At 54.9% G+C, this 461,373-nt stretch carries 375 protein-coding genes, 8 tRNA genes, 6 rRNA genes, 1 other RNA gene, 10 pseudogenes and 3 riboswitches (1 of these 403 running past the window's edge); of the genes and pseudogenes, 181 read left to right on the forward strand and 219 right to left on the reverse strand.

All coding sequences use genetic code 11. From position 1 onward, the window contains the following. The first annotated feature begins 206 nt into the window (after positions 1-206). Both ACL2XO_RS25295 and ACL2XO_RS25300 read left to right on the forward strand, forming a co-directional pair. On the forward strand, positions 207-1,577 hold the full coding sequence (locus ACL2XO_RS25295; RefSeq protein ID WP_413741805.1) for a pyridoxal-phosphate dependent enzyme: 1,371 nt from the start codon (positions 207-209) through the stop codon (positions 1,575-1,577). 9 nt (positions 1,578-1,586) lie between these two features. Then, complete coding sequence (locus tag ACL2XO_RS25300) at positions 1,587-2,738, forward strand: trans-sulfuration enzyme family protein (protein WP_132925020.1); 1,152 nt, start codon at positions 1,587-1,589, stop codon at positions 2,736-2,738. A 117-nt stretch (positions 2,739-2,855) separates the two neighbouring features. Here the strand turns inward: ACL2XO_RS25300 and ACL2XO_RS25305 are convergent, their stop codons facing one another. From ACL2XO_RS25305 to ACL2XO_RS25320, 4 genes are read right to left on the reverse strand one after another with little or no spacing between them, the layout of a single operon-like run. Continuing rightward, on the reverse strand, positions 2,856-3,527 hold the full coding sequence (locus ACL2XO_RS25305) for a methionine ABC transporter permease (protein WP_413725834.1): 672 nt from the start codon (positions 3,525-3,527) through the stop codon (positions 2,856-2,858). 18 nt (positions 3,528-3,545) lie between these two features. Next, the gene (locus ACL2XO_RS25310; protein ID WP_413725835.1) at positions 3,546-4,337 is read right to left on the reverse strand and encodes a methionine ABC transporter ATP-binding protein; all 792 of its coding nucleotides are present in this window, start codon (positions 4,335-4,337) and stop codon (positions 3,546-3,548) included. Further along, complete coding sequence (locus tag ACL2XO_RS25315) at positions 4,334-5,146, reverse strand: MetQ/NlpA family ABC transporter substrate-binding protein (RefSeq protein ID WP_203520677.1); 813 nt, start codon at positions 5,144-5,146, stop codon at positions 4,334-4,336. Before ACL2XO_RS25315 ends, ACL2XO_RS25310 begins: the two co-directional genes overlap by 4 nt. Before the next feature lie 20 nt (positions 5,147-5,166). Further along, entirely contained in the window at positions 5,167-6,210 is a 1,044-nt protein-coding gene (locus ACL2XO_RS25320; RefSeq protein ID WP_413741806.1) for an isopenicillin N synthase family dioxygenase, read from the reverse strand. Positions 6,211-6,595: 385 nt separating this feature from the next. Between ACL2XO_RS25320 and surE the strand changes: the two genes are divergently transcribed. Further along, on the forward strand, positions 6,596-7,372 hold the full coding sequence (gene surE / locus ACL2XO_RS25325; RefSeq protein WP_132925010.1) for a 5'/3'-nucleotidase SurE: 777 nt from the start codon (positions 6,596-6,598) through the stop codon (positions 7,370-7,372). A 50-nt stretch (positions 7,373-7,422) separates the two neighbouring features. Here surE and ACL2XO_RS25330 read toward each other — a convergent pair whose 3' ends face one another. After that, the gene (locus tag ACL2XO_RS25330; protein WP_413741807.1) at positions 7,423-8,838 is read right to left on the reverse strand and encodes a PLP-dependent aminotransferase family protein; all 1,416 of its coding nucleotides are present in this window, start codon (positions 8,836-8,838) and stop codon (positions 7,423-7,425) included. 190 nt (positions 8,839-9,028) lie between these two features. Here ACL2XO_RS25330 and ACL2XO_RS25335 point away from each other — a divergent pair, with 190 nt between their 5' ends. From ACL2XO_RS25335 to ACL2XO_RS25345, 3 genes are read left to right on the forward strand one after another with little or no spacing between them, the layout of a single operon-like run. Next, positions 9,029-10,375 (forward strand): cytochrome ubiquinol oxidase subunit I, encoded by a 1,347-nt coding sequence (locus ACL2XO_RS25335; RefSeq protein ID WP_413741808.1) that lies wholly within the window; start codon positions 9,029-9,031, stop codon positions 10,373-10,375. Between the two features lies 1 nt (position 10,376). Next, a complete protein-coding gene (gene cydB / locus ACL2XO_RS25340; RefSeq protein WP_132925004.1) occupies positions 10,377-11,384 on the forward strand; it encodes a cytochrome d ubiquinol oxidase subunit II in 1,008 nt (335 codons plus the stop codon). Beyond that, complete coding sequence (locus tag ACL2XO_RS25345; RefSeq protein ID WP_413726851.1) at positions 11,362-11,493, forward strand: DUF2474 domain-containing protein; 132 nt, start codon at positions 11,362-11,364, stop codon at positions 11,491-11,493. The genes cydB and ACL2XO_RS25345 overlap by 23 nt, the downstream gene beginning before the upstream one ends. A gap of 98 nt (positions 11,494-11,591) precedes the next feature. Here the strand turns inward: ACL2XO_RS25345 and ACL2XO_RS25350 are convergent, their stop codons facing one another. Further along, the gene (locus tag ACL2XO_RS25350; RefSeq protein WP_413741809.1) at positions 11,592-12,344 is read right to left on the reverse strand and encodes a glutamine amidotransferase; all 753 of its coding nucleotides are present in this window, start codon (positions 12,342-12,344) and stop codon (positions 11,592-11,594) included. A gap of 275 nt (positions 12,345-12,619) precedes the next feature. Continuing rightward, the gene (rpiB, locus tag ACL2XO_RS25355) at positions 12,620-13,075 is read right to left on the reverse strand and encodes a ribose 5-phosphate isomerase B (RefSeq protein ID WP_132924999.1); all 456 of its coding nucleotides are present in this window, start codon (positions 13,073-13,075) and stop codon (positions 12,620-12,622) included. A gap of 458 nt (positions 13,076-13,533) precedes the next feature. Here rpiB and ACL2XO_RS25360 point away from each other — a divergent pair, with 458 nt between their 5' ends. The 6 genes from ACL2XO_RS25360 to ACL2XO_RS25385 all read left to right on the forward strand — a co-directional run bounded on the left by ACL2XO_RS25360 (position 13,534) and on the right by ACL2XO_RS25385 (position 18,941). Beyond that, entirely contained in the window at positions 13,534-14,409 is an 876-nt protein-coding gene (locus tag ACL2XO_RS25360; RefSeq protein WP_203520665.1) for an SIS domain-containing protein, read from the forward strand. A gap of 60 nt (positions 14,410-14,469) precedes the next feature. Then, positions 14,470-15,234 carry a gluconate 5-dehydrogenase gene (gene idnO / locus ACL2XO_RS25365; protein ID WP_413725841.1) on the forward strand — a complete coding sequence of 255 codons (765 nt, stop codon included), beginning with the start codon at positions 14,470-14,472 and terminating at the stop codon, positions 15,232-15,234. A 353-nt stretch (positions 15,235-15,587) separates the two neighbouring features. After that, on the forward strand, positions 15,588-16,097 hold the full coding sequence (locus ACL2XO_RS25370) for a YgjP-like metallopeptidase domain-containing protein (RefSeq protein ID WP_203520663.1): 510 nt from the start codon (positions 15,588-15,590) through the stop codon (positions 16,095-16,097). An 83-nt stretch (positions 16,098-16,180) separates the two neighbouring features. After that, positions 16,181-16,981: a class I SAM-dependent methyltransferase gene (locus ACL2XO_RS25375; protein WP_413741810.1), complete on the forward strand. Its 801-nt coding sequence runs from the start codon at positions 16,181-16,183 to the stop codon at positions 16,979-16,981. Between the two features lie 44 nt (positions 16,982-17,025). Then, complete coding sequence (gene cytX, locus ACL2XO_RS25380) at positions 17,026-18,303, forward strand: putative hydroxymethylpyrimidine transporter CytX (protein WP_413741811.1); 1,278 nt, start codon at positions 17,026-17,028, stop codon at positions 18,301-18,303. A gap of 110 nt (positions 18,304-18,413) precedes the next feature. Beyond that, positions 18,414-18,941 (forward strand): DUF1993 family protein, encoded by a 528-nt coding sequence (locus tag ACL2XO_RS25385; protein WP_132924987.1) that lies wholly within the window; start codon positions 18,414-18,416, stop codon positions 18,939-18,941. A gap of 107 nt (positions 18,942-19,048) precedes the next feature. Here ACL2XO_RS25385 and bhsA (ACL2XO_RS25390) read toward each other — a convergent pair whose 3' ends face one another. The 9 genes from bhsA (ACL2XO_RS25390) to ACL2XO_RS25430 form a co-directional block, all read right to left on the reverse strand. Continuing rightward, positions 19,049-19,306, reverse strand: a complete 258-nt coding sequence (gene bhsA / locus ACL2XO_RS25390) for a multiple stress resistance protein BhsA (protein WP_413725845.1) — start codon at positions 19,304-19,306, stop codon at positions 19,049-19,051. 157 nt (positions 19,307-19,463) lie between these two features. After that, positions 19,464-19,718: a multiple stress resistance protein BhsA gene (bhsA, locus tag ACL2XO_RS25395; RefSeq protein WP_132924983.1), complete on the reverse strand. Its 255-nt coding sequence runs from the start codon at positions 19,716-19,718 to the stop codon at positions 19,464-19,466. A gap of 134 nt (positions 19,719-19,852) precedes the next feature. Further along, positions 19,853-20,110, reverse strand: coding sequence for a multiple stress resistance protein BhsA (bhsA, locus tag ACL2XO_RS25400; protein ID WP_132924981.1), 258 nt, complete (start codon positions 20,108-20,110; stop codon positions 19,853-19,855). Between the two features lie 368 nt (positions 20,111-20,478). Further along, on the reverse strand, positions 20,479-20,931 hold the full coding sequence (locus tag ACL2XO_RS25405; RefSeq protein ID WP_243701507.1) for a MarR family winged helix-turn-helix transcriptional regulator: 453 nt from the start codon (positions 20,929-20,931) through the stop codon (positions 20,479-20,481). A gap of 66 nt (positions 20,932-20,997) precedes the next feature. After that, entirely contained in the window at positions 20,998-21,696 is a 699-nt protein-coding gene (locus ACL2XO_RS25410) for an amino acid ABC transporter permease (protein ID WP_413725846.1), read from the reverse strand. A 37-nt stretch (positions 21,697-21,733) separates the two neighbouring features. Further along, the gene (locus ACL2XO_RS25415; protein ID WP_413743110.1) at positions 21,734-22,528 is read right to left on the reverse strand and encodes an amino acid ABC transporter ATP-binding protein; all 795 of its coding nucleotides are present in this window, start codon (positions 22,526-22,528) and stop codon (positions 21,734-21,736) included. Positions 22,529-22,580: 52 nt separating this feature from the next. Beyond that, entirely contained in the window at positions 22,581-23,363 is a 783-nt protein-coding gene (locus ACL2XO_RS25420) for an ABC transporter substrate-binding protein (protein WP_413741812.1), read from the reverse strand. A 27-nt stretch (positions 23,364-23,390) separates the two neighbouring features. Further along, positions 23,391-25,433, reverse strand: coding sequence for a hydantoinase/oxoprolinase family protein (locus tag ACL2XO_RS25425; protein WP_413741813.1), 2,043 nt, complete (start codon positions 25,431-25,433; stop codon positions 23,391-23,393). Further along, positions 25,430-27,091 (reverse strand): hydantoinase B/oxoprolinase family protein, encoded by a 1,662-nt coding sequence (locus tag ACL2XO_RS25430; RefSeq protein ID WP_413741814.1) that lies wholly within the window; start codon positions 27,089-27,091, stop codon positions 25,430-25,432. Before ACL2XO_RS25430 ends, ACL2XO_RS25425 begins: the two co-directional genes overlap by 4 nt. An 86-nt stretch (positions 27,092-27,177) precedes the next feature. Between ACL2XO_RS25430 and ACL2XO_RS25435 the strand changes: the two genes are divergently transcribed. From ACL2XO_RS25435 to ACL2XO_RS25460, 6 genes are all read left to right on the forward strand, one after another. Continuing rightward, positions 27,178-27,933, forward strand: coding sequence for an IclR family transcriptional regulator (locus ACL2XO_RS25435; RefSeq protein WP_203520644.1), 756 nt, complete (start codon positions 27,178-27,180; stop codon positions 27,931-27,933). 173 nt (positions 27,934-28,106) lie between these two features. Then, complete coding sequence (satP, locus tag ACL2XO_RS25440; RefSeq protein ID WP_132924967.1) at positions 28,107-28,664, forward strand: acetate uptake transporter; 558 nt, start codon at positions 28,107-28,109, stop codon at positions 28,662-28,664. A gap of 110 nt (positions 28,665-28,774) precedes the next feature. After that, on the forward strand, positions 28,775-29,863 hold the full coding sequence (gene fepB / locus ACL2XO_RS25445) for a Fe2+-enterobactin ABC transporter substrate-binding protein (protein ID WP_413741815.1): 1,089 nt from the start codon (positions 28,775-28,777) through the stop codon (positions 29,861-29,863). Beyond that, on the forward strand, positions 29,847-30,836 hold the full coding sequence (gene fepD, locus ACL2XO_RS25450) for a Fe(3+)-siderophore ABC transporter permease (protein ID WP_413741816.1): 990 nt from the start codon (positions 29,847-29,849) through the stop codon (positions 30,834-30,836). The genes fepB and fepD overlap by 17 nt, the downstream gene beginning before the upstream one ends. Then, positions 30,833-31,834 (forward strand): iron-enterobactin ABC transporter permease, encoded by a 1,002-nt coding sequence (gene fepG / locus ACL2XO_RS25455; protein WP_413741817.1) that lies wholly within the window; start codon positions 30,833-30,835, stop codon positions 31,832-31,834. Before fepD ends, fepG begins: the two co-directional genes overlap by 4 nt. Further along, a complete protein-coding gene (locus ACL2XO_RS25460; RefSeq protein WP_203520636.1) occupies positions 31,831-32,652 on the forward strand; it encodes an ATP-binding cassette domain-containing protein in 822 nt (273 codons plus the stop codon). The genes fepG and ACL2XO_RS25460 overlap by 4 nt, the downstream gene beginning before the upstream one ends. A gap of 147 nt (positions 32,653-32,799) precedes the next feature. Here ACL2XO_RS25460 and fes read toward each other — a convergent pair whose 3' ends face one another. Then, positions 32,800-34,101, reverse strand: coding sequence for an enterochelin esterase (gene fes, locus ACL2XO_RS25465; protein WP_413741818.1), 1,302 nt, complete (start codon positions 34,099-34,101; stop codon positions 32,800-32,802). Positions 34,102-34,365: 264 nt separating this feature from the next. Between fes and ACL2XO_RS25470 the strand changes: the two genes are divergently transcribed. Next, positions 34,366-36,645, forward strand: a complete 2,280-nt coding sequence (locus tag ACL2XO_RS25470) for a TonB-dependent siderophore receptor (RefSeq protein ID WP_413741819.1) — start codon at positions 34,366-34,368, stop codon at positions 36,643-36,645. Positions 36,646-36,703: 58 nt separating this feature from the next. Here ACL2XO_RS25470 and malT read toward each other — a convergent pair whose 3' ends face one another. Beyond that, positions 36,704-39,418: an HTH-type transcriptional regulator MalT gene (gene malT, locus ACL2XO_RS25475; protein ID WP_132924953.1), complete on the reverse strand. Its 2,715-nt coding sequence runs from the start codon at positions 39,416-39,418 to the stop codon at positions 36,704-36,706. 299 nt (positions 39,419-39,717) lie between these two features. Here malT and malQ point away from each other — a divergent pair, with 299 nt between their 5' ends. Then, positions 39,718-41,826: a 4-alpha-glucanotransferase gene (malQ, locus tag ACL2XO_RS25480; RefSeq protein WP_413741820.1), complete on the forward strand. Its 2,109-nt coding sequence runs from the start codon at positions 39,718-39,720 to the stop codon at positions 41,824-41,826. A gap of 87 nt (positions 41,827-41,913) precedes the next feature. On the opposite strand, the gene malG is transcribed toward malQ, so the two are convergent. From malG to malE, 3 genes are all read right to left on the reverse strand, one after another. Beyond that, positions 41,914-42,804, reverse strand: coding sequence for a maltose ABC transporter permease MalG (gene malG, locus ACL2XO_RS25485; protein ID WP_413725855.1), 891 nt, complete (start codon positions 42,802-42,804; stop codon positions 41,914-41,916). Positions 42,805-42,816: 12 nt separating this feature from the next. Beyond that, positions 42,817-44,388, reverse strand: coding sequence for a maltose ABC transporter permease MalF (malF, locus tag ACL2XO_RS25490; protein ID WP_413741821.1), 1,572 nt, complete (start codon positions 44,386-44,388; stop codon positions 42,817-42,819). A gap of 255 nt (positions 44,389-44,643) precedes the next feature. Further along, complete coding sequence (gene malE, locus ACL2XO_RS25495) at positions 44,644-45,837, reverse strand: maltose/maltodextrin ABC transporter substrate-binding protein MalE (RefSeq protein ID WP_132924945.1); 1,194 nt, start codon at positions 45,835-45,837, stop codon at positions 44,644-44,646. A 405-nt stretch (positions 45,838-46,242) separates the two neighbouring features. Between malE and malK the strand changes: the two genes are divergently transcribed. The 4 genes from malK (at position 46,243) to ACL2XO_RS25515 (ending at position 51,604) form a co-directional block, all read left to right on the forward strand. Next, complete coding sequence (malK, locus tag ACL2XO_RS25500; protein ID WP_132924943.1) at positions 46,243-47,376, forward strand: maltose/maltodextrin ABC transporter ATP-binding protein MalK; 1,134 nt, start codon at positions 46,243-46,245, stop codon at positions 47,374-47,376. A gap of 19 nt (positions 47,377-47,395) precedes the next feature. Further along, a complete protein-coding gene (locus ACL2XO_RS25505) occupies positions 47,396-48,703 on the forward strand; it encodes a maltoporin (RefSeq protein ID WP_413725856.1) in 1,308 nt (435 codons plus the stop codon). A gap of 107 nt (positions 48,704-48,810) precedes the next feature. After that, the gene (malM, locus tag ACL2XO_RS25510) at positions 48,811-49,746 is read left to right on the forward strand and encodes a maltose operon protein MalM (protein ID WP_413725857.1); all 936 of its coding nucleotides are present in this window, start codon (positions 48,811-48,813) and stop codon (positions 49,744-49,746) included. 925 nt (positions 49,747-50,671) lie between these two features. Further along, on the forward strand, positions 50,672-51,604 hold the full coding sequence (locus ACL2XO_RS25515; RefSeq protein WP_413741822.1) for an Rpn family recombination-promoting nuclease/putative transposase: 933 nt from the start codon (positions 50,672-50,674) through the stop codon (positions 51,602-51,604). Between the two features lie 184 nt (positions 51,605-51,788). Here ACL2XO_RS25515 and ygjG read toward each other — a convergent pair. Further along, positions 51,789-53,153, reverse strand: a pseudogene (gene ygjG, locus ACL2XO_RS25520) (putrescine aminotransferase); the annotation flags it as partial. A 597-nt stretch (positions 53,154-53,750) separates the two neighbouring features. Here ygjG and ACL2XO_RS25525 point away from each other — a divergent pair. Further along, the gene (locus ACL2XO_RS25525; RefSeq protein WP_413741823.1) at positions 53,751-55,070 is read left to right on the forward strand and encodes a ferric reductase-like transmembrane domain-containing protein; all 1,320 of its coding nucleotides are present in this window, start codon (positions 53,751-53,753) and stop codon (positions 55,068-55,070) included. 188 nt (positions 55,071-55,258) lie between these two features. On the opposite strand, the gene ACL2XO_RS25530 is transcribed toward ACL2XO_RS25525, so the two are convergent. The 8 genes from ACL2XO_RS25530 to ACL2XO_RS25565 form a co-directional block, all read right to left on the reverse strand. Then, positions 55,259-57,985: a cation-transporting P-type ATPase gene (locus tag ACL2XO_RS25530; protein WP_413725860.1), complete on the reverse strand. Its 2,727-nt coding sequence runs from the start codon at positions 57,983-57,985 to the stop codon at positions 55,259-55,261. Positions 57,986-58,548: 563 nt separating this feature from the next. Further along, positions 58,549-59,973, reverse strand: a complete 1,425-nt coding sequence (gene patD, locus ACL2XO_RS25535; protein ID WP_413741824.1) for an aminobutyraldehyde dehydrogenase — start codon at positions 59,971-59,973, stop codon at positions 58,549-58,551. Between the two features lie 60 nt (positions 59,974-60,033). After that, positions 60,034-60,840 carry an ABC transporter permease gene (locus ACL2XO_RS25540; RefSeq protein WP_413741825.1) on the reverse strand — a complete coding sequence of 269 codons (807 nt, stop codon included), beginning with the start codon at positions 60,838-60,840 and terminating at the stop codon, positions 60,034-60,036. 25 nt (positions 60,841-60,865) lie between these two features. Then, entirely contained in the window at positions 60,866-61,840 is a 975-nt protein-coding gene (locus ACL2XO_RS25545; protein WP_132927967.1) for an ABC transporter permease, read from the reverse strand. A gap of 11 nt (positions 61,841-61,851) precedes the next feature. After that, on the reverse strand, positions 61,852-62,874 hold the full coding sequence (locus ACL2XO_RS25550; RefSeq protein WP_413741826.1) for an ABC transporter ATP-binding protein: 1,023 nt from the start codon (positions 62,872-62,874) through the stop codon (positions 61,852-61,854). Between the two features lie 83 nt (positions 62,875-62,957). Further along, the gene (gene ydcS / locus ACL2XO_RS25555; RefSeq protein WP_413743111.1) at positions 62,958-64,118 is read right to left on the reverse strand and encodes a putative ABC transporter substrate-binding protein YdcS; all 1,161 of its coding nucleotides are present in this window, start codon (positions 64,116-64,118) and stop codon (positions 62,958-62,960) included. 31 nt (positions 64,119-64,149) lie between these two features. Then, positions 64,150-65,625, reverse strand: coding sequence for a gamma-aminobutyraldehyde dehydrogenase (locus tag ACL2XO_RS25560; protein ID WP_413741827.1), 1,476 nt, complete (start codon positions 65,623-65,625; stop codon positions 64,150-64,152). A gap of 363 nt (positions 65,626-65,988) precedes the next feature. After that, entirely contained in the window at positions 65,989-66,900 is a 912-nt protein-coding gene (locus ACL2XO_RS25565; protein ID WP_203520613.1) for a LysR substrate-binding domain-containing protein, read from the reverse strand. Positions 66,901-67,224: 324 nt separating this feature from the next. Here ACL2XO_RS25565 and ACL2XO_RS25570 point away from each other — a divergent pair, with 324 nt between their 5' ends. After that, positions 67,225-69,255 carry a TIM-barrel domain-containing protein gene (locus ACL2XO_RS25570; RefSeq protein WP_413741828.1) on the forward strand — a complete coding sequence of 677 codons (2,031 nt, stop codon included), beginning with the start codon at positions 67,225-67,227 and terminating at the stop codon, positions 69,253-69,255. A 13-nt stretch (positions 69,256-69,268) separates the two neighbouring features. Here ACL2XO_RS25570 and ACL2XO_RS25575 read toward each other — a convergent pair whose 3' ends face one another. Further along, on the reverse strand, positions 69,269-70,891 hold the full coding sequence (locus ACL2XO_RS25575) for a glycoside hydrolase family 13 protein (protein WP_413741829.1): 1,623 nt from the start codon (positions 70,889-70,891) through the stop codon (positions 69,269-69,271). Between the two features lie 290 nt (positions 70,892-71,181). Between ACL2XO_RS25575 and ACL2XO_RS25580 the strand changes: the two genes are divergently transcribed. The 4 genes from ACL2XO_RS25580 to ACL2XO_RS25595 all read left to right on the forward strand — a co-directional run bounded on the left by ACL2XO_RS25580 (position 71,182) and on the right by ACL2XO_RS25595 (position 74,801). Then, positions 71,182-71,754 (forward strand): hypothetical protein, encoded by a 573-nt coding sequence (locus ACL2XO_RS25580; RefSeq protein WP_413725867.1) that lies wholly within the window; start codon positions 71,182-71,184, stop codon positions 71,752-71,754. Positions 71,755-71,875: 121 nt separating this feature from the next. After that, positions 71,876-72,436 carry a hypothetical protein gene (locus tag ACL2XO_RS25585; RefSeq protein ID WP_413741830.1) on the forward strand — a complete coding sequence of 187 codons (561 nt, stop codon included), beginning with the start codon at positions 71,876-71,878 and terminating at the stop codon, positions 72,434-72,436. 228 nt (positions 72,437-72,664) lie between these two features. Continuing rightward, the gene (locus ACL2XO_RS25590) at positions 72,665-73,168 is read left to right on the forward strand and encodes a hypothetical protein (RefSeq protein ID WP_413741831.1); all 504 of its coding nucleotides are present in this window, start codon (positions 72,665-72,667) and stop codon (positions 73,166-73,168) included. A gap of 763 nt (positions 73,169-73,931) precedes the next feature. Continuing rightward, complete coding sequence (locus tag ACL2XO_RS25595) at positions 73,932-74,801, forward strand: aldo/keto reductase (protein ID WP_413741832.1); 870 nt, start codon at positions 73,932-73,934, stop codon at positions 74,799-74,801. 212 nt (positions 74,802-75,013) lie between these two features. Here the strand turns inward: ACL2XO_RS25595 and ACL2XO_RS25600 are convergent, their stop codons facing one another. Further along, entirely contained in the window at positions 75,014-76,135 is a 1,122-nt protein-coding gene (locus ACL2XO_RS25600) for an NADH:flavin oxidoreductase (protein WP_413725871.1), read from the reverse strand. Positions 76,136-76,237: 102 nt separating this feature from the next. On the opposite strand from ACL2XO_RS25600, the gene ACL2XO_RS25605 reads away from it, so the two are divergent. The 6 genes from ACL2XO_RS25605 (at position 76,238) to ACL2XO_RS25630 (ending at position 79,929) form a co-directional block, all read left to right on the forward strand. Beyond that, positions 76,238-76,651, forward strand: coding sequence for a winged helix-turn-helix transcriptional regulator (locus ACL2XO_RS25605; RefSeq protein ID WP_413741833.1), 414 nt, complete (start codon positions 76,238-76,240; stop codon positions 76,649-76,651). A 185-nt stretch (positions 76,652-76,836) separates the two neighbouring features. Then, positions 76,837-77,922: an aldo/keto reductase gene (locus tag ACL2XO_RS25610; RefSeq protein WP_413741834.1), complete on the forward strand. Its 1,086-nt coding sequence runs from the start codon at positions 76,837-76,839 to the stop codon at positions 77,920-77,922. A gap of 348 nt (positions 77,923-78,270) precedes the next feature. Beyond that, positions 78,271-78,378 carry an ash family protein gene (locus tag ACL2XO_RS25615; protein WP_132927966.1) on the forward strand — a complete coding sequence of 36 codons (108 nt, stop codon included), beginning with the start codon at positions 78,271-78,273 and terminating at the stop codon, positions 78,376-78,378. 86 nt (positions 78,379-78,464) lie between these two features. Continuing rightward, positions 78,465-78,653 (forward strand): hypothetical protein, encoded by a 189-nt coding sequence (locus ACL2XO_RS25620; protein WP_413741835.1) that lies wholly within the window; start codon positions 78,465-78,467, stop codon positions 78,651-78,653. A gap of 118 nt (positions 78,654-78,771) precedes the next feature. After that, on the forward strand, positions 78,772-79,203 hold the full coding sequence (locus tag ACL2XO_RS25625) for a DUF29 domain-containing protein (protein ID WP_413741836.1): 432 nt from the start codon (positions 78,772-78,774) through the stop codon (positions 79,201-79,203). A gap of 48 nt (positions 79,204-79,251) precedes the next feature. Continuing rightward, positions 79,252-79,929 carry a RibD family protein gene (locus tag ACL2XO_RS25630; RefSeq protein ID WP_413725873.1) on the forward strand — a complete coding sequence of 226 codons (678 nt, stop codon included), beginning with the start codon at positions 79,252-79,254 and terminating at the stop codon, positions 79,927-79,929. 298 nt (positions 79,930-80,227) lie between these two features. Here ACL2XO_RS25630 and ACL2XO_RS25635 read toward each other — a convergent pair whose 3' ends face one another. The 4 genes from ACL2XO_RS25635 to rhaT all read right to left on the reverse strand — a co-directional run bounded on the left by ACL2XO_RS25635 (position 80,228) and on the right by rhaT (position 85,122). Then, positions 80,228-81,079, reverse strand: coding sequence for a hypothetical protein (locus ACL2XO_RS25635; protein ID WP_413741837.1), 852 nt, complete (start codon positions 81,077-81,079; stop codon positions 80,228-80,230). Between the two features lie 250 nt (positions 81,080-81,329). Then, positions 81,330-82,601 (reverse strand): L-rhamnose isomerase, encoded by a 1,272-nt coding sequence (locus ACL2XO_RS25640; protein ID WP_413741838.1) that lies wholly within the window; start codon positions 82,599-82,601, stop codon positions 81,330-81,332. After that, positions 82,598-84,070, reverse strand: a complete 1,473-nt coding sequence (gene rhaB, locus ACL2XO_RS25645) for a rhamnulokinase (RefSeq protein ID WP_413741839.1) — start codon at positions 84,068-84,070, stop codon at positions 82,598-82,600. The genes ACL2XO_RS25640 and rhaB overlap by 4 nt, the downstream gene beginning before the upstream one ends. 17 nt (positions 84,071-84,087) lie before the next feature. Beyond that, on the reverse strand, positions 84,088-85,122 hold the full coding sequence (rhaT, locus tag ACL2XO_RS25650; RefSeq protein WP_132924890.1) for an L-rhamnose/proton symporter RhaT: 1,035 nt from the start codon (positions 85,120-85,122) through the stop codon (positions 84,088-84,090). Positions 85,123-85,599: 477 nt separating this feature from the next. Between rhaT and fucO the strand changes: the two genes are divergently transcribed. Beyond that, positions 85,600-86,751 carry a lactaldehyde reductase gene (gene fucO / locus ACL2XO_RS25655; protein ID WP_132924888.1) on the forward strand — a complete coding sequence of 384 codons (1,152 nt, stop codon included), beginning with the start codon at positions 85,600-85,602 and terminating at the stop codon, positions 86,749-86,751. A 161-nt stretch (positions 86,752-86,912) separates the two neighbouring features. Further along, positions 86,913-87,401, forward strand: a complete 489-nt coding sequence (locus ACL2XO_RS25660; RefSeq protein ID WP_132924886.1) for an Hsp20 family protein — start codon at positions 86,913-86,915, stop codon at positions 87,399-87,401. Between the two features lie 61 nt (positions 87,402-87,462). Here the strand turns inward: ACL2XO_RS25660 and ACL2XO_RS25665 are convergent, their stop codons facing one another. Further along, a complete protein-coding gene (locus tag ACL2XO_RS25665) occupies positions 87,463-88,710 on the reverse strand; it encodes an NADH:flavin oxidoreductase/NADH oxidase family protein (protein ID WP_413741840.1) in 1,248 nt (415 codons plus the stop codon). A gap of 197 nt (positions 88,711-88,907) precedes the next feature. Between ACL2XO_RS25665 and ACL2XO_RS25670 the strand changes: the two genes are divergently transcribed. Further along, a complete protein-coding gene (locus ACL2XO_RS25670) occupies positions 88,908-89,558 on the forward strand; it encodes a TetR/AcrR family transcriptional regulator (RefSeq protein WP_413725878.1) in 651 nt (216 codons plus the stop codon). An 88-nt stretch (positions 89,559-89,646) separates the two neighbouring features. Here the strand turns inward: ACL2XO_RS25670 and ACL2XO_RS25675 are convergent, their stop codons facing one another. Then, positions 89,647-91,089, reverse strand: a complete 1,443-nt coding sequence (locus ACL2XO_RS25675; protein WP_413741841.1) for an EmmdR/YeeO family multidrug/toxin efflux MATE transporter — start codon at positions 91,087-91,089, stop codon at positions 89,647-89,649. A gap of 160 nt (positions 91,090-91,249) precedes the next feature. Then, on the reverse strand, positions 91,250-92,392 hold the full coding sequence (locus tag ACL2XO_RS25680) for a winged helix-turn-helix domain-containing protein (protein ID WP_413725880.1): 1,143 nt from the start codon (positions 92,390-92,392) through the stop codon (positions 91,250-91,252). Between the two features lie 307 nt (positions 92,393-92,699). On the opposite strand from ACL2XO_RS25680, the gene ACL2XO_RS25685 reads away from it, so the two are divergent. Next, complete coding sequence (locus ACL2XO_RS25685; protein WP_413741842.1) at positions 92,700-93,359, forward strand: DsbA family oxidoreductase; 660 nt, start codon at positions 92,700-92,702, stop codon at positions 93,357-93,359. Between the two features lie 4 nt (positions 93,360-93,363). On the opposite strand, the gene ACL2XO_RS25690 is transcribed toward ACL2XO_RS25685, so the two are convergent. Beyond that, a complete protein-coding gene (locus tag ACL2XO_RS25690; RefSeq protein ID WP_413725881.1) occupies positions 93,364-94,272 on the reverse strand; it encodes a LysR family transcriptional regulator in 909 nt (302 codons plus the stop codon). 113 nt (positions 94,273-94,385) lie between these two features. Here ACL2XO_RS25690 and ACL2XO_RS25695 point away from each other — a divergent pair, with 113 nt between their 5' ends. Further along, entirely contained in the window at positions 94,386-95,666 is a 1,281-nt protein-coding gene (locus ACL2XO_RS25695; RefSeq protein WP_413741843.1) for an SGNH/GDSL hydrolase family protein, read from the forward strand. Here ACL2XO_RS25695 and iraP read toward each other — a convergent pair. The 6 genes from iraP to ACL2XO_RS25725 form a co-directional block, all read right to left on the reverse strand. Continuing rightward, the gene (gene iraP / locus ACL2XO_RS25700; protein WP_413741844.1) at positions 95,663-95,992 is read right to left on the reverse strand and encodes an anti-adapter protein IraP; all 330 of its coding nucleotides are present in this window, start codon (positions 95,990-95,992) and stop codon (positions 95,663-95,665) included. The two genes, ACL2XO_RS25695 and iraP, sit on opposite strands and share 4 nt — an antisense overlap. A gap of 508 nt (positions 95,993-96,500) precedes the next feature. Then, positions 96,501-97,502 carry a substrate-binding domain-containing protein gene (locus ACL2XO_RS25705; protein ID WP_132924858.1) on the reverse strand — a complete coding sequence of 334 codons (1,002 nt, stop codon included), beginning with the start codon at positions 97,500-97,502 and terminating at the stop codon, positions 96,501-96,503. A gap of 61 nt (positions 97,503-97,563) precedes the next feature. Next, positions 97,564-98,601, reverse strand: a complete 1,038-nt coding sequence (locus ACL2XO_RS25710) for an ABC transporter permease (RefSeq protein WP_132924856.1) — start codon at positions 98,599-98,601, stop codon at positions 97,564-97,566. A 52-nt stretch (positions 98,602-98,653) separates the two neighbouring features. Then, positions 98,654-100,159 carry a sugar ABC transporter ATP-binding protein gene (locus ACL2XO_RS25715; RefSeq protein WP_132924854.1) on the reverse strand — a complete coding sequence of 502 codons (1,506 nt, stop codon included), beginning with the start codon at positions 100,157-100,159 and terminating at the stop codon, positions 98,654-98,656. Continuing rightward, on the reverse strand, positions 100,156-101,688 hold the full coding sequence (gene xylB, locus ACL2XO_RS25720; protein ID WP_413741845.1) for a xylulokinase: 1,533 nt from the start codon (positions 101,686-101,688) through the stop codon (positions 100,156-100,158). Before xylB ends, ACL2XO_RS25715 begins: the two co-directional genes overlap by 4 nt. Before the next feature lie 3 nt (positions 101,689-101,691). After that, positions 101,692-102,726 (reverse strand): NAD(P)-dependent alcohol dehydrogenase, encoded by a 1,035-nt coding sequence (locus ACL2XO_RS25725; RefSeq protein ID WP_132924850.1) that lies wholly within the window; start codon positions 102,724-102,726, stop codon positions 101,692-101,694. A 204-nt stretch (positions 102,727-102,930) separates the two neighbouring features. Between ACL2XO_RS25725 and ACL2XO_RS25730 the strand changes: the two genes are divergently transcribed. Beyond that, positions 102,931-103,488, forward strand: a complete 558-nt coding sequence (locus ACL2XO_RS25730) for a D-lyxose/D-mannose family sugar isomerase (protein ID WP_413741846.1) — start codon at positions 102,931-102,933, stop codon at positions 103,486-103,488. A gap of 102 nt (positions 103,489-103,590) precedes the next feature. After that, a complete protein-coding gene (locus ACL2XO_RS25735; protein ID WP_413725887.1) occupies positions 103,591-104,625 on the forward strand; it encodes a LacI family DNA-binding transcriptional regulator in 1,035 nt (344 codons plus the stop codon). 13 nt (positions 104,626-104,638) lie between these two features. Here ACL2XO_RS25735 and ACL2XO_RS25740 read toward each other — a convergent pair whose 3' ends face one another. Further along, complete coding sequence (locus tag ACL2XO_RS25740) at positions 104,639-106,084, reverse strand: mechanosensitive ion channel domain-containing protein (RefSeq protein ID WP_413741847.1); 1,446 nt, start codon at positions 106,082-106,084, stop codon at positions 104,639-104,641. A 310-nt stretch (positions 106,085-106,394) separates the two neighbouring features. On the opposite strand from ACL2XO_RS25740, the gene ACL2XO_RS25745 reads away from it, so the two are divergent. Both ACL2XO_RS25745 and ACL2XO_RS25750 read left to right on the forward strand, forming a co-directional pair. Then, positions 106,395-107,696 carry an MFS transporter gene (locus tag ACL2XO_RS25745; protein WP_413741848.1) on the forward strand — a complete coding sequence of 434 codons (1,302 nt, stop codon included), beginning with the start codon at positions 106,395-106,397 and terminating at the stop codon, positions 107,694-107,696. A gap of 264 nt (positions 107,697-107,960) precedes the next feature. After that, the gene (locus tag ACL2XO_RS25750; RefSeq protein ID WP_413725889.1) at positions 107,961-108,377 is read left to right on the forward strand and encodes a hypothetical protein; all 417 of its coding nucleotides are present in this window, start codon (positions 107,961-107,963) and stop codon (positions 108,375-108,377) included. 32 nt (positions 108,378-108,409) lie between these two features. Here the strand turns inward: ACL2XO_RS25750 and ACL2XO_RS25755 are convergent, their stop codons facing one another. Continuing rightward, complete coding sequence (locus tag ACL2XO_RS25755) at positions 108,410-109,117, reverse strand: glutathione S-transferase family protein (protein WP_413741849.1); 708 nt, start codon at positions 109,115-109,117, stop codon at positions 108,410-108,412. A 542-nt stretch (positions 109,118-109,659) separates the two neighbouring features. Between ACL2XO_RS25755 and ACL2XO_RS25760 the strand changes: the two genes are divergently transcribed. Together ACL2XO_RS25760 and ACL2XO_RS25765 are read left to right on the forward strand one after the other, a co-directional pair. Further along, positions 109,660-109,884, forward strand: coding sequence for a SymE family type I addiction module toxin (locus tag ACL2XO_RS25760; protein WP_132924838.1), 225 nt, complete (start codon positions 109,660-109,662; stop codon positions 109,882-109,884). A gap of 126 nt (positions 109,885-110,010) precedes the next feature. Then, a pseudogene (locus ACL2XO_RS25765) lies at positions 110,011-110,780 on the forward strand (Rpn family recombination-promoting nuclease/putative transposase). Between the two features lie 72 nt (positions 110,781-110,852). Here ACL2XO_RS25765 and ACL2XO_RS25770 read toward each other — a convergent pair. After that, positions 110,853-111,761, reverse strand: a complete 909-nt coding sequence (locus ACL2XO_RS25770) for a LysR family transcriptional regulator (protein ID WP_203520545.1) — start codon at positions 111,759-111,761, stop codon at positions 110,853-110,855. 123 nt (positions 111,762-111,884) lie between these two features. Here ACL2XO_RS25770 and ACL2XO_RS25775 point away from each other — a divergent pair, with 123 nt between their 5' ends. Next, a complete protein-coding gene (locus ACL2XO_RS25775) occupies positions 111,885-112,952 on the forward strand; it encodes an SDR family oxidoreductase (protein WP_132924832.1) in 1,068 nt (355 codons plus the stop codon). An 11-nt stretch (positions 112,953-112,963) separates the two neighbouring features. Here ACL2XO_RS25775 and ACL2XO_RS25780 read toward each other — a convergent pair whose 3' ends face one another. Further along, positions 112,964-113,143 carry a hypothetical protein gene (locus ACL2XO_RS25780; protein WP_413741850.1) on the reverse strand — a complete coding sequence of 60 codons (180 nt, stop codon included), beginning with the start codon at positions 113,141-113,143 and terminating at the stop codon, positions 112,964-112,966. A gap of 357 nt (positions 113,144-113,500) precedes the next feature. Here ACL2XO_RS25780 and ACL2XO_RS25785 point away from each other — a divergent pair, with 357 nt between their 5' ends. From ACL2XO_RS25785 to ACL2XO_RS25795, 3 genes are all read left to right on the forward strand, one after another. Next, positions 113,501-114,184, forward strand: coding sequence for an SDR family NAD(P)-dependent oxidoreductase (locus ACL2XO_RS25785; protein ID WP_203520496.1), 684 nt, complete (start codon positions 113,501-113,503; stop codon positions 114,182-114,184). Positions 114,185-114,281: 97 nt separating this feature from the next. Continuing rightward, the gene (locus tag ACL2XO_RS25790) at positions 114,282-115,190 is read left to right on the forward strand and encodes a LysR family transcriptional regulator (protein WP_413741851.1); all 909 of its coding nucleotides are present in this window, start codon (positions 114,282-114,284) and stop codon (positions 115,188-115,190) included. A gap of 115 nt (positions 115,191-115,305) precedes the next feature. Next, entirely contained in the window at positions 115,306-116,199 is an 894-nt protein-coding gene (locus ACL2XO_RS25795) for an MBL fold metallo-hydrolase (RefSeq protein ID WP_413741852.1), read from the forward strand. Here the strand turns inward: ACL2XO_RS25795 and ACL2XO_RS25800 are convergent. The 4 genes from ACL2XO_RS25800 to ACL2XO_RS25815 form a co-directional block, all read right to left on the reverse strand. Further along, entirely contained in the window at positions 116,192-117,433 is a 1,242-nt protein-coding gene (locus ACL2XO_RS25800) for an Ig-like domain-containing protein (protein ID WP_413741853.1), read from the reverse strand. The two genes, ACL2XO_RS25795 and ACL2XO_RS25800, sit on opposite strands and share 8 nt — an antisense overlap. A gap of 207 nt (positions 117,434-117,640) precedes the next feature. Beyond that, positions 117,641-118,606 (reverse strand): Ig-like domain-containing protein, encoded by a 966-nt coding sequence (locus ACL2XO_RS25805; RefSeq protein ID WP_413725900.1) that lies wholly within the window; start codon positions 118,604-118,606, stop codon positions 117,641-117,643. 57 nt (positions 118,607-118,663) lie between these two features. After that, positions 118,664-119,686 (reverse strand): hypothetical protein, encoded by a 1,023-nt coding sequence (locus ACL2XO_RS25810; RefSeq protein WP_413725901.1) that lies wholly within the window; start codon positions 119,684-119,686, stop codon positions 118,664-118,666. A gap of 212 nt (positions 119,687-119,898) precedes the next feature. Then, positions 119,899-120,855, reverse strand: coding sequence for an AraC family transcriptional regulator (locus ACL2XO_RS25815; protein WP_413725902.1), 957 nt, complete (start codon positions 120,853-120,855; stop codon positions 119,899-119,901). A 95-nt stretch (positions 120,856-120,950) separates the two neighbouring features. On the opposite strand from ACL2XO_RS25815, the gene ACL2XO_RS25820 reads away from it, so the two are divergent. Continuing rightward, on the forward strand, positions 120,951-122,174 hold the full coding sequence (locus ACL2XO_RS25820; protein ID WP_413741854.1) for an MFS transporter: 1,224 nt from the start codon (positions 120,951-120,953) through the stop codon (positions 122,172-122,174). 7 nt (positions 122,175-122,181) lie between these two features. On the opposite strand, the gene yjiA is transcribed toward ACL2XO_RS25820, so the two are convergent. The 3 genes from yjiA to ACL2XO_RS25835 all read right to left on the reverse strand — a co-directional run bounded on the left by yjiA (position 122,182) and on the right by ACL2XO_RS25835 (position 125,595). Further along, positions 122,182-123,141: a GTPase gene (gene yjiA / locus ACL2XO_RS25825; RefSeq protein WP_413741855.1), complete on the reverse strand. Its 960-nt coding sequence runs from the start codon at positions 123,139-123,141 to the stop codon at positions 122,182-122,184. A 28-nt stretch (positions 123,142-123,169) separates the two neighbouring features. After that, positions 123,170-123,373, reverse strand: a complete 204-nt coding sequence (locus tag ACL2XO_RS25830; RefSeq protein WP_132924755.1) for a YbdD/YjiX family protein — start codon at positions 123,371-123,373, stop codon at positions 123,170-123,172. 68 nt (positions 123,374-123,441) lie between these two features. Beyond that, on the reverse strand, positions 123,442-125,595 hold the full coding sequence (locus ACL2XO_RS25835) for a carbon starvation CstA family protein (RefSeq protein ID WP_413741856.1): 2,154 nt from the start codon (positions 125,593-125,595) through the stop codon (positions 123,442-123,444). A 230-nt stretch (positions 125,596-125,825) separates the two neighbouring features. Between ACL2XO_RS25835 and ACL2XO_RS25840 the strand changes: the two genes are divergently transcribed. Continuing rightward, positions 125,826-126,452: an NADPH-dependent F420 reductase gene (locus tag ACL2XO_RS25840; protein ID WP_203520470.1), complete on the forward strand. Its 627-nt coding sequence runs from the start codon at positions 125,826-125,828 to the stop codon at positions 126,450-126,452. A 145-nt stretch (positions 126,453-126,597) separates the two neighbouring features. On the opposite strand, the gene ACL2XO_RS25845 is transcribed toward ACL2XO_RS25840, so the two are convergent. After that, positions 126,598-127,191, reverse strand: a complete 594-nt coding sequence (locus tag ACL2XO_RS25845) for a TetR/AcrR family transcriptional regulator (protein WP_413741857.1) — start codon at positions 127,189-127,191, stop codon at positions 126,598-126,600. A 107-nt stretch (positions 127,192-127,298) separates the two neighbouring features. On the opposite strand from ACL2XO_RS25845, the pseudogene ACL2XO_RS25850 reads away from it, so the two are divergent. Next, positions 127,299-127,409: pseudogene (locus ACL2XO_RS25850) on the forward strand (glutathione S-transferase); the annotation flags it as partial. Positions 127,410-127,417: 8 nt separating this feature from the next. Here ACL2XO_RS25850 and ACL2XO_RS25855 read toward each other — a convergent pair. From ACL2XO_RS25855 to ACL2XO_RS25865, 3 genes are all read right to left on the reverse strand, one after another. Beyond that, entirely contained in the window at positions 127,418-129,052 is a 1,635-nt protein-coding gene (locus tag ACL2XO_RS25855; protein ID WP_413741858.1) for a hypothetical protein, read from the reverse strand. Between the two features lie 366 nt (positions 129,053-129,418). Beyond that, positions 129,419-130,876 carry a YncE family protein gene (locus ACL2XO_RS25860; RefSeq protein WP_413741859.1) on the reverse strand — a complete coding sequence of 486 codons (1,458 nt, stop codon included), beginning with the start codon at positions 130,874-130,876 and terminating at the stop codon, positions 129,419-129,421. A gap of 32 nt (positions 130,877-130,908) precedes the next feature. Further along, on the reverse strand, positions 130,909-131,319 hold the full coding sequence (locus tag ACL2XO_RS25865) for a DUF305 domain-containing protein (protein WP_132924743.1): 411 nt from the start codon (positions 131,317-131,319) through the stop codon (positions 130,909-130,911). A gap of 289 nt (positions 131,320-131,608) precedes the next feature. Here ACL2XO_RS25865 and ACL2XO_RS25870 point away from each other — a divergent pair, with 289 nt between their 5' ends. The 3 genes from ACL2XO_RS25870 to ACL2XO_RS25880 all read left to right on the forward strand — a co-directional run bounded on the left by ACL2XO_RS25870 (position 131,609) and on the right by ACL2XO_RS25880 (position 134,078). After that, the gene (locus tag ACL2XO_RS25870) at positions 131,609-132,349 is read left to right on the forward strand and encodes a response regulator (protein ID WP_132924741.1); all 741 of its coding nucleotides are present in this window, start codon (positions 131,609-131,611) and stop codon (positions 132,347-132,349) included. Then, positions 132,346-133,662 (forward strand): ATP-binding protein, encoded by a 1,317-nt coding sequence (locus tag ACL2XO_RS25875; RefSeq protein ID WP_413741860.1) that lies wholly within the window; start codon positions 132,346-132,348, stop codon positions 133,660-133,662. The genes ACL2XO_RS25870 and ACL2XO_RS25875 overlap by 4 nt, the downstream gene beginning before the upstream one ends. A gap of 158 nt (positions 133,663-133,820) precedes the next feature. After that, positions 133,821-134,078 (forward strand): DUF1471 domain-containing protein, encoded by a 258-nt coding sequence (locus ACL2XO_RS25880; protein ID WP_413725910.1) that lies wholly within the window; start codon positions 133,821-133,823, stop codon positions 134,076-134,078. A 140-nt stretch (positions 134,079-134,218) separates the two neighbouring features. Here the strand turns inward: ACL2XO_RS25880 and ACL2XO_RS25885 are convergent, their stop codons facing one another. The 4 genes from ACL2XO_RS25885 to ACL2XO_RS25900 form a co-directional block, all read right to left on the reverse strand. After that, a complete protein-coding gene (locus ACL2XO_RS25885; RefSeq protein WP_413741861.1) occupies positions 134,219-135,874 on the reverse strand; it encodes a hypothetical protein in 1,656 nt (551 codons plus the stop codon). 24 nt (positions 135,875-135,898) lie between these two features. Continuing rightward, positions 135,899-136,888, reverse strand: a complete 990-nt coding sequence (locus tag ACL2XO_RS25890) for a hypothetical protein (protein ID WP_413741862.1) — start codon at positions 136,886-136,888, stop codon at positions 135,899-135,901. Then, positions 136,852-137,214, reverse strand: a complete 363-nt coding sequence (locus ACL2XO_RS25895; protein WP_413741863.1) for a hypothetical protein — start codon at positions 137,212-137,214, stop codon at positions 136,852-136,854. The genes ACL2XO_RS25890 and ACL2XO_RS25895 overlap by 37 nt, the downstream gene beginning before the upstream one ends. A gap of 266 nt (positions 137,215-137,480) precedes the next feature. Further along, a complete protein-coding gene (locus ACL2XO_RS25900) occupies positions 137,481-138,428 on the reverse strand; it encodes a LysR family transcriptional regulator (protein WP_413741864.1) in 948 nt (315 codons plus the stop codon). Positions 138,429-138,569: 141 nt separating this feature from the next. Here ACL2XO_RS25900 and ACL2XO_RS25905 point away from each other — a divergent pair, with 141 nt between their 5' ends. Both ACL2XO_RS25905 and ACL2XO_RS25910 read left to right on the forward strand, forming a co-directional pair. Then, positions 138,570-139,436, forward strand: a complete 867-nt coding sequence (locus tag ACL2XO_RS25905) for an NmrA family NAD(P)-binding protein (protein ID WP_203520455.1) — start codon at positions 138,570-138,572, stop codon at positions 139,434-139,436. A gap of 124 nt (positions 139,437-139,560) precedes the next feature. Further along, positions 139,561-140,514: an AraC family transcriptional regulator gene (locus ACL2XO_RS25910; RefSeq protein ID WP_132924731.1), complete on the forward strand. Its 954-nt coding sequence runs from the start codon at positions 139,561-139,563 to the stop codon at positions 140,512-140,514. Positions 140,515-140,520: 6 nt separating this feature from the next. Here the strand turns inward: ACL2XO_RS25910 and ACL2XO_RS25915 are convergent, their stop codons facing one another. Next, positions 140,521-141,579, reverse strand: a complete 1,059-nt coding sequence (locus ACL2XO_RS25915) for an NAD(P)-dependent alcohol dehydrogenase (protein ID WP_413725917.1) — start codon at positions 141,577-141,579, stop codon at positions 140,521-140,523. 316 nt (positions 141,580-141,895) lie between these two features. Between ACL2XO_RS25915 and ACL2XO_RS25920 the strand changes: the two genes are divergently transcribed. Next, a complete protein-coding gene (locus tag ACL2XO_RS25920; protein WP_413741865.1) occupies positions 141,896-142,612 on the forward strand; it encodes an aspartate/glutamate racemase family protein in 717 nt (238 codons plus the stop codon). A 211-nt stretch (positions 142,613-142,823) separates the two neighbouring features. Here the strand turns inward: ACL2XO_RS25920 and copC are convergent, their stop codons facing one another. From copC to ACL2XO_RS25960, 8 genes are all read right to left on the reverse strand, one after another. Further along, on the reverse strand, positions 142,824-143,201 hold the full coding sequence (gene copC, locus ACL2XO_RS25925; protein WP_413725919.1) for a copper homeostasis periplasmic binding protein CopC: 378 nt from the start codon (positions 143,199-143,201) through the stop codon (positions 142,824-142,826). Positions 143,202-143,300: 99 nt separating this feature from the next. Beyond that, positions 143,301-143,795, reverse strand: coding sequence for a DUF2946 domain-containing protein (locus ACL2XO_RS25930; protein ID WP_132924724.1), 495 nt, complete (start codon positions 143,793-143,795; stop codon positions 143,301-143,303). Between the two features lie 302 nt (positions 143,796-144,097). Then, on the reverse strand, positions 144,098-145,315 hold the full coding sequence (locus tag ACL2XO_RS25935) for an acyl-CoA dehydrogenase family protein (protein ID WP_413741866.1): 1,218 nt from the start codon (positions 145,313-145,315) through the stop codon (positions 144,098-144,100). 58 nt (positions 145,316-145,373) lie between these two features. After that, on the reverse strand, positions 145,374-146,723 hold the full coding sequence (locus ACL2XO_RS25940) for an NtaA/DmoA family FMN-dependent monooxygenase (protein ID WP_413725936.1): 1,350 nt from the start codon (positions 146,721-146,723) through the stop codon (positions 145,374-145,376). 8 nt (positions 146,724-146,731) lie between these two features. Beyond that, entirely contained in the window at positions 146,732-147,727 is a 996-nt protein-coding gene (locus tag ACL2XO_RS25945) for an ABC transporter permease (RefSeq protein ID WP_413725937.1), read from the reverse strand. Next, on the reverse strand, positions 147,717-149,315 hold the full coding sequence (locus ACL2XO_RS25950) for a sugar ABC transporter ATP-binding protein (protein WP_413741867.1): 1,599 nt from the start codon (positions 149,313-149,315) through the stop codon (positions 147,717-147,719). The genes ACL2XO_RS25945 and ACL2XO_RS25950 overlap by 11 nt, the downstream gene beginning before the upstream one ends. A gap of 152 nt (positions 149,316-149,467) precedes the next feature. After that, positions 149,468-150,808 carry a sugar ABC transporter substrate-binding protein gene (locus ACL2XO_RS25955; RefSeq protein ID WP_413725939.1) on the reverse strand — a complete coding sequence of 447 codons (1,341 nt, stop codon included), beginning with the start codon at positions 150,806-150,808 and terminating at the stop codon, positions 149,468-149,470. A gap of 219 nt (positions 150,809-151,027) precedes the next feature. Then, a complete protein-coding gene (locus ACL2XO_RS25960) occupies positions 151,028-151,963 on the reverse strand; it encodes a LysR substrate-binding domain-containing protein (protein WP_413741868.1) in 936 nt (311 codons plus the stop codon). Positions 151,964-152,136: 173 nt separating this feature from the next. Between ACL2XO_RS25960 and ACL2XO_RS25965 the strand changes: the two genes are divergently transcribed. The 7 genes from ACL2XO_RS25965 to ACL2XO_RS25995 all read left to right on the forward strand — a co-directional run bounded on the left by ACL2XO_RS25965 (position 152,137) and on the right by ACL2XO_RS25995 (position 158,723). Continuing rightward, on the forward strand, positions 152,137-153,087 hold the full coding sequence (locus ACL2XO_RS25965; protein ID WP_203520428.1) for a branched-chain amino acid ABC transporter permease: 951 nt from the start codon (positions 152,137-152,139) through the stop codon (positions 153,085-153,087). 9 nt (positions 153,088-153,096) lie between these two features. Continuing rightward, positions 153,097-154,206, forward strand: coding sequence for an ABC transporter permease subunit (locus ACL2XO_RS25970; RefSeq protein WP_413741869.1), 1,110 nt, complete (start codon positions 153,097-153,099; stop codon positions 154,204-154,206). Then, positions 154,203-154,973, forward strand: a complete 771-nt coding sequence (locus ACL2XO_RS25975) for an ABC transporter ATP-binding protein (protein ID WP_413725942.1) — start codon at positions 154,203-154,205, stop codon at positions 154,971-154,973. Before ACL2XO_RS25970 ends, ACL2XO_RS25975 begins: the two co-directional genes overlap by 4 nt. Next, complete coding sequence (locus ACL2XO_RS25980) at positions 154,966-155,679, forward strand: ABC transporter ATP-binding protein (RefSeq protein WP_413725943.1); 714 nt, start codon at positions 154,966-154,968, stop codon at positions 155,677-155,679. Before ACL2XO_RS25975 ends, ACL2XO_RS25980 begins: the two co-directional genes overlap by 8 nt. A gap of 37 nt (positions 155,680-155,716) precedes the next feature. After that, entirely contained in the window at positions 155,717-156,865 is a 1,149-nt protein-coding gene (locus tag ACL2XO_RS25985) for a branched-chain amino acid ABC transporter substrate-binding protein (protein WP_413741870.1), read from the forward strand. A gap of 72 nt (positions 156,866-156,937) precedes the next feature. Further along, positions 156,938-157,486 (forward strand): L-2-amino-thiazoline-4-carboxylic acid hydrolase, encoded by a 549-nt coding sequence (locus ACL2XO_RS25990; protein ID WP_413725945.1) that lies wholly within the window; start codon positions 156,938-156,940, stop codon positions 157,484-157,486. Further along, the gene (locus ACL2XO_RS25995; RefSeq protein WP_413741871.1) at positions 157,479-158,723 is read left to right on the forward strand and encodes a M20 family metallo-hydrolase; all 1,245 of its coding nucleotides are present in this window, start codon (positions 157,479-157,481) and stop codon (positions 158,721-158,723) included. The genes ACL2XO_RS25990 and ACL2XO_RS25995 overlap by 8 nt, the downstream gene beginning before the upstream one ends. A 24-nt stretch (positions 158,724-158,747) precedes the next feature. On the opposite strand, the gene ACL2XO_RS26000 is transcribed toward ACL2XO_RS25995, so the two are convergent. Then, positions 158,748-159,131: a carboxymuconolactone decarboxylase family protein gene (locus ACL2XO_RS26000; protein ID WP_203520414.1), complete on the reverse strand. Its 384-nt coding sequence runs from the start codon at positions 159,129-159,131 to the stop codon at positions 158,748-158,750. A 94-nt stretch (positions 159,132-159,225) separates the two neighbouring features. Here ACL2XO_RS26000 and ACL2XO_RS26005 point away from each other — a divergent pair, with 94 nt between their 5' ends. The 5 genes from ACL2XO_RS26005 (at position 159,226) to ACL2XO_RS26025 (ending at position 164,624) form a co-directional block, all read left to right on the forward strand. Continuing rightward, complete coding sequence (locus ACL2XO_RS26005; RefSeq protein ID WP_413725947.1) at positions 159,226-160,116, forward strand: LysR family transcriptional regulator; 891 nt, start codon at positions 159,226-159,228, stop codon at positions 160,114-160,116. Between the two features lie 198 nt (positions 160,117-160,314). Continuing rightward, complete coding sequence (locus ACL2XO_RS26010) at positions 160,315-161,598, forward strand: MFS transporter (protein WP_413725948.1); 1,284 nt, start codon at positions 160,315-160,317, stop codon at positions 161,596-161,598. 32 nt (positions 161,599-161,630) lie between these two features. Then, on the forward strand, positions 161,631-162,653 hold the full coding sequence (locus ACL2XO_RS26015) for a zinc-binding alcohol dehydrogenase family protein (protein ID WP_413725949.1): 1,023 nt from the start codon (positions 161,631-161,633) through the stop codon (positions 162,651-162,653). A gap of 8 nt (positions 162,654-162,661) precedes the next feature. Further along, a complete protein-coding gene (locus tag ACL2XO_RS26020) occupies positions 162,662-163,426 on the forward strand; it encodes an SDR family NAD(P)-dependent oxidoreductase (protein WP_203520406.1) in 765 nt (254 codons plus the stop codon). Positions 163,427-163,583: 157 nt separating this feature from the next. After that, positions 163,584-164,624, forward strand: coding sequence for an enolase C-terminal domain-like protein (locus ACL2XO_RS26025; protein WP_413741872.1), 1,041 nt, complete (start codon positions 163,584-163,586; stop codon positions 164,622-164,624). 10 nt (positions 164,625-164,634) lie between these two features. Here the strand turns inward: ACL2XO_RS26025 and ACL2XO_RS26030 are convergent, their stop codons facing one another. The 3 genes from ACL2XO_RS26030 to ACL2XO_RS26040 are packed head-to-tail and all read right to left on the reverse strand — an operon-like array spanning position 164,635 to position 168,709. Then, entirely contained in the window at positions 164,635-166,053 is a 1,419-nt protein-coding gene (locus ACL2XO_RS26030; RefSeq protein ID WP_413741873.1) for an efflux transporter outer membrane subunit, read from the reverse strand. Positions 166,054-166,061: 8 nt separating this feature from the next. Continuing rightward, on the reverse strand, positions 166,062-167,609 hold the full coding sequence (locus ACL2XO_RS26035; protein ID WP_413741874.1) for a DHA2 family efflux MFS transporter permease subunit: 1,548 nt from the start codon (positions 167,607-167,609) through the stop codon (positions 166,062-166,064). After that, positions 167,606-168,709 (reverse strand): HlyD family secretion protein, encoded by a 1,104-nt coding sequence (locus ACL2XO_RS26040; RefSeq protein WP_132924710.1) that lies wholly within the window; start codon positions 168,707-168,709, stop codon positions 167,606-167,608. The genes ACL2XO_RS26035 and ACL2XO_RS26040 overlap by 4 nt, the downstream gene beginning before the upstream one ends. Positions 168,710-168,845: 136 nt before the next feature. On the opposite strand from ACL2XO_RS26040, the gene ACL2XO_RS26045 reads away from it, so the two are divergent. Beyond that, positions 168,846-169,571 (forward strand): CerR family C-terminal domain-containing protein, encoded by a 726-nt coding sequence (locus ACL2XO_RS26045; protein WP_413725951.1) that lies wholly within the window; start codon positions 168,846-168,848, stop codon positions 169,569-169,571. 99 nt (positions 169,572-169,670) lie between these two features. Further along, entirely contained in the window at positions 169,671-170,099 is a 429-nt protein-coding gene (locus ACL2XO_RS26050) for an OsmC family protein (RefSeq protein ID WP_413725952.1), read from the forward strand. Between the two features lie 102 nt (positions 170,100-170,201). On the opposite strand, the pseudogene ACL2XO_RS26055 reads toward ACL2XO_RS26050, so the two are convergent. Further along, positions 170,202-170,774: pseudogene (locus ACL2XO_RS26055) on the reverse strand (DeoR/GlpR family DNA-binding transcription regulator); the annotation flags it as partial. Between the two features lie 775 nt (positions 170,775-171,549). Between ACL2XO_RS26055 and ACL2XO_RS26060 the strand changes: the two are divergent. Together ACL2XO_RS26060 and ACL2XO_RS26065 are read left to right on the forward strand one after the other, a co-directional pair. Then, positions 171,550-173,205 (forward strand): methyl-accepting chemotaxis protein, encoded by a 1,656-nt coding sequence (locus tag ACL2XO_RS26060; protein WP_413741875.1) that lies wholly within the window; start codon positions 171,550-171,552, stop codon positions 173,203-173,205. A 235-nt stretch (positions 173,206-173,440) separates the two neighbouring features. Then, positions 173,441-174,562: a cupin domain-containing protein gene (locus tag ACL2XO_RS26065; protein ID WP_203520389.1), complete on the forward strand. Its 1,122-nt coding sequence runs from the start codon at positions 173,441-173,443 to the stop codon at positions 174,560-174,562. On the opposite strand, the gene ACL2XO_RS26070 is transcribed toward ACL2XO_RS26065, so the two are convergent. Beyond that, entirely contained in the window at positions 174,531-174,848 is a 318-nt protein-coding gene (locus ACL2XO_RS26070; RefSeq protein WP_413725955.1) for a hypothetical protein, read from the reverse strand. The genes ACL2XO_RS26065 and ACL2XO_RS26070 overlap by 32 nt on opposite strands. Before the next feature lie 190 nt (positions 174,849-175,038). On the opposite strand from ACL2XO_RS26070, the gene ACL2XO_RS26075 reads away from it, so the two are divergent. Together ACL2XO_RS26075 and ACL2XO_RS26080 are read left to right on the forward strand one after the other, a co-directional pair. After that, complete coding sequence (locus ACL2XO_RS26075) at positions 175,039-175,509, forward strand: hypothetical protein (protein ID WP_413741876.1); 471 nt, start codon at positions 175,039-175,041, stop codon at positions 175,507-175,509. Beyond that, entirely contained in the window at positions 175,497-175,931 is a 435-nt protein-coding gene (locus tag ACL2XO_RS26080) for a hypothetical protein (protein WP_413741877.1), read from the forward strand. Before ACL2XO_RS26075 ends, ACL2XO_RS26080 begins: the two co-directional genes overlap by 13 nt. 166 nt (positions 175,932-176,097) lie before the next feature. Here the strand turns inward: ACL2XO_RS26080 and ACL2XO_RS26085 are convergent, their stop codons facing one another. Continuing rightward, positions 176,098-176,331, reverse strand: a complete 234-nt coding sequence (locus tag ACL2XO_RS26085; RefSeq protein ID WP_413725958.1) for a hypothetical protein — start codon at positions 176,329-176,331, stop codon at positions 176,098-176,100. 666 nt (positions 176,332-176,997) lie between these two features. Between ACL2XO_RS26085 and ACL2XO_RS26090 the strand changes: the two genes are divergently transcribed. The 4 genes from ACL2XO_RS26090 (at position 176,998) to ACL2XO_RS26105 (ending at position 182,147) form a co-directional block, all read left to right on the forward strand. Next, complete coding sequence (locus ACL2XO_RS26090) at positions 176,998-177,798, forward strand: phytanoyl-CoA dioxygenase family protein (protein WP_413725959.1); 801 nt, start codon at positions 176,998-177,000, stop codon at positions 177,796-177,798. A 10-nt stretch (positions 177,799-177,808) separates the two neighbouring features. Beyond that, entirely contained in the window at positions 177,809-179,641 is a 1,833-nt protein-coding gene (locus tag ACL2XO_RS26095) for a carbamoyltransferase (RefSeq protein WP_413741878.1), read from the forward strand. 33 nt (positions 179,642-179,674) lie between these two features. Next, positions 179,675-180,781: an SGNH/GDSL hydrolase family protein gene (locus ACL2XO_RS26100; protein ID WP_413741879.1), complete on the forward strand. Its 1,107-nt coding sequence runs from the start codon at positions 179,675-179,677 to the stop codon at positions 180,779-180,781. A 118-nt stretch (positions 180,782-180,899) separates the two neighbouring features. Further along, positions 180,900-182,147 (forward strand): ATP-grasp domain-containing protein, encoded by a 1,248-nt coding sequence (locus tag ACL2XO_RS26105; protein WP_413741880.1) that lies wholly within the window; start codon positions 180,900-180,902, stop codon positions 182,145-182,147. 80 nt (positions 182,148-182,227) lie between these two features. Here the strand turns inward: ACL2XO_RS26105 and ACL2XO_RS26110 are convergent, their stop codons facing one another. Together ACL2XO_RS26110 and ACL2XO_RS26115 are read right to left on the reverse strand one after the other, a co-directional pair. Continuing rightward, the gene (locus tag ACL2XO_RS26110) at positions 182,228-183,553 is read right to left on the reverse strand and encodes a type II toxin-antitoxin system HipA family toxin (RefSeq protein WP_413741881.1); all 1,326 of its coding nucleotides are present in this window, start codon (positions 183,551-183,553) and stop codon (positions 182,228-182,230) included. Positions 183,554-183,557: 4 nt separating this feature from the next. Beyond that, a complete protein-coding gene (locus ACL2XO_RS26115) occupies positions 183,558-183,854 on the reverse strand; it encodes a helix-turn-helix transcriptional regulator (protein ID WP_413725964.1) in 297 nt (98 codons plus the stop codon). A gap of 302 nt (positions 183,855-184,156) precedes the next feature. On the opposite strand from ACL2XO_RS26115, the pseudogene ACL2XO_RS26120 reads away from it, so the two are divergent. Beyond that, positions 184,157-184,315 (forward strand): annotated as a pseudogene (locus tag ACL2XO_RS26120) (hypothetical protein); the annotation flags it as partial. Between the two features lie 61 nt (positions 184,316-184,376). Continuing rightward, positions 184,377-184,667: pseudogene (locus ACL2XO_RS26125) on the forward strand (restriction endonuclease subunit S); the annotation flags it as partial. Between the two features lie 539 nt (positions 184,668-185,206). Here ACL2XO_RS26125 and ACL2XO_RS26130 read toward each other — a convergent pair. Continuing rightward, positions 185,207-185,485 (reverse strand): hypothetical protein, encoded by a 279-nt coding sequence (locus ACL2XO_RS26130; RefSeq protein ID WP_413741882.1) that lies wholly within the window; start codon positions 185,483-185,485, stop codon positions 185,207-185,209. 577 nt (positions 185,486-186,062) lie between these two features. Between ACL2XO_RS26130 and ACL2XO_RS26135 the strand changes: the two genes are divergently transcribed. Continuing rightward, positions 186,063-186,515 carry an acyltransferase gene (locus ACL2XO_RS26135; RefSeq protein WP_413741883.1) on the forward strand — a complete coding sequence of 151 codons (453 nt, stop codon included), beginning with the start codon at positions 186,063-186,065 and terminating at the stop codon, positions 186,513-186,515. Between the two features lie 92 nt (positions 186,516-186,607). Beyond that, a pseudogene (locus tag ACL2XO_RS26140) lies at positions 186,608-187,042 on the forward strand (Fic family protein); the annotation flags it as partial. Between the two features lie 437 nt (positions 187,043-187,479). Here ACL2XO_RS26140 and ACL2XO_RS26145 read toward each other — a convergent pair. From ACL2XO_RS26145 to ACL2XO_RS26165, 5 genes and pseudogenes are all read right to left on the reverse strand, one after another. Then, positions 187,480-187,653, reverse strand: a complete 174-nt coding sequence (locus tag ACL2XO_RS26145) for a hypothetical protein (protein ID WP_165934208.1) — start codon at positions 187,651-187,653, stop codon at positions 187,480-187,482. 93 nt (positions 187,654-187,746) lie between these two features. Beyond that, a complete protein-coding gene (locus tag ACL2XO_RS26150; protein ID WP_413741884.1) occupies positions 187,747-188,082 on the reverse strand; it encodes a hypothetical protein in 336 nt (111 codons plus the stop codon). 4 nt (positions 188,083-188,086) lie between these two features. Then, entirely contained in the window at positions 188,087-188,869 is a 783-nt protein-coding gene (gene istB / locus ACL2XO_RS26155) for an IS21-like element helper ATPase IstB (RefSeq protein WP_413743112.1), read from the reverse strand. Further along, positions 188,870-189,889, reverse strand: a pseudogene (gene istA, locus ACL2XO_RS26160) (IS21 family transposase); the annotation flags it as partial. A gap of 422 nt (positions 189,890-190,311) precedes the next feature. Then, positions 190,312-190,632 (reverse strand): annotated as a pseudogene (locus ACL2XO_RS26165) (IS66 family transposase); the annotation flags it as partial. Between the two features lie 196 nt (positions 190,633-190,828). Here ACL2XO_RS26165 and ACL2XO_RS26170 point away from each other — a divergent pair. From ACL2XO_RS26170 to ACL2XO_RS26190, 5 genes are all read left to right on the forward strand, one after another. Next, positions 190,829-194,866, forward strand: coding sequence for a helix-turn-helix domain-containing protein (locus ACL2XO_RS26170; RefSeq protein WP_413741885.1), 4,038 nt, complete (start codon positions 190,829-190,831; stop codon positions 194,864-194,866). Positions 194,867-195,287: 421 nt separating this feature from the next. Beyond that, on the forward strand, positions 195,288-197,195 hold the full coding sequence (locus ACL2XO_RS26175) for an ABC-three component system protein (RefSeq protein ID WP_413741886.1): 1,908 nt from the start codon (positions 195,288-195,290) through the stop codon (positions 197,193-197,195). Position 197,196: 1 nt separating this feature from the next. Continuing rightward, complete coding sequence (locus ACL2XO_RS26180) at positions 197,197-197,796, forward strand: ABC-three component system middle component 1 (RefSeq protein ID WP_413741887.1); 600 nt, start codon at positions 197,197-197,199, stop codon at positions 197,794-197,796. Beyond that, positions 197,793-200,783: an AAA family ATPase gene (locus tag ACL2XO_RS26185; protein ID WP_413741888.1), complete on the forward strand. Its 2,991-nt coding sequence runs from the start codon at positions 197,793-197,795 to the stop codon at positions 200,781-200,783. The genes ACL2XO_RS26180 and ACL2XO_RS26185 overlap by 4 nt, the downstream gene beginning before the upstream one ends. 254 nt (positions 200,784-201,037) lie before the next feature. After that, entirely contained in the window at positions 201,038-202,084 is a 1,047-nt protein-coding gene (locus tag ACL2XO_RS26190; RefSeq protein WP_413741889.1) for a hypothetical protein, read from the forward strand. Positions 202,085-202,578: 494 nt separating this feature from the next. On the opposite strand, the gene ACL2XO_RS26195 is transcribed toward ACL2XO_RS26190, so the two are convergent. The 3 genes from ACL2XO_RS26195 to nei all read right to left on the reverse strand — a co-directional run bounded on the left by ACL2XO_RS26195 (position 202,579) and on the right by nei (position 205,096). After that, positions 202,579-203,832, reverse strand: coding sequence for a tyrosine-type recombinase/integrase (locus ACL2XO_RS26195; protein WP_413741890.1), 1,254 nt, complete (start codon positions 203,830-203,832; stop codon positions 202,579-202,581). A 186-nt stretch (positions 203,833-204,018) separates the two neighbouring features. After that, positions 204,019-204,103: transfer RNA gene (locus ACL2XO_RS26200), tRNA-Leu, on the reverse strand. 186 nt (positions 204,104-204,289) lie between these two features. Continuing rightward, positions 204,290-205,096, reverse strand: a complete 807-nt coding sequence (gene nei, locus ACL2XO_RS26205) for an endonuclease VIII (RefSeq protein WP_413741891.1) — start codon at positions 205,094-205,096, stop codon at positions 204,290-204,292. Between the two features lie 191 nt (positions 205,097-205,287). On the opposite strand from nei, the gene ACL2XO_RS26210 reads away from it, so the two are divergent. Then, a complete protein-coding gene (locus tag ACL2XO_RS26210; protein WP_132924674.1) occupies positions 205,288-205,782 on the forward strand; it encodes a DUF2501 domain-containing protein in 495 nt (164 codons plus the stop codon). Positions 205,783-205,790: 8 nt separating this feature from the next. Here the strand turns inward: ACL2XO_RS26210 and ACL2XO_RS26215 are convergent, their stop codons facing one another. Beyond that, positions 205,791-206,648, reverse strand: coding sequence for an SDR family NAD(P)-dependent oxidoreductase (locus ACL2XO_RS26215; protein ID WP_413741892.1), 858 nt, complete (start codon positions 206,646-206,648; stop codon positions 205,791-205,793). Between the two features lie 616 nt (positions 206,649-207,264). Between ACL2XO_RS26215 and ACL2XO_RS26220 the strand changes: the two genes are divergently transcribed. After that, the gene (locus ACL2XO_RS26220; RefSeq protein ID WP_132924670.1) at positions 207,265-208,164 is read left to right on the forward strand and encodes a LysR family transcriptional regulator; all 900 of its coding nucleotides are present in this window, start codon (positions 207,265-207,267) and stop codon (positions 208,162-208,164) included. A 169-nt stretch (positions 208,165-208,333) separates the two neighbouring features. Here the strand turns inward: ACL2XO_RS26220 and lptG are convergent, their stop codons facing one another. Then, entirely contained in the window at positions 208,334-209,425 is a 1,092-nt protein-coding gene (gene lptG / locus ACL2XO_RS26225; RefSeq protein ID WP_132924668.1) for an LPS export ABC transporter permease LptG, read from the reverse strand. Next, the gene (lptF, locus tag ACL2XO_RS26230) at positions 209,425-210,525 is read right to left on the reverse strand and encodes an LPS export ABC transporter permease LptF (protein WP_132924666.1); all 1,101 of its coding nucleotides are present in this window, start codon (positions 210,523-210,525) and stop codon (positions 209,425-209,427) included. The genes lptG and lptF overlap by 1 nt, the downstream gene beginning before the upstream one ends. Positions 210,526-210,807: 282 nt before the next feature. Here lptF and pepA point away from each other — a divergent pair, with 282 nt between their 5' ends. The 4 genes from pepA (at position 210,808) to ACL2XO_RS26250 (ending at position 216,518) form a co-directional block, all read left to right on the forward strand. Further along, the gene (gene pepA / locus ACL2XO_RS26235; RefSeq protein WP_132924665.1) at positions 210,808-212,319 is read left to right on the forward strand and encodes a leucyl aminopeptidase; all 1,512 of its coding nucleotides are present in this window, start codon (positions 210,808-210,810) and stop codon (positions 212,317-212,319) included. A gap of 85 nt (positions 212,320-212,404) precedes the next feature. After that, positions 212,405-212,854 carry a DNA polymerase III subunit chi gene (locus ACL2XO_RS26240; protein ID WP_132924663.1) on the forward strand — a complete coding sequence of 150 codons (450 nt, stop codon included), beginning with the start codon at positions 212,405-212,407 and terminating at the stop codon, positions 212,852-212,854. 13 nt (positions 212,855-212,867) lie between these two features. Then, positions 212,868-215,723, forward strand: coding sequence for a valine--tRNA ligase (locus ACL2XO_RS26245; protein WP_413741893.1), 2,856 nt, complete (start codon positions 212,868-212,870; stop codon positions 215,721-215,723). Between the two features lie 291 nt (positions 215,724-216,014). Next, positions 216,015-216,518 carry a GNAT family N-acetyltransferase gene (locus ACL2XO_RS26250; RefSeq protein ID WP_132924659.1) on the forward strand — a complete coding sequence of 168 codons (504 nt, stop codon included), beginning with the start codon at positions 216,015-216,017 and terminating at the stop codon, positions 216,516-216,518. A gap of 141 nt (positions 216,519-216,659) precedes the next feature. Here the strand turns inward: ACL2XO_RS26250 and rraB are convergent, their stop codons facing one another. Beyond that, entirely contained in the window at positions 216,660-217,106 is a 447-nt protein-coding gene (gene rraB, locus ACL2XO_RS26255) for a ribonuclease E inhibitor RraB (protein ID WP_413725971.1), read from the reverse strand. A gap of 173 nt (positions 217,107-217,279) precedes the next feature. Between rraB and argF the strand changes: the two genes are divergently transcribed. Next, the gene (argF, locus tag ACL2XO_RS26260; RefSeq protein ID WP_132924655.1) at positions 217,280-218,287 is read left to right on the forward strand and encodes an ornithine carbamoyltransferase; all 1,008 of its coding nucleotides are present in this window, start codon (positions 217,280-217,282) and stop codon (positions 218,285-218,287) included. Between the two features lie 232 nt (positions 218,288-218,519). Here the strand turns inward: argF and ACL2XO_RS26265 are convergent, their stop codons facing one another. Then, entirely contained in the window at positions 218,520-218,987 is a 468-nt protein-coding gene (locus ACL2XO_RS26265) for a YhcH/YjgK/YiaL family protein (RefSeq protein WP_413741894.1), read from the reverse strand. 386 nt (positions 218,988-219,373) lie between these two features. On the opposite strand from ACL2XO_RS26265, the gene pyrB reads away from it, so the two are divergent. From pyrB to ACL2XO_RS26280, 3 genes are all read left to right on the forward strand, one after another. Continuing rightward, a complete protein-coding gene (gene pyrB, locus ACL2XO_RS26270; RefSeq protein WP_132924651.1) occupies positions 219,374-220,309 on the forward strand; it encodes an aspartate carbamoyltransferase in 936 nt (311 codons plus the stop codon). A 10-nt stretch (positions 220,310-220,319) separates the two neighbouring features. Beyond that, positions 220,320-220,784 carry an aspartate carbamoyltransferase regulatory subunit gene (gene pyrI / locus ACL2XO_RS26275; protein ID WP_132927952.1) on the forward strand — a complete coding sequence of 155 codons (465 nt, stop codon included), beginning with the start codon at positions 220,320-220,322 and terminating at the stop codon, positions 220,782-220,784. A gap of 267 nt (positions 220,785-221,051) precedes the next feature. After that, positions 221,052-221,438: a RidA family protein gene (locus tag ACL2XO_RS26280; protein ID WP_132924649.1), complete on the forward strand. Its 387-nt coding sequence runs from the start codon at positions 221,052-221,054 to the stop codon at positions 221,436-221,438. Positions 221,439-221,478: 40 nt separating this feature from the next. Here the strand turns inward: ACL2XO_RS26280 and ACL2XO_RS26285 are convergent, their stop codons facing one another. Together ACL2XO_RS26285 and ACL2XO_RS26290 are read right to left on the reverse strand one after the other, a co-directional pair. Further along, a complete protein-coding gene (locus ACL2XO_RS26285) occupies positions 221,479-221,805 on the reverse strand; it encodes a type II toxin-antitoxin system RelE/ParE family toxin (RefSeq protein WP_132924648.1) in 327 nt (108 codons plus the stop codon). Positions 221,806-221,813: 8 nt separating this feature from the next. Next, complete coding sequence (locus ACL2XO_RS26290) at positions 221,814-222,083, reverse strand: hypothetical protein (protein ID WP_203523693.1); 270 nt, start codon at positions 222,081-222,083, stop codon at positions 221,814-221,816. A gap of 422 nt (positions 222,084-222,505) precedes the next feature. On the opposite strand from ACL2XO_RS26290, the gene ACL2XO_RS26295 reads away from it, so the two are divergent. Genes ACL2XO_RS26295 through ACL2XO_RS26310 form a run of 4 tightly spaced genes read left to right on the forward strand, consistent with a single transcriptional unit; the run spans position 222,506 to position 226,449 of the window. Then, positions 222,506-223,942, forward strand: coding sequence for a circularly permuted type 2 ATP-grasp protein (locus ACL2XO_RS26295; RefSeq protein ID WP_203523694.1), 1,437 nt, complete (start codon positions 222,506-222,508; stop codon positions 223,940-223,942). Beyond that, positions 223,936-224,865 carry an alpha-E domain-containing protein gene (locus ACL2XO_RS26300; RefSeq protein ID WP_132924642.1) on the forward strand — a complete coding sequence of 310 codons (930 nt, stop codon included), beginning with the start codon at positions 223,936-223,938 and terminating at the stop codon, positions 224,863-224,865. The genes ACL2XO_RS26295 and ACL2XO_RS26300 overlap by 7 nt, the downstream gene beginning before the upstream one ends. Further along, complete coding sequence (locus ACL2XO_RS26305; RefSeq protein ID WP_132924640.1) at positions 224,862-225,689, forward strand: transglutaminase family protein; 828 nt, start codon at positions 224,862-224,864, stop codon at positions 225,687-225,689. Before ACL2XO_RS26300 ends, ACL2XO_RS26305 begins: the two co-directional genes overlap by 4 nt. A gap of 22 nt (positions 225,690-225,711) precedes the next feature. Beyond that, positions 225,712-226,449: a peptidase gene (locus ACL2XO_RS26310; protein ID WP_413741895.1), complete on the forward strand. Its 738-nt coding sequence runs from the start codon at positions 225,712-225,714 to the stop codon at positions 226,447-226,449. Between the two features lie 115 nt (positions 226,450-226,564). On the opposite strand, the gene ACL2XO_RS26315 is transcribed toward ACL2XO_RS26310, so the two are convergent. The 4 genes from ACL2XO_RS26315 to ACL2XO_RS26330 form a co-directional block, all read right to left on the reverse strand. After that, a complete protein-coding gene (locus tag ACL2XO_RS26315; RefSeq protein ID WP_413741896.1) occupies positions 226,565-227,086 on the reverse strand; it encodes a GNAT family N-acetyltransferase in 522 nt (173 codons plus the stop codon). Beyond that, entirely contained in the window at positions 227,037-227,363 is a 327-nt protein-coding gene (locus tag ACL2XO_RS26320; RefSeq protein ID WP_203523697.1) for a DUF1778 domain-containing protein, read from the reverse strand. Before ACL2XO_RS26320 ends, ACL2XO_RS26315 begins: the two co-directional genes overlap by 50 nt. 146 nt (positions 227,364-227,509) lie before the next feature. Then, positions 227,510-230,224, reverse strand: a complete 2,715-nt coding sequence (gene mgtA, locus ACL2XO_RS26325; protein ID WP_413741897.1) for a magnesium-translocating P-type ATPase — start codon at positions 230,222-230,224, stop codon at positions 227,510-227,512. A 382-nt stretch (positions 230,225-230,606) separates the two neighbouring features. Next, positions 230,607-230,897 (reverse strand): hypothetical protein, encoded by a 291-nt coding sequence (locus ACL2XO_RS26330; protein ID WP_413725978.1) that lies wholly within the window; start codon positions 230,895-230,897, stop codon positions 230,607-230,609. Positions 230,898-231,205: 308 nt separating this feature from the next. On the opposite strand from ACL2XO_RS26330, the gene nrdD reads away from it, so the two are divergent. Together nrdD and nrdG are read left to right on the forward strand one after the other, a co-directional pair. After that, positions 231,206-233,344, forward strand: coding sequence for an anaerobic ribonucleoside-triphosphate reductase (gene nrdD, locus ACL2XO_RS26335; protein ID WP_132924632.1), 2,139 nt, complete (start codon positions 231,206-231,208; stop codon positions 233,342-233,344). Between the two features lie 7 nt (positions 233,345-233,351). Beyond that, complete coding sequence (nrdG, locus tag ACL2XO_RS26340) at positions 233,352-233,816, forward strand: anaerobic ribonucleoside-triphosphate reductase-activating protein (protein ID WP_132924630.1); 465 nt, start codon at positions 233,352-233,354, stop codon at positions 233,814-233,816. Here nrdG and ACL2XO_RS26345 read toward each other — a convergent pair. Beyond that, on the reverse strand, positions 233,804-235,414 hold the full coding sequence (locus ACL2XO_RS26345; RefSeq protein WP_413741898.1) for an ankyrin repeat domain-containing protein: 1,611 nt from the start codon (positions 235,412-235,414) through the stop codon (positions 233,804-233,806). The genes nrdG and ACL2XO_RS26345 overlap by 13 nt on opposite strands. A gap of 351 nt (positions 235,415-235,765) precedes the next feature. Between ACL2XO_RS26345 and ACL2XO_RS26350 the strand changes: the two genes are divergently transcribed. The 5 genes from ACL2XO_RS26350 (at position 235,766) to ACL2XO_RS26370 (ending at position 242,781) form a co-directional block, all read left to right on the forward strand. Next, positions 235,766-236,128 carry a hypothetical protein gene (locus ACL2XO_RS26350; RefSeq protein WP_132924626.1) on the forward strand — a complete coding sequence of 121 codons (363 nt, stop codon included), beginning with the start codon at positions 235,766-235,768 and terminating at the stop codon, positions 236,126-236,128. Positions 236,129-236,204: 76 nt separating this feature from the next. Beyond that, complete coding sequence (locus ACL2XO_RS26355; protein ID WP_413741899.1) at positions 236,205-236,570, forward strand: copper-binding protein; 366 nt, start codon at positions 236,205-236,207, stop codon at positions 236,568-236,570. Between the two features lie 51 nt (positions 236,571-236,621). After that, positions 236,622-237,833 carry a TolC family protein gene (locus ACL2XO_RS26360; protein WP_413741900.1) on the forward strand — a complete coding sequence of 404 codons (1,212 nt, stop codon included), beginning with the start codon at positions 236,622-236,624 and terminating at the stop codon, positions 237,831-237,833. Next, on the forward strand, positions 237,830-239,665 hold the full coding sequence (locus ACL2XO_RS26365) for an efflux RND transporter periplasmic adaptor subunit (RefSeq protein WP_413741901.1): 1,836 nt from the start codon (positions 237,830-237,832) through the stop codon (positions 239,663-239,665). Before ACL2XO_RS26360 ends, ACL2XO_RS26365 begins: the two co-directional genes overlap by 4 nt. Then, positions 239,662-242,781, forward strand: coding sequence for an efflux RND transporter permease subunit (locus ACL2XO_RS26370; RefSeq protein WP_413741902.1), 3,120 nt, complete (start codon positions 239,662-239,664; stop codon positions 242,779-242,781). The genes ACL2XO_RS26365 and ACL2XO_RS26370 overlap by 4 nt, the downstream gene beginning before the upstream one ends. 36 nt (positions 242,782-242,817) lie before the next feature. On the opposite strand, the gene gltP is transcribed toward ACL2XO_RS26370, so the two are convergent. Then, positions 242,818-244,134: a glutamate/aspartate:proton symporter GltP gene (gene gltP / locus ACL2XO_RS26375; RefSeq protein WP_413725982.1), complete on the reverse strand. Its 1,317-nt coding sequence runs from the start codon at positions 244,132-244,134 to the stop codon at positions 242,818-242,820. A gap of 545 nt (positions 244,135-244,679) precedes the next feature. Here gltP and acs point away from each other — a divergent pair. The 3 genes from acs to ACL2XO_RS26390 all read left to right on the forward strand — a co-directional run bounded on the left by acs (position 244,680) and on the right by ACL2XO_RS26390 (position 248,703). After that, positions 244,680-246,638 (forward strand): acetate--CoA ligase, encoded by a 1,959-nt coding sequence (acs, locus tag ACL2XO_RS26380; protein ID WP_132924618.1) that lies wholly within the window; start codon positions 244,680-244,682, stop codon positions 246,636-246,638. 63 nt (positions 246,639-246,701) lie between these two features. Beyond that, positions 246,702-247,019, forward strand: a complete 318-nt coding sequence (locus ACL2XO_RS26385; protein WP_132924616.1) for a DUF485 domain-containing protein — start codon at positions 246,702-246,704, stop codon at positions 247,017-247,019. 10 nt (positions 247,020-247,029) lie between these two features. Beyond that, on the forward strand, positions 247,030-248,703 hold the full coding sequence (locus ACL2XO_RS26390) for a cation acetate symporter (RefSeq protein WP_413743113.1): 1,674 nt from the start codon (positions 247,030-247,032) through the stop codon (positions 248,701-248,703). A gap of 218 nt (positions 248,704-248,921) precedes the next feature. Here ACL2XO_RS26390 and ACL2XO_RS26395 read toward each other — a convergent pair whose 3' ends face one another. After that, positions 248,922-249,611 carry an LrgB family protein gene (locus ACL2XO_RS26395; protein ID WP_132924612.1) on the reverse strand — a complete coding sequence of 230 codons (690 nt, stop codon included), beginning with the start codon at positions 249,609-249,611 and terminating at the stop codon, positions 248,922-248,924. Continuing rightward, positions 249,604-250,008 carry a CidA/LrgA family protein gene (locus ACL2XO_RS26400; RefSeq protein ID WP_132927950.1) on the reverse strand — a complete coding sequence of 135 codons (405 nt, stop codon included), beginning with the start codon at positions 250,006-250,008 and terminating at the stop codon, positions 249,604-249,606. Before ACL2XO_RS26400 ends, ACL2XO_RS26395 begins: the two co-directional genes overlap by 8 nt. A gap of 120 nt (positions 250,009-250,128) precedes the next feature. On the opposite strand from ACL2XO_RS26400, the gene ACL2XO_RS26405 reads away from it, so the two are divergent. Next, positions 250,129-251,028 carry a LysR family transcriptional regulator gene (locus tag ACL2XO_RS26405; protein WP_132924610.1) on the forward strand — a complete coding sequence of 300 codons (900 nt, stop codon included), beginning with the start codon at positions 250,129-250,131 and terminating at the stop codon, positions 251,026-251,028. Positions 251,029-251,035: 7 nt separating this feature from the next. Here ACL2XO_RS26405 and ACL2XO_RS26410 read toward each other — a convergent pair whose 3' ends face one another. From ACL2XO_RS26410 to fhuD, 6 genes are all read right to left on the reverse strand, one after another. Then, positions 251,036-252,682, reverse strand: a complete 1,647-nt coding sequence (locus ACL2XO_RS26410; RefSeq protein WP_132924608.1) for a Na+/H+ antiporter — start codon at positions 252,680-252,682, stop codon at positions 251,036-251,038. A 131-nt stretch (positions 252,683-252,813) separates the two neighbouring features. Next, complete coding sequence (locus ACL2XO_RS26415; protein WP_132924606.1) at positions 252,814-254,181, reverse strand: NCS2 family permease; 1,368 nt, start codon at positions 254,179-254,181, stop codon at positions 252,814-252,816. Between the two features lie 139 nt (positions 254,182-254,320). Further along, positions 254,321-254,980, reverse strand: coding sequence for a glutathione S-transferase (locus ACL2XO_RS26420; protein WP_413741903.1), 660 nt, complete (start codon positions 254,978-254,980; stop codon positions 254,321-254,323). Positions 254,981-255,091: 111 nt separating this feature from the next. Beyond that, on the reverse strand, positions 255,092-257,356 hold the full coding sequence (locus ACL2XO_RS26425) for a TonB-dependent receptor (protein ID WP_413741904.1): 2,265 nt from the start codon (positions 257,354-257,356) through the stop codon (positions 255,092-255,094). Positions 257,357-257,539: 183 nt separating this feature from the next. After that, positions 257,540-259,513: a Fe(3+)-hydroxamate ABC transporter permease FhuB gene (fhuB, locus tag ACL2XO_RS26430; protein ID WP_413741905.1), complete on the reverse strand. Its 1,974-nt coding sequence runs from the start codon at positions 259,511-259,513 to the stop codon at positions 257,540-257,542. After that, positions 259,510-260,400 carry a Fe(3+)-hydroxamate ABC transporter substrate-binding protein FhuD gene (fhuD, locus tag ACL2XO_RS26435; protein ID WP_413741906.1) on the reverse strand — a complete coding sequence of 297 codons (891 nt, stop codon included), beginning with the start codon at positions 260,398-260,400 and terminating at the stop codon, positions 259,510-259,512. The genes fhuB and fhuD overlap by 4 nt, the downstream gene beginning before the upstream one ends. Positions 260,401-260,525: 125 nt before the next feature. Here fhuD and fhuF point away from each other — a divergent pair, with 125 nt between their 5' ends. Beyond that, the gene (fhuF, locus tag ACL2XO_RS26440; protein WP_413741907.1) at positions 260,526-261,254 is read left to right on the forward strand and encodes a siderophore-iron reductase FhuF; all 729 of its coding nucleotides are present in this window, start codon (positions 260,526-260,528) and stop codon (positions 261,252-261,254) included. Between the two features lie 134 nt (positions 261,255-261,388). On the opposite strand, the gene ACL2XO_RS26445 is transcribed toward fhuF, so the two are convergent. Then, positions 261,389-262,147, reverse strand: a complete 759-nt coding sequence (locus ACL2XO_RS26445) for an SDR family NAD(P)-dependent oxidoreductase (RefSeq protein ID WP_413725988.1) — start codon at positions 262,145-262,147, stop codon at positions 261,389-261,391. A 133-nt stretch (positions 262,148-262,280) separates the two neighbouring features. On the opposite strand from ACL2XO_RS26445, the gene ACL2XO_RS26450 reads away from it, so the two are divergent. Continuing rightward, positions 262,281-263,195, forward strand: a complete 915-nt coding sequence (locus ACL2XO_RS26450; protein ID WP_413725989.1) for a LysR family transcriptional regulator — start codon at positions 262,281-262,283, stop codon at positions 263,193-263,195. 190 nt (positions 263,196-263,385) lie between these two features. Here ACL2XO_RS26450 and ACL2XO_RS26455 read toward each other — a convergent pair whose 3' ends face one another. Next, complete coding sequence (locus tag ACL2XO_RS26455; protein ID WP_413741908.1) at positions 263,386-264,180, reverse strand: alpha/beta fold hydrolase; 795 nt, start codon at positions 264,178-264,180, stop codon at positions 263,386-263,388. 112 nt (positions 264,181-264,292) lie between these two features. Here ACL2XO_RS26455 and ACL2XO_RS26460 point away from each other — a divergent pair, with 112 nt between their 5' ends. Then, entirely contained in the window at positions 264,293-265,204 is a 912-nt protein-coding gene (locus ACL2XO_RS26460) for a LysR family transcriptional regulator (RefSeq protein ID WP_413741909.1), read from the forward strand. Positions 265,205-265,525: 321 nt separating this feature from the next. Here the strand turns inward: ACL2XO_RS26460 and ACL2XO_RS26465 are convergent, their stop codons facing one another. Beyond that, positions 265,526-266,095, reverse strand: coding sequence for a single-stranded DNA-binding protein (locus ACL2XO_RS26465; RefSeq protein ID WP_413725992.1), 570 nt, complete (start codon positions 266,093-266,095; stop codon positions 265,526-265,528). A 244-nt stretch (positions 266,096-266,339) separates the two neighbouring features. On the opposite strand from ACL2XO_RS26465, the gene uvrA reads away from it, so the two are divergent. Continuing rightward, entirely contained in the window at positions 266,340-269,195 is a 2,856-nt protein-coding gene (uvrA, locus tag ACL2XO_RS26470) for an excinuclease ABC subunit UvrA (RefSeq protein WP_132924585.1), read from the forward strand. Positions 269,196-269,374: 179 nt separating this feature from the next. Here uvrA and ACL2XO_RS26475 read toward each other — a convergent pair whose 3' ends face one another. Further along, positions 269,375-270,031: a TenA family protein gene (locus ACL2XO_RS26475; RefSeq protein ID WP_413743114.1), complete on the reverse strand. Its 657-nt coding sequence runs from the start codon at positions 270,029-270,031 to the stop codon at positions 269,375-269,377. Next, positions 270,031-270,873, reverse strand: a complete 843-nt coding sequence (locus tag ACL2XO_RS26480; RefSeq protein WP_413741910.1) for a BtpA/SgcQ family protein — start codon at positions 270,871-270,873, stop codon at positions 270,031-270,033. The genes ACL2XO_RS26475 and ACL2XO_RS26480 overlap by 1 nt, the downstream gene beginning before the upstream one ends. Positions 270,874-270,901: 28 nt before the next feature. Between ACL2XO_RS26480 and ACL2XO_RS26485 the strand changes: the two genes are divergently transcribed. Further along, positions 270,902-271,804, forward strand: a complete 903-nt coding sequence (locus ACL2XO_RS26485) for a PfkB family carbohydrate kinase (protein ID WP_413741911.1) — start codon at positions 270,902-270,904, stop codon at positions 271,802-271,804. 131 nt (positions 271,805-271,935) lie between these two features. Here ACL2XO_RS26485 and ACL2XO_RS26490 read toward each other — a convergent pair whose 3' ends face one another. Further along, positions 271,936-272,892: a substrate-binding domain-containing protein gene (locus ACL2XO_RS26490; protein ID WP_413725994.1), complete on the reverse strand. Its 957-nt coding sequence runs from the start codon at positions 272,890-272,892 to the stop codon at positions 271,936-271,938. Between the two features lie 409 nt (positions 272,893-273,301). Between ACL2XO_RS26490 and ACL2XO_RS26495 the strand changes: the two genes are divergently transcribed. The 5 genes from ACL2XO_RS26495 to ACL2XO_RS26515 all read left to right on the forward strand — a co-directional run bounded on the left by ACL2XO_RS26495 (position 273,302) and on the right by ACL2XO_RS26515 (position 278,887). After that, entirely contained in the window at positions 273,302-274,321 is a 1,020-nt protein-coding gene (locus tag ACL2XO_RS26495; protein WP_413741912.1) for a LacI family DNA-binding transcriptional regulator, read from the forward strand. Positions 274,322-274,747: 426 nt separating this feature from the next. After that, positions 274,748-275,494 carry an ATP-binding cassette domain-containing protein gene (locus ACL2XO_RS26500; RefSeq protein WP_165934295.1) on the forward strand — a complete coding sequence of 249 codons (747 nt, stop codon included), beginning with the start codon at positions 274,748-274,750 and terminating at the stop codon, positions 275,492-275,494. A gap of 22 nt (positions 275,495-275,516) precedes the next feature. Next, the gene (locus tag ACL2XO_RS26505; protein WP_165934294.1) at positions 275,517-276,515 is read left to right on the forward strand and encodes an ABC transporter permease; all 999 of its coding nucleotides are present in this window, start codon (positions 275,517-275,519) and stop codon (positions 276,513-276,515) included. 5 nt (positions 276,516-276,520) lie between these two features. Then, on the forward strand, positions 276,521-277,600 hold the full coding sequence (locus ACL2XO_RS26510) for a phosphotriesterase (protein ID WP_132924571.1): 1,080 nt from the start codon (positions 276,521-276,523) through the stop codon (positions 277,598-277,600). A 159-nt stretch (positions 277,601-277,759) separates the two neighbouring features. After that, positions 277,760-278,887 (forward strand): M20 family metallopeptidase, encoded by a 1,128-nt coding sequence (locus ACL2XO_RS26515; protein WP_413741913.1) that lies wholly within the window; start codon positions 277,760-277,762, stop codon positions 278,885-278,887. Here ACL2XO_RS26515 and ACL2XO_RS26520 read toward each other — a convergent pair whose 3' ends face one another. From ACL2XO_RS26520 to dnaB, 4 genes are all read right to left on the reverse strand, one after another. Beyond that, a complete protein-coding gene (locus tag ACL2XO_RS26520; RefSeq protein ID WP_413725997.1) occupies positions 278,888-279,304 on the reverse strand; it encodes a secondary thiamine-phosphate synthase enzyme YjbQ in 417 nt (138 codons plus the stop codon). It abuts the gene before it with no gap. A gap of 75 nt (positions 279,305-279,379) precedes the next feature. Beyond that, positions 279,380-280,573 carry an aromatic amino acid transaminase gene (locus ACL2XO_RS26525; protein WP_413741914.1) on the reverse strand — a complete coding sequence of 398 codons (1,194 nt, stop codon included), beginning with the start codon at positions 280,571-280,573 and terminating at the stop codon, positions 279,380-279,382. Positions 280,574-280,648: 75 nt separating this feature from the next. Continuing rightward, a complete protein-coding gene (gene alr, locus ACL2XO_RS26530; RefSeq protein ID WP_413741915.1) occupies positions 280,649-281,785 on the reverse strand; it encodes an alanine racemase in 1,137 nt (378 codons plus the stop codon). 17 nt (positions 281,786-281,802) lie between these two features. Next, on the reverse strand, positions 281,803-283,209 hold the full coding sequence (dnaB, locus tag ACL2XO_RS26535) for a replicative DNA helicase (protein ID WP_132924563.1): 1,407 nt from the start codon (positions 283,207-283,209) through the stop codon (positions 281,803-281,805). A 138-nt stretch (positions 283,210-283,347) separates the two neighbouring features. On the opposite strand from dnaB, the gene ACL2XO_RS26540 reads away from it, so the two are divergent. Beyond that, complete coding sequence (locus ACL2XO_RS26540) at positions 283,348-284,328, forward strand: quinone oxidoreductase (protein ID WP_203523726.1); 981 nt, start codon at positions 283,348-283,350, stop codon at positions 284,326-284,328. Between the two features lie 287 nt (positions 284,329-284,615). Here ACL2XO_RS26540 and pspG read toward each other — a convergent pair whose 3' ends face one another. Further along, positions 284,616-284,834, reverse strand: coding sequence for an envelope stress response protein PspG (gene pspG / locus ACL2XO_RS26545; protein WP_203523727.1), 219 nt, complete (start codon positions 284,832-284,834; stop codon positions 284,616-284,618). 163 nt (positions 284,835-284,997) lie between these two features. Further along, the gene (dusA, locus tag ACL2XO_RS26550; RefSeq protein WP_413741916.1) at positions 284,998-286,065 is read right to left on the reverse strand and encodes a tRNA dihydrouridine(20/20a) synthase DusA; all 1,068 of its coding nucleotides are present in this window, start codon (positions 286,063-286,065) and stop codon (positions 284,998-285,000) included. Between the two features lie 329 nt (positions 286,066-286,394). On the opposite strand from dusA, the gene ACL2XO_RS26555 reads away from it, so the two are divergent. The 6 genes from ACL2XO_RS26555 to zur all read left to right on the forward strand — a co-directional run bounded on the left by ACL2XO_RS26555 (position 286,395) and on the right by zur (position 292,947). Continuing rightward, positions 286,395-287,780, forward strand: coding sequence for an MmgE/PrpD family protein (locus ACL2XO_RS26555; RefSeq protein ID WP_413741917.1), 1,386 nt, complete (start codon positions 286,395-286,397; stop codon positions 287,778-287,780). Positions 287,781-287,852: 72 nt separating this feature from the next. Then, a complete protein-coding gene (locus ACL2XO_RS26560; protein WP_132924551.1) occupies positions 287,853-288,608 on the forward strand; it encodes an SDR family NAD(P)-dependent oxidoreductase in 756 nt (251 codons plus the stop codon). 40 nt (positions 288,609-288,648) lie between these two features. After that, positions 288,649-289,326 carry an FCD domain-containing protein gene (locus tag ACL2XO_RS26565; protein WP_203523731.1) on the forward strand — a complete coding sequence of 226 codons (678 nt, stop codon included), beginning with the start codon at positions 288,649-288,651 and terminating at the stop codon, positions 289,324-289,326. A gap of 67 nt (positions 289,327-289,393) precedes the next feature. Beyond that, positions 289,394-290,776 (forward strand): MmgE/PrpD family protein, encoded by a 1,383-nt coding sequence (locus ACL2XO_RS26570; protein ID WP_413741918.1) that lies wholly within the window; start codon positions 289,394-289,396, stop codon positions 290,774-290,776. 872 nt (positions 290,777-291,648) lie between these two features. Continuing rightward, positions 291,649-292,305, forward strand: a complete 657-nt coding sequence (rcsA, locus tag ACL2XO_RS26575) for a transcriptional regulator RcsA (RefSeq protein WP_132924545.1) — start codon at positions 291,649-291,651, stop codon at positions 292,303-292,305. A 132-nt stretch (positions 292,306-292,437) separates the two neighbouring features. Then, complete coding sequence (zur, locus tag ACL2XO_RS26580; RefSeq protein ID WP_132924543.1) at positions 292,438-292,947, forward strand: zinc uptake transcriptional repressor Zur; 510 nt, start codon at positions 292,438-292,440, stop codon at positions 292,945-292,947. 146 nt (positions 292,948-293,093) lie between these two features. Here the strand turns inward: zur and ACL2XO_RS26585 are convergent, their stop codons facing one another. The 3 genes from ACL2XO_RS26585 to ACL2XO_RS26595 form a co-directional block, all read right to left on the reverse strand. Further along, positions 293,094-293,303, reverse strand: coding sequence for a CsbD family protein (locus ACL2XO_RS26585; protein WP_132924541.1), 210 nt, complete (start codon positions 293,301-293,303; stop codon positions 293,094-293,096). A 519-nt stretch (positions 293,304-293,822) separates the two neighbouring features. After that, positions 293,823-294,431 (reverse strand): transcriptional repressor LexA, encoded by a 609-nt coding sequence (lexA, locus tag ACL2XO_RS26590; protein ID WP_132924539.1) that lies wholly within the window; start codon positions 294,429-294,431, stop codon positions 293,823-293,825. A gap of 123 nt (positions 294,432-294,554) precedes the next feature. Continuing rightward, on the reverse strand, positions 294,555-294,923 hold the full coding sequence (locus ACL2XO_RS26595) for a diacylglycerol kinase (protein ID WP_132924537.1): 369 nt from the start codon (positions 294,921-294,923) through the stop codon (positions 294,555-294,557). Between the two features lie 125 nt (positions 294,924-295,048). Between ACL2XO_RS26595 and plsB the strand changes: the two genes are divergently transcribed. Beyond that, the gene (gene plsB / locus ACL2XO_RS26600; protein ID WP_132924535.1) at positions 295,049-297,514 is read left to right on the forward strand and encodes a glycerol-3-phosphate 1-O-acyltransferase PlsB; all 2,466 of its coding nucleotides are present in this window, start codon (positions 295,049-295,051) and stop codon (positions 297,512-297,514) included. 120 nt (positions 297,515-297,634) lie between these two features. Here plsB and ubiA read toward each other — a convergent pair whose 3' ends face one another. From ubiA to pgi, 7 genes are all read right to left on the reverse strand, one after another. Continuing rightward, on the reverse strand, positions 297,635-298,498 hold the full coding sequence (gene ubiA, locus ACL2XO_RS26605; protein WP_213085631.1) for a 4-hydroxybenzoate octaprenyltransferase: 864 nt from the start codon (positions 298,496-298,498) through the stop codon (positions 297,635-297,637). Positions 298,499-298,552: 54 nt separating this feature from the next. After that, a complete protein-coding gene (gene ubiC / locus ACL2XO_RS26610; protein WP_413741919.1) occupies positions 298,553-299,059 on the reverse strand; it encodes a chorismate lyase in 507 nt (168 codons plus the stop codon). Positions 299,060-299,253: 194 nt separating this feature from the next. Continuing rightward, positions 299,254-301,341, reverse strand: coding sequence for a YjbH domain-containing protein (locus tag ACL2XO_RS26615; protein ID WP_413741920.1), 2,088 nt, complete (start codon positions 301,339-301,341; stop codon positions 299,254-299,256). Then, on the reverse strand, positions 301,341-302,024 hold the full coding sequence (locus tag ACL2XO_RS26620; RefSeq protein WP_338091449.1) for a capsule biosynthesis GfcC family protein: 684 nt from the start codon (positions 302,022-302,024) through the stop codon (positions 301,341-301,343). The genes ACL2XO_RS26615 and ACL2XO_RS26620 overlap by 1 nt, the downstream gene beginning before the upstream one ends. 68 nt (positions 302,025-302,092) lie before the next feature. Next, positions 302,093-302,740: a YjbF family lipoprotein gene (locus tag ACL2XO_RS26625; RefSeq protein ID WP_413726005.1), complete on the reverse strand. Its 648-nt coding sequence runs from the start codon at positions 302,738-302,740 to the stop codon at positions 302,093-302,095. Positions 302,741-302,809: 69 nt separating this feature from the next. After that, complete coding sequence (locus tag ACL2XO_RS26630) at positions 302,810-303,193, reverse strand: hypothetical protein (protein WP_203523737.1); 384 nt, start codon at positions 303,191-303,193, stop codon at positions 302,810-302,812. A gap of 438 nt (positions 303,194-303,631) precedes the next feature. Continuing rightward, positions 303,632-305,281 (reverse strand): glucose-6-phosphate isomerase, encoded by a 1,650-nt coding sequence (pgi, locus tag ACL2XO_RS26635; protein ID WP_413726006.1) that lies wholly within the window; start codon positions 305,279-305,281, stop codon positions 303,632-303,634. Positions 305,282-305,687: 406 nt separating this feature from the next. After that, positions 305,688-305,883: riboswitch (Lysine riboswitch) on the forward strand. Positions 305,884-305,995: 112 nt separating this feature from the next. Here pgi and lysC point away from each other — a divergent pair. After that, positions 305,996-307,360, forward strand: coding sequence for a lysine-sensitive aspartokinase 3 (gene lysC / locus ACL2XO_RS26640; RefSeq protein ID WP_413741921.1), 1,365 nt, complete (start codon positions 305,996-305,998; stop codon positions 307,358-307,360). Between the two features lie 3 nt (positions 307,361-307,363). Here the strand turns inward: lysC and ACL2XO_RS26645 are convergent, their stop codons facing one another. Genes ACL2XO_RS26645 through ACL2XO_RS26675 form a run of 7 tightly spaced genes read right to left on the reverse strand, consistent with a single transcriptional unit; the run spans position 307,364 to position 314,208 of the window. Then, positions 307,364-309,019 carry a Na/Pi cotransporter family protein gene (locus ACL2XO_RS26645; RefSeq protein WP_132924517.1) on the reverse strand — a complete coding sequence of 552 codons (1,656 nt, stop codon included), beginning with the start codon at positions 309,017-309,019 and terminating at the stop codon, positions 307,364-307,366. A gap of 19 nt (positions 309,020-309,038) precedes the next feature. Continuing rightward, complete coding sequence (locus ACL2XO_RS26650) at positions 309,039-309,689, reverse strand: HAD family hydrolase (RefSeq protein WP_413741922.1); 651 nt, start codon at positions 309,687-309,689, stop codon at positions 309,039-309,041. Continuing rightward, positions 309,686-310,678, reverse strand: a complete 993-nt coding sequence (locus ACL2XO_RS26655) for an ABC transporter ATP-binding protein (RefSeq protein ID WP_203523741.1) — start codon at positions 310,676-310,678, stop codon at positions 309,686-309,688. The genes ACL2XO_RS26650 and ACL2XO_RS26655 overlap by 4 nt, the downstream gene beginning before the upstream one ends. 2 nt (positions 310,679-310,680) lie before the next feature. Further along, a complete protein-coding gene (locus ACL2XO_RS26660; RefSeq protein WP_132924511.1) occupies positions 310,681-311,466 on the reverse strand; it encodes an ABC transporter permease in 786 nt (261 codons plus the stop codon). Between the two features lie 32 nt (positions 311,467-311,498). Beyond that, on the reverse strand, positions 311,499-312,338 hold the full coding sequence (locus tag ACL2XO_RS26665; protein WP_132924509.1) for an ABC transporter permease: 840 nt from the start codon (positions 312,336-312,338) through the stop codon (positions 311,499-311,501). Beyond that, positions 312,335-313,132: an alkaline phosphatase family protein gene (locus ACL2XO_RS26670; protein ID WP_413726010.1), complete on the reverse strand. Its 798-nt coding sequence runs from the start codon at positions 313,130-313,132 to the stop codon at positions 312,335-312,337. Before ACL2XO_RS26670 ends, ACL2XO_RS26665 begins: the two co-directional genes overlap by 4 nt. Before the next feature lie 14 nt (positions 313,133-313,146). After that, positions 313,147-314,208, reverse strand: coding sequence for an ABC transporter substrate-binding protein (locus ACL2XO_RS26675; protein WP_132924505.1), 1,062 nt, complete (start codon positions 314,206-314,208; stop codon positions 313,147-313,149). A 195-nt stretch (positions 314,209-314,403) separates the two neighbouring features. On the opposite strand from ACL2XO_RS26675, the gene ACL2XO_RS26680 reads away from it, so the two are divergent. Continuing rightward, positions 314,404-315,144, forward strand: a complete 741-nt coding sequence (locus ACL2XO_RS26680; protein WP_132924503.1) for a UTRA domain-containing protein — start codon at positions 314,404-314,406, stop codon at positions 315,142-315,144. Positions 315,145-315,168: 24 nt separating this feature from the next. Here the strand turns inward: ACL2XO_RS26680 and ACL2XO_RS26685 are convergent, their stop codons facing one another. After that, positions 315,169-315,498, reverse strand: coding sequence for a Dabb family protein (locus tag ACL2XO_RS26685; RefSeq protein ID WP_132924501.1), 330 nt, complete (start codon positions 315,496-315,498; stop codon positions 315,169-315,171). Between the two features lie 617 nt (positions 315,499-316,115). After that, complete coding sequence (metH, locus tag ACL2XO_RS26690; RefSeq protein ID WP_413741923.1) at positions 316,116-319,799, reverse strand: methionine synthase; 3,684 nt, start codon at positions 319,797-319,799, stop codon at positions 316,116-316,118. Between the two features lie 357 nt (positions 319,800-320,156). On the opposite strand from metH, the gene gntK reads away from it, so the two are divergent. Beyond that, positions 320,157-320,681 carry a gluconokinase gene (gene gntK, locus ACL2XO_RS26695; protein ID WP_203523746.1) on the forward strand — a complete coding sequence of 175 codons (525 nt, stop codon included), beginning with the start codon at positions 320,157-320,159 and terminating at the stop codon, positions 320,679-320,681. A 358-nt stretch (positions 320,682-321,039) separates the two neighbouring features. Further along, on the forward strand, positions 321,040-322,851 hold the full coding sequence (edd, locus tag ACL2XO_RS26700) for a phosphogluconate dehydratase (protein WP_413726015.1): 1,812 nt from the start codon (positions 321,040-321,042) through the stop codon (positions 322,849-322,851). A gap of 104 nt (positions 322,852-322,955) precedes the next feature. Here the strand turns inward: edd and metA are convergent, their stop codons facing one another. The 6 genes from metA to ACL2XO_RS26730 all read right to left on the reverse strand — a co-directional run bounded on the left by metA (position 322,956) and on the right by ACL2XO_RS26730 (position 329,628). Further along, on the reverse strand, positions 322,956-323,885 hold the full coding sequence (gene metA / locus ACL2XO_RS26705) for a homoserine O-acetyltransferase MetA (protein WP_132924494.1): 930 nt from the start codon (positions 323,883-323,885) through the stop codon (positions 322,956-322,958). A 250-nt stretch (positions 323,886-324,135) separates the two neighbouring features. Further along, a complete protein-coding gene (locus ACL2XO_RS26710; protein ID WP_413741924.1) occupies positions 324,136-326,061 on the reverse strand; it encodes a sigma 54-interacting transcriptional regulator in 1,926 nt (641 codons plus the stop codon). An 82-nt stretch (positions 326,062-326,143) separates the two neighbouring features. Further along, complete coding sequence (locus ACL2XO_RS26715) at positions 326,144-327,115, reverse strand: 2-keto-3-deoxygluconate permease (RefSeq protein WP_413726017.1); 972 nt, start codon at positions 327,113-327,115, stop codon at positions 326,144-326,146. A 215-nt stretch (positions 327,116-327,330) separates the two neighbouring features. Next, the gene (locus ACL2XO_RS26720; protein ID WP_203523749.1) at positions 327,331-328,494 is read right to left on the reverse strand and encodes a UxaA family hydrolase; all 1,164 of its coding nucleotides are present in this window, start codon (positions 328,492-328,494) and stop codon (positions 327,331-327,333) included. A gap of 12 nt (positions 328,495-328,506) precedes the next feature. Next, the gene (locus ACL2XO_RS26725) at positions 328,507-328,797 is read right to left on the reverse strand and encodes a UxaA family hydrolase (protein WP_132924488.1); all 291 of its coding nucleotides are present in this window, start codon (positions 328,795-328,797) and stop codon (positions 328,507-328,509) included. A gap of 168 nt (positions 328,798-328,965) precedes the next feature. Further along, the gene (locus tag ACL2XO_RS26730; protein WP_203523750.1) at positions 328,966-329,628 is read right to left on the reverse strand and encodes a GntR family transcriptional regulator; all 663 of its coding nucleotides are present in this window, start codon (positions 329,626-329,628) and stop codon (positions 328,966-328,968) included. A 730-nt stretch (positions 329,629-330,358) separates the two neighbouring features. Between ACL2XO_RS26730 and ACL2XO_RS26735 the strand changes: the two genes are divergently transcribed. The 10 genes from ACL2XO_RS26735 to ACL2XO_RS26780 all read left to right on the forward strand — a co-directional run bounded on the left by ACL2XO_RS26735 (position 330,359) and on the right by ACL2XO_RS26780 (position 340,524). Next, positions 330,359-331,177, forward strand: coding sequence for a substrate-binding periplasmic protein (locus tag ACL2XO_RS26735; protein WP_132924484.1), 819 nt, complete (start codon positions 330,359-330,361; stop codon positions 331,175-331,177). A 62-nt stretch (positions 331,178-331,239) separates the two neighbouring features. Continuing rightward, complete coding sequence (locus ACL2XO_RS26740) at positions 331,240-332,034, forward strand: amino acid ABC transporter permease (RefSeq protein ID WP_132924482.1); 795 nt, start codon at positions 331,240-331,242, stop codon at positions 332,032-332,034. After that, a complete protein-coding gene (locus ACL2XO_RS26745; protein WP_413741925.1) occupies positions 332,031-332,699 on the forward strand; it encodes an amino acid ABC transporter permease in 669 nt (222 codons plus the stop codon). Before ACL2XO_RS26740 ends, ACL2XO_RS26745 begins: the two co-directional genes overlap by 4 nt. A gap of 1 nt (position 332,700) precedes the next feature. After that, positions 332,701-333,456 carry an amino acid ABC transporter ATP-binding protein gene (locus ACL2XO_RS26750; RefSeq protein WP_413741926.1) on the forward strand — a complete coding sequence of 252 codons (756 nt, stop codon included), beginning with the start codon at positions 332,701-332,703 and terminating at the stop codon, positions 333,454-333,456. 40 nt (positions 333,457-333,496) lie between these two features. Continuing rightward, positions 333,497-334,675, forward strand: a complete 1,179-nt coding sequence (locus tag ACL2XO_RS26755) for a M24 family metallopeptidase (RefSeq protein ID WP_413741927.1) — start codon at positions 333,497-333,499, stop codon at positions 334,673-334,675. Positions 334,676-334,868: 193 nt separating this feature from the next. Further along, complete coding sequence (locus ACL2XO_RS26760; protein ID WP_413726020.1) at positions 334,869-336,128, forward strand: Zn-dependent hydrolase; 1,260 nt, start codon at positions 334,869-334,871, stop codon at positions 336,126-336,128. Between the two features lie 16 nt (positions 336,129-336,144). Then, the gene (locus ACL2XO_RS26765; protein WP_207917900.1) at positions 336,145-337,152 is read left to right on the forward strand and encodes a hydroxyacid dehydrogenase; all 1,008 of its coding nucleotides are present in this window, start codon (positions 336,145-336,147) and stop codon (positions 337,150-337,152) included. 102 nt (positions 337,153-337,254) lie between these two features. Beyond that, positions 337,255-338,163 carry a hypothetical protein gene (locus ACL2XO_RS26770; protein ID WP_413741928.1) on the forward strand — a complete coding sequence of 303 codons (909 nt, stop codon included), beginning with the start codon at positions 337,255-337,257 and terminating at the stop codon, positions 338,161-338,163. After that, entirely contained in the window at positions 338,150-339,241 is a 1,092-nt protein-coding gene (locus tag ACL2XO_RS26775; protein WP_413741929.1) for an Ldh family oxidoreductase, read from the forward strand. The genes ACL2XO_RS26770 and ACL2XO_RS26775 overlap by 14 nt, the downstream gene beginning before the upstream one ends. Further along, the gene (locus ACL2XO_RS26780) at positions 339,238-340,524 is read left to right on the forward strand and encodes a hydantoinase/carbamoylase family amidase (RefSeq protein WP_413741930.1); all 1,287 of its coding nucleotides are present in this window, start codon (positions 339,238-339,240) and stop codon (positions 340,522-340,524) included. Before ACL2XO_RS26775 ends, ACL2XO_RS26780 begins: the two co-directional genes overlap by 4 nt. A gap of 103 nt (positions 340,525-340,627) precedes the next feature. On the opposite strand, the gene ACL2XO_RS26785 is transcribed toward ACL2XO_RS26780, so the two are convergent. Beyond that, positions 340,628-341,266 carry a CGNR zinc finger domain-containing protein gene (locus ACL2XO_RS26785; RefSeq protein ID WP_413726024.1) on the reverse strand — a complete coding sequence of 213 codons (639 nt, stop codon included), beginning with the start codon at positions 341,264-341,266 and terminating at the stop codon, positions 340,628-340,630. Between the two features lie 84 nt (positions 341,267-341,350). On the opposite strand from ACL2XO_RS26785, the gene ACL2XO_RS26790 reads away from it, so the two are divergent. Then, a complete protein-coding gene (locus ACL2XO_RS26790; protein ID WP_413741931.1) occupies positions 341,351-342,232 on the forward strand; it encodes an alpha/beta fold hydrolase in 882 nt (293 codons plus the stop codon). 230 nt (positions 342,233-342,462) lie between these two features. Here ACL2XO_RS26790 and rrf (ACL2XO_RS26795) read toward each other — a convergent pair. The 4 genes from rrf (ACL2XO_RS26795) to ACL2XO_RS26810 form a co-directional block, all read right to left on the reverse strand. After that, positions 342,463-342,578 (reverse strand): 5S ribosomal RNA (gene rrf / locus ACL2XO_RS26795). Positions 342,579-342,703: 125 nt separating this feature from the next. Beyond that, positions 342,704-345,814, reverse strand: a 23S ribosomal RNA gene (locus tag ACL2XO_RS26800). 362 nt (positions 345,815-346,176) lie between these two features. Continuing rightward, positions 346,177-346,252 (reverse strand) — tRNA-Glu (locus ACL2XO_RS26805). Positions 346,253-346,483: 231 nt separating this feature from the next. Next, a 16S ribosomal RNA gene (locus ACL2XO_RS26810) occupies positions 346,484-348,026 on the reverse strand. Together the 16S, 23S and 5S rRNA genes with 1 tRNA gene alongside form the textbook arrangement of a ribosomal RNA operon. Positions 348,027-348,577: 551 nt before the next feature. Here ACL2XO_RS26810 and purH point away from each other — a divergent pair. Continuing rightward, the gene (purH, locus tag ACL2XO_RS26815) at positions 348,578-350,167 is read left to right on the forward strand and encodes a bifunctional phosphoribosylaminoimidazolecarboxamide formyltransferase/IMP cyclohydrolase (RefSeq protein ID WP_413741932.1); all 1,590 of its coding nucleotides are present in this window, start codon (positions 348,578-348,580) and stop codon (positions 350,165-350,167) included. 15 nt (positions 350,168-350,182) lie between these two features. Next, on the forward strand, positions 350,183-351,472 hold the full coding sequence (purD, locus tag ACL2XO_RS26820; RefSeq protein WP_413741933.1) for a phosphoribosylamine--glycine ligase: 1,290 nt from the start codon (positions 350,183-350,185) through the stop codon (positions 351,470-351,472). Positions 351,473-351,537: 65 nt separating this feature from the next. Here the strand turns inward: purD and ACL2XO_RS26825 are convergent, their stop codons facing one another. The 6 genes from ACL2XO_RS26825 to nudC all read right to left on the reverse strand — a co-directional run bounded on the left by ACL2XO_RS26825 (position 351,538) and on the right by nudC (position 356,023). After that, positions 351,538-352,209: a DUF1481 domain-containing protein gene (locus ACL2XO_RS26825; RefSeq protein WP_132924463.1), complete on the reverse strand. Its 672-nt coding sequence runs from the start codon at positions 352,207-352,209 to the stop codon at positions 351,538-351,540. A gap of 40 nt (positions 352,210-352,249) precedes the next feature. Continuing rightward, complete coding sequence (gene hupA, locus ACL2XO_RS26830) at positions 352,250-352,522, reverse strand: nucleoid-associated protein HU-alpha (RefSeq protein WP_025246531.1); 273 nt, start codon at positions 352,520-352,522, stop codon at positions 352,250-352,252. A 191-nt stretch (positions 352,523-352,713) separates the two neighbouring features. Further along, complete coding sequence (locus tag ACL2XO_RS26835) at positions 352,714-353,304, reverse strand: YjaG family protein (RefSeq protein WP_132924462.1); 591 nt, start codon at positions 353,302-353,304, stop codon at positions 352,714-352,716. Positions 353,305-353,363: 59 nt separating this feature from the next. Continuing rightward, positions 353,364-354,059 carry a deoxyribonuclease V gene (gene nfi, locus ACL2XO_RS26840; protein WP_413743115.1) on the reverse strand — a complete coding sequence of 232 codons (696 nt, stop codon included), beginning with the start codon at positions 354,057-354,059 and terminating at the stop codon, positions 353,364-353,366. A gap of 80 nt (positions 354,060-354,139) precedes the next feature. After that, complete coding sequence (gene hemE, locus ACL2XO_RS26845; RefSeq protein ID WP_413741934.1) at positions 354,140-355,204, reverse strand: uroporphyrinogen decarboxylase; 1,065 nt, start codon at positions 355,202-355,204, stop codon at positions 354,140-354,142. Between the two features lie 18 nt (positions 355,205-355,222). Next, positions 355,223-356,023 carry an NAD(+) diphosphatase gene (gene nudC, locus ACL2XO_RS26850; protein ID WP_132924458.1) on the reverse strand — a complete coding sequence of 267 codons (801 nt, stop codon included), beginning with the start codon at positions 356,021-356,023 and terminating at the stop codon, positions 355,223-355,225. A gap of 93 nt (positions 356,024-356,116) precedes the next feature. Between nudC and rsd the strand changes: the two genes are divergently transcribed. The 7 genes from rsd (at position 356,117) to thiH (ending at position 362,421) form a co-directional block, all read left to right on the forward strand. Then, positions 356,117-356,638, forward strand: a complete 522-nt coding sequence (gene rsd, locus ACL2XO_RS26855) for a sigma D regulator (protein WP_132924456.1) — start codon at positions 356,117-356,119, stop codon at positions 356,636-356,638. Positions 356,639-356,748: 110 nt separating this feature from the next. Next, positions 356,749-356,862, forward strand: a riboswitch (TPP riboswitch). Positions 356,863-356,964: 102 nt separating this feature from the next. Then, complete coding sequence (thiC, locus tag ACL2XO_RS26860) at positions 356,965-358,884, forward strand: phosphomethylpyrimidine synthase ThiC (protein WP_413741935.1); 1,920 nt, start codon at positions 356,965-356,967, stop codon at positions 358,882-358,884. Then, positions 358,881-359,534 carry a thiamine phosphate synthase gene (gene thiE, locus ACL2XO_RS26865; protein ID WP_132924453.1) on the forward strand — a complete coding sequence of 218 codons (654 nt, stop codon included), beginning with the start codon at positions 358,881-358,883 and terminating at the stop codon, positions 359,532-359,534. The genes thiC and thiE overlap by 4 nt, the downstream gene beginning before the upstream one ends. Next, a complete protein-coding gene (locus tag ACL2XO_RS26870) occupies positions 359,524-360,291 on the forward strand; it encodes a HesA/MoeB/ThiF family protein (RefSeq protein ID WP_132924451.1) in 768 nt (255 codons plus the stop codon). Before thiE ends, ACL2XO_RS26870 begins: the two co-directional genes overlap by 11 nt. Beyond that, on the forward strand, positions 360,291-360,491 hold the full coding sequence (gene thiS, locus ACL2XO_RS26875) for a sulfur carrier protein ThiS (RefSeq protein ID WP_413741936.1): 201 nt from the start codon (positions 360,291-360,293) through the stop codon (positions 360,489-360,491). Before ACL2XO_RS26870 ends, thiS begins: the two co-directional genes overlap by 1 nt. A 2-nt stretch (positions 360,492-360,493) precedes the next feature. Further along, positions 360,494-361,285: a thiazole synthase gene (locus tag ACL2XO_RS26880; RefSeq protein WP_413741937.1), complete on the forward strand. Its 792-nt coding sequence runs from the start codon at positions 360,494-360,496 to the stop codon at positions 361,283-361,285. Next, positions 361,285-362,421, forward strand: coding sequence for a 2-iminoacetate synthase ThiH (gene thiH / locus ACL2XO_RS26885; RefSeq protein WP_413741938.1), 1,137 nt, complete (start codon positions 361,285-361,287; stop codon positions 362,419-362,421). The genes ACL2XO_RS26880 and thiH overlap by 1 nt, the downstream gene beginning before the upstream one ends. Before the next feature lie 113 nt (positions 362,422-362,534). On the opposite strand, the gene ACL2XO_RS26890 is transcribed toward thiH, so the two are convergent. The 15 genes from ACL2XO_RS26890 to ACL2XO_RS26960 form a co-directional block, all read right to left on the reverse strand. After that, complete coding sequence (locus ACL2XO_RS26890) at positions 362,535-366,113, reverse strand: inverse autotransporter beta domain-containing protein (protein ID WP_413741939.1); 3,579 nt, start codon at positions 366,111-366,113, stop codon at positions 362,535-362,537. A gap of 561 nt (positions 366,114-366,674) precedes the next feature. Further along, the gene (gene rpoC, locus ACL2XO_RS26895; protein ID WP_132924442.1) at positions 366,675-370,898 is read right to left on the reverse strand and encodes a DNA-directed RNA polymerase subunit beta'; all 4,224 of its coding nucleotides are present in this window, start codon (positions 370,896-370,898) and stop codon (positions 366,675-366,677) included. A gap of 213 nt (positions 370,899-371,111) precedes the next feature. Next, on the reverse strand, positions 371,112-375,140 hold the full coding sequence (rpoB, locus tag ACL2XO_RS26900) for a DNA-directed RNA polymerase subunit beta (RefSeq protein WP_132924440.1): 4,029 nt from the start codon (positions 375,138-375,140) through the stop codon (positions 371,112-371,114). A gap of 355 nt (positions 375,141-375,495) precedes the next feature. After that, complete coding sequence (gene rplL / locus ACL2XO_RS26905; protein WP_132924438.1) at positions 375,496-375,861, reverse strand: 50S ribosomal protein L7/L12; 366 nt, start codon at positions 375,859-375,861, stop codon at positions 375,496-375,498. A gap of 66 nt (positions 375,862-375,927) precedes the next feature. Continuing rightward, complete coding sequence (gene rplJ / locus ACL2XO_RS26910) at positions 375,928-376,425, reverse strand: 50S ribosomal protein L10 (protein WP_132924436.1); 498 nt, start codon at positions 376,423-376,425, stop codon at positions 375,928-375,930. Positions 376,426-376,749: 324 nt separating this feature from the next. Further along, positions 376,750-377,454, reverse strand: a complete 705-nt coding sequence (rplA, locus tag ACL2XO_RS26915; RefSeq protein ID WP_132924434.1) for a 50S ribosomal protein L1 — start codon at positions 377,452-377,454, stop codon at positions 376,750-376,752. Between the two features lie 3 nt (positions 377,455-377,457). Beyond that, on the reverse strand, positions 377,458-377,886 hold the full coding sequence (rplK, locus tag ACL2XO_RS26920; protein WP_132924433.1) for a 50S ribosomal protein L11: 429 nt from the start codon (positions 377,884-377,886) through the stop codon (positions 377,458-377,460). Positions 377,887-378,052: 166 nt separating this feature from the next. After that, complete coding sequence (gene nusG, locus ACL2XO_RS26925) at positions 378,053-378,598, reverse strand: transcription termination/antitermination protein NusG (protein WP_132924431.1); 546 nt, start codon at positions 378,596-378,598, stop codon at positions 378,053-378,055. 1 nt (position 378,599) lies between these two features. Continuing rightward, the gene (gene secE, locus ACL2XO_RS26930; protein WP_132924429.1) at positions 378,600-378,983 is read right to left on the reverse strand and encodes a preprotein translocase subunit SecE; all 384 of its coding nucleotides are present in this window, start codon (positions 378,981-378,983) and stop codon (positions 378,600-378,602) included. A 265-nt stretch (positions 378,984-379,248) separates the two neighbouring features. Continuing rightward, positions 379,249-380,433 (reverse strand): elongation factor Tu, encoded by a 1,185-nt coding sequence (tuf, locus tag ACL2XO_RS26935; RefSeq protein ID WP_132923667.1) that lies wholly within the window; start codon positions 380,431-380,433, stop codon positions 379,249-379,251. Positions 380,434-380,543: 110 nt separating this feature from the next. Then, a tRNA-Thr gene (locus ACL2XO_RS26940) sits at positions 380,544-380,619 on the reverse strand. Positions 380,620-380,623: 4 nt separating this feature from the next. Further along, positions 380,624-380,698 (reverse strand) — tRNA-Gly (locus ACL2XO_RS26945). Between the two features lie 141 nt (positions 380,699-380,839). Further along, positions 380,840-380,966: non-coding RNA, RtT sRNA (locus tag ACL2XO_RS26950), on the reverse strand. A gap of 42 nt (positions 380,967-381,008) precedes the next feature. After that, positions 381,009-381,093: transfer RNA gene (locus ACL2XO_RS26955), tRNA-Tyr, on the reverse strand. 11 nt (positions 381,094-381,104) lie between these two features. Continuing rightward, positions 381,105-381,180 (reverse strand) — tRNA-Thr (locus ACL2XO_RS26960). A 461-nt stretch (positions 381,181-381,641) separates the two neighbouring features. Here ACL2XO_RS26960 and ACL2XO_RS26965 point away from each other — a divergent pair. Together ACL2XO_RS26965 and coaA are read left to right on the forward strand one after the other, a co-directional pair. Further along, positions 381,642-382,190, forward strand: a complete 549-nt coding sequence (locus ACL2XO_RS26965; protein WP_132924427.1) for a GNAT family N-acetyltransferase — start codon at positions 381,642-381,644, stop codon at positions 382,188-382,190. A gap of 196 nt (positions 382,191-382,386) precedes the next feature. Further along, positions 382,387-383,337 carry a type I pantothenate kinase gene (coaA, locus tag ACL2XO_RS26970; RefSeq protein ID WP_132924425.1) on the forward strand — a complete coding sequence of 317 codons (951 nt, stop codon included), beginning with the start codon at positions 382,387-382,389 and terminating at the stop codon, positions 383,335-383,337. 133 nt (positions 383,338-383,470) lie between these two features. Here the strand turns inward: coaA and birA are convergent, their stop codons facing one another. The 10 genes from birA to btuB all read right to left on the reverse strand — a co-directional run bounded on the left by birA (position 383,471) and on the right by btuB (position 395,525). Beyond that, positions 383,471-384,430, reverse strand: a complete 960-nt coding sequence (gene birA, locus ACL2XO_RS26975; RefSeq protein WP_132924424.1) for a bifunctional biotin--[acetyl-CoA-carboxylase] ligase/biotin operon repressor BirA — start codon at positions 384,428-384,430, stop codon at positions 383,471-383,473. Continuing rightward, positions 384,427-385,464 (reverse strand): UDP-N-acetylmuramate dehydrogenase, encoded by a 1,038-nt coding sequence (murB, locus tag ACL2XO_RS26980; RefSeq protein WP_413741940.1) that lies wholly within the window; start codon positions 385,462-385,464, stop codon positions 384,427-384,429. The genes birA and murB overlap by 4 nt, the downstream gene beginning before the upstream one ends. 151 nt (positions 385,465-385,615) lie before the next feature. Continuing rightward, entirely contained in the window at positions 385,616-386,434 is an 819-nt protein-coding gene (locus tag ACL2XO_RS26985) for a hypothetical protein (RefSeq protein ID WP_413741941.1), read from the reverse strand. Positions 386,435-386,688: 254 nt separating this feature from the next. Continuing rightward, a 5S ribosomal RNA gene (rrf, locus tag ACL2XO_RS26990) occupies positions 386,689-386,804 on the reverse strand. A gap of 125 nt (positions 386,805-386,929) precedes the next feature. Further along, positions 386,930-390,140 (reverse strand): 23S ribosomal RNA (locus tag ACL2XO_RS26995). 369 nt (positions 390,141-390,509) lie between these two features. Next, positions 390,510-390,585, reverse strand: a tRNA-Ala gene (locus tag ACL2XO_RS27000). Positions 390,586-390,777: 192 nt separating this feature from the next. Then, positions 390,778-390,854: transfer RNA gene (locus ACL2XO_RS27005), tRNA-Ile, on the reverse strand. Positions 390,855-390,928: 74 nt separating this feature from the next. Beyond that, a 16S ribosomal RNA gene (locus ACL2XO_RS27010) occupies positions 390,929-392,471 on the reverse strand. 353 nt (positions 392,472-392,824) lie between these two features. Further along, the gene (murI, locus tag ACL2XO_RS27015; RefSeq protein WP_132924418.1) at positions 392,825-393,700 is read right to left on the reverse strand and encodes a glutamate racemase; all 876 of its coding nucleotides are present in this window, start codon (positions 393,698-393,700) and stop codon (positions 392,825-392,827) included. Next, the gene (gene btuB, locus ACL2XO_RS27020; protein ID WP_413726034.1) at positions 393,645-395,525 is read right to left on the reverse strand and encodes a TonB-dependent vitamin B12 receptor BtuB; all 1,881 of its coding nucleotides are present in this window, start codon (positions 395,523-395,525) and stop codon (positions 393,645-393,647) included. The genes murI and btuB overlap by 56 nt, the downstream gene beginning before the upstream one ends. A gap of 69 nt (positions 395,526-395,594) precedes the next feature. Then, a riboswitch (cobalamin riboswitch) is annotated at positions 395,595-395,782 on the reverse strand. A gap of 131 nt (positions 395,783-395,913) precedes the next feature. Here btuB and trmA point away from each other — a divergent pair. The 3 genes from trmA (at position 395,914) to ACL2XO_RS27035 (ending at position 399,896) form a co-directional block, all read left to right on the forward strand. After that, a complete protein-coding gene (gene trmA / locus ACL2XO_RS27025) occupies positions 395,914-397,023 on the forward strand; it encodes a tRNA (uridine(54)-C5)-methyltransferase TrmA (RefSeq protein ID WP_413741942.1) in 1,110 nt (369 codons plus the stop codon). Positions 397,024-397,307: 284 nt separating this feature from the next. Continuing rightward, positions 397,308-398,666 carry an MFS transporter gene (locus tag ACL2XO_RS27030; protein ID WP_413741943.1) on the forward strand — a complete coding sequence of 453 codons (1,359 nt, stop codon included), beginning with the start codon at positions 397,308-397,310 and terminating at the stop codon, positions 398,664-398,666. Between the two features lie 393 nt (positions 398,667-399,059). Further along, on the forward strand, positions 399,060-399,896 hold the full coding sequence (locus ACL2XO_RS27035; protein ID WP_413726036.1) for an NADPH-dependent oxidoreductase: 837 nt from the start codon (positions 399,060-399,062) through the stop codon (positions 399,894-399,896). Between the two features lie 129 nt (positions 399,897-400,025). Here the strand turns inward: ACL2XO_RS27035 and ACL2XO_RS27040 are convergent, their stop codons facing one another. Beyond that, complete coding sequence (locus ACL2XO_RS27040) at positions 400,026-400,397, reverse strand: YijD family membrane protein (RefSeq protein WP_132924408.1); 372 nt, start codon at positions 400,395-400,397, stop codon at positions 400,026-400,028. Positions 400,398-400,402: 5 nt separating this feature from the next. Further along, complete coding sequence (gene fabR / locus ACL2XO_RS27045) at positions 400,403-401,047, reverse strand: HTH-type transcriptional repressor FabR (protein WP_132924406.1); 645 nt, start codon at positions 401,045-401,047, stop codon at positions 400,403-400,405. A gap of 207 nt (positions 401,048-401,254) precedes the next feature. Between fabR and sthA the strand changes: the two genes are divergently transcribed. Further along, positions 401,255-402,655, forward strand: a complete 1,401-nt coding sequence (gene sthA, locus ACL2XO_RS27050) for a Si-specific NAD(P)(+) transhydrogenase (protein WP_132924404.1) — start codon at positions 401,255-401,257, stop codon at positions 402,653-402,655. On the opposite strand, the gene oxyR is transcribed toward sthA, so the two are convergent. Beyond that, a complete protein-coding gene (gene oxyR, locus ACL2XO_RS27055) occupies positions 402,638-403,558 on the reverse strand; it encodes a DNA-binding transcriptional regulator OxyR (RefSeq protein ID WP_132924402.1) in 921 nt (306 codons plus the stop codon). The two genes, sthA and oxyR, sit on opposite strands and share 18 nt — an antisense overlap. 146 nt (positions 403,559-403,704) lie before the next feature. Between oxyR and ACL2XO_RS27060 the strand changes: the two genes are divergently transcribed. Beyond that, on the forward strand, positions 403,705-404,442 hold the full coding sequence (locus ACL2XO_RS27060; RefSeq protein ID WP_413741944.1) for a glutathione peroxidase: 738 nt from the start codon (positions 403,705-403,707) through the stop codon (positions 404,440-404,442). 74 nt (positions 404,443-404,516) lie between these two features. On the opposite strand, the gene argH is transcribed toward ACL2XO_RS27060, so the two are convergent. From argH to argC, 3 genes are all read right to left on the reverse strand, one after another. Continuing rightward, positions 404,517-405,896 (reverse strand): argininosuccinate lyase, encoded by a 1,380-nt coding sequence (gene argH / locus ACL2XO_RS27065; RefSeq protein WP_413741945.1) that lies wholly within the window; start codon positions 405,894-405,896, stop codon positions 404,517-404,519. Between the two features lie 67 nt (positions 405,897-405,963). Further along, positions 405,964-406,740 (reverse strand): acetylglutamate kinase, encoded by a 777-nt coding sequence (gene argB / locus ACL2XO_RS27070; RefSeq protein WP_413743012.1) that lies wholly within the window; start codon positions 406,738-406,740, stop codon positions 405,964-405,966. A gap of 21 nt (positions 406,741-406,761) precedes the next feature. After that, positions 406,762-407,769: an N-acetyl-gamma-glutamyl-phosphate reductase gene (gene argC / locus ACL2XO_RS27075; protein ID WP_413726039.1), complete on the reverse strand. Its 1,008-nt coding sequence runs from the start codon at positions 407,767-407,769 to the stop codon at positions 406,762-406,764. A gap of 236 nt (positions 407,770-408,005) precedes the next feature. Between argC and argE the strand changes: the two genes are divergently transcribed. Continuing rightward, a complete protein-coding gene (gene argE, locus ACL2XO_RS27080) occupies positions 408,006-409,157 on the forward strand; it encodes an acetylornithine deacetylase (RefSeq protein WP_413741946.1) in 1,152 nt (383 codons plus the stop codon). A gap of 262 nt (positions 409,158-409,419) precedes the next feature. Next, a complete protein-coding gene (gene ppc / locus ACL2XO_RS27085; protein WP_413741947.1) occupies positions 409,420-412,059 on the forward strand; it encodes a phosphoenolpyruvate carboxylase in 2,640 nt (879 codons plus the stop codon). Between the two features lie 252 nt (positions 412,060-412,311). Here the strand turns inward: ppc and metF are convergent, their stop codons facing one another. The 6 genes and pseudogenes from metF to metB all read right to left on the reverse strand — a co-directional run bounded on the left by metF (position 412,312) and on the right by metB (position 418,938). Continuing rightward, positions 412,312-413,223, reverse strand: a complete 912-nt coding sequence (metF, locus tag ACL2XO_RS27090) for a methylenetetrahydrofolate reductase (RefSeq protein ID WP_132924388.1) — start codon at positions 413,221-413,223, stop codon at positions 412,312-412,314. A 307-nt stretch (positions 413,224-413,530) separates the two neighbouring features. After that, positions 413,531-414,112, reverse strand: a complete 582-nt coding sequence (locus ACL2XO_RS27095; RefSeq protein WP_413741948.1) for an ankyrin repeat domain-containing protein — start codon at positions 414,110-414,112, stop codon at positions 413,531-413,533. A gap of 3 nt (positions 414,113-414,115) precedes the next feature. Further along, a pseudogene (locus ACL2XO_RS27100) lies at positions 414,116-414,262 on the reverse strand (ankyrin repeat domain-containing protein); the annotation flags it as partial. A gap of 12 nt (positions 414,263-414,274) precedes the next feature. Next, positions 414,275-414,637 (reverse strand): hypothetical protein, encoded by a 363-nt coding sequence (locus tag ACL2XO_RS27105; RefSeq protein WP_413741949.1) that lies wholly within the window; start codon positions 414,635-414,637, stop codon positions 414,275-414,277. Between the two features lie 702 nt (positions 414,638-415,339). Next, positions 415,340-417,775 (reverse strand): bifunctional aspartate kinase/homoserine dehydrogenase II, encoded by a 2,436-nt coding sequence (locus tag ACL2XO_RS27110; RefSeq protein ID WP_413741950.1) that lies wholly within the window; start codon positions 417,773-417,775, stop codon positions 415,340-415,342. 2 nt (positions 417,776-417,777) lie between these two features. Next, on the reverse strand, positions 417,778-418,938 hold the full coding sequence (gene metB / locus ACL2XO_RS27115) for a cystathionine gamma-synthase (protein ID WP_132924382.1): 1,161 nt from the start codon (positions 418,936-418,938) through the stop codon (positions 417,778-417,780). A gap of 324 nt (positions 418,939-419,262) precedes the next feature. Here metB and metJ point away from each other — a divergent pair, with 324 nt between their 5' ends. Further along, positions 419,263-419,580, forward strand: a complete 318-nt coding sequence (gene metJ / locus ACL2XO_RS27120) for a met regulon transcriptional regulator MetJ (RefSeq protein WP_132924380.1) — start codon at positions 419,263-419,265, stop codon at positions 419,578-419,580. A 169-nt stretch (positions 419,581-419,749) separates the two neighbouring features. On the opposite strand, the gene ACL2XO_RS27125 is transcribed toward metJ, so the two are convergent. The 20 genes from ACL2XO_RS27125 to rpmE all read right to left on the reverse strand — a co-directional run bounded on the left by ACL2XO_RS27125 (position 419,750) and on the right by rpmE (position 446,870). After that, entirely contained in the window at positions 419,750-421,120 is a 1,371-nt protein-coding gene (locus tag ACL2XO_RS27125; RefSeq protein WP_413741951.1) for a VasL domain-containing protein, read from the reverse strand. Positions 421,121-421,266: 146 nt separating this feature from the next. Then, positions 421,267-421,701 carry a type VI secretion system baseplate subunit TssE gene (gene tssE, locus ACL2XO_RS27130; RefSeq protein WP_413726045.1) on the reverse strand — a complete coding sequence of 145 codons (435 nt, stop codon included), beginning with the start codon at positions 421,699-421,701 and terminating at the stop codon, positions 421,267-421,269. A gap of 3 nt (positions 421,702-421,704) precedes the next feature. Then, positions 421,705-422,241, reverse strand: a complete 537-nt coding sequence (gene tssJ, locus ACL2XO_RS27135; protein ID WP_413726046.1) for a type VI secretion system lipoprotein TssJ — start codon at positions 422,239-422,241, stop codon at positions 421,705-421,707. After that, a complete protein-coding gene (gene tssG / locus ACL2XO_RS27140; RefSeq protein WP_413741952.1) occupies positions 422,222-423,319 on the reverse strand; it encodes a type VI secretion system baseplate subunit TssG in 1,098 nt (365 codons plus the stop codon). The genes tssJ and tssG overlap by 20 nt, the downstream gene beginning before the upstream one ends. Beyond that, on the reverse strand, positions 423,283-425,046 hold the full coding sequence (gene tssF / locus ACL2XO_RS27145) for a type VI secretion system baseplate subunit TssF (protein ID WP_413741953.1): 1,764 nt from the start codon (positions 425,044-425,046) through the stop codon (positions 423,283-423,285). The genes tssG and tssF overlap by 37 nt, the downstream gene beginning before the upstream one ends. 52 nt (positions 425,047-425,098) lie before the next feature. Then, positions 425,099-426,691 carry a type VI secretion system protein TssA gene (gene tssA, locus ACL2XO_RS27150; RefSeq protein ID WP_413741954.1) on the reverse strand — a complete coding sequence of 531 codons (1,593 nt, stop codon included), beginning with the start codon at positions 426,689-426,691 and terminating at the stop codon, positions 425,099-425,101. Then, positions 426,691-429,765 (reverse strand): ImcF-related family protein, encoded by a 3,075-nt coding sequence (locus ACL2XO_RS27155; RefSeq protein ID WP_413741955.1) that lies wholly within the window; start codon positions 429,763-429,765, stop codon positions 426,691-426,693. Before ACL2XO_RS27155 ends, tssA begins: the two co-directional genes overlap by 1 nt. A 286-nt stretch (positions 429,766-430,051) precedes the next feature. After that, positions 430,052-431,221, reverse strand: coding sequence for a hypothetical protein (locus ACL2XO_RS27160; RefSeq protein WP_413726051.1), 1,170 nt, complete (start codon positions 431,219-431,221; stop codon positions 430,052-430,054). Between the two features lie 4 nt (positions 431,222-431,225). After that, positions 431,226-431,492: a PAAR domain-containing protein gene (locus ACL2XO_RS27165; protein WP_413741956.1), complete on the reverse strand. Its 267-nt coding sequence runs from the start codon at positions 431,490-431,492 to the stop codon at positions 431,226-431,228. Between the two features lie 265 nt (positions 431,493-431,757). After that, positions 431,758-432,411: a DUF2931 family protein gene (locus tag ACL2XO_RS27170; protein ID WP_413741957.1), complete on the reverse strand. Its 654-nt coding sequence runs from the start codon at positions 432,409-432,411 to the stop codon at positions 431,758-431,760. Then, on the reverse strand, positions 432,408-434,000 hold the full coding sequence (locus tag ACL2XO_RS27175; protein WP_413741958.1) for a T6SS phospholipase effector Tle1-like catalytic domain-containing protein: 1,593 nt from the start codon (positions 433,998-434,000) through the stop codon (positions 432,408-432,410). The genes ACL2XO_RS27170 and ACL2XO_RS27175 overlap by 4 nt, the downstream gene beginning before the upstream one ends. A 107-nt stretch (positions 434,001-434,107) precedes the next feature. Next, positions 434,108-436,609: a type VI secretion system Vgr family protein gene (locus ACL2XO_RS27180; protein ID WP_413741959.1), complete on the reverse strand. Its 2,502-nt coding sequence runs from the start codon at positions 436,607-436,609 to the stop codon at positions 434,108-434,110. After that, a complete protein-coding gene (tssH, locus tag ACL2XO_RS27185; protein WP_413741960.1) occupies positions 436,603-439,230 on the reverse strand; it encodes a type VI secretion system ATPase TssH in 2,628 nt (875 codons plus the stop codon). Before tssH ends, ACL2XO_RS27180 begins: the two co-directional genes overlap by 7 nt. 168 nt (positions 439,231-439,398) lie before the next feature. Then, positions 439,399-439,890: an Hcp family type VI secretion system effector gene (locus ACL2XO_RS27190; protein ID WP_132924354.1), complete on the reverse strand. Its 492-nt coding sequence runs from the start codon at positions 439,888-439,890 to the stop codon at positions 439,399-439,401. A 32-nt stretch (positions 439,891-439,922) separates the two neighbouring features. Next, positions 439,923-441,620 (reverse strand): OmpA family protein, encoded by a 1,698-nt coding sequence (locus tag ACL2XO_RS27195; protein WP_413741961.1) that lies wholly within the window; start codon positions 441,618-441,620, stop codon positions 439,923-439,925. Position 441,621: 1 nt separating this feature from the next. After that, positions 441,622-442,293 carry a type VI secretion system protein TssL, short form gene (gene tssL, locus ACL2XO_RS27200; protein ID WP_413741962.1) on the reverse strand — a complete coding sequence of 224 codons (672 nt, stop codon included), beginning with the start codon at positions 442,291-442,293 and terminating at the stop codon, positions 441,622-441,624. Then, entirely contained in the window at positions 442,290-443,639 is a 1,350-nt protein-coding gene (tssK, locus tag ACL2XO_RS27205; protein ID WP_413741963.1) for a type VI secretion system baseplate subunit TssK, read from the reverse strand. The genes tssL and tssK overlap by 4 nt, the downstream gene beginning before the upstream one ends. Positions 443,640-443,656: 17 nt before the next feature. Next, positions 443,657-445,207, reverse strand: coding sequence for a type VI secretion system contractile sheath large subunit (tssC, locus tag ACL2XO_RS27210; protein WP_203524096.1), 1,551 nt, complete (start codon positions 445,205-445,207; stop codon positions 443,657-443,659). A 29-nt stretch (positions 445,208-445,236) separates the two neighbouring features. Beyond that, complete coding sequence (tssB, locus tag ACL2XO_RS27215; RefSeq protein WP_413726059.1) at positions 445,237-445,734, reverse strand: type VI secretion system contractile sheath small subunit; 498 nt, start codon at positions 445,732-445,734, stop codon at positions 445,237-445,239. A gap of 920 nt (positions 445,735-446,654) precedes the next feature. Beyond that, entirely contained in the window at positions 446,655-446,870 is a 216-nt protein-coding gene (rpmE, locus tag ACL2XO_RS27220; protein WP_132924342.1) for a 50S ribosomal protein L31, read from the reverse strand. Positions 446,871-447,072: 202 nt separating this feature from the next. On the opposite strand from rpmE, the gene priA reads away from it, so the two are divergent. The 7 genes from priA (at position 447,073) to rraA (ending at position 455,183) form a co-directional block, all read left to right on the forward strand. After that, a complete protein-coding gene (gene priA, locus ACL2XO_RS27225) occupies positions 447,073-449,268 on the forward strand; it encodes a primosomal protein N' (protein ID WP_132924340.1) in 2,196 nt (731 codons plus the stop codon). 236 nt (positions 449,269-449,504) lie between these two features. Beyond that, entirely contained in the window at positions 449,505-450,539 is a 1,035-nt protein-coding gene (gene cytR / locus ACL2XO_RS27230; RefSeq protein ID WP_413741964.1) for a DNA-binding transcriptional regulator CytR, read from the forward strand. An 89-nt stretch (positions 450,540-450,628) separates the two neighbouring features. After that, complete coding sequence (gene ftsN, locus ACL2XO_RS27235) at positions 450,629-451,618, forward strand: cell division protein FtsN (protein WP_132924337.1); 990 nt, start codon at positions 450,629-450,631, stop codon at positions 451,616-451,618. 85 nt (positions 451,619-451,703) lie between these two features. Beyond that, entirely contained in the window at positions 451,704-452,258 is a 555-nt protein-coding gene (hslV, locus tag ACL2XO_RS27240) for an ATP-dependent protease subunit HslV (RefSeq protein WP_132924335.1), read from the forward strand. Further along, positions 452,246-453,577 (forward strand): HslU--HslV peptidase ATPase subunit, encoded by a 1,332-nt coding sequence (gene hslU, locus ACL2XO_RS27245; protein WP_132924333.1) that lies wholly within the window; start codon positions 452,246-452,248, stop codon positions 453,575-453,577. The genes hslV and hslU overlap by 13 nt, the downstream gene beginning before the upstream one ends. Before the next feature lie 90 nt (positions 453,578-453,667). Continuing rightward, positions 453,668-454,585: a 1,4-dihydroxy-2-naphthoate polyprenyltransferase gene (locus ACL2XO_RS27250; RefSeq protein ID WP_132924331.1), complete on the forward strand. Its 918-nt coding sequence runs from the start codon at positions 453,668-453,670 to the stop codon at positions 454,583-454,585. 112 nt (positions 454,586-454,697) lie between these two features. Next, positions 454,698-455,183: a ribonuclease E activity regulator RraA gene (gene rraA / locus ACL2XO_RS27255; protein ID WP_132924329.1), complete on the forward strand. Its 486-nt coding sequence runs from the start codon at positions 454,698-454,700 to the stop codon at positions 455,181-455,183. A 52-nt stretch (positions 455,184-455,235) separates the two neighbouring features. On the opposite strand, the gene zapB is transcribed toward rraA, so the two are convergent. Then, entirely contained in the window at positions 455,236-455,475 is a 240-nt protein-coding gene (gene zapB / locus ACL2XO_RS27260) for a cell division protein ZapB (protein WP_132924327.1), read from the reverse strand. A gap of 585 nt (positions 455,476-456,060) precedes the next feature. Here zapB and ACL2XO_RS27265 point away from each other — a divergent pair. From ACL2XO_RS27265 to tpiA, 6 genes are all read left to right on the forward strand, one after another. Next, a complete protein-coding gene (locus ACL2XO_RS27265; protein WP_132924326.1) occupies positions 456,061-456,909 on the forward strand; it encodes an MIP/aquaporin family protein in 849 nt (282 codons plus the stop codon). Positions 456,910-456,983: 74 nt separating this feature from the next. Beyond that, complete coding sequence (gene glpK / locus ACL2XO_RS27270) at positions 456,984-458,504, forward strand: glycerol kinase GlpK (RefSeq protein ID WP_132924324.1); 1,521 nt, start codon at positions 456,984-456,986, stop codon at positions 458,502-458,504. 143 nt (positions 458,505-458,647) lie between these two features. Beyond that, a complete protein-coding gene (glpX, locus tag ACL2XO_RS27275) occupies positions 458,648-459,658 on the forward strand; it encodes a class II fructose-bisphosphatase (RefSeq protein WP_132924322.1) in 1,011 nt (336 codons plus the stop codon). Positions 459,659-459,837: 179 nt separating this feature from the next. Then, positions 459,838-460,584 (forward strand): ferredoxin--NADP(+) reductase, encoded by a 747-nt coding sequence (fpr, locus tag ACL2XO_RS27280; protein ID WP_413741965.1) that lies wholly within the window; start codon positions 459,838-459,840, stop codon positions 460,582-460,584. A gap of 53 nt (positions 460,585-460,637) precedes the next feature. Continuing rightward, positions 460,638-461,231 (forward strand): DUF1454 family protein, encoded by a 594-nt coding sequence (locus tag ACL2XO_RS27285; RefSeq protein WP_413741966.1) that lies wholly within the window; start codon positions 460,638-460,640, stop codon positions 461,229-461,231. 125 nt (positions 461,232-461,356) lie between these two features. Beyond that, positions 461,357-461,373, forward strand: the 5' end (the start) of a protein-coding gene (gene tpiA, locus ACL2XO_RS27290; protein WP_132924317.1) for a triose-phosphate isomerase. It continues 751 nt past the right edge of the window; 17 of the gene's 768 nt are visible here — the first part of the coding sequence; it begins with the start codon at positions 461,357-461,359; its stop codon lies beyond the right edge, outside the window.

Below are 461,373 nucleotides of genomic sequence, written 5' to 3' on the forward strand. Positions count from 1 at the left end.
GCCGGCATCCCGCGCAGTGCCGCCCTGCGCGGGGCTATCATTTTATTTTATCCTTCTCTAACGCCATACGGCTATCCATCTCCACGTCTAAACAGCAGATTATATTACTTAATAGCATATGAAGTAGTTATATATTCTTTAAGTCCTGCCTCGCTTCAGTCCTATCATCCGGCAAAAGCCCTTTCCGACAACCAAGGGAAACTGCTATGTCATTACCCGATTCCGTTCTCGATCTTATCGGCCATACGCCGACCATGGAACTCACGCGGCTGGACAGCGGCCCCTGCCGTCTGTTTTTGAAGCTGGAAAACCAAAACCCCGGAGGCTCCATTAAAGACCGGGTGGCGCTGTCGATGGTTGAACAGGCGGAGCATGACGGCGTGCTGGCGCCGGGAGGCACCATTATCGAGGCCACCGCCGGCAATACCGGACTGGGACTGGCGCTGGTGGCGGCCCAGAAAGGCTACCGGCTGATACTGGTGGTGCCGGATAAAATGAGCCGTGAGAAGGTTTTCCATCTGCGGGCATTGGGGGCAAAAGTATTGCTGACCCGTTCCGACGTGGGCAAAGGCCACCCCGCCTATTATCAGGATTACGCCCGCCGGCTGGCGCAGGAGACCCCCGGCGCGTTTTATATCGATCAATTCAATAATCCCGCCAATCCCCTGGCCCACTACCGCACCACCGCGCCGGAACTGTGGCAGCAGATGGATGGACGGATTGACGCCATCGTGGTAGGGGTCGGTTCCGGGGGTACGCTGGGGGGCTTGCGCCGCTTTTTCGGCGAAGTCTCCCCCGGCACCGAATTCATTCTGGCGGATCCGGCGGGGTCGGTATTGGCGGATCGGGTGGAACACGGCACCCTGCCCGCGGCCGGCAGCTGGCTGGTGGAGGGTATCGGCGAGGATTTCATTCCGCCGCTGAGCCAGGTGGAGCAGTTGACCAAGGCCTACCGCATCAGCGACGGCGAGTCCTTTGATACCGCCCGCGACCTGCTGCTTAAAGAAGGCATATTGGCCGGCTCCTCCACCGGAACGCTGCTGGCGGCGGCATTGCGCTATTGCCGGGAGCAGCGGACGCCCAAGCGGGTGGCGACCTTCGCCTGCGACAGCGGCAACAAATACCTCTCCAAGATGTTTAACGACGACTGGCTGCGGCAGCAGGGATTGCGTCAGCGGCCGACCATCGGCGATTTGCGTGATTTCATCGCCTTTCGCCACGATGAGGGGGCGACGGTGTTCGCCCTGCCGGACGACACCCTGGCCACCGCCCACGCCCGCATGCGTCTATACGATATCTCCCAACTGCCGGTGCTGGATCAGGGCCGGCTGGTGGGGCTGATTGACGAATGGGACATCCTGACGCGGGTACGGGCGGATGCGGGCAGGTTCGCCCTGCCGGTGTCGGATGCCATGACCGGCGACGTATTTACCCTGCCGAAAGAAGCCGATGAAGCCACCCTGTTAAAGACCTTCGCCCGGGGGCATGTGGCGGTGGTCATGGACGGCGAACAATTTTTGGGCCTGATTACCCGCGCCGATGTCTTGAACACCTGGCGCAACCGCATTCACTCATAAGGATTAACCATGACCGACATCGCGACCCTCGCCGTTCACAGCGGCTACACCCCGGACGCCACCGGCGCGGTAATGCCGCCGATTTACGCTACTTCCACCTTTGCCCAGACCGCGCCGGGGGAGCACAGCGGCTATGAATACTCCCGCAGCGGCAATCCCACCCGCCACGCTCTGGAACAGGCCATTGCCCAACTGGAGGACGGCACCGCCGGATTTGCCTTCGCCTCGGGGCTGGCGGCCTGCGCCACGGTATTGGAACTGCTGGACCACGGCAGCCACGTGGTGGCGGTGGACGACGTTTACGGCGGCACTTACCGCCTGTTGGAAAAAGTGCGCCGCCGCAGCGCCGGTTTGCGGATAAGCTGGGTCAAGCCGGGGGATCCCGGCGCGCTGGAGCGGGCCATTGAGCCGCAGACCCGGATGATCTGGGTGGAAACCCCCACCAATCCCCTGCTGAAGCTGGCGGATCTGGCGGCCGTCGCCGCCATCGCCCGGCGCCATAACCTGATAAGCGTCGCCGATAATACCTTTGCCTCGCCGGTCCTGCAGCAGCCGTTAACCCTGGGGTTCGATATCGTGGTGCACTCCGCCACCAAATACATCAACGGTCACTCCGATGTCGTGGCCGGGCTGGCGGTGGTGGGGGACAATCCGGCGCTGGCGGAACAGCTGGCCTTTTTACAAAACGCCGTGGGCGGCGTGCTCGATCCCTTCAGCAGCTTTTTGACCCTGCGGGGCATACGTACCCTGGCGTTGCGTATGGCGCGCCACAGCGAAAGCGCGCAGCGCCTCGCCGAATGGCTGGCCCGGCGGCCGGAAATCGCGGCGGTGTATTATCCCGGCCTGTCCGACCACCCGCAATACGAGCTGGCCCGCCGGCAAATGCGCGGCCCCGGCGGCATGATCTCCATTCGACTGAAAGGCGATGACGACAGCGCCGCCAAACGGTTTATCGGCGGCCTGAACCTGTTCACCCTGGCGGAAAGCCTGGGAGGCGTGGAAAGCCTGGTGAGCCAGCCCTTCACCATGACCCATGCCTCGATTCCCTTGGAGCAGCGTTTGGCCAACGGCATTACGCCGCAGCTGGTGCGGCTGTCGGTGGGCATCGAGGATGCCGGCGATCTGATTGAGGATCTCGGCCGGGGACTGGCGATACTGTAGTGATGAAGGCGGGTATTCAAGGACGGTTTACCCTTCTGGCGTCCTGTACCGCCTTATTAACGTCGAGTACGTTTGCCAACAATCCGGAGCCACTTGGAAGCGGCCGGTGAATCAACCCTACCTGCGGTGCGACAGGGAACGCACCAGCAGGTTGCCGAGGGATTGTACCCCCTGCACCATTACAATCAGGACCACCACCGTGGCCGCCATCATCTCGTTGTTGAAGCGCTGGTAGCCGTAGCGGATGGCCAAATCCCCCAGTCCGCCGCCGCCGATCACGCCGGCCATGGAGGAAAACCCGATCAGCATTACCATGGTCAGGGTGATGCCGGCCAACAATGACGGCAGCGCCTCGGGCAGCAGCACCTTGCCTATGACGTGGCGCACCGAGCCGCCCATGGAGAGAATGGCTTCGATACGGCCTTTATCCACTTCATCCAGGGCGGTTTCAACGATGCGGGCAAAAAAAGGAAATGCGCCGATGGTAATGGGCACCACGGCGGCGGTACTGCCGAGGGTGGTGCCGATTATCAGGCGGGTAAAAGGGATCAGGGCCACCAGCAATACCACAAAGGGCAGCGAGCGGCCGATATTGATTATCGCCCCCAGGATACCGTGCAGGCGCGGCAGCGGTAAGACACCGCCGCGGCGGCTGATAAACAGCACCACCCCCAGCGGCAGTCCGATCAAGACGGTAAACAGCGTCGCCAGCACCACCATATACAGCGTTTCCAGCGTGGCGTTCCACAGCAACGGCCATAACGCATCCCAGCTCATGCCACTACGCATATTAAAATATCCTCCGGGCTATGCCACTACGCTTAGGGATACCCCTTCGACGCCGTGGCGCCGCAAAAACGCCTGCTCAGCCTGCCTGTCCGGCAACAGTGCCTGGCGTAGCCGGGACTCGGGTTGGCGCAACAGCGACGATAGCGGCCCGCTTTCCACCAGCCGGCCCTGCTCCAGCAGCGCCGCGCTGTCGCAAATGGCTTTCACCACCTCCAGCTCATGGGTTATCAACACGATGGTCAATCCCAGCCGGCGATGGATATCTTCCAGCAACGCCAGCACCGAGGCGGTGGTTTCCGGATCCAGCGCGCTGGTGGCTTCGTCGCACAGCAGATATCGGGGCCGGGCCGCCAGCGCGCGGGCAATGCCCACCCGCTGTTTTTGACCACCGGACAGTTGGGATGGAAAAGCCCGGGCCTTATCCGCCAGCCCCACCAGATCCAGCAGCTCCCCGACCCGCCGCGCCCGTTCACGCCGGGGCACGCCGGCGATTTCCAGCGGCACGGCGACGTTCGACGACACGTTACGGGCATGGAGCAGATTGAACTGCTGGAAAACCATGCCGGTGCGCTGGCGCTGTAGCCGCAGTTCGCGGGGATCGAGCGCCGTGATATCGCGGCCATCAATCAGGATCCTGCCGGAGCTGGGCCGCTCCAGCAGGTTGAGACAGCGAATCAAGGTGCTCTTGCCGGCGCCGCTGCGGCCGAGAATGCCATAGATGGCGCCGTCTTCGATGCGCAGGGACACATCGTGCAGCGCGGGTCGACCGTTGCCGTCATAGACCTTGCCCAGTCGGTCGATCTCGATCATGACTTCCCGCCCTCCACCGGGATCACCGAACCGGCATATTTTTCTTTGATGAACGTTGCCACCGCCGGGGATTGCAGGTCCTGCGCCAGCTTTTCAATCCGCGGGTCCTTTGCCAGCTCCGGCGTGGTCACCAGGATATTGGCATAGGGATTATTGACGGCGCTCTCCAGGCCAAGGGCGTCCCGCGCCGGTTGCAGCCCGGCTTCCAGGGCATAGTTACCGTTGATTACCGCCAGATCCACATCGTCCAGGGAACGGGGTATTTGCGGCGCTTCGATTTCGAGGATGTTAAGATGCTTGGGATTGTCGGCGATATCCTGCGGCGTGGCCTGGTTCAGCGACGGGTCGTCATAACCGGCCTTCAGCTTGATCAAGCCCTTATTCTGCAACAGATAAAGCGCCCGGCTCAGGTTGGTGGCATTGTTCGGCACCGCCACCTTGGCGTTATCCGGTATCTGTTTCAGCGTCTTATATTTGGCGGAGTAAATCCCCAGCGGCTCGATATGCACCGTGGCCGCCACGGCAAACTTTCGTCCCAGCGCCTTTTCCTGATCCCGCAGATAAGGCAAATGCTGGAAATAGTTGGCATCCACATCGCCGTGGGCCAGCAGTTCGTTGGCATTGACGCCGTTAGTGAGTTCAATGACATCCAGCTTAAGCGCCGGATCGTAGGTTTTGATAAAATTCAGGATTTCCGCATGGGGCACCGGATCGGCGGCAACCCGCAGCGCATCGGCCCCCTGGGCGGAGAAAGCCAGGGAAACGGCAAGGGCCGCCCCGGCCAAACGGATCATGGCAACATTTTTCATCGGTGATATTCCTTGTCAAATCAGACGGTAAGTTCGCCGCTGTCGTTGCGCAAATCGCTGCGCAAAATGTCGGCGTAATAGCGCTCCGCCACATCGGGATGGGATCGCAAACGCCCCTTCAGGTAGTTCCAGCCGACGTCCCGCAACAGCGGATTCAGCGGATCGCTGGCAGGTCCGCGGGCCTGGGCGGCCAGTTCGGGGGGCAGTTGATACACCGGCACCACCGCATCCAGCCGTGCGCCGAGAAAGAAAGCGATGGAGAGGCGATCCCGGCCGGCGGGAGGCGAGACCACCCGATGGACCGTGGCGCGCAGATAACCGTTGGTGGCCAGCTCAAGGAGTTCGCCGATATTCACCACAAAAGTGCCGGCCACGGGTTCGGCGTCCAGCCAGTGGTTTTCCTCCACCTCCACCTGCAGGCCCTTTTGGCGGTCTTGCAGCAGAAAGCTCAGAAATCCGGAATCTTTATGGGCGCCGACCCCTTGCGTACTGCCGGTATTATCCCGTCCCGGATAACGGATCAGCTTGATGTGTTCGTTCGGCTTGTCGCCATAAAGGGTGTCGAACGCCTGTTCAGGAAGCGACAGCGCCAAGGCAAAGGCGCGCAACAGGCGCAGGGACATGGCGGTCATTTCGTTTTGCCAGCGCAGCAGAACGGGTTTTAACGCCGGGACACCCGCGGGCCATTGGTTGGGGCCTTGCAGCCGGGTCCAGCCCGGTGACTGTGGGGTTTGCGGCAACGGCTCGCGCTCGGCGCCGATATCGAACTGCTCGCGCCAGTCGGGCTGTCCGCGGGTCAGCTCGGCGGCGGCGCGGTTATAGCCGCGAAAATGAGGGGAATTCACCATCGCCACCGACTGTTTTTGGGCGTCGGGCAAGGCAAAAAATTCACGGGATAAGTGTTGCACCTGGTCCAGTAAATGCGTATCGACGCCGTGGCCGGTCAGGTAGAAAAAACCGATATCGCGCGCCGCGTGGCGCAGTTCGGCAAGAAAAGCGCTACGTTCCGCCGGGCTATTTTCCAGCCGGGACAGATCCAATAGCGGTAAAGAGGTAGTACTCATAGGCTGCTCCGTTGATCTTTGTTGATTCCGGGGGAAGGACACAAGATGCCGCGCAGCAACAACAGTTTTCAGTCATGATTCACTCCGATAAAAGGCCGAATATCCATGAGATTTTTATGTTCAACACCATCGGTTAAGGTTTCAAACCTAGCATTGGGCCCTCCCCGCCGCCCAATACCGTTCAGTTCTAACTTATTTCCGCCCCTACTATACCCGTCATCTTTCAAGCCGCAGCTGTGTTGGCTGCAACGTGAAATCTATTGGGTATTTACCCGCCATACCGGTAACCAAATCTTTCTATTCGGTTTGCTATCCTTGCGTCCCATGGGATATAAATCATGCATAGATCACATTTTTAACTTCACCAACCCTAGAAGGTCTGAGTATGAAAATAGTGAATCGGGTATTACTGACCAATGACGACGGCTTTGATGCGCCGGGACTGGCATTGCTGGCCCAGGCGGCGGGGGAAATCGCCGAGGAAGTGTGGATAGTGGCGCCGTCCCAGGACAAAAGCGGGGTGGCCAATTCCCTGAGCATGCGTGCGCCGGTACGGGTGGTCAAGCGGGGCGAGCGGCTCTTTGCGGTGTACGGCACGCCCGCCGACTGCGTGGCGTTCGCCATTCGCCAGGCCATGCAGGACACGCCGCCGGATCTGGTGCTGTCGGGCATCAATAACGGCTCCAACCTGGGATTCGAAACCCTGCTGTCCGGCACGGTGGGCGCGGCCACTACCGGCATGCTGCTGGGCGTTCCCTCCATCGCCCTGAGCCAGAACCGGGATCCGGATAACGAGGTTAACTGGGACAGCGCCCGCCACCACGTGGTGAAGACCCTGCGCCAGCTTTTGCAGCATCCCTGGGACAAGCAGGTCTGTCTGAACGTGAATTTCCCGGATATCGCGGCGGACAAGGTCAAAGGCATTCGGGTCACCGCCCAGGGCATGGGCAAGGTGGACGGACTGACGGTGGACGCCACCCGCGATCCCCATGGAGAAGATTACTTCTGGATACGGGTGCAGCACGGCCGGCTTGACCGTCCGGCCAACAGCGAACTGAAGCTCAATGAGGAAGGGTATATCTCGGTTACGCCGCTGACTTTTGAACGGACCCAAACCAATGAATACCAGCGCCTCGCCACGCTCTACCGTCAAGATTTCTAAGGGATAAAAGCGCGCCTGTCCGCCGAAATGTCCAACGCATAAGCAGGCTGTCAAACCGGCAGCATCTCTTTTATCAACCGGGCTAATACCTCAACCGCCCGGGTTTGCCGGTCGTTCCATTCATATGAGATGTTAAAGCGGAAGTAGTTGTTATAAAGACCGCCGGCCGAGAACATCCGGCCCGGGGCGATACTGATTTTTTGCCGCAGCGCCCGGCGATAGAGCTCGGTGGCATCCACCCCCGGCGGCAGCTCGATCCATAGGAAATAACCGCTGTGGCATTCATTGATGCGCACCTCGGGCAGGAGGCGATGCAAGGCCTGCCGGTAGCTGTTTTTACGCTGTTCCAGCACCCGGCGTAATCGCCGCAGGTGGCTGTCGTAGCCGCGGGTGGCGAGATAATTCGCCAGCGCCAGCTGCATCGGCGCGCTGGTGGACAGGGTGCTCATCAACTGTAGCCGCTGGATCCTGCCGGCCATCTCACCGGCGGCCACCCAGCCGACCCTAAAACCCGCCGCCAGGCTTTTGGAAAACGAAGAGCAGTGCATGGCCATGCCACGGGTATCATAGGCTTTGGCCGGCAGGGGCTTGTGCGCGCCGAAATAGAGCTCATGATAGACATCGTCCTCGATCAAATAGACGTTGTACCGCTGCAACAGCGCCGCCAACCGCTGCTTTTTCTCGTCGGACAGGGTACAGCCCAGGGGATTCTGGCTGTTGGTCATCACCCAGCAGGCTTTCACCGGATAGTCGTTGAGCGCCTGTTCCAGCGCCGTCAGATCGATGCCGAACCGCGGATGGGCGGCGATGGCCAGGGCTTTCAGCTGCAGCCGCTCCAGCGCCTGAAGCGCACCGTAAAAGGCCGGATTTTCCACAATCACCCAGTCCCCGGGGCGGGTGACCGCCTGCAGGCTCAGGTTCAGCGCCTCCATCGCGCCGGCGGTAATGACGATTTCATCCGGCGACACCTTCATGCCCTGCAAGGCATACCGCTTGGCAATAATATTGCGCAACGCCTCGTTGCCGGGAGGCAGATTATCCACCACGCTCAGGGCGCTCATGGCATGGGCGACCCGGGAAAGGGATCGCGTCAACTGCCGGCGAGGAAACAGGCCGGGATCGGGAAACGCCGACCCGAAGGGCACGATATCCGGATCGCGCCCGGCCTGCAGCACCTCGAAAATAAAGTCATTGATATCCACCGATTCAGCGGGCTGTACCTGCTGATGCACCGCCGGCTGCGTGAGAAATTCGGCCTTCGGCGCCACATAATAACCGGACTGGGGACGGGAAAAAATCCAGCCCTGGCTTTCCAGAATTTGATAGGCATGCATCACGGTCATCAGGCTTATGCCGGAACTTTCCGCCTGTTCACGCAGGGAGGGTAGCTTCTCCCCTGCCTGCCAGATATTGGCGGTAATCTGTTCGCGCACCTGCTGAACCAGCACCTCATATTTACTCGGCACCCACCGGCCTCCTTGTTTAAACACCCCGCCAACCGCGCCGCCGCCGGCGGAAAACCTCACCCCGGCGGAAACTGTTATAGCATAAATCAGCTTTTCTGTTGCTGTTATACACCGTCTCAACCCTCTATGATCCTCCTGGAAGATAACCTAGCCGGTTATCAACGATTCAGCCGTTAGCGCGAGGTTCGCCATGTTCGGGGTAGATGCTTTCCACCTTGCCAGAATTCAGTTTGCCTTTACGGTATCTTTTCACATTATTTTCCCGGCCATTACCATCGGACTGGCCAGCTATCTGGCGGTGCTGGAAGGCTTATGGCTGAAAACCCGCGATGAAGACTACCGCAACCTGTATCACTTCTGGTCGAAGGTGTTCGCCGTCAATTTCGGCATGGGGGTGGTGTCGGGGCTGGTGATGGCCTATCAGTTCGGCACCAACTGGAGCGGCTTTTCCCAATTCGCCGGCAGCATTACCGGGCCGCTGCTGACCTACGAGGTCCTGACGGCATTTTTCCTGGAAGCCGGCTTTCTCGGCGTCATGCTGTTCGGCTGGCAGCGAGTGGGCAACGGCCTGCACTTCTTCGCCACCTGCATGGTGGCGCTGGGCACGCTCATCTCCACATTCTGGATCCTGGCCTCCAACAGCTGGATGCAAACCCCGCAGGGATATATCGTCCAACGGGGGCAGGTAGTGCCGGTCAACTGGTTCGAGGTGATTTTCAATCCCTCCTTTCCCTACCGGCTGCTGCATATGACCACCGGGGCCTTCCTGGCCAGCGCCCTGTTCGTCGGCGCATCGGCCGCCTGGCATCTGCTGCGGCGCAACGATACCCCGACCATACGGAAAATGCTGTCCATGGCGATGTGGATGCTCTTGATTGTCGCGCCGATCCAGGCGGTCATCGGCGATATGCACGGACTGAACACCCTGCAATACCAGCCGGCTAAAATCGCCGCCATCGAAGGGCACTGGGAAAATATCCCCGGCCAGGCGACCCCGCTGATTCTGGCGGGATTGCCCGATATGGCGGCGCAGAAAACCCGCTATGCGCTGGAGATACCCTATCTGGGCAGCCTGATCCTGACCCATAGCCTGCAGCGGCAGGTGCCGGCGCTCAACAGTTTTGCCAAGGAGGACCGGCCTAATTCCACCATCGTTTTCTGGTCATTCCGCGTCATGGCCGGCCTGGGCATGCTGATGATCCTGCTGGGGCTGTCCGGCCTTTGGCTGCGCCGCCGCCAGCGCTTGTATCGTTCACGGATTTTTCTGCGTTTCGCCCTGCTGATGGGACCGGCGGGATTAATCGCCATCCTGGCGGGCTGGGTCACCACCGAAGCCGGCCGGCAACCCTGGGTGGTATACGGTCTGCTTCGTACCAAAGATGCGGTTTCCGCCCATGGTTCACTGCATATGAGCCTGAGTTTGCTGGCATTCGTCCTGATTTACTGTTCGGTATTCGGCGTGGGCTACGGCTATATGATGCGGCTGATACGTCAAGGCCCTCCTTCTGGTAAAGAGAACATGGTTGAGAGGAAATAACATGGGTATCGATCTGCCCGTCATCTGGTTTGTGATTATCATTTTCGCCACGCTGATGTATATCGTCATGGACGGTTTTGACCTGGGCATCGGCATCCTGTTTTTCATGACCCGGGACCGCTCTGCCCGCGACCAGATGGTAAACAGCGTGGCGCCGGTGTGGGACGGGAATGAAACCTGGCTGGTGCTGGGAGGTGCCGCACTGTTCGGCGCGTTTCCATTGGCCTACTCGGTGATTATCGACGCGCTGTCGACCCCTCTTACGCTGATGTTGTTCGCGCTGATTTTTCGCGGCGTCGCGTTTGAATTCCGCTTTAAAGCCACCCTTGCCCATCGGCCTTTTTGGGATCGCGCCTTTATGCTGGGTTCACTGGCGGCCACCTTTTGCCAGGGGGTCGTGGTGGGCGCCTTTATTCAAGGGTTCCCGGTGACGGGACGGCGGTTCGCCGGCGCGGCTTTTGACTGGCTGACGCCGTTTTGCCTGTTTTGCGGACTGGGACTGATGGCGGCCTATGCCCTGCTGGGCTGTACCTGGCTGATTATGAAAACCGAACAGGATCTGCAGCGGCATATGTACCGGCTGGCGAAACCCCTGCTGTTGGCGCTGCTGGCCGCGATAGCGGTTATCAGCCTGTGGACGCCCCTGGCGCATCCGGCCATAGCCCGGCGCTGGTTTGCACTGCCCAATCTGTTCTATTTTCTGCCGGTGCCGCTGCTGGTGCTGCTTTGCGCCGGGTGGCTGTGGCGGGGCATTGGCCGCCGGGCGGATTTTTCACCGTTCATGATGACGCTGATACTGGTTTTTCTGGGTTTCACCGGCCTGGGCATCAGTATCTGGCCCAACATCATTCCGCCGGCCATCGACATCCGGGCCGCCTCGGCGCCGGCGCAAAGCCAGGGATTCATGCTGGTGGGGGCGCTGCTGATCATCCCGGTAATTCTGGTTTACACCTTCTGGAGCTATTTTGTCTTCCGCGGAAAAATCAATCCCCACGAGGGATACCATTAAACGGCTGTTATGGCTGCTGGCGCTATGGGCGGCCAGCGTGCTGGCGCTGGGGGTGGTCGCCACGCTGTTCCGGCTGCTGATGACCGCGGCCGGCATGCGAACCCACTGAGCGGATATGGCTAATCATCTGCCGCCGGCCAGCCGACATCATGCCATGCCGGGAAGCTGAATACCAAGCGCCCCGCCGGCTATGGAATTAACCTAACGTTATGCGGCGTTGCTGTTCGCCAGCCCGGAACGGTTATTACGCCAGTTCTCATAAAAGCGCTGCAAAATCAGCGCCGGCCACTCCGGTTCCGTCTGCGATTGCAGGCTTGCCAACTGCTCTTTGGCGCCGCTCCGGGTGCTGTGGCGCAGACAGCTCGCCATCAGGGACCGGCTGAATTCGGGATGGAACTGCAGCGAAAAGGTTTGCGGGCTATAGCGGATGATCTGGCAATCATCCCGGGGCGAGACGGCCAATACCCGCGCCTCGGCGGGAGGACGCAGCACCGTCTGCAAATGGGACAGCCAGACGGCGAACTGCCCCGGCAACCCCCCAAGCAGCGGATCGTCGTCGGCGCGGGCGGTGATCCGCACCTGTTGCAATCCCCCTTCCCAGCCGCGGGGATTATCGGCAACGACGCCCCCCAGCGCATAAGCGATAAGCTGATGTCCGTAGCAGATACCCAGTAACGGCAGTTCCAGGGCATGTACCCCGCGGATCCAGGCGGCGGTAATCTCGCTCCAGGGAGCATGATCGGTAACCATCGACCAGGACCCGGTAATGATAGCCGCTGAAATCCGATCCGGATCGGGCAACCGATCGCCGCGATAGGGACGGATCAAGACATATTCATGGGATTCCAGGCCGAGTCTGTCCACAAACCACTGGTACTGCTCCCCCACCTCGGCGGCGATGGCCGTCGGCGGTTCTCCCATCTGGACAATCGCCAGCGGTGCGTAAAAGGGTAAGTCCATTGCTGATTCCAATTCTTATGCTGATTTGAATGCCGGCGGGATCGATACCGATCGCGCCACAACGTCATGCAAAGTCATGCCGGCTACAGCGTTGACGCCGGTTCGTTATTCCATTATGCCTGCCACGGCGCCGCCAGGTCTACCGGCGATGGGGGCTTTTCCATGCTAATTAACGATTACCTTAGCAAGAAAAATGCTAATAGCGTATAGACCAAGGCGGCGTCATCAGGCCTATGGCAGGCCCTCTGATACCCGGCGCGCACTGTTTCGTTCAGTCAGTCCAGGGAATCCCCTTGCTCGAGTTTGCCGATGAGCTCTACCCGCCGCTGATGGCGACCCCCTTCAAACTCGGCGGCCAGCCACTCGTCAACGATCATCTTCGCCAGTTCGCCGCCTACCACGCGGGAGCCGAAGGCCAGGATATTGGTATCGTTATGCTGGCGGGAGAGTTTGGCCGAATAAGGCTCGCTGCAGGCCACGGCGCGGATGCCCGGCACTTTATTGGCGGCGATGGAAATACCGATGCCGGAACCGCAGATCAGGATACCCAGATCCGCTTCATGGTTCATCACCGCATCGGCAACCGACTTGGCGTAGAGGGGATAATCGGTGCGCTCCGACGTATAGGTGCCTTTATCGATGACAGAGATACCCTTGGATTCCAAATGGCTGACTATCTCGGGCTTCAATAACCAGCCCACATGATCGCAGCCGATGGCAATTTTCATCATTTGCTAACCTCAATTCCGTCCCGGGCTATTATCCGCATAGAGAGAGCTACCCGAACAGGGCCCCCTGAACCGGGAGATATCACCGGTGCATTTGTTCATGGATACTAAACTTCAAAATAAAATACTTAATATTATTAAAAATTATTGTGAAGTTATGCCTTTCAAAAAAATCGCAATAACGAGACATATTTTATCAGGCCATGCCTGTCATCTGACCGATTTTATGGCATGACACTGCGTAATGCAATAATATCCATCGTGAGTCAACGGTGCATTCGGCAGACCGCGCCGGTTCCTTCGTTTTAGTAGCCCTTGGCAAATCTTCACAAATTTTTTTATTTCTATGAATATTCCGCCATGGCCGGTATTGTCATGCTTTTTCAAACCCTGGCGGGATGGCATTATCACCGGCCGGTTTGCTATAACTGACAGCCTTGACCTGTTAAGGAGGGTGGTAAATGGTGGATTTGATCAATAACGAAAATGCCTTGGCGATTGGCGCTAAGATAAAAATGTCGCTCTCGCTGCTCAATACGACGGAGCGCGGCATCGCCGAGTGGTTCATCACCAGAGGAAACGTGGATAAACAAACCAGTATCAAACACGTCGCTTCGTCATTGAATGTCTCGGAACCCCTTATCGTCAAAGTGGCTAAAAAACTGGGTTATACCGGTTTTCGTGAATTGCGTCAGGCGTTATGGTCCTATTTTGCCGCTCTGCCTTTTGATAAAGAAGAAGAAATTTCTGAGGACGACAGCATTGAGCTGGTGCTGGATAAAATATTCAATAATTCCATCAATGCGTTAAAAGAGGCCCAGTCCGTCGCTGATCCGACGGTTATCGCCGAAGCATCCAGACTGATACTGCTGGCCGGGCATGTTACGCTGTTCGGCGTCGGCGGTTCGGCCACGGTGTGCCTGGATTTTGAGCACAAGCTATTACGCATCGGCATCCTCAGCCACTCTTATAACGATTATCACCTGATGCTCATGGTGGCCTGCCAGCTAGCGGAAGGGGATGTGGTGATTGTTATTTCGCAATCCGGCGATACCCGAGAACTGCTGCAGGCCGTGCAGGTGGCTAAGGACCGGGGCGCAAAAATCATCTGTATTACCAATGATAATGTTTCGCTTCTGTCGCAACTGTCCGATTTGTCCATCTTCAGCCCCGCCCGCGGCGGTCCGTTATTAGGCCAGAATGCCGTAGCCCGCATTATTCAGCTCAATTTGCTGGATACGCTGTTTATTGCCCTTGTTTTGCAGGACTATCATGGAGCAAAAGAAAAACTGGAACGAAGCATCGAAATAGTCAAACCTTTACATGGCAAAGGATAAAACAGCGGCTACGATCCTGGGTACGGTTGGTTATTTGAGTCGATTCCAGAGGAAGTTCTAATGAACGAGCTCTTTTCATTGCAGAACAAAAAGATATTAATCACCGGTTCCGCGCGGGGTATAGGTTTTATTCTGGCCCGGGGACTGGCGCAGTACGGAGCGGATATCATTATCAACGGCACCACCGCCGAGGGTACGGATAACGCGGTGCGTGAATTGCGGGAAGAGGGTTATACCGCGTATGCGATGCCGTTTGACGTTACCGACAGCGGCGCCGTCAAGGACGCCGTCCAGCGCATTGAATCCACTATCGGCGCCATAGATGTGTTAATAAATAATGCCGGTATCCAGCGGCGCCATCCCTTTACCGAATTTCCGGAGCAGGAGTGGGATGACGTTATCGCCGTGAACCAAAAGGCGGTGTTTCTGGTTTCCCAGACCGTCGCACGGTATATGGTGAAACGGAACCGCGGCAAAATCATCAATATCGGTTCGATGCAAAGCGAACTGGGTCGGGATAATATTACACCCTATGCCGCGTCTAAAGGCGCGGTGAAAATGCTGACCCGCGGTATGTGCGTTGAGCTGGCCCGCTATAATATCCAGGTAAACGGCATTGCCCCCGGTTATTTCAGTACCGATATGACCAAAGCCCTGGAAGAAGATGACGCTTTTACCGCCTGGCTCACCAAACGTACCCCCGCCGGACGCTGGGGCGATCCGCAGGAACTCATCGGCGCGGCGGTATTTCTTGCGGCGAAATCCTCTGATTTTGTCAACGGACACCTGCTGTTTGTGGATGGCGGCATGTCCGTAGCGGTCTGATTGATTCCCCCTGGCCGTTGGCGCGGCGAAAAAAATGCGCACGCCCCGTCCGCTTGATGCCCGGCGGTTCCAGGCTTTCAGCGGCAGATATCGGTCCGTGCGCTATCCTTTTTAGATTATTGTCAAAAGCCACTGCTTCCCTGTGCTTTTCATTTTCCATGGTTACGCCGGCCAGAAAGTGCTGCACTTCACGAAATCGTTACCCCACCGCCGGCCGGCGTGATTATCGGCCGCCGGTGCCGTTATCCCTCCTTCGCCCTATTGCCCGTTAGCGGGTATAATCGTCTCATGGACGCCGTTGGACTCTCCGGGCGTAACCACATAACTCGATAACTACAGCGGCGCGACCACGCATGACCGAATTGACTTATCTGCAGGGATACCCGGAGCATCTGCTGGCGCAGGTGCGGACCTTGATTCGCGAGCAGCGCCTGGGAGCGGTATTGCAGCAGCGCTATCCGGGAACCCATAGCGTCACCAGCGACAAAGCGCTCTACCAGTATGTGGTCGGGTTGAAAAACGCCTATTTGCGGAATGCGCCGCCGGTGGACAAGGTTGCCTGGGACAGCAAGATTCATGTGATTAAGAATGCCCTCGGCCTCCACACCGCCGTATCGCGTATTCAGGGAGCCAAACTCAAGGCCAAGGCGGAAATCCGTATCGCCACGGTATTCAAAAAGGCGCCCGCCGACTTGCTGCGGATGATCGCCGTGCATGAGCTGGCGCATTTGAAGGAGAAACAGCATGACAAGGCATTCTATCAGCTGTGCTGCCATATGGAGCCCCGCTATCATCAGCTTGAATTCGATACCCGTCTCTGGTTGACCCAGCTTGCGCTGGCGGATGGGGAAAACCGGGACTAGCCATGCCAGTGCCGCGGCACATGGAGAACCATTTAAGCTATAGAGAGAGAAGACCTGCCACTATATCCATCAGGAGGTTAATTTTGTCTGAGCGTTTCGACGACGGCAGCGCCGGCGATGCGGATTACGGGGTTATCGGCCGGGAATATTCCCGCTACCGCCGCTTCGATCCCGCCATCGCCGGTTTAATCAGAGATGCCCTCCGGCCCGCGCGCACGATACTGAACGTCGGCGCCGGCGCCGGTTCCTACGAACCCACCGATCTTGAGGTCACCGCCCTGGAACCCTCCGCCTCGATGCGCGCCCAGCGGCCGGCGCATTTGCCCCGGGCCATTGAAGGCGTGGCCGAGGCGCTACCCTTTGCCGACGGGATCTTTGATGCCGGCATGGCGACGTTCACGGTACATCAATGGCAGAACCTGGCCCAGGGACTGGCGGAGATGCGCCGCGTCGTTCGCGGCCCCATCGTTATCCTGTCCTGCGATCCCGGTGAGCTTACCAAATCCTGGCTGAATGACTACGCGCCGGAAATGATCGCGGTGGAAGCGAAGCGCTATCCGCCCATGAGCAGCCTGACGGCGGCGCTGGGCAAACACGCCAGCGTGCGGCCGGTCCCGATCCCCTTGCACTGCAGCGACGGTTTCGGCGAAGCCTATTATGGCCGGCCGGAAGCCCTGCTTGATCCCGGCGCGCGCCGGGCGAATTCCGCCTGGAGCTTCGTCGATCCGTCCGTCGCCGAGCGCTTTGTGCGGCATTTGACGCGCGATCTCGTCTCCGGCGCCTGGGATGCCAGGTACGGTCATTTGCGCACCCAGCCGAGTTTTGACGGCTCACTGAAATTAATTGTCGGTCGCGGCATCGATTCGCCGTCTACGCCGGAATAAGGTTGTGCTATTGTCGTTATCCGTGTAAAAAAACTGATAACCCGATGAAAAACAATATATACGCTCCGGACAGGATCATTACCGAGACCGACCGGGTCCTGGGATGGCGGGACTTCTTTTCGTTATGGTTCTCCCTGGGCATCGGCCTGGCGGTGCTGCAGGCCGGCGCCGTGCTCTCCCCCGGCATGGGCATGGTGAATTCCCTCTATGCCATCACGCTGGGTTCGCTGTTGGGATGCCTGCTACTGGCGCTGGCCGGCGTGATAGGTTTCGATACCGGACGCTCCTCCATGGCCTCCATGGCCTACAGCCTCGGTAAAAAGGGAGCCTCGGTGCCGGCGCTGCTGAATCTGCTGCAGCTGATTGGCTGGGGCGCCTTCGAGATTGTCATGATGCGCGATGCGGCGTCGTTGCTGGCGGCTCGCGCGCTGGGCAGCCAGACTATCTGGGCCAATGCCGCCCTGTGGACATGGCTGTTCGGCATCGGCGCCACGGCCATCGCCCTGGGTGGCCCGCTGGCCTTTATCCGGCTGGTATTACGGCGCTGGGGGATTTATCTGTTGCTTATCGCCTGTGCCTGGCTGAGCCTGTCCCTGTGGCGGCACGGGGACATTCACCGGCTGGCGGCGGCGGCGGGCAACGGCAGCCTGCCGTTTGCCGCCGGCTGCGATATCGTTATCTCCATGGCGCTGTCCTGGCTGCCGCTTATCGGGGATTACACCCGTTTCGGCAAAAGCGCGCGGCAAAGTTTTCTCGGCACCCTCGGCGGTTACCTGCTGGGCAGCCTGTGGATGATGGTTCTGGGCGGAGCCTATGCTCTGGCGTATGTGGGCAACGGCGACGCCAACGCGCTGCTGGTGGCGCTGTCCGGCGCCGCCCTGGGCATCCCGCTGCTATTGATCCTCATTGACGAAAATGAAAACGCCTTTGCCGACATCCATTCGGCGGCGCTCTCCTCGGCGCTGTTCATTCCACGCCAGGTGAAGCCCTTGACCTTGATTATCGGCCTCATCTGCACCCTCATCGCCTGGCAGGTGCCGTTATCCCAATACGAAAATTTCCTGCTGCTTATCGGGTCGGTTTTTTCACCGCTGTTCGGCGTGGTGCTGGCGGAACATTTCCTGGTCCGCCGCCGCCGCAATCCGGCCCCCGGCGCCGGTTTGTCCTGGCGGGCATTCGCCGCCTGGATCGTGGGTATCGCGGTGTATCAGCTATTGTTGCGGGACTATCCCCAGGTGGGCGCCACCCTGCCGTCGCTGTTGATTGCCGGTTTGCTGCATCTTGGCCTGGCCCGGCGGGGGGAATTTAATAGCGCTCGTTAGAAAAACATTGACGGCACCGGGCGTCGGCCCTAATTTGATAGCGGCTGCGAGAGGGCGCCACCGGCGCCTTACTCTTTTTTTTCTGTTCGATTACCCTAAGAGGGTTTTGTATGGTTACCACGGCACAACCGAACATCAGTTTTTATCAGGCATCAGTGCCTGTTTTTATCCGCATGCTGACCAATCTATCCTCCCTGCTGGCTAAAGCGGCGGCCCATGTCCAGGAACAGGGCATCGAGCCGTCAGACTGGATCAACGCGCGGCTGGCGCCGGATATGTTCACCCTGGCAAGACAGGTCCAATCCGCCAGCGATGCGGCCAAAGGCGGCGCTGCGCGCCTGGCGGGCTGTGAAATCCCCAGCTTCCCCGATACCGAAAGCACCTTTGACGAATTGCAGACCCGTATTGCCAAGACGCTGACTTTTCTGGGTAATTTACATCCGGAGCAGTTTGAACACAGCGGCGAACGCCCCGTCGTGATGAACATGCGCGGCAGCGAAAAATCCTTCACCGGTAATGACTACCTATTCCAAATGGCGATCCCGAATTTCTTTTTCCATATCACCACCGCCTACGACATCTTGCGTCACCTGGGCCTGGCGATCGGTAAAAAAGATTATCTAGGCTCTTTCGAATAAAAATTGGCATTAAAAAACGCCGGCAAATCACTGGATTTTGCCGGCGTTTCTTTGAATCTGATGCTTAGCCGGGGCATCCTACCCTGGCTCATTTATCCGTCATACCATTATTCGTAGATTTCCGCGGTGCCGCGCATTTGGTTATTGCCGGTAACAGAGGTAATACGGAACGATCTGGCGCCGGACTGGGCGGCTTTTTCCGCCAGCTGATTCTCAACAGAGGTTACGTCATGGGCGCCGGTAACGGTGATTACGCCCACTTGCTGCTGTTCGGCCGGAGCCGAGCTGACCAAATCGGCGGCGAAGCTACCGAATGACAGAGTGCCCAGTGCGATGGCGGCGATGGTGTATTTTACGTTTTTCATTTTCACGGTCTCTCTTTAAAAGTAATGTTTGAAATACCGATTAGCGATATCGTTATTTCATGCAGATGATTATTTTCAGCGAAGGGGAATATCTTTTCCCTCCGGGGCAATTTGTTAGTGCTAATTCTTTTTGCTGATTATCAATTTCAAACAGTGCTTATTGATATAATTCGGCCTTGCCGTGTATTTCGTTATAACCGGTCACCGAGATGATACGGAACGATTTGGCGCCGGCTTGGGCGGCTTTTTCCGCCAGATCGCTTTGCACAGAGGTCACGTCGTAGCCGTTGACGTTTATCACGCCCATTGACTGCTGCCGGGCCGGGACCGAATTGACCTGGTCGGCGGCAAAGCTACCGAATGACAAGCTACCTAATGCGATGGCGGCGATGGCGTATTTAATGTTTTTCATTTCCACGGTCTCTCTTTAATAAAGTGCTTTTGAAATAGCGACAGCGATATCGTTATTTCCTGCAGATGCGTTTTTTATTCAGCGGACGGGGATTTAATTCCCCGCCGGGGCTATTCGTTTACCGATAAATAAGCTTACTGATATATTTCCGCGGTGCCGTGCATTTGGTTATTACCGGTGACCGAGGTAATACGGAATGATTTTGCGCCGGACTGGGCGGCTTTGTCCGCCAGCTGGCTTTCGATGGAGGTTACGTCGTGGCCACCGCTCACGCTGATGACGCCGACTTGCTGCTGGTTGGCCGGAGCGGAACTGACCAGATCAGCGGCGAAGCTACCGAATGACAGGGTGCCCAGTGCGATGGCGGCGATGGTGTATTTTACGTTTTTCATGATGTTGTCTCTCTCGTAATTTAAGGGTTTTTGTCTTTGACGTTAATTTCTTAACGTTCGATAACTAAATACTATCCCTCTCACCTCGGCCGATCAACAACTTTTTATTATCGATCGTTAATTTATTACTTAAGAGACTGAAAATAATGATAAAAAAAGTTTAAATTTTCTTGTTTTCAAGCTCGATTCGCCGGCAAAAACCTACTTTAATTAACATTCGTTAATTATATAGGGCATGGGGCATGAAGGGAAGGAGAAAAAACCCGGTGACGGAGGGGGAGTCACGGCGTGTTTACGCGCTTGCAGCCTGTTTCGACCGGGCACTTTGTCAACAAGCTCAGCGGCTTATACCGCCGGCATTGCCTCGCTCAGGCTTCCGCCAGGCGCTTAAGCAGCTGGATCGCCTCGGCGAGCTGTTCAAGCTCGTGAGGGGCGAAATGATGGCTGATGGCATGGAACAGCCAGTCTTCACGTGCCGCCCGGCCGGCCTTGATAAGCTCGCGGCAGCGCTCGGTCAGGGATAACAGCGTCTGGCGGCCGTCCGTGGGGTCCGGCGTGCCGCTTATCATACCGGCGGCCGCAAGCGTTGCCACTGTGGCGCCCATGGACTGCGGGCGGACGCCCTCGGCCTTGGCGAGGGTCGTGACGGTGGCGGGGCCTTCCCGCTCAAGGCGCAGAATAACCGATTTTTGCGACTGGGTATAATCCCCGGGATGCGCCTGTTCACGCAATCGACGGCTCAGATTGCCGAGCACCAGCCGCAGCTCTCCCGCCATGGCCACGGCGCTTATTTCAGGTTCGCGCTGTTTATTGTCCATCATTCCCCTGGTCGTCCCAACGCCCGCTAAAAGAGTACTGTAACAAATTAAACGGCCAAGGGAAAAAGATTAGGACCGGTTGCCTCCGGGCGAGCCCAGCCGCCGCTCTATGGCGCTGGAGGCGATTTGCAGCACGATAACCATGACCACATAAAACAGCGCCGCCAGCAGATAGGCCTGAAGATTCAGGAAGGTGGCAGAGGCGACCATCTGCGCGTTACGCATCAGTTCGGTCACGCCTATCACCGAGGCCAGGGAGGTGCCCTTGAGCACAATGATGAACTCATTGCATAACGGCGGGAACGCCACCCGCAAGGCCTGCGGCAGTATTATACGCCGCATGGCCTGCGGGTAGGTCATGCCGATGGAGCGGGCGGCTTCCAGCTGCTCGCTGTGGATGGAGGTAATGCTGGCGCGGATGATTTCGGCGGTGTAGGCGCCCGCGTTTACCGCAAATGCCAGGGTGGCGGCGAACAGGCGGTTATCCAGCGGACTCAGCAGTTTTATCAATACCGGGCTGCCGGCCTGACTGGCCCAGGCCGGCAGTCCGAAATACACCAGATAGAGCAATACCAGCGGCGGCACGCCCCGAAACAGCGTGACATAACACAGGCACAGCAAACGCAGCGGAGTACGGCGGGATAGCCGGCCCAAGGCCACCAGCAGACCTATCAGCAATGCGCCGATCATGGCGAAAACCGTCAGCGACAGGCCCACCAGGGCGCCTTTTAAATAGAGCGGCGAATACGCCACCAAAAAGTCAATCATTGCTCGGACCATCCCCTAATTAACAACTAAGCCATCGCTATTTTGACGCGCTGGACGCCAGGAATGCTTCGATACGAACGCTGGGCGGCTGTTCAAAGAATTGCCGGGCCGGGAGATCGGCGATGATGCGCCCCTGCTCCATAAACACGATGCGGTCGGCAACATCACGGGCGAAACGCAGTTCATGGGTAACCATCAGCATGGTGCGCCCCTCCTCGCTCAGGCGCCGCATAACCGCCAGCACCTCTCCCACCAGCTCGGGATCCAGCGCCGACGTCACCTCGTCAAACAGCAGCAGTTCCGGCTCCATGCACAGCGCCCGCGCAATGCCCACCCGCTGCTGCTGGCCGCCGGAAAGCCAGGCGGGATAAGCCTGGGCCTTATCCGCCAGGCCCACCGACGTCAATACCGCCATGGCCCGCGCCACCGCCACCCTGCGCGGCTGCCGAAGGACCCGGATCGGTCCCTCAATGAGGTTCTCCAGCACGCTCAGGTGCGGAAACAGCGCAAAACGCTGGAACACCATGCCGGTCTTGCGGCGCATGCGGCTGTTATTGGCGTCGCTGTCTTCGATACGCCGCTGTCCCACCTGGCGGTAACCGATTTGTTCGCCCCTGATCAGCACGCTGCCGCTGTCGTAACCGTTAAGGAAATTCACGCAGCGCAGCAGGGTGGTCTTGCCCGCGCCGCTGGGCCCGATGATGGCGACGGTTTCACCCCGTGCGATATCAAGACAGACATCAGTCAGCACCGGAACGCCGTGGAACGATTTGCAAAGTCCGGCGATTCGCAGCACCGGCATTTCATCGTTCCCCGGCGGCCTATCCGTCATATCTGGCATCTTGCGGCCTCATAGCAATCTTATAAACACACCGGCGCCCGGTTTATTTCGGCACGTTGTCGGCGTTGCCGAACCACTTGACGGCGATGGCGGCCAGGGTTCCGTCCGCTTTCATTTTGTCGATGGCGGTATTGACCTGCTGCAATCCGGCGGTGTCCTGCTTGCGCAGCGCCACGCCGTTCAATTTAACGTCATTGGTCAGCGGCTGTTTCACCACCGCCAGCTTACCGGCGTATTGGCTGGCGACGATGTAGGCTCCGTTAACGCTTTCCACCGCCACCACATCGATACGGCCGAGCATCAAATCATTATAGGCGTCCACAACCGTATTGTAGGTGGTGGGCGTAACGCCCTGCATGGACTGCAGAGCCGTGGCGGCGGCGGTATTGACCATGACACCCACCCTCAGTTTGCCCAGATCGGCGGCGGTGAGCTGTTCATGGTCGGAGTGGGCTTTGACTACCAGGACAATCGTTTGCGTCATGATCGGTTCAGAAAACGCCACCACTTTTTTGCGATCGTCGCTAATCACCAGATTGGTGATGGCATCGATCTTGCCTCCCTGCAGGGCGGGAATAATACCGTCCCAAGCCATCCCCTCGTAGGATACCGGCACGCCCATATGCTTACCGAGTGCGGCGGCGAAGTCGGCGTCAAATCCCACCAGCTTGCCCGACGGATCCTGAAAGGAGATCGGCCGATAGCTGGGATCGGCGGCGACCCGCAGTTTCGTAAACCCTTCAGCCCCCTGGGCCGACCAGGCACAGACGCTTAATGTGGCGGCGAGTGCCAGCAGTGCCGTGCCGTGCTTTATAGAAAATTTCATTCGGTATCTCCTCGGGGTGCTTGGTTGTCAAACGGTTTGGGGGTTGATAACTATGGACAAGGCTCGGGTGCCGGGCAATACCTCCACCCGGTCGCCGGCGCCGATAAGCGTCAGGGTATCGAACTGTTCGATCACCAACGGGCCAATGGCGCGCCAATTTTCCGGCAGTTCGGTACGCCGGTAGACCGGACATTCGACGCACGCTTCCGCGCTGAGCCAGACCTGGCGCCGGCCCGCCGGCTCAGCGGTCCGGGTCGATGCGGTGGCCGCTTCGCCGGCGGCGGGGCGCGGCCGGCTGATTTTCAGCCGCAGATTCAGTAACTCCACCGGCAGGGTCTCGGAGGCATGGCCGTAGCGCCGCCGGTGCTCTGCTAGAAATGCCGTCCGGCTGGCGGCCAATCCTTCGCTGTCGGCGGTGGGTAAATCCACCGTCAGGGCATGGGATTGCCCCTGATAGCGCAAATCCGCCGACCAGGCGATAACCAGCTCCGCCGGCATAAAACCGTCGGCGGCGGCCCGCGCCAGCAGCGCCTCCCTCATTTCGCCGGTTAATGCCGCCAGTTCGGCCGCATCGATGGCGGAAAGGGTGCGCAGCCAGGTGCGCTGGGCGTCGTAGGCGATATCCACCGACAAAATGCCGTGAGCGGAAAACACGCCGGAATAATAGGGAATCAACACCCTGGGGATATCCAGCGCGCGGGCAACATCCACCGCGTGCAGCGGGCCGGCGCCGCCGAAGGCAATCAAGGTCATATGGCGCGGATCGTGCCCCCGCTCCACCGACATGGCGCGAATGGCGCGCACGATGTTGGCGGTGGCGATTTGCAAAATGCCCTGGGCCGCCCGCTGCCAGCTCAGGCCCAGGGGCGCGGCGATATGCCGTTCGATGGCGGCCACGGCGGCATCGCGATCCAGGACAAAATCGCCGCCGAGCATGCTGCGCACGCCAAGGCGGTTTAACGCCACATGGGCATCGGTCACCGTCGGCTGGTCGCCGCCGCGGCCATAACAGGCCGGCCCCGGCGTGGATCCGGCGCTCTGGGGACCGACCTTGAGGGATCCGGTGCGATCCAGATAAGCAATGGAACCGCCGCCGGCGCCGATGGTTTCGATTTCCGCCGAGGCCACCGCCACCGGATAACCGCCGATGGTCCGTTCATCGGTGACCGGAATGGCGCCGCCGCGCAGCAGCGCGATATCCGAACTGGTGCCGCCGATATCCAGCGTCAGGGCCTCGCCGAGTCCGTGGCGGGCCGACAGTTCCAACGCCCCCACCGCGCCGCCCGCCGGACCGGACATGGCGCATTTCACCGGAAAGCGCCGGGCTTCGGCAAAGGTAAGGCAGCCGCCGGCGGAACCCATGACAAAGGTCCGCGCCGGACCGTTATCTTTCAGCGTTTCGAGACCGGTGAGAAACTGCCCCATCACCGGCATGGTGGCGGCATTAAGCACCGTGGCGGTGGTGCGCTCGTACTCGCGGAATACCGGCAAAACCTCGGATGACAGCGAGACGGGCACCCCCAGCGCCGCCAGCTTCTCGCCGATCCGCCGTTCATGTTCCGGATTGACGAACGAAAACAGCAAACTTACCGCCACCGCCTCCACCCGGGCTTCCCGCAGGCGCTCAATGCAACGGTCCAGCGCCGCTTCATTCAGGGGTTTCAATACCCGGCCCTGGAAATCCAGGCGTTCCGGCACCTCAAGGCGCAAATGCCGGGGCGCCACCACCGGCGCGCGCCTGGCGTGAAGATCGTAGGAGGAGGGCCGGGTCATGCGGGCGATTTCCAGCACATCGCGAAATCCTTCGGTGGTCAACAAGGCGGTTTTTGCCAGCGCGCCTTCAAGCAGTGCGTTGGTGACCACCGTCGTCCCCACCACCGCCGCCTCGATATCGGCGGCGCGGGCGCCCATTTCCACCGCCAGGGCATCAAGGGCCGCCAGGATATCGTTGCCCTGATCCCCTTTGCGGTGCAGAACCTTGGCGATACGGGTTTCTCCCGAGGCGGGGTTGCTGACCACCACATCGATAAAGGTGCCGCCCACGTCCACGGCTGCCAATAAACCGGTCATGCTTGCTTCTCCTGTGCCTGAAAGCCCAACCCATGGACGCCATAGCCATAAAGCCTGTCCTGTTCCGCGGCCGTGGAGTCCCGTTCCGCGGCCGGGCCGTATCCGCCGCCGCCGGCGGTTTCCACTTCTATGAGTGTGTCCGCCGGGGCCGACAGCTCGCTAAAACCGGTAATGTGCCGCGGTTTCGCATCCGGCGGCGTCACGATGATGCGGGTCGGCGCGCCGGCGGTTCCCCCCAGTAAACCGTCCGGCCCGCGGGTGGGCATGCTGACCTGGAAGGAGCAGCGCACCGGCGTAAGCATCTGGAAGGTGCGCCGCAGACCGAAGCCGCCGCGCTGGCGCCCCCGCCCCGCCGATCCCTCCACCAGTTCGTAACGCAGGATGCGCACCGGCAGGCTCATTTCCAGCACTTCCACCGGCGTATCGTGCAAATTGGCCACCGGCGGTATCATGCCGCTTTCACCGTCCGCCACATGACTGGCGCCGGAACCGCCCCCCAGCGCCTCGCCATAGGCGAACAGCCGGCCGGTGCGCGGATTCGGGCCGCCAAAGGAAAATACCCCGCCGCCGCCGGTTCCCGCCAGCACCAGCGCCGGCGAAAACGCCGACAGGGCGTCCATCAAGGCTTCAAAGGTATGGTAAGACACCTGGGTAGCGGCGGAAATGGCCGCCGGGAAGCGGGGATTAAGGATTGAACCGTCCGGGATGGTGATATTCAGGGCGCGGTACATGCCGGCATTGGCCGGGATGCCCTGCGCCAGGGTAATGCGAACCGCCATATACACGCAGGCCAGGGTATTGGCCAGGCAGGAATTGAACGGGCTCTCGGTTTGCGGCCCGCTGCCGGTGAAATCGATATTCAGCACGTCGTTATTTTTACTGATGGCGACCCGCAGGGGAATCATGACGCCGCCGAAATCGGCCTGGGCCTCGCCGGTCCATACCTGGTCGGGCAGTGCGGCGATACAGGCGCGGGTGGTCTGTTCCGACAGGCGGATGATTTGGGCCATGGCGAACCGCAACTGCGCCATGTCATAACGACGGGCCAGTTCGTCGATACGGTTTTGCGCCACCTGAATGGTGGCAATCTGCGCGCCGAGATCCGCCATGCGCTCCTCGGGCAAACGCGAATTCGCGCCGATCAGGGTCAGCAGGTTTTGATCCACCGCGCCGGCGGCGGCCAGCTTCACCGGCGGGATGCGCAAGCCCTCATGGAAAATTTCGGTGGCGGTGGCCGGCATGCTGCGCGGCGTCAGTCCGCCCACGTCGGTATGGTGCGCCATGCTGGCGGCGAAGCCCACCATCTCGCCCCCGGCGAACAGCGGTCCGACGACGATAAAATCCGGCAGATGATTAGCGCCATAGTAGGGATCATTAACCAGGAAAGCATCTCCCGGCGCCATTTCTGCCGCCGGATACGCGGCCAGGATGTGACCCAAGGCCCCCGCCATAACGCCCAGGTGGATGGGAATATGCTCCGCCTGGACGGCGATATCGCCGTTGACATCATAAACGCTGCACGAACAGTCCCGCCGTTCTTTGATATTAGGGGAATGGCTGGAACGCACCAGAGACTCCGCCATTTCATCACAAATGGAATGGAAAGCGTGACGAACAAGCTCGATTGCTATGGGGTCCAGCGGCGCTGCATGGCTCATCGGTAACTCTGCCAGTGAATAATGATTGTAATAAATGTTCTAGCATAGTAAAAATTGGTTCAGCAACAAGAATAGGATTCACATACATGAACGAAGTAAAAAGCGCGGTGCGGGTGCTGGAAGTGCTTGAATTATTGACCCATGAGGAAAAACCCCTGTCCCTGAAAGAAGTTGTTGACGAATTGGGCTATCCGAAAAGCAGTACCCATAATCTGCTGGCCACCTTGGTATCGCGGGGTTACGCCATACGGGACGAAACGGACCGTTATCAGCTTAATAACGCCTTTCGCGAGGGTCCGGGCTGGATTTGCGGGCCGGAGGCGCGCCTTAGCGAAATGGCGCTGCCGGTAATGCGCGAACTGCGGGATCGCTGCGGTGAAACCATTATGCTCGGCGTGCTCAACGGCGAAGGCCGCCTGAAAACGCTGGAACGCTGCAGCGGCACGCAACCGGTGCGGTATGAATCCCCCCTCGGCAGCTGTCTGCCGTCTTATTGCACCGCCATGGGCCGTGCCCTGCTGGCGGGGCGGGACGACGCCCAAATCGATAATTACCTGTCACGGGAACGTATTGTGCAGTACACCAGGCATACCCTGGTGGACCGCGGACAAATCAAGGCCCATATCGCCAAGGCCCGACGAGACGGGTACGCGGTATCCGATCAGGAGATCGACATCGGCGGTTCCGGGGTCGCCGCGCCGGTGCTCAACGGCAAAGGCGAAACCGTGGCGGCACTGAATGTGGCGGCCATTTCCAGCCGGTTCAACGAAAACGGCGAGGCGCTTATCGCCGCAGTGAAAAATTACGCCGCCATCCTGAGCAGCCGGCTGGGATGGCATTGACATCACCGGGCAAACCGCCGGATATTCCCCTACTAATAGCCTGTTCAAATCATTGTTTCATCGCGCCGGGATCTTTATGATGCTGCGGCCCAGGCTGCGCGATGGGATGATTTTCCTCACCGCGCGGCCATGGGGATAATGAATTCGCTTTTTCTTTCTATCACTGAGGCTATATGCACACCACCAAGTTAGCGAACCCCGGCCCGCTGGGATTGATGGGTTTTGGTATGACCACCGTATTGCTTAATCTGCATAACGCGGGCTTTTTCCCTTTAACGTCCATTATCGTCAGTATGGGCATTTTTTACGGCGGCATCGCGCAAATGATTGCCGGCATTATGGAATACAAACACGGCAATACGTTCGGCACTACGGCCTTTACCTCTTACGGTGCGTTCTGGCTCAGCCTGGTGGGTATCCTGGTCCTGCCGCGCATGGGGCTTGCCGATCCCGCCGATGAAGTGTTCCTCGGCGTCTATCTGGCGCTATGGGGCGTGTTCACGCTGTTCATGTTTTTCGCCACCCTGGCCGCCAGCCGGGCATTACAGGTGGTGTTCGGCACCTTGACCCTGCTGTTCGCTTTATTGGCCATCGGTGATATCACCGCCAACAAACCGCTGCTGGTGATAGCAGGCTATGTCGGGCTGTTCTGCGGCGCCAGCGCCATTTACCTGGCCATGGCGCAGGTCATTAACGAGCAGCTCGGCCGCAAAATCCTGCCGGTGGGCTGAAGTACCCGGGCCTCTTAACCGGGGCCTTCTCTTTGCGAATTGCTGGACTTTTATTCCGTTAACAATGAAAATGATACGCATTCCTAATTAGTCCCCTGGACGCGTATCCCATGCCCGGTCTCCTGAGTACCCACCGCGTAATTATTCCCCTGCTGGCGCTATTGCTGCTTATCCTTGCCCCCGGCTGGTGCCCGGCGTCAGAGGGCTGGCCCCGCCAGATCGCCGGCGCCCAAGGGGACATTACCCTACCCCGGATGCCGCAGCGGATTGTATCCACCAGCGTTACCCTTACCGGAACGTTATTGGCCATCGGCGCGCCGGTCATTGCCAGCGGCGCCACCACCCCTAATAACGCCGTCGCCGACGGGCAGGGGTTTTTACGCCAGTGGGGCGAGGTGGCGCAACGGCGCGGCGTGAAACGGCTTTATATCGGCGAACCCGATGCCGAGGCCATCGCAGCACAAGCCCCGGACCTGATTATCATCGCCGCCACCGGCGGCGATTCGGCCCTGCGGCTTCACGATCAATTATCGGCCATCGCCCCGGTCCTGGTGGTGAATTACGACAACCAGAGCTGGCAGCAGGTGGCCGTGGAGCTCGGCCGGGCCACCGGGCGTGAAGACGACGCCGAAAAAATTGTCAAAGAATTCGATAGCCGACGGCAGGCCCTGCGGCAGCGACTGGCTTTGCCGCCGCAGCCGGTATCCGCGCTGGTGTACCACCGCGACGGCAAAGCCGCCAACCTGTGGACCGCCGATTCTCCCCAGGGCCGGCTGCTGCTGCAGTTGGGTTTCGTACTGGCCGTACCGCCGGACAATCTGGCGCAAAGCCATAGCATGGGCCGGCGCGGCGATATCCTGCAGCTTTCCGGCGAGAACCTGGCGGACGGCTTGAATGGCGAGAGCTTGTTGTTGTTTGCCGCCGACGAGGCCGACGCCGACGCCCTGCTGGCGAATCCTTTTCTCGCGCATCTGCCCTCGGTGCGCAATCGGCGCGTATACGCTCTGGGCCGCGATACCTTTCGCCTCGACTATTACAGCGCCTCCCATGTTTTGACAACGCTCGAGCACTACTTCGTCCAGGGGCAGCCCGCACGAGTCGGTGCCGGCGGCGTTATCGGGCAGCCTGCGCCGCAAAGAATAGCCGGCTCTTGTTTTTATCCCGATGATGATGCGGAGGATTATGCGCCCGTCCCGTAAGTTAGTCCTGTTATGCCTGGTATTGGCGTTGACCCTCGCCGCCAGCCTGCTGGTGGGGGCAAAAAGCATCGGCTTCGCCACGGTTGTCCAGGCGCTCTCGAAGGCGTGCCGTACCACCGATTGCCTTATCGTGCTCGACGCCCGCCTGCCGAGAACGCTGGCCGGCCTGTTGGCCGGAATCGCCCTGGGTTTGTCCGGGGCGCTGATGCAAACCCTGACCGGCAACCCCCTGGCGGATCCCGGCATACTGGGCGTGAACGCCGGAGCCGGTTTCGCCGTGGTGCTGGGCATGGCCTTTTTCGGCGCCGCTTCGCCGGACCTCTATGTCATGTTCGCCTTGCTCGGCGCGCTGGCCGCCACGCTGCTGGTGGCGCTTATCGGCGCGGCGGGGGGCGGCAGGCTAAATCCCATTCGCCTGACGCTGTCCGGCCTGGCGCTGGGAGCGGTCCTTGACGGCATTGCCTCGGGCATCGCCTTGATCAATCCCCTTATCTATGACCAACTGCGCTTTTGGCAGGCCGGATCGCTGGATATCCGTTCTATGGCGGTGATAAAAATCGTGGCGGCGCCCATCATGCTGGGGGCGGTTTTGGCCCTGGGACTGACCCGGGGACTGAATAACCTGGCCATGGGCAACGATGTGGCCGCAGGCCTGGGCTCAAGGATAGGAATGACCCAGGCGCTGGGCGTGACGGCCATTACCCTGTTGTGCGGCGGCGCCACCGCGCTGGTCGGCCCCATCGCCTTTATCGGCCTGATGGCGCCCCATATGGCGCGTCGTTTGGCGGGGGAGGATCACCGGCGGCTGTTGCCCTTCATCCTGCTGTTGACGCCGGTGCTGCTGCTGGCCGGGGATATACTCGGCCGGGTCATCGTGCCGGGGGAACTGCGGGTTTCCGTTGTGGCGGCGTTTATCGGCGCGCCGGTTTTGATTGCGCTGGTACGTAATCACCGGGAGCTTAAACGATTATGAATTACGTCGTCCGGCGCGGACCCCGTTTATTCCTCACCGGCGGCCTGCTGGTATGCTGCTGTCTGGCGCTGGCGGTTCTGTCGCTGGGCACCGGCTCGCTTCCCCTCAGCATCCCGCAGGTGATGGAGGCATTATGGGGAACGGCCCCCGACCCGGTGCGGATTGTGGTCACCCATTGGCGGCTGCCGCGGGTGGCGGTGGCGCTGTTATTGGGGGCGGCCCTCGGCGCCAGCGGCGCCATTTTTCAATCGTTGATGCGCAACCCCCTCGGCAGCCCGGATATATTGGGTTTCAATACCGGCGCCCACAGCGGCGTCTTACTGGCGATAGTCCTGTTCAACAGCGGCTACTCCACTATTACCGCCGCCGCCATGGCCGGCGGAGGCCTGACCGCCGTAGCGGTCTATATGCTGGCCTGGCGCAACGGCATTCATACCTTCCGGCTGATTATCGTCGGTATTGCCGTCCGCGCCCTGCTGGTGGCGGCGAATACGGCCCTGGTGGTGGGCGCCTCGCTTGAATCCGCCCTCTCCGCCGGGTTATGGAGCGCCGGATCCCTCAACGGCGTCACCTGGGCCAAATGCCTGCCGGCGGCGGTAATCATCGCCCTGGCGCTGCTGCTGGCGCTGGCGCTGGCTCGTTCCATGCGGCTACTGGAAATGGGCGACGATGCCGCCCGCGGGCTGGGAGTATCGGCGGAGCGCACGCGCCTGGGACTGATGTCGGCGGGGGTAGCGCTTACCGCCGCCGCCACCGCCGTCGCCGGGCCGATATCCTTTATCGCGCTGGTGGCGCCGCAAATTTCCCGCCGTCTGGCGGTCGGCGGCACCGCCTCGATTCCCCTGGCCGCCATAACCGGGTCGCTGCTGCTGCTGGCGGCGGACCTGGCGGCTCAGCGTCTGTTCAGCCCCTATCAATTGCCGGTGGGGGTGGTCACCGTCTGCATCGGCGGCATCTACCTGATAGCATTGTTAATCCGGGAGTCCCGTAAAACATGAACCCCTGCCCCTTGCCGCCGTCCCGCCTGCGGGCGGAAAACCTGACCCTGGGTTATGATAAAAAGATCGTTGCCCGTGATTTGTCCTTGTCCATTCCCGACGGCGGCCTGACCGTCATTATCGGCCCGAACGCCTGCGGCAAATCCACGCTGCTGCGCGCCTTAAGCCGGCTGATGCGCCCCGATGGCGGCGGGGTATGGCTGGACGGCGAGGATATCCGCCGCTACGCCACCAAAGAGGTGGCCCGCCGGCTGGGATTATTGCCGCAAAGCCCCGCCGCCCCCGGCGATATCCTGGTGGGCGACCTGGTGGCTCGGGGGCGTTATCCCCATCAATCGCTGTTCGGCCGCTGGCGGGAACAGGACGAAGCGGCGGTACGGGAAGCCATGCGCGCCACCGGTATCGAAGCGCTGGCGCAGCAGCCGGTGGATACCCTCTCCGGCGGACAGCGCCAACGGGTTTGGATAGCCATGGTATTGGCGCAGCAAACGCCGCTGTTGTTATTGGACGAGCCCACCACCTGGCTGGATATCGCCCATCAAATCGATCTGCTGGAACTGCTCAGGCACCTGAACCGTACCGCCGGACAAACGCTGGTGATGGTGCTGCACGATCTTAACCATGCCTGCCGTTACGCCACTCATTTAGTGGCCATGCGCGATGGGCAGATTGTCGCCCAGGGGACGCCGTCGGACATCGTCACCGCCGAACTGGTGGAGCGGGTCTTCGGCCTGCGCTGTATCATTATCGACGACCCGGTATCCCACACGCCGCTGATTGTGCCGCTGGGCCGCGACCCGGCGGATGCGTCAACATGAGTCGCCGGCCAACACGGCCTGCCGGGACGGGTTGTCACATCCCGAACACGCCGTGAATCCGCCCGCGCGGGCGCAAACTGCGGGACGATGCCACCCATCGTCCCGGCGTCCGTCGGAGCCTGCCACCCGCATTAGCCGGGGTTTACCCTAGACCGTCGTTTGGGTATCCGGGCCGCGCCAGAGCGACTCGAGGCCGTCCAGCAGGCCGCCGCGCCAGCAGAGGGCGTCATGGCCGCCGTCCACCCGCCGGAAGCGGAGGCGATGGCGGGACGGCCGCAACAGCGCCAGCAGCCGTTCGTTAGCCTGGTAAATCAACGGTTCATGAATGCCGGCTTCGATATACATTCCAAGAGCCAGACCGGCGCCCAGTCCGTCTTCCAGCTGCCTTAACAGCTCGCCGGACGCGCGGGTATCGCCATCGATGCGTCCCGGGTCCCGATGGGGCCACCAAAAGGAACCCGACTGACTCAGCACCAGGCCGAAGCTCAGGGGCCAATGCAGCGCGGCGTACATCGCCGCCAACCCGCCGAAACTTTGCCCGGCCACCACCGTAGTGGCCGGATCGGGCCGATAGGGCGCCCAGGTCCCAAGCCACGGCATCAGCTCTTCCCGCACCGCGAGCCAGAACTCCGCATTACAGGTCAGCTCATGGCTTCGTTGCCGGGTATCGACACTGTCGATCATCACATACACCGCCTCCGGCAAGCGGCCCTCGCGGGTAAGCCGGCTGAGCGGAACGGCAACCGGCATCTCCTGTGACCAAAACCGACCGTCGAGCAATATCGCCAACGGCCGGCGATGGGGCTGCTGCTGCCCGGTGGTCAAAACCCAGACATCACGGCTATTGCCCAACCGCCGGCTGTGCCAGCGTCGGCATTCAAGCCGCGCCGGCGAAGGCGGTCGCAAGGCCCGCGAGTCCGCGCCCCGCCTGTCCACATCGGTCCAAGCCGTTTGCGGCGGCGCCAGCGGCATATGCAGGGGGGATAATCCATAGCCGCGGGCGCCGACCCAGCAGCGCAACGGGTTTAGTGAGTCATGTACCGCGCTGTCCAGCAGCCCTCCCCACCACAGACGCCATGCCGACATCTCCGTCTCCGGGCGACTCCCCGCCGCCGCGGGAAAGGGAGTATCGTCTTCACGGGGAATAAAGCAATAACTTCCGCGCCAGGTGGCGCTCAGACAGGTTTGCCGGTACCAGACATCCGTGCCGGGCAAACGTTCCAGGCTTTGCGGCGCCAGGGACTGATGATGGTCGGTAATGCCGTTGATATTAAGCCATACCCGGCGAAGGGCCGACGTTTGCGCATTCCCGCCGGGATCGCGCCACAAAAAAGTTACCCGATAGCGGCCGTCCCGATCTTTTTCCACCCATGGGGTGCCGTGATCTGCTATCTCCCGCCACCACTCTTTCGTCCCTGCATCCGCCCGTCCCAGCATTATTGTGACCATTGGTAATCAGCCTGTGTAAAACGCAATCTTAATACTATTGATAATTATTTCTATTTGCAATAATGTGTAAAGCTTCCTATGTATTCATAGTCATTTTGCCAGGATGGCGGCTTTGTCATGGGAATTTTTTTAATCGGCCAGGGAACGCCGCAACGGTATAAGCAGCGCCGCAGGCGTCTGTTTTCACGATAACAATGTGCCATTTCCAGACGGTGGCTAACCCCGCTCCGCCTGAGAATCGGCAGAGAATTCGAGATCTTAGCCATGAAATTAGCAGGTTATTCCTTAGCGACCCTTATAGGTCTTGGGCTGGGCACATCGGCGCTCGCAGCCGCCGCATTGACGGCCAATGACGACGAGGAAGTCGTGGCGGCGGCGGATAAAAGCGCCGAAAACAATGAGAAAAAAACCGCCGGCGGCGAGACCATGGTAGTCACCGCCGCACAGCAAAATCTACAGGCGCCGGGGGTCTCCACCATCAGCGCCGAAGAAATCAGGAAACGTCCGCCGGCGCGGGACGTTTCGGAAATCATCCGCACCATGCCGGGGGTCAACCTGACCGGCAACTCCACCAGCGGCCAGCGCGGCAATAACCGCCAGATCGATATCCGCGGCATGGGGCCGGAAAACACCCTGATCCTCATCGACGGACTGCCGGTGAGCAGCCGCAATTCGGTGCGCCAGGGTTGGCGCGGCGAGCGCGATACCCGGGGCGATACCGCCTGGGTGCCGCCGGAAATGATCGACCATATCGACGTTCTGCGCGGACCGGCCGCCGCCCGTTACGGCAATGGCGCCGCCGGCGGGGTGGTGAATATCATCACCAAGCGCGACACCCGCGAATGGCACGGATCGTGGAATACCTATTTCAATGTGCCGCAACATAACGATGAAGGCGCCACCAAGCGCACCAATTTCAGTTTGGAGGGCCCGCTAAGCGATCAGTTCAGTTTTCGCCTCACCGGCGGCTACGGCAAAACCCAGGCCGACGCCTGGGATATCAACCGGGGCCACCAGTCCCTGCGCACCGGTACCTACGCCGATACCCTGCCGGCGGGCCGGGAAGGGGTGATTGACAAGAATATCGATGCCCTGCTGCATTGGGATTTCGCGCCGATGCAAACGCTGGAGTATGAAACCACCTTTAGCCGCCAGGGCAATCTGTACGCCGGCGATACCCAAAACACCAACACCAGTGATTTGGTTAAAGATAATTACGGCAAAGAAACCAATCGGCTGTACCGGCAAACCCATGCCTTGAGCTATCGCGGCTACTGGGACAGCGGCATCAGCACCCTCAATTACCTGCAATTTGAAAGAACCCGAAACACCCGCCTAGATGAAGGCCTGGCCGGCGGCACCGAAGGCATTTTCTCCGACGACAGCTTTTCCACCATCCGGTTGGACAGCCTGCTGGCGCACAGTGAGTTAAGCGTCCCCTTTGAGCTTGGGGTAAACCAGACCGCAACCTTCGGCACCGAATGGAATCAGCAGAAGATGAAAGACCCGGCCTCCAATACCCAGACCCTGCTGGGGGGAAACATTCCCGGTATCGCCAGCACCGGCCGCAGCCCGTACGCGTCGGCGGAGATATTTTCGTTATTCGCCGACGATAATATCGAGCTTACCGACAGCACAAGTCTGGTGCCGGGCCTGCGGTTCGATCATCACTCCATCGTCGGCGACAACTGGAGCCCGTCCCTCAATCTGTCTCAGGGATTCGGCAGCGATTTCACCCTGAAAATGGGCATCGCCCGCGCCTACAAAGCCCCCAGCCTGTTTCAAACCAACCCCAATTACCTGCTGTACAGCCGCGGCCAGGGCTGCGCCGCCAGCACCGGCGGCTGTTATCTCCTGGGCAATAAGGACCTGGATGCTGAAACCAGCATCAATAAAGAGATCGGTCTGGAATTCAAACGTGGCGGTTATCAGGCGGGAGTGACCTATTTCCGTAACGATTATCGCAATAAAATCGAGGCGGGCTACGTGCCCACCGGCGTCTCTTCCAATGGTGCTTCCGATATCTATAAATGGGAAAACGTACCCAAAGCGGTGGTGCAAGGATTGGAGGGTATGCTGAACATCCCGGTGACCAATACGGTGACCTGGAGTAATAATATGACGTATATGATTGAAAGTAAGAACAAAGAGACCGGAGATTATCTGTCGATCATTCCGAAATATACCTTAAACTCCACCCTCAGCTGGCAGGCGCGGCAAGATTTATCGGTTCAATCGACGTTATCGTGGTACGGACGCCAAAAACCGAAAAAATACAACTACAAAGGCGAACCGGTAACCGGCAGCGAAACCAGGGAGGTCAGCCCCTATGCCATTGTCGGCCTGAGCGGAACCTATGAGGTGACCAAGAACGCCAGCGTCACCCTGGGCATCGACAACCTGTTCGATAAACGCCAATTCCGGGCCGGCAACGCCCAAACCACCGGCAACGATACCACCGGCGCCTATATGTACGGCGCAGGCGCCGCCACCTACAACGAACCGGGCCGGACCTTCTATATGAGCCTGAATACCCATTTCTAGACAGGCCGGGCCCGCTTTCCCGATCGTGCAACTATTCGTGCCAAAGGGAGACCGTGCCCTATACCTGATACCCAATCATCGTCAGCATGCGCTTCACCTGCGACACCGCCTCCTGCCGCTCCCCCACACCGAGTTTCTGATACAAATTGCGGATATGGGTTTTGATGGTGGTGGACGCGACATCCAGCTCGCCGGCAATCTGATTATTGCTGTAGCCGGAATAAATCAGGCCCAGCACCTGCCATTCGCGCTGGGTCAGCGGGCTGATGCGGATAAGCTCGGGGACCTGGGGATGCTGCAATAACTGATGCACGAACTCCTCATCGAAGTGAGCGAACTTATGCCGGTGATGGGCATTGATATCCCGCAGGATACGCTGGGTACGCTGCTGCTCCAGCTCCGGCAGGATGCCCAGCTGCAACAGCTGGCGCAACTGCACCGCCATCGTCTCCCCTTCAATCACGAAATGACTGATGAACCCGGTACGATTGGCCAGGGTCAACGCCTCTATCAGCACGCTCTGGGCCTCGCTTTTGCGGCCGGTATGCCAATAGATCAGGTTGTTCAGCAACAGATTGCGGTTCAAATCGCTCACCAGCTGCAGCGCCCTGGCGTTGTCGTTTAATTCATCCAGCACCACTTCCGCCTCATCAAACTGGCCGAGCAGAATTTGCGCGCGGGCGATATTACGCCATTGTCCCTGCAGGAAATGGTTATCGACGCAATCCGGTTTTACCGTCTGATTAAGCCAGTTGGCGGCGGCGACGGTATCGCCGGTCAATTGCCAATAAATCACCCGCGGTTTATCGGCATTGGTTATCCAGTCGCTGTGGTATTGTCCGCTGTTGATAAGATTATCGCAACGGTGCAGCAAACGGCGGGCATCGTCGATATCGCCGCGCGCCAGCGCGCATTTCGCCAGCATCGCCAGACACTGCAACTGCTGCTGCGGCTGGGCGCTGGCCAGCACGTTCAGTCCGGCTTTGGCGGCCTGCTCCGCATCCTCCAGGCGCGCCCAGGACCAAAGCAGCTGCGCGCGCAGGCGCAGGAGAAATTCATGCATCGGCAATTGCTCAAGATGCTGTTCCCTCACCAGCGCGAACGCTTTCTCCTGGATATCGTAAGCCGCCTGCAAATAGCCCTGGGCAATCAATATTTCGCTTTGCTGCAGCAGCGCCCACAGGGCGTAATGATAGACCTCATGCTGCCGGGCCATCCGGTCGGTTTGCTGCATCATGGTCAAGGCATGGGTCAAGCGCCCTTTGCAGTGGGCGACTTCCCCGGTTACCGACATGGCGACAATACGGCCGTAAAAACTGGACATCGGCAAATGGCGCAGCGCTTCGGCGGCCAGAAACTCCGCCTGGTCGGTCTGGCCGGTGTTTATCGCCACCTGAGCCAGCAGCGCGTTGAATTCCGCCTGCAGCATCGGACTGATCTCAACGTCGCGGGCCTCCATTTGCGCTTTATCATGGGCCAGCATATCCGCCACCTCGCCGCAGCGGTGCTGGCTTTGGGCCAGCCAGCCCTTGAGCAGCACCAGCCTGGGAAGCGTGATCAGATCGTCATAAGGCACATGTTTCAGACAGCGATCCAGCAAGGCCAGTTCACCGCGGTTGAACAGCCGCCAGCCGTTGTCCAACAGAATGCGGCACATCATCTCGCGGTCCCCCGCGGACATGGCATGGTGGATAGCCTCCGCCGGATAGCCCAGCGTCAGCCAGCCTTCGGCGGCGCTGCGGTGGATGGCGGGCAACTCCGCAGCCAATTCCCACAGGCAGCGCTGCCGCAGAAAACTGGCGAACAGCGGATGAAAACAGAACCATTCGCCGGAATCATCCATGCGCTGGATAAACAAGCCCTGATGCTCGGTCATCTCCAGCCGGTGCTGACCGTTTTCTTCGCCGGTCAAATGGCCGATCAGCACATCGTTCATGGAACGCAGCACCGAACAGCGCAGCAAAAAACGCCGGGTGGACTCATCCACCCGATCCAGCACCTCGTCCACCAGATAATCGGAGAGATGACCGGCGTTGATGCCGGATAGCCGCTTCGCCGTCTTACTGGCGGGCGTATCGGACTGGCGCGAGGAGAGCACGATCAATTGCAGGGCCGTTGCCCAGCCGGCCACCTCATCGCATAACCGATTGCTGTCGGGGGGGTCAATGGGCATTCCCAGCCGGCAGTCGAAAAAACGCTTAGCCTCCTCGTGGGTAAAGGCCAATTGCTGGCTGCCTATCTCCAGCAGTTGATCCCGCACCCGCAGGTTGGCGATACCCAATGAAGGAAGATTGCGCGACAGCACGATGAGCTTGAGGTTATCCGGCTGATTGCGCAGCAAAAACCGCACGGACTCATGAATCACTTCATTGGTGATCAAATGATAATCATCGATCACCAGGAATACCGGCGTCGGCCAGTCGGATAAATCCACCGACAGTTGGATGAACAGCGTCGACAGAGTGGCATATTGATGTTTCTGCGCCAGCGCCTCGCTGCGCTGGCAGTGGCCGCCGGTTGCCTGTTGGAATGCCGCAATCAGGTAACTGGCGAATCGCTCGGGCTCATTATCGCTTTCATCCAGGGAATACCATCCTAAATCCTGCTTTGCCGCCGCCCACTGCGCCACCAGCGTCGTCTTGCCATAACCGGCGGGACTGGTGATAAGAGCCAGACGGTAATTAGCCGCCGCGGAAAGTCTATCTAACAAGCGTTGCCGAACAACCGTATTTTGCAGCCTTGCAGGCCGTCTGAGTTTAGAGGGGATCAGCATTTTTTTATTATCCAGAGGTATTGAATGGCGAAAAAAAGTTCAATCTTAATGTTTATTGAAAGTAAGGATTATGTAAGTAATTATTAATACAGGGTTATCTATTTCCTGCTTCGGTAAATTGCGCACGGTCACAAATTTCACTACGCCTTATCGCTCATCCCTCATTATTTATTCACTGGAGGATGAGAAATACCCGAACCATACGTTAGGTTACCCATTGAGTCATCGATACCGCCTGTTGCCTTTGGCAGGCGAGGACGCAATGTATCCGGCAGGTATTAGCGCCGGAGGGGATGAGCATGGAAGAAACCGGATCAGAATCACTCTCAGCCAACGCCGGCATCGCCGCCGATTACATCAATGCCCTCGGTCAGCGGCAGAGTATCTCGCCTCATACCATACAACGATTGCTTGACGCCATGGGTTACACCGCCCAACCCGGCCCTGCCGACGCCGCCCCGCTGCCGCCGGTACGGGTGTACCGACAAAAAACACCCTACCGGAACGGTCCCGATGACCGGCACTGGCTGATCCCCGGCGGACAGGGCAATTTCCGCTGGTGGCTGCATACCGAACAGGGCCGCATCCATCATGGAAAAATCGCCGCCGGGCAACGGCTCTCTCTGCCGGTATCGCTGCCGCCGGGTTATCATCGCCTGACCTTGAACCAGAACGGCCGGGAGTGGCATTGCCAGATAATCATCGCCCCCAGACGCTGTTTTGAACCCGACGAGCTGCTCGCGGAGCGTAAGTTATGGGGTACCTGTGTTCAGCTCTATACCCTCCGCTCCGAACACAATTGGGGCATTGGCGATACCGGTGATTTAAAACAGCTTATCCGGGAAATCGCCCGGCGCGGCGGATCGTTTGTCGGCCTCAATCCCATCCATGCCCTGTATCCGACCCTGCCGGACAATGCCAGTCCCTATAGCCCCTCCTCCAGACGCTGGCTTAACACGCTCTATATCGATGTGGGAGACGTGGAAGATTTTCAACTCAGCCCGGCGGCACGCGCGTGGTGGGCCCGCGGAGAGACTCGACGGGCCCTGGAGGAAGTCCGGGCCAGCCCAGGGGTGGATTATCGGCGCGTGGCGGCGTTGAAATATACGGCGCTGCGCCTGGCCTGGCAGCAATTCAACCGGCGCGCCGCAGACGACGTCCGGCGGCGGGACTTTGAGGAGTTCGTACGCCGCGGCGGCGACAGTCTGCGCTATCAGGGCATTTTCGACGCGTTGCAGGGGCAACTCATTGCCAGGGATAAGGGGAACTGGAGTTGGCAGGTATGGCCGGAAGAGTACCGCGACGCCCGCGGTCCGGCCATAGAAGAATTTTGCCGCCATTCGTCCGGGGAGATTGCGTTTTATATCTGGCTGCAGTGGCTGGCGGATCGGCAATTCAATGACTGTTTCGCCTTATGCCGCACCCTGGAGATGCCTATCGGCTTATACCGGGATCTGGCGGTGGGGGTTAGCGACGGCGGAGCGGAAACCTGGAGCGAGCCGGCGCTGTATTGCCTGCGGGCCTCGGTGGGGGCGCCGCCGGATGTGCTCGGCCCCCGTGGTCAGAACTGGGGTCTGGCGCCGATGTCGCCCCATGAAATGGCGTCCCGCGGCTACCAGCCTTTTATCGATTTATTAAGGGCGAATATGCGCGGCTGCGGCGCGCTGCGTATCGACCACGTCATGTCGCTGCTGCGCCTATGGTGGATACCTCTGGGGGATACCGCCGGACAAGGCGCTTATATCCACTATCCGGTGGACGATTTATTGGCCATATTGGCACTGGAGAGCCAGCGCAACCATTGCATGGTGATCGGCGAAGATCTGGGCACCGTACCGCAGGAAATCGTTAGCCGCCTGTTTAATAACGGCATCTATTCCTACAAAGTGCTCTACTTCGAGCAGGACGATCGCCACGTCTTTCGGCCGCCGTCCGGCTATCCGTCTCAATCCATGGCCACCCTCACCACCCACGATCTGCCGACGCTGCGCGGTTACTGGACCAGTGATGATTTGCGGCTCGGCCGGGCACTGGGACTCTACTCCGACGACGGCATATTATCCTTCCTGCACCAGGACCGCCGGCTGGCGCGGCAAGGGCTGCTGGACGCCCTGCACCGGCAGGGCAGCGTGCCCGAACGCACCCGGCGACAGGCCGACCGCCTGCTGATGTCTCCGGTGCTTAATCGCGGGATGCACCTGTTTCTCGCCGACAGCGCCAGCGCCCTGCTGGGATTGCAGCCGGAAGACTGGCTGGATATGGCGGAACCGGTGAACGTTCCCGGCACCAGCGATGAATACCCGAACTGGCGCCGAAAACTGTCCCGTTCACTGGACGAAATCTTCGCCGACAGCAGCGTTAACCGCCTGCTGCGCGAGATTAACCGGCGTCGCGGCAAAGCGGGATAACGGACCAAAAAAACGGCGACCACATTAGGTCGCCGAAGACACAGCACACAGACACAGATAGATACAACAATTACCACAATAGTGACGTTAACCTTTTGTCCCCCCGGCGGTCAGTCCGCTGACCAGGAAGCGTTGGGCCAATAAAAACAGCAGGGTGATGGGCAAGGCCGAGAGCACCGCCGCGGCGGCGAAATCCCCCCACAGATAGTTTTGCGGGCTGAGATACTGCTGCATTCCCACCGCCAGGGTATAGCTGTTGACATCCCGCAGGAGCAGCGAGGCCACCGGAACTTCGGTCACCGCCGCGATAAACGACAACACAAAAACCACCGCCAGTATGGGCACCGATAGCGGCAGCAGTATCAGCCGGAAGGCTTGCCACGGCGTGGCCCCGTCAAGAGCCGCCGCTTCTTCAAGGGAACCGTCGATGGTCTCGAAATAGCCCTTGATGGTCCAGACATGCAGCGCAACGCCGCCCATATAGGCGAATATCACGCCGCCATGGGTATTGAGGCCGATAAACGGCAAATACTGGCCCAGCCGATCAAACAGGGCGTATAACGCCACCAGCGACAGCACCGCCGGAAACATTTGAAATATTAGCATGCCTTTGAGCAGCGAGTTTTTACCGCGAAAGCGCATGCGGGCAAACGCGTAGGCGCTGGTGGTGGATAACGCCAAAATGCCCACTGCGGTAATCGTGGCCACTTTTACCGAATTCCACAGCCACAACATGACCGGGAAAGGCGGCGGCGTTACGCTGCCATCCGGATGCTGCACCGGGAAACCCAGCGCCAGGCGCCAGTGCTCCAGGGAAATATGGTCCGGTATCAAACTGCCGGTGGAAAAATTGCCGGCCCGCAGTGAAATGGCCGCCACCATCAGCAGCGGGAAAATGATCAGGGCGATAAATCCCAGCAGGATCACATGAGTCGCCGCCAGACGCAGATAATGGGATCGGGATTGAACAATAGCCATCGGTGCGCCTCCTTAATCAAACTTCATTCTGCTGGCTTTCAGGTTGAGCACCGCCAGGCCGCCCACCAGTAGGAATATCAGGGTGGCTATGGCCGCCGCCAGGCCAAAATCCTGTCCGCCGCCCCCTTCAAAAGCGATGCGATAGGTATAACTCACCAGCAGGTCGGTATAGCCGGCCGGCGTGGCGGTGCCGATACGGTCCGGCCCGCCGTTGGTCAACAGTTGTATCAGGACAAAGTTATTAAAATTAAAGGCAAAACTGGCGATCATCAGCGGCGTAAGCGGCTTAATCAGCAGCGGCAGGGTAATCAGGAAAAAATTCTGGAAAGGCCCGGCGCCGTCCATCGCCGAGGCTTCATATAAATCGTCCGAAATGGATTTCAGCAATCCCATGCAGAGGATCATCATATAGGGGTAACCCAGCCAGCTGTTAACCACCACCAGCATCAGCCGGGCCAGCTCCGGATTGTTGAACCAGGCCGGCTGTATACCGAACAGGGCCTGCAGCATGAGATTGATTTCGCCGAAACTCTGGTTGAATAATCCCTTGAAGATCAGTATGGAGATAAACGACGGCACGGCATAGGGCAGGATCAGCAGTAAGCGGTAAACGGCCCGCCCCTTCAACGCTTCCCATTGCACCACGCAGGCCAGCACCATGCCGATGGCTACGGTGGCTATCACCGTGAAAAACGAAAAGAGCAGCGTCCAGATGAAAATCGCCAGGAATGGCTGGCGGATGCCCTGATCCTGCAATACCCGCAGGAAATTTTTCCAGCCCACCGAGACCGTATAGCCGGGGCTGAGTTTATCGTCGCCGAAGCCGCCGTTGGCCGTTACCGCCTGGTAAAATCCCGTGGCCGGATTCGGCCGATAGACCGTACCCGTGCCGCTGTCGGTCAGAGTTTCACCCGCTCCCGGAATGTACAAAGGCCTCAAGCGGGAAAATTGCCGCAGCGAGCTCATGCGCAAGCGGGTGCCGTCGGGTAGTTTCAGGGTCAAGCCGCTGAGTGCCTGGCGATGTTGCGTGATGCTGCGTAGCGTGCCCCGCTCTCCCGCCGGCGGCCCGTCGGATCGGGATAGAGGCAGGGTCCTTTCCGTCCCGGGGGTAAAACTGAATGACGGCGTAACCAGGGTCCCGCCGCCGTCGGGGTCGGTGAGCACCAGGCGCCATTGACCGCCGTCGGGGTAGAGGCTGAAATCATAAGGCGTGCCGGAGAGCAATTGCCGGTCAAGCAGTACTGCCCGGGCGCGTTCATAGGTGAGCTGGTGGACGCTGCTGTAGTTGGTGAAAGCGATGGCGACGGTGCAAATCAGCGGAAACAGTACGAACAATCCCATGCCCGCCACGCCTGGGTATACGTAGCGCCAGGCGTAAGCCCGGCGGTTGGTAAAAAGATAGACGCCGGTGCCGGTCAATATCAGCGTCACCATGGCAAAGAGATATTCGCCGCGGGCGTACATGGGGATCACCAGCCAGGCAATCAATAACGCCATGGCGGCCACCCATCCCCCTTTTACCCAGGGATGGTGCCACCAGCGTGTTTTTCTCCCGCCGGGCGGGGATGGATCGGTAACTGGCATAACCCCCTCCTTAAGCGGCGGAACGCCACGTTCGTTGCCCGTTCAATGACCGCGGGCTAATCGTGCCACGGTCTCCCTTTAACTCGCTCGTTGCATGTCCCGTGATCGCGGACCTAACGTGCCACGGTCTCCCTTTAACACGTTCGTTGCATGTCCGGTGATCGCGGGCCTACCGTGCCACGGTCTCCCTTTAACACGTTTTTTGCACGTCCGGTGATCGCGGGCCTACCGTGCCATGGGCGCTTGCATTCCTCGTTATTTGGTGATGCGGTCTTTTACTCCGTCCAAGGCTTCCTTAACCGTTTGTTTGCCGTTGATGGCATTGACCACCGCGCTGCGCTGGGCATACCAGAAGGCGCTCATCTGCGGGATGTTCGGCATGATTTCGCCGTTTTGCGAATTCACCATGGTGGCGGCAATGCGCGGATCCTTGGCCAGTTCGGCCTGGTAGCTTTTCAGCGCCACGGCACCCAGCGGTTTGTCTTTATTCATGGTGCTCAGGCCGTCGCGGGTCAGCAGGTAGTTCTCCAGGAACTCCTTGGCCAGCTCTTTGTTGGGGCTGGCGGCGTTGATGCCGGCGCTCAATACCCCGACAAAGGGTTTGGAAGGCTTGCCTTTGAAGGTCGGCAGTACCGCGACGCCGTAATGCATGCCGCTTTTTTCCATATTGCCCCAGGCCCAGGGACCGTCGATGGTCATAGCGGTTTCACCTTTGTTAAAGGCGGCTTCGGAAACGGCATAGTCGGTATCGGCGCTGATATGTTTGTTCTTGATAAGGTCAATGATGAACTGCAAACCGGCCACGGAACCGGCGTTGTTGACCCCAACGTCCTTGATATTGTATCCGCCGTTCTCCGCTTTGAAGGCGTATCCGCCGGCGGCGGCGATAATCGGCCAGGTGAAGTAGGGTTCCTGCAGGTTCCACATAATGGCGCTTTTGCCTTTGGCGCGCAGCTTGGTATCCAACGCCGGGATTTCTTCCCAGGTCTTTGGCGGCGCGGAAAGAAGATCTTTATTGTAAATCAGCGAGAGGGATTCCACTGCGATGGGATAGCCGATCAGTTTGCCATTGAAACGCACCGCATCCCAGGTAAAGGGGAAAAACTTATCCTGGAAGGCTTTATCCGGCGTCACTTCCGCCAGCAGGCCTGACTGGGCGTAGCCGCCAAAGCGATCGTGGGCCCACAGGACGATATCCGGCCCGTCACCGGTGGCCGCCACCTGCGGGTATTTTTCCTCCAGCTTATCCGGGTGCTCCACGCTGACCTTAATGCCGGTATCCTGTTCAAATTTCTTGCCGACCTCAGCCAGGCCGTTGTAGCTCTTGTCGCCGTTGATCCAGATAAGCAGCCGGCCCTCTTCTATTTTGGCGAAAGCCGAACCGCACAGCATGGCCGAGGTTAACGAGGAGAGAGCCAGGATACGTAAAGCGGATGTCATTATGGTCATAATATTCCGTCCTTTACAGAGTAAGCGGGGGTACCGGCGAGAGAGGATCGCCATGCAATTCCACATCGGACATACTGAGCAAAACCATTTACCCCCTCATCCTCCCCCGCCCTACGCCCTGAACGGTCCGAATGTGACCGCTATAACAGCGATGGGAAATATGCGGTCCATGCCACATAAAACCCGCTGAAATTTTGCCGCCGCTATCACGCTTTATCTGACGGCGTCAGGCTAAGCGCGGCAATCAGCGTTTTCTTTTCATCCTTAAGCCTCCCCCTAGAAAAAAACCTGCCCGGATGATTTCCCCTCTTGGCATTTAACTCACACTTGCCGTCACTTGCCGTCAGTCCGCCCCTCTGAATACCGACGGATGGCGCGTAGAAAGGCATCACAAAGGAAGCGCAAATGTCGAGCGTTACATTGCGGAATATCTGCAAAAGCTACGGTGAAAATGTGATTTCCAGCAATATCTCTTTGGATATCGGCGAGGGGGAGTTTGTGGTATTTGTCGGGCCGTCGGGCTGCGGGAAATCCACATTACTGCGGATGATTGCCGGGCTTGAGGACATTACTTCCGGCGAACTGAAAATAAACGATCGCCGGATGAATGAGGTGCCGCCCGCTCAGCGGGGGGTTGGGATGGTCTTCCAATCCTATGCGCTTTATCCGCATCTGTCGGTGGCGGGCAATATGTCGTTCGGCCTGCGGCTGGCCGGGGTTAAGAAGGCTGAAATCGAAAAACGCGTCGGTCAGGTAGCGGACATTCTCCAGCTCGGTCATTTGCTGAGCCGCCGCCCAAAGGCGCTGTCAGGGGGTCAACGCCAGCGGGTGGCTATCGGCCGAACCCTGGTGGCCGAGCCGCAGGTTTTTTTACTGGACGAACCCTTGTCCAATCTGGACGCCGCGCTGCGGGTGCAAATGCGTATTGAGATTTCCCGGCTCCATAAGCGCCTGCAACGCACGATGATTTACGTCACTCACGATCAGACTGAAGCCATGACGCTGGCGGACAAGATCGTCGTGCTGGATGCCGGCCGCGTGGCGCAGGTGGGGAAACCGCTGGAGCTGTACCACTACCCGGCAAACCGCTTTGTCGCCGGGTTCATCGGTTCGCCAAAGATGAACTTCCTACCGGTGAAGGTGACGACAACGTCCATCGACCAGGTGCAGGTCGAACTGCCGAACCGACAGCGGATCTGGCTGCCGGTTGACAGCAGCGGCGTGCAGACCGGCAGCAATATGTCCCTCGGCATCCGTCCGGAACATTTGCTGCCAAGCGACATCGCCGACGTCACCCTCAGCGGGGTAGTGCAGTTGGTAGAGCAGCTCGGCCGAGAAACACAGATACATATTCAAATTCCGGCTCTGCGTCAAAACCTGGTGTACCGCCAGAACGACGTGGTGTTGGTTGAGGAGAGTGCCCCTTACGCCATCGGCCTGCCGCCGCAGCGCTGCCATCTATTCCGTGAGGATGGCACCGCCTGTCGCCGGCTACACCGTGAGCCGGGTGTTGAAGTACACCAGCAAAATAAGCAATGAAAATAATAGGAGATAAACGATGATAATGCTGCGCAAATATTCTCTGGCGGCAGTGGCAGTGGCTACAGCGCTTATATCGGCCCATGCATCCGCAGTCGATTTCAAAGGTTATTTACGTTCAGGTATCGGCTGGACAGGCAGCGGCGGCGAACAGCAATGTTTCAAGGCCACCGGCGCCGACAGTAAATACCGTCTGGGCAACGAATGCGAAACCTACGCCGAAATTGAACTGGGACAGGAAGTATGGAAGGACGGCGATAAAAGTTTTTATGTCGATTCCATGATCGGTTATTCCGTATCCCAGTTGAATGACGATGAATCCACCTCCCCCAGCGTTCGACAGATGAACGTCAAGGGCGTGAACGTGATTGACTCGCTGCCGGGATCCACCATCTGGGCCGGTAAACGTTACTATCAACGTCACAACGTGGATATGATCGACTTCTACTACTGGGACATCTCCGGTCCTGGCGGCGGTCTGGAAAATGTCGACCTGGGCTTCGGTAAACTCTCAATCGCCACGACGCGTAACAGTGAAGCGGGCGGTTCCGAGGCATTTGTCGACGGCGTGACCAGAACCAAGGCCCTGTCCAACGACATTTTCGACGCCCGTATTGCTCAGGTAGGACTGAATCCCGGCGGCTCGCTGGAATTTGGTTTTGACTACGGCCGCGCCAACGAAACCGACGGTTATCGCCCCAACGTCGATGGCGCCACCAAAGATGGCTGGATGGCAACCATCCAACATACCCAGACCTTCCATGACACCAGCCTGAATAATTTTGTGGTGCAGTACGCCACCGACGCGATGACCCAAGATCGTAAAGGCCATCCCATCACCAACATGAACAATGACGGCCATATGTTCCGCGTTATCGACCATGGCGCGATCGATTTCAACGACACCTGGAGCCTGGCCTATGTCGGCATGTACCAGGATGTGGATCGTGATAACTCAAGCGGTTCCACCTGGTACACCGTGGGCGTCCGTCCGATGTTCAAATGGACGGAAACCATGAGCACCCTGTTGGAAGCCGGTTACGATAACGTCAAATCCCAGGCCACCGACCAGCGCAACAGCCAATATAAAGTTACCCTGGCCCAGCAATGGCAGGCAGGCAACAGTATCTGGTCCCGTCCGGCCATTCGCCTGTTCGCCACTTATGCTAAATGGAATGAAAAATGGGGCTATGCCACCAGCGACGATGTTCGGGCAAATCCTGACCTGGTGGAAGGCGCCGCCTATAGCGATACCGGCACCCACACCTTCAGCCGTGGCGACGACAATGAGGTAACGTTCGGTGTCCAGGCGGAAGCCTGGTGGTAAACACCCCGTCCGCGCGGGCATCTGATGCCCGCCGGTACGCATAATACCTTGGCCCGTATTCGTCTTGCCTGAGGAATACGGGCCGTGATTTTCCGAGGATAAAAAAAATGAAAAAACATCTTCTGGCCCTCTGCCTGTTTCCGGCCCTGAGCCTGTCATCCCTACCGTCATTTTCCGCCGAGCCGTTCTCCGGCCCGCAGGATGTATCCGTCGCGCCCGCCGTTTCCGTGGCCAAGCTGCAAAGCCTGCCATGGCAGCCGCTGATGCCGCCGACGGCGCGTGAATTCGTGCTTGACGCCTCCGCTCCCGGTATCAATCAGGGCGACATGACCGGACCGGCGGTCGCGTTAACGCTGCCCGCCAATCAAGGATCGCTGGAAATTACCCTCGCAAGCGTAATCAAACATGAAAGCGTATATGCTCCCAACGTCCTGGTGCTGGATGAGCAGATGCATCCGGCGGCTTTTTTTCCCAGCAGTTACTTCCCCTATCAAAAACCGGGCATAGCCTCGTCGAACCGGCTGGAAGGCACCCTGAAATTGACGCCGGTATTGGGGCAAAAACAGATCTTTCTGCTGATTTACACCACCCGCCAGGATCTCACGGGACGCACTAAAATGATCAATCCGGCCAAACTCTATGCCGAAGGCGTCGGCAACGCCATTCCGGATGTGCCGGATCCCTACGCCCGCCACAGCGCGAACGGCACTGTTGAGGTAAAGGTCCGCTCTGAACAAAACAGCGGCAATATCATGATCGGCCAAATCTTCTCCTCACGGGAATCGCAGCCGGTGGTAGTGGGCAGCACGGCGCCCGCCGTCAATACCCCGGCGACACCCGCTGCGGCGGCTGCTCCCGTCGTACCGGCGGCCCCCGCAGCGCCGATGCTGAACGACACCGAAAGCTATTTTAACCGGGCCATCAAACAGGCGGTGCACGACGGCAATATCGACAAGGCGCTGAAACTGCTCAATGAAGCAGAGCGTCTGGGCTCGACGTCGGCACGGCAAACATTTATCAGCAGTGTAAAAGGCAAGGGATGACATTACCCCTATACTGCTGATATTTGGCAGATTATTGGTGCGCTTCGGCGCACCTCTTTTATCGGCTGCGGCATAACTGCTTGCTCTGTCTACCTGAATACCTGATAAATCCAGCGCGAAAAACGCCACCTTGCCGCCGGTACACGTTCCCCTTCCCTTGAGCAGCGCACACCTTTCGTCAATCAATCCCCGATACTGTGTCTATATTTTTTAAAAAAAGGTCGCCAGTTTTTATTGTTTGCAACTTTATTTTTGCGACCATTTCATTCATAAACTTTCTAATAAATATTTTTTATTTTCTCGCAGAATATCTTTTATTCGACATTTTATGAGAAATAGATAATATTGCTTCTGTCCCGGCCGACGCCCTTTCCCAGAAATCATCAGGAGCATAAATATTTAGTGATATTTATTTACCTTGTTAATCTCGGCTTTAGAATAGCCAGCCTTTTCATTTATCTTACCTTAATAATATCGGCAAAATCACATGAATAAACACCGTAGAACATCATCTTCTCCCAAACAGCAAAGTCCTGACCAAATACATTCTGGCCATCTGCGTTTTGGAAAACTATTCCCTGGCCATAGGCATTCTAGCAAAATACATCCTGGTCAAACGCATGCGTGTCTAACGCAATTTGGTCAACCATTTCCTTTACTATCAAAGGCAACGCCCGTTTTTCAACCTAATTCATCATCCCGGCAACCTAGTGAATCGTAGTTTAAATACTCCACGCCAATTGGAATTTCCACATCGCTGGTTTGTTATCGGGCCATCCCTGTATGCCAATATTTATTTTCCGATGCATATTTAGCAATACTTGATTTGTAATAGTGTCGCGTGACCCCCATGATTAATAAGTAATCTATGGTGTTTTATTGCGATTTATAATCACACCAGTTATTATTAATAGCGATATAAAATATGACAAGTAATATCTTACGACATGATGCAATATTCAAATTACATATGGCCGATCCCTCCATTGCCCGTGATTTTCTCCAAAAACATGTTCCGGAGGCTTTACGGCAGCACTGTGATTTTAATACACTGAATTTGTGCTCCGGCTCTTTTGTGGAAACCAACCTGCGTCAGCATTATTCCGATATGCTGTATTCGGTTCGAACCCAGTGGGGGGAGGGATACATTTATTGCCTGGTGGAACACCAGAGCCGCTCGGATGAATTGATGGCTTTCCGATTGATGCGTTATAGCCTGGCGGCCATGCAGCAGCATCTCAATAAGGGCAATAGGCAATTACCGCTTGTCGTACCGATTTTGTTTTACCATGGCAGTCAAAGTCCTTATCCCTTCTCCAACAACTGGCTGGATTGCTTTGAGAATCCTGAACTGGCCGGCATGGTGTACGGCAATCCCTTTCCCCTTGTGGATATTACGGTGACGCCGGATAAGGAGATCATGACGCACGGCGGCGTTGCCGCATTGGAGTTGGTGCAAAAACATATCCGGCTTAAGGATATGATTGAACTGGCGGATAGCCTGGGTACGATATTATCTCATCGGCCCCTGCCGACGGAACTGTTCAAAAGCCTGATGATTTATATCGGCGAGAGCGGGAATAGTCCGGACGCCACACTCTTTATCGACAGGCTGCAACGCCTGGCGCCCCTTTATAAGGAGGATATCATGACCATAGCGCAACAGTTGGCCGAGAAAGGCCGACTAGAAGGAATACAGGAAGGCAAACTGGAAGGAAAACTGGAAGGAAAACTGGAAGGTGAATTGGAAGGAAAACGTAAAGTTGCCAGCCAGCTCTTTTTACGCGGCTTCGACAAAGCGATGATAAAAAGCGTCACTGCACTTAGCGATGAACAATTGGCCGCTCTGGCGCATTAAAAAGTTTCTCGGACAATATCAAGCCCGCCTTGGCCCCCATCCGCTTTGCCGGAAGGGGGCTTTTTAATGAATGCAGTCAATGGATCTACCGCAGTGAGGCAGACGCCATAACCGCTACCCCAACAGGGGCGGCGATTTTTATGGGCGTAGTTACCGCTATGGCCGTGGGCTTCATGAATACCTGCGCGCCCGGCGCATTGATTCGCATCGCCGCCAGAACCCGTTCCGCTGCGCCCAATACCTGGTGACAATATTCCAGGGTAATGGTCAGCGGCGGCTCGATACGGATGGTTTTGGCGTTATTCAGGGTGCCGGCCACCAATACCTGATGGCGGAACATACCCTGTGAGAAGGCGTAGCCTATATCATTGCGCCGGAACTCCAATGCCTGCATCAACCCTCGGCCGCGCGCTTCGACTAAAAACTCGGGATAGTCCGCCGCCAGGCGGGAAAGGTTCGCCAGCAAGACGTGGCCCTTTTGCGCCGCCTGAGCCGGCAGATCCTCCGATAGCAGCACGTTAAACGTCGCCAGCGCCGCCGCGCATGCCAGGGGATTGCCGCCAAAGGTGGTGGTATGTAAAAAAGGATTGTCGAACAGCACGGAAAATATTTCTTCCGTGGCGACGGTAGCGCCGATGGGCATCACGCCGCCGCCGAGGGCTTTGGCCAGGCACAGTATATCCGGCTGGACGCCTTCGTGTTCGCAGGCGAACATTTTGCCGGTGCGACCCATGCCGGTCTGCACTTCATCCAGGATCAACAGCGCTCCCGTTTCATCGCACAGCGCCCGCACCGCCGTCAGATAACCGGCCGGGGGGATAATGACGCCGCCTTCCCCCTGAATTGGCTCCAGGATCACCGCCGCGACATCGCTATAGGCGCGAAGATGAACGCGCAGCGCGTCAATGTCGCCGAACGGCACGTGATCAAAACCCGGCAGCATCGGCATAAACGGCTGGCGAAACGCCGCTTTGGCGGTGGCGGAAAGCGCGCCGAGAGTCTTGCCGTGAAAGGCGCCGCTCGTGGCGACGAATCTGAATTTTCCCCGTGGCGCCTGATAGGCTTTGGCCAGTTTTAACGCTGCCTCTACCGACTCGGTGCCGCTGTTACTGAAGAAGGTATATTTAAGCTTTCCCGGCGTGACCGCCGCCAGGGTTTTAGCCAGCAGGGCGCGTAACGGATCGAGTAATTCCTGGCTGTGAAGAGGCTGCTTGGCCAGTTGATGTTCGACGGCGGATAGAACTTTTGGATTACGGTGCCCCACGTTAAAAATACCGAAACCACCCAGGCAATCAATATATTCCCTACCCTGGGTGTCCACCAGCGTATTTAGGCCGCTGGCCCGCCATTCTACGGCCCCGTAATCCCCGCCTACCGTCACCGATTTTCGATATTCAAGAAAACCGGGATTCACATATTCTTTAAAATTATTCATCACCTGATTATTCAGGTCGATCATTTCATCTTGCGTCAGCGTTTTTTTTTCAATCCACTTCAAAGCCTGCTGAGTACACTCTAGCGGGGTAAGGTTATCGGATATACTGGACAAAATAAGCTCCCGGGAATGAGATATCACATGATATCGCTGTCACCCTTGCAGGGGCCGGGCCAACTGTAACCAATAATGTCGCATCAGAACAAAATATTAATAAATGCGACGAACCCAGACGTTCTATTAAGTGAAACCTGAGTTAATCGAATTAAACGCTGAGAGGAAAATATCAGAAAATATTAACATTGCGCAGAATGCACCTTAAAAGTGCAGCACTGCTCCAAATAAGCGCAAACGGCGAAACTGAGGATGCCGATGAATTTTTAACGCAGACTTTTATAGCAAATAAAAAAAACAATCACAATGGTTTTTTTGCGGTAAACGCGGAATCCATTAGAGAATCCTCTCCCGGCCCGGCCTGCATCGTCGCCTTCGGCCGTGCCCTCCTTACGTTAATGCTAAGCAATGTTGACGTTAATTATCCGGTCCGGACATATTCGCGAAAGACAGAATAAATATAAGTATTATTTAATGAAATAATGAAGATCATTTTCTTAAAAATATTTATAAACGGAGAGCCGACGCAATTTATTTTATAATATGCCGGATTATAATGCCGGAACTCAAATAATAGTCCTGTGCAGGGAGATAACAATGATTAGCTTTGCGCTGCGTAATATATTATGGTTGATTATATATCTCTTCTTTATATTAGCTCCGCTATTTGTTTTATTATTCGGTTCGCTGCCTCCCGCCAGAAGCTTCTGGACCGAGCTATCCATTGCCCTGGGCTATTCCGGGCTGGCGATAATGGGGCTGCAGTTCGGCCTGACATCTCGATTTCGCTGGGTAACCAAACCCTGGGGCGAGGATGTGATCTATCATTTCCATCGAAGAATATCATTCATCGCCCTAGGCCTGGTACTGGCCCATCCGCTGATTCTGTTTGTTATCCGGCCGGAACTGCTGGCGCTGCTCAATTTTATCGCGGCGCCATGGCGCGCCAGATTGGCGGCGATTTCCACTTATTCACTGATTGCCCTTATCATTATGGCGCTGTGGCGGGTGAAATTGAAGTTAAGCTATGAAGCCTGGCATCTGACCCACATCATTCTGGCGGTGGCGGCGGTAGCGGCGGGGATTTTGCATATGGTGGCCTGGGGCGTCTATCTGGTGGACCCGGTAAAAAAGGCGCTATGGTGCGCACTGGCGCTGTTTTGGCTCACGCTCCTGCCCTACGTCCGTATAGTGAAACCGTTGTTTATGCTGCGCCGGCCCTACCGGGTGGCACAGGTTAAGGTCGAACGCGGCGATACGACGACCCTTGTGATGAAACCGGAGGGTCACCAGGGGTTCCGGTTTACGCCGGGACAGTTCGGCTGGCTGACGCTTTGGGGCAGTCCGTTTCAAATCACCGGCCATCCGTTCTCTTTTTCCTCCAGCGCAGAGACGAGCGACGGCAGCGTCGAAATGTCGATCCGCAAACTGGGGGATTTTACCGCCAATGTCAGCCGGGTTGCCGTGGGACAGCGGGTCTATATCGACGGTCCCTACGGAGCCTTCACCATTGGCAACCCGGCGGATATGCATGTACTTATCGCCGGCGGGGTCGGTATTACGCCCATGATGAGCATCCTGCGCACCTTAGCCGATCGCGGCGACAAACGGCCGGTGGTCTTGATCTACGGCAGCAAGGATTGGGAATCCATCACCTTTCGCGAAGAGCTGGATGCCCTGCAGGCGCGGCTCGATCTGAAGCTGGTATACGTCCTGACCCGCCCCCACGAGGGCTGGACCGGTGAAGTAGGCTATATCGACGCCGGGCTGTTCAAACGTCATTTGCCGCCGCCCTTTGATATGCATGAATATTTTATCTGCGGCCCCCATATGATGATGGATGCCATTGAACAGACGCTGGCACAGATGCACGTGCCGATGTCCAAATACCATACCGAACGCTATAACTTCGCTTGAGGAGAATCGGCTATGCAACGACTTTTTGCCGAACGGCTGGCCCTGGCCACCGGGATTGTTATCGTGGCGCTGTCCCTGCTTTTTGCTTATCTACGGGTATATGGCTGAAAATATTCAACGGCCCGGCGGCCAGCCGGGCTGAGTTTCTTGACAAAGTGTCCGGTCGAGGCAGGCTTGACCGCCGTGTCTCACGCCGCATTGGCCGCCGGTCTGAAACGGGCGAACAGCCATTTTTCTATTTCGACAATGATAAAGATGCCGATACTCACCAGCAGGGTCACCCCCCAGTAATAGGCCGGCAGCGGTTCGGTGCCGAATGCCCGGTTCATAAACGGCAGGTAGATGATGGCCAATTGCAGCGCTACCAGTACGGCGGTGACCAGCCATAATCCCTTATTCAAAAACATTTCCCGATTCAGCGGGAAACGATCCGCCACGCGGCAGTTGAACATATAAATCCACTGCGCGGTAACCAGCGTCTGCATTATCAGGGTGCGGATAAATTCGCCGCTATAGCCGCGGGGCAGCAGCAGCGATTCCAGCAAAAAGGCGCTGCAGGCGATAAGCGTACCGACAAAACCGATGCGCCAGATGGCGTGGCCGTCCAGCACGTGCCGAGCGGGATCCCGCGGCTGGCGGCGCATAACGCCTTTTTCCGCCGGCTCAAAGGCCAGGCCGAACGAAAGCGTTGTCGAGGTGGCCATATTCACCCACAATATCTGCAGAGCGGTAAGGGGAATAACGGCCCCCGCCAGGATGGCAAAGATAATCAGCAGGCCCTGCGCCAGGTTGGTGGGCAGTATAAACAGAATGGTTTTTTTCAGGTTATCGTAGACGCGCCGCCCTTCCTTCACCGCGTTGGCGATAGTGGCGAAGTTATCGTCGGTCAAGACCATATCCGCCGCTTCCTTGGTGACCTCGGTTCCCTTAATCCCCATGGCGATACCCACATCGGCCTGTTTGAGCGCCGGCGCATCATTGACGCCGTCACCGGTCATACCCACAATTCCGCCCCTGTTCTGCAATGCTTTTACCAGCCGCAGCTTATGTTCCGGACTGGTACGGGCAAAAATATCATAACGCACCGCGGCGTCGGCCAATTCATCGTCGTCCATATGCTCCAGCCGGCTGCCGGTGATTGAGTCGGCCCCGTTGCCGATACCCAGCATGGCGCCAATGGCCATGGCGGTTTCCTGATGATCGCCGGTTATCATTTTTACCCGGATACCGGCCCGCTGGCACTGGGCAATGGCATCGATGGCTTCCGGACGGGGCGGATCCATCATTCCCGCCATACCGGCGAAGATCATGCCCTGCTGTAAAGCCTCATGCTCCAGCGCCGACTCGCCTTCCGCGCTGTTTTTAAAGGCGGCCGCCACCATGCGCAATCCCTGCTTGGCATAGCGCGCCATCTCCTCTTCCCAGTATTCCCGGCGGAACGGACGCATTCCCTCCTGTGCCAGTTCCTGATGGCAAAAGGCAAACAGCACATCCGGCGCCCCGGTGATGAAAACAAGGGTCTCACCTCCTATCCGATGACGGGTCGCCATGTATTTATACGCGGAATCAAAGGGGATTTTATCCCGCAGCTCCACCTCGCCGAGCCGCAGGGCGGCTTTGGCGGCCAGGACCTTTAACGCGCCCTCCGTCGGTCCGCCGGTAATGCCCCAGCGGCCCCGCTCGTCTTGACTGATTTGGCTGTCGTTACAAAGCTCAACCGCGGTGATAAAGCGCGCCAGGGCGGGATGGGCAGAGAGGTCCACGGCCTGCTCCTCCCCCGGCGAAGAGATCACACCGACCGGCTCATAGCTTTCCCCACTGACCCGATAGCCGCCGTCCGCCGTGACCACCGCTTTCACCGTCATCTCATTCATTGTCAGCGTACCGGTTTTATCAGAGCAGACCACCGTCATCGCCCCCAGGGTTTCCACCGTCGGCAGCTTGCGGATAATGGCCCGTATCCGCGCCATAGACTGTACGCCCAGGGACAGGATAATCGAGATAATGGCCGGCAAACCTTCGGGCACCGAGGCGACCGCCAGGCTTATCAGCGCCAGCAGCAGCTCGGTGAACGGCATATCCCGCAGGAAGAAGGCGAAGACAAACAGCACCGCCATCATCACCAGGATCAGCATGAAAATCCCTTTGCCCAGACGATCCATTTGCGCCAAAAGCGGCGTGCGGTGAGGATCTATGGCGGCCATCATCTGGTTGATATGGCCAAGCTCGGTATCGCCGCCGCTGGCGATAACCACGCCCTTGGCCGTGCCCGCGCTGATGGTTGTACCGGAAAACAGCAGGTTGATGCGATCGCCGATGGTCACTTCACGGTCAATCGCCCCGGTCTGTTTTTCCACCACCGTCGATTCGCCGGTGAGAATCGCTTCCTCCACCAGCAGGTTATGGGCCTCCATTAATCTCAGATCCGCCGGAATCTTGTCGCCAGGGCGCAGCGTGACGATATCGCCGGGCACCAAATCCCCGGCTTCAATGGTCTGGGTTACCCCCTCGCGGATAACCACCGCCTTGGTGGACAGCATATTCTGGATGCTTTTGAGCGACCTTTCGGCATTGCTTTCCTGCACAAAACCAATCAACGCGTTAATCACCGCCACGGCCAGAATAATGACCATATCTACCCACTGTGCCATAACCCCTTTTAACACCGCCGCAATAAGCAGTATGTAGATCAGCACGTCATTAAAATGCGCCAGAAATTGCAATAAAGGATGGCGGGCTTTCCGGGCGGGCAACGTATTGGGTCCATAATGGCGTAGCCGCTCGGCGGCCTCCTGTGTCCCTAATCCGGCATTGCCGGTATTGAGCCGACGCAGCGTTTCTTCCGTATCCAGCCTATACCAGGCATTATCCTGACTCTGCGGTGAAATAGACGGCGTTACCGGTGAGGTATTCATTGCAGGACCCTCCAAATGGCAAACATATACCTGTTATTCGCAAGTAATAATTAAAAGTCCGATTTATCCCGCACGGAAATATTGCCGATAATCCCCCTGGCCCAGCCGGGCCAAAAGCGACTTTCCGCTCGCGAGCAGACAATGGTATGCGATAGGATAATAACAGCCCATTACCGCCATCAATGAGAGGTGAGTCAGCTTATTAACAGGAGACTAATAAATTATTTAAACAAACTTTCGCTAACCCGTGCCGTAATAATGCGTCATGCGCAAATGGGGGATGTATTTTTAAGGGAAGAAGTGAATATATTTATTAGACCAATTTATACATTTATTATTTAATTAATTACACCGTCTTAATGAATATTTAATACCGTATCGGCGACAGGCCTTCTAGCCCGAAGAAAAATGAGCCTGCGAACTGCCTATTGCGGTAAACACATTAATCAGGGCGATCCAAACTTATGGAGCCAAAAGATTACAATAAGCTTTATAAATAATATCAGTCCGGATTTCGTGCGGCGGCATCGGCCCCGCCCCGTAGCCCACGGGGCGGACCGGGTTTAGTGCCGGATCATGATATGCCGTACGGCGGTGTAATCTTCCAAACCGTACATGGACAAATCCTTGCCGAATCCGGAGAGCTTTTGGCCGCCGTGGGGCATTTCGCTAACCAGCATAAAATGGGTATTCACCCAGGTGCAGCCGTATTGCAGGCGGGCGGTGACCCGATGAGCCCGGCCGATATCCGAGGTCCAGACCGAGGAGGCCAGTCCGTAGGGCGAGGCGTTGGCCCAGCGGATGACCTGCGCCTCGTCGTCGAATACCGTGACGGTGACCACCGGTCCAAAGACTTCCCGCTGGACGATTTCATCTTCCTGCCGCGCATCCGCCAGCACCGTGGGGGCAAAATAAAAGCCCTTTCCCTCCAGAGGCGCGCCGCCGGTAATGACCCGGATATGGGGCAGGGCTTTCGCGCGCTCGACAAAACCGGTCACCCGCTGCAGCTGCGCCTGGGTAATCAGCGGCCCCAGTTCGGTGCTTTCATCCGCGGGATCGCCGGCTTTGAGGGTGGCGACGCTGCGGCCCAGGGCGTCCACCAGTTGATCGTACACTCCGCGCTGAACATACAGGCGGCAGGCGGCGGTGCAGTCCTGGCCGGCGTTATAAAAACCGAAGGTTCTGATGCCCTCCACTACCCCGGCGATATCGGCATCGTCAAAGACGATGACCGGCGCCTTGCCCCCCAGCTCCATATGGGTCTTCTTGATGCCGCCGGCGGTATGGGACAGGATATGGGCGCCGGTGGCGATGGAGCCGGTGAGCGATACCATGCGCACGCGCTCATGGCCGGTCAGGGCGTCGCCTATCTCGCTGCCGGTACCGAACAGGACGTTCACCACCCCCGGCGGGAAAATGTCCGCCAGCAGATCCGCCAGATAGAGCGCGGTAAGCGGCGTTTGCTCTGCGGGCTTGAACACCACGCAGTTGCCGGCGGCCAGGGCCGGGGCCAGTTTCCAGGCCGCCATCATCAGCGGATAGTTCCAAGGGGCGATGGACGCCACCACGCCGATGGGGTCGCGCCGGGTAAGGGAGGTATGACCTTCCAGATACTCTCCCGCGGCGCTGCCGCCCAGGCAGCGGCAAGCCCCGGCGAAGAAGCGGAAAACATCCGCCACCGCCGGGATTTCATCGTTGATCACGCAGTGATAAGGCTTGCCGCAGTTTAAGGACTCAAGCCGCGCCAGGGATTCGCCGTGCTGCTCGATGGCGTCCGCCAGTTGCAGCAGCATGGCGGCCCGGCTTTTTGGCGTGGTCTGCCCCCAGCTGTCGAACGCCGCATCCGCCGCCCGTACGGCGGCATCAACCTGTTCAACACCGGCTTCAGCCAGGGTAACGATGATATCGCCGGTGGCCGGATTAATGACCGCGGTCTGTTTACCCGTTCCCGCCTCTGCCCGGCCGTTTATCAGTAATTTATCATGCATAGCCTGTTCCTTATTCAGATACCCGGCCAAATAGCCCTGCTACCGCCGGTGAGATAAAATTTACTTCTCGCCCCCCGCCGTCTCATCGCCGCCGCGGGTGAGATAATATGCCCACAGTATGGGCAGCATGGTCACCAGCGTGACCAGCAGCGACACCACATTGGTGATGGGCACATCCCGCGGCCGGCCCAATTGATTGAGCAGCCACAGCGGCAAGGTCCGCTCATGGCCGGCGGTAAAGGTGGTGACGATGATTTCATCGAACGACAGCGCGAAGGCCAGCATCCCTCCCGCCAGCATAGCCGAGGCCAGTCCCGGCAGCACCACGTACCGGAAGGTCTGCCAGCCGTCGGCGCCAAGGTCCATTGACGCCTCAATCTGACTGTAGGAGATGCGCCGCAGGCGGGCAATGACATTATTGAATACCATTACCACGCAAAACGTGGCGTGGCCGATGACGATGGTGGCCACGCCCGGCTCCACTCCCAGCGCCTTGAAGGCGGAAAGCAGCGCGATGCCGGTAATGATGCCCGGCAGGGCGATAGGCAGGATCATCATCAGGGTAATGGCCTGCTTACCCAGGAAATCGCGCCGGTAAAGAGCCGCCGCCGTCAGCGTGCCGAGGAACAGCGCAATGGCGGTGGCCATGGCGGCTATCTCCAAAGACAGCAACAGCGCCGATAAGATATCCTGCCGTCCGGCGGCCAGCACAAACCAATGCAGGGTGAATCCCTTGGGCGGGAAGCTGAACGCCGCGTCTTCGGTATTGAACGCATACAGCGCGATGATAGCGATGGGAAAATGCAGGAACACCAGGCCGCCCCAGGCGGACAGCTTCAGCGCCAGCGGCGCGCGTTCACTCTTCATTTAACCCTCCTCCCGGTTCGCGGACTTACAGCGCATCGAATGCCCCCAGGCGTTTGGCCAGCGTCAGGTAGATACCGATCAGGACTATCGGCACCAGGGTAAAGGCCGCCGCCATAGGCATATCCCCTATGGCTCCCTGCTGGGCGTAGACCATGCTGCCGATAAAATACCCCGGCGGCCCCACCAACTGGGGCACGATAAAATCCCCCATGGTCAGGGAAAAGGTAAATATCGAGCCGGCGGCGATGCCGGGAACCGCCAAAGGCAGGATCACATAGCGGAAGGTCTGGCCGGGACGGGCGCCCAGATCGGCGGAGGCCATCAACAATGACGGCGGCAGGCGCTCCAGCGCGGCCTGGATCGGCAGGATCATAAACGGCAGCCAGATATAGACGAACACCATAAAGCGGCCGAGATGGGAGGTGGACAGGGTGCTGCCGCCGATACCCGGCACGGTCAACACCGCCTGCAGCGCCCCCTCCAGCCCGAGATGCTGCAAGAACCATTGCAGCACGCCGTCATGAGCCAGCAGCAGGGTCCAGGCATAGGCTTTGACAATATAGCTGGCCCACATGGGCATCATGACCGCGATATAAAAAAAAGCCTTGGTGCGCCCGCGGGTGTAGCGGGCCATATAATAGGCCAGCGGGAAAGCCAGCAGCGCGCCGGCCGCCGTCACCGCCAGGGCCATGCACAGGGTGCGTAAAATGATATCGTAATTGGCCGGGCTGAACAGCGCGGCAAAGTTGGCGGCGGTGAGCGTCGGCTGGACCGTCATGGTGAAGTCGTCAAAGGTGTACATCCCTTGCCACAGCAGGGCCAGCAATGCGCCGATATACACGATGCCGAACCACATCAATGGCGGCAACAGCAGCAACAGCAGGAAAAACGTCGGCCGCCGATAGAAAAACGTGGCGAGGGCGCCGCCGGGCCCGGACGGATTCGGCAACGGCGGCGGCTGGGACGGTGAACGGGGCTGGGAGGAATCCGGCACGATCATATCCATACCTCTCACTCCCGCAGCGCCGTCATGGCCGCCCGGGGCCATGACGCCGTCAGCCGCTGGCCCAGCGCCGGTCCGTCCGGCGTCCCCACTCCCGCCGGATGGGTTTCGCTGACGGTAAACCGCACGCCCCGGGCCAAGGTTAATTCATACCGGGTCATGGCTCCCTGAAACAGGATATTGCTCAGTTCTCCGTTGACCGACAGTTCATCCGCCGCCGGCCGGGTTAGCCGGTGAATGCGGGCGAACTCCGGCCGGATGGCGAAGATGCCGTTCTCGCCGGTCAGCTCCCGCGCCAGTTCACCCTCGATAACATTGGCGCTGCCGACAAAATTGGCCACAAAGGTACTGCGGGGCGTGAGATAGAGCTGACGGGGATTGTCCACCTGCTCAATACGCCCGCGATTGAATACCGCCACCCGATCGGACATGGAAAGCGCCTCGCCCTGATCGTGGGTGACAAAAATAAAGGTAATGCCCAGCCGCCGCTGCAGGGTTTTCAGTTCCCCCTGCATTTGCTCCCGCAGCTTAAGATCCAGCGCCCCCAGCGGTTCGTCCAGCAGCAATACCCGGGGTTCGTTCACCAGCGCCCGCGCCAGCGCCACCCGCTGCCGCTGGCCGCCGGACAAATGGGCCGGCTTGCGGTTATGAACGTCCTCCAGCTCCACCAGCCGCAGCATGGCGCGGGCACGGTTCATCCGTTCGCTGCGTCCCACCCCTTTTACCATCAGGCCATAGGCCACGTTATCCAGCAGCGACAGATGAGGGAACAGCGCGTAATCCTGAAAAACGGTATTCACATCGCGCCGATAGGGCGGCAGATCGACGGTATCCCGTCCATGCAGGCGGATGGTGCCGGTATCCGGCCGCTCAAAACCGGCGATCAGCCGCAGGCAGGTGCTTTTGCCCGATCCCGACGGTCCCAGCAGGGAAAAAAATTCCCCGTCGGCAATATCGAGGGACACCCGATCCACGGCGGCCACACCGTTGAAACGACGGGACACATTATCCAGGGCAACGGCGCTGGTCATAGTCATTTTCCTCCAGGTCAACGGACATCCGCCTCAGCATTGATGTCCCGCTCTTTGCCGCCCCGTACGCTGCGGCTACCTCTTCAGCGCCCGCCCATAATGGCGATATAATCCTGCGTCCAGCGGCTGTAGGGCACGCACTGACCGCCGCCGGCGCTATCGCATTTGGCGGTGGGGGTTTTCCAAAAGGCAATTTTTGCAAACTGATTGAACCCGTTGGTTTCGCAGCCTTTCGCCCCCAGCAGGGTGCTGGCTTTACAGCCGTCCGGCACCGCCGGCACTGAACCGAACCAGGCGGCCACGTCACCCTGGACCTTCGGTTCCAGCGACCAGTTCATCCAGCGGTAGGCGCAGTTGGGATGACTGGCGTCGGCGTGCAGCATGGTGGTATCCGCCCAACCGGTTACCCCCTCCTTGGGTATTACCGTGGCGATAGGCTGCCCCTCCCCCTCGAGGCCATTGGCCTGATACGGCCAGGCGCCGGAGGCCACCACGCCCTCGTTTTTAAAGTCGCTCATCTGTACCGAGGTATCGTGCCAGTAACGGTGGATCAGCGGATGCTGCTGCTTAAGCAAAGCCAGCACCGCCTGGTATTGCGTTTCGTTCAGCTGATAGGGATCCTTGATACCCAGTTCAGGCCGCGTGCTTTTGAGATAAAGCGCCGCATCAGCGATATAGATGGGGCCGTCGTAAGCCTGCACCCGCCCCTTGTTGCTTTTGCCGTCCGGCAGGTTCTGCGGCTCGAACACCACCGCCCAGCTGTCCGGCGGCGTGGTGAAAACCTTGGTATTGTACATCAGCACATTCGGCCCCCATTGATAAGGGGTACCGTACACCTTGCCGTCGACGTTAAACCAGGGACCGCCCGACAGACGGGAATCCACATTATGCCAATTGGGAATCAGCGCGGTATTGATGGGTTGGACCCGCTTGCCGTAAATCAGCCGCAGCGAAGCGTCTCCCGACGCGGTCACCAGATCGTAGCCGCCCTTGGCCATCAAGCTGACCATCTCGTCGGAGGTGGCGGCGGTTTTCACATTGACCTGACAGCCGGTCTGTTTTTCGAACGCGGTGACCCAATCATAGTTTTTATCGGTCTGGCCCCGTTCGATATAACCGGGCCAGGCGATGATATCCACCTGCCCCTCGCTTTTTCCCAATTGCGTCGGCAGATCGGCGGCCTGGGCCAGCGTTACGCCGCACAACCAGCTCAAACATAGCATACCCGCCTGCGTTATCTTCATCATCGCCTGTCTCCTGTCATACCATAAAGGCTCAGTGCCGTGAGGGAAACCGGCCGTCGAATTTCGCCATGATGTGGCGAACCACGCTGTAGTCCTGTAACGCTTCACCGGAGAGATCCTTGCCGTAGCCGGAGCTTTTCAGCCCGCCGTGCGGCATCTCGCTCACCAGAGTGAAATGGGTATTGATCCAGGTACAGCCGTATTGCAACTTCGACGCCAGGTAAAACGCCTGATCCACATCCCGCGTCCAGACCGAGGATGCCAGACCGTATTCCGAGTCGTTAGCCCACTCCAGCACCTGCTCGATATCGTCGAAACAGGTCACGCTGACCACCGGACCAAACACCTCGCGCTTAATGATTTCATCCTGTTGCAGACAGCCGGCCAGAAGCGTCGGCCGGTAGAAAAAACCGGGGCCGTCATGGGCGCCGCCGCCGGCTATCAGGGAAATATGCGGCTGTTCCAGCGCCCGTTCGATAAAGCTGGCCACCCGATCGCGCTGGCGGGCGGAAATCAGCGGGCCGAGATCGTTTTCATCGTCGATGGGCCGGCCGAAACGCAGGCTTTTCACCGCCTCTCCCAGAGCCTCCACCAGTCGGGGATAAATACCGGCCTGGGCATAAACGCGACAGGCCGCCGTACAATCCTGGCCGGCATTGTAATAACCGAACTGCCGGATACCGGCCACCACCGCCGCCAGATCCGCATCATCGCAGACAATCACCGGCGCATTCCCCCCCAGCTCCAGATGGGTACGTTTAATGCCGCCGACCGCCGCCTGAAGAATCTTTTGTCCGGTCACGGTATCGCCGGTCACGGAAATCATCCGCACCAGAGGATGATTCACCAGCACCGCCCCGGTGGTCTCGCCCCGGCCGAACATCACGTTAATGACGCCGCCCGGCAGCAGACCGTCCAGGCGGTGCATCAATGCCAGAATGGATAACGGAGTATGCTCGGAAGGTTTAAACACCAGGGTGTTGCCGGCCGCCAGGGCCGGCGCGATTTTCCACGCGGCCATCATCAGCGGATAATTCCACGGCGCGATAGACGCCACCACGCCGATGGCATCGCGTCTGAGCATCGACGTATGGCCGGGAAGATATTCACCCGCCAGTTGCCCTTGCCGGCAGCGCACGGCCCCGGCGAAAAAACGGAACACATCGGCGGCGGCGGCGATATCGTCGTTAAATGCCTGATGGAAGGGTTTGCCGCAGTTCAGCGCCTCCAGCCCGGCCAGTTGCCGGCCATCGCGCTCAATGACCGCCGCGATGTCCAGCAATACCCCCGCACGATGGGCCGGCGTGGTGGAGGACCACTGCCGGAAGGCCCGGTGCGCGGCGGCTACCGCCCCCATCACCTGCTCCTCGCCGGCTTCCCGCAGCGTCAGAATCACCTTGCCGGTGGCGGGATTGACAATATTCTCCGCCGATCCCTCGCCGGCGACCTTTTCTCCACCGATATAATTTACCCAGGGAATCCCGGTTAACAGCGATTGATCGATCAAAGCGATAACCCTCCGGCCCGGACATGGGAGTTAACAACTTATATACATAACCTTATACATAATCTTATCGATGAGACTATCCCGCCCACGGGCCCAGCGACAAATACTAAATAACGAACGTGGCGTTCGGAAAAAGCGAAGGGATGCGGGATGAATTGCCAAACAGCCGGATAGCGGTCTTCTAACAAGTCAACAGCTTTAAGCGAAGGTTAAACCGAACGTGTTAAAGGGAGACCGTGCCAATGAGGTCGAAGCGGGCGTGGTTTTTCCGCCCGCCCGAGTGCCTCATGGCGCGGTAGGCCCGCTATCACTAAAGCTTAAACCGTACTGTTAAAGGGAGGCCGTGCCAATGGGGCCGAACCTTTATGCCACCGGCTTGCGGCCCGGCGTTTTTTCCCGCGCCAGGGCGAGAAACGGCGCAATCAGCTCCGGACGGCTGTTACCCCGCCGCCAGGCCAGGCCCACATTCAAATGCTCGTTAAGATCCGACAACTGGCGCGCCTCGATCATACTGCCCTCCAGCGACCAGGGCCGATAGGCCATATCGGGCTGAATAGATACCCCCAGCCCCGCGGCCACCATACTACGCACCGCCTCCGTAGACGCGGTGCGCATGGCGATACAGGGATGCAGGCCGGCACGGGCCCAAATTTGACGGGCATGCCGTTCCATCTCGTCGGCGTTAAGCTGCACCAGCGGATAGGCAGCAACATCCGCCAGGGCAATAGACTCCTGCTCCAAAAGAGGATGCAGCGGCGGCAGCCACAGCCGATAGGGAGAATGCACCAGCACCTCGGTCTGCAAAGCGTGGCGATCCTCAAGGTTACTCAGTATCAACACCCCGATATCGATCTCGCCGTTAACCAGCAAATGCTCGATATAGCGCCGCTCATCCTCAACGATGCGCACGTTGACCCCCGGATAACAGGCGCGAAAACGGGTGAGTATATCCATCAGAAAATAACCGGACACCAGACTGGTCACCCCCAGGGTCAGATCGCCGCTAAGGCTTTCCATCCCCTGCCGAACGCTGAATTTGGCATTCTCCACCGTGGCCAGGATCAAATTGGCCTGCCGCAGGAACTGATGCCCCTGGTGGGTCAGCGTCATACCCTTGGCGTGACGCTCGAACAGCGGCGCCGCCAGTTCATCCTCCAACTGCTGAACCGCCAGCGTCAAAGAGGACTGAGCCACAAACGTCGCCTGGGCGGCGCCGGAAATGGAGCCGGCTTCCGCCACTGCGATAAAATGCCGTAACTGCCGCAGTGTTAGCATATGCCCCCGCCTGGTTTGCGCACTCTTTCAACGGAATCCCCCACAACCCCGCCACAAGCGTCCCGGATACCGCTCGATAGAGAGCTGGCCGCGAATCCTAGCATCAAGTTATATAGAGAGTAGGCCGGCAATTCTAGAAATTAGTGATCCCTCCAATACAATTCGGAAAAAACGTCGGTTATCCCGCGACCGCAATCGAGTAGGCCGCCCCGAGGCAGGAAAGGATCGCACGCCTCGCTTTTTTACCCGCCTTGCTATAGTTAAAAAACGGTAACCGTTCCGCTGGCCTGAATACCGGCTTCACCCGCGCTGTGAGGATTGGAAATGACAAACTTATCGGTAAAAAATCATAAAGTTTACTGGCGCGCCAGCGGCCAGCAATTGGTGATAGAACCCTGGGGAAAAAATAGCCTGCGGATCCGGGCCACCTGCTCACCGCATCTGGATCTGCAAGAGAACTGGGCCCTGCTGCCCGACCCCGACAATCACCAGGTGAAAATCAAGGAAAAGCCGTCGATGGTGCGTATTACCCACGGCAATATCACGGCGGAGATAGATAATCGCGGACGGCTGGCTTTTTACAACCAGCGCGGAGAGCTGCTGCTGTCGGAGTGGTGGCGGCAAAGAACCACCGAAGATATTCCGGGGGATATCAAAAAGGAAAAATACGTCAGTCCGCTGGAAATCGAGGCACGGGAATTCAACCCTATACCCGGTGGGAAATATCAGCTGACCCAATATTTCGAAGCCCACCGGGATGAAAAAATATTCGGCATGGGGCAGTACCAGCAGTCGATGCTGGACCTGAAAGGCTGCGTGCTGGAACTGGCGCAGCGCAACTCCCAGTCCAGCGTACCCTTTATGCTCTCCAGTCTGGGCTACGGCATGTTATGGAACAATCCGGCGGTGGGGGAAGTGCATTTCGCCAACAACCAAACCCTCTGGCGGGCGCGGGTCACCCATCAGCTTGATTATTGGATAACCGCAGCGGACCGGCCGTCGGAGCTGGTGGAGCAGTATGCCGCGGTCACCGGCACGGTGGAGGTGATGCCGGAATTCGCCACCGGTTTCTGGCAATCGAAATTACGCTACCGAACCCAGGACGAAGTGCTGATGGTGGCGGAAGAATACCGACGCCGCAAACTGCCGCTGTCGGTACTGGTGATCGACTCTTTTCACTGGCCTATCCAGGGTACCTGGCGCTTCAACGACATTGACTGGCCGAACCCGAAGGCCATGGTGGATAAACTGCGGGCCATGGGTATCGAACTGATGGTTTCCGTGTGGCCCACCGTGGACCAGCGGGCCGAAAGCTACAACGAAATGGAAACCGAAGATTTTCTGGTCCGCAGCGATCGCGGCATACCTATCACTCTTGATTCCAGGGGCAGCACCACTTTTGTTGATACCACCCATCCCGGCGCGCGGGATTATGTCTGGCAAAAAATCAAACAGAACTATTACGATATCGGTATCCGCTGGTTCTGGCTCGATATGGCGGAACCGGAGTACCGGACCTACCATTTTGACAATTATCGTTATTTTATGGGTACCGCGCTGGAAGTGGGCAACATCTATCCGCAAAAATTCGCCCAGTGCCTGTATGACGGCCAACGGCGGGAGGGGCAGCGGGATGTTCTCAACCTGGTTCGCTGCGCCTGGGCCGGCAGCCAGCGTTTCGGCATGCTGGCCTGGTCAGGGGACGTACACTCATCTTTCCATGCCCTGCATAATCAGGTGGTGGCCGGCTTGAACATGGGTCTGGCGGGCATTCCCTGGTGGACCACCGACATCGGCGGCTTCCAGGGGGGACGGCATGACGATCCCGCCTTCCGGGAACTCTTGATCCGCTGGTTCCAGTGGGGGGTATTTTGCCCGGTGTGCCGCCTGCACGGGTGCCGGGAACCGGAAATCCCGCCGCCGGAAATGTACCGCGACGGCGTTGAACAGTGCAACAGCGGATCCCCCAACGAGCTCTGGAGCTTCGGCGAGGAAAACGAACGGATCATGTCCCGCTGGCTGGGCATCCGCGAGCGCCTGCGGCCCTATATTCATGACCAGATGGTGGCGGCGCATCAAAAGGGCACGCCGGTCATGCGGCCGCTCTTTTATGATTTTCCCGACGACCCGGCCTGCTGGGAGATAGAGGACCAGTATATGTTCGGCCCGGAGATTTTGGTGGCGCCGGTACTGGCCCAGGGCATGCAGTCACGGCGGGTCTACCTCCCACCCGGCGACGGCTGGCGGGACCTGTTAACCGATCAACGGCGGCCCGGCGGCGGCTGGATAGAGGTGGACACCCCCATCGATACCATACCGGTATTTGTGCGGGGGGACGCCACCGTACTGGCTTAAGCCGGATTCGCCCTCACAGGCTGATGATACCTCCTTCCCATGGTCGGATAATCCCCTGCTCCAGCAGGGGCACAGCGGTATAATTATGCAATATGCTGGCCGCCTGGGGAGAGATCCGCAGGTCCGCCGGGTTGATGGCCAAGGTCTGACGGCTGAAATTACCGAACACCAGATACCGGCGGTTATCGTATTCACGCACATAAGCAAACAGCTGTTCATGCCGCGGCAGTAATAATTCATAACTGCCGTAAACCAGCCAGTCCGCGGTTTTGCGCAGCGCTATCAAACGGCGGTAGAAATGGAAAATCGAGTAGGGATCTTTCAAAGCCGCATCGACATTAATCTCGCTATAGTTGGGGTTCACCTTTATCCAGGGCGCGCCGCTGCTGAAACCGGCATGCTCGCCCCCATCCCACTGCATCGGCGTACGGGCGTTATCCCGGCCCTTGGCGTAGATTGAAGCCATGATGCTGCCCGCGCCATGGCCGGCAGCCAGCCGATCCCGGTAGAGATGAAGGGTCTCGATATCACGATAATCCGCCATATCGGTAAAGCGGACATTGGTCATACCGATTTCCTCTCCCTGGTAGATAAACGGCGTTCCGGCCATACCGTACATCACGGTAGCCAGCATTTTGGCGCTTTGTAGCCGATATTCGCCTTCATCGCCGAATCGGGACACCGCCCGCGGCGTATCATGATTGTTCCAGAACAGGCTGTTCCAGCCCCTGCCGTATAACTCTGTCTGCCACCGGCTCAACAACGACTTCAAATCAAGCAGAGAGTATGGAGCGAGATCCCATTTTTCCCCGCCGGGCTGCGCCTGATCCAGGGTAAGATGGCCGAATTGGAAAATCATGCTCAGCTCATGCCGCGCCGGAGAGCTCCACAGATGGCCGGTTTCCGGCGTCGCCGTCCAGGATTCCCCCACCGTCAGCACATTCCGCGGACCAAAGCTTTTTTCATTCAGCTCGCGGACATACTCGTGCAGCCGGGGACCGTTGGCGGTAATGCCCTGTTCCGGAACCTTGCCAATCAGATCGATAACATCGAACCGAAAGCCGCCGATGCCCTTGTCCAGCCAAAAAATGAGAATATCCGCGATCTCCTGGCGCACCTGGGGATTGCGCCAGTTTAAATCCGGCTGTTTTTTGCTAAAGAGATGCAGATAATATTCACCGGTTTCCGCTTCATACTGCCAGGCGCTGCCGCCGAAGGTGGAAGACAATGCATTGGGTTGTTTGGCCCAGATATAATAATCTCGATAAGGGTTATCCGCTGATTTCCGCGCTTCCATAAACCATTTATGCTCATCGCTGGTGTGATTGGCGACAATGTCCATCATGATTTTCATGCCGCGCTTACCCGCCTCGGCTATCAGCAGTTCCATATCCGCCATGGTGCCGAACTCTTGCATAATCCGGCCATAATCGGCGATATCATAACCGTTGTCATCGTTGGGGGAGGCGTAAACCGGGCACAGCCACAGCACGTCCACCCCCAGCAAAGCCAGATAGTCCAGCTTGGACCGGATACCGGCCAGATCGCCGATGCCATCGCCGTCGCTATCACAAAAACTGCGTGGATAAATTTGGTAAACCGACGAACGATGCCACCAGCAATCCTGTTTATGCATAACAAAGCCCTTGTGCCGCCCGGCGAGCGGGCCCGCCGTATGGTTATAGCCTTGGGTAAGGTATATCGCAGGAAAAGGGACAGCGCCAGATGAAGTTTGTCAGGGAACTTTGCCACGCCGGGCTATCTATAAATCAGCACTGCTGGAAATATTAACACAGGCTCAACAAGTGAAGGTATTTAATGGATTCAGATCTCGCAGATGATAAATTTCGTCTGGACACACTATTCACACTATTGCGGACACTCAAACATATTTTATTTAAATTCTAAAAATTGCAGAGAATAAATATGACTACCTATTTTTCTTCAAATATTAATCAATACTACTTTTCTTCCACAACAAAGCCTTCATCCCAACGCAACAACGGCATGGGTAAATCTTTCAAAAGCGCATCCAACGCCGCCCTGCCGAAAGCATTCTCTTGGATAACCGGCATTGCGGGCTGCGCAATGTTAACGCTCCCCATCTATCTCAGCCGCACGGCAATCTCAGCCGCCGTCCATAATATAAACCGCTCGCTGTTTTATAGGGAAGGCAGCGCCTGCCAGGCTATCAAAGAACTGTTATCCGCTGGTATAGGTTATGGCGCCGCGGGCGGGGCCATTTACGGCTTATCAACAGCGCTGCTGCTCAATGAATTAAGCAGAATCAGTAACCGCTCCCCGGATAAGGGCCATTCCAAAGACTTATTATTGGTCATCGGTGGGACCTTAGGGATGATAGCCGGCGGTCTGGCCGGCGCGGTGTATTCCGTTTCACTACAGCAAGATTATCCTGATTACTATCATCACGCACAGGATAATTACCATGCAAATGGCCATCACCACGCAAATTATAATCCGTCAATGATTAACGATTAACCCTTGGCCGCCACCGCACAGCGGGTACGATAATATATACTAACCGTAAAATGCTTATTGATACCCTATGCCTTCATTTATTTTAAAAAAGCCATGTCTACTCAATGCTATAGAGGAAAATATGAATATTGATTCCGAGCCAATCAGAACTAATGATACCGCTATCCCCGGAAGTACGTTTTTATCAAAAAGCAAACGCGGCATAAGCGCTATTTTTCAGCGCGTGTCCAACTCCCCCCTGTGGCAAGATCCGGCCTGCCGTACCAGCTTTGCCTGCGGCGCGCTCGTGTCAACCGCCTCGTATGCCGGCGCTAAATTAATCTCATCCGCGGTCTATGATATAAACGAGTTGTTGGCGCCTTGCGAAAGCGTCTCACCTCAGACTTATGGCGAGGTAATGAGTGCAGGTTTGAAATATGGCCTGTCCGGCGGCATCTTATCCGGGTTGGCGGTAGCGGCTATTATCAGGAGAAACATGAATTTCATAAACGTCAGCGAAGATTATGATCACGCCAAGAAACAACTGTTGAAAATTGGCGCGGCCATAGGGTTATCATTCGGCGCTATTGCCGGCATGCTGTATGCTGTCCATTTGCAACAAGTTCATAATACGGACGATAGCCATTTGGCCTGCTCAGGTCATCCCCCTATCATCATCAGAGAACAGCATTTTGATATTTAACCATTTTCCCGGCGAAAGAGGCGGCGTCTTATGAGGCCCCGAAGAGCGATTCTCCGCCATTAAGCCAAACCAACAACCCACGGGTATTGTTTTAGGCTCAATAAGCGCCAATACTTATTGAGTCAGATTCACCTGAATGCCGTAGTTTGATGTTTAAAGTAAAATAGCCATAATAATGTGATGATCCGTTTCATACATTTTTATGTTCCAAATAGAATAGAGAAAAATATGATCATCGATAATAGTTCACGAGGGTATGATTATATCCCCATGACAACACTTCTTTCCGAAACTCATGTTGATATGGGCACGCGTATTCAAACAATATCCAATGTTGCCCCATCGCCGGTACGATCCTGCTTAATCGGCATCTCCTGCGGAGTAATTATGGCCGCCACGACATACATCAGCGGCAAGGCCATTACCAGTGCGGTTTACGATTTAAACAGCCATTTGGCGCCGGGGGAGCCGGGAAAAAGCGGCTCTCCTAAAGACATCATTCATCTGGGCTTAAATTATGGCGCAATGGGTGGAATCATCACCGGATTGTCGGCTGCGATGGTTCTCAGGGAGTGTATCAAGCTCAGTAACCGCCCCGATTTTTATGCCGATCACAAGAATATCTTATTGATTATAGGCGGCACCGTGGGTATGGGACTCGGCAGCATCTTCGGGGCAATGTATTCTGTCGCGCTGAATCATTGGATAACTATACTTGATAGTGAGAGCTGAAATAATTAATCCTTAGTAGAATACTGATATCCTTTGCTCATGCACCTTGCCCCTACTCGTTTTGAAAAGCCAAACACAGGCCGTGAAAAAGTCACCACTTCCTCCAACGACGCTTTTAACAGCGGCGTGATGGTAAAAGTCCGGCACTGAGCCTGCACGCGTACGGCTTGGTCGGCCAAGATAAAGCAATTGATGATTTCGGATGGCTCACTGTAATAAACGCTAAGTGGGCAATCCGTCTGTTATCCAAACGGCCCGTCCGGGCGGAACCAGACGAAGGCTCTCTTCGGTTTGAATCGATAGCGTCCCCATGATGACCTGGGTAAGCTGGCGGAGGGATGTTGATGATAGGCCATACGCGCGCCTCTGCCGGAAATAGCCATGAGCAATATCAGCGCCAAGGTGAAGGAGGGCAAACTCACCGATGCGACTACAATTGCCTTCACCCAGCGGACGTTCGATAGCTTCCTGGCCTCCGTCTTCGAATAAGCATCAGGCATGGCACGCATTGTCATTCCCCCTTAAGTCCGGAGAGCTAGTATTGCCTTGGTAGTACTGTCAATTATCATTTTTGGCGGCCTGGGATGGCGGGATTGTTCTGCGCCCTGTTGAGTGTAAATTCCACAAACGATTCCCCGCCCACCATGTCGAAAGCCATGACGCAAGCTACATTTTAGATCGAACCGCGTTATGCATCTTTATCACCGGCCGCTGCTTGGGGCCGTTTTGAGCAATTCCTCTTTCCTATCATAAGGAACACATTATGAGTACGATTAACGCAGCCGCATCAGGCCAATTCAAGCTTGGGGATTTCACCATTAACCGTTTGGGCTTTGGGGCCATGCGCATCACCGGCGAAGGTATCTGGGGACAACCGGCCGACAGGGAAGCCTGTCTCGCCACCTTGCGCCGCCTTCCTGAACTGGGCGTCAATTTTATCGATACCGCCGACAGTTATGGTCCCGACGTCAGCGAACAGCTGATTCATGAGGCGTTACATCCTTATAAAGGCCTGCTCATCGCCACCAAGGGCGGACTGACCCGCCATGGACCGAATATCTGGCAGCCGGTGGGACGTCCGGAGTATCTGCGCCAGGCGGTATTGCTGAGCCTGCGTAAACTGGGCGTCGAACAAATCGGCCTGTGGCAGTTGCATCGTATCGATGCCAAAGTTCCGGCGGAAGAACAGTTCGGCGCCATCGCGCAGATGCAAAAAGAGGGTTTGATCCGCCATGTGGGATTAAGCGAAGTGGACGTTTCGCAGATCAAAGCAGCGCAAAAGTTCTTCCCGGTGGTCTCGGTGCAGAACATGTACAATCTGGTGACGCGCAGCCATGAAGCGGTGGTGGATTACTGCACCGAAAACAATATCGGTTTTATCCCCTGGTTCCCCCTGGCCTCAGGCGACCTGGCCAAACCCGGCTCCTTGCTGGATACGCTGGCGAAACAGAAAGGGGCGACTCCCAGCCAAATCGCCCTGGCTTGGATATTGAAGCGCAGCCCGGTTATGCTGCCCATTCCCGGCACCAGCAGCGTGAAGCATCTGGAAGAAAACGTGGCGGCGGCCAATGTGACCCTGACCGATGAAGAGTTTGCACAGCTCGACCAGCAGGGCCGCAAGCAGCAGCACTAAAGCGCCCATTGTCCTATAAGCTCCCCATGCCACGGTAGGCCCGCTACAACCAACCGTGCAACGAACGTGTTAAAGGGAGACCGCGGCAATGGGGTCGAAGCGGCCATAGCCGGCCGCGGAGCGCCCCATGCCACGGTAGGCCCGCTATCACCAACCGTGCAACGAACGTGTTAAAGGGAGACCGCGGCAATGGGGTTTTATTCGTTTTCCCCCTAGAATAGTTCACCCAGCGCCGCCGGGCTGAAATCCGGCATATTTTCGGTTTCTCCTGTGCGCACCTTGGCGGCCCAGCGCGGCTCGGTGATCAGCGCACGGCCAACGGCAATAAGGTCGAACTCATCCCGCTCCATCCGCTGGACAAGATTATCCAATCCCACCGGACTGGCGCTTTCCCCGCCGAAGCTGCCGAGAAAATCCCCCGACAATCCCACCGAACCGACGCTGATGGCGGCGGCGCCGGTTAACTTCTTGGCCCAGCCGGCAAAGTTCAGCCCGTTTGCACCATCCTGGTCCGGAAACTCCGGCTCCCAGAAACGTCGCTGGGAACAATGCAGCACATCCGCCCCCGCTTCCACCAGCGGCACAAGCCAGTCGGCCATGGCATCGGGGGTTTCGGCCAGCCTGGCGGTGTAATTCTGCTGCTTCCACTGACTGATCCGCAAGATAATGGGATAGTCTGGACCCACCGCCGCACGCATCTCCTTTAATACCTCGCCGGCAAACCGGGCGCGATCTTTTATCGTGGCGCCGCCGAAACGATCCTTGCGCAGATTGGTTTCGGACCAAAAGAACTGGTCAATCAAGTAGCCATGGGCGCCATGGATCTCAAAGGTATCGAAGCCCAGCCGCTTGGCATCGGCCGCCGCCCGGCCATAGGCGGCAAGGGTATCGGCAATGGCCTCATCGCTCATGATCTCGCCTCGGGGCACTCCCGGCGCCGCCAGGCCCGACGGACTCTCAACCGGGACATCGGGCACCCAGTCGGTTTGGAAACTGGCCACCGCGCCTACGTGCCAAAGCTGGGGCCCCATCTTGCCGCCGGCGGCGTGGACTTCATTTATCACTCGCTGCCAGCCCGCCAGCGCCGCTTCACCATGGAAAAACGGCACTTGCGGATCGTTCCTGGACGCCGGCCGATCGATAGCCGTACCCTCTGAAAGGATCAACCCCACCTCGGCCTCGGCCCGGCGGCGATAATAGGCGGCGACATTCTCTCCCGGCACGCCTGCCGGCGAGAAGGAACGGGTCATGGGGGCCATGACGATACGGTTTTTTAAAGATAGGGATTTTATCCGGAAAGGCTGGAACAGGATATCCACTTGCGGTGCGTTCATAAATTTAAGCTCCGGTTAACGACAAGGCTTTGATGGTATATTATGTATACCTCGAGTCAATCAGGCACTTTAACGCTACCAGGTAGCCAACAGGAAACCGCCATGTCCGAAGTGCAACACCCGGTGGGCAGCATAACGCAAAACGCCGCGCCGGCAGCTGAATGCCATATCTTCTCGGCGGCGGATTGCCCGAGCCGCTTACTGCTGGATCAGATTGCGGATAAATGGTCGGTACTGATCCTTGCCGCTCTTTGCGCCGAGCCGCTGCGCTTTAATGTCATCAAGCGCCGCCTCGATGGCATAACCCAAAAGGCGCTCACGCAGAGCTTACGGCGCCTGGAGCGCAACGGCATTGTCGCGCGGCGCGTCATTACCGCCTCCCCCATCGCGGTGGAGTATCGCATTACCCCGTTGGGCCATACCCTAAAACAACCTTTCCAAGCGCTGTACGACTGGACCGTCGATTATCTGCCCGCAGTAGAACGGGCGCGCGAGGAATTCGATCGCAACCGCTGATAACCGCCGGGCCTGTCCCCTCGCTGCGCTTCGGTCAGGTAGGGATATGTCGCGGGGCGTCATAATCCCGCACGATTGCGCATAAATAACGGACGATTGGGCATGGCATGCTCCCGCTATAACAGCGATGATTCATTGCTGAACAAGCGTGCATCAGTGCGCCCCATGCCTAACAGGAGCCTTTTATGTCTCTCGACGCTTATCTCACTCTCGGCCGGTCCGGCCTGCGCATCAGCCCCCTTTGCCTGGGCACCATGACCTTCGGCGAAGACTGGGGATGGGGATCATCGGTCAGCGAATCAGAAACCATCCTGGCGACATTCCTTGACCGGGGCGGCAATTTTATCGATACCGCCAATATGTATACCAAAGGCCATTCCGAGAAAATCATCGGCGATTTCTTCGCCCGCGATGGCGGCCGGCGCGATCGGGTGGTGCTGGCCACAAAATTCTCCGGCAATATGTATCGGGGCGATCCCAACGGCGGCGGCTGCAGCGCCAAGACCATCATCGCCTCCTGCGAACAGTCGCTGCGCCGGTTGCAGACCGATTATATCGACCTTTACTGGCAGCACGCCTGGGATGCCTTTACACCCATTGAAGAAACCATGCGCGCCATGGATAGCCTGGTGGCCGGCGGCAAAGTGCGCTATATCGGTTTTTCCGACACGCCGGCCTGGAAAGTCGCCCAGGCGCAAACCCTGGCCCAGTTTCGCGGCTGGTCCCCGCTCATTGCGTTGCAAATTGAATACTCATTATTGCAACGCACCGTGGAAGACGAACTGATCCCCATGGCCCTTGAGCTGGGGCTGGGGGTGGTACCCTGGTCGCCGCTGGCGGGGGGAATTTTATCCGGCAAATACCGGCGCGATAACCGTTCCGTCGCCCAAGGCGGCCGCAGCGACAGCAAGGCCGACTCGCTGGGGGATCGTGAATATGCCATTATCAACGCGCTAATCGCTATTGCCGCCGCCCACGGCGCCACGCCGGCGGCGGTAGCCCTGGCCTGGGTCCAGTCGCGGCCGGGGGTGGCATCATCCATTATCGGCGTGCGACGGCTGGATCAGTTGGAAGCCAACCTGTCCGCATTGGAAGTACGGCTGAGCGATGAGGAAATCGCTGAACTTTCCCGGCTTTCAGCGCCGCCGGAGACCTTCATCAACTGGATCAACGGCGTCGGGCCCACCGTCTTCCAGGGCGGCACCACGGTTAATGGCCGTCCTGCGGAAGTTTTCCCGCTGTCTCCGGAGAACGATGAGCAGCGGTATTAATCCCCTATAGGGTCACCGGTTGTCTATTGTTAAGTAAGCGCGCCCATTTCGTTTGGGCGCGCTTACTGATTTGATGCTGTGTTCAGCTCAAAAGCAGCATTTTTACGGGTTGGCATATTATTGCATTTCATCTGTCTCTTTCACAAAGGCCCAGGTGGAGAATTGCGAAGCGGATTCTGAATTAATTTTTCTGATTTATTCTTGTCATTCCAGGGGGTTGCTTTGAATGAAATGGCTAAGGTATAGTCCACCCGCTGCGGCAAAATCCGCAGCCGGAATTGACGTTCCGACAATCACTCAGTGCTTGATAATGCAGTACAATCAAGTAGCATCTGCGCACACCCCATTATGGTGGCCCAGGCAGGGGCTTTGCAAAAAGCGCCGGCTGTAGTGACCGGTAACGTCAACTCTGTCTGGGCTACCACCCTTGAGATTGACGTCTCGGGTAGTAGTTGATCCTCCATCACTATAGGGGCTGTCTATGGCTACTTTTTTTATCCCTACTCGTCCGCAGCACACTCACCTTATCTCGGGGGTGAATCATGTATGATTCTTCACCCCTCAATTTGGAAGAAATCGTCGATCATTGCCGTGCGCTGGCCTATGCCGCCATTGAAATACCGCACCCGGTGGTAAAAGAACTGCTGCTGTATATCCTGAATGAACGGCTGGATTTGCTGGACCGAACCTTGGATGGGGAGATCGTCGAAGATTCGGTGGTTCTGCATTAATCATCGAACCACCGAAATATCGAATAATTTTACAACAATGCGCCAGTTTTGACTGACGCGTTTTTCTCTGACAAACTCAGGTTATCCGCAGGATAACCTGAAATTCAGGGGAGTAACTATGACAACCCGTTATGACAGCGACTTTTATGGGTGGACTCAGGAACAGGCAGAGTTATTGCGTTCAGGCCGTCTCGCTGAGCTGGATACCAAAAATCTGCTGGAGGAAATTGAGTCGATGGGAACCAGTGCGGAAAATGAGCTTGAGTCTCGTCTTGAAGTTCTGTTCATCCATCTGCTGAAATGGCAATTCCAAGCGGAAAGACAAGGACGGAGCTGGAGACTGACCATTGAGGAGCAGCGCCGTAAGATAGAGCGCCGCCTGAAAAAAAGCCCCAGCCTCAAACATAACCTGCCGGAAATTATCGAAGATGCCTATGGCGACGCGGTGATAAGCGCGGAGCGTGAAACCAATATTAAACGCACCGTTTTCCCCTCTTCCTGCCCGTGGTCCTTTGAACAATTTATGGACCCGGCGTTTTATCCGGAATGATTTCAGGGAATCGGTCACTTTTACTTGGAAAGATGAAGGGTATAAAAAATGAAGCCTTATATCATATGCCATATGCTGTCCGCCATAGACGGCCGCAGCCTTACCGATGGCTGGAACCTGAAATACACCGGCGATCTTTATGAATCTACCGCCGCCAGCTTTAAGGCCGACGGCTGGATTTGCGGCCGGGTAACCATGCAGGAAGTGGCCCACAGCATTGAGTATCCGAAAGGGCTGGCGAAAGCGCCGCTGCCCCGCGCCAACGTATTCGCCGTGCGCGACGCCGCGCAATACGCCATCTCCATCGATCCCAAGGGACGGGTGGGCTGGCAGCGCAATACCGCCCTGGATTCCCATGTAATCGAAGTGCTCACGGAGCAGGTGAGCGATGATTACCTGGCCTATCTTCAGTCCATCGGCGTCTCCTATCTGTTCGGCGGCAAGAGCGAGCTTGATTTGGCGGCGGTGGTGGAAACCCTGTCCCGGGAGTTGGGAGTGAAAAAATTGATTGTCGAGGGCGGCGGCCATGTCTGCGGCGCGTTCGTCAATGCCGGACTGGTGGACGAGGTCAGCGTGTTGATTGTGCCCATTGTGGACGGCCGCACCGGCCACGCCGCATCATTTGATATCCCGGTGGACGCCTGGCAAAAGCCCGCCTACCTGAAGCTGGCGTCGGTGGAAAAAACCGACCATGACGGCGTATGGTTGCGCTATACCCGGACCTGATTGTGCGGTCGGCAGTCCGAACTGCTCGGCTATTTTGAGGCACAGCCATTCGTTCTCGCCGCTTTCGGTTAAATCCAGATTGTTATAATCAATCATCCCCACCGACAATTTGAAGATATGACTGGCAGGGGTGCTGCCTTTCGGTCTATTGCATTGATTTATATACCATAATGTCGAATTCGACACCGCCGCCATTAACCAGTGGCCCGTAGGAAAAGGGCCATTCAGGAATGACGCCGGCGACAATGAGCCAGTCAGGCCAAGGCTGTCAACAGGTTGAGCATGGCAAAGCAGTGCGTTAATCGATCAGGTTATAGCTGAAAAAACACTCGGGCACGTGGATACCCTGCTCTTGAGCATAGTCGAGAGTACCGTAATGCTGCTCCACCACGGCGGCGATTTCAGCGAACGCGCCTTTAAGAATGCGCAAATAACTGATTTCGTCGTCATCAAGCAAATCATTGTTACGGAAAAGGATTCCATAGCCCTTTTCCAACAAAGGCAACAAGTCCATGCGCAGACACATACCATTGCAAAAGTCCGTTAACACCGGCATAACGGACATATTTAATCCAAACATGTTGCCAAGCGCCTCCACGCTCGCCCTCGCGGCAAAGACCTTATCCGTGTATAAGCAAAGCGTCAGGGCATCAAGAAAACGCATGCTGCTCCGATAAATAGCGGCTTTGTCAACATCAAGCAACAAAGCGCAGGTAAATAATTCAGCAAGCTGCTCAAAAACCTTAGCCCTGACTTCTTTAGCAACAATTTCTTCCGCCAGGCTACGACGTAGCGTGGCGTAATCAATAATTCGCCCGTTCCAGGGAAAACATGTCAGGGTGGGGTTTTCGCCCGCCAGCGCTTGGTAGGATTTTAACATTTCAACAGCGTGGTATTCCTTTTGACATAATGACTCACAAATTTCATTTATTCCCTGCGCATCTTTATTATCGATTTTATCGCCGCTCTGTATTTTAGATATCAGTTCATCAATCTCATAGAACTGATAGGCCATATTACTCTTGCAAAGCTGAAAATATCTTACTGAAAGATCATTAAGCATTTTCAATGATTTTTCGTTATTATTTTCAACATTGCATGGAATTAACGTTATCTTGCATGAAGTATAATATCCATTCACATTATCCATCGTATAAGCCTCTCCCTTGGCGCAGTAAAGCACCTATAAATTTAATCGAGATAAATGATCGCATGAATAAAATTGCCGGTTTCATCATAGCGGCCAAGATCATTCAAATCCATAAAACTGCGGGACTTACCTATTTGATTAAATTGAATTGTTGCCAATGAAGGTGGGGTGGACTGAGGTGGCGCTTCTTAAGCACCGTTCCGCAGGCAACATGCCCGCGGAACGGGAAATGCCGGTTTTTTTTAACGCGCTAAGCGTTATTCCCCCCACGGCGCGGCAGCACCGATATTTCATAGCGACGTACCGCCGACAGCCAGTCGCCGCCCACCGGCGTGTCATGCCATTGGCAATAGCGGTCCCAGACCGCCTGCCAGGGCAAGGATTTTTGCTCTTCCAGCAGAGCTAAACGCGCGGTGTAATCCCCCTGTTGCTCCAACTGACGCAGCTGTTCGGTGGGTTCGAGCAGGGCGCGCAGCAGTGCTTTTTTCATATTGCGGGTACCGATGACCCAGGCGGCGATGCGGTTAATGGAGGCATCAAAGAAGTCCAGACCGATATGCACCCGATCAAAGAACTTGTTGCGCACGATTTCATTGGCGATGGCCTGTGTTTCGTCGTCCAGCAGCACCACGTGGTCGCTGTCCCAGCGTACCGGACGGCTGACATGCAGCAGCAGACGGGGGACAAACAGCATGGCGCTGGTAATTTTGTCGGAAATGACCTCGGTGGGATGGAAATGGCCGGCGTCGAGACATAGGGCGGTACCCCGGCTGGTAGCATATCCCAAAAAGAATTCACTGGAGCCCACGGTGAAGCTTTCAGCGCCGATGCCGAACAGTTTGCTTTCCACCGCATCAATATGGTATTTGACGTCGATTTTTTCCGCGATGACGGCATCCAGCGACTCCAGCAGGCGCTGACGCGGCGCCAGCCGGTCGATGGTCAAATCCTTCATACCGTCCGGCACCCAGATATTCATGACGGAAGCGGTACCCAGCTCACGGCCGAAATAGGCCGATATACGGCGACTGGCCTGGCAATGCTCGATCCAGAACTGGCGAATGCCTTTATCGGCGTGGGACAGGGTAAAACCGTCGGCGCTGAGGGGATGGGAAAAACAGGTGGGGTTGAAATCGAGTCCGAGCTGGTGCCGGCGCGCCCACTCTACCCAGCCGCTAAAGTGTTTCGGTTCGATTTCGTTACGCTCAACCTTACCTTCGGCTTCCAGATAGATGGCATGCAGGTTAAGGCGCTTCGGCCCCGGAATCAGTTTAAATGCCTGTTCCAGATCCGCCCGGAGCTCGGCGGCGTTGCGCGCCTTGCCCGGATAGTTGCCGGTAGCCTGAATGCCGCCGGTCAGCGAACCTTCCGGATTCTCAAAACCCGTGACGTCGTCTCCTTGCCAGCAGTGCATGGAAATCGGCAGGGTATCCAGGAATTTTAATGCCGCCTCGGCATCGACATTCACATCGGAAAAACGCTGTTTCGCCAGCAGCCAGGCTTGTTCGGGAGAGTTATTCATATTGCTGTTTCCTGTTGAAAATGACAGATTTCCTTAAACCGCTGCCATACTGCGGCAAGCTCGGGAACCCGACGGGGTGAAAAATGACGCGGCGGGAAGCTGCGCTCCACAATGCGTCGCCAGCAGGCGAGATCGGGCACATCTCCCAGCGTCATCAATTGGCAACCGACATTACCGAGCGTGGTGGCTTCCACCGGGCCGGCGGTAACCGGAATCTGACATATATCCGCGCACAGTTGATTGAGCAGCTGGTTTTGGCAGCCGCCGCCGACGATATAGAGATGGTTCAGCTTGGCCCCGCGCAACTGGCTTAACTCCTGCAAGACCCGGCGGTAACACAGCGCCAGGCTGTCCAGAACGGTACGGGCCAGCGCCGCGTCGGTTTGCGGCACCGGCTGGCCGGTTTCGCGGCACGCGGCGCGAATGGCGTCCACCATGGACGGGGGATTGAGGAATCCATCGTCGTTGGGATTGATGAGACTGGCAAAAGGGGGCTCTGCGGCCGCCTGGGCGATCAGCGCCGGTAAATCGGTCAGGTTTTGCTCACGGCAGATGCGCTGAAGCAGCCAAAGTCCCATGATATTTTTCAATACCCGGTAGGTGCCGCTGACGCCCCCCTCGTTGGTGATATTGGCCGCCAGCGCCTGTTCGCTGTTATAGGGAACATCACTTTCAAACCCCATCAGCGACCAGGTGCCGGAACTCAAATAGGCGCTATGCCTGTCTTTCAGCGGCGAAGCCACCACCGCGCTGGCGGTATCGTGGCTGGCCACGGCTATTACGGGCACCCGGCGCCCGGAAGGACCGGCCCATTCCCCCACCGTATTGCCCGGCAGACGCGGGGTGCCGAACCAGCGGCGCGGAATGCCCAGATAGTCAAGCAGGCTTTGATCCCAGTCGCCGTTTTGCAGATTAAGCATCTGGGTGGTGCTGGCATTGGTATATTCCCGATTCATCTTGCCGGTCAGGCGGTAGGTGAAATAATCCGGGATCATCAGGAAATGCGCCACCCGGGGAATAATATCCGGCGTCTGGGCACACAGGGCCTTTAATTGGTAAAGCGTATTAAACGGCAAAAACTGAATGCCGGTATGGCGGTAAAGGGATTGATATCCCAATTCGGCGGTGACCTGCGCCATCACGCCGTCGGTGCGATGGTCGCGATAGGAGACCGCTTCGCCGACCCGCGCTCCCTGCTCATCCAGCAGGACATAGTCCACTCCCCAGGTATCGATACCGATACCGTCCAGCGGGAAGACATTGTTCCCAAGCTTGGTGAGGCCGGTGAGTATCTCCTTTTCCAGCCCGTCGAGATCCCAGCAGTCATGGCCGCCCACGGGTTTGAAGCCGTTATCGAACCGATGGATTTCCTTGATGCCCAGGGTTTGGGTATCGGACTGCCAGCTCGCCAGCATTACCCTTCCGCTTGAGGCGCCGAGATCCACCGCGGCAAGATTACGTATAGTCATCAGTGCTATCTCCTATCTCAGGACGCGATACCGAGACCGACAATATTGGCCGCCAGGATAATCACCAGCGCACCGAGGCACAGCCGGCGCACCGGTTTTTTGCCCACACCGCTCCACTCTTTGAGCACCAGTCCCACGATGCCGCCGCACAGCACATAAAAACTCATATGCAGCATCCAGCTGACATAGTGATATTGAACCGGAATATTGGCCTGGCCCCAGGCATAGAAGAAAAATTGCAGATACCACATCACACCGCCGAGAATGGAGAACAGGGCGTTGGCAAGCAGCAAGGGTTTAGCCAGGGATAAATCCGCCTTCAGCGACAGCTCGGGTTTGGTGGCCAGCCGGATAAAACAAAAGGCCAGATTGACAATCGCGCCGCCGCCCATAATCACCACATAGCTCGGTAGAGCCACATACAGCGGGCTGATACCGGCATTTTTCGCCGCTTCATGCATGGGCAAGGCCGCATCCATGGCAAAAGACATCCCGGCGGAAAAAATGCCGCACATCACCGCCAGCAGCAGCCCTTTCTTCAGGTTGAACTCTTGGGTACTGATGCCCAGCGCCCGCTCCTTCATCATGCCGGCATAACTGACGATGCCGACGCCTATCAGCGCGACGAATACCCCAAGCAAGGTGATCTGGCCGCCGCTGGAATGGACCAGGGCGCCGAATTTACCCTGAATGATAGGGGTCATCAGCGTGCCGACTATCAAGGTAATGCCGATGGCGATGCCGATGCCCATGGACATGCCCAGATAGCGCATGGTCAGGCCGTAGTTGATATTGCCGATGCCCCACATGGCGCCGAACAGAAACACCGGCAGCAGCGTGGACAGTGAGAAAGAACTGTAATAACCCCAGAAGTCCGGTAGCAGTATGGCGCTCACCGTCCAGGGTAAAACGATCCAGGAGAAGAAGCCGCCCAGCGACCACATGGTTTCCCAGCTCCATCGACGGACCTGCTTAAAGGGTGCATAAAAACAGGCGGCAGAAGCGGCACCCACGAAGTGCCAAAAAATGCCGAGAATTATTGAACTGCCCATTTGAGAAATTCCTTTAAAAAATAGGACCTCTTTAAAAAAGAGATAAAAGAGAGCTAATTTAAAACTGCGGTTACAGAAGTTTTTATATATTAAAAGATTTGGAGAATATGGCCTTCTTGACAATGCCATTTTCCTTGCAAAAATGGCAAACAGCGTAAGAAACGAGTGATCTGAATCACAAATCCATCACATCATTTTATTGACAGAGAATATTCCAGCGCATTTTGACGGCATGAAAAATGAGATATAGACACGCCGGAGGGGGATTCTTCATTAAATTGCCAGTTTCCATCGGCAGGTGGCAGTGGCAAGAAGGTAATAATACCAGCTCATTATTATAATGGGCGGTATTAGAGCGCGCCGTCATGGTATTTAAAGCAGAAGGTATTTAAAGTTAGCGGACGCAAGCATGGAATCTGAAAACTCAGGGCTTCATGTTTCTTAAAAAAATCTTTTAATCACGTCAAGGTAATTCTCATGACTAACCGAATGATTTTGAATCAAACCGCCTATTTTGGCCGAGGAGCTGTCTCCCATATTATTGACGAAGCGAAAGCCCACGGTTATAAAAAAGCGTTAATCGTCACCGACAAAGAGCTAATGCGCGTAAAAATAGCGACCCGTATCACCGCCCTGCTGGATGAGGCGGGTCTGGCGTTCTCGGTGTTCGATGAAGTGGTGCCGAACCCTACCATCAGCGTGGTAAACCGTGGCGTGGCCGCGTTCAAGGCCGCCCAGGCGGATTACCTGATCGCCATCGGCGGCGGTTCGCCGCAGGATACCAGCAAGGCCATCGGGATTATCATCAATAATCCGGCGTTCGCTGACGTCCGCAGCCTGGAAGGCGTGGCCGCAACGCAAAAACCCTGCGTGCCCATTATTGCCATTCCCACCACCGCCGGCACGGCGGCGGAAGTCACTATCAATTACGTTATTACCGATGAGGAAAACCGCCGTAAATTCGTTTGCGTGGATCCCCATGATATTCCGCTGGTGGCGATTATCGATCCGGATATGATGGCCAGTATGCCGGCCTCTCTCAAGGCCGCCACCGGCGTCGATGCGCTGACCCATGCCATTGAAGGCTATACCACCCTGGCCGCCTGGGAACTGACCGATATGTTCCATATCAAGGCCATCGAGATTATTTCCCGCTCGCTGCGGGCGTCGGTGAAAGGCGATGCGCAGGGCGTGGACGATATGGCCCTGGGGCAATACGTGGCGGGCATGGGCTTCTCAAACGTGGGGCTTGGACTGGTGCACGGCATGGCCCATCCGCTGGGCGCTTTCTACAATACGCCTCATGGGGTGGCCAACGCCATTTTGCTGCCGCATATCATGGAATACAACGCTGCCCATACCGGTGAAAAATTCCGGGCTATCGCCGTGGCGATGGGCCATCCGGAGGCCAAAGACCAGCCCATAGAACAGGCGCGTCTGGCGGCGGTGAACGCGGTCAAGGCATTGTGCAAGGATGTGGGCATCCCGCCGCGCCTAAGGGATGTGGGCGTGAAGGAACAGGATATTCCGGCGCTGGCCCAGGCGGCGTTCGATGACGTCTGTACCGGCGGCAATCCCCGCCAGACCAGCGTCGCCGAAATCAAGCAGCTTTATCAGGCTATTTATTAAGTGAAAGCCCGCGGATAGCCAACGTACCGATGCCGAGGAAAATCCCTCGGCATTTTTTTCATTTTCGGCCCTTGAAAGCCGCTTTTTTACCCCTATCTAAAGGCTGAGGATTGAAGTAATCCGGTAAAAGGTTGAACTTTTGAACACTCAGGAGATTAGCCATGATCACACATCCGTTTTCACTTATTCCTTCATTCAGCGACTCGCTGCTGTCAGATCGTTTTAATCAAATCGACCGGCTGTTCAGCAGACTGACCGGCGATGAACCGGTTGCCGGCAGTCCCTCTTACGATATCGTTAAAAAAGGCGATAATCAGTACGCCATTACCGTCAGCGTGCCCGGCTACCGTGAATCAGAGCTGAACGTCAGCACCCGCAACGGCCAGTTGGTCATTGAGGGCCGGCATGAAGAAGACAAAAAAACCGAAAAAGACAATTGGGTTCACCGGGGCATCAGCCGCAGCAACTTCTCGCTGCAATTCAGCGTCAATCGCGGCACCAAAGTGAACGGGGCCAAACTGGCTAACGGTTTGCTGGAAATCAGTCTTGAACAGGAAATCCCGGAAGAGGAAAAACCGAAAAAGATCACCATAGAACGGGCCGACGTACAGTCAGGCGGCAGGGTGATTGAACAGGCAAAAGCAGAATAACAGCAAGAGCACGGGGCCGGAAGCTTATTTCCGGCCTCATTTTTTTTGACATTTTGCGGTATCAACGTTTCTGCCGATGGGCCATTAATGCGCAGAGATACTCTTTTTCCCAGGCGGCGAACCACGCCGCCGCCGCTTCCCCCTTCAGTTGGAGATCCGGTTCCAATCCGTCGCTCATGCGCTTTAGCTGCATGTTATTCCAAGGAAGCAGATGTAAGAGATCCAAGTTTTTTTCAGGCGCCGGCGCGATGTCCGTTTCCCCCGCAATGAGACGGCGGGCAATATCCGGATCGGCAATCATGGGACGGCCCAGCCCGATCACATCCAGTTCGCCCCGCCGCAGGGCATCCACCATCACCGAACGGGTACGAAAACCGCCCACCACCATCACCGGCATCCTGGCAACGGCCCGGATCGAAGCGGCAAATTCAACGAAATAGGCCTCCCGGCGGACGGTGGCCGCCGGCCGGCCGTCTATCCCCTGATCTTTTAAACTGACGCCGATTACCATGGGCTGTTCCAGGGACCCGCCGGAAAGCTCCAGCAAATCCAGCGACGTATCGTTAAGCATGGCGACCACTTCAAGGCATTCCTGATGGGTGAACCCCCCGCGCTGGAAATCCGATGAATTCAGTTTGAGTCCGATGGGAAAATCCTTTCCTACCGCCTCTCTCACGGCAGCCAATAGCGTCAGCAGGAACCTGGCGCGATTTCTCAGCGAGCCGCCCCATTCATCCCGGCGGCGGTTGGTGAGCGGACTGAGAAACTGCGAGACCAAATAACCATGGGCGCCATGAAGGGACACTCCGGTGAATCCCGCCTCGCGCGTTTTACCCGCGGCGTAGGCGAACTGCGCTATGGCGTGGCGAATATCCTCTTCGGTCATTTCTCTTGGCGGCGCAAAGGTAAAACCGGCACCCCGCAATACATCGAGTTCCACCACCGAAGGGGCCAGCGGCGCCGGATTAATTTCCTGGATCACTTGCCGCCCGGTATGGCTCAGCTGTGCCCAAAAATGCCCGCCCCCGGCTTTACCCGCCTGCGCCAGCCGCGCCAGCTGCCGCATCCCGCTGTCATCGTCGATGACGATATTGCCCGGTCGTTCCAAATGGTTCCGGTCCACCTGGATATTTCCCGACAACAGCAGTCCTGCCCCCGACCGCGCCCAACGGCGATACAATGTTTCCAAACGGGGAGTGGCGTGGTTGGCGTTATCCGCCAATCCCTCGCTCATTGCGGTTTTGCAGATGCGATTGGTGAGCACCGTGCCGCAAGGCAGCGGCACGGGTTCTGAAAGTAAATTCGTCATTAGGGTAGCTATCCCAAAATAAAATGAATGCAAGCCACCGGCAAATATACCCACCATCTCCACAGGTGCAGCCGTGTTGGCTGCGTCTGGGAATCCGAAGGATTTTATCTGCCGCCCACAAACGACAGCGATCACTGTCGTTTGTGGGATAGTGACAACTGTCGTATCATCTGTCAAGGCATACCAAGGGGACTTTTATGGTTAAGGTTTGGTCACAGAACGATCCCAAAGCGGCGCTGATGACGCGCAAAAGGAAAATGATTGTGGATGCCGCGTTGCAGGCTTTTCTGGAAAGCGGCTACGGCGAAAGCTCGGTGAACCGCATCGCCGACGCGGCGGGCGTTTCCATTAAAACGCTGTACCGGCATTTCGACAGCAAGGACGATCTGTTCAGCGCGGTAATGCAAACGGCCTGTAACGATGTCGGCAACCAAAACCAGCCCGATGACCTCGAGCCCTTATGGTTCCAGAAGCCTCCGGCGGAGGCGTTTTTGATGGCGGGCCGGGATTATCTGCAACATTCGCTGTCGGCGCCGCAATTGGCGCTTTATCGTGTTGTCATGCGCGACGCCGCCCGTTTCCCGGAAATCGGCCGGCTGTACCGGCAGGAAGTCATCACCAGGAGAGACAGGCTGTTCGCCCGCTACCTTGAACACTGGCTACCGGCGACGGGATGGCGGATAGCCGACACGCAGCAGGCGGCGGCGGTATTTGCCGCCCTGCTCAGGGCCGGATTGTTTGATGATGCATTGCTGGGAAACCCGCTGCCGGACGAAGCACAGATAGAACGCCAGGTCGCCACGGCAAGCCGGCGGATGATGGCTATACTGGATGCCGGCTTAATATAATGCGCAGATAATATACGCCCTTGGGGAATGTCGGACGCGGCCGGCGCCGGCACCTTGCCGAAGGCGCATGCAGACAGGAGCGCGGCGGTTATTTGGCGATTTTGGGCTGGGCGTAGCGCCACAGCCAGCGGCCGCTTTCCATACGGCGATAGAAAAACGCCGCGCGCACGATCCAGTCGAGGAACATCCCCATCCAGACGCCGTTGACCCCCCATCCCAGAATGACGCCAAGGGTATAACCGGCGACGATCCGGCATCCCCACATGCCCAACATCGAGACATACATGGTATAGCGGGCATCCCGGGCGCCCTTCAAGCCGGCCGGCAAGACCCAGGAGGCGGACCAGAACGGTATAAACAGGGCATTCAGCCAGACCAGGTGCTTCACCACCCGGATAACCTCAGGATCGTTGGTGTAGAAGGCCGCCAGCAGTCCGGCGAGAGGTATCGATAACAAGCCTAATAAACAGACGCCGACATTGGACAGCCCGAAGATAAACTTCAGTTGGCGCACCGACTGGAAGATTTGACCTTTACCCAGCCGGGTGCCGACGATAATGGTGGAGGTGGAGCCCAACGCATTGCCGGGCAAGTTAATCAAGGACACAATGGAGAACGCGATAAAATTACCGGCAATGACCGCGGTGCCCATACCGGCGACAAAACACTGCGTAATCAGTTTGCCGCCGTTGAACAGCACCGACTCGATGCTGGCGGGCAGGCCGATACTCAGCACATCAAGCAATACCGCCGGATTAAGGGTGGTGAAATAGCTTTTCAGGGGCAATCGCAGGGCATGATTTAGCTCGGACCGCAGCACCATCAACACCATGGCGGCGCCGATATAACGGGAAATGGTCAGCCCGAGGCCCGCGCCGACAAACCCTAGCCCATGCCAGGAAAAACTGCCGTAAATCAGCACGCTGCTGATAACTATATTGATAATGTTCATGCCGATATTAATGACCATCGGCAGTTTGGTATTGCCGGCGCCGCGCAGGGCGCCACAGCCGATCAGGGCAACGGCGGCGGCCGGATAGCTCCACACCGTTACCCGCAAATAGCTGAGGGCCAGGGTTTTCACCATGGGGTCGGCCTGGTTGGCAATCAAATCAATAATCCACGGGCCGGTGAATTCAATCAGCAAGGCGATGGCAACCGACACCAGCGTTAACAGCGTAATGGACTGCCGGGCGGCGGTACGGGCCTGTTTACGGTTACGTTTGCCCAGATTAAAGGCCACCACCACGGTGGTGCCCAGGTCAACGGCGGCGAAAAAAGACAGGATCACCATATTAAAGCTGTCCGCCATACCCACGGCGGCCACCGATTCCTTGCCCAGCCAGCTGACCAAAAATGTGCTTAGCACCCCCATCAGGAGCACACAAAGATTTTCAATCAGGATAGGTATGGCCAGCGGAATGACTTCACGGCTTAACAGAACACGGTTGGAATGCCGCTTTTGATACCAGGTGGCATGTTTAAGCTTTTCCGTGAGTAAAGCGCTGTAGTTTACCAAAAGGTTTACCAAGATGATTCCGGTCAGACGGCTAAGGGCGCAGGGAGTTGTCTTTAAAAGAATGTGTAATAAACACCGAATAGGCAATATTTTTTAATAAATATTTTAATAAAGTTTATTTCAAACAAAACGACGTTTTGTATTAACCCAAACTACAGGGGTGCTGCTATGGTCACCCTTGCTGGAAACGCTCGAACCTGCCCAACGCTTCATCAATCAATAGCTGTAATTCCGGACGTTGCTCCACCATCCAGGTCCATTGCCGTACCAGTAATTTCCCCGACGGGCGGTCCATCTTCAGGTCAATGGCGGCGACGATTTCATCCCCTGCCAGCACCGGCAGCGCAAAATACCCCAATTGACGCTTAGCGGCCGGCACATAAGCTTCAAAACGATGTTCATAGCCGAAAAAGAGCTGCAGACGCTTACGCTGGATAACCAGCGGATCGAATGGCGAGAGAATATGCACCAGAGGAGACGACCGGGGATCCGGTTGCCGCTCCAGCCATGCCGGTTCGATCCAGTGCGGGGCCTTCGGACTGCCCTCGATATGCACCGGCGCCAGCCGTCCGCGCTTCACCGCGGACTCGATGGCCAGGCGTATCGGCGCTTTGTGCTGCGCATTGCCGTAACAAATGGACTCCACGCTGACCATGCCTTGGGATTGCAGCGCCCGGCGCAGCAGATAATCCGCCAGCTGGGCATCGTTAACCGGCCGCGGCCGCCGGCGCCAGCCAAAATGGCGGCTGGACAGATCATAGGACTTAACCATGCCCGTGCGCTTGCTGACCGTCAGATCGCCGGTAAAAAAGCCGTAGCGCAGCGCCCGCCTTGACGGCTTGCGGCTGCCCCAAGGGTGGGTTTTTTCCACCAGCGCTTCGTCGATATCCCGGATCGACAGCGGCCCTCCGTCGCGAATGCGCCGCAGCAGTGCGCTATAGTCGTTCGCATCCAATCCGGCAAACGACGGACTTGGCTCGGCGCGGAACCGGTCCATGGCCGAAACATACATGCGGTAAGCGGAGGACGGCACGTAGGCCAGGGCATGGGTCCAGTATTCGAAAACCGATTTGTCCAGCGACTGCGCCAAATCCAGGTCGGCGCGGCTATAGGCCGGAATGCGGCTATAGAGAATATGATGATGGGCGCGTTCAATGACATTAATGGTATCGATTTGTATGTAGCCTAAATGCTCCGCCGCCAGCCTTACCGCTTCAGGTCCCTCGCCAAAAGGCGCGGCAACGTCGAGCCGCTGCGCATGGAGCCAGATTTCCCGTGCCCGCGCAGGGGATATCGCAAAAGAGTGGTCAGGCATATCCAATACTCATCTCTCGTCTGTCAGCCCCCGCCTGGAATGTCAAACCGGCGCTATCGGGGTATGCTATAAATCAGTCTGTCCAGGCCATCGCAGCGCGGTTGTTTTATTCTCGATCCCGTACATAACGGATGAACCGAGCAGCACAGCCAACGTACCTGAAACCGTCAGTATGACGGGTATATCACATTATTAATCAGCGTGCTTGGTCGTAAATGTCAATTCAGACAGGCATTCAAGGAGCCGCCATAATGGGTAATACCATTACCTTAAAAACCACCGAGCAAATTTTAAAGGACAACCCAATATGAACATGTTGAAAATTGATTTTGTCTCGGACGTTTCCTGTCCCTGGTGCATTATCGGCCTGCAGGGTCTGGAAAAAGCCCTTGCCGATCTGGGGGATGAAGTGAAAGCGGACATCGTTTTTCACCCCTTTGAGCTCAACCCGTGCATGCCGGCGGAGGGTCAGAACCTGATTGAACACGTGGGGGAAAAATACGGCTCGTCACCGGCCGAAGCGCAGGCCGGACAGGAGAGGGTTCGCCAGCGGGCGCAGGATGTGGGTTTCATCATTAGCAACCGCTTTCCCGACGGCCGGATCTATAACACCTTCGACGCGCACCGGCTGCTGCATTGGGCCCGCCTGGAAGGCCGCCAGCATGCGTTGAAACGGCTGCTGTTCACCGCCTATTTTACCGACGGGCAAAACCCCTCCGATCGCGCCGTACTGCTGCGGGCGGCCGAAGACGCGGGCTTGGACGCCGCCGCCGCGGCAGAAGTGCTGGATACCGGCCGCTATGCCGAGGAAGTGCGGGCGGATGAGCACCGGTGGCTCAGCAACGGGGTCAACTCCGTCCCCACCATTGTCATCGACAACAGCCAGGTGCTGATTGGCGGCCAGCCCGCCGCCGCGTTTCGCGGCGCCATTCTTGCGGCGCTTGAGGCCCGCGGCGCCAAAGCCTGATGTTTTAGCGGGCCAGGTTGACGTTCTCCACCAGGAAGTCCAGCACCGCCCTGACCCGCAAGGAGAGATAGCCTCCCTGTCCAAGGAAGACCGCATGGACGTCTTCGCTATCGCCGGGATTGAAGGCCTCCAGCACCGGCACCAGCCTGCCGGCGGCCACATCCTCTCGGACCTGGAACAGCGCCAGGCGCGCCAATCCCGCGCCCGCCAGCGCCAAACGGCGCAAACCCTCGCCGTCGCTGATCCGGACGCTGCCGTTCATCGGCATAAGGGTTGTCGCCCCGTCGCCCAGTAACGGCCATCCCGCCATTGAGCGCATATAATTCGCCCCCAGCCGGTTATGCCGCGCCAAATCCTCCACCCGTTGCGGCGTGCCGTTTTGCGCCAGATATTCCGGCGATCCGACTATCACCATTTTCGTCTGGCCGAGTTTGCGCGCCACCAGGCCGGAGCTTTTCAACGGCCCGGCGCGCACCGCGATATCCGTCCGCTGTTCGAGGATATCGATGACCTCATCGGCCAGGGTGATATCCAGGCTTATGTCGGGATAACGGGCCATGAACGCCGGTACCAGCGGCAGCAGGAAATGGTGTCCGAAGGGCACGTTGGCGTTGATTCGCACATGCCCCCGGGGGGAACTGCCGGCGGCGGCTCCCTGCTCGGCGTCTTCCAGATCGGCCAGGATGCGGATACCGCGCTCATAAAACACGCAACCTTCGGGAGTCAGCCGCAGTTGCCTTGTGGTGCGGTTAAGCAGGCGCGCGCCTAAGCGCTTTTCCAGCCGGCTTATCAGCTTGCTGACGGCGGACGGCGTCATGTTGAACAAACTTGCCGCCATGGAGAAACTGCCCTGCTCCACCACCCGGACAAACACTTCCAGTTCACCGGCGCGATTGATTTCTAATCGGGACATATGATTTCAGGTCACAATTCTTAGTCGTATCGCCAGTCTATTTCATATCGGGGTTTTAATTCATTATTTCTTCACGGCAGTCTTATGAATTCATAAGTGGAGAAAAAAGAATCGTGGCGAAACCTCTTTATCAGCACCGTCTCTTGACGGATTTTATCAGCCTATTGGCGGCGTTAGCGCTTCTCTCCCTGCCGGCACGGTACGCCGGCGCAGCGCAGGCCGCCCATTGGGTAAGCAGTTGGACCGCCAGCCCGCAAGCGGTATGGGGAAAGGATTTCCCCTTCCCCACCCATATCCCCGATGGGTTAAATCAGCAGACGCTGCGCCAGGTGGCGAGAATAAGCCTGGGGGGAAAACGTCTGCGGATAGTGTTCTCCAACGCTTACGGGCAAACGCCCTTGACGCTTGGCAAAGCATCGGTGGCGCTGGCGGGCGACCGGGGCGCCGTTGACATGGGCAGCCTTCATTTACTCACCTTCGGCGGGAAAACCACCGCCGCCATTCCCCCCGGCGCACCCCTGGTAAGCGACCCGGTGGACCTGGCCGTCCCCGCACTGGCCAGCCTGGCGGTGAGTGTGTATTTGCCCGGCCCGACGCCTACGACAACCTTTCACTGGGACGCGCGGCAAACGTCCTGGATTGCGGCGGGTGACCAAAGCCAGGCGGAAAATATCAGCATCAATCAGCCCGTTACCGCCCGTACCCTTTTAAGCGCTGTTTTAGTGGATGCCCCACGCACCGGCGGTACGGTAGCGGTTATCGGGGATTCGGTGACGGATGGCAACGGCGCAACGATGGATGCCAACGCCCGCTGGCCCGACTTTCTGGCCCGGCGCCTCGCGCCGCGGGGCGTAGCGGTGATTAATGCCGGTATTTCCGGCGCCCGCCTGTTGTCCGATGGCATGGGGGCCAATGCCCTGGCCCGGTTTGATCGGGATGCTATCCACCAGGCCGGCGTACGCAGCGTTATCGTCCTGCTGGGCATTAACGACATCAGCTGGCCGGGAACGCTCTATGATCCCCTTGGCCCGCTGCCGTCGGCGGACGGGCTTATCGCCGGATATCGTCAGTTAATCACCCGGGCCCATACCGGTGGGATCCGCATCATCGGCGCCACCCTGCCCCCTTTCGAGGGCGCCCTGCCGGGGACGCCGCTGGACAATTACTATCGTGCCGATAAAGATGCGCTACGCCGCCGGATCAATACCTGGATCCGCGAAAGCCACGCCTTTGACGCCGTGATTGACTTCGATGCCTTGCTGCGTGACCCGGCCCGCCCTGCCCGGCTCAAACCGGCATTTGACTCGGGAGATCATCTCCACCCCGGCAATGCCGGCAACCGCGCCATGGCGGATGCAATAGATCTGGAACTCTTGGCGCCGCCCCGGCGTTAATCCCCGGCACGGTCTCCTTCTAAGGAAGGCGTGGTTTCGGCAAGAGGTTCAACGTGAACCTCAACAAAATGGGTAATCGAGACCAACCGATTGATATGCATTAACAGGAGATCCGCGTCCGACCGCAAAATTTCTTTGGATGCGAGGGTAGCGGCGGTTATGGCCTTGAGGATATTGGTGGACAAAGAGTCGTGTTCACCTTTTTGCAACGTTAAACACATCGCGGCCATCAACAAAGATTGTGCATCCACCTGCGCGGCAAGGTCTTTCGATTGAGCATCTACTTTTGCCATTTTAATGAGAATTGACGAAATTAAATTTTGCATAAGAGTGCCTCAAGGGTAAGCGGGCCGGTCGGCGTAGCTTAACAGAATAGCTCGAAAACATTGGGCATGATTTACATCAGAAGCAGCATAAAATAAAATCGGCTGTTTTTTTATTTATCTATAATATTGATTGCGTTGAATGAACTCTTTTTCGTCATTTATTTCCGGCTAAGCATCATTTGAAGCAAGCATATACGGACTATCGGAATAAACAGTGACTTTATCGCCGCCGCATACGGGTTGACAGGCGGCGGAACACTGGGGATTTTAGCAAAGCCGAGGCTGAGAGATATGATTTATGATGGACGCCCATGGCGGATGGCCGCCCCGGCTGAATGAAATAGTGATTTCATTCAGCCGCAACAGGCGCCAACCAGAGCGTCCATCTGACCCGATCACATCACGCTTATTGGCTTTATAAGGTTTAACCCACGGCGAACAGCGCTATTTCCGTGCCGTGCCGTAGACCCGTTATGCTGCCAGAAACGGGACCGATAAATAACACAACCTACTTACGGGCATCCAGCAGTTGCTGCGCGTTGTCCACGGTCACTTCGGTCCAGGGCACCGCATAACGTTGAGCTGTGCCGTCCTTCCAATCCATCTGGCCTTTATACTGCTGCCAAATGTCCGACTTGGGCTGGTAGCTGCTGCCTTTTACCGCGCGTAAGGCCACATCGATGGAGCCCTGCATTTGCGCATGGGCATCCTGCAGAATGGACACCATTTCACCTTGCTGCACGGCGCGTATGGCATCCGTCACGCCATCAATACCGCCGATGGAGAAATCCTTCACATTCAGATTCGCTTCTTTTATCGCTTCTATGGCGCCGAGCGCCATTTCGTCATTTTCACCGATCACGCCGTTGATTTTGCCACGGTGTTTCTGCAGCCAGTTTTCCATCAACGGCAGCGCTTCCGCACGGGACCAGTTGGCGGTTTTACGTTCCAAAACGGTGACATTGCCCTTGCCGCATTCGGCAATGGCTTTATCTATGCCCTGACCGCGCTGGATTTCACCGGATCCGCCGATGGGTCCTTCGAAGATAACGACATTGCCTTTGCAGTTCATCTTTTTCAGGACGGCCTTGGCGTCAAGATATCCCCCCAGCACATCGTCGGATACCACTTCACTGGTCATTTTGTCGGTATTCAGACGGGCATTGGTGACGATAACCGGAATCTTGGCTTTATTGGCCATGGTGACCACATCAATATTAGCCTCGTAATCCATCGGGTTGACGATGATTGCATCCGCTTTGGTTTGTATCGCCGTTTCGGCCTGATTATTCTGCACCATCGGATCGTAGCGACCGTCATACATGGTGATTTGCACATCGCCGTTTTTGACCTCTGGATGCTCTTTCGCCGCCTTTTCCATGAGCTGGACGAATTCGGCTTTCATACCGTACATCAAGACGGAAATTTTAACCGGAGCGGCCTGTGCCGCCGCTGACATACAAAGCATCAGTGAAGAGGCAATAAGGGTTAATTTCGTCATTTTTTTCATATTTTCTCCTGGATACAATATAGGGTAATGGCTAGGTAGAGATAAAACGTCAAATTTCAAATTAATCACGCTGCTGCTTGCGTGACGGATCCAGCATTACGGCAATGACAATAAGCGCCCCCTTGATGATCTGTTGGTAATAAGACTGTACGCCGAGAAGATCCAGGCCATTATTCATGACGCCGATAATCAAAACCCCGAATAACGTGCCCACCAGCGTGCCGATACCGCCAACCATACTGGTACCGCCGATAACGACGGCGGCAATAGCATCCAATTCATAGGCAGTGCCCGCGCTGGTTTGTGCGGAGCCGGTGCGGGCCGTCAAAATCAAACCGGCAATACCCGCCATCGCGCCGCATAATGTATAAACCAAGACCTTGATTTTCAGAACATTGATACCGGAAGTACGGGCGCTTTTCTGGTTGCCCCCCACCGCGTAGACATAACGGCCGAACGTCGTTTTATTCAGCACAATCCAGGCGAGAACCAACAGAACGGCAAACAGCACCACCGGCACCGGGATGCCGAGAATATAACCATTCCCCAGCCAGCGAAAATCATCGTTCAGCTGAGATACCGGATTACCGTCGGTGGTCAATAAAGACAGGCCACGGGCGGCGGAAAGCATGCCCATGGTGACAATAAAAGGCTGCAGGCGGTAACGCGCCAGAATAGTACCGTTGATCACGCCGCAGACCAAACCGATCCCGAGGGCAACCAGCGTCGGTATCAGTATCGCATTCGCCGTGTCGCCAATGGCCATATTGCTGTTGGTGGTGGCGAACCGGGCGGCCACAATACCCGCCAGCGCCAGCACCGAGCCTACGGACAAATCTACTCCCGCCGTGATAATGACAAACGTCATACCGATGGCCAGAATACCGTTAATGGAAATCTGTCGAAAAACGATTAATATATTATCCTGGCTTAGAAAATAATTACTCGACCAGGCGCCGTTGGTCACTTGCACTTCACCAATAACCGTGACAGCAAGACATAAAATAAAAAAGGCGATGATAATGCCGTATTTATGCAGGCGCCGCTTATTACGATTAAAAAACGAAGCGCGTGGCAAAGCAGAATATGTGCTATTCATAATAAAGTCTCTTAAATATAAGGTAGTCGATGAATTTTCCGCAATATACGGATTAAACGGCTAACTTCATCAAGTCCGCCTGCGTTGCTTTATCACCTGATAACTCCCCGGCCAGACAACCGTTTCTAAACACCAGGATTCGATCGCTCATACCAATAATTTCCGCGAGTTCTGAAGAGACCATAACAATGCCTTTATCCTTAAGCGCAAATTCTGACATAAACCGATAGATTTCCTTTTTGGCGCCGACATCAATCCCGCGCGTCGGCTCGTCCAGCAGCAATACCTCCGGATCCAGTAATGCCCAGCGGCCCAGCACCACTTTTTGCTGATTCCCGCCGCTCAGGTTACTGACGATATGTTCGCTATCCGGCGTTTTTATGCCGAACAGCTTGATCATCTCATCGGCGCGGCGCTGCTGCTGTTTGCTATCGATAAATCCCCCGCGGCTGATGGCGGGAAAGGAAGCGATATTGATATTTTCGGTCACTGAGCTGCTCAAGACCAATCCGGTATCCTTGCGATCTTCCGTAACGTAGGCAATGCCCGCCTTGATGGATTGCGCCGGCGAGTGCTTATGCAAAAGACGTTCGCCAATATGGATCGTCCCTGAATCCGCATGATTGATACCGAAGATAAGATCGAGAAACTCGCTGCGTCCCGACCCCACCAGGCCGTAAATACCCAGTATCTCTCCCTGCTTGAGGGTCAGGCTGATATCATGAACCTTGTCCTTCCAGCTTAATCCTTTGACTTCCATCAAGACTTTTTCACCGGGGGAGTTGAATTTGGCGAATTCATCTTTGAACTCGCCGCCGATGATATATTCGATCAACTGTTCACGATTGATGTCGCTGAGAATCCCTTCGTGGATATAGGTCCCGTCCCGGAAAATAGTATAGCTATCCGCTATTTGGAATATTTCGGAAAGACGATGGGTAACATAAATGATCCCCTTTCCCCGGGCGGCAAGCTGTCGAATCACTTGAAATATTTTTTTCACATCCTCCTCGCCGATAGCTGAGGTGGGTTCGTCCATGATGATGATATCGGCATCGGAATGGGAAAGCGCTTTCGCGATTTCCACCAGTTGCTGCTCGGCGACGCTCAGATTACGCATCTTCTCCGAAGGAGAGATTTTAAAATCCAGACTTTTCAATAATTCGACGGTTTGGGCATTCATCATTTTAAAATCGATAAAACCCAGCTTGCGCGGCTCCCGGCCCAGATAAATATTCTCCGCCACGGTAAGATCGGGAATAGTACTTAATTCCTGCTGCACAATGGCCACGCCGGCATCCATGGCCTCGCGGGGATGAGCGAATTCGCAGCGTTTGCCGTGAATATAGATTTCGCCGCTGTCCGGCTGGATAAACCCCATCAGAATACTGAGAAAGGTGGATTTTCCGGCCCCGTTGCCGCCGCATAGCGCATGTATCGACCCGCGCCTTAGGCAAAACTCGATATTCTTCAGCGCCACCACGGGACCAAAGGACTTTTTAACCCCGGTGACTTCAAGCAGATACGTGGGTTCGGGAGTCAATGCGTCATCATTCATAAAGCCACCTGTGCATATTCTTTATTCAGCAACGCAAGATAATTTGCATAGAGGTCGGTATAACGCTGCTGCTGACGAGGAATGGGCCGTGTCAGGGTGCTTTCATCCAGCTGCACGAACTTTTCGCAAAGCGCGGACAGCAGGTCGGACGCCGCCGGTACCGGTTCCCCCGGCGTCGCCGCCGGCTGTAATCCGTCGCACCAGGCGGCCTGGATGGCGGCCCCCAGCGCGGCGGTTTCATTTTGCCGCAGGCATACCACCGGGCAATCCATGATATCCGCCACCATCTGCCGCCAATGCCGGCTCTTCGATCCCCCGCCGATTAGCCTTATTTCCCTGGCGACGATCCCCTGGCTGCGGAACAGATCCAGGCCGTACCGCAGGCCGAAGGTGGCGCTTTCCACCACGGCGCGGCAGAGATTGTCTTCGGTAAAGTTGTCGGTATCCATGTTGTGCAAACTGGCTTTGGCATAAGGCAAGGCCGGCACCCGTTCGCCGTTGAAGAACGGCAGCATCAAGATTCCGCCGGCGCCGATTTCCGACTGCTCCAGCGCCTGGTTAAACCGCACCAAATCCTGTTTGAACAGCTTCTGGACCGCGGACGTCGCCGAGGTGACGTTCATGGTGCAGATAAGCGGCAGCCAGCCGTTATTGCTGGAGCAAAAGCCGGCGATCATCGCCGAATCCGATATCACGGGAGTATCCGAATACGCAAACAGCGTGCCGGAGGTTCCCAGGCTCATGGTAACCCGCCCCGGCCGGGTATTGCCGGTACCGATGGCGCCCATCATATTGTCGCCGCCGCCGCTGGCGACCCGGGTGGTGACATTGACCCCCAGCCGCTCGGCCGCCGCCGGGCATACCGTTCCTATCAGGCTGTCGGCGCTCACCAGAGGCGGCAGGGCATTCCATAACCTGCCGCTGTCATCAATGAGTTCTACCGTATGCCGGTCCCAGCAACGGCGGCGAACATCAAACAAACCGCTGCCCGAGGCGTCGCCATATTCGGCGACGCGGTTGCCGGTAAGCCAGAAATTAAGGTAATCATGGGGCAGAAGCACCGTTTCCAGCCGCTGCCAAAGCGCCGGATGGTGGGTTTTCAGCCAGAGTATCTTTGACGCCGTATAGCCGGTGGCCACCATAAGACCCAAGTGTTCGATGGAGCCTTTGACGCCGCCCAGCAGCGCCAGCAGCCGGTCGTTCTCCTCCGCGGTTTCGGTGTCGCACCAAAGCTTGACCGCCCGCAGCACCCGGCCCTCCTTGTCCAGCGCAACAAAGCCGTGCTGCTGGCCCGAGACGGCCATGGCCGCGATATCCGCCGGCGATATCCCGGCGGCCTTGACCGCACGCCCAAACGCCAGGCACAAGGCATCAATCCACCATTGGGCATCCTGCTCCCGGCGCCCGTTGGAGTTGGAAATCATTTCATGCGGCGCAGAACCCTCGCCAAGGGTTGCCCCCTGCTCGGTATCGATAATGACGACCTTGGTTCCCTGGGTCCCGCAGTCAATCCCAGCATAAAGAGGCATGTTTTACTCCATTTCCAACATGATTTTGATATCTGTAGGATTGCCCGCCGCCGCGCGCTCAAAGGCTTCTATGCCTTCGGCAAATTTGTAGGTGGCTGAAATAAGCGGTTTGACGTTCAATTTTCCGGAACTCAACAGGCGCAGGGTGCGCGGATACATATTGGCGTAGCGGAAAATGGTTTTGAACGTCACTTCCTTCGCCTGGGCGGCCACGATATCCAACGGCGCGGCGTCTATGGGCATACCGATCAACACCGCGGTGCCCCCCGGCGCGATATGTTCGCTGACGGTGGCGATAGCCGCTTTTGAGCCGCTGCATTCAAACACGATATCCACGCCGTTGCCGCTGGTCAGTTCGCTGACCTTTTGCGCCAGTTGGCCGCTTTTGATGTTTACCGCGTGCAGGCCCTGATAATTGGCGGCAATTGCCAGTTTCTCATCGAATACATCGCAAATGATGACTTCCGCACAGCCCCCGGCCAGGGCGGCCAATGCCGTTACCACGCCGATGGTGCCCGCTCCGATCACCAGGGCGATGTCGCCGGGTTTGATGCCGGCTTTGGTTGCCGCGTGCATGCCGATGGCTAAAGGTTCAACCATAGCCCCTTCGGCGAAACTCACATTGTCCGGCAGCGGGAAAGTAAAGGCGGCGGGATGGATCAGGGTTTCACGCAGGCTGCCGTCGATGGGCGGCGTCGCCCAGAAACGCACGGCCGGGTCGAGATTGTAAATGCCCGCGCGGGACTGCGGCGACTGCATGTCCGGGATGCCCGGCTCCATACAGACCCGATCGCCCACCTTGATGTGCGTGACTTTCTTGCCCACCGCCAGCACGGTGCCGGAAGCTTCATGGCCCAGCACCATGGGAGCCTGAACGACAAAAGGTCCGATACGTCCATGCTGGTAATAATGGATGTCGCTGCCGCAGATGCCCACGGAGTGGATTTTGACCTGAACGTCGGTTTCCCCCAGAGTTTCATCAAACGCTTTATTCTGAATGGAGATTTTGCCGGCTTTCTCTAGCACTAATGCTTTCATTTGATCGCTCCGAAATTTATCATTAAATGATATCGATAACATTGATTGATGCAAATCCTAATGGAAAGCTTGTTATTATTTTGTGACGGAGTCAGAACTTTTATTAAATATTCGAAAGTATTATTTGTGACGACTCAGTGCATACAACACGCCGGCATGGGTTCGCCTTTTAAATGAAAACGATAACATTATTAAGGGGATAAGATGATCAACACCTCTCGTACCAGTGCTCTCGAACAAACGCAGCATATGTTCGAATCTGCTCATATCATGTTAACGGCAAAAGAAAGGGAAAACATTGAGATAGCTGATTTCGGCCTGGGTGATTATCCCCGTTCGGGACTGCAACTGCTGACCTATATCAATTCGCCGCGCTACTGTGCCAAAGAGCTGGTGCTGTTGCCCGAGCAGACCTGCCCGGAACATCTTCACCCCCCTTTCAATCAGGGGCCGGGCAAGCAGGAGACGTTTCGCTGTCGCTGGGGGGAAGTCTATCTGTTTGTGGATGATGATAGCCTGACGCCGAATAAACGCCAGGACGGTTCCCTCATGTGCCGACCGCCGGAAGGCTTTGAAAAATATTATACTTGTCATAGATATATACTCTTAAGGCCCGGCGAACAATACACCATCGCCCCCAATACCCGGCATTGGTTCCAGGCCGGCGCGCAGGGCGCCGTCGTGTCGGAATTCTCCTCGGAAAGCCGCGACGATTACGATATTTTTACCGATCCGAAGGTCGTGCGCGCCTCGACGCTCTAATGCCCGCCGGCGACAACCGTCTCCGGGAGACTGGCATCATCAGCATTGTTATGTCATGATAGAATAATGATGCACAATGATAGCTTAGACTGTGGGGCGCCTGTGGTAGCATCTCGACATCGGAAGGCGACGCTGGAGAGCGTCGCGGCTCAATCAAATGTTAGTAAGATCACCGTGTCCAGAGCCTTTACGCATCCGGAAAAAGTTCATCCCGACACGTTGAAACGCGTCCTGGACGCGGCTGAAAGCATGGGTTACATCGTCAATGCCGCGGCCCGGACCCTGCGGGCCAAGGCCAGCAAAACCATCGGGATCGTCAATCCCGATATGAGCAACCCTTTTTTTGGGCAATTGGCTAAAGAGATGACGCTGGCCGCGCATAAAGAAGGCTATGACACCCTGATTTTCGATTCCTATGAGTCGCAGGAAATAGAAAACCGTATCATTGACAAGCTCATCGGCTACGGCGTCGATGCGATTATTCTTTCCGTTATTTCTTCCGACAGGTCCTATTACCCCGCCTATTTGAAACGGCTGGAAATACTGAATATCCCCGTGGTATTGGTGGACCGGGATCTCAACGTCAAGAACTGCAGCGGGGTATATATCGATAACCTTGACTGCGGGCTACAGGCCGGCCGCTACCTGCTGTCGAAGCAGGTCAACCGGGTGGTGGTGGTTTCAGGTCCGGAAGACTCAAACGTATCGCGGGATCGCATCATTGGAATCAGCGCGGTATTACAGGGAGCCATTGAGAATCTGGACATACTGCACGCCGATTTTTTCATGATGCCGGCCTACCAGGTCACCAGCCGCTATATCGAAAGCAATCCCCTGCCGGATTATTTTGTCGGCACCAATAACCAGATTTCCCTGGGTATCATCAAGTCCTGTATCGATCATAAAATAAAACCCCAGAAAGATGTCTCGCTGTTCAGTATTGACGAAATACCCGATGCCAATATCTACGGTTTCAGCTTTCCCTGCATCGCCCACAACATGAATGAAATTGCCTATCAGGCGCTGAATCTGGCCATCAGAAGGGCCACGGATGCGGATGTCGAACCCAGCAAAGTGATCATCCGTGGGAAAGTCATTTACCCCGGCTCCGTGACGGCGCTGCCGAGCAAAGGGTAAAGACTGGCATGGGTCATTCCCTGGGATTCCTCTGCATTTGGCGCAGCCAGTGCATAAAGCCTTTTTTTCTGGGCGCAGGGGGCTGCTGTTGAACCACTGAATCCCTTTTTTGCGCACGGAAATGGGCCAATCTCACCATGACCTCGCGCAATTCCCCATGCTCCTCCAGCCAAGGTTCAAGGGAGTCGTAACTGATTCGGTAAACCACGCAGTCCGTCATGGCGCTGAACCGCGCCACGCAGGCGCTGTGATCGACGATGCCGGTCTCCCCCATGACTTCTCCCGGCCCCATGCGGCCTACCTCCAGTTCGTTATCCTGCGATCCGGTGGTCACCGACACCACCCCGGACTCGATAATGAGCAATTCCTCCGGCACTACGCCCTGCTCAAGGATCACCTCGCCGGCGCTGAACAGCGTCAGCCGCATTTTTTCCCCGAGCTCGGCCCTGTCGTCGTCGCTGAGCATGCGCAACGCGCTCACGGTATTGAGCACCGCCGACTGCCGCGTCTGCGGTCTGACCGTATTCCCGCGATCCAGGCTTTCCATGACCGACAGCTGGCGATAAATGAGGTCGTATAGCTGATTACGCACCGCATCGAGACGATCCCGGGATTTGACGTAGCCGGTCACTTCATATTCCACGTATCGTACATAGGCTTTTTTCACCAGCGCCCCGGACTGGGGCTGGAGCAGTAATTCCCGGCAGCCTTGCAGCGCTTTCTCCAGGGCGTCCAGCGCCAGGCTGGGACGCAACCGCACGGGGAGTTCAACGCTGAGCGTAACGGAATGAAAATGATCGGGACGGCTGAAATTGACAATGCGCGTTTTGGCCGCCATGGCATTGGGGATCACCGCCATGCTGCCTTCCGGGGTCAATAAGTGGGTTGAGCGCCAATCGATCTCAATCACCTTCCCATCGATATCATCCACCCGTATCCAGTCATCGACGCGAAACGGCTTGGTGGCGTTGAGCACAATGCCGGAAAATACGTCGCTCAGGGTGCTTTGCACCGCCAGGCCAAGGATAATCGCCACGGCGCCGGAGGTTGCCAGCAGGCCTTTCAGCGGTAAATCGAGCACGTAGGTTGACGCCGCCAAGGCAGCCATCAGGAAAATAAACGCCCCCAGCACGTCTTGCAGAAGATGGCCTTTACCGCCGATGCGGGGCGCCAATATCAGTATCATCAGCACGGTCAGCGTCCGGGCCCCCAACAGCCACCAGGCAATAGCCAGGATAATCACCAGGGCATGATAGGACGACGGTATTGCCGCCGGAATCGGGGACAAGGGGCTTAATCCGGCATTCATTAACGCCAGGCTGAAAAGGAAGTACAAACCCAGACGAATTAATACCTTCCAGCGAAACCATTTGTTTGCAATCCATTGCCACAGCGTCAGATCGATAGCCAGCAATAGCAAGGCGCACAGAAGCGGAAAAGAGAATCCCACGAGACCCATTCACATTCACCATCATCATCGGCAGCAAGATCCCAACAATACCTGATTTTGCAGTAGAGAGGTAATGTGAGCCTGCCCAAAGCGCTTAAAATGCCTGGCCTTACACTTTTGCAATGCAAAGAGTTGCGTTGCATTTTTATATGGGACACGTCTCATAAAACCACACCTATCATACTTGAATGGTAGTCTTACATGTTCTAATTTGCTCTTATAATTAATTACTCTGCAAAGGACAACTGGTGATGAACATTGTAGCCGCCGTACTGCCTCATCTTTGGCTGTCGGCTTTGGGCGCGCAGGAGCTTTCAAAATGAAAATAAAACATCTTCGCTGGTGGATGATTGGTCTGGTTTCGCTTGGCACCATCATTAACGCTCTGGCAAGAAGCTCGTTAAGCGTGGCCGCGCCGACGTTATTTAAAGAAATACATATTACTGAACAGCAATATTCCTGGATTCTGAGCTCATTCCAACTGGCCTATACCGTCGCTCAGCCCATATGCGGTTATATCATCGACATTATTGGCCTGAAACTCGGCTTTTTCATCATGATTGTCATTTGGTCGGTGACCAATATGGCCCATGCGGGATGCACCTCATGGGGTGGGTTGGCGTTCCTGCGCGGCATCATGGGACTCAGCGAAGCATCCGCCATTCCGTCGGGGGTAAAATGTAATTCCGAATGGTTCCCGGCCACGGAAAGAGGCATCGCCGGCGGTATCGCCAATATCGGTACCTCAATCGGCGCCATGCTGGCGCCGCCGCTGGTGGTCTGGGCGCTGTTGAAATACAACTGGCAGATGTCCTTTGTCATCACCGGCGCCATAGGATTGGTTTTTGCCGTAATGTGGTGGTTCTTATACGACTCGCCGCAAAAACACACTATGGTGACCAAAGAGGAAGCGGACTATATCAGCGCGGGCCAAGAGCGGCATTTGATGGCCGACGGCAAAAAACCGGCGGTGATGTCCTTTTTCAAAATGCGCAATTTCTGGGGCATCGCCTTGCCGCGCTTTCTTGCCGATCCCACTTGGGGCACCATTAATTTCTGGCTGCCGATATATCTGATAACGGTACGCCACATGGAGCTAAAAGACATTGCCCTATACGCCTGGCTGCCCTTTCTCGCCGCCGATTTCGGCGGACTGGCCGGCGGCTTCCTGAATAAAATCATGATGAAGGTTTGGGGGGTAAACACCATCAATGCCCGTCGGCTGACCTTTTCCCTCGGCGCGCTCATGATGCTGCCGCTGTCATTTGTCGGTTTTGTCAATAGCGCCTATGTGGCCATCGGACTGGTTTCCATCTGCGCATTTGCCCATCAAATGTTGTCCACTCAGTGTATCGTCATGGCCACCGACCTGTTCAAACGGGACGAGGTCTCCACCGTCAGCGGCTTCGCCGGTTCCGCCGGCTGGACCGGTATCCTGATTTGTACATTGATCATGGGCGCGCTGGTGAAAACCATCGGCTACAACCCGTTCTTTATCTTTTTAAGCGTACTGGACGTGGGCGGCGCGGTGATTTTATGGACCTTTGTCAAAGCGCCGAAGTTTGATGACAAATCCCCTTCCCAACCCCGAAGCGATTCCACCCTGGCGCCGATGCATTAAGCCTTAAACGTGTTTCCCGGGAGATTCACCGTCGTTAACGATGAATCTCCCCATTCGGTTCATAAGGCGTTCAGTCGGACCCTAAACTCCTCTAGCCCATTAAATGCATTGGGCTTTTCGTTAGCGCTTCCTTGGTTGCAATCGCAGCAAGATCAATTTTCCACCCTGTGGGCTGACAGAGTTGGTCGTTTTTTGATATTTTCCCGACGATTACTGTGACATTGTTTTCAGCCTAATTATTTTGACTTACATAAAGAGCGAACAATGAGTATTTTCGGATTAGGCAGTTGTAAACATCAAGCACTCACCCCGGCGGAGCATGTCACAAGCCGGGAAATCACCGCATTGACCAAGCAGTTCAAAGAAATACGCAATACGCCGATCAACGCCTTCAATACACCGAAGACCATTAACACTAAGTTAACGGCATTGCGCGATCAGGTGGCCAACAAACTTGCCACGGTGAAAAATAACCAGGCGGCCCATAACAGCAAAAAGGCAGGTCAATTGCATAAATTGTCTGCCGACGTTGATCAGGTTATGAAGGAAAAAGGCTTTGCATTTAGGGTAGAGAAAACCGTTACGAAGAGCGCCGCAGAACGGAACGAAGCCCTTGCCCTCGCCGCAGAGCGTAAAGATGATAAGGCTAATGGGCGGGATATGGGCGGTATGGTGAGGTAAGACCCGGCGAAGCCGTCGCAGGGTCCTGTCCGTTAGCCCTGGCTGTCCGGATAATTGGACGGGAAAAGCGCCCGGCGGCTCTCTTCGTCGCTGGCGGTTTTAAAATTGTGATCTTTACCCAGCGCCCGGGCGCGGCTCACGGCCTGACGGGCATCCACCCGCTGGAACCAGGCCTTCAGATGGGGAAATTTCCCCAGCGGATCGTCTTCGCCCTTGAATATCTTCGGCGCGCGGTCGAGCCAGCCCCAGGCTGATATATCGGCGATGGTAAACCCCTCTCCCACGATATAATCCCGTCCCGCCAGATGGTTATCCAATACCCGGTAATGGCGCTCCACTTCCCGGCGATAGCGATTGACGGCATAAGGAATAGCGTCCGGCGCGGCGTACTGGAAATGCACCGCCTGGCCAGAATAGGGTCCCACGCCGGTGGCAATGAACAGCAGCCAGGACAGCAGTTCCGGCCGATCCTCCGGCGCGCCGAGGAATTTGCCGGTTTTTTCCGCCAGATAAAGCAGGATGGCCGTGGAGTCAAACACCCTGATCTCTTTGCCTCCCGGCCCCTCGCCGTCGGTAATCGCCGGCACCTTACCGTTGGGATTGATGGCCCGAAAGGCGGGGAGATGTTGTTCCCCTTTGGCGGTATCCACCGGAACAGCGTCGTAAGGCAGCTGCGCTTCTTCCAGGAAGAGCGCGATTTTGGCGGGGTTGGGCGCCAAATTAAAGTAAAACGTGATCATGACATTACCCTTTTGTGTTCGGTGCGCCAAACGTTAAGCCAAACGCGGCGACGAAATACTTGATTCAACATTGTAAAGGATTCAATTCAACATACTGCCTTACCCTAGGCAGCGCAACGGGCAAGAGAGGAGAGGAGACCGGCCCGCGCCGGTATTTTTGCCTATCAGCCTATTTACTGTGCGCCATCATGTCGATATGCAGCCCATATAATGCATGTGACTTTATCCCAGCGGTGAAATAAAAAAATGATATCAATGAACGTTATATGTCTTAAAAATACATCAAGCATATCTTTTTGAATAAATATTTTTCATCGTTCTTTTCTGTTTTTTATTTCGACTTTTTTAATCCTCCTGATAATATATACAGTGTCAAGACGGCGTATATTTCCACCTTTTATCTGATAACAGAACTACCAAGGTTTATCTGACGTTTCGTTATTTCCCATGCCAGTTGTTTTCCCTACCTTGGTGCGGCAAACCGTTGGCAGTTCTTATTCGTCGTTCACCGTCAACAACGTTAAATCAAAGAGAGACTCACCATGGCTAAAAAGGTTGTTCATGCAGTAACTCATACGGCACAAGCGGACCGTTCAGACCGGCGTTATATTGTGGGCTACGTCCCAAACGGCGGCAGGGACAACCCTTCCCCGGCCATTTATCTTGGCGGCCGCTGGCTTGAGGCCTGCGGCTTTCTGACCGGCCAGCATGTCACGGTATCGGTGGAACCGGGGCGATTGGTTATCAGGCCGGCCCCGGCAGCGTAACGGGCATGATCGTCTACAAATAAGCGCAAGACGCATTACAAGGCCCCATAGAAAATCTTTTTGGAGAAAAACGAGAACGCCGTGTTGTTTCGATTGTTATAATTAATAATGATATGGACATCTTATATGATAATTAATCATTCCCATCATGATGCATTATTCAAAACATTTTTGAGCGATGTCGGCATTGCCCGGGATTTTTTTCAAATACATTTGCCTCCCTCTTTACGGCAGCGCTGCAATTTTAATACACTGACCCTGTGCTCCGGTTCGTTTGTTGAAAAAAATTTACGCACCCATTACTCGGATATGCTTTATTCGGTGCGGACTCGCAAGGGAACAGGCTATATTTATTGTCTGGTGGAACACCAGAGCAGCCCGCATCGGTTAATGGCGTTTCGTTTGCTGCGTTATAGCCTGGCGGCCATGCAGCAGCACCTTGATCAGGGGCATAAAACGCTGCCGGTGGTGGTGCCGCTGTTGTTTTATCAAGGGGGCCTTAAAAGCGGTTACCCCTATGACAATGACTGGTTTAGCTGTTTCCGCGATGGGGAATTGGCCAGGGATGTTTATACCCGCCCCTTTCCAGTGATTGATCTGTCGGTCATCCCGGATGATGAGATTAAAACCCATCGACGGGTTGTCTGGAGGAAGAGGATATGATAACCATAGCACAACATTTTGAATTGATAGGGCTAAAGAAGGGCAAGCATGAGGGAAAGCATGTCGGTCGAATAGAAGGCAAGTTGGAAGGCAAGTTGGAAGGTAAGCTTGAGGTAGCCCGGCAGTCTTTAGCGGATGGTACTGATCGTGCATTGGTCAAGAAGTGGACGGGTCTCACCGATGAGGAGCTCGACTGCCTGGTACAACAAAAAAAACAGGTCAATAAAAAATAGGTCAATAAAATAAAGGTTTTACCCCCTCGGCCATGACTACTCAGGAGCGGCTGCGGAATGTCTACGCAGCCGTCAACGAATTGCCAGACCCTCCGTTAACGCCTGTAGCAGCGCATCAACCTTAGGCAACAGCTGTTTGTTTTTTGGCCACACCAGATGCAACGGCAGTCCATCCAGGGAAACATCCTTGAGCACCTGGACAAACGTGCCGTTTTCCAGACACTCGTTTACCAGCCAGGTGGCGATCTGGGCAATGCCGAGTCCGGCCCGCAGAGCAGCCAGCTGCGCCTCACTGTCGCTTACCATCATGCGATAGCCCATCATCGGAGGTCGGGTGACCACGTCCGGCGGGAAAGACCAGGGTTTCATCGCCCCGTTGGCGTTACCGTAAACAATGTTGTCATGGTCAGCGAGATCGCCCAGGGTTGCCGGTACGCCCCGGCGCGCCAGATACGCCGGGGTCGTGCAGAAAATCAGCCTTTCGCACCCCAGATAGCGGTGTCCGATGGCCGGCGGCAGCTCGTTGATGCCGCCGATTCTCACCGCGACGTCGATGCCTTCCTCCGCTAAATCAACCAGACGATCGGTGAAGGTGATGTAAGGACGCAAATAAGGATGGCGATGGCAAAAATCGGTAAGGACGGGCATGACCTTAAGCCGTCCGAACGAGGCCGGTAAATCAATGCGCAGCCGTCCGGCAGGAGTGGTCTTTTGGGCCGCCAGCACCGATTCCGCTTCCGCCAAGTCATACAATATGCGGGTGCAGGTTTCGTAAAAAGCCTGCCCGGCATCGGTGAGCTTCAACTGACGGGTAGTGCGTTCAAATAGGCGAACGCCAAGCCGCTGTTCAAGACGGGCTACACTTTTACTGATGGCGGAACCGGTAAGGTTCAATTGTTCCGACGCCGCGACAAAACTGCCGCAGTCGGCGGCATAGACAAAGGGGGCGATCCCCGTCAGGCGTTCGAGGGAAGATGTCATATTAAGGACAAATATTCGTTAATGGCCGGAAATAATAACTGAAATAAGAAATCAGTTCTAGTTTAAGCTGGCAGGCTAGAGCTTGGCAAAGCTATTTCACTGACAGTATGGGAGTTATCCATCATGCAGCATCGCGCATTGATTGTAGGCATCAGCGGCGTTATCGGCAGCGCGCTGGCGGAAAGACTGCTTGAAGACGGATGGCAGGTTTACGGCATCTCCCGCGGCCGTACCCCCGTTGCGGAAGGTTCGATTTCCCTGATTGCCGATCTCGCCTCCGAGCCGTCGGTACGGTCGGCGCTGCAAGGGCTGCAGGTTGATCGGGTATTTTTTGCCGCCTGGGCGCGGCAGGCCAATGAACAGGAGAACATCCGGGTCAACGGCGCCATGGTGCGCAACGTGCTGCATACTCTCGGCGGGACATTGGCCCATGGCCATGCCGCCCTGGTTACCGGATTAAAACACTATTTAGGTCCGTTTGACGCCTATGGCACCGGCGCGGTTCCCCCGACGCCCTTTCGTGAAGAGCAGGGGCGGCAGCCGGTGGATAATTTTTATTATGCCCAGGAAGATGAACTGTTCGCCGCGGCCAAACAATTTGATTTTTCCTGGAGCGTGCACCGGCCCCATACCATTATCGGCTATGCCATCGGCAATGCCATGAACATGGGGGTGACGCTGGCGGTCTATGCAACCTTATGCAAGCACACCGGGCGGCCGTTTGTGTTTCCGGGTTCGGCCATGCAGTGGCACGGTCTGACGGATATGACCGATGCCCGGCTGCTGGCCAGGCATCTGGAATGGGCCGCCACCCGGCCCGGCGGACAAAATGAAGATTTCAACGTGGTTAACGGCGATGTGTTCCGTTGGCAATGGATGTGGTCGCAACTGGCGGACTATTTCGGTATCGAGGCGGCGCCTTTCCCCGATTCCCCTCAACCGCTGGAACACCACATGCAGGATGCGGCGACCCAGTGGAAAGCCATTGCCGCACGTCATTCGCTGCGGGAAGCCGACGTTGATAAACTGGCCTCATGGTGGCACACCGACGCCGATCTCGGCCGGCCGATGGAGGTCATGACCAATATGAGCAAAAGCAGGAAAGCCGGGTTTTTGGACTATCAGGACACCCGCGACGCGTTTATCGACCTGTTTGAGCTGTTGAAGGCTCAGCGGATTATTCCGGCCTGACCCGGCATGCGCTATTCGGCACATGCCTGCGCTATCATCTCCATGATGCGTCGCGCCTCGGACAGGCATTCGCTGCGAGGATTTACGCCAATCCAGACATCCAGCGCCATGGCGCACAACACCCGGACCGCACAGCCTAGGGCGAGAAGGCGTACATTCGTTGCCGAGGGATTAAAAAAACGCGTCATCATCACCCGTTTCGTTCTGAACAACAGGAAAAGACAGCCGAGCTGGTGGGTATTATTGCTGGACACTCTGCGCGAGATTTATGACATTTCAATGAAGGCTTTAAAGTCATGGCCGAGACACAATAACTCTACGGCCAAAGAATTATCGAGGCTTCCGGGCGTCGATTAATGACGTTATGGCATCAATGAAATGAGGTTAGCGTTGTCGACAAACCCGTCGCTCCCCAGCAGACTGTGGGTTTTATTCACATCGCTCCGTCAGACATGCTGGCTTATTGTAAGATTTTATCAGTCAATCTTTCTGACGGCATATTACCGACATCCTTACGGATGACCGCGTTTACTCTTAATGGAGGTTTTATGACCAATGAATCTACCGCGCTTATCATCGGCGCCAGCCGCGGGCTGGGATATGGTTTGGTACGTCGTTTTCTTGAACGGGGCTGGTTTGTCATCGCAACCGAACGCCAGGGTTCCACGCGGCCCGATCTGCGCCAGTTGGCGGCGAGCCAGCCGCGCCTGTCCGTCGAGACCGTGGATATCGATAAAGAAGAGGAGCTGCACGCCCTGGCCGCAAAACTCTCCGGCCGCCAGATTAATCTGCTGATGGTGAATGCCGGCACCGCCGGGGATGCCGCGCTGCCGTTCGGCGAACGGCTGCTGGCGGTGATGCGCACCAACGTTATCGGCGCCATGACCGCCACCCGGGTTTTATCGCCCCTGGTGCGGGCCGGCGGCGCGGTGGCGGTGATGTCATCGGAATTGGCCAGTATTTCCGGCAATACCGACGGAGGCTGGGAACCCTACCGCTCAAGCAAATCCGCCCTGAATCAATCCCTGCGCAGCTTCGCGGCGGAAAGTCAGCATGCGCCCTGGTCGCTGACGGCGGTGGCGCCCGGCTGGGTCAGAACGGATATGGGTGGACCGGACGCGATCCTGGACGTTGAAACCAGCACCAACGGGGTCGCCGATATGCTGCTGGGCCGCCTGGGTAAAAAAGGCATCGCGTTCCTGAACTACCGGGGCGAAACCCTGGGCTGGTAATCACCCAGGTCCGATACAACTCCGCTCGCCAACGCTGACCGATTATGACGATAATGATCGTAATCTGAACTGATGCCTATAGGGCATGGGCGGTCATATGGAATTACGGCATCTGCGTTATTTTCTGGCGATTGCGCAGACGGAAAATGTCCGGCTGGCCGCTGAACATCTGCATGTCACCCAGCCGGCCCTTTCCCGCCAGTTAAAAGATCTGGAAGACGAACTGGGCATTACATTATTCGAACGCCTGCCCCGCGGCATCCACCTCAATGCCGCGGGAAAGGCTTATGCCCGGGAGGTACAGCGGATACTGGCGGATCTCGACTCCGCCGGCGAACGCACCCGGCGTATTGCCGCCGGCGAGGCGGGACGGATAAGGCTGGGCTTTCTGGAAATTGCCGCCTGGCGCGGCATCATGCCTGATGTTATCAGTGCTTTCTCCACGGCCTGTCCCGATATCGGTATGGAGCTGATTGCCGGCAACACGCCGCAGCAGTTGGAAATGATGCTTGCGGACACGCTCGACGGCGGTTTTATTTACCTGTTCAACCCGCTGGAAGACCCATTGACCGGTCTGGCGCTGCGCCGCGACAATGTCGTGCTGGCGGCGCCTTCGGCCTGGGGCCATCGTTTTGCCGAAAGCGTCGCGGCCAGAGATCTGAAAGGCATGCCCTATATCGGTTTCCCCCGTGCAGGATACCCGGCGTATTTCGACCAGTTACTGAGCGCCTGCCGGGCCGCCGGGTTTTCGCCGGATTTTGTCCAAACGGCCCGTGACGAGGGTGCGGTACTGAGCCTGGTGTCGGCGGGGATTGGCGTGGCTATCGTCAACAGCTTTAATCTTTCCCGGCCCCTGCCGCAGGTGGACTACCTGCCGCTGACGGATATCTCCGTACCCTTGCCGCTCTATTTTGTCTGGCGTCGGCGCCATCTCAACCCGGCCCTGGACCGTTTCGTCGAACTGCTGGCGCAGCACGTCGCGGAAGATGCCGGCAAAAGGCATTGATGCTTTGCAGGCATCAAAACACCAATAATTCGGCATTGGCGTTTATCGTGCCGGCTTGCCATGATCATAAAGAATGGTCGTTGTCATCAGGCCTGCTTATCGCGGGGAAAAAAGTATGTCAGAAAATACCGTCTCTTACCGGCTGGGAAACGCCGTCATCACCCGCATCGTGGAAACGCAGTTTCCGCTGGCGTTCAACACCCTGTATCCCGCCGCGCTGGAGGATATGGATGAGGCCGTCGCACGCCGGAAACTGCCGGTGGATTTTACCGCGGCACAGGAGATAACGCTTAGCGTGCATTCATGGCTGATTGACATGGACGGTTTGAAAATCCTCATCGACACCGGCATCGGCAACCATAAGTCCCGGCCTTTCAGCGCGCTGTTCCATCAGTTGGAAAACCCGTTTCTGCAACGGCTGGCGGCGGCGGGCGCCGCGCCGGAAGACATTGATTATGTCCTGCTGACCCACCTGCATACCGATCATGTGGGCTGGAATACCCGCTGGGTGGACGGCGCATGGCAACCTACCTTTCCCAAGGCCAAATATGTTTTGCCCAGGACCGAGCTGGAGTATTTTTTTACCCCCGCCGGGGAAAAACGCCGCATGCTGTTTGACGACAGTATCTTGCCGGTTATCTGTACCAATCAGGCGGTGGTCATGGCCGCGGACGGCGGTGAGATTTTGCCGGGCATCGCTTTTCATCCCGCCCCTGGGCACAGCGCGGGACATATGATTATTTCCCTGCGCTCCGGCGGCCATGAAGCCATTTTTTCCGGCGATGCCATGCACAGCCCGCTGCAGGTTGCCCGCCCGGAGTGGGGATCAACCTACTGCCTGGACCCGCGGACGGCCCTGGCATCAAGATTGGCTTTACTGGAACAGGCGGCACAAAACAACGCGCTTATTCTGCCCGCGCATTTCCCCGGCGCCTCCGCCGGGTTTGTCACGCGGGAAGGGGATGGATATTCCTGGCGCTATGGCCGTTCGCCGGCAACGCTTAAATAAATGTCGTATCGACATTGGACGTTGTCGCGGGCTCCGTTCTAATGGTTGCTGTCAACCTGACAGTCCCGGCATCGCTAGCAAGCACCCTTACACTAACAGAGCCATCCGGGCCGGTTGTCCCTGTTATTGGCAGGGGCCGCGATGTGCCGAGAGTGGTAGTGGAAAAATCCAATACGATGCCGGGTTGAATTGTACTGTCCGCGAGCGAGTAAACGGTGAAGAGCACTATATTCCCTATGGGCTCTGCAGCCGGCGTATCATCTCTTATTACGGTGTTGGCAATAAAATACCGCTGTGCAGGTTCGGTGAAAGTCACAATGACATGGACGGGCTGCAGGCCGGGTTGTGAATCAACAACGGCGGTAATCTCCACTTCCCCGGCCTGGGGGCTAAGAATATCTACCAGCAATTGACCAGCCTGGTCAGTCGCATTGGCGGCCATAATCGTCGCGGTAGGGGGAGTCGCGGTAAAACTCATTCTTTCATTAGCCGCCGGCGCGCCACTCCGGTCGAGGGAGAAGACAATAGCGTTGGAAAGGCCGCCGACCGGTTGATAGTTTCTGATCGTATTGGAAGTGAGGGAATACACCGCCGCCGGAGTAAAATTCAGGAAAGTATTATTATTGGCGCCGGGAACGCTGGGCACCTGGGCGTTAATCAACACCTGGCCGGGCGTGCCGTTGGTGACATGCAGATCATAGAGCCCGTTGTCATCGGTAACCCAGGGGCCGGTCGGTGGAATCAGCATCGCCCCCCCGCCGACGCTGAAAGCCAGTGCTATTCCGGGTACGGGAGCGCTCCCTGCCGCTTGATAAACGCGATAACGCATGGCGTTTCGGCTAATTCCGTCAGCCGGTGCGTTATTTTGCAATACCGCCCCGGAGAGATTGATATCTGCCAGGGGATTGTTATCAAAACTGACGCTTTCCCTGGATTGGGTCTGATAATAGTTGCAAGTGATGAGCACTGTTTCCGCCCGGGTATCGGTAAAAAATACCGTCGCCTCCCCTTGCCCGTCCGTGGTAGCGGAGCATTGCTGGGTTCCATCGCTAAACAGGGCATCGCCGGACAAACTGAATGAGAGGAGTTGTCCGCATAACGGGCAGCCTTGATAACTTAACCGCGCGGTTGCGCTATTGGTATCGCAACCGTCGGCTATGGCATTCGTGGTGGCCGCCAACGTCAGGTCATGGCATTCACCCTGAGGAATTGATGGCAAAGTATTGTATGACATAGTTGCCTCCGGCTGTTTGACTTTATATCGGTAGCCCGTATACGGCACGCTAAAAAAGCTGCCCGATTCTGGGGTATAACTTCGTAAGGATTAGGTAAAGCTCACATCCGCATAGCTATTCGTCAGTGGCTCTAATACGATTTCGGCAGTAACCGTGACGGTCTCGATAACCGAATTAATCAGGGTTATGCGATAACTTCGCCTTCGCTATGATGGAACAAAAGTCACATCGGTATGAATATTCACTGAGGGGTCAGCTATCAAGTAGCATGTTACCGTCACTCTCTCAGGATAGAAATTAGTGACATTCAATAAATACTGTCCATTGTTATCTGTATAACCCGAGCTGGGCAACATGGCATTACCGGTAGCTCGAAATTCTAGCTGTGCATCTCTTACCGGTTGGCTTTGACTACCCAAAAGAAGATATAACAATTGAGCCGGGGTCGTGCCATTGGCGGGAACGAAGTCATTTTCCACACTAACGATTAAAATGTCATTGGACCTGAAATTAACATTATCATCCTTATAGATATCCGGCTGATCGGCAATGTATGCGCGAACCGAGACCGGGCCAGGTGTCAATGTATACATGTAAAGAGTGAGCATGCCTTGTGAATTGGTCCGGCTGTCAACGGCAGGAATTAAGTTGGCCTCGCCTGATAAACGCGTAAAATTAATAAGCACACCAGAAACTGGCTGCCCGGCGGAATTCTGCACTGTATAAATTATGGTATTAGGCAGAATACCGTCCGCATAAGCATTATTTTTATCAACTCTTGAATTTAAAATGAGCACCGGAGAAGCAGCATCTTCAAAGGTAGAATTCTTTCTCGCTAAAATCTCTTCACCATTCAAAGGAGTAAAACTGCTATAGACTGTCACCTCTTGAGGAAGGCTATTGATAAAAGTGATAGTGGCATTACCCAGACTATTGGTATTAACGGAATCACGTTGCAAGTTGTTGGTGGTGAATCTTGCGCTGCCCGTTAGCTCAAAGTTAATAGTCCTCTGAGCCAGGTAATTATTGCCAGATTTCAACGTAGCCGTTGCGGCATTAGTTGCAATGCCATTCGCCAGAGCACCTGACGTCACCGCCAGGGTCAGGCTGTAATCGGCTAATGGCTCCTCTTCGGGGAAGGTTTCCTCATCTGAACAGGGTTTTTCTTGCATAATAGACCTCTGGCTGATATAGAAATATCGGGAGCATGTTTAATAACAGCAACGAAGTTAACCACCATTTGAAAGTATTTCCGCATCAAAATTCTCCGCAGGCTCCGGCTGAATATTGAGAAGTCCTAAAGGCGGCGAAGCGAACACAGTATCTATAAACAGTGACGAACCGCTGGCTTGAGGCAGAGAGAGTATCACGGTGACCGGCTCAGCAACCGAGTCAATAATATCAATGGTGGCGGATTGATCGCTGTTGAGTGAAATCAACGAATAGCTGGGACCGCCGATATTCGTGCCGCCGATAATGGATGCAGTACTGCTGTTCTGAATTTGCGCCAAAATCTGGGTGATAGGCGTTCCTCGATTGGAAACGGTGTCCGTTTTCACATAAATGGAGTTGTATGTTCTATTATTCGCCGGTGCGCCGGTAGTATAATTGACATATAATATTTTATCTTCACCGGCCCGGAAGGGACCGAAAAACGTCGTGGAAATAGAAGATGCGCTAGTGGCCAGTTCATAAGCACTTACAAAATAATTTTCCTGATCATATGAAAATAGACGAAAAAAACCTTGCCCGGTGGAATCGATATTAAGTTCATAAGTCCTTTCTTCTGTTTCATAGAAATAAGCCATTCCGTTGCTTACACTAAGCCTAATTCTAGCGCCCGGATTGCCATAGACCACACCGCGATTAAAAGGATTCACCCTAATAGCGTCGAAATCGAGATTGGCGGCTCCGATTGAAATTATCATTGACAATGAAATGGTTATATTCACATTCAAAGGATCTGAACTGGCAGGATTATCGAAACGATCCGTGATAGTGTAGAATATTGTATTTACGCCTCGCCGTACCAACTGCACCGGCACGAAACCTGTTATGGGGAAATCCGTATCTGGATTTCTGATAATATAACTGCCTATTAATACACCATCCCAAAATACCTGTACGACATCATCCACCGCTGGATTCTGGTTACGAAAGATTTGATATATCACGCCGCCAGCAGATTGGATGTTGGCTGTCGGTATTTGCCCATTCATTATTTGTGGTAAAAAGGGAGGTGCAAGTGCCATTGCCGTTCCTTAATCGATGCTCGCATGGATGCATCAATATTTATTTAGGGTCAATGATTACTTTTAATAGTGATAGTAGAGAAAACCCATTGCTTTGCAATGGTATTTTTTGCCAGCCTTAATGTTAAAAATAGCGGGAGACGTTCCTTTATTTTTGCAACGAAATAACAGCATAGCAAGCCATGGGCCGCCGACTGCCCCCGAGAGGTAGCTTATTTGTTTTGCGCCCGAAACTGACTGGGAGCCGTGCCGACAATTCGTTTGAACGCGCGGCTGAAGGAGGCTTCGGAATCGTAACCCAGCCGGCGGGCTACCTCCGAGATACGCGCGGCATCACGGCTGATCCACTGCCGCGCCAGATGCATTCGCACCTGTGCCACATAGCGGGCCGGGGTTTCTCCCACAATAGCTGAAAATTTACTGGCGAAGCTGGAGCGCGACGCCCCCATAACCTCCGCCAGTTCACGCAGCGGCCAGTCGCGATGGGGACTGGCATGAATGGCCGCCAGCACCCGGCCGATTTCAGGATTCCGCACCGCGGCTATCCAGCCGGTGGCATCAACGCTGCCATGTTCCACCCAGGCGCGAATTATCTGGGCGGCCAGCACGTCCGCCAGGCGGGCGATAATGCCGCAGGCGCCGACCCGGTTCATCTCAACTTCACATCCCATGGCTTCCAGCAGGTGCAAAATGGTAGGCTCGCATTTCATCAGCTCATCGGCGCGCATCACATCCGGCATCATCCGCAACAGCGGATGCAGGCTGTCGAGATTAAACCGCATGGAACCGGAAAACAGCAGGCAGTTTTCTCCCTTGGCCCCGGAATGGTAATCGAAAATATTGCCGCTCAGCGCTTTGCACTGCCAACGGGGGAACTGATGCGGCGTCGCTCCCGGCTCGCTTGCCAGCGCATGGGCGCTGCCCCGGGGCAACAGCACGGCATCGCCGGCCCCCAGTTCAATCCATTGGCCGGCAGGGTTAAGCAGCCAGCACCCCCGCTCCGACACAAAATGAAATATCGCGTCCTGCCGGGCCGGAAAGGCGAACGCCCAGGGCGCCGCCAGCGTGCAGCGGCCATATTCCACTCCGTCCAGCCTGAGTCCTTTGAGCATATCCGTCAGGGGATCATGAGGGGTCGGCGGGGCCGATTTGGACGAATTGTCATGCATTTTGGTTTTCCTAGCATGGAAGTTCCAACCCATCGACTGTAACATCCATTTAACCGCATTGAAAAGCGAGTGCTGACACATTTTTTGGAGAAACCATGACAGAAAAAAGCTGTATCGGCGATGACGCCCTTGCCTGCCCCGCGTCCCGTGCCGATGATGAACGGAGCGCCGCCTGGTATGCGGTGCTTTCGCTGTCAGTGGGTGTATTCGCCCTGGTGACGGCGGAATTCCTGCCCGCCAGCCTGCTGACCCCCATCGCAGGAGATCTGGGCATTTCAGACGGCGCCGCCGGGCAGGCCGTAACGGCCACGGCCCTGGTGGCGGCGGTGGCGGGACCGGCAGTGGTGCTGGGCACCGGCCGAATCGACCGGCGTAATGTCGTTTGGGGTTTAACGCTGATGCTGGTGCTGTCAAACCTGCTGGCGGCGTCAGCCTCGACTATTTGGGCGCTGATTGCGGCGCGGGTGGTGCTGGGCATCGCCCTCGGCGGGGTCTGGTCCCTGGCGGCGGCCCTGGTGCTGCGGCTGGTTCCCGCCCGGTTATTGGCGCGGGCCATGATGATCATTTTTACCGGCGTCTCGGCGGCGACGGTGTGCGCGCCCGCATTAGGGTCCTATCTCGGCGCGCTTTGGGGATGGCGAGCCACGTTCCTGGCGGCCGCCGGTATCGGGGTTTTGGCGCTGCTTTTGCAATTGCTCAGTCTGCCGCGGCTGCAACCGGAGGCCGGCGCGGGTTTCGGGACCTTCGGCGTCCTGCTGCGCCGTCCCGGCATCCGTATCGGTCTTATCACCGTCATGTTTGTCATCTCCGGCCATTTTGCCGGTTTTACCTATATCCGGCCTTTCCTTGAGCAGGTCCCGCATCTTGACGTTCGCATGATCTCTCTGGTGCTGCTGGCGTTCGGCATCGGCGGCTTTTTCGGCAATATCGCCGGCGGAATGTTGGCCGGGCGCAGCGCCAGACTGGCGGTCGCCCTGGGTTCGCTGCTGTTGTCGGCCATGGCGTTTTCCCTGCTGGCCGACGGCGTATCGATATATATCGCCTTTATCGCCACCGCGGGCTGGGGTTTTGCCTTTGGCGCTTTCCCGGTCAGCATCCAGACCTGGAATACCCTGACCGCCCCCGATCATGCGGAAACCGCCGGCGCCCTGCTGTTGACCACTTTTCAGATTGCCATCGCCCTGGGGGCGGTTGCCGGGGGGGTGCTGGTGGATTCCTTCGGCCCGCCGGGAGCCATTACCTATAGCGCACTGACGGTGCTGGCCGGCGGACTGGCGATGCTGCTGTTCGGCCGCGGCCACGGACAGCCGGCGGCTTGAGGCCGCTTTATGCCAGCGCCGCGAAGCCGGCGCGGATCTCCGCCTCAGGCAAATCGATGCCGATAAACACCAGCACGCTGGTTTTTGCCTCGTCCGCACGCCACTCCCGGTCCCAGTCGGCGTTGTACAGCCGCTGTACGCCCTGGAACAACAGCCGGCGGGGATCGTCTTTGATGGCTAGTATGCCCTTATAGCGCAGCAGGTTATCGGCATATTTTACCAGCAGGCTTTCCATAAAATCCGACACCACCGGCAACTCCACCGCGCTGTCCAGATACACCACGATGGACTGCACGCTATTTTGCGTTGGGATAAGCGGACGGAACAACGGTTTGGCCACGGTCACCCGATCGTTAAGAATAAAACCCTCGACGCCAAACAGCTGCGTTAGCGGAATATCGCCGTTCACCACCCGATAAACCGGCGCACGGGCGTTAATGGCCTGCAGGCGCCGCACCAGCGCCTCGCAATCGCCGGCCACATCCGTTTTGGTCAGCAGGATGCGGTCCGCGAATCCCACCTGGGCCTGGGCGATAGGAAACCGTGACAGCTGCTGTTCGGCATGCACCGCGTCCACCAGCGTAATCACGCCGTCCAGCAAAAAGCGGGTATTGATAATCTCATGGGAAAAAAAGGCCTGGATAATCGGGCCGGGATCGGCCATCCCGGTACATTCGATAACCAGCCGGCTGAAATCCACCTCTCCCCGGTCAAGACCGGCGAGCAAATCCAGCAGCGCCCGCTCCAGTTCATTGGCGCTGCTGCAGCAGATACAACCGTTGCTCAACGTGGTTATGCGCGTGGCGCGGTCGCCCAACAGATCGTTGTCAATGGGCGCCGCGCCGAATTCGTTTTCGATGACGGCTATTTTTTCGCCGTGATCGGCATTCAGGATATGGCGCAGCAGGGTGGTTTTCCCTGCCCCCAGGAAACCGGATAAAATGGTGGCCGGCAAAGGCGTGTTCATACTTGGATCCTCTTGACCAACCTTAGCGTTAACAACAGCGGAATCCCCCTTTGCCGCTGCCGCCGTAACGCGCCTCCTGCCTGTCGCGGAAGAACGCTTCATAGTCCATCACCGGCTGATCGGGGTGATTGGTGGCCATATGCTGAACATAATTGTCATAGTCAGGAATACCCACCAGCATCCTGGCGGCCTGTCCGAGATATTTTCCTGCCTGACCCAGATTTCCAAACATAGGGCATCTCCGCTGTGATACCCGCATCACCATGAAGGGTGATGCGGGTTGTGAGTCATCTATCCCGCTCAGTGACCGGACGAGGTGGTTACCCCACCCTCGGGGAGCGCGATATAAGCGGTTTCTTTATCGGTGCGCAGGGTGGTCTTGCGAGCACCCATCACCGTTTTGATTCCGTAGAATATGATGCCATAGACCACAATCAGGAACAGTACGCTCAGCACCGCATTCGTATAGTTATTGACGACAATGTGATGCATATTGCTTATTTGCTGCGCCGTCAGGCTGGCGCCCTGCTCGTCGATCTTGCGGCTGTAGGCGCGGGCCAGGTATAGGAAGCCCTCCAGTTGGGGATCCTGGCTGAACAGTTTCAGTCCCAACGCCCAGGTGGTGCAAATCAGCAACCAGACGGCGGGAAGGACGGTCACCCAGATATAACGGGTGCGCTTCATTTTCACCAGCACCACGGTGCCCAGCACCAGCGCCACCGCCGCCAGCATCTGGTTGGATATGCCGAACAGCGGCCAGAGGCTTTTCACGCCGCCCAGGGGATCCACTACCCCCTGGTACAGCAGGTAGCCCCATAGCCCGACGCATCCCGCGGTGCCCGCCATACCCGCAGGCAGGGAGTCGGTCTTCTTCAGGAAGGGGACAAAGTTCCCCAGCAGATCCTGCAGCATAAACCGGCCGGAACGCGTACCGGCATCCAGCGCGGTCAGGATAAACAAGGCTTCGAACAAGATACCGAAATGGTACCAGAAGCCCATGTCGGCGCCCGGCATGATTTTATGGAAAACATGGGCAATACCAACCGCCAGGGTCGGCGCGCCCCCCGCCCGGTTGAGGATCGAGGGTTCGCCGATATCGTGGGCGGTTTGCAGGATTTGCTCAGGGGTGATCACAAAGCCCCAGGAGCTCACCGTTGCCGCCGCGTGCGTCGTCACATCCCGCAGGTTGGACAGGATCATCGCCGAATCCGCGCCGCCGAGGTTATGCAGGTCAGGCATGGTGATGCCCAAGGCCACCGGCGGGGTATTCATGGCGAAATAGAGTCCCGGTTCGATAATGGACGCCGCCACCAGGGCCATGATGGCCACAAAGGATTCCATCAGCATCGCGCCGTAGCCGATAAAGCGGGTATCGTTTTCACTGGCCAGCAGCTTGGGCGTGGTGCCGGAGGCGATCAGGGCGTGGAAACCGGATACCGCGCCGCAGGCAATGGTGATAAACAGGAAGGGGAACAGTGCGCCTTTCCATACCGGGCCGGTGCCGTCGATAAAACGCGTCACCGCCGGCATTTTCAGATCAGGACCGATAATCAGGATGCCGATGGCCAAACCGACGATTACGCCGATTTTAAGGAACGTGGCCAGATAATCCCGGGGCGCCAGGATAAGCCACACCGGCAGCAGGGAGGAGACAAAGGCATAACCAATCAGGGTAAAGGTAATGGTGGTGTCTTTGAAGGTTAACGCCGGTCCCCAATAGGGGTCATGGGCGATAACGCCGCCAAAGTAGATGGCCGCCAGCAGCAATACCACGCCGATGACCGAGACTTCCCCCACCCGTCCGGGGCGGATATAACGCATGTAAATGCCCATCAGCAAGGCGATGGGCACGGTGGAGCAAACGGTAAAGACGCCCCACGGGCTTTCCGCCAGCGCTTTCACCACGATCAGCGCCAGCACCGCCAGAATGATGATCATGATGAGAAAACAGCCGAACAGGGCGATGGTACCGGGTACCGGGCCCATCTCTTCCTTGATCATCTCCCCCAGGGAGACGCCGTTGCGCCGGGAAGACATAAACAGCACCATAAAATCCTGCACCGCGCCGGCCAATACCACCCCGGCCAGCAGCCACAGGGTGCCGGGCAGATATCCCATCTGCGCCGCCAGTACCGGGCCCACCAGCGGTCCGGCGCCGGCGATGGCGGCGAAGTGATGCCCGAACAGCACATTTCTGTTGGTGGGCACATAGTTGAGGCCGTCATTATTAATCACGGCGGGGGTCGCGCGGTCGGGATCCAACTGCATGACGTTTTTAGCAATAAAAAGACTGTAGTACCGATAGGCCACCAGGTATACGGCGACGGAGGACACGACAATCCATAGGGCACTGATGTTTTCTCCGCGGCGCAGTGCGACTACGCCGAGGCAGCACGCGCCGATCAGGCCGATGATCATCCAGGGTATATGTTTAAGCAGATTATTCTTCATCATTTCGCTGTCTTCAGTAGGTAAAGATAAGACGGTACTCTATGACAATGATGAAGAAATCAACCGTGAATTTTGGTTAAACGGTCATTAAAGGGGCGGAAGCGGTCGAATAGACAATTAAAAGGTTTCGGGAAATAGCCGCTCTTTCAGGCCAAGGCTCTGCGCCATCTTGTTTTACACTTATGAAGCAGGCCATTGAACGCAATGTTACCTTAACCAAAGGAATCCTTAAAATGAAAATCGGCATAATCGGTGCGGGATATGTTGGTCGCGCCCTGGCCGCTGCGGCGGTAAAGAACGGCCATGAGGCCATGATAAGCAACTCCCGCGGTCCCCATACCTTATTCAGCGACGCCGCCATGCTGGGCTGCAAAACCGGCACCATAGACGACGCGGCTAAATTCGGCGATATCGTGATTGTCGCCATTACCCTCAAGCATTACAAAGCCGTCCCGGTTGAACCCTTGGTGGGCAAAATCGTCATCGACACCAATAATTATTATCCCCAGCGCGACGACAAAATAGACGTCCTGGACAACGGCTCCACCACCAGCAGCGAACTGCTGGCGGCCCACCTGCCGAAATCCATCATCGTCAAGGCCTTCAATGCCATTATGATGACCCACATCGAACGGGACAGCCAGCCCGCCGGCTCCTTTGACCGCCGCGCGCTGCCCCTGTGCGGCGATGATGCCCAGGCGAAAAAACGGGTGGCGGATCTTTACGATCAGTTCGGTTTCGACGCGGTGGACGTCGGACCGCTGTCCGAAGGCTGGCGTTTCCAGACCGGCACGCCGGCCTACTGCGTCCGCCTGAATAAAGAATGGATACAAAAGGCCCTGGCGGCCGCCGTTCGCTAACAGCGGACAGATGCCATTACTATACGTTTAATGCATGCCCCTTTTCCCTTGCGGGAGGGGGCAATGTTCCCTTCAAGCGCTGTTTCGGCGGCAATCCCAGCGCTACCAAGCGCCGTAGCGGATGGGCCGGCATGGTTATAAAACCTTAATCCCCGCTTCCTTCACAGGATAATTTTTTCATCAGCGCCTGCTGCATCTCCTGGATCCAGGGCTCATTCCCCACCGCGCGTTTAAGCAGATTAGTCCCGACCATGGACGCGAACAGCAGCATCAATTCTTCTCGTTGCCGCCCGTTCGGTTCCGGTGATGCCGCGTTGATAAAGAATTCGCACATCCCTTGCGCGCCTTTCCGATAGACCTGGCTAAACGGCTCCTCGGCGGCATGTCCGGCGGCATCCTGGCCGAGGGCTATCATCGGGCAGGTTTTTTCCGGCGGTTTTTCCGTAAGGTAATATTCCGCCAGTTGCCGCAGCCTATTGGTTCTTCCCGATTCGGGACCGGCGCTGACCAGTTCTTTCCAGGTCGTCGTGGAGCGTTCGAACGCTTCGGCGCAGGCCTCGGCCGCCAACGCTTCCTTAGACGAAAAATGTTTATAAAAACCGCCCTGTGTCATGCCGGTGGCTTCCATGATTTCGGCAATACTCACCGCATCAATCCCTTTCACCCGGAACAATCCCGACGCGGCGTCAACGATGCGGGCGCGATTCTGATCAGCCTGTGCACGAGTAGATCTTCCCACAATTGACCTCTGTGAAATTAGATGTTATTTGAACTTTAATTCTTGATGAGAGGGTAATCAACCCCTAATTCGAAAAGAGACCGGCAACCGCTCATTTTGTTATTCTCCAGGTAGAACGATGGCTGAGCAAAGCGGCCGGAGAAATCCGCTATGGTCCCGCCTCGGCCCGGCTTATCAAGCAGTTCGCCGCCCGTGCAGACTACCCGGCGGCTCGGGCGCGACCGGTTCAGGCCACGCCGTGTTGTTTGATAATCAGGTTAAGCAGCGCTTTGGTAAATACCGGGCCCAGGCCATTGGTATTTTTTCTATCATGCGGCGGTGAGAGGAAATCCTGACCATAAGATTGATAATGGGCAATATCATAAATAATCTTTGCCATGAAATGGGCATTATCCATCATGATGTTTTTTTGCAGCATAGGATCGCTCTTGATGGCCTGAATAAGCTGTGCGGCATCAACCCTGACGTCTAAAGCGTTTTCGTAGCTTTTTATAAACAAATCATCAAAGATAAAGGCCTCCTTACCATTGGCAAATATGTCTTCATCGAAAAACTCAAGAATCTCATTCCCATCGCCCAGCTGTCGGCTTTTGGGAGAATAAACAAAACTGGTTGTTCCGACCTGTATATTTGCATCTTCCGCAAGCTCAGTGATGCGCAATCTATCCTTGCGGGCCACGGTTTTATCAAAATAATCCACCATAACCACTATTCTATGGCGAGAGTCCATCGGCAGGGTAAATCCCATCAGCGGTTCTTGAAAAGGTATCTCGGGAGCGTTCATGATTTTTGACGTAGCAAAAAGTATATTGCCTTTGTATTTACGGAAATAGTTTTCCAATTGCAATAGATAATATTCCACCCTAAGCATTGCTTGCTGTAAAATGCCATCATCATGAGTGCCAAGGGCATTTTGCAGATATCTTACTATAGTATTTTGAGGATGGTAACGCAGAGAGCCAAACACATTTTTTTCCGTAGACCGTTTTAATTTCAGCAAAGCTTTGCTTACCACACCCTGGACCTTATTGATTTCAATTCTGAACATGTCCATATTTTTCTTAAGATAAAAAAATCGGTCTGGAATATCTGTATCACGATCTTTCAAATACCTTATACACACATCCTCTGTTCTGTAATTATTTTTTATTTCTTTTGCAATGGCTCCATACTGATCCGATTTTTCGTGTTCAAACAGTGATTGATAGTATTTCATTGGATTGATAAATTGCCTTAGGCCATCTATAAAAGGCCTTTCACAATAATGAACCGGCTGGTTTGCAGCCCCGCTAGACACGTTATAAGGGGGCACCTCGACGCGATCCGTTTTGGCGGGTTTTTCAACATGGCGTTTATCGGCAGGAAGAGCGGGTTTGGCGGGGCGGCTGCCAATGGCGGGCGCGGCGGGCGAGCCTTTTTTTCTCGAAAAAACGCCCGCCGTTTTTCTGCCCGCAACTGAGGGTTTTCGCAATGGAAACTTATCAAAAAAACAGATGTTTCCACAAGACAACACCGCACCGCTCGCATTATGCGTATCGGGCAAGGAAGTTATCAATATTTCCCTGCCAAATGAAATAGTTTTGTTATGATCATTATGATTGGGCTTCAGTGAAAGTAACAGTATCGTCACGTTCAAAAGGGAAGATGCCAGCATGTGTTTATTGATCTGCTTTTCATTTTTTTTGCGGCAAAGGGTCACATTACCGGCATGGGCTAGTTGCTGAATAGCCCTTCCTTCCTCAAATGGGTTACATTGGTAAAAAGCCGTATTGGCCTTCGTCGATGATTTACCCTTTTTTTTGTGCCGTTGCTGGTAGACGCCGATTGTCCGCTGGTGATCATGAATGGATGAAATAGGCATACCTTCTCCTTGGGATAGCTTGTTATTTATATAGTTTCAATTTATGGCCATAAAAAAATAAAATATCTACATATCTCTTTAACCAAAATTATTATGGAATATATATCATTATTATTTGCGGCAATATAGACAGAATGTTAATCAGCATAAAAATAGTGTTTTTACCAGCACTAGGCTATATTGGATTGAAAGTATCTGTTTCTCATACAATTATTAAATACTATAAATAGATTATTCATTAGGGTGATGAATTTTATAGCGTTGGTCTTTCGGGAAAGGTGAATAGCACAGTGCCCGTATCAGACATGCTGGAACGGGCTAATTGCGTTAAGGTATCAATCCGGCGCTTGGCCTTTCGACGCGGCCTTACCGGACCTGAATCTGAATGGGTTTACCATATCCTTCGGCGTTACCTTTTACTATCACCAGATAACGGCGCTCATCAGCGTGATGACTGTCCACGATTTGCCTGATGGGCCCCACCGCGTTGACAATTGCCGCACCCGCCGGATTAGTCATGAATTGAGACAGGGGTTCCAGTTTGCCGCCGCCATCCGCCTGTGAAGAGAGCCCCAGCAGATAGTTTTGCTTGGGTTCCAACCCGGTGGCCGAAGCCTGTAATATTTGGGTAATCCCCTGATCAAAGAGGGAAAGCGTGGTGGCCGGCGGCGCGTTATGTACCGCGTTGACATTTTTCAGCGCCAAATGGACCGCCTGGCCGGCAATGCCCAGCGGTTGCAGTCCTTGCATGCCGTCGCCGGCGGGAACGGCGTTCGGAACGTAGGCCACCGCCTGGGGCGCCTGTCCGATGGGTATGGTGGCAATGACCTTATTACTCAACGTATCAATGGCGGTCAATGCATCGGCGTTTTCCAGTCCGACATACACCCTGCTGCCATCGCCGGACGGCCAAACGCCATGGGGCAGATTACCCACCGGAATTGAAGCCGTCTGGGTAAAATCATCGGTACGATAGACATTGACCCGATTGAGTCCGCCGATGGTCACATAGGCGAAACTGCCTTTTGCGTTACGGACAATATTGACATGATTGGTTATCGGACCGGTATCGAGCGTTTTCAGCAGGGAAAAAGGCGGTTTTGCATCAAAGACCTGCACTTTGCCGGTATCTTTCAGGGTAAGCCAGACCTGTTTCCCATCCGGCGTGGCGGCGATATTCGGACAGAACGGGCTGGCCTGTTTGATGCTGCCGACAATCTTATGATCGCTGACGCCGATTACCACCGTCTCGGGGTTAAAGGATGAGCAGACATAGCCGTACCGCCCGTCAGGGGAGAAAATCTGCATTCCCGGCCCGCCAGGCACCTTGATTCGGCTCTTTTCTTCCCCGCTGGCCGCATCAAGCACAGACACATAATCTTCGCCACGCACCGTGACCCATATTTCTTTACCGTCCGGGGTAAAAAACGCTTCGTGCGGCGAACGCCCGATATAGGTCACATGCTTCACCGCATTAGTGGCCGTATCGATCAGGCTGACGGAGTTGGAGCCTATGGAAACCACCGCCAACGTTCTGCCGTCCGGGGAAAAGCCCATGCCGTGCACCAAAACCTGCCCCTTGTAGAGCGGGCTGAGGTTGGCCGGCTGCGCATCCCCTAATTTGATAACCCCCAGCAGAGTATTGCTGGCGGGGTCGGTGACCGAAACGGTATTGGAAAACTGTTCCGCCGCGTAAACGCGATCGCGGTGGCTGATGGCAATGTCCGGCGCGGCGGCGGCATAAGGCGCTTGCCCGGCCCAGGACAAATAAGATGTCAGCGCCAGGGCAGTCGCCATCGCCGTACGTGCAAAGTGTCGTTTCATGATCCTTACCTTCTATTCGTTATGGTGTGGTTTCACCGGGCCGGCGAGATCTGATCCGGCGCCGGCAGGGCGGGAGGCAACGGTTTCCCCAGCGCCTGATACATGGCGGTAATTTCCTGTTGCTGGGTCACGATGATTTCCTGGGCTATGCGTTTGAGCTGTGGGTTCTTACCGTAGCGAAGCTGAGCCACCGCCATATCAATGGCGCCCTGATGATGGGGCGTCATCATGGCGACAAAATCCTCATCCACGTTGCCGGAGGGGCTGATGGCCATATTGGCCATCATGGTATTCATCGCCCGATCGTTATCCTGCAGGAACGGCTGCTCGGCGGCGGTTTGCGCAGGGGACGCCGCACTGTCGGCATGTTTATGGGCTTCAGCGCCCTGGCAGAGCAGCAGCGCGCCGCCGAGGATAATGAGATAACGGGAGATGGCGTTCATAGGGTTTCCTTCAGCGTTATGGCGGATGACCGTGCCGGTCAGATGCGGCCAATTAAAGCAAAGGGATGTATCGGAAGTGTTTCCTGATACCGGGGGATTTGTATTTTTATGTAGTGGGGATCAGCAGGAAATTCAGCGGACATAACAGTGAATATCGGCCCTGGCCGCATCCGCCGGTTGAAAGCGCCGCGTTGGCGGATACAGTGGGATACAAAGCCGCCCGTTTTCCCTGTTGAACTAGGGTAAACTGATGGCGATTCGTGCCCCGCCCCTAAAAGAGGACGCTACTGTGGAACATACCGATCATATCCTGATCGTTGATGATGACCGCGAAATTCGCAGTCTGATTGCCGATTACCTGCAAAAAAACGGCTTACGCACCACGGCGGTGGCGGACGGACGGCAGATGCGCGCGTTTCTGGAAACCACACCGGTGGATTTGATTGTGCTGGATATCATGATGCCGGGGGATGACGGCCTCACGCTTTGCCGGGAACTACGCAGCGGAAACCATAAAGGCATACCGGTATTGATGCTTACGGCGAGAAGCGAAGATACCGACCGTATTGTCGGCCTGGAAATGGGGGCCGACGATTATCTGGTAAAACCCTTTGTGGCCCGCGAACTGCTGGCGCGTATCAAAGCCGTACTCCGCCGTACCAGGATGATGCCGCCCAATATACAGATAACCGAAGCGGCCCGCATGCTGGCCTTCGGCGAATGGCTGCTGGATACCACCGCGCGTAATCTGGTGGACAATGAGGGCGTGATGGTGGCGTTAAGCGGCGCCGAGTACCGTTTATTACGGGTTTTCCTCGATCATCCGCAGCGGGTGCTGAACCGCGATCAATTGCTTAATCTGACGCAAGGGCGCGATGCGGAGCTGTTCGAGCGTTCCATCGACCTGCTGGTCAGCCGTTTACGGCAGAGATTGAACGACGATGCGCGGGAGCCTTTCTATATCAAAACCGTGCGCAGCGAAGGGTACGTTTTCGCCATGCCCGTCGAGATAACCGAGGCTAACAAGTGAAACGCGCCTGGCGACTCTGGCCGCAGACACTGGTATCGCGCCTGTTGCTGATTCTGCTGCTGGGTTTATTGCTGGCCAACGGCCTGACGCTCGGCCTGCTACTGCTTGAGCGTGCGCAAAGCGCCAAAGCCATGATGCTGGGCAACCTGGAATATGATGTAGCCACAAGCGTTGCCATCCTCGATCGCCTCCCCGCCGTTGAGCGTCCCGCCTGGATCCCCCGACTTGATCGGGTTAATTATCACTACTTATTACAGCAAGGCCGGAGCGGCGATTATCCCACCGGGAAACGATTACGGGATACCGCTCGTTCATTAAAAGCAGCCCTGGGGGATCGGTACCACTTGAAAGTGAACGCCATCCCCGGTGATCAAGGACGTCTGCAAGCCCATATGCGGTTAAGCGACGGCAGCCCGTTAACCCTCGATCTCGTCCCGCGCACCATGCCGTTTGCCACCTGGCTGCCGATTGTATTGGTTATTCAGTTGGTGTTGCTTTTGGGCTGTACCTGGTTCGCGGTCCGTAATGCCGTGCGCCCGTTGGTGGCGCTGACGCGTGCGGCGGAGTCCCTGAATCCCGATACCTCGGCGGCGGTGAGAATGGCGGAGAGCGGGCCTGTGGAGGTGCGTAACGCGGCAAAGGCCTTTAATGCCATGCAGGATCGTATCGCCGCTTATCTAAAGGAACGGATGCAAATTCTGGCGGCAATTTCACACGATCTGCAAACACCGATAACCCGCATCAAATTGCGTTCCGAACTGATGGAAGAAAACGACATCAAAGCCAAACTGCTCCAGGACCTTGAGGAGATGACCCATCTGGTACGCGAGGGCGTAGCCTATGCCCGCACCAGCGAAAGCAGCAGCGAAAAGCCTTGCCGAATCCAGCCCCATGCCTTTATCGATAGCCTGGTCTGTGATTATCAGGATACCGGGCAACCTGTTACCCTGACGGGCAAACTGCCGGGATCGGTGCTGACCAAACCCCATGCACTACGGCGATCCCTGTGTAATTTGATCGATAACGCCCTGAAATTTTCCGGTAGCGCCGAAGTGGTGGTGGGACAGGCCGCCGGTAACATCATCATTCAGGTTCTGGACCGGGGACCGGGCATTCCTCCGGCGGAACTGTACGCGGTGCTGCAGCCGTTTTATCGGGTGGAGAGTTCGCGCAATCGTATGACCGGAGGAACAGGACTTGGGTTGGCTATCGCCCAGCAGCTGGTGGCCTCCCTCGACGGCAGCCTGGCACTGGCAAATCGGGACGGCGGCGGACTGGCGGTGACAATAACGCTCACGGACATGACAGTTTAAATTGTATCCCTATGTCGCTGGGGCGGAATAAGCTACATCGGATTACATTATCGCCGCCGGCGAAAATAGTAGGGATACATGGCAATGGTTAAATCATCTCGTCGGGCCAAGGAGAACTTCCTCTCCTCCGCTTTAATCCTGTCACTACGAGGTGAAATATGAAAACCGTTAAAATGATCCTGACCGCCATTATATTCAGCACCGTTTCCCTGTCATGCCTTGCCGCAACGGAAACGACCATGCCCCACGGACTGACCCGCATCGGCCGGGTTACCGACAACAGCGGAGCCGGCACGCTTTCCGATTTACAGAGTAACCTGGCGACGAAAGCGGATGCCGCCGGCGCCCGTTATTATCGTATCATTGCCGCAGGCGGCAACAACTCTTATTCCGGTGCGGCTGACATCTATAAATAAGCGCGGGGCGAAAGACGATATAACCGGCGCCGGGAGACATATATAGAGTATGTCTCTTGGCTACCGGTTCGTTTTGAAAAGCGCCTGCATTAATTAATATAATTTGAATGAGTGACCGGCAAAGTATCCCAGGGCGATGGTTATGCCAGATCGGCCAGATATATTTCCGACACGGCATAGGTCCCGTTGCCTTGACGGTCCGAGTGAAAGTCACCGATATCATGAAAAACCAATAACCGGTCAAAAGCATTGTCGAATGCTAACACCATCTGCTTGGGTTTGAAGTAGCACTCCTGCGCCAGGACAAGCCGGCCCATCGGCATGCGCGCGTGGCCGAGAGAAAGCGCATTATTCGTATCATCGTTTTCAACGATGCGGTATATCTCGATATACCCATCGGAAAAACCCACCGCCGCCAATGCATTAAGAGCGGAAAAGGCGACGCTCAAGACCTTGCCTGCGCCGAATCCCTTAATATTCACCGGCTGGCTGCGGCGTAAATGCAGTAACTTATCGCATATGATATCAATCAGCAATAACTGCTGATCGTGCATTTCGGCGTCACGCCTGATGTAGCCGAGAAAGCGCTGATCCGGCGAGACAAAGTCCGGTTGGTAGCCCTCGGGGACGGTCCAACGAAGAGAGTTTTCATTAAGTGAGGACCAGCTTTTTTCGCAAATGACATATAAATCGCCTTGATTGGTGACCCAATTTGACCGTCCGGTTAAATAAGGCCTCGCCAGCGGGGTTTCTTGATAGAAATCTATCTCGGCCGGCGCCGCCCGGCTGCTCATGTACGGAAGATGATAAAACAGCGCCGATTGCATCTGTGCCGTTCGCTCAACAATCAATACCGCCGTGCCGCCGTCGGGAGAGACGATAATATCGAGCACGGGACGATTCATGTTTGGACGGTACAATCGTGTTTTAGCCCCGTCCGGCGCCTGCACCCAAATTTGCTGTGTATCATCCACCCAGAAAATCGGCTGCGGTGTGTCCGCGAGGGTAAACTTGGTCACCACTGTAGGCAGAATATCATCCGTTGCCGGCAGCCAGCGACGAAAGCCGCCTTCATTCGTGAGGAGCGCCGCCGCCAGCCGATCGGGGAAAATCCGTATTTCATAGGCTCTTTCCAATAGCTCCCCCAGAGGGGAGGGCTCTTTGTTGACGATAAACAGCCTGAGGTCAGCACGCTGCGCGAGCCTTTCAAACCTGGAAGTGTGCCCCCCTACCCCTTTTCCGTGCGGCGCGGTGAAATCGTCAATGTCGACAATATCGAAACTGCCGGTGAATAGCTCATAGCGCAGTGTCCAGCGAATTTTATACGGCCCAGCCTCTTCTTCTCCGGGCAAAGTATGATAAAGCCCGTCAATCGGCGTGATAGGCAAAAATCGATCGCCGATTTTCAGGAACATACTGTTACCGTAGCTAAAGGCGCCGTTAAAGAGCGGCGGCAACAATATATCGATATGGGTCGCCAGCGTGGCCTGGGGAATATCGGCGATTTTTTGCCGCAACTGCTCGCCGATGTGATGGGCATTGATAGGCTCCATCGGCGTCACAAAGACAAAATCGCCATTGCCGACCAGATAAGCCACCCGGAATGCCGGCGCGGCGGGCAGCTTGAGATGACGCAGCAGGAAGGTGGCGGCGTTCTTTTCGGGCGTCAGCAGATACCGGAATTCGCCGATGTGCACGTTCAGGGTAGCGTCGTCATGAATGACGGCGGGTAAACCCAAAACGTCCTCCACATCATCAAGGGTGTAATCGGCCAGGCGGGGGAGCTTCGCATCCATTTCTATCTTGAAATCCGGATAAGCTTAGGTCCTCATCTGGCACCGGGCGCTGCCGATATACAGGCAATAGTATTTTTTATAGATGCCGAACTGATTCTGTAAATCCAACTGGGCAAACATCAGTTGGCCGCCGGGGGTCCGCTCGCCTGTTTCCACGGCCACCATACTGCTGTTTTGTATATGGAAAACCGGATACGTGACGCCTTTTACTTTGACGGTGAGCGGCGTGAAGCCGTCCTTGTCATAGGAAATTTGAAAATCCTGGGCGTGGGTCGCCACCACGAACTTAGGGATATCGCCCGAAACTTTGGCCAGATTGCGTTGCCATCCCTCCAGCCCCAGCGACGCCCTGCACAGCAACGCCAGATAGAAACCTTTGGTTAATACGCTCAGCGAGCGTAGCGTCGCAAATCCCGGATCGACGCTTCTGAGCACCTCTTTTCCCATCACATCCATAAAGTTGCCTAATTGGTCGCGGGCGGCCATGATGCCGCCGGAAATTTGCGTCGTGACGGGGACAACGTTCTTGAAGACAACCTGCCCTGACGCGCTGAATCTCGGCCCGCCAATAGTACGGCCGGCACCGATTACCACCGCGCGGAACAGGCCAGAACCCGCTTTGATGCCGGTAAAGACCAGCGGCATTCCTATCAGGGCGCCATTTACCAGGCACTCCGCGAATGCAACCTGATGCTGCCCGGCCTTAATGGCGCTGACGCAGCCATAAAAGGGAACAATATAGCCGGCGGCCGTATCCATAATTTCCGCAAAAGTAGGCCCCGGCCCCTCAAAGCCCATATCGTGGATTTTCAGCCGATAGATCTGGTAATGGGAATCTGCGTAGCGCTCAAGAAAAACAGACAAGGTTTCGTTTGGCTGTTTCATCACGGAGACATTGTTCAAGGCCAACAGAGTGAATTCATGCTGAGGCACCCATTTCGGGACCGGCCAATCCGCCATAAACGGCCGCAGCATGCTCAGGTAACTATCATCAAGGTGAATTTTACGCAGCAAATATCCCTGTTCGGAGGTTTGCAGGGCAAAAAGCCGCTGTTAAAAGGCGAAACCAGCAGCAGACCATAAATTAATCTTTTTATGTTATTTTTGGGTTGCTTTAGTTTCCATTGTCTATTGAGTGCATCATTAATGATCGGTTTTTTTTCGTTATTAAAATCTATCGCCATATAATAAAGATCACGGCCATTTAATGATGAATTATTTTTTGATAATTTATTTTCAGAAGAATATACAGATATTATATTTTTTGTTAAAATATTGCTCTCATGCTCATAGGGATAGATTTTTGGTAACGGCCTGATTGATCCCACCTCATAATTCACCCTATTACCTCCTGGTGTTAACTAGTATAATACTGCTTATGTATGAATTGATTAGTCAAATTTCACCCATGCTGATCACTTCCAATATACACATAATTATCCGTAGAGAGATTCATAGGTGTTAAATATCATATTCACCACAAAAATAAATACAGACTAAATTCATATAACGTTTTTAACCAAAAAGCTATTTCATAACGTGCCTGGAAGCTTTTTCAACGTGTTAAAATTGATGGCTTTTTACAGTGGACACTATTTCGATTCTGTTACTCGGCCCTGGTGTCAAAATGATTTTCCATTGCCTCGTTTGGTTCTGAACGGAGCATATCCACCACGAAGTCAATAAATGCCCGCACCTTTGCCGGCGCTAAATGCCTGGAAGGATAAAGCGCATAGAGCTGAAATTTCTCTCCCGACCAGTCGGTAAGCAGTGCTACCAGGCGTCCCTGTGCGATCAAGCCTTTGACCCCTCTCTCTTTAATCCGGGCAATGCCCGCGCCGGCAAGACATGCTCCCAATAGCGTACCGGCCTCGTTAACCAGCAGCCGGCTGGCGATTTTTACCGGAATGATCTTGCCGTCGGAAACATATTCCCACTCCAACGGCAGCCCCGTCATGGAACTGCGCATCTGGATACAGTCGTGTTGTATCAAATCCTCCGGCGTCCGGGGGTAACCGTGTTTCTGGACATATTCCGGCGAAGCCACGGTAACGGTATGTGTTTCCAGCAGTTTTCGCGCAATAAGTGAAGAAGACGGCGGCTGTCCGAAGCGCACGGCGATGTCGAATCCTTCTGATACCAGATCGCCTAACTGATCGCGCACCGTAAGCTCAAGGAATAATCCGGGATAACGCTCCAAAAACGCGGTGAGATGGGGCGCCAGCATTCGCCCGGAGAAAAACGGATCGACATTGACCCGGAGCCGTCCGTGAACGGCCGTGGATGCGCCGCAGACCAGATTGACGGCATCGTCGATGCCCGCCAGCAGCGGGCTAATCTCTTCATAAAGCCGCCTGCCCTCATCAGTCAGCGTCACCGCGCGGGTTGTCCGATCGAATAAACGTACGCCGATGCCGGCTTCCAGGCGGCTCACCGCGCGGCTGACCCCCGAAGGCGTCATGCCCAGTGCTTCGGCCGCGCGTGCGAAACTGCCGCTGTGCACTATTGCAGCCAATACGTTGATGTTGGAAAGCAGTCGTCCGTCAAAGCCCATGATTTACTCGTGATTTAAAGTCACTAAAGTTATGACCAGATACTCATTCTGTCAATATAGCGCCCACTATATACTTTCCCCGGCAAAGAGTACCCGCCTTATCTGCTTTTTCTTCTTTTACGCTACATAGGAGCTCACTCAATGTATGTCATTACGGGTATCACCGGAAAAGTCGGGGGAGCAACCGCGCGAAAATTGCTCAGTGAGCATCAGCCTGTGCGGGCCGTTATGCGGGATATCGGCAAGGCCGCGTACTGGCGGGCGCAGGGATGTGAAATCGCCATCGCCGACATGGATAATGCCCCCCAGCTCACCGAGGCATTCAAAGGCGCGACCGGCGTATTTATTCTCCCTCCCCCGGAATTTGATCCCGCCCCGGGCTTCCCTGAAGCCAGAAAGGTCATTGCCGCCGTTTCCAGCGCCATCAAGGCGGCGATGCCGGAAAAGGCGGTTTGCCTTTCCACCATCGGCGCTCAAGCCGTCCAAACCAATCTGCTGACGCAACGTACCCTGATGGAAAAAGAGCTGGCCGCATTAAGCGTGCCCGTCACCTTCCTGCGGCCTGGCTGGTTTATGGAGAATGCGGCGCTGGACATTGACGCGGCGCGCGATCGCGGCGTTATCCAAAGCTATTTACAGCCGCTGGACAAAGCCGTTCCGATGATTGCTACGGCTGATATCGGACGAGTGGCGGCAATGGTGCTGCAGCAGAGCTGGTCAGGACGACGGGTGGTGGAGTTGGAAGGGCCGCGGCGCGTCTCGCCGAACGATATTGCCAAGGCTTTCGCCGATATACTGGGACGCCCGATTGTTGCAAAAGCGGTTCCGCGCGCGAGCTGGGAATCGCTGTTCCGGGCACAGGGCGCGCAGAACCCCCTGCCCCGAATACAGATGCTTGATGGCTTCAATGATGAATGGATTACGTTTGAAGGCAAAACAACAGACAGGTTTTTTGGTGAAGTCGAGCTTGATACGGTGTTACGCGGGATGTTATTGGAAGATGCATAATTAACGGGCATCCCATGGCGTTAATCCGGTTCATTGCTTAATTCATCCGGATTACGTTAAATTAGGCAATCCTACCCTGAGAAAGCAACCTGCCCGCTCATGAGCAGAAAGCGCCGAGGCCAGCATGATTGTTGAACTGGGAGAAGAAGATCGAAAGCGTAGCAAAGACACAGAACGCGTCCGCGGAGAATTGGCGGAGAAAATCATGGCCTTCCTGGGCGGCCAAAATGAGCGCATGACCCCGGCATCAGGGCTTAGCTTTGCCCGGGTATGTGAATATACTCCGCCAATGTCCTATTTGTACGAACCCAGCCTGTCGCTGATTATACGTGGACGCAAAAGAGTGAAGCTGGGAGAAACAACCTATATATATGATGAATCAAGGTTTCTGCTGACCTCGGTGAATCTCCCCACCGTCACGGAAGTTCTACAGGCCAGTGCCGAAGCGCCCTATATTTCGTTACTGATGCGGCTGGATTTGCAGATGGCGCGCCAACTGATGGCTGACATTGAACAGCACGGTCCTCATTCGCCGGTTAAAGGTCCCGGAATGGCAACCGGTCCGGCAACTCCTGAGCTTTTTGATGCCATTGCCAGACTCATCGCCATCTTTGATAAACCGCAGGATCTTCCTCATCTGGGAAAACTCATACAGCAGGAGATTCTTTATCGCATTCTCACCAGCCCGGCAGGGGGCAGGCTGCGCGAGACGGTTCTCACCGGCACCCGAAGCCACCGCACCGCCAAGGCGATTACCTGGCTTCGGGAAAACTTTGATAAACCGTTAAAAATGGCCGAACTGGCCGCATTCGTCGGCATGGGTCAATCAACGCTGCACCACCATTTTCGCATGGTGACCGCCATGAGCCCGCTGCAATATCAAAAACATCTGCGTTTGCACGAAGCCCGACGCATGCTGATCGGGGAAAACGTAGATGCCGCCACGGCGGCAGTACGGGTCGGCTATGAAAGCGTCACCCAATTTAGCCGGGAATATCGGCGCATGTTCGGCGCGCCGCCAATCAAGGATGTGAAGGGGCTACGCGCCCCCGTCTTTAACAATCCCAGCACATTCTGATGACCTTCATGGCAATGCCAGCGACGCCATATCAATCACAAAACGGTACTTCACCTCGCCATGTTCCATGCGTTCAAAGGCCTGATTAATGTCCTGCATGGGAATGATTTCACAGTCGGGAAGGATCCCTTTTCTGGCACAGAAATCCAGCATTTCCTGGGTTTGGGTAATCCCGCCCGAGGGTGAGCCGGTAATGCGCCGACGGCCCATTATCAGCGGCAGGGTGTTGAACCCGGCCATATCGCCCAAATTGCCGACAATCACCAGCGCACCCTCGACATCCAGCAGTTGAACATAAGGCGACACATCATGGGAGACAGGAACGGTATCAATAATCACGTCAAAAGAAGCGTTTGCAGCCGACATATCTTCTGTTGACGTTGACAGCAGCATTTTCTCCGCGCCAAGGGCCTTGGCCTCCGCCGCCTTTTCCGCGGTGCGGGTAATAACCGTTACTATGGCGCCAAGACCGGCGGCCAGCCGCACCGCCAAATGGCCAAGACCGCCAATGCCGATAACACCGACCCGCGACCCCGGCCCGACATGCCAGGTGCGCAACGGCGAGTAAACGGTGATGCCTGCGCATAATAAAGGCGCGGCACGCGATGGATCGAGCCCGTCCGGCAATTTGAGGACAAACTCTTCACGCACGACGATATGCTTGGAATAGCCGCCACGGGTTATTTCACCACTGATACGATCGTGCCCATTATAGGTTACCGTTGGGTATTCCCGACACATCTGTTCCTCATCTCTGCGGCACTGGTCGCAATGCTGGCAGCTGTCAATAATGGTGCCCACCGCAACCCATTGACCTACGGCATGACGGGTAACGCCGGCGCCGGTTTCAACCACCCGGCCGATGATTTCATGGCCGGGCACGCAGGGATAGGCCGTGGGTCCCCAGTCTTTCCAATCGTCCCGGCTTTGGTGAAGATCGCTATGGCATACGCCGCAGTATAAAATCTCGATAGCCACGTCATTATCGCGCAAGGCGCGCCGCTCGAAGATAAATGGCGCCAGAGGCGTGTTCGCATTTAACGCCGCATAACCGATGGTTTTCATGAAACGCTCCTTTAATCAAATGAGTTCCATGACACTACCTTATCCGTGTTTGCCTGCGTCAGCCCGATCCTTCCCGATTATTGCCCAAACCGCTTGTCGCTTCGCCATGCTGGTGCATGCGATGGCGCGCTCATATCGTGGGGAATACAGATAACTTGAAAGGGTGGTTTACCGATTATTTACCCCCAACAAATTAACCTTAACTGAACAATATTTTGATTGATTGGCATAGCCATGCCCGTAAAATATAAAGTCTCGCGGACCATGATAGTTTCCCGTTACTGGAAACACATTTATGCTATCAGGAGGATTTGCAATGCCTTTGACAATCGGCGTGCTTGCCGGGATGGGACCACGTTCCACGGCCCCTTTCATCGATATGTTAGTTAGTACTTGCCAATCCTTGTACGGTGCGAAGGATGATATGGATTTTCCTAAAATGCACATCATCTCTCTACCGACGCCCTTTTATCCTGGCCGGGACCTAGACGATAAAAAAATGATATTGGCGCTGCAAAGCGGCATTACCGATCTGGTGAAAGCGAAAGTGAATTTCATCGTGGTTCCATGTAATCTCGCACATCGGTATTTTGCCGATATTGAAGCGGCCGGTGCAGGCATCCCTATATTACATATGGCAGATTGCGCGATTGCAAAAATCCCGGATGCTACAAAAAACGTTGCAATCATTGGGACGGCGCCCACCATTGAGGCCGGTTTTTATCAGGAACGTCTTATCGCTGCCGGCTTAAAAGTCGTCTCGTCAGCAGGTCTGCTTGAACATACCACCGAACTCATAATACTGGTCAAAGAAAAAGGTTTTAAAGATAAAGCGGTAACAGCAAGCTGGCACTCCGTACTATCGGAAGCAGCGGCGCTCGGAGCGCAGGCGGTACTCGTTGCTTGCACTGACATCAGTCCGCTGATTTATGATGGGCCAAAGCCCTTTGTCATGATAGATACCGCAGATAGCTTGGCGGAAGCCGCAATCCGTTACTTCATCTCTTTAAAAGAAGGATATCAGGTTATTTGATAGGATAGCTTTCCTGCATAAGGTATTTAGTAGATTTTGAAGTTATATAAATTCAAGAATTTGATGCTATCACCTTTATTCAAATTTTATATATTTTAACTGCACGCACTGCCACTATTATACTATCGCCATAGTTATGTTAATAACGTACTGTGCTACGTATGCTGTAGAGCGCGCAAAGGACCATAGTCCCCTGCGCGCCCTAAACTTCTTATTTTACATTAAACTCGTAGCTTCCCTTCGTTTTGTGACCATCTTCCGCTACCGCATGCCAATCAACTTCGTATTTACCCTGGGCCAACGGTGTGGATAACGGGATAATCATCTTTTTCTTATCCGCCGGATCAACCGTCGCCTCGCCGGTAGCGATGGTTTTACTTCCGCCATCCTTTAACTCAATCCCGCTGAAGGCGGGTTCCACTCCTTCGCTAAACGATAGAATCAATTGCTTTGGTGACGTTTCCACCACGCTTTGATTCGCGGGTGAAGCACTTTCCAGATGGGCATGAGCCTGTGCCTGCTGGTTTATGGCCAGACCTGCCATCAATAAAGCCGTGGCAATAAAGCGTTTTGACATATTCGAGTTCATATTTATTAACCTGTTATTTAGGAATTAATATTGCGCATACAAATTCATCCCGCTGCATTGAGCAAGAAAAATGATCGGATTATTTCATTAAAAAATGGATTAATTAAACAGGGGTGGCGCGCGCGGCTGTGGATCGCCTGGGAAAAACGAAAGTAACGGACGGGTAAATATCGCGGCCGGCGGGGCGCGTGAGATGAGCAACATCAGCCAGACAAAAGGAATGAATAGCCATGCCATTAAAGGCAGATGGAGCAAAAGCTGACAATAGCCGCAGGCGATATCATTCATCAATCCCGAAGTGCTACCGTCCGTCCAGGCATATAACGCAGAATGAGCGAGGTGATTATCGTGGCCGGCGTGCCGAGCATCATGCACCGGTACCGGTTGGCTGTTATCAGGTTCGGACATGGCGGACATGCCGTCGCCATTCATCTCATCATCGGACATGTCCATTCCGGCCATCGCCATGGCAGCGGTTGCCACCGTATGACCCGGGTCGATGTTAACACCCACGCGCCGGTGTTCCAGTGATTTGGATACCACCGGACCGATAAAAAGCATCAGAATCGCTACCAGCCCGATAAGCGCTGGCATGCGTCGCTGCGATAGATGAAAAAGCGAGACCAAAACCGACAATCCCGTATGGCTTGAAGGACAGAGGTTGAATGATACGTGTTTAATCTCTGTTCGTCATCCACATGATGAGCAAGCGCACCGAACCGGCGCTGCCCAAAAAACGTCCGGAGAGACGCCCGCCAATGCCCGGCGGCTACCGGGCGCCAACTACTATTTTGTTACCACTCTAGATAAGTCCAGCCGTGAGGATATCGTCCGGCTAAGGGAGTGGCTGCTGGCGTGCATGGCGGGGTAGCCTGGGGAAGACAATATCCATTGTTTCAGGCGCTGCCTACCGTCCATTGCGGCGGCGGCGGCGTGCCGTTTACCGCATAGTCGCCGACGATCCGGTCTTTATAAATGCGCGGATTATGGGATGCCAGGGTCCGTGCATTGCGCCAATGCCGGTCCAGGCCGGCTCCGCGCCTTACCGCCGAGGCGCCGAGGGCATCGAAAATCAGCGCCGTGGCGTCAAGCACCAGGCCGGACACCACCGTTTGCGCCTGCGCCGCCTGCAGTTCCGCCAGCGCCACCGCCTCTTTTTCCCTGGCGTCGCCGCGGCGCGCAGTGTCATAGGCGTCCTGGAGCGCTTCGGCGGCTTTGAGCACGATGGCGCCGGCGCCGAACGCCGCGCCCTGAATACGACCCACTATCTGCAGCACCTGGGGATCGGCGCCGGCCTGCGTGGCCGCGGCATGGGAATAGGTGCGGTTTCGCCGCGCCACCGCCCCGGCCACCTCGTCTGCCGCCGCCCGGCCGACCCCCGCCAGGGCGGAGAGGATAACCAGCTGATAGAACGCAGGAGAGTAGTTAAACCGATCTTCCTCCGGCGCGACATCGTCCCACTCCAAAGGGGCATGGTCGAATACGGTCGTCCCGCTGGCGGTCAGGGTCTGGCCGAAACCATCCCAATCATCCGCCACGGTGACGCCGCGGGCGTGGCGATGGATAATCGCCGATATCGGCTCGTCATTATCGTTTACGCAGCCGACATGAATCCAATCGGCGAATGCCGAGCCGGTGGTATAAAATTTGGTGCCGTTTAAATAAGCACCGTCACCGTCGCGGCTCACGCGGCTGGAGAATCCCTGAAGCGTTGAATCCAGCTCGGTCCAGGCATTGCCGGCGATTTGGCCGGTGGCGAAACGCGGCAGCCATTTTTCCCGCCGGCCGGGGATGCGGGTGTTAAGAATATCCTCCACCAGGGCAAAATGTCCGCGCAGCGCCTGGGTGATATTGGAATCCGCCGCGGAGAGCTCAATCAGCAGGCCGAACAGCTCAGGCAGCGTGGCGCCGAAACCGCCGAACTCCTTAGGCACCCGCAGCGCGCCGAAACGGGCCTCTTTTAGCCAGCCTATCTGTTCATACGGCAGCGTGCAGGTAATTTCCCGCTCCAGCGCGCCGGCGCGGATGTTGGCGAACAGCGGCCGGAATCGCTCCGCCAGCGACGAATAACGCTCGCTTGGGGGCAATCCCCAGGCATTAATAGCTAATGTCATGGTGTTATCCTTATCAAAAGCAGCGGCATCCTGGCGGGCGCGCCGCAAGAAATGGTGGTCAGTCGCTTCGCCGGGCGGGATGCCGCGCATTGATCCGCGCCTCCCCCCCGGGGAAAAACCGTTCGCGCAGCGTACCGGGCGCATACTCCGTCTGCGCCAGCCCGCGCCGCGCCAAAACGGGCATGACGTGGTCGATAAACTCGACAAAGGAGCCCGGCGTGGTCTGATAAGCCACGTTCACGCCGTCAATGCCCGCCTCTTGCCACAATGCGAGGCGGTGGGCGATTTGTTCAGGCGTACCTACGATACGGCCGTTGTAGGACATGGCCGTCACCAGATCCGCCAGCCGCGCCTTTTTGCCGGGATGAGCTTCTTCATAAAAACGGGTGAAGCCCTGCAAGCCTTCGATGTTGAAATCCGCCACCGGCTTATCAGGATCCAACAGCCCGAAATCTATGCCCAGATCGCGTCCCACATGGGCCGCCAATCCATCGGTGCTGACATATTCGTCCAGCGCGCGCGCCTTGCGCGCCGCCTCTTCTTCCGTGCTTCCCACCACAAACGACAGCCCCTGGAAAACCAGTAAATCCTCAGGCCGCCGGCCTGCCCGCGCCAGCCCGGCCCGCAGCCCGCTGATGGCGACGCGGGCCGCCTCGGGAGTCAGGCAGACCACAAAGGTCGCCTCGGCGTTACGCTCGGCGAAGGCCCGGCCCGCCGTGGACGAGCCGGCCTGGATCAAAAAGGGCGTGCGCTGGGGCGACGGGCTGGAGAGATGCGGTCCACGCACCCGATACCGCTCCCCCTGATGATCGATGGCGTGGATTTTGCGCGGGTCGGCATAACGCCCCGCCACAGGGTCGGCAACCACCGCGTCCTGCTCCCAGGAGTGCTCCCAGAGCTTATAGACCACCGCCATATACTCGTCGGCCCAGCGATAGCGTTCGTCGTGGGGTACCGGGGCGTCAAAGCCGAAGTTTTGCGCGGCGTTGCGGCTGGTGCTGGTGACGATATTCCAGCCGATGCGGCCGCGGCTCAGGTGATCGAGGGTGGACACCCGCCGGGCGAAATCAAACGGATGGCTTTGCAAAATAGAGCTGGTAAACGCCAGGCCGAGATGCTCGGTGGAGGTGATAAGCGCCGCCGCCAGCACCGTGGGATCGTTAACCGGAAAATGGATGCCTTGTTCCGCATAAATATCCCAACTGCCGTTATGGCCGCTGTCCAGTCCGAGGGCGTCGGCAAGAAACAGGCTGTCGAATTTGCCTCTTTCCAGGATCCGCGCCAGTTCCACCCAGGCGGAAATATCGTTGAGTTCGGTTTGCCGGGTCTCGGGATGCCGCCATAGCCCGTGATAGACATGGGATACCGCGTTCATGGAAAAGGCATTGAATATCAATCTTTTTGGCATGTTTTTTCCTATTTGACGCTCACGCGCAGGCTGGATTCGCGGCTGACCAGCACCGCGGCGATCACCACCGCGCCTTTGATCATCATCTGTGAATATTGCGATACACCCAGCAAGTTCAGGCCGTTGTCGAGCATGGCGATAATCAGCACGCCGATAAGCGTGCGGTGGGGGCCGCCCACCCCGCCGGAAAGCGAGGTGCCGCCCACCACGATGGCCGCCAGGCTGTTGAGCAGCAGATCGCTGCCCAGGGAAGGACCCGACGCCCCGAGCCGGGCGACTGACAGCAGCGCGGCGATGGCCGCCAGCCCGCCGGCGACGATAAAGGCATAAAGCTTATAGCGCCGGACCGGCACGCCCGCCGTGTGCGCCACCGTTTCGCCGCCGCCGATAAGATACATATAGCGGCCGAACCGGGTGCGAACGGCCACGAACACCATCAGCGCCCAGGCAATCAGCGCACAAAGCGTGATATTGGGTAAATGGGGTATGGCCTGGCCGATAGAGAGGGTTTCAAAGCCCGGCAAATTAAACTCAATGGCGCGGCCATCAAGGATTTTCAGCGCCAGTCCGCTGAATACGGAGAGGGTGCCCAGCGTCACGATAAATGACGGAATGCGACCATAGACATAAATGACGCCGTTCAACAGGCCGAACAGGCAGCCGATAGCCGTCACCACGGGAATCACGGCAAATCCCAGCGGCGTGCCGTTAATCAGGGTGACCCCCACCGCGCCGGACAGCAGCACCATCGCGCCGATGGACAGATCGATGCTGCCCATCAGGATGATAAAGCTGCCCCCCAGACAGGCAATCAACAGCGCGCCCGCCTGACCGCTGACGGCGGTAAAGTTGCGCAGCGTGGCGAAGGAGTCGGTGGTCAGGGAGAAAAAAACGAACAGCGCCACGACCACGCCGACGGGAAACCAGAAGCTTTTATCAATGGCCCGTAAAAAGTCGCCGGCCCGGTTGGTTTTGGCGGATACGGTTGGGAGATCAGTTTGCATAACCGGCTCCTTGAAGAGGAAAAGCGGAAGGTTCGTCGGGACGGGAGGCGCCGTCCGGCAACATCCAGGGGATGATGTCGCGCTCCCCCGGCTTTTGGTCGGGAGGCGCCGCCAGCTCTTTCACCACCCGGCCGCGGCGCATGATCAGGATGCGATTGGACAAACCGATCAATTCCAGCAGTTCATCGGTAATCAGCAGGATGGCGACGCCCTGTTGGGTAAGTTCGCGGATAATCCGGTAAATCTCTTCTTTCGAGCCGGCGTCCACCCCGCGGGTCGGGTTATCCAACACCAGTACCCTCGGGCTGCGGCACAGCCAGCGCGCCAGCACCACCTTTTGCTGATTGCCGCCGGAAAGACGGGAGCATGCCAGCACCGGCGTCGCGGAACGAATCCGCAGTTGCTCGATATAGCGCTGAACGTCCCGCTGTTCCCGGCGCAGACGCCACAGCCCCAGCCGGCCGGCAAACAGGTCGCCGCCGCCGGCCAGCGAGAAATTCCAGGCCACGGAAAAACGGGCAATCAAACCGTCGGTAAGCCGTTCCGCCGGGATATAGCCCAGGCCCTGACGGATAAAACGCCTGATGTCGGGGCGCCGCGTTGATTGCCCCTCAAGGCTCACCTCGCCGTCATCCGGCGGGGTAATGCCGGCCACCGCTTTGCCCAGCGCGCTTTTACCGGAATCCAGCAGTCCGCCGATGCCCAGCACCTCGCCGGCCCGCACCCGTAGGGAAACATCCTGGAACGACCCCGACTGAGCCAGCCGGCGGGTTTCCAGCCGTATCGGATTCGCGCTGACGTCCTCCTGCCGCTGCTGGTAATAGTGATCCGCCGACCGCTCCCGGCCCACCATCAGCCGGTGCAGGCCGCTCTCATCGGTCTCGCCGGGGGAGAGCGTCGCCACCAGCCTGCCGTCCTTCAGCACGCAGATAATGTCGGCATGGCTCATCACCTCGCTCAGACGATGTGAAACGAACAGCAGCGAACCCTGTAGCCTGACCTGCGCCACCAGGCGGAAAAATATCTCCTCATCGCGCCGGTCCAGGGCGGAGGTAGGTTCATCCAGCAGGATAAGCGGCTGGCTGACGCCGCGTAACAGCGACGGGGTTAAACAGGCGCGGGCGATTTCAATGGCCTGGCGTTTGGAAAAATCATAATCGCCGGTGCGTTTGCGCACATCGATATCAAAACCCGATGCCTCGACGATCCCCTCGGCGGCCGCGATCATTTTCCGTTTATCCAGCCATTGCCCTGCGCGGGTAAAACGCGCCTCTTCACCCAGCAACAGATTCTCATAGACCGGCACATTGGCGACAAGCGATTGCTCCTGGAACACCCGCGACACGCCTTCGCCCAGGGCGGCGCGGTAATTGCCTGGCTGATACGGGCGCCCCCGCGCCAGCATCTCCCCCGACGTCGGCGGCACGATGCCGCTGATGATGTCCATTAACGTGGATTTGCCGGCGCCGTTTTCACCGATCACCGCCACCACTTTATTGGCGGGAATGAGCAGCGACAAGTCATCCAGCACCAGGGTGCGGCCATAGCGTTTGCCCAGATGGTTCACGGCGAGCAGATTATGCTCCATGGCGGAATGCTCCGTTGAATAAGGGCCAAAACGCGCCATTCAGGGATGATGCACACGCATAACGGGCGGCGTCGCCGGCACGCGGCCATAGCGGCTGAGGCCTTGGCAACAATGGAGACAGTACCGCCGGCGGCGCGGCGGTGGAAAAAACGTCAGCTTTTAACATTGGGGGACGGTCCGTCAAACTTGATCTTGTAATGATCGGCATACTCCGCCCGCACGCGCTCAAACTCGCCGTTATTACGCGCATCCGTATACTCTTTCGGCAATTGATAACCCGCCGGCTTGGGAATGCCGGTCCACTCCTTTTCCAGGTTGATGGGGTAAACATGCGCCTGGGGATCCCAATCGCTTGGGTGCAGCACATGGGAGAGACGCCTATAGTCAAAAGGCGCCACGCCGTTGTTATCGACAAAACGGCTACGATAAACATCCGCGTTGCGCCGGGTCAGGTTCAGCGATTGCCAGTTAAGCACCCGCTCCGAAGCGCGCGGCGTCCAACCGTGCGTAACATCGTAGATGCGAGCGGTAAACAATGCCGCCGCATAGGCGGGGCTATTGGCGCTGGTGGCAAGCTGGCTGCCGCCGATAATGGATTTCACCCCTTCGGTGGTGCCGTCGGCGCCCACTACCAAGACATCTTCGCCCGGACGCAGGCCGCGGGCGCGCAGAGCCGCCAGTACCCCCTGGGCGATATCGTCATTTTGCGCCACGATGCCCACCACGTTTTTATTGCGCGTCAGCAAATCGTCGGTAGCCTTCAGACCGTCTTCGCGGTTCCACTTACCCGGCAGTTTGTCCACCAGCCGCGTTTTCGGAAAGTCTTTGAAGGCATCGTCCCGGCCCCGGCTTCGGGCGATGTCCGATACATAACCGTCAATGCCGGTCACCGCCACGATATCGCCGCCGCCGAATTTCTCGGTGACGGTGCGCAGCAGCTCCACCGTCACCGCGCGGTGGGCTTCGAACTCTTCGGGCACGGCATACAGGGTGTAATACTCACTGGCGTCGAAAGGCGTAAACCACGGCAGCGTATTCCAGAAATTGCCGAAAAAAAGCTTATTTTGCTGCGCCAGGCTCGATACCCGCCGCAGCGAACTGCCGTCAGCCAGGTTGAATACCGCCCCGATTGCCCCAGCCACGGTTTGCTCTTCAAATTGATTCACCTGGCGCTGACCGTCGTTTTGCCCGTCCAGGAAAGCGTAAGGCAGGCCGAACTCACGGCTGGCCGCCTGGAATGCCTTATCGGTCTGCACGTTGTATTCGTTGACGTTAAAGGAGAGATAGGCCAGCTTCCCGCTGGGGGCCGCCACGGCCGCCGACGGAAATCCCAGCGTCAGGCTGGCGGTGGCGGCGGCCACCGCGCCGGCGGATGCCAGGGTCAGGAAATCGCGCCTGGACACGCCATGGGTATCCAGCCGGTCCAGATGCTTATCGATGATTTTCTTTTGCGTGAAATCGGGAAAATTGCGCGGATCTAAACGCCATGCCATGCAGTCGCTCCTGGATAAAAAATAACGTCAGGGCAATAGCCACCGACGAAATCACGTCTTATCCCACCGGCCATGCCGTGGTTAAGACCAGAAAGCCTGCTATTAGACGGTTAAATATCACGATTTAAAAATAACAATTTTAACTTTAAATAGTTATTTATTTAACATGAACCGGAAGCCTGAGTAACCTGCCGGCCGAAGGCGCGTGGAAAAACAGCCTTATCGCTGCGCCTCTTTGACCAGCCAATTTTGCAAATTCACCCCTTCCTTTGATAGCTCGCTGTCTTGCCTGACGCAGAGATAATAATCGCGCCCGTCGTCGATGGCATGGTCCGATAATTTCACCAGCTCTCCCGACAGCAGATATGGCGCGATCAGAGGCTCGCGCATCAGTGCGCAGCCCAACCCTGATTGCACGGCGGCCAGGGTCAGCAGGCCGTCCTCGAACAACGGTCCGGAACTGCGCAGCGGCCGTTTGACGCCGATGCTCTGGAACCATGCCATCCAGGTGTTGCGCTCTTCATCATGGAGCAACGGCATGGCTGAGAGCTGATCCGGCGTATCTATCAGGCCATGCCACTTGATAAAGCTCCGGCTGCAAACCGGAATCATCTTCCCCGACATCAATTTTTGGCAGCGATATCCCGGCCACTGGCCCGCGCCGAAGCGGATGGAAATATCCGCCGCGTCACTTGGGTAGTTGCGATGGTTGGCATAGACAACGTTAATATCAATGTCGGGATTTTCCTGCAAAAAACCACTCATGCGGGGGATAAACCAGCCCATGCCGAACAGCGGTATCAGGCTGATGGTTACCTGCCGGGAGGCGGATTGCTCCCTGACATGCTCCGTGGCCTGGCGTAACACGTTAAAGGCGGAGCGTATGGAACGATAATATTCGCGCCCTTCTGTACGTAAGATAAGATTGCGCCCTTGCCGTTCCGTCAGCGGCATTTGCAAAAAGGCTTCCAGAATTTTGAGCTGGTGGCTGACGGCGGAGGGTGAGATATCCAGTTCATGGGCGGCGGCGGTGACACTGCCCAAACGCGCGATGGCCTCGAATGCCCGGACGGCCCGTAAAGGGGGATCGTCGGCCAAGGCCGTCGGCGGGATAAGGTCGTTCGGTGCATATCCATATTGTTCTGTTTTTTTCATATATTGATTCTTTCATCGCCAATCTGAATTGCTAATTTATTATTTATATATTTAAAACAATAAATTAAAAACTACTATTTTTGATATAAATAATTATTTATCGGTATTTCACTAATTAAACTAAACGATTAGGGTATGCCCATGCATTCCTTTTTATTTAGGACATTCGCAGTATGGATACCTTTATCCAGCAAGCCATTAACGGGCTCACCCTCGGCAGCATTTATGCGCTGATGGCGCTCGGCTATACCATGGTGTACGGCATTCTGCGCATCATCAACTTTGCCCATGGCGATTTACTGATGGTGGGGGCGCTCAGCGCACTGTCCGTCGTGACATTTCTTCAGCGCCATTTTCCCGGCCTGCCGGTTTATGTCCTGCTGCTGCTGGCGGTATTGCTGTCGATGGCGGTATGCGCTCTGGTGGCTATGGCAATCGAACGCCTGGCCTATCGCCGCTTACGCCATGCTCCCCGCCTGGCGCCGCTGATCAGCGGCATCGGCGTGTCACTGCTGCTGCAAACCCTGGCGATGATTATCTGGTCGCGCAATCCGCTGATGTTTCCGCAGCTCCTGCCGATGGATCCCATCCCCCTCACCCGCGGCGACGGGACGCATGCTCCGGCGGTCATCACCGTTACCGGTATCGCCACGCTGGTTATCGCCTGCCTGGTGATGGCCGGTCTTTTGCTGTTGGTGGAACATAGCCGCCTGGGCCGCGCCATGCGCGCAACGGCGGAGAATCCCCAGGTCGCCGGCCTGATGGGTATCAATCCCGACCGCATTATTACCCTCACCTTTGCCATCGGCGGGACATTCGCCGCGCTGGCCGGCGTCATGATGGCCAGCAACTACGGCAACGCCGGTTTTTCCATGGGTTTCCTGCCGGGGATAAAAGCCTTTACCGCCGCGGTACTGGGCGGTATCGGCAATATTCGCGGCGCCATGCTCGGCGGCCTGCTGCTCGGCTTGATCGAATCCCTGGGAGCCGGTTATCTCGGCGAGCTCACCAAAGGTAACTTCGGCAGCAACTATCAAGACATATTCGCTTTTATTGTACTGATCGCCGTGCTGATTTTCAGGCCTTCCGGACTGTTGGGCGAACGCGTCGCCAACCGCGCCTAGGAACCGCTTATGACAACCCTCAATACTTTTTTCCCGGCTTCCCGCCGGCGCGCGCACCTCGGCATGTGGCTGTTTGTCGCCGGCCTGGCGCTGGCCCCGCTGCTGATAGGTCCGTCCGGAGGGAATTACTGGATCCGCGTGGTGGACTTCGCCCTGCTCTATATCATGCTGGCCCTCGGCCTGAATATCGTGGTGGGTTTCACCGGCCTGCTGGATATGGGCTTTATCGCCTTTTACGCTATCGGCGCATACCTTGCCGCACTGCTCTCCTCGCCGCATTTGACCACGCAGTTTCCGCAGCTGCTGCAGTATTTTCCCCAGGGGCTCCATTTGTCGGTGATCATTATCGTTCCCCTGGCGGCTCTGCTCGCGGCATCATTCGGCATTTTGCTCGGCGCGCCGACGCTGCGCCTGCGCGGCGATTATCTGGCGATTGTGACGCTCGGCTTCGGTGAAATCATCCGTATTCTGATGCGCAATCTTGACCGCCCGGTGAACATTACCAACGGACCGAAAGGTATTTCAGGCATCGACCCGGCCTCGCTGTTCGGCCTTAGGTTCTCCGGCATGCATCAGTGGTTCGGCGTGCGCGTCTCATCCCTTTATCTCTATTACTACCTGTTTGCCGCGCTGATTCTGCTCATCATGTTTATATGCATTCGCCTGCAGCACTCGCGCATCGGCCGCGCCTGGACGGCCATTCGCGAAGACGAGGAAGCCGCGCGGACCATGGGTATCAATACCCGTGACTTTAAACTGCTGGCCTTCGCCATGGGCGCCGCCTTCGGCGGCATCGCCGGCGCGATGTTCGCCGCCTTCCAGGGCTTTGTTTCCCCCGAATCCTTTTCGCTACAGGAATCCATCGCCGTGCTGGCAATGGTGGTTCTCGGCGGGATGGGCCATATTCCCGGGGTTATTCTCGGCGCGCTGCTGCTGTCCGCGCTGCCGGAATTTTTACGCAGCAGCACCGGCCCGTTGCAGCAGGCGCTGTTTGGCCAGGTAATCATCGACCCGGAAATCATCCGCCAGCTGTTTTACGGGCTGGCATTGATTTTGGTGATGCTCTTTCGCCCGGCCGGGCTATGGCCGACCCGCCATCACGGGGAAAAGCATCCATGACGCCCCTCCTGGCCTTACGAAACGTCAGCAAGCGCTTTGGCGGACTGGTGGCGGTGGATGACGTCAATGTGACCGTCAACCAAGGGGAGATTTACGGCCTTATCGGTCCCAACGGCGCCGGGAAAACCACCCTTTTTAATCTGATTACCGGACTATACCGGGCGGATCGGGGGGTATTTGCACTGGCGGGCATGCCTTACCGGCCCCATGACATTGAAAAAGTCACCCGGGCGGGAATTGCCCGCACCTTTCAGAATCTGCGCTTATTCAATGACATGAGCGTTCATGAAAACGTGATGGTAGGCAGGCATGTGCGCACGCGCAATGGGTTATGGGCCGCCATCAGCCACCACCGGCGCGCGCGGGAAGAAGAAGCGCAGACCCACGAACGGGCCTACGAGCTGCTGGAGTATGTCGGCATCAGCCAATTCGCCCACTACCGCGCCGGCTCTCTTTCTTATGGACACCAGCGCCGGCTGGAGATCGCCCGCGCGCTGGCCACCGATCCGCTTCTCCTGGCGTTGGATGAACCCGCCGCCGGCATGAATGCCGCGGAAAAAGTCGATCTGAGACACCTGCTGATGCGCATCCGTGATGACGGCAAAACCCTGCTGCTGATTGAACATGACGTCAAACTGGTGATGGGGATCTGCGACCGGCTCACCGTGCTCGATTACGGCAAGGTGATAGCGGAAGGCGCGCCGGAGACGGTGCGCCGGGAACCGGCGGTAATCCAGGCATATCTGGGAGGGAACGCTCATGTCTGACCCACTGCTTTCCGTACGGGGATTAACCGTTTCCTATGGCGGGATCCATGCGGTCAAGGGGATCGATTTTGACGTCGCCGACGGGGAGCAGGTGACCCTGATTGGCGCCAACGGCGCGGGTAAGACCTCAAGCCTCAGGGCCGTGACCGGGCTGCAGGACTTTCGCGGCGAGATCCGGTTCGCCGGGAAATCCATTCGCGGTGTACCGCCCTATCATTTGCTAAAGCAGGGATTGGTCATGGTCCCGGAAGGCCGGGGAATTTTCGCCCGCATGACCGTACTGGAGAATTTGCAAATCGGCGCATACCTGCGCCGCGACGGCAATGGCGTCAAACGCGATTTGGCGGAAATTTATCGCATATTCCCACGCCTGAAGGAGCGCCTTTCACAACCGGCCGGCCTGCTGTCGGGAGGCGAACAGCAAATGCTGGCCATGGGCCGGGCCCTGCTCGGCAAACCGCGCCTGCTGATTTTAGACGAGCCCTCGATGGGGCTGGCGCCGATCATGGTTGAGGCCATTTTTTCGGTCATCCACCGCATCGGCGGACAGGGCGTAACGCTGCTGCTGGTGGAGCAAAATGCCCGCCTGGCGCTGCAAGCCACCCACCGCGCCTACGTGTTGGATAGCGGCTTGATAAGCCACAGCGGCAAATCCGGGGACATGCTGGACGACGCCAGGATCCGGCAGGCCTATCTGGGGGAATAACCACTTGATTTCACACTACTTACAACAAGGAACCTTTATGAAAAATACCTTTAGCAAACTGGCGCTGGCATCTTTGGTTTTAGCCGCCTTCAACAGCGCGGCGGCGAACGGCGAAACCGTCCTGATCGGCCTTGCCGGGCCCCTCACCGGCCCTTCCGCCCGAATCGGCAAGGATTTGGAGAACGGCGCGCAGTTAGCCATCACCGACGCCAATAATAAAAAACCGGTAATTGACGGCAAGGCCGTGACCTTCAAGCTGGTATCGGAAGATGACCAGTCCGATCCGCGCACCGCCGTTGCCGTGGCGCAACGCCTGGTGGACGAAGGCGTGGTGGGGGTGGTTGGGCATTGGAATACCGGGACCAGTATTCCGGCGGCCCGGATTTACCATGACGCGGGCATTGCCCAGGTGGCGCCGGTCGCCACCGGCCATGCCTATACCCAACAGGGTTTTGACACCAGTTTCCGCGTCATGGGCCACGATGACGACGGCGGCAATGATGCCGGGCAATACGCGGTAAACGTGTTGAAAGCCAAACGTATTGCCGTTCTCGACGATCGTACCGCCTTCGGCCAAGGCCTGGCCGACGAATTCATCAAGTCCCTTAAGGCACAGGGAGTAGATATTATCGATCGCGAGTATATCGATGATAAGACCGTTGATTTCAGCGCCGTTCTCACCAATATCCGCAGTAAAAACGCCGATCTGATCTTTTTCGGCGGCGTGGACTCGCAGGCGGCGCCGCTCGCCAGGCGCATTAAACAGCTCGGGCTGCCCGCCACGCTGATGGGCGCGGGCGGCTTTGTCAGCCAGACCTTCCTGACGCTGGCGCAAAAAGAGGGGGAAGGGGTGGTGGCGCTGGAGCCAGGCCTTCCCATTGATAAAATGCCGGGGGGCAAAGCATTCGAACAGGCCTATATCGACCGCTACAAGACCCATATAGAACTGCACGCCCCGTTTGCTTATGACGCCACCAGCGTGCTGATTGACGCTATAGAACAGGCCGACTCCACCGATCCGGCGAAATACCTGCCGAAACTGCGCGCCATCAAACATCAGGGCGTCACCGGAATCATTGCGTTTGACGGCCAGGGCAACCTGCTCAATCCCACATTCACCGTTTATCGGGTGACTAACGGCAAATGGGTGCCGCAAAGCGTACTGGGCGGCGGCGCCGGCAACTGACCCTACGGCCCGGACCGGCCTTGGCCGGACCCCATTACCCGCAATAATGCCATACCATAAAGGAGCAAGACGATGTCCTGCCAACATTCCTGTCAGCAGCATTCCGGCCAACACCATTCCGGCCAACATAGAAACGACCTGGGCATATTGGCCCGTCGGCGCATCGAGGCCGAAATCATAAAACCCATTTATGAGATTCTGGTGCGCGACTTCGGCAAAGCCCGGGCGCAAGAGGTCATCGGCGAGGCCGTAGAGAACGCGGCCATCGCCGCCGGCAAGGATTTTGCCCGCCGCGAGCCGGCCGGCGCCGATATCCAAAGCTTTGTCGCCCTGCAGTACCTGTGGGAGAAAGACGATGCATTGGAGGTGAAAATACTCTCCAGCGATGATCGGCATTTTGACTATGACGTCCATCGCTGCCGCTATGCCGAGATGTACCATGAGATGGGGCTGGGGGAAATCGGCCACCTGCTCTCCTGCGCCCGGGACAGCAAGTTTATCGTCGGCTATGCCCCCGAGGTCAAACTGACCCGCACGCAAACCATCATGTCCGGGGCGCCGCGCTGTGACTTTCGCTATGCGGTGGACGAAAAAGACACCGGGGGCGGCAAGCATGAGTAATATCACTACCGTCAATGGCGAACGTTTATGGCAAACCTTGCAAATCATGTCCGGGTTCGGCGCCATTGCCAAAGACGGCGTATGTCGTCTGGCCCTGAGCGAAGAAGACCGGCTGGCGCGGGATTGCCTCAAAAATTGGGCGCTGGGCGCCGGTTGCCGGGTCCGGGTGGATCGCATGGGCAATATGTTCCTGCGCCGCGAAGGGACGCGCCCGGAGCTGCCCGCGGTGGTCACCGGATCCCATATGGATTCACAGCCCAACGGCGGCCGTTTCGATGGCGTCTATGGCGTGCTGGCCGGCCTGGAAGCGCTGCGGACCCTGAACGACACGCACATTCAAACCGAACGCGCCATAGAAGTCATTAACTGGACCAATGAGGAAGGCGCCCGCTTCGCCCCGGCAATGATCGCCTCCGGCGTCTTTGCCGGCGTCTTCGACCTGCAATTCGGTCATAGCCGCCGGGACCAGAACGGCGTCACGCTCCTGGAAGCGCTGCGCCAAATCGGCTACGAAGGCGAACACCCGGTGGGCGGGTTTCCCATCCATGCCGCCTTTGAACTGCATATTGAACAAGGCCCGATTCTTGAAGCCGAGAACCGGCAAATCGGCATCGTCACCGCCGCCCAGGGCCAACGCTGGTTTGAAGCGGAGATAGTTGGCTTCAGCGCCCATGCGGGCACCACCCCGATGGATAAACGCCGGGACGCGCTGTTGGGCTTTGCCCGCATGGTGGAGGAGGTCAACCGGATCGGCCGGACCTTCATGCCGGACGGACGGGCCACCGTCGGTATGGCGCAAATCAGCCCGAATTCCCGCAATGTCGTGCCCGGCCGGGTTTTTTTCAGTATCGAATTCCGCCATCCTGACGAGACGGTACTTGAGCAAATGGAATGCCTGCTGCGTGAAGCCATAAACATCGTCAATAACGGTGAACTTGAGGCGGTTGTCAAACGCATATTCGATTATCCGCCGGTGAAATTTGACCAAAGCTGCATCGCCAGCATACGCGACGCGGTTAAGGCGCTTGGCTATTCCCATCGGGATATGGTATCCGGCGCGGGACATGACGCCTGCTATCTTAATGAGTCCGCGCCCACCGCCATGATTTTTATCCCCTGCGTCGACGGCATCAGCCATAACGAAGATGAAAATATTCACCCCCACTGGGCCACCGCGGGGGCGAATGTGTTGATTAATGCGCTGCTGGATAAAGCGGGCCGGGTCAATGCGGCATGAGAATATGCCAGGCTTACCATGATCTCAGCTTGCTTCTGGCTCTTGAGAAAAAATGTCCTTCGCTGCAAACAGTCCGTTGAGAGCTGCCGGAAAGCCTGCATAGACCGCCATCTGCATAATGATTTCGACAATTTCCTGCCGGGAACAACCCACATTTCGGGCGCCGTGAATATGTACCTTAAGCTGTGGCGAAGCGTTTCCCATGGCGGTGAGCGCCGCCACCACGGCAAGTTCACGAATTTTAAGGTCAATGCCCGGTCTTGAGTAGATATCGCCAAACGGAAACTCAATGAGCAGCCGGGCAAAGTCAGGGGCGATATCACGCAGACTGTCAATGACCTTCTCACCCGCGTGGCCATCCACCTCATTAAGCTTCGCTAAACCGCGTACGTAACGTTCGTTATCCATAAATCCTCTTTGGTTGCCGGGTTGATGCGCTGAAGGCACTGTATGTTTTACGCAGCAGGTTCAGCCAATACTTTTTTTGTGATACCTTTTCGGTATGAATGAATCCATTGACCTGCGACAGTTCCGCTACTTTCTGGCGGTCAGCGAGGAGCTTAATTTCGGGCGCGCGGCCGCACGTCTGTACATATCCCAGCCGCCATTAAGCCGACAGATCCGCCAGTTGGAAGACCGGCTTGGCGTTGAGCTGTTTTTGCGGACCAAATCGGGTGTGGTATTGACGAAAGCGGGGGCGGCATTTCTACCGGAGGCCAGGCGCACGTTGGCTCAGGCGGAAAAGGCGATAGCAGCCGCCAGGGCGGCGCGGAGCAGCGCGGGCGGACAATTTCTCATAGGCTACACCACGGTGTTTGATCGCAGCGTCATACCCGACGTGCTCGAACCTTTACAGCAGCGCTTTCCGGATTTTCGGCTCGTCACCCAGGGTAAACATTCAATAAGCCTGGTGCGGGACATCAAGAACGGGATAATGGATGTCGCCTTTATCGGCCTGCACACCGAGACCAAGGGCCTTAAGACCGAGACACTGCTTGAGGAGCCGCTTATTGCCGCCCTGCCCGCCGGCCATCCTCTTGCCCATAAGCGCAGGCTTGGGTTCGATGACCTGCGCAGCGAGGCGATTTTCCGGTTTGAGCGCTGGTTGAATCCCGGTTATTACGACCATTGCCACGCATTCTTCGAAAAAATCGACTTCAAGCCCAAAACGATTCCAGAACCCGACGACCACCACATCTTGCTAGGCCTTATCGCCGAAGGACAAGGCATCGCGTTAATCCCCGCCTCGCTAAAGCATGTCAAACGGCGCGGCGTGGTCTTCCGGCCGCTGAAAGACGAGGCCGCAACACTGTCAAGCGGCATCGCCGTGGCATACGACGAACGCAATCCGTCAGCAATCCTGGCTGGGTTCCTGGCACTCGTCAGGTCTTGAACGCGTCAAGCGCCGGATGCGGCAGCAAAAGTGTGAGCTGAATTACAAATACAAGACATCCCGCCTCAACCTGTTTGACAGGTTTACACGTTGTATCTATTTTCTAACTACTCGGTCATCAGCAATTGCCGCAACAAGCCAATGTCATCAAATTCCATCATCCAGGTAGGATAAGCCGGGCGAGCAGAGGAACTGACTATGTTCAAGCGTCAATATTCAAAAATCGTTTTTTTGCTGTTCATCGCTGGGGCAATAAACTACCTTGACAGGGCCGCTTTTTCTGTCGCCATGCCTTATATCAAAGCGCATCTGGGATTAAATCCTGTTGAAATAGGTTTTATACTCAGCAGTTTCTTTTTTGGCTATGCCCTGTTTAATTTTGTTGGCGGCTATTTATCCGATCGCTATGGTCCGGGAAAAGTATTTGCGATAGCAATGGTTTCGTGGTCTTTATTTTGCGGACTTACGGGGGTTGCTTTTAACTATGTGATTTTATTTATAATACGCGTGCTCTTTGGTATGAGCGAAGGGCCGATGGGTACGACAGTTAACAAAACGGTCAGTAATTGGGTACCTCTGAGTAAACGGGTAAGGGCTGTAGGCATAGCTAACGCGGGCAACCCATTGGGAGGCGCGATAGCGGGCCCCATTGTCGGCCTTATCGCGGTGATGTGGAGCTGGCGTATTTCATTCTTCATCATGATGTGCCTGGGATTTATCTGGACTTTTTTTTGGTTGAAAGCGTTTACCGACCACCCCCGTGATAATCCCCACGCCAGCAAAACAGAGGTGGAAGAATATGAGAACAGCATTCTGGATCAGGCCTCTCATGATAGCGAAACCCAAACTCTTCCGCTGAAAGAATACCTGAAAAAACCGATGATCCTGGCCACAGCGATGGCTTTCTTTGCCATTAATTATATTCTCTATTTCTTTTTGACCTGGTTCCCAAGTTATTTGTCCATGTCGAGAGGACTGAATATCCAGCAGCTGAGCATTGCTTCCTCGATTCCTTGGATTATCGGCAGTATTGGCATGGCGTTAGGAGGAGTCGCCTGCGACATTTTATATAAGAAAACGAATAATCTTATATTGTCCCGAAAAGCGATCCTGGTGGTTGCCCTTATTTTATCATCCTTGTGCCTGATTTTTTCCGCTTATGTCCAATCCCTGGTCGGGGCGGTAGTCATGATGGCGCTGGGTATCTTCTTTATGTATCTTGCCGCCGCGGCGCCCTGGGCTCTGGTGGCTGATAATGTAAGCAGCAGGAATGTCGGCAGCGTGGGGGGATTTATTCATCTTATTGCCAATACGGCCGGCGTCATCGCGCCGATCTTGACAGGATTCATTGTGCAATACACGGGAAATTTCATAGCTGCATTTATCCTTACAGGTGTGATAGGCGTTATCGGCGCTCTCTGCGTGGCCCTGTTTGTCCGGGTCTCTCCATTGATGGAATCTGCTGAGAAATCGCCTACATAGCAAATATTTCTTATCATTTAGGGCAGAAATTCATGAAAGCGTTAATTATTGATCGTAACAGTCAAACCCGCTTTGACGATATTCCAGAGCCATCGATTAAAGAGGGTGAAGTGCTTGTTTCCGTGGAATATGTCGGGCTATGCGGCTCTGACTTGAATACCTGGCGCGGGTTGAACCCGCTGGTGGTCTATCCCTGCCTTCCCGGACATGAAATCGGCGGCACCGTTATGCAGGTAGCGGAAGATGTCACCAAGTGCCAGGTAGGCGATCGCGTCACTATATTGCCTTATACCGCCTGCGGCGAATGCAGCTCCTGTAAAAAAGGCCGGCCCAACGCCTGCAAATACAACCAGACCCTGGGGGTTCAGCGGCAAGGCGGCATGGTCAGGAAACTCGCCGTGCCTTTCCAAAAAGCGCTGGTCTGTAACCAATTGAACAGCCGGCAGCTGGCCCTGATTGAACCGCTGTCGGTAGGACTGCACGCCGCCCGGCGGGGAGCGATAAACGTGGGCGAGTGGGTGGTTATCATTGGCTGCGGCGTTATCGGCCTGGGGACCATTGCGGCGGCGGCGGCGATGGGGGCCAGAGTCATTGCCGTGGATATTGACGACCGGAAAGAAGCGGTTGCCCTTGCCTGCGGCGCAACCCGCTTCATCAATAGCAGCAAATCCGATCTCGTTGAGATTGCCGGTGGACTCGATGAAGGACGAGGTCCGTCCCTGGTCATCGAAGCGGTGGGCCTGAGCAGCACTATCGAGCTTGCCGTTGACCTGGTCGCCTTTGCGGGACGGATTGTCTATGTCGGCTATGCCAAAAAACCCGTTACCTTTGATAGCGCGATCTTTTTGCTGAAGGAACTTGATATCCGCGGATCGCGAGGGGCCACGGAAGCGGATTTCCGCGCCGTTATTGCCCTGATGGAACAGAATCGTTATCCGGTGGAATTGCTTATCAGCGCTTATTATCCCCTTGGAAAAGCCGATCGCGCGCTGGAACACTGGGCGAGCGACCCGGGAGCCGTCACTAAAATTTTAGTTGAGCTTCAATCAGAATAAGGTGGCGTATGTCGCAGGCAAACGTATTCTCATTGCAAGGTAAAACCGCCTTGATTACCGGCGGATCCCGCGGGCTGGGTTTCGCCATTGCACAGTGCATGGCGGATAGCGGCGCGAAGGTTATTATCACATCGCGGCACCAGGAGGATGCTCAACGGGCGGCCGAAGCCCTGGGCCCTCAGGCTTTTGGATATGCCTTTGACGTCGCTGACACAGAAACAACCCGGCAATGGGTTAGCGGTTTACTGGCGGAACATGGCCGCATCGATATATTGGTTAATAACGCGGGGAATCACTGTAAAAAATCCATCGAGGAGATGAGCGTCGGGGATTTTGAATCCATTATCGATGTGCATATCGTGGGTGCCTTTGCATTAACAAAAGCCCTGGTGCCGCATATGAAGCAATACGGTAACGGCAACATACTTTTTATGGCCTCGATGGCGTCTTTTATCGGCGTCCCTTATGTGTCGGGTTATTCAGCGGCAAAATCAGCCTGTCTCGGGCTAGTCCGGGCGTTGACGACTGAACTGGCGGATTCGGGCATCCGGGTCAATGGTATTGCTCCCGGCTGGATTGATACGCCAATGTTAAGAAAGGCCATTGCCGGAGATAAAGAACGTAGCCAGAAGATTCTTAACCGAACGCCAATGAAAAAATTCGGCACACCCAAAGATATTGGCTGGGCTGCTGTTTATCTCGTCTCTGATGCCGCTGCCTTTGTTAGCGGGCATGTATTGGTGGTTGATGGCGGAGCATTGATCGGCTTTTAACGGAATAACGATCCGCTCATTCACCCTATGCGCTCCGGCCCTATTCAAAAACATTATTAATGCCTATTCAGGGGGAAAAATGAAAGTCACCGCGTTGGAAACATGGCATTGTGCAAGAAACCTCAGCTTATTCCCCGAAAACAGATCGGGTGCCAATATGTCATGGGATGTGGTAGTGATTAAGCTGCACACCGATGCCGATATCGCGGGCGAAGCATGCGCATTGGCAGCCCGTTCAGGCATTATTACCGAGAACTATCTGCATGAAAATATCGCGCCTCTGGTCCTGGGACAGGATGTGACGGAACGGGAACGCATCTGGCACGAGCTCTGGACCCTCGATCGTCATCTAACCTTCTTTCCCAATTATTTGCCCGGCCCGGTAGATGTGGCGCTGTGGGATATTGCGGCGAAAGCGGCTGATTTACCGCTGTTCAGATATCTCGGCGCCTATCGTAATAGCTTACCGGTCTATGCCAGCGGGCTGTTCCACGGTGAAACCGAGGAGTATATCAAGGAAGCCCTTCACTATAAAAATTTGGGGATTCAAGGGTATAAAGTTCACTCCCCCGGCCCGTGGCGAAAAGATATTCAAGTTCATGAAGCACTGCGCCATGCGGTAGGAGATGACTTTTTACTGTTTGCCGATCCGGTGGGGGATTACACCTTAAGCGAGGCTATCAAGGTTGGCCGTTCACTTGAAGAGATGAATTACGAATGGTTTGAAGAACCGTTCAGGGATTTTGAACTGACCAAATACCAGCAGTTATGCGCCAGTCTGGACATTGCCATTGCCGCGACGGAAACAACCCGAGGGGCGCATTGGGGAGTTGCGCAGGCCATTGCGCAACAGGCGGCCGATATCGTTCGCGCCGATGTATCCTGGAAAACCGGGATCACCGGCACACTAAAAATTGCCCATTTGGCTGAAGCAAACGGACTGAATTGCGAAATCCATACCACCACCATGGGGTTGATGGATATTGCGAATCTCCATGTCTCCTGCGCCATTAAAAACTGTGACTATTTTGAGTATTTTGTGCCTGAGCACGCTTTTATGTTCCCGCTGTTAAATAAGCTTCCTATCGACGATAAAGGGATTATCCATGTCCCGGAACAACCTGGCCTGGGTGTTGAACTTGACTGGGATGAAATCAAAAAACTCTGCGTATCCCATCGTATAAGCGAGTTTGGTTGAAGCGCTTCATTCAGCCGGCGCCGTCCTGCCAGCCCAGCCCCAGGCTTTTTTGCAGCGCGACGAAGTCTAATGCCAGGGAGGTTTGCGCCTGGATGCGGTTCTGCCCGGCGGTAAGCGCCGTACGCTGGGTATCCAGCAGGTCAATCAGGCTGGAGACGCCGGCGCCATAGCGTTGGCTGACCAGTGCGCTGTCGCGGTCGGCGGTATTTTCCACCTGCAGATAATTCACCAGCGTCTGGCGCTGCTGACCGTAGCGCGACAGCGAGCTGTTGGCGTCCCGCAGCGCATCCAGCACGGTCTTGCGCCATTGCGCTTCGGCTTCGTCCCGCTGTGCCTTGGCCACGTTGATTTGTGACCGAACCCGGCCGAAATCCAGGATATTCCACTGCAGCATCGGAATGAACATCCAGGACTCATTTTCCTGCCTGTATATTTGACCGCTGTCTGAACTGCTAAAACCCAGCAGACCGCGCAGGGTGACCTTGGGGTAAAGATCCGCCACATGCTCGCCGACGGTGGCCGTACTGGCGGCTAACTGGCGCTCGGCGCTACGGATATCCGGCCGATGGCGCAACAGGGACACCGGGTCGCCGGCATTGACCCGGTCGGGCTGCGCCGGCAGACGGTCGGCACCCGCCAGCAGCGTATCCAGCGCGCCGGGCGTCAGACCCGAGAGGAATGCCAACTGGTCCTGGTAATCGTTAATATCCGCCTGCAGTGACGGAATTTCCGCCCGGCTGTTTTCCAACTGCGTTTGCAGCCGGTTGACGTCGCTATCGTTTGCCGCGCCGCGCTCGCGCCGCTGGCTCACCAGATCCAGCGCCTTTTGCTGTAATTGCAGGTTTTGATTGAGGTTTGCCAGCCGCTCGCGCGTGCCGCACAACAGCAGGTAATTGCGCGCCACTTCGGCGGCGATGGAGACCTGCGTATCCGCCAGGCTGGCCTCGCTGGCCTGCGCCTGCGCCCGGCCGGCTTGCACCGCGCGGCGCTCCTGGCCGAACAAATCCAATTCCCAGCTGGCGTCAAAGCTGCTGCTGTAGAGGTTCATCGGGTTATCGCCCCCCAAGCCGATGCTGTCGGGCAATTTGGCGCGCGCCGCCAGGGCGCTGGCATTCAGTTTCGGATATTGCTGGGCTTCGTCGCCCATAAGCGTCGCCCGCGCCTCCTTCAGACGGGCGGCGGCAATGGCGAGGTCCGGGTTATGCCGCAGGGCATTATCGATAAGCCCGTTCAGCCGCGGGTCATGAAATGCCAGCCACCAGCGCGCCTGCGCCGGTTGCGTGCCGACGCCGGAAGAAGGCAAACGCTGGAATTGACTCACCGCGGGCGCGGCGGGCGGTCCCTGATAGTCCGGCCCCACGCTGCAGCCCGCCAGCAGCAAAGCCAGCGTGGCCGGTAAAAACAGTTTCCCGTATGCATCAGTGGTCATTTTGATTTTCACTTATGGGTTAAACGCGGCGCGCGCAGCAGCAACGCCAGCGGAATACAGCACATCAGGGCGATGCCAAGCAGGAAAAACGACTCGGAATAGGTCATTACCGCCGCCTGCTGATTGATTTCATTCGCCAATTGCGCCATGGCCTGCATTTTGGCGTGCCAAATATCGCCATGCTCGCTGGCGAACAGAGCGGTATTGCCGGACAAGCGGCTGTCCGCCAGCGGCGAGTTGGCGGTCACGGACTCCCGGATAATGTCGCTGTGCAATTTGTTCTGACGGTCGATAAACACGCCCATCAGCGCCAGGCCCACCGAGCCGCCGAGATTGCGCATCATGTTATACAGCCCGGCGGCATCCGCCGCTTCTTCATTGCTCACTGCCGCCATCGATGCTTGATTGAGCGGCATCATCGCCATGATTTGCCCGGCGCCCCGCAGCAGCTGCGAGTAGAAAAAATCATTGCCGGCGCTCTGCGCGGTGAGCGTGGTATCCAGAAAACAGCTCACCGCAAACAGGATAATCCCGGTAATAACCAGCAAGCGCGCATCCACACGGCCCAGCAGACGCGGCAATATGGGCATCATCAGCAGGCTGGGAATGCCGGAAATCAACAATACGTTACCGGACTGCAGGGCGTTATAACCGACAATTCCGCTCAGAAACTGCGGCAGTAAATAAAGTACGCAATACAGGCCCATGCCGACGACAAACACGATGACCAGCACGCTGGCAAAACGCGGGTTGGCCAGCAGGGAGAGGCGAATAACCGCTTTTTTGGCGGTAACCTGGGCTATCGCCAGACAAATGAACCCTACGACCATCACCACCGTCAGCCAAACGATCAGGTTCGACTCAAACCAGCGATCCCGCTGGCCCTCCTCCAGCACCACCGTCAAACTGCTCAGAGCCGCGCTCAAGCCGAAAATGCCCAGCCAGTCCGCTTTGAAAAAGTCGTCCCAGACGGGCTTCTCCGGCGGCAGGCCCAGCAACAATAACAGCACCAGGCCGGCGCTCACCGGAATATTGAGGAAGAAGCACCAGTTCCAGCTGACGTTTTCAGCCAGCCAGCCGCCCACCACCGGCCCGAGCACCGGTCCGAGGATAACGATAACGCCAAACAGCGACATCCCCAACGGCAACTGGCTGCGCGGCAGGCGGGTACGGATAATCATCTGCGCGGTGGGGATCATTGCGCCGCCGGCAAAACCCTGGCCGATTCGGCCGATGATCATTTGCGCCAAACTGTCGGCAGTGCCGCACATAATGGAAAAAAACGTGAACAGCAGGGCGCAGCCCACCAGAAAATTGCGCAGGCCCAGCAGGCGGCTCAGCCAGCCCGCCAGCGGGATCATGACGATTTCCGACATCAGGTAGCCGGTGGAAATCCAGGTGCCTTCCGTACCGGTTGCGCCGATTTCGCCCTGGATTTGCGGCAGCGCCGAGTTGGTTATGGAGATATCCAGCGTCGCCATCAGCGCACCCAGCGCGCCGGCCAGCACGGCTATCCAGTCCGTGATATCGGCTTTTTCCCGCACTGACTCACTCATGGCTGCGTACGCTGCCGGGACGGATGCGTATCCACATCAACAGACACCGACATGCCCGCCACCAGACGTTTCAACTCGTCGGAATGTTCGGTGATCCGGATGCGCACCGGTACGCGCTGGACGATTTTGGTAAAGTTGCCGGTGGCGTTATCCGGCGGCAGCAGCGCAAACAATGAACCGGTGCCGGGGGCGAAGCTCTCCACCTGGCCCTGGAAGTCATGGTCCGGAAGAGAGTCCACATGCAGCGTGGCCGGCTGGCCGGGGCGCATGTTGGTCAGTTGTGTTTCCTTGAAGTTCGCCACCAGATAAATGTCATCATTCGGCACCACGGTTAACAGCCGAGTGCCGGGCTGAACATACTGGCCTACGCGCACGGCGCGGTCGCCCACAAAACCGTCGATGGGGCTACGGATCACCGTATCGCGCAGATCGATACCGGACTGTTGCCGGTTCGCCCGGGCGGAGGATAATTGCGCTTTGGCTTGTTCAATCTGCGCCTGCATGGACCGGATCTGCGCCGAAGCCGATTTCACCGCCGCCACGTTGGCGTCGTAATCCGCCTGCGCCTGGTCCCGGCTACGGCCCAGATCGGTGAGCTTCTCCTGATTTTCCGCGCCGCTGGCGGCCAGCGGCCGGTAGCGCTGGTATTCGTGCTCCGCATAATGCAGTTGCACCAGCGCCGACCGCTGCCGCGCCTGCGCCTCTTCTATTTCCGCCTGCTGGCGGGTAATTTCCGCCGTGGCGCGGTCAATATCCGCCTGGTTGGACAAAATAGTGGCGTCCGCCTGGTCAAGGCGCGCCTGATACTGATCGTCCTCCAACCGCACCACCGGCTGCCCGGCGCCGATCCGCTGGTTATCCTTCACCAGCACCTCGCGCACATAACCCGTGACCTTCGGTGCCAGCGTCACGCTGTCGGCCTGCAAATAGGCATCGTCGGTGGATTCGCTAAAACGGGCGACCAGCAGCCAGTAAAGCAGCCCCGCCGCCAGCAGAACGGCGCCCGCCAGCACCAGATAAAGCAGGATGCGGCGTTTTCGACGCGGTCGTATGGGAACAGGAGGCTGTGAAGCGCTAGGAGTTGAAGCTGTTGTAGCCATGGATGACGATAAGCCTTTATGAAATTATTCCAATTGGAACAACTATTCCATATGGAATAATTGTGTCAAGTGATATATTTCCTAATTGTCCCACCGATGGTTATAATCGGTATGTTTTTGCACAGGACCTGAAAATATGCCTAAAAGCATGCAGCCGAAGCGACTCCGCCATCCCTCTTCCGGAGGTTATGCCCGCGGGAGCGAAACCCGCCAGCGCATCATCGACAGCGCCATCGAGCTGTTCGGCGAATCGGGGTACGAGAGTACGTCCACCCGGCAGATTGCCAAAAAGGCGGGCGTCAATCCCCCCGCGCTGCAATACTACTTCGACAATAAAGAAGGTTTGTACATCGCCTGCACGGCATCTCTCGTGGAGGAGAATCAGGCATGGCTCCAGCCTTTTCTGGCGCGGACCCTGGTAAAGGACAGCGCCGATACGGACACCTGCATCGAGACGCTATGTCAAATGCTGGACAGTTTGCTTGAGCGGATTTTAAGCAAAAACGCCACCAGCGGCCAGCGGCTGTTTTATGCGCGTATTCGCCTGGGCCAAGGGCCGGGCAAGACCGCGGAAGATTTCAGCAACAAGCTGTTCGGACAGCTGTTTTCCGGGGCGGTTAAGCTGGTGGCTCGCATCTGCGACAGCCCGATGGACGATGAGATGGTGCAGCTTCGCACCCTGTCGTTGCTTGGTCAGGTCACCACCTTTCACGTCTTGCGCCACACCCTGTTTCCTACCCTGACGGAAACCGGCAGCGTTACGGCGGAAAAAAAAGAGATGATAAAAAAATGCATTCGCGAACAAAGCCTGACGCTGATGCACAGTTGGCGTAGGGCATCGGAAAAATCCTCCCCCCATTAGCCCCTTCCATGAGAAAATTTTCGGATGGCTTTGTTGCCCGACGCGCAATGGGCACGATCTTCTATACTTATGGCTTGTTCATCCACAAAGGTGAAAAACATGACGATTCATAAGAAAGGTCAGGCCCATTGGGAAGGCGATATCAAACGCGGTAAAGGTACCGTCTCCACCGAGAGCGGGGCGCTGCAACAGCAGCCCTACGGTTTCAACACCCGTTTCGAGGGCGCGGCGGGAACCAACCCGGAAGAGCTGATAGGCGCGGCCCATGCCGCCTGTTTTTCCATGGCATTATCCCTGATGCTTGGCGACGAGGGCTTTACGCCGGAAAGCATCGATACCACAGCGGATGTTTCGCTGGATAAAGTTGAAGGCGGATTCGCCATCACTAAAGTAGCATTGAACAGCACGGTGAAGCTGCCGGGCATTGATGATGCGGTATTTGAAAAAATCATTCAAAAAGCCAAAGCCGGCTGCCCGGTATCGCAGTTGCTGAAAGCGGAAATAACGCTTCAGTATCATCTTAATTAAATTACCCTCTTCGCTGTCTCTAATTATCTCTGGAGACAGCGATCGACAGACAATCTTGAAAAAGTTAATAAACTCCTTACGTAAACTCTCCTCAACAACCATTACATCAATTTCACTGGGGTCGGCGACAACATAACGCGCCACACCAGGAACTTTCTCCGCGGTCAGGGCCACGACGACCTGATTACTCTGTTTGATAACGGCCTTCTTGAACTCGCAGTCCTCAAAATCAAAACCCGTCAGCCCGGTTTCCAAAGCCATGGCACAAGCGCCGATAAAAGCCTGGTCGAAGATAATTCCCCGAAGCTGGTCTACAGCAGTACTGCCTAAGCTCCCACCCGACGCCTTCTGGATGCGTCCACCCAGCACAATCGTGTCACTTTGGGGATGTTTCATCAATTCAACGGCAATGGCAATGGCAATGGCAATGGCAATGGCAATGGCAATGGCAATGGCAATGGCAGGAGAATTTGTCACTGCCGTCAGCCGGATATCCTCAGGCAGTGCTCTGGCAATGGCGAGATTAGTCGTGCTTGAATCAATAAAAATACAGCTATCAGCCGTAATGAGTCCCACACAGGCCTGCGCGATCATGTCTTTGTTTGCTAAATTCCGCTCTTTGCGATTGATAAAACTGCCGGCTTCCGGTAGCTGAAGCACTGCCCCGCCGTACACTTTCTTACAGATGCCTTCCTTGCTAAGCTCGGTTTGAATTTCACTTCATTACGCTACTGGGGGGACTCACTATTGAACTGATGACCTTGCCGGAGTTGCCGGCCGGGCCGGACGTGAAATAGGCAAGACACATACGCGCATCACGATGAAACCCCCACCGGGGTCTTCGGCAATTTAATCAAGCTCATTGGAGAAATACGATTAATACCAAATAAAAAAATAAGATGAATGCATAATTATCATTATATTTCAATTAATCGAAAAACCAAAAAAAATCAGATTATCCTATTCCTATTGCAGGGTCAATTTTCCATGTCGCCAAAATTATTAATAAAAATCAATTGTTAAAAATAAACTTTAGAAATACCTGATTTATCTTAGTTTCATGGGATAATTATTATGGAAACACAATATATAAATGATAATCTCTGCAATGAATGAACCTATTAGAAAATAAAACCCAATATACAAATTAGAATGATGCCAGGCAAAAAATAATGGCAACGGGAAATCATTTGCCAGCATAACAATTTACTGAATGAAAAAAGCGACCAGCACCCAGTATTTACGTGCCATACAGACGGATATCGGCCAACGATAAGGACGGCGGCATAAGGTCAAAAATTAAAGTTTTCTGGTTTCTTGCCGTTATATAACAAATACAGTACCCCGTGCCTGGAAAAATTCGGCAGGTACGGTGCGTCGAGTTGAATTAGCACAAATTAATTGCACTAGTTCCTAAATTTGCTGTTTAAACTATGGAAGTTAATTTTTAATGAAGAATATTTCAGTTCGACTTGCGTTGACCGGCGCAATTTCCGTTTTTGCGCTGATGATTTTGGCGATTTCCTGCGCAGGTCTGTTCGCGCTCACGCGCTCAAACGACACTACTGACTTTGTTCACCAGGCGGATAGCCGGGTAATTCTGATTAATGATGTCTACAAAGATTCTGCACGTACCCGTGCGGGTTTTGCCCTGGTCTATGCCAGCTTATTGAAAGATGGCAAAGCCGAACCCTGGATTTACAAAAACATCGAGACCACCCACGGGCGCATGCTGGCCAATATCCAACTATTCAAAGGCCTCCCCGTCATGCTCAGTAGCGACGAAGCTATAAAGACTGAACTGGTCGAGTCGGCGAATGCCTTGAGCCAGCTTCTGGACAAAGCGGAGCATTTGTTACAGGCGGGGGACGTGAAAGGCTACTACGATATCAACATACAGGATATCGACAAAGCCGGAGGACGATTTTCCACATCGCTGGAGAAGTATCAGAAAGACACGCGTGAAACTGTAAACACGCTGGCGCAGATGAGAAACAGCGAATACCGCCAGTTACTGTGGACGATGGCAATCGTATTATTCATTACCCTGTTGATAGCCATTACCGTGCTGTTTTTATTGCGAAACATCATATTGCGGCCACTGAACTATGCCATCGAACAGCTCGATGCGGTGGCGGAAGGCGATTTAACCGCCGACATACGGGTATCAAGCAAAAACGAAATCGGTAGATTGCTCTTCGCCATCAAGGGAATGCAACAGAACCTGATGCGTCTGGTCACGCAAGTCCGCTTTGGCGCTGAAGAGATAAACATCGGCTCCAGAGAAATTGCGGCAGGCAACACAGACCTCTCGTCCCGCACTGAAGCACAGGCCTCTTCACTTGAAGAAACCGCCGCCTCGATGGAACAGCTCGCCTCCAACGTCAAGCAAAACGCCGATAATGCGCGACAGACCAGCCAACTCGCCGCCAATGCTTCCCAAATGGCCGAGTCCGGCAGCAAAGCTGTTTCAGAGGTCGTCCAGACAATGAATGCGATTTCTTCCAGTTCAAGCAAAATTTCCGAGATTATTTCGGTAATCGATAGCATCGCTTTCCAGACCAATATACTGGCGCTAAATGCGGCGGTGGAGGCTGCACGCGCCGGAGAGCAAGGCAAAGGCTTCGCGGTGGTGGCAAGCGAAGTGCGCACGCTGGCTCAACGCACCGCCTCCGCGGCCAAAGAGATCAAATCCCTCATAGAAGACTCCGCAGACAAGGTCAACATAGGCGCAGGGCAGGTGGAGCGCGCCGGTGCAACCATGCATCAAATCGTTTCGTCAGTGAAGCACGTCACTGACACCGTGGCGGAAATCTCGGCGGCATCACAGGAGCAATCCACCGGTATCGACCAGGTCAACCTCGCGGTTTCGCAGATGGACGGGGTAACGCAGCAGAATGCCTCGCTGGTGGAACAGTCCTCAGCGGCCAGCGCCTCGCTGATGGAGCAGGTACGCCTGCTGCTTGAAACTATTCATGTGTTCAAATTACATGAACCGAAAGGCAGGCCAGAGGAGGTCAAACCAGACATAACTAAAGTATCGCCTCTTCCCGCCAATAAGCCTGCTGAGAAACAAAACGACACTGCCGGCTGGGAAACATTCTGAATAAGCGATTCGGATAACGTTATACTCTGAATAATTCCAGTTGCGCGAAGGCGGCAACGCATCTGCTGCTTGAAGTATGACGGGTATACGCCTTTGCCAGACAACGTCACCCCCGGGAATGGACTGACCCTCTTCATTTTTGCCTGGCTGAACGCGTAGCCTTGACCAATGACAAGGCGGCCACGGGGGGACTCGATATAATCAGGGCCGTTTGTCTTCTCACTGGTGTGAACGCATGGCTTATCAGCTGAACCTTAACTGGCCCGAATTTTTAGAAAAATACTGGCAAAAACGACCCGTCATATTAAAGAACGCTTTCCCGGACTTTATCGATCCTATTACGCCGGACGAACTGGCGGGCCTGGCCATGGAAGCGGAGGTGGACAGCCGCCTGGTAAGCCATGCAAACGGGGAGTGGCAGGCCAGCCACGGGCCGTTTGAACACTTTGATGATCTGGGTGAAACCGGCTGGTCGCTGCTGGCCCAGGCCGTCAACCATTGGCATGCCCCGTCCGCCGAACTCGTGCGCCCGTTTCGGGTGCTGCCGGACTGGCGTTTGGACGATCTGATGATCTCCTTTTCCGTACCTGGCGGCGGCGTCGGACCGCATATCGATCAGTACGATGTCTTTATCATCCAGGGAATGGGCCGCCGCCGCTGGCGCGTCGGCGATAAACTGCCTCTTAGGCAGTTTTGCCCGCATCCGGCGCTGCTGCACGTTGAGCCGTTCACGCCAATCATTGATGAAGACCTCAATGCGGGGGATATTTTGTATATTCCGCCGGGCTTCCCGCACGACGGTTTCACCCACGAAACCGCCCTCAACTACTCGGTGGGTTTCCGCGGACCCAACGGCCGGGATTTAATCAGCAGTTTCGCCGACTATGCGCTGGAAAACGATCTCGGCGGCGAGCATTACAGCGATCCTGATTTAACCTGCCGGGAGCATCCGGGACGGGTTGAAGATCATGAGCTTAATCGCCTGCGTACGATGATGACCGATATGATTAATCAGCCGGAAGATTTTAAACAGTGGTTTGGCCGCTTCGCCACCACGCCGCGCCACGAGCTGGATATCGCTCCCGCCCAGCCGCTCTATAAGAGCGACGAGATTGTCGGCGCGCTGATGGAGGGCCAAGTCTTGAAACGCCTTGACGGTCTGAGGGTTCTGCAGGTCGGCGACGGCTTCTTCATCAATGGCGAACCGCTGGTTACGGTCAATCCCGACGCCGCCGACGCGCTGTGCCAATATACCTTTATCGGTAAAAATGAACTGGGGGAGGCGCTTCATCATCCGGCTTTTGCGGCTGAGCTGACCGGGCTGGTTAATCAGGGATACTGGTTCTTTGACGAGTAGAATAAAAGTGCTGGTAATCGCGGCTTGCGGTAGCGTATATCGTGATGCGATAGGCAAGCCGCGTATTTAACAAATATTCCCGCTCCTTGCGGATCTGAATGTCATAATGAATTCCGTCAGTGTTTCCATCAGCCCATAATCCAAACGCATGCTTATTACTAGCGGCGCGATTATCTGCAAGATTGAAGGCTTCGCGGATTAACTCTGCCTGAGAGAGATGGCGAATAGCGGCCAGATTATCCCATTGCCGGGATCTTCTCCGGGTAAATCGATCACTGGGGGTCATCAGCTACTCCTTATTTTTGACCTCCGTCTATTTAGACGGAGGGTTCAAGCTGCCCGATCAACGTCGGGAGGGCGACTAATACAATACCCTTCGGGGAAATAAGTCCGCGGTTCGCTAGACCGTTTTGAGCCTCCCGGCACCATAATTTTTGGTGTCGTTGTTTTTACTCAAAGACACTAGCGAGATTTTTATGCCTACAATGACCTTATCTTCATGCCGGCGCACCGATGCGCTGCTTGCCATACCCTTTAGCGCCGAAACGGATTTCACCCTGCTGGCAGATTATAGCGAACAATTTGCCGAAACCCTGCTGGAGGTCGACGAACCCATGCAGCGGCAGGCGCTCTACGTCCGGCTGGCCGACTGCCTGGCAACGCTGCTGCCTACCATGGATGCCCCTCTTCCGCCTCATTTGGTGGAAAGCCTGACCGTTGATGAGCTCCCCTCGCCGAGGCTCGGCTTTGAACCCGATGCCGATCTGCTCTGCGAATATTGTCTGACGCTGGCGCGCCTTTTGACGAACCGGGCGGTAACGCCGGAAATGGAGCAAACCCTGATTGGGCTGATGTTCGAACTGGTCAGCTACTTCGCCGGCGAACTGCAAGCCCCTCGCTGGGTGCGTACCGGCAAAGGGGTAAAGCTGCTACAATGTCAATTTTAAATTATCAAGATAATTTCCGTCTTAGCAATAATATTTATGATTGGCTTGGTGATGGAGTTAATTTTTGGGAAAACAATCATGAAAGAGCGAAAAAGTATGCCCTTGAGGACATGAAAAGACCTAAAACCAAGATCAAAGAACCATTTGTTTTAGGTGCAGTAATTGAACTTGGTAATTGCTTGGATTTGCTTGACCAAAAACATATTGATTTTGTGAAATTCGCTCATTCCGAAATGGTTAAATCATTAGATACCAATAACAAACCCATTCCTATCAATAGTGGTTTTGATACTGTCGATTTTGACTTCAAGCGTAGAGAACTTGATTGCGCAGTGATTAGGCATGCCCATGCAATTGCACTCAAAGAAGGTCTAAAATTTGATTCAGTTCGTGCTGCTTTCATGGAAGGGAATGCTATATAGAGTGGCGCTAACTTCTTCGATAAAAATCATATCCAACTCTCAATTTTGAATCCAGATTGTATTAAAGGCATTTTCCTTCCTCGTCAACCAGCATGCTTATTATAATTTTTAAAATTACATTATTTAATCTTCAAATACTTGACGATGTTTCATGATCGTTATTGGGTTAGCTGCTTAGGTCTAATTGGCTAGGTCCCATAGGAATATCAGGCATCTGGATATGTAGCGGCCAATGCTCTTTTGCAACTTGTATTACCTTTTGTACGGCGGCTAAATCCGATGCCAAGAAGATACCTGCAAGTCCACATGTAGCCAATACCAATACCACACTCCAGGCTACGTAATTAGCAAGACTTCTTATGGCTTTTCTCTTATTTGGCCCATTAGTTGAATTACTCATATCTATTCCTTTCATTAATAAGTCCATACATCAATCTCTATGCAGTTAACTTCCTTTATTTAAACGCCTTGAAATAAAGAATGATATTATTCACACATCCATTGCAAACAGACTAAGCTACCCTGACCGACTTTACTTTCCTTCTCGACATTAAAATATTAACTTTTTTCTCCTTCCGACCCATTCGGCGAGATTGTTGCCCTCATCATGACGGTAGAGGCAATGACGGCAATATCTCAGTGCAAACGTAATATTCATAACAGCATGTTACGCATTTTGATTGTTTACTATAAATGACTGTACCCCCTACCGCAATAGACATTTTTACATCCTTTTAAATACTTATTTCTTCTGAACGCGTTTTGCCCTGAATAATGCACTTTATTTGGGCTTTAACAGAAGATTAAAAGACTGCTCATGTATTGCAGGAATTATATCAATTGATAACTATGTCAAATGTTATATTTTCTATGTAATCTTTCTCAGAATGAGGCCAAAAAAAAATACCTGAGAGCTCATTTAAGCGTTGACGAAATGTTCACTTGTAAGTAAATTTTATCTGTGCCGGTAACAATACATTAAATCTAAGTGCAGGATAAAAAATATATATATGCATAACTGATTTCTTAAGGAATTTATGTAAAATAATATAGCAGGAGTTCAGGAATGGAATCTAAAGATCTGGAACTTTATCGCAAGCAAGGATTCAACATCTCAGAATCCCTTTATACTCGCCAGGAAGTGAACATACTCAATGCCGAAACCCATCGATTAATGCATGAAAGCTCCGCCGGAAAGGTATTGGAAGGCAATGGAAAAACCTTGAGAAGCATTAACGGGCCTAACCTTAACAGCGAACTTTTTCAAAATTTAGCCGGCGACGCGCGATTGCTTGGTCAAGCGGAAATGTTACTGGGAGGACCTGTTTACGTCCATCAATATAAAATCAATACCAAGCAGGCGTTCCAGGGCCAGAATTGGGAATGGCATTCAGACTACTGGTTCTGGAAGAAAGAGGATGGCATGCCGGAACCGAAAGCCCTGACCGCAGTTATTTTCCTGGACGAAGTCAATGAATTCAACGGCCCAATGTTGCTTGTGCCCGGAACGCAGTATGACGTGCTCATCGACGAGATTCACGATAGGCCATACGGCGAACTCGATGGGGGTGACAACTGGGCAATCACGACTGCGCAAAAGCTCAAGTATCGTCTCTCTGAAACGTACCTGCGCAAAAAAATCGAAAATAAGGGAATGGTGGCCGCAAAGGGTCGCCCGGGTGACGTACTTTTTTTCCATTGCAATCTCCTGCACTGCTCTAGCGCGAACTCGTCGCCATGGGACAGAAAAGCCGTATTTATCTCCTACAACCTGGTCAGCAATTGTTTAAACGAAGTGCCCTCCCCTCGACCGGAATTCATGGCATCCCGTCAGTTCACTCCGCTGACACAAAAGCGCGTTTTTTAAGGAGCCTCGAATGAAAACGTATATTCTGGGACTGTCATGCTACTTCCATGACAGCGCCGCCGCGTTGCTTTGCGATGGAGAAATTGTGGCGGCCGCGCAGGAAGAGCGATTCACCCGTATTAAGCAGGATCCTTCTTTTCCCGAAAATGCGGTTAAGTTCTGCTTAAACACGGCAGGAATTACTTTAGACCAGGTATCTCGGATTTTTTATTACGAAAACCCCACGGAAAAATTTAAACGCATAATGTCCACCGCCGTCACCTCCGGCTGGTCGGGGGTCAGATCGTTTTTTTTCCACGTGCCGGGATGGTTGACCAATAAGCTGTACGTCAGAAAAAAACTTACAAAGGCACTGGGCTTCGCCAACACGCCCGTGCCTGAAATTACCTATATTAATCATCATCATTCTCATGCTGCGTCCGCATTTTTTCCCAGTCCATTTGAGAAAGCATTGGTGCTTTGCATTGATGGCGTTGGTGAATGGGACACAACAACAGCCTGGGTAGGTGAAGGCAGTAAACTCACGAAGCTCTGGCAAACGCGATTTCCACATTCACTTGGTCTGATTTATTCCGCGTTCACGTTTTACTGCGGATTCAAGGTTGATTCCGGCGAGTATAAGTTGATGGGCCTTGCTCCTTACGGACGCCCCGTTTATGCCGATATGATTAAAAAGCATCTGATACAGGTGCAACCGGACGGCAGCTTTGAGATGGACATGTCCTATTTTGACTATGCCACGGGCGACCAGATGACGTCGGAAAAGTTTCACGACCTGTTCGGCGGCCCGCCGCGTGATGCGGAAAGCGAGCTTACTGAACGGCAATTCAATCTAGCCTCGTCCATACAGGCCGTTCTGGAAGAAGTGGTATTGCTTACTGCCCGTTATTGGCAGAAAAAGACGGGGTTGGAAAATCTTTGCCTGGCCGGAGGCGTTGCCTTGAATTGCGTGGCAAACGGCAAACTGGCGCAGGCGGGTATCTTCAAAAACATATGGGTACAGCCGGCATCCGGAGACAGCGGCGGTTCGCTGGGTGCGGCGCTCTCAGGCTGGTATGGACACGTAGGCGCACCACGCATACCTGATGCAGGAGACAGCATGAAGGGTAGCTATCTGGGGACCCGTTACACGCGCGAAGAAATCCTTCATTACCTTAATGAGCAAGGCGCAGTTTTCACCGAGCTCACGGAAGATAAACTTTGCGCGGAGGTTGCCGGGATTCTGGCACAAGGTAATGTCACCGGCTGGTTCCAGGGCAGGATGGAGTTCGGCCCCCGCTCACTCGGCGCGCGCTCGATCCTGGGCGATGCCAGAAATCGCCAAATGCAAACGGTAATGAATCTCAAGATAAAGAACAGAGAGTCATTCCGTCCTTTTGCTCCGGTCGTATTAGAAGAGCATGCAAAGGACTGGTTCAGCGTGAAAACGAAAAGTCCCTATATGCTGTTTGTCTACCCGGTTGCAAACTCCAAGCTCACACCACCTGGTCCCGGTGCCGTTCAGGTAAGCGGACTTGGAAAACTTAACCAAATCCGCTCACAAATCCCAGCCGTTACGCATGTTGATAATTCGGCGCGCCTGCAAACGGTCGATGGGAGTCACAACCCGCTTTTTTTCAGTCTCCTGAACGCCTTTCATGCGCGAACAGGCTGTCCGGTGCTGGTAAATACGTCTTTTAATGTCAGAGGAGAGCCGATTGTTGAATCACCTAAAGATGCTTATGTCTGTTTCATGCGCACATCAATGGATTATCTCGTATTGGGAAATTTTTTATTACGCAAACAGGATCAACCCGACTGGGAAGAAAAAATAGACTGGAAGAAACATTACCCTCTGGATTAATACTTTCGGAACCAAGTTCTCAAAGGATGAGTAATGAAATTTAAAAAAATGTCCCATCAAGAGGCGGTAAACCGATGCTATGAGCTTACCCCACAACTGCGTGAATACGATGAGTTCATGTACCTTGGCGTCCGGTGGTTGCCTTATACCATGTTTTTCCATCATCGGAATTATACCTCAGCGATTATCAATACGGATGACATGGGGTTTCGCCTGAGTTATTCCCCTTGCGGCTGGGCATCAACCGCCGATTTCCCTGCTGATAAACCCGTCAATATTGTGATTGGCGGTTCAACGGCTCTGGGTACCGGTACGACATCCGATGCAAGCACGGTCTCTTCCGCGCTGTCAAAACTGACGGGAGAAGTCTGGTTGAACTTTGGCGGGCGGGGCTATAACTCGGTGCAGGAAGCCATCATTTTTATGCTCAACCAGCATCGCTTCGATAAAATAAATAACATCATTATATTAAGTGGTCTAAACACGCTTACCTTGGAAGGACTGCCTGATGATTATACCAGTGAGTATGGTAAATACTATTATTCCTATGAATTTTTGCATTATATGAATAGATATAATGAGGACATTAAAAAAAGGGCAAATTCTTATGCTTCAATGAATGAATCAGCGGTTAAAAAATTAATTCCACGGCTCACCGAGAAATTCAATCATTGGCTGGATGATACTGAAGGGAACCCGGCAGAAAGGGTATTTACCGATACTCACATGGACCTGGCCGAGCGTATCAGCCGGGCCGCTCGCAGCACTATTGATTCCGCGGCGCAAATCAATCAGCTTGCCCGAAAAAATGGCGCCCGCGTGCATTATGTCCTGCAGCCTTTGTCCAGATGGAGTAAAGAGATCTTTCATGAAACAGAGGAGGAGATGTTCTATGCTATCGACGCCTGTGCTAATAACTTCTGGCGCTTATTTGAAAAACTCGCAACGCCGGATTTACATGAATCTTATTCTTCGCAGCTTAAACAGGGATGCTTGAATGAAGACATTTGTTTTTTTGATATGAACATGCTCATGAAAGACTCACCTATATTGAATGAAAATATCTATATCGACCACTTGCACTTCAACGATGCCGGTTACGAAGAAATGGGACGGATTATCTATGAACAAGTCATTTAACATGGAAGAAAAAAAGCATTCAAAGAACCTGCTTGTCAGAGTTTTCCGGCGGTTGTTTTGCGGAAAAAAGAAAAAAACGGGCACCACCTATCCCCTCAGATAAATGGAAAGCGAGACAATGTCTAAATATTCTGCAAACTGCAGGCCGGTCGTGGCGATAGTTGATGCCGTTTCCGCGGGTGCGCTGGTCACGCAGGAGATGGCCGGGCATTATGACCTGATACACATTGAGTCAGATGTTGCCGTCAACGCATTATCTCATCCCCGTTTCCATAAACATCATTTTAAGGCTTTTTATCACTGGGACCGTAGCCAGGCAGAAAAGTGCCTTGAACAAATCGCCTTGCACAATCCTTTGGCAATTATTCCAGGTCATGAATCTGCGGTTAAACTGAGCGAAAAAATTGCCTGGAGCATCAATGGAGATGGCAATAACCCTGCAACCACGGCACTTCGCAGAAATAAATTTCTGATGAATGAAGCAGTAGGTCGAGCGGGCCTGAAAACGGTTAAACAGGCTGCCAGTGATGACCCCTGCGTTCTGAAAAACTGGTTCAGGCAATATGGTCAATCAAAAGTTGTGGTCAAACCCCTCGACAGCGCTGGTTCAGATGACGTATATATCTGTATGAATGAAGCTCAGGTAGAAGACGCAGCACGCACCATCACCAGCAAAATCAATATCATGCATAACCGTAATGAAAAAGCGCTGATCCAGCAATTCATTGAAGGTAAAGAGCACGTCGTTAATACTGTTAGCCTGAACGGAAAACATAAAGTCACTGATGTATGGCGCGTTTCTAAAAAACTTTCTGTCGGCAGGAATCTATATGATTTTGATGAACTGTGTCCCCCGCGGGCTCCAGAGACAGAACGTTGTATCGCTTACACTCTCAAAGCACTTGATGCAATTGGTATTGTTAAGGGAGCGGGTCATACTGAGCTTATCTTATCCCCTGATGGCCCCAAGCTCATTGAGGTCGGCGCCCGCGTTTCCGGCGCTGCTAATCCTGAAGCGATACGAATTGCCACCGGCAGCGATCAGCTGGAACTGATCAGGTATGCCTATACGTGCCCTGAATCATTTTATCAGGCAAGCGAGCGGTATCAGCTCATCCGTCCATTACGCTGCGTTCATGCTATAGCGTCGCAGACCGGTCCTTTTTCCCACGCTGAACTGCGGAGTTTCCTGGAAACGTTGCCTGGATTTGTGAGCGCGGTGATGAAAATAGCCGAAGGCGCCCGACTCAAACCCACAACGGATGTCTACTCCTGCCCCGCTGCTTTCTTTCTGACGGGGATAAGTGAGCAGGATATCGCACAGGACTATGTACGATATCGTCAGTGGGAAGCGGCCAATCTCTGAGAGCAAACCGATGAAAAAAAGGGGTAAGGTCGCCCCGCCTTCGTGCAACTCGAATTATTTAGGGTATATTTCGTTGTTGTTCAGCCTCTGCGAGCTAATCTTTCACACTGCTGCCGCATGCCGGTAAAAATACTTTCAGCCAGTTCTGTAGGAAACGATTCCGGCAGCAACGCGGATACACGTTCAATCACTCGCGGCGTCATGGCGATAATGTCATCCATCATAGACTCAACGTATTGTTGAACTAATCCGGTTAATTTCCCATGATTAATCCAGTGCCGCCGCTGAATTCTATAGAGGTGGTAATAATTACTGTTCCCGCGTACTGCCATTGCAAGTTTGCATTTTTTCCAGGGGAAATGGCTATTACTCTTGCCAATTACCGGCCATGCCGATAAAACATCATAGAACGGTGTAAGACGATAACGGCCACAAGCCTCCACCGCGATGCTGAAATTTTTTGCATGCCCATCAGTGGCCGCTATTAACCAGAAAATGATTTGTACTTTGAAGAACAGTTCTCTATCCCGTCCTGCTTGCTCAGAATGATTCAGAATATCCATAATATCGGTAATACCCGGCCCGCCATCCGCCTGATATTTCCGTAGCGGAGAAATCCCCAGCGCTTGACACATATCCTCTTGGGGTAAACGAACGATCCATTGCCCATCGCCCGACCACCTCCTGTCAAAACGCTCAACGACTAATGCCTTCTGATCTTCAAACTGCGCAATCTGCGCTTTTGCAACAGGCATGTCATAGTTTTCAAGGATCAAAGAGCATAGCCATTCATTTTCAACCGAGCTACTCATATTCGCCTGCATATTGCCAACCAGTCCTAACGGCAGCTTGAAAATATGCGTTGTGGGGGTACTCCCTTCCGGCAAGCACCATTGCCCCTTGTGCCACAGTAAAGCCGTTTTTTCCTGCGCACCGGCAATAGATAAGCGCAGGTCGTCAATATCATCCTGTCGACCAGGTAGTGCTGTCGTGGTATTACGCAATGTTGTGGCGATCTCTGCTTCAGAAAGCAGGCGGAAATTCACCGAGCATAAATCCGCGGACTCTTCATCGACATTAAGCAACTGTATTGCGCCAACGCAATCTCTTCCTAACTCAGCCAACAGATCATAGGGTTCAAGGCTATCCGCCTGATAACGCATCGCTAAACGCCTTCGAATGCTTTCACTGTCAGGGAGTAGATTATCAAAATAGTCCCGCACAATATTGCCACGCCAATGTTGATTGCCGGGGGTAAAAGGCAAAGACAGCGACAAGGGCCGGCCTTGCTCGTCAGCGATCCACTCAGGCAGGTATCGCAATCTGTCTTCACCCTTAACCTTTTCCCAGAATCCGACCTGTATACCGTTCATCCAGATCGCTAAACGTTGTTGCTTGCTAGGCATATCATCACCACTTTTCCCGCCTGGCAGGCGAATTTATCTGCTTTGTTGGATCTTCTAACGGCTTTATGATTGTTGAAGATGCGCCGGATGAGAGCACTATTTCGATACCCAGCACATTGAACACCTTGAACAGACGCTCGATACTGGCGCTGGCTGGGTTTGCCTCCAGACGTGCATAGGTTTGCTGTGTTACACCTAGTCTTTCAGAAACATCCTTTTGCGTCAGCCCATTAGCTTTTCGAAAGCCAATGAGCAACGGACGTAACTGTTTCAAGGTCTGCAACGGATAAGCAGTATTCATAAAGCGTCAACCATTGTTGTAGAGATATATACAGACTATATGCTGTTTTCGAATACTACACCTTATAAGCTGTAAATGCAAAATACAGCCTATAGGGCGTACAGAAATAAAACAGCGTATAAGCCGTAAGATAGGTGATCTCTTGTACTTCAACGTGTGCAGTAGAAGCTACAGGCTGAAGCTGCGTAAAGAGTAGATTTTGTGGACACAAGGTACTCATGAGGCCGCCGGCGAGCGAAATTTGTAACATATTACCCTAATATTTCAGCATCGCCTGAGGCTATCCGGGTCGTGGAATGCGTATGAATAAATCCAACTCCGATTTTTTGAAAGGCGTTAACGATTTTATTTACGCCATTGCTTGTACCGCAGAAAACAACTACCCGGACTATCCCAATACCACACTGGTCAAGATGCGGATGTTCGATGAAGCCACGGCGAAACACCTTGGCGTATTGTTATTCCATAAAAACTGATGGAGTGAGTCAGTCTAACATTAACGCTCAAAAGCTAGCTGCTTATCCTTTAAATGTTCCTCCCCTAATCTAACAACTCGAAATTGTCCGCCGAGTGGAACAACTCTTTGCGTACGCCGACGTCATTGAAAAACAAATTTACATCGCACTTACCCGCGTTAACAACCTCACACAATCTATTCTGGCGAAAGCTTTTCGCGGTGAACTGACAGCGCTATGGCGGAAATAAAACCCAGAGCTGATAAGCGGTGAAAATAGTGCGGCGGCGCTACTTGAGAAAATAAAAAACGAACGAGCCGCCAATGAAAATAAAAAAACAACGCGTAAAAAACTCTAAATGCTAATTGAAGCGTACTACTAATATGCGCTTAAAAATTTATTTTATCTACCCATTTATTTAAGCATATTTTTACACTATATATTGCATAATTGCCGTATCCCGTAGGGTCTAAAAACTCTATATTTTTTTAGACCCAGCGCCGCTTAATAAATGATGTTTTATGGTCGATAAGATTATTTAAAAACAAATATATTGAGAATGTCAGCAGAATTTCTACATTCAATTTCGACTTGTTATTTTAGCCTTATTAGGGTCTTAAATTTCTTTTCCACTGGTCTGAAGGTGACAACGTTTCATGATGGACATTAGGTTGGCTGCTTCGGTTTAGCTGGGTAGGTCCCATAGGAATGTGAGGCATCTGAATATCTAGTGGACAATGTCCCTTTGCTGCTTGCACTACATTTTGTACGGCGGCCAAACCCGCACCCAATGGGACACCGGCGGGGCCAGAGGTTGCCAACCCTAACCCTGCGCCCCAAGCCACATCATTCGCAAGCCCTCTCGCAACTTCTCTATTATTAGGTCCAACATTTGAATTATTCATAACTATTCCTTTTCTTGATAAATCCATATATTAACAGGATGATGATAGCGATAACCATGGTAATGGCCGACGATATACAATAATGCAAAAAACCGTCCTTAGTTAAGATATCTGTTTTAATTTGTTCTAGCGAGCGTAATTTAGATAAATTTGATAAAAAAGCCAATAGAGCAGTCGATAAAATTGTTTTAACGCTAATTTCTTTGAGTTTCTTGCTAAGGAATATTGCTATCAGTACAAATCCTAGCGGCTTAAATATATCAATTTCCATGAGATTGATTTCCTTTAGTAACTATAGATAGAGATATACCGCTGGTTCTTGTTTATGTCCTTACTTCAAACATCTACTATATTTTTTTATAAATTTTATCAGTAATCTAACTATTGCTTAATTCAGGCATTTTGACTCAGATGTCAGATTTGATAAAATTTTCCTTGGTTTTTGTTGATTTATTCTGCGCCAAGATACCCAACCCTCTGCCATCAGACAAGTCCTGCACTTCATATTATCAGCCACATTTTGGAAAAATGCGCGGGCAGGTGCTTTGGCCGAACTAACAGGAACGCAGCGGAAAACTCCAGACACAAAAAAAGCCACCCTTGGGTGACCTGATTTTGTACTAATGGTGCGAAGGCCGGACTCGCACATAGCATTTAACCTATTGTTTATTAATGAATAAATATTAGTCAGCTTTCATTTATACCAACATAAGTACCAACAATACTTGTCGTAGGGGCTATAAATGATTTCCGCTGGACGCAGTATACTTCCATTGACCCATGTTGACATCCCCGACTTCAAGGGGGCATTTTTACATTGGCGGCAACCAATAAACTATGGATGGGTTATGAAAATTATCAACTGTGACATAAGAGACGTGACTACCGGAGATAACGTCAAAGTGATGGTACCGTCAAACATTTATGGATGTGAGCTTCATGACGATGTTTTTGTCGGCCCCTTCGTTGAGATTCAGAAAGGATGTGTCATTGGGCGCGGCAGCCGCGTACAGTCACACACGTTTATTTGTGAGAACGTGTCATTGGGGGAGAACTGTTTTATTGGGCATAATGTCACATTCGCCAATGATCTATTCAGGCGTGGTGCGCCAGACCCAGATCCAGGAAATTGGATTAAAATCAGCCTTGGCGATAATGTCACCATCGGCAGCGGTGCGACGATACTAACCGATTTCATTTGCTGTGGGTCAGTGATAGGAGCTGGAGGAGTTGTAGTCAATCCCATCACGGTGAAAGGGATTTATGCCGGCAACCCAGCCCGATTGATTAGAACGCTGTAAAGGTGTGGGCCTGTTTAACAGGCCCACAGGCCGAAGCCACGCTAAAGATAAATTTGAGAATAGGGCAACTCGTCGTAGAGACAGCGGCGGCGAACGGGCGGACTGGTCGCATCCTGAATATCCTGTACCTGATTCAGACTGGATTGCTTTCGCTGCCTATACTGAATTTGTCCCGCTACATCCTGGAAAGGTGTGATGATTACTACAGATTCCTGCGCAGGGTGACAGAAGAGGTTGACTGGGAATCGTGGATTTTATTTATATTAGAGGCAGTGAGGAACACGTCTCGGTGGACGAGTGACAAGATATCGGTTGTCAGAGAACTAATGGCAAAAACCACAGTGTACGTGCGCGAGCAACTGCCGAAAATCTACACCCATGAACTTATCCAGGCGCTTTTTGCGCAGCCGTATTGCCGGATCGATAACCTTATTGAACGAGGTGTGGCCAAACGCCAAACGGCATCAACATACCTCAAACAGTTAGTGACCATTGGCGTACTGGAGGAAATGACTGATGGCCGTTAAAAGCTGTATATCAACGCCAGGCTGCTGCGTGAATTGGGCCAGTAACGTGGACGCTATCTAGTAAATACACCTTGCCTATAAAATAGCCAGCATCAGCAGATGAGTGGGTTTTGCATGCCGTTACGGGCAAAGCTCTCGGGCGGCGTCATCAGGCACGTCTTGGCATCGAGTGAGTAAACGGTAAGGGGCTGGGCATCTTTGTTAAGGCTGAAAATGCTCGAATTTTTGGGGAGGCTACTTCGCAGGCTGCTTTTGGCACGTTACCGAACTCTTCGGCGAGATTCAATAAACCCACTTTGTGTTTAATGACAGGATTGTTAGAGAGAAGCATGAAAGTTACATTTTGTGTTTTGTATAAGGATTCGACACCCATATCAAAACCGGTAACTCTCAATCTTTTAAGCTGTTGTGTCAGATGTACTCATGACGAACACAGATTATGCGTATTTGGCCGGCTTTACTTTCTTTCTCGGTCCCACAATATCCATTTCTTTCTCTTTCTGACCCACTTTGGCGAGTTTATTGCCGTCAATAGTTGCCCAGAAATCTAAGGAGCGTTTCGCAGCAGCCATCGCTTTGTCAGAATCGATTCTTTTAGTTTGCTTGATCATTACGCCTCCTTTTTTCTTACTATCATTGCATACAATTCTACATCAACTCTGTTCATTTAACAAACAGCCCCTGTTAGCCATAGAGGTAACTTCTTACTCATCAAGATCGACGCCATTCACCTTGATACGGATCATTTCCAGAATGTCCCGCACTTCAGCCGACATTTTATCATGATCATTCCACACTTGAGCAAAGCCATACGACCTGTAACGTGGTTGGGCATCAGGAATTGGATCTTGAATAAAAATCTCTTCAAATTCAATGATATTGCAGAATGTTGTTGAGTATATTAAGGCAATAATCAGCACATTGCCTGTCAGAGCAGTCTCTTTATCAGAGATAAAATTCTCCAACATGCAGGTAGATGTCAATAACGGTTTAAAACTGATCCACTTTTTTTCATTAGCAACGGTTGAATATTGATCCACCTTTTTAGTCGGTTTTCGCGTTAGCGATCACCCCAGCCTTCCTCTTTTGCTTCAGCCGATAGCTTTCTCCTTTGATCTGCACAACATGTGAATGATGTAATATCCGATCCAGCATGGCAGATGTTAACGCGGCATCTCCCGCAAACGTCTGATCCCATTGCCCAAACGGGAGGTTCGATGTCAGGATCATTGCGCTTTTTTCATAGCGCTTAGCCACCACTTGGAAGAACAGTTTCGCCTCATCCTGGTTGAACGGCAGATAGCCTATCTCGTCTATTATCAGTAGCTTCGGCGTCATTACTCCCCGATGGAGTGTGTTTTTATACCTCCCTTGGCGTTGAGCCGTTAAAAGCTGAAGCAGTAGATCGGCTGCCGTAGTGAACCGGACTTTGATGCCAGCACGCACCGCTTCGTAGCCCATCGCTATCGCAAGGTGTGTTTTGCCAACACCGGATGGCCCCAACAGCACTATGTTTTCATTACGTTCAACAAAGCTCAGTGATCGCAACGATTGAAGTTGTTTTTGTGGCGCACCGGTGGCGAAGGTGAAGTCATATTCTTCGAAGGTTTTTACCGCTGGGAAGGCTGCCATCCTTGTATACATCGCCTGTTTACGTTGATGTCGGGCCAGTTTTTCTTCATGCAACAGATGCTCCAGGAAGTCCATGAAGGTCCATTCCTGCATTGCCGCTTGCTGGGATAACGCCGGCGCTGCACCGATTAGGCTTTCGAGCTGAAGTTGCTCTGCAAGTACCATCAACCGTTGCTGTTGTAGTTCGACCATCAGAGCACCCCTTGTACAGAACGTATCATAGACCGACAGCGGATGATGAAGCGGAGTACAGTCCAAGATTGCCGTGTTTTGCACTACCAAGGGGGTTGTACTCTGCCGCAGTAGCGGCAACGTCAGCATGGCCTGTTGATCTTCCAGCCACCGATCGCAAGGACGAGCTTGGATAGTTTCATGTTTCCGCTGATTGGCAACGTCATATAACCAACGCAAGCCGTAGCGGTTGGCCGTCTCAATATCAAGTTGGACATCGGCGGGTTTGAGCCGTGTCATCAGCGGGACATAGAAGCTGTGGCGGGTATATCCCACCATTCGCTCAACTTTCCCTTTGGTTTTAGCCCGAAAGGGGCGGCATAAGCGAGGCGAGAACCCCATTTCCTTACCGAACTGCCATAACGACGGATGAAAGCGATGCTGACCAGGTTGATAAGCGTCCCGTTCCACAACCACGGTTTTCATGTTGTCGTACAACACTTCCCGGGGAACGCCGACGAAAAAGGCAAAAGTATAGCGATGGCACAGTTCCAGCGTTTCATAGCGCATATTGTCAGTAAATTCGATATACAACATCCGGCTGAACCCTAGCACCGCGACGAACACGTACAGAGGTGATTTACCGCTGCGCATAGTTCCCCAGTCCACCTGCATTTGCTGGCCGGTTTCGGTTTCAAAACGAATAACAGGTTCAGGTAACGTGTTTTGGGATAGTGAGCGAATAAATTCCCGAAGCACCGTCATCCGGCCTTGGTATCCATGCTCAACAATCTCACGATAAATCACGGTAGCAGGAATTTTCCAGGGACGAGCATCCTGGATACGTTGTTGTATGTACTGGCGATAATCATCCAGAACGGAAGAAGCCCTCGGCCTGGGGGAATAACGCGGCGGCTCAGGATCAGCCGAAAGGTAACGTTTCACCGTGTTACGTGAAATACCGAGTTTTTTGGCAATGTGTCGGGCACTCATTCCCTGCTTATGCAGGATCTTGATTTCCATAGCAGTCTCAAAAGTAACCATAAGCTCTCCCGTTCAGAGGAGAGCAGATTAACCCCTGGATCAAATTTCAACCGCTGGGGTGGATCACTTTTGCACCGATGGCGACACTGTGGCGATTCAGATAATCGTTTTGATAGATCAATATCGCCTTATCGATCGTTAATAACGATCGATGAATAATTTCAACCTGTATGTATAACCTGAACCTTCTTTACCTAAAACGTATCGCAGATACCTTCCCTGACACTGGAAACCTACCTGAAAATGTCGGCATTGCGTCTTGCCCGGCCGCTCTTCGATAACACTAATGTTTCACTGGCAGCTAAGTGTTTATCAAAAGGTGGTGAAGTTGCCTCTCCCTGCAGAGCCAATACAAAAGGCCAGCTTCCATCTCAGGCCAAGCATGGCGGTGACCATCCTAACCTTCGCCTTCCAAGCACATTGTCATCGGTATGAAGTTTGCGAGCGGCTATGGCGTAGCGGTCAAGGGTACTTCCAGCGGCAACATCAGACGGCAACACGCATTCACCCAGTTGAAGCACAGGTCCACACCATGACGCGCTAGGATTTCCGTCTGGCGATACAACGGCACATGCTCGGCATACTTTGATGTTGTCAGCACCTGGGCCAGCAGACCGGCACCGGTTAACCTGATCGATGGGACCGGAAGGGGCTGGAGATTCAACGACACAGTCGCACTTGGCGCAGGCTTATTTCACCCGGACGGTACGGATAACTTTCAGAGCGCGACGTATCAGCTCAAGCTACTTGGTCGTGAATGCCGTTTTATCATAATTGATTTCACGTCGATAAGAATGGGTGAAATAAGCGCGCGATACCGAAAATTAATCAATGAAGCGAGACGGCCGCTTGCCTACACATCTACCTTGATCATGTACGACTTGACGGAGTAATGCCAGCATTATAAGCTAACCTCATATTTTAAATATGAGGTTAGTCATGAGTGATATTCTCGTTCCAGAGCAAGTGAAAGCCGCACGGGCGCTCCTGGCTTGGTCGCAGCAAGATCTAGCCAAGAGGTCCCATGTGGCTACATCGACAATTGCAGACTTCGAGCGCGGAGTTCGCACGCCGGTCGCGAATAATGCTCAGGCCATTCGGGATTCATTTGAGGCTGAAGGGCTTCAATTTTTTGCCGGTGGTGTCGTGGAAAAGGCAATGCTTCCTCAGTCTCCGTCGGTACATCCAGGTGGATTGATGCGTTGGGTGAATGCAACTGATCTTTCACAGTGGGCGGAACGTCGCGACGCACAGAGTGCCATGCCAGAGCTGATACGCCGCCTTATTTTTGCGACAGTAGGACCTGCGGCAGATGTGCATTTTCCATCGGATGAGAGTGTTCAACATGGCGGGTGGGACGGTCAGTGTAGGACTGGCATTGGGGCACCTTATGTCCCGCCTGGAGATTCTGTATGGGAAATCGGGACTCAACGCACCCGCATCGGCAATAAGGCTAACGATGATTTCGCGAAACGCTCAGAAAACCCCCTTGGATACGATCCGTCACAAACCACCTTTGTTTTTGCGACTCCACAGCGATTTTCGAACAAGGCAGATTGGGTTGCTCAACAAAGAGCACTTGGTAAATGGCGTGATGTAGTATTGATCGACGCTGATGACCTTGTACATTGGCTGGAGATGTGTCCGGCGGTCGCACAATGGCTTTCAGTCAAGGTCGGTCGCAGACCAGTCGGGTTACGTAACCTTGAAGAGGTATGGTCGGAATGGACAGGCGCGACTACCATACCAATCACGGCAGATGTGCTGCTTACGGGACGAGGCGAGGACCAAATCGCGGTACTTAGGTGGTTGCGAGAACGCCCGCAACTTTTTTCTCTACAAGCCGACGATCCTGAAGAGGCATTTGCCTTCCTTCATGCCGCGATTAGTCCGCTGCCTGAATGCTACAGACTATGGCATTGGAGTCGTTGTGTTGTAGTGGGAAGCAATGAGGTCGCAAGGCAACTCGTCGGTCTTGGTACACCACTCATCATTGTTCTCTCCGACCCAGAACCGGGAGTTGCGCAGCGTTTAGTGGATGATGGACACCACGTCTTCTCAGCTTATGGTTCGGGTATAATCGCCAATTCCAGTGGCTTACGGCGCCTTCATAGACCGTGGAAATTCGATCTCAAGGTTGCCCTCGTGGGCGCGGGGATGGATGAAGAGGCCGCCCATACCTGCGTTCATGCGTCAGGCCGAAGCATTACAGTGCTGCGAAGACTAAAGCCTGTCGCTCCTCACAACCAGCTTGAATGGGCGAGGAAAGCACCTTCGGAGTTGATTGCAGCCATGTTTGCTGGAGCCTGGGTCGATACGTCTTCTCAGGACAGGATGATTATTAGTGAACTGGCCGATTGTTCTTACGAGCAATTCGAAGCTGTGCTTGCGCCATTGGCTGCTTCAGTTGGCGGTCCATTGGTGCGCTCTGGAAATCTCTGGAAAGTTGTATCATTAAAAGATCTCTGGATGCAGATCGGTGGGCAGATTACTACGAGTCAGTTAGAACGCTTCGAAACTACCTTCCACAAGGTACTTGGCAAGGCCAATCCCCGTTTCGCTACTCGACCTAAGAGTATTTACTACGAGGCCGAGGGTGAGTTTGAAGAACAGCCATCGTCGGCTATACGCGGAGGATTTACGGAAGCAACCATCGCGATGGCCGTTTTGCCGGGCGATGCTACTGTCATATCGGATATCCGAGCGCGAGCAGATCGTATTGTCCGTAAGCTATTTCAAGGGGCAGGGGCTGCGCTCTGGTGGTCCCTCTCAAATGATTTTAGGAATCTGGCTGAAGCCGCACCTAATGCGTTCCTTGATGCAGTTGATACAGGACTTGAAGGTGATAATCCACCCATCCTATCTCTGTTCCGTAGTGACGAGGGAATGATGTACCGGACTGAGTACCTATCGAATTTGTTGTGGGGACTTGAAGTGCTTGCCCGCAGTTCAGATTATCTAGCGCAAGCCGCACTTTTGCTTGTGCGCCTTCACGAAATTGACCCCGGTGGTAGATGGAGCAATCGACCTTTCCCCTCACTTCGTCGTATTTTCGTTAGTTGGTCTCCGCAAACCTATGCTACACCGGCGGAACGATTGAAGGTGATCGATACAATTTTGCGCCGACATCCTTCAGTCGGATGGAAGCTTTTGCTGGCGATCTCGCCGCGCTTTCACGACATTACCGAGCCTTCCGCAAGACCAAACTGGCGCGATTTCACTCCAGACGGGCATGAAGAGGTTACGTTGCCGGTGCTTGCCGCAACGACAAATGCAATTGGCCAGCGATTGCTTAAACACGTAGGCTGTGCCTCGAAACGGTGGCTCCAACTTTTGAGCCTTTGGTCAAATTTCGACTCTGAATGGCGAAAGCTAGCAGTGGAGCAACTAACGGTTGCTGTGAGAGTGCTTGATGAGCCAGATGAGATTGAGTCAATGCGTGACGGGATACGGTCATTGTTGTCCAAACACCGAGCATTAGCAGATGCGCAGTGGGCAATGGGCGAGGATGCGCTGAGACCCCTTGATACCATATTAGAGATCCTCCAACCAACCGGGATTCAGGAGCGCTTACGATGGCTTTTCCACCCTGGCGCTGCGTCGTTGGGCCTGAATGGTGACTGGCTTGCTGAACAAGAAAAGTTAAGGCAGTCGCAAGAGGCAGCCGCAGCTGAGTTATTGACAAAGCTGACACCTGATGAGCTATTTTCTTTTGCGATAACGATCACTATGCGGAGGGAACTCGGTGTCGGAATCGCCAATTCGAGCGTGTCTGATGAGCTTAAGTACACATTAATGAAGCGAGGCATGTTGGCATCCGAGCTCGCAGAGGCTGAACTGGGTCTCGGGATTTTCTACGGAATGAAGGTTCGAGCGGGGGCCGATGGGGACTCATGGGTGCAAAGCTTGTGGGAGCGAGCTATTGCGGAGGAATGGGGTAATGACGCAGAGCTTCGCATCGTTCAGGCGCTGCCTGTAGACACATCTACTTGGAAAAGAATTGAGGATCGCAGTTCTGCCTTGAGTGATGCCTATTGGCGCTCTATAGGGGTTTTCCAGATTGCTGGAGATTCAGATTTTCAAGAAATTGTTGCGAAACTGTTGAGGTCAGATCGCGCCATTGAGGCCGTTGGCTGGTTATCTCACCACATTGGATTGAAGCCTGATGGTCGCTTGCTTGTTTCGACATTGTATGCAGCAGCACGCGTCTCAAGACCTATTGAGGGAGATGAGGCGACAATGCTGAGCCACAATGTTGGCATCATTCTGGATTACCTGGATTCTGACGCCAACGTTCATGAGCAGGAGATAGCTAGTTTGGAGTTTATCTACTTTAATGCGCTACGCTACTCCCGACGCTCAGCGCGAACGCTTCATCGTGCGCTGGCACAAGATCCTAAACTTTTTGTTTACTTCATCAAGCTTGTCTACTTCCCGGAAGAAGAAAGCGGTGTCGTTGAAGAAGAACCAGCAAATCTTGAAAAGGCACAGGGTATGGCGAGTAATGCGTATCACGTGCTGGCTGAGTGGACGCATGTCCCTGGCGCCAATGAAGTAGGCGAGATTGATGGTCATGTTTTAGAAACTTGGGTAAATAACGCACGAAAACTTCTATCTGATATTGGCCGTTCTGTGGCGGGGGACATTCAAATTGGTGAAATTTTATCTGCTGCAAAGCGCAGTCAAGAAGAACCTTGGCCGCCAGGACCAGTAAGGGATGTGATCGAACTTGTCAGGAGCAAAGAGTTAGAACGAGGCTTCGTGACTGGTCTGTACAACAGACGTGGCGTAACCGTGCGAATGCCACATGATGGTGGTATTCAGGAGCGAGTGCTAGTTGAACAATATCGGCGTGATGCGAACGAACTTCGTTTTGAATGGCCACGAACAGCGGCTTGCTTGGAACGAATTGCTGATATGTACGACGATGAGGCAAACCGCGAGGATGTCGTTGTGGAACAGCGGGAGTGGCTTTGAATTTGCCTAGGCAGGGATCGGGAAATCAATCCAATCCCAACGATTGTTGGGATTCCATCCTCTACGGACTCGCGCAGACGTTTCACTTGAGCGTTAAAACTTCTGGACCCCATTGAGCAATGATTACGTACATTTGTACTGTGGGCAAAGAGTAAAGTTAAATACTAAATTTTGTGTCGCCTTACATGTGCTGACTCGAACTTAATCAGACAACCTTGTTTTTCTGGGTCCAATCCGATCTAACAGTCGGCTCTGTGCCAGATAGCAGACGCTGTTCACCCCTGTATGTTAATCACTGGGGAGCAGGTCACGTTTTCTATATGGACTTATCAAAAGTTAACGCTATAGAGCGTATAACTAATTTGATATTGCTACAGGAATCATTAATGCAGTTCTAAATAATGCAATAAGGGAAATCTGGATGATCAGAAGGTTCCGGCTGGAGCAGAAGTCTCATTACGAGCAGCTAGTGATTGCTCAGCGTTTGTCGGACATGCTTGATAAGTTCTTAGATGGCAGGAATGCCCCACTTGCGATCGGTGCTGAAAAGGGTGGCATTGAGGAATGGGATGACGTGGTGATTCAACACTCTCCAGACTCCTTTGAGCATCTGCAGATTAAACGGCAGACAACTGATTTCTGCATCAAAAATCCAGATAAAACAAAACAGTCGGTCAAAAAAAACAAAGATGGATCTCCAGAAACTGAGCCAACGAACTCAGTCATAGACTCGGCATTCGCAAGTCTTGCTAGGCACGCGAGTTTAGGCACATTCGATTCACCTCCCAAGCGTCAGTTCCAACTGACCCTCGTGGGTGCACATCTGAAAATTAAAGATGACCTTACAGTCAATCATTTGGATGAGTTGTGCAAACTGTGTCGCCAAGACGGGCTTGATCTGAACGAATTAGCCAATCGCCAAGACGGCCCAACCCAACGGGCCTATCTTTGGCTCACGACTTGGTGCGGGTTCAAAGATTGGAGCCAGATCAGGGATATCCTACGTTGTGTCCAAATCATTTGCGTAGGCAACGATGCGAACTTAAAGGAGCGCTCAATTAATTCACTCGGTCGTCACTTTAGCGATCCTAGACGGACACTTGACCGCTTAATTACTTATATCACAGCTGAGACATCTGACGTGTCAGCTTTAGGTTGTCATGCGGTAGTTCGAGAACTAAAGGACGAACTTCGTCCAGATATCGAAACCTGGGCTCAGTATCTGTTAAGCGACGAATCTCTGCCGACCGGCAAGTCGTGGTCGTTAGCTGGGACTCATGATCTTGGTAGTGTGGCTCCTAGGTCTGCGGAGGGGGTTGTCGAGCACATGTGGAGTAGTAAACCTGGAAACCGTAAGCTCAGGATATACGCCCCATACATGCCCCCCATCGGTGCAAATCTCACTCTTCCATCAGCAATATTGCGCATGGCTTTGCACTTGCCCAATGGCAGTCAGAGTCTGATGCTAGGCGAATCAACGTGGCGCAGTAGCGTCGGCCTTGAAATCGGGCACACGCTCGGTTGCGCAGAAAACGACCTTAGCAATCTACCGTGGATCGAGAACACTGAGCGTCTTGAGTGCGTACAGGATCATGAATTTAAGACACAAGGCGCGGCTAGAGTGGAAGCTGATGCGCTCGCTAGCGCAATGGACGACTTGCTGTGGCAGCGCCTTATTCAAGGCGCCTCTGAAAAGCTTAGCGCCATTACAGATTCGGCGCTCGCTGACGCTATGGAAACGGTTTGGCAGACATGGCTCGTCGGGTTCGCTAAGAATCTTGAGAGCCGCCGAAAATTTCTGGATCAACTTCTATACCCGAAAACGGAAGGAAAAAATGCAAAGTGTGCACTTCGCCTTGGCCCACGTACTTTGAATCTGCTGGTCACCGCAGTTGAAACCCTGTTGATGGTTGCAGTGGGGTTCCCTGGCAGCAGCAACGACTGGGAATCCTTTCCGGATTGTGGGCCGGTACTGAGCATCGCTCTTAAGTATTGGTCTGGCCCCTCCGGAGGTGCCCCGGAAGTCCGTGAGCTGTCTGACGATCCTTTGATAACGGTTATCGGCCCTTCCCCTACCCCAATCGTAATCTTGTCAGGCGTGAGTACTTCCCCATCAGAGTTATTAAACATAGGAATGGCTGACGACTCCGAGACGGCTACCACTATGGCGGCTGAGCGCCAGCCGCACCTGCTCGTCACCAGGTCAGGAGCGTTTAATCATCTGCGTAAGGGGACTCTGGCCTCCGTACGCCAACACTTCAGTAAGCAATGGCAAGATCGACTGCTCGCTCGCGAGTCAGCCATAGAGAAGAATACGAAAGGATCCTGAAATGCCTACAATCTCGGAGATCGTTACAGCCATCTTAACGTGTGCTGAAGGCCGCTATGAAGTTTCTTTATCAAATGCATTTGAACTGGCGTCTCCGTCGATTGAGATCGACTCTACTACGGTGCAGCTCAAACGGATAAATCGGGAAGGTGCGGGCTGGCGGACTGTATTAATCGCAGCCATTCCCTTCGATTCGGCAAAAATCCAAAGCGCATTTCGGTGGGCAGCTGATGTCCGTGACATGCTTGCGGAGCCGCAAACAGCCGACCTTTACATGTTCTTGCTCATCGAAAATATTGCATCAGAAGACGCGGCTCGCCTCGAGACGGACGATCGTTTCTGCAGAAAGGTAGTGATCAGAGTCCAGGAAGATATCGACTCCTTTCTAAACCGTACTTTCTTGGCGACCCTTTCAGTCGCAGGAGAATCAGACAACATCGTCGATCCTCTGCTAGCGTCCCTGAACTCACTGAGCCTCGCACACACTTGGGTGGAGCCGCATCTTGAGAAGTGGCGAGAATTACTACTGTCTGGACAATCAGGCGATGATATCGTTAAAGCCCTAAAGGTTGCGGCGTTTGGTGACAGGGACTTCAAATGAAACAGCTTAAATCTATTACGCTCTCTAACATCCGCAGGTTTGGCGTCGAAACGACGATTGAACTTAGCCGTGGTGCAACCATTATCCTGGCCCCCAATGGTACTGGAAAGACGGCGTTCTTCGAAGCTATCGAGTTGTGTCTCACCGGCAATATTTCACGAATCAGCGAGAATCTTTCTCCAATCATTCGAGATACTCAAACCATGGCCCGTGTAAGCCTGGATTTCGGTGATGTACAAGTCTCTGCTCAAGTGAGTAATCAAGGTGACGTTCAAAGAACGGGTGACCTTCGCCCCCTTTTTCCAGATACAAATCCGGAGGACATACCGTTTTTGTTGAGGCTTACCCATCTGCTTGATCAACGGGAAGGGGAATGGCTGGTAAAGGCAGATGCCAAAGTTGCGGGCTCTCAGCTCGCACGGTTGCCGATTGGCAAGGATGGTGCCCAAGTGATTTCTGCCCTTGGCGGCATTCGCCGCGCCCTCACAGAGCAACTGAAACAAGCCAATAGAGGACTCGTAGCGCTCGAAACAGAGTTTGGTGAATGGCAAAGCTTGACCCTTGACCGGGATATAGCTGCTTCTCAATCTCAAGGCGCACTTCGTAGTAAAGAAAATATTGCTGAATCCATTTCGGACATTGCGCGCCAGACGCAGAGCTTCGAGCAGTTGCCTGCAGGCCTACTTGTACCGCCATTGGGGCAGGATGGCTTGGAAACGGTGCACGATGCATTAGAGCAATTGGTCCAAGCCAAATTAGTCCGACTTCGTGATCAGATAACGGCGCTGGTTGGAGTTGACGGACTCATAGGCCGATTCGTTTCTGAGCAAGCACGTTCAGAGCAGCTCGGTAACGATTTCATCACTGTTACACAGGAGCTTGCACAGAAGAAACAAGAACGAGCTCTGATCGCTGCCAATCATGAGCGACTCCAGCAGGATTTGGTTTTAGCAGAAGGTGAGCGAGATGTGATCGTTCAACAGCTCAATCGTCTCATGAATGAGGCTCAGGCTAAAGAAGCAGTTGAGCAAGGCAAGCAGGTTCTGGAGATTGCTGATAAGGATCTGAACAGCGCTGAGTCTTTGGCCTCCGATTTGCGTAGCGAACGTGAAGGTAACCAGCAGCTCGGCATTCAACATGACCTCATCAACAAACAACGCAAGACGTTGCTAAAGATAGACGCTGACCTTCGCACCGCACATAAACTCTTGGAACGTTGGGAGCAGACTCTTCAGCACGTTGCGGATATTACGGGCTCAATCAGTCGGGAAGAAACGCAAGAGGATGCCCTTCAAGAACGTCTTCGCACCGCAATTTCGTCAAGGATGTCCGCTGAAGCTGAGGAACTGGCCGCGAAGAGCCATCACGAGATTTTGACCTCGGCCGCAGATTCGATACGGCAAGCCGTAGCATCCATCGCGGCCCACCTGCCAAGCGATCGTGGTGATTGCCCCTTATGTGGTGAAGAGCACGGAGCAGTTGATCTTCATGAGCGTATTACTAAGGCCTTAGAAGCTATTGACCCAAATGTTGTCGACGCAGAACGACGCGTTAAGAAAGCAGTTGATGCTTTACGTGAATGCACAGAGGCGGTAACACACGCCGAAGCAGAACTGAAAGCATGCAAAGGTAGGATTGTTGTACTGAAACTACAGCAGGTGGGCCTGGCGTCAGACATCAACGATTTCAGAACCAACGCTCTGCTCGACGGCGATACAGTACCCCTCGCGAAAGAATCGATCCGACGTCGAGAAGATGCCAATACTTCAGCTAAGCTTCAGCTCGATGAGAAGCAGCACAGTCTTGCGGCTATACCAACCCCTGAGATCATGGAGCGGGCTCAGAACGATTACAATTTGGCTGTTTGTGCACTAGACTCCGCCAAGCGGGGCCGAACAGAAGCCAGCAGCAGGCTGGAGCAGGCGACCGCAGCATTGGCAGCAATCACTATAGACGCCCCGCCATCAAAAACGCTTGCGGAGTTGTCCTTGGCGCAAAACAAAAATACTATTCAGCTCATTGAATTGAGCGCTAAGGTGACGGCTGAAAAATCCTCCTTGGATCGGCAGAAAATTCAACTGGCCGATGTGATGAGTAGAGTATCTGATCTGGAAAAACAGCTAACTGATGTTCAATCTCGTCTTGCTACTGTCCGATCTTCCTGGCGTCAGCTATCGTTCCCCGGAGATCCAACTGTTGAGGTTGCGAGCAGTAGAGAGGCTCAGTTGCAGTCATCCGTCACTGACTTGGATCGACATTCAGAAAAGCTACAAACTATCAAAATCGAGATTTATGCATGGAGTAAATTGGAGCAGGCACGTCTCGCTCAGGGTCTCTTAGATCGTCGTCGCGACGAGTTATCGGAAGAAGAGTTCACCTACAAGCTTCGTCAGCAAATAGAAAAAGAACAGTCGGGTCAGCTACGGCTGTCGCAACTATCTGATGCGATGGAGACGCTCAATCGGCACCTATCCACCGAAATCGCTAATGTTCACAAACACGTGCTCGCCGTAGTTCCGCGGTGGCAGGCGCTCTTGAAGCGAGTGGTTAGAGAACAACGCTTTACCGGGACGAATCTAGATTTTCGCAGCATCTATAGAAAGGAACATGCTGAAGTATCGTTACCGCTGCACGGGGAGTCAGTCCCGGTATCGGCCATAGCCAGTGAGGCTCAACTGACTGATTTACAACTTACCTTTCTGCTGTCAATGCCACTGGATCATCAGTGGTCTTCCTGGCGCTGTCTGCTTCTAGACGACCCAACCCAGCACCATGACCTGGTACATGCAGCGTCAGTATTCGATGTGCTGCGAGATTACATCGTCGATCATGGCTTCCAGATTGTAATTGCAACTCATGATGCCCTTCAAGCTCGTTACTTCATGCGTAAGCTGCAAAATGACGGAATCGAAGCACGTTTGTGGTCACTCGTCCCAACCCCTGAAGGCGTTACGGCATCAGAAAGCACCTGGCCGGGTAAAAGTTAGTCTGCGCGGCGGCGTTGCAAATTTCATGTGTGCCTACCTGTAAAGATTTGTGGTTACAACACGATTGAAGAAGGTGCCGCGGCTCTTTATGCGTTCATTGAAAAGGTTTGCGGCATCACATGCGTCTGGGAACCTAAGAAAAAATAGCGGTACCCCTACCTGGATTGGGGGCAGTCCAGTTATGCCCGCTTCACGCTCATAGCCAACTGAGGCAGTTTCTTGCCAAAAGTGGACGAATGGTAAGGATAAAAACGATGAAAAAGCATGACGAAAAAAAGACCAATTTAAAAACAACGATTTCGAAAGTCGCTGATGTTGGTACTAACTTTGCACTAAGTTTTGTTCCGGGCGCATCTTCAGTCTATGAACTTGCAAAACTTGGCGTTAATCAAGCCAGAGATTATATCCAACAGAAGCATGAAAAAAGAATTTCAGATTTCCATATGATGCTTTTGAAACCTGATGCTGAATGGGATGAACGTACGAAAAATGTATGTATAGAGGCCGTTGATTATCATCTTTTGTTGAATGCTTGTATACAAGATCTTGAAGATGAAAAAACAGAACTCTATGCTACACTTGCCAGAAATGCGGCTTACAAAACATTGCAATCTAACGATATTCGTTTCTTTTCAATATCATTGAGTGAAATGACGTTTCATAGCATGGAAGAGATGCGACTTGCTTATATAGCATTAAATTACCATTTAATTCCCCCTAGCGGATCAGGCAGGTTTAAGAAATCTCTATCGATAACGGATGCTTTATCTGAAGAAAGTTATGGCCGTCGAATGATGGAATTACGCGGTTTTGTTAGTGAAGGGAAAATTAATTCCTTCGGGCAAAGATTCATCAAGGCATGCTATCCATCAGACAAATTGAAACCTGACTCAGTAAGAATCTGCGAATGGAAAAACCCCAACTCCCCGCTGTTAATGATATCTTATGATCTTGATGATAGCTTTGTTAGTTCTTTTTCTATGCATTTAACCCGCGAGCTAAGAAATATTGGTTTTAGAACTACACCACTTTGCGCTATCAATCGAAGACCGACATTATTATCACCCACTAGTCGCAGTATTTTGATTTTCAAAAACAGGCCTGAGCGCATCATTGAAAATCAACGATTTATTGAGAAAATTATTGAAACTGGTTGCATTGCTATACAGCTTAGACAGGATTATCCAGCGCTACTGGAATCTTTACGTGATAAATTTGAAGCCATTATCAAAACTGACATTTGTGACCCATCTATTTCGGCAAAGGAGGTTATAACACAAATTTACACTCCCGATAAATAGGACTAATTACTCTTATGGTCCGGGTCCAAAATCAATGCATAGATAAACCATAGTTCCCGGCCTTTTTGTTGATACTCAGTCCTCCCTGCTATGGCTATAAACACAACAAAAGTCCACTTCTCGCTCGAAGCCGCCTGAAGTCCTGTGGACTGATCGTTGCAAAAAGCGGATGTTACAAAGATCACACGTTGCATCAATTAACGGCCTAGATTACCCATTATTCATCCTTATTCAGTCAATTTGGCCAATTTCATTTTTTGATATCAATTTTACACACATTGCCTAATTCTAAATCTTTTTTAACCGTAGACAGAAAATCTGGAATAACATTTATAGATTGCCGTATATAGTTTCTCCCATCAATCAAATTTCCTTGGGCGCATAATATTTTTGCAGCATTGATCGCCATAAATTTTTTGACTGTTTCGTTATTGCTATCAAGCCTAATTGCACTGTCAGATCAAGTCGCGACTAATACAGCTAACTTCTACACGTTATTCCTTTTTAGCAAAATCAAATGGACTCACCGCCCCTTCCCGATTAGCATCCAAGTAATCCGCCCACCATTGCAGCATCAGCCTCCGCTCATCCAAATGCTCCGCCTTATGGATATACGCCGCACGCACGCTGTTTCGCTCCTGATGGCTCATCTGCCGCTCTACCCCATCCCTGGACCACAATCCCGATTCAATTAATGCACTGCATGCCATGGCTCGGAAACCGTGACCGCAGACCTCGGTTTTTGTATCGTAGCCCATAACGCGCAGTGCTTTATTGACGGTATTTTCACTCATCGGTTTTGATGAGTGATGATCGCCAATGAAAATGAGCTCATTTTCCCCACTGATATCGTGGATTTCACGCAGTATTTCGACTGCTTGACGGCTTAGTGGAACCAGATGCGTCGTATGCATTTTGGAACCGCGCTGAGAAAACTTAACGTTATCGATGGATTCACGCTCGCCGGGTATCGTCCACATAGCGCGTTGAAAATCAATTTCAGACCAACGGGCAAAACGGAGTTCACTGGAACGGATAAATACCAACAGCGTCAGTTTCACGGCCAGCGTGGTGAGCTTTCTTCCCGTATAGCTATCGAGACGCTGCAACAATTCGGGAATGCGATCAAAATCCAATGCGGGGCGATGGAGCCGTTTGCCGATGGCAATTGCTCCAGCCATTTCTTGACCAGGGTTGTACTTGATCATGCCGCTTTGAACAGCATAACGCATTATGGCTGTCGTTCGCTGTTGCAGCCGTGATGCCACCTCAAGACGGCCAGACATCTCTACGGCTTTGATGGGTTTCAACAAATCTTGAGTGTCAAGTTCCGCAATATGTCGAGCGCCAATAACAGGGAAAAGGCAAACTTCCAAGCTTTTCAGCACATGCGCACTATGAGATTCCGACCACTTTTTATTGCTGGCATGCCAAGCTCTGGCTACAAATTCAAAAGTATTGCCATCACTGAGTTGCTCAACCTTCCCCGCTTTTTTCTGTTCGTTGGGGTCTATGCCATTGGCAATCAGCTTCCTGGCGTCATCCCGTTTTCGCCGTGCAGCAGCAAGCGAGACTTCAGGATAAACACCCAAGGCAAAATCTTTTTGCTTGCCGTAAAAACGATATTGCAAGCGCCAATATTTAGCGCCATTGGGTTTAACCTGCAGATGCATCCCATCGCCATCTGTTAGCTTGTAGGTCTTATCACTGGCTTTTGCGGTTCTGACTTTTATGTCCGTGAGTGCCATTTTCACGTCCTCATCGTTGGTATCAGCTTTACCGAACCGGAGATACCAACAGTTGTACCAACAAATGTGGGTTGATGCCGATTGACCTCAGTATACTCAGGAAGACAGCAGATAGAAGGGAAACCGCGTGATACCTGGATTTCAGGCACAAAAAAAGACGTCGGTTGACGTCCATTGACATGGTGATGGTGCCGAAGGCCGGAATCGAACCGGCATGCCCGAAGGCGGTTGATTTTGAATCAACTGCGTCTACCGATTTCGCCACTTCGGCACTGAAGTCGTACACGGAAAACGAGGTGCATTATACCGTTAACGCGTTTCTGCGCAAGACTAATCCGGCCGAAGCCACTCTGATTGCTGAAAAAATGCCCTCAGTCAGGTCTGGATCACGGGTTATTGTCATCACCCTGTGAATTCTGACCCGCAAGCGGGTCATTTCTACACTAACGCTCACCGTTCAGTCATGCTGGCAAACAGGACACCAATAAAACGGGCGCGACCCGTGGGTGGTTTTTTCAACGGGATGCCCGCAGCGTTCACAAGGCCGTCCCGCCCGATGAAACACCTTGAACTGAAAGCGGGCGCCATGGTGCTGCCCTTCATCCAGCGGGTCATCCATGGTGCCGCGGATGGCATAGGAAAGCCTGGGGATAGCCACAATCGCCTCGCACAGGCGGTCAATCTGTTCCGGGCTCAAATCCCGCCCTCTAACCCCCGCCGTCAGCCTAGCCTGCCATAAAATCTCCACCCGCAGATAATTGCCCAGTCCGGCAATAAAGGATTGATCCAGCAGCAGGCTGCCGAGCTGGCGTCCGCGAAAGCGCGGCGAGAGCAGGCGCGATCGGGTTTCCTCCACCGTGAGGGCCGGATCCAGAACATCAGGGCCGATGCGCAGTAAAAACGGGTGGGCCGCCAGCGCGTCGGCATCCAGAATCTGAATATCGGACGCGCTGTACAGCAGGATGGCAAACTGTTCGTTTTCCAGGCGAACCCGCAGGTCTCGTTTGGTCACCGGCGTTTCTCCGGCCTTGACTACCCGCCATACGCCGTAGAGCTGGTTATGGCTGTACAGCACCAATCCGTTAGAAAACCAGGTGAGCAGCGCTTTGCCCCTGGTCTCTATTTTTTCGATGCGTTGACCGGTCAATCGGGATTCAAAAGGCTTCAGATGCGGGAAGGCAAACCACGCCCGGGTGATTGCCCGGCCGGCTACCGCCATCATCAGGGCGTCGGCCGCGCGCCGAATTTCAGGGCCTTCCGGCATACATTTCTCCTGTTATGGGCGTTATGAAAATAATGGCGCTTAGAATTATCCTAAATCCAACATTAAATCGCCCCTTCTTTGGTCTGTTCTCTTTAGGCCATGAACTTGTCCGGCATACTAAAGTCCGAAAAAGGGACCTATGGAATAATACGATTTTACTTTTTATGCTTATGTTAAACAGGAAATTGACCATGACAATCACTCTGCGGCGTCACCTTCTTTCGCTGGCTTTGATGGCGACTTTGGCCCCTGGCCTGGCCCTGGCGGCCAACTTGATGGATTCGGTTAACAGCGCCCTTGGCACATCAGGCACCACCACGGGCAACGGCGCCGCACAAAGCGGCTCTACGGCATCCCTTGCCGGGTTGCTGGGGGGCGGCGATAAGGCCCTGAGCGCCGGCACCATGACCAATGCCGCCGGGGTGCTGGAGTACTGTGCGAAAAACAATCTGCTGTCAGATACCGGCACCACGGCAATTAAAGACAAGCTGATGGGCAAGCTGGGTATTTCCAGTCCGTCCAACGCCAAGAGCCAGGATTATCAGCAGGGTCTCGGCGGAATATTGAATACCGCCCAGGGCGGTCAGCTGAACCTGAAGGATCTCGGCTCCTCGCAGCTGGGCCAGAAGGTGAAATACAAAGCCTGCAATCTGGTGCTGAAACAGGGCAAGAACTTCATTTCCTGACGGCGGCGCTATCGGCGCGGCTGCTTGATAAACGCGTTGAATGCCGATTCGAAATCCGGATGCCAGCGGGAAAGCGGCGGCCGGTTTTCGACGATATCGCCGGCGGCCCATAAAATGCGTTTTTCATCCAGGGAACGGGGCACGTCATTGTCCGGGCACAGGATATAAAAGTCGCCGGCGTCCAGCCGCTCCATCATAAAATCAGCGGTTTGATCCGCGGTCCAGGCGCCGGCGGGTTTCTCGACGCGACCGCGGCGGGTGAGCCCGGTGAAGACAAATCCAGGAATCACCAGATGGGCGCTGAGGCGGCAGCCATCGGTATTGCGCAGTTCGTGCTGCAATGCCTCGGTAAAGGCCTTTAGGCCGGCCTTGGCGACGTTATAGGCGGGGTCTCCCGGCGGCGTGGTGATGCCCTGTTTGGAGCCGGTATTGATCACCAGGCCAGGCCGGCCGCGGGCCATCATCTCGGGTACAAAAATCTGCGTACCGTTGATGACGCCGTATAAATTCACTTCCAGTATGCGCCGCCAGTTTTCCGCCGGACCGAACACGCCGCTGCCGGGCTGGATGCCGGCGTTATTCATCAGCACATCGGTGCCGCCGAAGCGCTGGGCAACGGCATCCCGCAGGCTGACCAGGGAATCCGGCTGGCTGACGTCCGCCTGGAAGGTGAAAACATCCTGCTTGCCTCTTGCCGCCAGCGCGGCCACCTCTTCGGCCCCATGAGCGAGGCGCTCAGCCTCGAGGTCGGCGATGCAGACGCGCAGTCCGCGCTGGGCGAAACGTTTGGCGGCGGCCAAACCTATGCCGGACGCGCCGCCGGTGATAACGGCGACGGAACCGGGTAACAGGGATAAATGGGTCATGAGTATCCTCGCAATGTTGCAATCACATCGGCGATTCAGGGTCTTGATGAACCGACGTCTCAAAACGTTCCCATGCTAAAACGATTGCCCGCCGTGGGCAACGACCTTGGACAACAGCTTACCCGCACATTTGGCCACAGTAACCTCAACGGAAGGGACATTCAGCAGTTTTTCCGATGGAGCAGGATCTCATTATCATGCAATATGCAGATACTCATCATCTTTCAAATTGCCACCTTGCTGCAATTCGAAATCTATTGGGTATATTAGGAAAGGCATATTCTACATAGTTCAAATAATATTATTAATCTGCTATTAAAAGACATTTAACAATATTATTCAGCATATCTAAAATAACGGGACACGCCAGTAGTAACGCCCGTTCGCGGTCGGTCCAATAGGTTAATGAAGGGATAGGGCACTCCGCAAGGAGTATTTTAGCCTTGTCATTATTAAAAAATAAAAGATAAAATCATTAGCCACTAAAAGAAGTTAGTCAATTGTTCTCATGCTAATGAGTTATGTAGAGGAGAATGAAGATTATAATTTTAAGTGCCCTTGCATTCGTTACCTAACGAATATCCCTCAAACCCGCGTTTCTAATTATGACTACTATATGAACAATTTTGATTTTAACTTATTGGTTGTACTGAACGCGCTGCTGGAAGATTGCAGCGTCAATCTGGCGGCCAGGAAACTGAACGTCACCGCACCAGCCATCAGCAAGTCTCTGAACAAGATTCGGGCTTTGTTTAACGATCCGATACTGGTTCGCAGCGGAACCAAGCTGATTCCCACACCGAGGGCAATTGCATTGAAGGAGGATGTGCGGCAGTTGGTTAACCGCATTGAGTCCATGTTGAATACCAATATGGCCTTCGAACCCCATACCACCAATGTGTCATTTACCATCGCGGCGAACGCCACCATTGTTTTCACCCTCAATGCCACATTATTCAGGGAAATCCAGAAAAGCGCGCCAAATGTGTTTATCAATATGGTTCATGACTCCGAATTTGATGATGACTTTTTACGATCAAACGATATCGATTTATACATTGGCGAAATGCGCGATCTGAATCCGGAGATTACCATACGTACCATTCACTCAGCGAAGTGTTATTTTATGTGCCGCTGCGGCCATCCGATCATCTGTACGGATAAGAGCATGGACAATCTGCTGAAATATCATTTTGTCCAGACCAAGGAGAAGTATCCGGCCGGTACGGATGAGGCAATGAAATATTTTTGGTCCGCGCGCCACGTCATGGGGGCTACGCCCGGTTATATGGCCACCATGAATGCTATTACCCATTCAGATGCCTTGGCCATCGTGCCGGATTTTGTGGTGAAGAATTTGCGCAAGCTGAATATCGCGGTGGAATTTTTCAGTGCGGATTTTGATTTAGGCAAGCGCAGCATCATCCAGGCTTGGCACTCGAAACATAACCATTCACCCTGTCATAAGTGGCTGCGCGACCTGACCAAAGTGCTGTTTGTAGAAAGTATTAAATGAATGATTTGTGGTCGTAACGGCTGATAACAACCCGAAGGTCGATGCAATGAGGTCTTCACTACTAACCGGCGCTAACAGGAATATGCCTGTTATACCCGTCATACTTCAAGTTGCAGGCTTGCTGGCTTTCCTGCAACTCGAATTATTTAGGCATAGCGCCTCGCCGCGATTAGCGTTTTCTAAGCAATAGCGCCACGCTGATTACCAGGAATGCCATACTGGGTAACAATGCCCCGTACAGGGGCGGCAGACTGTATACCAGGCTTAACGGTCCGAAGATCTGATCCAGTACATAGAACAAGAACCCGAAGCTTATTCCCGTCACTACCCTCACGCCCATCGCCACGCTGCGCAGCGGGCCGAAAATAAACGACAGCGCCATCAGCATCATCACCGCTACCGAGAAGGGGGAGAAGATCTTACTCCACATATTCAGCTCATAGCGATTGGACTCCTGTCCGCTTTGCTTAAGGTACTTCACATAATCACGCAGGCCGGTGATGGATAAGGCGTCCGGATCCAGCGCCACCACTCCCAGCTTGTCAGGGGTCAGATTGGTTTTCCACACGCCGCTAAGCATCTGCCGGCCCGAGATTTGCTGAGGGTGGCCCGAGATCTGCTGTGGATCCGTCAAGTCGGACTCGTCCACCTGGGAGAGATGCCAGACGCCGTCGGCATATTTCGCATCGGCGGCATAGCGCAGAGTCTGCAGGCGGTTGTGCTGGTCGAAATTGTAAATATTGACTCCGGATAATTCGTCGTTGCTCACCACCCGCTCGATGTAGATGAAATTGTTGCCGTCTTTGGCCCATAAACCGCTTTGCACCGAGAGCATCGAACCGCCGTACAGGGCCTGGGAACGGTAATTTCTCGCCATTTGTTCACCCTGCGGCGCCACCCATTCGCCGATGGCCATGGTGAGCAGCACCAGGGGAATGGCGGTTTTCATCACCGAGGCGGCGATTTGCATGCGGGTGAAGCCCGAGGCCTGCATCACCACCAGTTCACTGCGGCTGGCCAGCGTGCCCAGACCGAGCAGCGCGCCGAGCAGCGCCGCCATGGGGAAAAATATCTCGATGTCCTTGGGGACGCTCAATATCGTGTAAAGACCGGCGCCGACGACGGAATAGTCGCCCTGGCCGGTTTTACGCAGCTGATCGACGAACTTGATGATGCCGGAGAGCGAGACCAGCATAAACAGGGTCATCATGATGGTGTTGAAAATCGTTTTACCGATGTAGCGGTCCAGTACTCCAAACATCAAACCGCTCCTCTTGAATGTAATCCGTCGCGTATTCTTCTCACCGGCACGGTTTCCCAAAGATTGAGTAACACGGCAATGCCCAGATAGACCAGGTTGGTCAACCACATCCATATCATCGGGTCGAGTTTACCTTTGGCGCCGTTGGAACGCAGCGAGCTTTGCAGCAGAAAAAAGATCAGGTACATCAGCATGGCCGGCAGCATGCTCATCACCCGGCCTTGTCGCGGGTTAACCGCGCTGAGGGGAACCACCATGATGGCCATGATAAATACCGAGACCACCAGTGTCAGGCGCCACTGCATTTCCGCCTTGGCCCCGGGGTCGGAGGAGTGGCGGAGTTCATGCATGGTCATCTGATCCGCGTCGGTGCTGTCCGCCGACACCGCCTGGTGGCCGATGACCGCCTGGTACTGGGTAAAATCGGTGATGCGAAAATCCCGCAGCAGCGCAGTGCCTTCGTAGCGGGTGCCTTTATCCAGCATCACCAGTTGCGAACCGTCGGCACGTTGGGTCATGTGCCCCTGATCCGCCACCACCACCGAGGGCCGGGCATTGCCTTTGGGTCGCAGCTGGGCCAGAAACACGTTCTGGAACTGCTGTCCTTTGACATTGCCGACGAACAGTATCGAATTGCCGTTTTGCGCCGCCTGGAACTGCCCTTCCACCATCGCCGCCATGCTGGGATTGGCTTTGGCCTCCGCCAGGACTTCGTCCTGGTGGCGGGCGGACCAGGGAGAAAGCCAGATAACGTTGGCGCCGGCGAAAATCGCCGTCAGCACGCTGAGAATCAGCGCCGCCTTGACCAAAACGCTCTTACCCAGTCCACAGGCATGCATCACCGTAATTTCGCTTTCGGTGTACAATCGGCTCAGGGTCATCAGTAAGCCCAAGAACAGGCTGAGGGGAAGAATTAACTGTGCCATTTCCGGCACCCCTAAACCGAGTAGGGATAACACCAGGTTTGTCGGAATATCGCCGTCAACCGCAGCTCCCAGCACCCGTACCAGCTTCTGACAGAAGAAAATCAGCAACAGGATAAACAGGATGGCGAGCTGGCTTTTGAAAACTTCCCGAACCAGATATCTAAGGATGATCACGCTTATTTCGCCTGTGAAAACTTGTCTTTTTGCAGGAAAATCGATAATTTCTTTGCTAATCCACCAATAATACGTATCAATTAGCCACCTTTATCGCCAGATAGAGTATAACAACATTAAGCGTTCGGCCGTGCTATGAGAACGCACTGATTATTGCCGGAATAACGTCCTTTGCGTCGTTTAGATTAACACATAGAGTTAATGCAAAGGCGGGGGATACAATAGGGAAAGGTCTATTTTATCTTCGTTGGCCGTCTTTGTCTTTAAGATTCAGGAGTGTGCATGGAGTTCAGTGTAAAAAGCGGTAGCCCGGAAAAACAACGCAGTGCCTGTATAGTTGTCGGCGTATTCGAACCGCGCCGCCTGTCTCCCATCGCTGAACAGCTCGACAAGATCAGCGACGGCTATATCAGCGCCCTGCTGCGCCGCGGCGAACTGGAAGGTAAAGTGGGGCAGACGCTGCTGCTGCACCATGTTCCCAACGTGCTGTCCGAACGTATTCTGCTTATTGGCTGCGGCAAGGAACGCGAGCTGGATGAACGCCAATATAAACAGGTAATCCAGAAAACCATCAATACGCTGAATGACACCGGCTCCATGGAGGCTGTCTGCTTCCTGACCGAATTGCATGTCAAAGGGCGCAATACCTACTGGAAAGTCCGCCAGGCGGTGGAAACCTCCAAAGAATCCCTTTATACCTTTGATCAGCTTAAAAGCAACCGCATCGAACCGCGCCGGCCGCTGCGTAAAATGGTGTTCAATGTTCCCACCCGCCGTGAACTCACCGGCGGCGAACGCGCCATCCAGCACGGCCTGGCCATTGCCGCCGGCATCAAGGCCGCCAAAGATCTGGGGAATATGCCCCCCAATATCTGCAACCCGGCTTATCTGGCTTCCCAAGCCCGCCAATTGGCGGATCGGTTCGGCAAAACCACCACCACCAGGGTTATCGGCGAGCAGCAGATGAAAGAACTGGGCATGAACGCCTATCTAGCGGTGGGCCAGGGTTCGCAAAATGAATCGCTGATGTCGGTGATAGAGTATAAAGGCAGTCCTGATCCGGAAGCCAAGCCGATCGTGCTGGTGGGCAAAGGCCTGACCTTCGACGCCGGCGGCATCTCCATCAAGCCCGCCGACAGCATGGACGAGATGAAGTACGACATGTGCGGCGCCGCCACGGTGTACGGCGTGATGCGCATGGCGCTGGAGCTGGAGCTGCCGCTGAATATCGTCGGCGTGCTGGCGGGATGCGAGAATATGGTGGACGGCCGCGCCTTCCGCCCCGGGGACGTGTTGACCACTCTGTCGGGACAAACGGTGGAAGTGTTGAATACCGATGCCGAAGGGCGGCTGGTGCTGTGCGACGCGCTGACCTATGTTGAACGTTTCGATCCGGAAGTGGTTATCGACGTGGCTACCCTCACCGGGGCCTGCGTGATTGCCCTCGGGCATCATCTCACCGGCCTGATGTCGAACCACAATCCCCTGGCCCATGAGCTAATCGCCGCCGCCGAACAGTCCGGCGATCGCGCCTGGCGCCTGCCGCTGGGGGATGAGTACCAGGAGCAATTGGAATCGAATTTTGCCGATATGGCCAATATCGGCGGCCGTCCGGGGGGCGCCATTACCGCCGGCTGCTTCCTGGCGCGGTTCGCCCGTAAATACAGCTGGGCCCACCTGGATATCGCCGGCACCGCCTGGCGCTCCGGCAAGACCAAGGGCGCCACCGGCAGGCCGGTGGCGCTGCTGGCGCAATTTCTGCTTAATCGCGCCGGTCTGAACGGTGACGAATAAGCGTAAAAAAGGTATGCTTTACTGGGCGGCTCAGGTCGCCCGTTATTTTTTTGTCTTCCCCTCTCAGGTTCTTTGAAAACGGTACATGAAAAACGCGACCTTTTATCTTCTTGACCAGGACGATCTCCGGGACGGCTTGACCGCCGTGGAGCGGCTGGCCTGCGAACTGGCGGCAAACCGCTGGCGCGGGGGTAAAAGAGTGCTGGTGGCCTGTGAGGACGAGGCGCAGGCATTAAAACTGGATGAAGCATTATGGCAGCGGGATCCGGAATCCTTTGTGCCGCACAATCTGGCGGGGGAAGGTCCCCGCTACGGCGCGCCGGTGGAAATATGCTGGCCCGGGCGCCGGGGCAACGCGCCGCGCGAGCTGTTGATCAGCCTGTTGCCGCACTGCGCCGATTTTGCCTCCGCTTTCCATGAAGTGATAGACTTCGTCCCCCATGAAGACCACATGAAACAGTTGGCGCGCGATCGCTATAAAGCCTATCGCAGCGTCGGCTTCCAATTGACCACGGCCACGCCGCCAACGCAGTGAAATACGACGCATAATGGAAAAGACATATAACCCGCACGATATTGAGCAGCCGCTTTACGAGCATTGGGAAAAACAGGGCTATTTCAAACCGAACAACGATCCGGGCAAAGAAAGCTTCTGTATCATGATCCCGCCGCCGAACGTGACCGGCAGCCTGCATATGGGCCATGCCTTTCAGCAGACCATTATGGATATCATCGTGCGCTACCAGCGCATGCAGGGCAAAAATACCCTGTGGCAGGTGGGCACCGACCATGCGGGTATCGCCACGCAAATGGTGGTGGAGCGCAAAATCGCGGCGGAAGAGGGCAAAAACCGTCACGATTACGGCCGTGATGCCTTTATCGAGAAAATCTGGCGGTGGAAAGCGGAATCCGGCGGCACCATTACCCGCCAGATGCGTCGCCTCGGCGCATCGGTGGATTGGGATCGCGAGCGCTTTACCATGGACGAAGGGCTGTCCAACGCGGTGAAGGAAGTGTTCGTCCAGCTGTTCAAAGAGGATTTGATTTACCGCGGCAAGCGGCTGGTGAACTGGGATCCGAAGCTGCGCACCGCCATTTCCGATCTGGAAGTGGAAAACCGCGAGTCCCAGTCCCACATCTGGCATCTGCGCTATCCCCTGGCGGACGGCGCCACAACCGCCGAAGGCAAGGATTACCTGGTAGTGGCCACCACGCGTCCGGAAACCATGCTGGGCGATACCGGCGTGGCGGTGAATCCGGAGGATCCCCGTTACCGGGATCTCATCGGCAAACATGTTCTGTTGCCGCTGGTGGGCCGTCGTATTCCCATCATCGGCGACGAACACGCGGACATGACCAAAGGCACCGGCTGCGTGAAGATTACCCCGGCCCATGATTTTAATGACTATGAGGTGGGCAAGCGCCACGCCCTGCCCATGATCAATATCCTGACCCTGGACGGCAATATCCGTGAACAGGCGGAAGTATTCAGTTCCCTGGGGGAAGTGAGTTCGGCTGCCAATGAAGACATCCCTGCCGAGTTTCGCGGCCTGGAGCGTTTTGCCGCCCGCCGGGCGATAGTGGCCGCTTTCGACGCCCTGGGACTGCTTGATGAAATCAAGCCCCATGCCCTGACGGCGCCCTATGGCGATCGCAGCGGCGTGGTCATTGAGCCTATGCTCACCGATCAGTGGTACGTACGGACCGCGCCGTTGGCTAAAGTGGCTATTGCGGCGGTGGAGGACGGCGAGATCCAGTTCGTGCCGAAGCAGTATGAGAATATGTATTACAGCTGGATGCGCGATATCCAGGACTGGTGTATTTCCCGGCAGCTATGGTGGGGACACCGGATCCCCGCATGGTATGACGAAGCCGGCAAGGTTTATGTGGGCCGCAATGAAGACGAAGTCCGCCGGGAAAACAATCTTGATGCAGAGGTGAAGCTTCGCCAGGACGAAGACGTGCTGGATACCTGGTTCTCCTCGGGCCTGTGGACCTTCTCCACCCTGGGCTGGCCGGAACAGACCCCCGATTTGAAGACCTTCCATCCCACCAGCGTGCTGGTAAGCGGCTTTGATATCATCTTCTTCTGGATTGCCCGCATGGTCATGCTCACCATGCACTTTGTCAAAGATGAAAACCAGCGTCCGCAGGTGCCGTTTAAAACCGTCTATATGACCGGACTTATCCGCGACGATGAAGGGCAGAAGATGTCCAAATCAAAGGGCAACGTTATCGACCCGCTGGATATGGTGGACGGGATTTCCCTGCCGGATCTGGTGGAAAAACGCACCGGCAATATGATGCAGCCCCAATTGGCGGATAAAATCCGCAAACGCACCGAAAAGCAGTTCCCGCAGGGGATCGAGCCGCACGGCACCGATGCCCTGCGTTTCACCCTGGCGGCGCTGGCCTCCACCGGCCGCGATATCAACTGGGATATGAAACGCCTGGAAGGCTACCGCAACTTCTGCAACAAGCTGTGGAACGCCAGCCGCTTCGTGCTGATGAACACCGAAGGGCAGGATTGCGGCCAGAACGGGGGCGAAATGAGCCTGTCCCTGGCGGATCGCTGGATTCTGACCGCCTTTAACCAGACAGTGAAAGCCTATCGCGACGCGTTGGATAATTACCGCTTCGACCTGGCGGCCAACGTGCTGTACGACTTCACCTGGAACCAGTTCTGCGACTGGTATCTGGAGCTCACCAAACCGGTCATGAACGGCGGCAGCGACGCCGAGCTGCGCGGTACACGCCATACGCTGGTGCAGGTGCTGGAGAGTTTACTGCGTCTGGCCCATCCCATCGTGCCGTTTATCACCGAAACCATTTGGCAGCGGGTGAAGACGCTGAAAGGCATTGAAGCCGATACGCTGATGCTGCAGCCCTTCCCCGCCTTTGATGCCGGCCTGGACGACGCACAGGCCCTGGCGGACGTGGAGTGGATCAAGCAGGTCATCATGGCGGTGCGGGCTGTCCGCACGGAAATGAATATCTCCCCCGGCAAGCCGCTGGATCTGCTGGTGCGCGGCGCCACGCCTCTGACCCGGCAGCGCATCGACACCAATCGGAGTTTTATCCAGACCCTGGCGCGTTTGCAAAGCCTGAGCCTGCTGGATGAGGGCGACAAAGGCCCGGTTTCGGTGGTGAAGCTGGTGGAAGAAGGCGAACTGCTGATTCCCATGGCCGGTCTTATCGATAAAGCGGCGGAACTGGATCGGCTGGCCAATGAAGTCGCCAGGCTCGAGGGGGAAATCGGCCGTATCGAGGCCAAGCTTTCCAACGAGGGATTCGTCGCCCGGGCGCCGGAAGCGGTAGTGGCCAAGGAGCGGGAAAAGCTGGCGGGTTATGTCGCTTCAAAAGAGACGCTGCTGGAACAGCGGGCAACCATCGCCAATCTTTGATGCCGCGCCGGGCTGTGCTGCTTTATGGATCAGGAACCCGGCAGGTTGCAAAGCTATCGCCCGACCAACGAGTGCCTGCCGCATGAGGATGCGGCGGGCACTTGTCTCATTGAATGTCGCCTTCCGGCCGTAGACCGGATTCCTCGGCGTCCATCATGCTAGGCCTTTCATGAAAAAACCCGACAGGGGCAGCCTTTCGCCCCATGATTTTATTTGCATCACCAGTATCTGCAATGCTATTACTCGTAATAATAAAACAGATAATGTATTTCACATTCTTGAGTAATGACGATGTCCACAGCTACTTCAGTCAACATTTTGGTAAGGCCCATCGCGCCGGGTGATAATCAGGTCATCGCCGACGTGATCCGCCAGGTATCGGCCGAATTTGGCCTCACCGCGGACAAAGGCTATACGGTATCCGATCCTAATCTGGACAATTTGTATCAGCTCTACAGCCGTCCCCGCAGCGCCTATTGGATTATCGAATATGAAGGCCGGGTGGCCGGCGGCGGCGGTATCGCACCCTTGGAAGGCGCCGCGCCGGAAACATGTGAACTGCAAAAGATGTATTTTTTACCCAGTCTGCGCGGACGCGGAGTAGCTTATGAGCTGGCACAGAGGGGATTGGCCTTCGCTCGCGGCCAAGGCTTCACCCATTGCTATCTGGAAACCACCGCCGCGCTGACCCGGGCGATAGCGCTGTATGAACGATTGGGATTTGAACATATCGACGGCCCGCTGGGCAGCACCGGGCATGTGGATTGTGAAGTGAGAATGCTTAAGCGCCTGTGAAATCCTGAGCCTGCCGTGACGAGACTAACCGGTATCGTTGTGGTTTAACCGCGCCGATACCGATTAATACAGCCAGGACTATGCCGCACCGGTAATGCCGCGCCGGTAATGCCATGCCGGTAAAAACGCCGGACCACGGTATCAATGACGGGTGCCGTTATCATCCCGATCGATGAGGTGATTGTGAATGGGCGGCACCACATCGCCACCGTCTTCCTCTTCGCCTTCGTCGTCTTCGCCGTCCTCAAAATAGGTGCCCCAGCCGTCATAGTTGACGCCATGCCGTTCCGCCAGCGCAAACAGCTGCTCGACTTGGGCATCGATCACTTCCGCATTGAGCCCTACTTCGCTGATGGCGTCGCAACACATCAACACGGAACCGTCTTCCACTTCCAGTTCCTCGGCATCGGTAACTTCGTAGCCCAGTTTAAACGCTTCGACCGCGGCTTTTTCCAACATATCGAAATTTTCAGCGGAAAAGTGATGTTCGATGGTGTAAAGCGCCTCCGGATCGCTGCCGTCTTCCAGCAGCTCTTCGATTATTAAACGCGTTTCATCGCGCTGCTCTTCCAGAAATTGATGTGCCATGCCCCTGTCCTCAATGAGTCGGCCGTTCGGACCACTATTTTCCCACAGCGGCGGTTAAGGCTCCAGCTTAAACATGAAAGATTTGCTTTCAATGCTTGAAATTGAATATTCATACATATAAAGTGAATTTTAATGCAAATGATATTAATGATTATGAATGGAGCAAAATGCTTATGAGAGAGTTTTATCAGCGTCATTTTCTCAGACTCCTGGATTTCACACCGGCAGAACTTCTTGAATTATTGGCGTTATCCGCCACCTTGAAACAGGAAAAACGCAGCGGGCGGGAAAAACCGCGTCTGGCGGGAAAAAATATTGCGCTTATCTTTGAAAAAGATTCAACCCGCACCCGCTGCGCTTTTGAAGCGGCCGCCTTTGATCAGGGCGCGCGCGTGACCTACCTCGGTCCCAGCGGCAGCCAAATCGGCAACAAGGAATCCATCAAGGACACCGCACGGGTACTGGGCCGGATGTATCACGGTATTCAGTATCGCGGTTACGGTCAGGAGATCGTCGAGACACTGGCGGCTTATGCCGGCGTGCCGGTGTGGAACGGCTTAACCACCGAATTCCACCCGACCCAGTTACTGGCCGATCTGCTGACCATGCAAGAACATCTCCCCCATAAGCCTTTTAACCAAATCAAATTCGCCTACGTGGGCGATGCCCGCAATAATATGGGCAACACCATGCTTGAGGCGGCGGCATTGACCGGGCTCGATCTACGGCTCGTAGCCCCAAGCGCCTGCTGGCCGGAAAATGAACTGGTGGCGCAATGCCGCCAGTTGGCGGAACAGCAGGGAGGACGCATCACCCTGACCGAAGATATCGGCGCAGGCGTGGAAGGAGTGGATTTTATCTACACCGATGTATGGGTTTCCATGGGCGAGCCCAAATCCTTCTGGCAGGAACGTATTGCCTTGCTGCGCCCGTATCAGGTGAACATGGCGATGATCAAACTCACCGGCAACCCCCAGGTCAAATTCCTGCACTGCTTGCCCGCCTTCCACGACGACCAAACCACCATCGGCAAAGAGATGGCCGAACAATACGGCCTGGCGGGGGGCATGGAAGTCACCGACGAGGTATTTGAATCCGCCCACAGCGTGGTGTTCGATCAGGCGGAAAACCGGCTGCACACCATCAAGGCGGTGATGGTGGCAACGCTGTCGAAAGAGTAAAAATCCCATGGCACGCTAGGCCCGCTATCACCGGACGTACAACGAGCCTGCTAAAGGGAGAGCGCGCCAATGGGGTCGAAGCCGCCGTCTGGCGGCGGCCGGAGCGCCCCATGGCACGCTAGGCCCGCTATAACCGGACGTGCAACGAGCCGGTTAAAGGGAGAGCGCTCCTTGGCACGCCAGGCCCGCTATCACCGGACGTGCAACGAGCCGGTTAAAGGGAAAGAGCCAGTTACCGCACCAGCGCCGCTTCAATCTTCACCACCGCTTTACGCACATGCGCCGGCGCACCCACGGCACACAGCGGTTTATGCACTTCACCAGGATAATAGACCACAAAATCCCCCGCCCGCATCACGAACTGCTTTTCGTGCGCGCCGGACGCCACAAACGCCACATCCTTATCCGCCAGCCAATCGGTATCGGGCTTGCCCGCCGGCAGGTTGCTAAAGGCCATGCCCTCTTCACCCTGCAGCACAATTTGGATATCCAGATATTTGGCATGGTATTCGGCGCGGCGCTGCTCAAACACATCGGTACTGTCGTTGGATATCATGACAAATACCTGATCCCCCTTGATCTCATACTTACCCAGCGGGGTATCGGCCGTAATGTGTTTTTTGACATAATCAATAGCGTCCCGCAGCGTTGCCGGCAGATAGGGAACAAGCTCAAGATGGTGAATATTACCGCTGATCATAACGATTCCTTAAACTGAAATGTTGTTTCATTATATAACCGTACTCAATGGGAAACTGAGGATTATTTAACACTTATTTTTATTAGCAAGCCAATCGTTTGCTTAATCACGGATAATCGATCTTTTACGCTTGAAGTGTAGCGGTACCCGAGTATAATTTCGGGCAATTTGCCGGGAGGATCGATGAACAGCACTGAGAAATTTAATGTTTATAACGATCTTCGGCTGCCTGTGGGCAGCCGGTTGCCATTGTTGCTCCCGCTGCCCGTTGTGAAGTATTCGTATCCCGCCCCTCATTGAGGGGCTTTTTTTTGCGCGGCATTCAGCCCACTGCCTAAACTTGCGTCAGACACCGGCGTTAACAACACCCGAAGGAGGGATAAAACATGGCCAATCCCCTTTACCAGAAGCACATCGTATCCATCAACGACCTCAGCCGCGAAGATCTGGAGCTGGTATTGCAGACCGCCGCCAGTCTGAAAACCCGCCCACAGCCGGAACTGTTAAAGCATAAGGTCATCGCCAGCTGCTTTTTCGAAGCCTCCACCCGCACCCGCCTGTCGTTTGAAACCGCCATGCATCGCCTGGGGGCTTCCGTGGTGGGATTCCCTGACGCGGGCAACACCTCCCTCGGTAAAAAAGGCGAAACGCTGGCGGATACCATTTCGGTTATCAGCACCTACGTCGATGCCATTGTGATGCGCCACCCCCAGGAGGGAGCCGCCCGCCTGGCCACCGAGTTTTCCGGCGGCGTGCCGATCCTCAATGCCGGCGACGGCGCCAATCAGCATCCCACCCAGACCTTGCTGGATCTCTTTACCATCCAGGAAACCCAGGGACGGCTGAACAATATCAATATCGCCATGGTGGGGGATTTGAAATACGGCCGCACCGTACACTCCCTGACGCAGGCGCTGGCCAAGTTCGAAGGCAATCATTTCTTCTTTATCGCCCCGGAAGCCCTGGCGATGCCGGCTTATATACTTCATATGCTGGCGGAGAAAAACATCCGGTTCAGCGTGCACGCCACCATTGAAGACGTGGTGCCGCAGCTGGATATCCTCTATATGACGCGGGTACAAAAAGAACGACTGGACCCGTCGGAATACGCCAATGTTAAAGCCCAGTTCGTTTTGCGCGCCGATGATTTGGTGAAAGCCCGCGCCAATCTGAAAGTATTGCACCCCCTGCCACGGGTGGATGAAATCGCCCATGAAGTGGACGCCACACCCTATGCCTACTATTTTCAACAGGCCGGTAACGGGATTTTCGCGCGCCAGGCATTGTTGTCCCTGGTATTGAACAACCATCATGCAGAATAAGGAGAAGATGATGACTCAGGACAATAAGTTACAGGTTGAGGCCATCAGCCGCGGCACGGTAATCGATCATATTCCGGCGCAGGTGGGCTTTAAGTTGTTAACCCTGTTCAAGCTGACGGCCACCGATCAGCGCATTACCATCGGGTTGAACCTGCCCTCCAATCAGTTGGGCAAAAAAGACCTGATCAAAATCGAAAACGTCTTCCTTACCGAGCAGCAGGCCAACCAACTGGCCATCTACGCCCCCCACGCCACGGTCAACCGCATCGATAATTACGAGGTGGTGCGCAAGCTGACCCTGTCGCTGCCGGATCGCGTGGACGGCGTGCTGACCTGCCCCAACAGCAACTGCATCAGCCGCAGCGAGCCGGTGGCGTCCGGCTTCACCGTCAAAAGCCGGGGCAATCAGGTACACCTGAAATGCAAATATTGCGAAAAAGAGTTCGAACACCAGGCGGTGATCCAGAATTCCTGAAGTCCCGACCGGGCCTGTTGAAGTGAGCGCGTGTTAAAGGGAGACCGCGGCAATGGGGCCGGAGCGGCCATAGTCGGCCGCGCAGCGCCCCATGCCACGGTAAGCCCGCCGACACCAAAGCTGAACCGAGTATTTAAAGGAAAGCAGGCCAAACCCGCGCTGGCGCAAGCGTAACGTAACAATGACAGGCTGGGCATTCGCCGGTTTACTCCTTATAATGACCGGCACCTTTTTTCTATTTGTTGTTTGTAGACTCCAGGAGACGCCATGTCCCGCATTATCAGTACCGAAAACGCGCCGGCCGCCATCGGCCCTTACGTCCAGGCGGTGGATCTGGGCAATCTGGTCTTCACCTCCGGCCAAATCCCCATCTGTCCGAAAACCGGTCAGGTGGCGGAGGATATCGCCGATCAGACCCGTCAATCCCTGTCCAATGTCAAAGCCATCGTGGAAGCGGCCGGTTTACAGGTGGCGGATATCATCAAAACCACGGTGTTCGTCAAAGATCTCAATGATTTCTCCACGGTAAACGCCGCCTATGAAGCCTTTTTCAAGGAAAACAGCGCGCCGTTCCCCGCCCGCTCCTGCGTTGAAGTGGCGCGGCTGCCGAAAGATGTGCAAATAGAAATCGAAGCGATTGCCTGTCGTCGCTGAGGCATTGGGCGCACGGACCCGCGTGCGCCGGAGTGAACAATCAGCGCAAAATCTGTAAGCGATAAAGAGTTCGTACCAGATCCTGGCGGGTATGAAGTATGAGCAAAATATTAACGTCTTCGTCATTTTCATCGTAAAGGAGTCTATATCCTTTAGGATCAAGCCGTTCGCGAACTTTTAATCCAAAATCAGCCAGTATCGAATTATAGCGGTAACGTTTGGGATCTTCCTGCAAAGCGGCAACGGAATCTAAAAGCAGTGACTCGGTTAACTCAGCGGCAGACTGAGCCCCGTTTAAATCACTTTGAAAAGATTCAATATCGGTCAGGCATAACAATGCCGTTTCGGTAATGTTCACATTGACCATCTAATCCCTTATTTACGCGCTGCGCGCAATTGTTTTAATGCCTCTTCAGGAGACATAACGCGTTGCTGGAATACATCCTGTTTAGCCAGCATAGTTAACTTGAGCAGGGCATTGGCCTGCTGTTCCCTTGCCTGGGTTACCAATTCCGCTTCACGCTCTTCCGCCGTTTCGACGAACAGCTCAGCGACACCATTTTTGGTGACAAACACGCCGCCCTTGAAGAGTTCCGGTGAGCCTAACCCTTCACGGGCCGTTTTTTGCGACATCGTGTTAGCCATGCGTATATTCTCCTGTTAATCCTGTGCTGATGAGGGGTATGACTCTGCACTCGTTTCATCATGATAGAGTTTATCATATCATCCGCGGGAGGATAAATTGAGTACAAATTTAACCACGATATGCGAGAGATAAAAGAAAGCTTAAGCCCTCCTTTTTACCTGCGTTATCAAGTCCGAAGGACAAAATCTCCATGTAATACTATTGGTTATCTTTAAATTCAAAAACGAACCAGACCTACTTCATAAATGGTTAAATAATTGCCCCTCTTTAGGTAATAACTCATCTTCTAAACGCCATGCGCACCGTATTAGTGCAAGTTACCCTATAATTCCCTCGTTTTTTCCTATGGAACCGCCCCCTGCGCTGGCGCGCTTTATGCATAACGTCATTATCAGCTCGCTAAGAAAGCCAGGGTATGCCGATGATAAGAATTAATCTTTCCGGGTCGCCGTTTTTTGATGAAATGCTGTTGGCTGACGGGACGCACCGCAGCCATTACGAAGCCTATTGGCAATGGCTGCAACAGGCCGATCAGCAGGCCATTCAGCAAAAAAAAGAAGAGGCCGAGCTGCTGTTTCACCGGGTGGGGATCACTTTTAACGTTTACGGCGAAGAGGGGGGCACCGAGCGGTTGATCCCTTTCGACAGCGTGCCGAGGATTATCCCGGCCAAAGAGTGGCAGTGGATGGACCGCGGTATCCGTCAGCGGGTCAAGGCGCTGAACGCCTTTTTGTACGATATCTACCATGAGCAGAATATCCTGAAGGCGGGCATCATACCGTCGGAACAGGTACTGGCCAACGAACAGTATCAGCCCTGTATGCAAGGGGTCGCCCTGCACAACAATACCTACGCGCATATCGTCGGCACCGATATGGTGCGCAACAGCGACGGCCATTATTATGTGCTGGAGGACAATCTGCGTACCCCTTCCGGGGTCTCCTATATGCTGGAAAACCGCAAGATGATGATGCGGCTCTATCCGGATCTGTTTGCTAATCAGCATATCGCCGCTATTGAACGCTATCCCTTCGATCTGCTGCAAACCCTGCGTGAAAGCACTGCCGTGGAGGATCCCACGGTTGTCGTGATGACGCCGGGCCGTTTTAACAGCGCCTATTTCGAACACAGCTTTCTCGCCCAGCAGATGGGGGTCGAACTGGTGGAGGCCGCCGATCTGTTCGTCAAGCAGGGGGCGGTGTTTATGCGCACCACCGAAGGCCCCTGCAAAGTGGACGTGATTTATCGCCGCATCGACGATGCCTATATCGATCCTCTGGCCTTCCGCGCCGATTCCACCTTGGGGGTGCCCGGCCTGCTGTCGGTGTACCGTACCGGCGGGGTGGTGCTGGCCAACGCATTGGGAACCGGCGTGGCGGACGATAAATCCATCTATCCCTATGTACCGGAAATGATCCGCTTTTATCTGTCCGAAGAGCCGATCCTGGGCAATATTCCAACCTGGCAGTGCCGCGATGCCGATGCGCTCTCCTACGTGCTGGCCAATCTGGAAAAACTGGTGGTGAAAGAGGTCCACGGCGCCGGCGGGTACGGCATGCTGGTGGGGCCCAAGGCCTCGCGCGCCGAGCTGGCGGAATTCCGCCAGCGCCTGCTGGCCATGCCGCACAACTATATCGCCCAGGAAACCCTGGCGCTGTCCACCTGCCCCACTTTTGTGGATGAAGGCCTGGCGCCGCGCCATATCGACCTGCGTCCATTTGCCCTTACCGGCGATGAGATACGGCTGGTGCCGGGGGGATTGACACGCGTAGCGCTGAACGCCGGTTCGCTGGTAGTGAATTCATCCCAGGGCGGCGGCACCAAGGACACCTGGATAATGGAGGACAACGAATGCTAAGCAGAACCGCCAGCGAACTGTATTGGATGGCCCGCTACCTGGAACGGGCCGAAAGCCTGGCCCGGGTCTTGGACGTCACCTATAAATTATCCTTGATGCCAATCCGCAGCCAGCAGAACGAGGATTTGACCCTGCCGCTGAACCTCACCGGCTCTCATGCGCTGTTCGAGGAGCATTACCAGCGCCTGAACATGACTAATCTGCTGAATTTTTTTGCTCTCGACGACCGCAATCCCGGCAGCATTTACAGCTGCTTTGAAACGGCCTGGAATAATGCCCATGCGGTGCGCGGCAGCCTGTCGTCGGAAGTGTGGGAGAGCATCAACGCCACCTGGATCGAAATGAAGCTGATGCGCAGCAAAGGCGTGGCCAAGGTGGGCACCGACGCGTTTTTCGACTGGGTGAAAGAGCGGGCGCATCTGTTTCGCGGCGCCATGTTCGGCACCCTGCTGCGTAATGATGCGTTGTGTTTTATCCGTCTGGGTACCCTTATAGAGCGCGCTTACGCCACCGCGCAGCTGTTGGGACTGAAGGACCAGCAACTGGACACCGACTCCGATCCGGTGCGGGAATATTATCGCCTGGATACCCTGCTGCGCGCGGTGAGCGCCCGTGAAGCCTATCACAGTCTCTACAAACACCCGGTGAGCCGCGAAACGGTGGCCGAACTGCTGGTACTGCGCAACGATATGCCGCGTTCCCTGCGGGCCTGCGTCGGGGATGTGGTGCAGCAGCTCGAGCGTATCGGCGGACAGCGGGCCAACGTCCCCCGCCGGCTGGCCCATACCCTGAACGTGGAGCTGCGCTTTAGCTCGCTGGAGGAAGTGCTGGCGGAGGGCCTGCAAACCTACATGATGCAGTTTCAGGGCAAAATCAACGCGCTGGCGGAGAGCATTAACCATACCTATCTGGAGGCGCTATGAAATTGACCGTCGATCACCTCACCCATTACCGCTACGATCATGAAGTCAAGTTCAGTACCCAGTATTTGCGCCTGACGCCGCAAAATACGCCGCGCCAGCGCATTATCGATTGGACGTTGACCCTGCCGGAACAGGCCACTCCCGCTACCGACGGTTTCGGCAATATATTGCATGTACTGACCCTGGACCGTCCCCATGAGGTGATATCCATCCGCGCCAAGGGGCAGGTGGAAATTGCCGACGACAGCGAAAGCATTCTTGAGGAGTGCGGTCCGCTTTCCCCTCTGGTATTCTTACGCTGCAGCCCGTTGACGCTGCCCGATGAGGCGATACGCAACTTCGCCGCGCGTTATTATCGCGCCGATGCGGCGGATGAGAGCCTGCGGGAAATGATGTCTGAGCTGCGGTTGCGGATGCCCTATACGCCCGGCGTGACCCAGGTGCAGGACACCGCCGCCAAAGTCTTTGCCGCCCGGCACGGCGTCTGCCAGGATCATGCCCATGTGTTTCTCGCCTGCTGCCGCAGCCTGCATATCCCGGCGCGCTACGTCAGCGGCTATATTTACAGTGAAGACACCAAGCATGTGGCCATGCATGCCTGGGTGGAAGTCTGGTTCGACGATCGTTGGCAAAGTTTTGATATTACCAATAACACCTGCAATCCCGGCCAGCATCTTAAGCTGGCGGTGGGTTTTGATTATCTTGACGCCTGCCCGGTGCGCGGTTCGCGCATCGGCGGCGGTTATGAAGAGATGTATTCGGAAGCCACCGTGGAGCAAACCGAGGAGCGGCAGGCCGGCGGCCAAGGCGGCCAGCAACAATAATATCTTATGAAGGACGTATTAAATGACCTACTGTGTGGCGATGCGCCTGTCGGGAGGTGTGGTTTTCGCTTCCGACTCCCGTACCAATGCCGGCGTGGATCATATCTCCACCTTCCGCAAGCTGCATGTCCTGCACCAGGACAGCGAGCGCACGCTGGTGTTGCAAAGCGCAGGCAATCTGGCCACCACCCAGAGCATTATCAACCTGCTGCGGCTGCGGGCCAAGGACGGCGAGCGCGCTAATCTGCTGAATACCACTTCCATGTTCGACGCCGCCAGCCTTATCGGCGAAACGGTGCGGGAGGTGATTCACCGCGACAGCAGCGCCCAGCAAAGCGGCAGCAGCACCGATTTCAGCTGCAACATCCTGCTGGGGGGGCAGATTATCGGCGAGCCGCCGCGGCTGTTCCATATCTATCCGGAGGGCAATTTCATCGAGGCCACCGAGGATACCCCCTACTTCCAGATTGGCGAAAGCAAATACGGCAAGCCCATTATCGACCGGGTGCTGACCTACGATACGCCATTGGAGCAGGCCATGTGCTGTGCGCTGATTTCCATCGACTCCACCCTGCGCAGCAACCTGTCGGTAGGCCTGCCGCTGGATGTGATGATCTACCGGCGCGACAGTTTCGCCAGCGACGAACAATACCGCATCACTGAAAAGAACCCCTATTTCGCCACCATACGCAAAGCCTGGTCTGAGGGGTTGTTGAATACCTTTTTGCAAATGCCGCCGCTGAACCTGGCGGAGGAGTGAGCTTGCGTCCAGGTTTGTTGGCAATGTGCTGAATCCTTCACGTTAAGCCCGGATTAGCGGGCTTATTTGCCTGGGAGCGCCTTGGACGAATACTCTGCCGAGTCTGAACAAGCCTTTACCATAGAGGCAGGAAAAGCATGCGCGTTTGAAGTTCGCAGGGAATAAAACCGTATTGTTGATAAAAACAGGCACCGGCGTCATCTTTCGCATCAACCATGATGCCGGCGCTACCGACAACCAAAGCCGCATTTCGAGCCTTTGTAATACCATCACTCAGAAGAAGTTTGCCTAATCCCTGGCCGTGCAAATCTGCACGTACGGCAAGACGTCCCAACCGGGTAACCGGAATTTGGCGTGGAAAGCGTTTAGCCAGGGTTTGCGGTAACACATCCAATGAAACCAGCGCGGATGCCAATGCATAGAAGCCCAGGATACTGGCAATGCCGATGATAGGATAGCCTGCAGCAGAGTACGCTTTTACCGCGTCGTTATCCTGAAGTACAGCGACAACAGTCCGCGAAATTCCCTTATTCTGGTGTTGCAAAGCGGTTTGCTTGAGCCAGACATTTAGAGGCTCAATGCCGCAATCAAATGTGCTTCGGTCGTGGTGCCCAGTCAAAGGTTCCAGTTTGATCATTTCGTCTCGCCGTATAGTCCTGAAGTGCAGCCATTAAGGCATCGTTGGGCGGTAATGGGTTTTCCAGCGCGGCTAAAAAGGCGGTGGCCTCCTGTTCAGATAAACGAATGATGCGCTCGTGCTCAATAACGCGTTCAGCTTCTCGCAACGCTGACTGCACGATAAACTGGTTGAGCGTCGAGCCCAGGATACCGGCTGCTGCTTCCAAGGTTTCTTGAACGGCACCTGAAACGCGCGCCGTGATGCGACCGCGCTCAGAATGAGAGAGTGTAGCCATTACATATCCTCGCTTTGCCAACCATTGACCGATTAAGCATAACATGGCGGTGGCATATTGTCACCACCCTGGATCCCATCTGCATTAGTTGGACAACTTACTGACGGCAGGTTGCCTGGCCTCGCCATCAATTGTTCGGGCTGTTATTATTGCCAGCCGTAGCGCCGCACATACCAGCCTTTCATGGCCTGTACCAGCAGCATATAAGCGGCAAGTATAGCCACCAGCCATGGGAAATACCCCAATGGCAGCGCCTGCAAATGCAGGAAACCCGCCACCGGCGTAAAGGTCATGCCCACGGTCAGCACGATAACCGTCAGGGTGGTCAGCCCCAGCGGCCAGGAAGGCCGGCTTTGCAAGAAAGGGATCTTCCGGGTGCGCAGCATATGGACAATCAGCGTTTGCGATAAGACCCCCACCACAAACCAGCCGGTCTGGAACAGCGTTTGTTTTTCCGGCGTATTGGCCTTGAATACCCACCACATCAGGCAGAACGTCAAAATATCGAATATGGAGCTGATGGGCCCGAAATAGACCATAAACCGCCCCAGATCCTTGGTGCGCCAGCGCTGGGGACAACGCAGCTGATCCTCATCCACCCGATCAAAAGGCACGGCAATCTGTGAAATATCATAAATCAGGTTCTGCACCAGCAGATGCAGCGGCAACATCGGCAGGAACGGCAGGAAAGCGCTGGCCACCAGCACGCTGAACACATTGCCGAAATTGGAGCTGGCGGTGAGCCGGATATACTTCAGCATATTCACGAAGGTGCGGCGTCCTTCCACCACCCCGCGCTCCAGCACCATCAGGCTTTTTTCCAGCAGGATGATATCCGCCGCCTCTTTGGCGATATCCACCGCCGAATCCACCGAAATGCCGATATCGGAGGCCCGCAGCGCCGGGGCGTCGTTGATGCCGTCCCCCATAAAGCCCACCACGTGGCCTTCGCCGCGCAGCACGCTGACGATACGCGCCTTCTGCAGCGGCGTCAGCTTGGCGAATACCGTGGTTTCATGGGCGGCGACCGCCAACTGCTGGTCGTTCATCTGCTCGATATCGCCGCCGGTAAGGACCCTATTCACCTTCAGCCCCACGTCCCGGCAGACCTTGGCCGCCACCAGTTCGTTATCGCCGGTAAGGATTTTGACCGTCACTCCGTGGTTTTTTAAAGCCGTCAGTGCCGGTTCGGTGCTCTCTTTCGGCGGATCAAGGAAAGCGATATAGCCTTCCAGAATCAGGTCGGATTCATCCGCCCGGCTGAAATCGCATCGCTCCGGCGCCATGTCGCGGCTGGCTACCGCCACCACCCTGAGCCCCTGGAGTGTAAGCTCCCCGGTAACGGTATTGATTCGTTCCAGCAGCGCGGGCGTCATTGCCATGATCTCGTCATCATGGCGCACCTGGCTGCATACCTCGAGCATCTCTTCCAGCGCGCCTTTACAGATCAAACGCGGAATGCCGTCATCTCCCGCCACAATCACCGACATGCGGCGGCGGGAAAAATCGAAGGGAATCTCGTCAATTTTACGCCACTGCGGCTGGGCCAGCTCGGGATTATGGTCGGCGACGCTTTCCAGCACCGCTTTATCCAGCAGGTTTTTCAGCCCGGTTTGATGAAAGCTGTTGAGCCAGGCATTCTGCAATACGCGGTCGCTGCGGCTGCCGAACACGTCCGTATGGCTCTCCAGCACGATTTTATCCTGGGTCAGCGTGCCGGTCTTATCGGTACAGAGAATGTCCATCGCGCCAAAGTTCTGGATAGCGTCCAGGCGTTTGACGATAACCTTCTGGCGTGAAAGCTGCACCGCCCCTTTCGCCAGGGATGAGGTGACGATCATCGGCAGCATTTCCGGCGTCAGCCCCACCGCCACCGATAGGGCGAACAGCGCCGCCTCCCACCAGTCGCCCTTGGTATAGCCGTTCACCAGCAAAACCACCGGGGTCATGACCATCATAAAACGGATTAATAGCCAGCTGACCCGGCTGATGCCGGCCTGAAAGGCGTTGGGCGGCGCCGACTCTCGGGTGGCGTGGCCCGCCAATTGGCCGAACCAGGTGTTGTCGCCGGTACCGATAACCATCGCCAGCGCAGTGCCGCTGATGACATTGGTGCCCATAAAGCACAGGTTATCGCACTCAAGAGGATTGCGCAGGTTGTCCAGCCGGCTGTGGGCGGTCTTTTCCACCGGCAGCGATTCGCCGGTAAGGGAGGCCTGGCCGATAAACAGATCCTTGGCCTGCAAAATGCGCAAGTCCGCCGGAATCATATCCCCCGCCGACAGTTTGACCCAATCTCCGGGTACTAATTGGTCGATAGGGATTTCACGGTACCGGCTTTCGCCGCTGATATCGTCGGAGCGCAGTACGGTGGCGGTATTGCTCACCAGCGCTTTCAACGCATCGGCGGCCTTATTGGAACGGGATTCCTGCACAAAATACAGCAGGGTGGCAATCATCACCATCAGGGCGATCACCGCCGCCGCCGTGCTGTCGTCCGTGCCGTAGGAGACGATGCCGAGTACCGTCAGCAATAAATTGAACGGATTGCGGTAGCACAACCACAAATGCCGCCACCAGGTCACGGGCTGTTCGCCGGCAATGATATTGGCGCCGTGCCGGGCGCGGGCGGCGGAAGCTTCCGTCTCGGTCAATCCCTCCGGGTGGCTGGAGAAACGCGCAAGCAACTGCTCTTCGCCGGCCCGGGCGCACGTCAGGCAGGCGTGGGTCAGTGCCGCCGGCACGTTGCGGTTGAGGTTTTTTTGCATGCCTTCCAGCATGACGTCGCGCTGAAACAGACGACGGGGAAGGTGGCGGTAAAACTGTGTGAACAGCCGCCGGGTAACTTTTTTCAATACCATGCTGTCTTCCTTGCCTCTTTCGGTCCCAAGGGCCGGAAAAGGAAAAAAGTGTCATCAGCAGAAGAGGGAAACTTCTGCCTACCGTTAATCACCCGGTTAGGCAGACGTAAAAAGACGGGAGTCCTTACCGGATGGGCGAATAATCTTCAGGTTTAGGTGCGGGGTCCATATGGGGTGAACACCTCCGGTAAAGGAAAAAAATCCGCATAGCCAGACGGAGTCATTAAAAATCAATGCCGTCAACTTTCGGAATCCAACTAAATGTGTCGTACATAGATTTGACCGTTCAGTACGGCCAAGGATTTTGACGTTTAACCATAACAAACGCCACGCCAAGCGGAGCGCATTTTACAGCCAAAATTCTAAACGTAAATTAAACGATTCACTGTTTTATAGAGGGGGATTGTTTCAGAGTGTTGCTGTGGGAGAGCAGGCGGTTCTTCCAGTCGGCTAACACATTCTCATCTTCAAACACTGCCGCATCAAAGGAATTCGCCTTATCCATCAGCGCATAGGAATAGCGTCTAAGCATTTCCTGATTACTTGCAGAAAATAGCTTAAAAATAAGACGGCCGGCCGTTACCCCCAGCGCGATAAAAGCCGTATGCGTTGAAAATGCTTGAGGTGAAGGCCAAACGGGACGTGATCTGGTGTTAGTAAATATTTTTTCCATCTTGGCTGGAGTTTTTAAGGGATTTACCGATTCGTTTTCAGCAAGATAAGTCTTAACCTGCCCTTTTCAGCCTAAAAATTGAGCTGGTCAACTCTTCGGCCAGGGGCCGATTTTCTTGCGCGAAGTCAATTTTAGTTCACTTTTTCTGGCCCATACTCTACATCTAGTGTCGTTTCTATTACTATTAGACTATATATAGTGGCAACCACTCCTATCCCTAGCTATCGCACCCGCAGGCATTTCACCGGGAAAACTGGGGGTAAGGAGCTAACCACTCACCCCGCATCAGGCGTACAAGGAGTTGCATCGTGAAACCGGTAGTGATCAAACGAGACGGTTGCCAGGTTAATTTCGACGAGGAACGCATCTGCCAGGCCGTCAAACACGCTGCACAGGCAGCCGACGTCGAAGATAACGAGTATTGCGCCGCCGTCGCCGCCTCGGTGGCGGAACAAATGAACAGCCGTTCCCACGTGGATATACGCGATATCCAGGATGCCGTGGAAAACCAGCTGATGGCCGGACCTTACAAGAAGCTGGCCCGCCTGTATATCGAATACCGCCACGACCGAGACGTCGCCCGGGAGCAGCGGGGCCGCCTGAATCAGGAAATACGCGGCCTGGTGGAACAAAGCAATATGGCCTTGCTGAATGAAAACGCCAACAAAGACAGCAAAGTCATCCCCACCCAGCGGGATCTGCTGGCCGGCATCGTGGCCAAGCATTATGCCCGGCAGCATATCCTGCCGCGTGACGTGGTGCTGGCCCATGAGCGGGGTGATATTCATTATCACGACCTGGATTACGCGCCCTTCTTCCCCATGTTCAACTGTATGCTGATCGATCTGGAGGGCATGCTGACCAAGGGCTTTAAAATGGGCAACGCAGAGATTGAGCCGCCCAAGTCCATCTCCACCGCCACCGCCGTTACCGCGCAGATTATCGCCCAGGTCGCCAGCCATATCTACGGCGGCACCACCATCAACCGCATTGATGAGATTTTGGCCCCCTACGTTGCCGCCAGCTTCGATAAACATTGCAATACCGCGGCACAGTGGAAAATTCCCGACGCCAAAGGCTATGCCCTTTCCCGCACGGAAAAAGAGTGTTATGACGCCTTCCAGTCCTTGGAATATGAAGTCAACACGCTCCATACCGCCAACGGACAAACGCCGTTCGTGACCTTTGGTTTCGGATTGGGCACCAGTTGGGAATCGCGCTTGATCCAGCAGTCCATCCTGCGCAACCGTATCGCCGGCCTGGGCAAGAACCGCAAAACCGCCGTGTTCCCGAAACTGGTGTTCGCTATTCGCGACGGTTTGAATCACAAATACGGCGATGCCAACTACGACATCAAACAACTGGCCCTGGAATGCGCCAGCAAACGGATGTATCCGGATATCCTGAATTACGATCAGGTGGTGAAAGTTACCGGTTCGTTTAAAACGCCGATGGGTTGTCGCAGTTTCCTGGGGGTTTATGAAGAGGACGGCAAGCAAATCCATGACGGCCGCAACAATTTAGGCGTTATCAGCCTGAACCTGCCGCGTATCGCCCTGGAAGCAAAGCGGGACGAGGCGCGTTTCTGGCAGTTGCTGGATGAACGGCTGGTGCTGGCCAAGAAGGCCCTGATGACCCGTATCGCGCGCCTTGACGGCGTGAAGGCCCGTGTTGCGCCGATCCTGTATATGGAAGGGGCCTGCGGCGTGCGGCTGAAAGCTGATGACGATGTGGCGGAAATCTTCAAAAACGGCCGGGCCTCCATTTCCCTGGGCTATATCGGCGTGCATGAAACCATCAATGCCCTGTTCGGCGGCGAGACCCATGTCTTTGACGATCAGCATCTGCGCGAAACGGCGATAGCGATAGTGGCCCGCCTGAAGGCCGCCACCGAGCAATGGAAAGAAGAAACCGGTTACGGCTTTAGCCTGTACAGTACGCCGAGCGAAAATCTGTGCGACCGCTTCTGCCGACTGGACACCGCCGAGTTCGGCGTGATCCCCGGCGTTACCGATAAAGGTTATTACACCAACAGCTTCCATCTCGATGTGGAAAAGCAGGTGAATCCCTACGATAAGCTGGATTTCGAAGCGCCCTATCCGCCTTTGTCCAACGGTGGTTTTATCTGCTACGGCGAGTACCCCAATCTCCAGCATAACCTGAAAGCGCTGGAGGACGTCTGGGATTACAGCTATACCCGCGTGCCCTATTACGGCACCAATACTCCTATCGATGAATGCTACGAATGCGGCTTTACCGGCGAATTTTCCTGCACCAGCAAAGGCTTTACCTGCCCGAAATGCGGCAATCATAATCCCGCCAAGGTCTCTGTCACGCGGCGGGTATGCGGTTATCTCGGCAGTCCGGACGCGCGGCCTTTTAACGCGGGTAAACAGGAAGAAGTGAAACGGCGGGTTAAACATTTACCGGACGGGCAGCTGGGCTGATACGGTCATGAATTATCACAAGTATTACCCGGTAGATGTGATTGACGGCCCCGGCACCCGCTGCACCCTGTTTGTGGCGGGCTGCGAGCATCAATGTCCGGGCTGCTACAATAAAAGCACCTGGCGGGTGGACTCGGGGTTCCCTTTTACCAGCGAACTGGAAGACCAGATTATCGCCGACCTGCAGGATACGCGGATTCACCGGCAGGGATTGACGCTTTCCGGCGGCGATCCGCTGCATCCGCATAACCTGTCCGCGGTGCTGCATCTGGTGCAGCGGGTCCGGACCGAGTGCCCCGGCAAGGATATCTGGGTCTGGACCGGTTATACGCTGGACTCTCTTACCGAGCCCCAGCAGCAGGTGACATCGCTTATCAATGTGCTGATTGACGGCAAATTTGTGCAGGATCTGCGCGACCCGGCGCTGATTTGGCGCGGCAGCAGTAACCAGGTAGTGCATTATCTGCGCTGAGCGGCTGTGTCCTTATCGGTGGGAATATACGCGGCCCATAGGCCGCTAAACCTCTCACCAGCTGCCCACGGCGCCGGCACCCGCCGATAATCGTGGTAAAAATGCAATCTTCCCTCCAGCTTCTCTTTATTCCTATAGATATATCGCAATTCGGATGCTGTCACGGAATCTTCGATTTTATCGGTGATTCTTTGTTGATCCAATCCATCAAGTACGAAATGCAGATGCCTTTTGCTGTTACGTATAATGATCTCAATGCCCACTTTGCTGCTGCGCTTCCAAAACAGCGGAATCCGGAAACCCAACCGGGAGGAGTAGGCCAAATGAAGATAGTGATCGTATTTGTCATAATTATCATGGACTTCAACCAGCATCGTTTTTATATCAAATTTTTTTATTTCACCGCGTATCAGATTATATTCATGCCACGCATAGGGATATTCTATATCATCATTCGCGCTGGCCGCTTCGTAGATATCAGGAAAAACCTCCAGTGCGTGGACAATCTCCCTAGGTGAAATTTTCCTACCGCCTGTATTGATGAAACCACTATGCAGCATCGCCAGATTTTTCTCCGCCAAAAAAATACGCCTCGCTATGCGATTGGTATAATAATTTATAATATTAAAATTATCCTTAGACGCGTTATTCAGCCTCAACAGATATTCGGTACGAAACTCCGACAGGCCAAAAACAAAGTCGCCACGGTGGGCAACAAAGTGGTTATGAAAGTCGGTATCCTTCTCATAGTCCATGACGATACTGTCAATGGAAGAGCTCTTAATGTTATCAATACTGTCCGAAACAAGTTTTATGATATCTTTATCACCACGCCGCCGGGCCAGCGCCAGGGCGGAGTTGCCGTTAACATCCAATTGATTTATCAAGTGGTCTACGCGTTGTAATGCATACTTTACTTTCTCTACCGTGCCGCCAATCACCGTTTTCATTAATAACGTTCGTCCCTGCTCATCGTAGGCAGAAAGTTGGGTATGGTCGCAAACCAGTTTGAAAATTTCTAAGGATAGCTCATTATCGTTAATGACCATGGTGAAGGCGCTTTCGCCCTCATTATTTTTATGATAAACATTAGTCGCTTCCATCGATAATAGATGAGCAACCATTTTTTTATGCCCATTTTTAATCGCTACCATGAGTGGGGTATTTCCGTTATTATCGGGCAGTTCATTATCCAGGGGTATCCTATGAATAAATTTTTCACTGAAGAAATTTTTTTCTAATCTTGCCAGCAGTTCCATGTTGTTTTTTTTAACCGCATGCATAACGGCCGTGTTACCGTCTTCATCTCTAAAATTTAATTTTTCCGCACCGGAATATCTATTTTCGTAACTGAAAAAATCTTCCAGCTGCTCAGCATCATTCCGTTTTATTGCTCGTAAAAGAGGAGACTCTTTGAGGTGTAATGAATTATTCTCCAAGGCTATTTTTATATTTTCACGGGATTTTGATGCATCAGGAGCTTTAAAATTAACCAGAGTGGTGTTGTTGACTGAATGTAATTTTTTGTGGACGATTTCCAAATTTTGTCCAATGTAAGGACTTGTCTTGTGGGGAAAAGATAAATTACTAATCGGCATCGTGCCATCTCCTTTAAATTTAAAGTTAATTATTAGATAAATGATCTTTTTTTAATTGCAAAATTCATTCAAAGAATTCAACAGCACCCCGCATACGAATGTCAATAAATGCAAATTTTCTTGTCTCCGAGGGCTCATTTCAAGAAAGTTGACGCGCATCAATAACGTTGTCGGCTTTTTCGCGTTCACTGTGGCAAACCGGTGGCAGATAAGCGTCCTCCGGCCATGCTGGGTTTTGACGGGCTTTGACCTTTCGGCTGTGTACGATGCCGGCTTGTTTAAAAGGAAATAATGTTGTCTTCCGCTTCGGTAACTAAATTCATGGTTAAGCTTCGCTGCCGGCGGCGGCGAATGTTTGCCTTGATTTTACTGGCCTTTTGGCTGTTACTGAACGCCCAGCTGGCGCTGGCCAGCCACCAGTGCTCTATGCCGGTTACCGCGCTGCCCGCCGCCATGGAACATACCGAGAGTATGCTCCACGATAACGACCCGCAGCAGCATGCCGCTGAACCGGGTTTGCTGTGCGATAAGCACTGCGTCCCGGATAATGCGCAAAAAGATTCTCCCCATGCGCCGTTTGCCGTCCTGCCCAGCCAGACCGATTTGCAGTTGGCGGACTGGCGCGACGAACCCTGTATCCAGGATGCCGCCTGGCTTGCTCCGCCCATAGCAGGGCCGCCGGCAGAGATTCGCTTCTGCCGGTTCCGGGAATAGATCCAGACATAACGCCAATGGTTACCCTCGCTGTAATGCGCGGGTAGTGTATGACTTATGTTTAGGAATTTATCCCATGCGAGCTTTACTGATTGTCGTTCTTTCCGCTTTTTCTCTCTTCAACTTACCGGCCTTTGCCGACGATATGGCGGCCATGGGCGATATGCCCGGCATGCAGCATGACCACGGCATGATGACCGCGGCCGATGCGGCCGCCTCGGACTATCACTCCCAGGGTATTATCAAACTGTGGGATAGCCGACATGTGGCTATAGCCCATCACGCCATTCCGGCCTTGAACTGGCCGCCGATGACCATGACCTTCGCGGTGCCTCCTGCCTTTGCCGGCCAGAAGCTGGCGGTAGGCACCCAGGTTGATTTCAGTTTCCGCCAGGATGCGCAGGGCTATCAGCTTACCGCCATCCATCCCGTTCAGCCTTAAGCGAGGACAGCCATGTTACTTCCATGCTCTCAACGGGCGTGGTTGGTCCTCATGCTGCTCGCTTCCGCGACGACTTCCGCCGCGGAACTGAACCTGGATGAGGCACTGGCCCGTGCCGAACACTATTCCGCCGAACTCTCCGCCAATCGTCATGAACGGCAGGCCTTGGCGAACCAGGCGGATTCCGCCACCCAATTGCCGGATCCCAAGCTGGAATTCGGCATCGAAAACCTGCCGGTGGGGGGTAACAACGCCCATCGATTTACTCGCGAAGATATGACCATGCAGCGCATCGGCATCCAGCAGGATTACATCAGCAGCACCAAGCGCGATCGGAAAGCCGATGCTTTTCGCGCTGAAGCGGCATCCGCTACCGCCGGTTATCAAACCCTGCGGGCGCAGTTGCAGCGCGACACAGCACAGGCCTGGCTGGATATGGCCCTGGCCCGGCAGGGTTTGACGGCGGCCCGCAGCCTGCTGGCGGAAAGCGAACGGCAAATCTCGGTGCAGCGGGCGGCGGTGGCAGGGGGCGGCAGCGCCGCATCGGTGCTGGATGGACGCTTGGTAGTGGTGGATATGCAAAATGCGGTGACCGACGCGGAGCGTGATGTGGCGGTGGCGCAGGCCAAGCTGACGCGGTTGACCGGCGACAGCCAGGCCATCGCCGCCGGCCAGCTGCCGCGCTTTGAACGCCTGCCCGCCGATCCGGCGGTATTGGCGCAGGGCATCGATCAACACCCCGAAATCCTGCAGGCCCGCCGTGAATCGGAAGTCGCTCAGGCCCGTTCCGCCCAGTCGGCGGTAGCGGCCATCCCGGATGTGGGCATTGAGGTCTACTACGGCAGGCGTGCCGATCGTCTCGATGATATGGCCGGCGTGATGTTCACCATGGATTTGCCGCTGTTCCAGTCCCAGCGCCAGGATAAAGATCACGCGGCGGATCAGGCCCGGACCTTTGCAGCCAACGATCAGCTGGCAACCACCATTCGCGACCACAACGCACAGCTGGCTATGCTGATAGCCCAATACCAGGCCGCGCAAACCCGCTGGCAGCGGCAAAAAGATGATGTTCTGCCGTTGCAGCGGCAGCGTCTGCAGCTGACCCAGGCGCAATACCGCACCGGCAGCGCCACCCTGACCGATATGCTGGCCGCGCGGCGGGCACTGCTGCAAAGCGAACTTGAGGCAAACCGCGCCGCACGGGATCTGGCGCAAAGCTGGGCCGCCATCCGCTATCTCATTCCGCAGGAGACCCAATCATGAGCCGTTTCAACACGGGCCGTATGGTCACGCCCTTGATAAGCCTGGCGGCGCTGACAGCCGCCTTCGCCGCCGGCTATTTTTTGCGCCAGCCCGCGATAGTGACCCCGGCGGACGCCCAAACCGCCGCGCCGGCCACCGCTGACAGCGGCGGTCGGAAAGTCTTGTATTGGTATGATCCCATGTCGCCGGGGCAGCGATTTGACAAGCCGGGCAAGTCCCCGCTGATGGATATGCCGCTAAAGCCGCGTTACGCCGATGAAGATGCGCAGGATGGAGGCGTGACGGTCAGCGCCCGCCAGCAGCAAAATCTGGGGGTGCGGCAGGCGTTCGTGGAACAACGGGTGATGCAGTCCCGCCTTGATGCATTCGGTACGGTGAGCATTGACGACCGCGGCATACAGATCATTCCCGCCCGGGCCAACGGGCTGGTGGAAAAGTTGTATGTCAGGGCCGAACAGCAGCAGGTGGCCAAGAATCAACCGCTGGCACGACTTTGGATCCCGGAATGGAGCGCCGCTCAGCAGGAATATCTGGCGGTGCGCCATTTGGGCGACCCGGCGCTGACCGCCGCGGCGCGGCAACGATTGCAGTTGCTGTTTATGCCAGATGACCTGATCCGGGCCATCGAAAAAACCGGGCAGCCGCAGACCCGCATTGAAATCCGGGCGCCGGAAAGAGGTTTTATCAGCAAGCTGGATGTGCGCGAAGGCAGTCAGGTCTCCGCTTCCCAGGCCATGTTTGAACTGGCTTCGCTGGATCCGGTGTGGGTGGTGGCGGATTACCCCGAATCCCAGGCCGGCGCCGTGACGCCGGGCAGCGACATCATCGCCACCACGGCGCGCTGGCCCGGCGAATCCTTTCATGGCCGCATCAGCGAGGTGCTGCCGGTGGTGAATGACGCCACCCGGACCTATCGGGCCCGTATCGCGCTGGTTAACCGGGATAACCGATTGCAGCCCGGCATGTATATGAACGTGCGGTTGGCCCGGGCGGCACAAGGAGAAACCGTCTTGGCCATTCCCCAGGACGCGTTGATTCAGACCGGCAGCCGCAATACCGTCCTGCTGGCGGAAGGGGACGGGCATTTCAAACCGGTGGAAATCACCGCCGGACGTGAATTCGGCGATTGGGTGGAAATACGCCAAGGGCTCCGGGCCGGCGATCGGGTGGTGACCTCCGGTCAGTTCCTGATTGATTCCGAAGCCAGCCTGCGCAGCGCGCTGCCGCAAATGACCGGTAACCCGCCGGCGGCGGCCGATGCCGCCCCGCAGGCCGCCGCAGACGTCTCGGCAACGGGTACGGCATCCGCCAAAATGCCGACACAGACCTCCGCCGCCAGCATGGCGGATATGCCGGGGATGTCTTCCGGCCCGGCTCCGGTTCCCGCTAAAACACCGGCTCAATCTAATGCCCCGGGCATGGCGGATATGCCGGGGATGTCTTCCGGCCCGGCTCCGGTTCCCGCTAAAACACCGGCTCAATCTAATGCCCCGGGCATGGCGGATATGCCGGGTATGGCGCCCATGCCCGATATGCCGGCGATGTCCTCCGGCGCGGCGCCGGCATCCGTCCAGACAGCGGAGCCCGCCGCCGCCAAGCCCCGAGAGTATGCCACCCAAGGAGTGATTGACGCCGTCAGCAATGGGCAGGTCACGCTGTCCCATCATGCGGTGCCTGAACTGCATTGGTCGCCGATGACCATGGACTTCACCCTGCCCGACGGGAAACTGCCCCAGGGACTGGCGGTGGGCAGCCGGGTGTTGTTCCATTTTACCCTGGATGATAATGGCGCCCGTATCACGCAGATGATACCGGTAAGGAGCGTCCGATGATCGCGTTTATCATCCGCTGGTCGCTGCGCAACCGGCTATTGGTGTTGGTGGGAGCGGCGCTGCTCACCGCCTGGGGAATATGGGCCTTGCAGCGCATGCCCGTGGATGCGCTGCCGGACCTTTCCGACGTACAGGTCATTATCCGCGTAAGCTATCCCGGTAAAGCGCCCCAGGTGGTGGAGGACCAGGTTACCTATCCGTTAACCACCACCATGCTGTCGGTGCCGGGCGCCACCACGGTGCGCGGCTTCTCGATGTTCGGCGACTCCTATGTCTACATCCTGTTTGAAGACGGCACCGATCCCTACTGGGCGCGATCGCGGGTGCTGGAATACCTGAGCCAGGTACAATCCACTCTGCCGCCGGACGCCCGGGCCAGCCTGGGACCCGATGCCACCGGCGTCGGCTGGGTCTATGAGTATGCCCTGGAGGACAAAACCGGACGCCATAGCCTGGCGGATTTACGCGCCCTGCAGGATTGGACGCTGAAATTCGAACTGAAAACGGTGCCGAACGTGTCGGAAGTGGCCAGCGTCGGCGGTATGGTGCGGCAATACCAAATCATCCTGAAGCCGGATCGGCTGCGGGCCCTGAACGTCTCCCACCAGCAGGTTATCGATGCGGTCAAACAGGCCAACCAGGAGGGCGGCGGTTCGGTGCTGGAGATGAATGAAGCGGAATATATGGTGCGCGCCGCCGGTTACCTGAAAACCACGGCGGATTTTGACAATATTGTCATTACCACCCGCGGCGGCGTACCGATATTGCTGTCCGATGTCGCCAGCCTGCGTCTCGGGCCGGAAATGCGGCGCGGCGTGGCGGAGCTCAACGGCGAAGGGGAAGTGGCCGGCGGCATTGTGGTGATGCGGTACGGCAAAAACGCGCTGGATACCATTAACGGCGTGAAAAAGAAACTGGATGAAATCCGCCGCAGCCTGCCGTCGGGCGTACAGATTGTCCCGGTTTACGACCGCTCCAACCTGATAAAGCAAGCTATCGAGACCCTTTCCCATAAGCTGTTGGAAGAGTTTATCGTGGTCACCCTGGTGTGCAGCCTGTTCCTGTTTCATTTCCGCTCGGCGCTGGTGGCGATCATCACCCTGCCGCTGGGGATCCTCGGCGCCTTTATCGTCATGCATTATCAGGGGGTCAACGCCAATATCATGTCGTTGGGGGGCATCGCCATCGCCATCGGCGCGATGGTGGATGCGGCCATCGTCATGATAGAGAACATGCACAAGGTGCTGGAAAAGTGGCGGCACGATCACCCCGGCCAAACGCCGGTGGGGGAGGACTACTGGCAGATTTCCGCCCAGGCTTCCACCGAGGTGGGCCCGGCGCTGTTTTGCAGCCTGCTTATCATTACCCTGTCGTTCATTCCGGTCTTCTCGCTGGAGGCGCAGGAAGGCAAGATGTTCGGTCCGCTGGCGTTTACCAAGACCTATGCCATGGCCATCTCCGCCGGTCTGGGCATCACCTTGGTACCGGTGCTGATGGGCTACTTTATCCGCGGGCGTATTCCCGATGAAAACGCCAATCCCATTAACCGGGGGCTTATCGGTTTGTATCGGCCGTTATTGGAAAAGGTCCTGCACTGGCCGAAAACCACTTTGTCCCTGTCCCTGGCATTGCTGCTCATTACCCTTTTTCCGTTGAGTCGGCTGGGCACCGAATTCATGCCGGCGCTGGACGAGGGGGATTTGCTCTATATGCCCTCCACCCTGCCCGGCATCTCAGCCAACGAGGCCGCCCGCCTGTTGCAGCAAACCGACCGGCTGATTAAAACCGTGCCGGAGGTGGCGACGGTGTTCGGCAAAGCGGGACGCGCCGAAACCGCCACCGATCCGGCGACCTTGACCATGTTCGAAACCGCCATCCATTTTAAACCCCGGGATCAATGGCGGCCGGGCATGACCACCGATAAGCTGATACAGGAGCTGGATCGGACGGTATCGCTGCCCGGCGTGGCCAATGTTTGGGTGCCTCCTATCCGCAACCGGCTGGACATGCTGGCCACCGGCATCAAAAGCCCGGTGGGCATCAAGGTCAACGGCAACAATATCAACGATATCGAAGCGGTGGCCCAGCAGATCGAACGGGTGGTGAAAACCGTGCCCGGCGTGACTTCCGCCCTGGCGGAACGGCTTAACGGCGGCCGCTATATCGATATCAATATCGACCGGGTGCGCGCCGCCCGCTACGGCGTATCGGTGAGCGAGCTGCAATCCATCGTGGCGGCGGTTATCGGCGGCGATAATATCGGCGAAACCATTGAGGGCCGCGAGCGTTTTCCCATCAACGTGCGCTATCCCCGCGAACTGCGGGATTCGGTGCAAAAGCTGAAGGATTTGCCGGTGGTCACCGCCGGCGGCGCGCAGGTGGCCTTGTCCGATCTGGCGGATATCAAGGTCACCGAAGGCCCGCCGATGTTGAAAAGCGAAAATGCCCGTTTGTCGGACTGGATCTACGTGGATTTACGCGGCCGCGATTTGAAATCCGCCGTGGATGCCATGCAGCAGGTGGTGGCGCAGCAGGTCAAGCTGCCGGACGGCGTGTCGCTGAGCTGGTCTGGACAATTTGAGTATCTGGAGCGAGCGAGCGCCAAATTGAAAATCGTGCTGCCGTTTACCCTGGCGATAATTTTCGTGCTGCTGTATGTCACCTTCAGCCGGGTACGGGATGCGTTGCTTATCATGGGCACGCTGCCGTTTGCGCTGATAGGCGGGGTTTGGCTGCTCTATCTGCTGCACTACAATCTTTCGGTGGCCGCCGCGGTGGGCTTTATCGCCCTATCTGGGGTAGCGGCGGAGTTCGGGGTGATCATGGTGCTTTACCTTAATCACGCGATGGAAAACCACCGGGTCAACGGCGAGCCGCTGTCGGAGCCACAGCTGCTGGCGGCGATCCGCGAGGGCGCGGTACTGCGGGTCAGGCCGAAGGTGATGACGGTGGCCACCATCATGGCCGGGCTGCTGCCCATCATGTGGGGCGGCGGAGTCGGATCGGAGGTGATGCAGCGCATCGCCGCGCCGATGATCGGCGGCATGGTGAGCGCGCCGCTGCTGTCGATGCTGGTGATCCCGGCGCTTTACCGTATCCTGCACCGTAAAGGTTAATGGGAATCTCGCGGCACTGGTGGTGCCGCGAGTTTGTTACGATAGAGATGAATGCGGCGCTTTGACCGTCAGCCTCTCTTTTTCATAGGCACGGGCCTTCTCATCGTCGAATTGATTCTCCCATTTGGCGACGGCCACTACCGCCAACGCATTACCCACCACATTGAGCGCCGTGCGCGCCATATCGAGAATACGATCGACTCCGGCGATAAACGCCAGACCCTGCAACGGAATTCCCACGCTGCCAAGGGTTGCCAGCAGCACCACAAAGGATACTCCCGGCACTCCGGCAATCCCCTTTGAGGTGACCATCAATGTCAGCACCAAAACGATTTCCTGTCCGAGGGACAAATCGATACCGTAAAGCTGGGCGATAAATATCGCCGCAATGCTTTGATAAAGCGTGGAGCCGTCCAGGTTGAAAGAGTAGCCGGTGGGGACCACGAAGCTGGTTATCGCCCGCGGCGCGCCATAGGCTTCCATTTTTTCGATAATGCGCGGCAACACGCTTTCCGAACTGGCGGTAGAATAGGCCAGGATCAATTCTTCTTTCAAAATACGGATCAGCGTCCAAATACGCAGGCCACATAGCCTCGCCACCAGGCCCAGGACAACCAGGGCGAAAAAAATAATCGCGGCGTAAACCAGCAGCACCAGCTTGGCCAGGGGAAGCAGCGAGGCAAAACCGAAATTGGCCACAGTCACCGCAATCAGGGCGAAAACCCCAACCGGGGCATAACGCATAATCATATGCGTCACGTTGAACATGGTCTCGGCCACCGCTTTAAACACATTCAGCAACGGCGTTTTGGTTTCAACGGGCAATGCCGCCAATCCCAAACCGAACAGCACGGAAAAGAAAATGATCGGCAGCATGTCGCCGCGGACCATGGCGGCGAAGATGTTCTGCGGAATCAACGACAGGAGCGTGCCCGCCAGACTATGGCCGCCGCTTTGCACCTGCTGGGAGGTTCTTTCATATTGCGAGATATCCACCACCGCCAGAGAGGACATATCGATGCCCTGTCCCGGTTGAAAAACGTTGGCGAGAGTGATGCCCAGGATAATAGCGATAGTGGTGACCAGTTCAAAATAAAGCAGGGTCTTCAAGCCGAGCTTGCCCAGCTTTTTCGCATCCCCTACCCCGGCAATACCCACTATCAAAGTGGAAATCACTATCGGCACCACAATCATCTTGATCAGGTGAATAAATATATCGCCGGCCGGCGTCAGGATATTGCCCATCAGCCAATCCCGCGGTTCCCCCTGGTTGTGTAATATCGCCCCGGCGCCGATGCCCAATACCAGCGCCAACAGAATTTGCCAGGCGAGACTAAAATTTAACCTTTTCATAACAATATTTTCCCCTACGACCATCCCGCCACGGCCGAGATCGTGACACGCACTGCTTTTTATTCGCTTCATTACGCTATCCGGCTGCATCCGGCGGGGTCGATTTTCAACGCACAAAAGATAAGGACGCTATTCTGTAACACCTTAAAAAGCACCAATGCAAGCAATGATTTATCCTCGCTTCGTAATCATTTATCACTGACAGGGTTGAATAGACGATTTATATAACTTAACTATATGTAATTCAATAAGTTAAAAGTATGAATAAAGTAATGTTTATCACTTCCCCCAAGGTTTTTTCTCCGCGGTATATTTTTCTTTACCGCTAAAGGCGCGGCCACTTATATCGCCCCGCGCACGGGTATAAGTATGATGAATACCCTGGCAAAAGGACGATGTTCACTCTGAGGAAAAGCGGAAGAATGCCGCTTTAGCAAAACCTCACCAAAGATGCGTGATCTACTGCGCAAAAAGGAAACAAAGCCGTCGGGATAGGTTTAATTAACTTAAGTTTGACATACTATTAACATTTAAAGGAGGAAACCATGAGTCAACCGCATACCTATCCGATTCCCGCTGATATTGCGCAGCGGGCACTCATTTCAGAAGAACAATATCGGCAGCTATACCGGCAATCCGTGAATGACCCGGCCGCTTTTTGGGGTGAACAGGGCAAAATCATCGATTGGATTACCCCTTATACCCAGGTTAAGAATACCTCGTTCGATCCCGGCCATATCCGGATCCGCTGGTTTGAGGACGGCACGCTCAACGTAGCCGCCAATTGCCTGGACCGGCATCTGGCGGAACGTGGCGAGCAGACGGCGATTATCTGGGAAGGGGATGATGCCAAGGAAAGCAAAATCATCACCTATCGCCAGTTGCACCGGGACGTGTGCCGTTTCGCCAACGTGCTTAAGTCGCAAGGGGTCGCCAAAGGCGATGTGGTGGCGCTGTATATGCCGATGGTGCCGGAAGCCGCCGTCGCCATGCTGGCCTGCGCGCGCATCGGCGCCATTCATTCGGTGATATTCGGCGGATTCTCTCCCGAGGCGATCGCCGGCCGGATTGTGGATTCCAGCGCTAAGCTTATGATCACCGCCGACGAAGGGATCCGCGCGGGCAGAAAAATCCCGCTGAAACAAAATATCGACGAGGCGTTGAAAAACCCGGCGGTCAAAAGCCTGGAAAAAGTGATTGTATTAAAACGAACCGGTAAAGATATCAACTGGCGGGGGAACCGGGATATCTGGTGGCATGACGCCATGGCCGGCGCGTCGGACGATTGTCCCCCCGCCGAAATGAATGCCGAGGACCCGCTGTTTATCCTTTACACCTCGGGTTCCACCGGCAAACCCAAGGGCGTATTGCATACCAGCGGCGGCTATCTGGTTTATGCCGCCATGACCTTCAAGTATGTGTTTGATTACCATCCCGGGGATATCTATTGGTGTACCGCCGATGTCGGCTGGGTCACCGGTCACAGCTACCTGCTGTATGGCCCCTTGGCCTGCGGCGCCATCACGCTGATGTTCGAGGGCGTGCCCAACTGGCCGGACGCCAGGCGCATGGCCCAGGTGGTGGATAAGCATCGGGTGAATATACTTTATACCGCCCCCACCGCCATCCGCGCGCTGATGGCGGAGGGAGACAAGGCTATCGAAGGCACCAGCCGCGAATCCCTGCGCATCATGGGCTCGGTGGGTGAACCCATCAATCCGGAAGCCTGGGAGTGGTACTACCATAAAATCGGCAACGGCAAATGCCCGATTATGGATACCTGGTGGCAGACCGAGACCGGCGGTTTCATGATTACGCCGCTGCCGGGGGCCACGCCGCTCAAGGCCGGTTCCGCATCACTGCCGTTTTTCGGTATCCAGCCGGCGCTGGTGGATAACGGCGGCGAGCCGCAGCCGGGCGCCGCCGAAGGGAATCTGGTCATCGTCGATTCCTGGCCGGGACAGGCGCGCACGCTATACGGCGATCACGACCGGTTTGAGCAAACCTATTTTTCCACCTTCAAGGGCATGTATTTCAGCGGCGACGGCGCCAGGCGGGATGAAGACGGTTATTACTGGATAACCGGCCGGGTGGATGACGTGCTTAATGTCTCCGGTCACCGTCTCGGCACCGCCGAAATCGAATCGGCCCTGGTATCCCATCCCAAGATCGCCGAAGCGGCGGTGGTGGGCATCCCGCACAATATCAAAGGCCAGGCGATTTACGCCTATATCACCCTTAATCATGGAGAACTGCCGACCCCCGAACTTTATAACGATGTACGCAGCTGGGTACGCAAGGAAATCGGCTCCATAGCCACCCCGGATATCCTGCATTGGACAGATTCATTACCCAAAACCCGCTCCGGTAAAATCATGCGGCGTATCCTGCGCAAAATTGCCGCCGGCGATACCGGGAATCTGGGCGATACATCCACCCTGGCCGATCCGGGCGTGGTGGAAAAGCTGTTAGAAGAAAAACAATCCATGAACGTGCCTTCATAAGACTTCCGCCGCCCGCGGGCGGCTTTATTCCAACAATACCCATACCCTACTGGAGAATCCCTGATGAATGACATCATTTATCAACGGATTGAGAAAAATCCGCACTTCCAAGAACTGGTGAAAAAACGCCAGCATTTCGCCATGCTGCTCACGCTGATTATGCTGGTACTCTATTATGGTTTTATCCTGCTGATCGCCTTTGCCCCAGGCTGGCTGGGTACGCCGATTTACGAAGGCACCAGCGTAACCCGCGGCATTCCCCTGGGGATTGGCCTGATTATCATGTCGTTTATTCTCACCGCGATATATGTGGTTCGCGCCAACGGCGAATTCGATCGCCTGACCCAGCAGTTGCTGCGCGAGGTACGTTATAATGGCTAAATTCGTCAAAATGGCGGCGGGTGTATCAGGGCTGCTGCCGCTGCTGGTTCAGGCGGCAACCGGCGACAGCCGGCCGTTGAATGTCCAGGCGATTATTCTGTTCGTGCTGTTTGTCGCCCTTACGCTGTATATCACCTATTGGGCATCAAAACGAACCCGTTCACGGAAAGATTATTATACCGCCGGCGGCAGAATCACCGGCTTGCAGAACGGGCTGGCCATCTCCGGCGACTTTATGTCGGCGGCATCCTTTCTCGGTATTTCCGCGCTGGTATACACCTCCGGTTATGACGGACTGATTTATTCGCTGGGTTTCCTGGTGGGCTGGCCGATTATCCTGTTTTTAATCGCCGAGCGCCTGCGCAATCTCGGGCGATATACCTTTGCCGACGTCGCCTCCTACCGCCTGCGGCAAAAACCCATCCGTCTGTTGTCCGCCTGCGGTTCGCTGGTGGTGGTGGCGCTTTACCTGATTGCCCAGATGGTGGGGGCGGGTAAGCTCATCCAACTGCTGTTCGGCCTGAATTACCATGTGGCGGTAGTACTGGTGGGCATTCTGATGGTGATGTATGTATTGTTCGGCGGCATGCTGGCCACCACCTGGGTGCAGATTATCAAAGCGGTGCTGTTATTGGCCGGCGCCAGCTTTATGGCGCTGATGGTGCTGAAAACCGTTCATTTCAGCTTCGATACGCTGTTCTCCGAAGCCATGAAAGTACACAGCAAAGGCGCGTCCATTATGCGTCCCGGCGGATTGGTGTCCGATCCCATATCCGCCCTCTCCCTGGGACTGGCCCTGATGTTCGGTACCGCCGGATTGCCGCATATTCTGATGCGGTTCTTCACCGTCCAGGATGCCAAGGAAGCGCGTAAAAGCGTGTTATATGCCACCGGCTTCATGGGTTACTTCTATTTCCTGACGTTTATTATCGGCTTCGGCGCCATCCTGCTGGTGGGAGCCAACCCGGCGTTCAAAGACAGCACCGGCGCGTTGCTGGGGGGCGCCAATATGGCGGCTATCCATCTGGCTAACGCGGTGGGGGGCAATTTCTTCCTGGGATTCATTTCGGCGGTAGCCTTCGCCACCATACTGGCGGTGGTGGCGGGCTTAACCCTGGCCGGCGCGTCGGCGGTATCCCATGATATTTATGCAAGCGTCATCAAAAAAGGCCAAGCCACCGAGCGCGACGAGTTAAAAGTTTCCAAAGTCACCGTGCTGGTACTTGGCCTGGTGGCCATCGGCCTGGGGGTCTTGTTCGAAAAACAAAATATCGCCTTTATGGTGGGGCTGGCCTTTTCAATTGCCGCCAGCTGTAACTTTCCCATTATCCTGCTGTCGATGTACTGGTCCAAACTCACCACCCGCGGCGCCATGGTGGGCGGCTGGCTGGGACTCATCACCGCGGTGACCTTGATGATTTTGGGACCCACCATCTGGGTACAGGTACTGGGTCACGCCAAAGCCATCTATCCTTATGAATACCCGGCGCTGTTTTCCATGCTGGTGGCGTTTATCGGCATCTGGATATTTTCCATTACCGACAGCTCGACGCAGGCGGTACAGGAGCGGGGCTTGTTTTACGCTCAGTTTATCCGCTCCCAGACCGGCATCCGGGAGTGGCAGGAACCCTCGACTCCTCCAACCGACACTATCGCTACGGGAAAACGGCCCATTGCAGAATAGGCCCGCCATTACCGCGCGTGCAATGGACGTGTTAAAGGGAGACCGCGCCAATGGGGTCGAAGCAGGCGTGGTCTTCCCGCCTGCCCGAGCGCCCCATGGCACGGTAAGCCCGCCATCACCGAGCGTGCAACGAACGTGTTAAAGGGAAACCGCCATCACCGAGCGTGCAACGAACGTGTTAAAGGCAGACCGGCCCGCTGCGCTCGGGCCCCTTACCATTACCACATAAACCGGCTGATCATCGGGGCGAGCAGTACCGTCAGCACGCCCGCCAACATCATCACCAGGCTGGAAACCACCCCCTCCTTGCGGCCCAACTCATAGGCGCGGGCGGTGCCGGCTCCATGGGACGACGCCCCCAGACCCGCGCCCTTGGCCATTTTCGCCCGAACCGACAGGCGCAGAAAAACAATATCCCCCACTGCCATGCCGAATACCCCGGTTATCACCGTGAACAGCGCCACCAGATCCGGCTGGCCACCCACCTGCCGCGCCGCCGCCAGAGCAAAAGGGGTAGTAATGGAGCGAACCGCCATGCTGCGCTGAATAATCTCGGGGAGCGCCAGCAAACGCGCCAGCCAAACCGAGCTCAACACCGCCATCAGGGTGGCGGCCACTACGCCGGCGGTCAGCGACAGCCAGTGCTGGCGAATCAATGACAGGTTTTCATAAACCGGCACCGCAAAAGCGATGGTAGCCGGACCCAACAACCATAATAGCCATTGGTTTTCAACCATATAACGTTGATAGGTCACATGGGTGGCGGCCAGTAAGGCTATCAACACCACCGGCGTTAATATCAGCGGCATCAGCATTAAATAATGATAGCGGCGATAAAGAAACTTATTGGCGAAATATAAGAGCAGCGTCACAAACAAACAGACACAGCTCAGAATAAGATTAACCATGATGGGGTTTTTTACGCGCCATTTTCAGTTCAAAACGATAAACACGATCCACCACTACGGCGGTGGTCCCCATGACCAGCAAGGTGCTGACAGCGATCACCACACAGATACGCCAGCCGTCCACCATCAATAGCTGAGTGTAATTGATAACCGCCACCACTGCCGGTACAAAAAACAACAGCATCTCCGCCAGCAGCCAGCGCGCGCCCTCGCGTACCCACCGCACCGGCAGGATCCCGGTAAGAATCAGCGCCAGCATCATAAACATCCCCACCACGTTGGCGGGCAACGGCAAATGATAACGATCCACCAACGTCTGGGCAGCCAGGAATAAGCCGATATACAACGCCAGCTGGATCACCAGGGGAAAGTTTACCCAGCGTAACGGTACTGCCATGCGCGCAGTGTACAACACCTTGAGATCCTTCGTTGAATGATGTGGAAGCATTATAGGCGGAGGGTTAAAGTTGCATGAAATGAATTAATATTATGTTAATCATTACCGGAAGGAATAGTAATGGATATCCGTACACTCCGTTATTTTGTGGAAGTGGTTAAACAACAAAGCTTTACTCGTGCCGCCGACGCGTTATTCGTTACCCAGCCGACTATCAGCAAAATGCTAAAGCAACTGGAAGACGAACTGGACAGGCCATTATTAATGCGCGAGGGACGCAAACTGCTGCTCACCGACAGCGGCCAGGCGGTATATCAGCGCGGGCTGGCCATTCTGGATGAGTTCCGACAATTAGAGTCGGAGCTGGAGGACATCGGCTCGCTGAAAAAGGGCCGTCTGCGGCTGGGCATTCCGCCGATGGTGGGCACCCAAATGGCGGATTTGATCAGTTCATTCCGCCGCCGGTATCCCGGTATTGAGCTGTTGATTGCCGAGTTCGGCGGACTGACGGTTCAGCAGGCGGTCCTGTCCGGCGAACTGGATGTGGCGCTCACCGCCCTCACCGCTGAAACCGAAACCACCCTGAACGTACTGCCGCTGTTCAGCCATCCATTATGCGCCGTGGTGCCCCGTGCCGCCCCTTGGCTGGATCGTACCGGGATAGCGCTGGCGGAGCTCGGCGATTGGCCGGTATTGATTTACAACGAAGATTTCGCCCTGCACCGGCACTTAATGCGGGCTTTCCAGGCCGAGGGCATCAATCCGCAAATCGCCGTGCGCAGCGGGCAGTGGGATTTCCTGGCGGCCATGGCGGAAGCGGGCATCGGTATCGCCATCCTGCCGGAGCCTATTTGCCAGCGGCTGGATAAATCACGCCTGTTATGGCTGCCGGTGACGCCGCCCATGATGTGGCAACTGGGATTGATCTGGCGACAGGGGATCTATTTGCCTCACAGCGCCCAGGCGTGGATCGAGGCCTGCCGCCGGCACTGGCCGCAGGGAGGGGCGCTGGAACGCTGAGCACCGGCTATTCGCTTTCTATCAGCAGCGCTTCCAGTAAATCCAAATCCCGCAGCAGCTTTACCAGCGTCTCGTTGCTGATCTTTTGCTGCGCCCGCAGATGATAATACTCCCCCCGCTCGGCGCGCAGGGCATTCAGACGCATCCGCCGTTCAAGGTTTTCAATCAGCAGGGCATTCCCCAGCTCATTATTGCCGTCTATCCGCCGGCGCAAATTTCCTACAACCCGGGCGCTGACCTCGGTAAGCAGCTGATTGTCGATAGTTTCCTCCGGATCTCCCGCCAGACGCTCCTGCATTTTCCGCAGGCTTTCGATGGCCACTTCAGCGGCGGCGGCGCGCGCCATTCGCTCCTCCTTGCGGTGCAGGCTCTTATCCGACACCACCATGCCCCGTAACAGCAAGGGTAAGGCGATTACGCCGCACACCAAGGAGAATACAATGACGCCGGCGGCGATAAATACCAGCTGATAGCGGGAGGGAAAGGCGGAGCCGTCGCTGAGCAATAGAGGTATCGACAAGACACCGGCCAGGGTAATCGCCCCTCGCACGCCGGCAAATGAAGCAATCAGGATTTCACGCGTGCTGTAATCACCGAAGACCATCGGCCTTTTCTTCAGAAAACGCTGGCTGAATTTTTTCATCAGCCACAGCCAGCCGAAGCGCAGCAAAATCAAGGCGGCGTAAATCACCACAATATCGCTGAACAGCATCCAGGTTTCAATGGTGGGGTCCAGTATGGCCTGGGTGATGGAGGTCTCGAGGATCTCCGGCAATTGCAGGCCCAGCATGATAAAGACCATGCCGTTAAAGACAAATTCCAGCATTGCCCAGACGCTGTTGGCGCGCAGCCGCATGGCCAGCGGCGCATTGCGGATAATGCCGGATTGCCCGATGGTCATGCCCGAGGCCACCGAGGCCAGGATGCCGGAGACGCCCACATGTTCCGCGATCAAATAAGACGCAAAAGGCAGCAGCAGCAACAGCACGGTCTGCGTGGCGGGATCGTCGCCGCTCCAGCGGGTGATCCAGCGCAGGGATTTACTGTAGGCCCAGGTCACCGCCACGCCGGCCAGCAAACCGCCGGCGGCGACCTTGACGAACTCCAGCGACGCGCCGCCGACGGTGAAAACCATGGTCCCCATGGCCACCGCAATGGCGAATTTCAGCGATACCAGGCCGGAAGCGTCGTTCATCAGCGCCTCCCCCTGCAGTATATCCATCAGTTTTTTGGGAATGCGTCCCTCCCCCACGATGCCGGACAGCGCCACGGCATCGGTGGGAGAGAGCACCGCCGCCAGCGCCAGCGCCGCCACCAGGGGAATACCCGGCACCATCCAGTAAATAAGATAACCGACGCCTACCACCGTAATCAGCACCAGTACCAGCGCCAGCGCCACAATCTCGCCGCCGTGGCGTAAAAACTCACGCGCCGGGGTTTTCCAGCCGTCGGCAAACAGCAGCGGCGGGATAAACAGCACCAGAAACAGCTCGGGATTGAAATCCACATGCAAGCCAAACCGCGGCCAGGCCATGAGCGCCCCCAATACAATCTGCATCAGGGGGAGGGGAATCTGAAAAGGAAGGATGCGAGTGACCACCCCCGATAAGGAAACCATCAAGGTGAGGAGCAAAATTGTAAAGAAGATTTCCATGCATTCCTTACTATGTCGTCGGTCCGGCGACGTATTGCAGTCCGGCCTGGAGAAAGTCTGGGCGAAAACGTGAGCTGCTATGGTAAATCATTTTGCCATAAGTTAAAAATCTGTGATCGTTTTTTTCAACCTCAGATGGCCCAGCCGCCGGCATAAAATGTCACCAGCGCGATGGCGATAATGACCGTACCGGCATTGAGCTTGCGCCATTCGCCGGCAAACACGCGGCCTATCACCAGCGAACCAAAACCCAGCATGATACCGGTGACGATATTACAGGTCAGGACGATGAAGGTGGCGCACAGCAAACCGGACATGGCATCGACAAAATCGGTCAAATCCAGTTTGGCGACGTTGCTTAGCATCAGCAGGCCGACATACATCAGGGCCGGGGCGGTGGCATAACCCGGTACCAGATAAGATAGGGGTGAAAGAAACAGAATCACCAAAAACAATATGCCGACAATAGTGGCGGTCAGACCGGTTTTGCCGCCGGCGGCGGTCCCGGCGGCGGATTCGATATAGACCGCTGCGGGCGACGCCCCCACCAGGGATGAAAAAATGCTGCTCAGGGAATCCGCCGTCAAGGCTTTGCCGCCATTGATAATCTGGCCCTCATTATCCAGCAGGTTAGCCTGGCCCGCCACCGCGCGGATGGTGCCGGTGGCGTCAAACACCGCCGTCATTACCAGGGCCAGCACGCTGGGCAGTACCGCCGGCTGCAGCGCGCCTTTGATATCCAGATTCAAGATAAGCGAATGGCCCTGGGCGTCGGATAAGGTCGGCAGAGCGAACAATCCCCGGTAGGTAACATTAGGGTCAAATGCCAGTCCCAGCAGCGAGATTACGATGATCACCAGCAGTATCCCACCCGGTACCCGCAATTTCTCAAGGCCGAAGATCGCCGCCAGCCCCACCAGGGACATAATCACCGGGAACGAGGCGAAGCGGCCCAGGGCCACCGGCAATCCGTCAATGGGATTTTTCACCACCAGCCCGACGCCGTTGGCGGCAATGATCAGCAGGAACAGGCCGATGCCGATACCGGTGCCATGGGCGACGCCCATCGGCAGGTTGTGCAAAATCCATGAGCGTATGCCGGTGGCGGAAATCAGGGTAAACAGGATACCCATCAGGAATATCGCCCCTAACGCCACCGGCACGCTGATATGCTGTCCCAGAACCAGACTGAAGGCGGTAAAGGCGGTGAGGGATATGGCGCAGCCGATGGCCATGGGCAGATTGGCCCACAGGCCCATCAACAGCGACCCGAACGCCGCCACCAGACAGGTGGCGACAAAGACCGCAGCCGGCGGGAAGCCGGCTTTACCCAGCATGCCGGGCACGACAATCACCGAATAGACCATGGCCAGAAAGGTGGTCAGACCGGCTAAGACTTCCTGGCGAAGAGTGCTGCCCCGCGCGGAGATCTGGAACCAACCGTCGAGTGAAAATAGTGATCTGGCCTGCGGAGCGGCCGGTTGAGTGGAGCTGGACATGAAAATTTCCCTAAAATACCGGTGTGCTTATGGATCGCGAGGGCAGGAATTATCCTGCTCCCGCCGGGGATAATTCAACCCAAAATTCCGTTAAATAGGGATACCTTGATGAGGAATGGGTAAAACCGGGCTATAGCGATTATTTATTCTCCTCACGGGCTTTAGCGCGCAGATAGGCCGGCCGAGACTGAATTTTTGATACGAATGCCTGTATTTTAGGAAAACCTTCGGCGCCGAACCGGGAAACCAGGCCTTCTATGGGAAAACTCATTTGAATATCCGCCGCGGTGAACTGCTCGCCGGCAAACCAGGGGTATAAAGTGAGGTGATCCTCGATATACTGGCGATGGGTCGCTAATTGCGGGTCCACATATTGCCGCTGTACCCCCTTTCCCACCGCCGCCCCCAGCGGACGGGCCAGCAGGGGCACCGGCGGCTTGCCCAGCATGCCGAAGATCAGTTTCATCACCAGTAATGGCATTAATGAGCCTTCGGCATAATGCAGCCAATAGCGATATCGCACACCGCTGTCGCTCAGGCCGTCCGCCGGGCTGAAGAGGTGCGCGCTGTCATAACGCGCCTCCAGATAATCGATAATCGCCCCCGACTCCGCCAATGTCAGCCCGTCATCGGTGACGATGGGCGCTTTCCCCAACGGGTGAATGCGCTTTAACGACGGCGGGGCCAGCATGGATTTCTCCCGCTGGTAATACACAACCTCATAAGGCAGGGACAGCTCTTCCAGCAGCCAGAGAATACGGTGGGAACGTGACTGGTTCAGATGATGAACGGTAATCATGATGCGCTCCTTCGGGGATTTTCCAGTTATTACTGTATACCAACCCCGTGAAGTTGCGCGGAAGATTAGCGCCCCGGCCAAGGCCGGGGCGTTCTAAGGTAGCGCCGGCGGTTAGAAATCCACCGTCATGGAAAGTTTCAGAGAACGCGGGTCGCCTTGCGTCAAATAGCCGTCGCTGGCGGATGCCCAGTAATTTTCGTTGGTGACGTTTTCCACATTGGCGCGCCAGACGATATTATTTTTCGGCAGTTGCATGTCATAACGCAACCCCAGATCCAGCCGGGTCCAGCCCTTGACCTTCAAATCATTGGCCTGGTCGGCATACTGGGAACCGGAACGAATCACGCGGCCGGTGGCGGCGACGCCGTTCAGCCTCGGCAGATCCCACTCGCCGCCCAGCACCAGCTGGTAGCGCGGCACGCCGATGGCGTCGTTGCCGTCATAGGCGCCGTCCTGGGTTTTGGTCAATTCCGGATCCATCCAGGTAGCGCTGCCGTTCAGGCGTACGCCCAGAAGCGGTTCACCGAATAGGTTCAGCTCAAGCCCACGGTTGCGCTCCTCGCCATAGTTGCCGTATTCATACTGGTTGTCCCCCAGGTAATTGTACGAGGCCACCGGTTTTTTGATCTCGAATGCCGCCAGCGAACCGGCGATGCGGCCGTAATCCACTTTCACGCCCACTTCGTTCTGCTTTGAGGTCTCGATGCCGGTCACCTGGCCGCCGTTGACGACGACGCCGGAGCCATAGCTGGCGCCGGCGGTTTCGCCGGATTGCAGCGCTTCAATATGGTTGGCATAGAGAGAGATATGCTGCCAGGGCTTGACTACGAGGCCAAAGGCCGGCGTCACCTTGGTTTCAGTGAACTTGCTGGACTCGACGCCGGTGTAGTCATAATTGCTGACATTGACGCTCTGGCGCCGCAGGCCGCCGATCAGCTGCAGGCGATCGTCCAGCATGGAAAGGGAGTCCGACAGCGACACGCCGCTGTTAAAGGTGCGGCTGGTGGCGCCTGGGTCACCCATCCTGCCGCCCGCATAGGTTGGAACGGTGGGTTCGTCCACATAGCTCGGATCGTAGATATTGGTGAGAATGTTGCCGGCCGTCATCTGGTAAGCCGTACGAATCCGAGTCCAAACGCTTGAATAGCCCAAATTGACGTGATGGGTGATAAAGCCGGTGTCGAATTTGCCGCGAACGCCCGCCTGGCTGGAGAAGCTGTCGCTGAAATAAGGCACCCGCAACATGCCCGCGGTGGCGTCGCCGTTGTCGTCAAAAGGGGTGGGGGAAGAGTAGGAGCCGAATTCATGAGTGTGGTTGCCCCCAACCGCGCCATAGACCGTCCAGTCATTGGTTAAATCATACTCGCCGCGTAGGGCGCCGAACTGGCTTTCGGTATCGGTAAAAGCCCATTTCTGGCCGTAATTGGTGGTGGCGGAGGGCGGCTTGAGGATTTCATCCAGGCCGGTGGTATAGACCACTGAACGGGCGCCGTGAATGGTTTGTTTTTCGGCGCCCGCATCCAGCGAGGCGCGGAAACGATCGCCGCGATAATCCAGGCCGAGGGTGCCCAGCGTCAGGCGGCGATTTTCATCGTCAATCGCCGTTCCGCCTTCGCGGTGCACACCGCTGACGCGTACGCCCCACTGATTGTCATCGCCGTAACGGCGCGCCACGTCAAAAGAGCCGCCAATTTGTGATTTGGAGGTATAGTCCAGCGAAACGCGGTTCAGCGGCTCGTCGCCGGCGCGTTTCGGCTCGATATTAATGTTGCCCCCCACGCCGGTGCCCCCCGGCGGTACGCCATTGAGAAATGCGCTGGCGCCTTTAAGCAGCTCTACCCGTTCCGCTATCTCGGTAGCGACGAACTGGCGCGGCAGCACGCCATAAAGACCGCCATAGGAGATATCTTCACTGGCGAGCTTAAAGCCGCGGATATTGAAGATTTCCTGAGTACTGCCGTAGCCGTAGGCGGTTTGCACCGAGGCATCGTTACGCAACACGTCGCTGATGGAGCGGGTCTGCTGATCCTGCATCAGCTTGGAGGTAAAGCCCACCACGCTAAAGGGCACGTTGTTCGCATCCTGCTGTCCGAGAAATCCCACACGTCCGCCGTTGGCGATAGGGCCATCCAAAAACGCCGGTACCAGTTGGTCGCCGCCGGCCCTGAATTCATTGTTGGGAGAAGCCACCACGGTCATGGTTTCCCCCTTCGACGCGGAAGCGGCGGTGGAAGAGGTCGCTGTGGAGGTTGTATCCGCCGTCGTGGCGGCAAATACCGGCAACATCGTGGTCCCGCAAGCGGCACCGATAATCACCGCCAGCAAACGCGGCAGGGCCCCCGATGGGGCGGGAGTTGAAACAACGGCAGTACGCATGTGCAAACCTTAAGCAAACAATAATGAGAATGATTCTTATAAGAGTTCATGATTATGCGTAACGCCATTTTTTTTGCAAGCAATTATTTATATTACTAATGGAATCATTGCGTCAGATTAACTTTTTAACGGCGAGTGAGAATGTTCTGTCCGATACATCCTACGTGCTGCGCCAGGCACGCCCTACCCCGCCGGCCTGCGCAAGAGATAAATGAAGTAGGGGGCGCCGAAAAAGGTTGCCAGCAAACCGGCCGGTATCTGGTAGGGGAAGAGAATAATCCTGCCGCACCAGTCTGCCGCGATCATCAGCATGGCGCCAAGCAACCCGGCCACCGCTAACTGCGGCAGCGGCCGGCGAAATCCCAGCAACCGCGCCATGTGCGGCGCCATGAGTCCGACAAAACTCAGCGGGCCGACATTGAGGGTAGCGGCGGCGATCAGTCCCGCCGCCAGCAGCAAAATGGCCGCCCTGGCCGGTTTCAGCGCCACCCCGGCGGATCGGGCGGTAGCGCCCCCCAGAGGCAGCAATGCCAGCCAGCGGCGCAGCAGCGGGGTGGCCGCCAGCAATATTACCGCGATAAGAGCGGTCCATAGCGCCTGGGCGCCGCTGACTTTATAGGTGGATCCGGATAACCAGGTCAGGACCGACGCCATACGCGGATCGTTGCTGATAAGCATGAGCGTCAGCAGCGTGGAAAAAAGCGTGCTCAAGGCGATACCCACCAGCAGCAAGCGGCTGCCGGAAAACCCGCCGCGCTGCGCCAGCAGCATAATCAGCAGCAGCGTCGCCGCCGCGCCGAGGCTACCCGCCGGCAATAGCCAGACGAAAGCGTCTCCCGGCACCAGCAGCAGCATCAACACGATGCCCAGCGCCGCTCCGGAGCTGATGCCCAGTACTTCCGGGCTGGCCATGGGATTACCGGTCATTTTCTGGATCAGGGCGCCCGCCGCCGCCAGCATGGCCCCAGCCGCGCCCGCCGCCAGCACCCGCGGCCAGCGCCAACGCCACATCTCCGCCAGCGACAGATACCAGCCATGGTCGGCACGCCCCAGCGTCAGCGCCAGGCCGGCAAGCAGCAACAGCAACCCCACACCCCAAACCGCCCCGATCCAGGTCAGTTGCCGTTCGCGGCCCGGATGCTGAGTACCGTCCTCAGGACCGGTAACGCTGTTGCGCAGCCTGGGCAGCAGCCATAACAGCAGCGGCGCCCCCAGCAACGCGGTGGCGGCGCCGGTGGGTATGTCAAGCCACCGGCGCGCCAGCATGATCATCATCTGATCGCTGAAAAGCAGCAGCAACGCCCCCAACAAACAGGATAGCCACAGCCGTTGCAACAGGCGGCGCGCCCCCAGCATCCGAGCCAGCAGCGGCGCGAATAGACCGATAAAGCCGATATTGCCGGCGGCGTTGACCAGAAATGCGCTCAGAACAATGGCGATGCCCAGGCCGCCGACACGGGCGGTAATTAATCCCAGGCCCAGATTACGGGCGATACCGTCGTCAAGCCCCATCAACATCAGCGGCCGCAGCATCAGCAATACCAGCATCAGTCCGATAACCAGACGCGGCCATAAAAAGCTCACTTTGCTCCAGTCCTGCTGATTGAGCATGCCGCTGCTCCAGAGGAAAATGCCTTGCAGACGTTCATAGTTAAGCAGCGACAGCAGGCTGCGGGCGGATCCGCAATACAACCCCAGGACCAGGCCCGCCAGAATCAGGGTGACCGGCGACAGGCGCCGCCCCCACGAGACACCGAACACCAGTCCGCCCACCGTCAGCGCGCCGAGGATAGTGGCCAATTGCCGGGTGGATTCGCCACCGGGCAGTGCCCAAAGCATGGCGACGGTCAGTCCCAATTGCGCTCCCGCCGAAACCCCGAGAGTTGTGGGCTCAGCCAGGGGATTGCGCAGGATCTGCTGAAACAACAGTCCCGCCAGGCCGAGGCCGGCCCCCACCAGCAACGACAGCACGGTGCGCGGCAGCAAGCTGTAATGAAACAGCATCTCGTCGATGTTATCTACATGAGGTTGCCAGGCGGCCTGCCGCCAAAGATCCACCGGCAGCTGCTGCGTCAGGTTCAGACCGGTGAGCGCCAATGCGGCCAAGGCCAGCAGCAAAATCAGCAGCGGAGAATAAGGCGAAGTCCTGGCGCTCATGCCGTTTTCACCAGAGATTGCTCAAGCAGGCGGCAAAACCGCATGGCGGCGATGGTGGCGCCGAAAAACCACACCGCCGGAACAGTCTGCCATTGCCGCTCCCGCACAAAGGGGATCACCTGCCAGAGCGGCGACAGTACGACATCGTCGAGGGGATCTTCATCGCCGCGGCGAAAGCACAATCCGCGAACATCCTTTAATCCGGCCAATTGTTCAAAACCCACGGTTGCGCTGCCCCAGCGGTTGACTTCTCCATGCCAGGCGTTGGTCACACCGACCCGATCCATGATCTCCTGGAACATGCTGCCTTTACCCAGCACCATAACGTGCTGGCTGTCCAGAAAGGTGAACAGCAGTACCGGACGGCTGACAACGGAATTCAGCCGCCGGCGCGTTCGGGTCAGTTGTTCCTCAACAACCTGCAGATGTTGCCGGGCCCGATCCGCCAGGCCCAAGTACTCCCCCAGCGCCAGCACATCCTGCCGGGCGGTGGTGAAAGGCAGTCCCGGCGTTTCCTGAACGGGAAAAGACATCACCGGCGCGATGGACGCCAGGCTTTCCGCCGCCGGACCATAGCCTTTGGTCAGTAAAAGCAGCGAGGGCCGCAGGCGTTGCAACGCTTCCATATTCGGCTCGGTACGCAATCCCACATCCTTCACCGATAGCGCCAGCGGGGGTTCAACCACCCAATTGCGGTAGTTGGGGGCATCGGCAATCGCCTGCGGGGTGACGCCGAGGGCCAGCAATAACTCAGTGGGACGCCATTCCAGGGCGATTATCCGCCTCGGATCGGGATTTTCATCGGCGGCAATGGCGGCGGAAAACCACCAGGGCAGGGTCATCATGCCCATAAGCAGCCGGCGGCGGTACTCATCATGAGTTTGCATAAAATTTAAATATTAATAGTTATCATTACGATTTTAATCGCCTATTATGCGCATTCGGAGAGTGACTGCAAGCAACTCGCCTGCCTGAACGCCTTTCCCTTGGTTTAAATCAACAAAGGAAACACATGCATCCTGACGAAAAAATGCCTGGCCGGGCGTGCGCCGCCGAGATAACGGAAAGCTTTTTACTTGAGGCGCCCGCGCAGACAAAAGTTTATAGCGCACTGGATTTATGTGCGCCGGAAACGGCGCAGGCAGTGGTTGAACCGCTGTTGAAAATATATGAGGGGGAAGACCCGGCGGCGGTGATCTCCATCTGGTCGCAGTGGTACTTTGCTCTTTTGCTGGCGCCCTGGGCGCGTATCAATATGCTTTACGATTGGCAATTGCCGTTTTTGCCGCACGATATCCGCTTTACCCAGTCCGAAAACGCGGTGCCGGATCGGTTTATCCTGGCGGATCACGGCTGCGCCGCGCCGACGGGTCCGGCCCGGTTCGATGCCTTGATCCACCGCCATCTGGCGCCGGTGTGCCAGACATTTAGCCGACTAGCCGGCATCAAGCCGGGATTGTTCTGGAATAATGCCGGCATCCGTTTGGCGCACGGTTTCACCATGGCGCAAGAGCAAGGGGCGGACATTACCCGCGCTGACGATTTTCTGGCGGCGCGCACCCTGCCGGATGGCGCCCCCAACCGCCTCTATCAGCCCATACGGGAAATACCGCAGCCGTCGGGACCGCCGAAAATCATCCGCCGCCTGTGCTGCCTGCGCTATAAGCTCGCCGGTCTGGAATACTGCCCCGGTTGCCCACTGGTGGAAGCGCGGCAGCGCAGGACCTGTCGCGGAAGTTAACCGGCTCGCATTACCGATCCCGATCACGTGACCGCAATCATGCAGCGGTTATGCAGTTGCCGGTCAGATTCACCGCGGAATCATGCAGCGGTTATGCAGTTACCAATCAGGTTCACCGCAACAATGCAGCGGTTTTACAGGAAAATACCGCCGGAAGCCTCGATTCTTTGGCCGTTGATCCAGCCGTTGCCTTCCGCCAGCAATGAGGCCACCGCGGCGCCGATATCATCCGGTAGCCCTACCCGACCAAGGGCGGTGGCTGACGCAATCTGCCGGTTTATTTCCGGCGTATCCCGCACCATGCCGCCGCTGAAGTCGGTTTCGATGGCGCCGGGGGCAAGAGTATTGGCGCTGATGCCGCGATCCCCCAACTCCTTGGCCAGATAGCGCGTTAACACCTCCACTCCCCCTTTCATGGCGGCATAGGCCGATGAACCTGGGAATGAGAAACGGGCCAGGCCGGAGGAGATATTCACGATCCGTCCACCGTCGGCAATCAGCGGCAGCAATTTCTGGGTCAGGAAATAAGGTCCTTTTAGATGAACCTTGAACATGAGTTCAAACTGCTCCTCAGTGGTTTGTGCAAAAGCGGCATGCAAACCGACGCCGGCATTGTTGACCAGAAAATCGAATTGATTCCGGGAAAATTCAGCGGATAAAACCTGCCCCACTTTGGCGGCGAATTCCCCAAAGCCGGCGCTTTCACCTACATCCAGCTGCACCATGGCCGCTTTACCGCCAGCCTGTTTGATCTCGTCCGCCAGCGCCCGCGCCTCGTCGGCCTTGCTATGATAGGTGCCGATGATATCAACGCCCTGGCGGGCCAGATGTTGCGCGATGCTTTTGCCCAGCCCGCGGCTGGCGCCGGTGATCAATGCAATTTTATGACTCATGGTTATTACTCCCGCTAATGGGTGAATACATTATTATGGCTCGGATAACAGTTTATTAGCCGGACAGCGATAGATAAATCCGCCAAAACCGGAAATACTGTTCGCTATGACAGAACAATAGCGAGCTAAATCGATGGTAAACAAACTGGAGCTGCTGCGCAGTTTCGTGCGGGTAACCGAACTGTCGAGTTTTACCCAGGCCGGCGAGAGCCTGGGACTGCCGAAGTCAACGGTGTCCGAACATATCCAGCTGCTGGAAGCCCTGGTGGGCGCCCGCTTGCTGCATCGAACCACCCGGCGCGTAAGGGCGACACAGGATGGGTTGGTACTGTATGAGCGCAGCCTGGATATGTTGTCGAACATGGACGAACTGGAGGGGTTGTTTCGCCAGGACGGCCTGGTGCTGACCGGGCGCCTGCGTATCGATATGCCCGCCGGCTTCGCCCGTTCCCTGGTGCTGCCGCATTTGGGGGAATTCATGCAACGGCACCCGCAGGTGCAAATCGAGATCAGCTGCACCGACCGCAGGGTGGATATCGTGCGTGAGGGGTTTGATTGCGTACTGCGCGTGGGTGAATTAACCGATGCCACCCACGTCGCGCGCCGCTTAGGTCAACTGCCGATGATAAATTGCGCCAGTCCGGCCTATCTGGCCGCCCACGGCACCCCCCACACCCCGGAAGAGCTTGCCGGGCATTATCTGGTTCATTACGTGTCGGTATTGGGCACCCGGGCCGAGGGATTTACCTACCTGCGGCAAGGCAAGCCGGTGGACCTGGAGCTGCCGGCCATGGTAACGGTAAATAATGTCGACGCCTATAACGCCGCCTGTCTGGCCGGCCTGGGGATCATTCAGGCGCCGTCCATCGGCTTGAGCGAACATGTAGCCGCCGGGCGTTTGGTTGCCATCCTGGCGGATTACCCGCCGCCTTCTATGGACGTCTCGTTGCTGTACGCCCATCGCCATTATCTGCCCCGACGCGCGCGGGTGTTTATGGACTGGCTGGCGGAATTGATCGGGCAGGCCATCGCCCCGCCCTCGCGCTGACAGACGCATTATGGCGAAAATATCAAATCACTTCTCAACGACCTCGAGGGAAATATTTGCGGGTTCCCTCCCTCCCCCGTTCAACGGTTAAAAGGCATATCGCCATTATGGCGCTGGGCCGACGTGGCCGAATGGCTGCAGGGAACAAGCCATAGCAAAGGCCAACGCATTAGATAAAAGATGGATGCTCCTATCGCCCCGAAAGGGATAAGCATTCGACAAATCCACGAATGATCGCGGCAATCTCGGCAGGGGATTCAAGGGGTGAAAGATGCCCCGTTCCCGGCAACACATGCAGCCGCGCATGGGGGATAAGCGGCAGCAATTCGGTTTTCAACACCGCAACGGTTTCAACCCGGTCCAGCTCGCCAGCAATAATGACCGCGGGGGATACGATCCCGGCGACAGCCCCGGAAATATCTTCCTGACTGGTATATTTCGGCCAGGCTATTTTCGCCTCCGGCGCGCCGCGCAAACTGTCTTTAATGATCTGCCGGCGATGGTCGGGAGATAAGGGCTTTGCACTCAGCATATGGTCGATTGCCATATTCACCGTCTCCTGGGAGGAATAGGCATTCTCCATGACCAGACGCGCTTCGGGGGCCAATTTCATTGGCGTCGGAGGCGCTGGGGCAATCAGTACCAGCCCGACGAGTCCGCAAGGACGCTGCGATGCCAGCAATTGTGCGACTCTACCCCCCATGGAATGCCCCACCAGCACATATTGCCGCACATCCAGCGCCTTGATCATGGCCAGGATATCGTTAACGAAATCAATAAGTGCAAAACCGTTGTCAGCCGGCGCGGACGATTCACCCCATCCCCGCAGATCGGGGGCGATGGTACGGTAGGTTTCGGGCAGGGCGGCGATAACATCCGCCCACGTCCGCGACGATCCGCCCCAATAATGCAAAAAGATAATGGCCGGCAAGCCGTTACCCCTATCTTGTATATTCAGCTCCAAACCATTCAAAAAATATTTCATAACGCAACCTCTCAATGAGTGATGTTAGGCTGCAAGGGTATATTAAATCCTCTTAATCGATAATCCGGCGTCTGTTATCATCAGTCTTTCTTTAAACTATCGAATAGAGGCTATGGTGGATCGTCTGACCAGCATTGAGGTTTTTATCGCCGCCGTCGATGAAGGCAGCCTGGTGGCCGCCGGCCGGCGCTTTGGCCTGTCCGCCTCGATGGCGGGAAAATACCTGACCGGCCTTGAAACAGAGCTGAATGTTTGTTTGATTAAACGCAGCACCAGGCGGCTGAGCCTTACCGATGCCGGCAAAAGATATTACGACCGCTGCAAACGTATTCTGGACGAATTCGACGACGCCAACCGCGAAGCCAGTGACGCTAGCTTAAGCCTGCACGGCGTCTTGCGTATTGCCGCGCCGGTGACCTTCGGCACCCTGCATATGGGCAACGTCATCGGGCGTTTTTTGCAGGATCATCCGCAGCTTAACGTGAGTATGCGGCTGGACGATCGCTACCTGGATTTGCACGACGACAATATCGATGTGGCGATTCGTATCGGCCGGTTGGCCGACTCGTCCTTGATTGCCCGGCGCCTGGCCCCCTGCAGCATGGTGCTGTGCGCCGCGCCGGCATATCTAAAGCGCGGGGGAACGCCTCGAGTGCCGGAGGATTTATCTCATTCGCCTCGTTTGGCGTTCAGCGAAGAGGTGTCGATGGGTGCATGGACGCTTTATGATGAAAACCAGCAACCTCACCTCATAGACGGCCCAATCCGGATGCAGGCCAATAATGTCCAGATGCTCTTGGACGCGGCGTTGGCGGGTATCGGTATTACCTACGGCCCAAGCTTTGTATTCGGTAAGTATCTTGCCAGCGGTGAGCTGATCAATTTACTGCCCGCCTATCGGACCAAAGACTTGACCGTACAGGCGGTTTATCCGGCAATGCGATATACGCCGTCAAAGATTCGCCGATTTATTGATTATCTGGTGGCTGAATTTGGCGATATACCGCCCTGGGAGCGTTATTAACTGAGCCGGAGGCCAGATTTAATTAAAAGCTCAGTATTAATTAAGGAGGGAGATCTAAAAAATGTTTACGACAAAGACTTTGAAAAACCTGCCATGAACTATGAAGCAGGCGTTGCTATGCGGAACTTGCAATGGCTGGCGCAAAGTAGGTTATTTCCCCGCAACCAGCCTTTCCTGACATGCTACGCTTCCCTCCCTCTTTCAAGGTTCAAACCCATTACTGGGCAAGGATAAGTCAGTCTTGCAATAAGAACTTTAATAGCCCGCAATTATCACAATAATTCGTAATAACCACTTGATCTAGAGTGAAAAATGACGAGATTAGAACGGAATATCGTCGTCAAAATCCATCGGCGGTTCATTGCCGGCGGCCGGCGCATTGTTCTGCGGCGCGGCGGCCGGACGACCGGCGGTCGACGACGGCGCGGCAGCGGGATTACCGCTGAACTGCGCGTTATTGCCCTGCGGCTGCTGCGGCTGGCCCCAGCCGCCCTGCTGTCCGCCGCCGGCATTGGCACCGGGCGCGCCCGCGCCGCCGCCCTGACGGCCACCCAGCATCTGCATGGTGCCGCCTACGTTGACCACCACTTCGGTGGTGTAACGTTCCTGGCCGCCTTGATCGGTCCATTTGCGGGTTTGCAGCGCCCCTTCAATATAGACCTGGGAACCTTTTTTCAGGTATTCCCCCGCCACTTCAGCGAGTTTGCCGAACAGGACCACCCGGTGCCATTCGGTCTTTTCCTTGGTTTCGCCGGTCTGCTTGTCGCGCCAGCTTTCGGAAGTGGCCAGAGTCATGTTGGCTACCGCGCCACCGTTCGGCATATAGCGGACTTCCGGATCCTGGCCCAGATTTCCGACTAGAATCACTTTGTTTACGCCTCTGCTGGCCATGTCGACTCTCCTGATAAGATGATTTACTAAGTGTAATCGCTAAAGTTTACCATGCAAACGCGTAAAGAACACGGCTGAAAATGAATGCGGGGACGATCCCGTACCGGTTGATACAGATATTGCTGTTGCAATCAATACTGGATATTCGTTCAGCTTTTTTTGTGTCATAATTGTCCGTTTCGTGCCGGTCGCGTTGCCAACGCGGTCGTCAGTCATTATTCATCCGGTGACGGGATTAAGTTGAATGGATAAGATCGAAGTTCGTGGTGCTCGTACCCATAACCTGAAAAACATCAGTCTGGTTATTCCCCGCGACAAGTTAATAGTCATTACCGGCCTGTCCGGCTCAGGCAAATCCTCACTGGCTTTCGATACCCTTTATGCCGAAGGCCAGCGTCGCTATGTCGAGTCGCTTTCCGCTTATGCCCGCCAGTTCCTGTCGCTGATGGAAAAACCGGATGTGGACCATATCGAGGGTCTTTCACCCGCCATATCCATAGAGCAGAAATCCACCTCCCATAATCCGCGCTCCACGGTGGGGACCATAACCGAAATCCATGATTACCTGCGCCTGCTGTTTGCCCGGGTCGGCGAGCCGCGGTGTCCCGATCACGACGTGCCGCTGGCGGCGCAAACCGTCAGCCAGATGGTGGATAATGTGCTGTCCCAGCCGGAAGGCACCCGTTTGATGCTGTTGGCGCCGATTGTGAAAGAACGTAAAGGCGAACACAGCAAAACCCTGGAAGGCCTGGCGACGCAGGGATATATCCGCGCCCGCATCGATGGCGAAGTCTGCGATCTGTCCGACCCGCCCAAGCTTGAACTGCAAAAGAAACATACCATTGAAGTGGTGGTGGACAGGTTCAAGGTGCGGGAAGATCTGGCCCAGCGGCTGGCGGAATCCTTTGAAACCGCCCTTGGCCTATCCGGCGGCACCGCCGTGGTGGCGGAAATGGATAATCCGCAAGCGGAAGAACTGCTGTTCTCCGCCAATTTTGCCTGTCCCATCTGCGGTTACAGCATGCCGGAACTGGAGCCACGCCTGTTTTCATTCAACAACCCGGCGGGTGCCTGCCCCACCTGCGACGGGCTGGGGGTGCAGCAATATTTCGATCCGGAACGGGTTTTGCAAAATCAGGAAATATCCCTGGCGGGCGGCGCCATCCGCGGCTGGGATCGGCGTAATTTCTATTACTTCCAGATGCTGCGATCCCTGGCGGCCCATTATAAATTTGATGTGGAAGCGCCATTCAATGAACTGGATAGCGATGTTCAGCAAAAAATCCTGTTCGGTTCCGGTAAAGAGACCATCGAATTCAAATACATCAACGATCGCGGCGACAGTTCGGTGAAACGCCATCCCTTCGAAGGGGTGCTGCCGAATATGGAACGCCGCTATAAAGAAACCGAATCCTCGGCGGTGCGCGAAGAGCTGGCGAAATATATCAGCAACCGCCCCTGCAACAGCTGCGGCGGCACACGCCTGCGCCGCGAAGCGCGCCACGTGTTTGTGGAAAACACCACGTTGCCCACCATTTCCGATATGGGCATCGGCCATGCGCTGAGCTTCTTTGATGAAATGAAGCTTAGCGGCCAGCGGGCGAAGATCGCCGAAAAAATCCTGAAAGAGATCCGCGATCGGCTGAAGTTTCTGGTGAATGTCGGCCTGAATTATCTCTCCCTGTCACGGTCGGCGGAAACCCTCTCAGGAGGGGAAGCGCAGCGTATTCGTCTGGCCAGCCAAATCGGCGCCGGGCTGGTGGGAGTGATGTATGTGCTGGACGAGCCTTCCATCGGTTTGCATCAGCGGGATAATGAACGGCTGCTGGAAACCCTGATCCACCTGCGCAATCTCGGCAATACGGTGATCGTGGTGGAACATGACGAAGACGCCATTCGCGCGGCGGACCATATTATCGATATCGGTCCGGGAGCAGGCGTGCACGGCGGGGAGGTGGTGGCTGAAGGCACCGCCGAACAGATTATGGCCAATCCGGCTTCACTCACCGGGCAGTTCCTGAGCGGGAAACGGGAAATCGCCATTCCCGAACGGCGGATCCCGGCGGACCCTACCCGGGTGCTGAAACTCATCGGCGCCCGCGGCAATAATCTTAAGGATGTCACCCTGACGCTGCCGGTGGGCCTGTTTACTTGTATCACCGGCGTGTCGGGTTCAGGCAAATCCACCTTGATCAACGATACGCTGTTCCCGGTGGCGCAGCGTCAGCTAAACGGCGCCACTACCACAGAAGTCGCGCCCTATCGCGATATCCAGGGCCTGGAGTACTTCGATAAGGTCATTGATATCGACCAAAGCCCTATCGGCCGGACGCCGCGCTCCAACCCCGCCACCTATACCGGGGTCTTTACGCCGGTGCGTGAACTCTTTGCCGGTGTGCCGGAATCCCGGACCCGAGGTTATACCCCCGGCCGTTTCAGTTTCAACGTTCGCGGCGGACGCTGCGAAGCCTGCCAGGGCGACGGGGTGCTTAAAGTAGAGATGCATTTCCTGCCTGATATCTATGTGCCTTGCGATCAGTGCAAGGGCCAGCGGTATAACCGGGAAACCCTGGAAGTGAAGTATAAAGGCAAAAATATCCATGAGGTGCTGGATATGACCATTGAAGACGCACGGGAATTCTTCGATGCGGTGCCGGCGCTGTCCCGTAAACTGCAAACCCTGATGGATGTCGGCCTTTCTTACATCCGCCTGGGGCAATCCGCCACCACCCTGTCGGGCGGTGAGGCGCAGCGCGTTAAACTTGCTCGGGAACTGTCGAAACGCGGCACTGGCCAGACGCTGTATATTCTGGACGAACCCACCACCGGGCTGCATTTCGCCGATATCCAGCAACTGTTGGAAGTGCTGCATCAGCTGCGGGATCAGGGGAATACCATCGTGGTTATCGAGCATAATCTGGATGTGATTAAAACCGCTGACTGGATTGTGGATCTCGGTCCGGAAGGGGGTAACGGCGGCGGGGAAATTCTGGTATCGGGTACCCCTGAAACCGTGGCGGCGTGCAAAGATTCTTACACCGCCCGCTTCTTGAAACCGATTCTGGACCGCAGGCACCATCCTATATCCAAAGCCGGCTAGGGGACGGGGTAAACGCTAACCGAATGCCGGCATGCTTTCCCTTTAACACGCTCGCTGCACGTTCGATGATCGCGGGCCTACCGTGGCATGGGGCGCTCCGCGGCCGACCAAGGCCGCTTCGCCCCCATTGCCGCGGTCTCCCTTTAACAGGTCCGCTTCACGCGCCGGCGATCGCGGGCTTAACCCGCCGGGCAATCCGCATAGGCCGCGCCGTGGAAATCAATTTCCCATTCCAGCACCTGCCGGTAGAGCGCGGACAGGCGCTGCTGTTCGTCTTTCGTCAAAACCGCCCCGCACTGATCGAGTTCTGCCTTTAACCAACGGGCCTGGGCGAAAAAGGTCTCTTCGGCATGCATCTCCACCCAGTGGCGGATATCCGGATCTGCTTGTTCGGACCTATACACCCGGCTGCACCAATGGTAATACATCCACTCGGCGCCGAACATCAGGGTGACGATATCGGCATAACCGCCTTCACGGGCCGCTGTCAGCATGCCGTCGCGAAAACGGCTCACCGCAGGGAGGTTGCGCTGATAGTCATCGGGATTGATGCCGCGCCGCGCCAGGACCTGTTCAAAATAGCCCATCTGGTCGTCCACCAGGGCGTTCAGCACGCCCACCAGCCAGCGCTGCTGGCGTATACCCGGCGCTTTGCTGACCGCCAGGGCGAAAATGCCGATGGCGGTGGCGACAAAATCGCCTTCGAACACCAGGTATTGGTTAAATACCCCGGTGGGCAATTTGTCCTGTTCGATATCGGTGACAAAACGATGCTGCTGCATGGCCTGCCAGGTGGCCTGATGTTCCGCCAGCAGACGGTCGCTGAAACTCTCCATCATTCCTCCAGTGCTGGCCGGGCCGCGGCCATAAAGTGTGTAACACGCTCCGGTTCCACTTCATTCCACCATACGCCGCCCACTTTTAAGGTGCTGGCGACAATAACGCCCTGGGTGCGCTGCAAAATCTGCTGGACGTTATCGGGCGTTACACCGGATCCCACCAGCAGCGGCAACGCGGTGGCGGAGCGGATTTCATCGATTTCTTCCAGCGTCGCGCTGTCACCGGTACGTTGGCCGGTGGCTATTACCGCGTCAGCCTGGAAAAAATCCACATCCCGGGTCAATTCCTGAATGGAGCGATCGGCGACAATGGCATGGCTGCCGTGTTTAACGTGGCTGTCGGCAAACACCCGGATATGTTCGGCCCGCAGCATGCTGCGATAGCGCAATGCTTTGGCCGCCGCGCCTTCAATAAATCCTTCATTGGCGATATAGGCGTTTGCCCATTGATTCACCCGGATAAAATCCGCTCCGCCCGCCAGCGCCGTGGCCAATGCAGGCAGCGCGGCGTTGGCCAGTACATTAATCCCAAGGGGCACGCCGAATTCATTTTTAATACGGTCGGTAATAACCGACATTAGCGCCGCGGTTTCCGGTCCGATATCTTCCGGTTTGGCAAAAGGAATATCGCCATGATTTTCGATAATTAATCCATGTACGCCGCCGGAAATATAATGCTTGGCATCGTACAAAGCGCGATCGATTATTTTTGAAAAAGGCTGACCTTGATATTGTGGCGTACCCGGAAAAGCCAGACAATGCACAACACCAATAACTGCTTTGCTCCTGGAAAATATATCTTGTATTGCACTAGGTTTTTCTGCTGATATAGAAGCCATCTTATTTCACCTTCTTAGGAATTACATTATGCACGTCTATGTCGTGGGTAATATGGGCGTCGACCAAACCTTTCTGATCGATGAACTGCCGGAAAAAGGCGTATCGATTCTTGGGCAAAGAATATCCCAGGATTTGGGCGGAAAAGGAGCCAACCAGGCCATTATTCTGGCCCGCTGTGGAATAAATACCACCTTGATTGCCGGCAGCGGTGACGATAGTCATGGAGCGTGGTGCCGCAATAAAATAGCGCAAGAGTCATTAGGCCTGTTTCCGACCCAACCCTTGGATTGCGCTACAGATACCTCCATCATTCTTAATAGCGCCGATGGCGATAATGCGAATATTACCACCACCACCGCAGCCGAGAGCTTATCCCTGGAGGACATCAAAACCGCCCTTGCCGCAGCGCAGCCGGGCGATGTGTTATTACAGCAGGGTAATTTCTCTGTCGAAAAAACCCGTGCCATTTTTGAATATTCCCGCAGCCGTAAGTTATTCAATGTCTTCAATCCTTCGCCGGTTAAGGCTCAGTTCGCCAAACTTTGGCCGCTTATCGATCTCGCGGTGCTCAACAGCGTCGAAGCCCGGCTGCTGAGCCAGGGCCGCCAGGAGCCGATGGCCGCGGCGCAGCAGTTGCTGAACGACGGCGTCGGCATGCTGGTGATTACTCTGGGCGCCGAGGGCGCGCTGCTGTTGGGCAACGGACAGCAACATCATGTGGACGCCGCCCCTTGCCGGGTCGTTGACACCACCGGCGCCGGCGATACCTTCCTGTCGGTCATGCTGGCCTCTTCACTGCGGCGCGGCGTTGCCGTGGACCCGCAGGCGCTGCGTCATGCCGTCGCCGCCGCGGCGATTACCATCGGCCGCAGCGGCACGTTAAGCGCCTTTCCTTCCCGGCAAGAGCTGGTCGGCTTGCTTACCTGTTAAAAAACTGCCCGGGCGGGACAGGAATGTCCCGCTGGGCTTGTTGACAAAGTGCCCCGCCAGTACAGGCCGCCAGACCGTAGCGATACGGTAAACCTGCCGTGAATACATACCTTTAGGCTCGATACGCGCCATTACTTGAATAATGGGCGGAACGTGTCGACATTGCTTTTGGTCACCACCGTGGCCGGTACCAGAATGTTTTTCTCCACCGTCTTGCCGGCGGTTACCGCGTTAAGGGCTTTCAGCGCTTCGGAGCCCATTTTTTCAGGATCCTGCTGCAATACCGCCGCCACATAGCCCTGATCGATGCCGGTGATGGCCTGGGCGGTCAAATCCCAGCCGAAAACCTTGATGTCCTTTTGGCGTCCCTGGTTAACCACTGCCGCCATCGCACCCAGTAATGCCGGTTCGCCGGTGGCATAGATCGCAGTCATATCAGGATTGCCGGTAATCAGGTTTTCCGCAGCGGTCAGCGCATCGTCCTGAATATTTCGGCCGTCCACCACATCAGCCACTTTAATCGCCGGATTGACTTTAATAGCGTCTTCAAATCCTTTTTGACGGGCATTTTGAATGGCCGAATTCAACGCACCGACAATCCCCACCTTGACCTTACCGCCCATATTTTTCTTAACATAGTCGGTAAAATAATCACCCAGGATGTGGCCGCCTTTAATATTATCCACGCCAACCTGTGATTTTTGCGGTCCGGCGGGTAATACGGCATCAATAGCGATCACGGGAATATGGGCATCCGCCGCTTCTTTGATGGCCGGCATAATACCGTTGACATCAATCGCATCAACAAGAATGCCTTTAACACCTTGTTGAATATAGTTTTCAATGGCGTCATTCTGCGCCACGGGATTATCGGTGGCATTAAAAACCACCAATGTTTTACCCGTTTCTTTTGCCGCTTCCTGTGCCCCTTTATTCATTAAATTAAAGAATAACGCTTGCTGATTAATCTGGACCAACGCATAGGTAGGCGCCGCGTCTTTTGCCGAAGATGCGCCGGTCATTAATGCTATTGCCGTCAATGAACAGGCTAGGGTGGAAATGAATTTCTTGCCGGTGCTGAATAACATACGGTTGTCCTCGTCAAGGAAAATAGTGCAAGCAAGATGCGGTGAGACCAAAAACCACGGTCTGGCATCAAGGATAATGTTGGCGGGACAAATATCGATAGGGCGAAAACACAGCAACGGGGATTGTTGAACCACCGTCCGGTGTCGCGGCTTTTTACTGTCGGATTCTGTTCCTAGCCTGTCCATGTAGGCTATTTGTCGGGCAGAGTCGGCAGGTTTGGGAATAATTCCCGGTAAACAGGTAATGCGGGTAAACTGCTATTTACAATTCATCGACAGCGAACTTTTGTCAAGCATTAATTCTTGGACCACAGCGTATTATAGGACAGACTTCCGATAAAAAGGTCTGTAACCCTCTGACGTAAATGTGTTAACAATAGCGCTGGGCAGAATGATTGTGGTGGTGCGGATGAATAAAAAAAGAGTGGTTCTTTCGGATGTCGCCAATTTAGCCGGCCTGTCCAAGGCCACCGTATCACGTTATCTCAACAACAGCATCGTCTTGCCGCAGGCGACGGTTCAGCGGATTGAAGATGCCATCGCCCAGTTGGATTATCGCGCCAACAGCCTGGCCCGACGTTTAAGCAAAGGCGGCAGCGAGACTATCGGCCTAGTGCTGCCGGATATTACCAATCCGTTTTTCGCCGAACTGGCGGACGCCGCGGAAGAAGCCGCTTCGGAGCACCACTACAGCCTGGTATTGTGTATTACCCGCAATAATCCGGACAAAGAGCGTCAATTTATCCGCTGGCTGGATACCTGCCAGGTGGACGGACTGCTGTTTACCACCAACCGGCCGGATAACGGTTTACTACGGGAAGAATTGGTGGGCCATCAGCGCATTGTATTGATTGATGAAGATATTCCAGGAAGCCTGGTGCCCAAGCTTTTTGTGGATAACGTGCAGGGCGGCATCCTGGCGACGGAGCAGCTCATTGCCGCCGGCCACCGCCGCATCGCTTTTGTCGGCGGGCCGGATGCGTTAATGAGCGTGCGGGAACGCCATGAGGGTTTCAGGCAGGCCATGGATCGTGCGGGACTGGCTTGCCCGCCCGAGCGGGTGCTGTACGGGGATTACAGCCGCGAATTCGGCCAGTCCGCCCTGCACCGTTTGCTGTCGCTGCCCGAGGCGCCCACCGCGGTGTTCGCCGCCAGTGACTATTTGGTGCTTGGCCTGCTGGACGGCCTGAGCCAAAGGGGATTGACGGCGCCGGAAGCCTTATCCCTGGTGGGTTTTGACGATGCCAGCTATGCCGAACTTATCACGCCGCGTTTATCCACCATCCGCCAGCCGGCTCGTTTGCTGGGGCGAACCGCCGTGGATATCATGATTAAACTGCTTAACGGCCGTGTGGATATCAATATCGAAACCCGCATTCCGGTGGAATGGGTCGGCCGCGATTCTGTGCGATGTTACCCGCCGGAGTAAATTTTTTGCACCATTTTTGCGCGGCAATGCACAAAAATGCGGCATTGATGAGCATGTAAAATTTTTTAGCCAGCGCTGGCGGATACCCGCTGCTTAAAAATCGCTTATTTTTTATCCCTTAATTATCAGAATATTAGCAACGGCTTTTTTCTCATCTCTGCGGGATTACTCGCCACCATGGCATGAAAACTGCTTTAGACTTCTTGGCGATACAAATATCCACGACGCGATATAGGCAAGTGGAATGGCAAAAAGCGGATTTCCGCTGTTTTGGTAAACCGGTTTACAAAGGAATTGCGAGCCGAAAACAGCGGGAATTCACCGATGCCGGCATAACGTCCCTTTCGGGGGACGGTATGCGCTTCATCTTTTATGAGCAGAGGTATATCAATGGCTGGAGCACAAAACGTATCCCCTCGGGTCGAAATGGTGGATATCACCAAGACCTATGGATCCATCCGCTCGCTGCGCGGGGTCAACCTGAGATTGGCTCCCGGAGAAGTATTGGGGCTGGTGGGCGACAACGGCGCCGGCAAGTCCACGCTGACCAAAATACTGTCCGGCGCGGTGGTGCCAACCAGCGGCGCCATCCGTATCGACGGCCAGGAAATGGCCTTTACCTCCCCGGCGGACGCGCGGCGTTGCCATATTGAAATGGTTTACCAGGACTTGTCGCTCTGCGACACGGTGGATGTGGCGGGTAATCTTTTTATGGGGCGTGAACCGCAGACCCGCTGGCTGGGCATCCCGTTTCTTGATGAAAAAACCATGCATGCCCGGGCGCGGGAGATGCTAAAAGGATTGGGTATATCCATCCCGGATACCCGTTTGCTGGTGCGTAACCTCTCCGGCGGCCAGCGGCAGGCCATTGCCATCGCCCGGGCGGCGGCCTTTGAACCCAAGGTGCTGATTATGGATGAACCCACCGCGGCGCTGGCGGTGGCCGAAGTGGAGGCGGTGCTGGAATTGATAAAGCGCGTCAGCGCCCGCGGCGTCAGCGTCATCCTGATTACCCATCGCCTGCAGGATCTTTTTCTGGTCTGCGATCGCATCATGGTGATGTACGAAGGCACCAACGTCGCGGAGCGCCAGGTGGCGAATACCAGTTTATCGGATATCGTCAATCTGATCGTCGGCGAGAAGTTCGAGGCGCACTCCGCCCGCGCCCATTAACGGGGATCCCCGCATGAGTATTATGAATATGTCTAATAACCGTATGATTCAGCACTCGCTGCCGAGACGCATTTTACATAACCACTCCGGCGTGGTGAGCATCGCGCTGTTTTGCCTGTTTTGCTGTGTAGTCTTTGCCTTGATAACCGATGATTTCCTCAGTGGCCCCAACTGGCTCAATATCATCCGCCAAAGTGCGCCGTTGCTGATTGTCGCCACCGCCATGACCCTGGTTATCACCACCGGCGGCATCGACCTTTCGGTGGGCTCCATTCTGGCGCTGGTGGGGGCGTTATCCGCCATTGCCTTGAACAATTGGGGATTGCCCTGGCCGGTGGTATTGGTGGGCGGTCTGGTGCTCGGCGGATTGATTGGTTTGCTCAACGGCTATTTCATCGCCTATGAAGGCATACCGGCGTTTATCGTCACCCTGGCGACATTGGCGGTGGTGCGCGGCGTCGCTCTGCTGATTACCCAGGGTTATTCAATCCCGATTCCCGCCGACAGCCCGTTTACGCTGTTGGGACGCGCCTGGGTGATCGGCCTGCCCCTGCCGGCGATATTAGGGGTATTGGTACTGATTTGCGGCCATATCCTGCTGAACAATACCCGTTTTGGCCGCTATGTCACGGCCATCGGCGCCAATACCGAAGGGGTGCGGCGCTCCGGGGTCAACACCCGCGCCACGACAATGTGGGTCTATGTTCTCAGCGGCATGAGCGCCGCCCTGGCCGGGATGATCATCACCGCGCGGCTGGGTAGCGGCTCCTCCAACCAGGGAGAGGGATTTGAATTGCAGGTCATTGCGGCGGTGGTGCTGGGCAGCACCAGTCTGTTCGGCGGCTTCGGCACCATTATCGGCACTCTGCTGGGGGCGCTGTCCATCGCGGTAATTCAAAACGGCCTGATTTTATCGCACATTTCGCCGTTTTTTACCCAGATAGCCACCGGCACCATTATTCTGCTGGCCATCTGGCTTAACACCCGTATTTTTAACCCGGCCCGGCCCATCAAAGGATAGACGCGATGCAAAGTTCAATTTTCCGCCATGCGGATCCCCTGCCGCTGGGGGTCGCCAGCGGTTATGTGATGACGGTGCTTGGTCCGCTGCCGGTTGACCGGATGGGCGTGACGCTGATGCACGAGCATATTCTGCTGGATGCCTCCGGTAAATGGGTACCCCCCTGCTGCTGCAGCGACAGGCATCTGGCGGAGATGCCGGTAAAAATGGAAAACCTCGGCGAGCTGTCCCTTAATCCCTTGTCCAGCCGGGACAACTGCCAGCTGTTCGATCCGGAAGTGGCGACGGAAGAGTTAATGAAATTCCGTGCGTTAGGCGGGGAAACGGTGGTGGATCCCACCAATATCGGCATTGGCCGCGATCCCCTGGCTTTGCAGCGGATTTCCCGTTTGACCGGTTTGAACATCGTCATGGGCACCGGTTTTTATCTGGAGCCGTCCCACCCCGCCTACGTGAAAACGAGCTCGCTGGAACAGCTCGCCCAACAGATGATTTACGACGTCGGCGGCGCCGAGGAAAAACCCCAGGTGATTGCCGGTCTGATCGGTGAAATCGGCATTTCGTCGGCCTTTACCGCCGACGAGGAAAAGTCGCTGCGTGCGGCGGGCCGGGCCAGTGCCGCCACCGGCGTCCCCATCGAGGTGCATCTGCCGGGCTGGGAGCGGCTGGGGCATCGGGTGCTGGATATATTGCAGGACGAAGGCGCCGACCTGCGCCATACCGTACTGTGCCATATGAATCCCAGCTTCGCCGATAAAACCTATCAGCGCGACCTGGCCCGGCGTGGGGCATTTCTGGAATACGATATGATCGGCATGAGTTATTATTATGCCGATGAATCCGCCCAATCTCCCTCCGACGAAGAAAACGCCCGCGCTATTCGGGAACTTATCGACGATGGCTTTTTAAACCAGATTTTAATGTCCCAGGACGTCTTTCTCAAAACCATGCTCACCCGTTACGGCGGTCACGGCTATGGCTATATCCTGCGGCATTTCGTCCCACGGCTGCGGCGCCACGGCGTAACCGGCGAACAGTTGGAAACCCTGATGATCATGAATCCCCGGCGGGTCTTTCAGCGTTAAGCCGTCGTCGGCTTCGGCCGGGAACGCCCGGTCTATCGCAGACGGGTATTGCGCCTATATCCGGTGTTTCGCCGCCAATATGGTCAGCACCGCCAGTAGGCAGGCGGTTCCCGGCATGACATCAAGCGTTGTTAAAATGACTTACGTTGAGGTAATGCGATGAACGCCGCTGAAGACGCCATTACGCTAACACGCGCTTTGCTGCGCTTTGATACCATCAATCCACCCGGTGACGAATCCCTCTGCATGGCGTTCCTGGCGGACTATCTGCAACGGCACGGCTTCGAAATCCAATTGCGGCGCTTCGCTGATAAGCGGTACAACTTGCTGGCACGCATGGACGGCAAAGACAAAGATGCCAGGCCCCTGGCTTTTACCGGCCATCTGGACACCGTGCCCTTAGGGAACGCTCCGTGGCGGCATGATGCATTCGGCGGCGAAATAGTCGACGGTAAGCTGTACGGCCGCGGCGCCAGCGACATGAAAGCGGCCGTCGCGGCCTTTACCGCGGCCTGTATGCAACATCAACAGGCAATACGGACCGGAAACGGCGTACTGCTCATGCTGACCGGCGGCGAAGAGACCGGCTGTGACGGCGCACGGGCGCTGTTAGAGGATGCCGGGGTCGTTTTGCCGCCGGTGAAAGCGTTGATCGTCGGCGAACCCACGTCCAACTACCCTATTATCGGCCATAAGGGCGCTTTGTGGCTGCGCTGCGAAACCCAGGGCAAAACCGCCCACGGCGCCATGCCGGAGCTGGGGATTAACGCTATTTATCTTGCCGCCGAGGCCATCGGCAAGATACGTAATTTCGAACCGGGCGCGCCGCATCCGCTAATGAAGCAACCGACGCTGAATGTCGGCACCGTCAGCGGTGGACTGAATATCAACTCGGTGCCGGATCGCTGTTCGTTTGACGTGGATATACGTACCGCCCCCAATCTGCAGCATGGAGAGATACGGCAGCGCCTGGCCGCCATGGCCGGGGAACAGGTGCGGCTGACTACCCTGGTGGATTTGCCCTCGGTACTCACCGAGCCGGGAGACCCCTGGATAAAGCAGGTATTCCAGTGCTGCCGGCCGCTGCACGACGGGCCGCTGGAACACCGGGTTGTGCCCTATTTTACCGATGCCTCGCTGCTGCGGGACGCGCTCGGCTCGCCGCCCTGCATTATTCTCGGGCCGGGCGAACCGGCCATGGCGCACCAAACCGACGAATATTGCCTGGTGGATAAGCTGCTGCAATCGGTGGATTTATATGGGGAAATAATCAACCTCGGCGGGTGATCATTCTCCCTGCAGGGTGGCGATAACCTTGCGATTGCCCCCATGGTGGCGATGTTCTCCCAGCCAGATGCCCTGCCAGGTCCCCAGTATTAATTTCCCCCGGCTGACGGGGATGGTCAGCGACGCGCCCAACAGCGATGATTTGATATGGGCCGGCATGTCGTCAGGTCCTTCATAATCATGTTGATAGGAGGCATTTTCCGGCACATGGCGCAAAAAATGGCTCTCCATATCGGCCCTGACGGTAGGGTCATAATTTTCATTCAGCGTCAGGGAAGCCGAGGTGTGCTGCAATAACAAGTGCAGCAGGCCGATATTCACCTCGGACAGATGCTCCAGTTGGCCGACTATCTCATCGGTGACCAAATGGAACCCGCGCTTTCGCGCTGCCAAGATCAACGTTTGCTGATACCACATGATGCCTGCTCCTCTTCTATACCCCTAAGTATAGGGTATCGGTGTCAGGCGGAGTACCAAGCAGGCCCCCCGGAATCAGCTCACCGCCGCAATCGCCTGCGCCGCCCGCTGCACGTTATCGCCGTTCAGGCCGGACAGGCACATGCGGCCGGAGGCTATCAGGTATACGCCGAATTCTTCCCGCAGCCTGTCCACCTGCGCCGGACTGAGGCCGGTATAGCTGAACATGCCGCGCTGGCGCAAAAGATAATTGAAATCATGGCCCGGCAGGGAGACTTTCAGCGCCTCCACCAGGCTGTGACGCATGCTGAGAATACGTTCCCGCATGGCGGCGACCTCTCCGCGCCATAAGGTATACAAAGCTGGATCGTTCAAGACTTTCGCCACCACCTGGGCGCCGAAATTCGGCGGGCTGGAATAGTTGCGGCGCACCGTCGAGGTTAATTGTCCCAGCACCCGTTCAGCCTCGGCGGCGCTGTCGCAAACCACCGACAGCGTCCCTACCCGCTCCGCATACAGGGAGAAGATTTTCGAGAACGACTGGCTCACAAGGCAAGGCAGTCCCAGCCGGGCCATTTCCCGCACCGCATAGGCGTCGTCGTCGAGACTCGCGCCATACCCTTGATAGGCGATATCCATGAAAGCGATGAGATCCCGTTGTGCCACCGTCTTGATAACCTGATCCCACTGTTCATGGGTCAAATCGGAGCCGGTGGGATTATGGCAGCAGGGATGCAGCAATACGATGCTTTTGGCCGGCAGCGATTGTAAACAAGCCAGCATGGCGGTGAAATTTACGGCCAGCTTGCCACTGTCAAAGTAGGGATAATAATCCACCTTGAAACCGGCGCCGGAGAAAACCGCCACATGGTTTTCCCAGGTGGGATCGCTGACATAAACCGTCGAGTCCGGAAAATAGGCTTTGAGGAAATCCGCGCCGATTCTCAGCGCCCCGGAGCCGCCCACCGTTTGGATGGTGGCGATACGGGCGGCGTTGCGCATCGGGTGATCTTCACCGAACAGCAAAGCCTGGCTGGCGCTACGATACGACGGCAGGCCCGCCATCGGCAGATAACCCGCGCCCTGTTTCGGCATGGCATCCAGCAGGGCTTCCGCCTTGGCGACCGCCTGCAGTTGGGGAATGATTCCCTGCTCGTTATAATAAAGCCCGATGCTCAGATTCACCTTGTTTGGGCGCGGATCCAGTTTATAGGCTTCCATCAGCGACAGGATCGGATCCCCGGCATAAGCATCAACATGTTGGAACACGGTGTAAATCTCCTGGTATTGTGGGTTCAGGGGTAAAGCCCTGCCTCCACACTACCAAATAAATTTCATTAGCTGTTAGCTGGAATGATTAAAAATTGAAGCAGCGCTGCCTTTTGCCAGGGTTTCCGCCGGCTCGCTCTCAATATATTCAATATCCACGCGGGAAGTCAGCTTGGTGACGAGCTCATAAGCGCTGATGCCGCTGGCGGCGGCCACCCGTTCCACCGGCAGCTCCGGGCCCCATAAAACCACGCGATCGCCCACGCGCTCGCGGCTGTCCGGTCCCAGATCCACCACCAGCATGTCCATGGAGACCCGTCCCGCCAGCGGCACTTCGCGGCCGTTGACCCAGACCGGTGTGCCATTGGGGGCGCTGCGGGGATAACCGTCGCCGTAACCGAACGCTATCACCCCCAAACGGGTATCCCGGGAGCTGACCCAGATACCGCCGTAGCCGCTCGCTTCACCGGCCCGATGGTTGCGCACGGCGATAAGGGAAGAGGTCAACGTCATGGCGGGCCTGAAGCCAAAGTCAGCGCCGATGCCGGCGCCGGGGGACACGCCATACAGCACAATACCGGGACGAACCCAGTCGCGGTGGGAGTCGGGCCAATACAGGATCCCGCCGGAAGCGGCGATGGACTGCATGCCCGGTTTGCCCTGTGCAAAGTTGTCAAAACAGGCTAATTGCCGGGGGGTGGCATCCGCCTGCGGTTCATCGGCACGGGCGAAATGGCTCATGATATTAACCGGCCCCAGCACATTGCGGCACGCCGCCAGGCGGGCATAAAATTCCTCCCCCTGCAGCGGCGAGACGCCCAGACGGTGCATGCCGGTATCCAGCTTCATCCATACCCGCACCGGCGACGCCAGGTTTGCCTGCTCCAGGGCCAGCAATTGCTCCGGGCTATGCACGGCGGTTTCGATGCTAAGCTCGGCCAATAGCGGCAATTCATCAGCGTCGAAAAATCCTTCCAGCAGCAGAATCGGCTTGGTAATGCCGGCGCTGCGCAGCGCTAATGCCTCGGCGAAACGCGCCACACCGAAGCAGTCCGCGTTATCCTGCAGCGTCAGTGCGGTTTCAGGCATACCGTGCCCGTAGGCATTGGCCTTTACTATCGCCACGACCCGGCTGTGGGGCGCCAGCCGGCGCACCTGCTGCAAATTATGCCGCAAAGCACGCCGGTCAATAACGGCAATGGCCGTTTTCATTATCCTTGTCCTGGTTATCAATCATCATCATATTGCGGCCCGGCATAACTGTCGAACCGCGACCACTGCCCGTTAAACGTCAGCCGTACCGTGCCGATGGGGCCGTTACGCTGTTTACCGAGAATAATTTCCGCAATGCCTTTCTGATCGCTGTTTTCGTGATACACCTCGTCACGGTAGATAAACATGATCAAATCGGCATCCTGCTCGATAGAACCTGATTCACGCAAATCGGAGTTTATCGGGCGTTTATCCGCGCGCTGCTCCAGACCGCGGTTAAGCTGGGAGAGGGCCAGCACCGGTACCTGCAGCTCTTTTGCCAGCGCTTTGAGGGAACGGGAGATTTCGGCGATTTCCAGCGTCCGGTTATCCGATAGCGCGGGTACGCGCATTAATTGCAGATAGTCAATCATGATCATGCTTAAGCCGTCATGCTCACGAAATACCCGCCGGGCGCGTGAACGCACGTCGCTCGGGGTCAGGCCGGACGAGTCGTCGATATACATATTATGCTTTTCCAGCAGCAGCCCCATGGTGCTGGAAATACGCGCCCAATCCTCATCATCCAGCTGGCCGGTACGGATCCGGGTCTGGTCAACGCGGGACAGCGAGGCCAGCATACGCATCATAATCTGGTTGCCGGGCATTTCCAGACTGAAAATCAGCACCGGCTTGTCTTCGGTCATGGCGGCATTTTCGCACAGGTTCATGGCGAAGGTGGTTTTACCCATGGACGGGCGCGCCGCGATGATAATCAAATCGGATTTTTGCAGACCGGCGGTCTTTTTATCCAGGTCGTGGTAGCCGCTGGAGACGCCGGTCACGCCGTCATGGGGTTTTTGATACAGCTGCTCGATGCGCGCCACGGTATCTTCCAGAATACGGTCGATGCTTTTCGGGCCTTCATCTTTACTGGCGCGATTTTCGGCAATCTGGAAAACCCGTGATTCCGCCAGATCGAGCAGTTCTTCACTGCTGCGCCCCTGGGGATCGTAACCCGCATCGGCAATTTCATGGGCGACGGCGATCATTTCCCGCACCACCGCGCGTTCGCGGACGATATCGGCATAAGCGGAAATATTGGCGGCGCTCGGCGTGTTTTTCGACAATTCCGCCAGATAGGCAAAACCGCCCACCGAATCCAAGTCCCCTTTCTGCTCCAGGGATTCGGAAAGGGTGATGAGATCGATAGGCTTATTCAACTCCATCAGGCGCTGCATTTCGCCAAAAATCAGCCGGTGCGGGCGGTTGAAGAAATCTTTGACGGCGACGCGTTCGGCGACGTTGTCCCAGCGTTCATTATCCAGCATTAAGCCGCCCAACACCGACTGTTCCGCTTCCAATGAATGGGGGGGAAGCTTGAGACCTTCAACCTGACGGTCCTGCGAGAAGTTTGTTTTGTTAGCGGTTTTTTTTTCTGACATGTGATAATGACTTTGCCTGAGAGAAGCGACCTGGGTGAAGACGCATTGTAACGTTGATTGTCGCCAAATCCTATGCGGCTTTGCAATCGGGCGGTAAGGGCTTATGGTTATTTAAGACTTTCCACGAGAGGAACAGCTATGGTTAAGCGCATTCAATTCTCCGCCACCGGCGGTCCGGATGTATTGGAATACACAGATTTTACACCAAAAGATCCGGGTCAGGGCGAAGTTCAGGTTGAAAATAAGGCAATAGGTATCAATTTTATCGACACCTATATGCGCAGCGGCCTTTATCCGGCGCAGCTGCCTTCGGGCTTGGGGACGGAAGGCGCGGGGATCATCACAAAAGTCGGCCCCGGAGTGACCGGGCTGCATGCCGGGGATCGGGTGGTCTACGCCCAGGGTCCCTTGGGAGCCTATAGCGAAATACATAACGTCCCCGATAAGAATATCGCCGTCCTTCCCAACGCCATTTCCTTTGAACAGGCCGCGGCGTCCTTTCTTAAAGGATTAACCGTATATTATCTCCTGCACCAGACCTACGCGGTTAAACCGAATGAAATTTTCCTGTTCCACGCCGCGGCCGGCGGCGTAGGCCGGATTGCCTGCCAGTGGGCCAAGGCGCTGGGAGCCAAGATGATAGGTACCGTGGGTTCGGCGCAAAAGGCCGCCCTGGCCAGGGAGGCCGGCGCCTGGGAAATCATCAATTATCGTGAAGAGAACGTGCCGGAGCGTGTTGCGGCGTTGACCCATGGTGAAAAGGTCAATGTGGTATACGACTCGGTAGGGAAAGATACCTGGGAAATCTCGCTGGACTGCCTGCGTCGCCGGGGCCTGATGGTGAGTTTCGGCAACTCTTCCGGGCCGGTGAGCGGCGTAAACCTGGCAATCCTCAACCAGAAAGGGTCGCTGTATGTCACCCGTCCGTCCCTGAACGGCTACATTACCAACCGGGAAGAACTTAAGCTTGCCAGCAATGAACTCTTTTCCATGATCGCCAGCGGCGCAATTAAAATCGACGTGCCGGAGCGGCAAAAATTTCCCCTGGCCGAGGCACAGCGGGCGCATCGGGCGTTGGAAGGACGTGAAACCAACGGCTCCTCCCTGCTGATTCCCTGATCGTTGAGAGACGGGCTTCCTTGCGAAAGCCCGTCATTTTTCACTGCATGTGATGCTGCTGTAGGTAGGGACAGAACGGCAAAACACCGGAAACTGCCGCTAAAGCCGCTATTATTTTCCGATGTGGATGAAATGGCTGATAACCAGGGTGCATCCTATCAGCAGATATAAGTAAAAAATATCGATAATAAATACAAGGTGTAAAAAAGACGAAAAGATGTGATCAACCCTGCATTTTTGGGTTCGGCGACCTGGCAACCCGCCGCCGGGTGGGGATGATGACTATTCTAATAGCGGGGCAACCGCGGCGGCTTAACGGCGCGCCATACCCAGGCCACCACCAGCGCCAGCAGTAACCATGGCAATAATTTTATCGCCATGACAAACAGACCGGCAAACATCATGATAAACGTCCCCACGGCCAATGCGGCAAGAACGCCCAGCACGGAAATCCCGGTCAGCAGCAGCATCAAAAAGAATCCGATGACAAAGAAAATTTCCAACATGGCAGACTCCTGAAATAGGGGATAAGTCCCGCGACTGTCTCAATGACGCCTTTAACTATTACAAGAGCTTTATTACAAAATCCATGCCAACAAATATATTTTATAACCCATTGTTTTATAATAAATTTCCATCACATTATTTAGAATGGATCGGCCATTTTTACTATTTTTTAGTCAATTCCGCCATCTCTTCCCGCACACCCGGTGCAATCACTTTGGCGAGCGCCTGCTCAACCACCGCCACGCCCGCTCCCGGCTTATGGGCATTTTCGCTTAAATGGCGGCGCCACTGCCTGGCGCCCGGTATGGATTGGAACAAACCGAGCATATGGCGGGTGATATGGCCCAGATAGGTGCCGCGGGATAACTCAAGCTCTATATAGGGTAACATGGCCGCTACAACGTCGGTCATGTCATGATAGGGATCTGTGCCACCAAATAGCCTGCTGTCGACCCGGGACAGGAGCGACGGATTTTGATAAACCTCGCGACCCACCATTACGCCGTCAAGCCATTGCAGATGCTGCTCCGCCTGGTCCAGGGTTTTGATGCCGCCGTTAATGGCCAGCGCCAGGGCGGGGAAATCCCGCTTCAGCTGATAGACGCGATCGTAGTCCAGCGGCGGAATATCGCGGTTCTCCTTGGGGCTGAGACCCGTTAGCCAGGCCTTGCGGGCATGGATGATAAAGGTATCGCAACCCCCTCGCTCGGCAACGGTCTGAATAAACTCGCACAAAAACCCGTAGCTGTCCTGCTCATCGATACCGATACGGGTTTTCACCGTCACCGGGATCGACACCGCGGAACGCATGGCGGCGACGCAGTCGGCGACCCGCACGGGCTCCGCCATCAAGCAAGCGCCGAAACGCCCGTTTTGCACTCGATCGGAAGGGCAGCCGACATTGAGATTGATTTCGTCATATCCCCGCTGTTCAGCCATACGGGCACACTGCGCCAACGCCTCGGGTTCACTCCCTCCGAGCTGCAAAGCCAGCGGATGCTCCGTCTCGTTGTACGCAAGATAATCCCCTTTGCCGTAGAGCAGGGCGCCGGTGGTCACCATTTCGGTGTAGAGCAGGGTATGCCGTGTCAACAGACGTAAAAAATACCGGCAATGGCGATCGGTCCAGTCCAGCATGGGCGCGACGGCGAAGCGCTGGGAGGAAAATCGAGCCGCTTCCGATTGTAACCGGCCGTCGGAAGGCAATGGGGATATAGAATTATCGAGCATTTCGGACCATTTATCGTATTGGTTGTAACGGCACCCCGGCCACCCTTGAACAAGGCCCGTGGGGTAAAAATTCAAAGGGCATGATAGCATATAAAAGCGCCCGGCCGCCGCCATTACCATGGCCTCGCCTTTTGCATCATGTTAACGCGTTTCACTACCCTACCCTGCAATTTACATTCTTTCCTAAAGTCAATCCGTTGTTTTTCCCATTAACGAATATCTGATCCAGGTAACAGAATTGGAAAATGTACTTTACAGAATAACCCATACCATCGAATATTGTCGACAATATGCAATACAACCATTGATTTGTTTACTGGGGAGCGTTTATGTCTTTACCCGATTCTCAACAGGCATCGAACACGTCCGATAAAGGCGTTACCCGCGCGCTGGCGCGCTATCTGGTGACATCCAGGCCCAGGGATTTACCGGAAAATGTCCGCGCCCATGGCATCAGTTCTTTCGTTAACTGGCTAGGGTGCGCCGTGGGAGGGAGCCGTCATCCGGCGGTGGATATCGCCTATGCTGCGCTCTCTCCTTTTGCCGGAACGGAACAGGCCGCCCTTCTGGGACGAAATACGCGCACGGATATCATAACAGCGGCATTGCTCAACGGCATCGCCTCACACGTTTTTGACTTTGACGACACCCATCTTAAAACCGTTATCCATCCCGCGGGGCCCGTGGCATCGGCCATTATGGCGCTGTCGGAATTCCGTGGCATCAGCGGTGCGGACTTTATCCATGCATTGGTGTTGGGAATAGAAACGGAATGCCGCATCGGTAACGCGGTTTATCCGGACCACTATGATATCGGCTGGCATATCACCGGCACGGCGGGGGTGTTTGGCGCCGCGGCGGCGGTAGGAAAACTGTTGGCTCTGGACGAACAGCAAATGGTATGGGCGCTGGGTCTGGCCGCCTCGCAACCCGTTGGGCTGCGGGAAATGTTCGGCACCATGACCAAAAGCTTCCATCCGGGGCGGGCGGCGCAAAACGGCTTAACCGCCGCGTTGCTGGCGGCAAAGGGCTATACCAGTTCGGAACAGGGCATTGAAGCGAAACGGGGCTGGGCCAATGTCACCAGCACCCACCGCAACCTGTCGGAGATAACCGGCGGATTTGGCGAGCGGCACGAAAGCCTGCTGAATACCTTTAAGCCTTTTGCCTGCGGCATCGTAATCCACCCGGTGATTGACGGCTGTATCCAGCTACGCAGTGAATACGCTTTGCAGGCCGACGAGATTGACAGTATAGAACTGCGCGTCCATCCGCTGGTGCTGGAATTGACCGGCAAGCGCACACCCAAAACCGGTCTCGACGGTAAGTTCAGTGTCTATCATTCCGCCGCTGTGGCAGTGATTCAAGGGCGCGCGGGCGAAGCGCAATACAGTGACGCGTCGGTACGGGATGAACATACCATCGGGTTGCGCGATAGGGTCAATGCCGTCATCGATCCCTCACTGGACAGCGATGCCGCCCATATCGTTATCCGGCTTCACAACGGCCAACGCCTTGAAAAACACGTCGACCATGCTATAGGCAGCGCGGCGAAGCCAATGACCCGGCAGGATCTGAATACTAAATTTACTGACCTGGTGGCGCCGATATTGGGACAAGATCGCGCCGCCATCCTGTTGCGGGCATGCTGGGACGTCGAGTCCTGCCGCAATATGGCGGAACTGTCGGCCATGACCCAAGAGGGCGGGCGCTGAGCCGGTACTACTCTTGTACTTAGGCAATGTCGGCGAACGTATCATCAGTGATGAAATAGACGGAGGCAATGTATGTCCGCAGAACTGAGTGGACGGGTAGCGGTGGTGACGGGCGCGGCCCGCAATATTGGCCGGGCAATGGCCCTTGAGCTGGCGGCGGCGGGCGCAGCCGTTGTAGTCAACGCCAAACAATCCGCTGACGCGGCCGCCGGGGTGGTTGAGGATATAGAACGTCAGGGCGGGCAAGCATTGCTGCACCTTGCCGACATCAGCGGGCCCGAGGGTGCGCAAAGCCTGATGACGGCGGCATTACACCGCTTCGGCAAGATTGATATTCTGGTAAATAATGCCGCCATACGCCGTGAAGTCCCTTTCGCGCAGTTGGACTGGACGCAATGGCGCGAGGTACTGGCGGTGATACTCGATGGCGCTTTTCTATGCGCAAGCGCGGCCTTGCCGGCGCTGCGGCAGGCCGGTGAAGGCACCATTATCAATATCGGCGGCATGTCCGCCCATGCGGGCTCCGCCGGCCGGGCGCACGTCATGGCCGCTAAAGCCGGCCTAGTGGGATTAACTCGCGCCCTGGCCCATGATTTAGGCCCTGACGGCATCACGGTGAACTGCGTGGTGCCGGGCATGATAAATACCGCCCGCGGCGCGGCGGCGGGCAATGCGGAGCCCGCGCACCATGCCGTTCACAGCACGCTATTGGGAAGACGCGGCACTCCCAAGGACATTGCGGATTTGGTGCGTTTTTTGAGCGGACCTCACGCCCGCTACCTCACGGGACAGGTCATTCACGCCAATGGCGGCGCGTTTCTCCCTTAAGTACCGTTAAATGTACCGATAATTCTTCACAGGCGAATTTATGTCTTATACAGCAGATTCCATCCAGGTATTACGTTCGGCGACCCTTTGTGACCTCGTGCAGGAAGAAATTCTGCGGCGGATTAAAACCCGGCAACTGGTGGCCGGTATGAAACTCAACGAAATGGAACTGGCCGAGCACCTGCAAATCAGCCGCAGTCCGGTCAGGGAAGCTTTCCGCGCCTTGGAAGAGGCCGGCCTGGTTTCACTGGAAAAAAACCGCGGCGCCTGGATCAGGGATATTTCCGAACAGGAAGCAGCCGAACTGTATGAAGTTCGCGCCGGCCTGGATGAAATCGCCGGTCGCCGCCTGGCGTCCATCGTTACCGAGGACCAATTGCAGGAATTGCATGGCGTGCTTGATCAACTGGAGGCCATTTCCCAGCATGACGATGTGAATAATTATTTTTTATTGAATATTGCCTTCCATGATCGGGTGGTGGAAATGGCCGGAAACGCCACATTACTTACGCTCTATCGCCAGGTTATCAACCGCATGCACTTAATCCGGCGTCAGGGCCTCGCGTTATCCGGCAGCTCCCAGGCGTCCCATGCCGAACACCGCATGATTCTGGCAGCGTTGGCGGCACGAGACCCGGATGCCGTTGCACACTCGATGCGTCAGCATATTCAACAAGGGTATCAGCGTGCCTGTAGCGCGCAAAACCGGGCGCTGTAGTCAGCCGTTGCCCTTTTGATCGAGCGAGATATCTTGCCGCCACCCTGCTCCGGGAGAAAAACACATTATGAACGATCGCCAACTGGATAAGAATAGTATTGCCGAGCAGCTTGCCCATTGGATCCTGGCGCAGGATGCCGGCGACTTTCCGCAAAAAACCATCGGCACCGCGCGCTTGCTGCTGATGGATGTGATGGGTCTGTGCATTGCCGCGCGACACGAGTATTACGTAGAGTCCGCCCTGGCAACGGCTGACGGTAACGGTTTATGTACGGCGCTGGGGCATCCCGGGGGGCTGACGGCCTATGACGCCGCCCTGGTGAACGGTACCGCGGCCCATGGTGAAGATTACGACGACACATTCGAGGGCGGCCCGGTTCACTCCGGCGCGGTGGTGGTGCCGGCGGTCATGGCGATTTGCGAGCGCGAAGGGCTAGCCGGAGAAGCGCTGCTACGGGGCATTGCCGTGGGGGCTGAATTAATGTGCCGTTTGAGCCTGGTGGCGCCGAAAGCCATCCATCGGGCGGGATTTCATCCCACCGCGGCCATCGGCGCTATTGCCGCGGCGGGAGCCGTTGCGGCGGCGCTGCGGCTAGACCACGGGCAAACGACGTCGGCCTTGGGGATTGCCGGCAGCATGGCGTCAGGGATTATTGAATACCTGGCCGAAGGCACCTCCACCAAACGCATGCATGCCGGCTGGGCCGCGCAATCGGGCATCCGCGCCGCCTTAATGGCCCGGGGCGGATTAGACGGACCGCGAACCGTGCTCGAGGGGCGCCATGGTTTTTTCCAGGCCTTCGCGCCTTCGGTAACCCCTGATTTCACCCCGCTCTTATCTGACCTTAATCAGCGCTGGCTAATGCAGTCCATCGCTTTCAAGCCTTATGCATGTGGCACCATGACCCAGCCCTATATCGATTGCGCCATCGCCCTGGCGCGCCGGAACATCAATCCCGGCGATATTCGCGACATCGTTTGCCGGGTCGGGGAGGGTACAGTACATCGGCTGTGGGAGGATTTGGCGGTCAAGCATCGCCCTCCCACCGCCTACGCGGCAAAATTCAGCACGCCGTTTTGCATGGCGGTGGGCTTTTTTGACGGCCGGGCCGGACTGGGACAATTCACGCCGTCACGGATTAACGACCCGGCGGTGCTGGCGCTGGCACAAAAAATCCGCTATGAAATCGACCCGCAAAACCCCTACCCGGCCCAGTTCACCGGCCATCTGCGGGCAACGATGAGCGACGGCACCGTTTATGAGCACGTTCAGCCCTGGATGCGCGGCGGCGCACAGCAGCCGCTGTCGCCGGAAGAGCTGGCGGAAAAATTCCGGGATAACGTCCGGCACGGCGGCTGGAATGACAGCCTGTGCGAGGGGATGCTCGCCCTGTTTCAACAGATATTTACTCAAACCGATATAAGATCCCTCGAACGGGGGAGAGTCTGATATTTTTGCAACAACGCCCTGGAGAAAGCCTGATATTTCTCCAACGGGCTTTCTCCTTGCTCTTAATGACGCTTAAAGAAGGCGGATATTGAGTTGAGCAAAAAAAAGGGCATATCGGCGATGGATACCTAAAAGACAGATACAAAAATATATCGCATCTCTTCTATGCCCTATAATAATTTTTAATCAAAAAGGCATCCGTTATTGATAAATTTATTTGCCCGTCAATAATCATAAGCATCACGCTGTCGAGTAGCAATGTTGATTTTTAACTGATTAAAAAAAGCAATTACCGGCGTATATCTCATCCTATTCCACTATTCCCACAGCGCCTTCTCCATGGCGTGGCATCACTCCTCTTCCGGCAAATAAGATCCCTGCCGTTTGCCGCCGGCCTTTGGCATGAAATCCAGCGGCGGCAATACCCTGCCAAGCGTTTTAAACGACCGGAGGTGCGCCGTGCGCAAACCGCGGTTTGGCAGCGAAGTATTAACATTCAATAGCTTTTTTTTGAAAAAAAACTCATTTTGTACCAAATAACTTATATTACGTCCCAATGGCTTCGATGGCGATTTACAAACTGGTCATAATCCTCTATCACATGGATTTAAGGCGTCGCCGTCTTCATTACTGAGTGAAAGGTTGAAGTATGATTATTTACAGCGTGCTTATCGCTTTTATGCTGCTGATTACCATAATCAGCCTGGCTCTGCATTTCAGGGAAAACAGAAAGAGAAAAATCATATTCAACCGAACAAGCAGCCGGTAAACAAATACCGAAGGCACTGTTTTCGTCTTCAAAGGGAATTTATAGAACGAACTAACGCATCCTTCCCCTATCAATAACCATAACTGTAGATATCGCGATTATTATGACAGTGTTTATTCTTGATCCATGCACATACACCAGATATGCGCTGAAAAGCTCTCTTGGCGCAAATGGTGTTAAAGGAAGTATTCGAACACTGGACAGTTTGTCAACATTGAGAAAAAAATGCGAAACAGCATCTCCTTCCATTATTTTTATCAATCAGAATTATTTTCAATATCAGCACAATAATGAGGAGCTCAAGACCGTCATAGAACAGCATCCGGCGACGCTCTTTTTTATCTTTATCGGTAATGAAAGCATAAAATTCTATGATTTTATCCCAATCAAAAAGAATGTCATTATCACTTCAAAATTTATCAAAATCAGCACTATCAATATGATTATCCGTTATTATCTCGATGTCAGAACATGGCTGGATGATAATAACAAACTTGGATTTTCCCCACTGCGCTTTAGTAAAACGGAAGCTGAAGTCCTCACAATGTGGATGTCCGGCTACGATACGTTACATATCTGTTCACATTTGCATATCAAAGAAAAAACCCTTTCCTCCCATAAGATAAATATCAAGAGAAAAACCAGGGCAAGCAACAAACAGGTTATCTATCACCTGATTACCATCGCCAATAGCGTTACGGAAGGCATCAACAGCCACCCTCCCCGGGAAATAAATATGTCGCCACGCCTGACAGCATAAAAGCTCTTCTCTGCCCTGTTTTGCTGACCGTTAGCCGGGAATGCTATAGCCTCGCTCGGCTTACATCCCTAGATTCGGTATTTTATCGTCATCATGATAAGATGATGGATAGATAAGCTACGGGGGTTCCCTATGAAAAGCATGACTAGTTCGCAATTGCTCAGTCAAGCTGAACAATTGTGTGAACAACGGAATGTACGCCTGACGCCGCAGCGGCTCGAAGTATTGCGCCTGATGACGCAGCAGGAGGGGGCAATTAGCGCCTACGATCTGCTTGATCTGTTACGGGCCTCAGAACCCCAGGCTAAACCGCCGACTATATATCGCGCACTGGATTTTCTCATGGAGCAGGGATTTATACATCGCGTCGAGTCAACCAACAGCTTTGTCTTGTGCCATCATTTTGAAGAGCCTAGCCATACCTCGGCTTTTTTTATCTGCGATCGCTGCGGCCAGGTCACGGAGCAATCCACCGAGGGGATTGAGGAGATTCTACAACGCATGGCCCGGTCAGCGGGTTTTGCCATGCGGCATAACGTGGTGGAAGCCCATGGTTTTTGCCTCAAGTGTTCCGAAGTGCAATCCTGCGATCGGCTGCATAATTGCGGACACGACCATAGCATTGGGATCAAAAAGAGGTAATAGTTAAATAGGAAGGCATTAAAATTTTTAGTAGATTAGTTTAAGGATGTGATTAGGCAGGTGGTACATCCTTGTACCTTTGGGTAGGAACATTAATCTGATTATTCCGGGTAACCAACGTAATAGCGGGCTACCACGTTACATCGCTACCAGCGATATTTATTCTGGGTTTCCCAGTTCGAAACTTCCTTTTCTGCTGCTTCTTTGCCGTAACCATAACGCTCTTGAATTTTACCGATTAACTGGTCACGCTTCCCTTCAACAACGGTCAAATCATCATCGGTGAGTTTGCCCCATTGTTCTTTCATTTTACCCTTGAATTGCTTCCAGTTGCCGCTTGCTTGGTCAGTATTCATTGTAAAACTCCTTCGCTATCGTTTGGTGAGGAATTTTAATCATTAACCTTTTGCAGCGGTTAATGAATAATCGGATTCGTTAAAGAAAACGTCTGACATCGTTAATCTATAAGCTAACCCTATGAGATTAAGTATAGCAGTGCGTTTGGCGAAAGGTTTATTTGGCAGAGGATTTGACGTCATATGGACGGTAATTCCCGCGTTTTTTACCATAAGGCGATATAAAACAGCAGGTAGCGGAGGAAATTAGATTGACGATAAATGTAACAAAATATGTATAAACTTCACTTGTGCTTTGACGCGGATAGCTGGCGGGAACAGCGATTAATGACGGCAAGTATTGAAAAAAGCGAGGCAAGAAAAGATGCAAAAAGGTTATTGAACGGAACAAAACGACGCGCCACAGCTCCCCCAATAAATCTGCGGCCGCCGAAGCTGATAAAGGACGCCGAAAACCAAACCGGGGGAGAATACGCTACCTAGAGTCACCAACAGATCAAAGCGGGTCCAGACAAAGGCTCAGATCCAATTGCCGTTGCGAATGACACCTACCGCCAATCCTTCGATAGTAAGCTCCTGCTGGCGTAAATCCACCACGATGGGGGAGAAATCACTGTTTTCAGGTAACAGCTCAACGATATTGCCTTGTCTTCTCAGGCGTTTTACCGTCACTTCATCGTTAATCCGCGCGACAATCACCTGGCCATTACGGGCATCCTGCGTTTTGTGCACCGCCAGCAAATCACCATCCATGATGCCGATGTCTTTCATTGACATGCCGCTGACGCGCAGCAAAAAGTCCGCATGGGGTTTGAACAAATCAGGATCGACTTTGTAATGGCTTTCGATATGCTGCTCCGCCAGCAATGGCTCGCCCGCCGCCACGCGGCCAATCAGAGGCAAACCGCTTTCTTCCTCAATCAGTAAACGGATCCCGCGGGAAGCGCCGGAGACAATCTCAATCGCCCCTTTTCGCGCCAGCGCCTTAAGGTGCTCCTCGGCGGCATTGGGTGAGCGAAACCCCAGCTGTTGGGCGATCTCCGCGCGTGTCGGCGGCATGCCGGTTTGCGATATATGATCGCGGATAAGGTCAAAAACCTCTTGTTGTCTGGCGGTTAACGCTTTCATTCCGTCCCCTGTTTGTTTATACAGTCTTCATGTGAGTATATACAGGTCGAGCCCAATTGAAAACCTCATGTGTGGCAAAACGTAATAAAAACGGCTGAATTTAACAACGGTTAAAAGAAGCCATCATCGAAATAGTCGCCACAGCAAGGTTATCCAGACCCAGGCCGCCAATATGATGGCCAGCGCAACCGCAGCCGACCCGAGATCCTTTGCCCGTCCCGAGAGGGGGTGCAGCTCTGGCCCGATGCGGTCCACCACCGCTTCTATGGCGCTGTTTATCGTTTCCATCACCAATACCAGCCACACCGAGCCAATCAATAAAATACGCGAAATAGCGTCGGATTCGAGATAATATGCAAGTACGATGGCAAGGATGGCTATTACCGCTTCCTGCCGAAAAGCCGCTTCATGACGCCAGGCCGCTGATAATCCTTTTAATGAATATCCCATGGCGTTATAGATACGTTTAAGTCCACTGATTTGGTTTGCCATACATTTGCGCGCTTGAGGAAAATTGCGCCCATATTACCGGTTCTTTGCGTTCTCATCACCACAGATCTGTTGCGCAGTTTCTGGTATTCTTGTGCCGCAATGCTAACAAGAGGCTTCACACAGATATGTCAGGTTGGCGTAACATTTATTATGCGTTATTGGATTTGCCAATAAAATTGCTGGTGAGAAGTAAGGTAATCCCCGCGAATCCACGGGAAGAAACCGGTCTGGATCCCATGCGGGCCATGATGTACGTGTTACCTTATAATTCCAAAGCGGATTTGCTTACCCTGCGCGGGCAGTGCTTAAAGCTCCAACTGCCGGATCCGCTGATTCCCCTGGAAATTGACGGGGTAACGCTGCCGCGTTATGTCTTTATTAACGATGGTCCGCGGGTTTTCTCCTACTTCACCGAGAAGCCGGAATCCGTCAAGTTATTCCACAATTACCTGGACTTACACCGTAACAACCCCCAGCTCGATGTACAAATGGTGCCGGTTTCCGTGATGTTCGGACGCGCCCCGGGCCGTGAAGCACAGCCCAACCAACCGGCTCCGCAGCTGCGGCTGCTGAACGGTTTTCAAAAATTCATCGCCATTCTCTGGCTGGGGCGTGACAGTTTTGTCCGCTTTTCCAATCCGCTGTCGATGCGGTACATGGCAACGGAACACGGCACGGATAAGACCATCGCGCAAAAGCTCGCCCGGGTCGCCCGGATACATTTTGCCCGCCAGCGCCTGGTGGCGGTTGGGCCGCGTTTGCCGGTACGCCAGGATCTTTTTAACAAGCTGCTGGCGTCCAAGGCCATTGAAAAAGCCATTGAAGATGAAGCCCGCAGCAAAAAAATCTCCACCGATAAGGCGCAGCAAACCGCCATCCAGCTGATGGAGGAAATTGCGGCGGACTTTTCTTATGAGGCCATACGTTTATCGGATCGGGTATTGAGCTGGACCTGGAATCGCCTGTATCAAGGTCTGCACGTACGCAATGCCGATCGGGTCCGGCAACTGGCCGAAGACGGCCACGAAATCGTCTACGTGCCCTGCCACCGCAGCCACATGGATTATCTGCTGCTGTCCTATGTGCTTTATCACCAGGGATTGGTGCCCCCGCATATCGCCGCCGGCATTAACCTGAACTTTTGGCCGGCGGGCCCGATTTTCCGGCGCCTGGGGGCATTTTTTATCCGCCGCACGTTCAAGGGCAATAAACTCTACTCCACCATATTCCGTGAATACCTTGGGGAACTTTTCACCCGCGGCTACTCGGTGGAATATTTTATGGAGGGCGGGCGTTCCCGTACCGGACGCCTGCTGGAGCCCAAGACCGGCACGCTGACCATGACCATCCAGGCCATGCTGCGGGGAGGTAACCGGCCCATCACCCTGGTGCCGATTTATGTCGGCTATGAACATGTCATGGAGGTGGCCACCTACGCCAAGGAATTGCGCGGCGCCACCAAGGAAAAAGAGGGATTTTTGCAGATGGTGCGCGGGTTGCGTAAATTGCGTAATCTGGGCCAAGGTTATGTCAACTTCGGCGAGCCTTTGTCACTGAGCGCCTATCTGAGCCAGAACGTGCCGCAGTGGCGTGATTCCATCGATCCTATCGAAGCCCAGCGTCCCGGCTGGCTGGCGCCGGTGGTGGATGACATCGCCGGCAAAATCATGGTGCGCATCAATAACGCCGCCGCGGCGAATGCCATTAATCTTTGTTCCACGGTACTGCTGGCTTCACGCCAGCGTTCGTTAACCCGGGAACAATTGCTGCACCAACTGAACTGCTATCTGGAACTGATGCGCAACGTTCCCTACGCAGCGGATGTGACCATTCCGGACACCACGGCGGAAGGCTTGCTGGAGCATGCTCTGGCGATGAATAAATTCAGCGTTGAGCAGGACACCATCGGCGACATCATCTATTTGACGCGAGAACAAGCGGTGCTGATGACCTACTACCGGAATAACATCCAGCATTTATTTATCCTGCCGTCGCTGGTGGCCAGCATCATTCTCGGCCATCCCGGTATAGACCGAGAGACGCTATTACGCCATAGCTATCTGCTTTACCCGCTGCTCAAAGCAGAACTGTTTATGCACTATGAAACGGCGGAGATCGGCCCTGTTATCGATGCGCTGATTGAAGAGCTGCTCCGGCAGGGATTGATTATCGAGGAGGCGCGGCAACTCCTGCTCAACCCGGTGCGCGCCCAAACTCTGCAGCTCTTGGCCGCAGGAATAAGGGAAACCCTGCAGCGTTATGCCATTACGTTCTCCTTATTGCGGTTCAACCCTCAAATCAATCGAGGCACGCTGGAGAAAGAGAGCCGGATCATGGCCCAGCGGCTCTCGGTCTTGCACGGTATCAATGCGCCTGAGTTTTTCGATAAGGCGGTGTTTTCCACACTGGTGGCCACGCTGCGCGAAGAGAACTACATCAGCGACAGCGGCGATGCCATTAGCGGAAAGGTGCTTGAAATGAGCGAGATACTCAGCGAGTTGATGACGCCGGAAGTGCATTTGACCATAGAAAGCGCCAGCCTGCTGGTTGCCGCCCCCGGACTGCAACCCCTGCCGTCACCGGCGGAGTAGAATAAGCAGTATATCCCTGGCGGCTTGGCGGAAAGCCGTCAGGGCCGGGCTGTGCGATGTTGTCTGTCGGCTGCAATGCTGGCTGTCGACATAGTTCCGTGAGTTGTGGGCTGCGGATGATTATTTCATCGCCTCGACAAGCAGGCTCAGCGCGATGCCGAGAAAGATCACCATGCCCACCAGGTTATTATTCAAAAAGGCTTTGAAGCACGCCGGCCGTTCACGTCCGGCGATAAGCTTTTGCTGATAAACGAACAGTGCCCCCGCCAGCGCCAATGCGATAAAGAAAATGCCGTTCAATCCCGACCGCCATCCCAGCAAAACCAATAACAGCAGGGTAGCCGCTTGCAATATACCGATGATAAGCCTGTCATAGCGGCCGAACAGAATAGCGGTTGATTTAACGCCGATGCGGATATCATCATCCCTGTCCACCATGGCATATTGGGTGTCATAGGCCACGGTCCATAGCACGTTCGCGGCGAACAGCAGCCAGCATGAAATCGGTAAGGACTCACTAACCGCGGCATACCCCATCGGAATTGACCATCCGAAGGCCGCGCCCAATACCAGCTGCGGTAAATGGGTTATCCGCTTCATAAACGGGTAAACCCATGCCAGGACCAATCCGGCCACCGATAGGGCAATGGTCATGGAATTTAATGTCAGCACCAGGCCGAAGGACGCGGTGACCAGTGACAAGAACAGGACCTTTGCTTCTTTTTCGCTGATGTGGCCGCTGGGCAGAGGGCGCGACGCGGTACGCTTAACATGGCCGTCAATTTTGCGATCGGCGAAATCATTCACCACGCACCCGGCGGCACGCATTAAAAATACCCCGAGGATAAAAACCAGCAGAATGCCGACATCGGGAGTGCCCCGTCCGGCCAGCCACAGAGCCCATAACGTCGGCCAAAGCAACAACAGAGAACCAATGGGTTTATCAATGCGCATCAACCGGCACCAGGCCTGCCATTTGCCCATTGTGGCGCTGTGTTCCACTTTTCTCTCCTTCACTTCATCAAAACGCCGCCGCTGTTAACGATACAGAGGGGCATCCGGTAAAAACAGTTCGGTTAGCAATAAGGGCTTTCCATGCGGACGCAGGCAAGAGCGACGCGCCCATAAATTCCCTGCCCGACCCAACTGGATGTAGTCACGGGTCGGCATCCCGTCGCGGAACAGCCATCGCCCAAGCGGCATATCCCCCAGGGTTTTGAGCGCGCACGCCGGTCCTTCCAGCACCGCGGCGGGAATAACCATACGGCCCGCCAGCCATGGATTGCCGTCGCCGTACAGCACCACCTCACGCAGCCAGTAGCGCTCGCTGGCGGGCAGCAAGGCAATATCGTCGCCCGCATCGCCGGCGAAGACGTATCCCTCCCTGGCCCGCTGTACGCTTACCTGCCGGCAATGGCGTTCCAGGCGCCGGGTCATGGAATCGCACTCCAGCAGCCAATCTCTTTTAGTCGGATCAGGCTGTGGTGACTGTGGGGTTAACCATTGGATGGACGCCAGCAATGAGATATAGAGATTATCCGTCAACCGTTCCCCATCGTTTGAAAATAAGCGGGTGACATTATTGTAGCCCAGAACGCCGGCTTAATGACCCGCCTGCGGCGGGAGAATTATCTGCTGGGGGTTTCCCCTCGCCAATATCGCCCGCGGCGGGCGTCAAGTCAATAAAATGGCCTCCGGGAGGAGGCCATGGCAGCACAGTAACCGATGTCGGTAACTCATCAGTTCAGCGCGGGAGAACGCTCGTCGGTTAAACCGTACAGGTAGAATTTGCGTCCGACCATCTGTCCGCCGTCGCGGGTCAGCGGTATCCAGTTCAGCTGGGCACGGGTCCGGTTCGGTGTTACGGTCAGCAGATCCAGCGGTATCGACAGATAGAATCCCTTGGTGAAAGAGCCTTCGCCGTATTCTTCTTTGGAAACGTTGGTGAACGTGGCGAAAGCACCGGCGGTTATACCGCTGTCAAAGCGCCGCGACACATCGAACGTCACGCCTTTGTCCTTGGCCAGGTAACGCCCTACGCTGGCTTTAACCAGCACCCCGTTCATAAAGCTGGGCTGCCAGTAGCCGGTCAGGTTACCGGTGGCGACGCTGTAGTCGGCGAACTGCATCATATCGTTCCAGTCGCGCTGCTTGACGTAGTTACCGTCCACGCCCACCGCCCAGTTGGCGTCCAGCGGACGGTACAGCACTTCGCCGCCGACGCCGCCGTACATCATTTCCAGATAGCCGCCGTATAACTGGCCATACCAGCCGTCGCCCAGACCGGAGATGTAGGCGGTCTGCAGATTGCTGATATAAACGTCGTTACCGACATATTCACGAATGCGGGTGCGAACCCGCGGCAAATGGGAGTCACTGGGAGGATTGGTAAAATTGAATTTATTGTAATTATTGATAATATTACCAAACACGCTGCCGGAGGTAACCCAATGATTGGTCATCCAATAATTGGCCGTACCCTCCACGCCCAGCTGATACATGTAGAACGACTCGGGGCCGCCCACCGACTGGTTCAGCACCGGCGACCAGCCCAGCTCCAGGCGGCTGCGGTCGATATAATAGCCTTGTTCGGCACGCTCCGGAACATCCGGTTCGGTCCGGCGCTGTATCAGCGGCTGCTCATGCCCCAGCGGATAACCGCTCAAGGTATTCTGCAAGCTCTTCACGTCGGTCTCGGTGGTCACCATCGGCATATGCAGCCGGGTCTCAGTCACTTTAAGGGTATTGATATTGGCCGGCAGGTTATTCACCAGGATGCGGTTGGCGCGATCCACGCCCTCCGTACCATCCCGATATTTATCCTGTTGACCGGTCATGTACATGGTATTGCCCTTGACCTGGATATGCGGCGCGGTGTAACCCGCATTGCTGTTCAGATCCTCCAACTGCTGCGCTGCCACCTGATGCTGCAGCATATCGGACTGTTCATTGGGCTGGTAGGCCGGTTTTTCACTGTCCAGGTGCTTCTGGGTCAAGTCGTTGAAATTGGTGCGCAGGGTCACACCGAACATCAGGGTATTGCCGCGTTCATAGCTGAGATTGACATCCGCCCAGTCGGCGACCCGATAAATCGCGCCGACATTCACCGGCGTATTCTGTTTCAGATCGCCGGCAAAATCGTCCTGGTAATTGTTGCCTTCATACTCCAGCTTCAGGCGCAGGGGCTGCCACGGCGTCTGGTACTCGACGCCGCCGAATATCGCCGAGGGGCCGTGGAAAAAATCGCCGGTATTAAACGAACCGGCTGTATTATTGCTGTTGTCGCGGTGGCAGAACTTGTCTGATGCCTCGCAGAAGGGGTTTTTAACGTTGCCCCGGGTACCCAGGTATCCCCAGCCAAGGCCGACGGAGAAGTCAAAAGGTCCCCAGGCCTTGCTGGCGGCCAGGAACTCGCTGTCAAACAGGCCGGTACCGCCGAAATCGCGGATGCCCACAGAGACTTCAGGCAGGTAATACCCCTCTTCCCACAGGCGCAGCTTGAAATCGATGCCCTTGTCTTTATAGGTTTGACCGCCGCTGAAATTCGGATCATTACTGTACAGGCGGGTACGGACGTCGGTGTAGCGCACGGTGGATTCCAGCCAGGGGAACAGCTGGATATTGGCCGACCAGAAACGATACTGATTATTGTCACGGTAGTTAAGGCTGAATTCCCCGTCCCGGGCCATGCGCGCGGTAGGGGTTTGCAGCAGGCCCACGCCGCCCATATCCATCTGCGACGGACCCAAAGGCTCGGTATAAGGGGCAGCCTGGCAAGCGGAGGCCACTGACAAAGCGATGAGGCTGAATAGATATTTTTTTTTCATCAGTCAGGGATCCGGTGAGTCAACAAGGAAACAATTTGTTCATTTAAGCCCTGATAAGCACTGGGTAATGACCAGGAAGAAAAGCCGACGAAAATAATGCTGCCCGGCGCCGCTTCGTTATGGCGGCGATTCCAGTAGGCTACCGGGACCTGGCGGTACTTTCCGTCGGGCTGGATAAGCCAGGCATAGCTTTTTTCGGCGCCGCTTAAACGATCATGGCTATCAAGATAATCGGACACATCGCTGCCCACCTGATAAGGCTGCGAGCCGGCGGGCGTTACCGCGCCGAACACATGAACGCTGGTGGGCCGCGCCAGGGCATACACGGTATAATCGCCGCTTAATTTACGATCGGCCCCGTCTTCCAGACGGATGAAATCCGGATCCATGGAAACGAACTGGCGGCCGGTGACTTTCAAGCCGGCAAGCTGGCTGCGCACCTGATCCACGGAATTTGCCAGGCCGTCGTTGCTATCCTGTCTCAGTTCAGCGCTCAGCGCGCCCAGCCTTGCCACCAGTTGCCGCTGCTGATCAAGCTGTGCGGCGGTAGCCAATTTTTCCGCAATAACGGTGCCGGGCCACCAGGTATGTCCGGCCAGCGCCGGATTAAGCGCGATTTGTCCCAGGTGGGTCGCGCCATTGACCACAACGGCCTGGGACCGGCCCGGTAGATAGATAGACACCCGGCTGTCGGCAGAGGCGGACGCAATAAAACCAGCACATAAACTCACTAGCAGTAAGAGTCGTTTTTTCATGGCTTATAAGGATTTAAAGTGGTGGTTTCAATCGGGAAGAAATCCGGTCCGATAAATTGTTGGGTTTTTTCTACGGCGCCGGTGCTCGTGTCGATCCAGAAACGGTTGCGATAATGGGTATTCAATTGCGCCACGGTGACATCTTCATCAAGGATGCGATAGGTATGGGGAACGTTCAGTACGGTCAAGGTTTCATTGCCGGCGATACTGAAGCGGGAAGTGAACGACGCGGAATAGGTTTGCTTATTCTGGGTCCAGGACTGAACGCGGGTCCATTCGGTGCCGTCGGTAATCCTGTTGGCGTGCGCCAGCGGATCCGAGGCCAGATTGGTCACCTCAAGAAGGTTGTCGGTTAAATCCAGGGTTTTTACCAGCCGTCCGTTATGGGTGACAAGCATGGCCTTGTCACGGGTAACCCACTTCAGGAAGCCATTCTCGGCATACGCCAGAACGACAAATATCTGCGAGCCTTTATTGACCTTGACATACATGCTGGCATAGGGAAGGTCCCGAATCTGTTCAGGGGTCCTTTCCACATCGGGCGTACCAAATACAGCTACTTTAAACGTCTCGCCTATACCTTGTTGCGCTGGACTGCACGCGGCCACCAGAAAGCACACCACCAATAAGAAGAAATAGCGCACGTCGTTCATCCCAAACGAAGGAGACCAAAAAATAACCACACAAATGTGTGGTTATCGAGTAATTATAATTTATCGGGTTGAAGTGGTGGTTCCGGTTCCGGTTGTTCCACCGCCACCGCCGTTATCACCGTTGTCATCGTTGTGGGAACTGATCAGCGCAGCACCCGCTATCAATGCCACCGCACCGACACCGATTGCCGTCGCGGCACCCGCGCCCAAACCTGAAGCGGCGGCCGTACTGCCCGTGGTGCCGTTGGAAGTGGTGGTGGTAGGTGCAGCCGCTATCGCGTAGGAACCACTAGCCATCAGCATCGCAGCTATTACAACATTAAACAGTTTTTTCATATTTATTACCTTAGACTCTTGAGGATGATGACTATAAAGCACTGGAATGTTGATTTGCCTTATATAAGCATCATAAAGCAATATAATGCAATAAAATATATCTTGCATTCATCCCTGTGGATCAGGGGCTAAAAAATGGCATTCAAAAGTCTCCGGTGGCTTAAACCAGTGACTTCCGCTATTTGATCGAAAATTTGTAAGATTAAACGCTAATATAGGCGAGGAATAGACAGATTATTCAATGCTATGAAGCTTTCATGACAATAATAAATCAGAAAATTCTCACGGCTTTATAGCGGCTGCCAGGGTAAATAGCGACGAGATTATAACAGCCTATCCGCTTGAAGTAACATGCTTTTAAATTTTATGGCTCTTTTCAGCTAAGTCGCATATAAAAAATTGTTAAAAGCCTTTTTACCGGCTTTTTTAGGATTAACCTTACTCCCTATTAAAAAGTTAATTATAAACAATCGGATACCATAAGCGGCAACGCTCGGGGCCATAACGGCAGCCACTCCTTGGCTGCCCGTTCGGTCTGTAGCGTAATCAGCGGCGCCAGGCTTTGAAACGATTTATCAATCCGTTGGTTGAGCTGTCGTGGCTGGTGACATGGTCGTCAGCGGCTAATTCCGGCAGGATCCGGCTCGCCAGCTGTTTACCCAGTTCTACGCCCCATTGGTCGAACGTGTAGATGTTCATGATGACGCCCTGGGTGAAAATTTTGTGTTCATACAATGCAATCAAAGCACCCAGGCTGTAGGGGGTGATCTCTTTGAGCAAAATGGAATTGGTGGGGCGATTGCCCTCAAACACCTTAAACGGCGCCACATGGGTCACCTGTTCCGGCGTTTTACCCGCTGCGGCGAATTCATCTTCCACCACCTGGAGTGATTTGCCGAATGCCAGGGCTTCCGTTTGCGCAAAGAAATTCGACAGCAGCTTAGCGTGATGATCGCTTAGGGGATTATGGCTGATTGCCGGCGCAATAAAATCACAAGGTACGATTTTGGTGCCCTGATGAATCAGCTGATAAAAAGCGTGCTGGCCGTTGGTGCCGGGTTCACCCCAGATAATCGGCCCGGTTTGATAGGTGACCGGCTGCCCGTTGCGATCGACGTATTTGCCGTTGGATTCCATATTGCCCTGTTGGAAATAGGCGGCAAACCGGTGCATATATTGATCGTAAGGCAGGATGGCTTCGGTTTCGGTACCGTAGAAATTGTTATACCACAGGCCGATAAGCGCCAGCAGCACCGGCAGGTTTTGTTCAGCGGGCGTTTGTGCGAAATGACGGTCCATGGCGTGGGCGCCGCTGAGCAGCTGTTCAAAATTGTCGAACCCCACGGACAGGGCAATGGAAAGGCCGATGGCGGACCATAACGAGTAACGTCCCCCCACCCAATCCCAAAATTCGAACATATTGTCGGTATCGATACCGAACTCGCTTACCGCCTTGCCGTTGGTAGAGAGGGCGGCAAAATGCTTGGCGACGTGTTTCCCATCCCCCGCGGCGGCCAGGAACCAGTCCCGGGCGCTGTGGGCGTTGGTCATGGTTTCCTGGGTGGTGAAGGTTTTGGAGGCCACCAGGAACAGCGTTGTGGCGGGATCGAGATGTTTGACCGTTTCGGCGATATGGGTTCCGTCAACGTTAGAGACGTAATGCATGCTCAGGTGATTTTTAAAAGGCCGCAACGCTTCGGTGGCCATATAAGGCCCGAGATCCGAACCGCCGATACCGATATTCACCACGTCGGTAATAGGTTTACCGGTATAGCCCAGCCATGCGCCGCTGATGACCCGTTCGCAAAACTGTTTCATTTTGGCCAGTACCGCATTGACGTCCGGCATGACGTCTTTACCGTCCACAATAATCGGCGTATTGCTGCGGTTGCGCAGCGCCACATGCAATACCGCGCGATCTTCGGTACGGTTGATTTTTTCGCCGGAGAACATGGACTTGATGGCTCCGGAGAGATCGCACTCTTTAGCCAGGTCCTGTAATTTCGCCAACGTCTCGCCGGTTATCCGGTTCTTGGAGAAGTCCACCAGCATCTGGTCGTCAAAAGTGGCGGAGAATTTGCTGAAACGATCGCTGTCCTGGGCAAACAGATCGCTTATCTTCACGTTTTTCATCTGATCATAATGCTGTTGCAGCGCTTTCCAGGCCGCCGTGTGGATAGGGTTAATATTTTTCATAGCAACGCTCTTCTTGAGAATTAAAAAGATCCGATAACGGTGATTGTATCGCTAAGGACTCGGCTTGCGATGCCTTTTATTGCGATATACCCGTCATGCTTCACGTTGCAGGTGCGTGCCGCCTTCCCGCAACTCGAATTAATTTGGATAGTTACAACCACCGGCAAAAACGATCGCGCCATGGCCTCGCGAGGCGGGCGCCTGTATTTCAGAGTAACAGAGTCGAACGGATTTGCGCTATCGCCATGACTTGCGGGCAAATTGAATATCCCCTTACGCTGCTCGTTGACAGGAACAAAATTACCCGCTATTTGTAGTGGCCTAGTTGCGCATCCAATACCTTGAATAATTGGAGTGGCAGGAAGGCGGCACGCACCTGCGACTTGACGTATGACGGGTATATGCGTGAACCAGAAGAGGCGCGCCGCCCAGGCAAGGTTCCGGAGGATCCGTTTTCCGTTGAAAGAACCCGAGGGGGAGCGGCGCCGAGGTGGCGGTGAATGCACGGAATTTCCGCTACCGACCGCATGGGCTGAATCCCCTGGGTTGTCACCCGCATATTCGCCGTTGGGCGATAGGCACGGTGGGGCGCTTCTGGGCGTATCGTAGTTCATCTACGTCTGCTCCCTGTTCTACGCTCTTAACACGTGCCGGCATTATTTAAACGTTGTCATCACGGATATGGATGACAGCTTGATACGAGGCAGCAAGAGCATGGCAGAAACAGCATTAAACCCCCTGATCGTGGCAAAATTCGGCGGTACCAGCGTCGCTGATTTCGACGCCATGAATCGCAGCGCGGATATCGTCCTGTCCAATCCTTCGGTTCGTCTGGTGGTATTGTCCGCCTCCGCGGGCGTCACCAATTTACTGGTGGCGCTGGCGGAAGGGAATGAGCCGGAAAGGCGCGCCTTCCATCTCGATGAAATTCGCCGAATTCAATACGCCATTATCGATCGCCTGGCGGAATCACAGGTCATCCGCGAAGAAATCGATCGCATGCTCGATAATATCGCCATGCTTTCCGAAGCGGCGGGGCTGGCGACCTCTCACGCCCTGACCGATGAGCTGGTGAGTCACGGCGAGCTCATGTCCACCCTGCTGTTTGTGGAGATACTGCGCCAGCGCCAGGTGGCGGCGGAGTGGTTCGATGTGCGCAAGATTATGCGCACCAACGATCGTTTCGGCCATGCCGAACCGGATATCGGCACGTTGAAGGAGCTGACCCGGAATCTGCTGTTGCCGCGGCTTTCCTTGTCGCTTACCGTTACCCAGGGTTTTATCGGCAGCGAGGCCAAGGGACGCACCACGACGCTTGGGCGGGGCGGCAGCGACTACACCGCCGCGCTGCTTGGCGAAGCGCTGCATGCATCGCGAATCGATATCTGGACCGACGTGCCGGGTATCTACACCACCGATCCGCGCGTGGTGCCGGAAGCGCGGCGGATTGATGAAATCAGCTTTGAGGAAGCGGCGGAGATGGCCACGTTCGGCGCCAAAATCCTCCATCCCGCCACGCTGTTGCCGGCGGTGCGCAGCGATATCCCGGTGTTTGTCGGCTCCAGTAAGGACCCCCATATCGGCGGCACGCTGGTGTGCAACAAAACCGCCAATCCTCCGCTGTTCCGCGCCATCGCCCTGCGCCGCCGGCAAACACTGTTGACGTTGCACAGCCTCAACATGCTGCAGGCCCGGGGCTTTTTGGCGGAAGTTTTCAATATTCTGGCCCGCCACTACATCTCCGTGGATTTGATTACCACCTCGGAGGTGAGCGTGGCGCTGACCATGGATACCACCGGCTCTACCTCCACCAGCGCCAGCCTGTTGACCACCTCGCTGCTTACGGAGCTTTCGTCCCTGTGCCGGGTGGAGGTGGAAGAAAATCTGGCGCTGATCGCGCTGATCGGCAATAAGCTTTCCCAAGCCTGCGGGGTGGGCAAAGACGTGTTCGGCGTACTGGACCCGTTTAATATCCGGCTGATTTGCTACGGCGCCAGCAGCCATAATCTGTGCCTACTGGTACCCGGACAGGACGCCGAACAGGTGGTGAAAACCCTGCATCATAACCTGTTCGGGTAATGCTTAGACAATTTTTGGTGTTTTGCGGCGATCGTCCAGGTCGTCCGCGTCCTCTTCTTCCAGCTCCAGCGCATTGTAGGCCACCGAGCAGAACAGCGAGTTGACGCGCTTCATGTCTCCCAGCAGCCCCAAATGAAGGGAACTGGTTTCCAGGCTCTGGACGTTTTGCTGATGCAGCCGGTCCACATGGGCGTGGGCATAGCGGCGATCGGTGATGCGAAACCGGTGTTTTGCCCGCCGCAGACGCCGCGCGCTGGTGATATCCCCCGACAGGAACACCGACAGGCCCAGGCGCAGATTGGATACCAGCTGTTCATGGAGGGTATCCAGTTCCTGTAGCCCTTCCGGGGAAAATGCCCGGCGGGTTGCCAGGGACTTGGCGGCAATATCGCCGGTCATGCGTTCGATGATGTCCCCGGCCTGTTCCAGGTTCAGGGCCATCTCGATGATTTCCGCCCAGCGGCGGGAATCCGGCTCATCCAAATCCTCTTTCGGCATTTGCGCCAGATAAAGCTTGATGGCGGTATAAAGCACATCCACATCATCATCCAGCCGGCGTACTTCACGATCCTTGTTCGGCTGGCCGTGCAGCACCTCATGATGCAGCAGCAGCATACTCTCCACCACATCCCCCATGCGCAGGGTTTCGCGGGAAGCGTTGGCCAATGCCAGCGCCGGGGTATCCAGCGCGCTCACGTCCAAATGGCGGGGCCGAACCCCGAGTTCGCTGGCCGGCGTATCCCCTATCCATTGCGTACAGAGACGGGCCATCGGGCCGGCAAAAGGCACCAGGACAAGGCAGCGGATCAGGTTATAGAAAACATGGAAATAAATCACCAGCTCGGCGGCGCTCACCGGCAGGCGGTCCAGCAGATCGGCCAGCAATGAAATGACCGGTAAAACCACCACGCAGCCGATCAATTTGAACAACAGGCTGCCGAGGGCCACCCGCTTGCCTTCGGCATTTTGCCCGCTGGCGTTAATCATCGCCAGGATGCCGCTGCCGAGATTGGCGCCAATCACCAGGCACAGGGCGACTTTAAAAGAGATAACATCGGTGGCGGTGAGCGTGGCGGTGAGCAATACCGCCGCCAGGCTAGAGTAACTGATAATGGCGAACAGGGCGCCGGTGAGGGAATCCAGCACCACATCCCCGGTCAGGGAGGAGAACAGGACTTTAACGCCGTTGGCCTGGGTGATAGGGGCCGCGGCGGCTACAATCAGCTCCAGGGCCAGCAGGATCAGGCCCAGGCCGATAAACACCCGGCCTATCTGGCCGATTCGCGCTTGCTTGCGGCCGAGAAACAGGCAGACGCCGATAAAAATCAGCAGTGGGGAAAGCCAGGATAAATCAAAGGTCAGCACCCTGGCCATCAAGGCAGTGCCCACATCCGCCCCGAGGATAATCACCAAGGCAGGGGTTAGGGCCACCAACCCCTGAGACACAAAGGAGGTCACCAGCATTGCCGTGGCGTTGCTGCTTTGCACCAGCGCGGTAACGCCGATACCCGCCATAAACGCCATGGGCTTTTTTTCTACGCTGCTACTCAGCACCTGGCGTAAACGGGCACCGTATACACGCATAATCCCGGTACGGACAATGTGAGTGCCCCATACCAGTAATGCCACCGCGGAAAGCAGATGCAACAAAGTCAGCACGCGTATCAAAACTCCTTAATTACCAGCGGTGAATCGGCCACCCGGCCCCTTGGGCATGCCGCAGCAGGACGCTATCCGGATTAACGGCATGGGGATAGCCGACCTGAATCAGTAATGGCAAATCGTTACTGGAATCGGAGTAGAAACTCGCCTCGGCCAATACCGATAAATCTCCCCCCAGCAGCGACGACAAGCGAGCCACCTTGCCTTCCCGATAGGTTAATATGCCTGTGGTCTCACCGGTATAGGAATCGTCCAGCACTTCAAGCTTAATGGATAATGTTTCACTGATGCCGAAATGCTGCGCAATGGGCGCCACCAGGTGTTCACCGGAGGCGGAAATGACGATAACCCTATCCCCATGGGCCCGGTGGGCATCAACACAGCGGCTGGCCTCTTCACGGATGGCCGGAACAATCACGCTCTCGATAAACCGGTTCACATGGTGCCTTACTTCGCCGGTTGAACGGCCGATTAACGGCTGCAGGGTAAAGGACATATACTCATCCATGGAAAGTGTCCCCTGGGCATATTGCCGCATCAGCGTCTGCTCCCGCCGGACAAAGGCGCTGCCCTCCGTCCACCCCAATTCGCACATATAACGACTCCACAAGCTGGCGCAATCGCCATTGATGAGAGTTTCATCCAGATCGAATAACGCCAGCCTCATGCCACCTCACATAATGTCGCTATATCTAACTGTAGACCAATCTGCACGTCATTAGGATGGAGATCGGCCACCGAACGGTTCAAAACATCTACAAGCAGTTCAATGCCTTGCGTTTCCACACGATAACGGATCACATTCCCCAGCAGGCTGTGGCTGAGGATGCGTCCCTCAATGCCCTGGCCGACCGGAACCAGGGTAATGGACTCGGGCCGGACGGCCACTTGTCCCTGCCAGGAACGTCCGGTCAGCAACGCGGCCTGCTGCGGGCTCAGCACATTGTAACTGCCGATAAACCCGGCGGCGAAGGCATTCACCGGCCGGGTATAAAGCATCTCCGCACTGCCGTTCTGCACGATTTTACCTTTATTCATCAACACCACCCGGTCGGACAGGGTCAGGGCCTCTTCCTGATCGTGGGTGACGAATATCGCGGTCAAGCGCAGCTCTTGCTGAATACGGCGGATTTGATCCCGCAAATGTTTACGAATACGGGCATCCAACGCCGAGAGCGGCTCGTCCAGCAACAGCAGCCGCGGCCGGGTCACCAGCGAGCGCGCCAGCGCTACCCGCTGGCACTGCCCGCCGGAAAGCTGGTGCGGATAGCGGTGGGCGAATTCCTGTAACTCCACCAATGCCAGCACCTCCTCCACCCGACGGCGGATCTCGGCGGACTGCAATTTCTGCATTTTCAGGCCGAAGGACACATTGCCGTCCACAGTCATATTCGGGAACAGGGCATAACTCTGAAATACCATGCCGATGCCCCGCTGCTGCGGTGCCAGCGGCACCAGGTCTTCTCCCTGCAGAACGATTTGCCCGCTGTCCACCGAGGTCAGCCCCGCCAGGCAGCGTAAAAGCGTGGATTTTCCACAGCCGCTGGGACCCAGCAGCGTAACAAACTCACCCTCATCCGCGCTGAAATCAATATTCTCAAAGACCTGGGTCGGTCCGTAATGTTTGTTGAGTTGTTTAACCGCCAGATAAGACATGATTAATCCTTGTCCTTGTTAACGGTATTCGCCGCCAGGGTCAGCAGCAGTACCACCAGGAAGTATGAGATGACCAGCGCGCTGGTTAAATGACCGCTGCCGTTACGCAGGTTGTACAGGTAAACCTGCAGCGTTTCAAAGCGGTTGCCCACCAGCAGGTTAGCGAACACAAACTCACCTATCAGAAAAGAGAAGGACAGCAGCAACGCGATCATACAGCCTTTACGCAGATTCGGCAGCACCACCAAAATTGCCGCTTTCCAGGTACTTGCCCCCAGCAACTGCGCCGCATCCATCAGATCGCGCAAATGAATGGCCTGCATATTGTTGGTAATGGCCCGGTAGATAAAGGGCAGCGCTATGGTGAAATAACAACCGATCAGGATCCATGGCGTACCGGTGAGCGCCAGCGGGCCGTCGGAATAGAGCTGCAACAAGCCCACCGATGAAACCACCGGCGGTACGGCAAACGGCAGCAGGATCAAGATATTCATAACTGAATCAAGCCGGGGAAAATAGTAAGCAATCACAAACATTAAGGGCAGCACCAGCACCACCGATAACGCCAGGGCGCCGAAACAGATAATTAATGAGTGCTCCAGCGCAATCAGGAAGCGGGGATCCTGCAATAGCTCGGTCATCCACTTCAGCGTGAAGCCTTCGGGCAAAATCGTCGAGCCCCACTGGCTGGAAAAAGCGTAAATCAACGTGGCGACCAACGGTGATAACAGGATAATCAGCATGACCGTGACCACGCCACGGTGATAGAAATTTTCAATACGCGACATCAGAGCCTCCTGAACAGCCGGCCGGCAATAGATCAAGGACGGGCATGGGTGTAGCTCCGCCGGACGATCCATTGATGCACTAAGGTAATAAAGACCATCAGCACCACCAGGAACATACCCAAGGCGCTGGCCATATTCGGATCCAGGTCCAGATCCCCCGCCACCAGGGCGGCAATGCGAATCGGGATAACGTTGAAATTACCGCCCGTCAGCGCATAAATCGTGGCGTAAGCCCCCAGGGCGTTTGCCAGCAAAATAACGAAGGTACCCAACAGGGCAGGCGCCAGCACCGGTAAGCCAATGTAGCGCCAGTAATGCACCTGCCCCGCCCCCAGTAACGCCGCCGACTCGCGCCAATCCTCGCTTAAGGCGTCGAACGCCGGATAGAGCAGCAGCACCCCCAGCGGAATTTGAAAATAGGTATAAAGCACCATCAATCCGGGTTTGGAGTAAAGGTTAAAGTCCTCCAGCACGCCGTAACGGCGCAGAATCAGCGTGACGCAGCCGTTGGTGCCCAGCAGGATGATAAAGGCGAACGCCAGGGGCACCCCGGTAAAGTTACTGGTCATATTGGTAAAAGACATCACCGCGGTGCGCAATCGGGTGGCGCCCAGCTGGCGCAGTGAATAGCTGCACACCAGTGCGATCAACAGGCCGAACAGGCTGGACCAGAAGGTTATCTCAAGGGAAAAAACGATGGCCTGCCGGTAAAACGGCGAGGTGAGAATCTCCTGGTAATTGGCAAATCCCCATCCGTCCGTCTCGCTGTTAAAACTGTTAAAAGCCATCCAAATCATCGGCGCAATCTGGAAGGCGCAGAAAAACAGGACAAAGGGCAACATGATGGCCGCCGCCAGCCATTTACCCTTCATTTGAGTAGCCCCCCACAGACCGGTTTATCATGCTCCACCCCCAGCAAAGAACATACCGTGCCGCAGAGTTCAGTTTGCCGCACCGCCGCCGGCGATTGGCTGAACGCTTCGCCGAAGACAAACAGCGGCACCTGGCGCTCTTCCGGCAGAATTCCGCCATGGCTACGGTCATCGTTCATACCGTGATCCGCGGTCACCAGGACCTGATAACCCCGGGCCAGCCACTCCGGCAGATATAACGACAACAGCCCGTCCGCCGTCCGCGCCGCGTTACGGTATTGCGGCGTGGATAAACCGAAACGGTGGCCGGCATCGTCGATGTTCATCGGATGGATTAACAGGAAATCCGGCTGATAACGCAGCCGCAGGCTTTCGGCGTCTTCAAACACATGGGAATCGGGATAATGATCCGCATGGTAAAAATGCCCGTACTGAATGGCGGCCTCAGGGTCGAGGGTATGCCGATCGCGGGCCGCATCGAACGGCGCGCGATTGTAGAGTTCGCTTACCCAATGATACGCCGCGGCCGCGGTGGTCAAACCGGCGGCGCGGGCATAATGGAAAACACTGCGATGACGGGAAAGCCGCACCACATTATTGTGGACCACGCCGCTCTCCACCGGCGGCATGCCGGTAAGAATGCATTCGTACAATGGCCGCGATAATGACGGCAATTCACATTCCAGCGAATAGAGGCATCCGTGCCCCGCCGCGCATTCCGCATGCAGATAACCCATGGCGTCATAGGCTACCTGATAATTTAATCCGTCCAGTATCACCAACACAGTTTTCATCAGGACTCCTTGACTTACTGCTGCATGGATATCATGACATTTTCCTGCCACAGCCGAGGTAAGGTTTTAGCGCTCTGCTCCCAAGCGGCCTGATCGGCGATGGGATGGGCGTTTTTATATTGCCCGATGGGCAGCAGTTTGGCTTTGACATCCTCCGGCAGGGTCAAATGTTCTATACGAATAGGACGGGCATAGCCTCTGGCCAGGTTGATTTGTCCGGCGTCGGAGAAGATATATTCCCGGGCAAATTTCGCGGCGTTGGGGTGTTTGGCGTATTTATTGATGATGGTGGTATAACCCGAGGTAATGGAGCCGTCGGAAGGAATCAGCACCTCGAAGCGGGTTTTGTCGATGGTATCGCGATAGTTAAGGCCGTTGAAATCCCAGACGATGCCCACATCCACTTCCCCTTTTTCCAGCGAAGCGATAGTGGGATTATTCAGTCCCAACCGCCCGGCCTTGGCCAGCTTGGCAAAGAAATCCAGGCCCGGTTTCAGGTTCTTCTCGTTGCCGCCCATGGCATAGGTCGCCGCCAGGACGCCGTTAACCGCCTGCGCCGCGGTGCTGACGTCCCCTACGGAAACCTTGTAGCTGCCGTTAAGAAGATCGGCCCAGCTATGGGGTATTTGTTTTACCGTCTGCTTATTGACGATAAAAGCGATGGTGCCGGTATAGGCCAACGCCCAGTTGCCGTCCTTATCCTTTGCCCAGGCGGGCACCTGATCCCAGGTACTGGGTTTATAGGGTTGCGCTACGCCTTTTTGTACCGCCAAAGGCCCGAAAGAGGATCCCACGTCGCCGATATCGGCGCTGGCGTTATTTTTTTCCGCCAGAAACTTGGCGATTTCCTGGGCCGAACTCATATCGGTATCGCTGTGCTTGAGTCCGTATTTACTGGACAAATCCGCCCAGGTGTCTTTCCAGTTTGCCCAGCTGTCCGGCATACCGACACTATTAACCTCGCCTTCTTGTTGTGCTGCTTTTTGTAACGCCGCCACATCGGCGGGTGCGGCGTAACCGGCCTGGCTGGCCAGCAAAATCGCGGTTGTTAACACTGAAGCGAACAAAAGTTTCATATGTGATGCTCCGGATGATAGTGTGTGAATGGAACAGATAACTGGTCTAGTCCAGCAAGAACCAAGCCAATCTACTTAATAAAGATGAATATTTGATGTCAGTAATTCTTTTAGCCTGTTTTTTGTTATGGTTTCACTACCGCATCCGCAAAGGCGGAAAATCATGCACTATGACAATGCAGATGGGTGACTAAAATGCCTCAAAATGACGCTCCTTTTCTGCAAAGCCTTTCCCGGCAGAAAACCGTTACCGCCATTTGCCAGGCCATTAGCGGCTGGATCACCCAGGGCGTATTGACCCATAACGACCGTTTGCCGGCGGAGCGCATCCTTAGCGAGCAGTTCGCCACCACCCGCATCACCCTAAGAGAAGCCCTAGGTCAATTGGAAGCACAAGGGATGATTTATCGCGAGGAGCGCCGCGGCTGGTTTGTCAGCCCGCCGCGGATTATCTATAACCCGCTTCAGCGCAGCCATTTTCATGCCATGGCCAGGGAACAGGGACGAAAACCGGACACCGAAGTATTGGATGCCGGTGAAATCGTGGCGCCGGACGCGATATGCGCCCATCTGGACCTGCCGGCGGGGGGGCGGGTATTTTGTATTCGACGGGTGCGGCGCATCGACGGGCGGGCGGTGCTTTATGTGGAGCATTATCTTAATGTCGCTTTTTTCCCGGCGATTTTGCAAGAAGATCTCACCTCTTCCCTCACCGAACTCTACGCTAACCGCTATGGGATCCGTTATGGCAAGGTCCGTTTCGACATGTTGCCCACCACCTTTCCCCTCGCGGCATCGCAGGCGCTGAAAGTGGCGGATAACAGCCCGGCGCTGTTTATTACCCGTATCAATCGCGATCAGTATGCGCGGATCATCGATTGTGACTTGGAATATTGGCGTTATGACACGCTGCATATCAGCGTGGAAGCGGAATAACGGAGGCAAATGGCACGGGGAGGGTCAGGTCTCGGCTTCCCCGGATAATAACGCATCGAAAATCAGCACTGAACAGACCCCGTCGGTGAGAGACGGCAGAATAATATTTTCCCGGACATAAAGATGATGGCGGTGGTTAAGATAAATTTCCAGCGCGTCATTATCGGCAAAATAAAGGCTTATTTTGTGCCTGAATCCGTAATCGTGTTGTTCGCGGCTGATATTTTCATGCCATGAAGCGTTGAGAATACCCGGAATATACCGATCCATGGTCAATAACGCTGCGCTGATGCGATGGATTTCATCTTCGCCGAGCGTCGCCTTGAACCGGAACAACACGTTATGTTGAATCATCTTAACCTCTTACCGTCATTGAATTTTCCCTTTCAAGAACGTGGCGCGGTCTTCTCCATTCCCTTACCGGGCATATAATTGCGCTTCATATACCGCTGTGTTGTTCTAAATGCCGCCACTAAGTTTGCCAGGAAAATTTTCTCTTCATGTTGGTCCATATACCACCCCAATTTGCCATATTTATACCCATCAAGGGTATACGAGTCCAAAACCATTAACGCCGCCGGTCCGCAATTGCCAATAGCGGGAATGATTTCCCGTTATCATGAACTGCGTAATGTCCTGTGGGTTAATAGTAAATGTCTGCCGATTGCTCAGACTGCTTCCAATAAAATAAAAATTTAAATAAAGTTATGAACAATTACATTTCAAATAATAATTAGCGTTTTGATTATAATGCCGCTTTGCTTAGATCAATCTAACGCCGGCAAGGGGATAGGTAAAATAATTATATTATTAGCCATAATTAATTAGCGGGGTATAATTCTTATTATAAAATCAATATTGCTAATAAATTCAATGTTAAGCTTCCCTGTCCAGGCAAAAAAACAGGCAATTTCAGAAACAAAAGCAATCCAAAAGGATTGCTTACCATCATCCCTATGTGGAATTGATCCTCAATCGGCATCGTAGCCGAGATTAGGCGCCAGCCAGCGTTCAACTTCCGCCACCGGCATACTCTTACGGGCGGCATAATCCTCCACCTGATCCCGCTGAATTTGCGCCACGGCATAATATTTACTGTCGGGGTGGCTGAAATACCAGCCGGAAACCGATGCTCCCGGCCACATGGCATAGGATTCAGTCAACCGCATGCCGGTATTTTCGTCAACGTTGAGCAGGCGCCAGATAGCCTCTTTTTCCGTATGATCGGGACAGGCGGGGTAGCCCGGCGCCGGGCGGATACCCTGATAATTTTCCCGGATCAACTCCTCGTTGCTGAGGTTTTCCGTAGCGGCATACCCCCAATAGACTTTACGCACCCGTTCGTGCAGGTACTCGGCAAACGCTTCAGCCAACCGATCGGATAAGGCTTTTACCATGATTTTATTGTAATCGTCATGCAGGGCGTCATAGTCCGCGGCCAGTTGGTCTTCCTCCAAACCGGCGGTCACGGCAAACGCGCCGAGATAATCCGCCTTGCCGCTGGATTTCGGGGCCACGAAGTCTGCCAGGCAGTAATTGGCGAAATCGGTTTTTTCCGTCTGCTGGCGCAGATGATGGCTGACGGCAACCACCTCGCGGCGGCTTTCATCCCGATAGATTTCGATATCGTCACCCACCCGGTTGGCGGGAAACAGCCCCACCACGCCGCGCGGGAGCAGTGATTTTTCAGCGGAGAGCTTATCCAGCATGGCGTTGGCATCGGCAAACAGCCGCCGGGCTTCTTCGCCGATCACCTCGTCCTGCAGCAAGCGCGGATATTTACCCGCCAGCGACCAGGTCATAAAAAACGGCGTCCAGTCAATATAGTTGCGCAAGGTCTCAATGGAGGCCGTCACCGCCTGAATCCCCAGGCGATGGGCCACCGGCGGAGTGTAATGCTCCCAGTCCATGGCGGCGTCATTGTCCCGCGCGGCTTGTAATGTCACCGGCGGGGTACGGGGCTTTTTACGGCCATGCTGGATACGCACCGTGTCATATTCACTGCGGGTTTTCTGGACAAATTCGTCCCGTTGCGCATCGGACAGCAGTGCGGAAACCACCCCCACGCTACGGGACGCGTTCTGGACATAAATCGTCGGTCCGCTGTAGTTGCGCTCGATTTTCACCGCGGTATGGGCCTTGGAGGTGGTTGCGCCGCCAATCAGCAGCGGCAGCGTGAATCCCTGCCGCTCCATCTCCTTGGCGACGTTGACCATTTCATCCAGCGATGGGGTAATCAAGCCGGACAGACCGATGATATCCACGTTCATCTCCCGGGCGGTCTTCAGGATTTTGTCCATCGGAACCATTACCCCCAGGTCGACGATTTCATAGTTATTGCATTGCAACACCACGCCGACGATATTTTTACCGATATCGTGGACATCACCCTTTACCGTCGCCAGCAGGACTTTTCCCGCCGCTTTCTTTTGCTGCTTACCGGCCTGGATAAAAGGCTCCAGGTAAGCCACCGCCTGCTTCATGACCCGCGCCGATTTCACTACCTGCGGCAAAAACATCTTGCCGGCGCCAAACAGATCTCCCACCACGTTCATGCCGGACATCAGCGGCCCTTCAATGACCTCGATGGGCTGTGCCGCCTGCTGCCGCGCTTCTTCGGTATCGGGCTCGATAAACTCGGTAATGCCTTTTATCAAGGCATACTCCAGGCGTTTTATCACCGGCCATCCGCGCCATTCCGCCTGCTGCTGCTTACTGACTTCGTCGGTCTTGCCGCCGCGGTACTTCTCCGCCAGTTCCAGCAACCGCTCCGTGCCGTCGGCGCGGCGATTAAGCACCACATCCTCCACCGCCTCGCGCAGCTCAGCCGACAAATCGTCATAAATGGCCAATTGCCCGGCATTGACGATACCCATATCCATACCGTTGCGGATGGCGTGATAAAGGAATACCGCATGAATGGCTTCCCGCACCGGTTCATTGCCGCGAAACGAGAAAGACACGTTGGAGACACCGCCGGAAATCAGCGCATGGGGCAGTTCGGCCTTGATATCGGCACAGGCGCCGATAAAATCCATCGCATAATTGTTATGCTCCTCAATGCCGGTGGCGATGGCAAAGATATTCGGATCAAAAATGATATCTTCCGGCGGAAAGCCCACCGTCTCGGTCAGGATACGGTAAGCCCGGCGGCAAATGGCTATTTTGCGCGCGCGGGTATCCGCCTGTCCGTCCTCGTCAAAGGCCATCACCACCACCGCGGCGCCGTAACGGCGCACCAGGCGGGCATGGTGGATAAAGACCTCCTCGCCTTCCTTCATGGAGATGGAGTTGACGATGCCTTTGCCCTGGATGCATTTAAGGCCTTGCTCGATAACATCCCATTTGGAGGAGTCGATCATGATGGGTACGCGGGAGATGTCCGGCTCTCCGGCGATCAGGCTCAGAAAACGCACCATGGCGGCTTCGGAATCCAGCATGCCCTCATCCATGTTGATATCGATAACCTGGGCGCCGCTTTCCACCTGCTGAAGGGCCACCGCCAGGGCTTCATTATACTTTTCTTCTTTTATCAGGCGTTTGAAGCGCGCAGAGCCGGTGACATTAGTTCGTTCGCCCACGTTCACAAACAGGGTGTCTTTGTCGATATTAAGGGGTTCCAGCCCCGCCAGGCGGCAGGCCACCGGCCGATCCGGCAGCTGGCGCGGCGGTATGCCCTCAATGGCCCGGACGATGGCGGCGATATGCTCCGGCGTGGTGCCGCAGCAGCCGCCGACGATATTCAAAAAACCGGCGCCGGCCCACTCCTTGATTTGCCTGGCCATAACATCGGGGCCGAGATCGTACTCGCCGAAGGCATTGGGCAATCCGGCATTGGGATGGGCGCTGATGTAACACTCGGCAATCCTGGACAGCTCGGCGACATACTGCCGCAGCTCATCCGGGCCAAGGGCGCAGTTCAAACCGAACGACAGCGGTTTAACGTGCCGCAGGGAGTTGTAAAAGGCTTCCGTGGTCTGGCCGGAAAGCGTCCGTCCCGAGGCATCGGTGATGGTGCCGGAAATCATCACCGGCAACTCTACGCCCATGGCTTCAAATTCGGTTTCAATGGCGAATATAGCCGCCTTGGCGTTGAGGGTATCGAAAATGGTTTCCACCATAATCAAATCCGCGCCCCCCTCAACCAATGCGTGCACCGACTCTCTGTAAGCACTTACTAACTGATCAAAGGTCACATTGCGGAACGCCGGATCATTTACATCCGGGGAAATCGAGGCGGTGCGGTTGGTGGGGCCCAGGACGCCGGCAACATAACGCGGTTTATCCGGAGTGCGCGCCGTCCATTCATCGGCGCACTGGCGTGCCAGCCGGGCGGCTTCGAAATTAAGCTCGCCAACCAGCGACTCCATCTGGTAATCGGCCATGGCGATGGCGGTGGAGTTGAAGGTATTGGTTTCCAGAATGTCGGCGCCCGCTTCAAGGTAGGCGTAGTGAATCGCGGAAATCACCTCGGGCTTGCTGAGCACCAGCAAATCGTTATTGCCCTTCAAATCGCTTGGCCACTGGGCAAAGCGCTCGCCCCGGTAGTCCGCTTCCTCCAACCGGTAGCTCTGGATCATGGTGCCCATGGCGCCGTCCAGCACCATGATGCGCTGGGCCAATTGCCGGCGAAGTCCGTCAGTTCGATTATTCACTATTACCCATCCACCGCAGAAAAATATACCCGTTATACTTCAAGCTGCAGGTGCGTCGCTTTCCTGCAACCCGAATTATCCAGGGTAGAGCGTCTAAAATTGAGCCAAAACAGGCAGAACATCCTAACATAAGTTAAGCGGGAGCGAAGATGGCGGCTCATGAGACTTTTTCAGTTATCGGCTGACAGTTTAAAAAAACGCCACTTAATGTAAAAGTTATGTTTCATAATGCCCTTATAATTTGATGTCGATCACAGAAGAAAATAAAAGTCGTTGATGCCGCTAGAAACCGATAAAAAAACACGCATAATGTTACCGGTAACATCAATGAACTTTAGCAGGCCTCGGAGCCCTACGATGACAACTACATCCAACCATATCTTCGTTTTAATGGGCGTTTCAGGCAGCGGCAAATCCGTTGTAGCCAGCGCCCTGGCCCGCGAGCTTTCGGCCGCGTTTCTGGATGGCGATTTCCTCCATCCCCGCGCCAACATTGAAAAAATGGCGGCGGGCCATGCGTTAAACGATGATGATCGCGCGCCCTGGCTGGCGGCGATTAACGATGCCGCTTTCGCCATGCAGCGCACCAACGCGGTCTCCATCATCGTCTGTTCGTCGCTGAAAAAGCGGTATCGCGATCGCCTGCGGCAGGGCAATGACAATCTCTCCTTCATCTATCTCAAGGGCAGCTTCGAGGTAATTGAAGAACGCATGAAGGCCCGTAAAGGCCACTTTTTCAAATCCGAGATGCTGGTGACCCAATTCGATACTCTGGAAGAACCCGGTGCGGACGAACCCGATGTATTCGTCGTCAATATCGCCCAGCCGGTGGAAAAAGTGATTGACGATACCTTGAATTATATCCGGCAGTTTAATCAGTAAAACGCCGGCTGAAGCCGGCGACCGACGTTGCCGGAACCGCGGTTTCTTCAAAGGATGTAAAGGATTTACATTCACACAGGCCGGATGAGCCCGACTTTTGGCATCCGGCTTTTTAAGTTCTGCGTAGCTGAAACGATTCAACATCGAGGTATGCCAATTTGCACCTCGGTTAAAAGCGACAAAAGACCCGGCCTTACTGGGGGCCGACCGATAACAGCGCCATCAGACGGTTCCGCCAACGACCGATTTTAATAATAAAAGCGTAAAGCATCCTGATGTGCCGTCGGACCACAAATTCTGTTGTTCAGCGCTGCCCGCGAGGGCGGCCCTGAACCGTTCAATCTTAAGTGAGGCATGTATGAATCCTACCGTAGCCCGTGTAACGCAACGTATCATCGACCGTTCAACTGCCACCCGCGCCGCTTACCTGGCGCGCATCGACGATGCGCGCACCAAAACGGTCCACCGCGCCCAGTTGGCCTGCGGCAATCTGGCCCATGGTTTTGCCGCCTGCCAGCCCGACGATAAAGCCGCGCTGAAAAGCCTGACCCATAATGACATCGCCATTATCACCGCCTATAACGACATGCTGTCCGCCCATCAACCCTATGAACATTATCCGGAACGGTTGAAAGCCGCTTTGCATAGCGCCGGCGCGGTAGGCCAGGTGGCGGCCGGGGTTCCGGCCATGTGCGACGGCGTTACCCAGGGCCAGGACGGGATGGAACTCTCGCTCATGAGCCGCGAAATCATCGCCATGTCGGCGGCCATCGGCTTATCCCACAATATGTTCGACGGGGCGCTTTATCTCGGTATCTGCGACAAGATAGTCCCGGGCCTGGTGATGGCGGCGTTATCTTTCGGCCATCTGCCGGCGGTGTTTGTACCGGCCGGCCCCATGGCCAGCGGTTTACCGAATAAGGAAAAAGTCCGGGTCCGGCAGCTCTATGCGGAAGGGAAGCTTGACCGGGCCGCCATGCTGGAAGCAGAAGCCGAGTCTTATCACAGCGCCGGCACCTGTACGTTCTACGGTACCGCCAACTCTAACCAGATGGTCATGGAAATGATGGGGCTGCATCTGCCGGGTTCCTCCTTTATCCAGCCAAACACCCCGCTGCGTGACGCCCTCACAGATGCCGCAGCCGTCCAGGTTACCCGTCTGACGGAAAACAGCGGCAATTACCTGCCCGTCGGCCGGTTGGTGGATGAAAAGGTCATCGTGAACGGCATTGTGGCATTGCTCACCACCGGCGGTTCCACCAATCACACCATGCATCTGGTGGCCATGGCCCGCGCCGCCGGCATCATCATCAACTGGGACGATTTTTCCGAACTCTCCGATTCGGTGCCTTTGCTGGCGCGGATATATCCGAACGGCCCGGCGGACATCAATCAGTTCCACGATGCCGGCGGCGTCCAATTGGTGATTCGCGAACTGCTGAAAGGCGGATTGCTCAATGAAGACGTCAATACCGTCGCCGGATTCGGCTTAAGCCGCTATACCCTTGAACCTTGGCTGGATCAGGGCACTCTGGCCTGGCGCGAAAGTCCCGAGACTTCCCTGGATCCGAAAGTGATTTCCACGCTGGAAAGCCCGTTCGAGCATCATGGCGGCACCAAGGTGTTGGACGGCAACCTGGGGCGTGCGGTAATGAAGACCTCCGCCGTACCCATCGCCAACCAGGTTATTGAAGCGCCGGCGGTGGTATTCGAAAGCCAGCATGACGTCGGTCCGGCCTTTGATGCCGGGCAGTTGAATAAAGACTGTGTCATCGTGGTGCGTTATCAGGGCCCCCGCGCCAACGGGATGCCGGAGCTGCACAAGCTGATGCCGCCCCTGGGCGTCCTGCTGGATCGCGGTTACAAAATAGCGCTGGTGACCGATGGACGTCTTTCGGGCGCCTCGGGCAAAGTGCCCTCGGCAATCCACGTCACGCCGGAAGCCTTTAACGGCGGGTTGCTGGCGAAGGCCCGCACCGGCGATATGGTGCGGGTTAATGGCGTTACCGGCGAGTTGTCCCTGCTGGTGGAAGAAAGCGAACTGGCTCAACGTACCGTCGCGTTGCCCGATTTAAGCGCCGGCCATATGGGCAGCGGGCGGGAACTGTTCGGTGCCCTGCGCAGCCAGCTCTCCGGCGCCGAACAGGGCGCTAGCTGCATCGTCGTCTAAGCGCAAAAATCCTTACCCTGCGATTCCCGGCCGAGCCTGGCCGGGATGGTTTCTCTGCCGGCCGTCCTTGGCCCTCACCGCGCCCCTTGTATGTTTGTGGGACATCAATCGATGGTGGGGTTCATATTGCGTAAATCGAACGGCGTGATCTGATAAACGTAATAATTGAGCCAATTGGCAAACAGCAGGTGCCCGTGGCTCCGCCAGCTCGCTTTCGGCGTCAGGTCGGGATTGTCATCCGGGAAATAATTAACCGGCAGCAAGGGATCCAGGCCGGCGGCCAGATCCCGATGATATTCGCCGGCCAGGGTCAGTGCGTCATATTCAGGATGTCCGGTGACAAAGGCCAGCCGCTTGTCTTTACTGGCGAACAGATACGCCCCCGTTTGCTCGGACTCCGCCAGGATCTCCAGATCGGTATACCGGCGGATGACGTCGGTGGGAAAATCCGCATAGCGGGAATGGGGCGCCAGAAAGGTCTCATCAAAACCACGGGTCAGCAACGCGTGGGGCTTAAGGGTATTGTGCTGGTAAACGCCGGCCAGTTTTACCTGGCGGGTCATTTTGGGAATATCGTACAAAATATTCAGCGCGGCTTGTACCGCCCAACAGACAAACAGGGTTGACGTGACATGATCCTTTGACCATTGCAGGATCCGGGCGATCTGCGGCCAGTAAACCACATCGCTGAAATCCACCAGCCCCAGCGGCGCCCCGGTAACCACCAGACCGTCGTAGTTCTGATCCTGGATATCCTCAAAGTCGCAGTAAAAGGTATTGAGATGCTGCGCCGGCGTATTTTTCGACTCATGGCTGTCGATGCGCAGCAGTTGAATATCGATCTGGAGCGGCGAATTGGATAACAAACGCAGGAATTGGTTTTCCGTCTCTATTTTTTTCGGCATCAGATTGAGTATCAGAACCTTCAACGGACGAATTTCCTGTGTGCTGGCGCGGGAAGTCGTCATCACAAAGACATTTTCATTGCGCAGAAAATTTACTGCCGGCAACTCATCAAGAACCCGAATCGGCATAACCTTAGAACCTCAAAGCATACGTTTATACGTTTAGACATCCAGATGCCCGACCATACCGCTTTTGCTAAATGATGTCGAGTATTCAACCATAAGTTGAAAATGTTTCATCTTAATCACTATTTTAGCTGATGGATTTTTTAGCGGCCGTATTTTTGTAATGGTTTGATTAAATAATGAAATAACTGTTTTCATGCGTGAAAGGCAGGCTGGGGCACCAGGATGCCCGGCAGTTTTATCGCCGGCAACCCTAAGGTTTCATTAGCCAGCGGTTGATTGAGGTACGATCCACATCCAGCATCCGTGCGGTACGGCTTTTATTATAACCTTGCCTGGCAATGACCCGCTCCAGTATAGCCCGGCGGATCTGTGCGTAATTACCCTCCAGCAAATCGCATTGGGTACAGGCTTTTTTCCCCAATTGCTGTTGCCCGCCGGCGAGATCCTCGATGTAGAGCGCGGCCTGCTCGAGATCCAGCGTATCGCCGACGGCTGAGAGCGCCAGACGCTCCATAATATTGCCCAGCTGCCGTGCATTGCCAGGCCAAGAGTAACGAGTCAGGAATCGCCACAGATTGTCCGCCAGACGCAGCGGCGGCAAATCATAGCGCCGGCGATAACGGCTCAGCCAGTATTCACCGATGGCGCGGATATCTTCCGGCCGTTCGCGCAGCGGCATGGCGGTAATCTTCAGTACGTTGATGCGGTAATAGAGGTCTTCGCGAAAACCGCCTTCCTCGACAAATGTCTGGATGTTACGGTTGGTGGCGGCGATGATGCGCACATCGATGGGAATAATACGATCCGAGCCCAGGCGTATCAGCTGGCGTTCTTGCAACACCCGCAGCAGTTTTGATTGCAGGCTTTTGTCCAGCTCGGTGATTTCATCCAGGAACAGCGTACCGCCATGGGCCAGTTCAAACAGTCCGGTTTTGCCCTTGCGCGACGCGCCGGAAAATGCCCCCTCCACATAGCCGAACAGCTCGCTTTCCAGAATATCCGGCGGGATGGCCCCGCAATTTACCGGCACGAACATTTTATCCCGGCGCTCGCTGGCATTATGAATGCTTTGGGCAATGATCTCCTTACCGGTGCCGTTCTCGCCAATCAGCAAAATTGTGGCATCGGTCTTGGCATAGGTTGCCGCCAGCTGCAGCCGGCGGGCCATTTCAGGGTGGCCGGTGATAAAATCGTTGAAACCATAACGGGCCTGGAAATTGCGTTTTTCCGCTTCCTTAAGGCGTATGGCCTGCTCCTCGCCGCGTACGGTGGCGGCTTTTTGCAAGGTGATAATCAGCCGGTCGGTCTCGCCGTTTTCAACAATGGGCGTTACCTTGGCCAGAAGAGAGCCGTAGGCGCTGCTATCGATAATCAGGCTTTCGTTCACATCATAGTGTTCGTTAAACCGGGATAAGGACCCAAACGCCAGGTAGCGTTGCAAGTTATCCCCGGTACGCTGCGTCAACCCAAGCATGGACATCGCCTGGCTGTTGCTGTGCAGGATTTCTCCCCGCCCGTTGACGGTGATAATGGCCTTGCTCACCGCATCAATCAAGGTTTGCAGCTGGCGGTTTTCCACACGCTGGCGCGCCAGCCCCCGATAGACCGTAATGGCCTCTTCCAGCGCCCGTTCAATGGACTCCACGCCGGTACTCAACAGCGTGCAACGCTCGGCGGGAAGGTCGAAATAATCAGTGCTAATGGCATCACCGATAAGCCGCTCCACCTCGCCGCTGGCCATTTGCTGATGCACCTGCCGGCGAATACGTTCGATGGTGGGCAGCGACATATCCGGCACGGTAAAAATTTTCAGCGGAATATTCAGCATCGCGGCGATTTTACGGCTGCCGTTGATGACGCTGACGTAACCGACGATGCCGATGCAGGTTTGGTTACGATAAGGAGCCAAGGCGTCAATGATATCGTAAGCGGAGGTTTTTATTTCGATAATGGGCTGCTTTATGCATTGTTCCAGCAATCTCACCATGCCGCCGCGGCTGATAAAAATATCGTAATCTTCCAGCGGTAAATGCTTCAGGGTCTCTTTAATCCCGGTCAAGCTAGATTCCACAATGGTAATGTTGGCTTTACCGGCATAATTGGCTTTAATGCCGGCAATATTTTCGGTGAGATCGGGGGTGGGTGAGATAATACAAAAATGCGGAAGCTTCTTCATTACACAATGTCCCATAAACAACTTCCGCACGATGATAAAGAGATAAGAAATATTTACTGTTAGCCGGTCCCGTTATTTACATTTAGGTCCTTGCTTTTTTGGGAATCATTTGATGTTTTTTTTCCAAGCGTAGGGCTTCTTTTTTAGCGACCCAGGCGCTCAGCAACGGCGTCAACAGCGAGGAAACGATAGTGGATGCCGCCACCTGCGGCGTCGCCACCGCCACCAATCCCGCCATGCTGTGATCGACGCCGGCAATGGCCGCCGGTGTGGCTACCGCGTTGCCCGCGGTGGTTGACACCGCCGCGCCGGCAATGCCGCTGCCCCCCGCCAGGCGCGAAACCAGGATATTAAAGACGCCGCCGATGACCACCGTCATCACGCCAAGCAATACGCCCGACAGCCCGGCTTGCAGCAGCGTCATAAAATCGATATTGGTGCCCAGGCCAAAAGAGAAGAAGGGGATCAACATACCGCCGCCGCTTTTCAAAAAGGCGCGCATCTCCTCATCCAGATTACCCAATATCACGCCGATAATGATAGGAATGATTACCGCGATAAAATCCAGCAGCGGAATTGACACCAAGCCGGCGGTGCCCATCGCCACCATGGTGAGAAACGGGCCTTCCAGCACTGACAGTACCGCAATGGCGCCGCGATCGGTTTCATTACCGTATTCTTTGGTAAGCGCCGCATACAGGCCCATATTGGCATTGGTCATGGCGGAAATAATGGCCAGGCCGGACAGCCCGAACAGTCCGCCCTCTCCGCAAAATTTCACTACCGCCAGACCAATGACGATACCCACCACCAGTTTTGACAAGGTAATGGCCGCCCCTTTTTTCAAAGCCTGTGGCGCGGCGTTAAAGCGGATTTCCGCTCCCATACAAATAAAGAATACCGCCAGGATCGCCATCGAACCGTGGGATAACGCGGTGGTAAAGCTGCCTATTTCCAGGGCTCGGGGGAAAAATGTTTTAAATAGGGCGCCGATAATCAGCGGTATGACCATCATGCCGCCCGGAAATTTTTCCATTGCTCGTTTGATTTTCATTTCAGCCTCTTATAAAGGAGCTTGTTGACATAGCGCACGGCCGGGGCAGGCTGCCAGATCGTAAACTCGCCGTGAATACGTCCTTGTAGGCTCGATCCGCGCCATCCCTGGCGCGGACGGTTTACTTTTCTGGCAGCCTGTCCCGTCTTATTGACTCCGAATACGTCTGTCAGCAGTCTGAAGGGACGTTACCGTTCCTTGGGGCCTGAATATATTCAGAAGGAAGGCGCAATTTTATAAATCGAGAACTCATCATGGCCGAGTTCTTCCGCTTTGGTGCTTTTTCCGTTGGCAACCTTCAGTATTTCATCAAATACCCGTTGTCCCATCTCCTCAATGGTGGCTTCTCCGCGCATGGCCGCTGAAACATCAAGGTCGATGTTATCGCTCATTTTGGCGTAGGTGGCTTCGTTGGCGGTGATTTTAATCACCGGCGCAATGGGCGTGCCGGTAGGACTGCCGCGCCCGGTGGTGAATACGATCAAATTGGCGCCCCCCGCGACCTTGCCGGAGAGTGATTCAATATCCTGCCCCGGGGTGTCCATCACCCACAGCCCGTGGCCCTGCGGACGGTCTGCGTATTTCAACACTCCCTGCAGCGGCGAATGGCCCGCTTTATGGATGCAGCCGAGGGATTTTTCTTCAATGGTGGTCAAGCCGCCTTTGATATTGCCCGGCGTCGGCTGGCCGCCGCGAATATCCTCACCTAATGCCTTGGCCCGCTGCTCGCAGTCCAGCACCATATCGATGAATTCTTTCGCCACCCGCGGGTTGACGGCACGTTTGGCAAAAACCTGCTCCGCGCCGATAAATTCGGTGGTTTCCGACAGCATGGCGGTGCCGCCTTCCGCAATCAGCCGATCGCAGGCAACCCCCAACGAAGGATTGGAAATCAGCCCTGAAGTAGTATCCGAACCGCCGCATTCCATACCCAGCGTCAGTTCGGCAAGGGAAATCGCCTCCCCCTGCTGCATCGACAGCTCCTGGGCATAGGCCCGGGCCAGGGAAATACCTTTAGCCTGGCAATTAAGCGTGCCGCCTTCGCCCTGGATGGTCACGCAGCAGACCGGTTTGCCGGTTTTGCGGATTTCATCGGTAACATAGGTGGGCTCAGCCCCTTCGCAGCCCAGCCCCACCACCACCACCGCACCGACATTACCGTTGGCGGCGACGTTGATCAGGGTTTTTACCGTGAGTTTGGCATCGCTGGCTATTTGACAGCAGCCGAAATTATTATTTATCCACACGGCGCCTTTAACCTGCAGGCTGATATCGCGCGCCACTTTATTGGAACAGGCGCTGGTGGGTAAAATCAATACATGGTTACGGATGCCGACGGATCCGTCGGGACGGCGATAACCTTTAAATGTCATGCTCATGCTTATCTCCTGTTATTGCCAGTCGCCGCGGCCGCGTTCACTTTCCACATTGTGCACGTGGACATACTCGCCCCGTTGAATGGGCGCGGTGCTGCGGCCTATGGATTCACCGTATTTATAAACTTCGCCGTGCAAAGCGATATCGGCGATGGCGAATTTGTGCCCGAACGGCACATCCTGGCGCAAAGACACATCGATAAAACGATTGTCGATGGCAACCGTGGCGTTTTCTCCGGCGTGGAGGGCTATCAGGGCAACGGCAACGTTGTCCTTGCCATTGATGACGACTGCGTTATTTTTCATGGGTGGTCCTCTTTATAGCTACATTGCTTCCGGGCTATAGAGAGCAACCATCATGCCATGATATTAAGCATATGATATTATTGAATTTTTAATAAAATAAACGTTTCGGGGTAAAAAAACTGCGGGATATAGCCTCAGCTGATGCGGATATTTGCCTCACTTTTTACATCAGAGGCTGGTGTATTTTTCGATTATCGAAATCCTGATATTGTCAATATGATGCGAGACCTCCAGGGCGGCCTGCTCCGCGTCCCCCTTTTCAAGGGCGGCAATGATAGCCATATGTTCATTCAGGACGGGCATCATGCGCTTATCCACCCGTTTGAGTGAAAACATCCGGGTTTTGCGCCGTAATTCATCTATCATCTCCGCCAAGAGCTTGTTTTCGCAATAATGGACAATCAGCCCGTGCAATTCCGCATCCACAATCTGGTGCTCATAGCTGGAAGGATCGCCGGCCTGCCTGAGCTTTTCCAGCCTGACCTTCAGCAGCGCCAGCTTATTCAGGGGGATTTTGCCGGCTGAGCGGGCCGCCGCCTCGGTTTCCAGCAGTCGTCTGACGTGGAGGATCTCAAGAATTTCCTCGAGGGTCACCATGCGGACAAAAAGCCGATTATTGGACTTACGCTCGAGGATTTTCTCTCCTTCAAGCCTGTGCATCGCTTCACGTAGCGGGGTCCTGGAAATACCGAGACGGATAGCTAGCGCCCGCTCTTGTATCTGCTCGCCCTGCTTTAGCTCCCTGGCAATGATCAAATCCAGCAGCGCTTCATAAGCCTGATTGCCAAGACCGCCATTACCGCCATCCAATAATGCTGTTTTATTTGTCATTTATTATATCTTTCATGAAATTAAAAGAGGGAGTGGGAGACTGGCCATATCAGACGGAATACCATAGGTATATTAATCTATTAACTCTTAGCAGGATGTCAACGTTTATTGGAAACCATGGCCAAGCATTGGCGGATGTGTGATCAGGCCGGCGAATTCTTTTGCACAAAAATAAATCAATAGCACTGACTTGGTGCGTTTAGCTGCTGAATCACTTGAAACAGGCGAACGCATTCGCTGCTGAAAAGTGAATAAAACCCGGCGGGGAAAAATATTTACCTTATAAAAAGGGATTCGTTGAAATACTCTCGCGGTGAAAAAAAAGGGCAGCTATTGGCCGGACTCTATCATCATTACAAAAACAGGCGAGAGGATCGGTAGAATATCTCGCTGAATTATAATAAATTTTAAAATTATTGCGCTAAGGATTTCGTGAAAATTGTTTCTTTATCGCGCAGGACCTCAAGGCATCGGTACAATTTTTATACGCCTGCGCTGCCGTTTTCTTGCGCTGGTTAGGAAAATTTGGCATTTATATTGCTTTCAAAAAATATACCATTTTGATACCAATCGATCATACCAGGTTAACCAAGAGGAAAAGTATCATGGGTAATCTTTGATCCAACTGGTATACCACTTGGATACCAAAATAACATGATGATAGCTATGAAAAAATAAAGCGGCCCAAACGGCTGATAAGCACAATTATCCATATGATAAGGGTAACTCCATGCATTTACTGTCGATTTTCACTCGGAAAGAGTGCAGAAAAATAGGCGCGGCAATCTTATTTGTATTGGGATTCGCGCAATACGCCGCTGCGGCGGATAGCGCGGTCGACACTATTTTGTCAAAGGGCGAGCTGCGCGTTTGCTGGGCTGAAGACAATCCCTATTCCTATAAAGACCCCGCCACCGGTAAATGGGAAGGATTTGACCACGATATGGCCGTTGATCTCGCCAGCGCCATGGAAGTCAAACTGGTGGATGTCGATTCAACGTTTAAAACCATCATAGCCAGCGTGAAAAATCACGAGTGCGACATTGGCGGAGCCGCGTTATTCGACACCATGAAACGGGCTGAAGTCGTTCTTTTCACCGATCCCCTTTCGTATGAAACCAGCGGCGCCTTTGTCAAAAATGATTCTCCCTATAAAACCTACGCCGATTTGGACAAGAAAGGGAAGGTGCTGATTTCCAAAACCGGATCCGCATCAGGTGATTTCGCCAAACGGTTCTTCAAAAACGCCGAAATACGGTTTGTCGCTTCCGACAACAGTTCGGTAGACGCGGCGGAAGTGGCCAACGGCCGGGCCGACGCCTGGTGGGTTTCCTACACCTCCACATCACGCATGCTCCAGCAGAACCCACAGTTCGGCATGCGGCCTCTGGGTGAAAAACCGCTGGATCGCGTAGGCATTGTCTGGGCAATCGACCTGAATGAATATCATCTGCAGCAGGTAATCAATGTGTGGCTGCGGGGACAGCTCAATTCTGGACGTACGGCCGAGCTGTGGAAAAAATGGTTTGGCACCGACTATGTCCAGTAAATAATCACGAGTGCCGAGTCAACCGGCACTCCCTACTCTTCATATCGGTATGAGGACGCTGTATGACCGAGTCAGCCATAATCGCTAAACGTAAAAAGATTGATACGCAAAAAATCGTCGGTACCGTCATCGTTATTCTTTTATTCGCGTTTATTTTATATAACGTGAAATGGAGTTTTGTACGCACCCTCGATTTCTCCGTGATTTATCAATATTGGCGGTTATTGCTCAAGGGACTTTCCATGACGGTGCTTGTTACGCTGGTCTCGGTTATAACCGGCCTGCTGAGCGGCATCGTCCTGGCTATCCTCAGCCAGCTTCCCTTCCGGATAATCAAAATCCTCATCGCCGTCCATGTGGAGATCTGGCGTTCAACGCCGCTGCTGGTGCAAATCTTCTGGATCCATTTCGCCCTGCCGCAAATCACCGGTATTCCCACTCCGGCTCTGGTTTCCGGCATTATAGCCATGACGCTCCAGTCAAGCGCCTATCTAACGGAAATCACCCGCTCGGGCATTGAAAGCATCCCCGAGGGACAATGGGAAGCGGCGAAGGTACTGAATCTTTCAACAAGAACCACATGGCTGCGGGTCATTTTGCCTCAAGCGCTTAAATTGATGCTGCCGGCGCTGTGCAATACCGTTCTCAGCTTTTTTAAAGGCTCCACCATACTTTCCGTTCTGGCCATCAGCGAATTAGTGACAGTCAGTAATAATATTGCCAGCTTCACCTTTAGGCCCATTGAGATCATCACTTTTTCCGGCCTGCTCTTTTTTATTATCGGCTATGGATTTTCGTACCTGAGTTCCAGGCTTGAGAAAAGACTGTCGCAATCATCTTTACGGGACCCCACATGAATTTCCACTTTTTTGTTATTGAAAACGCTTGGAAAATCCTTGCGCAGGGTGCCGTGACAACCTTTTTAAGCTGCTGCCTGTCGCTGGCGCTCGGTATGGTGCTTGGCGCGCTTTTATGCTGGGGAAAGATGCAAGGCAGCGGCCCTCTCTATCGGGTTTCGGTTATCATTATTGAAACCTTCCGGACCATTCCTGAATTGATTCCCATATTTTGGATATACACCTGCGTCCCGTTTATTTTTGATGTGAAATTATCCGCCTTCTCCTCCGGCATCCTGGCATTAACGCTCTGCAGTGGTGCTTTTCTTGCCGAAATATTCAGAACGGGCATCTTGGCTATACCGAAAGGGCAATTTGAAGCCTGCGCGGCGCTATCCATACCCAGTGTGGAGAAATGGAAAACGATTATTATTCCTCAAGCGGTGAAAGTCGTTTTCCCCGCGTTTGTCAATTTCACCAGCGATCTCGTCAAAATATCCAGTTTACTCTCAACCATCGGTATCGCTGACTTATCTTATGAAGCATCCGTCATCAGCGGTGAAAATTATCGTTACCTCGAAATCTATACCCTGGCCGCCGTCTATTATTTGCTCATGATAGTGCCGCTGAGCCTGTATGGCCGTTATTGCGAAAATCGCAGCAAATATCATATGGCGAGGACTTAAGATGCGTATGAATGCGGATATTCCTTCCTCGCATATTGTCATATGCCAGGCAGTAAAAAAATACTACGGTAATTTTTGCGCCCTGAATGACATCTCCCTGGAATTCAAAAGAGGAACCGTCACCTGCATTGTCGGTCCCTCAGGCAGCGGCAAATCCACCTTCCTGCGGACGTTAAATGCCCTTGAACCCATCGATGCCGGCGAGATTTTCATAGACGGCATTCGGCTGGAACACAACGCCGCTTCGGCTCGGGCCATACGCAAAGATGTGGGTATGGTTTTCCAAAACTTCAATTTATTCCCGCATCTGAGCGTGAGAACCAACGTCACCCTGGCGCCGGTAAGCGCCCTGGGACTGGGCAGGAAAGAAGCGAATTCACGGGCGGAGCAGCTCCTGGCTCGCGTCGGCCTGGCCGATCAGATAGACAAATACCCCGGCCAACTGTCGGGCGGACAACAGCAACGGGTCGCCATAGCACGGGCGTTGGCCATGGAGCCGGCCCTGATGCTGTTCGACGAACCTACCTCTGCCCTTGACCCGGAAATGGTATCGGAAGTGCTCGTGGTGATGAAAGAACTGGCCGAAAGCGGCATGAGCATGATTGTCGTTACCCACGAAATGGGATTTGCACGCGAGGTGTCGGACCGGGTCATCATGATGAATGATGGACAGGTAGTGGTTGATTTACCGCCGAAGGAATTTTTCAAACCGGCCAATGACGCAAGACAATCAGCGTTTCTCTCCAAAGTGCTTTGAGGCAAAAACAGCCGGCACTCTCTCATAAGGAAAAAGTGAAATGATAGATAAGAACTTAATCGGCAGCATCCCCCAAGGGGGCGATTCGGCCTTTCCCAAGCAGGAATTCGACAGCCGTATCGCGAAACTCCAGGCCATTTTAAGGGATAAAAGTATCGACTTATATCTCACCAGCGGCGCTGAAAATATATTCTATCTATCCGGCCAGCAAACCCCTGGTTATTACGTTTTCCAGTGTCTGGCAATTCCGGTACAGGGAGAACCCTTCCTGGTTCTGCGCGAGCTGGAGTCCTATAACGCCCGCTTCAATACCTACCTGGAAAATTTATACGGTTACGGCGACGGCTTCTCTCCCGCACAAGCCCTGGCTTCGGCCATTGAACAGGAAGGGTGGAAAGGCAAACGCATCGCTATCGATAGAAACGCCTGGTTTCTCACGGTGAATATTTTCGACGAACTTGCCGCCCGCCTGGGGGAAATGCAGGATGGCAGCGGTTTCGCCGAATCGCTGCGCCGGGTGAAAAGTCCTCTGGAAATCCTCGCGCTGGAGGAAGCGGCGCGGGAAAATGACGCCGGTATGCGGGCAGGAATACAGGCGGCCAGAGCCGGCGTGGATGAAAACGCCATTGCCGGCGCGATTATGGGCGCGACCATCGCCGCCGGTTCGGAATATATGGGAATGGAACCCTTTGTCACGTCCGGCCCGCGCTCCGGCGTTCCCCATACCACCTGGCGCCGTCGCGTGATCCAATCTGGCGATGTGGTGGTATTGGAAACCGCCGGTTGCCATCACCGCTACCATGCCGCGCTTTTTCGCACCATCATGGTGGGGGATGTCCCGCAACAGGCCCGCGATTGGCATAACATCACCCTTGACGCCCTCGCCGCCGCCATGGCAGCCATGAAACCCGGCAATCTGTGTTCCGATGTCCATGATGCGGCGCAGCGGGTGATTGACGCCGGCGGCGCCACGAATGCCTATAGGAAGCGGACCGGGTATAGCATGGGTATCTCTTTTGCCCCTGACTGGGGTGAAGGCAATATTTTACATCTTAATAAAGGCTACGATGTGGAATTGGTTGAAGGCATGGCCTTTCATATTCCCATCACCCTGCGGGAATATGCTCGATTTACCGTTGCCTGCAGCGAAACGGTCATCGTTACGCGGGACGGATGCCGGCCGTTAAGTAAAATTCCTCGGGACTTGATTAATATCTAAATGAACAAGCAAACGTATTTTTTTTAACGTCCTGAAACTTATCGGTAATGGCTTCTGTACAAAATCAGGAGAGCATCAGCAAGTCATTGGTATACCAACGGTATTCATAAATCGCTAGGATCTGGAATATGATGAATTTCAATCTGTTTCGACTTCATTACAACGCCTTAGCGCGCCTTGGGATGGTTTATCTATGATTGAACCTGACGTGGAACTGGCGCGAACTTTGTTCAAGGAGCTCTATGCTATCGGCTACGACGGCATTGGCGTCACGCGCGACACGTATGGGCCGGGGGAACAGCGCGCCCATGACATTATCCGGCGCCATGGCACCGGGCTTGGCCTCGAATCCCGTATTGACGCGGCGCTGAATCTTTACCTCACCCTGCCCGGCCAGGAACGCGGCCTGCCCGCCGTACTGGCCGGTTCCCATCTGGATTCCGTCCCCCGCGGCGGCAATTACGACGGCGCGGCCGGGGTTATCGCCGGCATGTCGGTATTGGCTTCCTGGATAAGGTGCGGCCGGCAGCCGAAACGCGATGTGACCGTTATCTGCATTCGCGCGGAAGAGAGCGTATGGTTCCCGGTCTCCTATATCGGCAGTAAGTCTGCCTTAGGATTGTTGCCCCCCGAGGCCCTGGAGGCGGTTCGTTTTGATACCGGCAAGACCCTGCGCGGACACATGGAGGATCAGGGCGGATTGCCTGAAAAAGTATTGAACGGAACGCCTGCCGTTTCCGGCGATACCGTTCGCGCTTTTATTGAACTGCATATTGAACAAGGCCCGGTCTTGATCGAAAGCCGACATGCTATCGGTATTGTGACCGGCATTTGCGGTAGCCTCAGATACCGCAGCGCGGCCATCAACGGCCAGTACGCCCATTCCGGCGCGACGCCCAGAAGCCATCGCCATGATGCCGTGGTGGCGTTTGCCGAACTGGTCCATGGACTGCAAGACAAATGGCGGATGATGGAAGCGGAAGGACATGAACTGACGTTAACCTTCGGCCAGGTCAATACCGATGCAAAACAGTCGGATTTCAGCAAGGTGGCGGGATATGTCCTATTTTGCATTGATATCCGCTCCCGTGATGGGGATACCCTGGAACTGATGGATTATTACGTTCGATGTGCCGTAGCGGATATATCCGCGCGCTATGCCGTAAATTTCTCGCTGGGGGAAAAAATTCGAAGCCAGCCGGCAATAATGGATCCGGCATTGCGCCATAGGTTAACAGCCTGTGCGAAAAACAGAGATTTGAAATTCCATACGATGCCGAGCGGCGCGGGACATGATGCCGCCATGTTCGCCAACGCAGGCATCCCTACCGCCATGATTTTTATTCCCAATGCCAACGGCAGCCATAATCCGGATGAAATGATGGAAATGGATGATTTCAGCAATGGCGCCCGAGTGCTATCCGATATTTTATGGGAAATATCCAACCAATAGTCATTATCCGGAATACATGATGAAGCAGCCAATTTGTTTAATCACCCATCCCATTCACGACGATGGCATCTCGCTATTAACCGCCGCGGGTGTTGATGTGCGATTTGCCTATGATTGCGATGACGACGCCTTGGCAAAAGCGCTTTCATCGGCGGACGCGGTAATTACCCGAGGGGAGATCAAAAGCAAATGTATCGATGGCGCGGACAGCCTCGCGGTAATAGCCAATCATGGTTCAGGCACGGACAGAATCGATATCAACTATGCCCATGGGAAAGGCATTTTGGTAGTCAATACGCCGAACTGTAATGCCCTGTCCGTCGCTGAACACACCCTATTGTTAATGCTGGCCCTGTCCCACAAACTGCTTTGCGCCGATATGGCGGCACGCCGGGGGGATTGGGATTTTAAGTTCACCGGCATTACCCATTCTTTATCCGGCAAATCCCTGGGTATTATCGGTTTTGGCGATATCGGCCGGCAGGTGTGCAAAATGGCGATAGGCGGCTTCGGAATGCAGGTCTCGGTCTGGTCTCCCCATGCCCACGCCGCCGATATCACCGCCGCGGGCGCCGCCCCGGTCGGCAGTTTAGTCGATCTGCTGGCAAACGCCGACATCATCAGCCTGCATCGCCCGTTGCGCCCGGACACGTTTCACACTATCGATGGCGCGGCCCTGGGGAAGATGAAATCCACCGCGTTGCTTATCAACACCTCCCGCGGCGGGCTGATAGACGAAGACGCATTATACCAGGCCCTGCTGGAAAAACGCATTGCCGCCGCCGGTTTGGATGTGTTTGAGCATGAACCCCTGCTGCCCCGCTCGCGGCTGGCCACACTGCAAAATACCCTGTTGACGCCTCACATTGCCGGCTCCACCCAGGAAGCCTTGCGAAAGACGGCCATCTGCTGCGCCGAACAAATTGTTTCGGTGTTCAAAGATATTAGGCCTCCTCATCTCTTGAATAATGAGATATGGCAGTCACGGCGAAAGCTCGGCCATAAGCGCCTGCTCAAGGATTAACGCCAGCGAATAACGGCTTTTGTCTTTTCAATAATATAAGCTGCCCGGCCATTGAATAGGGCAATTATGCCCAATATCCCAATCAATATAGAGGGAGGGAAAATGTATCCTTTAGTCAAAGTGGTATTAAGTATTGACGGCGATCCGGACCCTGTACTTAATCCCGACCCCGATGCCGTCGTTTTTCGCAAATACCATAAAATGCGATCCCTGGTGAATGAGTATTGTGATGGTAAAGCCGTCATGACGGTTCACAGCAGCCCGGTATTTCGGCAGCGGTTTATCAGCGACCGGTACATGGCGTTCTGGCGAGAGTGGACAGCCTCGGGCAAGGACCTGGCCCTGCATATCGAGGATGATTTATATCGCTTACCCTCCTCTGAGTCCTGGCAGCCGAGTATTTTTCACCGTCCGGAAACGCTGTTTGACATTATCAAGACGATATTGGCGCGGCTCAAAGAAGGGAAAATCGACTGTTGCTGTTTCCGCGGCGGATCAAACGGACATTCCCTGACCCTTGCGGAGTTTTTAAAAACCCAGGGTATTATCGCCGACCTGAGCTGCGCGCCGGGGCTTTACTGGCAAGAGCGCGGCGTCAACTGGCAAGGCGCGCCCGCAACCGCCTATTTTGCCCTGGACGGTAATCTCTCGGCCCGGGGCGCCGCCCACCAAGGAGCAATGCTGATGATTCCCTTGGGCTGGGACGGTATCATCCCTGAAGACCGGCGCCGCCCCACGGTAAATTACCTGGCGAACGAAACCAGCGCCTTAGAGCAGTTGAAACGGGTCTGGGACGCCATTGCCCGCCGGGCAACGGATAGCGGTCAACCGCAGGTGGTCTCTTTCCTCTGCCATACCTATTCCGTGGAAAACGAATTTTTGAATCAGCAGCTTAAGACAATGCTGGTCCATATCCGTCAGCACGGCGGCCAATTTATTTCCATCACCGAGGCCTTGGAAGACACAAGGCAGCAATATGCCGGAGGCCATGGCTCACATGGATATGAATAATATTCAGCCCAGGCGGTACCACCGCATTGGCATCACCGTCCTAACCGGGTTTATTAAAGATATTTTCATCGCCAACGGCTGCAGTGAAAGCAATGCCCAAATTATGGCGAACGTCTGTATTGAAGCGGATTTACGCGGGCATTCCATTCAAGGCATCGATCATATCTACTCTATACTGCGCGACCTGGCCAATGGCGTTTTAAAAGGCGATGCCGCCCCGCGGGTTATTTCCGACACGGGCGCAACGCTTTTAATCGATGGCGCGGGATGCCCGGGATATGTGGGAGGTGTGTTCGCTGCGGAACAGCTCATTGAAAAAACCCGCCGTATGGGCACGGCTTCGGCGGCCCTGCAGGATGCCGGAGATCTCTTTATGCTGGGATACTACGCCGAGCAGTTCGCCCGGGCCGGCCTAATTGGCCTGGTATTTACCAATACCTGGCCCCCGCGCGTACACCCCGCCGGCGGTATCGATCCGATCCTGGGCACCAACCCCTTGGCCATTGGCATCCCTACCGGAGCAAAGCCGATCGTGTTCGACTCGGCCACAAGCACTTCCGCCATCGGACACGTCAGGCTTGCAGACTATCATGGCGAAAAAATTGCGCCGGGCATCGCATTAAATGCCGATGGCGTGCCGACCACCGATCCCGGCGAGGCGCTGCAAGGAGCGCTTACCCCCATGGCCGGCCATAAAGGGTTTGGGCTGGGACTATGCATCGCCCTGCTCTCCGGGGCCATGGCGGGCGGCGAGCTGGGTTCCCGGCTGGATATAGTGGCCCGTTCCAATGACCGGAGCCTAGGCAAAAGGAGCCATCTGTTTATTGCCATCGATCCCGCGGCTTTTGGTGATCCCACCGTCGCCCGCAACCGTGCGGATACCTATTTGGCGGAAATAAAAGCGGGCAGAAGGATGCCTGGCGTCGATGAGATATTGATGCCGGGTGAACGCTCGGCCAGGGCCCGCACAAACAATCTCGGGCAGGGAGTACCAATTCTGGCGGAGGTCTGGGACAGGATCTGCCGTTTCGCCGCGGATGCGGACGTGGCAATCCCCTCGGTAACAGGTGAACGATGATGAGTCAGCGCGAAATGAAATCCATACAAGAGAAGGTGGATGCTATCACCCAAACCATCAAGCCCGGCAGATTATGGGACTCTATTATGGAAATGGCGAAATACGGCGCCACGGCCAACGGCGGGGTGAACCGGCTCGCCCTGACTGAAACGGACAATGCTGTGCGCATCATCCTAATGGAATGGATAAATCGGCCGAATTATCATTTTTTTGTCGATGCGATAGGTAACCTGTTTATCCGCCGCGACGGCTCCATGCCTTCCCTGGACCCGGTAATGACCGGCTCTCATCTGGATACCCAGCCCTCCGGGGGGAAATTTGACGGTATTTACGGCGTCCTGGCAGGCCTGGAGGTATTCCGTACCCTGGATGACCTGGATATGGCCACCGTCCGCCCGCTTGAATTAGCGGTTTGGGCCAATGAAGAAGGCTGCCGTTTCGTTCCGGGATGCATGGGGTCGGCCTGCTTTGCAAAGCCTGATGATTTGCCACACTGGCTGGCCATCACCGACGATGAAAGCATTACCGTCGCACAGGCGGTGGCGCGCTTCCATAAGACACTGTCGGGGATCCCGCATCGTCCGCTGGGTACCCCTGTGCATGCCTATGTAGAAGCCCATATTGAGCAGGGACCGGTACTGGAAAATACATCAGCCACCATCGGCATCGTAAGCGGTATTCAGGGGTGCAGGGATTTTCAGGTCACTATCAGCGGTATGGAGGCCCATGCCGGCACCACGCCGGCATCATCCCGCCAGGATGCCATGAAGACGGCGGTATTGCTGTTGCGCGATCTTTATACCGTTATGGATTCGGCCGGTGATGAGTGCCGTTTCACCGTCGGCGCTTTCCAGGTGTATCCCAACAGCAGCTCTGTTGTACCGGGCCAAGTTGTCTTTAACATCGATTTACGACACCCCTTGCAATCTTCATTGACGGCATTGGGCAATAAAGTCATAGCGTTATGCGATAAGCATACGGGCCGGTGCAGCATCCGGGCGAAAGAGCTCAGATGGCGTAAGCCCGTTGAATTCAGTAAAGTCCTGCCCGATTTGATTCAAAACGCCGCCCATCGTCTTAAGCTTCCGAATCGGGTATTACCCTCCGGTGCCAGCCATGATGCCGTCAATCTGCATTTGTGCTGTCCCACGGGAATGATCTTTGTCCCCTGCGAAGGAGGCATCAGTCATAATGAAAAGGAAAACGCTGCCCTTGCCGATCTGCACGCCGGCACACAGGTACTGGCGGAGGTGTTATATCGCCTGGCCGAAAATATCCCATGAAGCAAAGCTATTGAAAAACGGAGCACAGCATGAGGGGTTTGCCGCTGTGCCTCCTGTTTTTTCCGTTTTCTTTTTGGGAGCAGTTGGGCGGGATAATTGTTATTTATTCAGCGTCTTTCTGATTTTGGCGGAATTTGGCCACCTTATGCCGGTTTCCACAAACCGCCATGCTGCACCAACGACGCCGGTGGGACTTGGTTTTATCATAAAACCAAAGGCAGCATTCATGATTTTCGCATTCACGCACCAGGCCGAAATCAACATTGGCCAGTAAATCCGCCGCCTGTTCCGCCAACGGACCGAGCAGTTGTCCAGCGGTTTGAGGTTGATAAATACGCGCGGTGCTTAATATCCCTTCCTCACTTATCTTAAGCGCAGGATAACTGCATGACTGCGCCAGATAATCATTCAATTTACTGATTGTTAAGGGTCGCCCGGCCTTTTTGCTTGCAACCAGCTCCCGTACCGTCTCGCGCAGGGTTCTGGCCTCATCTAACAGGCTATCCTGGATATCCATTTTTTTCGCATCAAGCAACAGACCGACCTTTGACAACCAGAGTTTAACATCATCACTGGTATGCCAAAGGTCGCATTGCTTTCCGTCAATCATCTCTACCGTATTGAGCAGATCCAGCGCCGTATGATCGGCGAGAAAACGCGGGATAGCGTTCGGCATGGCATTTTGCATAGTGATGTTGATCTCCGAAACTGACTCCCCACCATTGTAACCAATAAAAATCAACTTGACTAGTTACATAATGCAGGCATACTGCTTTCAGATAACTAGTAATAATACACTTTAACGGTTACACAAAAGAGGTGCCATATGACTGCCAATACCCATTTCCCCGTTCATTATCAATTTATCGATGTTGATGGTGTCCGCGTTTTTTATCGTGAAGCAGGCAATACCGATGCGCCAACCCTCCTGCTGCTGCATGGCTTTCCCAGTTCGTCCCACCAGTTTCGTGAGCTGATTCCCTTATTGGCGGATAAATTTCATCTTATTGCTCCCGACCTTCCCGGCTTTGGTTTCACCGAGGTTCCTGCCGAACGCAACTATGCCTATAGTTTCGATGCCCTGGGTAAAACGCTGGTCCATTTTGTAGATGCGCTTGGCTTAAAGAGCTATGCCTTGTATGTGTTCGATTACGGCGCGCCAGCGGGTTTGCGCCTGGCCTTGGCTTATCCCGAACGCGTGACGGGACTTGTTTCGCAGAATGGCAACGCCTACCTTGAAGGACTTGGGGATGCCTGGGCGCCGATTCAGGCTTATTGGGCCGATCCTTCTCTAGAGAACCGGCAGACTGTTCAGGATGCGGCGTTGAACTTTGATGGGATTCGCTGGCAATATATTCACGGTGTGCCGGAGAAGACATTAAACCGCATTGCCCCGGAGTCCTATTTTTTCGATAACTTTCTGCTATCACGCCCCGGCAACACAACCATCCAGCTCGATCTGTTCCTGGACTACGCCAACAATCTGAAGCTGTATCCTGATTTCCAGGCGTTCTTTCGTAAAACCAAGCTGCCGACGCTGGTAATCTGGGGAAAACACGATCCTTTCTTTATTCCGCCAGGTGCCCATGCCTATAAATCAGACAATCCGAATGCGGTCGTCGAATTGCTGGATACCGGCCATTTCGCGTTGGAAACCCATGTGGAATATATTGCACAACGAATCCGTGAAACGATCGGTGGTGAGTAAGCCCGAAGGATTTAGCAGGCAGAAAAAAGCCCTCTGTTTTCACAGAGGGCTTCGTTCAATTGGATGCCTGGCAGTTGATGCCCGCCTGCGGCGGTCACCCTGCGGGCCGGCGCCTTCGGCTTCGTTCAACCGGCAAAGCCGGTTGTCCTACTCTCTTACTCGAGTAGCGAACTGCCAGGGTTTACTTCACGACGCCTCTCGTTACACTCGAGGTATCGGCCTTAATGGATGCCTGGCAGTTCCCTACTCTCGCATGGGGAGACCCCACACTACCATCGGCGCTACGGCGTTTCACTACTGAGTTCGGCATGGGGTCAGGTGGGACCACCGCGCTAGTGCCGCCAGGCAAATTCGTTATCCAACCGTCATCTTTTACTGATGACCATTGGCCTTTATCCGGAACAATCGCTGAAAATTCTCTCATCGCCCTTGCGGACAACGCTCTCACAGCTCAAACACCTTAGGTGTTGTAAGGTTAAGTCTCACGGGTCATTAGTATCGGTTAGCTCAACGCATCGCTGCGCTTACACACCCGACCTATCAACGTCATCGTCTTTAACGTCCCTTCAGGTGGCTTAAAGCCACAGGGAAGACTCATCTCGAGGCAAGTTTCCCGCTTAGATGCTTTCAGCGGTTATCTCTTCCGCACGTAGCTACCGGGCAATGCCATTGGCATGACAACCCGAACACCAGTGGTGCGTCCACTCCGGTCCTCTCGTACTAGGAGCAGCCCCTCTCAATCTTCCAACGCCCACGGCAGATAGGGACCGAACTGTCTCACGACGTTCTAAACCCAGCTCGCGTACCACTTTAAATGGCGAACAGCCATACCCTTGGGACCTACTTCAGCCCCAGGATGTGATGAGCCGACATCGAGGTGCCAAACACCGCCGTCGATATGAACTCTTGGGCGGTATCAGCCTGTTATCCCCGGAGTACCTTTTATCCGTTGAGCGATGGCCCTTCCATTCAGAACCACCGGATCACTAAGACCTGCTTTCGCACCTGCTCGAGCCGTCACTCTCGCAGTCAAGCTAGCTTATGCCTTTGCACTAACCTCACGATGTCCGACCGTGATTAGCTAACCTTCGTGCTCCTCCGTTACTCTTTAGGAGGAGACCGCCCCAGTCAAACTACCCACCAGACACTGTCCTCGACCCGGATTACGGGCCGGAGTTAGAACATCAAACATTAAAGGGTGGTATTTCAAGGTTGGCTCCATAAGGACTGGCGTCCCTACTTCTAAGCCTCCCACCTATCCTACACATCAAGGCTCAATGTTCAGTGTCAAGCTATAGTAAAGGTTCACGGGGTCTTTCCGTCTTGCCGCGGGTACACTGCATCTTCACAGCGAGTTCAATTTCACTGAGTCTCGGGTGGAGACAGCCTGGCCATCATTACGCCATTCGTGCAGGTCGGAACTTACCCGACAAGGAATTTCGCTACCTTAGGACCGTTATAGTTACGGCCGCCGTTTACCGGGGCTTCGATCAAGAGCTTCTCCTTGCGGATAACCCCATCAATTAACCTTCCGGCACCGGGCAGGCGTCACACCGTATACGTCCACTTTCGTGTTTGCACAGTGCTGTGTTTTTAATAAACAGTTGCAGCCAGCTGGTATCTGCGACTGGCTTCAGCTCGGGAAGCAAGTTCCTCCACCTAATGCCAGCGTGCCTTCTCCCGAAGTTACGGCACCATTTTGCCTAGTTCCTTCACCCGAGTTCTCTCAAGCGCCTCGGTATTCTCTACCTGACCACCTGTGTCGGTTTGGGGTACGATTCGATGTGACCTGGTGCTTAGAGGCTTTTCCTGGAAGCGTAGCATCAACCCCTTCACCACCGTAGTGGCTCGTCATCACGCCTCAGTGTTATAAGAGAACGGATTTTCCTGTCCTCTCCACCTGCACGCTTGAACCGGGACAACCGTCGCCCGGCCGGTCTAGCTTTCTCCGTCCCCCCTTCGCAGTCACACCCAGTACAGGAATATTAACCTGTTTCCCATCGACTACGCCTTTCGGCCTCGCCTTAGGGGTCGACTCACCCTGCTCCGATTAACGTTGAACAGGAACCCTTGGTCTTCCGGCGAGCGGGCTTTTCACCCGCTTTATCGTTACTTATGTCAGCATTCGCACTTCTGATACCTCCAGCAACCCTCACAGGCCACCTTCTCAGGCTTACAGAACGCTCCCCTACCCAACGGGCGTATCCTTAAAACGCCTTACCGTGCCAGGCGGGCACAGGATAACGAGTCGTAAACACGCCGTGAATCCCTCCCTGGAGGCTCGATCCACGCCATCCATGGCGTGGACGGTTTACTCTTTCGTTACCCTGACCCGCCTCTTTGACGCCTTACGCGTCATCAGGCACCTTAACCCGCGCTGATACGCGATTAAGCATTTTAAGTGATACGCCCGCTGCCGCGGCTTCGGTGCATGGTTTAGCCCCGTTACATCTTCCGCGCAGGCCGACTCGACCAGTGAGCTATTACGCTTTCTTTAAATGATGGCTGCTTCTAAGCCAACATCCTGGCTGTCTATGCCTTCCCACATCGTTTCCCACTTAACCATGACTTTGGGACCTTAGCCGGCGGTCTGGGTTGTTTCCCTCTTCACGACGGACGTTAGCACCCGCCGTGTGTCTCCCGTGATAACATTCTTCGGTATTCGCAGTTTGCATCGGGTTGGTAATCCGGGGTGGACCCCTAGCCGAAACAGTGCTCTACCCCCGAAGATGAATTCACGAGGCGCTACCTAAATAGCTTTCGGGGAGAACCAGCTATCTCCCGGTTTGATTGGCCTTTCACCCCCAGCCACAAGTCATCCGCTAATTTTTCAACATTAGTCGGTTCGGTCCTCCAGTTAGTGTTACCCAACCTTCAACCTGCCCATGGCTAGATCACCGGGTTTCGGGTCTATACCCTGCAACTACACGCCCAGTTAAGACTCGGTTTCCCTACGGCTCCCCTATTCGGTTAACCTTGCTACAGAATATAAGTCGCTGACCCATTATACAAAAGGTACGCAGTCACCCCAATTTCTCAAGGCTCCCACTGCTTGTACGTACACGGTTTCAGGTTCTGTTTCACTCCCCTCGCCGGGGTTCTTTTCGCCTTTCCCTCACGGTACTGGTTCACTATCGGTCAGTCAGGAGTATTTAGCCTTGGAGGATGGTCCCCCCATCTTCAGACAGGATATCACGTGTCCCGCCCTACTCATCGAACCCACAACCTCTGCACCTTCGGATACGGGGCTATCACCCTCTGTCGCCGGACTTTCCAGACCGTTCTCCTGATGCAAAAGCTGATGATGGTTCTGGGCTGTTCCCCGTTCGCTCGCCGCTACTGGGGGAATCTCGGTTGATTTCTTTTCCTCGGGGTACTGAGATGTTTCAGTTCCCCCGGTTCGCCTCATTGCGCTATGGATTCACGCAATGATAGTGCAACGAATTGCACTGGGTTTCCCCATTCGGACATCGCCGGCTAATAACGCTTCATATCAGCTTACCGACGCTTTTCGCAGATTAGCACGTCCTTCATCGCCTCTGACTGCCTAGGCATCCACCGTGTACGCTTAGTCACTTAACCTCACAACCCTAAAGTGTTTGTTCTGTCCGACCGGCTGCACAAATACATGGCCGCGTTGCTCCGGTACTCGAAATCCTCATGGACATACAGTCCACTCCGGTTTCTCCGTGCCGGGCGCCTTGCCCTGCATTCGTTCGCTCGGTCTTGCTTCGGCGCGGCCTGTTACGGACATCGCCAGCGTTGGACAGAAGCTGTTATCGACATAACAGCATTCTAGGTTTGCTTGCTTTGAGAGACTCGCATACTGATTTTGCTCAGCATGTTTTTTCAAATTTTCAGCTTGTTCCGGATTGTTAAAGAGCAGTATTTCGCAGCGCACTCTTTCAAATGCGCTCTGAAATTTATCAGATACGTAGGCTGTTTGGCGTCCCCTAGGGGGTTCGAACCCCTGTTACCGCCGTGAAAGGGCAGTGTCCTAGGCCACTAGACGAAGGGGACACGGAAAATGCTTGCAACGCACCGCGTTGCTTTTCCGTGTAAGGCGAAACTTTCATTAATGAAAGTAAGCGACCTCTTTCTAGTCGAACAACGCATCGCGTTGCTCTCCTATCATCGGACGATGCCTTGCACGTGCGAAGCCGGGCTTCACGTGTAAACCATACGAGCTGTTTGCTCATCACTTCTATCAGACAATCTGTGTGGACACGTCACTTGACGCGTATCTTTCGGTAAGGAGGTGATCCAACCGCAGGTTCCCCTACGGTTACCTTGTTACGACTTCACCCCAGTCATGAATCACAAAGTGGTAAGCGCCCTCCCGAAGGTTAAGCTACCTACTTCTTTTGCAACCCACTCCCATGGTGTGACGGGCGGTGTGTACAAGGCCCGGGAACGTATTCACCGTGGCATTCTGATCCACGATTACTAGCGATTCCGACTTCATGGAGTCGAGTTGCAGACTCCAATCCGGACTACGACGCACTTTGTGAGGTCCGCTTACCCTCGCGAGTTCGCTTCTCTTTGTATGCGCCATTGTAGCACGTGTGTAGCCCTACTCGTAAGGGCCATGATGACTTGACGTCATCCCCACCTTCCTCCGGTTTGTCACCGGCAGTCTCCTTTGAGTTCCCGACATTACTCGCTGGCAACAAAGGATAAGGGTTGCGCTCGTTGCGGGACTTAACCCAACATTTCACAACACGAGCTGACGACAGCCATGCAGCACCTGTCTCAGAGTTCCCGAAGGCACAACTCCATCTCTGAAGTCTTCTCTGGATGTCAAGAGTAGGTAAGGTTCTTCGCGTTGCATCGAATTAAACCACATGCTCCACCGCTTGTGCGGGCCCCCGTCAATTCATTTGAGTTTTAACCTTGCGGCCGTACTCCCCAGGCGGTCGATTTAACGCGTTAGCTCCGAAAGCCACGGCTCAAGGCCACAACCTTCAAATCGACATCGTTTACAGCGTGGACTACCAGGGTATCTAATCCTGTTTGCTCCCCACGCTTTCGTACCTGAGCGTCAGTCTTCGTCCAGGGGGCCGCCTTCGCCACCGGTATTCCTCCAGATCTCTACGCATTTCACCGCTACACCTGGAATTCTACCCCCCTCTACGAGACTCTAGCCTGCCAGTTTCAAATGCAGTTCCCGAGTTAAGCTCGGGGATTTCACATCTGACTTAACAAACCGCCTGCGTACGCTTTACGCCCAGTAATTCCGATTAACGCTCGCACCCTCCGTATTACCGCGGCTGCTGGCACGGAGTTAGCCGGTGCTTCTTCTGCGGGTAACGTCAATGATTGAATCTATTAAACTCAACCCCTTCCTCCCCGCTGAAAGTGCTTTACAACCCGAAGGCCTTCTTCACACACGCGGCATGGCTGCATCAGGCTTGCGCCCATTGTGCAATATTCCCCACTGCTGCCTCCCGTAGGAGTCTGGACCGTGTCTCAGTTCCAGTGTGGCTGGTCATCCTCTCAGACCAGCTAGGGATCGTCGCCTAGGTGAGCCGTTACCCCACCTACTAGCTAATCCCATCTGGGTTCATCCGATGGTGTGAGGCCCTAAGGTCCCCCACTTTGGTCTTGCGACGTTATGCGGTATTAGCTACCGTTTCCAGTAGTTATCCCCCTCCATCGGGCAGATCCCCAGACATTACTCACCCGTCCGCCGCTCGCCGGCAAAGTAGCAAGCTACTTTCCGCTGCCGCTCGACTTGCATGTGTTAGGCCTGCCGCCAGCGTTCAATCTGAGCCATGATCAAACTCTTCAATTAAAAGCTTGATGCTCAAAGATTTCATCTGGTTAATCTTTTGAATTAACTGTTTGTCACTCTTCAAGACTTGTATTGTTGTGTTTCGATACGGTCTTGTGAGTGCCCACACAGATTGTCTGATAAATTGTTAAAGAGCATGCGCCGCTATGATTCAGTCTGGCGCGAGGTGGCGTATATTACGCTTTCCCCTACCAGTGTCAAGCCCGTCAGGCTTGCTTCTGACTCGTTTTCGGTCCTTGTGAAGCTGCTCACAGTCCCGGTCGATGGAGGCGCATTATAGGGAATTCTAATGGAGCCGCAACAGGTATTTTGCCTGAATAGGCTCGTTCGCTGCTTTCCACAGCAAAACAGGGGGTTATACCCGCTTGTGCACAAACTTATCCACAGACATGCATGACAGGCAAAATTTGGCGAGCATCACGCAAACGTTTTCGCTACAATTCACGCCTATTTTATCAGCATCGGTATTCCATGCATCAGTGGCCTTTTATAAATGAACGCCGGTGCGTGTCAGTGTTATTGAAACTATCCAATCAAGGGATAACTTTGTTATGCAACAACCACGTCCTGTACGCCGTGCTCTGCTCAGTGTTTCTGACAAAGCCGGTATCGTAGAATTCGCCCGGTCCCTGTCGCAGCGCGGCGTTAAACTGCTGTCCACCGGCGGTACCGCGCGCCTTTTGGCGGAAGCCGGATTGCCGGTGACCGAGGTTTCAGACTACACCGGCTTCCCTGAAATGATGGACGGTCGGGTTAAGACACTGCACCCCAAAGTGCATGGCGGTATTTTGGGTCGCCGCGGCCAGGATGATGCCATTATGCAACTGCATGCCATCGAGCCTATCGATATGGTGGTGGTAAATCTTTATCCGTTTGCCCAAACCGTGGCGCGGGAAGATTGTACCCGCGAAGATGCGGTGGAAAATATCGATATCGGCGGTCCCACCATGGTGCGTTCCGCCGCCAAGAATCATAAGGATGTCGCGATTGTGGTGAACAGCGCGGATTACCCTCGCCTGCTCGATGAAATGGACCAGCACGACGGTTCATTGACTTACGACACCCGCTTTGACCTGGCGATTAAAGCGTTTGAACACACCGCGGCATATGACAGCATGATCGCCAACTATTTCGGTAGCCAGGTCCCCCCCTATTATGGTGAGACTTCCGCCCCCGCCGGCCGCTTTCCCCGCACCCTGAATCTGAATTTTGTTAAAAAACAGGATATGCGTTACGGCGAGAACAGCCATCAGCTGGCGGCATTTTATATCGAAGAGCAGACCCGTGAGGCCTCCGTCGCCACCGCGCAACAGCTGCAAGGCAAAGCCTTATCCTATAACAATATTGCCGATACCGACGCCGCTCTGGAGTGCGTAAAAGAGTTTGCCGAACCGGCCTGCGTAATTGTAAAGCATGCTAATCCTTGCGGGGTCGCCATCGGCGATGGGCTTTTGGAAGCCTATGAACGGGCCTATAAGACCGACCCGACCTCGGCGTTCGGCGGCATTATCGCCTTCAACCGTCCCCTCGATGCCGTTACCGCCAAAGCCATTATCAGCCGCCAGTTCGTGGAAGTGATTATCGCACCGTCCATAACCGATGACGCCTTGGCCGTACTCAAGGCGAAACAAAACGTACGGGTATTAACCTGCGGGGCCTGGCAGGCACGGGTGCCTGGTCTGGATTTCAAACGCGTCAACGGCGGCTTGCTGGTGCAGGAGAGGGATTTGGGTATGGTCGGGCCGGCGGATTTGCGCATCGTGACCGAACGTCAGCCAAGCGAAACGGAGCTGCGGGATGCGCTGTTCTGTTGGAAAGTGGCCAAATACGTTAAATCCAACGCCATCGTTTATGCCCGCGGCAATATGACCATCGGTATCGGCGCCGGCCAGATGAGCCGGGTCTATTCGGCAAAAATCGCCGGCATCAAAGCCGCTGACGAAGGCTTGGACGTGCGCGGATCGGCCATGGCCTCCGATGCGTTTTTCCCCTTCCGGGACGGTATCGACGCCGCGGCGGCCGTGGGAATCAGCTGTGTTATCCAGCCCGGCGGTTCCATCCGCGATGATGAAGTCATTGCCGCGGCCAATGAACATGGCATCGCCATGATTTTTACCGGCATGCGCCACTTCCGCCACTGATCCCAGGAGCATCCCATGAATATCTTGATTATTGGCAATGGCGGCCGTGAGCACGCCCTGGCGTGGAAAAGCGCACGTTCACCGCTGGCCGGCAAAGTGTATGTCGCGCCGGGTAATGCCGGTACCGCCATCGAACCCGCGCTGGAGAATGTCAATATCGCCGCAACCGATATCCCGGCGCTGGTGGAATTTGCCCAAGGCCATGATATCGGTCTGACCATCGTCGGCCCCGAGGCGCCGCTGGTGCTGGGCATCGTCGATGCGTTCCGCGCCGCCGGTTTGCGGGTGTTCGGCCCGACCAAAGCCGCCGCTCAGTTGGAAGGCTCCAAGGCGTTTACCAAGGATTTCCTGGCCCGGCATCATATTCCCAGCGCGTCATACGGTAATTTTACCGAAATCGAACCGGCGCTGGCCTACGTGCGTGAAAAAGGCGCGCCCATCGTCATCAAGGCGGACGGTTTGGCCGCCGGCAAAGGGGTTATCGTCGCGATGACACTGCCGGAAGCGGAAGCGGCGATTCAGGACATGCTGGCGGGCAACGCTTTTGGCGATGCCGGACACCGGATTGTGGTGGAAGAGTTCCTGGAAGGGGAAGAGGCCAGTTTCATCGTCATGGTGGATGGCGCACACGTGCTGCCCATGGCCACCAGCCAGGACCACAAACGGGTGGGGGATGGTGATACCGGGCCGAATACCGGCGGCATGGGCGCCTATTCCCCGGCCCCGGTCGTCACGGACGAGGTGCACCGGCGCGTTATGGATCAGGTTATCTGGCCGACCGTACGCGGTATGGCGGCCGAAGGTAACGTCTATACCGGTTTTCTGTATGCCGGACTGATGATTGACCCTGAAGGCAATCCCAAAGTCATTGAATTCAACTGCCGCTTCGGCGATCCGGAAACCCAGCCCATTATGCTGCGCATGCGCTCCGATCTGGTGGCCCATTGCCTTGCGGCCACCGACGGCCGATTAGATCGCGAAACCTCGTCGTGGGATCAGCGTCCCGCCCTGGGGGTAGTGTTGGCGGCCGGCGGCTATCCGGCGGCATATCGCAGCGGCGATGAAATTTCCGGTTTGCCGGCGCAGGAGGTGGAAGGGGAAAAAGTCTTCCATGCCGGTACCGCCCTTAAGGACGGCAAAGTGCTGACACAAGGTGGTCGGGTACTATGCGTTACCGCATTGGGGGATACCGTGGCGGATGCGCAGGCCAAGGCCTATCGCGGCGCGCGCGCTATCCATTGGCAAAACAGTTTTTATCGTACCGATATCGGCTATCGCGCCATCGAGCGGGAAAAATCCCTCTGAGGCATTCGGGAATCCAAAGAGACTCGTCAAACGCGGTGAGTCTATCTACCTGCGTAGCGAAAAGCCTAAAGATCGCTTTTCTTGGGTTGCCAGCGGCAAAAATCTTCGTTGGCGACCAATAATAACTGGGTTCCTTCGGGAGCCTCTAGCCACGCCACTCCCAGCGGCCGGGCTGAATGTGTTGATCGCGCCGCTATCCACGACAGGGAACGCCCGTCGAAATTGGGATTAACAGCCTTGTCCTGGCAGTTATACATTGCGCCGTCTCTCCACTGTCCTTGCACCAGATGCACATGGCCCACGCGTAATGAATGACTGTCTTGAAGCAGGCGATTGGCTTCGAACTGATAGAGGGCCAATTCGTCGTCACTGAGTTTTTCCCGTACTTGATCCCGCTGGCGCTGCATAAAACTCACGTTGCCTTTGTCATCAAAACGGATTTGCACTACCTGTGCATGGGCACCGTTCTGCGTACGGTTGATTTGACGCACCTGGTCGTCCAGATACTGGTAGCGGGTAATAGTCGTATTATCCCCTTCATAGGGGCTGTAGACACTGAGAATGGTGACCGCTCGCTGCGCCTGGTCGTCGTTGCGCCATAAACGCACTACGCCCCGGTCGGCAATATAGCCGCTGGCGGTGAAGGAAGGCAGTTGGTCCTGGCGGTGACTACAGGCGTTGAGCATAACGGCAAACAGCCCAATCCAGCCCCACCGGCGCGCAAACAAAAGGGGCATAGTAGCCCCTCCGCTTAATCTTTTCACCAACACACTGTATTTACTTAACAGCGTCTTTCAGGGCCTTGCCAGAAACAAATGCGGGCACATTGGCCGCAGCAATTTTGATTTCTTTGCCGGTCTGAGGATTGCGTCCAGTGCGTTCGCTACGATGATTAATTTTGAAAGTACCGAAACCAACCAATTGTACTGCATCACCCTCTTTTAGAGACTCAGTAATTGCCGCCAAAGTGGATTCCAATGCTGACTTTGCCTGTGCCTTGGAAAGATCAGCCTTATCAGCAATTACATCAATCAGTTGAGTCTTGTTCATATGTTATCCTTACAGTGTGTTTATCGCTTGCTAAGCATCGAGTGCGACGGATATGCCAAAAATTTAGCGCTCTCCTGCAAACACGCACCGATAGCCACTTTTTTTATGCCCCCCCAAATGTAGACCAGACAGGGTGCAGATGTGAAGTCTTAAGACATGGCAAAACAGGTCTTAAATCACGTTTTATTGCCTTATTGCTGTAAATTTATCCCAATATTGCTAATTCCGGCTTCGCGCAGGTCTGCCCGCAGTCCCTTTATTAAATCTAGGTCGCGATTTTCACAGGCCGCCAACAAGCGAAAAATCTCCCATTGGATATCCCATTCTTGCTCAATGGCGGGTAATGCGCTCAGCTCTTCATCGGGCATTTCCCGTTCAGCTTCGGTCATTTCCAGCATTGCTACCGTATGGATGGAAGTTTCACTTACGCTGACGGCATGTGCCAGCGTCTCACCACTTAAATACGAATGCAATAATTCGCTAAGCGCGACACAAGCATCGATCGCCGGGTAAACACCATAAAAATCGAAGTCATCGGCTGCGGGAATACAGTCTTCCAGCTTTTCTAATTGTAAATCAAAATTGACCTTAGCATCTTTAACTACCTGTGTCTCCCAAACCAGGTCGAGAATGCGACGATAAATCGCTGCTTCGCCAAAACCGGTTTGCGTACAGAACAAATGGTAGTTGGGATACATCCGCTCGCACAGCGATGCCATAAAAATCACGTGTTGCCAGCTGTCCAGCTTCTCCAGACGCAAATGTATCGGATTACGTAACATCGCACTATCTCAATATTCTTAATATTGCGAAGCAGTGTACCCGAAATTGCCCGGTTCCCCTATTGCGGATTAAACAAGTCCGGGCTTTCCTGATCTTGCCGCCAGCGCTGAAACGCCATGCGATTCGAGGCCACCGCATCCGCCCAGCGGGTAGGTTCAGGCAAACGGTATCCTCTCATACACCGGCGCACCCAATGCAGCGCGCTGTCCAAACCCACCCGATGCCCGGTGGAGATAAACAGCGGATTACAGCGTAATTTACTGCGCCATACCCAGGCGACCTGCTCACCTTTATCGATGAGAGGAGCCCTGGCGTCCGGTTCATCGCTCAGCGGCTCGAAACGACCGCACAAGCGGCGTTTCGCCACGCCGATGGTGGGCCGGTCGATTAATAGGCCAAAGTGACTGGCGACCCCCAAACGGCGCGGATGGGAGATGCCGTGGCCGTCCACAAAGACCAAATCCGGCTGCTGCGAAAGACGCTGCCATGCGGCCAGTAGGGCCGGGTACTCCCTGAAGGACAAAAAGCCGGGAATATACGGCATGGTGGTATTGATACGCGCCACCTGATACTCGATGAGCTCCAGCGACGGAAAGCGCAGCAGAGCAATGGCCGCGCGGGTCACCTCGCCCCCTTGTTCAAATCCCACATCGGCGCCGGCGATGATTGACGGGGTCTCGAAATCAAAAGCGTCATGACGGATAACATTTCCCGCGGTGGCGATTTGCTGCGCACGTAATCCGGCTATATCCACAATTTCCATAATGCCAGCTCCTACGGGTGATAACCTCAGCGTCAACGAATGATAACGCCGGCGACTACATGTGGTAAGGATTAGGGGTGATAAGGACGCGACAGGCGGTGTACCGCCTCCACCAATACGCCGGCGTTTTCCGGCGGCACATCCTGGTGAATGCCATGCCCCAGGTTAAACACATGTCCTTCCCCGTACCCGTAACCCGCAAGTATTTCAGCGGCTTCCAGCTCGATGCGCTGCGGTTGGGCGTACAGTATCGACGGATCCATATTGCCTTGCAGGGCCACTTTATCTCCCACGAGGCGGCGGGCGTCGCCGATGTCGGTGCTCCAGTCAAGGCCCAGGGCGTCGCAACCGGTTTGGGCCATCTGTGCCAGCCACTGTCCGCCGCCCTTGGTAAACAAGGTCACCGGCACCCGGCGCCCTTCGTTCTCCCGCAGCAGACCGTCGATGATTTTATGCATGTAAGCGAGAGAGAATTCCCGGTAGCCATTACCGGTAAGCACACCGCCCCAGGTATCGAAAATCATCACCGCCTGGACGCCGGCGCGAATCTGGGCGTTCAGATAAAGCGTGACGCTATCCGCCAGTTTGTCCAGCAGCAGATGCAGGCTCTTCGGTTCCGTATACATCAATTTTTTGATTTTGGTGAAGGATTTGCTGCTGCCGCCTTCGACCATGTAGGTTGCCAGGGTCCAGGGACTGCCGGAGAAGCCGATTAAAGGCACCTCGCCGCGCAGATTTTTTCGGATGGTACGCACCGCGTTCATGACATACACCAATTCCTGCTCGGGATCGGGAATGGGTAATTTTGTTATGTCGCCGAAAGATAAGAGGGGCCGCTCGAAACGCGGCCCCTCTCCCTGTTCAAAAAAGAGTCCCAATCCCATGGCATCGGGGATGGTCAGAATATCGGAAAACAGAATCGCCGCGTCAAGGGGATAACGCCTTAACGGCTGCAGCGTCACCTCGCAGGCCAATTCAGCGTTTTTGCACAGCGACATGAAATCCCCGGCCTCGGCGCGGGTCGCCTGGTATTCCGGCAGGTAGCGACCGGCCTGCCGCATCATCCAGACCGGGGTCATATCCACCGGCTGGCGCAGCAGGGCGCGCAGGTAACGATCGTTTTTCAATTCATCCATGCTGGATTTCCTTTGTTATTAACGGGTTGTCGCAATAGAGCTGTCGGCATCCCGATCCGCGCGACATAGGGCCACCGTATCCTCGATTAACCGGCGGGCCACGGTGCCCGGCGGCGGCAATAACGGCAATGCATCGTAACGATACCAGCCGGCATCCAGGATCTCGCTGTGATCGGGGGTGATGTCGCCACCGTCATACTCCGCCATAAAAGCCATCATCAGCGAATGGGGAAAAGGCCATGGCTGAGAGGTGACATAGCGTACATTCTTCACCTTCACCTTGGTCTCTTCCATGACCTCGCGGGCCACCGTTTGCTCCAGCGTTTCACCCACTTCGACGAATCCGGCCAGCACGGTATAGATGCCGCCGCGATGGCGGGTATGCTGGGCCAGCAAAATTTCATCGCCCCGGCGAATCGCAACTATAATGCATGGAGCGATTTGCGGGTAATAGCGTTCATGGCAATGATCGCACAGGCAAGCCCACTCTTTGCCGCTAATGCGCATGGTATGTCCGCAGTAGCCGCAAAACCGGTGGGCCCGGTAGAATTCCGCCAGTTGGACACCCCGCCCCGCCAATTGGAACAGGCCGGGGTCTTGGTCAATGATCTGCCGGACCGATCCCATATCCCGGGGCATGGTATGGCGTACCAGCCAGGCGGTAGACCCTGCCCATTCGCCGATGGGGGTTGCAGTAAACCCCTGCAGCGACCAGGCGGAGGCCAAACCAAACGGCAATTCCCCTTGGGGTAACCACAATTTGCTGTTCTGGCTGACGACCCACCAGCCGTGTTCGTTACCGCTGAGTTCTTGTTCCATTTTAGTTGCACTACCCCTTTTTCACTGGCAATCTAGAATTTAGCTTTAAAAGATAAATAACGCAGCGTTACTTTTATTACATCGGAGTCTGTCATGTTAAACCAGCTGGAAATCTTGGCTCAACGGGTTGGCGGCAGTAACGAACTTATTGACCAATGGCTGGTGGCCCGCCGGGGCTTACTGGTTGCTTATTACCATCTCATCGGTCTTAAGCCCAACAAAGAAAAGCATACTCCTCTGGATGAAAACGCGCTGGACGACTTTTGCCATCATCTCGTGGACTATCTGTCCGCCGGCCATTTTCATGTGTACGATCGTATCGTGCCGGAGGCGGACGAAAGCGGTCCCAACCGTCTTTTAATAACGCAGATCTACCAGGCTTTGCAGGAAAATACGCAACAAATCATGTCGTTTTATGACAGCCAATTTGAGACCGCCGTGGATCATGACAACTGCATGGAGTTCCAGGAAGCCCTTTCCGGCGTCGGCGAGGCGCTGGGCACCCGGTTTTCGCTGGAGGACAAGCTGATTCAAAAGGCGTTGGAGCACCGAGCGGACTATCGGCCCTCGGAACCCGCCGCCAATAATGACCCGGATGCCTCGCGCCTGGCTTAGCGTCGGGTCTGAGCATCCTTTTCGGCTCATCTGAGCCGCAACGCTGACCAATCGCCCCGGCGTCAACGAGTAGGGGCACTTTGTCAGCAAACGTTGGCTCGTGATGAGCCGGTATCTTGTCGGAGTGCCTAGCGCGTACATTACGCCAGGCTGAGACCGTTAATTCGGGATCCGCGGAACCTGATCGGGTTAATACCCGCGAAGGGAACAAGAGTAATTCAACGCCAAGAATCATCGTCGATCGACATATGATTCCAGCCCTGTCTTATTACTCCCGTAGCGCTCCGGACAAGCAATTTTCCCTAACTTCTTTATAAGGAATTGCTATGTCTCTACCCACCACTCCTTCCCGCCGCGAACAGCGGGCACAGGCCCAGGATTTTATCAACCGCCTGAAAGGCGAGGCGTTCCCCCAGTCCCGCCGCATTTATTTACAGGGCAGCAGTGCCGATATCCGGGTGCCGATGCGTGAAATACAGCTCAGTCCGACCATGATCGGCGGTGATAAAAGCGCCCCCCGATATGAACAGAACGAGCCGGTGCCGATATACGATACCGCCGGACCCTATGGCGACCCGGAGATATCCATTGACGTACGCGCCGGTTTGTTTCCGTTGCGTGCCAACTGGATCGAACGCCGGGCGGATACCGAAACCGTCAGTGAATTAAGCTCTCGTTACAGCGGGGAGCGGCGTGCCGACGACGGTCTGGATGAAATCCGTTTTGCACCGGGCCATATGCCGCAGCGCGCCAAACCTGGGCGCTGCGTCACACAGTTACATTACGCCCGGGCGGGTATCGTGACGCCGGAAATGGAGTTCATTGCGCTGCGTGAAAACATGGGCCGTGAACGAATCCGCGGCGAAGTGCTATTGCAACAGCATCCCGGCCATGGCTTCGGCGCCGAGCTGCCGGAAAATATCACGCCGGAATTCGTGCGGCGGGAGGTTGCCGAGGGCCGCGCCATCATCCCCGCCAATATCAACCATCCCGAATCGGAGCCGATGATTATCGGCCGCAATTTTCTGGTGAAGGTCAATGCCAACATCGGCAACTCGGCGGTAAGTTCTTCCATCGAAGAAGAAGTGGAAAAACTGGTATGGTCCACGCGCTGGGGCGCGGATACCGTAATGGATCTCTCCACCGGACGCTATATCCACGAAACACGGGAATGGATACTGCGCAACAGCCCGGTCCCCATCGGTACGGTGCCCATCTACCAGGCGCTGGAAAAGGTCAACGGCGTGGCGGAGAATCTGACCTGGGAAACGTTCCGCGATACCCTCTTGGAGCAGGCGGAACAAGGGGTGGACTACTTTACCATTCATGCCGGCGTGCTGCTGCGCTATGTGCCCATGACCGCCAAACGGTTAACCGGCATCGTCTCCCGCGGCGGTTCCATTATGGCGAAATGGTGTTTGTCACATCACAAGGAAAGCTTTCTGTATGAACATTTCCGCGAAATCTGCCAAATCTGCGCCGCCTATGATGTAGCGCTGTCGCTGGGCGACGGCCTGCGCCCCGGCTCCATCCAGGACGCCAACGATGAGGCGCAGTTCGCCGAACTCTATACCCTTGGCGAGCTCACCAAAATCGCGTGGGAATATGACGTCCAGGTCATGATAGAAGGCCCCGGCCATATCCCGATGCATATGATTCGCCGCAATATGACCGAGCAGTTGGAGCACTGCCACGAAGCTCCCTTTTACACTCTCGGACCGCTGACAACCGATATCGCCCCCGGTTATGACCATTTTACCTCCGGCATCGGCGCGGCGCTTATCGGCTGGTTCGGCTGCGCCATGCTGTGCTACGTCACGCCCAAGGAACATTTGGGCCTGCCAAATAAAGAGGACGTGAAGCAAGGGCTAATCACCTACAAAATCGCCGCCCACGCTGCGGATCTGGCCAAAGGCCACCCCGGCGCGCAAATTCGCGATAACGCCATGTCCAAGGCGCGTTTTGAATTCCGCTGGGAAGATCAGTTCAACCTGGCGCTGGACCCCGCCACGGCACGCGCATACCACGATGAAACCCTGCCCCAGGAGTCCGGTAAGGTGGCGCATTTTTGTTCCATGTGCGGTCCTAAGTTCTGTTCAATGAAGATTTCCCAGGAAGTCAGGGATTATGCCGCCGCTCAGGCCATCGACGTTCAGCAAAGCGGCATGGATACGATGTCGGCCGAATTCCGCGCCCATGGCGGGGAAATCTATCTGACGCCCACTGAAGAGGGGATAGCTAAATGAATGCACTCAACGCACCTTTTGCCCCCACCGCCCATCGGCTGGGGCTCTATCCGGTGGTGGACTCCCTGGCCTGGATAGTCCGTTTGCTGGACGCAGGCGTCACCACCCTGCAGCTTCGGATCAAGGATCGGCCGGACGAGGCGGTAGAACCGGATATCGAAGCCGCCATCCTGCTGGGCAGGAAATACCAGGCCAGAATATTCATTAACGACTACTGGCGGCTGGCGGTGAAACACGGCGCTTACGGTGTGCATCTGGGCCAGGAAGACCTGGATACCGCCGATCTGTCGGTTATTCAGCGCGCCGGCCTGCGCCTGGGCCTCTCCACCCATGACGATCAGGAACTGGCTCGGGCGTTGTCGTTCCGGCCCTCTTATATCGCCCTGGGCCATATCTTCCCGACCCAGACGAAAATCATGCCGTCGCAGCCGCAGGGGCTGGCGGATCTCAAGCGCATGGCGGCCGGATTGGAGGATATTCCCACCGTGGCCATCGGCGGTATCAGTATCGATCGGGTGGACGCGGTAATGGACTGCGGCGTCGGCAGCGTGGCGGTGGTAAGCGCCATCACCAAAGCGCCGGACTGGCGATTGGCCACCGCTGTCTTATTGCAAAAAACAGAAGGCCGGGAGGTGGCGGATGCTCAATGACCAGGCGTTTTTGCGCTACAGCCGGCACATGCTGCTGGAAGAGATAGGTCCCGAAGGCCAGGAAAAGTTAATGGCTGCAACCGTGCTGATAGCCGGTCTCGGCGGCCTGGGTTCCCCCGCCGCCCTGTATCTGGCGGCGGCCGGGGTCGGCACCCTGCTGCTGGCGGATGACGACCGAGTGGACGTCAGCAATCTTCAGCGCCAGATTCTCTATCGAACCGGCGATATCACTCATTCCAAGGCCCTGGTGGCGCAGCAGCAGTTACAGGCGCTTAACCCGTTGGGAAAATATATCCCATTACAGGAGCGTCTGGCGGGCGAATCGTTGACGCGCGCGGTGGCGAGGGCGGATTTGATCCTGGACTGCAGCGATAATATGCAAACCCGCCATGAGATAAACGCCGCCTGCGTCCGACAGGGTAAAACCTTGATAAGCGCCAGCGCGGTAGGCTTCAGCGGCCAATTTTTGGTGCTGCAGCCGCCCTACCTGCACGGCTGCTATGCCTGCCTGTTCCCTGAGGCCGCCGAACCGCAGCGCAACTGCCGTACCGCCGGCGTCGTCGGGCCGGTGGTCGGGATTATGGGCGCCTTGCAAGCATTGGAGGCGACGAAAATTCTCAGCGGCTTGCCTTCCCCGCTGAGCGGCCGGTTGCAGCTGTTTGATGGCAAATCCATGACCTGGCGCACCCTTAAACTGACCCGCGCCGCCGACTGCGAACTGTGCGGCGCGCAGGTCAGCGAGGGGGAGCCGGTTTGATGAAAATCACCCTTAACGAACGGCCCATAGAGCTTTCACACCGGCTCTCGCTGGCGGAATTGCTGGACCAGTTGAAATATTCGCCGGAAGGCGCGGCCCTGGCAATCAATCAAACCATTATTCCCCGCAGCCAGTGGCCCCGGCATCTCATTAACGAAGGCGACGACATCTTACTTTTTCAAGCCATAGCAGGAGGCTGAACATGTTGAAAATAGCCGATACTACCTTTACTTCCCGGTTGCTTACCGGCACCGGAAAATTCTCTACCGCCGATATCATGCTGCAGGCGTTGGCCGCTTCAGGCAGCCAGTTGGTCACCCTGGCCATGCGCCGGGTGGATCTGCGCAACGGCAATGACGCTATCCTGCCTGCCCTGCGCCGGGCCGGCGTGAAATTGCTGCCCAACACCTCCGGCGCCAAGACCGCTGAAGAGGCGGTGTTTGCCGCACGCCTGGCCCGTGAAGCCTTGGGAACCCATTGGATCAAGCTGGAAATCCATCCGGATGTAAAATACCTGCTGCCCGACCCCATCGAAACGCTCAAAGCGGCGGAACAGCTGGTGAAAGAGGGCTTTGTCGTTTTGCCCTACTGCGGCGCGGACCCGGTATTATGCCGCCGCCTGGAAGAGACCGGCTGCGGAGCGGTCATGCCGCTGGGCTCGCCCATTGGCTCCAATCAAGGTTTGAAAACCCGTGATTTCCTGCAGATTATCATCGAACAGGCAGGCATTCCCGTGGTGGTGGATGCCGGTATCGGCGCCCCGAGCCAGGCATTGGAAGCGCTGGAAATGGGGGCCGATGCGGTATTGGTGAATACCGCCATCGCCGTGGCCCGTGACCCGGTGGCCATGGCCCGCGCCTTCCGGCTGGCGCTGGAAGCCGGCGAGTCATGCCGGCACGCCGGCCTGGCGCCGCGTCAACTCCAGGCCAGCGCCACCAGCCCGTTAACGGATTTTCTGCGCCACAGCGAACAGCCTGTGGAAGGAGCGGCCTGATGGATTCTTTTATCAACCACTGGCAGCGCATCTCTTGGGAGGATGCCGGTCTTGGCATCAATGCCAAGCAAGCCCGGGATGTAGAGCGGGCATTAACCGCCGAACGGCCCGGCCTGAATGATTTTATGGCGCTTCTGTCCCCGGCGGCCCAGCCCTACCTTGAGCCCTTGGCCCAGCGCGCCCAGCAGCTGACCCGTCAACGCTTCGGCAACGTGGTGAATCTGTATCTGCCGCTTTATCTCTCGAACCTCTGTTCCAATGATTGTACCTATTGCGGTTTTTCCATGAGCAATCGCCTTAAGCGCAAGACTCTGGACGAGCAGGAGATTATCGCGGAGTGCCAGGCGATCCGGGACCGGGGCTTTGAAAACGTGCTGCTGGTGACCGGCGAGCATAAAAGCAAGGTCGGCATGGACTACTTTCGACGTTATGTGCCGTTGATCCGCGACTATTTCAGTTCCCTCATGATGGAAGTGCAGCCGTTATCCCAAGAGAATTACGCCGAGCTGAAAGCCCTCGGCCTGGACGGCGTCATGGTCTATCAGGAAACCTATCATCAGCCGACCTATCAGCGGCACCATCTGCGCGGGCAGAAAATGGATTTTGCCTGGCGGCTGGAAACGCCGGATCGCCTGGCGCGGGCCGGGATCGACAAGATCGGGCTGGGGGCGCTGATCGGCTTGTCCGACAACTGGCGCACAGACTGCTATATGGTGGCCGAACATTTACTTTATCTGCAAAAAAACCATTGGCAGAGCCGCTATTCCCTCTCCTTTCCCCGCTTGCGGCCCTGCGCCGGGGGAATTACGCCGGCATCGCTGATGGACGAATCACAGCTTTTACAGGTGATGTGCGCCTTTCGCCTGCTGGCGCCGGATGTGGAAATTTCGCTGTCTACCCGCGAGTCCCCTTGGTTTCGCGACCATGCGGTACCCATCGTGGTAAATAGCGTTAGCGCCGGTTCCAAGACGCAGCCGGGAGGCTATGCCGGCGGCACGCCGGAGCTGGAACAATTCGAGCCCCATGATAACCGCTCGGTACAGGAGGTGGAGCAGATGCTGCTGCAGTCGGGTTTGCAGCCGGTATGGAAGGATTGGGACAGTTATCTGGGCAGGATGCCGACGCGGATTGAATAAGCGATGGCGAGCACGTTAAAGATGTTAGCTTGACTTAGCGGCGGGACAGTCACCAGTCCCGCCGACGGTCTGGATTTTCCTGCGTTACTTTATTTTACGAAGCGGAACCGTTTTCAACTGGCGCATGCCACAAATCCCTCGTTCTCGCCGGATGTCTCCATGAGCAATTTCTGTCCGTTCTGGTTGTTAAGAGCTTCGACGGCCGGCCCGGTTATAACAATAGAGGCTGCCGTACCAGACCAGGTAAAGCCGCCGGGTGATAAAGGCCATCCGCTCGAACGCATCGAACTATAGGCTGCATCCAGAGAAGTAAAGGACGGCAATGTGCAGTATGTGCTTGCCAGCGGATAACGCGCCACTGCCCAATTTTCGTTGTTGAAACTCTCACTGCCGCCGCTGGTGAATTCTGAGGCAAGCCTGGGCCGCTGGATACCGCCGATGGACTCCGCCATATGGCCATAATAATTGGCCACCGGGACGTCGGGGCTGGTGGCTACGGTAAATATCACGTCTTTTGTCACGGTTTTTCCATCGCGCGCGGTGACCTCAATGGTGGTCTTAACCCCTTTGCCCGAGGGGTCGGTTAACGGGATGCTGATTTGACCCGTCGCCATCACCACTCTGCCTTCATATTTTGGCGCATCGTTAATCAACAGCGTGACGCTTTCCGATCTGTTTTGCCGATTGACGGCGTCAAGGGAGTGAATATCGATGAGCACATCCCCGGCCGGCGAACCGTCTTCAAGAGTGGCTGCCACCGTCAACATCATCTGCTCGCCGGCTTTAGCTTTTGCCTCCGCCTTGTCCACACTGATTTTTAAATCAATGCCGCCGGGAGTGAAGTTCAGCTCTTTCGACATTGCGCTGATTTGGGCACCGTCCACTTTGGGGGCGAAGCTGACTATGCCGGGTTTAGCGCCCCGCACGGTGGCGGTATACACGCCGCCGCTCTCGCTTAAGGCTGAAAGGGTAATATTTTCCTCCGGCGAGGCGTTGAAGGCAAGCCGGGCTCCCATACCGGTTATCGGGCGGCCCCGCGCATCCTTGGCAAAAAATGTCAGCGTTGCGGTCTCGGTATTATCCGCCGCCAGCGTATCCTTATCGATTTCAAAGGCTGATTCGGTTGTATCCACCTCCACCGCCATAAGGGTGATGGGTTTACTCAGACTCTCCAAACGATCGCCTTCAACCGCCGGCGTTATCGTATAATTTCCCGGCACGGTACCGAACAATTTGGCAACGTAGGTCCCATTGTCATCAAACTGCGCATTTTCTTGTCTAAAACCCGCTATCGATGAAAGATGAAAGTAGATTCTACCTACAGTTTTGGTCACGTTGCCATATTCATCCCGCGGTATCAGTCTAAGCTCTACGCTATCTTCATCATCGGCGATAAGCTTGTCTGCGCTGATGCTGAAGGAGGGATAAAGCTCGCTGAACGGGCCTGGCGTTAAGGTAACCTTTTTCATCAAGCCGCTTAACTGCTGGCCGTCGATTGACGGCGCCACCTCTACCCTACCCGCTCTGAGTCCGCTCAGCCGGGCGGTATAATTCCCGTCGCTCTCCACAATGTCTGAAATCGAGATCCCCGCTGATGGCGCAGCGATAAATGCCAAGCGCTCCGCCAACCCTTTCACCGGCTCCCCGCTCTTATCCCTGGCGGTGAAGCTCAGCATAGTGAAGCCCTTGCCCACCGTAAGCGTATCCTCGTCCACGCTGAAATCGGAATGGCCTTCATATGCCTGGGCATCGCGCAGGCGGACGGTTTTAGCTAAAGCCACCATCTTAACGCCGTCCAGAACCGGCGTAATGGTCACCTCCCCCGGTTGAGTGCCCTTCAAAGAGCTGCTGTAGCTACCGTTATCTTCACTTATATCGGTCAACACAGCACCCTCTAACGGCGTCATATCAAACACCAATCTCGGACCGAGGCCGGTAAGGTCATTGCCGGAACCATCCTTGGCGCTGAAGACTACCGTCGCCTGTTCGGCGCCATCGGCAAGAATGCTGTCGCTGCTGATATCAAGCCTTGAAAGGCTACGATCCAAGCCTACCGACCGCAGGCTAACGTTGATTGGCTTCAACGCTTGTCCGTGAATCATCGGAGTAATGACCGCCCGTCCCGGATGGCTGCCGGCGGTGAGGGTGGCCGAATAGACGCCGACGGCGGTTTCACTGATAGCACCCGCCGCCGGCGCGGCGCCGGAAACGCCGGCGCTTGCCGCCGCGAAGGGTTCGCCGTCACCGGTTTCAAACGTTATGTCCATCGTCAGCGCATCCGCCATTCCACTCACCGGCTGAAGGGTCTCATCCCTCAAAGTGATGGATAGCAGGCTGGTGGAAATACCATCCGCCGGTAGTCTGTCCGGCATTGCCGTGGTGGGCGTCGACGCCAGGCTGATGCCTTGGCCGGACACCGTAAGCCGGGTATAGGCAGGGTTTGAAGCATTGCCTTTTTTATCATGGGCCGTTGCGCCAATGGTATACCGGTTTGTCGCGCCGGCGGGCAGATAGGGCGGCAAAGTGACCGACAGGATATGGGGCGCCGATTGCGTGATGGAACCGCCGGCGGCGATCAATTCCGTAGCGTTCCACTCTACACGGTCCAAGGCATGGGTTGCGGTAACCTGGGCAGTAATGATGAGTTGTTGGCCGGAATTCCCGTTCAATTGTTCCGGCATCAGCAGGCGGATAACCTCCTGCTTTTGATAGTCCAGAACGATATGATTGTTGCGCTCCACCAGGTCATAACGGCTGCCGGACAGGGTTCGCCCGGCCGCCACAGCCGATGGGTCCACCTGGGCAAGCCACGAATCCCCGAGCCGGTAATTGATTTGCAGATTGATACGGGAATCCTGCTGCCCGCTCTTACCCTGGCGATGCTCGCCACCAAGGGTTAATAGCGGAAAAGGCGTGTAATTAAGCCCTAGGGTAAACGCATAGGGATCTCTTTGCCGATTGTTTTTGCCAAATAACGCTACCTCGTCGCCGCGATAGCTTTCATACATCAGCTTGCCGCCCAATTGCGGATGCGACGGCAGAAAAGCCTCGGCACGCAGGTCATAACCGTTGGCCGGTCGTTCGTTATAATCCTCGAAATCCCGCGATTGGCGCCAATTACTCAAGCGGAAATAGCTGTTGGCCGATAATTTCAGGTAATGGGTCCAGGCTTCCGCGCCGATTCCGGCCCGGCGATTTTTACCGGTGAATTCATTATCATAAAAAGTATTTAGCCCGTACATCCAATCGCCGTGAAAGGTTCGCACGCCGCCGCCGATATTACCGGTATTGCGGTGATCTTTATTCCGTATCCCCCATTGGCTGAATACCATGGCATCCTGATTTTCATATAACGGCACCAAGAGATCCAGCGCACTATTGTCCAGTTTGAATCGCTCATTGAGATTGAGCTGTAACCGCACGGTGCCGAATTGATCAAACCAGTCTTTGGCATATTGGCCTGCTCCGCCTGCCAGCGCCGACCGCGCCATACCAAGCGCCGCTTTATCGCTCTGTTGCGCAGTCAGCAGGTGGCCTGCCGACATGGCTCCCCCGGCGATTTTATTTTCTATGGATTCTTGCGCGGTCGATGAATCGTCATTATTCAATAGAACGTTCTTGGCCGGCTTCTCTACCGAGGCGGCGACGGATGCCGCCCCCGCCGGAGCAAAAGCCACACCGAGGGGTAACATGACCTGCGCCGCAATGATTGCCCAGGCAACAGGTCGCCACAAAGGGAAATTCTGACGACTTGAGGCAAATGACCGGCACGAACCGGTATTATTATCGGATGAAGGATATGGAGGTTTACCTGGCATTAAATTCTCCTTTTAATGATGCAGGGCGTGCTTTTCAGTGCGCCCCGCAATCAAGAAATAACTTCACAAATATGAATTTTATTTATTTATAAAATAATGAATCACGATTCACGTAATAGGAATATTTTCAGCTTTTGAAAATATATTATTCGTAATCACATTATCTAGATTGAAAAGAAAAACATCTTGATGAAATTATGATATTTATTAAAAGGAACTTGGGTGTTATTTTTCCAATGAGGCAATAGAACACCAAAAAACAAGGGGTAAATTCAGGCGTTTTATATTTACTAAGTGTATATAATTACTTTTTAGCTTATTGTCTCATGATGAATATCTGCTTATATACAATAAGAAGCACGTTAACTTAAATAATCTTAACCTCAAAAAAAAGCCGCCCCCTAAGGGACGGCTATTGCGTTGCTGCAATAACGATTATTTATCGTTATTACCGCCTAAGCCCGCATTCAGCAGTTCCGCCATATTGGCGGAGGCTTCATCAGCGGTGACCGACGGTACAACCGGCACTTCGCCCAGGGCGCGGCGACGGGCACGATCCTGATGGTAGGCATAACCGGTCCCGGCAGGGATCAGTCGGCCGACAATCACGTTCTCTTTCAGACCGCGCAGTTCATCACGTTTCCCGGCAACGGCGGCTTCAGTAAGCACCCGCGTTGTTTCCTGGAACGATGCCGCGGAGATAAAGGACTCCGTGGCCAGGGATGCCTTGGTTATACCCAAGAGATCCCGGCTGAAGGTCATTTCGATCTTGTCGTCCTCCGCCAGCTGGCGGTTGGCAATCTTGACCCGTGAATATTCAGCCTGTTCGCCTTCCAGGAAGTCGGTGCCGCCGGCGTTGACGATGGTGGCTTTACGCAACATCTGACGAACGATAACTTCGATATGCTTATCGTTAATCTTAACGCCCTGCAGACGGTAGACGTCCTGCACTTCGTTAACGATGTAGCGGGTCACCGCATGCACGCCGCGCAGACGCAGAATGTCATGGGGCGATTCCGGTCCATCGGAGATCACGTCGCCGCGTTCCACGCGTTCGCCTTCAAATACGTTAAGCTGACGCCATTTCGGGATCATCTCTTCGTAAGCATCGCTGCCGTCCACCGGCGAAATCACCAGGCGACGTTTGCCTTTGGTTTCTTTACCGAAGGATACGATACCGCTGATTTCCGCCAGGATAGCCGGTTCTTTCGGCCGGCGCGCTTCGAACAAATCGGCAACGCGCGGCAGACCACCGGTAATATCCTTGGTACCGCTGGATTCCTGCGGCAGACGCGCCAGAGTGTCCCCGCCGGTGATTTGCACACCGTCTTCCAACTGGACAATGGTTTTACCCGGCAGGAAGTACTGGGCCGGCATATCGGTGCCCGGAATCAGTACATCATTGCCGCTGGCATCAACGATTTTCAGCGCCGGACGCAAGTCTTTACCGCCACCGGTACGTTCAGCCGTATCCAGCACCACGATAGAGGACAAGCCGGTCAGCTCATCGGTCTGGCGGGTAATGGTCTGGCCGTCGATCATATCGGTGAAGCGCATAAAGCCGCTTACTTCAGTGATAACCGGCATGGTATGCGGGTCCCAGTTGGCAACCGTTTCGCCGCCCAACACTTCAGAACCGTCACCTTTGCCCATGACCGCGCCGTAAGGCACTTTATAGCTTTCCTTGGTACGGCCGAATTCATCGATCAGTTTCAGTTCCGTGTTACGGGAAGTGATCACCAGTTTACCGGCGCCGTTGATAACAAACTTGGCGTTATTCAACCGCACGGTACCCTTGTTTTTCACCTGAATGCTCGATTCGGCGGCATTACGGGAAGCGGCACCACCGATGTGGAACGTACGCATGGTCAACTGGGTGCCCGGCTCGCCGATAGACTGCGCGGCGATAACACCGATGGATTCACCCTTGTTCACCAGATGCCCGCGGGCCAAATCACGGCCGTAGCAGTTGGCGCACACACCGAAGTCGGTTTCACAGGTCACCACCGAGCGAACCTTGATGGTATCCACGGAGTTCTCTTCCAGGACATCACACCATTGTTCGTTCAGCAGGGTATTGCGTTCCACCAGTATATCGGCGGTACCCGGTTTCAGTACGTCTTCAGCGGTAACACGTCCCAGCACACGTTCGCGCAGCGGCTCTTTAACATCGCCGCCCTCGATAACCGGGGTCATGGTAACACCGGCATGGGTGCCGCAGTCGTCCTCGGTAACCACCAGATCCTGCGCCACGTCCACCAGACGGCGGGTCAGGTAACCGGAGTTCGCCGTTTTCAGCGCGGTATCCGCCAGACCTTTACGAGCACCGTGAGTGGAGATGAAGTACTGGAGTACGTTCAGGCCTTCACGGAAGTTCGCGGTAATAGGCGTTTCAATGATGGAGCCGTCAGGCTTGGCCATCAGGCCGCGCATACCCGCCAATTGGCGAATCTGTGCCGCCGAACCACGGGCGCCGGAGTCGGCCATCATAAAGATGCTGTTGAAGGAAACCTGGCGCTCTTCCACGCCGTCTCGGTTAATCACCGATTCGGTGGACAGGTTATCCATCATCGCCTTGGCAACACGTTCGTTAGCCGCGGCCCAGATATCGATAACCTTGTTGTAGCGTTCGCCGGCGGTCACCAAACCAGACTGGAACTGCTCCTGGATTTCGGCCACTTCGGCTTCGGCTTCTTCGATGATCCCCGCTTTCTTGGCCGGGATAACCATATCATCGATACCTACCGACGATCCTGAACGGGCCGCATAGGCAAAACCGGTATACATGATCTGGTCGGCGAAGATAACCGTAGGCTTCAGGCCCAGCACGCGATAACAGGTATTCAACATCTTGGAGATGGCTTTCTTACCCAGCGCCTGATTGACCAGGGCGAACGGCAATCCCTTCGGCACGATCATCCACAAAATCGCACGGCCTACGGTGGTGTCGACGATGTGGGTATTTTCAATAAGCTCGCCGTCTTCGTTCTTGGCATACTCTGTGATACGCACTTTGACGCGCGCATGCAGCTCGGCGATACCACCCCGATAGATGCGCTCCGCTTCTTTCGGCCCGGTCAAGACCATGCCTTCGCCTTTACCGTTCACCCGGTCGCGGGTCATGTAATACAGACCCAGCACCACGTCCTGGGACGGAACGATAATCGGCTCGCCGTTGGCCGGCGACAGGATGTTGTTGGTGGACATCATCAGCGCACGGGCTTCCAACTGGGCTTCCAGCGTCAGCGGTACGTGAACGGCCATCTGGTCACCGTCGAAGTCGGCGTTGTACGCCGCGCACACCAGCGGGTGAAGCTGAATGGCTTTACCTTCAATCAACACCGGCTCAAACGCCTGGATACCCAGACGGTGCAGAGTCGGCGCACGGTTCAGCAACACCGGGTGTTCGCGGATAACTTCATCCAGGATATCCCAGACCACGGCTTCTTCGCGTTCAACCATTTTCTTGGCGGCTTTGATGGTGGTGGCGAGGCCACGCAGCTCAAGCTTGCCGTAGATGAAGGGTTTGAACAGTTCCAGCGCCATCTTCTTCGGCAGGCCGCACTGATGCAGACGCAGGTACGGACCCACGGTAATCACGGAACGACCGGAATAGTCGACGCGTTTACCCAGCAGGTTCTGACGGAAACGCCCCTGCTTGCCTTTGATCATGTCGGCCAGGGATTTCAGCGGACGCTTGTTGGAACCGGTAATGGCGCGACCGCGACGGCCGTTATCCAACAGCGCATCCACTGCTTCCTGCAGCATACGTTTTTCATTGCGTACGATGATATCCGGCGCAGCCAGATCCAGCAGACGTTTCAAACGGTTGTTACGGTTTATCACCCGGCGATAGAGATCGTTCAGATCGGAGGTGGCAAAACGGCCGCCGTCCAGCGGCACCAGCGGACGCAGATCCGGCGGCAACACCGGCAGCACCGTCAGGATCATCCATTCCGGTTTATTACCGGACTGAACGAATGCTTCCAGCAGCTTGATACGCTTGGTCAGCTTCTTGCGCTTGGTTTCGGAGTTGGTTTCATTCAGCTCTTCACGCAGGGTTTCGCATTCCGCTTCCAGGTCCATGTTTTTCAACAGGGCCTGAATGGCTTCGGCGCCCATCTTGGCGTCAAACTCATCACCAAACTCTTCCAGGGCGTCCAGATACTGTTCTTCAGTCAGGATCTGGCGGCGCTCCAGGTTGGTCATGCCGCCTTCAACCACCACATAAGATTCAAAATACAGCACGCGCTCGATATCACGCAGCGGCATATCCAGCAACAAACCGATGCGCGAAGGCAACGATTTCAAGAACCAAATATGCGCTGTCGGCGAAGCCAGCTCGATATGACCCATGCGCTCGCGGCGCACTTTGGTCTGGGTCACTTCAACACCGCATTTTTCACAAATCACGCCGCGGTGCTTCAACCGCTTGTACTTACCGCACAAGCATTCGTAATCTTTAACCGGCCCGAAAATACGAGCGCAGAAAAGCCCGTCGCGTTCAGGTTTGAACGTACGGTAGTTGATGGTTTCCGGCTTCTTCACTTCGCCGAACGACCAGGAACGGATCATATCTGGCGAGGCCAGAGCAATTTTGATCGCATCAAACTCTTCGGTCTTGGTTTGTGCTTTCAGAAACTTAAGTAAATCTTTCACGGATTGGCTCCTGTCGGAGTTAGACCTGTTAGGCGCCTGAAACGCTCAGGCGCCCTGATAACCGGTGCGAACGCACCCGAGCCGAACCCCCCGTCATCTTTCAAACCGCAGATGCGCCGGCTGTACCCGCTCACCCGAATCACTTACCTAGGTAAGCTCATCGGGCTCGCTCACTTGCCATCTTCCTGCGGCCGGAAAGCCATAGGGGTTAAATTACTCTTCTTCCAGCTCGATGTTGATGCCCAGAGAGCGGATTTCCTTCAGCAACACGTTAAAGGACTCCGGCATGCCTGGTTCCATCGTATGATTGCCATCCACGATGTTTTTGTACATCTTGGTACGACCGTTAACATCATCCGACTTGACAGTCAGCATTTCCTGCAGGGTATAGGCCGCGCCATACGCTTCCAGTGCCCATACTTCCATCTCACCAAAGCGTTGGCCGCCGAACTGCGCCTTACCGCCCAGCGGCTGCTGGGTGACCAGGCTGTAGGAACCGGTGGAACGCGCATGCATCTTGTCATCAACCAAATGGTTGAGTTTCAGCATGTACATGTAGCCCACGGTAACCTGCCGCTCGAACTGCTCGCCGGTACGGCCGTCAAACAAGGTAATCTGACCGGAAGTAGGCAGACCGCCCAATTGCAGCAATTCCTTGATTTCTTTTTCTTTGGCGCCGTCAAACACCGGTGTCGCGATGGGCATACCCTTCTTCAGGTTCTCCGCCAAACGCAGCACTTCGTCATCGCTGAAGGTGGCCAGATCCACTTTCTGGCGGACATCATCCCCCAGATCGTAGGCTTTCTGGATGAACTCGCGCAGCTTCGCCACATCCTCGTGCTTTTTCAGCATGGCGTTGATCTTGTCGCCGATACCTTTAGCCGCCATGCCCAGATGGGTTTCCAGGATCTGGCCGATGTTCATACGAGACGGTACACCCAAGGGGTTCAGTACGATATCCACCGGCACGCCGTTTTCATCGTAAGGCATATCCTCGATCGGGTTGATCTTGGAGATAACACCCTTGTTCCCGTGCCGGCCGGCCATCTTGTCGCCCGGCTGAATCTGGCGCTTGACCGCCAGGTATACCTTGACGATTTTCAGCACGCCCGGAGCCAGGTCATCGCCCTGCGTGATCTTGCGGCGTTTCGCTTCCAGCTTCTTCTCGAACACGGTTTTCAGTTCGTCGTACTGTTCCGCCAGCTGCTCAAGCTGATTCTGCTTGTCTTCGTCGCCGAGACCCAGCTCCAGCCAACGCTCACGCGTCAGTTTGGACAGCTTCTCGTCTTCGATGCCGCCGGACACCAGCACGTCATGGATACGGGCAAACAGACCGGCTTCAAAAATCTGCAGCTCTTCCGTCAGGTCCTTTTTGGCCTGCTTGAGCTGCATCTCTTCGATTTCCAGCGCACGTTTGTCTTTTTCCACGCCGTCGCGGGTAAAGACCTGCACGTCGATAACCGTACCGGACACGCCGTTCGGCACTCGCAGCGACGAATCTTTGACGTCCGACGCTTTTTCACCAAAGATGGCGCGCAGCAGCTTTTCTTCCGGGGTCAGCTGGGTTTCGCCCTTCGGCGTCACTTTGCCCACCAGGATATCGCCACCGGTCACTTCCGCGCCGATGTAGACAATGCCGGATTCGTCCAGCTTGGAAAGCGCCGCTTCACCCACGTTCGGGATATCGGCGGTGATTTCTTCAGGCCCCAGCTTGGTATCGCGGGACACGCAGGCCAGCTCCTGGATATGAATCGTGGTAAAACGGTCTTCCTGGACCACACGTTCGGAAACCAGAATGGAGTCTTCGAAGTTGTAGCCGTTCCACGGCATGAACGCCACGCGCATGTTCTGACCCAGCGCCAGTTCACCCAGATCGGTGGACGGACCGTCGGCCAGCACATCGCCGCGTTCAACCGGTTCACCCAGGGACACGCACGGCATCTGGCTGATGCAGGTGTTCTGGTTGGAACGGGTATACTTGGTCAGGTTGTAGATATCGATGCCCGCTTCGCCCGCCACCATTTCATCAGGATTGACGTTAATCACGATACGAGACGCATCGACATACTGAATGGTACCGCCGCGTTTGGCGACCGCGGTGACACCGGAGTCGACCGCCACGGCGCGTTCCATACCGGTACCTACCAGCGGCTTGTCGGCACGCAGCGTAGGAACGGCCTGACGTTGCATGTTCGCACCCATCAGCGCACGGTTGGCGTCATCGTGTTCCAGGAACGGAATCAGCGACGCACCCACCGAAACGATCTGCTGGGTTGAAACGTCCATATAGTCCACCTGATCGCGAGTGAACAGGCTGGATTCGCCTTTGCTGCGGCACGTAATCAAATCGTCAACGAAATGGCCTTCTTCGTCGAGATCGGTATTGGCCTGGGCAATAACGAAATTGCCCTCTTCAATGGCGGACAGGTAATGGATCTCATCGGTGACCACTTCTTCGCGCACCCGGCGATACGGCGTTTCAAGGAAGCCGTATTCATTGGTCTGCGCATAGACGGACAGCGAGTTGATCAAACCGATATTCGGACCTTCAGGCGTTTCGATGGGGCACACGCGGCCGTAATGGGTCGGATGCACGTCTCGAACTTCAAAGCCCGCGCGTTCACGGGTCAAACCGCCTGGGCCCAATGCGGAGATACGCCGTTTATGGGTAATTTCCGACAATGGGTTGTTCTGGTCCATAAATTGAGACAGCTGGCTGGAACCAAAGAACTCTTTCACTGCGGCGGAAATCGGTTTGGCGTTGATCATGTCCTGCGGCATCAGGGTATCGAGATCCCCCAGCGACAGGCGCTCTTTCACGGCACGCTCAACACGCACCAGGCCGACGCGGAACTGGTTTTCCGCCATTTCGCCCACGGAACGGATGCGACGGTTGCCGAGATGATCGATATCATCCACTTCACCCTTGCCGTTACGGATATCAATCAGCTTCTTCATCACTTCGATGATGTCGAGCTTACTGAGGATTCCGGAACCTTCAATCTCTTCGCGCAGCAGCGAACGATTGAACTTCATACGGCCCACGGCGGAGAGGTCGTAGCGATCTTCGGAGAAGAACAGGTTCTCGAACAGGTTTTCAGCCGCTTCGCGGGTCGGCGGTTCGCCGGGACGCATCATGCGGTAGATTTCCACCAGGGCGCTCAGGCGATCGCTGGTAGGATCGACGCGCAAGGTTTCGGAAATATAAGAGCCATGGTCCAAATCATTGGTAAACAGCGTTTCAATACGCTTGTGTCCTGCCTGGCTCAGTTTCGCCAGCAGATCCAATGTCAGTTCCATGTTGGCCGGACAAATGATTTCACCGGTGCTTTCATCGATGTAATCTTTGACCACCACTTTACCGATGATGTACTCAACCGGCACCTGGATTTTATCGATACCGTCTTTTTCCAGCAGGCGGATATGGCGCGCGGTGATACGGCGGCCTTTCTCAACGTAAACGGTACCGTTGGACTCGATATCAAACGAGGCGGTTTCACCACGTAAACGCTCAGGAACCAGTTCCATCTGCAGTTTATTATCGTGGATTTCATAAATGACTTTATCGAAGAACGTTTCCAGGATCTGCGCCGCGGAATAGTTCAAAGCCCGCAAAACGATCGTGGCGGGCAATTTGCGGCGGCGGTCGATACGGACGAATAAGTTGTCTTTCGGATCAAACTCAAAATCCAGCCAGGAACCACGGTAAGGAATGATGCGCGCGTTGTACAGCACTTTGCCGGACGAATGCGTCTTACCTTTATCGCTATCAAAGAATACGCCGGGGCTGCGATGCAACTGGGAAACGATAACACGCTCCGTCCCGTTGATCACAAAGGTCCCATTGTCGGTCATGAGCGGTATTTCACCCATGTAGACTTCCTGTTCCTTGATGTCTTTTACCGTGCCTTCCGGGGCTTCGCGTTCGTAAATCACCAGACGCAGTTTAACGCGCAACGGTGCGGAGAACGTGACGCCGCGGATTTGACACTCTTTAACATCAAATACAGGCTCGCCTAGACGGTAACTGACATATTGCAGCTCCGAATTGCCGCTGTAGCTCTGAATGGGGAACACAGAACGGAATGCTGCTTCCAATCCGTACTGACCTTCCGGATCTTGCTCGATGAACTTCTGGAACGAGTCAAGCTGTATAGAAAGGAGATATGGGATGTCCAACACTTGGGGACGTTTCCCAAAATCCTTACGAATGCGTTTTTTTTCGGTATAGGAGTAAACCATAGGGTTCCTCAGCTCGCTGATCAGTGACCCACTCTGTCCGCCCTAATAGGACAGGTCATGCAACACTATTTTATACCCTGCAACTCGACATCTACCGGGTATGTATTCGTTCGGAAAGCGACAATGCCTTCCGCAATACCTGTTTCTATCACTCTTAAACCATTTCATTGCATTTTGTTAAACCAGGGAGGTTTTACAGGAGATGCAGTATATTAAGTCGTCGATAGAGAAAGATATTGAGGTTAATCAGTGGTTAAATAGTGTGAAATCCCACTGACGCCTTACAGCGCAAAAAGGCTGGTGACCCAAAAGTCACCAGCCATCAGCCTAGAATCAGGCTGCCGTACAAAAGGTCTTATTTGATCTCAACAGAAGCACCCGCTTCTTCCAGGGCTTTCTTAAGAGCTTCGGCGTCGTCTTTGTTAACGCCTTCTTTCATGGTCGCCGGAGCGGATTCAACCAGGTCTTTGGCTTCTTTCAGGCCCAGACCGGTGGCGCTACGAACGGCTTTGATAACGGATACCTTGTTACCGCCGATAGCGGTCAGGACAACGTCAAATTCGGTCTTTTCTTCAACAACTTCAGCCGGGCCGGCAGCAACAGCAACCGCGGTGGCGGCAGAAACGCCGAATTTGGTTTCCATCATGGAGATCAGTTCAACCACGTCCATAACGGACATTTCAGCAACTGCGTCCAGAATTTGTTCTTTAGTGATAGACATAACAATTATTCCTAAGATTCAGAAAGTGTTTATACGTTCGCAATAGCAACCGAAAGCCACCGGCAATTAAGCCGCTTCTTTCTGATCGCGCAGTGCAGCAAGAGTACGGACCAGTTTGCCTGCGGAGGCTTCTTTCATGGCCGACATCAGGCGTGCGATAGCTTCATCGTAAGTCGGCAGAGTTGCCAGGCGATCGATATTGGCCGCCGTGATAACTTCACCTTCAAAGGCTGCTGCTTTAACCTCGAATTTTGCGTTTTCTTTGGCAAAAGCCTTGAACAGGCGAGCGGCTGCGCCCGGGTGTTCGTTAGAAAATGCAATCAGGGTCGGACCGACAAACGTGTCTTTCAGGCATTCAAACGGAGTGCCTTCCACGACGCGACGCAGCAAGGTGTTGCGAACAACACGCATGTATACGCCGGCTTCACGACCTGCTTTACGCAGTTCAGTCATTTTACCCACTGTAACGCCGCGAGAATCCGCAACGACAGCAGACAGCGCGCCTTTGGCCACTTCGCTGACTTCAGCAACAATCGCTTGTTTGTCTTGAAGATTTAATGCCATTAGCTTGTGCTCCTGGATTTATCCGGGGGAAAATTCCCCGGGACTCACATCGTTTACTCCCCTTATGGGGTCAAACGTCGATACACGGTGAGCAGAATCCAGCAAACGAATATGTTATTCAGGCTCTGTCACCGTCTACGCAGGACGATTAAGTGTTTACCCGTCATCTTTAAAGGGTATAAACACACCTGCGGTCTTGGACGGAGGCTTGGATAGGCCAAGCTCCAACCGAAAATTCTTTATTCCATCCTGGCGTAAATCAGCCATTGATGAAACAACGGGCGTTCGATTCTAGACGAATCTTGCGCCCGGGTAAAGAGGCAATTAAGCAGTAACCGTTGCCAAACCGCTTTGATCCACAGCCACGCCAGCACCCATGGTGGTGGAAAGACTGATTTTCTTGATATAAATACCTTTAGCCTGAGTCGGTTTGGCTTTTTTCAGCGCAACCAGCAGGGCTTCCAGGTTTTCTCTCAATTTATCGGTATCAAAGTCAACTTTACCGATAGTGGTGTGGATAATGCCGTTTTTGTCGTTGCGATAACGCACCTGGCCGGCTTTAGCGTTTTTAACCGCTTCAGCGACGTTCGGGGTCACGGTACCCACCTTCGGGTTAGGCATCAGGCCGCGCGGCCCGAGGATCTGGCCTAATTGACCCACAACGCGCATGGCGTCAGGGGAGGCGATAACAACATCAAAGTTGAACTCGCCTTTCTTGATCTGATCGGCCAGGTCGTCCATGCCCACCAGGTCGGCGCCTGCTGCTTTGGCAGCTTCGGCATTGGGGCCCTGGGTAAACACGGCAACGCGAACAGTACGGCCGGTACCGTGCGGCAGCACCGTGGCGCCACGGACGTTCTGATCGGATTTACGCGCGTCGATGCCCAGGTTTACTGCAACATCAATGCTTTCGACAAACTTGGCGGTGGCGAGCTCTTTCAGCAAAGCAACGGCTTCATTGATTTCGTACTGCTTGGTGGAATCAATTTTGTCGCGGATAACACGCATGCGCTTGGTCAGTTTAGCCATTTCTTAATCCTCCACTACCAGGCCCATGGAACGAGCAGTACCTTCGATGGAGCGAGACATCGCTTCCACATCGGCACCCGTCATATCCGCCGCTTTGGTTTCCGCGATTTCGCGGATCTGGGCGTGCGTCACTTTACCGACTTTTTCTTTATTCGGCTTACCAGAACCGGATTTAACGCCAGCGGCTTTCTTCAGCAACACGGCTGCCGGCGGGGTTTTGGTAACGAAGGTGAAAGAACGGTCAGAATAGACGGTGATAACAACCGGAATCGGCAGGCCTTTTTCAACGCCTTCTGTTTTGGCATTGAACGCTTTACAGAATTCCATGATGTTAACGCCCTGCTGGCCCAGTGCCGGACCAACCGGCGGACTCGGGTTAGCCATGCCAGCAGCAACCTGCAGTTTCACATAGGCTTGTACTTTCTTGGCCATTTAAATTTCCTCTAGCGGGTGATAGCGCCGGTCAAGGCTCCCCATTGATAATTTTTTTTCTGTACCGAGGGCAGAAATACCGAGGGTACATAAAAAACGAAAGGCGCGAAATTCTAGTTCAATTCCGCACCTAAGGCAAGTTGTATGTGATTTGTGCTGGACGTTATCAGCCTTTCTCAACCTGGCCGAAGTCAAGCTCAACCGGTGTGGCGCGACCGAATATCGACACCGAGACTTTCAAGCGGCTTTTTTCGTAATCCACTTCTTCCACCACGCCGTTGAAATCCGCAAACGGGCCGTCATTGACCCGCACCAGCTCACCCGGCTCAAACAAGGTTTTCGGCCGCGGTTTATCACCCACCTGCTGGAGGCGATTCATGATCGCGTCGACTTCTTTGTCGCTGATAGGGGCGGGACGATCCGAGGTGCCGCCGATAAAGCCCATCACGCGCGGCACGCTGCGCACCAGATGCCAACTGGCGTCATTCATGACCATTTGAACCAGTACATAACCCGGGAAGAATTTACGCTCGCTCTTGCGGCGCTGACCGCCGCGAATCTCAACGACTTCTTCCGTCGGCACCATGACTTCGCCAAACAGTTCTTCCATATCATGCAATTTAATATATTCGCGTAGGGATTGCGCCACGCGACCTTCAAAACCGGAAAACGCCTGAACGACGTACCAACGTTTCTTAGGAGCTTCGGACATCTTAGAACCTCAGGCCAGTAATAAACGATACCAGACGGACCAGAATACCATCCAGTCCCCACAGGATCAGTGACATCACGGCAGTCACCGCGGCGACGATTAACGTGGTATGTAACGTTTCCTGGCGGGTCGGCCAAATCACTTTACGTACTTCTGTACGCGCTTCTCGCGCAAACGCAACGGTCGATTTACCTTTCACCGTCATTAAGGCAACACCACCCGCAATAGCGATAATCAGCACGACAGCCAGCGCTCGCAGGGGTAAGCTAAAATCACGATAATAATAATTACCGACGATCGCAACCACCAGTAGTATAGCCACCGCTACCCACTTTAACACTTCCAGGCTGCGCCCGCTTCCTTGAGCTTCGGTATTCGCACTCATAAAAAAACCTGTCACGTAGGATTCATACAAACAACTAAGCCCCGCAGAGGGCGAGGCTACCAAGCGAAGATTGCCCTGGATTAGCAACAAAACTCCGAAGTTTCACGCCGCTGATGAAGAGCCCATCTCACCAATGATTATGACGTAAAATCGCTGATGAGATAGGTTCTCTGTCACAGCGTAGAAAAAAGGCATCAAATGATGCCCTTTTACTGCGCGCTACGTCAAATGTTATTCGATATCTTTCAAGACTTATACGGAAGTCTTAAGCGATAACCTTGGCTACCACGCCGGCGCCAACGGTACGGCCGCCTTCGCGAATAGCGAAACGCAAGCCGTCGTCCATGGCGATAGGGGCAATCAGGTTTACAACCATCTTGATGTTGTCGCCAGGCATCACCATTTCCACGCCTTCCGGCAGTTCGATGGTTCCGGTCACGTCAGTGGTACGGAAGTAGAACTGAGGACGGTAGCCTTTGAAGAACGGCGTATGGCGGCCGCCTTCATCTTTGCTCAGAATATAGACTTCTGATTCGAACTGGGTATGCGGATGGATGGTACCCGGTTTAGCCAGTACCTGGCCGCGTTCAACTTCATCACGTTTGGTACCGCGCAGCAGCACGCCCACGTTTTCACCGGCACGGCCTTCATCCAGCAGTTTACGGAACATTTCAACGCCGGTGCAGGTGGTTTTCACGGTCGGTTTGATGCCGACGATTTCAACTTCTTCACCTACTTTCACCACGCCGCGTTCCACACGACCGGTTACCACGGTGCCGCGGCCGGAGATGGAGAATACGTCTTCGATCGGCAGCAGGAACGGCTTGTCAATGGCGCGAACCGGTTCCGGGATGTAGGTGTCCAGCGCTTCGGCCAGTTCCAGGATCTTGGAGGTCCAGGCTTCGTCGCCTTCCAGCGCTTTCAGGGCGGAACCGCGGATTACCGGCGTGTCGTCGCCCGGGAAATCGTACTGCGACAGCAGTTCGCGTACTTCCATTTCAACCAGTTCCAGCAGCTCTTCGTCATCCACCATGTCGCATTTGTTCATGAAGACGATGATGTAAGGCACGCCTACCTGGCGAGCCAGCAGGATGTGCTCGCGGGTCTGCGGCATCGGGCCGTCGGTTGCCGCTACCACCAGGATCGCGCCGTCCATCTGGGCTGCACCGGTGATCATGTTTTTCACGTAGTCGGCATGCCCGGGGCAGTCAACGTGCGCGTAGTGGCGGGACGGGGTATCGTATTCAACGTGAGAGGTGTTGATGGTGATACCACGGGCCTTTTCTTCCGGCGCGTTGTCGATCTGATCGAAGGCGCGGGCGCTGCCGCCGTAGGCTTTAGCCAATACGGTGGTGATGGCGGCGGTCAGAGTCGTTTTACCATGGTCAACGTGGCCGATAGTACCGACGTTAACGTGTGGTTTTGTACGTTGAAACTTTTCTTTAGACATCGATTGTCCCTCTAAGACACGAATAAATCGGTGGTATCACCACATCAACCAGGCAAACACCTGATAAATTTATTTTCTAACAGAAAGTGAATCAGGAGGGAGACTGAAAGTGGTGCTGATAGGCAGATTCGAACTGCCGACCTCACCCTTACCAAGGGTGCGCTCTACCAACTGAGCTATATCAGCACATTGGAGCGGGCAGTGGGAATCGAACCCACGTCATCAGCTTGGAAGGCTGAGGTAATAGCCATTATACGATGCCCGCAACTTGGAACTCGGCTACCTGATATTCCTGTAGATTGTTGAAAGGTCCAGTGGTTCCGAACCTTGTTGAAGGTTTTCACCTTCCCCCCGGTGCGCAATGTAACTTTGCATCAGGGATTGCCTTGGTTGCCCGCGGCGAATCTGGTGGTGGGGGAAGGATTATTCGTCACTTCGTTCCTCACCCTTCGGGCCGTCGCAAGCGACGTTGTCTCGCGTTGCTCGACTCGAACCTTGTCGAAGGTTCTCAACCTTCCCCCTGGTGCGCAATGTAACTTTGCATCAGGGATTGCCTTGGTTGCCCGCGGCGAATCTGGTGGTGGGGGAAGGATTCGAACCTTCGAAGTCAGTGACGGCAGATTTACAGTCTGCTCCCTTTGGCCGCTCGGGAACCCCACCTGAATTTTTTTTGGTGCCGGCAGAAGGAGTCGAACCCTCGACCTACTGATTACAAGTCAGTTGCTCTACCAACTGAGCTATGCCGGCATTAAGTGCAGCGCATTCTAGGTAGAGCCGACGACCTATGCAACAAAAAAATTGCGTAAATCGAATTTTCGCTCAGAAAATGCCCAAATCTGTAAAAGGATTCACAAAGTTGGTTGGTTTTCAGTCCCGAAGACAAAACGCCAAGGAGTTTTAAGACAATTTTATGACGGCTTTTGCCATGGCCACCGGACCCTTAGGCATGATATCCAAAGCCGTACGGTGCCGAGGTCGTTAACATATCCCCTGAAGGTACAATTGTCAAAAGCGTGATCGCCATCACTGCACTAAAAAGGTAAACCTGCCCCTTAAAGGCGCATCTTACTCGTCGGCCATGTGATGAGTATTTGTCCGGGGAAAAAATCCAGATGCTAATCAATCAGATCGGTGAAAATGGTTTTATCAAAATATTGGCATGACTATTGCGTGAATATACCTGTTATCAGCGACAAGAGGATGACATCATGAAAATAGTGCAACTCAATGCGTCTACACTTCCCGTTTACCGCAGCGAACTCGCCGGTTTACTGATGGATGCAGTCCTCCATGGCGCCTCGGTGGGATATAAACATCCCCTGGCTCAGGAAGACGCGGAAAATCATATTCGCGAACTGACCCCCGCAATCGCAAAGAATGAGTTATTGCTTTGGATTGCTCGTGATGAACGGGGCATTGTCGGTAGTATTCAATTAGCGCTTTGCCAAAAACCCAATGGACAAAATCGCTCGGAAATACAAAAATTATTAGTCCATAGCGAAGGCCGTCGGCAGGGTATCGGGAAATCACTGATTACCGCCCTGGAACGCACCGCCTATGGACTACAGCGTGGTTTGCTTTATTTGGATACGCAGGCTGGTTCACCGGCGGAAGCATTTTATCGCGCCATGGGATATCGTAGTTTGGGAGAAATACCTGATTATGCCTGTACTCCCGACGGCTATTACCACCCTACCGTCATTTATTATAAGCGCCTGTTTGCGGCCAATCAGCAAATTCGAGCCCTCGCCAGCTAAAGCATAACTAGACCGCAAAGCCTGATATTTTTTCCATTCCGGCCTTTGCGGTTGCCTGCCGCTTTCACAATTCAATACTCTAAGCAGAAAAAACACTCTACGATGCTAATGAAGCTGTCTATACTATGCAGCTTGTTTTCGTCCCGGGTGGGCTCGGCTGCCCCGGTTGGACCTGCTTAACAGGCTGGCTAAGCTTATGATAAATCGTGATCAATCACTTACCACCCCCTATCTCCAGTTCAATCGGAAGCAATGGGCCGCGTTGCGGGATACCGTGCCCTTAACGTTAACTGAAGAAGAGATTATCAAGCTCAAGGGAATAAATGAGGATCTCTCACTGGATGAAGTGACGGAAATTTATCTTCCCCTTTCGCGTTTACTGAATTTTTATATCAGTTCAAACCTGCGGCGCCAGGCAGTCTTGGAACAGTTTCTTGGCACCAACGGCCAGCATATTCCGTATGTCATAGGTATTGCCGGCAGCGTGGCTGTAGGCAAAAGCACTACTGCACGCGTACTTCAGGCGTTACTGAGCCGTTGGCCGGAACACCGTTCAGTGGAACTGGTTACCACCGATGGCTTTCTTTTTCCCAATCGCGTTCTAAAAGAACGGGATATAATGAAAAAGAAAGGATTTCCTCAATCCTATGATATGCGCAGCCTGGTCAACTTTGTTTCCGAGGTAAAATCAGGTGCTAAGGAAGTCAGCGCGCCAGTCTACTCCCATTTGATCTATGATATTATCCCGGAAGACAGGAAAGTCATCTCGCAACCCGATATCCTTATTCTGGAAGGACTAAATGTGCTGCAAAGCGGCATGGATTACCAGCATGCCTCACACCATGTGTTCGTATCCGATTTTGTCGATTTCTCGTTGTATGTAGATGCGCCGGAAAAACTATTAAAGAGCTGGTATATCAACCGCTTTCTTAAATTCCGTCAAGGTGCTTTTTCAAATCCGGATTCCTATTTCCATAATTATGCAAAACTGTCGGAGGAAGAAGCCGTACACATTGCAACGCAAATATGGACGGAGATCAACGGACTGAATTTGAAGGAAAATATTCTCCCTACCCGTGAGCGCGCCAGTCTAATCCTGACCAAAAGCGCCAATCATGCGGTAGAGAATATTCTTTTGAGAAAATAATTTCTCCAATAGTTCAGCACTGTCCGGCCTGAGTATAAGTCTCAGGTCGGGTTTTGAGAGTCATAAAGCGTATTTTTTATTTATTACAATAGCGTTAGCATTCTGTACTGCCAGGCAAGTTGAAATCTTATATTTAAAGCCCGCGCAATGAGATCTCCCCCCCCAAATAAGCTTTGACTGTATTATCCTGCTCCAGCAACAAGGCCCCTTGCATGTCGATACCATGGGCAATTCCCTTTATTTCACGATCGCCGATCAGGAGTTTCACTGGCCGGTTGTAATAGTTATCCAGCACCTGCCAGCGTTGATGAAAGGCAGCAAATCCGTCACGCTCAAATACCGGCATTGCCTGCCTTAATTCTTTGATCAAACTTGCGGCCAAGTCATTGCGATCAATTTTAATACCGGCTTCCTGCAGGTTAATCCATCCCTGGTCGATTACAGCATTTACCGGTTCGCGCATGGATAAATTAATACCCGCGCCAATAACCACATGGGCCGCATCACCTGCTTTACCGCTTATCTCTACGAGTATTCCGGCCAGCTTGCGATCGTGCAGATATAAATCGTTTGGCCATTTTACCCGCACATCCTGTGCGCCGAGGCGCTGGAGTACTTCCGCCATGATTATGCCGATGACCAGGCTTAAACCGATGGCGGCGGCAGGCCCTTGTTCGAGGCGCCAGTATAGCGACAGGTAAAGATTGGCGCCGAACGGGGAGAACCAGTGCCGACCTCGACGCCCTCGTCCTTGTCCCTGATACTCGGCGACACATGCATCTCCGGAGCTGAGTGTTGCAATCCTGTCCATTAAATATTGATTGGTGGAATCAATAACGGGCAATACCGCAACCCGCCCTTCGGGCAGATGGGAAAGTATTATCTTCTCGTCAAGCAACTGCAATGGCCCATGCAAACGATATCCTTTGCCGGGAACGGTAAAAACATCCACCCCCCATTCGCGCAGAGTCTGTATATGCTTGTTGATAGCCGCCCGGCTCATCCCCAGGGTTTCCCCGAATTGCTCGCCGGAATGGAAATCGCCGTCCGCAAGCAGACTCACCAATTTCAAGGGAACAGTAATGTCTTTCATGACAGTACCTCTACCGCATCCACTTCGCCCTGTGCGGCAATAAACCTTACCTCGGGTTCGAGCCAAACCTTGAATTTTTCTGCTACCTGCCGCCGTACATGCCTGGCCAGAACCGCAATATCCGCGCCGGTAGCCTGGCCCCTGTTAATGAGTACCAAGGCTTGTTTTTCATGCACCGCCGCAGCCCCATATCGGAAACCTTTCATAGCACATTGATCGATGAGCCAGCCCGCGGCGAGCTTCACTTCCCCTGAGGACTGGGGATAATGGGGAGCATCGGGATACTTGCGCAGCAGATTTCGGGCAGCATCGGCACTGACCAGCGGATTTTTAAAAAAACTGCCGGCATTACCCACTATGGCGGGATCGGGTAATTTTGCCCGTCGCATGGCGCACACCGTATCGAATATCTCGCGCGGCGTCACGCGTTCACTGTCCAGACAGGTCAACTCGCCATAAGTAAGCACCGGATGCCAGCTTTTGCTGAGAATAAAGCCAACCGCTACAATAGCGTAGCCGTCGCGATAATCACGTTTGAATATGCTGTCCCGATAGCCAAAGCAACATTCGGCGGCAGAGAGACGTTTTTTAACGCCGCTGTTGAGCTCGAGCAGATCGACATATTCGCAGACACTCTCCACTTCGACGCCATATGCGCCGATATTCTGAATCGGCGCCGATCCCGTACGCCCGGGAATCATCGCCAGATTTTCCAGCCCGGCCATGCCGCGATCCAGCGTAAACGATACCAGCCCATGCCAGTCTTCGCCCGCCCCCGCATGGATATGCCAGAACTTTTCATCCTCAGTGACGCTGATTCCCATGATACGGTTAAGCAGCAGCATTCCGGCGAAATCCTCCAGGAACAAAACGTTGCTTCCCCCCCCGAGCAACAGAACGGGCAACGCTTTTTCCTGGGCTTCCTGCCAACGCGCCAGCAGATCCATCTCAGAACCGGCTGCCACAATTTCTCTCGCGGTAGCGTCTATGCCAAAGGTATTCAGGTGTTTTACCGGCACCGCGTGCGTCATCATTGTTTAACCCATATCAATCATTCATGCTTTTATTCTACCCGATTCCTCCCGCCTCGGGTGAGAGACATTTATCCTGACCCCGCTCAATGGGTATGAAAAGGCAAGGCCAATAGCAAGCCGAACCGCGCAATCCTTAGCTTTACCAGAGCCGCTATGCCTCGGAGGAATTATCTTTATTAATATTCAGTTGCCAATTTTTATTAATGTCTATCAATGCTGATTCAAAAGCAAGAGGGCTTTTCAAACCATTATCGGTACAATAGGCGTCAACCATGACGTTAATTTCACGGTTAATTCTTTCAATATTTTTTTGATCTTTTGTCGCAATGGGATTATTTTTTTGCAATATACTTAGCACACTGTTCAACAAAGGATTGGCCCCTGCGCCTTTAGGAAAATAGAGGCCTTCTTTTTCGTTGCATGCCACTCCCCAGTCATAGGCGGTTTGTCCCATGGTTTTCAGATATTCTCTGGGAAGGGACGATTCGTTTTCGCCAAGCACTTCTGGCTTATTTTGAAAATAATATATTCCGAACGAGGCTTTTACGTCTCGATACATTGCCGCGAATATTGCGTCAATAAGTTGATTTTTATATGTGTCGTCTGTTATTTCTTTTTGAAAATTTTCCTTCAATTTTGCAAGCTGTTCCTCCATATCATTTTCAAATTGTTCGTGAGCATCCAAAATCGATTTACATGATTGCAAAACAATTCCGTCATCTTCTGACTGGAGCGAAGCGCCGCTGCGGCGTTTGTCGCTTCGCACTAATTTTATAGATGAAATCAGGTGCTTTATGGATCTTGCATAGCATGTTTTGGCATGCGTCAGATAGGCGATGGCATTATTCTTTACGGAGATACATTTTTCAAATATCCTTTTGTAACCTTCCGCCGGCTTTTTAGCCTCTGTTTTTTCTGACTGACTAATACCCATTTTAGTTGATGAGCTTACATTTTTAATTATGTTCATAATTAACCTAGCCTCGTTAGAGAGTTATTTGCGCATTTATATAAACAGAAACTAAACTAATGGCGATTGCAAATATCGTCTATTTGATACTTCTTTGAAGAAGATAGGCAGGCTAAATCAACTTTATAAATAATATATCATTTTTGGTAAGGATTTCTTTTATTTATCTTTGCGAGATTAAGTGAGATGAACTGCCTGGTTTAGCAAGCAGAAAAAAGCCCTCTGTTTTCACAGAGGGCTTCGTTCAATTGGATGCCTGGCAGTTCCCTACTCTCGCATGGGGAGACCCCACACTACCATCGGCGCTACGGCGTTTCACTACTGAGTTCGGCATGGGGTCAGGTGGGACCACCGCGCTAGTGCCGCCAGGCAAATTCGTTATCCAACCGTCATCTTTTACTGATGACCATTGGCCTTTATCCGGAACAGTCGCTGAAAATTCTCTCATCGCCCTTGCGGACAACGCTCTCATCGCTCAAACACCTTAGGTGTTGTAAGGTTAAGTCTCACGGGTCATTAGTATCGGTTAGCTCAACGCATCGCTGCGCTTACACACCCGACCTATCAACGTCATCGTCTTTAACGTCCCTTCAGGCGGCTTAAAGCCACAGGGAAGACTCATCTCGAGGCAAGTTTCCCGCTTAGATGCTTTCAGCGGTTATCTCTTCCGCACGTAGCTACCGGGCAATGCCATTGGCATGACAACCCGAACACCAGTGGTGCGTCCACTCCGGTCCTCTCGTACTAGGAGCAGCCCCTCTCAATCTTCCAACGCCCACGGCAGATAGGGACCGAACTGTCTCACGACGTTCTAAACCCAGCTCGCGTACCACTTTAAATGGCGAACAGCCATACCCTTGGGACCTACTTCAGCCCCAGGATGTGATGAGCCGACATCGAGGTGCCAAACACCGCCGTCGATATGAACTCTTGGGCGGTATCAGCCTGTTATCCCCGGAGTACCTTTTATCCGTTGAGCGATGGCCCTTCCATTCAGAACCACCGGATCACTAAGACCTGCTTTCGCACCTGCTCGAGCCGTCACTCTCGCAGTCAAGCTAGCTTATGCCTTTGCACTAACCTCACGATGTCCGACCGTGATTAGCTAACCTTCGTGCTCCTCCGTTACTCTTTAGGAGGAGACCGCCCCAGTCAAACTACCCACCAGACACTGTCCTCGACCCGGATTACGGGCCGGAGTTAGAACATCAAACATTAAAGGGTGGTATTTCAAGGTTGGCTCCATAAGGACTGGCGTCCCTACTTCTAAGCCTCCCACCTATCCTACACATCAAGGCTCAATGTTCAGTGTCAAGCTATAGTAAAGGTTCACGGGGTCTTTCCGTCTTGCCGCGGGTACACTGCATCTTCACAGCGAGTTCAATTTCACTGAGTCTCGGGTGGAGACAGCCTGGCCATCATTACGCCATTCGTGCAGGTCGGAACTTACCCGACAAGGAATTTCGCTACCTTAGGACCGTTATAGTTACGGCCGCCGTTTACCGGGGCTTCGATCAAGAGCTTCTCCTTGCGGATAACCCCATCAATTAACCTTCCGGCACCGGGCAGGCGTCACACCGTATACGTCCACTTTCGTGTTTGCACAGTGCTGTGTTTTTAATAAACAGTTGCAGCCAGCTGGTATCTGCGACTGGCTTCGGCTCGGGAAGCAAGTTCCTCCACCTAATGCCAGCGTGCCTTCTCCCGAAGTTACGGCACCATTTTGCCTAGTTCCTTCACCCGAGTTCTCTCAAGCGCCTCGGTATTCTCTACCTGACCACCTGTGTCGGTTTGGGGTACGATTCGATGTGACCTGGTGCTTAGAGGCTTTTCCTGGAAGCGTAGCATCAACCCCTTCACCACCGTAGTGGCTCGTCATCACGCCTCAGTGTTGATAAGAGAACGGATTTTCCTGTCCTCTCCACCTGCACGCTTGAACCGGGACAACCGTCGCCCGGCCGGTCTAGCTTTCTCCGTCCCCCCTTCGCAGTCACACCCAGTACAGGAATATTAACCTGTTTCCCATCGACTACGCCTTTCGGCCTCGCCTTAGGGGTCGACTCACCCTGCTCCGATTAACGTTGAACAGGAACCCTTGGTCTTCCGGCGAGCGGGCTTTTCACCCGCTTTATCGTTACTTATGTCAGCATTCGCACTTCTGATACCTCCAGCAACCCTCACAGGCCACCTTCTCAGGCTTACAGAACGCTCCCCTACCCAACGGGCGTATCCTTAAAACGCCTTACCGTGCCAGGCGGGCACAGGATAACGAGTCGTAAACACGCCGTGAATCCCTCCCTGGAGGCTCGATCCACGCCATCCATGGCGTGGACGGTTTACTCTTTCGTTACCCTGACCCGCCTCTTTGACGCCTTACGCGTCATCAGGCACCTTAACCCGCGCTGATACGCGATTAAGCATTTTAAGTGATACGCCCGCTGCCGCGGCTTCGGTGCATGGTTTAGCCCCGTTACATCTTCCGCGCAGGCCGACTCGACCAGTGAGCTATTACGCTTTCTTTAAATGATGGCTGCTTCTAAGCCAACATCCTGGCTGTCTATGCCTTCCCACATCGTTTCCCACTTAACCATGACTTTGGGACCTTAGCCGGCGGTCTGGGTTGTTTCCCTCTTCACGACGGACGTTAGCACCCGCCGTGTGTCTCCCGTGATAACATTCTTCGGTATTCGCAGTTTGCATCGGGTTGGTAATCCGGGGTGGACCCCTAGCCGAAACAGTGCTCTACCCCCGAAGATGAATTCACGAGGCGCTACCTAAATAGCTTTCGGGGAGAACCAGCTATCTCCCGGTTTGATTGGCCTTTCACCCCCAGCCACAGGTCATCCGCTAATTTTTCAACATTAGTCGGTTCGGTCCTCCAGTTAGTGTTACCCAACCTTCAACCTGCCCATGGCTAGATCACCGGGTTTCGGGTCTATACCCTGCAACTGTGCGCCCAGTTAAGACTCGGTTTCCCTACGGCTCCCCTATTCGGTTAACCTTGCTACAGAATATAAGTCGCTGACCCATTATACAAAAGGTACGCAGTCACCCCATCACTAAGCCCCCTCTGCTTATTTTGTCGGTTGGGCGTCGCTTTCGCTCCGCCTGCCGCACCTTTAGCAAAGGATGCATATGCAGCTTCACCACTGGCTTAGTGATGGGGCTCCCACTGCTTGTACGTACACGGTTTCAGGTTCTGTTTCACTCCCCTCGCCGGGGTTCTTTTCGCCTTTCCCTCACGGTACTGGTTCACTATCGGTCAGTCAGGAGTATTTAGCCTTGGAGGATGGTCCCCCCATCTTCAGACAGGATATCACGTGTCCCGCCCTACTCATCGAACCCACAACCTCTGCACCTTCGGATACGGGGCTATCACCCTCTGTCGCCGGACTTTCCAGACCGTTCTCCTGATGCAAAAGCTGATGGTGGTTCTGGGCTGTTCCCCGTTCGCTCGCCGCTACTGGGGGAATCTCGGTTGATTTCTTTTCCTCGGGGTACTGAGATGTTTCAGTTCCCCCGGTTCGCCTCATTGCGCTATGGATTCACGCAATGATAGTGCAACGAATTGCACTGGGTTTCCCCATTCGGACATCGCCGGCTAATAACGCTTCATATCAGCTTACCGACGCTTTTCGCAGATTAGCACGTCCTTCATCGCCTCTGACTGCCTAGGCATCCACCGTGTACGCTTAGTCACTTAACCTCACAACCCTAAAGTGTCTGCGGAATGGCTGCGAAAGGCCCCTGCCGGTGTTGCGCGGTGCTCGCCATGCTCATGGACATCTAGTCCACTCCGCTGGCTGCGCGCCGGGCGCCTTGGCCGGGGCTTTCTCGCTCATCCCTTAACAGGGCCATCACTGACGCGATGACCTGTTTAGGTTTGCTTGCTTTGAGAGACTCGCATACTGATTTTGCTCAGCATGTTTTTTCAAATTTTCAGCTTGTTCCGGATTGTTAAAGAGCAGTATTTCGCAGCATACTTAACGCGCGTTCACCCGCAGGTGCCGCCATATCAGTGTGCTCTGAAATAATTAAAGAAAAACCAGACAATCTCTCATTTCGCGGTGCGAAATGGTGGAGCTAAGCGGGATCGAACCGCTGACCCCCTGCGTGCAAAGCAGGTGCTCTCCCAGCTGAGCTATAGCCCCAAGTCGTTTCTAACCTTTTAGTATCGTATCAATTCTTTTTCACGCGAATATCGCTGTGCATCAATGAAGAATACAAAGCAACGTCGTTAAAAAGGAAAGCAACACGATAGCCCATTCGTTTCCAGGCAAGGCGTGGGGTCACGAAGTTTATAATAATAAACGAGTGGCGCCGCAACGCAGCATGGGAAGGAATGGTAGGCCTGAGTGGACTCGAACCACCGACCTCACCCTTATCAGGGGTGCGCTCTAACCACCTGAGCTACAAGCCTATAGAAGGTTTTTCTTGCTCAATACTGTTATCAGACAATCTGTGTGGACACGTCACTCGACGCGTATCTTTCGGTAAGGAGGTGATCCAACCGCAGGTTCCCCTACGGTTACCTTGTTACGACTTCACCCCAGTCATGAATCACAAAGTGGTAAGCGCCCTCCCGAAGGTTAAGCTACCTACTTCTTTTGCAACCCACTCCCATGGTGTGACGGGCGGTGTGTACAAGGCCCGGGAACGTATTCACCGTGGCATTCTGATCCACGATTACTAGCGATTCCGACTTCATGGAGTCGAGTTGCAGACTCCAATCCGGACTACGACGCACTTTGTGAGGTCCGCTTACCCTCGCGAGTTCGCTTCTCTTTGTATGCGCCATTGTAGCACGTGTGTAGCCCTACTCGTAAGGGCCATGATGACTTGACGTCATCCCCACCTTCCTCCGGTTTGTCACCGGCAGTCTCCTTTGAGTTCCCGACATTACTCGCTGGCAACAAAGGATAAGGGTTGCGCTCGTTGCGGGACTTAACCCAACATTTCACAACACGAGCTGACGACAGCCATGCAGCACCTGTCTCAGAGTTCCCGAAGGCACAACTCCATCTCTGAAGTCTTCTCTGGATGTCAAGAGTAGGTAAGGTTCTTCGCGTTGCATCGAATTAAACCACATGCTCCACCGCTTGTGCGGGCCCCCGTCAATTCATTTGAGTTTTAACCTTGCGGCCGTACTCCCCAGGCGGTCGATTTAACGCGTTAGCTCCGAAAGCCACGGCTCAAGGCCACAACCTTCAAATCGACATCGTTTACAGCGTGGACTACCAGGGTATCTAATCCTGTTTGCTCCCCACGCTTTCGTACCTGAGCGTCAGTCTTCGTCCAGGGGGCCGCCTTCGCCACCGGTATTCCTCCAGATCTCTACGCATTTCACCGCTACACCTGGAATTCTACCCCCCTCTACGAGACTCTAGCCTGCCAGTTTCAAATGCAGTTCCCGAGTTAAGCTCGGGGATTTCACATCTGACTTAACAAACCGCCTGCGTACGCTTTACGCCCAGTAATTCCGATTAACGCTCGCACCCTCCGTATTACCGCGGCTGCTGGCACGGAGTTAGCCGGTGCTTCTTCTGCGGGTAACGTCAATGATTGAATCTATTCAATCCAACCCCTTCCTCCCCGCTGAAAGTGCTTTACAACCCGAAGGCCTTCTTCACACACGCGGCATGGCTGCATCAGGCTTGCGCCCATTGTGCAATATTCCCCACTGCTGCCTCCCGTAGGAGTCTGGACCGTGTCTCAGTTCCAGTGTGGCTGGTCATCCTCTCAGACCAGCTAGGGATCGTCGCCTAGGTGAGCCGTTACCCCACCTACTAGCTAATCCCATCTGGGTTCATCCGATGGTGTGAGGCCCTAAGGTCCCCCACTTTGGTCTTGCGACGTTATGCGGTATTAGCTACCGTTTCCAGTAGTTATCCCCCTCCATCGGGCAGATCCCCAGACATTACTCACCCGTCCGCCGCTCGCCGGCAAAGTAGCAAGCTACTTTCCGCTGCCGCTCGACTTGCATGTGTTAGGCCTGCCGCCAGCGTTCAATCTGAGCCATGATCAAACTCTTCAATTAAAAGCTTGATGCTCAAAGATTTCATCTGGTTAATCTTTTGAATTAACTGTTTGTCACTCTTCAAGACTTGTATTGTTGTGTTTCGATACGGTCTTGTGAGTGCCCACACAGATTGTCTGATAAATTGTTAAAGAGCATGGCCGGGGAGGTCTAAATCTCACCTGGCGCGGGTTGCGTATATTACGTTTTCCCGCTGAAGAGTCAAGCTTTTATTTGTTTTAACAAAGCGCTTTTCCCTTCCCGACCCGGTCCGTCGCAGCGGTTAATCCCGGTCAGTGGAGGCGCATTATAGGGACTTCCCGAGGCGTGGCAAGCGCTTATTGCAGATTTTTCGCTGACAGGCTAATTCTTACTCAAGACGGCGTCGTCATAGACAATTTTTCCAGTGAAAAGAAGCCATAACGCTGCAAAACCGGCAACAATTCCATCGATTGCGGCGTCATGGTTAAACAATAGGCTTTATTTTCACTCGTAGAGCCGGTACCGGTTATTTCATGCGCGATAAGCCAGGCCGCGCGTTTCGCAATCGCGGAACCTGAATCCACCAGCCGGGTGCCATCAGGCAACACCGCTTTGAGCTCCTCCGCCAACAAGGGGAAATGGGTACAGCCCAGCACCACCGTATCGGGCGGCTCGACTAGCCGCAGCCAGGGCCGCAGAATTTTTTGCAAAACGGGGAGCGCAATGGTTTCACCATGCAGTTTGGCTTCCGCCAATTCAACCAGTTCGGCTGAACCCAAGGTGATGATATGGCAGTCGGCGGCAAACTTGGCGATCAAATCATGGGTATAGGTACGGTGTACCGTGGCGCGGGTAGCCAATAAGCCGACGATGCCATTGCGAGTAAGTTTGGCGGCAGGCTTGATCGCAGGCACCACGCCGACGATCGGGCAGGCAAAACGCTCCCGTAAAGCGGGTAAGGAGATAGTGCTGGCGGTATTACAGGCCACAATCACCATATCCAGCGCGTGCAATTGCTGAACAGCTGCGACGATATTGACCACTCGCTCGACAATAAAGTCTTCCGGCTTTTCGCCATAGGGGAACTCTTCATTATCGAAAACATAGATATAATGCGGATCCGGCAGTAACTCCCGCACTTCATCATAAATGGATAAACCACCCACCCCTGAATCAAAAATCAGGATGGTGGGTCGTTTTGTCTTGCTACCGTCAGAAGGAATAGGTTCCCGTGAGATAAAATTCTCGTCCTGCGGTCTGGTAGCCATAAGCTGTCTCATACTCTTTATCAAACAGATTGGCTATTCTACCACGAACCGTCAGGTGTGGCGTTAACGGATAAGAAGCGGCAATGTCCCATAAACTGACGCCCCCCATCTTCACCACCTGTTCAGTGTTATAATCCGTGTCATAACGCTGGCCGAGGTAATGGTAGTTAAGAGACCAGTCAATGGACGCCACTTGCCAATCCAACTGGTATTTTATCTGCTGCTTGGCCCGGCGGGCCAGGATCTGGTCCGTGGTGGCGTCTCGGGGATCGAGATATTCCAGGGTTAATTGATGCCGGAGCGGGCCGGTATCTACCGAGGCGGTCCATTCCACCCCTTTGATACGGGCTTTGCCGATATTGTAGTAGCGTTCATCCGCCGTATCGTAATCGATGAGATTATCAATATCGTTGCGATAAGCCGAAATACGCCAGTCCACCGGACCTGTCAGTCCTTCAACGCCGCCTTCCCATTGTTTGCTCTCTTCGGGATCCAGGTTGGCGTTACCGCCATAAGCGCCGTAGAGCTGGCCCAGGTTCGGCGCCTTGTACGCGGTGCCGTAAGAGCCGATCAGGCGGTAGCCTTCGATAAACTCCCAGGCGGCGCTGCTTTGCCAGGTGCCGTGCCAGCCAAATTGTGAATTGTCATCTCCCCGCACCGCGCCTTCCAATGTCACCGGTCCGAAAAGCTGCTGCGTCGTGGCATAGATGCCTGTGTTGTGCTGCTCGTAGCCATCGGTGAGGTAGTCGGTACCGGGTTCGGTTGTCTGTTTCTGCCAATCCACCCCGGCGCTGACCAGACCGTGAGTGACGTGGAGGGTATTGCCCCATTGCAGGTTGTATTGATCGGAATCGTCCAGGGTAGCGGAAGCCGAATAGGGTCCGTATTTGGGATCGTAGTTATAGTCCTTGGTATGGCTATAGCTGTATGAGAGCTGGGAGGCGTATATACCTTCCTGAAAACGCAGGCCGGTATCATAGGTGCGGCTATATAACTGGCGGGTATCGAGCAGCGCATCTTCATGCGCCGGGTCGGTATAGGCATAAGTGCCGTCATAAGCGGTACGATTGTCGTAGCCATACACCCGCGCGAAACCGCTGAACTGTTGATTGAACGTATGATCCAACGACGCGAACAGGGTCTTGCTCATGAATCCGTCCCGGTCGGGCTGCGCCGGATCGCCATAAGGGTCGGGCAAATTGGCCTGCACATCGAATCCGCGGGTATAGGTGTAATTTCCCGCCACCGTGGCCACGGTATTATCCCCCAGCCGCTGCTGAGTGGACCCATCGTAACTTTGGTAACCCTTTGAACCCATGCCGGCGCTCAGGGTGGTTCCGGGTTTTTCGCGGGTGGTGATGATATTGACCACCCCGCCGATGGCGTCCGAGCCGTAGACGGCGGAGCGCGGACCGCGGATAAATTCGATGCGCTGAACCAGAGAGATGGGAATTTGGCTAAGATCGGATGAGCCGGAAATCCCAGCCTGATTCAAACGCACGCCATCGATGAGCACCAGGGCGTGACTGGAATTGGTGCCGCGAATGAACAGAGAGCTTTGCTGTCCCAGTCCGCCGTATTGCGCGATATCCACGCCCGGTAAACGGCTTAAGGCTTCAGCTACCGATTTGATTTGGCCACGGTCGATATCCTCGCGTGTCACGACGCTGGTGGGCGCAAGCACTGATGAAACCGGCTGTGGAAAACGATTTGCCGAAACAATAAGTGTGTCATTACTGCCGTTTGGAGCGTTGTTATCCTGCGCCCACCCGGAGAATGTCGTAACGGACAATGCCGCCAGAACGGTATTTTTGATAGTCAACATTGACGTAGCATCCAATAGATAAAATAGGATGCCGCAGGTTCCGTGTTTGATAGCACGCGATAAACAGGGATATTGCGACGAAATACCGGCAGGTTTTCGGGCTTGGGATGTGTTTAACACCAGGCGACGACTTCCCGTCGAAAAGACAGTGTCTGCTTCCGCTATCGCCCTGACGTCCCCTCACCGCTGCGCGTCAGCTCCAGCTTAGAACTGGATTCCCTTTTAACTCACAAGAGACCGGGCAAATATCCTACAATCAAAGGGATAATTATGTCTATAGAACTCATTAGGTAAGAAATTATAAATTGAACAGCATTGGACATCATCCATTTATCCCCTACAATCCCCACAAACCGATAAAGTTGGCCCATATCGACGAGAAATCATCATGACTACCGAGACGTTGCCTATCGACGCTTACGAAACGCAATTGGCTGAAAAAGCCGCCCGACTAAAAGCGATGATGGCAGCTTACCGGGCGCCGGAGCCGGAAATATTCCGTTCACCGGTAAATCATTACCGGATGCGAGCCGAATTCAGGATTTGGCATGAAGAGCAGGACCTCTACCACATCATGTTTGATCCGCTCACCAAAGAGCGTATCCGCATCGATTTCTTTGCCGCCGGCAGCGAGTTAATCAATGGGTTGATGACGGCAATGATCCAGGCCTTGCGCCTTTCGCCGGTTTTACGCCGTAAGCTTTTTCAGCTGGATTATCTCACCACCATGAGCGGTAAAGCGGTCATCACGCTGATATACCACCGTCCGTTGGATGACGAATGGCGCGAGGCCGCCGCAGCGCTGCGGGATGAATTGCGGGCGCAGGGTTTTGCGGTAAATCTCATCGGCCGGGCCGCCAAAACCAAAATTTGCCTGGACCGGGATTATGCGGATGAAAGATTGCCGGTATCGGGAAGGGAACTCATCTACCGGCAGATTGAAAACAGCTTTACCCAGCCGAATGCCGCCGTCAATATCCATATGCTGGAGTGGGCGCTGGCGGCAACCCAAGACGCACGGGGAGACTTGCTGGAGCTGTACTGCGGCAACGGGAATTTTTCGCTGGCGCTGGCGCGTAACTTTGAGCGGGTGCTGGCGACGGAGATAGCCAAGCCTTCGGTGGAAGCGGCACAGTATAATATTGCCGCCAACCATATCGGCAATGTGCAGATCATCCGCATGTCGGCGGAGGAGTTTACCCAGGCCATGCAGGGTGTGCGGGAATTTACCCGGCTGAAAGATATCGACCTGGCCAGTTACCGCTGCGAAACTATTTTTGTCGATCCGCCGCGCAGCGGGTTGGATGACGCCACGGTGGAGCTGGTGCGGTGTTATCCGCGCATCCTGTATATCTCGTGCAATCCCGAGTCATTGTGCCGCAATTTGGAATCCCTTTCTCAAACTCACGACATCATACGCATGGCGCTGTTTGATCAATTCCCTTACACCCGTCATATGGAATGCGGCGTCTTATTGACGGCAAAAACGCCTGAATGAGCGGCGCCTGTTTCAGGGCGCTCTGCACTGCCGATTCCCGCATCGGCGAATAATCATTTCCCGCCATTACCGACACCACTGGCCCCATGACTGCAAACGCCTCCGTCGGGGGGCAATTTTCCCATTCTTATGCCCAACTCTTGGGCCCCTCCCTGCCAGGCCCTGAATATATTTTTACCGCCTTAATCGATATGTGACATGCTTCATATCAAAAATCCCATGTAAATTTAAAATATACTTTCACATTAAATAAAATGACGTTTTGTTTTTCAATGGGGTGAAGGATGTCTCGGACAAACTATCGATGGGTAATATGCGCATTGCTGTTTTTTGGTACCACCATAAATTATCTCGACCGGCAGGTGCTGAGCCTGTTGGAGCCGGCACTAGCCAAAGAATTCAGCTGGAGTAACAGCGACTACGCGAATATCGCAGCAGTGTTTCAATTTACTTACGCTATCGGGATGCTCTTTGCCGGACGGTTTGTCGATTTTACCGGAAGCAAGGTGGGGTACGCCTGGGTGTTAGGCATTTGGTCCCTTGGCGCGGTATTGCATGCCTTTGTGGCGCAGATAGGGGGTGGGATTTCCGCTATGCTGTCCTCGTTGAGTATATCGGTGCCAATAACGATAGCCGGATTTATGTTCGCCCGACTGGTTTTAGGATTGGGAGAATCGGGAAACTTCCCATGCGCTATTAAAGCCGTCGCCGAATGGTTTCCCAAGAAAGAGCGTTCTTTCGCCACCGGCATATTCAATTCGGGGGCAAATGTAGGCGCCATCCTCGCTCCCTTGGTCGTTCCGTGGTTAGCTTTACAATGGGGATGGGAATCAACGTTTGCCATCGTAGGTGTTATTGGCTTTGTTTGTTTATTCTTTTGGAAAAGATTGTTTGATTTGCCGTTGAAATTATTTACCAAAGGAAAATTGAATCAAGCAGAGTACGACTATATTTCCGAGGATGTGGATTCGAAACAAAACCGGGAACAGGAGCACGAAAAGATTTCCTGGTTTAGTTTGTTGGCCTATCGCCAGACCTGGGCATTCGCCATCGGTAAATTCTTAACCGACGGCGTATGGTGGTTCTTTATGTTCTGGCTACCGGCCTATCTGACCGCGCAATACAAGATGACAGGTACGCAAATGATGTTGCCCATCGCGACGATATATTGTATGACAATGGTGGGCAGTATCGGCGGCGGCTGGCTTCCCGCCATGTTCATGAAAAAAGGCCTTAATCCTTATGTTGCCCGTATGCGGGCTATGCTATTTATCGCCGTATTCCCGCTGTCCGCCCTTCTGGCCCAGCCATTGGGTCATGCAGGATTCTGGATGCCGGTTATCCTGATTGGTATTGCCGCCTCCGCTCATCAAGCATGGTCCGCGAATTTATTTACCACTGTATCTGATATGTTTCCTAACAAAGCCGTTGCCTCGGTAATTGGTATCGGCGGCATGGCGGGCGGATTCGGCGGCGTGGCCGTTACCAAGGTCGCCGGCGCGCTGTTCGATCATTATCAGGCGCTGGGAGAAATCAACGTGGGTTACGGCATTATGTTTATGTTTTGCGGATTAGCTTACCTCATTGCCTGGGCATTGATGAAAACGCTGGTGCCTCGATTTAAAGTCATTGAATTTGGTTAATGTTATTTAAATGTAACTGACGCTACGCAGTCGTACTCTCTAATATCAACGAATACAGCTTGATTGCACAACATATATTTGTGCTTTCAAGCTGTGAAGCAGCATCTCCCTCATCCTGCGGTCGGGTTATAATTTATATATTCATTTTAAAAATACATCCGGCCGAATTTCCTCGCGGCCATCTTCGTTACCAATATCTAACAACCAATTATCCGTTTTAACTTAATACATACCTCCATCAACCTTATTTTTCCGGCAGTGAAAACATATATTTCGCCTGCGCAGCCGATGCGGTAGATAAATATTTTGTTTCCATCATTGCATTGACACAATTGAAACAGATAGGTATGCATTGAGGTATCGCTTATTATCTCTTCCGGAGCAATTACATTAATGGCAACGTCAACATCCAAAGACCAGCAGCATGCCGCTTTGGCGGCGCGCTACGGCTCTGAATTGCCGCCCGAATGCGGCCCATGGAATGAAACCATCGCCGCTTTGCTGTCTCATCGCTCGGTACGGAAATATCTACCCAAACCATTACCGGATAATACGGTGACAACGCTCGCTGCTGCCGCCCAATCGGCCGCAACGTCATCTAATTTGCAAACCTGGTCGCTGATTGCCGTAACGGATCCTGCGCTTAAAGCACGTTTGTCCGCGGTTGCGGCCGGACAGAAACACATTATTGAATGCCCGCTATTTCTGGTGTGGGTGGCTGATTTATCAAGGCTGCGCCGCGTCGGCGAACAAAAACAGCAGCAGTTGGCGGCATTAAATTACCTGGAAATGCTATTGGTGGCCACCATTGACGCGGCGCTGGCAGCGCAGAATGCGGTGGTGGCGGCCGAATCCCTGGGATTGTCCACCGTCTATATCGGCGCGCTACGTAACGATACCCAGCGGGTGGCGGCTGAACTAAATTTGCCTGAAGGCGCGGTAGGCGTGTTCGGATTATGTGTGGGCTATGCCGATCACAGCGTTCCCGCCGAGGTTAAACCGCGCTTACCCCAATCGGTGGTGGTCCATCGGGATCAGTATGATGTCGCGGGCGAACCGGCCCGGTTGGACATCTATGACCAAGACCTGGCCGAGTTCAGCCGGCGAAATGAACTGTCGGTGAGTAATTGGACCAATCGGGTGATTGCGCGAACCAAAGAGCTCAGGGCGATGGCGGGACGAGATAAATTAGCCGCGGCACTGCGCGCGCTGGGATTCCCTTTGAGTTAAAGACAAATGATTAAAAAGGTATTAGTGCGAAAATGCTTTGATATATGTTCTATGGTTTCTAGTAGACACTACCCGGTTTATAGGTAACTGAAATTGCATAGTTAATGGCTATGGAAGGCGTAATGCTGATTAAAAATCCTGGTCCTCACCAGAACGGTCTAGCCGTTTTAATTTTCGTCCGATCCAAAACACCAGCACTACCGCCAGGATGGCCGGCACAAAATTGGAACCGATGGCCGGATACTCCGCCCGGATAATGGCGCTATAAAGCAACAGACCCAGTAGGAAACTCGCCGCGGCCAGAGAAGGAAATCCCTGGGGCATGGCGCGATCCTGGTAATGCTGATGCAGGCAGTACACCGACAGCACCAACGTTATAATGGGGAAAATGGAAAAGGGCACAATGGAACTGAATATGGCCGCGAAGGCGCCATTGATGGATAAGCCGGCGATCAATGCCAGGACTAATATTCCTTTTTCTCCGAGGGGTTTGTTCGTCATATCACCTACCTGCTTTCATCAAGAGAAAGGGCGGCCGCTTTTTCCTGCTCCCGGCGATACCAGTAAAAGGCCCCCTTTGAAATCATTCGCAGCTGCAATACCAGGCGCTCTTCCAGTTCGCGACGCTCTTTGATGTCCACATCCAGCGCCTCGGCGCCGGCATTGAAGACAATGATGACCATGGCCTCGGCCTGGGCCTCGGTAAAGCTGCGCGGCATATGATTTTCGATTTCGAGATAGTCGGCAAGTTCCGCGATAAAATGCTGGATTTCGCGGGCGACGGCGGCGCGGAAAGCGCTGGAGGTGCCCGACCGCTCACGAAGCAACAGGCGGAAAGCATTGGGATTATTGCCGATGAATTCCATAAAGGTGGCGACCGAGGTGCGAATGACGCTGCCGCCCTTGGCAATGCGCTGTCGCGCCTGGCGCATCAGTTGACGCAGCATCAGGCCGCTTTCATCCACCATAGTGAGGCCAAGCTCATCCACATCGCGGAAATGGCGATAAAAAGACGTTGGCGCGATGCCGGCTTCACGGGCGACTTCACGCAGGCTCAGGCTGGCAAAACTGCGTTCGGCGCTTAATTGGCTGAACGCCGCTTCGACAAGAGAACGTCGGGTCCGCTCTTTTTGTTGCGCTCTGACGCCCATAATTCAGTCCAGCCCTCAATACCCATAAAAAACCACTATATCAAAATTTGTTGCAACCGCGTTGATACAAAATCTGAATTTTTCCAAAAACGCCCTAGCCTGCGTCCGTTAACAACTGGAATAAGAAAAAGCCTTCGGGCGTTGGGATATTCGGGCTACAATGTTACATTAACGTTGTGAATTTGTATAATGACAGGTTTGACGCGAATGCAATCAGAATACGATTATGATGCCATTATTATTGGCTCCGGTCCCGGCGGCGAGGGTGCCGCCATGGGATTAACCAAACAGGGCGCCCGCGTCGCAGTGATTGAACGTTATAACAGCGTCGGCGGCGGTTGCACCCACTGGGGCACGATCCCGTCTAAAGCACTGCGTCAAGCGGTAAGCCGTATTATCGAATTCAACCAAAACCCGCTATACAGCGGCAGCGCCCATCTGCCCCGGGCCAGTTTTGCCGATATCCTCCATCACGCCGATATGGTCATCAAGCAGCAAATACGCATGCGGCAAGGGTTTTATGAACGTAACCAGTGTCAGATCATTACCGGTGACGCCAGCTTTGTCGATGCCCATACGGTGAAGGTCCGCTATCCGGATAACTCGGCTGAAACGTTCAGCGCGGCCCATATTGTCATTGCCTGCGGCTCACGGCCTTATCACCCCCAAAACGTGGACTTTAATCATCCCCGCATTTACGACAGCGATTCTATTCTGGATTTAAAACACGATCCCCAGCACGTGATTATCTATGGCGCCGGGGTTATCGGCTGTGAATACGCGTCAATTTTTCGGGGCTTGAACGTTAAAGTCGACTTAATCAATACCCGCGACCGGCTGCTGGCCTTCCTCGATCAGGAAATGTCGGATGCGCTTTCCTACCATTTCTGGGAAAACGGCGTGGTGATTCGCCACAATGAAGAATATGAACAGATTGAAGGCACCGACCAAGGCGTTGAAGTGCATTTCCGGTCAGGAAAACGGATGCGTGCCGACTGCCTGCTGTATGCCAATGGCCGTACCGGTAATACCGACTCGCTGGCGCTAGAAAGTATCGGATTGGAAGCGGACAGCCGGGGCCTGATCAAGGTCAACAGCATGTATCAGACCGCCATATCGCATATTTATGCCGTCGGCGATGTCATCGGCTATCCGAGCCTGGCTTCCGCTGCCTACGATCAGGGACGCATCGCGGCGCAGGTCATCATCAAGGGACAGGCCAACGTACAGTTGATTGAAAATATTCCCACCGGTATCTATACCATCCCGGAAATCAGTTCGGTGGGCAAAACCGAACAGGAACTGACGATGTTGAAAGTTCCTTATGAAGTGGGACGAGCGCAGTTCAAACATCTGGCGCGGGCGCAAATTGTCGGGATGAACGTGGGGAGCCTGAAAATTCTCTTTCATCGCGATACCCGGCAAATCCTGGGCATCCATTGCTTCGGGGAGCGCGCAGCCGAAATCATCCATATCGGCCAGGCCATTATGGAACAAAAGGGCGAAGGCAATACTCTCGATTATTTCGTGAATACCACCTTCAATTACCCCACCATGGCGGAAGCCTATCGGGTCGCGGCCTTGAATGGATTAAACCGCCTCTTTTAGCGGGTTGGTGCCCATATAGGTCTGCATATGAACGCGAATGGACTCGGCCAACTGTTCATAGCGCGCGCGCAGCGGCGAACCGGGACGATATACCAAGGCAATGGTGCGTTTCGGTTCAGGTTTGTAGCAGGGCAGATAGCATACGCCGTCACGTTTACGTTCGTTGGGTACCGCCAGCGCGGGCAGCAGGGTAATGCCGCTGCCGGCGGCCACCATGTTGCGCAGGGTTTCCAGACTGGTGGCCCGGAAATGGGTGTCTTCATCGGCGCCTGCCTGGAAACAGAATCCCAAAGCCTGATCCCGCAGGCAATGCCCATCCTCCAGCATCAACAGCTTTTCCCCCGCCAGGTCGGACATCGGTACCCGATCGCGATCCGCCCAGCGATGATCGGTATAAATGGCCAAAAGCATCGGCTCGTCGAACAGCGGAATTTCGATGAAGGCTTCCGATTCCTTAACCAACGCCAGGATCGCGCAATCGAGCTTGCCGCTGTCCAATTGCAGCAATAGCTGGCTGGTCTGAGCTTCGTGCAGGTACATTTCCAGTTTTGGAAAAGTCTCATGGAGTGTCGGAATAATATGCGGCAGCAAATAGGGACCGACAGTGGGGATCAGGCCGATATGCAACGGGCCGGACATGGACTCCCCCTGCTGGCTGGCCATCTCGCGCAGGATTTTTACTTCACGCAATATCGTCCGGGCCTGCTCCACCAGCAAAAGTCCGGCCTGGGTGAACAGCACTTTGCGGCTGGTGCGCTCCAGCAGCATAACGCCTAGCTCGTCTTCCAGCTTCCGAATCTGGCCGCTCAGTGTGGGCTGGCTGACATGGCTGGCATCGGCGGCTCGTCGGAAATGACGATGCTCCGCCAAGGCCACCAGATACTCAAGGTCGCGAATATTCATTAACATCCTCCAATCCGCGATAGTTCGCGTCGATAGATAGGATAGCAATCAACGATTATACCTATCAATAGTAAATATCAATAATAACCCCAACGCAGTATGACATGCTGTTTAATCTTTTTTTCCTTTTTATCGATGGAGTTTCTATGATAAATGCCCGTGAAGGTAAAACCGTGCCGCAGGTAATATTTCACACCCGCAAGGACGACAATTGGCTCGATTTGACTTCAGACGATCTGTTCAAAAACAAAACCGTCATCGTTTTTTCATTGCCGGGCGCTTTCACTCCCACCTGCTCTTCCAGCCACCTGCCTCGTTATAATGAGCTGGCCGGGCTATTCCATCAGTATGGTGTGGACAGTATTTTATGTATTTCCGTGAACGATACGTTCGTGATGAACGCCTGGCAAGCCGATCAAAACGCCGGGCATATCACCTTTATTCCCGACGGCAACGGCGAATTCACTAAAAGCATGGGGATGCTGGTTGAAAAAGCCGACTTGGGATTTGGGCCGCGCTCATGGCGCTATTCCATGCTGGTACGGGATGGCATTGTAGAAAAAATGTTTGTAGAGCCAAACAAACCCGGCGACCCGTTTGAGGTCTCCGACGCCGATACCATGCTGTGTTACCTGGCGCCGGAATGTAAAGTCCAGGAGTCAGTCTCGCTCTTTACCAAGCCGGGATGTCCCTTCTGCGCCAAGGCCAAGCAGATGCTGCAGGACCACGACATTCAGTATGAGGAGATCTCTTTGGGCAAAGACGCTACTACCGTAAGCCTTAGGGCCATGACCGGACGCGCCACGGTACCGCAGGTCTTTATTGGCGGACGCCATATCGGCGGCAGCGAAGAGCTGGAAAGCTATCTGCTGCAGCCGGCTTGAGGTTGTCTATGCGGGCTCACGCCCGCCGAGAGGGTTGACGATGTGTCCGGTCGAGCAGGCTAAGGGACTGAAGGTTATTTAGCATCAAGGCGCTTGTGCGCTTCGTCAATGGCGGATGATACCTGCCGCGGGGACACGCCGCCTTTTGCCGAGCGCTTATCCAGGCAGGAACGCAATGAAAGCGCCGGATAGACATCGTCGGCAATGACCGGACTGAATGCCTGCAACGCCGCCAGCGGCATCTCTTCCAGGGGCAGCGTCTGCTTTATCGCTTCCACTACCGCCTCACCGACGATATGGTGGGCTTCCCGGAAAGGCACGCCTTTGGCAACCAGATAATCGGCCAGCTCAGTGGCATTGGCATAGCCCTGCTGGGCTGCTTCCCGGCAGCGTTCGCGTTTGACCTGCAGGCCGTCCAGGACCAATGCCGCCATATGCAGGCAGTCCAACCAGGTATCCATGGCATCGAACAACCCTTCCTTGTCTTCCTGCATATCTTTGTTATAGGCCAGCGGCAATCCTTTAAGGGTGACCATCATGCCGGCGAGCGCACCCTGCACCCGGCCGCATTTGCCCCGGATCAATTCCAGGGCGTCCGGGTTTTTCTTTTGCGGCATCAGGGAGGAGCCGGATGTGACGCGATCCGATAACTCAATAAACGCGGACTCGCCGGAGTTGAAGAAAATCAGATCCTCGGCAAAACGCGAGAGATGCACCATGCTGATGGCGGCATCCGACAAGAGCTCCAGTACATGATCGCGATCGGATACGCTGTCCAGGCTGTTTCGAGTTGCAGAGGCGAACCCCAGCCAATCCGCCAACTGCTCGCGATCGATGGGATATGCGGTACCGGCCAGCGCGCCGGAGCCCAGCGGGCTGACATCAAGACGTTTCAAGGTATCCTGCAGACGGCTTTCGTCGCGCGCCAGCATTTCGGTATACGCCAGGCACCAATGGGCAAAGGTTATCGGCTGGGCGCGCTGCAAATGGGTATAACCGGGCATGACCGCGTCTTGCGTGGTTTGTGCGACGGCTACCAAGGCTTGTTGCAGTTGGCGAACAGCGGAAATCAATTCCGGAACCTGCATTTTACACCACAGTTTCAGGTCGGTGGCCACCTGATCGTTGCGGCTGCGTCCGGTATGCAGTTTTTTTCCCAAATCGCCCACTTTATCGATCAACCGCTGCTCCACCCAGCTGTGTATATCCTCCGCATCGCTGGTGAGGATCGCTTCCGGCGTGGCGCGTACTTCCTCCAGGATAAACGCCAGGGCTTCCTCCAACCGGATCTGTTCGTCCGCGGTCAGCACACCGACGGTCACCAATGCTTTGGACCAGGCCACGGAGCCGATAAGATCCTGCTCGGCCAGCCGGTAATCAAACCTCAGCGAGTCGTTAAAGAGCTTGAAACGCCGATCCGCCGCCTGACTGAACCGTCCACCCCAAAGTGCCATGTCTTACTCCCCTCGCTATACCCTTCATTTTTCAAAAAGCTTTTGGGTATTCTATTTTTTGAATACATCAAGCCAGAATACGGGTGCCGATGGCGACGCCGTTGAATAGCGCCGGAAGCTGATCGGCGTGGCGCCAACTGGCGATATCCACCGGCCGGCCCAGCGTGCGAGCGGCATCCAGCGCCGCGTTGACTTTTACGATCATGCCTTCAGTAATAATACCCTGGGCAATCAGCTGCTCGGCTTTTTGCGCGGTCATTTCCGCGATGCGCCGCCCTTTGCCGTCCAGGATGCCGCTGACGTCGGACAACAGAATCAAATCGGCGCCCAGAGTCTCTGCCAGTGCGGTGGCGGCCTGGTCGGCGTTGACATTCATCAGTTCGCCGTCGTCGGTAATCCCGATGGAACTCACTATCGGCAAATAACCCGCGCTCAGTAAAGACGTCAATAACGCCGGTGAGCCCGGCTGCGCTTTACCCACATGGCCCAGTTTCGCATCCAGCGGCGTGACTTTAACGCTATCGCCGTCGCCCAGGCATAATCCCACCGCCGGGATAGCATGCTTTTTGGCCCAGGAAAGCAGGGTTTTGTTCGCCGTGCCGGCCAGCGCGCCGGTGATGATGTCTATCTGATCCGCCGGCGTAACCCGAAGGCCATCAATTTTCACTACCGGCAATGCCAGTTTTTTCATCAACTCATCCACCAGGCAACCACCGCCGTGAACTATCACCAGCGGACGCTGATGTTGAGCGCGATAGCTGTCCAGCGCAGTAAACAGTCTTTCCAGCGCTTCTTCGCTATCCAGCAATACGCCGCCTAATTTTACAATTAACGGATTCATTATTTTGTGCCTCGTTATTAGCCGTTAAAGCAGCGCCAGGGTTTGCGAGAAACCAAACCGGATGTTAGCGCATTGAACTGCCTGCGCCGCCGCTCCCTTTAATAAATTGTCTTCTGCGGCTACGACAATAAGATGTTCGCCCTGCACCGCAAAACCGATATCGCAAAACGGTAAGCCTACCACGGCTTTTAGCGCCGGCACGCCTTTATCATACAGCCGCACCAGCGGTTTATCCTGATAGGCGTTGTGATAACATTCGGCCACGTCTTCCGCCGTGACGCCTGTCTTCAGCCGGCAGGTGATGGTCGCCAGGATGCCCCGGGCAAAATTGCCGAGATGGGGGGTAAATATTACCGGGATCCCCAGATGCGCGGCGATTTCCGGCTGATGGCGATGGGTAAAAATCCCGTAGGGTTGCAAACTGACTTCGCAAAAGCTGCTGCCCAGCGACGCTTTACGTCCCGCCCCGCTCACGCCGCTGACGGCATTGATTACCGGCCATTGTTCTGCATTTAGCAGCCCCCCGTCCACCAGGGGCTTAAGAGCCAGTTGAGACGCGGTGGGATAACAGCCCGGGACAGCAATCAGCTGTGCGTGTTTCAACGCCTCGCCCTGCCATTCCGCCAGGCCGTAAACCGCCTTGGCCAGCCAATCGCCGTGCTGATGCTCAAAACCGTAATAGCGGCTGTAAAATTCCGGCTGGTTCACTCGATATGCACCGGACAGATCAAACACGACACAGCCGGCGGCCAGGAACTCCGGCGCCAGATCGTGGCTGACTTCATGGGCGGTGGCAAGAAATACCACATCAACGGTTTTCGCCAGTTCGCTCACGTCGTCCCCCAGGGGCTGTAGCGGCAAATCGACGATGCCTTTGAGCTGGGGATGAAGATCGGAGAGCCGTTTTCCCGCATCCGCACTTTGCGCTGAAACCGCCAAAGCGGCTATGTTCATATGCGGGTGACGATTCAGGTAGGCCGCAAGCTCAGCTCCGGCATAACCGCTGGCACCGACAATCAGCGTATTCAGCATGACGTATGTACACCTTCTTAATCAATATTAACAACGAGAAGGGATCTCCAGCGTCTTCGCCCTACAGCGTTCAAGTTGCGGCAACTCAAAAACTATTGGGTATATTGGCTGTTCACCCGCGAGGCCAAGCGTAGTAGTCTGTTAAGAATCCGTTTACTTAACGCTCAACGTTAGTGTATTTTTATTCACTATTATTGCATGAATATTGATACTATCCAACCCAAAGGCTGTCAACAGTGAAGAATAATTTGCCCCCGTTTATTGAGTTGTACCGTGCCCTGATTGCCACACCGTCCATCAGCGCCACCGATAGCGCGCTGGACCAGAGTAATCAGACGCTAATCAATTTATTGGCAGGCTGGTTCAGCGCATTGGGGTTCCAGGTCGAGATCCAGCCGGTTCCCGGCACCCGGAATAAATTCAATATGCTGGCGAGTATCGGCAGCGGTTCGGGCGGTTTATTGCTGGCGGGCCACACCGATACCGTGCCTTTTGACGACGGTCGCTGGACCCGCGATCCTTTTACCCTCTCCGAACATGATAACAAGCTATATGGACTGGGCACCGCGGATATGAAGGGTTTTTTTGCTTTTATTCTTGATACCCTGCGGGATATTGACGGAAGTAAACTGACAAAACCCTTGTATGTTCTGGCTACCGCCGACGAAGAGACCACCATGGCCGGCGCCAGCTATTTCGCCTCATCCAGCCAGTTAAGACCGGATTGCGCCATTATCGGCGAGCCGACCTCTTTGCAGCCCATACGCGCCCATAAAGGCCATATCTCCAACGCCATACGCATCGTCGGCCAATCCGGACATTCCAGCGATCCGAGCCGCGGAGTCAACGCTATCGAACTCATGCATGACGCGATTTCTCATTTGCTGCTATTGCGCAACACGTTACAGCAGCGTTATCACCATGCCGCATTTGAAATTCCCTACCCCACCATGAACCTCGGCCATATCCACGGCGGGGATGCTTCCAACCGAATTTGCGGCTTCTGCGAATTGCATATGGATATCCGGCCGCTGCCGGGCCTTACCCTTAGCGATTTGAACGGACTGCTGGGGGAGGCACTGGCGCCGGTAAGTGAGAAATGGCCGGGCCGGTTGACTATCGAGGCCCTTCACCCGCCCATCCCCGGCTATGAATGTCCGGCGGATCACCGTTTGGTGTCAGTGGTGGAAAAATTGCTGGGCACCAAGACCGACGTGGTCAACTATTGCACCGAGGCGCCATTTATCCAGGAGGTTTGTCCTACGCTGGTGTTGGGCCCCGGTTCCATTAACCAGGCGCACCAGCCAGATGAATATCTCGATACCGCATTTATTAAACCGACACGGCAGTTGATTTCCCAGGTGGTACGACATTTTTGTCTGCAGTAACTCTCCCGGCACCGTTGGTCGCCCGGCAGATTCGCGCCGGAAGGGAAGAAATACGTGCAAAATGTGCCATTTTTATACTGTTGGATAAGTATTGCTTATATAGGGTCCATGTAATTAACTTTCACGAATTGCCGTGAATGCGCGGTTTTATGCCGTGAAATGATGTCATTTGACGAATCAATCGATACATGGCTAGATAATGGCGGGTGATCTACGTCATTCGGGTGTAACAAACTTTCAGGTAAGTTGGATCAGGGTCCTTATGAACGAACAATATTCGGCAATGCGCAGCAACGTTAGTATGCTCGGGAAGCTTCTGGGCGACACCATTAAAGATGCAATGGGTGAAAATATCCTGGATAAGGTAGAAACCATCCGGAAGCTGTCCAAATCCTCCCGGGCGGGTAGCGAGACGCATCGCCAGGAATTGCTAACCACGTTGCAAAACCTGTCCAATGACGAACTGCTGCCGGTGGCTCGTGCGTTTAGCCAGTTTTTGAATCTGACCAACACCGCGGAACAGTTTCATGCCATTTCCCCCCATGGGGAAGCCCTTAATAATCCGGAAGGATTAGGTAAGGTTTTTGCCCGCCTGAAAGATAATAAAGAGCTGGATGACAAAGATATCCGCGCCGCCGTGGAATCGTTGTCCATTGAATTGGTGTTGACCGCCCATCCCACTGAAATTGCCCGCCGGACCTTGATCCATATGCTGGTTGAAGTCAATAACTGCCTGAAACAGTTAGACCACAGCGATTTGGCGGATTATGAGCGCAAGCAAATCATGCGCCGGCTGCGTCAACTGGTGGCGCAATACTGGCATACCGATGAAATACGCCATAACCGTCCCTCCCCGGTTGACGAGGCCAAATGGGGATTCGCCAATGTGGAAAACAGCCTGTGGGAAGGCGTACCGCAATATTTGCGCGAGCTGAACGAACAGTTGGAAAGCGTGTTCGGATTCAGCCTGCCGGTGGAAAACGTACCGGTGCGCTTCACCTCCTGGATGGGGGGCGACCGCGACGGGAATCCCAATGTCACCGCCGACATTACGCGCCGCGTGTTGTTGCTCAGCCGCTGGAAAGCCGCGGATCTGTTCCTGCGCGATATCCAGGTTTTGGTTTCCGAATTATCCATGACGGAATGCACGCCGGAAATGCGGGCGCTGGCGGGCGGCGACGAGGTGCTGGAACCTTATCGCGTGGTGATGAAGCGCCTGCGCGGGCAATTGGTCGCCACTCAGAACTGGCTGACCGCGCAGGTAAAAGGCGAACACCTGCTGCCGCCGGATGATCTGCTGGAAAGCAACGATCAGCTTTGGCAGCCTTTGTATACCTGCTATCAATCGCTGAAAGCCTGCGGCATGAATATCATTGCCAGCGGCCAGCTGCTTGACACGCTGCGCCGTATCAAATGTTTCGGCATCCAGCTGGTCCGTATCGATGTGCGCCAGGAAAGCACCCGTCATACCGAAGCGTTAAGCGAGATCACCCGTTATCTGGGACTGGGGGATTATGAAAGCTGGTCCGAGGCTGACAAACAGGCATTTCTGATCCGCGAACTGAACTCCAAACGGCCTTTGCTGCCGCGTTATTATCAGTTAAGCGACGAGACCCACGAAGTGCTGGAAACCTGCCGGGTGATAGCCGATGCGCCGCAGGGTTCCATTGCCGCTTATGTCATCTCCATGGCGAAAACCCCTTCCGATGTGCTGGCGGTGCATTTATTGCTGAAAGAAGCCGGCTGCCAGTTCCCGTTGCCGGTCGCCCCGCTGTTTGAAACATTGGACGATCTGAATAACGCCGATGACGTGATGAGTCAATTGCTGGGTATCGATTGGTATCGCGGCTTTATCCAGGGCAAGCAGATGGTCATGATCGGCTATTCCGACTCCGCCAAAGACGCCGGGACCATGGCGGCCTCCTGGGCCCAGTACCGCGCGCAGGACGCGCTAATCAAGACCTGTGAAAAAGCCGGCATCGCCCTGACGCTGTTCCACGGACGCGGCGGCTCCATCGGACGAGGCGGCGCGCCGGCCCATGCGGCATTACTGTCGCAGCCCCCGGGAAGCCTGCGGGGCGGACTGCGGGTCACCGAGCAAGGCGAGATGATCCGTTTCAAGTTCGGCCTGCCGGAAGTGGCCATCAGCAGCCTGGCGCTCTACACCGGGGCGATACTGGAAGCCAATCTGCTGCCGCCGCCGGAACCTAAGCAGGAGTGGCGTACGCTGATGGACGACCTCTCCACCACCTCCTGCAATATGTATCGCGGTTATGTGCGTGAAAACCCCGACTTTGTGCCTTATTTCCGTTCAGCCACCCCGGAACAGGAACTCGGCAAACTACCGCTGGGATCGCGCCCGGCGAAACGGCGGCCCAACGGCGGCGTGGAAAGCCTGCGCGCCATTCCGTGGATTTTTGCCTGGACGCAGAACCGGCTGATGCTGCCGGCCTGGCTGGGGGCCGGCGCCGCCTTGCAAAAGGCCGTCGACGAAGGCAAGCAGGATGAGTTGGAAGCCATGTGCCGCGATTGGCCGTTTTTTTCCACCCGTATCGGTATGTTGGAGATGGTGTTCGCCAAAGCGGACTTATGGCTGGCGGAGTATTACGACCAGCGTCTGGTGGAAGAGAAGTTATGGCCCCTCGGGAAGCAGTTGCGCAAGCAATTGGCGGATGATATCAACGTGGTGCTTACCATTGCCAATGACGATCATTTAATGGCCGACCTGCCGTGGATCGCGGAGTCCATCGCCCTGCGCAACGTCTATACCGACCCGCTGAACGTACTTCAGGCGGAACTGTTGCATCGCTCGCGCCAGCAGGAACAGCCCGACCCTAGGGTGGAACAGGCGCTGATGGTGACCATCGCCGGCGTGGCGGCGGGAATGCGCAATACCGGTTAGCAGAAAGATATCGTCAAATTCAAACCGGGCCCTGAGGGCCCGGTTGAGCTTATCGACAAAGTGTCCGGTCGGGACAGGCTGCCAGATCGTAAACACGCCGTGAACCCGTCCCTGGGGGCTCGATCCGCGCCATCCCTGGCGCGGACGGTTTACTCTTCAGGCAGCCTGTCCCGCCTTATTGAATCCGAGCATGTTTGTCAGCAATCTGAACAGGGCACTGGGGGCCCGGTTCTGAATTGACGGACTCGCGACTTAAACCTGGGTCTGTTCGGCGGCGACCTGCGGCCTCACGCCGAGGGTATGGCAAATGGCGTAGGTCAAATCGGCGCGATTCAGGGTATAGAAATGAAAATCCTTCACCCCTTCCCGGCTGAGGATTTTCACCATATCCATAGCAATGGAGGCGCCGACCATTTTGCGGGTTTCAGCATCGTTATCCAAACCGTCAAACATGCTGGTCATCCAATTCGGCACCTTTACATTGGTCATGGCGGCGAAGCGTTGCAGCTGTTTGAAATTGGATACCGGCAGAATGCCGGGGACGATTTCGGTTTCAATGCCGGCGGCCACGCAGCGATCGCGAAAACGCAGATAGCTTTCCACATCAAAAAAGAACTGGGTGATGGCCCGGTTGGCGCCGGCTTCCACTTTCTTCTTCAGGTTAATCAGATCGGACTGGGCGCTTTTGGCTTCCGGATGCACTTCCGGATAGGCAGCCACGGAAATATCAAAGTCACCGACTTTTTTCAGCAACGTCACCAAATCGGCGGCGTACATGGCCGGTTTACCGCTGCCGGGGGGCAGGTCGCCGCGCAGCGCAACGATATGACGGATGCCGCTGTGCCAATAGTCTTCGGCAATCTTTTTCAGCTCCTCCGGCGTGGCGTCGATGCAGGTCAGGTGAGGCGCGGCATCCAGGCCGGTGCGCTCCTTGATATCCTTGATAATGCTATGGGTGCGGTCTCGCTCGCCTGAGTTGGCGCCGTAAGTCACCGAGACGAAAGTGGGTTTAAGAATGCTCAGGCGATCGATGGAGTGCCATAGCGTTTGCTCCATTTCGCTGGTGCGCGGAGGAAAAAACTCAAACGAGACGTTGATATCGCCCTGTAATTCAGCCAGATTTTGGTTCAGGGCTTCCCGCTGATTGGCGTGAAAAAAACTCATACCTTTTCCTCTTGCGCGTGGGATTGTTCATTGATGACTATACGCTGATGACGGTGCGTTGCGAACTCATCTTGGTATGCGTCTATACGTTTAGACGGCTAAATTGAATTTGACGGAAATCGTTAGCAGAGTCAACAAAATCATTGCCGACGATGGGGAGGAATGTTCACCAATGTTGAAAATTTTTCACTTTAACGTGATTGACGTTTGCCAACGACCCGGGCTATTCCTGGCGGTCGTTTGAGTGCATAAACTTCAGTTGGTTATGGAAGAGAAAATATTTTGAATATTGAAAAATGAGATCAAATCAAAAAAGACCAAACCAGTTGGACACGTTTGGAGATTTAACTGATTGCCTTTCTTGAATAAGTTCGGCTATCTTATCAAACCCTTTGCGCACTGCCAACTCATAGGCTGTCATCCCATATATATTCTTGATATCTAATTTTAAATTTGGGATTTGAAGTAACTTCTCGGTTACGCCAAAAAACTCATGGGCTACCGAAAAATGCAGCGCAGTATTATTTTGCCGGTCAATTAGGTTAACGTCTACACCTCTTTTCGCTAAATCCTCAATAAGATAGTGATAAGGACTCAATATAGCCAAATGCAATAATGTCTCTTTGTTATTGTTCTGGTGGTTTATTGCAATAGATTCTTTATCAAGGAATAGATCAATGATAGCTTTATTTATACCATTATGCTTTTTAGCAAAAGCATGTCTTAAAGCCAGATCCCCATTTTCATCACAGACATTAACATTAATTCTTTTATGATCCAGCAGTGTCTTCACAATGTCGAAATTACCACATTTCACCGCATAGTGCAGGAGAGGGAGATAATTTTGATCATCATCATCGAGATCGCTGATATTACAATTGTCATCCAAATCAATGCCTGGCATGTCAAGAAGTTTAGTTAATGTACTTATATCATTATTCTTAATAGCATAATGTAACGGCGTATATCCCTCTTTATTCCTGGCATTAATATCTACACTTTCAATCTTAAGTAGAATGCTACATATATCACTTTTCTGGCTTTGAACCGCTCAATGCAACAAGTTATTATCTGTCTTATCCTCTTTAACAAGAAAATAGTTAATATTCATTAAACGCAGAAGATTAATACTCTGACAATCACCCTTATCAACCAGCGAAAACATAGCTCCAGCTAAATCTTTACCAGTCGCTAACTCAATGTTACGCACGGCTTGGGATAAGAAGAGATGAGACGTCGCTGCCAACGGCAGTGATTCCGAGATTGACATATTCTTTAATATTTTACCAATAATTTCTACAGGCAACCTATCAAAATAAGTGATATTATTATTCTTCATGGTGTGAGCGCTATTTTGTACGCCTATTGGCGGCTTTTGCCATAAGCTGAAACTTTGCGTATTGGGATCATACATTATATAATTTCCACTAGGACTGGAAGCAGTAGTACTAATCATCATTTGATATTTCTCATTTATTTAATATTATTTTATCTAAATTAAATATTTAACTTATATATACATGAAAAAAAAATAATATGGCAAATTATGAATTTTTTAAAATATTAATCAATTATCTCATTTGCCGCTAGATTCCGTTCGAGCAGGCCAATTAATTAACCTGTCATATCATGGTATCGATAGCAACTGTTCAACACAGATATTATCGCCGATTTTTGAACAAGAGAAATGAACAAATCGGGCGGAGAAAACGTTCGGCAAAAAATGTTAAACTCGGTTGAAGTCGATTTGGTAGCACCGGCGGTACCGGAGCGTTTATTAACAGAGGACCGTCGTGAGCTCACCTTACTATTCAAAGCAAACGTTATTCAAATTTGCTTTCAGCCATTTGTCGCCGCGTCGCCATCTTACTGCAGCTTAGATCAGCCAAGGTGTATATCTTGATATCAGTGTTTGTGATTGCGTAAAAATTCTTGAGCGCTCATGATTTTTTTCCACTTAACCCCTCAAATAATTTTCCTGTCTCGCGATGACCCTTCCTCTACGCCATGAGTTGTAGATTTTGTATACGATATTGACTTAACCCCGTCTTAATTTGAGGATGACGGCTTGCGGAATTTGCCCTCGGGCGGCATTTGCACCACCCGGCAAATTGATTTACAACAGCTGCGCCAACCTGTTGAGATCCGACTGGATAGCGCCGGCGGTGACGTCCCGCCCCGCCCCTGGCCCGCGAATCACCAGCGGGTTATCCCGATACCAGCGGCTCTCGATGGCAAACACGTTGTCGCAGGGCAGCAATGCCGCCAGCGGATGCTCCCGGCGTACCGCCTCGACCCCGACGCGGGCCTTGCCATTGGCGTCAAAGCGCGCCACATAGCGCAAAACCAGACCCAATTCGCTGGCCGCCTCCAGCCGCCGGGTCATTTCTTCATTCAGGGCATCGCCATCTTCGAAAAACTGATCCACCGAGCCGCTTTCGCTGCTTGCGGAAACCAACGATTCCACCCGCACCTGATTCGGCTCGATGTCGTAACCCGCTTCCCGGGCCAGTATCACCAGCTTGCGCATGACATCCTGGCCGGACAGGTCCACCCTGGGATCGGGTTCGGTAAGACCTTGTTGCCAGGCTTGCTCAACCAAATCGGTAAAGGGCACCGTACCGTCGAATTGTAAAAACAGCCAGGAAAGCGTGCCGGAAAAAATACCGCTGATGGACAGGATACTGTCGCCGCTGTCACGCAGGTCGCGCACCGTATGGTTAACCGGTAGACCGGCGCCAACCGTGGCGTTATAGAGCCAATGCCGCCCCGTTTTGGCAAAAGCGTCGCGAATTTGGCGATAATTATCTCCGCTGGAGGCCCCCGCCAGTTTATTGGCGCTGATGACATGAAAACCGTAGCTGGCGAAATCAAGATATTGATCCGCCAGGATTTCGCTGGCGGTCACATCCAGCACCACCAGATCGTCATAGGGATGAGCGCGCATCCAGAGAAACAGTTCTTCCGGATCCTGCTCAACGGCTTCATCGTTGAAGAAGGCCAGCGCCCGGCTGGCGTTGAGTCCCTCATAGTCAAGGAGGCTGCGCTGGCTGTCCACTACGCCGCTGAGGATAAATTCAAAGCCGGTACGGGCCGACAGGCTTTCCTGTTCGCGGGCAAACAGCTCCAGCCAGCGGGAGCCGATATTGCCTTTGCCGAACAGCACCAGGCCGATGCGCTTTTCAGCGCGAAACAGCGAGGTATGCAAGCCCTGAATGACATGTTCGGTGGGACCGACGCGCAATACCGCCACCAGGCTGATGCCGTCTTCCGCCTGCCAGAAAAACTCCACCGGCTGATATTTAAGCTGCTGATAAAAACGGTGGCAGTGCAGGGGGTTTTTGGCGACGCCGGCCCCCACCATAGCCACCAGCGCCAATCCTTCGCGCAGCTGCAATTGACCGGGCAGCTCCGCCTTTTCCAGTACCTGATAGACACTGCCGGCCACTTCGGCGGTATAGCAAAGCTGAATCAACCGACGATCGCGATGGACCCCCATGGCCAACGGTTTGATTTGCGTTCTTTTCAGAGCCGCATCAATCTCTTTTTGCGCCTGGCTGAAATCATGCTGCGGCGCAACCGACAGCTCAATCAGGCAAACATCATCATGGCTGGTGACAATTTTGGCGCCGGTGCCTGACGCCAGCACCCTTTCTATACGGGTCGATCCCTGTTCCGGCTGATAGCTGCAGCGCAGCATCAGGTCGATATCGCTGCCGGACACCGGCTGCAAGGTACGGGTATGGAGGACCGGCGCGGCCAACCGCGCCAATTCGCTGGCTTCATCAAGACGCAGCAGCGGCAGCAGACAGGCATCCTTGACCTTGCGCGGATCGGCGCTGTACACCCCCGCCACATCACTCCAGATGGTGACTCGCGTTACCCCCGCCAGGGCGCCGATTTGGGTGGCGGAATAATCGCTGCCGTTACGCCCCAGCAATACCGTATCCCCCGCCTGGTTACGGCTGATAAATCCGGTTACCACCAGGCGCTTGTTGGGATATTGGGTCAAGATCCGCTGTAACAGCGGCCAGGAGAGGGCTTCGTCCACCTGCGGCTGTGCGGCATATTCGGCACGCAGGAAATCACGGGCATCTAGCCAGGCCGCATCGATATCCTGATGGTTGAGCACCGCGGCCATCAGCCGCGCAGACCAGATTTCCCCGTGTCCCACCACTTCGGCATAGACGGCTTCGGTCATCTTGCCGTCCAGCAAGACCGCCAGGCGCTCGAGATCGCGCACAAACTCGGCGAACATCGCATCCGCCTGATCGGAGGGTAGCAGGCCGCTTATCAGTTGATGCTGATAACGACGGAGAGTTTGCTGGATCTGATGCGCGGAGATACGATCGCTCTGGCTGAATTTAAGCCAACTAATTAGCTGGTTAGTGGTGCTTCCCGCTGCGGAGACTACCATCAGATCGCCGGGTTGGCTGTATTCGGCCATAATACCCGCCACCCGTTGATAACATTTCACATCCGCCAGACTGCTGCCGCCGAATTTATGCAGTTGCCTGCCCACCGGGCGTCCAATCGTCCCTAAAGCACTCATACTTACCTCTTAGTCGCTGCCTGGAAGGCTTGTTCCAAATCAGCTATCAAATCTTCACTGTCTTCGATACCCACCGACAGACGCAATAGGGTTTCGCCGATACCGGCCGCCGCGCGCGCTTCCGGCGCCATGCCGGCATGGGTCATGGTCGCCGCATGGGAAATCAGGCTCTCCACACCGCCAAGGGATTCCGCCAGTGTGAACAGCTCCAGGCTGGACAAAAAGCGTCGCAACACGGCTTCGTCGCCATCCAGTTCAAAGCTCAGCATGGCGCCGAAGCCCGACTGCTGGCGGCAGGCGATTTCATGGCCGGGATTGCCGGGCAACCCGGGATAATACAGTTTTTTTACCAGCGGCTGCCGCTGCAAGTAGTCCACTATATCCTGGGCATTGCTTTGCTGCTGCCGAATGCGCGGATTCAGGGTACGAATCCCGCGCAGCAGCAGATAGCTGTCGAATGCGCCGCCCGTGACGCCGATGTTATTGGCCCACCAGGCCAGTTCGGTGGCGAGGGCTTCATCTTTGGCAATCACCGCGCCGGCCACCACATCGGAATGTCCGTTCAGGTATTTGGTGCAGGAATGCACCACCAGATCGGCGCCCAATGTGAGCGGTTGCTGCAGCGCCGGACTCATAAAGGTATTATCCGCCACGCAGATGGCGCCGGCCTCATGGGCAGCCCGGCAAATCGCGGCGATATCCACTACCCTCAGCAACGGATTGCTCGGCGTCTCAATCAGCACCAGCTTGGGATGTTCGGCCAGTGCCGCCCTCAGCGCCGCTTCATCACCCTGATCGACGAATTTTACCCGATACGCGCCGCGTTTGCTCAGACTATCGAACAGGCGATAGCTTCCGCCATAACAATCATGAGGCGCCACCAGCAAATCGCCGGGCTGAAGGAAGACCGTGCAAACCAGATGTATCGCCGACATACCGCTGCTGGTCAGTACCGCGCCGGCGCCATTCTCCAAATCAGCCAAGGCCCGCTGCACGATATCACGGGTCGGATTGCCCCGCCGGGAGTAGTCATGCGCGCGGGGTTGATTGAAATCCACAAAGTTATAGGTGCTGGAAAGCGTGATTGGCGGAACAACGCAACCGAACTGTTCATCATCATTAAGCCCGCTGCGAACTGCGATTGTGGCCTGTTTGCGCGTCATGTACTCACATCCTGATCAGTGCTGGAGAGTGGAGGTAAAAGAGTAACCTCCTCTTAGATAGACGTCAATACATCTGGACATCTAAACTTCTTAGCGTATAGATTGAGCAAATTATCAATAACAGCTAAAATTATGCGGGTTTAAAGTGTTAAAATCTAATCTCTCTTTTACCGTGGGTAATGGTAGCGGTCGAGTGCGTTATGATAGGAAAAGCTGATAAGTCGCAAAATAAGCGGGCGTGGAGTAGTGAGTAACACGAAGTTCCGGCATAATTGGCTCGTTTTTAGCGAATTTTAATCATTTTATGAGAAATTAAGGTATCCCATGGCGGAATGGAAAGGCGAATATGTCAGCCCTTATGCTGAACATGGTAAAAAAAGTGAGCAGGTTAAAAAAATTACGGTATCCATTCCGCTGAAGGTTCTGAAAATTCTTACTGACGAAAGAACCCGGCGGCAGGTTAATAATTTACGTCACGCCACCAACAGTGAACTGCTTTGCGAAGCCTTCCTGCACGCATTCACCGGACAGCCATTGCCCGATGATAACGATCTTCGCAAAGAGCGAAACGATGAAATACCGGAAGTAGCCAAAGAGATGATGCGCGAAATGGGTATTGATCCTGAGACCTGGGATTATTAACGCATTATATGCCGTAACAGCGCGCTTGGCGTAATTGCCGATTTGTCCCGGGCGTTCACGGGATTAATTCCATGAGCCTGACGAACCGGCGGAATTCTCTCTGGAAAAGATGCAACACAGGCTCGGCCGGCATATGAAAATACAAGAAATAGTATCCGGCCGCCGGCGTTCATTCCAAATCGGTCATCAAGGCAAAGCGGTTGAGCAACTGGCTAAAACGCCGTTCAATCTGCTGACGCAAAACAGGCGACGGCTCCTCTCCCGTCTGGATCTGCTCATGATATTGCCGCAATAGTTCTTCCAGCGGCAGTGTGCGATGTAATGGTTGCTGGATGGAGAAGACCGCGGTTTTAAGGGCCGACACCGTCATGTAGCGGCCCTTGGATTGCTCCAGCTGGTTTAATTGTTGCCCCAGTTGTTCCAGGCGTGTACGCGCCAAAAAAAAATTTGCCAATTCTTCTTCGGGCGTTGCATTGGCCAAACGCTGCCGGCGCCAATCAGCGGAGAGGCGCTTGATCCGCTCGCTATAAGGCCATAATTGACGAGCCTGCGCTAATAAGCCATCGCCGTGGCGGTGCGCCCATAATGGCGGCAGTCCCCCCAGCTGTTCCAACCGTGCCCCGGTGGCCTGTATCACCGCCGGCTTGGCCTGCGCCCGCTCCGCCGGCGAATGATGTTGCTCCAGGACATTGATTCTGCGTGACGGTAACGCGGCCGGCAAGGGTTGCGTTGTTGCCAGCAGGGTTTGGTCCAGGGTTTCTGCGGAATGCCGTTGTATCAGCATGCATCCCGCTACAGTCAGGGCAGTGATGAATATGCCTGCCGCAAAACCTTGCCAGGCTTTCCAGCGCGGCAGCCTAAGTTCGGCGACATGTATGCGCGGATGCGCCTGGTTTTTGGTTTCGGCAATATAGATGAGGGGTTCACTTTGCAATCCGGTCATGGAAGAGATGGCCGAAAGGTGATTAGACCCGCCGGGCAGCGGCGGGTTATCCGCCCTGATAGAGGAATCGTCGGTATGTTCCAGACGCAGCGCGGTATCATGGATGGTTTGCCGCAAGATATCCAATTTGCAAAGATGATTGAGTTCGAGAGTGCGCAACGCATCGCAAATCGTCTCCATCCCCCGATCGGCACGGTATAACAGGGCCAAATCTCCGTAGTCCACGTGGATCATACGCCAGACCTGCTGCAACCGCTCGCAGAGACCCGCCAGCAGCGCCACTCTTGCATGGGTTGGCCGGGGCCAGAAAACTGCCCATTGCTGGATAACCAATGCCGCTATCAGTTCAACGCCCTCGCACAATCCCGCCAGACCCGCCACTCGGGCTCGCGCCAACGTAAAATCCACCGCGGTATGCAGTTCAACGCCGTTTCGGCGGAACAGCGCCAGGCAAAGTTGTTCAATGCGTAACCAGTCCACGTCCGGGCGGGCGGGATGATGTAATTTATCCAACTCATCACGCAATGCGGTAAATTCGGTAAAACCACGGGGATCGCCGCCGGTGCTGACCCTATGGCCAGTGGTCATCAATGACATAACGCCTCTGTCTAAATTATTAATTTCAGTGAATTAAAGCTGTTTCAGACGGCCGGTAATTCTGCACTTCCGGCATGAATTCACCACCGGCCCCCGCCTTGGGCGGCCAGTCTGAAACCAGAGCAAATGCAAGACGAAACGCATTATCAGATTAAAAAGCGCTGTTGCCGGAGATGGCGAACAAGCATTTTACCTTGAGCGCTAAAGGTGGTACCGAAGGTGATTGGGCCGATGCCTTTGAGTTCCGCTTCAATGGAATATTCCAACTGCCCCGGAAGACATTGTGGCAACAGACTAATGGCAACGCCTTCCAGGCGCGGCTCGTATTTCAGCAGTACTAATGTCATGGTGGTTAGCAGGCCATATGCCGAGCCGGGCATGCCCTGCAGGATTTGACTCATATCCGGCAGACCGTAATCCGGCAAATGGCTGAGAGTGCCGGCCCGGCAATTAAGAATGCGCTGCAGATTGTCCAGCACGGAGAGGATGACCTGATCGCTGCCGCTAATTTGATGCAGTTCCATCTCGCCGCTGAAATTGTGCATCATCATTTCATAGAGCGAGGGATTTTGATGTTGCATTTTTTACTCCTTCGGCGCTTTCAGGCTCAGGGTATTCTCCCCCAGTTCAATCACGCGTGGGCTATCCGGATCCAACTGCTCACGGGGGATAATAATCCGCCAGGTGTTCTTTACCGTATCCGGCGAGCGGAACAACCCTACCACCGCCACACACTTCGCCTCTTTTTCCATTGGCATATTGAGCTGTGCGCCTTCGCCCGGCTTCACCACCACTTCCCGCCAAGACAAAAGATCTTCCCGCAGCAAGGTTTCACCATCGGTCAGCAGGCGTTGGTAGGTCGCTTTATCTACCTTGCTACCGTCGCGAAGCTGATAGACCCGTACCATAGTCGGTACCGACAGGGCAGTCATATCCGTTTCATCAGTATTCAATGACGCCCGAGCGCTGAAATCCAGATACAGCGTCTTGATTTGTTTGTAGAAAATGGCTTTAGCGACGGAACCGGTGCCGTCCACCACGCTTTGCGTCAGACCGCAGCCGCTCAGCGAAGAAATGATAAAGGTTAATACAAGCGGCGTTTTAAAAGCGATAACGGACATTCTGACACTCCATTGCAACGGTATTCGGCTGTAATCCCTGATAGCGCCCCAGGCCGATGGTGATGGCAGCAGGTATAGCCGACGAGGGTTCGGCGGGCCTCAGTCCAAGTACGCCGGTTAACCCCAATTGCACCTGTTTTCCGCCCAGTACCGGCGCCGGTAAACAGCAGCTGGACAGCCTCAGCTTTAAACGGATCGAACAACGCCAGCCCAGATAAACCCTCAGCAAAACCAGAAAATCCCGCTGCAAGGGGCCGCCCGGCAACCAGTCCCGCGCCTCATTGGGATTTTCCGTTGCTAACGTCAGTAACAGTTGGCTGTTGACATCCCACCCCGAGCCGCCAAGCACCACCCGTTGACTTAGATTTACCCTACGGGTTTTATCCAGGGCCGCCGCGGGAGTCAGGGTGATTTTTTGCGGCCAGTGAGGTGTCACCGAAGCGACAGTATCGGGTGCCAGCAGGGCTACCAGCGCTACCATTCCTTCCGCGGTGCGGGTCGGCAGACGCATCAGGCCAAGCAGCGCCAGAAATCGCGACATCGGTGTGGCGATATGAGCTGCCGTCCCCGGTATCCCCAGGCCAATTAGCCCCAGCAGACATTGGGAGATGGCATCCGTGCCGCCGGCGGCAAACGTGGCCGGATAGGAATACTTGCGCCAGATACGGTAAAATTGAGTAAAGATGCGGTGGTTAAAGATATCGAGGAAGGCTTCAAGGGCCTCATGCCCTTCCCGCTGGCGGGTGATATCATCCAGGTACGGCGTCGGTAACGGCGAATCCACGCCGTACAATCCGAGAAAGGAGGTTCGTACCGTGGCCGGGCGTCCGGGGCGTTCTCCATCGGTCTCGATGGCTTTCAATTCGCTGACCGGAAACCCCATGCCGGGATGAGGCCTGAAACGCACCGGATCGTTTGCCGGGTCGGCGGTACTGCCCAAAGGAAGGCTATCCGGCACGGCCAGTTCCACCAGTTGGCAAAAACGGTATACATCCACCTCAGCCATCCGATCGGCCATCGCTTCAACCAGCCGGGTAGCCCTCAGCCGGGCACCCGCTGACTGTGGTTCTCTTTCCATCGCAAACATGTTCCCAAGGGTTGAAGATTTAGCGTTAGCCGGGTAAAGAGATGGACATCAGCGTACAGCGCAAAGAAACGGCTGAGCATCTCGCCGAACAGGCTGATATCCCCTTCGCCGGCAAAACCGTTGCTATCAAGAGTGATTTCGATGTCGACGCCTCGCAGCAGGAAGCCTTTTTCGAATCGTTGTGCCAAATGGTGTTTCACCTCGACTATGGCGGCCAGGCGACGGCGGTTGAGTTCATCTTCCGTCCAGTCATAAAGCGCCAGCGTGCCCCGCAGCACTTCAGCATTGTCCATCATCGACAGGAAATTCGATCCCAGATGACTCAATACCCGCCAGTGGAAGCGATCCCGGTTCGGAGGATAACAAGGATGGGTGGGCGCGCACAGATTGCGCACGGCGAGGCCCGTTTGCGTGGATTGCACTACCGTATCCAGCAGAGTGCTTTGCAACGCCTTGCGGGGCAGTTGTCCGTTAGTGCCGGTCAATGTCAGAGACAGACACTCATTGGCGCTGAGTTTGTCGGTGTCGAACGCCTCGCCGCCCAAAATCAGCCAGGTATCGTGTATACCGCTGGCGCCGCGTTTGACGCGGGAATGGAAATAGCGCTCCGGCGCCTGCGCACGCAGCATGCCACCCTTGTGGCGAAAGCTGCTGAACGGTACGTATTCTTGATGTCCGCTGTGTTTGGAGGAAATCACGCTGTCCACTGAATAGATTTCAGTATGGCCGTCCTGCATGCGCATGGGCCGCAGCAGATAATCGGTTGCCAACGGAGAAAGCGTCAACGGATCGGCCTCGAGGGGAAACAGGTTTATCACCGGCACGCAGTGCAGGCGGATACTTGTGGTATCGATCCGCAAGTCATGGCGCCATTGCTCGCTAAGCACCACGTCCAGCTCAAACCAGGGCATTCCCTGCGTTAAAACGATGTACTCCAGTCCGTGCAACGCCACGAACATGAATTTTTCCCGGAACGTGAAGTATTCAAGCAACAATTGGTAGCCGCTGAAGGCACAGTCCCCTTTCGGCCACAGCCGATCCCGGTCGCCAAACCCCAGCGGCGAAAAAAAGCCTTCCAGCGGCCGGCGGTCCGTGTCGCCGGGCAGCCGAATGTACATCCCCTGGGTTTTCAGCGTTAGCGCCCGATGCAGCGCGCAGGCCACCGTGCTGTCGGCATTGAGGTATAACGGCAGGCGGCACAGGTCAGTTTGGCTCCAATCCGCCAGTTCGCCGCAGCCGAACCGCAGCCGGATGACAGAGCGGCCGTCCGGTTCGGTAACAACGCCGGCCGATTCCACAGACAGCGGGGTTAACGTCATGTCCTGGGTGGTGGTGTAGCGGCAGCGTGTCCCCTGAGGCCCCATGGGCCTGGACATCACCTCGAACCCGCGGCCGACGGTCTCACTGTGCTTCATCAGGCGCCGGTCTGGCGTCAATTCAACGATGGATAGCGACGGTATGGTGCGTAGATAGTGCGGCCACAGCAGGCTCACCAGCCCTTCGGTCAGCTCGGGCAGATCATCATCAAGCTTTTCACGCAGCCGCCCCATCAGGAAGGCAAATCCCTCAAACAGGCGCTCTACATAGGGATCGCGCGCGCCGACCTTGTCGAGGTTGAGCATCGCCGCCCGGTCAGGGTGCGCTTCGGCGAATTCCTTGCCCGCCTCATGCAGATAGCGCATTTCGGCGTCAAAATAACGCAGGGTCAAATCATCCATGGGGAAAATTCTCATTAAAAGAGGGCAATATAAAAATCGGATTTGAAAGAAATCACGAGCAAAGGATGGCGGCCCGCACCGGATCGATAGCCACCAGCGCAGCCAATAGGGCTTCCATCCGCCGCGCCAGCGCCGTCTTGTCGGCATCGTTGCGCTGAGCTTTCAACCTCATAAGTTTCAGCAGCCGCGCTTTGACTTCAAAGCTCAGCTCCGGCTCCCAATCAGCTAACGGCAAACCGGCGGAGGTAGTGTTGAGCTCTCCCAACAGATGCAGAGCCAGGTCATTTTTGCCGTACTGCTCGGCCACCCTCGCCATCAATAAACGCAATAACCAGCGTTGGCGAACCGTTTGAGTGCCGGGCCGGGCCGCCAGCCATGCCAATGCGGCGTCCACTCCGTCGCTGTCCGCCTGGGCCAGTGCCTCGCTTTCCAAGGCCAGAATGTCATTGCCATCCGCCGGCGCCGTTACTGAGGTTACGGGTGCCCAATGCTCGGCACTCCCGCTGACCTGCTGGGCTATCCAACCGCGAGTCACATCGTCGGCAAACGGCGTGCCGTCATTCCAGCTCAGATTTTCCAGCCCGGGCAAGCGCGCCAGCAACATCCCGAGATCCTGCTTGACGAGATCCGCCCAACCGGAGAACGGCTGCCCCTGCTTGCTCAATGCCTGGCAGGCATACCATTGCAAATCCAGCCAAAAGTGGTTAACGCCCTCCGCATACATCCGCTCGACCTGTTCCAGCAGTTCGTCCCAGCTCTGCTGCAGATACAGGCGTTTAAGCTGGGCGCGACAGTCACTGCGCGGCGGGGTCAAGCGGGTATTGCCAGCCTTTTCCTGCTGCGGTAAAAGATGCACCGTGTCCCAACGCAGACTTTTCATCAGGCGGTGGCTTGCCAGCCAGCCTTGCGGCTGTTCGCGCAGGTAGCGCGAGAGCGCTTTTCCCTGTTCCAGCAGGTCGCGGCCCGACTGAACTTGACGCAATCCCGGCTTCAGCCCGGCGGAAGAGGAAAGCATTCCGGGGCCATCCACGGCGCTGTGTTGCGGCACCACCGCCTCCAGCCCACCCGATTGCGCCAGACGCAACTCCAATGCGCCGTATAGCGCCCCCAGGGCCGGCCGGTCAAGCTCAGACCATGCGCCGACAGCGTGTTCCAGCAGGGCCAGCGCCGCCACGATGCGCACCAGCTCGCTCTTCGCCACTTCCGGATAGCGGGCCAGACTATCCAGCATTTTGTTGCCCGCCAGCCATTCCAACGCCGTTCTGCGGCCGTTGGGACGAGCCGGCAGCACCCGTTCGCCAAAACGGTCGACCAGTCCGGCCAGCAGCATCAGCCCGTCAGCCAGCCCCGCCTCGCCGTCGCCATGCAGGCGCGCCCACAGATAATAGGTAGCAACGCGGACGTCCTTACAGACGGTGGTTAGCAGCGTCTCGGCCAACTGGCAGATGAGGCCGGTATCCGCCCCGGTGATTTTATTGACCTCCTCTCGCATGCGCTGGAAATCGTCGCAATAACACGGGTCATCGCCTACCGGGTTATCAGCGGAGAGAGGCAGCAACCATTTTTCCCACTGGACCATGTGCCCACGGGCCAGTTCAAGCGCGTTCCGTTCCGCCAGACAGGTAGTGATTAATGTTTGCAACATCACCCATCTCCTCCTATGGCCGCGGTATTTCGTGGCATTGTTCCACCGCCGGTATCAACATCGAATATTCGGGCCGGCAGTGAAAAACCCCGCAGCTTCAGCAGCGCCAAGGGTCCTTCGGCCAGTTCGGTGCGCAGGTTCCAGGTTAGCGGTAAATCATCCGGGCCGGTCAAGACCAGGCGGTAAAGGGTATCGCCGTCATCCAGCGCCGTGACCTTGGCTTGCTCCAGCAGGCGGATAAGCCCCCAGGTTCCTTGTTCATCGGCGAACAGGCGCGGGCCGGCGTTCACACTGCTCCAGCTCAGCATCACTCCTGGTTTGTCCGAAGCACCCGGCCAATGGAAATTTTGCCAGCTTTCCTTCTGGTTGAAGTACCTGAGCTTCTGACCATCGAGATTGAAGGTGGTTTCCACCACATCACGTACCGGTTTGGCCATCAGCTCGAAACTTATGCCCATACCGCCGTTAGTGTATAAAATGTCGGCAAGCTGACTAAGGTGGTTAACCGCCCGCAGGAAAGCCGGGTTAAAATGCAGCCCTTGGCTGTTCAGCTTGTCCGGCACCCAGCGATTGCCTTCCTTGTGCAATACTCCGCTTAACTGGCGGGTCAGGAACTGTTCGATGCGTCCGGATTCAGTGCGGACAAATTGCCCAAGCATCGGCAGAGACGCATCGCTGCGCGTGTCCGCAAACGGGTAGCGCCCATTGAAAGCCCGATCCCAATTATCCGCTATCGACGTTCGCCACTGCACATTCAGGCTGGCGGCGGATGGCTGCAGTACCTTCTGCCACGCCTGGGCCAGCGGCTGGACAAACACCGCCCGGCCAAAACCGCTCCACTCTTCCCCCAGGCTGGCGGCAAGCAGGCTGCCGTATTCCTGCGTGTCTGTCAGATCAATGCTCTTGCCTTGGAACACCGTCTGCGCCAATAGCTGGGTCATCTCCTGCGGGTCATTGGAGTTCGCCACCTGCTGGAGTTTGAGGCGCACCCTGGTGATACGGGTCAGGAAGGTTTGCAGGCTGAGAGAGCTGTCGCCGGTCATGACTCCCGCCGGGCTTCCCTTTCCCATCATTGCCAGCAGCGGGCCAAAGGTGCCGTCCAACGGACCGGTCAACCCCGCGGCGCGCTGGTCGATGGCGAGCAGGTCGTCTTTATGCAGCAGGCTCTGTACGGACTTCACCAGCGAATCTGACAAGGCCGCTCCCCGTTGTCCGGTTTGCCCCTGATAGCTAAGGGTGTTCATCAGGGCAATCAGCGGGGACTGACGCACATCGGCCATCAGGGTGAGCTGGTCGGTCACATCCGACAGATTTTTCGCCTGCTTCCATCGCAGACTATTGAGAAAATTCAGCCAGGCACCGCTGAAATCGGTAAAATAGCGTTCGGTAAGGCGTTCTTCAAGCGCTTCCGGCGACACCTCGGCCGTCACCGGATGTGTGGCGTCGCTGAGCACCCAGTCAATTTCCTCCCGGCGGGAGGCAACGGCCTCATCAATGGCCTTCTGCACCTGTCCTTCCCAGGCTTGACGGGTAAATACCCCCGGCACCACTTCGGTGGAGCTGAACAATCCCTGCGCGTCCCTATCTCCTACCATATGCATTAAGCCAAGTTCGGCGTAGTTGTTCGACACGGATTGCAGTATCTTCTGATAAAGCGTTGCCTCGGCGTTACGCTGCCCGATCTGCACCAGCAATAGCCGGCGCACCTGCGCCACCAGATCAGCATCGGGCACGATGCGCCATTCCGGGTGCTCCGCCAGATTCACGGCATAAAAACTCCATAGCCCCGGCGACAGGCTCCGCCATAAGCCGGTAGCAACCCCGGCACGGACCGGTTCGTTTTCTTCGAGGATTCGAGTCAAAAAGTCCGCATCGGCTTTTTCCGGATACGCCAGCATCAGGTAGGCTTTAAGCCGGCCGTAGCCCACCAGGGCTCGCTTGGCGCGTTGCGGACTGTGCGGCGGCAGGGCAACCAGTTCAGCGAGATGGAAGCTTAACTGTTTTGCCGCGCCGTCACGGACAAGGCGATTATTCATGGCGCCGTAGCGCGGCCATAAGGCGGCCGATAACATGCCGCTTTGATTTAAGCCAAAACGTTGATACCAGGGCGCCCCGTGCGAGGAAAGATACTGCAACCGCCCCAGTTCATTCGCCAGTTGACGAAGCGCCTTCAATTGTTCGCCGATGGGAACGTCTTCCCTCAGCGCCGTCAGTTGCTCCCTGGCGGTAACGATATGACTGCGGTTGGAGATAAAAGAGAGCAGGCTGCCGCCCCCCCACAGCAGCGTCAATCCCAGCACCGCATAAAAAGCGTTTCGCTCCCACGAAAAACCGGCGCGGCGGCCTCTGGCCGAACTATCGTTTACAATGCCTTGCCATGCCGGATCCGAACACCAACCGTGCCCCGTCCCGGACGCTTTGTCATTGACCGGCAGGCTGAACATCATGCCGCGCAGCGACAACGCGCAGGAGAAGTCTCGCCACAGCGGAACCAGCGCCTGCTGCCAGTGCGTTATACCCTCCCGCTCCAGATACAGTGACAAACGAAGCAGGAAATCATGTCGGGTAGTCGCCAACACCTGACCCATGCCCTCGCGGCGCAGCGGTGCAATCAGATCAAGCAAACGGGCGGATAAATATTCAGATGTACAGGCTGCCGGCAACAGGCATCCCACCGGCGCGCCAGGGCGATCTCCTTGCGCCCAGGCGCTGTCGCATACCTGCCACAGATAGAGCGGCGCCTGCCAGCCTAACCGCTGTCCCTGACGCAGAAGCTGGCGCAGACCAAGATAGATGTGCCTAGGCTGGGCGCCCTGGGTTTCAGTCACCGCCCAGACGATGCCGTCCAGGGGACGCCGCCGGCGCAACGCGCGAAGCCGGGCAATCAGTTCTTCATTCGGATCGGCTTGTACGCTGCCGCCCCACAGCAGCAATGTACTGTTGCCCTCCAGCCAGCGCTGCAATGTAAGACCGGGCGTGATGGCCTCTACCTGTTCAGGCTCGCCGATAACCAGCAGGATACGCACCTTGCGGCGCCAGAAACGACCGTGATGCAGGCGAAGGCCTTCCACCATAGGTTGGAGCGCATTTTCTTGCGCCTTTAACTGGGCAAGTCGCTGCTCCTGCTCAGGATATACCCCCGCTTTTTCTGCATCATTTTGAGCCTTCTTAAGAAGGTATAAAGGAACAATGATTGATATCAAGCGAATAAGAAGTATGAGAGTCAGAACAATAAACCACAGGGTTATCTTCTGTGCCCGACCGAGTATGCCAATGCCATCGCCGAAATAATCAATGCTCAGCCATAGACCAGATGCTATTGCAATAAAAAAAAGAATAGAACCTACCACTTTCCAGGGATTAGGCAGTATCATTATGCACCACCTCGGAAGATTGAATTGCATTAACCACCCAATTTTCTTCCCATCGCCCCAATACTATTTGATTTTCATTCATATGTTGAGCAATATCCGCAGCAACTCCTAATGCCATCCATCCTCCCAAGGGTCCCGTTTTCCCAACAAATTTTTCAAAATCTATAATATTTTCTGATAGGAATTCCATTATATATTTTCGGTGTTCTTGCAGGATCGTCATGTTGAATTCATTACTTTTCATATCCGCAAGCCATATTTTATTGGCTAGCCTGGACACATTTTGCATATTAAGCATAATGCTATATTTCGATTGGAAGTCATCGCTAATAGCATCCATTGTGCGGTAAACTTTAGCTTTACCCGACAATTTATGATCATCTGCCCAGTCGTCAGAAACGAAAACAAAGATTGCCGCCATTTCGGAACAATTGCACATTATTGGGAACTGGAGTGCGAGCAAAATATTTACATTTTCTTCAGAAGATTTTATCCAGTCATTTAATATCGTCTGGGGCAATGCTCTAACAATCTTGATGGATTGTTCAGGTCGAATTTCACCATTACTATCAACGAAGGCAGATCGAATAGCGTCGCAGATTTGAACGTCGTATTTTTCCTCTAGAGAAATAACAGTGATATACGGTTTAAAGGAATTTGGTAAATTCCTTAAAGTAGATGAAACAGAAGAAAGCAACGATAAAATTATTTTCCTAATCGTCAAGTCTGGAAATTGAGTTAATTTGTTGACTTGATTATACCTTACTTCTAATGAGTGGGCAGGATTAATCAAAGATGATGCGGTTAAACCCTCCGGTAAATACACCGTACTATTTATGACCATTAAATATCGGCTTGCCCAGCTTTGCCGGGCGGCTAACGCGTCTTTGTGTATTTGTTTGGTTTGGTTATACTGACTTACCCTATTACCATATAAAAGCAATTTAAAACCAAATAAGCCCGTCCAGATTAAAAGCAGTATGCCGAAGGTATATTGCCAAAAGGTCACGCTGCCCGTTTCAGTCCAACCCACGGGCCAAAAAAAATGTCCCATCAGGCAAATAACAGGAATTGAAATGAGCACGCCCCCCCACACTTTCAATGCTGTCAAAGCAGGGGAAGCTGTTGCAGGTAAAGTGAATATCTCCCACCCCATCGTATCATCCTAAACCGACGCCCGGCGTGCTTGAGATGACCACACAGCCGCATTCACAACGACAACCGTCCACGACAATCTCTTTGCCATCTGAGAACCACTCGGATGAGCCTTCGATAATAGAATTATTGCCATGGTCCGATATTGGACAACTGATCATATCACCTTTAAGAGCAACTTTTTCATTGTCTATTAACATGGAGGATGAGGCAGAAATCACTTCACCTCCGTGAGAGGTTTTATCGCTTAATAAAACAAAGCCTTTTGTCATACTCACTCCTTATATTATTAATAGTGTTAAAATTTTAGTTACAATTCAAATAAATAAAAAACCAGGTTTTTTATAAAAAATTAATATTTAATTTATTTTTAATGAATTACTCTTCAGAAAATGCGCTATGTCGACAAAAAAATTGTTACCATTCGCCGTAGGGGAACAGCATCATTGGTACTTAGGCTCGCAAAAGCATTATCTCCCCACTTACCCTCGCTGGCAGGATTAAGGCCGCCGGCTATCATGTGTCTGTCATTACAACTTACCACTCTCCATAAGGAAACTGTTTATCTTTTATAAAGTCCTTAGTATCTTGCGGAACTTGATATCCTACTATTTCAGGACACCATTTCATCTCCTTTTCAGAGACGCTGCTTCCTTCAGCAATAACAACCCTCTTTCCGTCAGGGCCCGGGTTTCTCAGCCAAGCTTTTATCGCTCCGCCTGGCGCCAGGCCGAAATAAACCACTCTTCGATACGCCCCTCTCATTCGACCTGAGTCCAAACGATAGAAAGCCTCTTCCTGCATCAAATCGCTCCCCTCCTTTGGAATGGTAATAGTGCTTTCATAGGTTTTTTGCTCCACTACCGAGAACCAGCATATGCTGAAAATCCAGGGCACTCCGGGGACAGCGTCATTGGTACTTATCATGGCAAAAGCATTATCTCCCCACTTTCCTTGGCTGGCAGGATTAAGGCCGCCGACACCCTTTAAAATCAAACCAGATTCGTATACATCACCCTTGGTGTTCATCATTCTTGCTATCCTTGGCTCTGCAGGAAACATATACGGGTCTACTATTGAATAATACCATTTCCCCGGCCATCCTGACGTGCCGGTTTTAATTGTCTCTTTATTACCGGCCTTACAGGAAATGAGTGAAAGCAATATTATAATTAATAATAGATACTTCATAATTTTTTTCCTTGTAAGTCATAAACGTTTCTTTTTCCATTCTCCGTAGGCCTGTTTGGAAAAAAAATAACGGCGAAACTTGCTCCATCATCAAAAATATCTTGCTGAGTTTTTGGGTTTTTCTTTATGGCTTTCCAATTTGCCGAGCAATGTATATATTTTTCTGCCAACAGAGCTAATTCATCGGAATTGAAAGGAATAATGTTTTCACCCTTCCTTATGGCTTTGCCTTGTGCGCGCGCTTTATCCATCAACGTATGCAGCACTGCCGGCACCGGATACCGATCGTTTATTTTACCCTTATCGAAAATACATCCCGCCTCTTCGGCCGCATCAAGCATCACCCGCAATATGGCTAATGACCAACCATTGGACACATTGCGCTGCATGCGTATGGCCGCACCAACATATTTCAACCTTCCCGATTGCTTTTCAGAAGGTACCGGCTCATCCCAAAGTTGAATCCAGGTATCCGCTTTTTGTAACATCGGTCCCCATATCGGATCGGCAAGTCGCGCCTTTTTTTCCAGCTCTGACCTTTTATAAGCGCTTGTAGAGTTGTTTTCCATTGATACCGGGACCGTATTGTACTCTGGGCGACTTATAAGGTAGTCTTCTGTTTCTAATGGATGATAACCGCCGCCAATATCGCTGTGCGCGCCTGGCAACGAGAGTTCCGGATAACCCGGCTTCACGCTGTTTAATGAAAAATTGTGCCTAAACTCATGCTCTGCAGTGATGTGAAAGACTCTTTTTGCTATGCCTACCGGAAGATAGATATTGACATCACCGGTATCTGAGCTGCTCGGGACAGGGGTGGCAACAGCTGCCACGGTATCAAATAACCCCATAAAACGTATAGAGTGATTGGCAAGATTTAAAATAGAAATTTCAGCGCTTTGAAAGATATCTGTTAGTGAGGAGAATAATTCATTATCTCGTTTTCTGATTCTATTAGAAAAATGGCGTGCGGCGGCGGCACCCCGGCTAAAACCAAAAATATCAAATTGAATTTTAACTATTTCCACATTTGTATAATATTCCAATGATACTGGTAAAGATTCTTTTATGACATCAATCGCCCGATTTGTTTTAGCGATAATACCGGTGCTGCTTCTTCCGGTAGCCATACCTATACTGGAATCAGACTCTCCATTAATAGTGCCTATACCTTCCACATAATATTTGAACTGAAGATTTTCTTCTGACGTCGAGAAATCTGGAACACTATCGTTTCTATATAAATTATATAAACAATGGATATTGGTATAAGAACCATCATAACTGATTCGCGCTATATCTCCCCGCAGGCCAAAACGATCTGCCTCGCAGGCATTTAAAATTCCTTGAGCCTCACTATCATTATAACCTACAGATTCCGCAGAGCAGTTCTTTTGACGCAGAGTCGAGTTAAACGCATTATTCCCGGTGCCGTCAAAAAACACCCCCAGCGTCAAGGTTATTTTTCTTTTCGGCATCGCCGAACATGACACCGGTATGCCTTTTGCAAAAGGTGCCGTATTTCCTGAACTGGTCACTACTGACTTTTCTTCGTTTTGTTGATTGTGTGGTTGTTGATTATCTTTCATATTATTGCTGTGGATATCGAATATTTCCGTGGCGGCATAAAAACAGACGACGCCTTATTATAGTCATCGTGCCGCAATGATCTTTGGTTAACGAATAATCGTCAAAATCATGAAAATTCAATGCTTATCTTTTCCGGAGATGACGTCGTAATTTCCATTGTTTTTCCCTCCATATCAGTGACGCCCTCAAATACCTTTCCTTCAGCGGTTGTTATGCGATAGCGTCTATTCGGCAGTACTTCCCCTGTTGTTTCATCCTTCGCGATAAAGAACTCGCTAAAGCCTGAAGGCAACGTAACCGTCGGCGCACTGTAGCTGGCGGCATTCATTTTTTGTACACAGGTTGATTTCAATAAAATATTATTCGGGCAACCCAATTCAATGTTTCCGCCTTTCATTCGAATATACGCATTCCCGCAATTCAGCAATAGTTCATCTTGGGCGGTGATCTGCACCTTACCTTCAACGCTTGCAATATCGATATTTTTTCCCGCTAAAACGGAGAGCGCATCATTTTGTGCTTGGATATCGACTTTGCCGCGATTAGCAAAGAGCTTCATTCCCTTATTTTTGGCGAACAGGCTAACTGCCTCACCCGCCGCGACCATAAATGTTTTCAGTACGCTGATATCAGCATTCTTTCCCGCCGTCAGCGACACCGAGCCTTGCCCTGATGAAAGCTGTACATTTTCCGGGCTAAGCACCGCAGCGCCATGGGGGGCATGGACCACAAGCCCGGCTTTGGCCAGTTGATGTAATGCTGAATTTAATCGCTGTTGTCCTGATTCTTCAGCCAGCTCGGCTTTAGCGAGTTCTGACGCCTGAGACAATGTTTTAACGATAGATAATGCCCTATCTAACTGCTCAATGGCCGCCTGCATATCCAGTTGATTTCCATTGGCCTTCGGCTGCGCATCGGCGCTGATGAAGATGCCCTTGGCCGCCCGTATTGCCCCGTGCAGGTCGGTTCGAATCTCAAACCCCTCGCCGCGGGGCTGCTTGCCGCTGTCCACCAGATGCCCCAGATTAAGCTGGGTTTTGCCGCCATACTCGGTGCTGAGCTTGATATGCTCCCGATCCCGCGTGTCGTCCAGCCGCAGTTTGTTGTTTGCCGGCGTGCGCAGCACGTTGCGCTTGTAGTTCTGCAGCGTGACGAGATCCGGGGTTTTGGAATCATGCAGGGCATAGGCGATATAGGGTTTGTCAGGATTGCCCTGTTCGAAGGCTATCGCCACTTCGGTGCCCGCCAACAGCGGCGTATGCAATCCATAGGTATCGCCGGCATAGGGCCGCGCCTGACGCAGCCACAGGCTCTCAAAGCCGGGTTGCCATTCATCACGATCGAAATCGAACGACACCCGGTAGCGTCCGTCACTGTCGATATGGCTGTAGGTGTCATTTACGCGCGTGCTGGTTACCCGGGCCGGCAAGGTGCCGGCCATTACCGGCTTCGCCGTCGGCTCGGGGCGGAAACAGACGATTTCCGAATAGGGGATGGCGGTAAACTCCACCTCAAGACCCCTGTCTCGCGCCGCACGGCTGCGGATGCCGGTTATCACCGCGCCTTCCTGGAATACACCCGGCGCATTCTCACCCCGGACCTTGAGTTCCTGGCCGGGAGCCAGTATGGCGGAGCTGGTAAAACCTTTCAGTTTGGTTTGCCGGTTCAGGTAGCGCTCATGGCGCAGCCGGGCGTAAAACGTTCCGCTTTCAGGCTCCGGGTCCGTCGCGTGTTTGTCGCCGATGGTGAGATAATTGTCCGCATAATGATAGGCTTCACCGTAGGTCGTCTTGTCCCCGCGGGTTACATCCGCCTCACCGTCCATAAGCGCCGAAGCATCGCGATAATTGTAGTCGCGGGTACTGACTCGGCCCTCCACCACCCGGTACGCCGTTTGCAAGTCCCAGACGCAGGAAGCCCCGCCGGCATCCAGGCCCGAGGGGTTACGTAGCGGCAGAAGCGAACCGGACCGATAGTGGCGCTGGTCGTCATAAAATTCCACCACGTCGATGTTGAGCCGCGGGTCGGCGGTGAAGAGAAACCAGATCCCCACTTCGGCCAGCAGACGACTGATAAAGGTCAAATCGTCCTCGCCGTATTGCATCACCAGTTCGCGTTTCGGGTAAACGCGGACCAAGGTGAATAAAAAGTCCTGGCCCTTAAAGCAGTGGCGGTCGCGCAATACCTTCTCCACAATTTCCGGTACGGATAAATGCTGGTAAATGCGGTGCTGCAGGCTGTTCCTCAGCAGAGCGAGGCGCGGGACCAAGGTAACTTCATAGCGGCTTTCGTCCCTGGAGGCGGAGAGGCGTTTAAATCCGGCAACCACGCCGTGGATCGAGCGTAACGGGGCCGCAGCCGGCGCCGGCAGTCCGAACTCCGGCAATACGGCAGGCGTTGCATTGAGGGTAAAAGTGGCATCCCGCATCAGCATTTGGGTTGAAGGAATATCCTTTGCCGGACTGGTGAGTTCGATACGGTAGCGAAACGGGCGGCTGAGATGCTCTTCGCCGGTAAACGCCAGCACATCCAGAGGCGTTTTATTGTCCCACACCAGGAGCTTATGCTGGCGATGCTCGAACGGCAGAATATTAGCGGCGTTTAACATGGCTTGCGCTCCTCGTGGCTAAAGTCCAGGGTAATGCCTTCATCTATGCTGTAGTCCAGTTTCAAGCCGAGCGGTTTGCGCAACTCGGCGTGACGCTGCAAAAGTTGCTGGCTCAGCACCGGTAAAATTTGTTGGTTCAGCAGGCTATCGATATTGCGCGCCCCGCTGTCCGGCAACAGGCAGGCGGCTGCCAGCGCCTCCGGCAGGCTGTCGGTGTATTCGCAGCGCAAACCGTAATGCTGGTGCAGGCGCCGGATTACCTGTTGCAATTTGATGTGGACAATGCGCTTCATGGCGGCGGCATCGAGCGAACGGTATATCAGGGTTTGGAAACGCGACAGCAGGGCGGGTTGAAAACGATCGCGCAAAATGGGGCGCAGCAGTTCGTGCAATGTGCTATCCGGTGCATCCGGCTGCTGTTCCAGCGCAGCCATCAGCCTATCGCTGCCGAGATTGGCGGTCATCATGATGACGGTATTGCGAAAATCGATCTCCCGTCCCTCGCCGTCCCTCATCACGCCCCGATCAAATACCTGATAGAACAGATTGAGTACGTCAGGGTGGGCTTTCTCCACCTCATCCAGCAGCACGACGCTGTAAGGACGTTTACGTACCGCCTCGGTGAGCACGCCGCCTTGGCCATACCCGACGTAGCCCGGCGGCGATCCCTTGAGCTGGGAAACGGTGTGAGGCTCTTGATATTCGGAAAGATTAATGGTTATCAAGGAACGGTTTCCGCCAAAAAGCGCATCGGCCAACGCCAGCGCGGTTTCTGTTTTGCCGGTGCCGCTCGATCCAACCAGCAGGAATACGCCTAAAGGACAGTTTTCAGGCGTCAACCCGGTTTTTGCCACCCGCAGCCGTTGCGCCAGGGACTCAATAGCGCGATGTTGACCGATGATCCTTTGCGACAGCGTGTTTTCCAGTCCCAGCAAATTGACCTGTTCATCTTTCAACAGACTGCCGAGGGGGATCCCGGTCCAATCCGCCACCACCGAGGCCACCATACGTACATTTACATCCGGCGATATCATTGGCGAATTACCCTGCAACAGCGCCAGCTTTTGCTGTAAAGCGTCGACATGGCCGTCGAGGATGTTATTCCCCCTGGCGGCCAGTAGCTGTTTCGTCAGCTCTTTCTCTTGTTGATAGCGTTCTTGGACGGCATTGAGCTTTTCGTGCAGCTTTTCACGGCGGATATCGATGTCAAGCAGCCGATCCGTGCCGGAGGTAAATCCGGTGGCTGAATCCTGTAGCAGTGACTCCCGTTCCATATCCAGCGCGGTAATCTGGTTTTGCAATTCCATGAGTTTATCCGGCCGGGTATTCAGGCTCATGTGTGCCCGCGCCCCGGCGGTATCAAGCAGGTCTACGGCCTTGTCGGGCAATTGCCGTCCGGTGAGATAACGGCGGGATAAGGCGACGGCGGCCCGTATCGCGTCGTCCTGGATATGCACGCCGTGATGGACGGCATAGCGCTCTTTGAGCCCGCGCAGCATCAGGCAGGCGGTGTCATCGTCCGGTTCGGCCACTTTCACCATTTGAAAACGCCGTTCCAAGGCGGCGTCACGTTCGAAATAGTGTTTATATTCCCCCCAGGTGGTGGCGGCGATAGTGCGAAGCTCGCCGCGGGCCAGCGCGGGTTTCAGCAGATTGGCGGCATCGGCGCCGCCCGCCTGGTTACCGGCGCCGATCAGGGTATGGGCTTCGTCGATAAACAGCAGTACCGGGCTGGGGGCATTTTGTACGGCCTCGATGATGTTTTTCAGACGCTGTTCAAATTCTCCTTTTACCCCCGCGCCAGCCTGAAGCAGACCTAGATCCAGGGTACGTACGCTGACGGATTTCAGGCTATCCGTCACCTCGCCGCTGATAATGCGCAGTGCCAGACCTTCAACCAGCGCGGTTTTACCCACGCCGGGCTCGCCCACCAGAATCGGATTGTTTTTGCGTCGCCGCGACAGGATATCGATCATCTGCCGGATTTCCGCGTCGCGCCCTAATACCGGGTCAATCTGCCCGGCACGGGCTTTGGCGGTTAAATCCAGCGTGAACTTGTCCAATATCTGTTGCGTCTGGGATACCGAAGGGGGATCTGTGGGCAGCGATGAAGACAGCATGGACGCAATGTCCGGCTGTGGGCACTGTGGCCGTTCATCCGATTGCATATCCAGCAGCGGCAGCAGACGGCTGAGCTGGGCATCGCCCAGGCCGGGCGGCAGCCAGGGCGTTTTGGTTTGCAACAACGAAGGCGTGGATATCAATGCAAACAGTAAATGCACCGAGCGTATTTGCTCAATGTTCTCTTGCAGCGAGGCCTCAAGCCAGGCCGATTTGATTAACCTCTGCAACGCATTGGAAAGCTGCGGTTTACTCTGGATGCTGCGGGGCAGCTTTTCAAGCTGTGATAACAGTCCCTGCCACAGGTCATCCATATCCCACTCATAGCGGCGGGCGATCACCGTGATATCCCCTTCTCCCTGCTCAAGCAGTTTGAGCAGCCAATGTTCGACGGTAATTTCCCCGTGGGCCCGCGTTTGGCATAAGGAGGCCGCGGCGGCTAAGGCTTCGGCGCAATAAGGGTTCAGTCGGCGCAATAACGGGGCACAATGGTTGTCCATATTGTCAGGTCTCGTCTCAGTGGCCTTGAAGGCGATAGCTACCGCACGGCCCGTGTCCCGGTCCGGTGAGGGAAGCATTGTGTATGGTCTTAGCTGAAGAGCGTTCCGGACGCCGCTCAGATAACGCCACTAAGGCCGCAGGCGGGCTTCCGCCTGCGAACCGGGTTATCAGGCGGAAGCCCGTTCGTTCCAGGAATCGGAATGAATAATGTTGCCGTCTTTATGGGTCCAGATTATTTTCTCGTAGCGGAATTCCACCTGCTCCAGGTGGTTGTGTCTCTCCTTGGCCGGATCTTTGATGTCATGCATCAGCGGGGCCACCTTCACGACCTTGACGTTTTCCAGCCGGGTGTTGAAGTACTCTACTTCCTGTCCGGCATCGTCGATTTTGTACCATTTGATTTCCGCCGATTTGAGCGTCTGGCCGGAGGTGACGGCTTTATAAAGGTAGGGACTTGACGCATCCACTTCCTTGGTGAAAACCAGGGGGGTATGGATGCGGGTGCCGGTCAGCTTGCCGGTGTTATTATCCGTGGGGATATAGAGGCTATGTTCCAGAGCCGTCATTTCTATACTGCCTTCGCGACCCTGAACGTTTACAGACCCTTTGATGTCTGCGCCGCCGTCGTCTTTCAGCCAGAGATATGCGGGAATTGCCATGGGTTAACTCCTGTTATTGATGAATATCGCCTTCATTGGCGAAGAGGTGGTGCCTGAATCCCGGCCACGGGTTGACATGCCCCCGGCTCCGGTATCAGTCTGATGTCGACCCGGCGGTTGGCCGCACGCCCGGCCACGGTGTCATTACCGGCAATGGGCCGGGCGGAACCGTGGCCCTGTACCGCAAAACAGCCGGACGGAATATTGCCCATGGTGCGCAGCCAATCACGCACCGCTTCGGCGCGAGCCAATGACAAATCCTGATTGCGCCGGTGGCTGCCGGTGTCGTCGGTATGGCCGGCGACGACTATCAGCCATCCCGGCTGCGCCTTGATATCCATCAAGGCGGCCACCAGCACCTTGGTGGCCTCGGGTTTAAGACTGGCGCTACCGGCATTGAATAACGACAGGCTGTTAAGATTGAGGGTTTGCGGACCCGGCGCATGGGGTTGCGGTGCATCCGATACAAATAGGGGCGGCATGTAACCGTCAATGGCCGCCAGCAGCCCGGCGTAAAGACTGGTGCCGGAATACAAGCCCAATCCAAGGCGCAGCGGTGTTCCCTGCCGATGGTAAAGCTCCAGTTCCTTGGCATCGTTAACCAGTACCGTCAGGGCTGACGCCTTGGGGCCATGGGCCGACGGGGGAATGTTATGATAACGTTGCAAATCGGCGGCGACGCGGATCAACAGGCGCTGGTTGTTCCAGGCCACGATGCAAAGCGCGGCAAGACAATATCCGGTCAGCACCGCCATACCCCAAGCCATCGCCCGCCGGCAGGCGGTCGGCCCTTGTGGCCGAGGCAGCATCCATAGCAGGGGATCGGGGAAAGGTAACGATATTTCCCTTGCGGAAGAAAAAGACACGGGCCGCAACAGTGTCCGGGCCGCAAGATGGCGTTGCCAGACATTGCCGCTCAAGACGGGCATTGACGTAAAGCGCACCGCCAGATCCGATTGGACTCGAGGTGGGCAGCCATATTTGTCGGCGGGTTTTTCCGCCATCAGCGTATCGCGGTACCAGGCCAACAGGGCCTGTGCTTCTATAATCTGGGGCAAGTGATGGATAGGCTCCCCGCCGCTTTTTATGGACAATCCGTCCTCTGTTTCCTGCCCGGACGCTGCCAGCTCGCCGATTATGCCGAGGGCTCCCTCTGTCGGGCAGAAATACCAGGGGCCGTCTTTGCCGTTGAGGAACAGGCATATCATTGCCGGCGGCCTGTGGCCGATATTGCGGGACATCCCCGCCAATTCATGATGCCAGCCGCGCAAAATCGTCCGGAGGACGCCCTGATCTGTATGCGACTGCGGAGACAAAAAAAACATTGCGGCCAGTTGCCGCCTCCAAGCCGGACGCTGCGCCAGGAGGACAGGCGTCAATCTGGCCAGCTCTTTGGCCGCGCCAAGCCGCAGGTAGCAGCCGTGGGGGATTTCACGCACCAATGCCGGGCCAAATAGTCTATCCAGATCGTCGCTGTCGCCGCAGACCAGCACTATGGGCGTGGAGCATTCACCGGGCAATGCCGCCAGCAGATGTTGATATTCGGCGGAGACGGGAAATGCCTTCCGCCCGCAAATTATCCAGGCTCCCGCCACGGCCGACAGCGTTAGCGCCCCGCTGAAGAATCGCGCCGTCATTCCCCAAGGCAGGACACCCAGACATAACATCAGCGTTAAACCGCCAATAAGCAGCCATAATCCGCGTTTCATGCGCACCGTCATGATTGGCATTTTATTGAGATTCCGGCAGCAGTTCTGTCAGCAGCATGTGAAGATGATGGTGCAGCCCCCACCAAAGCCCGGCCACTGAAAAGATGGCGATACCGCCCCAAAACCATAAAGAGCGCCTGCCGAAAAATTGATAAAGACTGTCAGCGTCCGGGCTGAGCAATACCGATGCCGGCGTTGTTTCAAGGGCAGGGATTTTGGTCTCCAGAACGGCTATCAATTGATCTCGCGGCCCTTGCGGCTGGTTACGATAGCGGCCCTGAAACCCCAGCACCAGGATGCGGTGAAAACAGATCAAAACCGTTTCATCGGGCGCGGGCTGGTTCAGTACCGTCCTTATCCGCTCAAATAAACGCTCGCCGGCTTGAAGAGTATTGAAAAAGTGAGCCTGCAGCGGTTTTGCCAGCCATATCTGATGCCCATCGTCAGGGATGTCATTGCCGAAACCGCGGCCTAATACGGTTTCATCCAGCAAAGCGCATTGCGCATAGGTAATATGATCGATGCTCTCGTCGGAATAGTCCGCCAGGAGCAATTGCCGACGGACCTCTTCAACCTGTCCCTGGCACTGCTGATAGAGTTTTTCGCCCTGCTCGGCGGCCGCCCCGTTGCGCAGCTGGATCACCGTCAGGAAGGTTTCGCACAGCAGGTTATCGATGGAAAGCGTTGTTTTCATGCGCGCAGCACCGCAAAAAGTTCGAGTTGTATATCAGGCAACGAGCCCGGCACATAAAGATAACAACAGCCGGCGGCCAGCATGGCTTGAGCCGCGGAATGGCTCAGATCCATGGCAAAGTATTGATTTTCAAGACGCAAAGGTATCGCGGCAGGCACTTGGCTCAGGCAAACCAGGGGGACTCCGTCCAGAGCGGTGTTAACCAGCTCGTGCACATCGTCCGGCGCCCCGATTTTGCACAGCGCGGGAAACTGGCTTTGTAACCTATGGGCGGGCACACTGGAGCGTACCGAGAGATAAAAATCCGCTTCTTCGCGCAGGCGAACATCATTCAGTGGTGCCTTCCAATAGTTGGGGCCGATGCTCTCAAGCGCCAGCGTCAGTACCCGCGAGGGCAGACTGGCCTCCAGTAAGGTTCCGATAAGGCCGAACAGCGGTGGAAAAACCGTCTCCAAGCGTTCATGGTCATAAGGAGGGATCGCATCGATATCCTGGTCAAGGGAAAACGTCAGCAGCGCACCGGCCAGTTTTATCAGTTCGCGATACAGCAGTTCCGGATGAACCGCCGGGTCTCTGAGTAAATCAGCCAGCACCGGCTCGCTGGAATTGAGGGCATTAAGCAGCCAGAACAGCGAAACATCCGCCACGGCGAAATCCGCCATCCTCTGGTTGCTTTCCCGGCGCATCCCCATCAAGCGTCGGCGCTTGGCCTGTAGCTGGCCCATCAGCAGGCCTAACGCGCGGTACATCTCATCACCGGCGCCAAACGATAATAACGGCGGAATGAACTGTCGATCCAATTCCCAGTTGCCGCGCCCGTCACGTAACAGCCGCGCCACCGGGCAGGTCAGATATTCGCCGTTTTTGTCGAAATCAAAACGCAGCGAGAGTTCATAGCGTTCCACCGCGATGGATTCGCTTTCATTGCCTAATACATCCTGTACCTCCGCCCACTCCTGGCGGTAACGGACCGGATGCCCTTTTTCCTCCTCTTGCCGCCGGCAGTTACCGCCGTTGGCGTGTTCCAGCGGCAATGCCAGCAAAACCTCCACCCGGCGAACATCGGCGGGAAGAACCTGGGCAATATCGCATGGGGGAGGCAACGTATCGCAGCGATCGGTGTCGATCAAACTCCCATCGGCCATGCGAACATGGAGATACTCCGCTTTTAGCCGGTTCAGCCGCAGCGCGTCGGTATCGAACCGGGCGGCCAGTACGCCCCAGGGATATCGCACGCTCAGTCGGTCAAGGCAGCTCCGGTGAAAAGCTTCCCAACGCGCCTGCTGCTGAAATTGCTGAGGCGCCAGAAAAGCGCCTTCGATCCAAAGAGGCCGGTAAATTTTCATGGGGGTTGTTGTCCCTCTCAAACCTTGGCCCGCGGCATTTGAGATACCAGTGAAAGATTCACATCCATCCCTTCCACCTGGAAATGGGGCACCGCATAGAGTTTGACGCGAAAGAAACCCGGGTTGTCATCAATATCTTCAACCGTCACCTTTGCGTCGCGCAGAGGATGCGACGCCTGTAAATCGTCCCCCGGATCGGTCATTTCCGTCACCAGGCCGCGGATCCAGTTATTCAGCTCCAGCTCCAACAGGCGGCGATCTTTGGTGGTACCGATATTTTCACGCTGGATAAGCTTCAGGTAATGAGCGATACGCGACAACAGGAAGATATAGGGCAGGCGGGAATTGATGCGGCTGTTGGCCGTAGCGGTCTGACTGTCGTATAACGCCGGTTTCTGCACCGAATTGGCGGAGAAAAAACAGGCATAGTCTCGATTTTTATAATAAGACAACGGGATAAAGCCCAGGTTGGCGAACTCGAACTCCCTGGTTTCCGGGATCATGACTTCCGAGGGGATCTTGACCTGATTGCCCGTGCCGAGATCATAAAGGTGGATAGGCAGGTCGGTCACCGCCCCACCTGCCTGTGGCCCGCGGATTTGCACGCACCAGCCGTTTTTGATAAAGCTTTTCACCATGTTGGCGGCAAAGGCGAAAGATGCATTGGTCCACAGGTAGCGATCGTGATCCGGTCCTTTTACCTGCTCAATGTAGTTGAAGCTACGCACAGGAACGGTATCAGGGCCGTAGGGCAGCCGGCCCAGCACGCGCGGCAAGGTCAGACCGATATAGCGGGCATCGTCGCTGTCGCGGAAAGCCTTCCATTTCAGGTATTCGGCGCGGTCGAAATAATTGCCGATATCTTTAATGGCGGCTACGTCTTCCATGGTCTCTTTACCGAAAAAGGCCGGCCCGACGGAGCCGATAAACGGCATATGGGCGGCGGCGGCCACTTTGGATATGTTACGCAGCAAGGCGATATCCCGCGGACCGCGATCGAACTCGTAGTTTGAAATGGCGGCGGCAATGGGCTCCCCGCCCGGCGTATCATACTCGTGGGTGTAGGTGATGGCGTAGAGACCGCTTTGGGCGATTTCCGGCGCATCGTCAAAATCCTGCACAAGATGATCTTTACTGATATCCAGCAGCTCAATTCGCACGTTATGGCGAAAATCGGTCTGATCAATCAGGGACTTTACTCCGCGCCAGGTGGATTCGAGGCGCTGGAAATCCGGATGATGCATGACCTGGTCCAATTGCCGGCTGATTTGGTTATCCAGCGCGGCGATATGGCTGTCCAAAAGCGTTTTATCCAGCCGCTCCACCCTTTGTCGCGACTGTCCGAGCAAGTCCATAAACACCCGAACCGCCGCCGTTACCCTTTCATCGGTGGAGACATCAGAAAGGGCATCGCTGTTCTGAAACGACTCGATAGCTGTAACGGAGGTTACCGGGGTAAGATTGATTTTCTCAAACAGAGCCGCATAGACACTTTTCGCCCCCTCGGCAGCGTTGTTTTGTACCTCAGTGGTTGCGTGATCACGAACGTTGTTTTCCTGTAACGACATAAATGCAGTTCCTTCTTTTCCGTGACGGATCAATTGACTGGCGGGACCAGGGCGGCCAAATCCATACGCAGTTCTTGGCTTAATGCCTCATCCTTCAGGATGTATTCCAATTCCCGGCGAAAAGCGGCGTTATCCAGCAAATTGGATTTAAGATCCCTCAGCAGGTTGCGCATCGCCAATAGGGCTCGCAGCTGCGGAATCTGGCGCGCCACCTGTTCAGGTTCAAAATCTTTCATATGCCGGAACGAGAGGGCTACCGCCGTCTCGGCATTATCGTCAGCCAGCGCGTCGGGCACGGAAATCGTCAGGTTTGGCTGTAAATCAGCCAGTACGCTGTTGAAATTATTTTTATCAATGGGCAGTTTGCTACGTTCGGACAACGGACGCTGTTCGCGGCCATTGCTATAGTCCCCCATAACCAAGAGCTTTAAGGGCAGTTCAACGTTTTTTCTGGCTCCGCCGGTATGGAGATCCAATTTTATATTGATTCGCGCTTTTGGTACTTCGTGTTGAAAACTGTCAGCCATAAACCAGCCTTTTAAATTTATTGGAAAAGAAATTATCACACATTATTTACTTACCCGGGATGACCACAATTAAAGGAACCATACCGATATTTAAACTTAGAATAATTAAAATAAGACATATGACACCTCATTCATACATATCCATGTAAAACTATGATCGTGCCAGGTCGGAAATAATTTTTCCTTGGGGGAGGAGTACGCAGAGTATATAAAGCTCAGATGAAAAATATCAAGTGATAATAATCCCCCATAATAAACATGGAAACCTGTCTCATCTTGGATGAGAGCGAATAATTGCCGAATTCATATTAATCATCCGTCAGTTGGCGGGTTGATGCGTGAATGAGCATGCTTTTGATTGAGCTATTAATGAGATATCGGCCAGAACGGTTAAACACCTACAATTAATACCCTTGGGTTTCATCAACCAACGGCACTTTATTTTTTATCAATTACACGAAGAGATAATATTTAAAAAAAACATCAACAAATAGTAGATTCAAATAGCCAATCGTTGAGCATTTTCAGTTATGGGGTCAATAATTTCGTAAAACAACCTTCCGCTGCTATGGAAAATAGTACCGTCCATTTTCTGAAATATTATTCCTTTTGGGCAACAAGAATAGAAAGCCTACCATCACTGCCGGCAGAACTTCCGCTCAGAGTATTACTCAGACATTGAGGCAGAAGGCAGCAAAGGAATACGAACTGAAAATCCGGTTTTGTAATCAAAAATGAAGTACGGCACAAGGGGCAATGAATATCCGCGATACCGGGTCGCCTTTGAGTTATTAGGGCATAAAAAATACGGAACGGGTTGTTTTACCGGCAGTACAAGCACAAAGCCCCGATCAATTGATCGGGGCTTTGTCAACCGGAAGCCTTCGTCCCATTGGGCGCAGGCTAATCCAGCGGGGATACTATTTCTTGGCGCCCGGAATACTGAAACGCTTGTTGAAGCGATCAACACGTCCGCCGGTATCAACAACACGTTGTTTACCGGTATAGAACGGATGGCATGCGCCGCAAACGTCCAGGGTCAGGTCGTGGCCCAGCGTGGAATGGGTCTTGATAACATTACCGCAAGAACAGGTTGCAGTAATTGCTACATATTTCGGATGGATATCTTTTTTCATGGAAAACCTCTTCATAAGGCCGCGTCGCTATCCGGTCTGCTTGCGCCGGACACCACGCGAAGGGAGTGTCGTTTCTCTGATATCGGATTATACCAAAGGCCGCGAATCATACAGAATGTCGCGGCCCTTTGCAAACACATCCGTGCATTGGAGTCGACACAGTGTACACTATCAGCGCTATTTTTTCTCCCGGGACTATCCGATGCCTGTTGTTCACGTTGCGTTACCGGTGCCATTGGCACGCACGTTTGATTACCTCTATCCCGACCATGCGCGTCCGGTTATCGGCGGGCGCGTTCGTGTACCCTTTGGACAGCGCAACGCCATCGGCATAGTCACGGGGTTAAGCGAAGGCAGTACACTGCCGCCGGACAAACTCAAGACCATTAACGAAGTGCTTGACGAGCGTTCGCTGTTTCCCGACAGTCTCTGGCGGATTCTCAATTGGGCTATCGGTTATTACCACTACCCTGCGGGAGAGGTCTTGTTCCATGCACTGCCGATTTTACTGCGCCAGGGCAAAGCCGCCGAAATGACGCCGTTATGGCAATGGTTCGCCACCGAGCAGGGGCGGGTCACTGCCCTGGATACCCTGAAGCGGGCGCCAAAGCAGCAGCAGGCGCTGGCGGCCCTATTGTCCGGTCCGCTCTATCGCCATGAGGTGGCGGAACACGCGCTGGCGGAGGGCGCGTTGCAGGCCTTGCGTGCCAAGGGATTAAGCGATCTGCGGGCCGCACGGGCGGACGGCGCCGACTGGCGCCGGGATTTTCGCGTGGAAGGTGAACGGCTGAGGCTGAATACCGAGCAGGCCACCGCGGTAGGGGCTATTCATGGCGATGACCAGCAGTTTGCCGTCTGGTTATTGGCGGGCGTGACCGGTTCGGGTAAAACCGAGGTTTACCTGACCGTACTGGAAAATATCCTGTCGAAAGGCAAACAGGCGCTGATCCTGGTGCCCGAAATCGGTTTGACGCCGCAAACCATCAGCCGCTTTCGCGAACGTTTCCATGCGCCGGTGGACGTGTTGCATTCCGGTTTGAATGACAGCGAGCGCCTCGCGGTCTGGCTCAAGGCCCGCAGCGGCGAAACGGCGATCGTTATCGGTACCCGTTCGGCGTTGTTTACCCCTTTTGCCCGGCTCGGTATCATCGTTATCGACGAAGAGCACGACAGTTCCTATAAACAGCATGAAGGCTGGCGCTACCATGCACGGGATTTGGCGGTATTTCGCGCCCGTGAGGAAAATATTCCCATCATTCTCGGTTCGGCCACGCCGGCCCTGGAATCCCTCTATAACGCCCAGCAAAAGAAATATCGCTATCTTACCCTTGGCAAACGCGCCGGCATTGCCAGGCCGGCCCACGAACAGCTCCAGGATTTGAAAGGCCTGGCGCTGACCAACGGCATGTCGCAACCGCTGTTGCATAAAATGCGGACCCATCTGGATGCCGGCAACCAGGTGATGTTATTTCTCAACCGGCGGGGATTCGCGCCGGCGTTGTTATGCCATGAATGCGGCTGGATTGCAGAATGTCCCCGCTGCGATCACTTTTATACGCTCCACCAGCAGCAGCGGCAGATGCGTTGCCATCATTGCGACAGCCAGCGGCCGATCCCAGACCAATGTCCCCAGTGCGGCTCAACCCAGCTGATACCCGTCGGCCTGGGCACCGAACAGCTTGAGGAGACGCTGGCTTCGCTCTTTCCCTCCACCCCCATTACCCGCATCGATCGCGATACCACCGCCCGCAAAGGCGCTCTGGAATTTCATCTTGCCCAGGTGCATCAGGGAGGAGCCCGAATTCTGATCGGCACGCAGATGCTGGCGAAAGGGCATCATTTTCGCGATGTCACCCTGGTTTCGCTGCTGGATGTGGACGGTGCGCTTTTTTCGGCGGACTTCCGCTCCGCGGAACGCTTCGCCCAGCTGTATACCCAGGTTGCCGGCCGGGCCGGACGGGCGGGTAAACAAGGTGAGGTTTTCCTGCAAACACACCATCCTGATCATCCGCTGTTGCAAGTCCTGCTGCATGACGGCTATATGGCTTTTGCGCAGCAAGCGCTGGCCGAACGGCAGGCCGTATCGTTACCGCCTTTTACCAGCCATATCCTGTTCCGGGCCGAAGATCTCGATAACCGGCAGGCCGCTCAGTTTCTAGAACGCCTGCGCCAGCTCCTTGATGCCAGTCCGTTGCGGGACGATGCGCTGTGGTTGATGGGGCCGATACCGGCGCTCCAGCCCAAACGCGGCGGGCGGTTTCGCTGGCAGCTACTGCTTCAGCACCCTTCCCGTGGACAGTTGCAACGATTGGTGGCCGCCAGCCTGCCCTTGGTAGACACGCTGACCCAGGCGCGAAAAGTCAAATGGTCGTTGGATGTGGATCCCATCGACATTTAACAGCGGTTTTTCATGCCGGATTTTTGTGATTGCCATTCGAATAATATTGAAAGATCCGACACCATCGGCCTTTTAAATACCCCAAGTCCCTCACAATCTGATAGAAAGGACAATATTCATTATTACGTGTTCTTTTAACAGCAACCCGTAACCGGGACGGTGCAACAATGCCCCGGCGACTGTAAATGGGATAGTAGGTTAATTCGTCAGCGTTAACCTGACGCCAGGAGATGAATGTGGAACTTAAAAGGCCTACCGTCGTGGCGACCATGAAGGATGTGGCGGAGAAGGCAGGGGTATCTACAGCCACTGTTTCCAGGGCATTGATGAATCCTGAAAAGGTTTCCGCCCAGACCCGGAAAAGAGTCCAGATTGCAGTACAATCTGTCGGTTACGATCCGCAACCCCTGGCCCGTCAGGTAAGGCGCAACGAAACCCGCAATTTATTGGTTATGGTGCCTGATATTTGCGACCCTTTTTTTTCCGAAATGTTGCGGGGAATTGAAGAAACCGCCGATGAGCAAGGGTATCTGGTCCTGATAGCCGATTGCGCGCACCAACATCCGGATAAAAAAAGCTTTAGCGATTTGATCATCGCCCGGCAAATCGATGGTATGTTGCTGCTGGGTTCCGTTCTGCCGTTCGCCATTGATAAAACTCAGCAGCAGAATTTACCGCCGATGGTCATGGCAAATGAATTTGTCCCCGAGCTTGAGTTGGCCACCGTACATATCGATAATCTTACCGCGGCCTATGAAGCGGCGGATTATCTGTTTAAACTCGGCCACCGGCGGATCGGCTGTATCAGCGGGCCGGCGGACCTGACATTGTGCCAATATCGGGTGCAGGGATTTATCCAGGCGCTGCGCCGCCACGGCATTCCGGCGGGCGAACATATGGTTTACCGGGGCGATATCAGTTTTCAGACCGGCGCGGCGGGGCTTAATGCATTAATATCGCAAACCAATCCGCCAACTGCTATCTTTTGTCACAGTGATATCATTGCGTTCGGCGCTTTGTCGCAGGCAAGGAAAATCGGCTTGAGCGTACCGAATGATTTGTCTCTGATAGGATTTGATGATATTACGCTGGCAAACTATTGCGATCCGCCGTTGACCACCGTGGCGCAGCCGAGTTTTCAGATCGGGCGGGAAGCGACGCTGTTGCTTTTGCAGCAGGTCAGGCAGCATCAGATGACGAATACCTCTTTGCTGCTGGACAGTAAATTGATCGTCCGGGGCAGCACCGCGGCGCCCCGTATAAAAACATGACGGGCTTTAGGAATACAGGCGCTAGTCAAATAATATTGCCTTCAGTAACATGACGGGCTGGTTACTTTCTTAAACTTAGCGAAATAATAGTGGCACAAAGAGACTATGTAAGCCGTGGAAGGACCAATACGCGGCGCAGAAAACCAAACAGTCGAAAAAAGCGCACGTCTTCCGGCATTTCAAAAACCATGATCGCTCTGGCGGTTGCCGTATTGATAACGTTTATCGGCGGTCTCTATTTTATTGCACACAATAAAACGGAAGAGGCGGTAATTTTACCAAGCCACGGCAATCACACCAATAACGGACTGCCGCCGAAACCCGAGGAGCGCTGGCGTTATATCAAAGAGCTTGAAAACCGGCAGATTGGCGTACAGTCCCCTACCGAACCTACCGCCGGCGGAGAAGTGCAATCGCCGGCGCAATTGACCGATGAACAGCGTCAGTTGCTTGAGCAAATGCAGGCGGATATGCGCCAGCAGCCCACTCATCTAAACGAAGTGCCTTATAACGATCAAACGAGGAACGCCGCGGCCAACACCGGCCGGTCCCCGGCGAACCCGTTCACGGCGCAGCCATTGCCGCGCCAGGCGCCTTCCGTCACGCAGACCACGCCCCGCCAGGCGGCGCCCGTTACGGCACAGCCCCGTCAGACGCCTTCCACGACCCTGGTCGCTCCACGCGAGGTTGCGCCCGCCGCCTCGCAGCCGCGCAAGACGCAGTCCGTCGCCGAGCAACCGCGCCAGGCGCCGATTACCGCCATCACCCAGCCTCGTCAGGCCGAGCCGTCGGCGCAGGCTTCACCAGCGCCGAAAGCCGAAGCCAAAACCGACAGCGCGGCGAAGGAAAAGTCCCAGCGCTGGGTAATACAGTGCGGATCCTATAAGGTCATGGATCAGGCCGAATCCGTCCGCGCCCAACTGGCGTTCGGCGGCGTTGAAAGCCGTATCACCACCAGCGGCGGCTGGAACCGCGTGATGTTGGGCCCCTATCCCAACCGCGCCAGCGCCGATAAATCGTTACAAAATCTCCGCGGCTCAGGGGTACCAAATTGTATCCCTATTGCCAGCGGGGGTTGAAAAAAGCCAATCCCGCCCCATTTATAATTTCAAATGCCCCGGATGAATGCCGGGGCTTCATTCTATCTCTACCGGAGAGTTGCTCGTGACAACAATCGTAAGCGTACGCCGCAACGGCCATGTGGTAATTGGTGGCGATGGCCAGGCCACTCTGGGAAATACTGTAATGAAGGGCAATGTAATCAAAGTCCGGCGCTTGCATAATGAACAGGTGCTCGCGGGCTTTGCCGGCGGCACTGCCGATGCCTTCACACTATTTGAATTATTTGAGCGTAAATTGGATCAGCATCAAGGCCATCTTTTGAAGGCCGCCGTGGAGCTGGCCAAGGATTGGCGTACCGATCGGATGCTGCGCAAGCTGGAAGCGCTGCTGGCGGTAGCGGATAAAAAGAATTCCCTTATCATCACCGGCAATGGCGATGTGATTCAGCCGGAAAACGACCTGATTGCCATCGGTTCCGGCGGGCCTTATGCTCAGGCAGCCGCGCGGGCATTGCTTGAAAATACTGAATTGGGCGCACGAGATATCGTCGAGAAAGCGTTGAGTATCGCCGGGGATATCTGTATTTATACCAATCAGTTCCATACTATTGAAGAATTAACGTACGAAGCGCAAGGATCCGAAATATGTCCGAAATGACCCCACGCGAAATCGTCAGCGAACTCGACGGCTATATCATAGGCCAGCATAATGCGAAACGGGCAGTGGCCATCGCATTACGCAATCGCTGGCGCCGCATGCAACTGGACGAAGCATTGCGCCACGAAGTCACGCCGAAAAATATTTTAATGATCGGCCCCACCGGCGTCGGCAAAACGGAAATTGCCCGCCGCCTCGCAAAACTGGCCAATGCGCCTTTTATCAAGGTTGAAGCGACCAAATTCACCGAAGTAGGCTACGTCGGCAAGGAAGTGGATTCCATTATCCGCGATCTCACCGATGCCGCCGTCAAGATGGTGCGTTTGCAATCCATGGATAAGAATCGCCACCGCGCCGAAGAACTGGCGGAAGAGCGGGTGCTTGACGTCCTGATCCCGCCGGCTAAAAACAACTGGGGCCAGCCGGAAGAAACGGCTGAACCTTCGGCTGCCCGGCAGAATTTCCGCAAAAAACTGCGTGAAGGGGAACTGGACGACAAAGAAATAGAAATCAATCTGGCTGCCGCGCCAATGGGTGTCGAAATCATGGCTCCTCCGGGCATGGAAGAGATGACCAATCAGCTGCAATCGATGTTTAAAAATCTGGCCGGACAGAAACAAAAACCGCGCAAGATTAAAATCAAGGAAGCGTTAAAGCTTCTGGTGGAAGAAGAAGCGGCCAAACTGGTAAATCCGGAAGAGCTGAAAGAGACGGCCATTGAAGCCGTCGAGCAGCACGGGATCGTGTTCATCGATGAGATTGATAAAATCTGTAAACGCGGCGAAACCTCCGGCCCGGACGTTTCACGGGAAGGGGTGCAGCGGGATTTGCTGCCGCTGGTGGAAGGCTGCACCGTTTCCACCAAGCACGGCATGGTGAAAACCGATCATATTCTGTTTATCGCCTCCGGCGCGTTCCAGGTCTCCAAACCGTCCGATCTGATTCCGGAATTACAGGGCCGCTTGCCCATCCGGGTTGAGCTGGAAGCCCTGACCACCAATGATTTCGAACGCATCCTGACCGAGCCCAGCGCGTCGCTGACTATTCAGTACAAAGCGCTGATGGCTACCGAAGGGGTGGATATCGAATTCACCAGCGACGGCATCCGCCGCATCGCGGAAGCGGCTTGGCAGGTCAATGAGCGTACCGAAAATATCGGTGCCCGCCGGTTGCATACCGTCCTTGAACGGCTTATGGAAGATATTTCATATGATGCCAGTGAATGGGATGGTAAAACTATTACAATTGATGCAGATTATGTTCGTAGCCATTTGGATGAGCTAATATCTGATGAAGATTTAAGCCGGTTTATCCTCTAAACGCTAAGGGATAAATGACATCCGAAACGGGAGGCTACGGTCTCCTTTTTTTTTACCAGAACCGGGTATTCACACAAAGATCCGTTAACTATGAGCCAAACCGTCACGTTAAGCCCCACCAAAGCCTGGATGGTCAGCCTGCGCCTGCGTACCCTGCCGCTGGCGTTGGCTTCCATTGTTACCGGTTCGGCTATGGCCGGCTGGCAAGGTCATTTCAAACCCGTTATTGCCCTGATGGCGCTGATAACGGCCGCGTTGCTGCAGATTTTATCCAATCTGGCCAATGACTACGGCGACGCGATTAAAGGCAGTGACGAAAAAGGCCGTATCGGGCCGCTGCGCGGGATGCAATTGGGCATTATTACCCGTGAACAAATGAGGGTCGCCCTGATGGCGGCCATTTTCCTGTCGCTATTATCCGGGGCGGTCTTGATCTGGATCGCCTGTGAAAAACCCGCCGATATTCTGGGCTTTCTGGTCTTGGGGGTATTGTCGGTTATCGCCGCCATCACCTATACCATGGGCACCCGCCCTTACGGCTATATGGGCCTTGGCGATTTGTCCGTGCTGATCTTTTTCGGCTGGCTCAGCGTCGGCGGCAGCTATTATCTGCAAACCGGCGCTTTTCACAGCGTGGTGATGTTGCCCGCCACCGCCTGCGGGCTATTAGCCGCGGCGGTATTGAATATCAATAACCTGCGCGATATTGAGAGCGATCGTCTCAACGGCAAAAATACCCTCGCGGTAAGGCTCGGCCCGACGCGGGCACGTTATTATCACGTCGCGCTGCTCACCGGCGCGGTGTTTTGTCTGGCAATTTTTACCCTGCTTGAACTGCATAACCTGGTGGGCTGGCTGTTTGTTTTGACCGTGCCCGCATTATATATGCAAGCACGCTATGTTTTACATGAAACCAGCCCGTCAGGCATCCGTCCGATGCTGGAAAAAACCGTCAAATGTGCATTATTAATCAATATCTTATTCGCAGTCGGCCTGCTGTTTAGCTAAACATGCGTCGTTCATTTTTCTGATGCGTATCAACTTAACAATTGATGATTTTGGCAACTGTCGTAAGAAAGCGATATACTTTGGGCTCCAGCGGCAAACCGACGTAAATCCTATGAAATACGATACCTCAGAACTGTGCGACATTTATCATGAAGACGTGAATGTTGTTGAACCTCTTTTCAGTAATTTTGGCGGGAGGACATCGTTTGGCGGGCAAATCATTACCGTGAAATGCTTCGAGGATAATGGTTTGTTATACGATGTGCTCGAGGAAAACGGGCTTGGCCGGGTGCTGGTTGTGGATGGCGGCGGTTCGGTCCGTCGGGCCCTGATCAATGCCGAGCTGGGTAACCTGGCGATGCAGAATCAATGGGAAGGTATCGTGGTTTATGGCGCGGTGCGCCAGGTGGATGATCTGGAAGAACTGGATCTGGGCATACAAGCCATGGCCGCCACGCCGGCGGGCGCCGCAAGCGAAGGTATCGGTGAAAGCGACATACGGGTCAATTTCGGCGGAGTGACCTTTTTCTCCGGCGATCATCTTTATGCCGACAATACCGGTATCATCCTGTCGGAAGACGCTCTCGACCTGGAATAACCGCTGCGGGTAACCAAAGGGCGGTTCGCCGTCGCCCTTTGGATCAAGGTTGTTACACCTCTTCCATTTTGCTGAGCAATGCGCGTAAACGCTCTTGCCATACACCCTGTTCCTGCTTCAGTTGTTCGTTTTCGTTAATCAACGATTCACGATTGCCGGCCGCTTGTTGGATTTCCTGCGTCAGGCTGTTGTTTTTCTCTTTTAATTCTTCAATTTCCATTTGTAAAAGCGTGATGGTATCAATTGCTTGCTGTACCTTCGCTTCCAACTTCTCAAATACTTCAAAAGCCATTTCAGCCCCCTTAAGCCTGCAAGGTGTCATCGTAAATTTGCGTTATACCCGTCATACTTCAAGCTGCAGGGATGTTGGCTTTCCTGCAACTCCAATTATTTAGGATATACACTTCTTATGTGCAACCAATGAAAATATCCGCACCATGCGCCGTGCACCATGGCCGGCGTGTGTAAAAATAACGTTGGTGCTGAAAGTCCGAAGAACGGATTTTATGTAGGCCCGTCCCCGCTGTCCAGCCGCGATCGTTCAAAAGATCGAATGCGTCCGACATTGTACGCTATACCACCCCAACGCCGCTGAAAGATTTACCTCCCTTTACTAAAATTTCCCCGTATTTTTAACATTAATATTTGAACTCCGGGTAGTCAAAATCAGCCTGTATTGGTGCTTTTCTAACACCTATTACGCGTATTCGCTCATTTTTATGACGTGACGCACACATTTTGATTTCGATATTTCTCGTTTTCGCTCATTAACGATAAATTTACAAGATGCCTACATTTGCTTCTAGGTTAAAACATTTCCGGTACGCAGAGGCCGCCCTTTGCTAAGACCTCAACTTAACGCCAGCAGGAAAAGTCTATGAGCCAATTAAAAACGCCTACGCTAACAGGCCAGTGCATCGCAGAATTTCTTGGAACAGCTCTGTTAATCTTCTTCGGCGTCGGCTGTGTCGCCGCGCTGAAGCTGGCGGGAGCCAGCTTAGGACAATGGGAAATCAGCATCATCTGGGGGCTCGGCGTCGCCATGGCGGTGTATCTCACCGCCGCGGTGTCCGGCGCCCACCTCAGTCCGGCGGTCTCCATCGCCTTGTGGTTATTCGGCAATTTTGAACGCCGTAAACTGCTGCCCTACATTATCTCGCAAATGCTCGGCGCCTTTATCGGCGCGGCGGTGGTCTATTTCCTTTATTACAACCTGTTTTTTGATTTCGAACAGGCCCACCATATGGTGCGGGGAAGCGTGGAAAGCCTGCAGCTCGCCGGCATTTTTTCCACCTATCCCAATGCGCACATCACCGTGATACAGGCATTCTTTGTGGAAACGGTTATCGCCGCCATTCTGCTGTGCCTGATCCTGGCGCTGACCGATGACGGCAACGGCATCCCCCGCGGCCCGCTGGCGCCGCTGCTCATCGGCCTGCTCATTGCGGTGATTGGCGCATCCATGGGACCGCTGACCGGCTTCGCCCTCAACCCGGCCCGTGATTTCGGACCCAAGGTATTTGCCTATCTGGCCGGCTGGGGCAAAGTGGCCTTTACCGGCGGACGCGATATTCCCTATTTCCTGGTTCCGCTGATTGCGCCGGTGGTGGGCGCCTGCCTTGGGGCGTTCGGCTACCGTGCGCTTATCGGCCCCTATCTGCCTTCCGCCGTAAACGAAGATGGCCTGGAAGAGACGCACCGCGCCGCCAGCGAGCATAAAGCATAATGACCGCCATGATCCGCGATGGAAATGGCAAGCCTTATACGCCATTAGAACGACAACTTTTGCAGGAAAACATCATGCCATCTGAAAAAAAATACATTGTAGCCCTCGACCAGGGCACCACCAGTTCCCGGGCGATTGTTCTCGACCACGAGGCTAATATCGTCAGCGTTTCGCAGCGCGAATTCACCCAAATCTATCCCAAGCCCGGCTGGGTGGAGCATGACCCGATGGAAATCTGGGCGTCGCAAAGCTCAACCCTGGTGGAGGTCCTGGCCAAGGCCGATATCAGCTCCGACCAGGTTGCCGGCATCGGCATCACCAACCAGCGTGAAACGGCGGTGGTGTGGGACAAAGAAACCGGGAAACCGGTGTACAACGCCATTGTCTGGCAATGCCGCCGCACCGCCGATATCTGCGAAAAACTGAAAAACGACGGGCTGGAAGAGTATGTCCGTGAAACCACCGGGCTGGTTATCGACCCCTATTTCTCCGGCACCAAGGTCAAATGGATCCTGGATAACGTCGAGGGCGCCAGGGAACGGGCCAGGCGCGGCGAGCTGCTGTTCGGCACCATTGATACCTGGCTGATTTGGCGCATGACCCAGGGCCGGGTGCATGTGACCGACTATACCAACGCTTCCCGCACCATGCTGTTCAATATCCATGCCCTGGACTGGGATGAGAAAATGCTGGATGTGCTGGATATCCCGCGCTCCATGCTGCCGACGGTGCGCTCCTCTTCGGAGGTCTACGGCCAGACCAATATCGGCGGTAAAGGAGGGACCCGTATTCCCATCGCCGGCATCGCCGGCGACCAGCAGGCCGCGCTGTACGGCCAGCTGTGCGTCGAGAAGGGCATGGCCAAGAATACCTACGGCACCGGCTGCTTCCTGCTGATGAATACCGGCACCGAAGCGGTACGGTCGAAACACGGCCTGCTGACCACCATCGCCTGCGGCCCGCGCGGCGAGGTGAACTATGCGCTGGAAGGGGCGGTGTTCGTCGCCGGCGCGGCCATCCAGTGGCTGCGTGATGAAATGAAGCTTATCAGCGACGCCGCCGACAGCGATTATTTCGCCTGCAAGGTAAAAGACACCAACGGCGTCTACGTGGTGCCGGCCTTTACCGGCCTGGGGGCCCCCTACTGGGACCCCTATGCGCGCGGGGCCATCTTCGGCATCACCCGCGGCGTCAACGCCAACCATATTATCCGCGCGACGCTTGAGTCCATCGCGTTCCAGACCCGGGATTTGCTTGATGCCATGCAAGGGGATTCCGGCGCCCGGCTGAAGTCGCTGCGGGTGGACGGCGGCGCGGTGGCCAATAACTTCCTGATGCAATTCCAGTCGGATATCCTGGGCACCCGGGTGGAGCGGCCGGAAGTGCGGGAAGTGACCGCGCTGGGGGCGGCCTACCTGGCCGGGCTGGCGGTGGGCTTCTGGAACGATCTGGACGAGGTGAGGAGCAAATCGGTTATCGAGCGGGAATTCCACCCCGGCATTGAAACCGTGGAGCGCAATGTGCGCTACAGTGGCTGGCAGAAGGCCGTGGCGCGCGCCCGCTCGTGGGAAGAGCATGAAGAACAGAAGGACTGAGGCATATGGCCCATTCAATGAATGGGCCTTATTTTTTCGGACAAATCATAGATTCAGGCAAATCATAGACCACCCGGAAAGCGTGACGAATGTGATAAACTTTGCAGCAAACTTCAATTTAAGTTGCGACGCAAGGTTTAGTCATGAAACGTGAATTAGCCATTGAATTTTCCAGGGTAACGGAAGCCGCCGCGCTGGCGGGCTATTGCTGGCTGGGCCGCGGCGATAAAAATGCCGCCGACAACGCCGCGGTCCAGGCCATGCGCATCATGCTCAATCAGGTGGACATCGATGGCCGTATAGTGATCGGCGAAGGGGAAATCGATGAAGCGCCGATGCTGTATATCGGCGAAGCGGTGGGCACGGGCCGGGGCGATTCGGTGGATATCGCGGTGGATCCCATCGAAGGAACCCGCATGACGGCGATGGGCCAACCCAATGCCTTGACCGTGATGGCGGTGGGGGAAAAAGACAGCTTTTTACATGCTCCCGATATGTATATGGAAAAAATAGCGGTGGGACCGGCGGCCAAAGGCGTTATCGACCTCGAGTCGCCCCTGGATGAGAATCTGCGCAACGTTGCCCGCAAACTGGGTAAACCATTGTCGCAACTTACGGTCATTATCCTGGCCAAACCGCGCCACGAACAAATTATCGCCGAACTGCAGCAATTGGGCGTACGGGTGTTTGCCATTCCTGACGGCGACGTGGCGGCGTCCCTACTCACCTGCATGCCGGACAGTGAAGTGGATGTCATGTACGGCATCGGCGGCGCGCCGGAAGGGGTGATTTCCGCGGCGGCAATCCGCGCCATGGACGGCGATATGCAGGGCCGCCTGCTGCCCCGCCATCAGGTCAAAGGCAACAGTGAAATAAACCTGCGCATCGGCGCCGATGAACTGGCCCGCTGCGCGGCCATGGGTATCGCCGCCAATACCGTGCTGCGGCTCAATGACATGGCGCGTAACGACAATGTGGTCTTTTCCGCCACCGGCATCACCAAAGGGGATTTGCTGAACGGCATTACCCGCAAAGGTCTGCTCGCCACCACGGACACCCTGCTGATTCGCGGCAACAGTCGGACGATCCGGCGCATTTCTTCCACCCATTATCTCGATCGTAAAGATCCCGCCCTGCATCCGTTTATCCTTTAGCGCCGTTGATGGCGTCTTTCGAATGCAACTTTTTCTTAACAAGAACCGACAGCCGGGCTGGATGCAATACCGAAATTAACTGATAATGGCGCCATCGCCTTTATCAAAAGCCGCTGTGACAGAGTGGAATATAATTTGCCGGTCAGATTATTTATTGAAAGACCAAGGGGAAATGCACTATGGCTGAATGGGTTAATGGGGAAATCTTACATGTTGAGCACTGGACGGAAAGTCTTTTCAGCCTGTATGTCCGCGCGCCGGTGGACGCTTTCACCGCGGGCCAGTTTGCCAAACTCGGCCTGGAGATCAACGGCGAACGCGTCCAGCGCGCCTATTCGTATGTGAATGCGCCGAATAACCCCAATCTAGAATTTTATCTGGTGACGGTACCGGAAGGAAAGCTCAGTCCGCCGCTGCATGCCATGCAACCGGGCGACCAACTGATGGTTACCAAAGAAGCCGCCGGTTTCTTTGTCCTTGACGAAATTCCCCCCTGTGAAACGCTGTGGATGTTGGCCACCGGCACGGCGTTGGGCCCGTTTCTGTCTATTTTGCAATTTGGAGAAGGGCTGGAGCGCTTTAAAGATATTGTCCTGGTGCATGCGGCGCGCTATGCCCGCGATCTCAGTTACCTGCCGTTGATGCTTGAACTGCAGCAGCGCTATAGCGGCAAACTGCATATTCAGACCGTGGTCAGCCGAGAAACGGTGCCCGGTTCACTCACCGGCCGTGTCCCGGCGCTGATCGCCGACGGTTCGTTGGAACAAGCGGTAGGAGTGGCACTGAGCGCGGAAAATGGCCATGTCATGCTCTGCGGTAATCCGCAAATGGTGCGTGATACTCAGCAATTATTGAAAGAAACGCGCGAAATGCGCAAACACCTGCGGCGCAAGCCGGGTCATATCACCAGCGAGCATTACTGGTAACCGGTGAGACTCGGTCTGATGGGTATCGCATAGGGTGGTTAACGGGGTTATAAATGGATAGGAACCGGTTCATCCGCTTCGCCGTCGCCAGTCTGCTGCTGGGCGTTGCCTGGACACATGTTCTGGCCGCCGATACCTCCGCCGCGGCAACGCCGGTGGCGCCATACCTGTTGGCCGGCGCACCGACGTTCGATTTAACCATCGTTAAATTTCGTGAAAGATATAACGACCATAACCCCAACTTACCTATCGGTGAATTTCGATCCATTGATAACCGAAACGATCTTATCAACCTGACCCGCGCCGCCAGCAAGATCAACAGCACTCTCTACGCATCCACCGCCCTGGAAAAGGGCAGCGGTAAAATAAAAACGCTGCAGATTACCTACCTGCCGGTGGTAGGCGGCGGCGAAAAAGCCGCCCGCGCCACCGCCGTCAATTATATGGCCGCGCTGGTGCGCGAGTTTGAACCCGGCTTAACGGTGGAGCAAAGCACGGCCCGGGTCATGGATTTATTGGCCAAAGGCCGGGGCGCCCATTTTTTTCAGCAATCCTGGGGGCCGTTACGCTATGTGGTGGCGGATGATGGCGATAAGGGCCTTACTTTTGCCGTCGAGCCCGTTAAACTCGCTTTAGCCGAGCCTTGATCCCCCTGCGTTTGATGACAAAAAACAAAGCCACCACAGCATTAAATCTCTATACTATGGGTCAGGTAAGAGTGCCTTACGGCAATCAATTTTCGCTTCGCGTTCCTGATTGGAGATTATAAAAAATGCGACATCCGTTAGT

This window comes from Sodalis sp. RH15 (assembly GCF_047324255.1).
Taxonomy (GTDB): domain Bacteria; phylum Pseudomonadota; class Gammaproteobacteria; order Enterobacterales; family Enterobacteriaceae; genus Acerihabitans; species Acerihabitans ligni.

What these genes read in the sequence shown, in the direction of transcription:
- argF (WP_132924655.1), top strand. Translation starts at nt 217,280, where the DNA reads ATGAGAGAGTTTTATCAGCGTCATTTTCTCAGACTCCTGGATTTCACA.
- ACL2XO_RS26315 (WP_413741896.1), bottom strand. Translation starts at nt 227,086, where the DNA reads ATGATCAAACTGGAACCTTTGACTGGGCACCACGACCGAAGCACATTT.
- mgtA (WP_413741897.1), bottom strand. Translation starts at nt 230,224, where the DNA reads ATGGTATTGAAAAAAGTTACCCGGCGGCTGTTCACACAGTTTTACCGC.
- rpmE (WP_132924342.1), bottom strand. Translation starts at nt 446,870, where the DNA reads ATGAAAAAAGATATCCATCCGAAATATGTAGCAATTACTGCAACCTGT.
- bhsA (WP_132924981.1), bottom strand. Translation starts at nt 20,110, where the DNA reads ATGAAAAACGTAAAATACACCATCGCCGCCATCGCACTGGGCACCCTG.
- ACL2XO_RS26520 (WP_413725997.1), bottom strand. Translation starts at nt 279,304, where the DNA reads ATGTGGTATCAGCAAACGTTGATCTTGGCAGCGCGAAAGCGCGGGTTC.
- ACL2XO_RS26445 (WP_413725988.1), bottom strand. Translation starts at nt 262,147, where the DNA reads ATGAGTCATAAAATTGCATTGATCACCGGCGCCAGCCGCGGGCTGGGC.
- ACL2XO_RS25865 (WP_132924743.1), bottom strand. Translation starts at nt 131,319, where the DNA reads ATGAACGCCATCTCCCGTTATCTCATTATCCTCGGCGGCGCGCTGCTG.
- ACL2XO_RS26070 (WP_413725955.1), bottom strand. Translation starts at nt 174,848, where the DNA reads ATGACCCCCAGTGATCGATTTACCCGGAGAAGATCCCGGCAATGGGAT.
- tssA (WP_413741954.1), bottom strand. Translation starts at nt 426,691, where the DNA reads ATGTTGCAAACATTAATCACTACCTGTCTGGCGGAACGGAACGCGCTT.
- lysC (WP_413741921.1), top strand. Translation starts at nt 305,996, where the DNA reads ATGGCAGAAACAGCATTAAACCCCCTGATCGTGGCAAAATTCGGCGGT.
- ACL2XO_RS26655 (WP_203523741.1), bottom strand. Translation starts at nt 310,678, where the DNA reads ATGTCTTATCTGGCGGTTAAACAACTCAACAAACATTACGGACCGACC.
- ACL2XO_RS25530 (WP_413725860.1), bottom strand. Translation starts at nt 57,985, where the DNA reads ATGAATACCTCACCGGTAACGCCGTCTATTTCACCGCAGAGTCAGGAT.
- ACL2XO_RS25965 (WP_203520428.1), top strand. Translation starts at nt 152,137, where the DNA reads ATGGATACCTTTATCCAGCAAGCCATTAACGGGCTCACCCTCGGCAGC.
- ACL2XO_RS26115 (WP_413725964.1), bottom strand. Translation starts at nt 183,854, where the DNA reads ATGAATACTGCTTATCCGTTGCAGACCTTGAAACAGTTACGTCCGTTG.
- rplA (WP_132924434.1), bottom strand. Translation starts at nt 377,454, where the DNA reads ATGGCTAAACTGACCAAGCGCATGCGTGTTATCCGCGACAAAATTGAT.
- ACL2XO_RS25755 (WP_413741849.1), bottom strand. Translation starts at nt 109,117, where the DNA reads ATGATCACGTTTTACTTTAATTTGGCGCCCAACCCCGCCAAAATCGCG.
- ACL2XO_RS26400 (WP_132927950.1), bottom strand. Translation starts at nt 250,008, where the DNA reads ATGGCAGTACCGTTACGCTGGGTAAACTTTCCCCTGGTGATCCAGCTG.
- malG (WP_413725855.1), bottom strand. Translation starts at nt 42,804, where the DNA reads ATGGCTATTGTTCAATCCCGATCCCATTATCTGCGTCTGGCGGCGACT.
- hupA (WP_025246531.1), bottom strand. Translation starts at nt 352,522, where the DNA reads ATGAACAAGACTCAACTGATTGATGTAATTGCTGATAAGGCTGATCTT.
- purD (WP_413741933.1), top strand. Translation starts at nt 350,183, where the DNA reads ATGAATATCTTGATTATTGGCAATGGCGGCCGTGAGCACGCCCTGGCG.
- ACL2XO_RS26715 (WP_413726017.1), bottom strand. Translation starts at nt 327,115, where the DNA reads ATGAAAATCAAACGAGCAATGGAAAAATTTCCGGGCGGCATGATGGTC.
- ACL2XO_RS25335 (WP_413741808.1), top strand. Translation starts at nt 9,029, where the DNA reads ATGTTCGGGGTAGATGCTTTCCACCTTGCCAGAATTCAGTTTGCCTTT.
- tssC (WP_203524096.1), bottom strand. Translation starts at nt 445,207, where the DNA reads ATGTCGTTACAGGAAAACAACGTTCGTGATCACGCAACCACTGAGGTA.
- ACL2XO_RS26735 (WP_132924484.1), top strand. Translation starts at nt 330,359, where the DNA reads ATGCATTTACTGTCGATTTTCACTCGGAAAGAGTGCAGAAAAATAGGC.
- ACL2XO_RS25915 (WP_413725917.1), bottom strand. Translation starts at nt 141,579, where the DNA reads ATGAAAACCATCGGTTATGCGGCGTTAAATGCGAACACGCCTCTGGCG.
- ACL2XO_RS25750 (WP_413725889.1), top strand. Translation starts at nt 107,961, where the DNA reads ATGAGTATTTTCGGATTAGGCAGTTGTAAACATCAAGCACTCACCCCG.
- ACL2XO_RS26455 (WP_413741908.1), bottom strand. Translation starts at nt 264,180, where the DNA reads ATGAAATATTTTTTGAATGGTTTGGAGCTGAATATACAAGATAGGGGT.
- hemE (WP_413741934.1), bottom strand. Translation starts at nt 355,204, where the DNA reads ATGGATGAATTGAAAAACGATCGTTACCTGCGCGCCCTGCTGCGCCAG.
- ACL2XO_RS26135 (WP_413741883.1), top strand. Translation starts at nt 186,063, where the DNA reads ATGAAAATTATCAACTGTGACATAAGAGACGTGACTACCGGAGATAAC.
- ACL2XO_RS25625 (WP_413741836.1), top strand. Translation starts at nt 78,772, where the DNA reads ATGACAACCCGTTATGACAGCGACTTTTATGGGTGGACTCAGGAACAG.
- ACL2XO_RS25605 (WP_413741833.1), top strand. Translation starts at nt 76,238, where the DNA reads ATGTCCGAAGTGCAACACCCGGTGGGCAGCATAACGCAAAACGCCGCG.
- tuf (WP_132923667.1), bottom strand. Translation starts at nt 380,433, where the DNA reads ATGTCTAAAGAAAAGTTTCAACGTACAAAACCACACGTTAACGTCGGT.
- gntK (WP_203523746.1), top strand. Translation starts at nt 320,157, where the DNA reads ATGACAACTACATCCAACCATATCTTCGTTTTAATGGGCGTTTCAGGC.
- nei (WP_413741891.1), bottom strand. Translation starts at nt 205,096, where the DNA reads ATGCCGGAAGGCCCTGAAATTCGGCGCGCGGCCGACGCCCTGATGATG.
- ACL2XO_RS25900 (WP_413741864.1), bottom strand. Translation starts at nt 138,428, where the DNA reads ATGGGCTTTGACGGACGACTGCTTTCCAACATCAACGTATTGGCTGCA.
- fpr (WP_413741965.1), top strand. Translation starts at nt 459,838, where the DNA reads ATGGCTGAATGGGTTAATGGGGAAATCTTACATGTTGAGCACTGGACG.
- ACL2XO_RS25940 (WP_413725936.1), bottom strand. Translation starts at nt 146,723, where the DNA reads ATGCCAAAAAGATTGATATTCAATGCCTTTTCCATGAACGCGGTATCC.
- ACL2XO_RS26265 (WP_413741894.1), bottom strand. Translation starts at nt 218,987, where the DNA reads ATGATCAGCGGTAATATTCACCATCTTGAGCTTGTTCCCTATCTGCCG.
- ACL2XO_RS25785 (WP_203520496.1), top strand. Translation starts at nt 113,501, where the DNA reads ATGACCAATGAATCTACCGCGCTTATCATCGGCGCCAGCCGCGGGCTG.
- ACL2XO_RS26390 (WP_413743113.1), top strand. Translation starts at nt 247,030, where the DNA reads ATGGCGGCGGGTGTATCAGGGCTGCTGCCGCTGCTGGTTCAGGCGGCA.
- ACL2XO_RS25930 (WP_132924724.1), bottom strand. Translation starts at nt 143,795, where the DNA reads ATGCCAGCGCTTATCGGGCTGGTAGCGATTCTGATGCTTTTTATCGGT.
- ACL2XO_RS26745 (WP_413741925.1), top strand. Translation starts at nt 332,031, where the DNA reads ATGAATTTCCACTTTTTTGTTATTGAAAACGCTTGGAAAATCCTTGCG.
- ACL2XO_RS25575 (WP_413741829.1), bottom strand. Translation starts at nt 70,891, where the DNA reads ATGCATAAACAGGATTGCTGGTGGCATCGTTCGTCGGTTTACCAAATT.
- ACL2XO_RS26290 (WP_203523693.1), bottom strand. Translation starts at nt 222,083, where the DNA reads ATGGCTAACACGATGTCGCAAAAAACGGCCCGTGAAGGGTTAGGCTCA.
- ACL2XO_RS25960 (WP_413741868.1), bottom strand. Translation starts at nt 151,963, where the DNA reads ATGAAAAAAACAGAACAATATGGATATGCACCGAACGACCTTATCCCG.
- ACL2XO_RS25585 (WP_413741830.1), top strand. Translation starts at nt 71,876, where the DNA reads ATGAATATTGATTCCGAGCCAATCAGAACTAATGATACCGCTATCCCC.
- ACL2XO_RS26080 (WP_413741877.1), top strand. Translation starts at nt 175,497, where the DNA reads ATGTCAATTTTAAATTATCAAGATAATTTCCGTCTTAGCAATAATATT.
- ACL2XO_RS26110 (WP_413741881.1), bottom strand. Translation starts at nt 183,553, where the DNA reads ATGCCTAGCAAGCAACAACGTTTAGCGATCTGGATGAACGGTATACAG.
- ACL2XO_RS25950 (WP_413741867.1), bottom strand. Translation starts at nt 149,315, where the DNA reads ATGGAGCATAATCTGCTCGCCGTGAACCATCTGGGCAAACGCTATGGC.
- ACL2XO_RS25980 (WP_413725943.1), top strand. Translation starts at nt 154,966, where the DNA reads ATGTCTGACCCACTGCTTTCCGTACGGGGATTAACCGTTTCCTATGGC.
- ACL2XO_RS25745 (WP_413741848.1), top strand. Translation starts at nt 106,395, where the DNA reads ATGAAAATAAAACATCTTCGCTGGTGGATGATTGGTCTGGTTTCGCTT.
- ACL2XO_RS26005 (WP_413725947.1), top strand. Translation starts at nt 159,226, where the DNA reads ATGAATGAATCCATTGACCTGCGACAGTTCCGCTACTTTCTGGCGGTC.
- ACL2XO_RS25595 (WP_413741832.1), top strand. Translation starts at nt 73,932, where the DNA reads ATGAGTACGATTAACGCAGCCGCATCAGGCCAATTCAAGCTTGGGGAT.
- ACL2XO_RS26040 (WP_132924710.1), bottom strand. Translation starts at nt 168,709, where the DNA reads ATGGCTACAACAGCTTCAACTCCTAGCGCTTCACAGCCTCCTGTTCCC.
- ACL2XO_RS27195 (WP_413741961.1), bottom strand. Translation starts at nt 441,620, where the DNA reads ATGCCAATCATGACGGTGCGCATGAAACGCGGATTATGGCTGCTTATT.
- ACL2XO_RS25295 (WP_413741805.1), top strand. Translation starts at nt 207, where the DNA reads ATGTCATTACCCGATTCCGTTCTCGATCTTATCGGCCATACGCCGACC.
- ACL2XO_RS26345 (WP_413741898.1), bottom strand. Translation starts at nt 235,414, where the DNA reads ATGCCGATTAGTAATTTATCTTTTCCCCACAAGACAAGTCCTTACATT.
- cytX (WP_413741811.1), top strand. Translation starts at nt 17,026, where the DNA reads ATGAAAAACAATATATACGCTCCGGACAGGATCATTACCGAGACCGAC.
- trmA (WP_413741942.1), top strand. Translation starts at nt 395,914, where the DNA reads ATGACTACCGAGACGTTGCCTATCGACGCTTACGAAACGCAATTGGCT.
- ACL2XO_RS25715 (WP_132924854.1), bottom strand. Translation starts at nt 100,159, where the DNA reads ATGAATGATGACGCATTGACTCCCGAACCCACGTATCTGCTTGAAGTC.
- alr (WP_413741915.1), bottom strand. Translation starts at nt 281,785, where the DNA reads ATGAAAACGGCCATTGCCGTTATTGACCGGCGTGCTTTGCGGCATAAT.
- ACL2XO_RS26615 (WP_413741920.1), bottom strand. Translation starts at nt 301,341, where the DNA reads ATGAAAAAAAAATATCTATTCAGCCTCATCGCTTTGTCAGTGGCCTCC.
- ACL2XO_RS27170 (WP_413741957.1), bottom strand. Translation starts at nt 432,411, where the DNA reads ATGAAGTATCTATTATTAATTATAATATTGCTTTCACTCATTTCCTGT.
- ACL2XO_RS26170 (WP_413741885.1), top strand. Translation starts at nt 190,829, where the DNA reads ATGAGTGATATTCTCGTTCCAGAGCAAGTGAAAGCCGCACGGGCGCTC.
- ACL2XO_RS26480 (WP_413741910.1), bottom strand. Translation starts at nt 270,873, where the DNA reads ATGGCTTCTATATCAGCAGAAAAACCTAGTGCAATACAAGATATATTT.
- ACL2XO_RS26675 (WP_132924505.1), bottom strand. Translation starts at nt 314,208, where the DNA reads ATGAAACTTTTGTTCGCTTCAGTGTTAACAACCGCGATTTTGCTGGCC.
- rplK (WP_132924433.1), bottom strand. Translation starts at nt 377,886, where the DNA reads ATGGCCAAGAAAGTACAAGCCTATGTGAAACTGCAGGTTGCTGCTGGC.
- metA (WP_132924494.1), bottom strand. Translation starts at nt 323,885, where the DNA reads ATGCCGATTCGGGTTCTTGATGAGTTGCCGGCAGTAAATTTTCTGCGC.
- ACL2XO_RS25995 (WP_413741871.1), top strand. Translation starts at nt 157,479, where the DNA reads ATGAGTAATATCACTACCGTCAATGGCGAACGTTTATGGCAAACCTTG.
- ACL2XO_RS26870 (WP_132924451.1), top strand. Translation starts at nt 359,524, where the DNA reads ATGCTCAATGACCAGGCGTTTTTGCGCTACAGCCGGCACATGCTGCTG.
- argH (WP_413741945.1), bottom strand. Translation starts at nt 405,896, where the DNA reads ATGGCACTTTGGGGTGGACGGTTCAGTCAGGCGGCGGATCGGCGTTTC.
- coaA (WP_132924425.1), top strand. Translation starts at nt 382,387, where the DNA reads ATGATAAATCGTGATCAATCACTTACCACCCCCTATCTCCAGTTCAAT.
- ACL2XO_RS26145 (WP_165934208.1), bottom strand. Translation starts at nt 187,653, where the DNA reads ATGATCAAGCAAACTAAAAGAATCGATTCTGACAAAGCGATGGCTGCT.
- plsB (WP_132924535.1), top strand. Translation starts at nt 295,049, where the DNA reads ATGTCAGGTTGGCGTAACATTTATTATGCGTTATTGGATTTGCCAATA.
- ACL2XO_RS26000 (WP_203520414.1), bottom strand. Translation starts at nt 159,131, where the DNA reads ATGGATAACGAACGTTACGTACGCGGTTTAGCGAAGCTTAATGAGGTG.
- ACL2XO_RS25435 (WP_203520644.1), top strand. Translation starts at nt 27,178, where the DNA reads ATGAACGAAGTAAAAAGCGCGGTGCGGGTGCTGGAAGTGCTTGAATTA.
- ACL2XO_RS26490 (WP_413725994.1), bottom strand. Translation starts at nt 272,892, where the DNA reads ATGTTATTCAGCACCGGCAAGAAATTCATTTCCACCCTAGCCTGTTCA.
- ACL2XO_RS25470 (WP_413741819.1), top strand. Translation starts at nt 34,366, where the DNA reads ATGAAATTAGCAGGTTATTCCTTAGCGACCCTTATAGGTCTTGGGCTG.
- ACL2XO_RS25660 (WP_132924886.1), top strand. Translation starts at nt 86,913, where the DNA reads ATGATCACACATCCGTTTTCACTTATTCCTTCATTCAGCGACTCGCTG.
- ACL2XO_RS27250 (WP_132924331.1), top strand. Translation starts at nt 453,668, where the DNA reads ATGAGCCAAACCGTCACGTTAAGCCCCACCAAAGCCTGGATGGTCAGC.
- ACL2XO_RS25405 (WP_243701507.1), bottom strand. Translation starts at nt 20,931, where the DNA reads ATGATGGACAATAAACAGCGCGAACCTGAAATAAGCGCCGTGGCCATG.
- ACL2XO_RS26215 (WP_413741892.1), bottom strand. Translation starts at nt 206,648, where the DNA reads ATGACCCATTTATCCCTGTTACCCGGTTCCGTCGCCGTTATCACCGGC.
- ACL2XO_RS26585 (WP_132924541.1), bottom strand. Translation starts at nt 293,303, where the DNA reads ATGAATACTGACCAAGCAAGCGGCAACTGGAAGCAATTCAAGGGTAAA.
- malT (WP_132924953.1), bottom strand. Translation starts at nt 39,418, where the DNA reads ATGCTGATCCCCTCTAAACTCAGACGGCCTGCAAGGCTGCAAAATACG.
- ACL2XO_RS26485 (WP_413741911.1), top strand. Translation starts at nt 270,902, where the DNA reads ATGCACGTCTATGTCGTGGGTAATATGGGCGTCGACCAAACCTTTCTG.
- ACL2XO_RS25795 (WP_413741852.1), top strand. Translation starts at nt 115,306, where the DNA reads ATGTCAGAAAATACCGTCTCTTACCGGCTGGGAAACGCCGTCATCACC.
- tssJ (WP_413726046.1), bottom strand. Translation starts at nt 422,241, where the DNA reads ATGTCCGTTATCGCTTTTAAAACGCCGCTTGTATTAACCTTTATCATT.
- ACL2XO_RS26280 (WP_132924649.1), top strand. Translation starts at nt 221,052, where the DNA reads ATGTCCCGCATTATCAGTACCGAAAACGCGCCGGCCGCCATCGGCCCT.
- thiE (WP_132924453.1), top strand. Translation starts at nt 358,881, where the DNA reads ATGAATGCACTCAACGCACCTTTTGCCCCCACCGCCCATCGGCTGGGG.
- ACL2XO_RS26465 (WP_413725992.1), bottom strand. Translation starts at nt 266,095, where the DNA reads ATGGCCAGCAGAGGCGTAAACAAAGTGATTCTAGTCGGAAATCTGGGC.
- rsd (WP_132924456.1), top strand. Translation starts at nt 356,117, where the DNA reads ATGTTAAACCAGCTGGAAATCTTGGCTCAACGGGTTGGCGGCAGTAAC.
- ACL2XO_RS26350 (WP_132924626.1), top strand. Translation starts at nt 235,766, where the DNA reads ATGTTTGCCTTGATTTTACTGGCCTTTTGGCTGTTACTGAACGCCCAG.
- malK (WP_132924943.1), top strand. Translation starts at nt 46,243, where the DNA reads ATGTCGAGCGTTACATTGCGGAATATCTGCAAAAGCTACGGTGAAAAT.
- ACL2XO_RS26025 (WP_413741872.1), top strand. Translation starts at nt 163,584, where the DNA reads ATGTCATGGGATGTGGTAGTGATTAAGCTGCACACCGATGCCGATATC.
- ACL2XO_RS26410 (WP_132924608.1), bottom strand. Translation starts at nt 252,682, where the DNA reads ATGGAAATCTTCTTTACAATTTTGCTCCTCACCTTGATGGTTTCCTTA.
- ACL2XO_RS25705 (WP_132924858.1), bottom strand. Translation starts at nt 97,502, where the DNA reads ATGAAAAAAATGACGAAATTAACCCTTATTGCCTCTTCACTGATGCTT.
- ACL2XO_RS26665 (WP_132924509.1), bottom strand. Translation starts at nt 312,338, where the DNA reads ATGAAGGGTAAATGGCTGGCGGCGGCCATCATGTTGCCCTTTGTCCTG.
- ACL2XO_RS25975 (WP_413725942.1), top strand. Translation starts at nt 154,203, where the DNA reads ATGACGCCCCTCCTGGCCTTACGAAACGTCAGCAAGCGCTTTGGCGGA.
- ACL2XO_RS26740 (WP_132924482.1), top strand. Translation starts at nt 331,240, where the DNA reads ATGACCGAGTCAGCCATAATCGCTAAACGTAAAAAGATTGATACGCAA.
- ACL2XO_RS26300 (WP_132924642.1), top strand. Translation starts at nt 223,936, where the DNA reads ATGCTAAGCAGAACCGCCAGCGAACTGTATTGGATGGCCCGCTACCTG.
- ACL2XO_RS26425 (WP_413741904.1), bottom strand. Translation starts at nt 257,356, where the DNA reads ATGCGTACTGCCGTTGTTTCAACTCCCGCCCCATCGGGGGCCCTGCCG.
- ACL2XO_RS25725 (WP_132924850.1), bottom strand. Translation starts at nt 102,726, where the DNA reads ATGAAAGCATTAGTGCTAGAGAAAGCCGGCAAAATCTCCATTCAGAAT.
- tssL (WP_413741962.1), bottom strand. Translation starts at nt 442,293, where the DNA reads ATGAAAACAACGCTTTCCATCGATAACCTGCTGTGCGAAACCTTCCTG.
- secE (WP_132924429.1), bottom strand. Translation starts at nt 378,983, where the DNA reads ATGAGTGCGAATACCGAAGCTCAAGGAAGCGGGCGCAGCCTGGAAGTG.
- idnO (WP_413725841.1), top strand. Translation starts at nt 14,470, where the DNA reads ATGAACGAGCTCTTTTCATTGCAGAACAAAAAGATATTAATCACCGGT.
- ACL2XO_RS26360 (WP_413741900.1), top strand. Translation starts at nt 236,622, where the DNA reads ATGCTGCTCGCTTCCGCGACGACTTCCGCCGCGGAACTGAACCTGGAT.
- ACL2XO_RS26835 (WP_132924462.1), bottom strand. Translation starts at nt 353,304, where the DNA reads ATGTTACGTAATCCGATACATTTGCGTCTGGAGAAGCTGGACAGCTGG.
- patD (WP_413741824.1), bottom strand. Translation starts at nt 59,973, where the DNA reads ATGCATGATAAATTACTGATAAACGGCCGGGCAGAGGCGGGAACGGGT.
- fhuB (WP_413741905.1), bottom strand. Translation starts at nt 259,513, where the DNA reads ATGAGCGCCAGGACTTCGCCTTATTCTCCGCTGCTGATTTTGCTGCTG.
- ACL2XO_RS25820 (WP_413741854.1), top strand. Translation starts at nt 120,951, where the DNA reads ATGACAGAAAAAAGCTGTATCGGCGATGACGCCCTTGCCTGCCCCGCG.
- ACL2XO_RS26210 (WP_132924674.1), top strand. Translation starts at nt 205,288, where the DNA reads ATGACAATCACTCTGCGGCGTCACCTTCTTTCGCTGGCTTTGATGGCG.
- malF (WP_413741821.1), bottom strand. Translation starts at nt 44,388, where the DNA reads ATGCCAGTTACCGATCCATCCCCGCCCGGCGGGAGAAAAACACGCTGG.
- acs (WP_132924618.1), top strand. Translation starts at nt 244,680, where the DNA reads ATGAGTCAACCGCATACCTATCCGATTCCCGCTGATATTGCGCAGCGG.
- ACL2XO_RS25635 (WP_413741837.1), bottom strand. Translation starts at nt 81,079, where the DNA reads ATGGATAATGTGAATGGATATTATACTTCATGCAAGATAACGTTAATT.
- bhsA (WP_413725845.1), bottom strand. Translation starts at nt 19,306, where the DNA reads ATGAAAAACGTAAAATACACCATCGCCGCCATCGCACTGGGCACTCTG.
- ACL2XO_RS25525 (WP_413741823.1), top strand. Translation starts at nt 53,751, where the DNA reads ATGATTAGCTTTGCGCTGCGTAATATATTATGGTTGATTATATATCTC.
- glpK (WP_132924324.1), top strand. Translation starts at nt 456,984, where the DNA reads ATGCCATCTGAAAAAAAATACATTGTAGCCCTCGACCAGGGCACCACC.
- ACL2XO_RS25360 (WP_203520665.1), top strand. Translation starts at nt 13,534, where the DNA reads ATGGTGGATTTGATCAATAACGAAAATGCCTTGGCGATTGGCGCTAAG.
- nrdG (WP_132924630.1), top strand. Translation starts at nt 233,352, where the DNA reads ATGAATTATCACAAGTATTACCCGGTAGATGTGATTGACGGCCCCGGC.
- dnaB (WP_132924563.1), bottom strand. Translation starts at nt 283,209, where the DNA reads ATGTCAGAAAAAAAAACCGCTAACAAAACAAACTTCTCGCAGGACCGT.
- ACL2XO_RS25600 (WP_413725871.1), bottom strand. Translation starts at nt 76,135, where the DNA reads ATGAACGCACCGCAAGTGGATATCCTGTTCCAGCCTTTCCGGATAAAA.
- ACL2XO_RS25615 (WP_132927966.1), top strand. Translation starts at nt 78,271, where the DNA reads ATGGTGGCCCAGGCAGGGGCTTTGCAAAAAGCGCCGGCTGTAGTGACC.
- pepA (WP_132924665.1), top strand. Translation starts at nt 210,808, where the DNA reads ATGGAGTTCAGTGTAAAAAGCGGTAGCCCGGAAAAACAACGCAGTGCC.
- ACL2XO_RS25670 (WP_413725878.1), top strand. Translation starts at nt 88,908, where the DNA reads ATGGTTAAGGTTTGGTCACAGAACGATCCCAAAGCGGCGCTGATGACG.
- ACL2XO_RS26030 (WP_413741873.1), bottom strand. Translation starts at nt 166,053, where the DNA reads ATGACCACTGATGCATACGGGAAACTGTTTTTACCGGCCACGCTGGCT.
- fepB (WP_413741815.1), top strand. Translation starts at nt 28,775, where the DNA reads ATGCCCGGTCTCCTGAGTACCCACCGCGTAATTATTCCCCTGCTGGCG.
- ACL2XO_RS26890 (WP_413741939.1), bottom strand. Translation starts at nt 366,113, where the DNA reads ATGTTACCCCTCGGTGTGGCTTTTGCTCCGGCGGGGGCGGCATCCGTC.
- ACL2XO_RS26090 (WP_413725959.1), top strand. Translation starts at nt 176,998, where the DNA reads ATGGAATCTAAAGATCTGGAACTTTATCGCAAGCAAGGATTCAACATC.
- ACL2XO_RS25630 (WP_413725873.1), top strand. Translation starts at nt 79,252, where the DNA reads ATGAAGCCTTATATCATATGCCATATGCTGTCCGCCATAGACGGCCGC.
- ACL2XO_RS25640 (WP_413741838.1), bottom strand. Translation starts at nt 82,601, where the DNA reads ATGAATAACTCTCCCGAACAAGCCTGGCTGCTGGCGAAACAGCGTTTT.
- ACL2XO_RS26100 (WP_413741879.1), top strand. Translation starts at nt 179,675, where the DNA reads ATGAAATTTAAAAAAATGTCCCATCAAGAGGCGGTAAACCGATGCTAT.
- ACL2XO_RS26710 (WP_413741924.1), bottom strand. Translation starts at nt 326,061, where the DNA reads ATGAAGAAGCTTCCGCATTTTTGTATTATCTCACCCACCCCCGATCTC.
- ACL2XO_RS25905 (WP_203520455.1), top strand. Translation starts at nt 138,570, where the DNA reads ATGTATGTCATTACGGGTATCACCGGAAAAGTCGGGGGAGCAACCGCG.
- ACL2XO_RS26190 (WP_413741889.1), top strand. Translation starts at nt 201,038, where the DNA reads ATGAAAAAGCATGACGAAAAAAAGACCAATTTAAAAACAACGATTTCG.
- ACL2XO_RS26790 (WP_413741931.1), top strand. Translation starts at nt 341,351, where the DNA reads ATGACTGCCAATACCCATTTCCCCGTTCATTATCAATTTATCGATGTT.
- ACL2XO_RS25420 (WP_413741812.1), bottom strand. Translation starts at nt 23,363, where the DNA reads ATGAAATTTTCTATAAAGCACGGCACGGCACTGCTGGCACTCGCCGCC.
- ACL2XO_RS26175 (WP_413741886.1), top strand. Translation starts at nt 195,288, where the DNA reads ATGATCAGAAGGTTCCGGCTGGAGCAGAAGTCTCATTACGAGCAGCTA.
- ACL2XO_RS27125 (WP_413741951.1), bottom strand. Translation starts at nt 421,120, where the DNA reads ATGTCATTGATGACCACTGGCCATAGGGTCAGCACCGGCGGCGATCCC.
- surE (WP_132925010.1), top strand. Translation starts at nt 6,596, where the DNA reads ATGAAAATAGTGAATCGGGTATTACTGACCAATGACGACGGCTTTGAT.
- ACL2XO_RS25425 (WP_413741813.1), bottom strand. Translation starts at nt 25,433, where the DNA reads ATGACCGGTTTATTGGCAGCCGTGGACGTGGGCGGCACCTTTATCGAT.
- ACL2XO_RS25305 (WP_413725834.1), bottom strand. Translation starts at nt 3,527, where the DNA reads ATGCGTAGTGGCATGAGCTGGGATGCGTTATGGCCGTTGCTGTGGAAC.
- ACL2XO_RS25620 (WP_413741835.1), top strand. Translation starts at nt 78,465, where the DNA reads ATGTATGATTCTTCACCCCTCAATTTGGAAGAAATCGTCGATCATTGC.
- ACL2XO_RS25730 (WP_413741846.1), top strand. Translation starts at nt 102,931, where the DNA reads ATGATCAACACCTCTCGTACCAGTGCTCTCGAACAAACGCAGCATATG.
- dusA (WP_413741916.1), bottom strand. Translation starts at nt 286,065, where the DNA reads ATGCTCGATAATTCTATATCCCCATTGCCTTCCGACGGCCGGTTACAA.
- ACL2XO_RS26305 (WP_132924640.1), top strand. Translation starts at nt 224,862, where the DNA reads ATGAAATTGACCGTCGATCACCTCACCCATTACCGCTACGATCATGAA.
- ACL2XO_RS26660 (WP_132924511.1), bottom strand. Translation starts at nt 311,466, where the DNA reads ATGTCGCGTATTGAAAATTTCTATCACCGTGGCGTGGTCACGGTCATG.
- fes (WP_413741818.1), bottom strand. Translation starts at nt 34,101, where the DNA reads ATGGTCACAATAATGCTGGGACGGGCGGATGCAGGGACGAAAGAGTGG.
- tssK (WP_413741963.1), bottom strand. Translation starts at nt 443,639, where the DNA reads ATGAAAATTTACCGGCCTCTTTGGATCGAAGGCGCTTTTCTGGCGCCT.
- ACL2XO_RS26085 (WP_413725958.1), bottom strand. Translation starts at nt 176,331, where the DNA reads ATGAGTAATTCAACTAATGGGCCAAATAAGAGAAAAGCCATAAGAAGT.
- ACL2XO_RS26450 (WP_413725989.1), top strand. Translation starts at nt 262,281, where the DNA reads ATGGTAAACAAACTGGAGCTGCTGCGCAGTTTCGTGCGGGTAACCGAA.
- ACL2XO_RS25690 (WP_413725881.1), bottom strand. Translation starts at nt 94,272, where the DNA reads ATGTCCCGATTAGAAATCAATCGCGCCGGTGAACTGGAAGTGTTTGTC.
- ACL2XO_RS26250 (WP_132924659.1), top strand. Translation starts at nt 216,015, where the DNA reads ATGTCCACAGCTACTTCAGTCAACATTTTGGTAAGGCCCATCGCGCCG.
- nusG (WP_132924431.1), bottom strand. Translation starts at nt 378,598, where the DNA reads ATGTCCGAAGCTCCTAAGAAACGTTGGTACGTCGTTCAGGCGTTTTCC.
- ACL2XO_RS26460 (WP_413741909.1), top strand. Translation starts at nt 264,293, where the DNA reads ATGGTGGATCGTCTGACCAGCATTGAGGTTTTTATCGCCGCCGTCGAT.
- thiS (WP_413741936.1), top strand. Translation starts at nt 360,291, where the DNA reads ATGAAAATCACCCTTAACGAACGGCCCATAGAGCTTTCACACCGGCTC.
- ACL2XO_RS25540 (WP_413741825.1), bottom strand. Translation starts at nt 60,840, where the DNA reads ATGAAGAGTGAACGCGCGCCGCTGGCGCTGAAGCTGTCCGCCTGGGGC.
- gltP (WP_413725982.1), bottom strand. Translation starts at nt 244,134, where the DNA reads ATGAAAAGGTTAAATTTTAGTCTCGCCTGGCAAATTCTGTTGGCGCTG.
- satP (WP_132924967.1), top strand. Translation starts at nt 28,107, where the DNA reads ATGCACACCACCAAGTTAGCGAACCCCGGCCCGCTGGGATTGATGGGT.
- ACL2XO_RS26495 (WP_413741912.1), top strand. Translation starts at nt 273,302, where the DNA reads ATGAATAAAAAAAGAGTGGTTCTTTCGGATGTCGCCAATTTAGCCGGC.
- purH (WP_413741932.1), top strand. Translation starts at nt 348,578, where the DNA reads ATGCAACAACCACGTCCTGTACGCCGTGCTCTGCTCAGTGTTTCTGAC.
- rpoB (WP_132924440.1), bottom strand. Translation starts at nt 375,140, where the DNA reads ATGGTTTACTCCTATACCGAAAAAAAACGCATTCGTAAGGATTTTGGG.
- rplJ (WP_132924436.1), bottom strand. Translation starts at nt 376,425, where the DNA reads ATGGCATTAAATCTTCAAGACAAACAAGCGATTGTTGCTGAAGTCAGC.
- ACL2XO_RS25590 (WP_413741831.1), top strand. Translation starts at nt 72,665, where the DNA reads ATGATCATCGATAATAGTTCACGAGGGTATGATTATATCCCCATGACA.
- ACL2XO_RS25885 (WP_413741861.1), bottom strand. Translation starts at nt 135,874, where the DNA reads ATGGATGCGAAGCTCCCCCGCCTGGCCGATTACACCCTTGATGATGTG.
- ACL2XO_RS26095 (WP_413741878.1), top strand. Translation starts at nt 177,809, where the DNA reads ATGAAAACGTATATTCTGGGACTGTCATGCTACTTCCATGACAGCGCC.
- lexA (WP_132924539.1), bottom strand. Translation starts at nt 294,431, where the DNA reads ATGAAAGCGTTAACCGCCAGACAACAAGAGGTTTTTGACCTTATCCGC.
- ACL2XO_RS27160 (WP_413726051.1), bottom strand. Translation starts at nt 431,221, where the DNA reads ATGGGGTGGGAGATATTCACTTTACCTGCAACAGCTTCCCCTGCTTTG.
- tssF (WP_413741953.1), bottom strand. Translation starts at nt 425,046, where the DNA reads ATGGATGATTTGACCCTGCGTTATTTTGACGCCGAAATGCGCTATCTG.
- ACL2XO_RS26035 (WP_413741874.1), bottom strand. Translation starts at nt 167,609, where the DNA reads ATGAGTGAGTCAGTGCGGGAAAAAGCCGATATCACGGACTGGATAGCC.
- ACL2XO_RS25550 (WP_413741826.1), bottom strand. Translation starts at nt 62,874, where the DNA reads ATGACCAGCGCCGTTGCCCTGGATAATGTGTCCCGTCGTTTCAACGGT.
- ACL2XO_RS26500 (WP_165934295.1), top strand. Translation starts at nt 274,748, where the DNA reads ATGGTGGATATCACCAAGACCTATGGATCCATCCGCTCGCTGCGCGGG.
- metB (WP_132924382.1), bottom strand. Translation starts at nt 418,938, where the DNA reads ATGACGCGCAAACAGGCCACAATCGCAGTTCGCAGCGGGCTTAATGAT.
- xylB (WP_413741845.1), bottom strand. Translation starts at nt 101,688, where the DNA reads ATGCCTCTTTATGCTGGGATTGACTGCGGGACCCAGGGAACCAAGGTC.
- malQ (WP_413741820.1), top strand. Translation starts at nt 39,718, where the DNA reads ATGGAAGAAACCGGATCAGAATCACTCTCAGCCAACGCCGGCATCGCC.
- ACL2XO_RS26295 (WP_203523694.1), top strand. Translation starts at nt 222,506, where the DNA reads ATGATAAGAATTAATCTTTCCGGGTCGCCGTTTTTTGATGAAATGCTG.
- ACL2XO_RS25760 (WP_132924838.1), top strand. Translation starts at nt 109,660, where the DNA reads ATGGCTAAAAAGGTTGTTCATGCAGTAACTCATACGGCACAAGCGGAC.
- yjiA (WP_413741855.1), bottom strand. Translation starts at nt 123,141, where the DNA reads ATGAACACGCCTTTGCCGGCCACCATTTTATCCGGTTTCCTGGGGGCA.
- ACL2XO_RS27265 (WP_132924326.1), top strand. Translation starts at nt 456,061, where the DNA reads ATGAGCCAATTAAAAACGCCTACGCTAACAGGCCAGTGCATCGCAGAA.
- pyrB (WP_132924651.1), top strand. Translation starts at nt 219,374, where the DNA reads ATGGCCAATCCCCTTTACCAGAAGCACATCGTATCCATCAACGACCTC.
- ACL2XO_RS25775 (WP_132924832.1), top strand. Translation starts at nt 111,885, where the DNA reads ATGCAGCATCGCGCATTGATTGTAGGCATCAGCGGCGTTATCGGCAGC.
- ACL2XO_RS25920 (WP_413741865.1), top strand. Translation starts at nt 141,896, where the DNA reads ATGCCTTTGACAATCGGCGTGCTTGCCGGGATGGGACCACGTTCCACG.
- edd (WP_413726015.1), top strand. Translation starts at nt 321,040, where the DNA reads ATGAATCCTACCGTAGCCCGTGTAACGCAACGTATCATCGACCGTTCA.
- tssG (WP_413741952.1), bottom strand. Translation starts at nt 423,319, where the DNA reads ATGGAAAGAGAACCACAGTCAGCGGGTGCCCGGCTGAGGGCTACCCGG.
- ACL2XO_RS25320 (WP_413741806.1), bottom strand. Translation starts at nt 6,210, where the DNA reads ATGAGTACTACCTCTTTACCGCTATTGGATCTGTCCCGGCTGGAAAAT.
- ACL2XO_RS25315 (WP_203520677.1), bottom strand. Translation starts at nt 5,146, where the DNA reads ATGAAAAATGTTGCCATGATCCGTTTGGCCGGGGCGGCCCTTGCCGTT.
- ACL2XO_RS25985 (WP_413741870.1), top strand. Translation starts at nt 155,717, where the DNA reads ATGAAAAATACCTTTAGCAAACTGGCGCTGGCATCTTTGGTTTTAGCC.
- rraB (WP_413725971.1), bottom strand. Translation starts at nt 217,106, where the DNA reads ATGGCACATCAATTTCTGGAAGAGCAGCGCGATGAAACGCGTTTAATA.
- ydcS (WP_413743111.1), bottom strand. Translation starts at nt 64,118, where the DNA reads ATGAAGATAACGCAGGCGGGTATGCTATGTTTGAGCTGGTTGTGCGGC.
- lptG (WP_132924668.1), bottom strand. Translation starts at nt 209,425, where the DNA reads ATGTTTGGAGTACTGGACCGCTACATCGGTAAAACGATTTTCAACACC.
- malE (WP_132924945.1), bottom strand. Translation starts at nt 45,837, where the DNA reads ATGACCATAATGACATCCGCTTTACGTATCCTGGCTCTCTCCTCGTTA.
- ACL2XO_RS26505 (WP_165934294.1), top strand. Translation starts at nt 275,517, where the DNA reads ATGAATATGTCTAATAACCGTATGATTCAGCACTCGCTGCCGAGACGC.
- ACL2XO_RS26180 (WP_413741887.1), top strand. Translation starts at nt 197,197, where the DNA reads ATGCCTACAATCTCGGAGATCGTTACAGCCATCTTAACGTGTGCTGAA.
- ACL2XO_RS26320 (WP_203523697.1), bottom strand. Translation starts at nt 227,363, where the DNA reads ATGGCTACACTCTCTCATTCTGAGCGCGGTCGCATCACGGCGCGCGTT.
- fepD (WP_413741816.1), top strand. Translation starts at nt 29,847, where the DNA reads ATGCGCCCGTCCCGTAAGTTAGTCCTGTTATGCCTGGTATTGGCGTTG.
- ACL2XO_RS26010 (WP_413725948.1), top strand. Translation starts at nt 160,315, where the DNA reads ATGTTCAAGCGTCAATATTCAAAAATCGTTTTTTTGCTGTTCATCGCT.
- ACL2XO_RS26565 (WP_203523731.1), top strand. Translation starts at nt 288,649, where the DNA reads ATGTCTTATACAGCAGATTCCATCCAGGTATTACGTTCGGCGACCCTT.
- ACL2XO_RS25565 (WP_203520613.1), bottom strand. Translation starts at nt 66,900, where the DNA reads ATGCTAACACTGCGGCAGTTACGGCATTTTATCGCAGTGGCGGAAGCC.
- murB (WP_413741940.1), bottom strand. Translation starts at nt 385,464, where the DNA reads ATGATGACGCACGCGGTGCCGGTAAAACACCTGAATACCTTTGGCATA.
- ACL2XO_RS25570 (WP_413741828.1), top strand. Translation starts at nt 67,225, where the DNA reads ATGACAAACTTATCGGTAAAAAATCATAAAGTTTACTGGCGCGCCAGC.
- ACL2XO_RS25710 (WP_132924856.1), bottom strand. Translation starts at nt 98,601, where the DNA reads ATGAATAGCACATATTCTGCTTTGCCACGCGCTTCGTTTTTTAATCGT.
- ACL2XO_RS26050 (WP_413725952.1), top strand. Translation starts at nt 169,671, where the DNA reads ATGACGATTCATAAGAAAGGTCAGGCCCATTGGGAAGGCGATATCAAA.
- ACL2XO_RS26195 (WP_413741890.1), bottom strand. Translation starts at nt 203,832, where the DNA reads ATGGCACTCACGGACATAAAAGTCAGAACCGCAAAAGCCAGTGATAAG.
- ACL2XO_RS26560 (WP_132924551.1), top strand. Translation starts at nt 287,853, where the DNA reads ATGTCCGCAGAACTGAGTGGACGGGTAGCGGTGGTGACGGGCGCGGCC.
- copC (WP_413725919.1), bottom strand. Translation starts at nt 143,201, where the DNA reads ATGAACTCGAATATGTCAAAACGCTTTATTGCCACGGCTTTATTGATG.
- ACL2XO_RS26765 (WP_207917900.1), top strand. Translation starts at nt 336,145, where the DNA reads ATGATGAAGCAGCCAATTTGTTTAATCACCCATCCCATTCACGACGAT.
- tssE (WP_413726045.1), bottom strand. Translation starts at nt 421,701, where the DNA reads ATGCAACATCAAAATCCCTCGCTCTATGAAATGATGATGCACAATTTC.
- sthA (WP_132924404.1), top strand. Translation starts at nt 401,255, where the DNA reads ATGCAATCAGAATACGATTATGATGCCATTATTATTGGCTCCGGTCCC.
- ACL2XO_RS27190 (WP_132924354.1), bottom strand. Translation starts at nt 439,890, where the DNA reads ATGGCAATTCCCGCATATCTCTGGCTGAAAGACGACGGCGGCGCAGAC.
- ACL2XO_RS26185 (WP_413741888.1), top strand. Translation starts at nt 197,793, where the DNA reads ATGAAACAGCTTAAATCTATTACGCTCTCTAACATCCGCAGGTTTGGC.
- ACL2XO_RS26420 (WP_413741903.1), bottom strand. Translation starts at nt 254,980, where the DNA reads ATGATTACCGTTCATCATCTGAACCAGTCACGTTCCCACCGTATTCTC.
- hslU (WP_132924333.1), top strand. Translation starts at nt 452,246, where the DNA reads ATGTCCGAAATGACCCCACGCGAAATCGTCAGCGAACTCGACGGCTAT.
- ACL2XO_RS25935 (WP_413741866.1), bottom strand. Translation starts at nt 145,315, where the DNA reads ATGACATTAGCTATTAATGCCTGGGGATTGCCCCCAAGCGAGCGTTAT.
- iraP (WP_413741844.1), bottom strand. Translation starts at nt 95,992, where the DNA reads ATGCAAAATTTAATTTCGTCAATTCTCATTAAAATGGCAAAAGTAGAT.
- ACL2XO_RS26370 (WP_413741902.1), top strand. Translation starts at nt 239,662, where the DNA reads ATGATCGCGTTTATCATCCGCTGGTCGCTGCGCAACCGGCTATTGGTG.
- ACL2XO_RS27035 (WP_413726036.1), top strand. Translation starts at nt 399,060, where the DNA reads ATGGCAACGTCAACATCCAAAGACCAGCAGCATGCCGCTTTGGCGGCG.
- ACL2XO_RS26240 (WP_132924663.1), top strand. Translation starts at nt 212,405, where the DNA reads ATGAAAAACGCGACCTTTTATCTTCTTGACCAGGACGATCTCCGGGAC.
- ACL2XO_RS27165 (WP_413741956.1), bottom strand. Translation starts at nt 431,492, where the DNA reads ATGACAAAAGGCTTTGTTTTATTAAGCGATAAAACCTCTCACGGAGGT.
- ACL2XO_RS26570 (WP_413741918.1), top strand. Translation starts at nt 289,394, where the DNA reads ATGAACGATCGCCAACTGGATAAGAATAGTATTGCCGAGCAGCTTGCC.
- ACL2XO_RS25835 (WP_413741856.1), bottom strand. Translation starts at nt 125,595, where the DNA reads ATGATGAAGAATAATCTGCTTAAACATATACCCTGGATGATCATCGGC.
- ACL2XO_RS25350 (WP_413741809.1), bottom strand. Translation starts at nt 12,344, where the DNA reads ATGGACTTACCCTTTTACGCACCGCTGGCGATTGTCCAGATGGGAGAA.
- ACL2XO_RS25460 (WP_203520636.1), top strand. Translation starts at nt 31,831, where the DNA reads ATGAACCCCTGCCCCTTGCCGCCGTCCCGCCTGCGGGCGGAAAACCTG.
- ACL2XO_RS25385 (WP_132924987.1), top strand. Translation starts at nt 18,414, where the DNA reads ATGGTTACCACGGCACAACCGAACATCAGTTTTTATCAGGCATCAGTG.
- ACL2XO_RS26355 (WP_413741899.1), top strand. Translation starts at nt 236,205, where the DNA reads ATGCGAGCTTTACTGATTGTCGTTCTTTCCGCTTTTTCTCTCTTCAAC.
- ACL2XO_RS26725 (WP_132924488.1), bottom strand. Translation starts at nt 328,797, where the DNA reads ATGAAAAATAACGCAGTCGTCATCAATGGCAAGGACAACGTTGCCGTT.
- uvrA (WP_132924585.1), top strand. Translation starts at nt 266,340, where the DNA reads ATGGATAAGATCGAAGTTCGTGGTGCTCGTACCCATAACCTGAAAAAC.
- zur (WP_132924543.1), top strand. Translation starts at nt 292,438, where the DNA reads ATGAAAAGCATGACTAGTTCGCAATTGCTCAGTCAAGCTGAACAATTG.
- ACL2XO_RS26595 (WP_132924537.1), bottom strand. Translation starts at nt 294,923, where the DNA reads ATGGCAAACCAAATCAGTGGACTTAAACGTATCTATAACGCCATGGGA.
- argC (WP_413726039.1), bottom strand. Translation starts at nt 407,769, where the DNA reads ATGCTGAATACGCTGATTGTCGGTGCCAGCGGTTATGCCGGAGCTGAG.
- ACL2XO_RS26105 (WP_413741880.1), top strand. Translation starts at nt 180,900, where the DNA reads ATGTCTAAATATTCTGCAAACTGCAGGCCGGTCGTGGCGATAGTTGAT.
- ACL2XO_RS27060 (WP_413741944.1), top strand. Translation starts at nt 403,705, where the DNA reads ATGATAAATGCCCGTGAAGGTAAAACCGTGCCGCAGGTAATATTTCAC.
- ACL2XO_RS26365 (WP_413741901.1), top strand. Translation starts at nt 237,830, where the DNA reads ATGAGCCGTTTCAACACGGGCCGTATGGTCACGCCCTTGATAAGCCTG.
- rraA (WP_132924329.1), top strand. Translation starts at nt 454,698, where the DNA reads ATGAAATACGATACCTCAGAACTGTGCGACATTTATCATGAAGACGTG.
- zapB (WP_132924327.1), bottom strand. Translation starts at nt 455,475, where the DNA reads ATGGCTTTTGAAGTATTTGAGAAGTTGGAAGCGAAGGTACAGCAAGCA.
- ACL2XO_RS26985 (WP_413741941.1), bottom strand. Translation starts at nt 386,434, where the DNA reads ATGAACATAATTAAAAATGTAAGCTCATCAACTAAAATGGGTATTAGT.
- ubiA (WP_213085631.1), bottom strand. Translation starts at nt 298,498, where the DNA reads ATGGGCAAATGGCAGGCCTGGTGCCGGTTGATGCGCATTGATAAACCC.
- cydB (WP_132925004.1), top strand. Translation starts at nt 10,377, where the DNA reads ATGGGTATCGATCTGCCCGTCATCTGGTTTGTGATTATCATTTTCGCC.
- rcsA (WP_132924545.1), top strand. Translation starts at nt 291,649, where the DNA reads ATGACAGTGTTTATTCTTGATCCATGCACATACACCAGATATGCGCTG.
- ACL2XO_RS25680 (WP_413725880.1), bottom strand. Translation starts at nt 92,392, where the DNA reads ATGCCTGACCACTCTTTTGCGATATCCCCTGCGCGGGCACGGGAAATC.
- ACL2XO_RS26825 (WP_132924463.1), bottom strand. Translation starts at nt 352,209, where the DNA reads ATGCCCCTTTTGTTTGCGCGCCGGTGGGGCTGGATTGGGCTGTTTGCC.
- ACL2XO_RS25740 (WP_413741847.1), bottom strand. Translation starts at nt 106,084, where the DNA reads ATGGGTCTCGTGGGATTCTCTTTTCCGCTTCTGTGCGCCTTGCTATTG.
- thiH (WP_413741938.1), top strand. Translation starts at nt 361,285, where the DNA reads ATGGATTCTTTTATCAACCACTGGCAGCGCATCTCTTGGGAGGATGCC.
- ACL2XO_RS27110 (WP_413741950.1), bottom strand. Translation starts at nt 417,775, where the DNA reads ATGAGTGCTTTAGGGACGATTGGACGCCCGGTGGGCAGGCAACTGCAT.
- ACL2XO_RS26020 (WP_203520406.1), top strand. Translation starts at nt 162,662, where the DNA reads ATGTCGCAGGCAAACGTATTCTCATTGCAAGGTAAAACCGCCTTGATT.
- ACL2XO_RS26720 (WP_203523749.1), bottom strand. Translation starts at nt 328,494, where the DNA reads ATGAGCATGACATTTAAAGGTTATCGCCGTCCCGACGGATCCGTCGGC.
- nudC (WP_132924458.1), bottom strand. Translation starts at nt 356,023, where the DNA reads ATGGAACAAGAACTCAGCGGTAACGAACACGGCTGGTGGGTCGTCAGC.
- ACL2XO_RS25910 (WP_132924731.1), top strand. Translation starts at nt 139,561, where the DNA reads ATGATTGTTGAACTGGGAGAAGAAGATCGAAAGCGTAGCAAAGACACA.
- fabR (WP_132924406.1), bottom strand. Translation starts at nt 401,047, where the DNA reads ATGGGCGTCAGAGCGCAACAAAAAGAGCGGACCCGACGTTCTCTTGTC.
- glpX (WP_132924322.1), top strand. Translation starts at nt 458,648, where the DNA reads ATGAAACGTGAATTAGCCATTGAATTTTCCAGGGTAACGGAAGCCGCC.
- ACL2XO_RS25990 (WP_413725945.1), top strand. Translation starts at nt 156,938, where the DNA reads ATGTCCTGCCAACATTCCTGTCAGCAGCATTCCGGCCAACACCATTCC.
- ACL2XO_RS26405 (WP_132924610.1), top strand. Translation starts at nt 250,129, where the DNA reads ATGGATATCCGTACACTCCGTTATTTTGTGGAAGTGGTTAAACAACAA.
- ACL2XO_RS25370 (WP_203520663.1), top strand. Translation starts at nt 15,588, where the DNA reads ATGACCGAATTGACTTATCTGCAGGGATACCCGGAGCATCTGCTGGCG.
- ACL2XO_RS26395 (WP_132924612.1), bottom strand. Translation starts at nt 249,611, where the DNA reads ATGGTTAATCTTATTCTGAGCTGTGTCTGTTTGTTTGTGACGCTGCTC.
- ACL2XO_RS25800 (WP_413741853.1), bottom strand. Translation starts at nt 117,433, where the DNA reads ATGTCATACAATACTTTGCCATCAATTCCTCAGGGTGAATGCCATGAC.
- ACL2XO_RS25300 (WP_132925020.1), top strand. Translation starts at nt 1,587, where the DNA reads ATGACCGACATCGCGACCCTCGCCGTTCACAGCGGCTACACCCCGGAC.
- fepG (WP_413741817.1), top strand. Translation starts at nt 30,833, where the DNA reads ATGAATTACGTCGTCCGGCGCGGACCCCGTTTATTCCTCACCGGCGGC.
- ACL2XO_RS26220 (WP_132924670.1), top strand. Translation starts at nt 207,265, where the DNA reads ATGAACAATTTTGATTTTAACTTATTGGTTGTACTGAACGCGCTGCTG.
- fucO (WP_132924888.1), top strand. Translation starts at nt 85,600, where the DNA reads ATGACTAACCGAATGATTTTGAATCAAACCGCCTATTTTGGCCGAGGA.
- ACL2XO_RS26045 (WP_413725951.1), top strand. Translation starts at nt 168,846, where the DNA reads ATGCCTAAAAGCATGCAGCCGAAGCGACTCCGCCATCCCTCTTCCGGA.
- ACL2XO_RS25815 (WP_413725902.1), bottom strand. Translation starts at nt 120,855, where the DNA reads ATGCATGACAATTCGTCCAAATCGGCCCCGCCGACCCCTCATGATCCC.
- btuB (WP_413726034.1), bottom strand. Translation starts at nt 395,525, where the DNA reads ATGTTGACTATCAAAAATACCGTTCTGGCGGCATTGTCCGTTACGACA.
- ACL2XO_RS27105 (WP_413741949.1), bottom strand. Translation starts at nt 414,637, where the DNA reads ATGTATGATCCCAATACGCAAAGTTTCAGCTTATGGCAAAAGCCGCCA.
- ACL2XO_RS26680 (WP_132924503.1), top strand. Translation starts at nt 314,404, where the DNA reads ATGCCTCAAAATGACGCTCCTTTTCTGCAAAGCCTTTCCCGGCAGAAA.
- bhsA (WP_132924983.1), bottom strand. Translation starts at nt 19,718, where the DNA reads ATGAAAAACATTAAATACGCCATCGCCGCCATCGCATTAGGTAGCTTG.
- ACL2XO_RS27180 (WP_413741959.1), bottom strand. Translation starts at nt 436,609, where the DNA reads ATGTTAAACGCCGCTAATATTCTGCCGTTCGAGCATCGCCAGCATAAG.
- ACL2XO_RS25945 (WP_413725937.1), bottom strand. Translation starts at nt 147,727, where the DNA reads ATGCAAACTGATCTCCCAACCGTATCCGCCAAAACCAACCGGGCCGGC.
- tssH (WP_413741960.1), bottom strand. Translation starts at nt 439,230, where the DNA reads ATGGACAACCATTGTGCCCCGTTATTGCGCCGACTGAACCCTTATTGC.
- fhuF (WP_413741907.1), top strand. Translation starts at nt 260,526, where the DNA reads ATGCATCCTGACGAAAAAATGCCTGGCCGGGCGTGCGCCGCCGAGATA.
- ACL2XO_RS26075 (WP_413741876.1), top strand. Translation starts at nt 175,039, where the DNA reads ATGCCTACAATGACCTTATCTTCATGCCGGCGCACCGATGCGCTGCTT.
- ACL2XO_RS25310 (WP_413725835.1), bottom strand. Translation starts at nt 4,337, where the DNA reads ATGATCGAGATCGACCGACTGGGCAAGGTCTATGACGGCAACGGTCGA.
- ACL2XO_RS26475 (WP_413743114.1), bottom strand. Translation starts at nt 270,031, where the DNA reads ATGGAGAGTTTCAGCGACCGTCTGCTGGCGGAACATCAGGCCACCTGG.
- ACL2XO_RS25505 (WP_413725856.1), top strand. Translation starts at nt 47,396, where the DNA reads ATGATAATGCTGCGCAAATATTCTCTGGCGGCAGTGGCAGTGGCTACA.
- pgi (WP_413726006.1), bottom strand. Translation starts at nt 305,281, where the DNA reads ATGAAAAATATTAACCCTATCCACACGGCGGCCTGGAAAGCGCTGCAA.
- ppc (WP_413741947.1), top strand. Translation starts at nt 409,420, where the DNA reads ATGAACGAACAATATTCGGCAATGCGCAGCAACGTTAGTATGCTCGGG.
- ACL2XO_RS25840 (WP_203520470.1), top strand. Translation starts at nt 125,826, where the DNA reads ATGAAAATCGGCATAATCGGTGCGGGATATGTTGGTCGCGCCCTGGCC.
- rhaB (WP_413741839.1), bottom strand. Translation starts at nt 84,070, where the DNA reads ATGACTATACGTAATCTTGCCGCGGTGGATCTCGGCGCCTCAAGCGGA.
- ACL2XO_RS25855 (WP_413741858.1), bottom strand. Translation starts at nt 129,052, where the DNA reads ATGCCTATTTCATCCATTCATGATCACCAGCGGACAATCGGCGTCTAC.
- metJ (WP_132924380.1), top strand. Translation starts at nt 419,263, where the DNA reads ATGGCGGAATGGAAAGGCGAATATGTCAGCCCTTATGCTGAACATGGT.
- ACL2XO_RS25780 (WP_413741850.1), bottom strand. Translation starts at nt 113,143, where the DNA reads ATGATGACGCGTTTTTTTAATCCCTCGGCAACGAATGTACGCCTTCTC.
- thiC (WP_413741935.1), top strand. Translation starts at nt 356,965, where the DNA reads ATGTCTCTACCCACCACTCCTTCCCGCCGCGAACAGCGGGCACAGGCC.
- ACL2XO_RS26965 (WP_132924427.1), top strand. Translation starts at nt 381,642, where the DNA reads ATGAAAATAGTGCAACTCAATGCGTCTACACTTCCCGTTTACCGCAGC.
- ACL2XO_RS25415 (WP_413743110.1), bottom strand. Translation starts at nt 22,528, where the DNA reads ATGACGGATAGGCCGCCGGGGAACGATGAAATGCCGGTGCTGCGAATC.
- ACL2XO_RS25610 (WP_413741834.1), top strand. Translation starts at nt 76,837, where the DNA reads ATGTCTCTCGACGCTTATCTCACTCTCGGCCGGTCCGGCCTGCGCATC.
- ACL2XO_RS26310 (WP_413741895.1), top strand. Translation starts at nt 225,712, where the DNA reads ATGACCTACTGTGTGGCGATGCGCCTGTCGGGAGGTGTGGTTTTCGCT.
- ACL2XO_RS26515 (WP_413741913.1), top strand. Translation starts at nt 277,760, where the DNA reads ATGAACGCCGCTGAAGACGCCATTACGCTAACACGCGCTTTGCTGCGC.
- ACL2XO_RS26750 (WP_413741926.1), top strand. Translation starts at nt 332,701, where the DNA reads ATGCGTATGAATGCGGATATTCCTTCCTCGCATATTGTCATATGCCAG.
- ACL2XO_RS25685 (WP_413741842.1), top strand. Translation starts at nt 92,700, where the DNA reads ATGAACATGTTGAAAATTGATTTTGTCTCGGACGTTTCCTGTCCCTGG.
- ACL2XO_RS25545 (WP_132927967.1), bottom strand. Translation starts at nt 61,840, where the DNA reads ATGATCGTGCCGGATTCCTCCCAGCCCCGTTCACCGTCCCAGCCGCCG.
- ACL2XO_RS25860 (WP_413741859.1), bottom strand. Translation starts at nt 130,876, where the DNA reads ATGAAACGACACTTTGCACGTACGGCGATGGCGACTGCCCTGGCGCTG.
- rplL (WP_132924438.1), bottom strand. Translation starts at nt 375,861, where the DNA reads ATGTCTATCACTAAAGAACAAATTCTGGACGCAGTTGCTGAAATGTCC.
- priA (WP_132924340.1), top strand. Translation starts at nt 447,073, where the DNA reads ATGCCTGTTGTTCACGTTGCGTTACCGGTGCCATTGGCACGCACGTTT.
- ACL2XO_RS26780 (WP_413741930.1), top strand. Translation starts at nt 339,238, where the DNA reads ATGATGAGTCAGCGCGAAATGAAATCCATACAAGAGAAGGTGGATGCT.
- ACL2XO_RS27040 (WP_132924408.1), bottom strand. Translation starts at nt 400,397, where the DNA reads ATGACGAACAAACCCCTCGGAGAAAAAGGAATATTAGTCCTGGCATTG.
- ACL2XO_RS25410 (WP_413725846.1), bottom strand. Translation starts at nt 21,696, where the DNA reads ATGATTGACTTTTTGGTGGCGTATTCGCCGCTCTATTTAAAAGGCGCC.
- ACL2XO_RS26415 (WP_132924606.1), bottom strand. Translation starts at nt 254,181, where the DNA reads ATGTCCAGCTCCACTCAACCGGCCGCTCCGCAGGCCAGATCACTATTT.
- pyrI (WP_132927952.1), top strand. Translation starts at nt 220,320, where the DNA reads ATGACTCAGGACAATAAGTTACAGGTTGAGGCCATCAGCCGCGGCACG.
- ACL2XO_RS26285 (WP_132924648.1), bottom strand. Translation starts at nt 221,805, where the DNA reads ATGGTCAATGTGAACATTACCGAAACGGCATTGTTATGCCTGACCGAT.
- ACL2XO_RS25955 (WP_413725939.1), bottom strand. Translation starts at nt 150,808, where the DNA reads ATGGCATGGCGTTTAGATCCGCGCAATTTTCCCGATTTCACGCAAAAG.
- ACL2XO_RS25790 (WP_413741851.1), top strand. Translation starts at nt 114,282, where the DNA reads ATGGAATTACGGCATCTGCGTTATTTTCTGGCGATTGCGCAGACGGAA.
- ACL2XO_RS26330 (WP_413725978.1), bottom strand. Translation starts at nt 230,897, where the DNA reads ATGGAAAAAATATTTACTAACACCAGATCACGTCCCGTTTGGCCTTCA.
- malM (WP_413725857.1), top strand. Translation starts at nt 48,811, where the DNA reads ATGAAAAAACATCTTCTGGCCCTCTGCCTGTTTCCGGCCCTGAGCCTG.
- ACL2XO_RS25970 (WP_413741869.1), top strand. Translation starts at nt 153,097, where the DNA reads ATGACAACCCTCAATACTTTTTTCCCGGCTTCCCGCCGGCGCGCGCAC.
- fhuD (WP_413741906.1), bottom strand. Translation starts at nt 260,400, where the DNA reads ATGCAAACTCATGATGAGTACCGCCGCCGGCTGCTTATGGGCATGATG.
- ACL2XO_RS26540 (WP_203523726.1), top strand. Translation starts at nt 283,348, where the DNA reads ATGGTTAAGCGCATTCAATTCTCCGCCACCGGCGGTCCGGATGTATTG.
- ACL2XO_RS26015 (WP_413725949.1), top strand. Translation starts at nt 161,631, where the DNA reads ATGAAAGCGTTAATTATTGATCGTAACAGTCAAACCCGCTTTGACGAT.
- ACL2XO_RS25580 (WP_413725867.1), top strand. Translation starts at nt 71,182, where the DNA reads ATGACTACCTATTTTTCTTCAAATATTAATCAATACTACTTTTCTTCC.
- ACL2XO_RS25430 (WP_413741814.1), bottom strand. Translation starts at nt 27,091, where the DNA reads ATGAGCCATGCAGCGCCGCTGGACCCCATAGCAATCGAGCTTGTTCGT.
- ACL2XO_RS26685 (WP_132924501.1), bottom strand. Translation starts at nt 315,498, where the DNA reads ATGATTCAACATAACGTGTTGTTCCGGTTCAAGGCGACGCTCGGCGAA.
- ACL2XO_RS26775 (WP_413741929.1), top strand. Translation starts at nt 338,150, where the DNA reads ATGGATATGAATAATATTCAGCCCAGGCGGTACCACCGCATTGGCATC.
- ACL2XO_RS26510 (WP_132924571.1), top strand. Translation starts at nt 276,521, where the DNA reads ATGCAAAGTTCAATTTTCCGCCATGCGGATCCCCTGCCGCTGGGGGTC.
- ACL2XO_RS25880 (WP_413725910.1), top strand. Translation starts at nt 133,821, where the DNA reads ATGAAAACCGTTAAAATGATCCTGACCGCCATTATATTCAGCACCGTT.
- ACL2XO_RS25770 (WP_203520545.1), bottom strand. Translation starts at nt 111,761, where the DNA reads ATGACATCTTCCCTCGAACGCCTGACGGGGATCGCCCCCTTTGTCTAT.
- ACL2XO_RS26670 (WP_413726010.1), bottom strand. Translation starts at nt 313,132, where the DNA reads ATGAAAACTGTGTTGGTGATACTGGACGGATTAAATTATCAGGTAGCC.
- ACL2XO_RS26060 (WP_413741875.1), top strand. Translation starts at nt 171,550, where the DNA reads ATGAAGAATATTTCAGTTCGACTTGCGTTGACCGGCGCAATTTCCGTT.
- oxyR (WP_132924402.1), bottom strand. Translation starts at nt 403,558, where the DNA reads ATGAATATTCGCGACCTTGAGTATCTGGTGGCCTTGGCGGAGCATCGT.
- rpiB (WP_132924999.1), bottom strand. Translation starts at nt 13,075, where the DNA reads ATGATGAAAATTGCCATCGGCTGCGATCATGTGGGCTGGTTATTGAAG.
- ACL2XO_RS26555 (WP_413741917.1), top strand. Translation starts at nt 286,395, where the DNA reads ATGTCTTTACCCGATTCTCAACAGGCATCGAACACGTCCGATAAAGGC.
- ACL2XO_RS26760 (WP_413726020.1), top strand. Translation starts at nt 334,869, where the DNA reads ATGATTGAACCTGACGTGGAACTGGCGCGAACTTTGTTCAAGGAGCTC.
- birA (WP_132924424.1), bottom strand. Translation starts at nt 384,430, where the DNA reads ATGAAAGACATTACTGTTCCCTTGAAATTGGTGAGTCTGCTTGCGGAC.
- ACL2XO_RS27155 (WP_413741955.1), bottom strand. Translation starts at nt 429,765, where the DNA reads ATGGTGGAAGGCCTTCGCCTGCATCACGGTCGTTTCTGGCGCCGCAAG.
- murI (WP_132924418.1), bottom strand. Translation starts at nt 393,700, where the DNA reads ATGGCTACCAGACCGCAGGACGAGAATTTTATCTCACGGGAACCTATT.
- ACL2XO_RS26065 (WP_203520389.1), top strand. Translation starts at nt 173,441, where the DNA reads ATGGCTTATCAGCTGAACCTTAACTGGCCCGAATTTTTAGAAAAATAC.
- ACL2XO_RS26755 (WP_413741927.1), top strand. Translation starts at nt 333,497, where the DNA reads ATGATAGATAAGAACTTAATCGGCAGCATCCCCCAAGGGGGCGATTCG.
- ACL2XO_RS25515 (WP_413741822.1), top strand. Translation starts at nt 50,672, where the DNA reads ATGACAAGTAATATCTTACGACATGATGCAATATTCAAATTACATATG.
- ACL2XO_RS25810 (WP_413725901.1), bottom strand. Translation starts at nt 119,686, where the DNA reads ATGGCACTTGCACCTCCCTTTTTACCACAAATAATGAATGGGCAAATA.
- ACL2XO_RS26770 (WP_413741928.1), top strand. Translation starts at nt 337,255, where the DNA reads ATGTATCCTTTAGTCAAAGTGGTATTAAGTATTGACGGCGATCCGGAC.
- pspG (WP_203523727.1), bottom strand. Translation starts at nt 284,834, where the DNA reads ATGTTGGAAATTTTCTTTGTCATCGGATTCTTTTTGATGCTGCTGCTG.
- ACL2XO_RS27175 (WP_413741958.1), bottom strand. Translation starts at nt 434,000, where the DNA reads ATGAAAGATAATCAACAACCACACAATCAACAAAACGAAGAAAAGTCA.
- ACL2XO_RS26730 (WP_203523750.1), bottom strand. Translation starts at nt 329,628, where the DNA reads ATGACAAATAAAACAGCATTATTGGATGGCGGTAATGGCGGTCTTGGC.
- ACL2XO_RS26650 (WP_413741922.1), bottom strand. Translation starts at nt 309,689, where the DNA reads ATGAGGCTGGCGTTATTCGATCTGGATGAAACTCTCATCAATGGCGAT.
- ACL2XO_RS26245 (WP_413741893.1), top strand. Translation starts at nt 212,868, where the DNA reads ATGGAAAAGACATATAACCCGCACGATATTGAGCAGCCGCTTTACGAG.
- ACL2XO_RS27285 (WP_413741966.1), top strand. Translation starts at nt 460,638, where the DNA reads ATGGATAGGAACCGGTTCATCCGCTTCGCCGTCGCCAGTCTGCTGCTG.
- ACL2XO_RS25830 (WP_132924755.1), bottom strand. Translation starts at nt 123,373, where the DNA reads ATGTTTGGAAATCTGGGTCAGGCAGGAAAATATCTCGGACAGGCCGCC.
- ACL2XO_RS26385 (WP_132924616.1), top strand. Translation starts at nt 246,702, where the DNA reads ATGAATGACATCATTTATCAACGGATTGAGAAAAATCCGCACTTCCAA.
- ACL2XO_RS26880 (WP_413741937.1), top strand. Translation starts at nt 360,494, where the DNA reads ATGTTGAAAATAGCCGATACTACCTTTACTTCCCGGTTGCTTACCGGC.
- ACL2XO_RS26130 (WP_413741882.1), bottom strand. Translation starts at nt 185,485, where the DNA reads ATGGAAATTGATATATTTAAGCCGCTAGGATTTGTACTGATAGCAATA.
- rhaT (WP_132924890.1), bottom strand. Translation starts at nt 85,122, where the DNA reads ATGGGCAGTTCAATAATTCTCGGCATTTTTTGGCACTTCGTGGGTGCC.
- ACL2XO_RS25665 (WP_413741840.1), bottom strand. Translation starts at nt 88,710, where the DNA reads ATGACGAATTTACTTTCAGAACCCGTGCCGCTGCCTTGCGGCACGGTG.
- metF (WP_132924388.1), bottom strand. Translation starts at nt 413,223, where the DNA reads ATGAGTTTTTTTCACGCCAATCAGCGGGAAGCCCTGAACCAAAATCTG.
- ACL2XO_RS26630 (WP_203523737.1), bottom strand. Translation starts at nt 303,193, where the DNA reads ATGCAAGATATATTTTATTGCATTATATTGCTTTATGATGCTTATATA.
- tssB (WP_413726059.1), bottom strand. Translation starts at nt 445,734, where the DNA reads ATGGCTGACAGTTTTCAACACGAAGTACCAAAAGCGCGAATCAATATA.
- ACL2XO_RS27030 (WP_413741943.1), top strand. Translation starts at nt 397,308, where the DNA reads ATGTCTCGGACAAACTATCGATGGGTAATATGCGCATTGCTGTTTTTT.
- ACL2XO_RS25805 (WP_413725900.1), bottom strand. Translation starts at nt 118,606, where the DNA reads ATGCAAGAAAAACCCTGTTCAGATGAGGAAACCTTCCCCGAAGAGGAG.